The 461,373-nt window shown below is 51.1% G+C and carries 413 protein-coding genes, 3 tRNA genes, 1 other RNA gene, 8 pseudogenes and 1 riboswitch (2 of these 426 only partly in view); of the genes and pseudogenes, 188 read left to right on the forward strand and 237 right to left on the reverse strand.

Features of this window, described 5'->3' with window-relative positions:
• From A7983_RS19905 to A7983_RS24040, 7 genes and pseudogenes are all read right to left on the reverse strand, one after another.
• On the reverse strand, positions 1-332 hold the 5' portion of the coding sequence (locus tag A7983_RS19905) for a DUF6911 family protein (protein WP_005974204.1). 64 nt of this gene lie to the left of the window's left edge; 332 of the gene's 396 nt are visible here — the first part of the coding sequence; its start codon is at positions 330-332; its stop codon lies off the left edge, out of view.
• A gap of 235 nt (positions 333-567) precedes the next feature.
• On the reverse strand, positions 568-858 hold the full coding sequence (locus A7983_RS19910) for a barstar family protein (protein WP_005974201.1): 291 nt from the start codon (positions 856-858) through the stop codon (positions 568-570).
• 260 nt (positions 859-1,118) lie between these two features.
• On the reverse strand, positions 1,119-1,376 hold the full coding sequence (locus A7983_RS19915; RefSeq protein ID WP_152413559.1) for a hypothetical protein: 258 nt from the start codon (positions 1,374-1,376) through the stop codon (positions 1,119-1,121).
• Between the two features lie 201 nt (positions 1,377-1,577).
• On the reverse strand, positions 1,578-1,940 hold the full coding sequence (locus A7983_RS19920) for a hypothetical protein (protein WP_005974196.1): 363 nt from the start codon (positions 1,938-1,940) through the stop codon (positions 1,578-1,580).
• Between the two features lie 263 nt (positions 1,941-2,203).
• A complete protein-coding gene (locus A7983_RS19925; protein WP_005974194.1) occupies positions 2,204-2,593 on the reverse strand; it encodes a contact-dependent growth inhibition system immunity protein in 390 nt (129 codons plus the stop codon).
• 101 nt (positions 2,594-2,694) lie between these two features.
• Entirely contained in the window at positions 2,695-2,868 is a 174-nt protein-coding gene (locus tag A7983_RS24035; protein WP_005974191.1) for a hypothetical protein, read from the reverse strand.
• Between the two features lie 242 nt (positions 2,869-3,110).
• Positions 3,111-4,103, reverse strand: a pseudogene (locus tag A7983_RS24040) (IS3 family transposase); the annotation flags it as partial.
• A 66-nt stretch (positions 4,104-4,169) separates the two neighbouring features.
• On the opposite strand from A7983_RS24040, the pseudogene A7983_RS19945 reads away from it, so the two are divergent.
• Positions 4,170-5,192 (forward strand): annotated as a pseudogene (locus A7983_RS19945) (IS110 family RNA-guided transposase).
• Positions 5,193-5,414: 222 nt separating this feature from the next.
• Here A7983_RS19945 and A7983_RS19950 read toward each other — a convergent pair.
• From A7983_RS19950 to A7983_RS19980, 8 genes and pseudogenes are all read right to left on the reverse strand, one after another.
• Positions 5,415-5,531: pseudogene (locus A7983_RS19950) on the reverse strand (transposase); the annotation flags it as partial.
• A gap of 84 nt (positions 5,532-5,615) precedes the next feature.
• On the reverse strand, positions 5,616-6,017 hold the full coding sequence (locus A7983_RS19955) for a DUF6911 family protein (RefSeq protein ID WP_005974366.1): 402 nt from the start codon (positions 6,015-6,017) through the stop codon (positions 5,616-5,618).
• Positions 6,018-6,021: 4 nt separating this feature from the next.
• A complete protein-coding gene (locus tag A7983_RS24580; RefSeq protein ID WP_039478549.1) occupies positions 6,022-7,875 on the reverse strand; it encodes a VENN motif pre-toxin domain-containing protein in 1,854 nt (617 codons plus the stop codon).
• A 125-nt stretch (positions 7,876-8,000) separates the two neighbouring features.
• Positions 8,001-8,279, reverse strand: a complete 279-nt coding sequence (locus tag A7983_RS19965) for a YrhB domain-containing protein (protein ID WP_005972591.1) — start codon at positions 8,277-8,279, stop codon at positions 8,001-8,003.
• Positions 8,276-8,458 (reverse strand): toxin glutamine deamidase domain-containing protein, encoded by a 183-nt coding sequence (locus A7983_RS24585; protein ID WP_071531138.1) that lies wholly within the window; start codon positions 8,456-8,458, stop codon positions 8,276-8,278. The genes A7983_RS19965 and A7983_RS24585 overlap by 4 nt, the downstream gene beginning before the upstream one ends.
• A gap of 38 nt (positions 8,459-8,496) precedes the next feature.
• Entirely contained in the window at positions 8,497-9,165 is a 669-nt protein-coding gene (locus A7983_RS24715) for a DUF6862 domain-containing protein (protein ID WP_005972589.1), read from the reverse strand.
• A 183-nt stretch (positions 9,166-9,348) separates the two neighbouring features.
• A complete protein-coding gene (locus A7983_RS19975) occupies positions 9,349-9,771 on the reverse strand; it encodes a hypothetical protein (protein ID WP_083253189.1) in 423 nt (140 codons plus the stop codon).
• Positions 9,772-9,775: 4 nt separating this feature from the next.
• The gene (locus A7983_RS19980) at positions 9,776-12,181 is read right to left on the reverse strand and encodes a hemagglutinin repeat-containing protein (RefSeq protein ID WP_235778007.1); all 2,406 of its coding nucleotides are present in this window, start codon (positions 12,179-12,181) and stop codon (positions 9,776-9,778) included.
• A gap of 363 nt (positions 12,182-12,544) precedes the next feature.
• Between A7983_RS19980 and A7983_RS19985 the strand changes: the two genes are divergently transcribed.
• Entirely contained in the window at positions 12,545-13,225 is a 681-nt protein-coding gene (locus A7983_RS19985) for a GntR family transcriptional regulator (protein ID WP_039478546.1), read from the forward strand.
• A 135-nt stretch (positions 13,226-13,360) separates the two neighbouring features.
• On the opposite strand, the gene A7983_RS24600 is transcribed toward A7983_RS19985, so the two are convergent.
• Positions 13,361-13,753, reverse strand: a complete 393-nt coding sequence (locus tag A7983_RS24600) for a hypothetical protein (protein ID WP_235778006.1) — start codon at positions 13,751-13,753, stop codon at positions 13,361-13,363.
• A 496-nt stretch (positions 13,754-14,249) separates the two neighbouring features.
• Between A7983_RS24600 and A7983_RS19995 the strand changes: the two genes are divergently transcribed.
• Positions 14,250-15,830, forward strand: a complete 1,581-nt coding sequence (locus A7983_RS19995) for an EAL domain-containing protein (protein ID WP_005972189.1) — start codon at positions 14,250-14,252, stop codon at positions 15,828-15,830.
• 101 nt (positions 15,831-15,931) lie between these two features.
• Here the strand turns inward: A7983_RS19995 and A7983_RS20000 are convergent, their stop codons facing one another.
• Positions 15,932-16,864: a LysR family transcriptional regulator gene (locus tag A7983_RS20000; protein ID WP_005972193.1), complete on the reverse strand. Its 933-nt coding sequence runs from the start codon at positions 16,862-16,864 to the stop codon at positions 15,932-15,934.
• Between the two features lie 141 nt (positions 16,865-17,005).
• Here A7983_RS20000 and A7983_RS20005 point away from each other — a divergent pair, with 141 nt between their 5' ends.
• Positions 17,006-18,412, forward strand: a complete 1,407-nt coding sequence (locus A7983_RS20005) for a M20 family metallopeptidase (protein ID WP_005972196.1) — start codon at positions 17,006-17,008, stop codon at positions 18,410-18,412.
• Positions 18,413-18,578: 166 nt separating this feature from the next.
• On the opposite strand, the gene A7983_RS20010 is transcribed toward A7983_RS20005, so the two are convergent.
• From A7983_RS20010 to A7983_RS20035, 6 genes are all read right to left on the reverse strand, one after another.
• Complete coding sequence (locus tag A7983_RS20010) at positions 18,579-18,869, reverse strand: Bor family protein (RefSeq protein WP_005972198.1); 291 nt, start codon at positions 18,867-18,869, stop codon at positions 18,579-18,581.
• Between the two features lie 193 nt (positions 18,870-19,062).
• Positions 19,063-19,872, reverse strand: a complete 810-nt coding sequence (locus tag A7983_RS20015; protein WP_005972201.1) for a MetQ/NlpA family ABC transporter substrate-binding protein — start codon at positions 19,870-19,872, stop codon at positions 19,063-19,065.
• Positions 19,873-20,159: 287 nt separating this feature from the next.
• On the reverse strand, positions 20,160-21,272 hold the full coding sequence (gene menC, locus A7983_RS20020; RefSeq protein WP_005972204.1) for an o-succinylbenzoate synthase: 1,113 nt from the start codon (positions 21,270-21,272) through the stop codon (positions 20,160-20,162).
• A 32-nt stretch (positions 21,273-21,304) separates the two neighbouring features.
• Positions 21,305-21,964, reverse strand: a complete 660-nt coding sequence (locus A7983_RS20025) for a methionine ABC transporter permease (protein ID WP_005972206.1) — start codon at positions 21,962-21,964, stop codon at positions 21,305-21,307.
• On the reverse strand, positions 21,957-22,979 hold the full coding sequence (locus A7983_RS20030; RefSeq protein ID WP_005972208.1) for a methionine ABC transporter ATP-binding protein: 1,023 nt from the start codon (positions 22,977-22,979) through the stop codon (positions 21,957-21,959). Before A7983_RS20030 ends, A7983_RS20025 begins: the two co-directional genes overlap by 8 nt.
• 408 nt (positions 22,980-23,387) lie before the next feature.
• Positions 23,388-24,041, reverse strand: coding sequence for an HAD hydrolase-like protein (locus A7983_RS20035; protein WP_005972210.1), 654 nt, complete (start codon positions 24,039-24,041; stop codon positions 23,388-23,390).
• 210 nt (positions 24,042-24,251) lie between these two features.
• Here A7983_RS20035 and A7983_RS20040 point away from each other — a divergent pair, with 210 nt between their 5' ends.
• Positions 24,252-25,559, forward strand: a complete 1,308-nt coding sequence (locus A7983_RS20040; protein ID WP_005972213.1) for an acid phosphatase — start codon at positions 24,252-24,254, stop codon at positions 25,557-25,559.
• A 331-nt stretch (positions 25,560-25,890) separates the two neighbouring features.
• Positions 25,891-27,378, forward strand: coding sequence for a methyl-accepting chemotaxis protein (locus A7983_RS20045; protein ID WP_235778005.1), 1,488 nt, complete (start codon positions 25,891-25,893; stop codon positions 27,376-27,378).
• Positions 27,379-27,411: 33 nt separating this feature from the next.
• On the opposite strand, the gene A7983_RS20050 is transcribed toward A7983_RS20045, so the two are convergent.
• From A7983_RS20050 to A7983_RS20085, 8 genes are all read right to left on the reverse strand, one after another.
• Positions 27,412-28,713, reverse strand: a complete 1,302-nt coding sequence (locus A7983_RS20050; RefSeq protein ID WP_039478593.1) for an aspartate aminotransferase family protein — start codon at positions 28,711-28,713, stop codon at positions 27,412-27,414.
• The gene (locus tag A7983_RS20055) at positions 28,713-29,834 is read right to left on the reverse strand and encodes a phosphotransferase (protein ID WP_005972221.1); all 1,122 of its coding nucleotides are present in this window, start codon (positions 29,832-29,834) and stop codon (positions 28,713-28,715) included. Before A7983_RS20055 ends, A7983_RS20050 begins: the two co-directional genes overlap by 1 nt.
• Positions 29,827-30,561, reverse strand: a complete 735-nt coding sequence (locus A7983_RS20060; RefSeq protein WP_005972223.1) for an SDR family NAD(P)-dependent oxidoreductase — start codon at positions 30,559-30,561, stop codon at positions 29,827-29,829. Before A7983_RS20060 ends, A7983_RS20055 begins: the two co-directional genes overlap by 8 nt.
• 495 nt (positions 30,562-31,056) lie before the next feature.
• Positions 31,057-31,875: an ABC transporter permease gene (locus A7983_RS20065; protein ID WP_005972225.1), complete on the reverse strand. Its 819-nt coding sequence runs from the start codon at positions 31,873-31,875 to the stop codon at positions 31,057-31,059.
• Positions 31,876-31,911: 36 nt separating this feature from the next.
• Complete coding sequence (locus A7983_RS20070) at positions 31,912-33,180, reverse strand: ABC transporter permease (RefSeq protein ID WP_005972227.1); 1,269 nt, start codon at positions 33,178-33,180, stop codon at positions 31,912-31,914.
• Between the two features lie 42 nt (positions 33,181-33,222).
• The gene (locus A7983_RS20075; RefSeq protein WP_039478538.1) at positions 33,223-34,302 is read right to left on the reverse strand and encodes an ABC transporter substrate-binding protein; all 1,080 of its coding nucleotides are present in this window, start codon (positions 34,300-34,302) and stop codon (positions 33,223-33,225) included.
• 493 nt (positions 34,303-34,795) lie between these two features.
• Positions 34,796-36,286: an NAD-dependent succinate-semialdehyde dehydrogenase gene (locus A7983_RS20080; RefSeq protein WP_005972231.1), complete on the reverse strand. Its 1,491-nt coding sequence runs from the start codon at positions 36,284-36,286 to the stop codon at positions 34,796-34,798.
• Between the two features lie 10 nt (positions 36,287-36,296).
• Positions 36,297-37,562 (reverse strand): 4-aminobutyrate--2-oxoglutarate transaminase, encoded by a 1,266-nt coding sequence (locus A7983_RS20085; protein ID WP_005972233.1) that lies wholly within the window; start codon positions 37,560-37,562, stop codon positions 36,297-36,299.
• A 138-nt stretch (positions 37,563-37,700) separates the two neighbouring features.
• Between A7983_RS20085 and pdxR the strand changes: the two genes are divergently transcribed.
• On the forward strand, positions 37,701-39,194 hold the full coding sequence (gene pdxR, locus A7983_RS20090; RefSeq protein WP_005972236.1) for a MocR-like pyridoxine biosynthesis transcription factor PdxR: 1,494 nt from the start codon (positions 37,701-37,703) through the stop codon (positions 39,192-39,194).
• Positions 39,195-39,385: 191 nt separating this feature from the next.
• On the forward strand, positions 39,386-40,480 hold the full coding sequence (locus A7983_RS20095) for an ABC transporter ATP-binding protein (RefSeq protein WP_005972241.1): 1,095 nt from the start codon (positions 39,386-39,388) through the stop codon (positions 40,478-40,480).
• A 102-nt stretch (positions 40,481-40,582) separates the two neighbouring features.
• On the opposite strand, the gene A7983_RS20100 is transcribed toward A7983_RS20095, so the two are convergent.
• Entirely contained in the window at positions 40,583-40,831 is a 249-nt protein-coding gene (locus A7983_RS20100) for a GlsB/YeaQ/YmgE family stress response membrane protein (protein WP_005972245.1), read from the reverse strand.
• Between the two features lie 574 nt (positions 40,832-41,405).
• Here A7983_RS20100 and A7983_RS20105 point away from each other — a divergent pair.
• Positions 41,406-42,290 carry a hypothetical protein gene (locus A7983_RS20105; RefSeq protein ID WP_005972248.1) on the forward strand — a complete coding sequence of 295 codons (885 nt, stop codon included), beginning with the start codon at positions 41,406-41,408 and terminating at the stop codon, positions 42,288-42,290.
• Positions 42,291-42,942: 652 nt separating this feature from the next.
• Here A7983_RS20105 and A7983_RS20110 read toward each other — a convergent pair.
• Positions 42,943-43,494, reverse strand: a pseudogene (locus A7983_RS20110) (transposase); the annotation flags it as partial.
• Positions 43,495-43,543: 49 nt separating this feature from the next.
• Between A7983_RS20110 and A7983_RS20120 the strand changes: the two are divergent.
• Positions 43,544-44,676 (forward strand): annotated as a pseudogene (locus tag A7983_RS20120) (IS3 family transposase).
• 169 nt (positions 44,677-44,845) lie between these two features.
• A protein-coding gene (locus tag A7983_RS20130) for an IS3 family transposase (protein WP_086002473.1) occupies positions 44,846-45,957 on the forward strand; the annotation gives its coding sequence in 2 pieces (ribosomal slippage) (positions 44,846-45,107 and positions 45,107-45,957; 1,113 coding nt in all).
• A 600-nt stretch (positions 45,958-46,557) separates the two neighbouring features.
• Here A7983_RS20130 and A7983_RS20140 read toward each other — a convergent pair.
• On the reverse strand, positions 46,558-47,178 hold the full coding sequence (locus tag A7983_RS20140) for a helix-turn-helix transcriptional regulator (RefSeq protein WP_005972267.1): 621 nt from the start codon (positions 47,176-47,178) through the stop codon (positions 46,558-46,560).
• A 283-nt stretch (positions 47,179-47,461) separates the two neighbouring features.
• Between A7983_RS20140 and A7983_RS20145 the strand changes: the two genes are divergently transcribed.
• Genes A7983_RS20145 through A7983_RS20155 form a run of 3 tightly spaced genes read left to right on the forward strand, consistent with a single transcriptional unit; the run spans position 47,462 to position 50,527 of the window.
• Positions 47,462-48,436: a threo-3-hydroxy-L-aspartate ammonia-lyase gene (locus tag A7983_RS20145; protein WP_039478530.1), complete on the forward strand. Its 975-nt coding sequence runs from the start codon at positions 47,462-47,464 to the stop codon at positions 48,434-48,436.
• Positions 48,437-48,446: 10 nt separating this feature from the next.
• Positions 48,447-49,388, forward strand: a complete 942-nt coding sequence (locus A7983_RS20150) for an ornithine cyclodeaminase family protein (protein ID WP_039478526.1) — start codon at positions 48,447-48,449, stop codon at positions 49,386-49,388.
• Complete coding sequence (locus tag A7983_RS20155; RefSeq protein ID WP_005972272.1) at positions 49,385-50,527, forward strand: DSD1 family PLP-dependent enzyme; 1,143 nt, start codon at positions 49,385-49,387, stop codon at positions 50,525-50,527. The genes A7983_RS20150 and A7983_RS20155 overlap by 4 nt, the downstream gene beginning before the upstream one ends.
• Before the next feature lie 56 nt (positions 50,528-50,583).
• Here A7983_RS20155 and A7983_RS20160 read toward each other — a convergent pair whose 3' ends face one another.
• Positions 50,584-51,129: a MarR family winged helix-turn-helix transcriptional regulator gene (locus A7983_RS20160; protein WP_005972275.1), complete on the reverse strand. Its 546-nt coding sequence runs from the start codon at positions 51,127-51,129 to the stop codon at positions 50,584-50,586.
• A 62-nt stretch (positions 51,130-51,191) separates the two neighbouring features.
• Here A7983_RS20160 and A7983_RS20165 point away from each other — a divergent pair, with 62 nt between their 5' ends.
• Entirely contained in the window at positions 51,192-52,064 is an 873-nt protein-coding gene (locus A7983_RS20165; protein ID WP_005972278.1) for an EamA family transporter, read from the forward strand.
• Between the two features lie 100 nt (positions 52,065-52,164).
• On the opposite strand, the gene narI is transcribed toward A7983_RS20165, so the two are convergent.
• The 5 genes from narI to A7983_RS20190 all read right to left on the reverse strand — a co-directional run bounded on the left by narI (position 52,165) and on the right by A7983_RS20190 (position 60,926).
• Positions 52,165-52,854 (reverse strand): respiratory nitrate reductase subunit gamma, encoded by a 690-nt coding sequence (gene narI, locus A7983_RS20170; RefSeq protein ID WP_005972281.1) that lies wholly within the window; start codon positions 52,852-52,854, stop codon positions 52,165-52,167.
• Positions 52,854-53,573 carry a nitrate reductase molybdenum cofactor assembly chaperone gene (narJ, locus tag A7983_RS20175; protein WP_005972283.1) on the reverse strand — a complete coding sequence of 240 codons (720 nt, stop codon included), beginning with the start codon at positions 53,571-53,573 and terminating at the stop codon, positions 52,854-52,856. Before narJ ends, narI begins: the two co-directional genes overlap by 1 nt.
• Positions 53,566-55,131, reverse strand: a complete 1,566-nt coding sequence (gene narH / locus A7983_RS20180; RefSeq protein WP_005972286.1) for a nitrate reductase subunit beta — start codon at positions 55,129-55,131, stop codon at positions 53,566-53,568. Before narH ends, narJ begins: the two co-directional genes overlap by 8 nt.
• Positions 55,131-58,892: a nitrate reductase subunit alpha gene (locus tag A7983_RS20185; protein WP_005972290.1), complete on the reverse strand. Its 3,762-nt coding sequence runs from the start codon at positions 58,890-58,892 to the stop codon at positions 55,131-55,133. Before A7983_RS20185 ends, narH begins: the two co-directional genes overlap by 1 nt.
• 645 nt (positions 58,893-59,537) lie before the next feature.
• On the reverse strand, positions 59,538-60,926 hold the full coding sequence (locus A7983_RS20190) for a NarK family nitrate/nitrite MFS transporter (protein WP_005972295.1): 1,389 nt from the start codon (positions 60,924-60,926) through the stop codon (positions 59,538-59,540).
• A 336-nt stretch (positions 60,927-61,262) separates the two neighbouring features.
• Between A7983_RS20190 and narX the strand changes: the two genes are divergently transcribed.
• The 4 genes from narX (at position 61,263) to A7983_RS20210 (ending at position 66,710) form a co-directional block, all read left to right on the forward strand.
• Positions 61,263-63,071, forward strand: coding sequence for a nitrate/nitrite two-component system sensor histidine kinase NarX (gene narX / locus A7983_RS20195; protein WP_043885445.1), 1,809 nt, complete (start codon positions 61,263-61,265; stop codon positions 63,069-63,071).
• Positions 63,064-63,714 carry a two-component system response regulator NarL gene (gene narL, locus A7983_RS20200; protein WP_005972300.1) on the forward strand — a complete coding sequence of 217 codons (651 nt, stop codon included), beginning with the start codon at positions 63,064-63,066 and terminating at the stop codon, positions 63,712-63,714. The genes narX and narL overlap by 8 nt, the downstream gene beginning before the upstream one ends.
• Before the next feature lie 261 nt (positions 63,715-63,975).
• Complete coding sequence (locus tag A7983_RS20205; RefSeq protein WP_005972302.1) at positions 63,976-65,250, forward strand: acyltransferase family protein; 1,275 nt, start codon at positions 63,976-63,978, stop codon at positions 65,248-65,250.
• Between the two features lie 419 nt (positions 65,251-65,669).
• On the forward strand, positions 65,670-66,710 hold the full coding sequence (locus A7983_RS20210) for a DUF481 domain-containing protein (protein ID WP_005972304.1): 1,041 nt from the start codon (positions 65,670-65,672) through the stop codon (positions 66,708-66,710).
• Between the two features lie 61 nt (positions 66,711-66,771).
• Here the strand turns inward: A7983_RS20210 and A7983_RS20215 are convergent, their stop codons facing one another.
• Positions 66,772-67,458: a gamma-glutamylcyclotransferase gene (locus A7983_RS20215; RefSeq protein ID WP_005972306.1), complete on the reverse strand. Its 687-nt coding sequence runs from the start codon at positions 67,456-67,458 to the stop codon at positions 66,772-66,774.
• A 552-nt stretch (positions 67,459-68,010) separates the two neighbouring features.
• Between A7983_RS20215 and A7983_RS20220 the strand changes: the two genes are divergently transcribed.
• The 6 genes from A7983_RS20220 (at position 68,011) to A7983_RS20245 (ending at position 74,356) form a co-directional block, all read left to right on the forward strand.
• Positions 68,011-68,814 carry a siderophore-interacting protein gene (locus A7983_RS20220; protein ID WP_005972309.1) on the forward strand — a complete coding sequence of 268 codons (804 nt, stop codon included), beginning with the start codon at positions 68,011-68,013 and terminating at the stop codon, positions 68,812-68,814.
• 327 nt (positions 68,815-69,141) lie between these two features.
• A complete protein-coding gene (gene chaA / locus A7983_RS20225) occupies positions 69,142-70,242 on the forward strand; it encodes a sodium-potassium/proton antiporter ChaA (RefSeq protein WP_005972311.1) in 1,101 nt (366 codons plus the stop codon).
• Between the two features lie 163 nt (positions 70,243-70,405).
• A complete protein-coding gene (dauA, locus tag A7983_RS20230) occupies positions 70,406-72,109 on the forward strand; it encodes a C4-dicarboxylic acid transporter DauA (protein ID WP_005972313.1) in 1,704 nt (567 codons plus the stop codon).
• 178 nt (positions 72,110-72,287) lie between these two features.
• Positions 72,288-73,010 carry a dihydromonapterin reductase gene (gene folM / locus A7983_RS20235; protein ID WP_005972315.1) on the forward strand — a complete coding sequence of 241 codons (723 nt, stop codon included), beginning with the start codon at positions 72,288-72,290 and terminating at the stop codon, positions 73,008-73,010.
• 30 nt (positions 73,011-73,040) lie between these two features.
• Positions 73,041-73,556 (forward strand): RNA polymerase sigma factor, encoded by a 516-nt coding sequence (locus A7983_RS20240; protein ID WP_043885443.1) that lies wholly within the window; start codon positions 73,041-73,043, stop codon positions 73,554-73,556.
• A complete protein-coding gene (locus A7983_RS20245; protein ID WP_005972319.1) occupies positions 73,553-74,356 on the forward strand; it encodes an anti-sigma factor family protein in 804 nt (267 codons plus the stop codon). Before A7983_RS20240 ends, A7983_RS20245 begins: the two co-directional genes overlap by 4 nt.
• Positions 74,357-74,412: 56 nt before the next feature.
• Here the strand turns inward: A7983_RS20245 and A7983_RS20250 are convergent, their stop codons facing one another.
• From A7983_RS20250 to A7983_RS24610, 3 genes are all read right to left on the reverse strand, one after another.
• Complete coding sequence (locus A7983_RS20250) at positions 74,413-74,988, reverse strand: YceI family protein (RefSeq protein ID WP_005972321.1); 576 nt, start codon at positions 74,986-74,988, stop codon at positions 74,413-74,415.
• A gap of 145 nt (positions 74,989-75,133) precedes the next feature.
• On the reverse strand, positions 75,134-75,697 hold the full coding sequence (locus tag A7983_RS24605) for an immunity 26/phosphotriesterase HocA family protein (RefSeq protein ID WP_235778004.1): 564 nt from the start codon (positions 75,695-75,697) through the stop codon (positions 75,134-75,136).
• Entirely contained in the window at positions 75,642-76,328 is a 687-nt protein-coding gene (locus tag A7983_RS24610; RefSeq protein ID WP_005972327.1) for an Imm26 family immunity protein, read from the reverse strand. The genes A7983_RS24605 and A7983_RS24610 overlap by 56 nt, the downstream gene beginning before the upstream one ends.
• Positions 76,329-76,536: 208 nt before the next feature.
• On the opposite strand from A7983_RS24610, the gene rstA reads away from it, so the two are divergent.
• From rstA to A7983_RS20275, 4 genes are all read left to right on the forward strand, one after another.
• On the forward strand, positions 76,537-77,274 hold the full coding sequence (gene rstA, locus A7983_RS20260; protein ID WP_005972330.1) for a two-component system response regulator RstA: 738 nt from the start codon (positions 76,537-76,539) through the stop codon (positions 77,272-77,274).
• Entirely contained in the window at positions 77,271-78,584 is a 1,314-nt protein-coding gene (gene rstB, locus A7983_RS20265; RefSeq protein WP_005972333.1) for a two-component system sensor histidine kinase RstB, read from the forward strand. The genes rstA and rstB overlap by 4 nt, the downstream gene beginning before the upstream one ends.
• 178 nt (positions 78,585-78,762) lie before the next feature.
• Positions 78,763-79,179: an acid resistance repetitive basic protein Asr gene (gene asr / locus A7983_RS20270; RefSeq protein ID WP_005972335.1), complete on the forward strand. Its 417-nt coding sequence runs from the start codon at positions 78,763-78,765 to the stop codon at positions 79,177-79,179.
• Between the two features lie 823 nt (positions 79,180-80,002).
• Positions 80,003-80,614, forward strand: coding sequence for a helix-turn-helix domain-containing protein (locus tag A7983_RS20275; RefSeq protein WP_005972338.1), 612 nt, complete (start codon positions 80,003-80,005; stop codon positions 80,612-80,614).
• 54 nt (positions 80,615-80,668) lie between these two features.
• Here A7983_RS20275 and A7983_RS20280 read toward each other — a convergent pair whose 3' ends face one another.
• The 5 genes from A7983_RS20280 to fimA all read right to left on the reverse strand — a co-directional run bounded on the left by A7983_RS20280 (position 80,669) and on the right by fimA (position 86,350).
• Complete coding sequence (locus tag A7983_RS20280; protein ID WP_005972341.1) at positions 80,669-81,247, reverse strand: fimbrial protein; 579 nt, start codon at positions 81,245-81,247, stop codon at positions 80,669-80,671.
• 12 nt (positions 81,248-81,259) lie between these two features.
• Positions 81,260-82,297, reverse strand: coding sequence for a fimbrial protein (locus A7983_RS20285; RefSeq protein WP_235778003.1), 1,038 nt, complete (start codon positions 82,295-82,297; stop codon positions 81,260-81,262).
• Between the two features lie 8 nt (positions 82,298-82,305).
• A complete protein-coding gene (locus A7983_RS20290; protein ID WP_005972345.1) occupies positions 82,306-84,933 on the reverse strand; it encodes a fimbrial biogenesis usher protein in 2,628 nt (875 codons plus the stop codon).
• Positions 84,934-85,014: 81 nt separating this feature from the next.
• Complete coding sequence (locus A7983_RS20295; protein ID WP_039478514.1) at positions 85,015-85,674, reverse strand: fimbria/pilus periplasmic chaperone; 660 nt, start codon at positions 85,672-85,674, stop codon at positions 85,015-85,017.
• A gap of 124 nt (positions 85,675-85,798) precedes the next feature.
• Positions 85,799-86,350, reverse strand: coding sequence for a type 1 fimbrial major subunit FimA (gene fimA / locus A7983_RS20300; RefSeq protein WP_005972351.1), 552 nt, complete (start codon positions 86,348-86,350; stop codon positions 85,799-85,801).
• A gap of 1,269 nt (positions 86,351-87,619) precedes the next feature.
• Here fimA and A7983_RS20305 point away from each other — a divergent pair.
• Both A7983_RS20305 and A7983_RS20310 read left to right on the forward strand, forming a co-directional pair.
• Positions 87,620-88,480, forward strand: coding sequence for a trypsin-like serine peptidase (locus A7983_RS20305; protein ID WP_005972357.1), 861 nt, complete (start codon positions 87,620-87,622; stop codon positions 88,478-88,480).
• A gap of 494 nt (positions 88,481-88,974) precedes the next feature.
• Positions 88,975-90,753 (forward strand): sensor domain-containing phosphodiesterase, encoded by a 1,779-nt coding sequence (locus A7983_RS20310; protein WP_005972360.1) that lies wholly within the window; start codon positions 88,975-88,977, stop codon positions 90,751-90,753.
• Positions 90,754-90,843: 90 nt separating this feature from the next.
• On the opposite strand, the gene hrpA is transcribed toward A7983_RS20310, so the two are convergent.
• On the reverse strand, positions 90,844-94,731 hold the full coding sequence (hrpA, locus tag A7983_RS20315; RefSeq protein WP_005972363.1) for an ATP-dependent RNA helicase HrpA: 3,888 nt from the start codon (positions 94,729-94,731) through the stop codon (positions 90,844-90,846).
• Between the two features lie 318 nt (positions 94,732-95,049).
• Between hrpA and A7983_RS20320 the strand changes: the two genes are divergently transcribed.
• Positions 95,050-95,655: an FMN-dependent NADH-azoreductase gene (locus A7983_RS20320; protein ID WP_005972365.1), complete on the forward strand. Its 606-nt coding sequence runs from the start codon at positions 95,050-95,052 to the stop codon at positions 95,653-95,655.
• Positions 95,656-95,703: 48 nt separating this feature from the next.
• Here A7983_RS20320 and A7983_RS20325 read toward each other — a convergent pair whose 3' ends face one another.
• Together A7983_RS20325 and A7983_RS20330 are read right to left on the reverse strand one after the other, a co-directional pair.
• Positions 95,704-95,934 (reverse strand): YnbE family lipoprotein, encoded by a 231-nt coding sequence (locus A7983_RS20325; RefSeq protein WP_005972367.1) that lies wholly within the window; start codon positions 95,932-95,934, stop codon positions 95,704-95,706.
• A 15-nt stretch (positions 95,935-95,949) separates the two neighbouring features.
• Entirely contained in the window at positions 95,950-98,541 is a 2,592-nt protein-coding gene (locus A7983_RS20330; protein ID WP_005972370.1) for a YdbH family protein, read from the reverse strand.
• Between the two features lie 101 nt (positions 98,542-98,642).
• On the opposite strand from A7983_RS20330, the gene A7983_RS24045 reads away from it, so the two are divergent.
• From A7983_RS24045 to A7983_RS20340, 3 genes are all read left to right on the forward strand, one after another.
• The gene (locus tag A7983_RS24045) at positions 98,643-98,786 is read left to right on the forward strand and encodes a hypothetical protein (protein WP_156105182.1); all 144 of its coding nucleotides are present in this window, start codon (positions 98,643-98,645) and stop codon (positions 98,784-98,786) included.
• A gap of 580 nt (positions 98,787-99,366) precedes the next feature.
• Entirely contained in the window at positions 99,367-100,920 is a 1,554-nt protein-coding gene (locus tag A7983_RS20335) for a methyl-accepting chemotaxis protein (protein ID WP_005972373.1), read from the forward strand.
• A gap of 118 nt (positions 100,921-101,038) precedes the next feature.
• A complete protein-coding gene (locus A7983_RS20340; RefSeq protein ID WP_005972376.1) occupies positions 101,039-102,031 on the forward strand; it encodes a 2-hydroxyacid dehydrogenase in 993 nt (330 codons plus the stop codon).
• Between the two features lie 305 nt (positions 102,032-102,336).
• Here A7983_RS20340 and A7983_RS20345 read toward each other — a convergent pair whose 3' ends face one another.
• Entirely contained in the window at positions 102,337-102,627 is a 291-nt protein-coding gene (locus tag A7983_RS20345) for a putative hemolysin (protein WP_005972379.1), read from the reverse strand.
• 563 nt (positions 102,628-103,190) lie between these two features.
• On the opposite strand from A7983_RS20345, the gene A7983_RS20350 reads away from it, so the two are divergent.
• The 4 genes from A7983_RS20350 to A7983_RS24685 all read left to right on the forward strand — a co-directional run bounded on the left by A7983_RS20350 (position 103,191) and on the right by A7983_RS24685 (position 105,447).
• On the forward strand, positions 103,191-103,463 hold the full coding sequence (locus A7983_RS20350; RefSeq protein ID WP_005972382.1) for a hypothetical protein: 273 nt from the start codon (positions 103,191-103,193) through the stop codon (positions 103,461-103,463).
• Positions 103,464-103,969: 506 nt separating this feature from the next.
• Positions 103,970-104,905 (forward strand): tRNA 2-thiocytidine(32) synthetase TtcA, encoded by a 936-nt coding sequence (gene ttcA / locus A7983_RS20355; RefSeq protein ID WP_005972384.1) that lies wholly within the window; start codon positions 103,970-103,972, stop codon positions 104,903-104,905.
• Positions 104,906-104,950: 45 nt separating this feature from the next.
• Positions 104,951-105,238 (forward strand): hypothetical protein, encoded by a 288-nt coding sequence (locus A7983_RS20360; RefSeq protein ID WP_235778002.1) that lies wholly within the window; start codon positions 104,951-104,953, stop codon positions 105,236-105,238.
• 80 nt (positions 105,239-105,318) lie between these two features.
• Positions 105,319-105,447, forward strand: a complete 129-nt coding sequence (locus tag A7983_RS24685; protein ID WP_005972388.1) for a hypothetical protein — start codon at positions 105,319-105,321, stop codon at positions 105,445-105,447.
• A gap of 30 nt (positions 105,448-105,477) precedes the next feature.
• On the opposite strand, the gene zntB is transcribed toward A7983_RS24685, so the two are convergent.
• The gene (gene zntB, locus A7983_RS20365; protein ID WP_005972391.1) at positions 105,478-106,461 is read right to left on the reverse strand and encodes a zinc transporter ZntB; all 984 of its coding nucleotides are present in this window, start codon (positions 106,459-106,461) and stop codon (positions 105,478-105,480) included.
• Between the two features lie 133 nt (positions 106,462-106,594).
• Positions 106,595-108,211 (reverse strand): peptide ABC transporter substrate-binding protein, encoded by a 1,617-nt coding sequence (locus tag A7983_RS20370; RefSeq protein WP_005972394.1) that lies wholly within the window; start codon positions 108,209-108,211, stop codon positions 106,595-106,597.
• Positions 108,212-108,376: 165 nt separating this feature from the next.
• Here A7983_RS20370 and mpaA point away from each other — a divergent pair, with 165 nt between their 5' ends.
• Together mpaA and tpx are read left to right on the forward strand one after the other, a co-directional pair.
• Positions 108,377-109,096 (forward strand): murein tripeptide amidase MpaA, encoded by a 720-nt coding sequence (gene mpaA / locus A7983_RS20375; RefSeq protein WP_005972396.1) that lies wholly within the window; start codon positions 108,377-108,379, stop codon positions 109,094-109,096.
• 79 nt (positions 109,097-109,175) lie between these two features.
• Positions 109,176-109,679, forward strand: coding sequence for a thiol peroxidase (gene tpx, locus A7983_RS20380; RefSeq protein WP_005972398.1), 504 nt, complete (start codon positions 109,176-109,178; stop codon positions 109,677-109,679).
• Between the two features lie 67 nt (positions 109,680-109,746).
• Here tpx and tyrR read toward each other — a convergent pair whose 3' ends face one another.
• The 7 genes from tyrR to pspA form a co-directional block, all read right to left on the reverse strand.
• Positions 109,747-111,315: a transcriptional regulator TyrR gene (gene tyrR, locus A7983_RS20385; RefSeq protein ID WP_005972401.1), complete on the reverse strand. Its 1,569-nt coding sequence runs from the start codon at positions 111,313-111,315 to the stop codon at positions 109,747-109,749.
• 136 nt (positions 111,316-111,451) lie between these two features.
• On the reverse strand, positions 111,452-112,996 hold the full coding sequence (locus tag A7983_RS20390; protein WP_005972403.1) for a M20/M25/M40 family metallo-hydrolase: 1,545 nt from the start codon (positions 112,994-112,996) through the stop codon (positions 111,452-111,454).
• Positions 112,997-113,153: 157 nt separating this feature from the next.
• Positions 113,154-114,197 carry a YcjF family protein gene (locus A7983_RS20395; RefSeq protein ID WP_005972406.1) on the reverse strand — a complete coding sequence of 348 codons (1,044 nt, stop codon included), beginning with the start codon at positions 114,195-114,197 and terminating at the stop codon, positions 113,154-113,156.
• Entirely contained in the window at positions 114,194-115,591 is a 1,398-nt protein-coding gene (locus A7983_RS20400; protein WP_005972409.1) for a YcjX family GTP-binding protein, read from the reverse strand. Before A7983_RS20400 ends, A7983_RS20395 begins: the two co-directional genes overlap by 4 nt.
• Before the next feature lie 175 nt (positions 115,592-115,766).
• Positions 115,767-116,132 (reverse strand): envelope stress response membrane protein PspC, encoded by a 366-nt coding sequence (gene pspC, locus A7983_RS20405; RefSeq protein WP_005972411.1) that lies wholly within the window; start codon positions 116,130-116,132, stop codon positions 115,767-115,769.
• Positions 116,132-116,356: an envelope stress response membrane protein PspB gene (pspB, locus tag A7983_RS20410; RefSeq protein WP_005972414.1), complete on the reverse strand. Its 225-nt coding sequence runs from the start codon at positions 116,354-116,356 to the stop codon at positions 116,132-116,134. The genes pspC and pspB overlap by 1 nt, the downstream gene beginning before the upstream one ends.
• Before the next feature lie 79 nt (positions 116,357-116,435).
• Positions 116,436-117,101 carry a phage shock protein PspA gene (gene pspA, locus A7983_RS20415; RefSeq protein ID WP_005972417.1) on the reverse strand — a complete coding sequence of 222 codons (666 nt, stop codon included), beginning with the start codon at positions 117,099-117,101 and terminating at the stop codon, positions 116,436-116,438.
• Positions 117,102-117,326: 225 nt separating this feature from the next.
• Here pspA and pspF point away from each other — a divergent pair, with 225 nt between their 5' ends.
• Positions 117,327-118,313 carry a phage shock protein operon transcriptional activator gene (pspF, locus tag A7983_RS20420; RefSeq protein ID WP_005972420.1) on the forward strand — a complete coding sequence of 329 codons (987 nt, stop codon included), beginning with the start codon at positions 117,327-117,329 and terminating at the stop codon, positions 118,311-118,313.
• 69 nt (positions 118,314-118,382) lie between these two features.
• On the opposite strand, the gene A7983_RS20425 is transcribed toward pspF, so the two are convergent.
• Entirely contained in the window at positions 118,383-119,909 is a 1,527-nt protein-coding gene (locus A7983_RS20425; RefSeq protein ID WP_005972423.1) for a cellulase family glycosylhydrolase, read from the reverse strand.
• A gap of 473 nt (positions 119,910-120,382) precedes the next feature.
• Positions 120,383-121,216: an SDR family oxidoreductase gene (locus A7983_RS20430; protein ID WP_005972425.1), complete on the reverse strand. Its 834-nt coding sequence runs from the start codon at positions 121,214-121,216 to the stop codon at positions 120,383-120,385.
• Positions 121,217-121,322: 106 nt separating this feature from the next.
• Between A7983_RS20430 and A7983_RS20435 the strand changes: the two genes are divergently transcribed.
• The 7 genes from A7983_RS20435 to fabI all read left to right on the forward strand — a co-directional run bounded on the left by A7983_RS20435 (position 121,323) and on the right by fabI (position 128,695).
• Positions 121,323-122,252 (forward strand): LysR family transcriptional regulator, encoded by a 930-nt coding sequence (locus A7983_RS20435; protein ID WP_005972427.1) that lies wholly within the window; start codon positions 121,323-121,325, stop codon positions 122,250-122,252.
• Positions 122,253-122,361: 109 nt separating this feature from the next.
• Positions 122,362-124,050: an ABC transporter substrate-binding protein SapA gene (sapA, locus tag A7983_RS20440; RefSeq protein ID WP_005972430.1), complete on the forward strand. Its 1,689-nt coding sequence runs from the start codon at positions 122,362-122,364 to the stop codon at positions 124,048-124,050.
• Positions 124,047-125,012, forward strand: a complete 966-nt coding sequence (sapB, locus tag A7983_RS20445; protein WP_005972433.1) for a putrescine export ABC transporter permease SapB — start codon at positions 124,047-124,049, stop codon at positions 125,010-125,012. The genes sapA and sapB overlap by 4 nt, the downstream gene beginning before the upstream one ends.
• Positions 124,999-125,889: a putrescine export ABC transporter permease SapC gene (sapC, locus tag A7983_RS20450; protein WP_005972435.1), complete on the forward strand. Its 891-nt coding sequence runs from the start codon at positions 124,999-125,001 to the stop codon at positions 125,887-125,889. Before sapB ends, sapC begins: the two co-directional genes overlap by 14 nt.
• Positions 125,890-125,905: 16 nt before the next feature.
• On the forward strand, positions 125,906-126,898 hold the full coding sequence (sapD, locus tag A7983_RS20455) for a putrescine export ABC transporter ATP-binding protein SapD (RefSeq protein WP_005972437.1): 993 nt from the start codon (positions 125,906-125,908) through the stop codon (positions 126,896-126,898).
• Positions 126,898-127,713: a putrescine export ABC transporter ATP-binding protein SapF gene (gene sapF, locus A7983_RS20460; protein ID WP_005972439.1), complete on the forward strand. Its 816-nt coding sequence runs from the start codon at positions 126,898-126,900 to the stop codon at positions 127,711-127,713. The genes sapD and sapF overlap by 1 nt, the downstream gene beginning before the upstream one ends.
• A gap of 193 nt (positions 127,714-127,906) precedes the next feature.
• On the forward strand, positions 127,907-128,695 hold the full coding sequence (gene fabI / locus A7983_RS20465) for an enoyl-ACP reductase FabI (RefSeq protein WP_005972442.1): 789 nt from the start codon (positions 127,907-127,909) through the stop codon (positions 128,693-128,695).
• Positions 128,696-128,724: 29 nt separating this feature from the next.
• On the opposite strand, the gene A7983_RS20470 is transcribed toward fabI, so the two are convergent.
• A complete protein-coding gene (locus tag A7983_RS20470; RefSeq protein WP_005972445.1) occupies positions 128,725-129,288 on the reverse strand; it encodes an NAD(P)H-dependent oxidoreductase in 564 nt (187 codons plus the stop codon).
• 110 nt (positions 129,289-129,398) lie between these two features.
• On the opposite strand from A7983_RS20470, the gene A7983_RS20475 reads away from it, so the two are divergent.
• The gene (locus A7983_RS20475) at positions 129,399-129,761 is read left to right on the forward strand and encodes a winged helix-turn-helix transcriptional regulator (RefSeq protein ID WP_005972448.1); all 363 of its coding nucleotides are present in this window, start codon (positions 129,399-129,401) and stop codon (positions 129,759-129,761) included.
• Between the two features lie 20 nt (positions 129,762-129,781).
• Entirely contained in the window at positions 129,782-130,429 is a 648-nt protein-coding gene (locus tag A7983_RS20480; RefSeq protein ID WP_005972450.1) for a hypothetical protein, read from the forward strand.
• 11 nt (positions 130,430-130,440) lie between these two features.
• On the opposite strand, the gene A7983_RS20485 is transcribed toward A7983_RS20480, so the two are convergent.
• From A7983_RS20485 to A7983_RS20520, 8 genes are all read right to left on the reverse strand, one after another.
• Positions 130,441-130,806 (reverse strand): hypothetical protein, encoded by a 366-nt coding sequence (locus A7983_RS20485; protein WP_005972452.1) that lies wholly within the window; start codon positions 130,804-130,806, stop codon positions 130,441-130,443.
• 5 nt (positions 130,807-130,811) lie between these two features.
• Positions 130,812-131,186, reverse strand: a complete 375-nt coding sequence (locus A7983_RS20490) for a hypothetical protein (protein WP_005972454.1) — start codon at positions 131,184-131,186, stop codon at positions 130,812-130,814.
• Between the two features lie 4 nt (positions 131,187-131,190).
• On the reverse strand, positions 131,191-131,577 hold the full coding sequence (locus A7983_RS20495) for a DUF6331 family protein (protein ID WP_005972456.1): 387 nt from the start codon (positions 131,575-131,577) through the stop codon (positions 131,191-131,193).
• A 1-nt stretch (position 131,578) separates the two neighbouring features.
• Entirely contained in the window at positions 131,579-131,902 is a 324-nt protein-coding gene (locus A7983_RS20500; protein ID WP_005972458.1) for a hypothetical protein, read from the reverse strand.
• Positions 131,903-132,003: 101 nt separating this feature from the next.
• Entirely contained in the window at positions 132,004-132,975 is a 972-nt protein-coding gene (locus A7983_RS20505) for an FAD:protein FMN transferase (protein WP_005972459.1), read from the reverse strand.
• An 88-nt stretch (positions 132,976-133,063) separates the two neighbouring features.
• Positions 133,064-135,937 carry a flavocytochrome c gene (locus tag A7983_RS20510; protein WP_005972461.1) on the reverse strand — a complete coding sequence of 958 codons (2,874 nt, stop codon included), beginning with the start codon at positions 135,935-135,937 and terminating at the stop codon, positions 133,064-133,066.
• A gap of 344 nt (positions 135,938-136,281) precedes the next feature.
• A complete protein-coding gene (locus tag A7983_RS20515; protein WP_005972463.1) occupies positions 136,282-138,648 on the reverse strand; it encodes a glycoside hydrolase family 31 protein in 2,367 nt (788 codons plus the stop codon).
• A 157-nt stretch (positions 138,649-138,805) separates the two neighbouring features.
• The gene (locus A7983_RS20520; RefSeq protein ID WP_005972465.1) at positions 138,806-140,116 is read right to left on the reverse strand and encodes an MFS transporter; all 1,311 of its coding nucleotides are present in this window, start codon (positions 140,114-140,116) and stop codon (positions 138,806-138,808) included.
• Between the two features lie 319 nt (positions 140,117-140,435).
• Here A7983_RS20520 and A7983_RS20525 point away from each other — a divergent pair, with 319 nt between their 5' ends.
• Positions 140,436-141,506 (forward strand): LacI family DNA-binding transcriptional regulator, encoded by a 1,071-nt coding sequence (locus tag A7983_RS20525; protein WP_005972468.1) that lies wholly within the window; start codon positions 140,436-140,438, stop codon positions 141,504-141,506.
• Here A7983_RS20525 and A7983_RS20530 read toward each other — a convergent pair.
• Entirely contained in the window at positions 141,497-142,399 is a 903-nt protein-coding gene (locus A7983_RS20530) for a LysR family transcriptional regulator (protein WP_005972470.1), read from the reverse strand. The two genes, A7983_RS20525 and A7983_RS20530, sit on opposite strands and share 10 nt — an antisense overlap.
• A gap of 170 nt (positions 142,400-142,569) precedes the next feature.
• Here A7983_RS20530 and A7983_RS20535 point away from each other — a divergent pair, with 170 nt between their 5' ends.
• The 4 genes from A7983_RS20535 (at position 142,570) to A7983_RS20550 (ending at position 150,429) form a co-directional block, all read left to right on the forward strand.
• Positions 142,570-144,882: an FdhF/YdeP family oxidoreductase gene (locus A7983_RS20535; protein ID WP_005972472.1), complete on the forward strand. Its 2,313-nt coding sequence runs from the start codon at positions 142,570-142,572 to the stop codon at positions 144,880-144,882.
• 239 nt (positions 144,883-145,121) lie between these two features.
• Positions 145,122-147,056, forward strand: coding sequence for an exoribonuclease II (locus A7983_RS20540; RefSeq protein ID WP_005972475.1), 1,935 nt, complete (start codon positions 145,122-145,124; stop codon positions 147,054-147,056).
• 158 nt (positions 147,057-147,214) lie between these two features.
• Entirely contained in the window at positions 147,215-148,132 is a 918-nt protein-coding gene (locus tag A7983_RS20545) for an aldo/keto reductase (protein ID WP_005972477.1), read from the forward strand.
• A gap of 233 nt (positions 148,133-148,365) precedes the next feature.
• A complete protein-coding gene (locus tag A7983_RS20550) occupies positions 148,366-150,429 on the forward strand; it encodes a carbon starvation CstA family protein (RefSeq protein ID WP_005972480.1) in 2,064 nt (687 codons plus the stop codon).
• A gap of 199 nt (positions 150,430-150,628) precedes the next feature.
• On the opposite strand, the gene araD is transcribed toward A7983_RS20550, so the two are convergent.
• Entirely contained in the window at positions 150,629-151,324 is a 696-nt protein-coding gene (araD, locus tag A7983_RS20555) for an L-ribulose-5-phosphate 4-epimerase (protein ID WP_005972483.1), read from the reverse strand.
• A 336-nt stretch (positions 151,325-151,660) separates the two neighbouring features.
• Here araD and osmB point away from each other — a divergent pair, with 336 nt between their 5' ends.
• Positions 151,661-151,876 carry an osmotically-inducible lipoprotein OsmB gene (gene osmB / locus A7983_RS20560; protein ID WP_005972486.1) on the forward strand — a complete coding sequence of 72 codons (216 nt, stop codon included), beginning with the start codon at positions 151,661-151,663 and terminating at the stop codon, positions 151,874-151,876.
• Positions 151,877-152,057: 181 nt separating this feature from the next.
• Here the strand turns inward: osmB and yciH are convergent, their stop codons facing one another.
• From yciH to A7983_RS20580, 4 genes are all read right to left on the reverse strand, one after another.
• Positions 152,058-152,387: a stress response translation initiation inhibitor YciH gene (gene yciH, locus A7983_RS20565; RefSeq protein WP_005972488.1), complete on the reverse strand. Its 330-nt coding sequence runs from the start codon at positions 152,385-152,387 to the stop codon at positions 152,058-152,060.
• Positions 152,384-153,127 (reverse strand): orotidine-5'-phosphate decarboxylase, encoded by a 744-nt coding sequence (gene pyrF, locus A7983_RS20570; protein ID WP_005972490.1) that lies wholly within the window; start codon positions 153,125-153,127, stop codon positions 152,384-152,386. The genes yciH and pyrF overlap by 4 nt, the downstream gene beginning before the upstream one ends.
• A gap of 183 nt (positions 153,128-153,310) precedes the next feature.
• Positions 153,311-154,480, reverse strand: coding sequence for a lipopolysaccharide assembly protein LapB (gene lapB / locus A7983_RS20575; RefSeq protein WP_005972492.1), 1,170 nt, complete (start codon positions 154,478-154,480; stop codon positions 153,311-153,313).
• A gap of 12 nt (positions 154,481-154,492) precedes the next feature.
• The gene (locus A7983_RS20580) at positions 154,493-154,798 is read right to left on the reverse strand and encodes a LapA family protein (protein WP_005972494.1); all 306 of its coding nucleotides are present in this window, start codon (positions 154,796-154,798) and stop codon (positions 154,493-154,495) included.
• A gap of 252 nt (positions 154,799-155,050) precedes the next feature.
• Between A7983_RS20580 and A7983_RS20585 the strand changes: the two genes are divergently transcribed.
• Entirely contained in the window at positions 155,051-155,995 is a 945-nt protein-coding gene (locus tag A7983_RS20585; RefSeq protein WP_005972495.1) for a sugar-binding transcriptional regulator, read from the forward strand.
• A 117-nt stretch (positions 155,996-156,112) separates the two neighbouring features.
• Here the strand turns inward: A7983_RS20585 and A7983_RS20590 are convergent, their stop codons facing one another.
• From A7983_RS20590 to A7983_RS20625, 8 genes are all read right to left on the reverse strand, one after another.
• Positions 156,113-157,111 carry a sugar phosphate isomerase/epimerase family protein gene (locus tag A7983_RS20590; protein ID WP_005972497.1) on the reverse strand — a complete coding sequence of 333 codons (999 nt, stop codon included), beginning with the start codon at positions 157,109-157,111 and terminating at the stop codon, positions 156,113-156,115.
• An 83-nt stretch (positions 157,112-157,194) separates the two neighbouring features.
• Positions 157,195-158,685: an FGGY-family carbohydrate kinase gene (locus A7983_RS20595; protein WP_005972499.1), complete on the reverse strand. Its 1,491-nt coding sequence runs from the start codon at positions 158,683-158,685 to the stop codon at positions 157,195-157,197.
• Between the two features lie 2 nt (positions 158,686-158,687).
• Positions 158,688-159,632: a transketolase family protein gene (locus A7983_RS20600; protein ID WP_005972501.1), complete on the reverse strand. Its 945-nt coding sequence runs from the start codon at positions 159,630-159,632 to the stop codon at positions 158,688-158,690.
• A complete protein-coding gene (locus A7983_RS20605; RefSeq protein WP_005972503.1) occupies positions 159,625-160,455 on the reverse strand; it encodes a transketolase in 831 nt (276 codons plus the stop codon). The genes A7983_RS20600 and A7983_RS20605 overlap by 8 nt, the downstream gene beginning before the upstream one ends.
• Before the next feature lie 190 nt (positions 160,456-160,645).
• Positions 160,646-161,743, reverse strand: coding sequence for an ABC transporter permease (locus tag A7983_RS20610; protein WP_005972505.1), 1,098 nt, complete (start codon positions 161,741-161,743; stop codon positions 160,646-160,648).
• A gap of 1 nt (position 161,744) precedes the next feature.
• Positions 161,745-163,298, reverse strand: a complete 1,554-nt coding sequence (locus A7983_RS20615) for a sugar ABC transporter ATP-binding protein (protein ID WP_005972506.1) — start codon at positions 163,296-163,298, stop codon at positions 161,745-161,747.
• Complete coding sequence (locus tag A7983_RS20620; protein ID WP_005972508.1) at positions 163,298-163,930, reverse strand: DUF2291 family protein; 633 nt, start codon at positions 163,928-163,930, stop codon at positions 163,298-163,300. The genes A7983_RS20615 and A7983_RS20620 overlap by 1 nt, the downstream gene beginning before the upstream one ends.
• Before the next feature lie 44 nt (positions 163,931-163,974).
• The gene (locus A7983_RS20625; protein WP_005972510.1) at positions 163,975-164,916 is read right to left on the reverse strand and encodes a D-ribose ABC transporter substrate-binding protein; all 942 of its coding nucleotides are present in this window, start codon (positions 164,914-164,916) and stop codon (positions 163,975-163,977) included.
• 228 nt (positions 164,917-165,144) lie between these two features.
• Here A7983_RS20625 and A7983_RS24050 point away from each other — a divergent pair, with 228 nt between their 5' ends.
• Entirely contained in the window at positions 165,145-165,498 is a 354-nt protein-coding gene (locus A7983_RS24050; protein WP_005972512.1) for a beta C-S lyase family protein, read from the forward strand.
• A gap of 2 nt (positions 165,499-165,500) precedes the next feature.
• Positions 165,501-166,295 (forward strand): MalY/PatB family protein, encoded by a 795-nt coding sequence (locus A7983_RS20635; RefSeq protein WP_039478497.1) that lies wholly within the window; start codon positions 165,501-165,503, stop codon positions 166,293-166,295.
• A gap of 49 nt (positions 166,296-166,344) precedes the next feature.
• On the opposite strand, the gene pgpB is transcribed toward A7983_RS20635, so the two are convergent.
• Entirely contained in the window at positions 166,345-167,121 is a 777-nt protein-coding gene (pgpB, locus tag A7983_RS20640) for a phosphatidylglycerophosphatase B (protein WP_005972516.1), read from the reverse strand.
• 275 nt (positions 167,122-167,396) lie between these two features.
• Between pgpB and ribA the strand changes: the two genes are divergently transcribed.
• Positions 167,397-167,990, forward strand: coding sequence for a GTP cyclohydrolase II (ribA, locus tag A7983_RS20645; protein ID WP_005972518.1), 594 nt, complete (start codon positions 167,397-167,399; stop codon positions 167,988-167,990).
• A gap of 68 nt (positions 167,991-168,058) precedes the next feature.
• On the opposite strand, the gene A7983_RS20650 is transcribed toward ribA, so the two are convergent.
• Positions 168,059-169,693, reverse strand: coding sequence for an ABC transporter substrate-binding protein (locus A7983_RS20650; protein WP_005972520.1), 1,635 nt, complete (start codon positions 169,691-169,693; stop codon positions 168,059-168,061).
• 175 nt (positions 169,694-169,868) lie between these two features.
• Here A7983_RS20650 and A7983_RS20655 point away from each other — a divergent pair, with 175 nt between their 5' ends.
• Positions 169,869-170,405 carry a putative T6SS immunity periplasmic lipoprotein gene (locus A7983_RS20655; RefSeq protein ID WP_235778000.1) on the forward strand — a complete coding sequence of 179 codons (537 nt, stop codon included), beginning with the start codon at positions 169,869-169,871 and terminating at the stop codon, positions 170,403-170,405.
• 92 nt (positions 170,406-170,497) lie between these two features.
• Here the strand turns inward: A7983_RS20655 and acnA are convergent, their stop codons facing one another.
• Complete coding sequence (gene acnA, locus A7983_RS20660) at positions 170,498-173,170, reverse strand: aconitate hydratase AcnA (RefSeq protein ID WP_005972524.1); 2,673 nt, start codon at positions 173,168-173,170, stop codon at positions 170,498-170,500.
• 275 nt (positions 173,171-173,445) lie between these two features.
• Positions 173,446-174,729, reverse strand: coding sequence for a dicarboxylate/amino acid:cation symporter (locus A7983_RS20670; RefSeq protein ID WP_005972526.1), 1,284 nt, complete (start codon positions 174,727-174,729; stop codon positions 173,446-173,448).
• Between the two features lie 893 nt (positions 174,730-175,622).
• Between A7983_RS20670 and gstA the strand changes: the two genes are divergently transcribed.
• The gene (gene gstA, locus A7983_RS20675; RefSeq protein ID WP_005972528.1) at positions 175,623-176,231 is read left to right on the forward strand and encodes a glutathione transferase GstA; all 609 of its coding nucleotides are present in this window, start codon (positions 175,623-175,625) and stop codon (positions 176,229-176,231) included.
• A gap of 38 nt (positions 176,232-176,269) precedes the next feature.
• On the opposite strand, the gene pdxY is transcribed toward gstA, so the two are convergent.
• The 5 genes from pdxY to anmK all read right to left on the reverse strand — a co-directional run bounded on the left by pdxY (position 176,270) and on the right by anmK (position 181,043).
• On the reverse strand, positions 176,270-177,130 hold the full coding sequence (gene pdxY, locus A7983_RS20680; protein ID WP_005972529.1) for a pyridoxal kinase PdxY: 861 nt from the start codon (positions 177,128-177,130) through the stop codon (positions 176,270-176,272).
• 84 nt (positions 177,131-177,214) lie between these two features.
• On the reverse strand, positions 177,215-178,492 hold the full coding sequence (gene tyrS, locus A7983_RS20685; RefSeq protein ID WP_005972530.1) for a tyrosine--tRNA ligase: 1,278 nt from the start codon (positions 178,490-178,492) through the stop codon (positions 177,215-177,217).
• Between the two features lie 234 nt (positions 178,493-178,726).
• Positions 178,727-179,410, reverse strand: a complete 684-nt coding sequence (pdxH, locus tag A7983_RS20690) for a pyridoxamine 5'-phosphate oxidase (RefSeq protein ID WP_005972531.1) — start codon at positions 179,408-179,410, stop codon at positions 178,727-178,729.
• 106 nt (positions 179,411-179,516) lie between these two features.
• Positions 179,517-179,834, reverse strand: coding sequence for an MliC family protein (locus tag A7983_RS20695; RefSeq protein ID WP_005972532.1), 318 nt, complete (start codon positions 179,832-179,834; stop codon positions 179,517-179,519).
• A 96-nt stretch (positions 179,835-179,930) separates the two neighbouring features.
• Positions 179,931-181,043 (reverse strand): anhydro-N-acetylmuramic acid kinase, encoded by a 1,113-nt coding sequence (gene anmK, locus A7983_RS20700; protein WP_005972533.1) that lies wholly within the window; start codon positions 181,041-181,043, stop codon positions 179,931-179,933.
• Between the two features lie 350 nt (positions 181,044-181,393).
• Between anmK and A7983_RS20705 the strand changes: the two genes are divergently transcribed.
• A complete protein-coding gene (locus A7983_RS20705) occupies positions 181,394-181,861 on the forward strand; it encodes an outer membrane lipoprotein (protein ID WP_005972534.1) in 468 nt (155 codons plus the stop codon).
• Between the two features lie 131 nt (positions 181,862-181,992).
• Here the strand turns inward: A7983_RS20705 and slyA are convergent, their stop codons facing one another.
• Positions 181,993-182,430 carry a transcriptional regulator SlyA gene (gene slyA / locus A7983_RS20710; protein WP_005972535.1) on the reverse strand — a complete coding sequence of 146 codons (438 nt, stop codon included), beginning with the start codon at positions 182,428-182,430 and terminating at the stop codon, positions 181,993-181,995.
• 230 nt (positions 182,431-182,660) lie between these two features.
• Entirely contained in the window at positions 182,661-182,900 is a 240-nt protein-coding gene (locus tag A7983_RS24770) for a DUF1289 domain-containing protein (RefSeq protein ID WP_071531137.1), read from the reverse strand.
• 289 nt (positions 182,901-183,189) lie between these two features.
• Here A7983_RS24770 and gloA point away from each other — a divergent pair, with 289 nt between their 5' ends.
• Positions 183,190-183,597 carry a lactoylglutathione lyase gene (gloA, locus tag A7983_RS20715; RefSeq protein WP_005972537.1) on the forward strand — a complete coding sequence of 136 codons (408 nt, stop codon included), beginning with the start codon at positions 183,190-183,192 and terminating at the stop codon, positions 183,595-183,597.
• Between the two features lie 159 nt (positions 183,598-183,756).
• Positions 183,757-184,428 (forward strand): ribonuclease T, encoded by a 672-nt coding sequence (gene rnt / locus A7983_RS20720; protein WP_005972538.1) that lies wholly within the window; start codon positions 183,757-183,759, stop codon positions 184,426-184,428.
• A 111-nt stretch (positions 184,429-184,539) separates the two neighbouring features.
• Here the strand turns inward: rnt and A7983_RS20725 are convergent, their stop codons facing one another.
• Positions 184,540-184,890 carry a Grx4 family monothiol glutaredoxin gene (locus A7983_RS20725; RefSeq protein ID WP_005972539.1) on the reverse strand — a complete coding sequence of 117 codons (351 nt, stop codon included), beginning with the start codon at positions 184,888-184,890 and terminating at the stop codon, positions 184,540-184,542.
• A 341-nt stretch (positions 184,891-185,231) separates the two neighbouring features.
• Here A7983_RS20725 and A7983_RS20730 point away from each other — a divergent pair, with 341 nt between their 5' ends.
• Entirely contained in the window at positions 185,232-186,083 is an 852-nt protein-coding gene (locus A7983_RS20730) for a C40 family peptidase (RefSeq protein WP_005972540.1), read from the forward strand.
• A gap of 98 nt (positions 186,084-186,181) precedes the next feature.
• On the opposite strand, the gene cydH is transcribed toward A7983_RS20730, so the two are convergent.
• Complete coding sequence (gene cydH, locus A7983_RS24055) at positions 186,182-186,271, reverse strand: cytochrome bd-I oxidase subunit CydH (RefSeq protein WP_005972541.1); 90 nt, start codon at positions 186,269-186,271, stop codon at positions 186,182-186,184.
• Positions 186,272-186,661: 390 nt separating this feature from the next.
• Between cydH and purR the strand changes: the two genes are divergently transcribed.
• Positions 186,662-187,687: an HTH-type transcriptional repressor PurR gene (purR, locus tag A7983_RS20735; protein WP_005972542.1), complete on the forward strand. Its 1,026-nt coding sequence runs from the start codon at positions 186,662-186,664 to the stop codon at positions 187,685-187,687.
• 308 nt (positions 187,688-187,995) lie between these two features.
• On the forward strand, positions 187,996-189,147 hold the full coding sequence (cfa, locus tag A7983_RS20740) for a cyclopropane fatty acyl phospholipid synthase (protein ID WP_005972543.1): 1,152 nt from the start codon (positions 187,996-187,998) through the stop codon (positions 189,145-189,147).
• A gap of 62 nt (positions 189,148-189,209) precedes the next feature.
• On the opposite strand, the gene A7983_RS20745 is transcribed toward cfa, so the two are convergent.
• The gene (locus tag A7983_RS20745; RefSeq protein ID WP_005972544.1) at positions 189,210-189,845 is read right to left on the reverse strand and encodes a riboflavin synthase; all 636 of its coding nucleotides are present in this window, start codon (positions 189,843-189,845) and stop codon (positions 189,210-189,212) included.
• Between the two features lie 248 nt (positions 189,846-190,093).
• On the opposite strand from A7983_RS20745, the gene A7983_RS20750 reads away from it, so the two are divergent.
• The 6 genes from A7983_RS20750 to A7983_RS20775 all read left to right on the forward strand — a co-directional run bounded on the left by A7983_RS20750 (position 190,094) and on the right by A7983_RS20775 (position 196,577).
• Positions 190,094-191,467, forward strand: coding sequence for an MATE family efflux transporter (locus tag A7983_RS20750; RefSeq protein ID WP_005972545.1), 1,374 nt, complete (start codon positions 190,094-190,096; stop codon positions 191,465-191,467).
• Between the two features lie 302 nt (positions 191,468-191,769).
• Positions 191,770-191,846, forward strand: a tRNA-Val gene (locus A7983_RS20755).
• A 285-nt stretch (positions 191,847-192,131) separates the two neighbouring features.
• On the forward strand, positions 192,132-193,685 hold the full coding sequence (locus tag A7983_RS20760) for an L-lactate permease (RefSeq protein WP_005972546.1): 1,554 nt from the start codon (positions 192,132-192,134) through the stop codon (positions 193,683-193,685).
• Between the two features lie 46 nt (positions 193,686-193,731).
• On the forward strand, positions 193,732-194,451 hold the full coding sequence (locus A7983_RS20765) for a (Fe-S)-binding protein (RefSeq protein ID WP_005972547.1): 720 nt from the start codon (positions 193,732-193,734) through the stop codon (positions 194,449-194,451).
• A gap of 9 nt (positions 194,452-194,460) precedes the next feature.
• Positions 194,461-195,882 carry a LutB/LldF family L-lactate oxidation iron-sulfur protein gene (locus tag A7983_RS20770; RefSeq protein ID WP_005972548.1) on the forward strand — a complete coding sequence of 474 codons (1,422 nt, stop codon included), beginning with the start codon at positions 194,461-194,463 and terminating at the stop codon, positions 195,880-195,882.
• Positions 195,882-196,577, forward strand: a complete 696-nt coding sequence (locus A7983_RS20775) for a LutC/YkgG family protein (RefSeq protein WP_039478486.1) — start codon at positions 195,882-195,884, stop codon at positions 196,575-196,577. Before A7983_RS20770 ends, A7983_RS20775 begins: the two co-directional genes overlap by 1 nt.
• A 51-nt stretch (positions 196,578-196,628) precedes the next feature.
• On the opposite strand, the gene uca is transcribed toward A7983_RS20775, so the two are convergent.
• The 7 genes from uca to A7983_RS20810 all read right to left on the reverse strand — a co-directional run bounded on the left by uca (position 196,629) and on the right by A7983_RS20810 (position 205,312).
• The gene (uca, locus tag A7983_RS20780) at positions 196,629-200,231 is read right to left on the reverse strand and encodes an urea carboxylase (protein WP_005972550.1); all 3,603 of its coding nucleotides are present in this window, start codon (positions 200,229-200,231) and stop codon (positions 196,629-196,631) included.
• Positions 200,232-200,473: 242 nt separating this feature from the next.
• Positions 200,474-201,109, reverse strand: a complete 636-nt coding sequence (locus A7983_RS20785; RefSeq protein WP_005972551.1) for an urea amidolyase associated protein UAAP2 — start codon at positions 201,107-201,109, stop codon at positions 200,474-200,476.
• An 11-nt stretch (positions 201,110-201,120) separates the two neighbouring features.
• Entirely contained in the window at positions 201,121-201,867 is a 747-nt protein-coding gene (locus A7983_RS20790) for an urea amidolyase associated protein UAAP1 (protein ID WP_005972553.1), read from the reverse strand.
• A gap of 13 nt (positions 201,868-201,880) precedes the next feature.
• Entirely contained in the window at positions 201,881-202,663 is a 783-nt protein-coding gene (locus A7983_RS20795; RefSeq protein ID WP_005972555.1) for an ABC transporter ATP-binding protein, read from the reverse strand.
• Positions 202,660-203,475, reverse strand: coding sequence for an ABC transporter permease (locus A7983_RS20800; protein WP_005972557.1), 816 nt, complete (start codon positions 203,473-203,475; stop codon positions 202,660-202,662). Before A7983_RS20800 ends, A7983_RS20795 begins: the two co-directional genes overlap by 4 nt.
• A 23-nt stretch (positions 203,476-203,498) precedes the next feature.
• On the reverse strand, positions 203,499-204,557 hold the full coding sequence (locus A7983_RS20805; RefSeq protein WP_005972559.1) for a putative urea ABC transporter substrate-binding protein: 1,059 nt from the start codon (positions 204,555-204,557) through the stop codon (positions 203,499-203,501).
• A 59-nt stretch (positions 204,558-204,616) separates the two neighbouring features.
• Positions 204,617-204,718: riboswitch (guanidine-I (ykkC/yxkD leader) on the reverse strand.
• A gap of 165 nt (positions 204,719-204,883) precedes the next feature.
• Positions 204,884-205,312: a MarR family winged helix-turn-helix transcriptional regulator gene (locus A7983_RS20810; protein ID WP_005972566.1), complete on the reverse strand. Its 429-nt coding sequence runs from the start codon at positions 205,310-205,312 to the stop codon at positions 204,884-204,886.
• A gap of 81 nt (positions 205,313-205,393) precedes the next feature.
• On the opposite strand from A7983_RS20810, the gene A7983_RS20815 reads away from it, so the two are divergent.
• On the forward strand, positions 205,394-205,657 hold the full coding sequence (locus A7983_RS20815; RefSeq protein ID WP_005972568.1) for a DUF3861 domain-containing protein: 264 nt from the start codon (positions 205,394-205,396) through the stop codon (positions 205,655-205,657).
• A gap of 86 nt (positions 205,658-205,743) precedes the next feature.
• Here A7983_RS20815 and katG read toward each other — a convergent pair whose 3' ends face one another.
• Positions 205,744-207,918: a catalase/peroxidase HPI gene (katG, locus tag A7983_RS20820; RefSeq protein WP_005972571.1), complete on the reverse strand. Its 2,175-nt coding sequence runs from the start codon at positions 207,916-207,918 to the stop codon at positions 205,744-205,746.
• A gap of 312 nt (positions 207,919-208,230) precedes the next feature.
• Complete coding sequence (locus tag A7983_RS20825; protein ID WP_005972573.1) at positions 208,231-209,364, reverse strand: metallophosphoesterase; 1,134 nt, start codon at positions 209,362-209,364, stop codon at positions 208,231-208,233.
• Positions 209,365-209,626: 262 nt separating this feature from the next.
• Between A7983_RS20825 and A7983_RS20830 the strand changes: the two genes are divergently transcribed.
• Complete coding sequence (locus A7983_RS20830; RefSeq protein ID WP_005972575.1) at positions 209,627-210,400, forward strand: DeoR/GlpR family DNA-binding transcription regulator; 774 nt, start codon at positions 209,627-209,629, stop codon at positions 210,398-210,400.
• Positions 210,401-210,433: 33 nt separating this feature from the next.
• Here the strand turns inward: A7983_RS20830 and A7983_RS20835 are convergent, their stop codons facing one another.
• Positions 210,434-211,225 (reverse strand): Cof-type HAD-IIB family hydrolase, encoded by a 792-nt coding sequence (locus tag A7983_RS20835; RefSeq protein ID WP_005972577.1) that lies wholly within the window; start codon positions 211,223-211,225, stop codon positions 210,434-210,436.
• 609 nt (positions 211,226-211,834) lie between these two features.
• Between A7983_RS20835 and A7983_RS20840 the strand changes: the two genes are divergently transcribed.
• From A7983_RS20840 to A7983_RS20900, 14 genes are all read left to right on the forward strand, one after another.
• Positions 211,835-213,130, forward strand: a complete 1,296-nt coding sequence (locus A7983_RS20840; RefSeq protein WP_005972578.1) for a cation:dicarboxylate symporter family transporter — start codon at positions 211,835-211,837, stop codon at positions 213,128-213,130.
• A gap of 247 nt (positions 213,131-213,377) precedes the next feature.
• A tRNA-Val gene (locus A7983_RS20845) sits at positions 213,378-213,454 on the forward strand.
• Positions 213,455-213,681: 227 nt separating this feature from the next.
• Positions 213,682-215,526, forward strand: coding sequence for a tyrosine-type recombinase/integrase (locus A7983_RS20850; RefSeq protein ID WP_005966917.1), 1,845 nt, complete (start codon positions 213,682-213,684; stop codon positions 215,524-215,526).
• Between the two features lie 375 nt (positions 215,527-215,901).
• The gene (locus A7983_RS20855) at positions 215,902-216,603 is read left to right on the forward strand and encodes a LysR family transcriptional regulator (protein ID WP_237028195.1); all 702 of its coding nucleotides are present in this window, start codon (positions 215,902-215,904) and stop codon (positions 216,601-216,603) included.
• Between the two features lie 678 nt (positions 216,604-217,281).
• Positions 217,282-217,494 carry an AlpA family transcriptional regulator gene (locus tag A7983_RS20860; protein ID WP_005966919.1) on the forward strand — a complete coding sequence of 71 codons (213 nt, stop codon included), beginning with the start codon at positions 217,282-217,284 and terminating at the stop codon, positions 217,492-217,494.
• Between the two features lie 30 nt (positions 217,495-217,524).
• On the forward strand, positions 217,525-217,701 hold the full coding sequence (locus tag A7983_RS24060; RefSeq protein WP_005966920.1) for a hypothetical protein: 177 nt from the start codon (positions 217,525-217,527) through the stop codon (positions 217,699-217,701).
• Positions 217,685-217,945 carry a type II toxin-antitoxin system HicA family toxin gene (locus A7983_RS20865; RefSeq protein ID WP_005966921.1) on the forward strand — a complete coding sequence of 87 codons (261 nt, stop codon included), beginning with the start codon at positions 217,685-217,687 and terminating at the stop codon, positions 217,943-217,945. The genes A7983_RS24060 and A7983_RS20865 overlap by 17 nt, the downstream gene beginning before the upstream one ends.
• On the forward strand, positions 217,938-219,662 hold the full coding sequence (locus tag A7983_RS20870; protein ID WP_005966923.1) for a ParB family protein: 1,725 nt from the start codon (positions 217,938-217,940) through the stop codon (positions 219,660-219,662). The genes A7983_RS20865 and A7983_RS20870 overlap by 8 nt, the downstream gene beginning before the upstream one ends.
• A gap of 11 nt (positions 219,663-219,673) precedes the next feature.
• Complete coding sequence (locus tag A7983_RS20875; protein ID WP_005966925.1) at positions 219,674-220,237, forward strand: DUF2857 domain-containing protein; 564 nt, start codon at positions 219,674-219,676, stop codon at positions 220,235-220,237.
• Positions 220,234-221,448 (forward strand): STY4528 family pathogenicity island replication protein, encoded by a 1,215-nt coding sequence (locus A7983_RS20880; protein ID WP_005966926.1) that lies wholly within the window; start codon positions 220,234-220,236, stop codon positions 221,446-221,448. Before A7983_RS20875 ends, A7983_RS20880 begins: the two co-directional genes overlap by 4 nt.
• A 278-nt stretch (positions 221,449-221,726) precedes the next feature.
• A complete protein-coding gene (locus A7983_RS20885; RefSeq protein ID WP_005966927.1) occupies positions 221,727-222,545 on the forward strand; it encodes a PFL_4669 family integrating conjugative element protein in 819 nt (272 codons plus the stop codon).
• Complete coding sequence (locus A7983_RS20890; protein WP_005966928.1) at positions 222,542-223,102, forward strand: DUF3158 family protein; 561 nt, start codon at positions 222,542-222,544, stop codon at positions 223,100-223,102. Before A7983_RS20885 ends, A7983_RS20890 begins: the two co-directional genes overlap by 4 nt.
• A 61-nt stretch (positions 223,103-223,163) precedes the next feature.
• Entirely contained in the window at positions 223,164-223,565 is a 402-nt protein-coding gene (locus tag A7983_RS20895; protein WP_005966929.1) for a single-stranded DNA-binding protein, read from the forward strand.
• Between the two features lie 316 nt (positions 223,566-223,881).
• Positions 223,882-225,894: a DNA topoisomerase III gene (locus A7983_RS20900; RefSeq protein WP_005966930.1), complete on the forward strand. Its 2,013-nt coding sequence runs from the start codon at positions 223,882-223,884 to the stop codon at positions 225,892-225,894.
• Positions 225,895-225,989: 95 nt separating this feature from the next.
• On the opposite strand, the gene A7983_RS24065 is transcribed toward A7983_RS20900, so the two are convergent.
• Positions 225,990-226,292 (reverse strand): hypothetical protein, encoded by a 303-nt coding sequence (locus A7983_RS24065; protein ID WP_152413511.1) that lies wholly within the window; start codon positions 226,290-226,292, stop codon positions 225,990-225,992.
• A gap of 128 nt (positions 226,293-226,420) precedes the next feature.
• On the opposite strand from A7983_RS24065, the gene A7983_RS20905 reads away from it, so the two are divergent.
• The 4 genes from A7983_RS20905 to A7983_RS20920 all read left to right on the forward strand — a co-directional run bounded on the left by A7983_RS20905 (position 226,421) and on the right by A7983_RS20920 (position 230,364).
• Positions 226,421-227,851 (forward strand): DNA cytosine methyltransferase, encoded by a 1,431-nt coding sequence (locus A7983_RS20905; protein ID WP_005966932.1) that lies wholly within the window; start codon positions 226,421-226,423, stop codon positions 227,849-227,851.
• 233 nt (positions 227,852-228,084) lie between these two features.
• Positions 228,085-228,882 carry a hypothetical protein gene (locus A7983_RS20910; protein ID WP_005966933.1) on the forward strand — a complete coding sequence of 266 codons (798 nt, stop codon included), beginning with the start codon at positions 228,085-228,087 and terminating at the stop codon, positions 228,880-228,882.
• A gap of 148 nt (positions 228,883-229,030) precedes the next feature.
• Entirely contained in the window at positions 229,031-229,396 is a 366-nt protein-coding gene (locus A7983_RS20915) for a DUF3085 domain-containing protein (RefSeq protein WP_005966940.1), read from the forward strand.
• Positions 229,397-229,521: 125 nt separating this feature from the next.
• A complete protein-coding gene (locus tag A7983_RS20920) occupies positions 229,522-230,364 on the forward strand; it encodes a phosphoadenosine phosphosulfate reductase domain-containing protein (RefSeq protein ID WP_005966942.1) in 843 nt (280 codons plus the stop codon).
• A 71-nt stretch (positions 230,365-230,435) separates the two neighbouring features.
• On the opposite strand, the gene A7983_RS20925 is transcribed toward A7983_RS20920, so the two are convergent.
• Positions 230,436-230,759, reverse strand: a complete 324-nt coding sequence (locus A7983_RS20925; protein ID WP_005966944.1) for an H-NS histone family protein — start codon at positions 230,757-230,759, stop codon at positions 230,436-230,438.
• A 377-nt stretch (positions 230,760-231,136) separates the two neighbouring features.
• Between A7983_RS20925 and A7983_RS20930 the strand changes: the two genes are divergently transcribed.
• The 6 genes from A7983_RS20930 (at position 231,137) to A7983_RS20955 (ending at position 237,564) form a co-directional block, all read left to right on the forward strand.
• Positions 231,137-232,057 (forward strand): DUF3577 domain-containing protein, encoded by a 921-nt coding sequence (locus tag A7983_RS20930; RefSeq protein WP_005966946.1) that lies wholly within the window; start codon positions 231,137-231,139, stop codon positions 232,055-232,057.
• A gap of 82 nt (positions 232,058-232,139) precedes the next feature.
• Entirely contained in the window at positions 232,140-232,814 is a 675-nt protein-coding gene (locus tag A7983_RS20935; RefSeq protein WP_005966948.1) for a DUF3275 family protein, read from the forward strand.
• Between the two features lie 93 nt (positions 232,815-232,907).
• Positions 232,908-233,555 (forward strand): hypothetical protein, encoded by a 648-nt coding sequence (locus tag A7983_RS20940; RefSeq protein WP_005966950.1) that lies wholly within the window; start codon positions 232,908-232,910, stop codon positions 233,553-233,555.
• A gap of 70 nt (positions 233,556-233,625) precedes the next feature.
• Positions 233,626-234,735, forward strand: coding sequence for a DUF6094 domain-containing protein (locus A7983_RS20945; RefSeq protein ID WP_005966952.1), 1,110 nt, complete (start codon positions 233,626-233,628; stop codon positions 234,733-234,735).
• A 207-nt stretch (positions 234,736-234,942) separates the two neighbouring features.
• Positions 234,943-235,188, forward strand: a complete 246-nt coding sequence (locus A7983_RS20950) for a hypothetical protein (RefSeq protein WP_005966954.1) — start codon at positions 234,943-234,945, stop codon at positions 235,186-235,188.
• 96 nt (positions 235,189-235,284) lie between these two features.
• Positions 235,285-237,564, forward strand: a complete 2,280-nt coding sequence (locus tag A7983_RS20955; protein ID WP_005966956.1) for a helicase-related protein — start codon at positions 235,285-235,287, stop codon at positions 237,562-237,564.
• Positions 237,565-237,647: 83 nt separating this feature from the next.
• Here A7983_RS20955 and A7983_RS20960 read toward each other — a convergent pair whose 3' ends face one another.
• Together A7983_RS20960 and A7983_RS20965 are read right to left on the reverse strand one after the other, a co-directional pair.
• Positions 237,648-239,468, reverse strand: coding sequence for an ATP-dependent helicase (locus A7983_RS20960; protein ID WP_005966958.1), 1,821 nt, complete (start codon positions 239,466-239,468; stop codon positions 237,648-237,650).
• Positions 239,455-241,245, reverse strand: a complete 1,791-nt coding sequence (locus A7983_RS20965) for an ATP-dependent nuclease (RefSeq protein ID WP_005966959.1) — start codon at positions 241,243-241,245, stop codon at positions 239,455-239,457. The genes A7983_RS20960 and A7983_RS20965 overlap by 14 nt, the downstream gene beginning before the upstream one ends.
• A gap of 197 nt (positions 241,246-241,442) precedes the next feature.
• On the opposite strand from A7983_RS20965, the gene pilL2 reads away from it, so the two are divergent.
• The 7 genes from pilL2 to A7983_RS21000 are packed head-to-tail and all read left to right on the forward strand — an operon-like array spanning position 241,443 to position 247,405.
• Complete coding sequence (gene pilL2 / locus A7983_RS20970) at positions 241,443-242,012, forward strand: PFGI-1 class ICE element type IV pilus protein PilL2 (protein WP_005966960.1); 570 nt, start codon at positions 241,443-241,445, stop codon at positions 242,010-242,012.
• The gene (locus tag A7983_RS20975) at positions 242,009-242,659 is read left to right on the forward strand and encodes a hypothetical protein (RefSeq protein ID WP_005966961.1); all 651 of its coding nucleotides are present in this window, start codon (positions 242,009-242,011) and stop codon (positions 242,657-242,659) included. The genes pilL2 and A7983_RS20975 overlap by 4 nt, the downstream gene beginning before the upstream one ends.
• Before the next feature lie 11 nt (positions 242,660-242,670).
• Entirely contained in the window at positions 242,671-243,387 is a 717-nt protein-coding gene (locus tag A7983_RS20980; RefSeq protein WP_005966962.1) for a TIGR03759 family integrating conjugative element protein, read from the forward strand.
• Positions 243,369-243,959 (forward strand): transglycosylase SLT domain-containing protein, encoded by a 591-nt coding sequence (locus A7983_RS20985; RefSeq protein ID WP_005966963.1) that lies wholly within the window; start codon positions 243,369-243,371, stop codon positions 243,957-243,959. Before A7983_RS20980 ends, A7983_RS20985 begins: the two co-directional genes overlap by 19 nt.
• Entirely contained in the window at positions 243,956-244,495 is a 540-nt protein-coding gene (locus tag A7983_RS20990; RefSeq protein ID WP_005966964.1) for an integrating conjugative element protein, read from the forward strand. Before A7983_RS20985 ends, A7983_RS20990 begins: the two co-directional genes overlap by 4 nt.
• 4 nt (positions 244,496-244,499) lie before the next feature.
• Positions 244,500-246,659: a type IV conjugative transfer system coupling protein TraD gene (gene traD / locus A7983_RS20995; protein ID WP_005966966.1), complete on the forward strand. Its 2,160-nt coding sequence runs from the start codon at positions 244,500-244,502 to the stop codon at positions 246,657-246,659.
• On the forward strand, positions 246,656-247,405 hold the full coding sequence (locus A7983_RS21000; protein WP_005966968.1) for a TIGR03747 family integrating conjugative element membrane protein: 750 nt from the start codon (positions 246,656-246,658) through the stop codon (positions 247,403-247,405). Before traD ends, A7983_RS21000 begins: the two co-directional genes overlap by 4 nt.
• 126 nt (positions 247,406-247,531) lie before the next feature.
• On the opposite strand, the gene A7983_RS21005 is transcribed toward A7983_RS21000, so the two are convergent.
• Positions 247,532-248,458, reverse strand: a complete 927-nt coding sequence (locus A7983_RS21005) for an AEC family transporter (protein WP_005966970.1) — start codon at positions 248,456-248,458, stop codon at positions 247,532-247,534.
• A 1-nt stretch (position 248,459) separates the two neighbouring features.
• Positions 248,460-249,392 carry a DMT family transporter gene (locus tag A7983_RS21010; protein WP_005966972.1) on the reverse strand — a complete coding sequence of 311 codons (933 nt, stop codon included), beginning with the start codon at positions 249,390-249,392 and terminating at the stop codon, positions 248,460-248,462.
• Positions 249,393-249,495: 103 nt separating this feature from the next.
• On the opposite strand from A7983_RS21010, the gene A7983_RS21015 reads away from it, so the two are divergent.
• From A7983_RS21015 to A7983_RS21090, 16 genes are all read left to right on the forward strand, one after another.
• Positions 249,496-250,374 (forward strand): LysR family transcriptional regulator, encoded by an 879-nt coding sequence (locus tag A7983_RS21015; protein WP_005966974.1) that lies wholly within the window; start codon positions 249,496-249,498, stop codon positions 250,372-250,374.
• Positions 250,375-250,964: 590 nt separating this feature from the next.
• Positions 250,965-251,342, forward strand: coding sequence for an integrative conjugative element protein, RAQPRD family (locus A7983_RS21020; protein WP_005966976.1), 378 nt, complete (start codon positions 250,965-250,967; stop codon positions 251,340-251,342).
• Positions 251,339-251,572 carry a TIGR03758 family integrating conjugative element protein gene (locus A7983_RS21025; protein ID WP_005966978.1) on the forward strand — a complete coding sequence of 78 codons (234 nt, stop codon included), beginning with the start codon at positions 251,339-251,341 and terminating at the stop codon, positions 251,570-251,572. Before A7983_RS21020 ends, A7983_RS21025 begins: the two co-directional genes overlap by 4 nt.
• A 20-nt stretch (positions 251,573-251,592) precedes the next feature.
• Complete coding sequence (locus A7983_RS21030; protein ID WP_005966979.1) at positions 251,593-251,952, forward strand: TIGR03745 family integrating conjugative element membrane protein; 360 nt, start codon at positions 251,593-251,595, stop codon at positions 251,950-251,952.
• A 12-nt stretch (positions 251,953-251,964) separates the two neighbouring features.
• Positions 251,965-252,363 carry a TIGR03750 family conjugal transfer protein gene (locus A7983_RS21035; RefSeq protein WP_005966980.1) on the forward strand — a complete coding sequence of 133 codons (399 nt, stop codon included), beginning with the start codon at positions 251,965-251,967 and terminating at the stop codon, positions 252,361-252,363.
• Positions 252,360-253,040 (forward strand): PFL_4703 family integrating conjugative element protein, encoded by a 681-nt coding sequence (locus A7983_RS21040; RefSeq protein WP_005966982.1) that lies wholly within the window; start codon positions 252,360-252,362, stop codon positions 253,038-253,040. The genes A7983_RS21035 and A7983_RS21040 overlap by 4 nt, the downstream gene beginning before the upstream one ends.
• Positions 253,037-253,939 (forward strand): TIGR03749 family integrating conjugative element protein, encoded by a 903-nt coding sequence (locus A7983_RS21045; protein ID WP_005966984.1) that lies wholly within the window; start codon positions 253,037-253,039, stop codon positions 253,937-253,939. Before A7983_RS21040 ends, A7983_RS21045 begins: the two co-directional genes overlap by 4 nt.
• A complete protein-coding gene (locus A7983_RS21050; RefSeq protein ID WP_005966986.1) occupies positions 253,929-255,335 on the forward strand; it encodes a TIGR03752 family integrating conjugative element protein in 1,407 nt (468 codons plus the stop codon). Before A7983_RS21045 ends, A7983_RS21050 begins: the two co-directional genes overlap by 11 nt.
• Positions 255,316-255,753: a TIGR03751 family conjugal transfer lipoprotein gene (locus A7983_RS21055; protein WP_005966989.1), complete on the forward strand. Its 438-nt coding sequence runs from the start codon at positions 255,316-255,318 to the stop codon at positions 255,751-255,753. Before A7983_RS21050 ends, A7983_RS21055 begins: the two co-directional genes overlap by 20 nt.
• Entirely contained in the window at positions 255,753-258,602 is a 2,850-nt protein-coding gene (locus tag A7983_RS21060) for a conjugative transfer ATPase (RefSeq protein WP_005966992.1), read from the forward strand. Before A7983_RS21055 ends, A7983_RS21060 begins: the two co-directional genes overlap by 1 nt.
• Before the next feature lie 380 nt (positions 258,603-258,982).
• Positions 258,983-259,480 carry a RadC family protein gene (radC, locus tag A7983_RS21065; protein ID WP_005966994.1) on the forward strand — a complete coding sequence of 166 codons (498 nt, stop codon included), beginning with the start codon at positions 258,983-258,985 and terminating at the stop codon, positions 259,478-259,480.
• Between the two features lie 162 nt (positions 259,481-259,642).
• Positions 259,643-260,077: a TIGR03757 family integrating conjugative element protein gene (locus A7983_RS21070; protein ID WP_005966996.1), complete on the forward strand. Its 435-nt coding sequence runs from the start codon at positions 259,643-259,645 to the stop codon at positions 260,075-260,077.
• Positions 260,074-261,009: a TIGR03756 family integrating conjugative element protein gene (locus tag A7983_RS21075; protein ID WP_005966998.1), complete on the forward strand. Its 936-nt coding sequence runs from the start codon at positions 260,074-260,076 to the stop codon at positions 261,007-261,009. Before A7983_RS21070 ends, A7983_RS21075 begins: the two co-directional genes overlap by 4 nt.
• A gap of 4 nt (positions 261,010-261,013) precedes the next feature.
• Positions 261,014-262,417, forward strand: a complete 1,404-nt coding sequence (locus A7983_RS21080) for an integrating conjugative element protein (RefSeq protein ID WP_456107099.1) — start codon at positions 261,014-261,016, stop codon at positions 262,415-262,417.
• The gene (locus tag A7983_RS21085; RefSeq protein ID WP_005967002.1) at positions 262,414-262,764 is read left to right on the forward strand and encodes a hypothetical protein; all 351 of its coding nucleotides are present in this window, start codon (positions 262,414-262,416) and stop codon (positions 262,762-262,764) included. The genes A7983_RS21080 and A7983_RS21085 overlap by 4 nt, the downstream gene beginning before the upstream one ends.
• Before the next feature lie 11 nt (positions 262,765-262,775).
• Positions 262,776-264,299 carry a conjugal transfer protein TraG N-terminal domain-containing protein gene (locus tag A7983_RS21090; protein ID WP_005967004.1) on the forward strand — a complete coding sequence of 508 codons (1,524 nt, stop codon included), beginning with the start codon at positions 262,776-262,778 and terminating at the stop codon, positions 264,297-264,299.
• Between the two features lie 6 nt (positions 264,300-264,305).
• Here the strand turns inward: A7983_RS21090 and A7983_RS21095 are convergent, their stop codons facing one another.
• The 3 genes from A7983_RS21095 to A7983_RS21105 form a co-directional block, all read right to left on the reverse strand.
• Positions 264,306-264,674 carry a DUF3742 family protein gene (locus tag A7983_RS21095; RefSeq protein ID WP_456107100.1) on the reverse strand — a complete coding sequence of 123 codons (369 nt, stop codon included), beginning with the start codon at positions 264,672-264,674 and terminating at the stop codon, positions 264,306-264,308.
• A gap of 182 nt (positions 264,675-264,856) precedes the next feature.
• Positions 264,857-265,432 (reverse strand): hypothetical protein, encoded by a 576-nt coding sequence (locus A7983_RS21100; RefSeq protein WP_152413512.1) that lies wholly within the window; start codon positions 265,430-265,432, stop codon positions 264,857-264,859.
• A gap of 1 nt (position 265,433) precedes the next feature.
• Positions 265,434-266,150, reverse strand: coding sequence for a hypothetical protein (locus tag A7983_RS21105; RefSeq protein WP_005967010.1), 717 nt, complete (start codon positions 266,148-266,150; stop codon positions 265,434-265,436).
• 364 nt (positions 266,151-266,514) lie between these two features.
• Here A7983_RS21105 and mobH point away from each other — a divergent pair, with 364 nt between their 5' ends.
• A complete protein-coding gene (mobH, locus tag A7983_RS21110; RefSeq protein WP_005967014.1) occupies positions 266,515-268,305 on the forward strand; it encodes a MobH family relaxase in 1,791 nt (596 codons plus the stop codon).
• Positions 268,306-268,567: 262 nt separating this feature from the next.
• Here mobH and A7983_RS21115 read toward each other — a convergent pair whose 3' ends face one another.
• The 11 genes from A7983_RS21115 to A7983_RS21165 all read right to left on the reverse strand — a co-directional run bounded on the left by A7983_RS21115 (position 268,568) and on the right by A7983_RS21165 (position 279,023).
• Positions 268,568-268,915 carry a carboxymuconolactone decarboxylase family protein gene (locus tag A7983_RS21115; protein ID WP_005967016.1) on the reverse strand — a complete coding sequence of 116 codons (348 nt, stop codon included), beginning with the start codon at positions 268,913-268,915 and terminating at the stop codon, positions 268,568-268,570.
• A gap of 337 nt (positions 268,916-269,252) precedes the next feature.
• A complete protein-coding gene (locus tag A7983_RS21120) occupies positions 269,253-270,095 on the reverse strand; it encodes an NmrA family NAD(P)-binding protein (protein WP_005967018.1) in 843 nt (280 codons plus the stop codon).
• A gap of 243 nt (positions 270,096-270,338) precedes the next feature.
• Positions 270,339-271,031, reverse strand: coding sequence for a gamma-glutamylcyclotransferase (locus A7983_RS21125; RefSeq protein ID WP_005967020.1), 693 nt, complete (start codon positions 271,029-271,031; stop codon positions 270,339-270,341).
• 337 nt (positions 271,032-271,368) lie between these two features.
• Positions 271,369-271,977, reverse strand: coding sequence for a hypothetical protein (locus tag A7983_RS21130; protein ID WP_005967022.1), 609 nt, complete (start codon positions 271,975-271,977; stop codon positions 271,369-271,371).
• 20 nt (positions 271,978-271,997) lie between these two features.
• A complete protein-coding gene (locus A7983_RS21135; protein ID WP_005967024.1) occupies positions 271,998-272,858 on the reverse strand; it encodes an SIR2 family NAD-dependent protein deacylase in 861 nt (286 codons plus the stop codon).
• Complete coding sequence (locus tag A7983_RS21140; protein WP_043885388.1) at positions 272,855-273,757, reverse strand: SIR2 family NAD-dependent protein deacylase; 903 nt, start codon at positions 273,755-273,757, stop codon at positions 272,855-272,857. Before A7983_RS21140 ends, A7983_RS21135 begins: the two co-directional genes overlap by 4 nt.
• 129 nt (positions 273,758-273,886) lie before the next feature.
• The gene (locus tag A7983_RS21145) at positions 273,887-274,978 is read right to left on the reverse strand and encodes an LLM class flavin-dependent oxidoreductase (protein WP_005967026.1); all 1,092 of its coding nucleotides are present in this window, start codon (positions 274,976-274,978) and stop codon (positions 273,887-273,889) included.
• A 279-nt stretch (positions 274,979-275,257) separates the two neighbouring features.
• Complete coding sequence (locus A7983_RS21150; RefSeq protein WP_005967028.1) at positions 275,258-276,280, reverse strand: GlxA family transcriptional regulator; 1,023 nt, start codon at positions 276,278-276,280, stop codon at positions 275,258-275,260.
• Between the two features lie 21 nt (positions 276,281-276,301).
• Positions 276,302-277,288 (reverse strand): GlxA family transcriptional regulator, encoded by a 987-nt coding sequence (locus A7983_RS21155; protein WP_005967030.1) that lies wholly within the window; start codon positions 277,286-277,288, stop codon positions 276,302-276,304.
• A gap of 24 nt (positions 277,289-277,312) precedes the next feature.
• Entirely contained in the window at positions 277,313-278,089 is a 777-nt protein-coding gene (locus A7983_RS21160; protein WP_005967032.1) for an MBL fold metallo-hydrolase, read from the reverse strand.
• Between the two features lie 385 nt (positions 278,090-278,474).
• On the reverse strand, positions 278,475-279,023 hold the full coding sequence (locus A7983_RS21165; RefSeq protein ID WP_005967034.1) for a cysteine hydrolase family protein: 549 nt from the start codon (positions 279,021-279,023) through the stop codon (positions 278,475-278,477).
• A 637-nt stretch (positions 279,024-279,660) separates the two neighbouring features.
• On the opposite strand from A7983_RS21165, the gene A7983_RS21170 reads away from it, so the two are divergent.
• Positions 279,661-280,344 carry a DJ-1/PfpI family protein gene (locus tag A7983_RS21170; protein ID WP_005967036.1) on the forward strand — a complete coding sequence of 228 codons (684 nt, stop codon included), beginning with the start codon at positions 279,661-279,663 and terminating at the stop codon, positions 280,342-280,344.
• A gap of 388 nt (positions 280,345-280,732) precedes the next feature.
• Here A7983_RS21170 and A7983_RS21175 read toward each other — a convergent pair whose 3' ends face one another.
• On the reverse strand, positions 280,733-281,761 hold the full coding sequence (locus A7983_RS21175; RefSeq protein ID WP_005967038.1) for a GlxA family transcriptional regulator: 1,029 nt from the start codon (positions 281,759-281,761) through the stop codon (positions 280,733-280,735).
• 102 nt (positions 281,762-281,863) lie between these two features.
• Between A7983_RS21175 and A7983_RS21180 the strand changes: the two genes are divergently transcribed.
• Positions 281,864-282,301 carry an OsmC family protein gene (locus A7983_RS21180; RefSeq protein WP_005967040.1) on the forward strand — a complete coding sequence of 146 codons (438 nt, stop codon included), beginning with the start codon at positions 281,864-281,866 and terminating at the stop codon, positions 282,299-282,301.
• A gap of 103 nt (positions 282,302-282,404) precedes the next feature.
• On the opposite strand, the gene A7983_RS21185 is transcribed toward A7983_RS21180, so the two are convergent.
• Positions 282,405-284,003 (reverse strand): carbohydrate porin, encoded by a 1,599-nt coding sequence (locus tag A7983_RS21185; RefSeq protein WP_005967042.1) that lies wholly within the window; start codon positions 284,001-284,003, stop codon positions 282,405-282,407.
• A 788-nt stretch (positions 284,004-284,791) separates the two neighbouring features.
• Here A7983_RS21185 and A7983_RS21190 point away from each other — a divergent pair.
• The 6 genes from A7983_RS21190 (at position 284,792) to sgrR (ending at position 294,036) form a co-directional block, all read left to right on the forward strand.
• Positions 284,792-287,158, forward strand: coding sequence for a sulfatase-like hydrolase/transferase (locus A7983_RS21190; protein WP_005967044.1), 2,367 nt, complete (start codon positions 284,792-284,794; stop codon positions 287,156-287,158).
• Positions 287,159-287,225: 67 nt separating this feature from the next.
• Positions 287,226-288,386, forward strand: a complete 1,161-nt coding sequence (locus A7983_RS21195) for an anaerobic sulfatase maturase (RefSeq protein ID WP_005967046.1) — start codon at positions 287,226-287,228, stop codon at positions 288,384-288,386.
• Between the two features lie 53 nt (positions 288,387-288,439).
• Positions 288,440-289,804, forward strand: coding sequence for a PTS transporter subunit EIIC (locus tag A7983_RS21200; protein WP_005967048.1), 1,365 nt, complete (start codon positions 288,440-288,442; stop codon positions 289,802-289,804).
• A 24-nt stretch (positions 289,805-289,828) separates the two neighbouring features.
• Positions 289,829-291,232 carry a glycoside hydrolase family 1 protein gene (locus tag A7983_RS21205; RefSeq protein ID WP_005967050.1) on the forward strand — a complete coding sequence of 468 codons (1,404 nt, stop codon included), beginning with the start codon at positions 289,829-289,831 and terminating at the stop codon, positions 291,230-291,232.
• 57 nt (positions 291,233-291,289) lie between these two features.
• Positions 291,290-292,225: a helix-turn-helix domain-containing protein gene (locus tag A7983_RS23720; protein ID WP_005967051.1), complete on the forward strand. Its 936-nt coding sequence runs from the start codon at positions 291,290-291,292 to the stop codon at positions 292,223-292,225.
• A 152-nt stretch (positions 292,226-292,377) separates the two neighbouring features.
• Positions 292,378-294,036: an HTH-type transcriptional regulator SgrR gene (gene sgrR, locus A7983_RS21210; RefSeq protein ID WP_005967052.1), complete on the forward strand. Its 1,659-nt coding sequence runs from the start codon at positions 292,378-292,380 to the stop codon at positions 294,034-294,036.
• Between the two features lie 151 nt (positions 294,037-294,187).
• On the opposite strand, the gene A7983_RS21215 is transcribed toward sgrR, so the two are convergent.
• From A7983_RS21215 to A7983_RS21235, 5 genes are all read right to left on the reverse strand, one after another.
• Positions 294,188-295,081: an MBL fold metallo-hydrolase gene (locus A7983_RS21215; RefSeq protein ID WP_005967053.1), complete on the reverse strand. Its 894-nt coding sequence runs from the start codon at positions 295,079-295,081 to the stop codon at positions 294,188-294,190.
• 647 nt (positions 295,082-295,728) lie between these two features.
• Positions 295,729-296,430 carry a DsbA family oxidoreductase gene (locus A7983_RS21220; protein ID WP_005967056.1) on the reverse strand — a complete coding sequence of 234 codons (702 nt, stop codon included), beginning with the start codon at positions 296,428-296,430 and terminating at the stop codon, positions 295,729-295,731.
• 111 nt (positions 296,431-296,541) lie between these two features.
• On the reverse strand, positions 296,542-297,393 hold the full coding sequence (locus tag A7983_RS21225) for a DMT family transporter (RefSeq protein ID WP_005967058.1): 852 nt from the start codon (positions 297,391-297,393) through the stop codon (positions 296,542-296,544).
• Positions 297,394-297,770: 377 nt separating this feature from the next.
• Positions 297,771-298,355, reverse strand: a complete 585-nt coding sequence (locus A7983_RS21230) for a TetR/AcrR family transcriptional regulator (RefSeq protein ID WP_005967060.1) — start codon at positions 298,353-298,355, stop codon at positions 297,771-297,773.
• Positions 298,356-299,015: 660 nt separating this feature from the next.
• On the reverse strand, positions 299,016-299,423 hold the full coding sequence (locus tag A7983_RS21235) for a winged helix-turn-helix transcriptional regulator (protein WP_005967061.1): 408 nt from the start codon (positions 299,421-299,423) through the stop codon (positions 299,016-299,018).
• 87 nt (positions 299,424-299,510) lie between these two features.
• Here A7983_RS21235 and A7983_RS21240 point away from each other — a divergent pair, with 87 nt between their 5' ends.
• Positions 299,511-300,353 carry an SDR family oxidoreductase gene (locus tag A7983_RS21240; protein WP_005967062.1) on the forward strand — a complete coding sequence of 281 codons (843 nt, stop codon included), beginning with the start codon at positions 299,511-299,513 and terminating at the stop codon, positions 300,351-300,353.
• 365 nt (positions 300,354-300,718) lie between these two features.
• Here A7983_RS21240 and A7983_RS21245 read toward each other — a convergent pair whose 3' ends face one another.
• On the reverse strand, positions 300,719-301,363 hold the full coding sequence (locus A7983_RS21245; protein WP_005967063.1) for a 3'-5' exonuclease: 645 nt from the start codon (positions 301,361-301,363) through the stop codon (positions 300,719-300,721).
• Between the two features lie 299 nt (positions 301,364-301,662).
• Between A7983_RS21245 and A7983_RS21250 the strand changes: the two genes are divergently transcribed.
• Both A7983_RS21250 and A7983_RS21255 read left to right on the forward strand, forming a co-directional pair.
• On the forward strand, positions 301,663-302,946 hold the full coding sequence (locus A7983_RS21250) for a nucleotide-binding domain-containing protein (protein ID WP_005967064.1): 1,284 nt from the start codon (positions 301,663-301,665) through the stop codon (positions 302,944-302,946).
• 6 nt (positions 302,947-302,952) lie between these two features.
• On the forward strand, positions 302,953-303,717 hold the full coding sequence (locus tag A7983_RS21255; protein ID WP_005967065.1) for an SLATT domain-containing protein: 765 nt from the start codon (positions 302,953-302,955) through the stop codon (positions 303,715-303,717).
• 374 nt (positions 303,718-304,091) lie between these two features.
• On the opposite strand, the gene A7983_RS21260 is transcribed toward A7983_RS21255, so the two are convergent.
• From A7983_RS21260 to A7983_RS24075, 6 genes are all read right to left on the reverse strand, one after another.
• The gene (locus A7983_RS21260; protein WP_005967067.1) at positions 304,092-304,529 is read right to left on the reverse strand and encodes a hypothetical protein; all 438 of its coding nucleotides are present in this window, start codon (positions 304,527-304,529) and stop codon (positions 304,092-304,094) included.
• A 15-nt stretch (positions 304,530-304,544) separates the two neighbouring features.
• Positions 304,545-308,819 (reverse strand): RHS repeat-associated core domain-containing protein, encoded by a 4,275-nt coding sequence (locus A7983_RS21265; protein WP_005967069.1) that lies wholly within the window; start codon positions 308,817-308,819, stop codon positions 304,545-304,547.
• On the reverse strand, positions 308,812-309,255 hold the full coding sequence (locus tag A7983_RS21270) for a DUF1795 domain-containing protein (RefSeq protein WP_005967071.1): 444 nt from the start codon (positions 309,253-309,255) through the stop codon (positions 308,812-308,814). The genes A7983_RS21265 and A7983_RS21270 overlap by 8 nt, the downstream gene beginning before the upstream one ends.
• A 28-nt stretch (positions 309,256-309,283) precedes the next feature.
• Positions 309,284-311,113 carry a type VI secretion system Vgr family protein gene (locus A7983_RS21275; protein WP_005967073.1) on the reverse strand — a complete coding sequence of 610 codons (1,830 nt, stop codon included), beginning with the start codon at positions 311,111-311,113 and terminating at the stop codon, positions 309,284-309,286.
• 121 nt (positions 311,114-311,234) lie between these two features.
• Positions 311,235-311,753 carry an Hcp family type VI secretion system effector gene (locus A7983_RS21280; protein ID WP_005967076.1) on the reverse strand — a complete coding sequence of 173 codons (519 nt, stop codon included), beginning with the start codon at positions 311,751-311,753 and terminating at the stop codon, positions 311,235-311,237.
• 184 nt (positions 311,754-311,937) lie between these two features.
• Positions 311,938-312,156: a hypothetical protein gene (locus A7983_RS24075; RefSeq protein ID WP_043885390.1), complete on the reverse strand. Its 219-nt coding sequence runs from the start codon at positions 312,154-312,156 to the stop codon at positions 311,938-311,940.
• A gap of 219 nt (positions 312,157-312,375) precedes the next feature.
• Here A7983_RS24075 and A7983_RS21285 point away from each other — a divergent pair, with 219 nt between their 5' ends.
• On the forward strand, positions 312,376-312,624 hold the full coding sequence (locus A7983_RS21285) for a helix-turn-helix domain-containing protein (RefSeq protein WP_039478551.1): 249 nt from the start codon (positions 312,376-312,378) through the stop codon (positions 312,622-312,624).
• A gap of 547 nt (positions 312,625-313,171) precedes the next feature.
• Here A7983_RS21285 and A7983_RS21295 read toward each other — a convergent pair.
• The 5 genes from A7983_RS21295 to narQ all read right to left on the reverse strand — a co-directional run bounded on the left by A7983_RS21295 (position 313,172) and on the right by narQ (position 317,297).
• Positions 313,172-313,696, reverse strand: coding sequence for a DUF4303 domain-containing protein (locus A7983_RS21295; RefSeq protein WP_005970974.1), 525 nt, complete (start codon positions 313,694-313,696; stop codon positions 313,172-313,174).
• Positions 313,697-313,816: 120 nt separating this feature from the next.
• On the reverse strand, positions 313,817-314,206 hold the full coding sequence (locus tag A7983_RS21300) for an NTF2 fold immunity protein (RefSeq protein WP_005970971.1): 390 nt from the start codon (positions 314,204-314,206) through the stop codon (positions 313,817-313,819).
• A 208-nt stretch (positions 314,207-314,414) separates the two neighbouring features.
• Positions 314,415-314,702 (reverse strand): hypothetical protein, encoded by a 288-nt coding sequence (locus A7983_RS21305; RefSeq protein ID WP_005970970.1) that lies wholly within the window; start codon positions 314,700-314,702, stop codon positions 314,415-314,417.
• 157 nt (positions 314,703-314,859) lie between these two features.
• The gene (narP, locus tag A7983_RS21310; RefSeq protein WP_005970969.1) at positions 314,860-315,492 is read right to left on the reverse strand and encodes a nitrate/nitrite response regulator protein NarP; all 633 of its coding nucleotides are present in this window, start codon (positions 315,490-315,492) and stop codon (positions 314,860-314,862) included.
• Between the two features lie 86 nt (positions 315,493-315,578).
• A complete protein-coding gene (gene narQ / locus A7983_RS21315) occupies positions 315,579-317,297 on the reverse strand; it encodes a nitrate/nitrite two-component system sensor histidine kinase NarQ (protein WP_005970968.1) in 1,719 nt (572 codons plus the stop codon).
• 239 nt (positions 317,298-317,536) lie between these two features.
• Here narQ and napF point away from each other — a divergent pair.
• The 7 genes and pseudogenes from napF (at position 317,537) to napC (ending at position 323,414) form a co-directional block, all read left to right on the forward strand.
• Positions 317,537-318,072: pseudogene (gene napF, locus A7983_RS23725) on the forward strand (ferredoxin-type protein NapF).
• Positions 318,069-318,338 (forward strand): chaperone NapD, encoded by a 270-nt coding sequence (napD, locus tag A7983_RS21320; protein ID WP_005970962.1) that lies wholly within the window; start codon positions 318,069-318,071, stop codon positions 318,336-318,338. Before napF ends, napD begins: the two are co-directional and overlap by 4 nt.
• Complete coding sequence (napA, locus tag A7983_RS21325) at positions 318,335-320,821, forward strand: nitrate reductase catalytic subunit NapA (protein WP_005970960.1); 2,487 nt, start codon at positions 318,335-318,337, stop codon at positions 320,819-320,821. Before napD ends, napA begins: the two co-directional genes overlap by 4 nt.
• Positions 320,822-320,826: 5 nt before the next feature.
• Complete coding sequence (napG, locus tag A7983_RS21330; RefSeq protein ID WP_005970959.1) at positions 320,827-321,519, forward strand: ferredoxin-type protein NapG; 693 nt, start codon at positions 320,827-320,829, stop codon at positions 321,517-321,519.
• Positions 321,506-322,369: a quinol dehydrogenase ferredoxin subunit NapH gene (napH, locus tag A7983_RS21335; RefSeq protein WP_005970958.1), complete on the forward strand. Its 864-nt coding sequence runs from the start codon at positions 321,506-321,508 to the stop codon at positions 322,367-322,369. The genes napG and napH overlap by 14 nt, the downstream gene beginning before the upstream one ends.
• Positions 322,366-322,803: a nitrate reductase cytochrome c-type subunit gene (napB, locus tag A7983_RS21340; protein WP_005970953.1), complete on the forward strand. Its 438-nt coding sequence runs from the start codon at positions 322,366-322,368 to the stop codon at positions 322,801-322,803. Before napH ends, napB begins: the two co-directional genes overlap by 4 nt.
• Before the next feature lie 8 nt (positions 322,804-322,811).
• Positions 322,812-323,414 carry a cytochrome c-type protein NapC gene (gene napC / locus A7983_RS21345; RefSeq protein ID WP_005970951.1) on the forward strand — a complete coding sequence of 201 codons (603 nt, stop codon included), beginning with the start codon at positions 322,812-322,814 and terminating at the stop codon, positions 323,412-323,414.
• A gap of 659 nt (positions 323,415-324,073) precedes the next feature.
• On the opposite strand, the gene ccmI is transcribed toward napC, so the two are convergent.
• The 16 genes and pseudogenes from ccmI to nrfA form a co-directional block, all read right to left on the reverse strand.
• Positions 324,074-324,943, reverse strand: a complete 870-nt coding sequence (gene ccmI, locus A7983_RS21355; protein ID WP_005970949.1) for a c-type cytochrome biogenesis protein CcmI — start codon at positions 324,941-324,943, stop codon at positions 324,074-324,076.
• Positions 324,940-325,398 (reverse strand): cytochrome c-type biogenesis protein, encoded by a 459-nt coding sequence (locus A7983_RS21360; protein ID WP_005970947.1) that lies wholly within the window; start codon positions 325,396-325,398, stop codon positions 324,940-324,942. Before A7983_RS21360 ends, ccmI begins: the two co-directional genes overlap by 4 nt.
• Positions 325,395-325,952 (reverse strand): DsbE family thiol:disulfide interchange protein, encoded by a 558-nt coding sequence (locus A7983_RS21365; protein WP_005970944.1) that lies wholly within the window; start codon positions 325,950-325,952, stop codon positions 325,395-325,397. Before A7983_RS21365 ends, A7983_RS21360 begins: the two co-directional genes overlap by 4 nt.
• Positions 325,949-327,904, reverse strand: a complete 1,956-nt coding sequence (locus tag A7983_RS21370) for a heme lyase CcmF/NrfE family subunit (protein WP_005970941.1) — start codon at positions 327,902-327,904, stop codon at positions 325,949-325,951. The genes A7983_RS21365 and A7983_RS21370 overlap by 4 nt, the downstream gene beginning before the upstream one ends.
• Entirely contained in the window at positions 327,901-328,383 is a 483-nt protein-coding gene (ccmE, locus tag A7983_RS21375; RefSeq protein ID WP_005970939.1) for a cytochrome c maturation protein CcmE, read from the reverse strand. The genes A7983_RS21370 and ccmE overlap by 4 nt, the downstream gene beginning before the upstream one ends.
• Positions 328,380-328,601, reverse strand: a complete 222-nt coding sequence (ccmD, locus tag A7983_RS21380; RefSeq protein ID WP_005970937.1) for a heme exporter protein CcmD — start codon at positions 328,599-328,601, stop codon at positions 328,380-328,382. Before ccmD ends, ccmE begins: the two co-directional genes overlap by 4 nt.
• On the reverse strand, positions 328,598-329,338 hold the full coding sequence (locus A7983_RS21385) for a heme ABC transporter permease (RefSeq protein ID WP_005970935.1): 741 nt from the start codon (positions 329,336-329,338) through the stop codon (positions 328,598-328,600). The genes ccmD and A7983_RS21385 overlap by 4 nt, the downstream gene beginning before the upstream one ends.
• Before the next feature lie 68 nt (positions 329,339-329,406).
• Positions 329,407-330,063: a heme exporter protein CcmB gene (gene ccmB, locus A7983_RS21390; protein WP_005970933.1), complete on the reverse strand. Its 657-nt coding sequence runs from the start codon at positions 330,061-330,063 to the stop codon at positions 329,407-329,409.
• On the reverse strand, positions 330,063-330,683 hold the full coding sequence (ccmA, locus tag A7983_RS21395) for a cytochrome c biogenesis heme-transporting ATPase CcmA (RefSeq protein WP_005970929.1): 621 nt from the start codon (positions 330,681-330,683) through the stop codon (positions 330,063-330,065). The genes ccmB and ccmA overlap by 1 nt, the downstream gene beginning before the upstream one ends.
• A gap of 201 nt (positions 330,684-330,884) precedes the next feature.
• Positions 330,885-331,712, reverse strand: coding sequence for a heme lyase NrfEFG subunit NrfG (gene nrfG / locus A7983_RS21400; protein ID WP_005970927.1), 828 nt, complete (start codon positions 331,710-331,712; stop codon positions 330,885-330,887).
• Complete coding sequence (nrfF, locus tag A7983_RS21405) at positions 331,709-332,110, reverse strand: heme lyase NrfEFG subunit NrfF (protein WP_005970925.1); 402 nt, start codon at positions 332,108-332,110, stop codon at positions 331,709-331,711. The genes nrfG and nrfF overlap by 4 nt, the downstream gene beginning before the upstream one ends.
• Entirely contained in the window at positions 332,103-333,977 is a 1,875-nt protein-coding gene (locus A7983_RS21410) for a heme lyase CcmF/NrfE family subunit (protein WP_005970923.1), read from the reverse strand. The genes nrfF and A7983_RS21410 overlap by 8 nt, the downstream gene beginning before the upstream one ends.
• 21 nt (positions 333,978-333,998) lie before the next feature.
• Positions 333,999-334,960 (reverse strand): annotated as a pseudogene (nrfD, locus tag A7983_RS21415) (cytochrome c nitrite reductase subunit NrfD).
• Positions 334,957-335,628: a cytochrome c nitrite reductase Fe-S protein gene (gene nrfC / locus A7983_RS21420; protein ID WP_005970919.1), complete on the reverse strand. Its 672-nt coding sequence runs from the start codon at positions 335,626-335,628 to the stop codon at positions 334,957-334,959. The pseudogene nrfD and the gene nrfC overlap by 4 nt, the downstream one beginning before the upstream one ends.
• Entirely contained in the window at positions 335,625-336,194 is a 570-nt protein-coding gene (gene nrfB / locus A7983_RS21425) for a cytochrome c nitrite reductase pentaheme subunit (RefSeq protein WP_005970916.1), read from the reverse strand. The genes nrfC and nrfB overlap by 4 nt, the downstream gene beginning before the upstream one ends.
• A gap of 46 nt (positions 336,195-336,240) precedes the next feature.
• The gene (gene nrfA / locus A7983_RS21430; protein ID WP_025918561.1) at positions 336,241-337,674 is read right to left on the reverse strand and encodes an ammonia-forming nitrite reductase cytochrome c552 subunit; all 1,434 of its coding nucleotides are present in this window, start codon (positions 337,672-337,674) and stop codon (positions 336,241-336,243) included.
• Between the two features lie 488 nt (positions 337,675-338,162).
• Between nrfA and A7983_RS21435 the strand changes: the two genes are divergently transcribed.
• Complete coding sequence (locus A7983_RS21435) at positions 338,163-338,459, forward strand: hypothetical protein (RefSeq protein WP_005970911.1); 297 nt, start codon at positions 338,163-338,165, stop codon at positions 338,457-338,459.
• A 162-nt stretch (positions 338,460-338,621) separates the two neighbouring features.
• On the opposite strand, the gene A7983_RS21440 is transcribed toward A7983_RS21435, so the two are convergent.
• From A7983_RS21440 to licT, 7 genes are all read right to left on the reverse strand, one after another.
• Positions 338,622-339,806, reverse strand: a complete 1,185-nt coding sequence (locus tag A7983_RS21440; RefSeq protein ID WP_005970910.1) for an alpha/beta hydrolase — start codon at positions 339,804-339,806, stop codon at positions 338,622-338,624.
• An 83-nt stretch (positions 339,807-339,889) separates the two neighbouring features.
• Positions 339,890-341,521 (reverse strand): DUF5060 domain-containing protein, encoded by a 1,632-nt coding sequence (locus A7983_RS21445; protein WP_005970908.1) that lies wholly within the window; start codon positions 341,519-341,521, stop codon positions 339,890-339,892.
• Positions 341,522-341,697: 176 nt separating this feature from the next.
• Complete coding sequence (locus A7983_RS21450) at positions 341,698-342,735, reverse strand: IS630 family transposase (RefSeq protein WP_005968447.1); 1,038 nt, start codon at positions 342,733-342,735, stop codon at positions 341,698-341,700.
• A gap of 96 nt (positions 342,736-342,831) precedes the next feature.
• Positions 342,832-344,304: a carbohydrate porin gene (locus tag A7983_RS21455; RefSeq protein WP_005970376.1), complete on the reverse strand. Its 1,473-nt coding sequence runs from the start codon at positions 344,302-344,304 to the stop codon at positions 342,832-342,834.
• Between the two features lie 103 nt (positions 344,305-344,407).
• Positions 344,408-345,805 carry a glycoside hydrolase family 1 protein gene (locus tag A7983_RS21460; RefSeq protein ID WP_005970377.1) on the reverse strand — a complete coding sequence of 466 codons (1,398 nt, stop codon included), beginning with the start codon at positions 345,803-345,805 and terminating at the stop codon, positions 344,408-344,410.
• A gap of 35 nt (positions 345,806-345,840) precedes the next feature.
• On the reverse strand, positions 345,841-347,742 hold the full coding sequence (gene bglF, locus A7983_RS21465; RefSeq protein WP_005970378.1) for a PTS beta-glucoside transporter subunit IIABC: 1,902 nt from the start codon (positions 347,740-347,742) through the stop codon (positions 345,841-345,843).
• Positions 347,743-348,258: 516 nt separating this feature from the next.
• Entirely contained in the window at positions 348,259-349,122 is an 864-nt protein-coding gene (gene licT / locus A7983_RS21470; RefSeq protein WP_005970380.1) for a BglG family transcription antiterminator LicT, read from the reverse strand.
• 645 nt (positions 349,123-349,767) lie between these two features.
• Here licT and pykF point away from each other — a divergent pair.
• Both pykF and A7983_RS21480 read left to right on the forward strand, forming a co-directional pair.
• Positions 349,768-351,180: a pyruvate kinase PykF gene (pykF, locus tag A7983_RS21475; protein WP_039478700.1), complete on the forward strand. Its 1,413-nt coding sequence runs from the start codon at positions 349,768-349,770 to the stop codon at positions 351,178-351,180.
• Positions 351,181-351,494: 314 nt separating this feature from the next.
• Positions 351,495-351,731: a major outer membrane lipoprotein gene (locus A7983_RS21480; protein WP_005970385.1), complete on the forward strand. Its 237-nt coding sequence runs from the start codon at positions 351,495-351,497 to the stop codon at positions 351,729-351,731.
• 179 nt (positions 351,732-351,910) lie between these two features.
• Here A7983_RS21480 and A7983_RS21485 read toward each other — a convergent pair whose 3' ends face one another.
• The 7 genes from A7983_RS21485 to sufA all read right to left on the reverse strand — a co-directional run bounded on the left by A7983_RS21485 (position 351,911) and on the right by sufA (position 359,034).
• Positions 351,911-352,933 carry a L,D-transpeptidase family protein gene (locus tag A7983_RS21485; RefSeq protein WP_005970388.1) on the reverse strand — a complete coding sequence of 341 codons (1,023 nt, stop codon included), beginning with the start codon at positions 352,931-352,933 and terminating at the stop codon, positions 351,911-351,913.
• A gap of 378 nt (positions 352,934-353,311) precedes the next feature.
• Positions 353,312-353,728: a cysteine desulfuration protein SufE gene (gene sufE, locus A7983_RS21490; protein ID WP_005970390.1), complete on the reverse strand. Its 417-nt coding sequence runs from the start codon at positions 353,726-353,728 to the stop codon at positions 353,312-353,314.
• A 33-nt stretch (positions 353,729-353,761) separates the two neighbouring features.
• On the reverse strand, positions 353,762-354,985 hold the full coding sequence (gene sufS / locus A7983_RS21495) for a cysteine desulfurase SufS (RefSeq protein WP_005970392.1): 1,224 nt from the start codon (positions 354,983-354,985) through the stop codon (positions 353,762-353,764).
• On the reverse strand, positions 354,985-356,331 hold the full coding sequence (gene sufD / locus A7983_RS21500; RefSeq protein ID WP_005970393.1) for a Fe-S cluster assembly protein SufD: 1,347 nt from the start codon (positions 356,329-356,331) through the stop codon (positions 354,985-354,987). Before sufD ends, sufS begins: the two co-directional genes overlap by 1 nt.
• Positions 356,306-357,052: a Fe-S cluster assembly ATPase SufC gene (gene sufC, locus A7983_RS21505; protein WP_005970394.1), complete on the reverse strand. Its 747-nt coding sequence runs from the start codon at positions 357,050-357,052 to the stop codon at positions 356,306-356,308. The genes sufD and sufC overlap by 26 nt, the downstream gene beginning before the upstream one ends.
• A gap of 97 nt (positions 357,053-357,149) precedes the next feature.
• Entirely contained in the window at positions 357,150-358,649 is a 1,500-nt protein-coding gene (gene sufB, locus A7983_RS21510) for a Fe-S cluster assembly protein SufB (RefSeq protein WP_005970396.1), read from the reverse strand.
• A gap of 13 nt (positions 358,650-358,662) precedes the next feature.
• A complete protein-coding gene (gene sufA, locus A7983_RS21515; protein ID WP_005970398.1) occupies positions 358,663-359,034 on the reverse strand; it encodes a Fe-S cluster assembly scaffold SufA in 372 nt (123 codons plus the stop codon).
• Between the two features lie 426 nt (positions 359,035-359,460).
• Here sufA and A7983_RS21520 point away from each other — a divergent pair, with 426 nt between their 5' ends.
• Positions 359,461-359,862, forward strand: a complete 402-nt coding sequence (locus A7983_RS21520; protein WP_005970399.1) for a hypothetical protein — start codon at positions 359,461-359,463, stop codon at positions 359,860-359,862.
• A gap of 88 nt (positions 359,863-359,950) precedes the next feature.
• Here the strand turns inward: A7983_RS21520 and menI are convergent, their stop codons facing one another.
• Positions 359,951-360,367, reverse strand: coding sequence for a 1,4-dihydroxy-2-naphthoyl-CoA hydrolase (gene menI, locus A7983_RS21525; RefSeq protein WP_005970400.1), 417 nt, complete (start codon positions 360,365-360,367; stop codon positions 359,951-359,953).
• A complete protein-coding gene (ydiJ, locus tag A7983_RS21530; RefSeq protein WP_005970401.1) occupies positions 360,367-363,420 on the reverse strand; it encodes a D-2-hydroxyglutarate dehydrogenase YdiJ in 3,054 nt (1,017 codons plus the stop codon). Before ydiJ ends, menI begins: the two co-directional genes overlap by 1 nt.
• 418 nt (positions 363,421-363,838) lie before the next feature.
• Here ydiJ and ydiK point away from each other — a divergent pair, with 418 nt between their 5' ends.
• The 3 genes from ydiK (at position 363,839) to apbE (ending at position 366,481) form a co-directional block, all read left to right on the forward strand.
• Positions 363,839-364,948 carry an AI-2E family transporter YdiK gene (ydiK, locus tag A7983_RS21535; RefSeq protein WP_005970402.1) on the forward strand — a complete coding sequence of 370 codons (1,110 nt, stop codon included), beginning with the start codon at positions 363,839-363,841 and terminating at the stop codon, positions 364,946-364,948.
• A 283-nt stretch (positions 364,949-365,231) separates the two neighbouring features.
• Positions 365,232-365,343: antisense sRNA RprA (gene rprA, locus A7983_RS21540), an RNA gene on the forward strand.
• 91 nt (positions 365,344-365,434) lie between these two features.
• Positions 365,435-366,481 carry an FAD:protein FMN transferase ApbE gene (gene apbE / locus A7983_RS21545; RefSeq protein ID WP_005970405.1) on the forward strand — a complete coding sequence of 349 codons (1,047 nt, stop codon included), beginning with the start codon at positions 365,435-365,437 and terminating at the stop codon, positions 366,479-366,481.
• Between the two features lie 210 nt (positions 366,482-366,691).
• On the opposite strand, the gene ppsA is transcribed toward apbE, so the two are convergent.
• Positions 366,692-369,070 (reverse strand): phosphoenolpyruvate synthase, encoded by a 2,379-nt coding sequence (ppsA, locus tag A7983_RS21550; RefSeq protein ID WP_005970407.1) that lies wholly within the window; start codon positions 369,068-369,070, stop codon positions 366,692-366,694.
• A gap of 300 nt (positions 369,071-369,370) precedes the next feature.
• Here ppsA and ppsR point away from each other — a divergent pair, with 300 nt between their 5' ends.
• From ppsR to A7983_RS21580, 6 genes are all read left to right on the forward strand, one after another.
• Positions 369,371-370,192 (forward strand): posphoenolpyruvate synthetase regulatory kinase/phosphorylase PpsR, encoded by an 822-nt coding sequence (gene ppsR / locus A7983_RS21555; RefSeq protein WP_005970409.1) that lies wholly within the window; start codon positions 369,371-369,373, stop codon positions 370,190-370,192.
• Between the two features lie 199 nt (positions 370,193-370,391).
• A complete protein-coding gene (locus A7983_RS21560) occupies positions 370,392-371,438 on the forward strand; it encodes a 3-deoxy-7-phosphoheptulonate synthase (protein ID WP_005970411.1) in 1,047 nt (348 codons plus the stop codon).
• Between the two features lie 209 nt (positions 371,439-371,647).
• Entirely contained in the window at positions 371,648-372,697 is a 1,050-nt protein-coding gene (locus A7983_RS21565) for a hemin-degrading factor (RefSeq protein ID WP_005970413.1), read from the forward strand.
• The gene (locus A7983_RS21570; RefSeq protein WP_005970416.1) at positions 372,694-373,512 is read left to right on the forward strand and encodes a heme/hemin ABC transporter substrate-binding protein; all 819 of its coding nucleotides are present in this window, start codon (positions 372,694-372,696) and stop codon (positions 373,510-373,512) included. The genes A7983_RS21565 and A7983_RS21570 overlap by 4 nt, the downstream gene beginning before the upstream one ends.
• Complete coding sequence (locus A7983_RS21575) at positions 373,509-374,513, forward strand: FecCD family ABC transporter permease (RefSeq protein WP_005970419.1); 1,005 nt, start codon at positions 373,509-373,511, stop codon at positions 374,511-374,513. Before A7983_RS21570 ends, A7983_RS21575 begins: the two co-directional genes overlap by 4 nt.
• Entirely contained in the window at positions 374,506-375,303 is a 798-nt protein-coding gene (locus tag A7983_RS21580) for a heme ABC transporter ATP-binding protein (RefSeq protein ID WP_005970421.1), read from the forward strand. The genes A7983_RS21575 and A7983_RS21580 overlap by 8 nt, the downstream gene beginning before the upstream one ends.
• A 20-nt stretch (positions 375,304-375,323) precedes the next feature.
• On the opposite strand, the gene A7983_RS21585 is transcribed toward A7983_RS21580, so the two are convergent.
• The 3 genes and pseudogenes from A7983_RS21585 to gntT all read right to left on the reverse strand — a co-directional run bounded on the left by A7983_RS21585 (position 375,324) and on the right by gntT (position 379,388).
• Positions 375,324-376,775, reverse strand: a complete 1,452-nt coding sequence (locus A7983_RS21585; RefSeq protein WP_005970423.1) for a protein adenylyltransferase SelO — start codon at positions 376,773-376,775, stop codon at positions 375,324-375,326.
• 185 nt (positions 376,776-376,960) lie between these two features.
• The gene (locus tag A7983_RS21590; RefSeq protein ID WP_005970425.1) at positions 376,961-377,686 is read right to left on the reverse strand and encodes an EAL domain-containing protein; all 726 of its coding nucleotides are present in this window, start codon (positions 377,684-377,686) and stop codon (positions 376,961-376,963) included.
• A 368-nt stretch (positions 377,687-378,054) separates the two neighbouring features.
• Positions 378,055-379,388: pseudogene (gene gntT / locus A7983_RS21595) on the reverse strand (gluconate transporter).
• A 296-nt stretch (positions 379,389-379,684) separates the two neighbouring features.
• Here gntT and A7983_RS21600 point away from each other — a divergent pair.
• On the forward strand, positions 379,685-380,212 hold the full coding sequence (locus A7983_RS21600; protein ID WP_005970430.1) for a gluconokinase: 528 nt from the start codon (positions 379,685-379,687) through the stop codon (positions 380,210-380,212).
• Between the two features lie 4 nt (positions 380,213-380,216).
• Here the strand turns inward: A7983_RS21600 and gntR are convergent, their stop codons facing one another.
• A complete protein-coding gene (gene gntR, locus A7983_RS21605) occupies positions 380,217-381,212 on the reverse strand; it encodes a gluconate operon transcriptional repressor GntR (RefSeq protein ID WP_039478696.1) in 996 nt (331 codons plus the stop codon).
• Between the two features lie 839 nt (positions 381,213-382,051).
• On the opposite strand from gntR, the gene edd reads away from it, so the two are divergent.
• Positions 382,052-383,899 (forward strand): phosphogluconate dehydratase, encoded by a 1,848-nt coding sequence (edd, locus tag A7983_RS21610; protein ID WP_039478695.1) that lies wholly within the window; start codon positions 382,052-382,054, stop codon positions 383,897-383,899.
• A gap of 356 nt (positions 383,900-384,255) precedes the next feature.
• Here edd and A7983_RS21615 read toward each other — a convergent pair whose 3' ends face one another.
• The 6 genes from A7983_RS21615 to A7983_RS21640 form a co-directional block, all read right to left on the reverse strand.
• Entirely contained in the window at positions 384,256-384,750 is a 495-nt protein-coding gene (locus tag A7983_RS21615) for an NlpC/P60 family protein (protein ID WP_081503809.1), read from the reverse strand.
• 149 nt (positions 384,751-384,899) lie between these two features.
• A complete protein-coding gene (gene btuD / locus A7983_RS21620; protein WP_039478694.1) occupies positions 384,900-385,676 on the reverse strand; it encodes a vitamin B12 ABC transporter ATP-binding protein BtuD in 777 nt (258 codons plus the stop codon).
• On the reverse strand, positions 385,677-386,228 hold the full coding sequence (locus tag A7983_RS21625; protein ID WP_005970441.1) for a glutathione peroxidase: 552 nt from the start codon (positions 386,226-386,228) through the stop codon (positions 385,677-385,679).
• Between the two features lie 52 nt (positions 386,229-386,280).
• Complete coding sequence (btuC, locus tag A7983_RS21630) at positions 386,281-387,318, reverse strand: vitamin B12 ABC transporter permease BtuC (RefSeq protein ID WP_005970443.1); 1,038 nt, start codon at positions 387,316-387,318, stop codon at positions 386,281-386,283.
• Positions 387,319-387,490: 172 nt separating this feature from the next.
• Positions 387,491-388,255 (reverse strand): class I SAM-dependent methyltransferase, encoded by a 765-nt coding sequence (locus A7983_RS21635; RefSeq protein WP_005970446.1) that lies wholly within the window; start codon positions 388,253-388,255, stop codon positions 387,491-387,493.
• Between the two features lie 38 nt (positions 388,256-388,293).
• Positions 388,294-388,635, reverse strand: a complete 342-nt coding sequence (locus A7983_RS21640) for a cupin domain-containing protein (protein ID WP_005970448.1) — start codon at positions 388,633-388,635, stop codon at positions 388,294-388,296.
• A gap of 116 nt (positions 388,636-388,751) precedes the next feature.
• Between A7983_RS21640 and A7983_RS21645 the strand changes: the two genes are divergently transcribed.
• A complete protein-coding gene (locus tag A7983_RS21645; protein WP_005970450.1) occupies positions 388,752-389,468 on the forward strand; it encodes a Crp/Fnr family transcriptional regulator in 717 nt (238 codons plus the stop codon).
• A gap of 564 nt (positions 389,469-390,032) precedes the next feature.
• On the opposite strand, the gene cobB is transcribed toward A7983_RS21645, so the two are convergent.
• The 5 genes from cobB to lolC form a co-directional block, all read right to left on the reverse strand.
• Complete coding sequence (cobB, locus tag A7983_RS21650) at positions 390,033-390,863, reverse strand: Sir2 family NAD+-dependent deacetylase (protein WP_005970455.1); 831 nt, start codon at positions 390,861-390,863, stop codon at positions 390,033-390,035.
• Between the two features lie 11 nt (positions 390,864-390,874).
• Positions 390,875-391,786, reverse strand: coding sequence for an N-acetylglucosamine kinase (gene nagK / locus A7983_RS21655; protein ID WP_005970456.1), 912 nt, complete (start codon positions 391,784-391,786; stop codon positions 390,875-390,877).
• Between the two features lie 84 nt (positions 391,787-391,870).
• Complete coding sequence (lolE, locus tag A7983_RS21660) at positions 391,871-393,118, reverse strand: lipoprotein-releasing ABC transporter permease subunit LolE (protein WP_005970458.1); 1,248 nt, start codon at positions 393,116-393,118, stop codon at positions 391,871-391,873.
• Positions 393,115-393,822, reverse strand: coding sequence for a lipoprotein-releasing ABC transporter ATP-binding protein LolD (gene lolD, locus A7983_RS21665; protein ID WP_005970460.1), 708 nt, complete (start codon positions 393,820-393,822; stop codon positions 393,115-393,117). The genes lolE and lolD overlap by 4 nt, the downstream gene beginning before the upstream one ends.
• A complete protein-coding gene (lolC, locus tag A7983_RS21670; protein ID WP_005970462.1) occupies positions 393,815-395,017 on the reverse strand; it encodes a lipoprotein-releasing ABC transporter permease subunit LolC in 1,203 nt (400 codons plus the stop codon). Before lolC ends, lolD begins: the two co-directional genes overlap by 8 nt.
• A gap of 136 nt (positions 395,018-395,153) precedes the next feature.
• Between lolC and mfd the strand changes: the two genes are divergently transcribed.
• Both mfd and yegD read left to right on the forward strand, forming a co-directional pair.
• Positions 395,154-398,606, forward strand: a complete 3,453-nt coding sequence (gene mfd / locus A7983_RS21675) for a transcription-repair coupling factor (RefSeq protein WP_005970464.1) — start codon at positions 395,154-395,156, stop codon at positions 398,604-398,606.
• Between the two features lie 210 nt (positions 398,607-398,816).
• Positions 398,817-400,169 carry a molecular chaperone gene (gene yegD, locus A7983_RS21680; protein WP_005970466.1) on the forward strand — a complete coding sequence of 451 codons (1,353 nt, stop codon included), beginning with the start codon at positions 398,817-398,819 and terminating at the stop codon, positions 400,167-400,169.
• Positions 400,170-400,205: 36 nt separating this feature from the next.
• Here the strand turns inward: yegD and A7983_RS21685 are convergent, their stop codons facing one another.
• Complete coding sequence (locus tag A7983_RS21685) at positions 400,206-400,811, reverse strand: TetR/AcrR family transcriptional regulator (protein WP_005970468.1); 606 nt, start codon at positions 400,809-400,811, stop codon at positions 400,206-400,208.
• 135 nt (positions 400,812-400,946) lie between these two features.
• On the opposite strand from A7983_RS21685, the gene A7983_RS21690 reads away from it, so the two are divergent.
• Both A7983_RS21690 and A7983_RS21695 read left to right on the forward strand, forming a co-directional pair.
• Positions 400,947-402,155 (forward strand): MFS transporter, encoded by a 1,209-nt coding sequence (locus tag A7983_RS21690; RefSeq protein ID WP_005970470.1) that lies wholly within the window; start codon positions 400,947-400,949, stop codon positions 402,153-402,155.
• A gap of 37 nt (positions 402,156-402,192) precedes the next feature.
• Positions 402,193-403,389 (forward strand): MFS transporter, encoded by a 1,197-nt coding sequence (locus A7983_RS21695; protein ID WP_005970472.1) that lies wholly within the window; start codon positions 402,193-402,195, stop codon positions 403,387-403,389.
• 81 nt (positions 403,390-403,470) lie between these two features.
• On the opposite strand, the gene A7983_RS21700 is transcribed toward A7983_RS21695, so the two are convergent.
• The 22 genes from A7983_RS21700 to yceD form a co-directional block, all read right to left on the reverse strand.
• Positions 403,471-404,010: a glycine zipper 2TM domain-containing protein gene (locus tag A7983_RS21700; protein ID WP_005970476.1), complete on the reverse strand. Its 540-nt coding sequence runs from the start codon at positions 404,008-404,010 to the stop codon at positions 403,471-403,473.
• 467 nt (positions 404,011-404,477) lie between these two features.
• The gene (locus tag A7983_RS21705; protein WP_005970478.1) at positions 404,478-405,782 is read right to left on the reverse strand and encodes an NAD(P)/FAD-dependent oxidoreductase; all 1,305 of its coding nucleotides are present in this window, start codon (positions 405,780-405,782) and stop codon (positions 404,478-404,480) included.
• A 364-nt stretch (positions 405,783-406,146) separates the two neighbouring features.
• Positions 406,147-406,689 carry an alpha/beta hydrolase YcfP gene (ycfP, locus tag A7983_RS21710; protein ID WP_005970479.1) on the reverse strand — a complete coding sequence of 181 codons (543 nt, stop codon included), beginning with the start codon at positions 406,687-406,689 and terminating at the stop codon, positions 406,147-406,149.
• A gap of 280 nt (positions 406,690-406,969) precedes the next feature.
• Positions 406,970-407,989, reverse strand: coding sequence for a beta-N-acetylhexosaminidase (gene nagZ, locus A7983_RS21715; protein ID WP_005970481.1), 1,020 nt, complete (start codon positions 407,987-407,989; stop codon positions 406,970-406,972).
• 62 nt (positions 407,990-408,051) lie between these two features.
• Entirely contained in the window at positions 408,052-408,945 is an 894-nt protein-coding gene (gene thiK / locus A7983_RS21720; protein ID WP_005970483.1) for a thiamine kinase, read from the reverse strand.
• Complete coding sequence (lpoB, locus tag A7983_RS21725; RefSeq protein WP_005970485.1) at positions 408,926-409,507, reverse strand: penicillin-binding protein activator LpoB; 582 nt, start codon at positions 409,505-409,507, stop codon at positions 408,926-408,928. The genes thiK and lpoB overlap by 20 nt, the downstream gene beginning before the upstream one ends.
• Before the next feature lie 21 nt (positions 409,508-409,528).
• On the reverse strand, positions 409,529-409,909 hold the full coding sequence (locus A7983_RS21730; RefSeq protein ID WP_005970487.1) for a YcfL family protein: 381 nt from the start codon (positions 409,907-409,909) through the stop codon (positions 409,529-409,531).
• A 40-nt stretch (positions 409,910-409,949) separates the two neighbouring features.
• On the reverse strand, positions 409,950-410,300 hold the full coding sequence (gene hinT / locus A7983_RS21735; RefSeq protein WP_005970489.1) for a purine nucleoside phosphoramidase: 351 nt from the start codon (positions 410,298-410,300) through the stop codon (positions 409,950-409,952).
• 223 nt (positions 410,301-410,523) lie between these two features.
• The gene (ptsG, locus tag A7983_RS21740) at positions 410,524-411,957 is read right to left on the reverse strand and encodes a PTS glucose transporter subunit IIBC (RefSeq protein WP_005970491.1); all 1,434 of its coding nucleotides are present in this window, start codon (positions 411,955-411,957) and stop codon (positions 410,524-410,526) included.
• Between the two features lie 315 nt (positions 411,958-412,272).
• A complete protein-coding gene (locus tag A7983_RS21745) occupies positions 412,273-413,070 on the reverse strand; it encodes a metal-dependent hydrolase (RefSeq protein ID WP_005970493.1) in 798 nt (265 codons plus the stop codon).
• A 19-nt stretch (positions 413,071-413,089) separates the two neighbouring features.
• Positions 413,090-414,100 (reverse strand): DNA polymerase III subunit delta', encoded by a 1,011-nt coding sequence (gene holB, locus A7983_RS21750; RefSeq protein ID WP_005970495.1) that lies wholly within the window; start codon positions 414,098-414,100, stop codon positions 413,090-413,092.
• A complete protein-coding gene (gene tmk, locus A7983_RS21755; RefSeq protein WP_005970497.1) occupies positions 414,100-414,759 on the reverse strand; it encodes a dTMP kinase in 660 nt (219 codons plus the stop codon). Before tmk ends, holB begins: the two co-directional genes overlap by 1 nt.
• The gene (gene mltG / locus A7983_RS21760) at positions 414,749-415,768 is read right to left on the reverse strand and encodes an endolytic transglycosylase MltG (protein ID WP_005970499.1); all 1,020 of its coding nucleotides are present in this window, start codon (positions 415,766-415,768) and stop codon (positions 414,749-414,751) included. The genes tmk and mltG overlap by 11 nt, the downstream gene beginning before the upstream one ends.
• Before the next feature lie 14 nt (positions 415,769-415,782).
• A complete protein-coding gene (gene pabC / locus A7983_RS21765; RefSeq protein ID WP_005970502.1) occupies positions 415,783-416,580 on the reverse strand; it encodes an aminodeoxychorismate lyase in 798 nt (265 codons plus the stop codon).
• Between the two features lie 127 nt (positions 416,581-416,707).
• On the reverse strand, positions 416,708-417,949 hold the full coding sequence (gene fabF, locus A7983_RS21770) for a beta-ketoacyl-ACP synthase II (RefSeq protein ID WP_005970504.1): 1,242 nt from the start codon (positions 417,947-417,949) through the stop codon (positions 416,708-416,710).
• Positions 417,950-418,030: 81 nt separating this feature from the next.
• On the reverse strand, positions 418,031-418,267 hold the full coding sequence (gene acpP, locus A7983_RS21775; protein ID WP_005970506.1) for an acyl carrier protein: 237 nt from the start codon (positions 418,265-418,267) through the stop codon (positions 418,031-418,033).
• A 154-nt stretch (positions 418,268-418,421) separates the two neighbouring features.
• Complete coding sequence (fabG, locus tag A7983_RS21780) at positions 418,422-419,156, reverse strand: 3-oxoacyl-ACP reductase FabG (RefSeq protein ID WP_005970508.1); 735 nt, start codon at positions 419,154-419,156, stop codon at positions 418,422-418,424.
• 14 nt (positions 419,157-419,170) lie between these two features.
• A complete protein-coding gene (fabD, locus tag A7983_RS21785) occupies positions 419,171-420,100 on the reverse strand; it encodes an ACP S-malonyltransferase (protein ID WP_005970511.1) in 930 nt (309 codons plus the stop codon).
• 17 nt (positions 420,101-420,117) lie between these two features.
• A complete protein-coding gene (locus tag A7983_RS21790) occupies positions 420,118-421,071 on the reverse strand; it encodes a beta-ketoacyl-ACP synthase III (protein ID WP_005970513.1) in 954 nt (317 codons plus the stop codon).
• Positions 421,072-421,077: 6 nt separating this feature from the next.
• Complete coding sequence (gene plsX / locus A7983_RS21795; RefSeq protein ID WP_005970515.1) at positions 421,078-422,124, reverse strand: phosphate acyltransferase PlsX; 1,047 nt, start codon at positions 422,122-422,124, stop codon at positions 421,078-421,080.
• Between the two features lie 29 nt (positions 422,125-422,153).
• Complete coding sequence (gene rpmF, locus A7983_RS21800; RefSeq protein ID WP_005970518.1) at positions 422,154-422,324, reverse strand: 50S ribosomal protein L32; 171 nt, start codon at positions 422,322-422,324, stop codon at positions 422,154-422,156.
• A 16-nt stretch (positions 422,325-422,340) separates the two neighbouring features.
• Positions 422,341-422,862 carry a 23S rRNA accumulation protein YceD gene (gene yceD, locus A7983_RS21805; protein ID WP_005970520.1) on the reverse strand — a complete coding sequence of 174 codons (522 nt, stop codon included), beginning with the start codon at positions 422,860-422,862 and terminating at the stop codon, positions 422,341-422,343.
• Between the two features lie 140 nt (positions 422,863-423,002).
• Between yceD and A7983_RS21810 the strand changes: the two genes are divergently transcribed.
• A complete protein-coding gene (locus A7983_RS21810; RefSeq protein ID WP_005970522.1) occupies positions 423,003-423,587 on the forward strand; it encodes a Maf family protein in 585 nt (194 codons plus the stop codon).
• Positions 423,588-423,646: 59 nt separating this feature from the next.
• Here the strand turns inward: A7983_RS21810 and rluC are convergent, their stop codons facing one another.
• Positions 423,647-424,603: a 23S rRNA pseudouridine(955/2504/2580) synthase RluC gene (gene rluC, locus A7983_RS21815; RefSeq protein ID WP_039478687.1), complete on the reverse strand. Its 957-nt coding sequence runs from the start codon at positions 424,601-424,603 to the stop codon at positions 423,647-423,649.
• Positions 424,604-425,185: 582 nt separating this feature from the next.
• Here rluC and rne point away from each other — a divergent pair.
• Positions 425,186-428,530, forward strand: a complete 3,345-nt coding sequence (gene rne / locus A7983_RS21820) for a ribonuclease E (RefSeq protein WP_005970529.1) — start codon at positions 425,186-425,188, stop codon at positions 428,528-428,530.
• Between the two features lie 57 nt (positions 428,531-428,587).
• Here rne and A7983_RS21825 read toward each other — a convergent pair whose 3' ends face one another.
• On the reverse strand, positions 428,588-428,875 hold the full coding sequence (locus tag A7983_RS21825) for a putative quinol monooxygenase (RefSeq protein WP_005970531.1): 288 nt from the start codon (positions 428,873-428,875) through the stop codon (positions 428,588-428,590).
• A 184-nt stretch (positions 428,876-429,059) separates the two neighbouring features.
• Between A7983_RS21825 and pyrC the strand changes: the two genes are divergently transcribed.
• The 6 genes from pyrC (at position 429,060) to A7983_RS21855 (ending at position 432,922) form a co-directional block, all read left to right on the forward strand.
• A complete protein-coding gene (gene pyrC, locus A7983_RS21830; protein ID WP_005970533.1) occupies positions 429,060-430,103 on the forward strand; it encodes a dihydroorotase in 1,044 nt (347 codons plus the stop codon).
• A 105-nt stretch (positions 430,104-430,208) separates the two neighbouring features.
• Positions 430,209-430,448, forward strand: coding sequence for a DNA damage-inducible protein I (gene dinI, locus A7983_RS21835; protein WP_005970537.1), 240 nt, complete (start codon positions 430,209-430,211; stop codon positions 430,446-430,448).
• An 88-nt stretch (positions 430,449-430,536) separates the two neighbouring features.
• The gene (locus A7983_RS21840) at positions 430,537-430,794 is read left to right on the forward strand and encodes a hypothetical protein (protein ID WP_005970540.1); all 258 of its coding nucleotides are present in this window, start codon (positions 430,537-430,539) and stop codon (positions 430,792-430,794) included.
• Positions 430,795-431,033: 239 nt separating this feature from the next.
• Complete coding sequence (gene bssS, locus A7983_RS21845) at positions 431,034-431,288, forward strand: biofilm formation regulator BssS (RefSeq protein WP_005970542.1); 255 nt, start codon at positions 431,034-431,036, stop codon at positions 431,286-431,288.
• 474 nt (positions 431,289-431,762) lie between these two features.
• Positions 431,763-432,317, forward strand: a complete 555-nt coding sequence (locus tag A7983_RS21850) for a cytochrome b (protein WP_005970544.1) — start codon at positions 431,763-431,765, stop codon at positions 432,315-432,317.
• A gap of 29 nt (positions 432,318-432,346) precedes the next feature.
• A complete protein-coding gene (locus A7983_RS21855; RefSeq protein WP_137741669.1) occupies positions 432,347-432,922 on the forward strand; it encodes a YceI family protein in 576 nt (191 codons plus the stop codon).
• A 63-nt stretch (positions 432,923-432,985) separates the two neighbouring features.
• On the opposite strand, the gene trhO is transcribed toward A7983_RS21855, so the two are convergent.
• Positions 432,986-434,053 (reverse strand): oxygen-dependent tRNA uridine(34) hydroxylase TrhO, encoded by a 1,068-nt coding sequence (gene trhO / locus A7983_RS21860; protein ID WP_005970548.1) that lies wholly within the window; start codon positions 434,051-434,053, stop codon positions 432,986-432,988.
• 216 nt (positions 434,054-434,269) lie between these two features.
• Here trhO and A7983_RS21865 point away from each other — a divergent pair, with 216 nt between their 5' ends.
• Complete coding sequence (locus tag A7983_RS21865; RefSeq protein ID WP_005970550.1) at positions 434,270-435,364, forward strand: NADH:flavin oxidoreductase/NADH oxidase; 1,095 nt, start codon at positions 434,270-434,272, stop codon at positions 435,362-435,364.
• A gap of 259 nt (positions 435,365-435,623) precedes the next feature.
• Entirely contained in the window at positions 435,624-436,544 is a 921-nt protein-coding gene (locus A7983_RS21870) for a Kdo(2)-lipid IV(A) acyltransferase (RefSeq protein ID WP_005970552.1), read from the forward strand.
• Between the two features lie 107 nt (positions 436,545-436,651).
• Here A7983_RS21870 and mdoH read toward each other — a convergent pair whose 3' ends face one another.
• Both mdoH and A7983_RS21880 read right to left on the reverse strand, forming a co-directional pair.
• Positions 436,652-439,216: a glucans biosynthesis glucosyltransferase MdoH gene (mdoH, locus tag A7983_RS21875; protein WP_005970554.1), complete on the reverse strand. Its 2,565-nt coding sequence runs from the start codon at positions 439,214-439,216 to the stop codon at positions 436,652-436,654.
• Entirely contained in the window at positions 439,209-440,711 is a 1,503-nt protein-coding gene (locus A7983_RS21880) for a glucan biosynthesis protein G (RefSeq protein ID WP_086002465.1), read from the reverse strand. Before A7983_RS21880 ends, mdoH begins: the two co-directional genes overlap by 8 nt.
• A 442-nt stretch (positions 440,712-441,153) precedes the next feature.
• On the opposite strand from A7983_RS21880, the gene A7983_RS23740 reads away from it, so the two are divergent.
• Positions 441,154-441,636 (forward strand): DUF2946 domain-containing protein, encoded by a 483-nt coding sequence (locus A7983_RS23740; RefSeq protein WP_005970559.1) that lies wholly within the window; start codon positions 441,154-441,156, stop codon positions 441,634-441,636.
• A gap of 102 nt (positions 441,637-441,738) precedes the next feature.
• Positions 441,739-443,262, forward strand: a complete 1,524-nt coding sequence (locus tag A7983_RS21885; protein WP_005970562.1) for a PepSY-associated TM helix domain-containing protein — start codon at positions 441,739-441,741, stop codon at positions 443,260-443,262.
• An 84-nt stretch (positions 443,263-443,346) separates the two neighbouring features.
• Here A7983_RS21885 and A7983_RS21890 read toward each other — a convergent pair whose 3' ends face one another.
• From A7983_RS21890 to A7983_RS21900, 3 genes are all read right to left on the reverse strand, one after another.
• The gene (locus A7983_RS21890; RefSeq protein ID WP_005970565.1) at positions 443,347-445,011 is read right to left on the reverse strand and encodes a methyl-accepting chemotaxis protein; all 1,665 of its coding nucleotides are present in this window, start codon (positions 445,009-445,011) and stop codon (positions 443,347-443,349) included.
• Between the two features lie 841 nt (positions 445,012-445,852).
• Positions 445,853-446,134 (reverse strand): hypothetical protein, encoded by a 282-nt coding sequence (locus tag A7983_RS21895; RefSeq protein WP_005970568.1) that lies wholly within the window; start codon positions 446,132-446,134, stop codon positions 445,853-445,855.
• Between the two features lie 158 nt (positions 446,135-446,292).
• Positions 446,293-446,592 (reverse strand): hypothetical protein, encoded by a 300-nt coding sequence (locus tag A7983_RS21900; protein ID WP_005970571.1) that lies wholly within the window; start codon positions 446,590-446,592, stop codon positions 446,293-446,295.
• 157 nt (positions 446,593-446,749) lie between these two features.
• Between A7983_RS21900 and A7983_RS23745 the strand changes: the two genes are divergently transcribed.
• Together A7983_RS23745 and A7983_RS21905 are read left to right on the forward strand one after the other, a co-directional pair.
• Positions 446,750-446,935 (forward strand): GhoT/OrtT family toxin, encoded by a 186-nt coding sequence (locus A7983_RS23745; RefSeq protein ID WP_005970574.1) that lies wholly within the window; start codon positions 446,750-446,752, stop codon positions 446,933-446,935.
• Positions 446,936-447,006: 71 nt separating this feature from the next.
• Positions 447,007-447,513 (forward strand): DUF523 domain-containing protein, encoded by a 507-nt coding sequence (locus tag A7983_RS21905; RefSeq protein WP_005970576.1) that lies wholly within the window; start codon positions 447,007-447,009, stop codon positions 447,511-447,513.
• Positions 447,514-447,566: 53 nt separating this feature from the next.
• Here A7983_RS21905 and A7983_RS21910 read toward each other — a convergent pair whose 3' ends face one another.
• The 3 genes from A7983_RS21910 to A7983_RS21920 all read right to left on the reverse strand — a co-directional run bounded on the left by A7983_RS21910 (position 447,567) and on the right by A7983_RS21920 (position 449,212).
• Positions 447,567-447,995: a universal stress protein gene (locus tag A7983_RS21910; RefSeq protein WP_005970578.1), complete on the reverse strand. Its 429-nt coding sequence runs from the start codon at positions 447,993-447,995 to the stop codon at positions 447,567-447,569.
• Between the two features lie 184 nt (positions 447,996-448,179).
• Positions 448,180-448,704, reverse strand: a complete 525-nt coding sequence (locus tag A7983_RS21915; protein ID WP_005970580.1) for an isochorismatase family protein — start codon at positions 448,702-448,704, stop codon at positions 448,180-448,182.
• 85 nt (positions 448,705-448,789) lie between these two features.
• Positions 448,790-449,212 (reverse strand): NUDIX hydrolase, encoded by a 423-nt coding sequence (locus A7983_RS21920; RefSeq protein ID WP_005970582.1) that lies wholly within the window; start codon positions 449,210-449,212, stop codon positions 448,790-448,792.
• Between the two features lie 468 nt (positions 449,213-449,680).
• On the opposite strand from A7983_RS21920, the gene A7983_RS21925 reads away from it, so the two are divergent.
• Positions 449,681-449,935 carry a biofilm/acid-resistance regulator YmgB/AriR gene (locus tag A7983_RS21925; RefSeq protein ID WP_005970585.1) on the forward strand — a complete coding sequence of 85 codons (255 nt, stop codon included), beginning with the start codon at positions 449,681-449,683 and terminating at the stop codon, positions 449,933-449,935.
• 355 nt (positions 449,936-450,290) lie between these two features.
• On the opposite strand, the gene A7983_RS21930 is transcribed toward A7983_RS21925, so the two are convergent.
• Positions 450,291-450,378: transfer RNA gene (locus tag A7983_RS21930), tRNA-Ser, on the reverse strand.
• A 287-nt stretch (positions 450,379-450,665) separates the two neighbouring features.
• Between A7983_RS21930 and yccA the strand changes: the two genes are divergently transcribed.
• Both yccA and tusE read left to right on the forward strand, forming a co-directional pair.
• The gene (gene yccA / locus A7983_RS21935; protein ID WP_005970587.1) at positions 450,666-451,325 is read left to right on the forward strand and encodes an FtsH protease modulator YccA; all 660 of its coding nucleotides are present in this window, start codon (positions 450,666-450,668) and stop codon (positions 451,323-451,325) included.
• A 110-nt stretch (positions 451,326-451,435) separates the two neighbouring features.
• Positions 451,436-451,765, forward strand: coding sequence for a sulfurtransferase TusE (tusE, locus tag A7983_RS21940; protein ID WP_005970590.1), 330 nt, complete (start codon positions 451,436-451,438; stop codon positions 451,763-451,765).
• A 10-nt stretch (positions 451,766-451,775) separates the two neighbouring features.
• Here tusE and yccX read toward each other — a convergent pair whose 3' ends face one another.
• Positions 451,776-452,054 (reverse strand): acylphosphatase, encoded by a 279-nt coding sequence (gene yccX, locus A7983_RS21945; RefSeq protein ID WP_005970592.1) that lies wholly within the window; start codon positions 452,052-452,054, stop codon positions 451,776-451,778.
• Positions 452,055-452,279: 225 nt separating this feature from the next.
• On the opposite strand from yccX, the gene hspQ reads away from it, so the two are divergent.
• The gene (hspQ, locus tag A7983_RS21950; protein ID WP_005970594.1) at positions 452,280-452,588 is read left to right on the forward strand and encodes a heat shock protein HspQ; all 309 of its coding nucleotides are present in this window, start codon (positions 452,280-452,282) and stop codon (positions 452,586-452,588) included.
• A gap of 80 nt (positions 452,589-452,668) precedes the next feature.
• On the opposite strand, the gene A7983_RS21955 is transcribed toward hspQ, so the two are convergent.
• Positions 452,669-453,082, reverse strand: coding sequence for a CoA-binding protein (locus A7983_RS21955; RefSeq protein WP_005970596.1), 414 nt, complete (start codon positions 453,080-453,082; stop codon positions 452,669-452,671).
• A 195-nt stretch (positions 453,083-453,277) separates the two neighbouring features.
• Between A7983_RS21955 and A7983_RS21960 the strand changes: the two genes are divergently transcribed.
• The gene (locus tag A7983_RS21960; protein ID WP_005970599.1) at positions 453,278-453,802 is read left to right on the forward strand and encodes a DUF2057 family protein; all 525 of its coding nucleotides are present in this window, start codon (positions 453,278-453,280) and stop codon (positions 453,800-453,802) included.
• 137 nt (positions 453,803-453,939) lie between these two features.
• Positions 453,940-454,398: a methylglyoxal synthase gene (locus A7983_RS21965; RefSeq protein ID WP_005970602.1), complete on the forward strand. Its 459-nt coding sequence runs from the start codon at positions 453,940-453,942 to the stop codon at positions 454,396-454,398.
• A gap of 78 nt (positions 454,399-454,476) precedes the next feature.
• Here the strand turns inward: A7983_RS21965 and helD are convergent, their stop codons facing one another.
• Entirely contained in the window at positions 454,477-456,534 is a 2,058-nt protein-coding gene (helD, locus tag A7983_RS21970) for a DNA helicase IV (RefSeq protein ID WP_039478679.1), read from the reverse strand.
• 186 nt (positions 456,535-456,720) lie between these two features.
• On the opposite strand from helD, the gene A7983_RS21975 reads away from it, so the two are divergent.
• Together A7983_RS21975 and yccS are read left to right on the forward strand one after the other, a co-directional pair.
• The gene (locus tag A7983_RS21975) at positions 456,721-457,167 is read left to right on the forward strand and encodes a YccF domain-containing protein (protein WP_005970606.1); all 447 of its coding nucleotides are present in this window, start codon (positions 456,721-456,723) and stop codon (positions 457,165-457,167) included.
• A 20-nt stretch (positions 457,168-457,187) separates the two neighbouring features.
• Positions 457,188-459,323: a YccS family putative transporter gene (yccS, locus tag A7983_RS21980; protein WP_005970607.1), complete on the forward strand. Its 2,136-nt coding sequence runs from the start codon at positions 457,188-457,190 to the stop codon at positions 459,321-459,323.
• Between the two features lie 16 nt (positions 459,324-459,339).
• Here yccS and A7983_RS21985 read toward each other — a convergent pair whose 3' ends face one another.
• The gene (locus A7983_RS21985) at positions 459,340-459,960 is read right to left on the reverse strand and encodes a TfoX/Sxy family DNA transformation protein (RefSeq protein WP_005970609.1); all 621 of its coding nucleotides are present in this window, start codon (positions 459,958-459,960) and stop codon (positions 459,340-459,342) included.
• A gap of 222 nt (positions 459,961-460,182) precedes the next feature.
• On the opposite strand from A7983_RS21985, the gene sulA reads away from it, so the two are divergent.
• Together sulA and ompA are read left to right on the forward strand one after the other, a co-directional pair.
• Positions 460,183-460,689: an SOS-induced cell division inhibitor SulA gene (gene sulA, locus A7983_RS21990; RefSeq protein ID WP_005970612.1), complete on the forward strand. Its 507-nt coding sequence runs from the start codon at positions 460,183-460,185 to the stop codon at positions 460,687-460,689.
• Positions 460,690-461,051: 362 nt separating this feature from the next.
• A protein-coding gene (ompA, locus tag A7983_RS21995; RefSeq protein ID WP_005970614.1) for a porin OmpA crosses the window boundary here: on the forward strand, positions 461,052-461,373 show its 5' portion. 764 nt of this gene lie beyond the right edge of the window; only the first 322 of its 1,086 coding nucleotides appear in the window; the start codon lies at positions 461,052-461,054; its stop codon lies beyond the right edge, outside the window.

Genomic DNA, 461,373 nt, shown 5'->3' on the forward strand with positions numbered 1-461,373 from the left:
AGATCGAAGTCTTTTATAAGTTGACGTTCAGGCCAAATCTCACCGAGAACAGTAATTTTGTTATCTACCTTTGACATATCCCAGTATGAGCGAACATCGGAGTCATTCTCCGAATATTCCAGTAAAGTGATTAAATAAAAACCATTTCCTGTTGAGACATCTATATTTACAGGGCCAACACTAGGTTCAGGTAAGACAACAAGCCTCATTGATCCCTGCTTCCCCCTTAATTTCAACAACAATTCCTTAACATCAGACCATTCAGGCCTACGTATTCTAGTAAAAGAATTTTTACCTGATAAATAAAACTCGGCTTCAAGTTCGGCTTTCATCAATTCGGCTCCCTGATAAAATTTTTATACCGGTTTCCCGGTACAGAACATCACCACTTCTTTCTTCATATGTCGTTAGTGATTTAAGCCCTTATTTAGCAACCATTTTACTACATTAGTGCTGTAATAAGAACAAATTCGCTCGCCACTCACCGCGGTATCCCGGTCATTAAGATTGAACTGCGGTTCTGACAGGCAGATAAAAAACCCTTGCCTTTTTAGGGACTGGGATTTTTTACTTTAAAATATAGTCAAACTTCTCATCCCAATGAAATTGAATGTCTTGTTGTTTCGTTTGTTCGAAGATTTGAACAATTTTATTAAAACATTCACCAAGACAACGCTTTGAATAATTAGAATTTACCCAGACTATTTTTACTGGTCTTTCTACATCATTACTTAATCGATCCCTAAGAGCATCTAAATTTCGCCCATAATAAGGAAAAAAATCTAATAAATCAGACATAGCCTTATGGAATTCAGGCTCACTATTTAAAATTTCCCCATCTAAAATAATCTCTTTCACATTTATTTCCATTTACCTATTGAGGTGTCACTCAGCGCAATAATCACCTAAGAGAAAAATTTTATCATCCCGCAGAAACTGGCACCATAAAAATACGTTTTGTAGTCAAGGTTTGTTGTTTCACTAAAAGTTACAATCCCTGATTTATTTTTTAATTTTTTAAATCTTCGTCAACCTATTACCATGTGGGAAATTTACCTTTCCCACTATGATTAAATAGTATACATAATCACTACACAGCGTTTATTACGGCATCCCCATTAACCAATTTTATATTTCATACAAATATAATTTGCTGTTAAATTAAAATTAACTAACTGATTATACTCATTCTCTGTAATTTCCACTTTTTGTTCTTCAGTACCATTGCCGCCTGAAAAACAGGAAAAAATATACCGATAATCATTTGTTTTCCTTACGATCCACCAATCATCGGTTGAGAATTCGTCATCTGTCAATGGGACTTTCTTAGGGTATAAAAATGGTTTCATTGTGTAGTATTTATCCACGTCATTCATTTTACTTACCACCATTATGTTTACTCAACTCACTCAACTCACTCAACGGGGAATCTTATTTGTGTGAAATTCTATCACGCAGTAAAACTAAATTCAAAGAACATCACCTGAACCTTCAGGGCCAAATGTTGATCTGAGTTGTGAAAAAATAACTTATAAAAAGATCCAGACCTGTTAACAATCGGAATTTATCATCTAATTTTAGATTAGATCTTCGCCATTTAGAAGTATGGCAACATTCTCTTCCCCTAATTCTCGCCTGAATACATCTGCTATTTCAGAAGTATTCAACTCGGGGAAGGATTTGTCATTGACCGCAACTAAAAAATAGGACTTTGGTTCTTTTAGGCCAAACGCCTCAGCAGTTAATAACTTAGATTCTTGGTTATACTTTTCGACACGGTCATCAATCAGTTCAAGCTGTTGCCGGCTTAAAATTACATGCGGTTCAAACATAAGGTATGAACCATCAAAGAGATGACCAGTAGATTCCCTCACCACATCTAATTTTTCTTTCAACGCATCAATATTTATTGATGCGTAACATATTATATCAATTGACATTTACACACCTTACTCGATTTTTATCGGTTTTCCAGACTGATCAATAACAATAATTTTATCTAACCCTTTTATCGACTAATAGTTAAGTTTTTTGTCAATCGAAGTCTCAGTCTGCACCTTAAGGGATACTGACTGGAAGTTGCGGGGTTAGGACGGATACTTCGACCATAGTCACCATTGAGCACAGTCAACTCCTGATCCATATTGTGACTGCATGACCGACAAAAAACCCCGATATTTTTCAGGGGCCGAAATTACGTTATTTAAGGTCTGGATAGTTTCTCTATTTTTTCTATATCCATAACCAATTTAGCATCAAGGTTATTTTTATCCAACTGACTTAATAAAGAACTCACCCTCCGAAAACAGGGCAATGCAACTTTTATCTTGTCACTATTTAAAGAAACTATAGACGATATTAATTGCCCATCATAATCATATCCAGCAAGAGGGTTCTTCTTTAAAATAATTTCGGCTTTTGGTAGTACATCGGCTAAAAATAGATCTTGCCTTATTGCTCGAGCAACATCACTAACATCTAACTCATCAAGAGGAGCATCCAAAATACCACTAAACCATTCATCTAAAGATGAACGTTTATTTGGATCATAATTGCTATTACTAATCAGTAATAGCTCTCTAAATGTTGTCATGTTTCGTATTCCTTATTGTTAATTTAAACTTCCTGAAGCGAGTTCAGATACCTCTCAGTGATATCATCATTACCTGTCATTTTCAGAGTTAGATAAAACCACTATTCAAGGTTATTTATAGCCACAGCATTTAATATTGTTTCTACAGGTAAAATATATAATATATCTTTTACCTCCTCGGGAAGTTTATCATATTTCAAGTGAAATGCTGCTTTACAATCTTCCAGCGCTACCCTCGCTGCCGCCACGATTTCCGGCGTGGCTCCCACTATCATTGCACCACCGGCAAACCTGCCACACCGGCTGAGACTACGAGATTACCTTCAGCGATCCCTTTCGCAATCTCTGCTTTACAAGCAGTTCCACATTCGTCGCTTTTACCTAACCAGAACCCTAATGTCGTCCCGGCATCTGCACCAAAAGCGTTATTCTCCACAACAACGTTATCCGTTGGAAAGTCGGCCGATGAACCTATTTTTTCCCTTTCTTGTCAGTTGGTTATGTAAGTAGACCGCTTTTAGTTCCACACACTTTTTGAGATTTCCAGGTTTTCAGCCATTAGCCGGTACTCTTCCGGCATCAGGTTATTCAGGGATTCATGAGGTCGCTCGCTGTTGTATTCCGTCAACCAGCGCTCTGTGATTTCCCTCGCTTCATTCAGGGTTCTGAACAGATAAAAATCCAGTATCTCTGTCCGGTACGTTCGGTTAAAACGTTCGATGAAGGCATTCTGCGTTGGTTTTCCCGGTTTGATAAATTCCAGCATCACGCCATGCTCTTCAGCCCACTGCGCCAAAGTCAGCGAGATTAGTTCCGGGCCATTGTCCATCCGCAGTTTCAGCGGATAACCACGGTTTGCCACGATCCTGTCCAGTACCCGAACAACCCTCTGCGCCGGGATATTCAGATCGATTTCTATTGCGAGAGCCTCGCGGTTAGTCATCCACCACATTGAAGGTCCGAAAGCGTCTGCCGCAGACCAGCGCATCATGCATAAAATCTATCGACCAGCTCTGGTTAAGTGCTTCCGGCGTCGCCAGCGGAGCCGGATTGCGCACTGGCAGACGTTGTTTTCCCTTACGGCGAAAATTCAGTTTCAGCAGGCAGTAAGTCCGGTGAACTCTTTTATGATTCCAGACATTGCCTTGCCTGCGCAGCACCTGAAACAGCTTCTTAAAGCCGTAACGGGGATAGCATTCAGCCACCTCCGCCAGAGCCTGGATCACCGGTTCATCGCGACGGGTATCCGGCTGATAAAAATACACAGTCCTGCTCAGCGATAATGTCCTGCATGCCTGGCGTATGCTCATCGCAAACTGCGCGGTCAGGTAACTGACGAGCTCACGCTTTATCGCTGGTTTTAAAGCTTTTTTTCGATGACATCTTTCAGCGCACGACACTCGAGACTCAGATCGGCAAACATCTGTTTGAGACGACGATTTTCGTCCTCCAGCTCTTTCATCTTTTTGATATCAGAGGCTTCCATACCACCAAACTTCGCTTTCCAGTTAATGGGATGGACTACCTCCCCCCTCTGCGGTTAACTGTACGAAATACGTTCAGCAGGAGAATCACCATGAATATCGTATTTCTGGGTATTGATCTGGCTAAAAATATCTTTCAGCTCTGCGGATTAAACTAGGCCGGTAAGCTGGTTTATACAAAACGCACTGGACGAAAAGAATTACTCCAGACTGTGGCGAATATTCCGGCATGTCTGATTGGTGTCGAGGCATCCACTGGGGCATTTTACTGGCAACGTGAATTTGAAAAACTGGGACATAAAGTAAAAGTTATTAGCCCTCAGTATGTAAAACCTTTTGTCCGTGGCCAAAAAAATGACGGCAATGATGCGCAGGCGATAGCTGTGGCTCTGATGCAACCTACGATGCAGTTTGTTCCACCGAAAAGCCCTGAACAGCCGGATATTCAGGCTCTGCACCGAGCAGGACAGCGTATTGTCAATCATCGTACTGCGACAGTCTGCCAAATCCGAGGACTGCTGCTTGACCGGGGAATAACAATCGGCGCGGCAGTTTCAAGAGTTCGTCGTGCCGTTCCGCTTATCCTTGAAGATGCTGAAAATGGTCTCAGCGCCAGAATGCGGAGGACAATTGCAGAACTCTATGATCTCTTTAACGATCTTGGTCGTCGTATAAACTTTTTTGATAAAGAAATTGATGTTGTGTTCAGGCAATCAGAAGCCTGTCAGCGCATTGCCAAAGTTAAAGGCATTGGTCCTAAAACAGCCACGGCTGTTATTGCCGCGATTGGCAGAGGAACCGAATTTAAAAATGGTCGTCACCTTGCCGCATGGCTTGGTCTGGTTCCACGACAACACTCGAGTGGCGACAAGCAGGTGTTGATGAATATGACGAAAAAAGGCGACAAGCATTTGCGGACGCTTTTTATTCATGGTGCCCGCGCTGTCATCAGAGTTGCCACGAATAACAATGATGGCTGTCTGCATCAGTGGGTTAACCAGTTGAAGGAACGGCGCGGGTTTAATAAAACGACCGTGGCGGTCGCTAACAAGAACGCGAGAATAATTTGGTCGATGCTGAGAAATGATACCGAGTATCAGTCAGTTGGAAGTTAGTGCCCAGCCAGAAGAGTTGCAGTGTACTGAAAAATGGTGACAGGTTGCACCTGCACAATCGGAACCTGACTATTATATTGGCCTCAGAGGCCGTCCAGTTGTTGAGGCGATTGTGTGCGGATTACCCATTTGGGCACAGGTTAGTATTCCTGATGCCGGATAGATGTAAGCAACAACCCAAAACCAGATTCAGTACTTGCAAAACGGAGGTAGTCCATAGATGTAATAGCTGGCTTCGGAAATTCCGGCTTCGCGGCAGACATCCTTGACGGTACGTCCGGCTTCGACGGACTTGAGAACGGCGATGATCTGGTGCTCAGTGAATCGGGCTTTACACATGGTGATCTCCTCGAGGGACATAAACAGTATGTCGGAAGATCTCTAAAAATGAATGGTTCGATTTGCTGGGATACTTACAATGTGTTAATTCAGAAGATCTGTTGAGACATTGCCAGTATCAAAGAACTCCTTGAATGACCCAACGACAAGATCGAAATCATTTGTTAGCTGGTTCTCCGGCCAATAATCCCCATAAATCTGTATTTTTTTATCCTTACCAGATTTCGATTTATCCCAATAGGAACGGACCGTTAAATCAGATTCCGAACACTCTAGTAACGTCAAGAGATAGAAACCATCATCTGTAGACACATCTAAATTCATTGGTCCAATATCAGATTCAGGTAAAATGCGGAGCCTTACACCACCTGAACCTCCCTTCAATTCCATCAGAAATTCTTCTACATCACTCCACTTGGGACTGCGAACACGCGTAAAAGAGTTTCTAGCGTGGAGATAGAAATCGACTTCGAACTCATCTTTCATAAGTTTATTTCCTAGTGAATTTTTTCATCCCTTTCTCCCAATACAAAGTGTCGCCACTTTTCTTTTCAAAGATAGTAAGTGATTTCAGACCAGATCTTTCGTCCATGCTTTTTATATCGCTGAGACAGTAACCGCAAACTGGCTTGCCAGATACACTCACTTCCATGCTACGACCCTTAGTTATACCTTGCTCATAGGCTTGTTGGGTTGCTCCAACTTCTGCATGTGCTGTAGCCATATTTCCATTTGGGAAATTTTTATCTGGTTGATTAACTACTTTTGCCTGTACAACATCATTAATCAGTGTTGGTCGGCTGGCATCACCCAAGAAGAAATCAGGTCTGTTGCCCTGATTTGTATCCGTAAAGACTTTCCCAGTCTGAGGGTCTGTCAATTCAGTCGTAACTTTCGGGATAGAAGAATGTGCATTTTTATCAAGTGGCTGAGAATTCTCTGTCCACCCAGTACCTTTATTTGGAGAAACAATGCCTGTTTCAGTTTTCGTGATAACACTATTTCCAGCCACACCACCAAAGATCGCCGCCGTTCCCAACCCGACATTAAGCGCGCCTTCGCCATACTTACCATCGATGACCTGACCAATTCCCGTTCCCGTCTGATAAGCACCGCCAGCAGCCAATGCCCCACGGGCGATGATTCCTGGCGCACCCGGCAAAGCCAGTAAAGCATCCGTTCCCACCGCTGCTTGACCATATTGGGCAGCAGCTCCCTTTAGATAACTCAATACTTCGTTATAAGCCTGAACGTTATTGGTGGACGCCACAAACATCTTACCGGCAATCAGTCCCTGTATCGCCTCCGCTGCCTTCTGAGGGCTGTAACCATACATCGTCTGTAACTCATACCCGTACTGATTGAGTAAGCCTGCCAGTTCCCGTTTTTCATCATTACTCAGTGGTTGCCCTTTCTGGTATTTTTCCAGCAAGAAATTGCTGGCATGGTCTTCATTGGTCAGCCTCAGGATAGTCTGCGAGGCTTCTACCAAGTTCTTACCGGCTTTCTGGTCTTCTATTGCTTTATTCAGTGCTTCCGCTTTTTGTGAGCTAAGGAAGTTATTCTCAACCTCATTCTTCGCCGTGTTCGCGCCGCTTCCTGCTCCCGCAAGGTTACCACCGGCAATGCCTCCTGCGCCAGCGCCGGCTATCGTGACCAGATTGGCTATCAACTGTTTTTGTTCAGCAGATAGTTCTCCTTTTTTCACGTCCGGGTAGAGCAGGTTTGTTAGCATATCCGCACCCACAGAAGAGACCAGTCCTCCGGCTGCGCCGCCAACTGCGCTGCCGCCCTGAGTATGAGCCAGAACCGCTCCGAGTGCCGTATGCAACGCGATCCGGGCCGGTTCACTACCCGCAGAGACATCTTTTACCAGTGCCGCTAAATAAGGGGCCGCCGCACCGCTTAGTGCCCCGTTAAGGTTTCCGCCCAGCCCTCCAGATGCCAGTGACGTTAATGCCGAGCCCGCCATCCAGAAGGCACTACCAACGCCATACTCTTTTTCGACTTGCTTGACTTCATGGCTGGTTTTCACCTGCTCGACCAGGTCAGCCGCGGGCACACCTTCCGCTATCAACCGTGCTCTGGCCAGCTCTTCCGCCTCGCCTTTTTTGCTGGTCTTATAGGCATCCAAAGCCTGTACGCCCAGCGCCGTTGCCTCCCGCTGGATGGCCAGCTTGTCCTCAATCTTGCCCCGATCAAAGCCGTCTTTTACACTGCCATTGGCACCGGACGTATCACGACTGAGTGTCGCAATATCCTGCTGTTGTGCGTCGCTATTGCTAATCTCAATGGTGGCAGGAGACACCGCAGAATACGTCACGCCCGCTTGGTCACCCTTCACCAAACCCAGCCCCGCGTGCCTGTCGTGAGCCGGTTTTTCTCTGCGAACAGGGACAACTGGTGATACGCATTGTGGCGGAGTGACGGATAAAAAAATCCCAGCCTGTTTTAAGGGCCGGGAGCTTGTTAACTCGGGTTATTTTTCTTTTCTTCATAATCCTGCAAATATTTTTCAATAGGATACGCAGTTCCTAATGAGTGTATTTCACCACTATCTTTATCAATTATGAATGGAGCATTACCCGCCAACAGTGCAGACGAATCTCCAGTTTCAAGATACTCTCTTGATTGAAAGCAAAAAAACCATCCTTCAGTAAAACGGCCTATCAACGTTATTACTACGGGAAGCTCATCACCCTCCAAGTATTTATTAGCTTTTTCTAAAGCGTTATCAAAACTGATCATTTATTCGTCCTCAATAATTGGAATGACTTAAACTGACTCAGATCCGCAGCCTTGCCGGATTGCCCATCGAGGAATCGAACTACGCCATTCTGATTAACAACATTAAATACATGTCCCGGTTGACCGACACCATAAGAGCCATAAACGATACCCCTTGATCCTGAACCTGCATTTGTCATTTGTCATTTGTCATTTGTCATTTGTCATTTGTCATTTGTCATTTGTCATTTGTCATTTGCTGAATGATATTCTCCGTAGAAGATACGTATTTAAACTTCGTACCGTAATGCTGTTCCAATACTGGCAAAGGAACACCTTTAGTTGAATATATAGGTAATGCAGATGCTGGATTACCAGCCAAAGTAGCATCCGTAGCGATAGAACAGTTGACGCAATTGTGTGTACGACCAGACACGGGATAGCCAAGATTAACATTTCGGATCGTCCCAGCCGATTCTCCCGCAACTCCTGCCCCTTTCATCCCATACATGGCACCACCAATTGCTGCCAGACCATGTACCATTCTCATCCCAAAAGACAGCCCTTCTGCGACTTTTCGACTTACTCCTTTGTCCATCAGGAGCACTATGTCAGCTTCTCTTTGTGCCTTCATATCCGCCGTAGCATATTGCCACATCAACCCGTCAACTTGCTTTGCGCCATCTCCGTAAACACTGCGCATGGTACCGATATACTGACCGTCCATCTGCTCGTCGTAGCTTTTCGCCATCGCAGACAGTTCCTGCCGCATACCTTGACAGGCTGCTGATGAAAGATTCTTACATGCCGCATCAATCGCAGCATTAAACAATTCGTCCTTTTCGTTCAGCTCACTAATGAATTTGTCAGCCTGTTGTTTCTGTTTTTCATCCTTAATATACGGCAATGACCATTTCGCATCCTGACGTTTTTTCTCATCCTGAGAGTTCAGCGAGTTATTCTCAACTATAATTTTCCATTAGCTGAGTTAAATAGGCTCGTCCTATATAACTAACCAACTCTTTATCTCGTTGCGTTTTTTCACCTAACCATCCATTGATAACATTGCAATCGATGAAATTATCATATATTAGCTCATTAATCGCTGCCAGCCCCCCCCTTCATCAACGCCCAAAACACCTCTCTCCACTGGATTCTTCTGAAACAAAGCCCACTGCTTATCATAATCAACAATAATCAAACCGCCATAATCTCCAGACTCATTCATTTTCGCACTGTATTTATTAATTTTCAAAACCCAATCATCTGACATTTTAAGATTACCAATATAATCAGATTCAAAATAAGAGAACACTGCTGCTTTCGAATGAGTATCAAAGCACTCTCTAATTATTGAATATACTGCATATATCAGATCATCAGATGTACATATATCATTATCGAAAAACCAATACTTATGAAACGTCTTAGTAAAAACCTGCTGTGGGAGATTAACTCCTTGACGAGCAATATCTAGCAGTTCAACTTTTGGAGTGTCATGTTCCGCATTCATAATATTAACCTCCAGGAAAACGTAGCTTAGTGACAATTTTACCGTTTATTGTAACAGATGCAGACGGGATGCCCGAATCAGCTCCGGGTATACCTCCACCAGTTGATTTTGGATAAAACCTATATACTTTATCTGCTTTTGTCATAACAGTTACAGAACCATCTTTTGAAATAGTTTTCACATATCCATTTGAAACCAAATTATCTATAGCTTCTGCTTGGCTCATGTTTTTAATAACCACCTGCCCTGCACTCCTTCTGGTTTCTCTATTTGCAAATTCCAGTTCTGTACGTTTACCAATAGATTCAATATCTTTGCTTATCTCCTTAAGAACAGGAATATTTTCGGGATGCACTGCTTGCCCCGGTTTTGGCAAACTCCCCACACCCAGCGCCCCATACGCTATATCCGTCAGCCCACCCGCAAAAGTCTTAGCCAGCGCAGCTTCCAGCCAGCCACAGTCAGCACAGTTCGCAATGATATCTGCGTAATGTTGCGCTGAAGACTCGTAAGCACGGCCCGCCATATTATCCTGCTGACGTAATTCAGTATAAGCCTTCTCGCTGAGCTCTATTTCCTTGCCGATAGCTTCAACACAGGCGCTATCTCCTGCATCCCAGCAGGACTTCAGTTTCTGGACATTTTCCGCTGACTCTTTCGCCATCTCCTTGCGGATGTCCTGCTCACATTTAGCCTCTCCACCACATCCCTTATAGCGTTCGGCGTATTCCTGCGGACTTCCTTTACTCAGGAAATTATTCTCAACCTCATTCTTCGCCGTGTTCGCGCCGCTTCCTGCTCCCGCGAGGTTACCACCGGCAATGCCTCCTGCGCCAGCGCCAGCTATCGTGACCAGATTGGCTATCAACTGTTTTTGTTCAGCAGATAGTTCTCCTTTTTTCACGTCCGGGTAGAGCAGGTTTGTCAGCATGTCTGCACCCGCCGAAGAGACCAGTCCTCCGGCTGCGCCGCCAACTGCGCTGCCGCCCTGAGTATGAGCCAGAACCGCTCCGAGTGCCGTATGCAACGCGATACGTGCCGGTTCACTACCCGCAGAGACATCTTTTACCAGTGCCGCTAAATAAGGGGCCGCCGCACCGCTTAGTGCCCCGTTAAGGTTTCCGCCCAGCCCTCCAGATGCCAGTGACGTTAAGGCCGAGCCCGCCATCCAGAAGGCACTGCCAACGCCATACTCTTTTTCGACTTGCTTGACTTCATGGCTGGTTTTCACCCGCTCGTCCAGGTCAGCCGCGGGCACACCTTCCGCTATCAACCGTGCTCTGGCCAGCTCTTCCGCTTCACCTTTTTTGCTGGTCTTATAGGCATCCAAAGCCTGTACGCCCAGCGCCGTAGCCTCCCGCTGAATGGTCAGCTTGTCCTCAATTTTGCTCCGATCAAAGCCGTCTTTTACGCTACCATTGGCACCAGACGTATCATGACTGAGTGTCGCAATATCCTGCTGTTGTGCGTCGCTATTGCGGATCTCAATCGTGGCAGGTGACACCGCAGAATACGTTACACCCGTCTGGTCACCCTTCACCAAACCCAGTCCCGCCGTCGGCATACTGTCCGTTGACACGCCGAGGTTAAATCCCGTCCCGTTGTAACGGGAAACATTGATAATATCCTGCCAGCCCAGCGTGCCTGTGGTGAGTCGGTTTTTCTCTGCGGCTGCCTCGGAGGAGATAATCGCGCCGTCCAGTTGAGTGTGACCACCGGTCCGAATCGCAAAGCCATCCTCCCCGGCCCGAATGCCACTTTGTTCCTGTACCGATGCATAGTGATTATTCAATATCTGCTGACTCAGGTTGGCATTTCCCGACACCGTTTGACCCGCGCAAATCGGCGGAACGCAGATGCTGATATTCAAGCCTCCGCTGGTCGTCTTGCTATCATAGCGGGACGTATCCTGCGGGCTGCTGATGAGTAAATCGCCCCCGACCTCTGCCGCCACCTGCTTGCCAGAAACCACGGCACCGTCCAGAACGGTATCAGAACCACTGCGGAGGTTCACCGACTCGGTGGCAGCCACCTGCGTGAGTTGATGAGTCTCGCTGTTCCCGTTTTCTTTCCCTTTCTGTCCACTGGCTGATAGCTCTACCGTAAAGCCATTTTGCTGCCCGCCAAGCCCAAAACCGACACCCACACCAGCATGCTGACTGCTGCTAGTTCCGGTAAGCTGGGATTCACTTTGCGCCGAAGCCAGCGTCAGCGATTTGCCGGCTGACAGTTCGATATTCCGGCCACGTACATCCGCCCCCACTAACGTGAGATCCTGCTCTGCTTTCATCCGAATATCGTCATGAGCAGATAAGGTACTCCCTTCACGCGTCACCGCATCTTGCTGCTGTTTACTCTGGCTGGAACCACCGCCTACACTCACGGTAACCTTGATTGCCGACGCATTCATATTGTTCGCGACAGTTTGTGTCGCCAGGTTGAGCGCCTGAGTGCTGCATAGATCGCACTCAGGCGCGGATCTCTTTTGTCCTCTACCGATTGCGACAAGCGTTCTACCGCCTGCAAGGCACTTACCGTTGCGTTAAGACGCGATAAAATATCTACCTAAGCCATAAATTCAGAGTGGTTACACCTGTCATACAGTTCTGTGTATTTCATGACCTTTTTTGACAATTTTCAGCCAGAGACACACCGCCCCCATAGCCTCGTTGATGCATCATATTGTATATTGTCACGTCGCCGCTCAACGTCTGTTACGGTTTCAGACGTTCGTGTTTCATCAAATTTGCACGGTATTTTCTCTGGGGGAACAGTGAATTATCCAATCGGACAGATCAATCACAGCTATCTGGGTTCCAGCGTTTATACCATGCTGCGCGAGGCGTTGATTACCGGTCAGTTCAAGCCGGACGATCGCCTGAGAATACGGGAACTCGCCGCACAGGTTGGCACCAGCGTAACGCCGGTAAGAGATGCGATCCTGCAATTAGCGAAAGAGCAGGCACTGGTGCTCAAGACGCCGCGTGATATCCGCGTTCCCCAACTGACTGAAGATCAGTTTAAAGAGATCCGCACACTGCGGCTAGCGCTGGAAGGCACAGGTGCCGAACTAGCGGCTGCACACATTACGCCGAAAATGCTCAAGCAGATTGACGAAAATATCCACCAGAATCGTCTGGCGATTGATGAGAAAAACCTACGTGAAGCATTACGGTTGAATAGCGAATTTCATCTGTTTCTGGCACAGGCAGCACGAATGCCGTTGTTGACGCAGTTTATTGGCAGTTTATGGATGCGTACCGGGCCGTTGATCGCCCAGGCCTATGCGCATTTTTCCGTACAGATGGCTATTGAACATCACGAGGACGTTCTTACTGCGCTACAGCAGCGCGATGCCAGCGCCGCCCGACAGGCCATCCAATCCGATATTCTGGACGGCAGCGAAACGATGCTGGCCTTTATTGCGGTGGACCAACATATTATCGGCCAATAGCGTTAAACGGCCACAAGCCGTGACAATAGTCCGCGAATTCGCAGTCGAGTTTCTTATGCCTGACGGATAAACGCGGGCAGTTGCGCGGTAAAGCTCGATTCGTCCAGCGACGGGGGAAGTTCGAGTTTGTGCCTTTTATAAAAAAGACGATAACCATTCTTGGAAATGTGTCTCTTGCTCTTCCGGTGTCACCAGATCATTTTCTTCATGATCAAAGATAGAGACCAAATCGCCGCGAGTCGCAGGTCTACCCATCTCAAATTCGTAGCCCTTTATCCCATAAGCCATTTGTCTCGCCATTCTGGAAGGATATACATTCCTTTTCGCCCCTTTGCATAAGAAAGTCATATTTCTGAAATTCCGCCTAAGAATACAAAGGCAAGAGAAAAAATCATCACTTTCAGCCGTATATATAAAATCACCACCGATAAAAAATTTTATTGAACAAGGTGGGTCTTGGCTAAGAGAAAATTCGGCATTCTCTCGTATTCCATTTCTGACTATCGTTATTTTTATTGTCTTATCCATAGTTATTAACGCCTATATTTCCCTTCTTTGAGATCTATCTCACCGTATGCCCCATCCCTGTCAGGTCACGGTTCGGGCAGCAGGACTTGCGCCCAGATTGCCAGAGGGCGACGCTACAGTCCATTCCCAATGAGATGGAAGCTGCTTAAACAGCACGCCAGCGTCGCTTCCACTTCCTGCGATAAGGTATAGAAGTAGAGATCGGGCTGGGTGAGTTCCCGCAAAAAGGCAATTTTTTTAGGAAATCCCGTTCAAGGGGAAGAACTAGCCTGGTTTTATCAATCTTTCCTGCCGTTAGCAGTAGAGGGTTTTCCTTTAGAATAATAAAGAGAGTGATTACGTCTGCCTAAAGATCACTTGTTATTTCTGATTTGCAGGAGCACCACGCCATACTACTTATACCCAAAATAATGGCTGATAAACGCTATATCGTTGGCAAGGATGCGGTATCTGAACCTATGCCGTACTCTTTCCGTCACGCTGCCGGATGCTCGCTATGCTCACCTTAACTACCAACGCCGGATTATGGTTCAGACTTGCTTTAATTTCGTTTGGCAGCGCATTGCTGGCCCTATTTATTGGGCAAGGGGTTTTAGCCAGACTGGAGCAAACGCAGTTACTGCGCTATGGCCAGGACGTGCTTAATCAGGGAACCGCCGTCGCCCAAGAAGCTCGGGGAACCATTGAACGGGTACTGGCGCTGAATAACCCCCCCTGCTCCAGCGCCGATCTGAAAGAACTGCGCCTGCTCTCCTTTTACTCCGTTTATCTGCGCGATATCGGGCGTATCAAAAATAACCACCTTATTTGCTCTGCGGGCTGGGGGATCCTCAATCCGCCGATTTATCTGCTGCCGCCAAACCTAACAACTGCCGACGGCGTACAGTTGTGGACCGCGATGAAAGACGTGATTGATCCACGTATCACCGCAGATATGGCAAGCCTCAACGATGTGGTCGCTGTCACTGCCGCAGCCGCATTTCGCCGTTTTGCCCAACCACCAACCGGATACAACTCAGCGCTGACAACCCGTAATTTAGGCCATATTTATCAAATGTTTGGCAACGTAGATCTCTCTGCGTTCAGAGAAAAACAATATGAAGATAACTCGTGGTTGACCATGGGAAAACGCCAGTCGTTTTCCTGCGATCCAACGCTGAACATCTGTGTACTGACCCAACTCGATTCCGCCGGTATCCTGCATCGCCCCTGGTATGTTATCGCCTCCCTGCTGTTTTTGGGGTTGCTGATCGGCGCTGGCTCTACGTTCTCCTACCAGCTCTACTACGATCGGCACCAGGCTTTGCCATCACAGTTAAAACGCGCGATCAAAAATCAACGGTTTCAGGTTCATTATCAACCGCTCATCAGCCTGCCGCAGCGGGCAATTATTGGCGTAGAAGCACTGGCTCGCTGGAAAAACGAACGCGGTGACAACGTATCACCAGAGTATTTTATTAATATTGCGGAAAAGATGGGTCATTTAGCGGAGCTCACTCGAATCATTACGCGTCAGGCGTTACATGATATGCAGCCTTATCTCACGCGAGAAACGCCTTTTCTTCTCAGTATTAATCTGTCGGTAATCGATATTGTCTCACCTGACTATCACCACTTCTTACAGCAGATGTGTGACGAAATGGGAATAGACAGGACGCGTATCATGTTAGAACTGACTGAGCGTTCAAGCACATCCTATCAAACGCTGGCTAACGGTCTTCATGCATTACAGCACGCAGGCTATAAGATCGCGCTTGATGATTTTGGTACGGGTTATTCCAACCTCGATTATCTCAGCCACCTGCCGTTCGATATGATTAAGATCGATAAGATTTTTGTCGGTGCCATCGGTACGGACTCGGTTAATGCAGCAATGGCAGACCTGTTATTCACCCTAATCAAAAAACTGGATGTCTGCGTGATCATCGAAGGTGTCGAAACACGCGAACAGGCCGCCTATATTCTGGAACAGTGCCCTTCCGCCATTATGCAGGGATGGTATTTCGGTAAAGCGGTAGCATTACACGATCTGCCGGATAGCCGCCACTATCAGTGCCCACCGATCGAAACGACGTAATCTGGCAACTGGCCCCCATCGTCTGCGGTGGGTCAGTTTTTAAACGGTCTGCCAGAAGACGAGCAAAAGCGCCAGATTATCGAGATGGAGTGAAAGAAACATCAAACCTTATCCGTAGCCACCTGGCTCAGATAATACGCTTCCCCCTGCCGCAATTCCGCCATCATGAAATCCAGAAAAGCCTGCTGCTGCGGCACATGGACTTTGCCTGCCAGCGTTTGGACCTGAAGCGAACGCTGGTCGAGCTGCTTGATATTCAACGGTTTCAGACGCATCGGTTCCTGTAAGCACTTATACATCACGGAGTAGAAGCTACAGGCGGTGACCGCTCCCGGTGTGCTCATCGCATAGTAATAGAGCGTGGTGAAGTTGTTGCAGCACAGCGTTGGCTCAAGAAAGGTGCCGTTCATGCGACATGAGAGGTCAAACAACTGTCGCAGCGTGGTAGACGATTCCGGCAGCGCCAGCGGAAAAGGATGCAGATCTGCCAGTTGAATAGTCTGCTGCGCCAGCGGATGTTGGTCCGACATCAGCAGCATCAGCGGCGCAGGTAGCGCCAGTTCCACATTCACGCCCTGCTCGGGTGCCAGCGCAAATTGGAGCGCGATATCCACTTCACCGTTGCGGATCATCTGCGACACCTGCATCGCTGAGTCCACCTTCAGCGCAAAAGTGGTATCCGGGTCATGCTGGCAGAAACGCGCAAACAAGGTCGGCAGCAGATCAAACGCCATTCCCTCTGTGCAACCAATCCGCAACAGCGCCCGGCGGCTAGCCTTTAGCCCCTGGATCTCCGCCACGGCGGCATCCATGTCCATCATGCTCTTGCGCACATGGTTTTCCAGAATGCGCCCAGCATCGTTTAACACCATTCCGCGCGCGTGACGCTCGAACAGCGGCACACCGATGCGTTCTTCCAACCGCTGAATCTGGCGGCTGATAGCAGAAACGGCAACAAACAGATGCTGGCTGGCGGCGCTGAGCGAACCGGTAGTGGCAACCACCAGAAAATAGCGGATCTCAGAGCTGTGCATGGCGGCATTCCTTTCAGACAGTGCGGGGATTGGTAGGTTTATATTAAAAGCAAAGCTTAATTGCAATTTTTATTATTGTTGCAAAGCTCGTTTTTTCTTTAAATATCGGTAACGTTGTCACATTACCCAGCAAGGAAAGGCATGACCAGCGCAGACCTGATTCGTATCGCCTGTGAACGTTTCGATCGCGGAGAATTTAAACAGACGTTGGCCCGGCGTATTGCCCACGCCAGTGAGAGCCAGAAAGCGGACAACCAGCCCGCGCTGAACCGCTATCTGACGGATGAGATCCAGCCCGCGTTGCAAGCGATGGGGTTCAGCATAAAACCGATCGCCTCGTCGGATGCGCGTCATCCCCCTTTCCTGCTGGCCGAACGCATCGAAGATCCCAGCCTGCCAACGGTACTGTCTTACGGCCACGGCGACGTGGTTTTTGGCGATGAGGAAAACTGGCGCGATGGGCTCACGCCCTGGAAATTGGTCGAAGAAGGCGATCGCTGGTACGGACGCGGCTGTGCCGATAATAAAGGCCAGCACAGCATTAACCTGATGGCGCTGGAACAGGTGTTTCAGGCACGCGGGCAGCGTCTGGGCTTCAACTGCAAACTGCTGTTCGAGATGGGCGAAGAAGTGGGTTCACCGGGGCTTGCCAACCTGTGCCAACAGCACAAACAGGAACTGGCCGCCGACATATTTATCGCTTCCGATGGGCCGCGTCTTAACGCAGAACGTCCGACGCTGTTCCTTGGCTCTCGCGGCTGCGCCAATTTCCGTTTACGCATCAACGCGCGCGATCAGGCTTACCATTCCGGTAACTGGGGTGGGCTGCTGAGCAATCCGGGTACGCAATTAGCGAATGCTGTGGCCAGTCTGGTCGATGGGCAAGGTCGAATGAAGATCGACGCCCTACTTCCTCCGCCGCTGACGCCAGCGCTGCGCGACATTCTCAGCACGATTGATCCCGCAGGTGGCGAAGGCGATCCGGCAATTGATGAATACTGGGGGGCGGAGGGACTCACGCCAGCCGAACGGTTATTTGCCTGGAACACGCTGGAAGTGCTGTCGTTCATTACCGGTAACCCAAATAAACCGGTAAACGCGATTCCCGCTGATGCCACCGCTATTTGCCAACTGCGCTTTGTGGTCGGCACCGACTGGCAGCATCTGGCGCAGCATGTGCGTCAACACCTCGACCAGCATGGTTTTACCCACGTAGACGTTGAAGTCCTTAACACCTCTCCGGCGACGCGGTTTAACCCTGAAGATCCGCTGGTAAACTGGACGCTGGCACTGATGCAGCAAATCAGTGGTAAACAGCCTGCGCTGTTGCCGAATCTGGGTGGTTCGCTGCCTAACGACGTCTTCGCCGACATCCTCGGCCTGCCGACGCTGTGGATCCCCCACTCCTACCCGGCATGCGGCCAGCACGCGGTTAACGAACACCTGTTGAAGTCCGTCGCTCGCGAAGGGCTTGCGATCATGACCGGTCTGTTCTGGGAACTGGGTGAGCAAGGAAGTCAATTGCTGGCACGGCACAGGCAACAATAGCCGCCCTATCTTGCCCAAACGGCATAGTGGTGTGACATTGCCGGACAAGCTAAATCATGGACGTTAATTCCAAATAACCAACGGGGAAAGAAAAAATAAAGCCATCTCGACAGGAGATGGCTTTATCGTGAGACAGCCTTATATACTATTAAAAGCCGTCTTTAGTTTAGATTGAGCAATAAACGCGCGCTTCTCTCGGAGTATAAATCCCGAACGTCACCAACCCAAGTAACCCATTAACAAAGGTTAATTGGGTTTCAGTGCGAACAACCTTATCAGCACCGCCACATACCGCCGCAGCATCAATGGTTTTCTTCTGACCAATCCCAGAGACGAAGAAGTGATGCGTTGTCACCTGTTTAGGTGTTGCAACAGCGTCATTCTTTAGTGTAAACGTTTGTTGGGCACATCCCGTCAGCACCAGTGCCAACACGGCCACAGAAAGTATTTTTTTCATTAAACCCTCGTTGTGTTGTGTTAATACCTCTTACAAAGAATGGCATTTATACAAAAAATCACAACACTTGAAATATTTTTATCTTTGCGTTAGCAAATATGTTAGCTAAGAGAGAATTTACTGGTTGATACAAGTTTTAGTGAGGAAGCCCGTGACCTACAAGTAATAGGTCACTGGCAGCTTGAAAGGAGAACTACTTCTTCATCCACTCAGGTTTTTGGAACGCGTGGAACATGGAGTTTTTATCTTCAAAGAACGCGGCGAATTCTGGGGATTGAACGGCAGCTTTCAGATCCTGAGCAAACGGTTTGTCTGTGTCTTCCGCACGCACGACAATCATATTTTTCAAATCTTCCGGCAGCACATCCAGTTGGATAGCATCAGACAGGTTCAGACCTGCGGCCATCGCGAAGTTCGCATTAATCAATGAACCGGTTACGCCGCCCAGTGCACGCGGCAGTTGTGCCGCTTCCAGCGGTTTAAAGACCAGCCCTTTCGGGTTTTCCGTAATATCACGCACAGAAGCTTTAGTCGGCGTAATCTCTGGGTTGATCTTGATTAGGCCGTATTTTTGCAGGAAATCCAGTGAACGAGCCAGATTTGATGGATCATTCGGCAACGTAATGATATCGCCGGCTTTCAGCTCATTCAGCGAGTGCACTTTGTTGGAGTAAAATCCCATGCTGGCGGTCGGCACGGTGATCACTTCCGCCAGTTTCAACCCTTTATCCGCGCTGAAACGGTCCAGATAGCGGCGATTTTGGAACAGATTGGCGTCGATACTGTTATTCGACAGCGCCAAATTCGGCTGAATATAGTCGCTGAATTCGCGCACTTTCACATCGTAGCCTTTTTTCACCATTTCCGGCTTGATCGCTTTCGTGACCATATCGCCATACGGCCCCGGCGATACGCCGATGGTGATTTCTTTGCCTGAATCTGCTGCATAAGCCTGAGAGATGCCTAACACCAGCATGAGTGGAATAAGTTTTTTCAATCGCATTGTCGCGTTCCTGTCTGTCCGATTTAGTCAGTGTAGCCGTTTTGCTAACGGCATTCTCGTTATGTTGGGCGTCTGTAGCCACGGTTAAGATCGAGATACCGGAAGCGACCACGGTGCGAGGCATCCCTGCGGGAACCTCATCACCGTGTTTCTCCCTAAATCCATACCTTTACGCGCGATGCAACATCGCTCATTATTTTTCTCTATTTTTATAACGTTATTCCCTGGTGTTGGATAACGTTTTACTGCTCACATGCCTTACGAAAAAAGGCTTACTCAATAATCAGTTAAAACAAAAAGGTTTCCTGTCCGTAGCAGTATTTGTCGTACAGTTCAGGGTTAATATCGAAGCCGATCCCCGGTTTATTTGGTACTGCGACGCAACTGTCGTTGTCTAATTCGACAAACGGCAGCATGAAGTCTTCATGCCAGTAGCGGGAAGAAGGTGGAATATCGTGCGCATAGATAAAGTTCGGCAGCGTAGACACCGCAATGTTGTGCGCTTTGCCGACCGCCGTATCCAGCATGCCACCGCACCACACCGGAATATTGTGCGCCTGACAGTAGTCATGAATTAACTTGGTTTCAGTAATACCGCCCACGCGCGCCACTTTAATATTGATGATTTTGGCACTGCCTAGTTCTATCGCTTTACGGGCATCTTCTACCGAGGCAATGCTTTCATCCAGACAGATAGGCGTATTTATTGCCGCCTGAAGTTTACGGTGGTCGATAATATCGTCGTGTGCCAGCGGTTGTTCGATCATCAACAGGTTGAATTTATCAATGCGCTTAAAGAAGTCGATGTCGTCCAGCGTGTAGGCAGAATTGGCATCCACCATCAACGTTATATTCCCAAACGCCTGACGCAGCGCCGCAATATAGTCGTAATCTTTTCCCGGCTTGATTTTTATTTTGATGCGTTTGTAGCCTTCGTTCAGGAAATTATCGACCACGCTGACTAATTTATCGGGCGTTTCCTGAATACCAATACTGACACCCGCTTCAACTTTATCCCGCACGCCGCCCAGTAATTGATGCAGCGGCACGCCTTTTATCTTCGCGTAAGCATCCCAGATACCGCCTTCGATTGCCGCTTTGGCACAGTTATTACGCTTTACTGGCGCGAAAATATCGCGAACCAGAGAAGGATGCTCAATATATCCAGCCTGCTTAACCATCGGGATCAGGAAGTCACGCATAATATGCCAGGCGGTGACGTTGGTTTCTTCGTTATAAAATGGCAGGGAAATGGCTGAACAATCGCCGTAACCAATCTGCCCACCGGCATGAACTTCCGCGATGGAAAAGTGTTTTTCCGTCTGCGTCGCAAAGCTAGTGGTAAATGGCGTTTTCAACGCCATTTTCATTTTTCGTAATACAATCTTGTCTATTTTCATGACATCTCTCTGCTGTCCTGACCTGTCGCAGTTTAGCGGCGTTCGCGCTTATTCGCCCGTCGTGAGAGCATATCGCCCAGCGTTTGTACGACCTGCACCAACACGACTAACGCAATCACTGTCACAACCATGACTTCGGTTTCATAACGGTAGTAGCCGAAGCGGATCGCCAGATCGCCGACACCGCCGCCGCCAACAATCCCGGCCATCGCCGAGTAACCAATCAGGCTGACCAACGTGATCGTCAGGCCGCGTAATAAGCCCGCCAAGGCTTCCGGTAACAGCACGGTAGCGATGATACGCGTCGGGCTGGCACCAAAGGCTTCTGCCGCTTCCACAATACCCGGATCAACTTCACGCAGCGCGGAATCCACCAGACGGGCATAAAACGCAATCGCCGCTACCGACATCGGGACCGACGCCGCTACAGGCCCTATCGTGTTCCCCAACAGCAGTTGTGTTAATGGCAGCAACAGCACCAGCAGGATCACAAAGGGGATCGAGCGGATAATATTCACCAGAATGGTCGATATCAGATAGATAAAACGGTTCTGCCAAAATAAATGACGATCGGTCACATAAATCGCGATACCTAGCGGCAGACCGAATACCACCGCACAAAGCGTTGAAATACACACCATCGTGAAGGTTTCACCGAAGGCGAAAATTAATTCACCGATTAACTCAGTCATTGATGACCTCCACCCCAAAGGTATTCTGTCGAATATACGCAATAGCCGCGGCAAGATTTTCCGCTGCTGGATCGTCACGGTATGAAATCTGGGCGATAATATGCCCCAGTGCGCGATCGTTAATGTATTCAATATTGCCGTGGAGAATATTTACTGAGACCTGAAACTGCTGTGCAACATCGGATAATATCGGTTGTTCTACCGAATCATCAGCGAAGAGTATTTTCAGCAGGACACCTTTATTATTCTGCTTAAAGCGTTCAGGTAACTCGACCGGCGTGGTATGGCTAACCAACTGTTTGGTGTAGGCGTGTTGAGGTGCAGAGAAGATGGTAAACACCTCACCCTCTTCCACAATATTTCCGCCCGTCATTACCGCCATGCGCTGACAAATGCTTTTAATCACGCTCATTTCGTGGGAAATCAGCACGATCGTAATACCTAACCGAACGTTAATACTTTTCAATAACGCCAGAATAGACGCCGACGTTTCCAAATCCAGCGCCGAGGTGGGTTCATCACACAGCAACACTTCAGGGTGGTTGGCAATGGCGCGGGCAATGCCAACACGCTGCTTCTGCCCACCGCTCAGTTGTGCCGGATAAGAAGCCCCTTTATCCTGCAATCCAACCAGCGTCAGAATTTCCGGCACGCGCTCGGCAATTTCCGCTTTGCTTTTACCGGCGGCACGCAGGCTGAACGCTACGTTGTCATAGACATTGCGGGTATGCATCAGATTAAAATGCTGAAAGATCATCCCAATACGTTGTCGATGTTGGCGCAGTTCGCGACCAGAAGCATTACTGATCAGCGTATCGCCCAGAAACACCCGCCCTTCGGTTGGGCGCTGCAACAAATTGATCGTCCGCAGCAGCGTACTTTTTCCTGCGCCACTGGTGCCGACAATCCCAAAAACTTCACCCTGTTGAATGGTCAGGTTGACGTTGTTTACCGCCCTGGACTGTGCAGTTTTACCGGCGGGGAAATCAACGCTCACGTTTTCTAACCGGATCATTACCTGACTCACTCCTGCTGTTACTGACTATTTTAAGAGATGTAACGTCAGCATACGCAACCGTATGCCTGTTTGATGTAGGGAAACCTTTGTTCGTGGGTAAAATCATTTCGCATTAGTCTGCGTTAAGTCTATCCCACGGAGTTGTTTCACTTGTTATTTTGAACAGAGATAGGCTCTTCATCGCCTTTTTACATTGAGGAATAACCGGGCTATTTATGGCTGCCATTTTTGTTATAATTATATTAATTTCTTATAAATCAATGAAATATTGAAAAAACCATTGTCTATTTAAGTTAGAGAGAAATGAGCTTTGCGTCAATGATAAAAAAAGCAAATCACCTTTCTGTTTTTTAGAAACTTTTTATGCCTTTTTGCTTCTATATAGTACTTGCGTGATAGCCACTCTCATGATGACGTTACCTTGTCGATCACATGACACAACTCAGTTGGCTGAGTACACAGGGTATCAGCCTGATGGGTTACTAGCTCATTGGCCGTTCCATAGCCCCACAGCACACCGACAGATAATAAATGGTTGTTCCGTGCTGCGATAATGTCGTCCTTTCTGTCTCCCACCATGATTGAACAACGCGGTTCCAACTCATTCTTAGTCATTAAATAAGATAATAGTTCGGTCTTATCATCCATTCTTCCATCAGAAGGCGTCCCAATGATGTCTGAGAAGAAAGGGCTTATCTTCATATCATCGAGTATTTTCCCAGCGAATAGTTGTCTTTTAGATGTCGCAATAAAGAGTTTATCGCCACGCTGTTTTAAGATTTTCAGCACTGACAGCATCCCTTCATAGATAACGCTATTGTAAAGTCCGAATTGACCATAATGCGCACGATAGATGTTTATTGTTTCTTCTACCCTGTTGTCACCATAAGGCTCCAGCAATGTTCTGACAATACTGTGCATAGGTGGCCCAATGAGCGATGAAATGTCAATGTCGTCATCAATCATATGCCCTTGTTTTCGAATGGCATAAATCAGGCTCTCTTTAATTCCCGGAACAGAATCAATAATGGTTCCATCTAAATCAAAAATTATATTCATTACAGCACTGCCCCTTTGTCTGATTTTCTGACTTCACATTCCCTTTTAGGCTTATCCAAGAATACGTCATGATGGGTTCTAAAACATAACAAAGCATGATAATTCGTTGATAAGTATCTCAAAATATATCCTGAAACATTACTATCACAATCTGCATCTAGCCTGATCCTGCACCAACCAACGTTTATCCTCCCCATTAAGGATGCCATCATGCGTTATCGCCCAATTCTGTTCGCTACTATCGGAACATTACCGATTGCCAGTCTTTTCCTACTACCGCTTTCAGGGTTTGCAGCCCCACCTCAGTCGGAGAATTCGACTATCAGCGCTATTGTCGATACCACCACACAGGCCAGTAGCCGTCCTCGCGTCATAGAACTGGATCAATCCATTCAGGCCGCACTACGCAAGGCGATACAGGGAGATGCCCCACAACTCACCCGTGCGCAACTGGAACAGGCACAAGAAACATCACAACAGGCAGACATCGAGTGGCTCCACAACAGCGGCTATGACTTCGCAGTAAAAGCCAACCAGCAGGCAGGCATTGCGTTACTGGAATCCTTCTCACACCTTTCTACTGATGTGTTGCAGCAAAACACCGCTATCGTGACACGCATTAATCGTGAAGCCACGACGGGTCAGCGCGAACAGGCGCTGGTGGATGCTGAGGGGCAGGGATATCTCTACTATCTGGCGGATGCATTGGGCCCACGACTGGGGAAGGTGTTTATCACCGCCTACGATCGCGGTGAAATTCGTAAGGCCGCCGTGTTGCTCAAGCTATCCGCCGTCAGCACGTCTGCGGCCAAGCTACACTTCAACTATCCTCGCCCTTTTCTACAGCCAAATAACACCATTCATCTGGTGCCGGATACCGCGGTGATCGGCGATAACAAGCCGTATACCGCAACCGGTGGCGCATTTCCGAGCGGGCATACCAACACGGGTTACACTGATGCCCTACTGCTAGCGGAAATGATCCCTGAACGTTTTGTCCCGCTGATCGATCGCGGTGCGCGCTATGGCTACTCGCGCGTCGTGTTGGGCGTCCATTATCCATTGGACGTGATGGGTTCACGAATGATTGCCGAACGCAATGTGGCACATTATCTCAACGATCCGCAGTATCGTCGGCTGTTTGAACAGGCCAAAGCCGAGTTACGCAGTGCGTTAGAGAAAGCCTGTGGCACCACGTTGAGCGACTGCGCTAAAAATTCGCCACAGGACGACCCTTACGCTGCACCGGAAATGAAAACGTTTTATCGCTATACCATGACGTATGGGCTGCCTGCTCAGCCTGACGCGACGTCTGTGGTTAGCGTTCCCGAGGGTGCCGAAGTCCTGCTCGACGCTGTATTGCCACAACTCTCCGTCGCACAACGTAGAAACCTGATGGTGAAAACCGCACTGGCCGATGGCTACCCACTCTCCGGTGAACCAGGTGATAAAGGCGCACAGAATTTCTGGCAGCGCCTTAATCTTCATGATGCCGTGAAGTTGGCTCAACATCGTTGATGGTTACCCTCTTCTTCCGCGTTTTCGCACGCGGGGAAGAGGATTATCATTAAGGATAACGATTATTTCCATCATTTGGCTGTAACGGTAACTTTCCGGCCAGGATAATGTTTTAATTATTACCAATCAGTCAGCATAGAATAGCGATCAGTTTGTAAACCAATGTAAATTACTGCTATCACAAGCCCTCTCATGCCATTTTTAAATTTTAGTTAATCTCAATATAAACCTTCTCTTTTTCCCGTCGATATAAGAATACCGCTCCTTATCTGGGAGTAATTTAGAGGTACTTATGAGCATCAAACTTAAATTAATTTCGGTTATGTTGTTAATGGCATTATTGCTTTTGGCTGTTTCTGCTACCGGCTTGTTTGGCATGAATAATACCAATCAATCGATGAAAACGCTGTATCAGGATCGACTGATCGCGCTGGGCTATTTGGATAATATAACTCGGCAGGTGAATAGCGTGATGTTTGAAATTGCCAGCGTTGATCTCTCACAACCAGACAACGTCAGGGCAGGACTGGCGCACATCGCAGAAGCACAAAAAATTTATGATGCGCAATGGGACTTATACAGTAAAACCTATTTAACCGGCGAAGAAAAAACCTTAGAAGAACAGTTCGCCGTTTTATATAAAAAATACAATGAAAAAGCCGTTATTCCCGCCATTAATGCAATACAGAAAAATGACACTGATGCATTAGAATATATTATCAATCACACATTAAAAAGCGAATATGAACCCCTGCAAAAAATTGCCGACCAACTGATTAAATTACAATCTGATGTTGGTCAAGAACTCTATTCCGAATCACAAAGCAGTTTCAATAATATATTATCTTCCGTAGTAATTATCCTTCTGGCGGGAATCGTTATCGTTGCGTTATCAGGCTGGCGCTTGATTATGTCGATTGCCGTGCCGATAAAAAATGCCGTGGAGTTAGCAAGAAAAGTAGCCAGCGGCGATCTGACACACCGCATCGCCATTACCTCGCGCGATGAAATGGGACAGTTACAAACCGCACTGCGAGAAATGGTGCTAAATCTGACGGATATCGTAGAGCGCGTACACAGTAACGCCGATATTATCGCGACCGCATCCAGCCAGATCAGCAGCGGTAATATCGATCTTTCCTCTCGAACCGAGCAACAGGCCAGTTCACTGGAAGAGACGGCGGCGTCAATGGAACAGATGACCTCCTCCGTCAAACAGAATGCTACGCATGCCGCTCACGCCAGCCAGTTGGCAACAACCGCCTCACAGCGCGCTGTCGATGGGGGCAAGATGATGGGCGATGTAACATCAGCGATGCAGTTGATGGTGTCATCCGCAGATAAAATCACCAACATCATCAGTGTGATCGACGGAATCGCGTTTCAAACCAATATCCTCGCGTTAAACGCTGCCGTGGAAGCCGCTCGCGCGGGAGAACAGGGACGAGGCTTTGCGGTCGTCGCAGGTGAAGTCCGCACGCTGGCGCAACGCAGTGCAAACGCGGCCAAAGAGATTAAAAACCTGATCGGGACGTCCGTCGAACAGGCGAACCTTGGCCACACTATTGTCATTGACGCGGGCAGTACGATTCAGAGCGTGGTGGAAGACATAAAACGCGTGGCATCGCTCGTGACCGAAATTTCCACTGCCAGCAATGAACAAAGTCTGGGCATTGGGCAGATCAATACCGCCATTTCACAGATGGAAACGGTCACGCAGCAGAACGCCGCATTGGTTAACGAAGCCGCCGCTGCCGCAGGTTCGCTGTCCGAGCGGGCGGGTGAGCTCAGCCATGCGGTTGCCGCATTCCGTATCTAAGCCCCCTCCTGTTCGCTGCCCCCGCGCAATCGTTCACCCTCGCGCGGGGGCGTCGATGGCCGCTAATACATCGCTCAACGTGGTTAAGAACATATCGGCGTGCTCTTCCAGAAACACCAACGGCGGGCGAATTTTTAGCACGTTCGCCGCAGGTCCTGTCGCACTGATAAGCACACCGCGTTGACGCATCGCGTTCACCACCCACAACGCAGATTCCGTTGCCGGAGATTTGCTTTCACGATCGTTGACCAACTCCACGCCGATAAACAGACCGTAAGCCCGAATATCGCCAATCAGTGGGAAATGCTGCGCCAACTGCTGCAACCCTTGGCGCAAATAAGCGCCGACCCGCAGGGCATTCTGCTGTAGCTGCTCTTCCCGAATCACTCGCAGCACCGCATGCGCCGCCAGACAGGACACCGGATTGCCACCGAAGGTATTGAAATAACGCATATCTCGCCCGAAGGCATCGAACAGCGAGGAGCGCCCTACTAATCCAGCGATGGGATGTCCGTTACCCATCGGTTTCCCCAGACTCACCAAATCTGGGATGACGCCGTGACGCGCAAAGCCCCACAGTGATTCCCCGGTGCGACCAAAACCCGGCTGGACTTCATCCGCAATAAACAGCCCGCCCGCTTGACGAATTAGTGCCGCCGCCTGCGCCATTTCACCTTCCGGCGCACAGAACACGCCATCGCTGGAAAAAATGGTATCCACCAGTAGCGCGGCAGGACGAATGCCTTCCTGCTGCATCTGCGCCAGCGCCTCACGAATGCTGGTAAGAAATGCGCCGGGCTGACGATAGGTATCCGGCGCATCGATCAATTTCACATGACTACCACGCGCCACGCCATTCCCCAGCGACGGTGACAGCTCCGCCAGCGCACTGGTTACGCCGTGATACGCCCAGCGTGTCACCAAGACGCCCGTGCCACCCGTAACATGTCGGGCGATGCGCAGCGCCAGATCGTTAGCTTCACTGCCAGTACAGGTCAGCATCACGTTATTCAGTTCGGCGGGAAACTCGCTCAGCAAATCTTCGGCAAAATCGACAATCGCAGGGTGCAAATAACGCGTGTGAGTATTGAGCTGTGCGCTCTGGCGCGCCATCGCCTCAACTACCGCCGGATGGCAATGCCCGACCGAGGCCACATTGTTATAAACATCCAGATAACGTTTTCCCTGATGATCGAACAGCCATACGCCCTCGCCGCGCGTAACGTGCAGCGGTTCTTCATAAAACAGGCGATAACCGCTGCCCAGCACCCGCTGACGACGCGCCAGTAACGCTTCGGCTGTTGTCATTTCAGTCGTGGATTTTCTCTGATTCATCATGCTTTCTCCGTACAAACCTGCTGTAGGCGAGTCACAAACTGCGTATGGGAATAGGTCACCATGCGCTGTAAGCTGTGCCAACTGCGCGGTACATTACGCAGCAGATACTCTCGATTGTCGGGGTAGCGTGATGCACGCCACTGCGCAATGGTTAGCGTCAGCGCCATACGGGTTGCAATCAGATCGGGCAGCAGCGCGATCTCCTCCCGTGTTAAGGGCATACGGTGGTGGTAGGCCGCAACAAACGGCACCACATGTTCCAACAGATCCTGTCCCTCACCGATCTGGTACGCCAGCGCGGTTGCCACGTCGCAGATTAACGGGGCGAGCACCGCATCGCCAAAATCGATAATGCCGGTAACCCGCGTCGGCGACGAATCGCTCACCAGCACATTATGCGGGTTCAGATCGTTATGAATGACCTGATGACGCAGCGTCGCCAACTTAGGGGCAACGTGGTGGTCATAATGGTCAAAAATACGCAGGAGATGCTGATACTGCTGCCGCTCAGCAACAAAATCGAGATAAGGGCGCACCTGATCCGCGCGGCTGATATCCCACAGCAGCGAACGATTTGCCGCCTGATGCGTAAAGCCATGAAGTGCATGATCCAACTGCGCCAGTGTATCGCCCAGTTGCTGCATCAAGGTGAGCGAGGGTAAAACCAAATGCTGCGGCCTCCCAGGCAGATAACTCACCAGCCGCACCCGCAGCGGTACGCCATCAATGTCAACACATGCCTCCGACAGACCTTCTTGTGTCGGCCTGATACGCGGTACGGGCAGTTCAGGCGCATGACTAGCCAGATGCAACAATAAGGACGTTTGGAAATCACTGACGTCGGCAGGTTCTGCCGCGTTAATGACTTTCAACATGTAGCGTTCGTCCGGCGTGACCGTCAAACAGAAATTCACATCACGCTCACCCTGAAGCAACGACATCTGCCCGGACAAGCCATATTCTTGCTGCGCAATCACCAACGCCTGCTGGCAGGAAACCTGCGGTACGGCCTGCGTCATTAATTCATCGTCGTGCGGTGGAGCCTCGGCAAATACCGGCTGGTTGGACGCCGAATGCGGGAATGTCGGAAAAAGCGCGGTGAGTTGTCCGTCAGACATGCTGCCCTCCATTAACGTGAATTTCCGCGCCGTTGACATAAGAGGCACCGGAGGTGCAGAGAAAATAGATCAAACTAGCCACTTCTTCGGGTTTACCTAAGCGCTGCATCGGCACCTGTCGCGCAATAATGTCATCCGTACCGGGCGACAGAATCGAGGTTTCAATTTCTCCCGGCGCAATGGCATTGACGCGAACGCCGTGCGGACCAAAATCAAACGCCATTTCTCGCGTCAACGCAGATAGCGCCGCTTTTGAGGTAGCATAGGCAACGCCGGCAAAGGGATGCACACGCGAGCCGGCAATCGAGGTCACATTGATGATGCATCCCTGTGATGCCTTAAGTTCATCGAATAAACCGTTTGCCAGCAGTGCGCTGGAGAATAGGTTGACGTTGAAAACGCGCAGCCAGGTGGCATAGTCCGTGTCGCGTATGCCAAGACGTTGCCCGCCTTCCCCTTTTGGCGAAATCCCCGCGTTATCGACCAGCGCATCCAACCGCCCGCCCAGTTTTTCCTTAATCAGCGGCAGCGTCTGTTGCAGGCCATCGATATCTTCCAAATCGAGATGAATATGATTGAGCAGCTTTTCCGCCCACGGGCACTCTTCTGCCCAGTTCTGACGTGAAGCGGTAAAGATCCGCCACCCTGCCGCGTGGAAATGCTTAACGGTCGCATGCCCGATTCCCCGGCTAGCACCGGTCAGCAATAACGTTTTTTGCGCTGTCATACCGAACCTCCTGAGCCTTTTACACAATAATTTTTTACACAACACACATCAAATTGGTGTTTGATGCATCATAAATTTGGTTTAAAAAAAAGCTGAAGAAAATTTCAGCGAAAAAACCGTTCTTTCCCTTTCACCACTATATGCACACTAGTGTGGAGGTTTCGTGCGCCACAGTACTGTCATTTCATGCTACCTCGTAGCACGCGCCCGACACAGGGCGGCTCAATTGCCGTCGCCCTGTGACCCCTGGCTTCCGGCTAAATTATGCCGCTTCGCGGTACCATCGGTGTTCATGAGCACCATTCGAGCCGCCAGTGACGCGTTCCCTACGCGGCACAGGCTTTCGCGGCATCCATGCCGCTCACTCGGTGCTCACGCCCACCGCTGCATAATTTCCTACGCCAGATAACAGTAAAACCATCATAAACTGCGGCATTTGTGTGTAAGAGACTGAAATAAGATATCAATACACGCGAAATATAACTCAAACGCTGACTAGCCCCCACTCCGTAGACGCTCCGAACGGCGGCGTAGGATCTCCATTACGATCAGCAATACAAGCGCAGCACCGACCATCATCGTCGCGGCGGCGGCTATCGTTGGGTCGAGGTTTTCACGGATGCCGGCAAACATCTGTAGCGGCAGCGTGCGCTGACGCGGGCTGGCAAGAAATAGCGTGACGATCACTTCATCAAACGACGTCGCGAAGGCAAAGAGCGCTCCAGAGAATACCCCCGGCGCAATCAGCGGAAACGTCACCTTGCGAAAAGCCAGCAGCGGCGACGCGCCCAAGCTGGCAGCCGCGCGCGTCAGGTTGTGATCGTAGTTCTTCAGTACCGCCGTGACCGTAATCACGACGAACGGCACGCCTAGCATCGCATGGGCCAATACCAGCCCTACATAGCTATTCAGCAGCGACAGTTTGGCGAAGAAGAAAAACATCCCGACCGCGACAATCACCACCGGCGCAATCATTGGTGAAATCAGTACCGCCATCACCAGCGATTTGCCACGAAACTCACCGCGCACCAGTCCGACTGACGCTAATACGCCGAGCACCGTTGCCAACAGCGTCGCCAGCGGTGCAATCAGCAAACTGTTACCCAGCGCCCCCAGCCACTCGCTAGAGTTGAAAAACTCACGATACCAGCGCAGAGAAAATCCCGTCAACGGATAGCTCAGAAATGACCCCGCATTAAACGAGAGCGGAACAATCACCAACACCGGGACGATTAAAAACAACAGCATCGCCGCCCCGTAGAAATTAAAGAACGTATTCCACAGACGGATACCCACTTCACCCTGCTGTCTCATTTGTTATCTCCCAGAATAAGGTTATGGATATCGTACTTAATGCGCTGCCGCTTCCGCATTGGTGCGCGTCACACGGATGTACACCACGTACAACAGCGTCACGATGATCAGCAACTGCGTACCTAATGCCGCCGCCATTCCCCAGTTCATGGTGGTATTAGTGAAAAACGCAACAAAGTAGCTCAGCATCTGGTCACTTGGTCCGCCCAACAGTGCAGGCGTAATGTAGTAGCCAATCGCCATCATGAAGACCAACAACGCCCCCGCCGTCACGCCCGCATACGTTTGTGGCACGTAAACCCGCCAAAACGCGATAAACGGATGCGCACCCAGCGAGATCGCCGCACGCACATAGTTCGGGGATATGCCTTTCATCACCGCGTATAAAGGCAAAATGAAGAACGGCAGTAAGATATGGGTCATCGAGATATAGACACCGATGCGGTTGAACACCAGTACCAGCGGTTCGTCGATAATGCCAATGCTAATCAGCGAACGGTTGATCAATCCACCGGACTGTAACAACACAATCCAGCTTGCCGTCCGCACAATCAGCGATGTCCAGAACGGCAGCAAGACCAAAATCAACAACAGGTTGGCGCGATTAGACGGCTGTTTTGCCAGCCAGTACGCCAGCGGATACCCTAGCCCCACGCACAGCAGCGTCACCACACCCGCCATCAGCAATGTACGCAGCAGCACGTCCACATACAGTGACTGATCGGCAGGCTGCGGGACGATTTGTTGGGTAGTAGCATCGACTTTATGGTCAAACACCGCCAATAGGTAATAGCTGGTGAAAGGTCGTGCGGCGCGATCGAACGTTTGCCAGGTAGACAACGATCCCCACATCGGCTGTTCACGTATCAGTTGATCACGCATGTCGCTGCTGCCCTCCGCGGGCAGCTTACGCAATGTGCGGGTAATCAACGTGCGATATTCCGCCCCTTCATACCCCAACCGTTTGGCGATCGTGCTCAGTTTGCCGCTGCTGCGGGCATCGCGCAGATCGCCGACCAGCGCCCGAAATACCGCCTCATCCGGTACATCGTTGCCCGGCCAAAGCCGCATCGCGGCAATGGTCTGCGGCATGTTGTCGCGCAATTCCGGATTGGAGACGCTTTTCCCCAAAATCGAGGTGATCGGGAACAAAAAACTCACCACGATAAACAGAAACAGCGGTGCAATCAGCAGCAGAGAACGTTTCTTATAGGCTTTCTGCGCGATCCACAGTTGCTGTTTCAGTGTCGCATTTCCCTCGCTCCCGCCAGGCGGTGCAGAGGCGACGATTTCGCTCTGGGACATAGGCACTTTCTCCATCATCACGTGCGGTAAATCACTGCGGCCTTATTGGGCGGCCCAGGCGTTAAAGCGTTGTTCCAGCTCTTCACCGTGGTCGATCCAAAACTCTGTGTCTACTTGCAAGGCCTGTGCCAGATTATCTGGGGCAGTTGGTAGATTGGCAGCAACAGCCGGAGTCAGCAGGCTGGTGGTCTTAATGTGTGTCGGGCCATAAGGAATGTTCTCGGCGAACACCTTCTGGTTTTCCGGTTGGTTAGCAAAGGCAATAAACTGCTCCGCCAGCGCTTTGTGTTTGGAGCCTTTGACGATCGCCCAGCTATCCAGATCGTAAATACTGTCGGCCCAGACAATCTTGAAGTCATGCCCTTCTTTCTGCGCCGCTGCGACGCGACCATTATAGGCAGAGGTCATTACCACATCGCCGGATACCAGCCATTGCAGCGGTTGTGCGCCAGACTCCCACCACTGAATATTCGATTTGAGCTGACTCAGTTTCTTAAACGCGCGATCGACACCCTCTGGCGTCGCCAGCACCGTGTAGAGATCGTCACGCTTCACGCCATCGGCCAGCAGCGCAATTTCCAAGGTGAATTTGGCGCTTTTACGCAGTGCGCGCTTGCCGGGGTAATCTTTCACATTCCAGAAATCGGCCCAGCTCTTTGGTGCTTGCTTGAGTTTTTGCGCGTTATACGTCAATACCGTTGACCACAGGAAGATCCCCGCGCCGCATTCAGTGACCGCACCTTTGACAAACTGAGATTGATCGCCCAATTTTGACCAGTCCAGCGGTTCGAACAGGCCTTCGCTACAGCCACGCATCAATTCAGGGCCCTCGACTTCCACGACGTCCCAACCTACCTGCCCGGTTTCTACCATTGCCCGAATACGTGCCATTTCACCGTTGTACTCACCGGCTTCTACCGTACCTTTGCCCGCCGCAGCGAATGGTTTGTAAAACGCCTTATCCTGCGCATCTTTGTTCAAACCGCCAAATGAGATCACCGTGACAGATTCCGCCTGCGCCTGACAGGCCATCGTCACCAGGAAAACCGTGGCCGCTATTCTCTTCAGTACCGGACGATTGAAGAGACCTTTCGTTTTGGCGTTGCTGCTAAGTTTGGACATAGGCGTGAATATAGATATGGGCTTGAATATAGACATGGGTTTGAATATAGACATGGGTTTGAATATAGACATGGGTTTGAATATAGACATGGGTTTGAATATAGACATGGGTTTGAATATAGACATAGTTTCGCTCCTGGAGTGGTAGTCAACGTAACGGTCAAATGCGTATCACTATTTTGCATACTCTATTTTCGTGCGCTGCACTTTTGATGCATCATGTATCAGCATAATTATGCAAAAAGATAGGAGCATAAACTGTGCCAATGCAGAAATTTTATTGATGTTTTACTAAAGCGGCGGCGGGAACGGTGATGAGAAACAACAAGGCTGTACGGTCAGCGTTTTGCCCCTGTTGTATTTCGCCATTTTTGCCATGTCGTGGTGCAAGCCCATCTTGCCTTGCACCACCCAGACGCATTGCGCGTCTGTCGCACGCGAGCCGACATTGACTGCCGACACACGCTTCTTACCGACTATCGGGATGAAAACCTTATCGGGAAAGATCGACGCAAAGGTATTTCATTTCCAGATAGTCTTCGATACCGAAACGTGACCCTTCACGTCCCAGCCCGGACTGCTTCACTCCGCCAAACGGCGCAACTTCATTCGAAATCAGCCCGGTATTGATGCCAACCATGCCGTAATCCAGCGCTTCCGGCACCGTCCACTGACGCACCGCATCGCGCGTGTAGATATAGGCAGCCAGCCCAAACTCGGTATCGTTCGCCATCGCAATCACCTCGGCTTCATCGCTGAAGCGGAACAGCGGTGCCACTGGCCCGAACGTCTCTTCACGGGCGAAACGCATCTCGCGGGTCACATCACCGATAATGCTTGGCGTGAAGAATGTGCCACCTCGCTCGTGGCGCTTGCCGCCCAGCAGTAGCGTCGCCCCGTGTGATAACGCATCGGCAATGTGCTGCTCGACTTTGCTAACCGCATCGGCATCAATCAGCGGCCCCTGTGTGACACCCGGCTGCGTACCGTCGCCCACGTTTAACTTACTCACTTCCTCGATCAACCGTTCTACCAGCGTTGGGTAAATCCCGTTCTGCACATAGATTCGGTTAGCACAGACGCAGGTCTGCCCGCTGTTACGGAACTTGGAGGCCAGAATGCCTTTCACCGCCTGATCCACATCGGCATCATCGAACACGATAAACGGCGCATTACCGCCCAACTCCAACGACAGTTTTTTCACCGTCGGCGCACTCTGCGCCATCAGGATACGACCGACTTCCGTGGAGCCGGTGAAGCTCAGCTTGCGCACCACTGAGCTATCGCACAACACCTTACCGACGGACTGTGCATCGCCGACAATCACCTGCAACACGCCGCGCGGAATACCCGCCTGCTGCGCCAGTTCAGCCAGCGCCAACGCGGTAAACGGCGTCTGCTCCGCAGGTTTAACGATCATCGTGCAGCCCGCCGCCAACGCGGGACCGACTTTACGGGTGATCATCGCTGCCGGGAAATTCCACGGCGTAATGGCGGCACACACGCCGATGGGTTGCTTAATCACCATCAAGCGCTGCTGCCCCTGCGGCGATTGCAGCACACTGCCTTCAATACGTTTGGCTTCTTCCGCAAACCAGTCGATAAAACTGGTGGCATAGGCAATTTCGCCGCGCGCTTCCGCCAGCGGTTTTCCCTGTTCCGCCGTCAGTAACGCAGCCAGATCGTCCTGATTGTCCATAATCAGACGCGCCCACGCCTGCAACAGCGCGGCTCGTTCTTTTCCCGTCTTCTTACGCCACTCAGCCAACGCCCGTTCCGCAGCAACAATCGCCTGCTCGGTTTGTGACACCGTCACGAGTGGCACCGTACCCAGCACCTCACCTGTCGCCGGATTGGTGACATTCAGGCGTTCACCGTTTTGGCTATCCTGCCACTCGCCGTCAATCAGGCAATGTTGACGGAATAATGTTTTTTGTTTCAGTGAAATAGCGGTTTTCACTGAAGTAGAGGGTTTCAGTTGCATAGCTTCTCTTCTATCGTGTTAATACGCGCGTCAGGATGTTCATCGCCTTGCTGAACTGCTCATCAGGAACCGTCAGCGGATACAGGAAACGAATCACGTTGCCATGCACACCGCAGGTCAGCAGCAGTAAGCCCGCCTCTAACGCGCTTTTCTGAAATTGGCGGGTAATCTCTGCTGAGGGTTTACCCGTATTCGGATCGCTAAATTCAGCCGCGACCATCGATCCTTGTGCACGAATCGCCACCAGTGCCGGACACTGCGCTTTGACGTTCTCCAGCGTTTCGACCAGCGCGGCACCCAATCGCAGCGCCCGTTGGCATAATTTTTCTTCTTCAATCACATCCAATACCGCCAGCGCCGACGCGACCGACAGCGGGTTACCCGCATAGGTGCCGCCCAACCCGCCCGGCGATGGCGCATCCATCACCTCAGCACGACCGACCACGCCAGAGATCGGAAAACCACCACCCAGGCTTTTCGCCATAGTGATCAGATCTGCTTTCTCTGCGTAATACTCCATCGCAAACAGCTTACCGGTACGGGCAAAGCCAGTCTGCACCTCATCGGCAATCAACAGAATGCCATGCTCATCACACAGCTTGCGCAGCCCGCTGATAAAGGCAGGTGGCGCGACGTGGAATCCACCTTCGCCCTGTACCGGTTCCAGCAGAATCGCGGCGACCTGATCGGCGGCGATATCGGTATGCATCAGACGTTCGACGCTTTCCAGTGCCTGTTCAACGGTGATACCACTCTTTTCATTCGGGTAAAGCGCGTGAAAAATGGAACCGGGGAACGGGCCAAACCCCGTGGAATACGGTGCCACTTTGCCCGTCAGCGTCATAGTCAGCAGCGTGCGGCCGTGAAACGCAGCATTGAAGGCGATCACACCGGGGCGTTTGGTGTAAGCGCGAGCAATTTTCACCGCGTTTTCCACCGCTTCGGCTCCGGTGGTAAAGAACGTGGTTTTTGCCGCGCCTTGAATCGGTGCCAGCGCGTTAATACGCTCAGCCAACGTGACATAGCTGCCGTAAGGCACTATCTGATAAGCCGTATGGGTAAAACGCTCCAACTGTTCGCGCACCGCAGCGACAATTTTCGGGTGACGATGCCCGGTGTTCAGTACCGCAATCCCAGCGGCGAAATCGATAAACTCTCGTCCTTCAACATCCCACAGGGTGCTGTTTTCCGCACGCTCAGCATAGAAATCACACATGACGCCCACTCCACGCGGCGTGGCAGCCAGACGGCGTTGATTCAGTTCGCTATTCTTCATGATCGGCTCCGGTATCCTAAACACATCGGTTAGTCGTTGGATGATGACTACTAGTCTAGTTGCAAGATGATGATGTTATTTAGACGCGAGATGGTTCTATAATCCAGTGCCAGTTTTGAATATTTGAAGGATCCACTTTTGCGCTCACTTCTGACCGACTTATTGCTTCAGCGTTTAGCCAACCAACAGGACGGTGCGCTGAACAAGCGTTTGTACGACAGTATCCGACTGGCAATTCTCGATGGTGCCATTACCGCTGGCGATCGCCTGCCGTCGTCACGCGATCTGGCGCAGCAGTTGTCGCTGTCACGCAATACGGTGCTGACGGCTTATGAACAACTCCTGGCGGAAGGCTATATTGAAACACGCAAAGGGAGTGGAACCTTCGTCACGGAACAGTTACCCGATGGCAATATGCTGCCAGTGAACAGCAGTAATGCGGGGGAAATACGCGAGCCTACACATGAGCTTTCGCGTCGCGGTATGCATCTGCTGGGTTATGCCGGGGCTTCCATTCGCCAATGGGGAGCATTTATGCCCGGTATCCCCGATATCGCCAGCTTCCCGCATGATTTATGGCGGCGTATTCAGACGCGCCTGACACGGCGCGTTCGTCCTGAGCAACTGTCTTACTCGCCGATTGGCGGCTGTCCTGAACTCCAGTTGGCGCTGGTGGATTACCTGCGCGTCGCCCGTTCCGTCGAGTGTACGCCGGAACAGGTTCTGATTACCGAAGGCACCCATCAGGCGATGGATTTGCTGGCTAAAATGCTGTGCAACCCCGGCGATTTAGCATGGATTGAAGATCCTTGCTATTGGGGGATCCGCAATGTCCTGACGATTAACGGCCTGCGCGTTTCCCCTATCGATGTCGATGAACAGGGTCTGGCACCGCCGGAAACACTTTCGCCCGATACCGTGCCGCGTTTGATTTGCGTGACACCGTCACATCAATATCCGCTGGGTGCGGTGATGAGTTTGGCGCGTCGTCAACGGCTACTGGCACTGGCACAAGAGCACGACTGCTGGGTGGTGGAAGACGATTATGACAGCGAGTTCCGCTTTTCCGGCAGCCCGATCCCCGCACTGCAAGGGCTACAGACACAATCTCCGGTGATTTACATCGGCACATTCAGCAAAACGCTCTACCCCGGCCTGCGCGTCAGTTACATGGTACTGCCGCCGCTGCTGGCGCAGTCGCTCAAGACAGCGCATTCCGAACTCTATCGCGGCGGGCACTGGCTAACACAGGCTACGCTCGCACAGTTTATCCGCGAAGGACACTACGCCGCGCATATCCGCCGCATGCGTTTGCTGTATGCCAAACGGCGCGCGTTATTGACGTCGCTGATCGAACAGCATCTGGGCGCGGATTACGTCGGGGATAGCAGTAATGCGGGGCTACATATGCTGCTCAGCCTACCGCCCCACGTTGATGATGTCGTACTGAGCGCCGCGATCCTGCGCCGTGGTGTGATGGTCAAACCGCTTTCCAGCTACTACCTGCAACCAACGCCGCAGCGCGGTTTATTGCTGGGCTACGCCAGCGTCGAAGAACCTCAAATGGAGCAGGCTTTCGCTGTGATTGTGGCGTGTATTCAGGCACTGGATACCCACCATTCAGACGTCTGACAGCCCTCGTTTTCATTCGAGCCAATTCGCACCATTACGGTGCCATTTTCCCCTGCACGCCCCATAACTGCGCATCCGTTGTGATGATAAACCGCGTTTTAGCGCATTACCGCGCGGTGTTTTCTGTTCGTTCAGTATCCGGCATGGTTTATGCATTCTTATGAATAACAGTGACTGCCGGAGAGTGAAAAATGAGAAATTATGTCAGTTTCAGGAACGTTCAAAAGACCTACGACGGCGACCGCCTGATCGTCAAAAACCTGAATCTGGATATCCGCGAAGGTGAATTTCTGACCCTGCTAGGGCCATCCGGATCGGGAAAATCCACCAGTTTGATGATGCTCGCCGGATTTGAAACCCCCACACAGGGGGAAATCCTGCTGCGCGATGCGCCGTTGCACCATCTCCCGCCGCACCAGCGCAACATCGGTATGGTGTTTCAGAACTACGCTCTATTTCCGCACATGACCGTGGCGGAGAATCTGGCGTTCCCGCTGTCCATCCGCCGCCTGAACCGTGCCGATATCAAAGAGAAAGTCGATCGGGTATTAGACCGTGTGAAGCTCACCAGCCTGGCCGATCGCTACCCCGCCCAGATGTCCGGCGGTCAGCAACAGCGTGTGGCGCTGGCTCGCGCACTGGTCTTCGAACCGAAACTGGTGCTGATGGACGAACCACTGGGTGCGCTGGATAAGCAACTACGCGAACATATGCAACTGGAAATCAAAGAGCTGCATCAGTCGCTGGAATTAACCGTGGTATACGTCACCCATGATCAGAGCGAAGCGATGACGATGTCCAACCGCGTCGCCGTGTTTAACGACGGCGTGATTCAGCAAATGGACAGCCCGAGCGATATCTACGAAAAACCGGAAAATGCGTTTGTGGCGCAGTTTATTGGCGAAAACAATACGCTTATTGCCACGCGCGCCGAGGCCGAAGGCACGTTTTATCGGGCAACGCTGGACGATGGCACCTCGCTGCGGGCGCTGAAAGTTCGACCTAGTTCGCCGGGCCGTAAAATCACGCTCTGCATTCGCCCGGAACGTATTCACGTCAACGTAGCTCATACCGACGACACCATGCAGCATGTCAAAGCCCGCATTCAGCAGTTCATCTATCTGGGCGATCACGTCAGGATGATGACGGAAGTCGCAGGCCAGCCGCAGTTTATGGTGAAACTCCCCGCCAGCGAGATTCAACCGCACTGGAAAGCTGGCACTGAGGTCAACCTGTCATGGCAGCCGGAACACCTGCGCGCGCTGGATAGCATCATCACGCATTAATAGCCACGCACTAATGGCATCGAGGATAGGTAGGAAAGACCACCAGACAGGAAAATAAGAAAGAAAGCACGTTGCCCCTGAACAGGGGCAACGGATACCGAATTAATCTCGAATCTTGCGGTACACCCACAGCACGACAATCGCGCCGACAATCGCTACCACAAAACTGCCGAAGTTAAAGCCATCCACTCGGCCGAACCCAAAGAAAACGCTGATGTAGCCCCCCACAACCGCACCGACAATCCCAAGCAACACCGTCAGGATAAATCCGCCGCCGTCTTTACCGGGCATAATCCACTTAGCCAGAATCCCCGCAATCAAGCCAAAAATAATCCAGGACAGAATACCCATACTTACTCCTCGCGTTTTCATTTTCACCACACCCAGCTTGCAACTCGTTGGCAAGTCGGGCAGTTAAGCAAGTATAGGTGAGGATTGAGGAAGTGGTTGGTGGGGTGCTTCATGATGCAACACCGCGCATAACGTACTGCGGAATACAAAATTCGCTCACAGACATTCAGGGTCACAGTGCCTATGGGAAAATAACTCCGATGGCGATCTCAACTTCATTAATAAAAATCCAATTAACCATAAAATGCTTTATGCTCAATCCATTAAATGTATTTATCCGATTCAGATAAATTATTGAATCGATCGCAACACTGGGAAGATAAATGCCAGATGCACTACATGTCTTAGATGCTGGCGTAAGCGCGCTAAATAGCTGATCCTAATACCGCTACACTTTTGCGAGACCATGTTGACCGCCCGGGAACGGACTCCAACAGCCTTATTGGCTGACAGTAGCGAATAATGCTACACGATTCACACTTCCATGAAATCAATTGTAATAGTTTGCTAAAAATAAATTTAGTACTATTGTTTATTCGAGTGAAATACTCTAACTGTAAAATGGGAGATTAAAATGGGAAGGTCTAATACTATAGCTAATGAAGCGAGAAAGAATAAAGAATTCAATGAGTTTTTGGAGCAAAAAGATAAAGAGTTAGATGAAAGACTTAGACAGTTGAAAGAAGGAGTTAATTCATCTGTAGAAAAATATTACTCACAAAACGAATGGAATAATAAGCCAGTCCTTACATATGCGAAAAAAGATTGGCAAACCACATCTACTTGGAGCATGGATAATGTAGTTAATATAGTTAGAGAGATTGGCAAGGCGATCTCTGGAGGAGGAGCATCAGATTTACCAAGCGGGAATGAAACCCCTCCAGATCCAGCAACCGCTGAAAAAATAAAAGAAAATCAACCAGCCATAAAATCTAGTATTTCAAATATAGAAGAGACAGCAATTTCTCTTGTTTGTGGCATTATGCAGTCTTTTAAAGAAGTAAACTCTATCACTTCAACTCAAGTAGTTAGAGACTTGCCTCTAGGATATGGTTTACATTTATTCTTTGGCATGGAAGTGTCTGTTTATTCAAGAAAACAGTTCTTCCATAACGATTTTATCCAACAGTATTCCATGTTCTTTACTGTGAGATATTCTTTGGATGAACAAATATCTCAAACTAAGATGGATATTGCTAAAACACTTCAGTTTCAGATTGAGATCAACAATTCATTGAAAATTAAAAATTCTGAAGTTTTCGAAAAAAATGCTACTAAAGCGATTGAAGAGTCTAGCATTGACATGTATGAATCTGCCGAGCGTTTCCAAAAACTTGTCAATAAAAAGCTAGATGAAAGTAACGCTGAACTTCTCATTAAAATGAATGAATTGATTAAACTTCATGTTGCTCAAATGAAACTCGAGATGAACAGGAAATTAAAAATAGCATCTTCTTGATATTATTTCCATAGATATATAAATAAAGTCCATTGGGAGCCAAGTTGTGATTTGATGACATTTTACTATGTATGTAACCGAGCAGTTATGTATATGGAGCTTTGGAGTATACAAAACTGTTCTGAATTAATTTTGAGTGCTGGGATTGTATCGAACATGATTCTCGCATACGCTTCAGAAGCGTTACCAACCAGATAATAAATAGGTAATTAATGTAAATGTCGTCACATCATAACTTGGCTTCCAATAGTCCCATTCATAAGAAATTAGGCAATACGCAAGTAGCTAATAATTACAATATAGTTTAATAGCTTATTAATTATTTTTAAAAAATTAGTGAAATGTTAATCAAAAGGTATTAATTCATATTTAATGATTTAAAGTAAAATATCTTCAGTGGTAAAGGAAGTTTTAATTTTCTGCGTTAATGAAATGGATTCCTCCGTATATCGACTTCAGTGAACCATGCTGCAAGTGCAAACCAACAGCAAAATGAAGAGGTGCCCCATGGAGCAAATTATCGGAATTAATCTGGTAAAACAGATTTTCCAAGTACATATTGTTTCTGTACAGGGTGAGAAGAAAGCTAACAAAATGATGCCAGCGCTCTTGTTGAAGCTGATAGTCGCCTAAATAGCTGATCCTAATACCGCTACACTTTTGCGAGACCATGTTGACCGCCCGGGAACGGACTGGCTGTTTTCATAAAATGGCGAACCTTTTTCAGTAGTTGCCACATAGAACGGCACTGATGGTTTCGGGTTATCGTCTCATGCAGTGCCAGCCAGCGCTGCGTTTCATGGCTTTTATGAATGATGTAGTTATCCACGATCGGTGTGATGGTCTTAGCCCGCCGGTAACTCGCTCTCAGGTGCACCAACAGGCTGATAAACAACTTCGAGCTTTTACTGCTGCTGCCAACATAGCTGACCCGCCTGGTGCCGCTGTTTAGCGCACCGGCAAGGTAATATTTTTCATTCTGGCCGGGTGTGACCACCCGCTTTTGCTGACCGCGCAACTGCCAGTCAGCACCGATTTTGGGGTTAAGATAGATATCCACCTCATCTTCGTAAAAAACAGGATGTTCTGCACAACACCGAGCCAGTGCCGCGTTTATCGCTGCCATTTTTTCCGCCCGGTTGGGGTCACGGATACGCAGCGTTGGTGCGGCTCTGCGCCAGACCAGTCTGATCTTACCCAGTAATAGTGGACACGAGACTAAGTGAGTAAACTCTTAACCAGAGGTGACTCATATGACAAAACCAACGGCGACCAAAAAGCCCCGTAAACAACACACGCCGGAGTTCCGCCAGGAAGCCATCAAGCTTGCTGAACATATCGGCGTGGCCGCTGCAGCTCGCGAGCTCAGCCTGTACGAATCACAGCTCTACAACTGGCGCAGCAAACAGAAAAATCAGGCAACGTCCTCTGAGCGCGAGAGCGAACAGGCCGCTGAGATTGCTCGCCTCAAACGCCAGCTGGCTGAAAAGGCCGCGACATACTTCGCGAATCGCCTGAAATGAAGTATGTCTTCATCGAAAACCATCAGGCTGAGTTCAGTATTAAAGCCATGTGTCGGGTGCTGCGTGTGGCCCGCAGCGGCTGGTATGCATGGCGGAGCCGTTGCACAGTTATCAGTGCACGCCAGCGATTCCGGCAGGACTGCGACAGCCTGGTCAGTAACGCCTTCAGCCGGGCTAAACAGCGCTACGGAGCACCCCGCCTGGCAGAAGAGCTGCGTGCGCAGGGCCTGACATACAACGTGAAAACAATAGCCTCCAGCCTGCGGCGTCAGGGTCTGCGGGCAAAAGCTTCACGCCGGTTCAGTCCGGTCAGCTACCGTGAACACGGTCTGCCGGTCTCAGAAAACCTGCTGAAGCAGGATTTTAACGCCAGCGGCCCGAACCAGAAGTGGTCGGGAGACATCACGTACTTACGTACGGATGAAGGCTGGCTGTACCTGGCCGTGGTCATCGACCTCTGGTCGCGGGCTGTCATCGGCTGGTCGATGTCATCGCGGATGACGGCAAACCTGGCCTGCGATGCGCTTCAGATGGCGTTATGGCGGCGCAGGCGGCCAAAATACGTTATCGTTCATACGGATCGGGGCGGGCAATACTGCTCAGCGGACTATCAGGCCCTACTGAAGCGGCATAATCTACACGGGAGCATGAGTGCCAGAGGGAACTGCTTTGATAACGCCTGCGCGGAGAGCTTCTTCCACTCGCTGAAGGTGGAATGCATCCATGGAGAACGTTTTACCAGCCGTGAAATGATGCGGGCAACGGTGTTTAATTATATAGAGTGTGATTACAATCGCTGGCGTCGTCACAGTGCCTGCGGCGGCCTCAGCCCGGAACAGTTCGAAAACCAGACCCTCGCTTAGGGACGTGTCCACATTACGTGGGTAAGATCAATCCTGCCGCAGGCAACCAGCGGCGCACGGTAGAGGAATGTAGCTCGCAACCAGTTATCTTGTAAGCATCCCTGCAAAACGGACCATTCACTTTTAGAGATCTTCCGACATACTGACTATGTCCTTTGAGGAGATCACCATGCGCAAAACCCGATTCACCGAACACCAGATCATTGCCGTTCTGAAGTCCGTCGAAGCTGGACGTACAGTCAAAGATGTCTGTCGCGAAGCGGGAATATCCGAAGCCTCGTACTACAACTGGAAAGCGAAGTTTGGTGGGATGGAAGCCTCTGATATCAAAAAGATGAAAGACCTAGAGGACGAAAATCGTCGCCTGAAGCAGATGTTTGCCGACCTGAGTCTGGAATGCCGGGCGCTGAAAGACGTCATCGAAAAAAAGCTTTAAAACCAGCGATAAAACGTGAGCTCGTCAGCTATCTGACCGCGCAGTTTACGATGAGCATACGCCAGGCATGCAGGACGTTATCGCTGAGCAGGACGGTTTTTCGCTATCAACCGGACACGCGACGTGATGAACCGGTGATCCAGGCTTTGACTGAACTGGCTGAACGCTATCCCCGCTACGGCTTTAAGAAGCTTTTTCAGGTGCTTCGCAGGCAGGGGCATGTCTGGAATCACAAGCGGGTACACCGGATTTACCGCCTGCTGAAACTGAATTTTCGGCGTAAGGGTAAACAACGTCTGCCGGTGCGAAATCCGGCTCCGTTGGCCACGCCGGAAGCACTCAACCAGAGCTGGTCGATTGATTTTATGCACGATGCACTGACATGTGGGCGACATTTTCGGACTTTCAACGTCGTGGATGATTTTAACCGCGAGGCTCTGGCGATAGAAATTGACCTGAATATCCCGGCTCAGCGGGTCGTTCGGGTGCTGGACAGGATAGTAGCAAACCGCGGATATCCGCTGAAAATGCGGATGGATAACGGGCCAGAACTGATATCACTGGCTCTGGCACAATGGGCTGAAGACCACGGTGTGACGCTGGAATTTATAAAGCCAGGTAAGCCAACGCAGAACGCCTTTATTGAACGGTTTAACCGGACGTACCGGACAGAAATCCTGGATTTTTACCTGTTCAGAACGTTGAACGAAGCACGGGAAATCACGGAACGCTGGGTGACGGAATACAACAGCGAGCGGCCTCATGAATCCCTGAATAACCTGACGCCGGAAGAATATCGGCTGATGGCTGAGAGACCGGAAATCTCAAAAAGTGTGTGGAACTAAAACGGGTCTGCTTACAATCTAGTCCGCTTAATCGAACCGATTAATGACAGCGTTGCTAACTATTATCTTGTACAAGGATTTGAGGATATAACGGGAGGTAGTAAAGCAATACTGTGGCGATCTTCAGAAAATCTTCTTCAGTGGCTTCGTGAAGACATTCAGGTAGTAAACGACGACGTTGAAGGTGAGTGTTTTTTAGGCGATAATGAATTCAATCAGAACGAATTTAATGGGGGTGAAAATGGCAACTAACAGAAAAAAAACCTATGCTCAGCCTCTAACCAAAAAATAGTCATGACATTGATTTTGATGAGGTTAAAGTTGGATCGATTCATATGGGCAGTATAAAATACACACAGGAAGAGCTTGCTCGCATAACACCACGCGGGAAATGCATCACTGCGACTAAAGAAGAGATCTTTTCTATCGTATTAGCCTCTGCCAGAAGCACCAAGCGCCAGGAAGACCCTATAATTGAAGCAATTGGCTCAATTTATAAACCTGCTAAATAACGTTTAATGGTCGCATATCTTTCTTTATTTGCGACCATTTTGCCAAACTATGTCCAAAGATAAAAATTGAACCTGAGCTCCCGCCCCCCTACTTCGCATACAAATACACCGACGCCCGTGATACGCCGAGGTGTTGTGCGATGGTCTCCATGGATTTTTTGACTTCCAGCAGGCCGCTGTCTTTCAGTTCCTGAAGCAGGATTTTTCTGTCCTGCGCTTTTAGCGCTCGTGGCGTAGTGGCAAGCCGGGCGGCGAAGTGATCGATGTGTTGTCTGATCGCCGCGGCACCATTTGGCTCTAAATGCTCCGTTACGGAGTCCGAAGCAAGCTGGGTGAACTGCGCCAGCGCATTCTGCATGCCGCGAAAGAGCGTCATGTCGACATTCAGGCACAGCGCGGCGACATAGTCGCCTTCCGCATTTTTGATGCCGACCGAAGTGCTTTTTACCGGACGCCCATCCGCAAACTGGTTGGCGTAGTTCGCCAAAATATTAGGAAATTCAGGGGAGGCGATGCGGGCAAGGCCCAGCTCCGTCGCGGGCGCCCCCACCTCCCTGCCGGAAAGGTTATTGTGAATGGAAAGTATCGCGTGTTCCGGGTTCTTCAGATCGTGCACGACCACTTCACAGAATGGCGCGAACGTCTCACTCAACCCTTTCGCTATAGCATCTAACTGCGTCAGCAGCAGACCTTCCCCAGATGCAGACATATTCCTCTCCAATACCAATATCGACGCAAGCGCGTTTTCTGGCGCTGAGTGTACTGTAAGTACACCTGCTTTAGTACCACACGCGACTCTCGTCTTGCCCTGTGAAGCGTATGCGTTTCGCCCCTTTTTAGCAGCACACGATGCGTTTCACTTAGGCTGAGAATCTAAAGATAAATCACATTAGACAATTTATCTAATTTTATATATTTTGTTTATCATGAATTCGACAACATCGGGGACAACAGCCTCGGTATTCACAATCACTAACAGCGGGTTTTTAGATATGAGCGATTTACGTCTCCCAACCTTCGACGATGTGGTAGCAGCAGCGGAACGTCTTGATGGCTATGCCAATAAAACGCCAGTCATGACATCACGCACGGTTAATGACGCGTTCGCCGCAGAGGTTTTCTTTAAGTGTGAAAACTTTCAGCGTATGGGCGCATTTAAGTTTCGCGGTGCCATGAACGCGCTGTTGCAGTTCTCCGACGAGCAGAAAACCGCAGGCGTTGTTACCTTTTCTTCCGGTAACCATGCGCAGGCCATCGCGCTTTCCGCCAAATTACTCGGCATTCCGTCAACGATTGTTATGCCGCACGATGCACCAGCGGCAAAGGTCGCCGCAACACGCGGCTATGGCGGGAACGTGGTGGAATACAATCGATATACCGAAGATCGTGAGCAGATCGGCAGAGATCTGGCCGAAAAACAGGGTCTGACGCTTATTCCCCCTTACGACCACCCTCATGTCATTGCTGGACAAGGCACGGCCGTGAAAGAGCTGCTGGAAGAAACCGGTGAGTTGGACGCCCTGTTCGTCTGTCTGGGCGGCGGCGGGTTGTTGGCGGGCTCCGCACTTTCTGCTCGTCACTTGTCTCCACGCTGTAAAATTTATGGCGTCGAGCCTCTCGCGGGCAACGATGGGCAGCAATCTTTCCGCAGCGGCAACATTGTGCATATCGATACGCCCAAAACCATCGCCGATGGCGCACAGACCCAGCACCTAGGTAACTACACCTTTCCTCTGATTCACCAGAACGTCGACGATATTCTAACCGTAACGGATGACGACCTGATTGATGCCATGCAGTTTTACGCCGAACGCATGAAGATTGTCGTGGAGCCGACCGGGTGCCTTAGCTTCGCGGCAGCACGCAATCTTAGGGAATCGCTACGCGGTAAACGCATCGGTATTATTATCAGCGGTGGGAATGTCGATATCAGCCGCTACGGCGCATTTCTTTCCGGCAACGCCTAAGGGAAAAATGATGATCTTTATTTCTGAAGCGGAATCGGCGGCACTCATCAGTTATGAGCTGGCTTATGATGCCATTCGTGAAGCCCTGCTCGCCGCCAGCAAACCCGAAGCACGCAGTTTTCCGGTGGTACACGGACAAGGTTCCGATGCGGGCAACACATTCAGCATCAAAGCCTCTGCAACCCGCGAGCTTGCGGGGCTAAAAGTGGGCTCATTCTGGCCGGGGAATCCCGCTAACGGTCTGCCCCGCCATAATTCCCTTATTCTGCTGTTCGATCAGCAAATCGGGAAAATAGCGGCGGCCATAGAAGCCGGAAAAGTTAACGCCTTTCGTACCGCTGCCGCCGATGCCGTCGCCGCCGATTTGCTGGCAAGGCCGGATTCCTCTGTTCTGGCGGTGTTCGGCACCGGTCATCAGGCTCGTTACGAATGCGCTGCACTGGCAAGAATACGCCCCATCCGTACCGTGCTGATTGTCGGGCGTGATAGCCGCAAATCCGCAGAGATGGCGCAAGAATTCGACGCTGCCGGGTTGGATGCACAAGTCAGCGATGCCGAAACTGCGTGCCGCGCAGCGGATATCATCGTGACCGCAACACCATCACGCGCGCCGCTGTTTAACGCCGAGTGGGTCAAGGCAGGAACGCACGTCGTCAGCATGGGATCGGACGCCACGGGCAAACAGGAACTGCCGCCAGAGCTGTTTACTGCGGGCCGCCTGTTTTGCGATCTGCCCTCTCAGTCCAGAGCCATCGGTGAATTTCAACACGCACCAGCCCAGGTGGCGCTGACCGCCATTGGCGACGTAATTAACGCGAGCGCAGCGGGACGGCAGACGCCGGACGACATCACCATTTTTGATAGTTCTGGCTTATCCATTCAGGACTTGTATATCGGCCAACGTATTCTTGCCGCCTGGCAAACAGCGAAACAAAATGGAGGCATACAATGAGTAACGCCGAGTGGCTTAACACGCTGGAAACGCCCTTTTTGCTGATTGATGAATTCCGTTTCCAACGCAATATCGACAGGCTTTATCAACGTACCGAAAATCTGGGTAGCCAGATTCGGCCGCATCTCAAAACGCTACGTTCGATTGAAGCGGGTCGCTATCTACTCAAAGACTCCACCTCACCAGCGACGGTTTCGACGCTGGCAGAAGCGGAAGCCTTTGCCGCAGCGGGTTATACCAACCTACTCTACGCCGTGGGGATCGCCCCACACAAGCTGCCGCGTATTGCTAACCTGATCCGCAAAGGTGTGGACCTCCATATTCTGTTGGATGGCGCAGAACAGGCGCGGGCGGTAACCGATTTTGCACGCGCCAATAACGTGACGTTTTCGGTATTTATCGAGATCGATTGTGACGGACATCGCGGCGGTATTCCGCCGGAAAGCAATGCGCTGCTTGAACTAGCGAGACAGATCGACGGCAACGGGGCGACACTCACCGGCCTGCTGGCTCATGCGGGAGAATCGTATGCCTGCCGCACGGACGAAGCGATCAGAGCCGCCGCGCGTGCCGAGTGCGCAGCCATCAATACCGCCGGACAGCGTGTGCGAGCGCTGGGAATTGCTTGCCCTGTACTCAGCGTGGGTGCAACACCGACTGCGCACTTTGCCGAAGACTTAACCGGCGTTACCGAAGTCAGAGCGGGCGTGTTCACCACGTTCGATCTGGTGATGAAAAATGTCGGGGTTTGTTCGCTGGATGATATTGCCCTCTCGGTTGTTAGCACAGTGATTGGGCACAACCGTGAAAAAGGCTGGGTATTTATTGATGCAGGTTGGATGGCGCTCTCCCGCGATCGCGGTACGGCCTCTCAGGCGAAAGATTACGGTTACGGGCTGGTTTGCGACCTGCACGGCACCCCTTACAGCGATCTCTGTGTGACCATCACCAATCAGGAACACGGCATTATTGCGCTACCCACCGACCGTGGGTTTTCGGTCGATAATTTCCCCGTCGGCACGCGATTGCGGATATTACCTAACCACGCCTGTGCGACAGCCGCAATGCATCAACACTATCAAGTGCTGAAATCGCACAGGCATGAGCAGGAAACCTGGCAGCGCATTATCGGATGGTAAATGTCATAGTCATACCGCCCGATCTGAACGCATCGGGCGGTAATTTTCGCAGCGAATTAGTTTGTCTCTTTAGGTACAGCACGCCCAGCGTGACTTTCCAACGCTCGCAACAGCGTGGCGAGATTGGCATCCAGTGCAGCCAGCACATCCGCAGGTAGCGCAGATAGCACCTGCCGCTCGTTCTCAATATGCGCTTCGACGGCGCGATTAATCAGCTCAAGCCCCGTGCGGGTCAGTTGCACAAGCGTACTACGTGCATCCTGTTCATTCTGCACACGTTCGATAAATTCCCGGGTTTCAAGGCGCTTGAGCCGGTGGGTCATCGTTCCTGACGTTACCATCAGCGTGGAGAAGAGTTCGGTCGGACTAAGGCAATGCGGTGCACCTGCACGTCGCAGCGTAGCCAACATATCAAACTCCCAACTGCTCAGATCGAACCTAGAAAAGCAGGATTCCAGACGCTGATCCATGAGCACAGCACATCGTCTGAGGCGTCCAATCGGCCCCATCGGGCTGGCATCCAGATCGGGTCGCTCGCGCCGCCACTGTTCAAGGATGGCATCTACCGCATCGTAGTCACGCTCGCTGGTTTGACTTTTCATTTATCTTGACTTCAAGCTAATTGATCAACACTATCATAGTATCTTGAATTAAAGGTAAAGTCATGAATACTCCATCCTCACCACACTATTGGCGTGACGTCATACTCACGGCATTGGCCCCCGCGATTTGGGGCTCCACTTATATTATTACAACGGAATTTCTGCCACCAGACCGGCCCTTCACCGCAGCACTTATCCGCGTACTGCCTGCGGGCCTGCTGCTACTTTTATTCACCCGTCGCTTTCCCGCCCGGCAAGACTGGTGGCGTGTAGTCGTACTCAGCGCCCTGAATATCGGGGTTTTTCAAGCGCTGCTGTTTGTTGCTGCTTATCGTTTACCGGGTGGATTGGCTGCGGTACTGAGCGCGATCCAGCCACTGTTGATCATGGTATTAGTCTGGGCCGTGGATCATCGAACGCCCAGACAGGCCACGCTGTGGTCGGCGGTCATCGGCGTGATTGGCATGGCCACGTTGCTGCTGTCGCCACAGACGACATTTGAACCGGTGGGGATCGCCGCCGCGCTGTTGGGTGCGATGTGCATGGCGATGGGCGTCTGGCTGACGCGTCGCTGGCAGCTTGATCTGCCCGTGCTACCGCTTACTGGCTGGCAACTCTTCATCGGCGGATTAATGCTGGCGCCCGTTGCGTGGCTAGCAGATGCCCCGCTGCCTGCGTTGACTCTATCGCAGTGGGCTGCCTACGCCTATCTCTGTCTTGCGGGTGCCGTGCTCGCTTATGGGCTCTGGTTTCGTGGCGTGACGCGCCTGCCGACCGTTGCCGTTGCATCATTGGGGTTATTGAGCCCGCTGACTGCCGTGGTGCTAGGTTGGGCGTTGCTTTCCCAGTCGATAACTGGCACGGCGTTCTTAGGTTTGGCTATCGTGCTCGCCAGCGTCTTCGCCGTGCAATGGACGACTTCACGAAGTAAATAATCAACTGAACTGCCGATAGTGAGTACTGTTGGCGGGGAAAGAGGAAAAGGAAGGAGTTAAAACGGCGGTGTTATCATAACACCGCCGTTTTCTATAATGCCTAGCGACGGTTACGCACGAGCTGGTAGCGACGGGTCAGGTACTCGACCGGCGCGCTCCAGATGTGAACCAAACGGCAGAATGGGAACAGAACGAACAGCGTCAGACCCAACACGATGTGCAGTTTGAAGATCAGCGCGACCCCCACCAGATGTGCAGACGCACCACCCTGGAAGTACGCTATGCTCTGTGCCCAACCGACCAACTTCAGCATTTCACTGCCATCCATATGCTGTGCAGAGAACGGGATGGTCAGTACACCCAAACCAGCCTGAATCACCAGCAAGGACAGAATGAGAATGTCGCCAACGCTGGAGGTCGCACGAATACGCGGGTTAGTCAGACGGCGCTTTAACAGCAGCGCACCACCGACAAACGTCAACAAGCCAGCCGCACCACCGCCGAACATCGCCATTTTCTGTTTTATTTCCATTGGCAAGAAGGCTTCGTACATCCAGTGCGGCGTCAGCATCCCAAGGAAATGCCCGGCAAATACGCCCAGAATTCCCAGGTGGAACAGGTTAGACGCCAGACGCATCCCTTTCTTGTCCAGCATTTGGCTCGAACCCGCACGCCAACTGTATTGGCCGTAGTCATAACGCAGCCAACTGCCGATCAGGAAAATAGCCATCGCCAGATAAGGATAGATGTCAAAAAAGAACACATTGAAATAGTTCGTGAAAGCACTCATTAACGTTGCCCCCCCGCCGATGTAGCGTCAAGATTCAGATATTGCGGCACCACCGCGCCAGCAAAGCGGCGTTGGTGTTGCGTTTGTTGGGCCGATGCGCAGCCTTCTTCGCCGAGGAACTTAATCTGTTCCTCTTCCCACACGGCATCCAACGCCTGCGGCGTGTCGTCACGCGCTTCGTCAGCCACCGAATGCGTGACGTCGTCACTTTGCAGGTCGCTGCCTGAAAGTTGAAGCAAGAGATCGAACAGTACGGCATAGCTGCTGTCACGCTGCTGCAAACGCGCACCAATCAACGCCAGAATCGGCGCGATGTCGAGTAAACCCGCACGACTCTGCGCGGGTTCCAAACGAGAAAGGTACTCAAGATACAGCGGCAGGTAGTCCGGCAGCTCGCGGCAATCCAGCGCTAGTCCGGCATCTTGATATTGCTGCATGAGATCGACCATCGCCTGACCACGGTCACGAGACTCACCGTGAACGTGCTCGAACAATAGCAACGACGTCGCCCGACCACGGTCAAACAGGCCGCTATACTCCGCCTGTTTGTCCAATAAGTCTTCCGCACACAACGTGTTAATAAACTGCATCAGTTGATGACTCTCACGTAGCGGTAAGGCATCAGCCTGCTCTACCGCTTCGATCAACTCAGCCCTATTTTCCCACAGCTCGCTATCGGGATAGTCCAGCAGGCGGGCAATAATCCGCAGGCTAATCATGGTTAGTCTCCTGCATGATTTTGCTGTTCATATCACGCGTTTTGTTGCTGACATCGATGGCATCAATACGCTTGCTGTTGAACAGGTTGAATTTGGTATCGCTGCCGTGGCAGCCATCGCCAAAGCTGAAGCCACAGCCTTTGCTTTCAGGGAAAGCTTCACGCGCCAGCTCACGATGGCTTGACGGGATCACGAAACGATCTTCGTAGTTAGCAATCGCCAGATAGCGGTACATTTCCTGCGCCTGTGCTTCTGTCAGCCCAACCTGTTCCAGCGCGCTGGTATCGATCTTGCCTTCTACCGTTTCCGCGCGTTTGTAGTGACGCATCGCCAGCATACGTTTCAGTGCCAGCAAGACGGGCTCGGTATCCCCTGCTGTCAGCAGGTTCGCCAGGTACTGCACCGGAATACGTAGGCTTTCGACGTCCGGCAGTACGCCGGTGTGGGCCAGTTGACCCGCATCCGCCGCAGACTGAATCGGTGACAACGGCGGTACATACCACACCATCGGCAGCGTGCGATATTCTGGGTGCAGCGGCAGCGCCAGCTTCCAGTCCATCGCCATTTTGTAAACCGGTGACTTCTGTGCTGCTTCAATCACGCTGTTTGGGATACCGTCTTTCAGTGCTTGCTCAATGACTTTAGGGTCATGCGGGTCAAGGAACACATCCAACTGGCTCTGGTACAGATCTTTCTCGTTTTCCACAGAAGCGGCTTGTTCGATGCGATCGGCATCATAGAGCAGCACGCCCAGATAGCGGATACGTCCGACGCAGGTTTCTGAACACAGCGTTGGCTGACCGCTTTCAATACGCGGGTAGCAGAAAATACATTTTTCTGATTTGCCGCTCTTCCAGTTGAAGTAGATTTTTTTGTACGGGCAGCCGGTCAAGCACATACGCCAGCCGCGGCACTTGTCCTGATCGATCAGGACGATACCGTCTTCGCCACGTTTATAGATCGCGCCGCTCGGACAGGTCGCCACGCACGCCGGGTTCAGGCAGTGCTCACACAAACGCGGCAAATACATCATGAACGTGTTTTCGAACTGGCCGTACATCTCTTTCTGCATATGCTCAAAGTTTTTATCTTTGGCGCGCACGCTAAATTCACCACCCAGATCGTCTTCCCAGTTCGGCCCCATCTCGATTTTCTTCATCCGCTGACCGGTAATCAGCGAGCGCGGACGGGCGACAGGCTGATGCTTACCTTCCGGTGCTTTACGCAGGTTCTGATAGTCGTAGTCGAACGGTTCATAGTAATCGTCGATTTCTGGCACATCAGGGTTAGCAAAAATTTTGGACAGCACGCTGATACGGTTACCCATCCGCGGTTCAAGCTTGCCGCTGATTTTACGGATCCAGCCGCCCTTCCACTTTTCCTGATCTTCCCAGGCATGGGGATAGCCCACGCCCGGTTTGGTTTCGACGTTGTTGAACCAGGCGTATTCCATCCCTTCACGGCTGGTCCAGACATTTTTACAGCTAACGGAGCAGGTGTGACAGCCGATGCATTTGTCCAGATTCAGCACCATGCCCACTTGTGAACGAATTTTCATCAGGCTTTCTCCTGCTGTACCGCTTTCTGAACATAATCCTGGCCTTCATCATCCAGCCAGTCGATGCGTTTCATTTTACGAACCACGACGAACTCATCACGGTTTGACCCAACGGTGCCGTAGTAGTTAAAGCCATAAGCCAGTTGGGCATAGCCACCAATCATATGGGTCGGTTTCGGCGTGATGCGGGTCACCGAGTTGTGAATACCGCCGCGCTGTTGGGTGATTTCCGATCCCGGCAGGTTAATAATGCGTTCCTGCGCGTGATACATCATCGTCATTCCCGCTGGCACACGCTGGCTCACCACTGCACGCGCCGTCAGCGCCCCGTTGGCGTTGAACGCTTCTATCCAGTCGTTATCCGCAATACCCAAATCTCTGGCATCGTCTTCGCTCAGCCAGATAATCGGGCCACCACGACCCAGCGTCAGCATCAACAAGTTGTCGCTGTACGTGGAGTGAATACCCCATTTCTGGTGCGGCGTCAGGAAGTTCAACGCTTTTTCCGGGTTGCCGTTAGGTTTCTGGTTCATCACGGGTGCGGCAGCACGGGTATCAACCGGCGGACGGTACACCAGCAGGCTTTCACCGAAAGCACGCATCCACTCATGGTCTTGATACAACTGTTGGCGACCGGACAGTGTACGCCACGGAATCAGCTCGTGAACGTTGGTATAACAGGCATTATAAGAGACGTGTTCATCTTCCAGACCAGACCAGGTCGGGCTGGAGATAATCTTGCGCGGCTGAGCCTGAATATCGCGGAAGCGAATTTTTTCGTCTTCTTTATTCAGCGCCAGATGCGAGTGATCGCGACCGGTAAATTTACTCAGCGCTTCCCACGCTTTCACCGCCACCTGACCGTTGGTTTCCGGGGCCAGAGACAGGATCACTTCTGCCGCATCGATCGCCGTTTCAATCTTCGGACGACCCGCCGCCGCACCGTCAGCTTTGGTGTAGTTCAGTTTTTTCAGGAAATCGACTTCGGTCTGCGTGTTCCAGCCGATACCTTTGCCTCCGTTACCCAGCTTGTCCAGCAACGGACCGAGCGAGGTGAAACGTTCGTACAGGTTCGGATAATCGCGCTCCACCATCATCAGGTGTGGTGCCGTTTTGCCCGGAATCAGGTCGCATTCGCCTTTTTTCCAGTCATCCACGCCGAACGGCTGCGCCATTTCTGCCGGGGAGTCGTGTTGAATCGGCAAGGTAACTAGGTCGGTTTCCTGACCAAGATGCCCCTGACACACGCGGGAGAAGGTTTTCGCGATGCCTTTGTAAATTTCCCAGTCGCTTTTGGAATCCCACGCAGGATCGACGGCCGCAGACAGCGGATGAATAAACGGATGCATATCCGAGGTATTCATATCGTCTTTTTCGTACCAGGTTGCCGTTGGCAGTACGATGTCGGAGTACAGGCAGGTGCTGGACATACGGAAATCAAGCGTCACCACCAGATCTAACTTGCCTTCAACACCTTGATCGCGCCACTCCACTTCTTCCGGCTTCACGCTGCCCGCCGTGCCCAGATCTTGTCCTTGAATACCGTGCTCCGTACCCAGCAGGTACTTCAGCATGTATTCGTGACCTTTACCGGAGGAACCCAGCAGGTTAGAACGCCAGATGAACAGGTTGCGTGGGTAGTTTTGTGGACTATCCGGCTGTTCAGCGGCAAATTTGATCTCGCCTGATTTCAGTGCAGCAACGGTATATTCCTGCGGCGTCACACCTGCAGCACGCGCTTTTTCTGCGATATCCAGCGGGTTAACGTTCAACTGCGGTGCAGATGGCAGCCAGCCCATGCGTTCAGCACGCACGTTGAAGTCAATCATACTGCCGCTAAAGCGAGATTTATCCGCCAGCGGTGACAGCAATTCCTGCGGTGTGACGGTTTCATAACGCCACTGGCTGGAATGGTTATAGAAGAACGACGTACTGTTCATGTGACGAGGCGGACGCTGCCAGTCCAGACCAAACGCCAGTGGCGTCCAACCGGTTTGCGGACGCAGTTTTTCTTGTCCGACATAGTGTGCCCAACCGCCACCGCTCTGACCAACACAACCGCAGAAAATCAGCATGTTGATGATGCCGCGGTAGTTCATGTCCATGTGATACCAGTGGTTGATACCTGCACCCACGATGATCATGGAACGACCGTGCGTTTTATCGGCATTATCTGCGAATTCACGCGCAATACGGATGATGTTCTGGCGGGAAACGCCCGTAATTTCTTCAGCCCAAGCAGGGCTGTATGCTTTCACATCGTCGTAATCACGTGCGCAGTTGTCGTCACCCAGACCGCGATCTAAACCGTAGTTTGCCATCGTCAGGTCATAAACACAGGCAACTAACGCTTCGCTACCGTCGGCCAGCGTCAAACGCTTCACTGGCAGTTTGTGTAGCAGAATTTCTTCTAGCGCAACGTTGTTGAAATGTTCGCTGACCGCGCCGCCAAAATACGGGAAGCCGACATCAACCACATCGTCGTGCGATCCCAGCAGGCTCAAGCGCAGTTTAACGTCTTCACCGCTCACGCCATCGCGCTGTTCCAGGTTCCATTTGCCCTGATCGCCCCAACGGTAGCCGATCGACCCTTGTGGTGCCGTCAGATTGCCGCTTTCATCGTCAATCGCGATGGTTTTCCACTGCGGATTGTTGTCATGACCGAGGTTGTCTACCAGATCGGAGGCGCGCAGCATACGACCCGCCGCGTAGTAACCGTCTTCACGAGGCTCCAGCAGCACCAGCATCGGTAAGTCCGTGTATTGACGAACGTACTCGCTGAAATACTGGCTTGGCTTGTCGAGGTGGAACTCTTTCAGAATAACGTGGCCCATTGCCAGCGCCATTGCGCTGTCGGTGCCTTGTTTCGGGTTCAGCCAGTGATCGCACAGCTTGGCGATTTCAGCGTAGTCCGGCGTTACTGCAACGGTTTTGGTGCCTTTGTAGCGCACTTCGGTAAAGAAGTGGGCATCCGGTGTACGGGTTTGCGGAACGTTAGAACCCCAGGCGATGATGTAAGAGGAGTTATACCAATCCGCAGATTCCGGTACGTCAGTCTGCTCACCCCAGGTCATCGGTGACGCTGGCGGTAAGTCACAGTACCAGTCGTAGAAGCTCAGGCACACGCCGCCGAGCAGAGAGAGGTAACGCGCACCAGCCGCATAGGACACCATTGACATCGCAGGAATCGGTGAGAAACCAATAATGCGGTCAGGGCCATAGGTTTTGGCGGTGTAAACGTTAGAGGCAGCAATGAGTTCGTTGACTTCATTCCAGTCAGAACGCACGAAACCACCACGACCACGAATTTGTTTGTAGTATTTGGTTTTTTCGGGATCGTTGACAATGGATGCCCAGGCATCAACCGGATCGCTGTGCGTCAGTTTCGCTTCACGCCACAGTTTCATCAGGCGTTTACGCATCATCGGGTATTTCAGGCGGTTGGCGCTGTACAGATACCAGGAGTAGCTGGCACCGCGCGGGCAACCACGAGGCTCATGGTTAGGCAGGTCCGGACGGGTACGCGGATAGTCAGTCTGCTGTGTTTCCCACGTCACCAGACCGTTTTTCACATAAATCTTCCAGCTACATGAACCGGTGCAGTTTACCCCGTGGGTAGAACGCACGATTTTGTCATGCTGCCAGCGACTGCGATAGCCATCTTCCCAGTCACGATTGCTATTAAGGGTCTGCCCGTGACCATCGGAAAACGGTTCGGCCAGTTGTTTGAAGTAACGTAACCGGTCAAGGAATTTGCTCATCCGGACTCTCCTGCTGCGAAGCCTGTTGGCTCCTGTCGTTATGAAATGCTCGTAGCAGACATCTGTTTTTGCTGACGACACATCGCTCAAATTGGCGCTAGGGTATCCAGCAACCGCGCTGCCAAACTTGATAACGATCAAGAGTGTCATTCCGAGAAAAACGGAGTATATCGCCAACTACCACCAAAGAATTATTATGAGAAAAACACACAATTAATTGATTTTAAAGGATAAAATTAAAACCATTAGGTTTGTGCTTATACTGAATTCATACACACGACTATTTAGAGGTAGTAGTCAAAAGATGACGAAAAATCGTGCAGATTCAGTGGAGGGGTAGCTGGATGCAGCGCGAAAAAAAACGCCTCCCCGAAAAAGGCGGCGTCTTAGTCACTTGTTATGCAGACTCTGATAATACTCTCTGTCCTCATTTTTCTGGCGTAAAAAATTATGCTGAGGAGAGAGCGGGCTTAGGATGAGCCGCAGGGATGCGGCGAAAGCTTGCGCCACGGGGCGAGCGGCGTTTGAGCCGTGCCGGGCGCGAGCTACGGAGTAGCATGAAAATGACAGCATTAACCGCGCACGGAACCCCCTCTTAGTCGACATAAAATGTGGCTAAGAGGGGGTTGGGAGCCGGGTCAAGGCTCAGCTTTTCTTTCTGGCATAAAACAGCCAAGTCACCAGGATGCACACCACGTAGCACACCACAAATACCTTCATGGCACCGGTGGGTGAACCGGTTAACTCAAGCGACATCCCAAAGGCTTGCGGGATGAAGAAGCCACCGATAGCGCCAATGGCCGAAATAAAGCCCAGCGCCGCAGCGGTATCCGTGGCAGCAGAACTCTGTGCATCTGCATCACTTCCACCCTGTGCTTTAACCCGATCCCCGGTTAATTTACGGAAAATCACGGCGATCATCTGGAACGTTGACCCACTACCCAGACCGGCCGTCAGGAATAACATCATAAAGATGCCAAAGAACATCCCGAATGAACCCGCAGAGTTCGCACTCGGCAAAGACAGAAACAACAGTACCGAGAAAATCGCCATCAGGATGAAGTTAATCAGCGTGACTTTCACACCGCCAAAGCGGTCAGACAGCATTCCACCAACCGGACGCGCCAACGCCCCCAGCAGTGGCCCGAAGAAGGCGTAGTACAGAATAACGATGTCCGGAAACTGCGTTCTGGACAACATGCCGAAGCCTGCCGAAAAACCGATAAATGAACCAAAGGTGGACAAATACAGAAAGCTGAGCACCCATAGGTGCATTTGCTTCAAAACCGGCAATTGCTTGCGTATCGACGCATTAGCCGTCGAAAGATCGTTCATGCCAAACCAGGCAGCCGTTGCAGCAATAACCAGAAACGGTACCCACATCCACGCAGCATGGTGCAGCCAAATCTGGTTACCGTCTGACTGAACAACGCCATTACCAGAAAAACCCAGAATCGGCAGAAAAATCACCACCGGCACCAGCAACTGCATCACACTCACGCCGAGGTTACCCAATCCGCCGTTAATACCTAATGCACTGCCCTGACGTGATTTGGGGAAGAAGAAACTGATGTTAGCCATGCTAGAGGCGAAATTAGCGCCAGCGAACCCACACATCAGAGAAATCGTAACGAAAACGCTGTAAGGCGTTTGCGGGTTCTGTACGACAAATCCAAGCCAGATACATGGAATAACCAGAATAATGGTACTTAGTGTCGTCCAGCGGCGGCCGCCAACGATTGGGATAACGAAGGAGTAAGGAACACGTAACAGCGCGCCGGAAACGGAAGGCAGCGCGGTAAGCAAAAAGAGCTGGTCTGTGGTAAAACTAAATCCAACCTTATTTAAGTTGACGGCCACGGTGCTGAAAATCATCCAGACACAAAACGACAACAGCAGGCATGGCACAGAGATCCAAAGATTACGCTGTGCTATCCGTTGTCCACCAGATTGCCATAATTTTGTATTTTCAGGATTCCATTCCCTTATCAGCGTGCTTTGCGATACTTTTTCGGGTGATGAAGGCTGCGTCATAAAAACCTCGATAAATAAAAACGCGGTAGAATTAAGGCGCAACATTAGGGATTACACCGCAGGTAAAGTTGATGCAAATCAACGCGCTGTCAGGTAAAAAAACCGAGTTAAAATAACCACACTCCTTAATGAGTAATAAAAATAGAAAAATAAGCAACGATAATTCAAGCTGTTATCTCTCTATTTTTTCTCACTGCCATATCCCCTTTCAAGACATGGATATTCGGTGGTACTTACTAATGGGTATGGGGTTATCATGTAGGATCGGGAAAAATGCCAAAAGGGTTATCCTTCTCGGTACTGGTTTTCTACTCCTCCAGCAGAGGTCGCTTTATTATGTTGAAACGTTTCCTGCTGCCGCTGTCGCTCGTCAATCAGGTTGCACTGTTGATGTTGCTACTCGGTTTGCTGGGTATTGCCGGTATGTCGGTTTCCAGTTGGATGTCGCAAAGCATTCAAGGGAACGCGCACGCCATTAATAAAGCAGGCTCACTGCGTATGCAGAGCTACCGTCTGCTCTCGATGGTGCCGCTCTCTGCTGAGAATGAAATTTACCTACAAGAACTGGAAGAAGACGAAATCAGTAGCGACCTTCAGCAGGCTGTACGCCGGGAAGGGCTCAGTGAGCAATTCACTGCGCTGCGTGTTTTCTGGCTAGAGAGCCTGCAACCGCATCTGCGGCAGGCGACGCACTCCGCCGATGCCTCGCCGGATGTCGCGCGTTTCGTGAAGCAACTGGACGATCTGGTTTCCGCCATCGATCATAAAACCGAGCAGCGGTTAATGATGGTCACACTGGTGCAGCGTATCTTCATCGGCATTATGTTTATTCTGCTGATTACCACGTTCTTTTATCTGCGTCGCCGCTTGTTAACACCGTGGCAACGTCTGGTGTCGATGGCGCAGGCTATCGGACAAGGTGATTTCACCCAGCGCGTCGCCATTAATGGTCATGATGAAATGAGCACGCTGGGACAAGTGCTGAATAGCATGTCGGATGAGCTTTCCGCCATGTATCACAGCCTGGAACAGCGCGTGGCCGAGAAAACCGCCGATCTGCAACAGAAAAACGACCTGCTTTCTTTCCTTTATCGTGCCAGTCGACGCCTGCATACCGGTGCGCCGCTGTGCAGTCGATTGATGCCGATCTTGAACGAATTACCCTCGTTAACGCCACTGCGCAATATTCAACTGCGGCTGTATGAAGATAACAATCAAGAACAGTTTCATCAGTTTAGCGATTGCAGCCAATTACAACCGGATCACTGCCCAGATAATAGCTGTCAGAGTTGCGGTATGCAGGCAAAACGTGAAGAATTACCGGGTGAACCTCACTGTTGGGATCTCCACGATAAACACGGACAATACGGCGTCGTGCTGGCCACATTGCCGGGTAATACCACGCTCAGTCGCGATCAGAATCAGTTACTGAATACCTTATTGGAACAGTTGACCAGTACGCTGGCGTTAGAGCGACAATCCAACCATCAACAGCAGTTGATGCTGATGGAAGAACGCGCCACCATTGCCCGCGAGCTACACGACTCTATTGCGCAATCCCTTTCTTGCCTGAAAATTCAGGTGAGCTGCCTGCAAATGCAGGGGGGCGATTTGCCCCCCGCGTCACAGCAACTGCTGACGGAAATGCGAGAAGAGTTGAACACCGCCTATGGACAACTGCGCGAGCTGCTGACCACCTTCCGACTGAAGCTTTCGCAGTCTGGCTTACTGGCCGCTCTACGCGCATCGGTCGATGAATTCGGCAAGCGGTTAGGATATCCCATCGAACTACATTACCAGTTACCGCCACAGTCGGTATCTGCTCATCAAGGCATTCACGTTCTGCAAATTGTGCGTGAAGCACTGAGTAATATTTATAAGCACGCGCAGGCCACGCAGGTCGATATCACGCTACAACTACGTCAGGGTTACATCGAACTCAGCGTGACGGATAATGGTATCGGCATTCCCGATGATGCCAGCCGTGCCAACCACTATGGACTGATTATCATGCGCGACCGTGCACGAGGTTTGCACGGCGAATGCATTGTTCGACGCCGGCCGAAGGGGGGCACTGAAGTGAATGTCAACTTCCTCTCCGAATACCGTCACCGGCTACCATTAACAGGAGAAACACATGATTAACGAAGACGCCGCCACCCTACTGCTGATTGATGACCATCCCATGTTGCGCAATGGCGTTAAACAACTCATCAGTATGGACCCAGAATTACAGGTGGCAGGTGAGGCCAGTCACGGCGAACAGGGTGTCGAACTAGCGGAACAACTGGACCCGGATTTGATTCTGCTCGATTTAAATATGCCCGGTATGAATGGCCTGGAAACGTTGAATCGGCTGCGGGAAAAATCGCTGTCCGGCCGCATTGTCGTCTTTAGCGTATCTAACCATGAAGACGATGTGGTCAACGCCTTAAAAAACGGTGCCGATGGTTACCTGCTGAAAGATATGGAGCCGGAAGATTTACTCGCCGCGCTGCATCAAGCGGCATCAGGGAAAATGGTGCTGAGTGAAACATTGACACCGATTCTGGCCGCCAGCCTGCGTGAAAGCCGCCACAGCAGTGACCGGGATATTCAACTGCTCACGCCGCGCGAACGCGATATTCTGAAATTGCTGGCTCAGGGACTCTCCAATAAAGTGATTGCCCGTAAGCTCACGATTACGGAAAGCACCGTCAAAGTTCACGTCAAACATCTGTTGAAGAAAATGAAGCTGAAATCACGAGTTGAAGCGGCAGTCTGGGTATTGCAAGAAAAAGTCATGTAATCAAACCGTAACAACAAGCAGTTATGATCAGCGGTAAGGATAAGGCGCTCAGGCGCCCCTCCCATCGAGATTATCCTCGCGCGAGCGAGGATGCAGCAGAAATTGGTGGAAATACCACCACTACCCCGCCAAATTAAACGGTTGCTAAACGACGCCGGTATTTATAGCCATTATCCTAATTAATGTGACGTTGCTCTCGTCTAAACTAGTTCGTAATCGCATTTTTAAGCTTTTACACCGAGTTTAACGTTGAGGAACAACATGAAGAAGGTCAGTAAAGAGCGATTTATCGGCCTGGAGTGGCTCCGATTTTTGCTCGGTTGCTATGTGATGATTTATCACACCGTGCACATTTATCCCCAGCGTGAGCGCATTCCTTTTTTGAGCGAACTCACCAGTATGGGGTTCTTCGCGACCAGCACGTTCTTTGTCCTGTCTGGCTTTTTGCTCGCGCATGTCTATATTAAGGACGGACGTCTGCGTGAACCTGTGCGCCAATTCTGGGCTAAACGCTTCTTCAATCTTTACCCTATCCATATCATTGCCCTACTGTCTTCTATTGCCGTTGTCACGCTCATGCAGTGGCTGGCGGTGCCGCCGGAAGGACAAGTCGCCAGCGCGCGTTTCGTCATTTATGACACCAACGATCCCGCAGCCGATCCCGAAACGCTGCGCCATTACATGACGAATGCACAACTGGCGTTCAACGGGTTATTGCAGGTACTGATGTTGCAGGCATGGAATCCCTACTTCCTGACCTTCAATGCCCCGTTATGGTCACTTTCTACGCTGTTCTTTTTCTATCTGGCGTTTCCGCTGTTGGCTCCGCGTCTCTTGAACAGTCGTCACCCCTGGCTGTGGATGGGCATCGTCTGCTTGCTGTATCTACTACCGCCGATTTGGGTGATCTGGCAGCAGCAATACGGCATGCCGTACACCGGACTGTTACAGCGTGGGCCGATCTTCCGTTTGCCGGAATTTCTGGCCGGGATTTTAGGCTATGCACTGTTCCGTCATTATCGCCAGAAAGATCGTTCACCATTGAGCAAAAGCCAGCGCTACGGTGTCGCCATTTTTATCACGATAAACTTCCTCGCCGCCACCTGGCTATTCACGAAAGGTGACGCCTATTGGTACTTCCTGCTGCACAACGGTTTGCTGCTACCCGCTCAGGTCGGTTTAGTGTGCCTCAGCGCGCTGGCGCGTGAACCTAACAGCGAGTGGCTGAAACATTGGTCGCCGCGACTGGGTGCCGCATCACTTTCCATTTTTGCGCTACATGTTCCGCTCTTCAATCTGTTCCGCACCCTGGAACAATTGGTGCGCGGTAATCCGATGGCCTGCTTCAGCGATTGGGATCAGTGTATTGCCGCTGCAGGTCAGGTGCAGTTGTCCATGACGGGCTATATCATTTTCCTGCTCAGCACGGTGACGCTGTGCGTTCTCTTCCAGGAACGGATCGTGTTCCGCGTAAGAACGTTACTGATCTCGCGTTTCCTTAGCAGCAACGCATCCCACACGCAGCGCACCGCGTAGCATTATCACTCGCCCACATTTCTCTGGCCCGAAACAGACTGGGCCAGAGATTCACCGCCCTACATCGACGTTCCCTGCCACTGCTAAAAATGTGACAGACATCGCGTTATAGCGGTTAATCATCAATAGCAACTTTTATAACTATTTACATTCTAATCAATTATCGTTTTCGGGTAGAGCATCACTCAGATTCCTGTTAATGTTTGCCGTTCCGGGCTAAATCGGTTCGTTTTAGCCTAAATAATTCGAGTTGCGTGAAGGCGACAACCGCACGAATCACCAGGCGCTTACTGAAGTAAGTGACTGGGGTGAGTAAGGGCAGTCAACGTACAGGCAGCTTGAAGTATGACGGATATTTCAACGGCTGTACGTCTTTGACGGACATCTCACTACATGTCACCACGGTTTATTTGGCAATAATGACACTATCCAAACACGCAATCTCTTCCCTTAGCTTGGTCATCGCCCTCTCCGCAGGCATTACGCAAAGCCGCGCTGACACCATTTGGCTGAACAATGGCGACAAGGTCACAGGGAAAATCACGCTGCTTGACGGCGGCAAACTCTTTATCAACACCGACTATGCAGGCTCCATCTCTGTAGCTTGGGATCAGGTGAAAACCTTTGAAAGCGATCATGGTCTGGTGATTCAGGGCGAACGCTACGAGAAAGGTGTACTGTACCCGGCGGTGAAAGCCGGTGAAAACCGCGCTATCGTCGCGAGCCCGTCGCTTGCTAACGAAGCAAACGGCCCGCAAACATTGGCGCTTTCCGAAATCACCTCCATCGTGGCGCAGAAGCCGCTGGTGACCGATTTCGTCTGGAAAGGCAACATTGATGCCGGTATGTCGCACAAGAAAAGCTCGACAGAAACCGATAACTACGATGTGGCACTGAACACGAAAGCACGTCACGATACGTGGCGACACAACCTTGATGCCAGCTACCATTTGGCAAAAGAGGATAAAGTCGAGAGCACCAAGAATGCGGCTGGCGAATATGCGCTGGACAAATTCGTGGATGAAAATTGGTTTTGGCAGGCTCGTTATCAGTACAAACGCGACTGGATCGAAAGCATTAAAATCAACCGCTCTTTCGGTCTCGGTCCAGGTTATCAGTTCTGGGATAACGATTTAGGCGCGTTCTCACTGACGTCACTGGTCAACTCCCAAACCTTCGTGTACCGCGATCAGGGCGATGATGATTTCTACTCTGGCGCGATGAAGTGGGCGTACAACCGCTATCTGTTCAGCAAAACCGTGGAAGCCTTCACCAACGGTGAATTGGGTCGTTCATTTGATGGCACAGCACCAATCTATCTGAAAGCGGATGCCGGCCTGCGCTTCAAGCTGACCGACTGGTCTTCAATGACCATGAAAGTGTCACGTACCCGTATCGAAAGTAATCAGGGGAATGTTGACGACACGCTGTACACCATGGGTGTTGGCGTCGGCTGGTAATATATCTCACGGTGAAGGGCGATATCGTCGTTCACCGTGAATCTCACCACTCACCGTATTGTTACTGCCCATTCCCCGTTGCCGCAGAACACGACTGTTGCAGAATACGCACCCGCTGCGCCAATTCGCTCACGCGTTCATCTTCCGTTCCATGATTTTTCAACTCTTGCTCGAGTGCAAAGAGATATTGCGCATTGGTGCCAAGCGGACCGCTGGCGCGTGCAATCAGCGGTGCGACGCTCTGAATGCAGGTATCATTTTCGTTCAGGGGATGTTCCGGCTCGGAAACAAACACCAGCGCCGTCAGCGGTACGCCGTTCTTACGATGTAGTTCGCACCAGAGCGGACGATAGCAGCCCGTCAGCATTTCACGCTTCCACAGCAGTTCCAAATCTTCACGCAATGACGCTTCAGGCAGGCGGAAAGCCAGACCCGTCGTTTGCCCACCGGGTTGCAACGCCAGCATCCGCCCCGGCTGTGTTGTCGTGCCGCGACCGATAGTGAGGCGCAAACAAAAAGCACGCTGCCACCCCGCCAACGTTGCCAGACAGATTTCTTCGGCGTCAAAAACCGGGTTCCACATAAGCGAACCGTAGCCAAATACCCAGACGGGACAGCTATTGGGCCGTAGCGCCAACGTCCTGTCCAGCGAATCAGCGCGCTGCTGCGGCGTGAGCAGTAAGGTTTCTTCAATACACCCAAAAGACGTTCTACAATCTGCTTTCTGCAAAAAATCGCGTGTTAACACTACTTACCACCCCCAACCCTACTCTTTTTCTGCTCGTCAGATCGGCTCTCGCCCTGCGTTTTAAAACCTAACTACTTTATCTGCTTAATTTTACAGCACCACAGAACCTGAGGTTATTCATTTATGGCTCCGCGATCAAGTTTGATGCGGGTCACAAAACCTGAAAAAGTTCGTGATAATGTTTCATTCACACATGATGCAGCGTTAATACCCTAAATAATTCGAGTTTCAGGCAGGCGGCAAGGGAAGGAATCCCGATGAGCTTACTCAGGTAAGTGATTCGGGTGAGTGAACGCAGCCAACGCACATGCAACTTGAAGTATGACGGGTATATCAACTTAATCGGCAACGCATCGCTAGACTTGACGTTTTCCTGATATAAACGCCATTTTTGTGACGTCAAATACCTGCCGCAAGCGGTCCACTTAATGTGAAAACACTAGCAGCGTATTTATTTCGATAAAAATAACGACAAAGGCACGAAATGATAATAGTTATCATCTCGTGTTATTATCATCCCTACACTGGAATTGATTACCACGGAGACACTGAATGGCAACGCCGCGTCAGCCTGTTTTAGTTCAGGTTAAACAGATTCACGATATTTCCCCACATTTACGCTGTATTACGTTTCATCATGACGCGTTGCGCGATTACCCAACCGAGCGATATGGCGCACATCTCAAACTATTTCTGCCTCAGGCTGGGCAACAAAAGCCTGCTCTACCGACCATCGGCGAACGCGGCCCGATCTGGCCGGAAGGCGAAGCCCGCCCTATCGTTCGTACCTATAGCGTCCGAGCGTTGCGTCCAGAAGATGCAGAGCTGGATATGGTTTTCGCGCTGCATGACCACGTTGGCCCTGCCGTCAATTTTGCTCGTCAGGCCAAGCCCGGCGACTGGGTGGGTATTTCACAACCCGGTGGCCCACTCCCGATGCTGCCTCCAGCTTCCGCGTATTATCTGGCAGCCGACCCATCCTCGCTCCCTGCGCTCATAGCGTTGCTGGAACACCTGCCCGATGACGCTCAAGGACATGCGGTGATCCGTGTCGACAGCGAGGCTGACAAACTCGATATCGCGAAACCAGCACAGTTTCAACTGCACTGGATCGTCGGCGGAACAGAAACGACCGACGCGCTGATCCACCATTTTCAGGCACTCCCGGTGACTGAAAATGCATTTTACTGGCTAGCCGGTGAGGATCGTATCGTGGTTCACCTTCGTCGCCATGTGCGTCGAGAACGCGGGTGTGAGCGAAATCAGATGTATGCAGTACCTTATTGGCGAGAAGGGTTAAATGAAGAGGATTATCATCATAAACGCCACGATATCATGGACAATCCTGATGAATAACCATAAAAAACACATTTGATATTATCATCATAGGGAGAAGATGCATAAATTCTCCCTTTTCATTTAAATTTATGCTCAAAGCGTAAAAATCCGTAAAATTCTCCGCACCAATACGACAATCTGTTATCATATTGTTCGTTTTATTACGTTATAACTACTTTCTAGTAACTTTTTGCGGTTTATTATTGTGTTACGGCCATGAAAAAATGGTCTTACGCCTGTAATGAATTGCTTTATGCCCGAGTCATTCGAGTGTCAGTGCGCTAACTTGAAGTATGACGGGGTTATTTTGCCGTATCATTCCTCTGGATAAGGAGAACACCCACAATGAAGTCTCATGCTGAGGTGGTCAAAACTCGCCATCATGAATACTCACTCATTTTTCCTGTTATTGCGCTGGCCGTGCTCTATATGTGGGGCAGTTCGCAAGATTTTGTCGCCATTCTCGGTATTAATGCCCTCGCGCTAGCCGGTATTCTTTTCAGTGCATTTAGTGTAGTACGTCATGCTGACGTGCTCGCACATCGCTTGGGTGAACCTTATGGCTCACTCATCCTCAGCCTGTCCGTCGTGATCCTTGAAGTCAGCCTGATTTCGGCGCTGATGGCCACCGGTGACGCAGGCCCGGACCTGATGCGTGACACGCTCTATTCCATCATTGTGATCGTCACCGGTGGTCTAGTGGGCTTTGCCCTCTTGCTCGGTGGCCGTAAGTTCGCTACGCAGTATGTTAACCTCAGCGGCATCAAGCAGTATCTGATGGCGATCTTCCCATTGGCCGTGATTGTGCTGGTTTTCCCCAGCGCCTTGCCTGACGGTAACTTCAGCGTAACGCAGTCGCTGATTATTGCTGCCATTTCTGCCGCGATGTACGGCGTGTTTCTGTTGATTCAGACGCGTACACACCAAAGCCTATTTGTCTATGAACATGAAGACGAAGGTGACGGCGACGATCCGCATCACGGTAAACCGTCCGCGCACAGTTCACTGTGGCACACCGGTTGGCTTCTGGTGCATCTGATAGCCGTTATCGCCGTGACCAAAACGAATTCAATGCCGCTGGAAACGCTGCTGACCGAAATGAACGCCCCGACACAGTTCACCGGCTTCCTGGTCGCGCTGTTAATTCTATCGCCTGAAGGATTGGGAGCAATACGCGCCGTCCTGAAAAATCAGGTACAGCGCGCCATGAACCTGTTTTTCGGTTCCGTACTGGCGACGATTTCACTCACCGTCCCTACTGTCACAATCATCGCGATGATGACGGGCCGCACGCTGAACTTCGGTTTGGATATGCCGCATATCGTCGTGATGCTGTCCGTGCTGGTGCTGTGCCACATTACATTCTCCACAGGCAGAACCAATGTGTTGAGCGGCAGTGCGCATTTAGCGCTCTTTGCCGCCTATCTGATCACCATCACGCTATAACCTCCCCGTTGACGCGGTTTTTGCCGCGTCAGCCTCGCCAAACCGCACTTCTCTTGATGTATCTCTGGATCTTCTGAGCGCCTCCGGCGTATCGTAAGGCTGTCGTCGACGGACCGGCAGGCCCGCCATGTTGATTTACTTCCTTACTTTGGTTTCTGCTTAGATGAAAACGCACGGAATTAACGGCATCAGGCCGTTCAGCGCGCTGATTGACGCGTGCTGGCGCGAAAAATATACGCTACAACGTTTTATCCACGACATTATCGCTGGCATTACCGTCGGCATCATTGCCATCCCGCTGGCGATGGCACTGGCGATTGCCAGCGGCGTCCCCCCACAGTACGGGCTATATACCTCGGCTATTGCCGGGATTGTCATTGCCGTCAGCGGCGGTTCACGCTACAGCGTCTCGGGTCCGACAGCGGCTTTCGTCGTCATTCTCTATCCCGTGTCGCAGCAGTTTGGGTTATCCGGCCTGCTGGTCGCCACCTTGCTTTCCGGCGTATTTCTGCTGCTGATGGGGCTCTGCCGCTTCGGCCGTCTGATCGAATACATTCCACTTTCAGTGACGCTAGGTTTTACCTCTGGGATCGCTATCACCATCGGTACGATGCAAATCAAGGATTTCTTCGGCTTGCAGATGGCCGTAGTGCCCGAGCATTACGTCGAAAAAGTGGCGGCACTGGCGCAATCGCTGCCTACCCTGCATCTTGCTGATACGTTAATTGGTGCAACGACGCTACTGGTTCTCATCGTTTGGCCCAGACTCGGCATCCGCCTACCCGGTCACTTGCCCGCGTTGCTGGCAGGGGTCGCGGTGATGGGGATCATGTCGCTGCTGGGCGAAAACGTGGCCACCATCGGTTCCCGCTTTAGCTATCTGCTCGCGGATGGTTCGCAAGGGCAAGGCATTCCCCCCATTCTGCCGCAGCTCATTCTGCCGTGGGACATTCCGTCGCCGGATGGGAAAACGATGACGCTGGATTGGCAAAGCATTTCCGCCCTGCTGCCTGCGGCATTTTCGATGGCGATGCTGGGGGCGATTGAGTCGCTGCTGTGCGCTGTCGTGTTAGATGGCATGACAGGCAAAAAACACAATTCTAATGCGGAACTGATGGGTCAGGGTTTCGGTAATATTATTGCCCCATTCTTTGGAGGAATTACCGCGACCGCCGCGATTGCCCGTTCTGCTGCCAACGTGCGGGCGGGAGCAAACTCGCCGATTTCTGCCGTGATCCACGCGCTGCTGGTATTGTTGGCGCTTCTGATACTCGCACCGTGGCTATCTTATCTACCGCTGGCGGCGATGGCGTCACTGCTGCTGATTGTCGCCTGGAACATGAGCGAAGCACATAAGGTGGTGGATTTACTGCGCCACGGGCCAAAAGACGACATTATCGTGATGCTACTCTGTATGTCGTTAACCGTATTATTCGATATGGTGATCGCGATTACCGTCGGCATTGTTCTGGCGTCCCTGCTCTTCATGCGTCGCATCGCGCAAATGACCCGTCTGAGCGAACTGCCGGACACTAAAATACCGGACCATCTGGTATTACGCGTTAACGGCCCGCTGTTTTTCGCCGCAGCAGAGCGCATCTTCAACGACCTGACGGTACGCAGCGAAGGCTACCAAAATATTATTTTACAGTGGGATGCCGTACCAGTACTGGATGCGGGTGGACTTAATGCGTTCCTGCGCTTTAGCGAAACACTGCCCGAGGGTAAACAGCTCATCATTACGGACATTCCCTTCCAGCCGCTAAAAACGCTGGCACGGGCGAAGGTTCACCCGATTGAAGGGCGACTGAGCTTCTACGGTTCATTGGCGCAGGCCATTGAGGCGACAACGGTACGTTCAGCGTAGTAGAAACCATTAGCGCTGTGGGTTAAGGGGGAGTTCCATCTTCCCCTTCTCCTTTTTTCGCCAGTGATTTACTACACCAGCCCCTACAAGGGTAAAACCATAACCTACATAGTCGTTAATTCAGGTATATTGTCACGGTTCGCTCCCCTTTTAACTAGCGTGTTGAGGAGACCTGATTGTGGCAATGTTTTCTTCTGCTCCCGTGTTAATTACCGGCGGCGCACGGCGTATCGGGCTGGCGCTAGCGCGTTCGTTTCTGGCGCAATCGATCCCGGTCATCATCAGCTATCGCACCCTTTATCCCGAACTTGAGGCGCTACGGCAAGACGGCGCGATTTGTCTGGCCGCTGATTTTTCCACTACGGAAAACATCTATATATTTGCAGAGCAAATTCAATTACTTACCCAGAAGTTGCGCGCCATTATTCACAACGCCAGCAATTGGACACCAGAAAAACCTGACACGCCATTAGAGCAGACGCTGAGCGATATGCTGCAAATTCATGTCTATGCCCCCTATTTACTCAACCAACTGCTGGAAGCTTGCCTGCGCGGGCAAGGCATTGCTGGCGCGGATATTATTCATCTGACAGATTACGTGGTAGAAAAAGGCAGCGAGAAACACATCGCCTATGCCGCCAGCAAAGCCGCGCTGGATAACATGACGCGGTCATTTGCCCGTAAGCTGGCACCGGAAGTGAAAGTAAACGCCATCGCCCCCAGTTTGATCTTGTTTCAGGAACAGGATGACGACGAATATCGCCAGCAGGCGCTGGAAAAATCGTTGATGAAAATCGCACCTGGGGAAGAAGAAATAGTCCAACTGGTGGACTATTTGTTCAAGAGCAGTTACGTCACCGGGAAGACGCTGGGTGTCGATGGCGGACGGGCGTTACGCTAGAACGTTGAGTAGTAACGTGAGGATAAAAAAATCACTAACAGTGAAGTTCGCCAGCAGCTTACTGCTCACCTAAAACGCATGTGGCGCTATGGGCTGGTACTGTCACGCAGCCACGAAGTTGCCGAAGAATTAGTCCAGTCTACCTGCGTTCGTGCACTCGAAAAAAGTACACAATTTACCCCAGGTACCCGTATCGACAGATGGCTGTTCTCCATTCTCTACTCAATATGGATTTCTGAACTGCGCGCCCGCCGTGTACGCCAGGGGCAAGGGTTTATCGAAAGCGAAGAATTGCTTGCTCCAGATACCCATGAGCGGAATAACGATCGTCTGCACTACCAGAAAATAATGCAGCGCGTCAGCGCACTGCCAGAAGCACAGCGCAACACCGTATTTTTAGTTTATGTCGAAGGGTTTACCTATCAGGAGGCGGCGGACACGCTGTCAGTACCGATCGGCACCATAATGAGCCGACTGGCCGCCGCGCGGGGGACGCTGGCTAAACCAGTTGATACCCCGCCCTCTGCAAAGGAGAAACAGTCTTGAAACCCATGAGTTTTACTCCTCCTTATAGCGACGAAGCTATTGTTGCCTGGTTAGATGGCGAGATGAATGAGGCTGATGCGCAAAGATTCAAGGCATTACTTGAGGGGGACGAACAGCTTGCTGAGCGCACCGCCGAACTGATGAAAAGCCGGCTTGATTTTGAAGAAGCCTTCGCCCCGTTACTCGACAAAGCACCTGAGGCGGAGATGCAGGCCAGACTTGAGGCATTAGTAACGACAGCACCAATCCTTGGTAAACCCTCATCTCATGCAGGAATCAGCCGCCGCTCGCTGATAGCCGCTTCTCTCAGTTTTCTGGTGATTGGCTCAGGGTTAGGCTACTTCGCACGTTATCCCCAGACCGCTCTCAGCGACAGCGAGAAAATTCGCGATCTTGAAGCCCAGTACATGTCTCTGTACAGCGCTAAAACCCTACTCGATGCGGACAGCTCCGCACAGACCTTGCAGCGTGGGCTGTCTCGTACGGCTCAGGACATCGGATTGTCTCTCAATGAACAACAGCTGACGATTCACGATGCAGCGTTGAAAATGGTACGCCTGTTGAGCTATGACAATACGTCGATTGCGCAGATTACCTGGATGCATACCACATATGGGCCGATGGCACTGTGTATTTCCCCCGATCGCCAGGCAACTGCCACTGCGCTTCACAATGAGCAACGCCATGATATGCAGGTTGTCTGGTGGCGCGATCGCGGCTATCAGTTTGTATTAATTGGCCGTAGCCCTGTTACGCCGCTGACAGAAAGTGCGCTCAGATTACAAGCGTCGCTGGCATAGACAGTGAACGGCCCTCCACGCACGGACAACTCCGTCTGTGTATGGAGGGTAAATACTTATACGATGTGTCCGACTTTCGCCTGAATTTCAATATTAATCGCTACACGATCGTCCACTACTCCGGTAAACCGATCCATATTAAAAGATGAGCGCGAAATAGTGGTGGTGGCATGAAGAAATAGCGAACCATCATGGGATGAGGTTCCCCCATGTTCTTCAAGCGTGGCATCCAGAATGACCGGGCGTTGAACGTTTTTTACCGACAGTGAACCAAAAACCCGAAAGTGACCATGACCCAGCGCCACAACCCTGCTACTGGCGAAAGTAATCGCTGGATAGTGTTCAGCATCAAAAAACAGGCCGCTTTTTAACTGATAGGTCAACAGGCTGTTGGAAGCCTGTAGCGTCGTGATTGGAATTTTCACATCAATACGGTCATTTATTTCCTTTTCAGCATCCAGGGTAATGTTGCCCGTCACGCCATCGAGAGAGGCTTGTGACTGGTGTCCAAATGCTTGCCATGAAAGCCCAATAACGGTGTTATCAGTAGCAACGGTGTAGTTAAGCGGCATAGCGTGCAACAGTGGGCTGATGAGCAGCCCGAAGGCCAGTACAGGAACGATGCGAGTCATAACAGGATTCTCCTCAGAATAGACAACGCGTAAACGCTCCAGAGCACGACTTTATTCGGACACGTTTCACTATTTCTGTTCATTCTGAGGAAAAAGCCTAGCGAGCACTGCATTAGCACCCCGCTCAACGAGGTTGCTGATGCGATTACGAATCTTTTTTCTTCCCACGTACCTTGCGCTGATACGCTTTATGCTCGGCCACATACCTCAGGTAAGCCGCACGCGTCATCCCGCTGGTACGTTGGGCAAAGGCATCGTAGGTCGTATCGGGCGGAAAACCAAACTCGGCCAATACCTGCTCCCACACTTCGCGGTGTTCCGGGTTGCCCAGCGTTTTATCCCAATCAGGGAACCCGCTATCGGCAAAACAGTCGGCAGATACACTGCTATAGGCACCATTATTCATATAGCGACGTTGGATCTTAAAAACCGTATCTTGAGCGGCTTTACTTATCGAACTAGGTCCCCACGACAGACGATAGTCGCTTTTCTGTGTGGTAATTCTTGGGCCATAACCAACAGGAAACAGAATGTCCTCTTCCGCCAGCATTTTCGATCCCACAAACTCATAGTTACCGCGCAAAAAAGCGTTATCCATAACAATCCAGCATTTTTCGGACAAAGGAGAGGCCACAATCTCCGACAGCGATGGATTACGCTCGGTCGTGCGGAAAAGATAAGGCCGAACAAACAGCGGCATCGTCATCATGCCAGATGCTGTGTTCAGCAAACAATTCGTCCTTTTGCATCTGGCGCAGGTTGCCAATAACCAGAACATAGCCATCGGTATGTAAATCTATTTCGACCCGAAAAATATCGCCCGGAATGGTTTTATGCTGCTGGTTTTTCATATGCATCAGCCGTTCCAGCTTATGCGCATAATCAGCAGGTAAGCGCTCAGGATAAGCGCGCAGCCGGTCGACGATCTCTTCTTTGCTGACCAAATCCCGACATTCTGGCAACGGGAGTCGGATAGAGTTTCGGTAATTGCTGGCGGTAATATAGCCGCAGCTTCCCGAGTTCAGCGTTCTGATGCCCGCTGAAAATACAATACCGTCCGCCATTACACTGGAAACGCTGGTGTAAGTGAGCTTTTTTTCTTTCCCGCGTGAGGTTCTCGGCAGAATAACCTCACGTCCACGGGTGTGAATAATGACGTCTTCTTCCTGATAATTTAACTCAGTGGCGGTAATACGCTTGCGGATCGTATCGCCATCGAAACAGATAAAATAGCCATCTCGGATGGTTAAAATATCCCATTCAGCCGATAACGACTCCAGACCGAAATAAGGGCGTAAGGCTTCCAGCATCCAACTATTTATCTGATCAATCGGTTTCATCTTTAACGCGGTTCCCAGTGGAATAATCAGTCATTATGGCGTGGCCGTTCTCGATAAATAACGAGAATCGCCTAAAAAAACACGCACCGCAGCTTATCTAATTTAGACAAATAAACAAACACTTAACACCCATTTACGCTTCACGTCTCGTTTATCCTCTATCATCAGGCTATGCTATCAGCAATGAGATGGGGATAACGTAGATACCATGCATAAGATTGTTTTTATAGAAGATGATACCGAGGTTGGAAAATTGATCGCTGCCTACCTCGGCAAGCATGACATTGATGTTCAGGTTGAAGCGCGAGGCGATCAGGCACAGGCTTTCATTGAGCAACAGCAGCCCGACCTTGTGCTGCTGGACATTATGCTACCCGGCAAAGACGGGATGACCATCTGCCGGGAGTTGCGGCCACAGTACAGCGGCCCAATTGTGCTACTGACATCGCTGGACAGCGATATGAATCATATTCTGGCACTGGAAATGGGTGCCGATGATTACATACTGAAAACCACGCCACCCGCAGTCTTGCTCGCCCGCCTACGCCTGCATTTGCGGCAATACGCCACCGCGCCACAAACGGTGGCAGAAAGTACCGCGCCCGCTGCGTTACAGGTACATAAATCCCTGCACTTCGGCCTGCTCTGTATCGACCCGGTCAACCGAGAAGTCACATTAGGGCAAGAGCACATCGTGTTATCCACCGCGGATTTCGATCTACTTTGGCAATTAGCGACCCATGCCGGCCACATCATGGACAGGGATGCGCTGCTGAAAAACCTGCGCGGCGTGACCTACGACGGTATGGATCGCAGTATTGATGTGGCGATTTCCCGCCTGCGTAAAAAACTGTACGATAACCCGCTGGAGCCGTTCCGTATCAAAACCGTGCGCAATAAAGGTTATCTGTTCGCCCCTAATACCTGGGAGAGCGTGACGCTATGAGAAAGCTGTTCGTTCAGTTTTTTCTACTGCTGTTCGCCTGCTTTGTCGTCATGACACTACTGGTCGGGCTGGTCTATAAAGTCACCGCCGAACGCGCCGGACGCCAGTCCATGGATGACCTGATGAAAAGCTCGCTGTATCTCATTCGTAATGAGTTGCGTGCAATCCCTCCCCGCGAGTGGCATAAGACCATCAGCGAGCTCGATTTAAACCTGTCGTTCAAATTGCACATCGAGCCCGTGAGTAAATATACGCTCAGTGCCAAGAATCGGCAGCGTCTGAATCAGGGAGAAATTATCGCGCTGGATGATGAATACACGTTTATCCAACGCATCCCCCGCAGCCACTATGTTCTCGCCGTCGGCCCTATTCCTTATTTGTTCTTCCTGCACGAAATGCGGCTACTGGATTTACTGCTGGTGATGCTCATTGGACTGTCGCTAGCGCTACCGGTTTTCTTGTGGATGCGACCGCATTGGCAAGCCATGCTAAAACTGGAAAATGCCGCACAGCGTCTGGGAGATGGCCATCTGGAAGAGCGCATTCACTTTGATAGCACCTCAAGCCTGTTTCGGCTAGGCGTCGCCTTCAACCGGATGGCGGATAACCTAAACCAACTCATCAACAGTAAAAAGCAGCTTATTGACAATATCGCACATGAACTGCGTACACCGTTGGTCAGGCTGCGCTATCGGCTGGCCATGAGTGACAACCTGACAGAAGACGAGCAGCAGGCATTAAATCGAGATATTGGTCAACTTGAAGCGCTGATTGACGAACTGCTGACGTATGCCAGGCTCGATCGCCCACAGGTGACGCTGCACCTTGCCGATATTGATATTCCTTCGTGGCTACAGGCAAAAGTTGACGATTTTCGTCTTATCCATCCTGAAAAGCGCATTTCGCTGGAAATGCCGCATTCAGCGCACATTGGTGCGCTCGATTTGCGCCTGATGGAGCGTGTCCTGAACAACCTGATCGGCAACGGGGTGCGCTTCTGCCATAGCCAATTGCGTATCAGCCTGACATCCGACGCCGAGCATATCGCCTGTCTGCAAGTCGAGGATGATGGCCCCGGCATTGCGCCCGAAAGCCGGGAAAGCGTTTTTGAACCGTTTATCCGTCTGGAAGCGGGTATCGAAAACAGCAGCGGTGGATGTGGGCTGGGGCTGGCGATTGTTCATGCTATCGCACGCGCTTACGAAGGCAGTATTACCGTGGATGAAAGCCCGCTCGGCGGAGCCCGTTTTCGTTTCTGTTGGCCAGTGAAAACCGTGGCAGAACCGGCCACCATCGCCATTCAGCATTAACACCGAGACAGCGGCAATCCCGCTGTCTTTCAATATTTCCCTCGCTTTCCTCGGCTTGTACATTAGGTTACACGCCGAAACCAATCACTCACTGAAGCCACCCTCTGTTTCTCCTATTCTCTCTTCAACGGCCCACCTGAGGGTCACGAAACGTGAATGAGATAACGAGGAAATGATGATGAATAAAGTATTAGTTATGATCGCAGGTGCGGCTCTGGGTCTGTCCTCTGTCGCATTTGCCGCAGATACCGTAACCAGCGTACCCGCTCAAATGTCTGCAACTACGACCACCTCTGCTCCAGCTAAAGCTGTTCACCATAAAAAGCAGGTGAAGAAAGCGAAGCCAACTGTTGAACAGAAAGCGCAGGCTGCCAAGAAACACGTGAAGAAAGCAAAGCCAGCCCCTGCACAGAAAGCACAGGCTGCTAAGAAACACGTGAAGAAAGCGAAGCCAGCCCCTGCACAGAAAGCACAGGCTGCTAAGAAACACGTGAAGAAAGCGAAGCCAGCTCCTGCACAAAAAGCACAGGCAGCTAAGAAACACGTGAAGAAAGCTAAAACTGCAAAACCTGCTGATACCACGCCAGCGGCGTAATCGGTAAGCGCCCTCTCCTTCCCCTACCTATGGGGGAGGAGTCGCTCTTACGGTCAGCCCAGTTTGAATCTCGCCACTAAGAGCGAACGCAGAGTCATCATCAGACACCCAGCTCACCGGGTGTCTATTTTATGGGGGGCGAGAGAATGATGCGGCGTTATTCATTTGAAATTATGCTATCCCTCGTTGTGCTCTGTGGCATTATCACTCTGAGTTTTTTTCTCTAGCTCTCAGCATTTCTCTACCATGCGGCTATCCACGCATTGTCACGATTATTAAACGTCGACGTCTATCCGTATAAAAAACACACATCAATATTGATAACAAATCCTATTAACAATATTATTTCTTCCTATATTTTAATCTATTCACCTCCCCATCAGCAGGTCAAACCAGATAAGACTGCCGTTCAAATCAATCACTTGAAGACTATCGTCTCATTTTTGAGGATAAATCCATCAATAAGAATGGAATTATCTAAATCTTAAACTACAATTTCGAAACCAATAACAAATCAGCTTGGATCTCAACGTATTTTTATTATTAAAAAAAGCACACTAATTACAAGGTTTAATTCTCTAAGATATACACGATGCAAAAAACACCGTGCTGCGGCAGCGTATGCCATTTTCATTAGTACTATAAATGCTAACCACACAATCATTTAAAACAAGGCGGTATTTATTGATAAAAAACGACAATACACTTAGTCAAATACGAATTGGCTTTTAAAACCACAAGAATTAATTACTATTTCTAAGGAATTTACATCCATCATAAAACGAAATGGACGCGTTATAACTCGATCATGCACAGGCTTTCAATGAAAGAATTAAATACCTCTATTTTTAGAATCACAAAAATACTTTCACCACACAGTAATATCGCCCCGCCGACTAAAGTCATCAAAGGGAAACGACTTTATTTCTTTTATCCATCAGGAGAGCAAGTTATTTATTTTTTGGATGAAGGAACATTCTTAATGAAACAGTCAATCGATGATAAAGTTATTTCCGTTATATTATCACCCGCTATCATCGGTTGGTCCATGGTGACACTCGATGGTGGAGAACTCTATCTGGAAAGGGTCGATTATGGGAAAATCCGCAGTATTCCTTTCAATACCGCGATGCGCATTATTACAGCTTATGAACGCTTCGACGATGTTTTAGCGATTGTTAATACCGGATTTCATGCATTGATTGACCATTGTATCGGTAATCATGGTGATTCACTTTCCATCGTGCATAAGATGCTACGTTCACTGAATCAACTCCCCCCTGATGTCAAACGATGCTTTTCTGCTCTGTCGTATATTTCCCAACGTACCTCACTCTCAAAAAGTACGATAAAACGGGGGCTGAAGCAGCTACAACAGCAAGGCTTAATTACGCTGGAGCGCGGTAAATTACGTCACCTCACGGAATGTAATTAATACCAGGACGGGTCACCAGACCCGTCATCCCTTCTGAATAGAATTCTCCAAAGCTTACAGGTAGGTTAGCGTAAATGTTGCATCCGCATTGGCAGAGCCGACCGTCACTGGCGTGCCGATCGCAACATACTGCCCATAAAAAACCAGTGCCACGCGGGCAGCGTTAGCCGACAGCGCATAAAGGGGCATCGGTTGCCCAAGCGCCAAACGACGACGTTCGCTATCCAGAATCGCCACAGCAATATTGGTCGCGCTGCTACCAGCGTTAAGCGCCAGCAGCGTATTATCCACCGCTGGCGCACTGCCATAAAATGTCACCTCAACGCCAGACGCCGCCACCCCGCAGTTCTCCAGAACAATCTCGAAGCGCGTCGGATTCGAATTTTGCGATCCTACCGCAAACTGTTTGCTTGGCCACGTGCCGAGGTCGACCGTTTGTTCCTGCGTTCCCGCACTAACGCTGCAACTGTTCGCCAGCAGCGTCGCAGTGAGCCGCACGTTGGTCAGTCCCAGATCGGCCCGCGCGGGTATCAACGCACAGACAGTCGCGATCGAAAAAACCAAGCAGAAACGAACTGTCCATGTCATTCGTGTACGCACGATACACGCCATCACACCCTGAAGTCGGTTCATCGATTTCCCCTCTTAGTAAAAATCGACGCGCAGATAGGCATTTGCTGTCGCAACGCCTTCCTGAGGCTTATTCCCTGTCACGCTGACCGGATACGCGGTGATCGCCACATTCGCACTTGCCGTTTCATCCAACGTAAAGGGGATCACGCTTGCAATATCGTTCGGCGTCAATGGGTTGTTTCCACTGTCGGTGACCATAAATCCCACATCAGGATTGTCAGAAACGACCATATCACCAGACACACGATCGGCCTGAAGCCGCATCGATAGGCTCGCCTGTGCATCGATACCGTTACAAGCAATCCCAATCGTCCGCGTCACAGGAGAAACACCAACCGGTTTTTCCCCTGCAGTGTTAAACAATCCTGATGAAATCCCGCCAAAATCAATGCTGATGATCTGTCCTGCATTCAAGGCACAACTCTGGGGAACCGTGACCGAACCGCTCATATAGCCGATCACGAGCGGCGATCCCACGCTTTGACCATCGCCTCCCTGATTGCCATAGAGATAAAAAATGGGTGCCATCGGGATATTAGAAATTCCCACAAACTTACGCTTGATACGGAAGTTCACCTGAACTCGGCTGCCTGTCGTCGCATTCCCGCCACACAGTCCCGCGCAGTTGTTATTCACATCGGTAAACGGCACATTATGAAATGTCCCTCCCGAAGTCCGGTTATAGACAAAAATACGCGATGACACCTGGAGGTAATCATTGCCGGTAATATCAAACCAGTTCACGCCGCTTTCCGTTGACGCCAGAACCAATGACGGTCCAGGCTGTGCCGAATAATAAACGGTATCTCGGTTATTACATGGGCCGCTTATCGTATAGGAGCCCGCATCGTTTTTTTCATTCCACCCTGTCACATATCCGACATAGTTCTGGCTGGAGGCTAATGCGTAAGTGTAGTCATACGTTAACGGTGAACCGCTTGATGTCGTGCATTGCACCGCGCTAGCCTGACCCGCCATTCCCAGTAGACCCGCAGCGGTAACACCGCGCCACCACGCACGACTGCGCGTGGCGCTTTTGTTTTTTTTCATCAGTAATGTCATTGACATATCGCCTTAGTGTAGGAAATCGGTTGGTTTTCACTACCGTCTGGTAGTGCGTAGCGAAGCGTACATTGCTGCTGTGAATCACTTCCCCACGCGACCTTCAGTTCACCTTCAGGGGCTAGCCCGGACAGAAATACCTGCCCATCATCCCCCACAATACCGGTGCTATCACTGTCCACGCGGGAGACGAACGCGCCAAAGGGAACCGGCCGACCATTGCGCTGTTGCAGTGAAATCAGCGCTCGCCCCCCTTGATAGGCGGTAAAGTTGGCACGCACCAGCGCTCCCCGTGTTGGCACGAGGTTGGCGACAGAATTGTTGACTTCGGTGTTTTGATTTAACGAATTGACGTCCAGCGCAATACGGTTATTACGATAAACGCTGGCATAGGGAATGACGGCATAGCCGCGCCAGTCAGTCTGGATACCGGTGGTGTTCTCCACTTTGACACGGCTGGCTCCGGGCACTTTGATCAGTACGTTGGTATCGCCCAATGGTTGGCTAAACGTGACGCCATCAGCATGTGCCACCACACCACCACTGACCCCATAGTTAAGCTGGCGGCTATTGTGCGTGTAGTTGTAGTTGGCATTGCTGTTACCATAGGTGCCCTGATAACCAAGCCCTACGTTCCCACTGTTCCCGATGCCGCGGTTGCCATACCCTTGGGAGACGTTGTAGTTGAGGTTGCCTTCAGACAGCATTGTGCCACTGAGCCCAACCTGCTGTAACGTGCGCCCCTGATTGTCCGATGTCATGTTGTACGTGGTGTACGCGGTATTCTGTAAATGCCGAAGGCTAACACTCTCTCGGTGTCCGCTGAGCCACTGGCCCAGTGGAATCGAAAGGTTAAAAGCAAACAGCCGATTTCGCTCTTCCAGCCCTTGATTCTTGTTATAGCTGTAGCTCAGGTTATAACTCACGCCACGGTACACGTTGCTGTAGCCAATTTGCAGCAGATCGTTCGTGCCCTCGGTATGCCAATAATCCTGTCGGCTTCCCGTCAAAAATAGCGATCCGCGTCCATCACCCAGTTGTTGGGTGATATTCATCTGCATCCTGCTTTTCTTCGCGTTATTCAGATTGTAGTAGTCACGCACAACAGGCTGAGCATCGGTAAAATCGACCGTGTAACCACTCATGTTTTTATAGCTCGCCTCATCCAGCGTAAAAAACCCCTTGGTTGAGTAGCGATAGCCCAGAATCTGAAAGTTAGTCCCCAAGTCATTCAGTGATTTGGCATACAGGAAACGTAGCGACTGCCCACGATGATCGCTGCCATCCGACAACGTGCTGTAAGCCTGAGTGAGGTCGGCAGAAAAAGCCCCCCAATCACCAAGATTCTTACCCGTCCCCAGCGTTAACGCCTGATAGTCTTCAGCGAGTTGAGTACCGCCATATAGCGTCACCCCCGCCGAGCGCCCCCAAATCAGTGTGCCCTGGCCAAAAAAGGGCTGATCTTGTTGCGCATTGTTACTGCGATATTTACCGAGCATCGCGGTATATTTCATCCGATTTTCACGCTGAAGTAGCGGCACGGCGGAATAAGGCACAACAAAACTGTTCGCCGAGCTGTCGCTCTCAGTAATGGTCACCTGTAAGTCACCGCTGGATGACGTAGGGTAAAGATCGGTAATTTCGAATGCGCCGGGCGCAACATAGGATTGATAAATAACATAGCCATTTTGTCGGATGGTGACACGGGCGTTGCTTTTAGCAATCCCTCTGATCGTTGGTGCGAACCCTCTCAGGCTGTCCGGCAGCATGGCATCATCAGACGCAATCTGGACGCCGCGAAATCCCAAACTATCGAAAACCTCTCCTACCGTATTGCTGTCACCGATGGTCAATTCGCTACGCCAGGGAATGATGGCACGTTGTAAATAAGTGCTGACGTGCTGAAATTCGTTATAGCGCAAATTTGCATAACGGGAATAACGCCAGGTGGAGTAATCACGCAATCGCCATCCGTTCCAGTTCACCCCACTATCCAGATTGAGGAAATAGCTGTCACTGCGGGCGTTGCCGTGCGTATTACTGCCGGTGAACTGATAATTAAACAATGCCGACGTGATGCCCTCATCCCACTCTTCCGGCGAAATGTATCCCCGTCCAGCGTTTTTCAGCGCAATCTGCGGCAAGCTGATATTCAATCTCTGTAGTTCAAAGTCAAAATCCACGCGGGCATCGGGGATCGCCTGCGGCACATTGACACACGCAGAAGCGGACTCGTCACGTAGAGAGGAAAAAGATCGCAGATTGACATTAAGTTGTTCCAGCAGCGTGGTCGTCAGACAAGGCTCAAGGCCAGTATCGTCGCCGAAAGATTTATCGGAAGGCGTGCGCACTTGAAACGCAATATCACGAGAAACCGCATATTCGGCATTAACATAAATCTCTACCCGATAGACGCCCGGCGGTTGTCCTTCGCCTTTATCAAAGCGAGAAAGATCGGCGATGGCGGAAGGGTCGTCCGATAAAAATGTCGGATTAAAGAAGGTTTCAGCCTCACCGTGTAGTGGAAATGCCAGACATAGCATCATAGCCGGATACCAGCGCAGGCACGTCGGCACGGCGCGATAACATGCGGCTGAAGATGGTTGTGTAGGTTGTGAACGCATACAAAAATTCCTCATCTATGACGATGAAAAGCACAGGCAGTCGTCGCAATGCAACCCGATGACGGCTGGTATCTCACCGTTTCATAGCCCTGAGCCCATGACGCGCGGCGTCATCGCACCGTAGTCGTTAATCGTCTGGTAACTCACCGCACCGGATGCGTTGTCCGGCAACGTCACGGATGCTGAACTTTTAGGTGAGACCATGGTATTAGGGAGTTTCTGACTACCCGATTGGAGGTTGACCAGCGTAATAAAGTAGGGAGAAGGATTGGTGATCGTGAGTGTATTGCTCGACTGCTGAAAGCGCAGCGTAGTCGATGCGCTATCTGCCCCCTGCGTCAGGTTGGCGGGTCTAACAAAAAGTTTTATCCGGGATAACACCGCCAATTGCAGCGCGTTTTTGTCCTGAAGGTCACGCTTATCAACGGCGGGAATCGCTTTCACGTTGAGCCAGTAAACGGACTCGCGATCGGTCGGTAAAGACGCCCCGACATGCATCAGTCGCAGCGTATTTTCGCCCTTAGGCTTCACCACAAAAAGCGGCGGCGTCGCCAGAAAATCCGTGGTTTTATTACCATCCTTATCTTCCACCCAGGATTGAATTAAAAAGCGGTTTTTTTCATCACTATTAATAATTGAAAGCGAAGCCTGATTGGCCTCTGCGGGATAAATCACTCGTGTGGCTCCCAGCGCGATACCGCCAGCCTGTGCCTGTTGAGCAATGAATAAAGAAAAAGACATCAGTCCAAACAAGAAAGATCGGAATAAAAGAGATGAATTCTGCACACACCACCTCACGATAAAGTGTTGTTGAATGGGGTATAAAACGCCATCCCTGGCTTTATAACTTCCCTGCTAGCCGTTCTTATTGATAATCGATGGTGAACGTGGCATCGGCATCTGCCGCGCCCGGTGTAGCGGTCGCTTGCGTGGCTTTATAACGCGCACTGAATGCCAGCACGTTGCTGCCATCATTCAGCGTTTGTGGGGCTGAGTAGACGGCACCATTTGGCGTCAGAACCGTGCCGGCACGATCGGAGATTTCAATACCCACACCGCCTGCGGCGCCAGAGGCTCCACCGCCGATATTGCTGACGGCCAGGACGGTGTTGTCATTCGCATCAGCAGTACCAGTAAAGGCGACAGCAGCGGTGGTGGATACGGTGGAATCACAATCTTCGAGATTGATAGTGAAAGGGACTTTGCCGGAGTAAGTTCCAACCCCAGTAAAACGGGCGGTACGGTATTGTCCCAGGTTCACAACCTGGTCTGCCGTATTGGTACTGACCGCACAAGCGGCATTAACGATTTCACCTTTGAAATGTACGGTTCCACCAGCAACGGTGGCCGCAAAAATAGTAAAGCTGGATGACAACAATGAGGCACCAATCAAGGTATTGAGTAAAGATTTATGCATAACTTATATTTCCTGATAACAGATAAAAGTTAACGATCGCATTTAAAAAACAATCGTGGCTCTGTCGCTAAAGCGACGTCTCGATCCTTTTTTTAGTGCATCAGTCAGGAATACTCTGACGTCCTTCAACACGAAAAAACGTGCGGGCAAGATGGCCTACGCGCTTTCCCGTCGCGATGCGTTAATAAATATTTTTCATGATGGTTATTTTGTAAAAGTTGGCATGGTCTTGATAAAACCCCAAGAATGCAGGATTAAAATTCAAAAAATAAAAATCATTAAAATTTAAGACCGAAAAAAGGAATAAATTAAACATATAAATTTTTTTCGTTATTTAGCCGTGAATAATCGTAAAAAGACACGAACGAATAAAATGAGTCAAATGGGCTCGTATGTTTGTTTTTTTATGTGTTTCACGGTGACTCTGCGGCTTAAATAAGCCTGACGGTAAAATGGCGGCGGTAACCAGCAAGGAAATAAAAAAGAGGTTCACACAAGGGAAAAGAAGAAATAACGGTATTGCGGAAACGTACCTAATGACAAAACAGTAGGCACGGCGATACACCAACTGACCACGACAGAAATACGCTGTCGTTATATGGTGTAATGCACTGATTTTAAAAAATATTATTCACGTTGCGCGAACGTTACTAAACAAAAGTTTAGGCGTGATAAAGTTTTTTCATTCTATGCCGTTTATACCATTACACACCAGGCAATACCGAGATCGTCATAATGAAAAAAATCCTGCAAACTTCAATCATATTGCTCTCCATGATGGCTGCCACACCGTATACCTTCGCCTCATCACCTTCGTCGACAGGTATCATTCGCTTCGTTGGTGCCATCGTCGAACCCGTCTGCGATGTTACGACCCAGTCAAGTAATGTGAGGGTCAGTTGTGCACGACAAGGGGAAGTACAAACGCTACACGTTAAAAACGGTTCGCACACATTGCCACAAGGCATCGGTTCTGTGAGTTCAAAAAACCTGAGTTCACAGGTCCGTATCGTGACGGTAAGTTACGAATAAAGCCGATGAAACGAAAGCGCTTACCGCAACGCTCCGTTTCTGCTGATTCAAGGGCGCGACGCCACGGCGTCGCGTTCATCACATAATGAACAGGATTAATCATCCACAAAACAAACACCTTTTACACTCGATAACATTTTAATTTCCCGCTCTGCACGAACAATTACATCTATAGTTAAGGCAACACGCTATATTTAGCGCCTCAAAATGACGTTCATCATAAGGTTCATTGACGACATGCGCATATCAGCCTGGTTGCTATGTTCATTATCCTTCATCACCCCGTTAAGTTGGGCTGAATCAGTATCAACAGACGCCGCAACGCAGCAAAAAATTTTATTTTTTAATCACGACGATCGGGACATCGTTCCCGACACAACAGTTTGGCCATGGCAGGCTATTGGGCAATTGGAAACCACTAGCGGCAATCTCTGTACCGCGACGCTTATTTCCCCCCATTTGGCGCTGACGGCTGGGCATTGCGTGGTTACCCCTCCGGCAGGCGAAATAGATAAACCCGTCGCGCTGCGCTTTCTGGCGACAGAAAATGGCTGGCGTTATGAAACCACGGAAATTGAAGCGCTGGCGAATAAAACGCTCGCCAAAAAATTGAAAGCCGACGGCGAGGGATGGATCGTTCCGCCTTCGGCGGCACCGCTGGATTATGCCCTGATTCGGCTAAAGCAAACGCCACCAGGAATTCGCCCACTCACACTATGGCAAGGTAGTCGCCAGGAATTAATGCAGGCTTTACGCGACAGCGGGCAACGTGTCACTCAGGCGGGTTACCCAGAGGATCATCAGGATACGCTATATCGCCATCAGGATTGCATAATCACAGGCTGGGTTCAGGCCGCCGTTGTGGCACATCAGTGTGATACGCTGCCTGGCGATAGCGGTTCCCCTCTCATGTTAAACTCGGCGACAGGCTGGGTGCTCATGGGGATCCAAAGCTCAGCCCCCGATGCCAGTGAGCGCGAGCAGGCCGATAATCGCGCGGTTTCTGTTACTGCCATTCGTCAGCAGTTAGAAACGCTGGCAAAACTAAGTTCGCCAGAGACAAGTTCGCCAAAACCAAGCTCACCAAAACAACGCTAACGTCCACGGCGTAGTGCCCTCCGTCCGGCGGAAACCGACCGCCTGACGGAGGCATTGCCCACTGGCCTCATGGTATAAAAAAATATCTGTTCTATTCTTATCAGAGTGAATAAGAAAAGCTAAGGCACATACGGTTTGAAGTATGACGGGTATATCATCCATATTGTCGTGATCCATAACAGGCGTGACAATTATCAAAGATCTATTTCTATCCCATGAAAAATGTCTTTTTTATAATTAGATTATTATTTATTCGCCGAGCACCTCCTCAGTCAACTCGCTCAACCCCCAACCAACCAATTGAAAAACAGCAAGAATGTATACTGAACGCTAAACGTCAAAAACACCGGTTAAGTCAACGGATCCTTAGGGGCTTAACTGAAAGATAAAAGTGGTATAATAAGTTACCTCAACTTTTAACCTCTATGTTATTGTGTCGCCGTTAAATTAAATTGATGTCGTCGCGATTATTATTGCGGAAAGGAAGAGTCTACATGTTAAAACATTTGAGCCATGATGAAAAAAAACGCATGCAGACTCTCGACGAATTACAGAAATCCGATATATCTCAAGACGATATTCTTCATAAGCTCACGAAACTGGCCTGCGAACTGCTCGAAACCCCGACGGCGCTCGTGACACTCACTGGCACTAAATCTCTGCATGTTAAAGCGAAAACCCATTTTCCTCTGGATGATATGGATAAAATCGGTTCTTTTGATCATTTTATCGTACAAACAGGTCAACACTTTGTCTGCCCCGATGCCATTCAGGACAACCGCTTTAATGATAGCCCCTATGTAACGGGCAAGCCTTTTATCCGCTTTTATGCTGGCGTACCGCTTAAGACCAAAGAAGGCTATTCCATCGGTACATTCTGCGTCATTGATTACGTTCCGCGAACCTTCAGTAAGATACAACTGCGTTTACTGCATGATTTAGCCGCGGTGGCGATGGTTTTAATCGAATACCGTAACGCCATTGGCCTGATTGATGGGGTGACCCTGTTACCCAACCGCCAGCATCTGATCGACGACATCAGCCACATTACCGACATTCACGAACGCTACCTACTCATCCTGATTGATACCATCGATATTTCTTACGCCTATGAAATGGGGTGTGCATTAGGTATGCCGACCGTAGAAGGCCTGCTGAAAGATATCGGCATCTTCCTGCGTCTCAGTTTGAGTTCACCAGATAACCTTTATTGTGCGGCGGTTGGTCGTTTCGCTCTGCTGGTGAAGGCGGATAAAAAGGCGCAAACTCTGGCAGAGCTTGATGCTTGTGCAGAGCGGATCCATGAAAGTATCACCAGCCATATCCCGCTTAAACTGGAACTTTTCGTTGGGTACACTGAATTCCAGATCCCGGCCAGCGATCCGCAGGGGATTTTACGTGAATCTATGAGCGCCCTGCGCGCCGCAATCGCCAAAAATACCCGACAGTGCGCTTATGAACCCGAGGCAGATCAAGCCCAGCAAACCGCGTTTACCTTACTCAATGAGTTAGCTGATGTTGTACAGAATAATAAGCCGGGTCTCTATTTGGTGTACCAGCCGAAGTTGAGTATTAAAACCAACACCGTTATTGGTGCAGAAGCGCTGATTCGCTGGCGTCACCCCACACTAGGTGAGATTTATCCTGATCAGTTCATTCCACTAGCGGAAGGGACGACATTGATGCGCCCATTAACTGACTGGGTTACCCGGAAAGCGGCAAGCCAGGTGAAACAGTGGCGTCAGGAGGGGTTAAACTTCCCGGTATCCATTAATGTCTCTGCCAGAAATTTTTCCGAGAATGACTTCATCCCACGTCTTGTCGCCATACTGGACAACCACGGCCTCACGCCTCAGGACATTGATATCGAGTGTGTCGAAACGCAGAAAATCATTGAAAGCGCGGAAACACTCGCCACCATCCAAACGCTGAAACAGATGGGGTTTACTATTGCTCTCGATGATTTCGGCACGGGGTATAGCAACTTAAGCTACCTGCGTAATATCCCCTCAACGGTGATAAAGCTGGATAAGTCGCTGATTAAAGATATAAAAACTGACCGTAAGAGCCGCGTCATTGTGCAGTCAATTATCAACATGCTGCACAAATTAGATTATATCGTGCTGGCTGAAGGCGTAGAGAATAAGGAAACGCTCGAGCATCTGGCTCGTTTTGGCTGTGATGAAGTTCAGGGTTATTATTTTTCCCGACCTATCCCACCGGAAGCGTTCATTACCTGGATGGATGAGTACGCCTCACGCACGTCGGAATAGTATCATCCGTAATAGTAACACCACCGTCAAAGCAAGATGTTACCGCACGCAGTCGGCAGCCAGTGCCGCCGACCTATGCGCCTGAGAAAATTACCCTTCAATCTGCTCCATCGCCTGCAATACGCGCTTATCCGAGATCGGGAACGGTGTCCCTAGCTGTTGAGCAAAGTAACTGACGCGCAGCTCTTCCAGCATCCAGCGTACTGCCTTCACGTCGTCATCGTCACGTCGTTCCATAGGCAACTTATTCGACCACTGCTGCCATGCCTGTTGAACCTGTTCAACTTTCAGCATCTGCGCCCTGTCACGGTGGACATCCTGCGCCAGCTTCTCCAGACGGCGTTCTATCGCATGCAGATAGCGCAGTACATCCGGCAGGCGTTGCCAACCGTTCTGGGTCACAAAACCACGGAATACCAGACCGCTCAACTGGCTCTTGATATCACTCAATGCCAGCGCCATTGCCATGTCTACACGCCCTTTCAGCCGCTTGTTGATGGCGAACACCGCTGTCAAGATTTGCTCAACCTGTTTGGCGATATCCACCACCGTTTCGTTCAGCTCTGCACGTACTTTTTCATGCAACTGCTGAAATGCATCTTCCTGCCAGACCGGACCACCGGATGATTCAATCAGTTTGTCTACCGCGCAGGCGATACAGTCATCGATGAGATCCAGCACCTTACCATAGGGGTTGAAATAGAGGCCGAGTTTCGCCTTGTTCGGCAGTTTTTCGTGCAGGTATTTGATCGGCGACGGAATATTCAATAACAACAGACGACGCAGCCCCTGCCGCATGACCTGCTGTTGCTGGTGTGGTGTGTCAAACAAGCGGATCGCCACGCTGTCTTTTTCATCCACCAACGCAGGATAGGCTTTGACCGAGTAGCCACCTCGTTTCTGCTCATAACAATCCGGAAGTGAACCAAAGCTCCAGACGTGCAGACCACGCTGCTCCAGCCCGTCATCCACCACGGATGACAGCGTTTGTTGCACTTTATCCTTGAGCTGATCTTTCAGCGCACTCAGGTCTTTACCTTCTCGCTGCGTCCGATTTTTCTCATCGATAACGCGGAACGTGATTTTTAGATGATCGGGCACCTGATCCCACTGCCATGCCTCACGCGGCACCGTGACGCCCGTCATCAGACGCAGTTCACGTTCCAGCGCATCCAATACCCCTTTCTCCAAGGGCGTGGTACGCGCCAGAAACGCCTCTGCATAGTTCGGTGCAGGGACAAAGTTACGGCGTAACGGCTTAGGCAACGATTTAATCAGCGCGATAGCCAGTTCGCGACGCACGCCGGGAATCTGCCACTCGAAGCCATCTTCCCGCACCTGATTGAGAATAGGCAGCGGAATGTGTACCGTTACCCCATCCGCATCCGTGCCCGGCTCAAACTGATAGGACAAGCGTAATTTCAAGTTGTCCTGATGCCAGAAATTCGGGTAATCCAGCGCACTCACCTTTTCCGCGCCGTCTTTAATCAACATGCTTTTTTCAAAATTAAGCAGATCGGCGTTGTCGCGGCTGGCACCTTTCCACCATTTGTCAAAATGGCGTGACGACACAACGTCATGCGGCAAACGCCGATCGTAAAACGCAAACAGCGTTTCATCGTCCACCAAAATGTCGCGGCGGCGCGATTTATGCTCTAAATCCTCCACCTCCGCCAGCAACTTGAGGTTGGCGCGGAAAAAAGCGTGATGCGTTTGCCAATCGCCTTCCACCAGCGCGTGGCGGATGAACATCTCACGTGCCAGCGTCGGATCGATTGGGCTGTAGTTCACCTTACGCGCCGCAACAATCGGCAGCCCGAAGAGCGTCACCTTCTCCTGCGCCATCACCGTGCCCTGCGCTTTCTCCCAGTGAGGATCGCTGTAGCTCCGTTTAATCAGATGCGGAGCCAGCGGTTCGATCCACTCAGGTTCAATACGTGCGGCGATGCGTCCCCATAGGCGGCTGGTTTCCACCAGTTCAGCCACCATCGTCCACTTAGGCGGCTTTTTGAATAACCCGGAGCCAGGGAAGATGGCAAACCGGGCGTTACGCGCGCCGCTGAATTCTTGTTTCTCAATATCTTTCTGTCCGATATGCGACAACAAGCCAGTGAGCAGCGAGCAGTGAATACTCAGATAATCAGCCGGTTCACTGTTGACCGGCAACCCCAACTCTTTCACCACCTGACGCAACTGCGTGTAGATATCCTGCCATTCACGAACGCGCAGGTAGTTAAGGAAATCGGTACGGCACTGACGCCGGAACTGGCTGGAAGACAGCGCCTTCTGCTGCTCACGCAGATAGTCCCACAGATTGACGAAGGCCAGAAAATCAGAGTCTTTATCGGCAAAGCGACGGTGTTTTTCATCTGACGCCTGCTTCTTATCCATCGGCCTTTCGCGCGGGTCCTGAATCGACAGCGCGGCAGTAATTACCATCACCTCACGCACACAGCCCATTTTACGTGCTTCCAGCACCATACGCGCCAGGCGTGGATCAATCGGCAATTGCGCTAACTGCTGCCCTTGCGGCGTTAGATGGTAATGCCCGTTCTCTGCCAGATGAATCGCGCCCAGTTCCTCCAGCAAGCGCACGCCGTCTTGAATGTTGCGCTTATCCGGCGCTTCAACAAACGGGAACGCGGCGATGTCCCCTAACCCCAGCGACGTCATTTGCAAAATGACGGAAGCCAGATTGGTGCGAAGAATTTCGGGATCGGTAAACTCAGGTCGAGAGAGGAAATCCTGCTCGGAATAGAGGCGAATACACACCCCAGCGGCAACACGACCACAGCGCCCTTTACGCTGATTCGCCGATGCCTGCGAGACCGGTTCAATCGGTAGACGTTGAACCTTAGTGCGGAAGCTATAGCGACTGATACGCGCAGTACCGGGATCGATCACATAGCGGATCCCCGGCACGGTGAGTGAAGTTTCCGCCACGTTGGTCGCCAGCACGATGCGGCGACCATGATGTGACTGAAAGACACGGTTTTGCTCCTGATTCGACAAACGTGCATACAGTGGCAAAATTTCGGTATGCGGCAAATCCAGACGGGTCAACGCCTCTGCCGTATCGCGGATTTCACGCTCGCCGCTCATGAAGACCAGTATGTCACCTGGCCCTTCGCGCGTCAGCTCATCAACGGCATCAAAAATCGCCTGTAGCTGATCGCGCTCGCTGTCATCAGCGTCTTCCACCACGGGACGGTAACGCACATCCACCGGATACGTTCTACCCGATACTTCAATGATCGGTGCATTATTAAAATGGCGTGAGAAGCGCTGCGGATCGATGGTAGCCGAGGTGATAATCACTTTTAAATCAGGGCGCTTTGGCAACAGTTGGCGCAAATAGCCCATGATGAAATCGATATTCAGGCTGCGCTCGTGCGCTTCATCGATGATCAGCGTGTCATACTGCATCAACAGGCGATCCTGCTGAATTTCCGCCAGCAGAATACCGTCGGTCATCAGTTTGACTAGCGTATTGTCACCGACCTGATCGTTAAAACGGACTTTATACCCGACGCTGCCACCCAGCGGCGTTTCCAACTCTGCGGCAATACGGTCGGCGACGGTTCTGGCAGCCAGACGGCGTGGCTGCGTGTGGCCAATCAGACCATGCACACCACGCCCCAGTTCGAGACAGATTTTCGGCAACTGCGTGGTCTTACCCGATCCCGTTTCACCGGCGACGATAATCACCTGATGATGACGCAGCGCCTCCAATATCTCGTCTTTTTTCTGACTAACGGGCAACTGCTCAGGGTAGTGAATTGTCGGACAGTTTGCCCGCCGATTCTCAACTTTCTGGCGCGCCGCAACAATTTCCCCCTCAATTTCCTGAGCGATCGCGGCCTGAGCCTGCGGGCTGCTGATCTTCGCTGCGCCCTGCAAGCGACGGCGCAAACGTTGCCGATCGCGAAGCATTAGCTCACTTAACTGCGTAGATAATGCACTGAGAGGTGATTTCACGTTGCTCTTCCTTAATCGTTTCTCTAATTCTTTTCTCTGCCGGGACGATGCTCGCCGCCGAATCTGGCTCGATTGAGCCTAACTTGATTTTAAGGTACGGATTTTTAAGCCGTGGATAGTAGCACATTGTCATAGCTGGCTCTAATGGCACCATCTGGTCTTGGGTAAGAACGGTCGTATGCAAGAACTGTCTTATTCAAGAAAATCGAATAAAGACCTCGAATATTTGCACTTTTCACTTTCCAAAGCACCGCATAAGATGTGACACATCAAAGGGCGTTATGTTGTCGCCCACTTCAATCACTAAAGGAATTGGCAATGAGCAAAGTATTGGTTCTGAAATCAAGCATTCTGGCAGGTTATTCTCAGTCAAACCAACTGGCCGACCACTTCACCACCCAGTGGCAGTCTGCCCATCCAGACGATAGCATCACCGTTCGCGACCTTGCCGCCCAACCGATTCCGGTTCTCGATGGTGAATTAGTCGGTGCGCTGCGCCCATCCGATGCAACGCTGACTCCGCGTCAGCAGGAAGCACTGAAACTGTCCGATGACTTAATCGCTGAATTGCAGGCACATGACGTGATCGTGATCGCTGCACCAATGTATAACTTCAACATTCCTACTCAGTTGAAGAACTACTTCGACTTGGTGGCACGCGCGGGTGTGACATTCCGCTACACCGAGCAAGGCCCTGAAGGTCTGGTGAAAGGCAAACGCGCTATCGTATTAACCAGCCGCGGTGGTATCCATAAGGGTACACCAACCGACCTGCTGGAACCGTACCTGCGTGTGTTCCTGGGCTTCCTCGGTCTGACCGACCTGGAGTTCGTATTCGCAGAAGGCTACGGTTACGGCCCTGATGTTGCACAGAAAGCGACCGAAGACGCAAAAACACAACTGTCTCAGTTGGTCACTGCATAACGAATCATCGTTACTACCCTTGCCATTATATTGCTTTAATTGGCTTAATTATTGCGCGCCTTCCGGCGCGCTTTTCTTTACTTCATCACCTGCGGCATTGTCCGATCGCTCCAGCAGTTGCGTCGCATCTTTATCCGCTTTGATGTGAATCTCATGCTCGATCTTCACATTCATATTGATAGTGATCGGCTCTTTGGGAGCGGCGACTTCAATACGCGGCACACATCCCGTCAGGAAAGCCACCATGCAGCACATCAACACTGTCTCGCTTTTATTCATTGTTCTGCCTTGAGTTTATTCATTCGCCTGCTGTTCCAGCGTATCCAGCAAGTTATCGCCAAAGCGCAGACTACGCCAGAGCTGGAAGATATTCTCCTGATGACGATAGTTAAGAATGACCTGTCGTTTCGCGCTGAGCTGCGGATTTTTCCCCTGCACCTGCGACGTTAATGTCAGATCGCCCTGATTGTTCAGGTCAAGTGTGGCATAGGAACGCCCGATCTCCAGATAACGCAGCCAGCCAATCGCTGCGCCGCCCGCCAGGTTTTTACTCGCTAGCTCATCTGCCAACTGATTGTCCAGCCGCAGCGTCAGGAAGCCATCATTGGTAATACGCCCGCGTTCAATCAACATAGTCGGGTGATTAAAATTCAGCGGTAGCGTGCCGCTCACACGTCCGGACAGTGCAAACTGCTTTTGCTTCAGCACCGTCGTCAGTTCGCTGAGATCGACATGCTTAACGGTGAACAACGCGGGTTCCCGCTGCGGCCAGCGTAGCGTGGACAGGCCGACATGCCCATTCAATACATCCATGTCAGCCTGAGACATAACCAGCGGCCGTCGCTCACTGTACGGATAAAAACCCTGTAGATCGACACGGATATTGCTCATCCTAAACAGGTTATCCAGCACGTCAATGCGCAGCGTGACGGGTTGCCTGACACCCAATTGCCAGCGCTGCTCTTTCAGGCGGTAAGGCAGGACGAAATTTACCCCGCTGACTTCACCATCCTGTAACCACAGTCCGCCATTTTTCACTACCCAGTGTCCGCCTGCGCTGAACCCTTCTTTACGCGCGGCGGAAAATGCCGCTTGAGCGTAAAACTGTCCGGCGCGGATGTTCATTTTCAACAGCGGGGAAAGCAGAGGTTGAAACACCTTAAGCGGCTGCGTTGGCCACCACGCACCACCGCGTAGCCGTTCCCCATCCCAACGCCCACGCAGCTTGACCGGCCCGATATCTTCAGCCTGTAGCTGCCCCTGTAGCTGGAAATCATCCGGGCTGCGCCCTTGCATCGCCAGCGTTAGCAATGAAGGCGGCAGATAGCCACCGTTACTGAAATTTGTCCGCTCTGAGACTACTTGCAGTGCCCCTTGAAAATGTTCGCCTGAACGGGCGCGTTGCCAACGAAGCGGCTCAGTCATCGTCAGACGAGGTTGATGCACCGTTACCATGCCATAGCTCAGTTGGTCCAACCCACTCGACAGTTGGCTCACTTCTATCAGGGTATCCTGCCAGCGCCCTCGCCCGGCCACATCCCATTGCCCTTTCAGCGGCGGCAGACGACCATTGCCCCAATAGCGCCACTGCCACTGCCCTTGATCCGGCCAGAAATCCTGCGCCTGACCGTCAAGGTGTAGATTAAAGCGCCCCCAGAATGCTTCCCGCGCCTTAACAATCGCCTGTAACCGCCCATTCACCCCCGTCGCACTCACCCGAACCCCCGCCAGCGGCCAACGCGCCTCTTCCAGATAAATCTGCGGCGCGGGCGTCCCCCAGGCACGCAGCAGCGCGCCCGGTAAAAGAGAGAGTTCGGGATTGAGAATAGAACCCTGCAAAACCCCCGGTAGCGTCGCCGTCAAGGAGAGCGCCGGTAAGTTAGCCTGTCCGGTAAGCTGAAAGCGCAATTCGCTGTTGAGCAGGCCGATATTACCTGGCCCGAGTACCAACACGGCGTTAGCCTTGCCGTTATGCCCTTGCGTCAACATATTCAAACGCGCGTTAATCGTGGTGGCATCCAACCCTTGCCGCCAGTGCTGTAATGTCATCGCCACTTGCCCAGAGAGTGGCTGATCCGCATAAGGCCAGCGCCAGATGCCATTAGTAACCTGAATCACCTCATCCGTCAGTTGCCACGGCAGCGATATCAGCGGCACCTCATCATGCGCGGCATTCAGCACCAGCTCGCCTTGCTGATTATGCCAATTCAGCAGGAGAGAAAGTGGATCCGGCGTCTGCCCTGAATCCAGTTTCCCAGAGAGACGCCCCTGCACTGGTGCGGCACCCAGCGTATCGGCTAATTCCATCTCACCGCTGACTTGCAGACGCACGAACCCCGCTGGTGTGGCGAGCATGCTCTCATGCAGAGTCAGGCGCTTATCATTCAGTTCCGCCCTAAACGCCAACTGCTCACCCTGATAATCGAGCGTTTGTTGCTGTTTGCCATCACTACTGAACCGCACCTGTCCGGCATAATCCTGCCAGGGTTGTAGCGTAAATTTCTTCACCTGAATAACGGCAGCAGGCAGCCGCGCTTGCCACTGCGACAACGGCGCAGATGGCTCAGTGTCGCCGCTCGCTGGCACATATTGCAGACAGTCGCTGTTTAACGTCACGGCATCAATATCGGCATGCCACTGCCAGCGATGCCAACGCAGCGTGACATTCTGCACATCAAGCAGCGCGCACTCTCCAGCCTTAATGCTGAAACCTTCGCTATGTAACCCGCTATTCTGCCAACCCAACGTATCTTTTACAGCCAAAGACATGTTCGTCGGTAGCCAAATTTTGGCTAAGCCCGGCAACCACTGCGGCATCGCCCGCCAGGAAACCAATAGCAAAGTGACAAGCAGGAACGCCATTGGAAGTGCATATTTTTTAATCATTAGCGAATATTAAGCATCCCGTTCAATATTTGTAAAAATCTACTCGGTATGTATCTGCCGATCATATCAGCATTCGAACACAGCATATCAAGGGCTGCTTTGTGCGTAATAACACCCTTGTAACCGACCATCAACTCCCCTTGTCTGAAAAAACCAGACTGATGTCAGTCACCACGTCAGAAAACCATATGACCTACGCAAACAAAGACTTTATTGATGTCAGCGGCTATAGCATGGATGCATGAATGGTACAGGCAGCCTCTGTCTTCAACCTTTCCCGATAATCTCATTTTCACGGACGCTCACCTCTGAGCGTCCATCGTCCTATCCCCATCATTTTTCCATGATTTAACCTGCGTTGCCCACAGTGCAAATTCGCAGAGTCATAATATACTTAACAAATGAATGCTTTTGGTCATCGGCACGAACGTTGCTGTGGGTCTAGCCCGATAACTAGTTTACCGAAGAAAAAATAACAGTAGAAATTAGTAATAATATATAAGTGTTCTCGCTAATTATTTCGTGAATATTGCCGTTAATTGAAGTAATGCCGACCGCTTAAGCATTGAGATACTCGGGTTTAAGTGAACAGCATGAGTTAATTCAAGTTCATTAAACGCTTTACTGTTAACCAATGGATCTAAAAACATCACGTTTATACCCTAAATAATTCTAGTTTCAGGACAACACGTTAACGTTTTGAACCACGCAAAGCGTTGGCCCTTTAGGGCGAGGCACACACCAGTAGACCGAGTCGCGCGGCCAACGTTCATGCAGCTTGAAATATAACGGGGTTATGCTTGCTTATACTAAAAGGATCAATAAATGCGTAAGAATTTTCCTGTCAGCGATATTCAGTATTTATTAGATGAAAAAGCCAAGCTAATGTCGGTGACGACCACCGATAGCCACATCACTTATGCAAATGACGATTTTATTGATGCCAGTGGTTACGACTTTGAGGAAATTCTCCATCAGCCTCACAATATCGTGCGCCACCCGGATATGCCCCCACAGGCGTTTACCGACATGTGGGCAACGCTGAAGGCAGGAAAAATCTGGACGGCAGTCGTCAAAAACCGCCGTAAAAGTGGTGATTACTATTGGGTGAAAGCCAGTACGACACCGCTGATGAAGGAAGGGAAAATAACCGGATATATGTCGGTACGAACGCGCGTTTTACCAGAGGAGGTTCGGCAGGCCGAGGCGCTTTACCGCCAAATGAACGAGGATAAATTAAAAAATCGTCGGCTCTATCAGGGATTATTGATTTATAAAGGGCCGTTAAAACTTCTTAGTTTATTTAACGTCATCCCCGTGCGTTGGCGGATACGAAGCTACGTTTTCCTTTTCATGCTATTCACACTTCTTTTCTTATTTGCTACCTCTCCTCTCACCACACCGCTACTCGTTTTTGTTTTGGTGCTACTCGCTGGCGCGACAATAACCAGCGAATTATTAGTTCAACACGTGGCAAAACCCTTGGAAAAAATTCTACGGCAAGCCATTAATTCCGCATCCGGGCAGGCAGATAATTCATTTCAACTTAATCGGGTGGACGAAGTCGGCATGCTATTACGCGCCGTCAATCAATCCGGTATGAATTTCCGCACGTTTGTCGATGACGTCAACGGTAAACTGGCCGAACTACGTCACGCCTGTGGCGAGATTGCCTCGGGGAATTACACGCTAAGCCAGCGTTGCGAAGATACCTCACAAAGTTTGCAATCCACCGCCTCCTCAGTGGAACAGTTGACGGCGACGATTAAAAGCAATGCTTCGGCTACACAGCTAGCGACACGCTGTGCCAACGATGCCAATCAGGCCGTCGATGCGGGTGAGAAAGCGGTCAGTCAGGTAACGGATACCATGGCAACCATGACCCGTTCCAGCAAAGAGATCACCGACATCATCAGCGTGCTGGATAATCTGGCGTTCCAGACGAATATTCTGGCGCTCAATGCAGCAGTAGAAGCTGCGCATGCGGGAGAACAAGGCAAGAGTTTCGCCGTGGTTGCGGGGGAAGTTCGTATTCTGGCGCAGCGGAGTGCCGCCGCCGCCAAGGACATCGCAGAGATTATCGATACCACCATTACCAACATTCACACCAGCGATAAATTGGTCAATAACACCAGTCAATCAATGCAGAACATACTGACGCAGGTGCAGCAGGTCTCGCAACTCGTGAATCAAATCAGCCTGGCAACACAAGAGCAATCACAAGGGCTGGGGCAAATTAACTCAGCGGTGAATAACATTGATGAATTGACCCGCCAGAACACCATTTTGGCTACCCATTCCAGTTCAGCCATCAGCAGCCTGGAACAACAGATCGCTACCATGTCTGAAGCCGTATCGGTCTTCAGCATTCCTCGCTAACCCCGTTCTTACGCCGTTACCCCTCTTATTTTCAAACCGTTACTGTCAGTAAGGTAACGGTTTGTCGCCGCCCGATTTTCTGATAGCTTAATCTGAGGATTTTTCGGAGAAACGATCAATGAAATTGGCAATTTACAGTACTAAGCAGTATGACCGTAAATATCTGGAACAGGTCAATCAACAGTTTGGCTATGAGCTGGAGTTTTTTGATTTCATGCTGACATCGCGCACCGCGAAAACAGCCGCGGGCTGTCAGGCCGTCTGCATCTTTGTAAACGATGACGGTAGCCGCGACGTGTTGACCGAACTGGCGGAGTTGGGCATTAAAACACTGGCGCTACGCTGCGCAGGTTTTAACAATGTCGATCTGGAAGCTGCTAAGGAGTTGGGTATTAGCGTGGTACGCGTTCCTGCGTATTCTCCTGAAGCGGTAGCCGAACACGCTGTGGGCCTGATGCTGACGCTTAACCGCCGAATTCACCGTGCCTATCAACGCACCCGTGACGCGAACTTCTCTCTGGAAGGGCTGATTGGGTTCAACATGCATAATCGGACGGCGGGCATTATCGGCACCGGAAAAATTGGCGTAGCCACCATGCGTATCCTGAAAGGCTTTGGCATGCGCCTGCTGGCCTTCGATCCCTACCCAAACCCGCAGGCACTGGCGTTAGGAGCAGAGTATGTCGATCTGAAGACGCTGTATGCCAGCGCGGACGTCATCTCCCTGCACTGCCCGCTGACGCCGGAAAACCATCATCTGCTGAATCAGGCGGCCTTTGCACAAATGAAAAACGGCGTCATGATTGTCAACACCAGCCGTGGTGGACTGATCGATTCACAGGCCGCTATCGATGCGTTGAAGCAGCAAAAAATTGGCGCGTTGGGAATGGACGTTTATGAAAACGAGCGCGACCTCTTCTTCGCCGATAAATCCAACGACGTAATCCAGGACGATATTTTCCGCCGCCTATCGGCGTGCCACAACGTGCTATTTACCGGACATCAGGCTTTCCTGACCGAAGAGGCGCTGATCAGTATTTCCCAAACCACGTTGCAGAATCTGAAAGACATCAGCCAGAATACGCCCTGCGCCAATCTGGTTACATCTTGACCTTGTATACACTAAATAATTCGAGTTTCAGGACGGCAGCAAGAGAAGGACAAACTCGTCGGGAACGAGTTTGACCAGCCAACAGTTGGCCTTTGGTGAGAGACAGGATGTCTCTCATTGCATCCCGATGAGCTTACTCAGGTAAGTGATTCGGGTGACTGACAAATCTGCCTGAGGCAGATTTGAACGCTGCTTGCAGCGGCCCCAACGGGCGAGGTCCACGCGAGTGGGCCGAGTCGCGCAGCCAACGCACATGCAACTTGAAGTATGACGGTATATTGCGGCAGTGCAGACTGCTGCAACACTCACCCGGCTGGACAACTGCCATTCATCAGCGATTGTTCACTACAGCGCTTGCCATTAGCTAACTGACAGGCTCCTACGCTCGCACCATCAAGCTGCCTGGAGACACCCATCGTCCCACCAATCAGCGTACAGTTAACATCAACAGGGGAACTGCTTTTCAGTAGCACGGCTACATTTTCATCATTATTTTGCGTGGCTTTTTGTTGGGTAGCCGCCGTATTTTCACTATGATTGCTACATCCCGCTAGCAACAACACTGCTGCAGTACATAGCCATGGTAATGATTTCATGTTTTAGCCTCGGATCGGGTGGGCATCGCTTCCGGCACTATATTCTGTGCCAGAACCTAGAGAATGGTTTTTCAGACAAAGACTATATCTACCCCACCACGCTTCAGCAACCGACATCGTAAGGTAAAAGAGAGGCCTCCCCTAAACGCTGTATCGGATGGGACGACAAGACCAGCACACGTAAACCGAAACGATGTGCCAAATTCCACATTTTTTCAATCGGTACGCGGCCATATACCGTTCTTTCAATGTAAAAAACATCTCGTCTATTTTCTATTGAAAAAAAACAATAGGGAGTTATTAATTTCAACATTAATCATTAATCATTAATTATAAAAAAATATCAATTGATAGGATTGCACCTTTCACTATTATGGTGAATCACACCACTATCGCTTATTTGTTTTTTTGTGTTCCTTTGTTTTTATTTGTATAAACAAAATCGCGAGTCATCTTGCTAAGATAAAACAAGTAACCTAGTATTATTTTGCTGCTCTCTCCGAAAGCATAGAGCACCACAGAAATTATATTATCAATTTAATTAAATTAAATGAGGTGAAATAATGTCAGATCAACTTCTTGGTGGATGGACTGCTTTCCGTGATTTGAATGATGCAGATAAGGCACTTTTTAAAGCTACCGTACATCTGCTGGGCGTGGCTTACTCCCCTTTGTTTGTTGCAACGCAGATAGTGTCCGGAACGAACTACTCCTTTCTAACCAAAGGCACGGTAACCTCTCCTGATGCACCGTTAAAAATTGTCAAAATCCATATTTATAAACCATTAAGCGGTGATGCACACATCACTAAAATTGAAGAAGTTTTGCCGCAATAAATGGCTCAATAAATAATAACACTACGGCTAGCTTATTTAACTCGCCAGTCGTAGTGTTGTTTTATAACGAAGTTTTGCTTTATAGAATTACTTCTATTTTCCTGATTTTCCAGACCCTCCTCCTGTTTTCCCTGAGTTTCCTCCTGGCGATGAAGGTGCATTACCCCTATTACCGCCCGACGGATTTCCGGTTGTGCTAGGCCAGTTTCCTCCCTGTTGAGGATGGCTTGACGACGTTCCTTTTGATGTATTTTGACTCACGATATATTCCTCTATTGATGGAACATTCCTATTAAGATAGTGATAAATTACGTTTTTGCAAAAAATGGCGTCATTCTTCGGGAACAAAGCAGAACAGACGAACTGTTTTCCTGTTACCACGGTAAAACGATCTGGCATTCGTCGCCGTAATCCGTACCATACACGCCATGATCATGCAGACCATGTTAAGTCTGCTTTGAGCCGTTTCCCATCCGTAACGCTTTTTGCAACGAGCACAGATAAAAATGCAAGAAAATCAACAAATTAACCAGAAGCAACAATACAACCTCAACAAATTGCAAAAGCGTCTCCGCCGTAACGTCGGCGAAGCGATCGCTGATTTCAATATGATTGAAGAAGGCGACCGCATCATGGTGTGCCTGTCCGGCGGGAAAGATAGCTTCACCATGCTGGAGATCCTGCGTAATCTGCAGCAGAGCGCCCCCATTAGCTTTTCCCTCGTCGCGGTAAATCTGGATCAGAAACAGCCAGGGTTCCCGGAGCATGTGCTGCCGCAATACCTTGATAGCATCGGCGTGGAGTACAAGATCGTCGAAGAAAATACTTACGGGATTGTGAAAGATAAGATCCCGGAAGGCAAAACCACATGCTCGCTGTGTTCGCGCCTGCGCCGTGGGATTTTGTATCGTACCGCGACGGAGCTTGGTGCGACAAAAATCGCTCTTGGCCACCACCGCGACGATATTTTACAAACGCTGTTTCTGAATATGTTCTACGGTGGAAAGTTGAAAGGCATGCCACCGAAGCTAATGAGTGACGATGGTAAACATATCGTCATCCGCCCGCTTGCCTACTGCCGTGAAAAAGATATCGAACGCTTTGCCGAAGCGCGCCAATATCCGATTATTCCCTGCAATCTATGCGGATCGCAGCCAAACCTGCAACGTCAGGTGATTAAAGATATGCTGCGCGATTGGGACAAACGCCATCCAGGCCGTATTGAGACCATGTTCAGCGCCATGCAGAACGTTGTTCCTTCACATCTTGCCGATCATACGCTGTTTGATTTCAAAAATATTCGTCACGGTAGCGAAGTGGTGGATGGTGGCGACTTGGCTTTTGACCGTGAAGAACTGCCGTTACAGCCTGCTGGCTGGCAACCGGAAGAAGATGACGACGCGCCATCGCTTACCCGCCTTGACGTGTTGGAAATAAAGTAGGCACAGGGCATTCGATGCCCTGTTTTATGCTTAATCTAAGGTGTAATGATGGAACAAAAAAATACAACCATTGAACGGTTAGAAAAGGAATTACAGGGGAAAATAAGAGCTAAAAAATGGGTATTTCTCGGTGGCCTTACCACTGCTATATCCGCTTTTTTGGAGTTTTATTCTAATCCTTATGGCGATAGTACCTATCCATATGCCCAACTGCTTTTGGCTGTGGTTTGCTTCGGATATGGCGTGTCTTTGCTTTATAACAAAAAAAAGCTGGAAACAACATTAGTCGCCTTGCGTTCTGAAGCCAGAGAGACAAACGAGACACCAAAATAGCAAAAAAAAGCCGACAAAATTGTCGGCATGGTGTGAATCAATTGTGCTATGCAGTAATTCAAAAAAGGAAGTAAGACAATATGGAGCGCAACGCCCATCGCTTGACGTTGCATTCACCTGCGGGAATGATAGTGCCGCACAACAAGATAAAAAATGTTGATATTGCTCAATTTACGCGTGGTTTTTTAGCTCTTCGCGCCAGTTTGTGACGATCTACGCCCCTCACTCACCCTGAGTCGTTATAGCCATTTACTGCGCTTTAACCACCATGCAACGCCGCCAACTAATATCACCAACATCAGGCAGAAAGTGAAAAAACCAAACGGTGCATCGCCGCCGGGAATACCCCCTAGATTGACGCCAAATAATCCGGTTAAAAACGTCGTCGGCAGAAAAACCATCGCCAAAAGCGACATCGTATAGGTACGGCGGTTCATCGCCTCGGTCATCAAGGCGGTGATTTCATCCGATAGCACCGTGGTACGGGCAATACTGGCATCCAAATCTTCTAGTCCGCGCCCTAATCGATCGGCAATTTCTTGCATTCTGCGGCGGTCATCATCCTGCATCCAAGGCAGTTTCTCGCCAGAAATACGGGAGAATACATCACGCTGCGGCGTCATATAGCGGCGCAGCACGATAAGCTGTTTGCGAATTAGCGCCAGTTCACCGCGCGGTGGAATCTTTTGTTCCAGCAAATCGTCTTCCAGATCGATGATTTTCTCATGCAAATCATCAATGAACTCGCTGGTATGATCGGTCAATGCTTCCGCAATAGAGACCAGCCAGCTTCCGCTATCTGTCGGGCCATTGCCTTCCTTCAGGTCGGTAAGAATCTCTTCAATCGCCAGTATCTTACGGCGTCGGGTAGAGATAATCAGCTTGTCGGTAATAAACACGCGGACGGCCACTAGTTGATCCGGCCGCGCATTGGCATTCAAATTAATGCTGCGCAATGTGATCAGCGTGCCTTCACCCAAACGCATGACTCTGGGTCGGACACTTTCCCCCGCCAATGCATTGCGCACGCTATCCGGCACCAGTGTCGTTTTATTCAGCCAGCGGGCGCTGGCGGGCAATGTAGAGTCTAGGTGCAGCCAACAGGGCTTCTCACTGTTGACGACATCCTGTTCACCTATCGGGGTAATCCCACCCTTTCCATCCAACTGATACGCATGAACCGCACCGCTGTGTTGCAACTCTTTTCCTGCAAAGGATTCCACGTCTTGCCTCCAACAGTGTTGGTTCTCAGCTCTTTTGCTATCAGCTCTGCGATTTGCTAACCGGCATGACCATCATGACCATCATGACCACGCCAGCCTTATTGACACATCACTCGATGTGTCAGTACAGGACCTAATGCTTTTCGATGTAAAGCATATGGCTATATGCCACGTCTTCAGGGTTAGTAATGGGGTAGCCCTTCACCCACGGCTTGATCAGGCGTCCGTTGGTATATTGATAGATCGGCGCAATCGGTGCTTCATCCATCAATATCTGCTCTGCCCGGTTGTAATCCGCATTCAGTGCCTGCGGGTTAGTCTGGTTGCCTGCCTCATCCAGCACGCGATCGTAATTCGTATTTTTAAAGCGTGCGATATTACCGCTATGGTGTGATGCCATCAGCGAGAGGAATGTCGAAGGCTCGTTATAGTCACCAATCCAGGACGCACGCACGACGTCAAAATTACCGCTATTACGGCTGTCGATGTAGGTTTGCCACTCCTGGTTGGATAAACGGACATCAACTCCCAGCGTTTTCTTCCACATGGAGGCCACGGCAATCGCGATCTTCTGGTGGCTTTCCGAGGTGTTGTACAGCAGCGACAATTTCAGCGGGTTGTTTGGGCCATAGCCCGCAGCCGTCATCAGCGCTTTGGCCTGTGCATTCAACTCATCCTGAGAATATTGCTGCAACAGGCTTTCCGTAGGTTTGAAACCGGCGGTCACATCCGGCGTGAAATGCCAGGCTGGCTTTTCTCCCGTGCCCAACACTTTTTCCGCAATCACTTTACGATCGATGGCATAAGACAGCGCTTTTCGCACCCGAGCATCATTAGTGGGCGGACGTTGCGTGTTAAACGCGTAGTAATAGGTGCCAAGCTGATCCGGCGTATAAACCTGACCGGGTAAATCTTTCAGCAGCTTCTGATACAGATTTTTAGGAAATGACTCAGTGATATCGATATCACCAGACAGATAGCGTTTTGTCGCGCTCGATTCCTGATTGATCGGCACAAACGTCACTTTTGTCAGGCGCGTGTTGGCGTTATCCCAATAATATGGATTCTGCGTGAGCACCAGCTTCTCGTTAACAACACGGTGATCCAGCTTAAACGCGCCATTTCCGACCAGATTCCCCGGTTTCGTCCAGTCGTTTCCGAATTTTTCTACCGTGGCTTGATGTACCGGGAACAAGCTAAAATTCGCCGTCAGGCTAACAAAATAAGGCACTGGCTTGCTAAGTTGCACTTTCAGCGTGTGGTCATTAACCGCGGTCACCCCAAGCTGCTCAGCAGGCATGTTGCCGGCGAGAACCTGCTCAGCGTTCTGAATCCCTGCGAGTCGGGCAAACCAGGCGAACGATGAGCTGTTTTCAGGCGTGACCAAACGACGCCAGCTATAGACAAAATCCTTTGCCGTGACGGGATCGCCGTTAGACCAGCGAGCATTATCACGCAGGGTAAAGATAAACGTGCGGTTATCGGTCGTCTGCCAGCGCTGTGCCACGCCTGGGACAATGTTCCCTTTGGCGTCCTGATTGACTAGCCCTTCAAACAGATCGCGCGCCACCTGAGCCTCCATCAACCCCACCGCTTTTATCGGATCGAGAGAAGCTGGTTCATCTTTAATGTGGCGAACAATCTCTTGTTTCTCGGCCAGAACCGTTCCCGCCGGAACCTGCGCCGCGACAGCATTGCCCGCCATGGCCGCCATCAACGCGGCATAGAATGCAGAATACCCATAGTGCATAATGATTTGACCTGAAAGCATAATGAATTGATTGAAGAATATAATAGTCAGAAATTGTCGCTATCATCCAGCAATACGCCTGCAATTTGTCATTCCACATCGTCATTTGCGTCTCCAAGCCGATTTTTTTATGATGAGACGCATAGGTAACCACAGGGCGATATCATGGAAAACACGATCCTTTCTCTTCACGCTCGCCAGCGCAGAGGTAACTTGCCTTCGCTGGGCGAACCTTACGGAAAATCGCTGCTGGGTGCGCCATTACTCTACTTCCCAGCCGAACTAGCGCCTTCAGAGAGCGGGCTGATTATTGCTGGCACGCATGGTGATGAAACTGCCGCAGTCGTCGCACTTTCCTGCGCGCTTCGCACCCTCTTTTCAGGCCAGAGACGCCATCACGTTGTTCTTGCGGTGAACCCTGATGGCTGTCAGTTGGGTCTGCGAGCCAATGCTAACGGCGTCGATCTCAATCGCAATTTCCCAGCCCATAACTGGCAACCGGGAAAGACGGTATATCGCTGGAATAGCGCTGCAGAGGAACGCGATGTTGAACTCTCTACGGGCGAAACCGCAGGCTCAGAACCGGAAACGAAAGCCCTTTGCGCACTGATTGAGAAACTGAACCCTCGTTGGGTTGTTTCTTTGCATGAACCACTCGCCTGTATTGAAGATCCACACCGTTCCGAACTGGGCCAATGGTTAGCGCAGCAATGTGAGCTGCCGTTAGTATCGAGTATCGGTTACGACACACCGGGTTCTTTCGGAAGCTGGTGTGCCGATCGTTCGCTCCACTGTATTACCGCTGAACTTCCGCCCATATCGGCAGATGCGGCCAGCGAACGCTACCTTAACGCGATGGTCGCGTTGCTAAGCCAGCAATTTTAATCGTAATTTTTATACCAATGTTGCTAATGTTGCCCTAAACTGAGCAGCGTGTTAATCACCTGTAACTAAGGACGCAAACATGTCACAGAACGTACATTTTCAAGGCAATCCGGTGCCAGTAGCAGGGTCATTCCCAGCGAAAGGAAGCAAAGCGCCAGCATTTACTCTGGTCGCTAAAGACCTGTCAGATGCTTCACTCAGCAACTATGCTGGCAAACGCAAAATCCTGAACATTTTCCCAAGCATCGATACCGGTGTTTGTGCCGCGTCCGTGCGTAAATTCAACCAGTTGGGTTCTGAGCTGGATAACACCGTTGTGCTGTGTATCTCTTCCGATCTGCCATTCGCGCAGTCTCGCTTTTGCGGCGCGGAAGGTCTGAACAACGTAGTTGTACTGTCTACCCTGCGTGGCGGTGAATTCAAAGAAAGCTATGGCGTCGCTATTGCTGATGGCGCGTTGAAAGGCCTGACTGCTCGCGCTGTCGTAGTGCTGGATGAAAACGACAACGTGCTGCATAGTGAATTGGTGAACGAAATCACCACTGAACCAGACTATGACGCTGCGCTGGCTGTTCTGAAATAAGTCACACTGTCAGTTATTCATACTGATAATCGTGAAGAAACGGCTGCGCAAGCAGCCGTTTTGTTACTTACTCCTCGTCATCCCCCGCTGGTTTGCGTTGGCTGAGCCCATATTCCCGTAGTTTATTCGCTATCGCCGTGTGCGATACCCCTAGCCGTTTTGCCAATTTACGTGTGCTTGGGTAGGATTGATAAAGGCGGGTCAGCACGGAACGTTCGAAGCGCTTGTTGATGTCGTCCAGCGAGCCATCAAGCAGGGTTTCATCTTGCGGCACATCAATCGAAAACGCAGGAAGATCGATATCCTGCATATGCAGTTCGTTACCTTCCAACCGTGTCAGCGCCCGATAAATAGTATTTCTCAACTGTCGAACGTTGCCCGGCCAGCCGTACTGTGGCAGGAAATGTTCGACATCTGCCGCTAATTTGGGGCGAAGAATGCCCTGTTCGTCGGCAAAACGCGCTACGAAGAGTTCAGCCAGCGGCATGATGTCCGCCGGACGCTCGCGCAGCGGCGGTAACATCAACGTGAGCACATTCAGGCGGTAATAAAGGTCTTCACGGAATTCGCCGCGCTGCACTAGCTCCAGCAAATTTTTCTTTGTCGCGCAAATCACCCGCACGTCTACATGGACTTCGTGATCTTCACCCACGCGGCGGAATGTTCCGTCATTCAGGAAACGCAGCAGCTTAGTCTGCATCTGTGCCGACATCTCACCGACTTCATCCAGTAGAACCGAACCGCCGTTAGCCTGTTCGAAGAACCCTTTCTTGCCCTCCTGCGCATTGAGATACGCGCCGGGAGCATGGCCGAACAGCTCGCTTTCCATCACGTCATCGGGCAATGCTGCACAGTTCAACGCCAGAAAAGGGTTTTTGCCGCGCGGCCCGCGCAGGTGGCAGGCACGCGCCAACATATCTTTGCCCGTCCCGGTGTCACCGACGATCAACAGTGGTGCGTCCAGCATCGCTAATTTGCGCGCCTGTTCCACCACCTGACGCATTTTGGGGCTAATGGCTACGATGTGATCAAATTCATTTTCATCGTTCACCGCGAGGTTCTGCAACTGTCGCCCCATGCGCACGGCCGATTTCAACATCACCAGAGCCCCCGCCGTCGCGGTTTTACCGGCATCATCTTCCAGACGGACTGGCGTCATTTCCAGTAGGAAATCCTGACCACGAATCACCACGCGTTCCGCCACGACGGAACTGCTCTTCTCTAGCCAACTGGCAAAATTGAAACCGGGGATCATCGTGGCAATCGTCAGCTCATTGATGGTCTCTGCTGATTGCTCAAACAGCGCCAGAGCGGCTGGGTTAAACAGCTCGGGTTTCCCTTTCATATCCAGCGAAAACACCGGCTCAGGCATGGATTCTAGCAGCGCATTCAACGCGCGATGCTCGCGTTCAGACGGCATAAACGCCACGGTGCGCACATCGCTAACGCTGTCCAGGCGACGGATCTCCGTCATCAGAAGGCGGAAATCATCAAAGTCGAGGGTCGCAAAATTGAGGTAAATACGACCAATAGAGGCAATTTCGATGCCGCGCAAATCAATATTGCGCGACGCAAGCAGATCTAACAATTCACGGACCATACCAATGCGGTCTTCACAAATCACTTCCAGATGCATCAACGGCTACCTTCTTCAAGAGACACGACATGGCTATTGCGACTGATAATACCCTTTCGTTTGCACCGGATGAAGTAAGGTGGCAGCAAAAGTTGACACATCTGTACGTTTTTTCCACGCTAATAACGAAACGAGGCTAAGACAGCGGCGTGGTTGCCATCGCGACAATGGTTCGGATACCTTCCAGATAGTTACCGAGACGTAAGTTCTCATCAAAACTATGCTGATTATTATCGGCATTGACCAGAGGAACAATGACGTAAGGCACTTTCAATACGCTGACTGCGCCACTCATCGGCAGCGTACCGCCCATCATACGGTTCTTTTCCGGTGCAATGCCGCGCGGCGCGGTGGTCGTCGTGACAGCCCAGTGGCCCAACGGGGAATCGATTGCTGTTCTGGCCGCATAAGCGCTGCTAGGGTAGGCCGTCAGGTGAAGTGAAATCAGATGCGGGTACTGCTCGCGTTCAGCCGATGTAGGAGACTCACCGGCAATGATATGAAAGCCTTTGCTGGCAATATACTGACGTAATAACTCATACATATCATCCGGCGGCGTCTCCGGTACGGTGCGGATATTCACACTGGCGGTCGCGGTTGATGGAATAGCGTTAGAGGCTTTCTTTCCTGTGTCACCGGCTTTAATGCCGAGAATATCCAGCGAGGGATACTGCACCGCCTCTGCCGCATTGCCTGCAACCTTATCCAACTGCGCGAGGCCAAAGCGTTTTTCCAGTGAGCCAGCAGGAGGTGCCGTCTCGGCTACCTGTTTTTTGTCGCTATCGCTAAGCGTAACACGGTCATAATAACCGGGGATCGTGACCTTGCCGTCCGCATCTTTCATACTGGCCAACAGCGTAGCCAGATTTTGCACCGGGTTTGGAATAACATTGCCATAACCACCGCTGTGTGCCGCCGCGTTCGCACCGAATACCGTCATGTCAATTTGGATTGACCCACGATTACCAAAGTTGATGCCAGGGCGATTGCTGGATGGCATCGCGCCATCATAAATCACCATCCCATCGCTTTTCAGCAGCGACAGATGTTCGGCCATGACCGTCGTCAGACCGGGTGAACCTTTTTCTTCTTCGGAATCCAGCAACACTTTGATGTTGACGGCGGATTCCATACCCTTATCTTTCATCGCGTCCATGGCCGCGAGAAACATCACGATCGGCCCTTTATCATCAGCCGATGCCCGAGCGAAAAGACGCCATTCTGGGTTGATATCCCCTTTCAGCAGACGCGACTCAGGCAGCGTCTGCCATTGTCCTGCGGCATCTTTTTCTTTTAGCACAGGCTGCCACGGTGGCGTTTGCCACTCAGTTGGATTCACGGGTTGCCCGTCAAAGTGCATGTAGAACAGGATGGTTTTACGATCGGATTTTGGCGTGCCCAGTTCGGCATAAACCAGCGGTTTATCGCCATTCATCAGTTGCTGAGTGGTAAAGCCGCGCTTCTGAAACGCCTTTTCCAGCCAATCGGCATTACGCTGGATATCCGCAGGCACGGCGGCATCATTGGGCAACGTCAGTAATTCGAGATACTCAGGGAAGCTGTTTTGCGCGTAACGTTCCGCATCGGCAGGCGTCAGTATCAACTGTGCGCTGGCAGGTAAACAGAGAATGGCTGCCGACAGCGACAGTGCCGCCAGCGTCAATTTTTTACCGGGAATCATAAAAGCGTCCTGTTATACAGAAATAAGGAATTTTTTATCCTACACACGATTCTGTAACAACGGTACTGCCTATCATCCCTATCCGTTTTTTCCTTACATTCCCAGTGGAACTATGACAAATGATGATGGCACACACCGAGTACCAGGGTCTTCACCCCTAACGCCCTTTTTGCAGCGTTTCTTTTACCTGACCAATCAGCTCGCGGCGGAAATCTCCCAGGCGCGGCTTGTCATCCAGCCACGGCAGCGGGCGACATAACTCCATCGCTTTGATGCCCAGACGCGCAGTCAGCAACCCTGCACCAATGCCCTGCGCGGCGCGGGTCGATAGCCGTGCCGCGAGATCCTGCGACATCCAGTCCATACCAATTTCCCGCACCAACTCCGATGCACCAGCAAACGCAATATTAATCAACACCAGACGGAACAGGCGAATACGGCTGAAATAGCCAAGTTCGATGCCGTACAGCGCAGCAATGCGATTAATAAGCCGCAGGTTGCGCCAGGCGATAAAAGCCATATCCACCAGTGCCAGCGGGCTGACAGCGATCATCAAGGTGGATTCCGCAGCCGAACGGCTGATTTCACGCCGTGCCTGTGTGTCCAATACCGGTTGAACCAGACGCGCATACAGTTCCAGCACTTCACGGTCGTTGTGGGTTTCGTGGAGTGAAGCCTGCCAACGCTGTATCGCCGGATGGCCGCTATCCAACCCAGCCTGCCGTGCCAGTTTTTCACAGAATTCGCGTCCACGTCCCACACCGTGGCTGTGCAACAGATCGCGCGCCACATCGCGCTCTTCCGCGCGTTCCCGTAAGCGATAGAGCCGTCGCCACTCGACGGCCAACGAACCGACGCCCGCCGCCACAATCAGGCTACCTGCCGTAATACCGCCTAGCGCGATCCAATCCTGTTGCACCCAAGCGTTATGCAGCGACTGCACACCCTGCGCCAGCGCGCTAATGCCGAACAAGGCGACGCCTGCCATCACCATACGCCGCCACAGGCTGCGTTTAGGGCGCAACGCCGCACTAATAACGTCTTCCGCCGCACCTTCTTCCGGCACTTCTTCTTCACGGCTGATAGGGGAAAATGGCGTGCCGCTCTGTTCATCAAATGCTAACCCGGCTCGCAGTTGTGGCTGCGGCTCTTGTGGTGAAACATCGTCGAACGTGACGCGTGGTTTTAATGGCTCGTTCATCGCAATTTATCCTTTAGCAGAAAGTCCATGACCGTATCCAACCGGATATGCGGCAACGGCGTGTCTACCGTCATCTCGCGCGGGCGAAATTGATCGAAGTGGAAGCCCTGTGTTTGCCAAAATGCGGCGCTCGGTAGACGTGCGGGCACTTCACCGGGGTAAACCGTTAACGGCTGGCCGTCGCTGAGCCGATGCCCTTTCAGTGCCGGAATTTTCTGTCCCTGATGTTCTACGACCCCGCTCTGCGTTGATTGGATCGACGCAATACCCTCGCAACGCATATCTATGCCTTCAAACGCGGCATTCTGCCAGGCTTCTTGCACCAATTGCTGAAGCAAAGACACCAGGTTGGCATGCTGATCGGCAGTAATGTGATCCGCTTTACTCGCCGCAAACATCAGCTTATCGATGCAGGGCGCAAACAAACGCCGGAACAGCGTGCGCTTACCGTAGTGAAAACTTTGCATCAGTTGGGTCAGTGCCAGTCGCATGTCGTTAAACGCATGAATGCCGCTATTGAGCGGTTGCAGGCAGTCGACCAGAACAATTTGTCGGTCGAAGCGCACGAAGTGATCTTTATAGAATCCTTTGACGACCGACTGACAGTAATAGTCAAAGCGCTTACGCAGCATGCCAATGTTAGTTTTCTCATCCGCCTGCGCCAGTTTAGCTTCACCGATGTTATTCACCTGCGGCCAGGGGAAGAATTGCAGCACCGGTGCTCCCGCCAGATCGCCCGGCAGCACAAACCGACCCGGTTGAATGAAGTGCAGTCCTTCCTGTTTGCAGCGGTGCAAATAGTCGGTGTAGGCCTGCGCCACCTCGGCTAACTGATTTTCATCCGCTGGCGCTAGCGGGTCGATTTTCTCGCACAGGGTCAGCCAGGGCTTCGCCCATTCAATGCGTCCCCCATGCAACAAACCGCTCATCTGCTGCGACCAGCTCAGATAGGTTTGTTCCAGCAGCGGTAAATCCAGCAGCCATTCGCCGGGGTAATCGACAATTTCGAGATACAGCGTTGAGGTGTCTTTAAAGTGGCGCAGCAGCGAATCTTTGGAACGATAGCGCAGCGCCAGTCGGATCTCACTCACGCCGCGCGTCGGCGTCGGCCAGTCCGGTGGCGAGCCATACAGCGACGCCATGCCTTCATCATAGGCAAAGCGCGGCACGCCCAAATCGCGCTGTGGCACGCGCTTCACACCGAGCAAACGCTCTTCGCGCACGGGGGAAAACATCGGCAGATGCGCCCCACTGTGGGTGTTCAATAATTGATTAACGAACGCGGTGATAAACGCGGTTTTGCCGCTGCGGCTCAGCCCGGTGACAGCAATCCGCAGATGGCGATCCACACTACGATTGACCAGTGAGTTAATCTCGTTTTGTAGTCGACTCATTGAATGAACCATCACTCCTGTTGTTGAAAAAGTGTGTCGTTGCAAAAGTGCATTCAGGCTACCGCATTGATCGCGGAGAAAAAAGCAGCGCGACGTTATCCACTTGCGATCGGCATCGCATGGTAGATAACGTCAGCGGCGGTTTTAACAAATGAATGTCATAACCGATGACGAATTACAGATGACGAAAGCGGTTCTGAACGCCAAATGTGTCCGAGGTGACATAGCGTTCAATGCTACGCAGGCGCTGTTCGCTGGCCTGCAATGTCGCGTCAGCCTCATTCAGCAGTTGATTGGGTGTCCGGGCTGGCTTTTCATCCTCAAACCCCGTCCCTGCCGGGGCCGGATCGAGCATAAACGTCAGGATGATGTAGGCCACAATGGTGAAAAAGAACAGGCCGAAAAACATCGACAGCACTACGATTACCCGTAAAAGTTTCACCGGCACGTCAAAATAACGTGCTAAACCAGCACAAACTCCTTTCAGCATCCCTTCTTCCGGTATGCGGTATAACGTTTTACCTGACCATGTATTTTTCATTACGATTTTCTCCAGTCCGGGTGTTCTGCATCCAGAATGTCTTCCAGCGCCCTGATACGCTCACGCATACGGCTAGACTCCTCCGTTAAACGCACCAGACGTTGCATATCGTGTTGTCCCAGTTGAGCACTGTCTTTACGCTGGCTGTAATGTAGCCAAAGCCATATCGGCGCCACAAACAACATGAAAATGGTCAGCGGAATGGCAAGAAACAACGCACTCATTGTGTCTCCTTAGTTATTATTCACACGCTGGTGGCTGCCGTTTTCTAACGACAGCCATCCGATGGCGTTTACGCTTTGATTACTCTGCTGGCTTAACTTTAGCTTTAAGCGCCGCCAGTTGCGCGCTGATTTCATCGTCAGCTTTCAGTTCGGCAAACTGCTGATCCAGCGATTTTTGTTTCCCCAGCCCGTGGCTTTCCGCTTCCGCTTCCATCGTGTCAATACGGCGTTCAAACTGATCAAAACGCGCCATGGCTTCATCCAGCTTACCGCTATCCAGTTGGCGGCGTACATCACGCGACGATGCCGCAGCCTGATGGCGCAACGTCAGCGCCTGCTGGCGAGCGCGAGTTTCGCTTAGTTTATTTTCTAACTCACCGATTTCACGCTTCATGCGATCCAGCGTTTCATCCACGCTTTCAGCTTCATGTTGCAGCACGGCGATCAGGTCAGTCAGTTTCTGCTTCTCAATCAGCGCTGCACGCGCCAGATCGTCTTTATCTTTACGCAGCGCCAACTCTGCTTTTTCCTGCCACTGATCTTGCTGACCATGTGCTTGTTCAATACGGCGGGCAATCTGTTTCTTTTCTGCCAGCGCCCGCGCCGAGGTTGAACGCACTTCAACCAGCGTATCTTCCATTTCCTGAATCATCAGCCGCACCAATTTCTGCGGATCTTCCGCTTTATCCAGCAATGAATTGATGTTGGCGTTCACGATGTCGGCAAAACGAGAAAAAATACCCATAATTACATCCTCTTCATGATTTCCAGCGTCTGATTACGCCTGATTTATCATCGTGACCGGCCGAGCCAGTCGCGATCTCTCTCTAGATATATCAATAAGCATGCCAACTTTTAATTCTATTTAACTAACTGAAAATAAAAGAATAGATAATTTTGACTATTTTTTCCTTTTCGTTAAATTAGTCAAATACACTAACAGTTAGTAAAAATAACACGGTGGAACATCATGCTTCAGGAAAAAGAGAATCTGCTGGGCGAAGCCAACAGCTTTTTAGAGGTACTGGAACAGGTGTCGCAGTTAGCACAGTTAAATAAACCGGTGCTGGTAATCGGCGAGCGCGGTACAGGTAAGGAGCTGATCGCCAGCCGCCTGCATTATCTTTCACCGCGTTGGCAAGGGCCGTTCGTTTCCCTGAACTGCGCGGCGCTCAACGAAAATCTGCTCGATTCCGAGTTATTTGGTCATGAAGCGGGTGCCTTTACCGGGGCACAGAAGCGCCATTTGGGACGCTTCGAGCGTGCCGACGGTGGAACGCTGTTTTTAGATGAACTCGCCACCGCACCGATGCTGGTGCAGGAAAAACTACTGCGTGTGATCGAATACGGCATGCTGGAACGCGTCGGCGGCAGAGATCAGCTACAGGTTGATGTGCGTCTGGTGTGCGCCACCAATGACGATCTGCCTGCGCTGGCTGCCAGCGGTAAGTTCCGCGCCGACCTGCTCGATCGTCTGGCCTTCGACGTTGTGCAACTTCCGCCGCTGCGCGAACGTCAGCAAGACATTATGTTATTAGCAGATAATTTTGCGATTCAGATGTGCCGCGAATTGCACCTGCCGTTGTTTCCTGGTTTTACAACTACCGCACGCGAAACGCTGCTGAATTACGACTGGCCGGGCAATATTCGTGAACTGAAAAATGTAGTTGAACGCTCAGTGTATCGTCACGGCGATAGCGAACAGCCTCTCGATACCATCATTCTGAACCCCTTCCACCGAACTACCGCCGTTCAGGAAAAACCACTGACAGCAACGGGTCAGCCGGATTTACCGTTGGACATGAAGCCATGGCTGCTGGAACAAGAGAAAGGCTTGATTGTTCGGGCGTTAAATCAAGCAAAGTTTAACCAGCGCAAGGCCGCTGAGCTGCTGGGATTAACCTATCACCAGTTGCGCGGATTGCTGAAGAAACACGATATTGCGGTGAATGAATGAGACGTGGGGAAGAAAGCGGGCGCATCAACGCCCGCACGATCAGTCGGTTAATGAGTCAATAACGCGATATTACGGCTCTACGCCCCAGACCAGCGTACCTTTATCATGCACAGTGATCTTATCCCAGTTGGTGTAACTCGTGACGTTAGAGCCGTATGAATAGTCATTCGTCTCATTCACGTTGCTCCAGTCACCGGCATGGATACGCACCTGCACTTCACCCGTTTCCGCGCCCGGTTGAAGCGATCCCGCGCCGCTGGCAAAGGTCACCAGAACGTAACGGTTGGCCTTATCGGTGCTGGCGGCTGGCGTCCCTGTGCTGGTCACAATGTTGTTAGGGCCGACGTTCGCCCAGTCAACAAAGAGGTTAGCGCCAGGCTTACCATCATCATGGAAGTAGTAGCGGATTTGCAGATCGCTCAGTTTGATCGCCGTACTTCCGGTGTTTTTGATGTTGACGGCCATACGAATCGCATCATCGGAAGGATTGTTATCCACATTGCGATATTGCAGCACGATGTCACCCGTGGTTCCGTTACCTGGGTTAGTCGGCTCTGTTGGCGTCGTTGGTGTCGTCGGCGTATCGCCACCGCTCAGATCTGCCCCCGCACGAACCTGCTCTCTGACAAATTTTCCTGACGTTGACAGATTTTGCTCCGTCCAGCCACCTGATTTACTCGCCCCCGGTGACAGCGCCGCAGACGCTTCTGACTTATCGTTAAGCGACCAGTTCACCCAGCTTACGCCTCGGTTATTCAGGAAATCGATCCAGGTCTGCGATTCTGGCAGGAACGGCCCACCATTGCCGGACGCATCGCTGGTTCCCCACTCGCTGACGAAAATGGCAGCGCCACGGCTTTGTGCATAGTCAATGCGATCGCGCAGGAATTGCCCGTGCGTACCGGCATAGAAATGCAGCGCGTACAGGGTATTCGGATCGGGCAGTTGATTGTCCGCCGCATCATGAATATCCTGACTCCAGGTGCCGGTGCCAACGATAATGAGGTTATCGGGATCTTTGCTACGGATGGTGTCAGTGACTTCCAGCGCATAAGGCCGAATTTGTCCGTTCCACGTCACGCCGCCGTTGGGTTCATTGGCGATTTCATAAATCACGTTCGGCGAGCTGCCATATAACCCAGCCATTTCGGCAAAGAAGGTTTTTGCCTGTGCTTTATAAGTATTGGGGTCGTTATCCGACAAAATGTGCCAGTCGATAATGATGTAGACGCCAAGGTTTTGCGCCGCGGCGACAGCCTCTTTTACCTTATTGGCGATGGACGGGTTAGCGATATAACCATCCTCCGCCGTGTACATGGCGACGCGGAACACGTTAATCCCCCAGTCATCACGCAGCCATTTCATCGAATCTTTGTTTACGTAGTCACCAAACCACTGCAAACCGTGCGAACTGATCCCCCTCAGTTGTACTCTTTTTCCCTGTTCATCGACCAATCGTCCATTTTCGATGGACAACTGGCCATGCGTTTCCACCGGGGTGGCGGATAGTGCGGAGAAACTGAGCGACATGCCCAACACCGTTGTTACCACACCTAACGTCAATTTCCTGACGATTTGCTTCCTTCTGAGCCACATATTCCTTATCTCCATTGTGAACACCCATAAGCTGGGTATAGGCATGATAAGGGAGATTTTCGCTCCCGCAAATAATTTAAGAAATATCCCAATCAGTTTGATTTTATTAATTATTTACAGAGAAATAGTAAGCAAGACAAGCATCTGAAGAAGCCATTTTTCAGGCAAAAAAAAGCCAGCACGTAGGCTGGCTAAAATAATACTGGAAGCAATGTGAGCAATGTCGTGCTCTCCTTCAGTGCCTGCGAGAAGCCACCGTCGAAGTGCAAAGTAATGATAATAGTTATCAGTATCATCTGTAAAGCACTTTGTTGAGAATTTTTCTCATTACCATACTGATTATGGGGTTCCTAACCGTTTATTTAACGCTAATCAGGATTCTTTCTTGGGAAACGGAAGATATCGCTCGTTAAGGCTAAACCTCGGGCATATCCACCGTCAAAAAGCCATAACTAGCATTGTTTCTTCTTATTTCACAACTCCTTATCTACACTCAGCGCTATCGACCTGGTTTCCTCCAAAATCTGGAGTCGAGTATTCAGCGCACTGCGAATCGAGTGATATGCCTTGCTGCCAAGCGCCAGACGGAAAGGTGGAGTATCTGCATCCGCAGCAGCAATAATGGCTTCTGCCGTTTTGGCCGCATCACCCAAGATGGCAATACTGCCATCTGCCAGCCCCCTGCGTACGTCACCTGCTGGTGTATTATCGTAACAGTCTATCTGCTGGGCAATATCCACCCCGCTGGCGAAATTTGTATCAGTCGGCCCAGGCTCCGCTATCAGAAAATCAATCCCGAAAGGAGCCACTTCCTGCGCAACAGATTCAATGAAACCTTCAATACCCCATTTGGTGGCGTGGTACAGACTGAAATTTGGCCAGGCAATTTGACCGCCTTCTGACGATACCTGAACAATACGCCCGCCTCCCTGTCGACGCAGATACGGTACCGCAGCACGAATAAACTGGATGGAGCCAGTGAGATTGGTGGAAATCTGCCTGTCTATCTGCGTATCACTAACCTCTTCCGCTGCGCCGAACAGGCCATACCCAGCATTACTCACCAGCACATCAATATGGCCAGCACGATCAAATGCTGTTTGCACGGCTCTACGTATTGCCGCAGTGTCTGTTACGTCCAACAACAAGATGTGCAGTTGTTCGCCATATTCCGTCAACAATTCATTCAGGGCTCCAGGGGTGCGCAAAGTGGCAAATACCCGGTCACCTCGTGCAAGCAGGCGCTCAGTCATCGTCCTCCCTAATCCGGTGGACGTACCGGTAATAAACCACGTTTTTACATTCATTGCTGTTCTCCACAAAAAATCATTAATCCGCAATCACAGATTATGGCAACATGGTTAGTATGATAAGACTCACCAAATAACATGAAGAGGTGAAATAAAATCACCAATGAAAACCCCAACTCTCTCTGATCTGAAAGCGTTTATGGCTGTGGCGGAGCAACGTAGCTTTCGACGTGCGGCAGACCTATCCGGTGTTACCCGATCCACGCTAAGCCATGCCATTCGTGGGCTGGAAGAGCGCCTTGGCGTTCGGCTGCTGCACCGCACCACGCGCAGCGTAGCACTGACGGAAGCAGGGGAGCAGTTATTACAACGGATGCGACCTCATCTCAGTGGTCTGGAACAGGCGCTGGAAGAAGTCGCTGATACACAAGGGCAACCGATCGGTAGCTTGCGTATTAACGGGGGGGAAGAGGCTATTCGTCTTTTGTTACATACGGTGGTGCCCAGCTATCAGGCGCTTTATCCCAGCGTGGTTCTTGATCTGACCGTCGATGGAAGGCTGGTAGATATTATCGCCGAGGGGTTTGATGCGGGTATTCGGCTAGCAGAAGATGTTCCTAGAGATATGGTTGCGATACGTTTTGGTAATGATATACGTTTTCTTGCGGTGGCATCCCCGGCATATCTAATGAAACATCCTGCACCGTCAGTGCCGGATGATTTGATGCAACACCCATGTATTCGCCAAAGATTACCCAGTGGAAAACGTTATCGCTGGGAGTTTTCCCGGCATGGGCAAGACGTTGCTCTTGATGTTCCCGGCACACTGACACTAAACAGCTCACCCTTGATGGTATATGCCGCTATACAAGGGCTAGGGATTGCCTATGTCCCAGAAGTTCACGCACGAGCGGCGCTGGATGATGGCAGACTGGTGACGGTGCTGGAGCAATGGAGTCCTCCGACCCCTGGTCTGTGCCTTTATTTTCCCGCTAATCGCCATATGCCCGTCAGCCTGCGGGCCTTGGTGGACACGATTAAGAAAACGTCATCTGTAGTCAGAAACGTAGTGGCTGAAACCAATAAGGCATAGCAGACCCAATACTAGCGGTTGGAAAGTCGCCAGACGCACACAACAAGAGTGGGGAGGATGCCAAGAGTGCGATACACTCTCTATAACCGTATTGACTGAAAAATCCCGTATGTTCGGAAAAACCTGTTTCGCACTGGCACTCACCTGGCTGGCTTTACCTGCACTGGCCGCACCGCAACCCGTGCTAACGCCGCCTGCTCCGTTGGAAAATATTCACCAGAGCGGTTTTGTCTATTGCGTCAATGATGTCCTGAACACGTTTAACCCGCAGATGGCGCGCAGCGGCGTCACGATCGATACACTGGCGGCGCAACTTTACGATCGCCTGCTGGACGTTGATCCTTATACTTATCGGTTGATGCCAGAACTGGCGCAGCGCTGGGAAGTATTGGATAACGGTTCAACGTATCGCTTCTATCTGCGCCACGATGTGCCATTCCAGAGCACCGACTGGTTCAGCCCAACCCGCAATATGAATGCCGACGACGTGATATTCAGTTTCCAGCGGATGCTGGATAAAAAACACCCATACCATGATGTCAACGGCGGTGAATATCCCTATTTCGACAGCCTGCAATTCGCCGATTCGGTGCAAAGCATTCGTAAGTTGGGCGAGTACAGTATTGAAATCCGTCTAAACAGCCCAGATGCCTCTTTCCTGTGGCATCTGGCGACGCACTACGCGCCGATTCTGTCCGCTGAATACGCCCAACGTCTGGCGAAAGAGGATAAGAAAGAGCGACTGGATCGCGAACCGGTCGGCACCGGGCCTTATCTACTTAATGAATACCGCACCGGACAATATATCCGGCTGACGCGCAACGCCGACTATTGGCGCGGCTTGCCACGGATGCCGCAGGTGGTTATCGATCTTGGCTCTGGCGGTACGGGCCGTTTATCCAAGCTGTTGACGGGCGAATGTGATGTTCTCGCTTACCCTGCCGCTAGCCAGTTAACCATCTTGCGTAATGACCCGCGTCTGCGTCTCTCGCTACGTCCCGGCATGAACGTCGCCTATCTGGCCTTCAACGTGCGTAAACCCCCGTTGGACGATCGCCGCGTGCGGGAAGCCATCGCGCTGGCGATCAATAACGACAGGCTGATGCAGTCAATCTATTACGGCACAGCGGAAACCGCAGCCTCTATTCTGCCCCGCGCCTCGTGGGCCTATGACAATGAATCGCAGATTACGGAATATAACCCACAAAAAGCGCGACAAATCTTGCAGGACCTGAAGCTGACCAGCCTGAACCTGCGTCTGTGGGTGCCCAGCACCTCGCAGTCCTACAACCCCAGCCCGCTGAAAACGGCGGAGTTGATACAGGCCGATCTGGCACAGGTTGGCATCACTGTCACTATCGTTCCGGTGGAAGGTCGCTTTCAGGAAGCGCGGTTGATGGAACTCAGCCACGATTTAACGCTGGCGGGCTGGGCAACAGACAGTAATGACCCGGACAGTTTTTTCCGACCGTTGCTAAGCTGTGCGGCGATTCGTTCCCAGAGCAACTACGCGCACTGGTGCGATCCTACCTTTGATGAAGTGCTACAAAACGCGCTTTCATCACAGCAACTCTCGAAGCGGATTGACTATTATCAGCAGGCACAGCGTATTCTGGCAGAACAATTACCCGTTCTACCGCTAGCGTCGTCATTGCGACTGCTCGCCTACCGCTATGACATGAAAGGGCTGGTATTGAGCCCGTTCGGCAATGCGTCATTCGCGGGTGTGTATCGTGAAGGTCAACAGGCGCAGCAGAAGCCCCCTGCACCGGAAACCGTGGAGGAAGCACAGCCGTGATTATTTTTACCTTGCGACGTTTGGTGTTACTGATCGTCACCTTGTCACTGCTGACGCTGGTTGGCTTTAGCCTCAGTTACTACACGCCCAACGCCCCGCTCAATGGCGCAGCGCTGTTTGATGCCTATCATTTTTATATCAGCAGCCTGCTTCAAGGCGATTTCGGTCGTTCCAGCATTAACGGACAGGCCATCAGCGAACTGCTGAAAGAAGTGTTCCCAGCCACGATCGAACTTTGCCTGCTGGCGTTTGCGCTTTCGCTGCTGGTCGGCATTCCGCTGGGGATTACCGCAGGCGTGATGCAGAATCGCGGGGCAGATATCGTAATCAGCACGCTGGCGCTCATTGGTTTTTCCCTGCCAGTGTTCTGGCTGGCGCTGCTGTTGACGCTCTTCTTCTCGCTGCATCTCGGCTGGCTGCCGGTTTCGGGCCGTTTCGATCTGCTCTATCAGGTGAAAACCGTCACCGGATTTGCACTAATTGACGCCTGGCTGTCAGATTCGCCACATCGCGGTGAAATGATCGTCAGCGCCGTCCGCCACCTGATCCTACCGATTACCGTGCTGGCCGTCGGGCCGACCACCGAGGTTATCCGCCTGATGCGTGTTAGCACTACGGAAATTATCAGTAAAAACTACATTAAAGCGGCGGCAACCCGTGGGCTATCACGCTTTACCATCATTCGTCGCCACCTGATTCACAACGCGCTGCCGCCGATTATCCCCAAGTTAGGATTACAATTTTCCACCATGCTGACGCTGACGATGATTACCGAAGTGGTCTTTAACTGGCCGGGCGTCGGCCGCTGGCTGGTCAATGCGATTCGCCAGCAGGATTTCGCCGCAATTTCTGCGGGCGTGATGGTGGTCGGCGCAATGGTCATCACGGTCAACATCCTGTCCGATATCTGGGGCGCGATGGCAAACCCGCTGAAGCACAAGGAATGGTATGCCCTACGATAACGTCTATAGCGAAAAGCGGCTGCCTAGCCGACTGGGCGATACCTGGCGGGCATTCCATCAGGATATGCTGGCGATGGTCGGGCTGTACGGCTTTTTAATCCTGATCGGCCTGTGCCTGTTCGGCAAATTTCTTGCGCCTTATGAGGTTGATCAGCAATTTTTGGGCTATCAACTGCTGCCCCCTTCCTGGTCGCACTACGGCGAAGTCTCGTTCTTTCTCGGCACCGACGATTTAGGGCGCGACCAGCTCAGTCGCTTGTTGAGCGGCGCCGCCCCCACCGTCGGTGCGTCGCTCATCGTCACCTACGCGGCGGCGCTGTGCGGCATCGTGCTGGGCGTCTTTGCTGGCGTCACGCGCGGGCTACGTTCGGCAATGCTCAACCATATTCTGGACACGTTGCTGTCGATTCCGTCGCTGTTGCTGGCGATTGTGGTGATTGCCTTTATCGGCCCGAAGCTCGAACACGCGATGCTCGCCGTCTGGCTGGCACTGTTGCCACGTATGGTGCGCACCATCTACAACGCCGTGCACGATGAAATGGATAAGGAGTACGTGATCGCCGCCCGTCTTGACGGAGCCTCAACCTTTTATCTGGTTTGGTACGTTGTCTTACCGAACATTGCTGCACTGCTGGTTTCAGAATTTACCCGCGCGCTGTCCATCGCCATTTTGGATATCGCCGCGCTGGGCTTTCTCGATTTGGGCGCACAGTTACCGACCACCGAATGGGGTGCCCTGCTCGGCAACTCGCTGGAGCTGGTTTATGCCGCGCCGTGGACCGTGATGCTGCCAGGTGCGGCTATCGCACTGAGCGTATTAATCGTCAACCTGCTGGGCGACGGCCTCCGCCGCGCGCTCGTCGCGGAAACGGAATAAGAGGCGACGAATTCCTATGCCATTGCTTGATATCCGTAACCTGACGATTGAATTTCTGACCGCTGACGGTGCCGTAAAAGCTGTTGACCGCGTCAGTATGACGCTAAGCGAAGGGGAAATTCGCGGGCTAGTAGGCGAATCCGGTTCAGGCAAAAGCCTAATCGCCAAAGCCATCTGCGGGATCACCAAAGAGAACTGGCGCGTGACCGCCGACCGCTTCCGCTTCGATGATATCGACCTACTGCAACTGTCCGCGCGCGAGCGGCGTAAACTGGTCGGCCATAACGTCTCCATGATTTTCCAGGAACCGCAATCCTGTCTCGATCCGTCCGAGAGCATCGGTCGACAGTTGGTGCAGGCGATCCCCGGCTGGACCTATAAAGGCCGCTGGTGGCAGCGGCTTAACTGGCGCAAACGTCGCGCTATCGAACTGCTGCACCGCGTCGGGATTAAAGATCACAAAGATATTATGGGCAGCTATCCCTATGAACTGAGTGACGGTGAATGTCAGAAAGTGATGATTGCCATCGCACTGGCGAACCAGCCGCGTCTGCTGATTGCCGATGAACCGACCAACGCGATGGAATCCACCACGCAAGCGCAGATTTTCCGCCTGCTGTCGCGCCTGAACCAAAACAATAACACCACGATCCTGCTCATCAGCCATGACCTGCAAACCATGAGCAAATGGGCGGACCGGATCAACGTGCTTTATTGCGGGCAAACAGTGGAGAGCGCCACCTGTGAAGATTTGATCACCGCGCCGCATCATCCTTATACTCAAGCGCTGATCCGCGCGATGCCCGATTTTGGCCGTTCACTGCCGCACAAAAGCCGGTTAAACACCCTGAACGGTGCGATTCCCTCATTGGAACACTTACCGATTGGCTGTCGGCTCGGCCCGCGCTGCCCTTATTCACAAAAACAGTGCATGCAAACGCCGCCGCTGCTCTCTGTTAAGAACCACTTATATGCCTGCCACTTCCCGCTCAACATGGAGGAACCGTGATGGTTGAGATGCTGCTTGAAGCCCGCAACCTGACCAAGACGTTCCGCTACCGGACCGGGCTGTTTCGTCGTCAGCATGTTGAAGCGGTGAAATCCGTCAGCTTTACGCTACGTGAACGCCAGACGCTTGCCATCATCGGTGAGAACGGTTCGGGGAAATCGACGCTGGCCAAAATGCTGTCAGGCATGATCGCCCCGACGTCCGGTGAACTGGTTATCGACGATCATCCGCTACATTACGGCGATTATGGCTACCGCAGCCAGCGTATCCGTATGATCTTTCAGGATGCGAGCAACGCGCTCAACCCGCGTCAGCGTATCGGGCAACTGTTGGATGTCCCATTGCGGCTGAATACCGATCTCAGCGCCGAAGCGCGCGAACGAGCGATTAATCAGGCGCTACAGCAGGTTGGGTTACGGCCCGATCACGCTTATTACTATCCGCATGCGCTCGCGCCGGGGCAAAAACAGCGCGTCGGTCTGGCACGTGCGCTCATTCTGCAACCGAAAGTGATTGTCGCCGATGAAGCGCTGGCGTCGCTGGATATGTCTATGCGGTCACAGATTATCAATCTGATGCTGGAATTACAGGAAAAGCACGGTATCTCTTATATTTACGTGACGCAGCATCTGGGCATGATGAAGCACATCAGCGACCAGATTCTGGTGATGCAGGCAGGCGAAGTGGTCGAACGCGGCAGTACCGCCGACGTGTTGTCCGCCCCGCTCCATGACCTGACGAAACGTTTGATTGCCAGCCACTTCGGCGAAGCGCTCAGCGCTGATGCCTGGCGACGCGACGGCGCACAACGTTAACCTCTGCGCATTCCGGCGGGCAGTACCGCTAAGCCATAGGACGATGGAAAAGGAGGGATACTGCTCGGAGTACCCCTACCGTCCCCAACATGGTAGAATCGCGCGGTTTATTCATCTCGGTCGTCACTTGCCACGTAGGTTTACAGGCACAAACGTGGCGATCGCAGCAACAATGATCACAAGGATTACTGCTATGGGTTTTCTTACCGGTAAGCGCATTCTGGTAACAGGTGTTGCCAGCAACCGTTCTATTGCCTACGGTATTGCACAAGCAATGCAGCGTGAAGGTGCCGAACTGGCCTTCACGTATCAGAACGAAAAATTGAAAGCACGCGTTGAAGGCTTTGCCAGCGAACTGGGTTCCAGCATCGTTCTGCCGTGTGATGTCGCTGAAGATGCGAGCATCGAAGCACTGTTTACCGAACTGGCTAACGTATGGCCGAACTTTGATGGCTTCGTGCATTCTATTGCTTACGCACCGGGCGACCAACTGGACGGTGACTATGTTGATGCCGTTACCCGTGAAGGCTTCAGCATTGCTCACGACATCAGCTCTTACAGCTTCGTCGCGATGGCGAAAGCCTGCCGTAAAATGCTGAACCCGAACTCTGCGTTGGTTACCCTGTCCTACCTGGGTGCTGAGCGTGCCATCCCTAACTATAACGTGATGGGTCTGGCAAAAGCCTCTCTGGAAGCGAACGTGCGTTACATGGCAAATGCTATGGGTGCTCAGGGCGTGCGCGTCAACGCCATCTCTGCGGGCCCGATTCGTACACTGGCTGCATCCGGTATCAAAGACTTCAAGAAAATGCTGTCGCATTGCGAAGCCGTTACGCCAATCCGCCGTGTCGTGACCATTGAAGACGTGGGCAACTCTGCCGCGTTCCTGTGTTCAAACCTGGCTGCTGGTATCTCCGGTGAAGTTCTGCACGTTGACGGCGGCTTCAGCATCGCTGCGATGAACGAACTGGAACTGAAATAAGTTCCCAAAAGTAGCCTATCTCGGATAGGCTACTTTCTTTTATCCCAATATTCCCTACTGCTATTTATTATTCCTCTCAGTCTTTGGCTGTGAATTTCTGCTTTATATCTAATATCTGATTCAGTATGCCCAGATACTGTCGAAGTATCGTACAAAACAACAGGGTCGATATAGTGCATTTGAGCATATTCCGCCGACATCTTTATAGGCATCAATAAATTTTCCATTAACGGATCGCTATTTCTTCGTGCGAAATTATATTCAGGCTGACCAACGGTAAGACTGGGTAATAGCGTTTTATCTTTAAGTTTATCGCCTTTTGAACCATAGGCGAATTGATAGGTAAAAACCAGATCAAACCAAGTTTTCAAAATAGCAGGCATATTGTACCAATACATGGGGTATTGCAGAATAATCAGTTCATGGCGCAATAAGGCAGCCTGTTCTTCTTTTACGTTAATTTTGTAGTCAGGATTTAACTGAAAAATATTACGTATTTCCAAGTCAATAAGACCCTGCTGTAATTCAGTTACAATGGTTCTATTTGCTATAGAGTTATCGATATCTGGGTGTGCCAATATGATTAATGCCATACAATCTCCATTAATAACAGCGCATAGCTATCAAAATGATAGCTTTCGTGGTAAGTTTATCGCGTCGGTTGTCATTGACAATAACTATCAGGAACGATAGTGGAGATAGCATGAAGAAGAAAATCACTAAAAATGCAGCTTGTAAGGTATTTTTGGATGACAAAATCTATCCTTGCCCAGTTAGCATGGTGATGGATTTAATCGGTGGAAAATGGAAAGGCGTTATTCTCTACTATTTGAAAAACAGTAATAAAAGATTCAGTGAATTGCGCAAGGATATTCCTCACATCACTGAAATGACGTTAAGTTTACAGCTTAAGAAACTCGAAAAAGATGGACTGATCACACGAGAAGTTTTTGGTGATAAACCGCCGCTCAAAGTTGTTTATTCCCTTTCCGAGTTCGGGCAATCATTTAAACCCGTACTTGAGGCGATTTCTCTATGGGCAGATACTGAAATAGTCGAAATTTAATATTTTACATGGAGTGTTATATGTTTATTCAAAAAGTCTGTGCAAACGACAGTTTTATTGAGCAATTGTTAAATGGGTGGATTAGCGCAAATCAACGCTACGTTGAACTATTAAACAGAACGGATTGCTGTTGGTGGTATAACGAACGTACTAATGTGAGTGTTCTGGCGGGGGCAGCGTGGTCATTAGGTTGGACAGCGATTGAAGAATACCCGTCAAGCAAAAAAAGAAAGGGTGATACAGGAGAAAACCCTGATAGCAATACAAGCAAAGGTCGGGTTGATCTTTATATAAAAAACGAATTGGAAAGTATTGCCCTCGAGGCTAAGCATGTATGGCACAACCTAGATAAAGATATAAATGAAGATATCTGTTATATCGATTATGCACGCAGCGATACTGAGTGTCTGATAAACCAAGCAGACCGCCATTTTGCAGCAACATTTATTGTTTTCTACACTAAAGAAAGCCTAAATGAATTTATTCTCGAAGAGCGTATCACCGCCACGATCAAGCATACGATTAAAAACATAGGCAATGACACCATCTCCTACGCCTATCTTATTGATAATAAATCAGCATTTATGAACCATAAAAATGCATATTATCAAAGTGTTGCAGTAATATTGGAACAGGTTGAAGTTGAGCTAAACCCAAATCTTGAGTGAGTGATTATCCATCACATATCCTCCGGAATCAAACCACAGTCCAGCAGCAACACGCCGGGCGACGGCCTGACGGGATGATTGTTTAAATCCAGTTCAGTCCAATATTCACACTGGTCACTTTCATGATCCTCAATAATACGATATTCAGATGACGGCGTTGTGGTGCGAGTGGCAGGCAACTGAATCACGCGGGCAGAAGCGGTTATTTGGTGCCGCTGGCAAAATTCTAGGCACTGAATAGCATCGTCGAGTTGCAGTTTGCTTTGTAAAGCAGACGTATCCCCCTGCGATAGGCGGCTAACTGCTTGCGCTCGCAAAGCCATTAACGCATTGAGAGCATCAGTGAAACGGCATTGTGTTTTATCTTCAGGCATCATTATTCTTATAGGGTAGGAAAAGAAATGTCCTGTTTTTTCAGCAGCGACACATCAATCAGATAACGCAGCATATTCCGGTCATACGCCAGGTCGGTACTGGCGTATTGTTCCGGTTCGCGATTTACCCATGAATCAGTTACCCGGACTCCAGCGGGTGAGCCGTCGAGTTTCACCGCATAGATAAAAAATCCAGTCCAACTCCGGTGAAAACGGAGCCAGCCATCCTCAAAGTAGATAAACCATTTATCTTCCATTTGCTTTGGAATGACCCCTTGCCTCATTTTTTCCGCTTCCGCATCCGTAAACAGTGCCTGAAAGTTAAGCGGGGTCGTTTGCTGCGGTGCGGAAGCGTGTTTCCAGTGTTGCGCCTGAGCGTGCATAAAGTTACTCATTTCCTTGCGGTAAACTGGTACGAATATGCTGCAACAGAGCAATAAAGGCCTGTTTATCGGCCAGATTATTCAGTTCGCAACTGGATACCACCGTGGTGTCCAGTAATGTGATCTGCTCAATAGCATAGTGCAGCAAGTGGCCGAATTCCGCTGGTTTCAATTTTTTGCCTGCGGCATAAATTGTGTCAGCATAAAAATCAAAGGCATCAAAACCGCAACAGCCGGCCACACACTCGGTTTCAATCACCGCCCATAAGGGCAACAATCCTTCGAGCAGGTAATCAACATCAACAGCCTGCTGATAGCGCCCCGTTAAATCAGGCAGGACAATACGGTCGTTATCCCCTATCGAGATAAAATTTTCCTTAATTAACGCCATATTAGTCTCCTTCCACTTCAGTTCCATACATCAGGTATTCCCATTCGATGAATTTCTGAAAAGAACCGGTAAATTCTACCCGAGGGAAGTTGTCAAACTCCCTGTGCATCGCCCAGGTCAAGTGTACAACCGATACGAGATCGGGTTCCTGAATATGTTTCAGCAAGATGTCATCGTTACCATCACGATAAGCGATGACAGCTATCTCAATGCCATAAAGTGGATGAACTGTAGGTTGTTCCTGCTGATATTCTGCCAGCAAAATCTGTTGTTTTTTGCCGTTGGCATATTCCCAGCCGGCGGGGAGTTTTGGTGTAGAAGACATGGTACATCCTTGTTTAATAGACGAAAAACCACTTTTCCGACATAGCAAGGAAATAGTATATCAGCAATCCCATACGGAGAGCGCCGATAATACATTCATTTTCACAACACCGTCACCGAATAATCCTTATCCAGCAATTCAAACTTATAATTCCGCTGCGAAGAAAAGATTATCTCTTTATTCTTCGTCACAAAGATCGCTTCAATATCCGGCTGATATTGTAAAAATTCGATACCTGCGCTCACACCCATGCCGTAGAGTAAAGTGGTGTAGATATCACCGTCGAGGGAATCGTTCGAGATAATCGTCACACTGTGCAGCTCATTATCTAGCGGGTAACCCGTCAGGGGATCGAGAATATGATGATAGATACGATCACCCACGGTAAAAAAACGCTCATAAACGCCGGACGTCACCACGGATTGATTCTTCACCTTAATCACACCGAGCAAGCTATCGCGGTCCGCAAACGGTTTCTGCAATCCCACACTCCATAGCCCATGTTCATCCGTCAACGCGCTGCCGATAGCCAGCACGTTACCGCCCAGATTGATCAGTGCATCCTGAATAGCGTGTTGATTCAGCACGTCCCTGACGATATCGGCAATGTAGCCCTTCGCAATGGCACCCAGATCGATTTCCATTCCTGCATTTTTTAATAACACGCCGCAGTCTTGCTCTCTGAGAATAATGCGTTCAGGGCGTGTTAATGCCAGCGCCTGCTGTATCGATTCCTGGTCCGGCACCGCGTTGCCGCTAAAGCCGATTTTCCATAGTTTGACGACGGGGCCGATCGCCACGTTAAAACAACTATTTTCAATCAGGCTTACCGCTTTAGCGCGCTTAATCAGCGCAAAGACCAGCGGACTGACCGAAACGAATGCTTTTCCCGCTGCGTGGTTGATGCTCATCACTTCCGACTGAGCCCGATTAACGGTGAGCAAATCTTCGAGCTGTTTGATGCGCTGGAAAACCTGTCTGACGGCGGTTTCATCATGGGTAAACAGTTTAAGCAGAATGGGACTGCCCATCAGATGTACAGAATAGACGTAAGCGTTATCGACAGGGGGCATCAGGAAGTTCCCATGAATGGATTTTGGCGCAGAGCGGAAACAGTCGGGACATGGCGAGCGCCCTTTCAGACGCCCGCCGATAGCCACACTACTCCATCATCGCCGACTGTTTTTCAGCGATGCTATCCGTAGATTTCACAAACTTTGCTTTACGCGCCTTGGCAGGCAAAAAACCGGAATGGCGCGGTGCACGCGCATACGCCGCAGCCTGAATCCCCGCCTGAATGCCGAAGATAATGATATCCGCCACGGCGTTACCCCCAATGCGGTTCGCGCCGTGGATCCCACCTACCACTTCCCCGGCCGCATAAGCGCCAGAGATCGTCTCTTTGTGACGGTTCAACACTTCCGCTTTCGCGTTAATCGTCACACCGCCCATCGTATGGTGCACGCCTGGCGCGACTTTAATCGCGTAGTAAGGTGCTTGATTCAGCGGATCGCGCATGCCCGTTGAACGACCGAAGTCCTCATCATGTTTGTCGGCAATGAAGGTATTGTAACGTTCAAACGTAGCTTGCAGAGCCGCCTGCGGCATATCAAGTTTCTCGGCCAGTTCAGTTAAGCTGACTGCGCTGACGGTCAGTCCTTGAGCGACATATTCTTCAACTGCCCGGTTGTGATTTCTTACCTGTTCGTCGAACAGGATATACGCGTATTCCTCTGGCAAATTGACGATAGCTGACGAGACATTATCGCGTGTTTCCATCTCGTTGAAGAAGCGTTCCCCGCGCTGTGACACCAAAATAGCGCCACCGCCACGAATAGATTCGGAGATCAAGTAAGAGGTTGTCTGCTCAACCGTTGGATGGGTTTGAATTTCCCCCATGTCCACCGTACCCGCACCAATCTGTTCCAACAGACGAATCCCGCCGCCCGTCGCGCCTTTGTGGTTGGTCGTGACAAAACCTTTCAGGTCTGGACGGTACGACTCCACCATCACCTGATTCGCGCTGAAGCCACCCGTGGCAACAATCACCGCTTTTGTCGCAATCAGGCTTTCTTCCTGTTCGTCATTAACGACTTTCACGGCAGTCACTTTGCCCTTCTCTTGCACAATCTCCGTCACCGACGTTTCCAGCAGCACCTCAATATTGTGCTTATTGAGATTTTTAATCAGTCCGCTGACCAGATAGCCACCCACCGCTGCGCCGTTGGCAGGCCGATGCGTTCTGTCCACGCTCATGCCGCCCGTCGTCGTGATGTTGCTCAGTTCGATATCGTGCTGTGCCAGCCAGTTAATCGCATCAGAGGCGTGTTCGACGAAATATTGCACCAGCATCTGGTTGTTCTTCTGCTTTCCACTTTTCAAGGTTTCGTTATAGAACAGCGCCTGGCTATCTTCGATGCCTCTGTTTTGCTGGAAGACGGTTCCCGCCGCATTCATACCGGCAGAGGCCTTGATGGTATTGCCGCCGATGACCGGCATCTTTTCAATCACAATAACGCGAGCACCCTCTTCGCTGGCCTGAATCGCTGCCGCCAGCCCCGCGCCACCGCTACCAATCACCACCACATCCGCTTCTCGACGTGCATCTGGGTTACCGCCATCGGCAATGATGGCGTCTTTGCTCGATTTCACCATCGCCTTGGTGACGGCCTTTTTAATCGCTTCACTCTGCGCCGTTGCGCCGGTTACGGCGTCAACGTGTGGGCTATTGGTATCCAGAATACGTTCACGGATAATTTCAAAACTGATTTTCAGCGAATCATCAATCTCGCTATTATCCAGCGCAATATCGGCAACCCGATTTTGCTCGAAATGGACGGTAATGTGCAGTTCGCCACATTCGTCCTGAACGTTTTCCTGATACACCCCGGATTTAAATTTCTTACCGGTTAAATTCACGTCCCGAATCATGGCTTCAACTAATGAAAAACGCCACAGCGGTTCGGGGATCGTTAATGCTTCACGTTTGTCACTGGCAATATAAAGATCGAGTTTTTTCTGTTGGGCAATGCAATCCGTCCAATCCGGGTAAGCAATACAGGCTCTGCCAACGGCAATCAGGTCATAACCATTTTCTAACGCCGCGTCAGCATCGGCCTGATTGACGATATCCCCTACGCCAATAACCGGAATAGCCGCTAATGTCGCAGAACGGCGGGCAACATATTTTTTAATCAGCGGCGTCGGATCGTTTGTCTCGATAATCGATGAACGCAGGATATTTCCCATCGAGAAGTGAACATAATCCAGTCCGCGCGCTGCCAGCTTTTCCAGCAAATAGAGCGAATCATCAAAATGAATGCCCGGCTCTTCGATTTCTTCTGGTGAGAAGCGATAGCCGATGATAAATGACGGATCGGCGTATTTACCGGCAACCTCATGGGCGATATCCAGAACGGCAAGCGGAAACGCCGCACGTTTGTCACGACTACCGCCCCATTGATCCGAGCGCTGATTAGAGTGGGGAGAATAAAATTGTTGGATCAGGTAGGTATTCGCGCCGTGAATTTCCACGCCATCAAAACCCGCCTGAATAGCGCGATGAACGGCAGCGCCAAACTTTTCGATCATGGCTTCGACTTCATCGCCTGACAGAGCCACAGGAACGATGGCACCCGCTCGCGGTGCCGCGATAGCGCTAGGAGCAACGGGCGTCGCACCGCCGATAAAACGCGGTTCGACCATACGGCCACCGTGATAAATTTGCAGGATCGCCGTCGAACCTTTTTCTTTAATCGCCGTCGCAATCTTGGCCAACCCGGCAATTTTGTCATCGTTGTCGATCCCTATCGCACCGGGAAAGGCCAACCCTTTATCATCAATAAAACAGCACTCCACAATCACGGTGCCGATACTGCCTGCTCTGGCCTGATAATATTCCACCAGTTCTTTGGTTACGCTCCCATCGTAAAACCCACTACAGGTAGTCATCGGGGCCATCAGCACCCGATTTTTCAGCGTAGCGCCGTTGGGGAGAGTAAAAGCGGCAAATAAATCATGGTGACTATTCTTCATAGTGAATACTCCACTTAAAATAAAAACTCTGTTCGCGGATGAATCAGAAGCCGCCATGTTTGCTTTTATTAATTTTTTTGGCTGATAATTCGCGAACTTATTACTTACCAAGTATCTATTTTTTTAACTGTTATAAAACGTTTTTTTACTATTTAAACTATTGTGTAGTTCCGCTGTTATTAAGGGTATTCGCACAACTCTTTTTTATATTTAATATCCCGTTCACTTCATTAACATCTTTTTATCCCGACAATAACCAATCGGATATTATTCATATTCTGCATAACAAAAAAACGCCCCGGTAAACAATCAGACCGGGGCGCAACAGGAAATGAAAAAAGTGACTATTGGTGGTGATAGGTATCTGTGCGAACGCCGTTAATGTACAACTGGCGCTGCTCGCCCGCAGGCAAGCGCAGCGTCGCGTGCTTCCAGGCTGGCTGATACCGTCCTTCTGATGTGAACGTGATGTCAATCCGCTGGCTATTCGCGCGGATTTCCCAGCGTAACCACAGCGCGTTTCCTTCACGCCATTGCCACGTTTCCCCGTCATCTTCAAACAGCAGTCCAGAGTCCGTGCCGCCAGCGGTAGGCGGAAAGAGCAGGAATTCACGCTGTTCGTCTTCATGTTGGCTGACATACGCTGTTCGCCCCGACAGCGGGATCATCGCGCCCGCACGGACCATCAGCGGCAGGCGTTCTAGCGGCGCATCTAACACTATCGTCTGTCCGCCGCTGAACCATTGTCCGGAATAAAAATCGTACCAGCCCGAGGTATTCGCAGGCAGGTATACCGTCCGCTGACGCTGCTCCGGCTCAACCACACTGGCGACCAGAATGTTCCGTCCCAGCATGAAATCGTCAGTTTCCTCGAGCGTTGCGCGATCCTGTTCGTGATCGAGGAACGTCGGTCGCAGCATCGGTTCGTCGTCCGCACTGGCTTGCCAGAGCAACGTATAAAAATACGGCAGAAGGCGATAGCGAAGTTCAATCGCGCTGCGTATTGCCACCGTTACCGAGGGATACATCCACGGCTCGTTCACCGTCTGGTCGTCATTCCAGGAATGGATGGTGAAACGCGGGTGCATCACCCCGTTTTGTGCCCAGCGCACAAAAAGCTCGGCATCCGGTTTGTCCCCAGAAAAACCGCCGACGTCATGCCCGACATTAAACAGACCAGACAGGCTCATCCCAACACCCATCCGCGTGTTGTAGCGTAGCGTCTGCCAGTTGGTGCGGTTATCACCGCTCCAGGTCTGCACGTAGCGCTGCATTCCCGCACAGCCGGAACGGGAGATCAGATAAGGACGCAGCGTCGGAGAGAAGCGCTGCTGTGCCTCCAGCGAGGCACGCATCATCAACAGCGGCATCAACGGACGAATATTTTTAATCGCCATCGTTTCGCCAAATCCGTGACAGCGGGCTTCGCCATCCCAGACTTCATATTCGTTGTTGTCATTCCACGTCGAGCCGATGCCTTTCTCCAGCAACTGCCGGGTGACGTTCTCCTGCCACCACGCCACCGTTGCCGGGTTGGTGAAATCAAGGTGAGAACCTTCATCGTCCCAAAAGCTAGAGCGCTCCGGCACATCGGATTCGGAATCCCGAATAAACAGCCCCTGCGCCGATACCTCATCGTATTTCGGGTGATCTTGCAGTAAACAAGGTTTGATATTGGCTGCCAGCTTGAGGCCTGCATCATGGAAGGCCTGCGACATCACTTCCGGCTGGGGAACTTTGTCGTAATTCCAGTTAAATACATAGCGCTTATTGTTAATCGACGTGTAGCCCGACGAGAGCTGAAACGAATCACACGGAATATGGTGTTCACGGCACAGCGCAATAAATTTCATCAACTGCTGCTGTGCATCAGGTGCATCGGTGTAATGCATCGTGGAACCGCTGTAGCCCAAGCTCCATTTTGGCCCAAAGAGCGTTTTACCCGTCAGCCGCACGAAGGCTTTCGTCACGTCCAGCACGCGCGGCCCGATAAACAGGTAATAATCAAGATCGCCCGCTTCCGCCTGATAGCGTCGATACGCCAGATGATAGTTATCGATCTCATTACCGAGATCGAGCCAGGTGGTGCTCAGGTTATCGTAGAACAGACCAAAGCTGACCTCGTCACGTCGGGTAATGGTAAACGGAACATGCTTGTACAGCGGATCGGTACTCGCCGCGTTATAGCCCATCGCGTCCAGATTACGGAACTCAAACCGGCGTCCCGTGCGTTCGAGATCGCCTGCTTTCTCACCCAGACCATAATAGCGCTCCGTCGGGAAACGACGCTGATAGTGCGCCACGCCGTCACCGTGTGGGTTCAGCAGGTAAGCGCTAGTCGGTCTATCGGCGGCAAACGGCTGCCACTCGCCCTGCTCATCGCGATATTCCCACGCCAGCCACAACGGCTGGTTGATCGTAATGCGCATCCGCGCGGTACTGATACGCAGTCCGTCATCCAACGGTTCCAGTGAAAACCCCGGCAGGCTGAAGCCTTCGCTACTTTCACGGTTGCGCCCCTCCCAGGGAACATCCTGCTGCGGCGCGATGCTCCAGGTGCGATTCAGCTTCAGTGCACCATTCTGCTTAATCAGCACGCGCGCCAGCATCGGTTCCAGTACATAGAGGCGAAAAACATGTCGGTCGTCCACCAGCAGTTCAACGTGATCGGCACTCTGATGACGAAACACCCAATTTTTCAACGTTTTCATACAGCGTCCTTTTCAGGAAAAAATAAACCAGCCGTTACGCTTAATCCAGGTCACTTAAGCCCATTTTTAGGAGAAACACGGGGATGAAGTTCTCGTAAGGAATCCTCACCCGTGGTCGCTCCGTGTATCTCGCGTCTTAAACGATCGGCATAAACCGTTATGCCTGTGAACGCGTTTTTCCACGGCGTTCAGCAATAAACGCGATAAGGAAGATGGCACCGATCAGATCGAAGAAGCCCATCGCCACAAACAGTGGGTTAAAGCCAATCTTGTCGGCGGTGACGCCAATCAACAACGAGAACAGAAAGCTGGCAATCCACGCAAACGAACCGCGCATCCCGTTCACGGTTGCCATCTGCCCTTTATCGAACGATTCCACGACCAGTGCGCTCAACATGCAGGAAATCACCTGATGGCCGAATCCACCGATGGAAATCAGCAGAATCGCCACCCACGGATCTTTACTGATGGCGACCAGCGCCAGCGACAGCATGAGAAACGCGCCCGTTACCGAACTGGCAACAATCGAGTTGACGCGCGAGCAGCCAAACCAGCGGGTGTAGAGCCGAGTGAGGTAGCCACTGGCTATGCTGCCCAGATCGGCGGCAAGAAACGGTAACCATGCGAACATCGCGATCTGTTTCAGGTCCATACCGCGTTCATTCGCCAGATAGAGCGGCACCCAAAAGCTGAGCACAGCCCACGCGGGTTCTGCCATAAAGGCCGGAATGGCGATACCGTAAAAGCGTTTGTTTTTTGAAACGGTTTTCAGTGCAGTGAAGAAAGGCAGTTTGACCGGGGGAGCCTCATTGTCCTGACGGATGAAATCCAACTCCTCACGGCTTAAATTAGGGTGATCTTCCGGGTTATGGTAGAACAGCCACCACAACACCACCCACATCAGCGCCAGTGCACCCGTGAACATAAACGCGCCCTGCCAGCCCAGATAGGCATGTGCGACGACGATAATCGGCGGTGCCAGCATCGCACCGATGGAAAAACCGACACCGGCCCAGCCTGCCGCAATCGGTCGCTCCTTCTTAGGGAACCATTCGCCCAGCGTTTTGGCGTTCGCCGGTGTTGCGGCGGCTTCTGACGCTCCCATAAAGAAACGCAGAATAGCAAGGTGCAACCAGCTTCCCGCTCCCGCGTGGAAGATGCACATCAGTGCCCATATCACCGCACAAATCATAAAGCCCATTTTCAGACCGATGACATCGATCAGCCAGCCACAAATTGGCTGAAAAATGGTGTATGCCAGTTGGAATGCACCCACAATCCAGGAATATTGTTCGGTGGTGATGCCCATACTGGTTTTCAGTTCAGGTGCCAGAATGCCGAGCGAATTACGCGTGATGTAGTTAACGGTAACGCCGAGCAAAAACAGGCTCAGCACCCACCAGCGAAGATTTCTGAATGTTCGTTTACCTTTGCTAGCGATGGGGGACGAATTGATGTCGAGACTCATGGTGACTCCTTTACAGGACAGTAGGGTTACATTGGTCTGATATCTCAACGGCATTTTTTTATTTATAGCCTATCGGACAATCGAACCATTTTTATCTCATTGTATTTATTAATTTAAAATCCATTTTATTACATATAGTCATTGAAATTGGTTTACCAAATCGAGAGTAGAGCAATTGAAAATCGTGAAACACTCACTTTTTTGAAAACATTTTCATGCTATGGTCAAAATGCAAACAAAACCTGTTTATATCGCCTGAAAACAGGAAATATCTGGCTATGAAAACTTTGTCATTTCCAAAGGTGAACGGGATCACAAAATGAAAGGAAACCTAAAAATACGTGAAATCGCGCAGCAGACGGGCTACTCGATCAGTACCGTTTCGCGCGTGCTGTCTGGTCAGTCCAATACCAGCGAGAACGCTAAAGCGGACATTCTCAACTGTGCCAGACAGTGCGGGGTTCTGACCGATCTCGCCAATGGTCGCCTGCTCTTGAACGGGCTAACTATCTTCGCCCCACCACGTGCTTTTGATATTCGGTCCGACATCTTCTATCACAAGGTGGTGCAGAGCATCATTGATGCCCTGAAACCACACGATGTGCGCGTGCGATACTGTGGGCTGGAGGAAAATGACAGTGATGCGGCGCTGTTTTTAGACAAAATGCGCGATCGGGCCACGGAGGCCGCCCTGCTTATTGGTATCGACGATCCCTATATTCACGCGCTGGCGGCGGACAGCGGGAAGCCCTGCATATTGATTAACTGCATCGATCGTAAGATGAGGTTACCGGGCGTCGCCCCCGCGCATCGGCTCATTGGCGAGTTCTCAGCCCACTATCTCTTTGAACAGGGTCACCATGCCGTATTGACGCTATTGTGCCTGCGCCGTTACACAATGGAACTACGCCTCGACGGCATCCGCGATGCTTACCAGCACCATAATCTGCCTTTCTCCTCAGAGGAACATTTGCTGGCGTTAGATAATTTCAGCACGGCGGATGCAGAACACGCGATGACCAATTTTTTAGCCCGCTGTCCGCAGGATAAATGGCCGACGGCGATTCTGGCAGGCGGTGATTTTATCGCGGTTGGGGCGGTGAACGCGCTGAACAAGGCCGGATTACGCGTACCGCAGGATGTCTCGGTGATGAGTATGGATGGGTTCAATCTGTCGGCCATTCACGATGTGCCGCTAACATCGGTACATGTGCCGCGAGAGGCGCTGGGCGAAGAGGCCGTCAAACTGTTGCAATATCGTCTGATTCGCCCCGACGCCCCCGTTGGCAACCTGCTGCTAAACGGTACGTTGGTAATTCGCCAGTCCGTCAGGCGGCTTCGCGCCAGCAAATCGGTTGCCCCAGTACAGGATAAAAGCCTCTATGACTGAGCCTGCAACCACTGCTGTGCGACGTCAAAGAAATTCTGCGCCAGCGGCGTCGCTCTGCCAGCCTGCGCGATAACGACGGCAGGCTGGCGGCGCATCGGGGGAAATTGCAGCGGCCGTAGCGTTAGCGCGGGCGTCATCTCTGGGATCAGGCTGCCGTGGGGCACAATACCGCAGCCAAGCCCAACATAGGCGCTTTGGATCAGTTGCAGGACGGAAGCGCTTTCTACTTTGACCCACGGTGAGACACCGGCTTCACGAAAATGGCTATCCAGATAGCGGCGAAAATAGCGGCTGGCTTCCGCCAGACAGAGTGGCACCTCGGAAAGCGCATCGAGTGCCAGCGGCGCATCCCCCACCAACTGTGAAAAATGGTGTGGATGGAACAACAGGTCAACGCCCTGCTCCGTCAGCGGCGACGCCTGAAAGTGCAGTTCCTGTAACGTCGAAAATTCAAAAAAGCCGATGCCGACATCTACCGAATGCGCATTCAGCGCCTCCAACAGTTGGTCCGCGCTGAACAGCGAGATCTGGAAATCCAACTGTGGGTATTCCTTATTCACTGCCGCCAGCAGACTCGATAGCGCGATACTGCTTTGCGGCACCGCACCGATGCGTAATACCCCGCTTACGCCACGTTTCAGCGACGCGACTTCTAGTTTTAATCCCTGATAAACCGAGACGATCTCCCGCGCCCAAGCCAGCACGCGCTCACCTTCGGCCGTAAAGCCTTCAAAATTGTTACCCCGATTGATTAACGCCAGATCCAGCTCCCGCTCCAGATTTTTCAACCGCATAGAGAGCGTTGGCTGGCTGACAAAACTGGCTTCCGCTGCCCGACCAAAATGGCGCTCCTTTTCCAAATTGCACAGGTATTGCAGTTGCTTGATATCCATCGTCAGACTCTGTAGTGGGTAAGCGACAAGTATACCGATAAATAGCCTCTATCCCACCATAGCCGCATTTGATTAGACGCGATCGCCGACGGCACCTAAACTTCAAACCAAGAGCAAATATTTAAAGTTTTGTTCACATAAAAAAAACATTATCACCTGCGGAATATGTCATGAAATTCAAACCATCCATCAAGCCATACCGCAACGCGGCTGGCGGCTGGGGCTCGTTGGAAGCCACCACGCGTTTTGTCCTCGACAGCAAGCAAGCGCTGAAAAATATCCGAAATTTGTTGCGGGTCAATAAATCGAAAGGATTTGACTGCCCGGGCTGTGCCTGGGGTGATGACAACAGCAGCACGTTCAGCTTCTGTGAAAACGGCGCCAAAGCGGTGAGTTGGGAAGCGACGCGCAAAGCGGTCGATCTGGATTTTTTCGCCGCCCACAGCGTTACAACGCTACGCCAGCAAAGTGACTATTTCCTTGAGTATCAGGGGCGCTTAACCCACCCAATGCGCTACGACCGCGCTAGCGATCGCTATGTTCCCATCGATTGGGACGCGGCTTTTGCGCTGATCGCTCATCACATCAGTAATATGGCACACCCTAATCAGGTGGAGCTTTATACGTCCGGCCGTGCCAGTAATGAAGCGTCTTATCTGTATCAACTTTTTGGCCGCATGCTCGGTACTAACAATTTCCCCGACTGCTCGAATATGTGCCATGAAGCCAGCGGAATTGGCCTGAAACAGAGTATCGGCGTCGGCAAGGGGACTATCCGACTAGATGATTTCGAACACGCCGATGCGATTTTTGTTTTCGGCCAGAACCCCGGCACTAATCATCCGCGTATGCTGCACAGCCTGCGTCACGCCGCCGATCGCGGTGCCCACATCGTCTCCTTCAATACGCTGCGTGAGCGCGGTCTGGAACGTTTTGCCAATCCACAGAACCCGCTGGAGCTGCTCACACCGCTGTCCGGCACCATCAGCGAAACCTACCTGCAACCTAATCTGGGCGGTGATATGGCTGCCGTGCGCGGCATGGTAAAAGCGCTGCTGGAAACGCATCGTCAGCGTCTGTCTGACGGAGAATCGGGGTTATTCGATCAGGATTTCCTGTCCACGCATACCCAACAGGTCGACGAGTATCTGGCGTCTGTCGATGCGACAAGCTGGCAGAAGATCGAACAGCAGTCAGGGCTGAGTGAAGCACAGTTGCGTTATGTGGCGGCGATTTATCAGCAGTCACCGCGCGTGATCTGCACCTGGGCGATGGGCATTACCCAACACAAGCATTCCGTTGCCACCGTGCGCGAAATCGTAAACCTGCAACTGCTGTTTGGGCAGTTGGGGAAACCGGGCGCGGGGCTGTGTCCGGTACGCGGTCATAGTAATGTGCAGGGTAACCGCACCATGGGGATCGATGAGAAGCCGACCGCTGCGTTTCTCGATCGTCTTGCAGCGCATTATGACTTCACCCCGCCTTACGCCGCAGGCCACAACACGGTAGAGGCGCTGGAAGCCATGTTGCGCGATGAGATAAAAGTGCTGATCGCACTGGGCGGTAACCTCGCCGCCGCCGCACCGGATTCGGCACGCACCGAAGAAGCGCTGAGCCGCTGCGATCTGACCGTGCATATCAGCACCAAGCTCAACCGCAGTCATCTGGTAACCGGCAAGGTTGATGCACTGATTTTGCCAACGCTCGGCCGCACCGATCTTGATATGCAAGCCAGCGGTGCACAGTTTATTACCGTCGAGGACTCCTTCAGTATGGTGCACGCCTCACAGGGTGTCGGACAACCGCTTTCGCCGTTACAGCGCTCGGAAACGGCGATTGTTTGCGGTATTGCCGATGCGGTTCTCGGCAGTGAAAAGCTCGACTGGCTGGCGCTGGCAGACGATTATTCACGCATCCGCGACCATATTGCCGCCACCATTCCTGGCTTTACCGATTTCAACGCCAACTGCGACCTGCCGGGTGGGTTTTATCTCGGTAATGCAGCCGCCGAACTGCGGTTTAACACCCTCAACGGAAAAGCGCAATTCGGCCATGCCGCGCTGCCCGATACGCTGTTCCCGCAGCTACAAGGCAGCGACGTGCCCTTTACGCTGCAAACCCTGCGTTCACACGATCAGTACAACACCACGATTTATGGTCTGGATGACCGCTATCGCGGCGTTTATGGTCAGCGGGAAGTGCTGTTCATGCACCCGGATGACATTGCCGCGTTAGGGCTGGAAGATGGCGATCGGGTCGATATCGAAACGCTGTGGAACGATGGTATTACCCGCATCGTCAACGGCTTCAAGCTGGTGAGCTACAATATTCCGCGCGGTAATCTGGCAGCCTATTACCCAGAAACCAACCCGCTGGTGCCGCTGTCCAGTTTTGGCGATGAAACGCATACGCCGACCTCTAAATCGGTGCCGGTTAGCGTTCGACTCGGTACGCAAGCGGAGTCTCTGCTGCGTATCGCTTAAGCCTCTCTTCATTAGGGGTCTATGTCATAGCGTAAACCTCCCCCCTGTCGTGTTGCAAAACCAATAGCGCACGCGACAGGGGATTCGCGCCAATCAGCATTGACTTTATTCGAGTTTATTCGCCCTCTTGCTACCGTTATCCGGCCGCGCTATCCCCGATTATTCTTGCCGCCAGCACCTGATTCGAGTAAAACTGTGAACTGCTCATTAAGCCACTCACAATCGTATTTCTGGACGCTATGTTTCAAGATAATCCGCTGCTTGCACAGCTAAAACAGCAACTTCACTCTCAGACACCGCGTGTTGAAGGTGTCGTCAAAGGGACCGATAAGGGATATGGCTTTCTTGAAGCTGACGGGCAAAAAAGCTATTTCATTCCCCCTCCACACATGAAAAAAGTGATGCACGGCGACCGGATTACCGCCACCCTGCATACGGAAAAAGATCGGGAAATTGTCGAGCCAGAAACGCTGATCGAACCTTTCCTTACCCGGTTTGTTGGGCGCATCCACAAAAAAGACGATCGCTTATCAATCACACCTGACCACCCGTTACTGAAAGAGGCAATTCCTTGCCGCGCCGCACACACTGTGACGCACGATTTTCAGGAAGGTGATTGGGCGGTAGCCGAAATGCGTCGTCATCCATTGAAAGGCGACCGTGGCTTCCATGCCGAGCTGACGCAGTACATCACCACAGGCGACGATCCGCTGGTGCCGTGGTGGGTGACGTTGTCACGCCACAATCTGGAGCGTTCTGCTCCGGAAGTTGAAACCACTGAACGCCATGACGACGAGCTCGTCCGTGAAGATCTGACGGCACTGAACTTTGTCACCATCGACAGCGCCAGCACTGAAGATATGGACGATGCTCTGTATGTGCAGGACAACGGTGATGGTTCACTGCAATTAACGATCGCCATCGCCGATCCAACCGCGTATGTAGATGCAGGCAGCGAGTTGGACAACATTGCGCGCCAGCGCGCCTTTACCAACTATTTGCCCGGCTTCAACATCCCGATGCTGCCGCGCGCGCTGTCAGACGATATCTGTTCCCTACACCCGAACGAACGTCGCCCTGTCCTCGCCTGCCGCGTGACGATTGCTGCCGACGGTGCGCTGGGTGACGATATCCACTTCTTTGCCGCCTCGATCGAATCCAAAGCCAAATTAGCGTATGACAACGTCTCTGACTGGTTGGAAAATCAAGGCGAATGGCAGCCACAGAACGACGCGATTGCCGAACAAATCCGTTTGCTGCACCGCCTCTGCCTGGCACGCAGCGAATGGCGCACCACGCATGCTCTGGTGTTTAAAGATCGCCCGGATTATCGTTTCCTGCTGGGTGAAAAAGGCGACGTGTTGGATATCGTGGTTGAACACCGCCGCATCGCCAACCGTATCGTTGAAGAATCCATGATTGCCGCCAATGTCTGTGCGGCGATTGTGCTGCGCGATAAGCTGGGTTTCGGCATCTATAACGTGCATAACGGGTTCGATCCTGCTTCGGTTGAACAAGCGGTTGCGGTACTGGATACGCATGGTGTTCAGGCCGATGCACAGACGTTGCTGACACTGGAAGGTTTCTGTACGCTGCGCCGCGAACTGGATGCCCAACCGACACAGTTCCTGGATAGCCGTATCCGTCGCTTCCAGTCTTTCGCGGAAGTGAGCACCACGCCAGGGCCACACTTTGGTCTGGGGCTGGAAGCCTATGCAACCTGGACATCCCCGATCCGTAAATACGGCGATATGGTGAACCACCGTTTGCTGAAAGCGGTTATCACCGGACAGGCTGCGGAAAAACCGCAGGATGACGTCACGGTACAACTGGCCGAACGCCGTCGCCTTAACCGCATGGCTGAGCGCGATGTCGGCGACTGGCTGTACGCCCGCTACCTCAAAGATAAAGCCGGCACGGATAGTCGCTTCAACGCGGAAATCATTGATGTCACGCGCGGCGGCCTGCGCGTTCGGCTGCTGGATAACGGCGCAGTGGCGTTTATCCCGTCCTCCTTTATCCATGCCGTGCGTGATGAGTTGGTGTGTAGCCAGGAAATGGGCACCCTCTCGGTGAAAGGCGACGTGGTTTATCGTCAGGGGGATACGCTGGACGTCCTCATCGCTGAAGTCCGTCTGGAAACCCGCAGCATCGTGGCAAAACCTGCCGCATAATCGCCATACCGCCGAGTCATCTCGGCGGACAGTATCTCCGCGCGGGCGTTCACAGCGAACTGACCCGCGCGTCATCATCGTTTATTCCGCCATATAGTTGATTAGCGACATCGTTGATCAACGACAGACGTACAACCCTACTAACAGGAGTGTTCCCGATGAAGAAAATGACAATCGGCACATCCGCGATACAGGCTTCCAACATTGCGTTGGGCTGTATGCGAATGGCGAAGAAAAGCACGGATGAAGCGGCTGACATCCTCAATGCTTCCGTTGAAGCAGGCATCGATTTCTTCGATCACGCCGATATCTATGGCTCAGGTTTGTCGGAAGAGATTTTCGCCGCCGGTTTACAGAAGACGTCCATCCGCCGTGAATCACTGTTTCTGCAATCCAAGTGTGGCATCCGCACGGGCTTTTTTGATTTTTCCAAAGCGCACATCATTGCGTCCGTTGAAGGTAGCCTGCAACGCTTAAAAACCGACTATCTTGATGCGCTGCTGCTGCACCGCCCGGACACGCTGTTTGAACCCGACGAAGTCGCGGCAGCATTCGATGAACTGGAACGCAGCGGAAAGGTGCGCCATTTCGGCGTCAGTAATCAGAATCCGTTGCAAATTGAGCTGTTGAAGAAATCCGTGCATCAACCGCTTATCGCCAACCAATTACAGTTCAGCATTATGCACACGGGCATGATTGATGCGGGTTTTAACGTCAATATGACGAACCCCGCATCGGTGAATCACGACGGGGCGATTCTGGAGTACAGCCGCCTAAATTCGATGACGATTCAAGCCTGGTCGCCTTTCCAATACGGCTTCTTTGAGGGCGTTTTTCTCGATAATGAGAAATTCCCCAAGCTAAACGCGACGATTGATCACATCGCCGAGCACCATAACGTCACCAACACGGCGATCGCCACCGCATGGATTCTGCGTCACCCCGCCGCCATGCAGGTGATTATCGGCACCATGAGTCCGGAACGTATCCGTGATATCGCAGCGGCATCAAACTTGTCACTCAGCCGCGAAGAGTGGTACGAGATTTACCGCGCTGCCGGAAACGTCCTGCCTTAAGCGCCTCGGCCCTGCCTCCTCTGAATTTTCCCGGCAGGGCCGTCTTGTTTTTACCGCAATTATTTACTGTATCCGCACGTTAACTATTGTTTAGCCTTTAAGTTTCTTTACAGAAATTCACGTTCGCTCACATTTTCTCATCCATTCGCTTCTCTTCGTCAACAAACCCACTATTGTTAAATTGCATTAACACTCGCGCTATACCCTTTCTGAATAACGAAGGAGCCGTTGTTATGAGTAACGTAAAGAGCATTGTGATCTGGCTGCTAGTCGGTCTGGCGGGCGCTTTTTCGTTCGCCACGCTGGCGCTGAGCCGCGGTGAGCATGTCAATGCGGTATGGTTGGTTATCGCCGCCGTATCGTGTTACAGCATCGCCTATCGGTTTTACAGCTTATTTATCGCCAAGAAAGTGTTTGAACTCGACGATCGCCGGTTAACGCCAGCAGAACGTCATAACGACGGTCTGGATTACGTCCCCACTAATAAATGGGTTCTGTTCGGTCACCACTTCGCCGCCATCGCCGGAGCCGGCCCGCTGGTTGGGCCAATTCTCGCTGCACAGATGGGGTTTCTCCCCGGTACGATTTGGATTCTGGTTGGCGTAATGCTGGCTGGTGCCGTGCAGGATTTCCTGGTGTTATTTATCTCAACCCGCCGAGACGGCCGTTCGCTGGGTGAAATGGCAAAACAGGAACTGGGCACGTTTGCGGGCATCATCACCATGCTCGGCGCGTTGGGCGTCATGATCATCATTCTTTCCGCACTCGCGCTGGTCGTTGTGAAAGCACTGGCGGAAAGCCCATGGGGATTGTTTACCATTGCCGCCACCATCCCTATCGCGCTCTTTATGGGCGTTTACATGCGCTTTTTACGTCCGGGCAAAATCGCTGAGGTGTCCATCATCGGCTTTGTACTGATGATGCTAGCGATTGTCTACGGTGGTAACATCGCCGCACACCCCTACTGGGGGCCATTCTTCACGCTGAAGGGTACATCACTCACTTGGGTTTTGGTGATCTACGGCTTCGTCGCCTCTGTTTTGCCGGTCTGGCTGCTGCTAGCACCGCGTGATTATCTCTCTACCTTCCTGAAAATTGGGGTGATTATCGGGCTAGCCGTTGGTATCGTGTTCGCGATGCCAGAAATGAAAATGCCCGCCGTCACTCGTTTTATTGACGGCAGCGGCCCTGTCTTCTCAGGCTCGCTGTTCCCCTTCTTGTTTATTACCATCGCCTGCGGCGCGATTTCCGGCTTCCATGCCCTGGTTTCCAGCGGTACCACGCCTAAGTTAATTGAACGCGAAAGCCATATCCGCTTCATCGGCTATGGGGCGATGCTGATGGAATCCTTCGTGGCTATCATGGCGCTGATTTGTGCCTCGGTTATCGAGCCGGGAATCTATTTCGCCATGAACTCACCTGCTGCCTTGATCGGCACCACGGTTGAGAGCGCTTCGCTGGCCATTAACAGTTGGGGATTTGTGATTACCCCACAGGAATTGAGTGCGATTGCCAATGACGTCGGCGAAGCCTCTATTCTTTCCCGTGCCGGTGGCGCACCGACCTTTGCGGTGGGTATGGCCTATATCATCACCGAAATCTTTAACAGCCGGGCGATGATGGCATTCTGGTATCACTTCGCGATTCTGTTTGAAGCGCTGTTCATCTTGACCGCGGTTGACGCCGGGACACGCGCCTGTCGCTTCATGGTGCAGGATCTGGTCGGTATTGCGATTCCGAGATTAGCGAACAGCCATTCCTGGCTGGGGAATCTGGCCGGTACGACCGTTGCCGTTTCCGGTTGGGGGTTCTTTGTGTATCAGGGCGTAATTGACCCGCTGGGCGGTATCAACACACTCTGGCCGCTGTTCGGTATCGGTAACCAAATGCTGGCATCAATGGCGCTGATTCTCGGCACCGTGGTGTTGTTTAAGATGAAGAAACAACGCTATGCATGGGTGACGATCGTCCCTACCGTCTGGCTGTTTATTACATCGATGACGGCAGGCTGGCAAAAAATCTTCCACGAAAAACCGAGTATCGGTTTTCTGGCTCAGGCGAAACGCTTCGCAGCAGGCATCGAACAGAACACGCTGATCGCGCCAGCCAAATCGATTAAAGATATGGAAACTATCGTTTTCAGTAATCAGATCAACGCTGCGCTGTGCGGGTTCTTTATGCTGGTGGCAGTGACGATGCTGGTTTCTGCGTTCTTCGTCATTCGTCGTGCACTCAACAGCAATGAGCCAACGGCAAAAGAAACGCCGATTGTCTTGCGAGACGGCGCTCAACCTTAAATATCAATGGCATATCCGTTACCATCCCTCCCGCGTGGAGGGATTTTTTATGGCGCGCCATCTCTGGGCACCAGCCTTACGAATTTAGCACGGAGCTTGTGTCGTACAGGAGCGAGGTCATCAAGCACCACAAATGACACTAGCGCCGCATTGGCGGCGCTATATGACTTAAAGATAATGAGGAAGGAACCGCTGCGGTTTATTGTCCGTAATAGGCGTTCTTACCGTGCTTACGCAAGTAGTGCTTATCCAACAGCGTTTGCTGCATCTCACCCAACTGAGGCGTTAACTGGCGCGAGAAAATCCCCATGTAGGCAAGTTCTTCCAGAACCACGGCATTATGCACCGCGTTATCGGCATCTTTCCCCCACGCAAAGGGGCCATGCGAATTAACCAATACAGCGGGGACATCCACCGGAGAAATTCCGCGCTGGCGGAAAGTTTCGACGATCACTGTTCCCGTATCCCACTCATAGCGGCCGTTGATTTCTTCGTCCGTCATCAGGCGCGTACAGGGAATGGGGCCATAAAAGTAGTCCGCGTGTGTGGTTCCCCAGGCGGGGATGTCTTTACCGGCCTGCGCCCATATCGTGGCATGGCGGGAATGGGTATGCACAATACCGCCGATATCAGCAAATTCCAGATACAGCACACGGTGAGTATCGGTATCTGACGATGGCTTCTTCGTCCCCTCCACTACTTTGCCACTTTCCAGCTCAACAACGACCATATCCTCCAGCGTCATGGCCGAATACTCCACGCCGGAAGGTTTGATCACCATCAGGCCGCGCTGCCGATCTACCGCGCTGACGTTTCCCCAAGTAAACGTCACCAAATTATGCTGCGGCAGGGCCAAATTGGCCTCCAACACCTGTCTTTTTAGCGTTTCTAACATAATCAGCCTCCCATCGACGCGATAACACCATTCTCGCGGCCTGACGAATTCGTCGCTATGGGCTAAATCGCTAAAGACCTAGCGGTGTTCTGCTATGGAAAAAAGAAAGAGACACGCCACAGAATTGCGCAAAAAACAGTCAACCTTATCAAATATTGCTATCGTTAAAGTAGTGTCTGGGAATTAGGATTTTTTACCTGTCGTCGTTTTTTCCGATGATTATACTTGTCATCAGGCGGTAACAGGCTGCATTTCTTTATTTAATACCGCAAAAATCACTTTGTTCGATATTTTCCTCACAAGAAACGTGAGACTAAGAGCAGAAAGGGGAAGAAAATGAAATTAAACAAACGTTTTGCGACAGCCGCTCTGGCAATTACGCTCGCTGTTACGCTCGCAGGTTGTTCAAACATGTCGAAACGTGACCGTAATACCGCAATTGGTGCCGGTGCTGGCGCGGTTGGTGGGGCTATCTTAACGGATGGCGGAACATTAGGAACGCTGGGCGGTGCTGCCATCGGCGGGCTGATTGGCCGTCAGGTCGGTAAATAACGAATTTATAGCAGCAGGTTCACGGGAGTAAACCTGCTGCTTTTTATACTCGTCATACTTCAAGCTGCATGCATGTTGGCTACGCTCACTCACCCGAATCACTTACCTGAGTAAGCTCATCGGGATTCCCTCTCTTGCCGCCTTCATGCAACTCGAATTATTTAGAGTATATCTACAATGATTAGCCACCAGCCAGCTTGACCTTCATCCCCTTCGCTTCCAGAAGTTGTTTTAGCAGGTCGCGTTTATCTCCCTGAATTTCTATCACGCCCTCTTTCACTGAACCGCCGCAGCCGCATTTTTTCTTCAACTCAGCAGCCAGCTTATCCAACGCCGCATCATCAAGATCGAGGCCATTAATCAGGCATACCCCCTTGCCTTTGCGCCCACTGGTCTGACGCTGGATACGCACGATGCCATCGCCTTTTGGTCGAACTACTTTTTCTTCTTCCGGCGTAATGCGCCCAGTTTCTGTGGAGTAAACCAGTTGACTGTTTTTATCATGATTCATGATGAAGCACCGTTTAACAGCGACGCACGAATATCACGTAGCGTCCGCGCTGGATCGGCCGATTGGGTGATCGGACGCCCAATTACCATATAATCCACGCCCGCCTGCTGCGCCTGAACGGGCGTCATAATACGGCGTTGATCGCCAACATCGCTGCCAGCGGGGCGAATCCCCGGCGTGACCAGCTTAAATGACTGACCACATACCTGCTTCAACCGCTGTGCTTCATGCGCAGAACACACCACGCCATCCAGCCCGCTGTTATGCGTTAGCACAGCCAGTCTTTCCGCCTGCTCAGCAGGACTGACGGTAATGCCAAGTCCGCGTAAATCCTCTTCGTCCATGCTGGTCAACACCGTTACGGCAATCAACAGTGGTGCATCTTTACCAAACGGCACCAGCGCTTCTTTCGCTGCCGTCATCATACGTGAACCGCCGCTGGCGTGAACATTCACCATCCACACGCCAAGATCGGCAGATGCCGCCACGGCGTGAGCGACGGTGTTCGGAATATCGTGGAATTTCAGATCGAGAAACACATCAAAGCCGCGCTGCTGTAACGTCTGTACGAATTGTGGGCCAAATAAGGTAAACATCTCTTTGCCTACCTTCAAACGGCAATCCTGCGGATCGATACGGTCAACAAACGACAGCGCCGCATCCTGACTAGCGTAGTCCAACGCGACAACAATCGGGGATGATACCGCTTGATTCTTTTGCTGTAGATTCTCGTTTTTCATTCGTCACCCAGTCTTTTGCGAAGCTAAAATTCCCGCCGCATTCTACATGTCCCGTCCCTGAAATCCCAGCGGCCTGAAGACGAATGCCGTTAAAGACGTTGGCTGAAACGGAAATCACACACAACGCTTTGCATGTTGTAACTAAAGTGCATTAAAATAATATCAACTTGATATCGTGAGATATTATTGCCCGTCTAGTCCACGGATCGGCTTCACGCTGGCCCAGGTACGACAGGAAGGACATTGCCAATAGAGCGATTGTGACGTGAAACCGCATTTGCGGCAGCTGTAGCGAGGTTTGGTGCGAATTTGTTCGCCTACCATGTCACGCAATCCCTGAAGATTTTCTTTTGTTCGTCCGTCTTCCGCTTCATGCAGGTGAAAATCCATCAGGCGATGGAACACGCGCATCGTGGGGTGACGTTGAAGCTGTCGGTTAATATAAGCCTGTGCGACCTCCGCACCCTCTTCTTTTTCGAGGATGTCGGCCAGCATCAATTCCGCCGTTGCGCCGGTATTTTCTTCTACGCAGCGTTTGAGGAAGTTCGCCCAATCCAAAGGCTTATCTAAATGCTGATAGCACTCCTGTAGCATCGGCAGCGTTTCACTAACCAGCTCTTTATCCTGATCGAGAACCTGTCGCAACGCTTCCACAGCGCGCGAATGATCCTGCTGCGCCATGTAGATGCGTCCCATCATGATAGACGCACGAGCGCACTGATTGTCCGCCGTCGCCCCTTTCTTCAGGAGCGTTAGCGCTTTATCCAAATCGTCGCTGCCCATCGCCAGTAGTGCCAACTCACAGTAAAAATGAGCGATGTCCACGCGGAGCTGATCTTTACCCATCTTGACCAGTTTTTCCGCAACATCGATTGCCGTCTGCCAGTCACTGGTTGCCTGATGGATTTGCAATAGTTGCTGCAAGGCGCTGCGTCGAAAATCTTCTTCATCCACCAACTGATTGAAAATCTCTTCGGCGCGGTCATACAACCCCGCGGCCATATAGTCGCGCCCCAACTGTTGCACCGCCAACAGGCGTTGTTCAAACGTTAATGATGCGCTTTCGGTTAGCGCCTGATGGATGCGGATCGCACGATCAACTTCGCCACGCGAACGAAACAAATTGCCGAGTGTAAGATGGGCTTCAAAGGTGTTGCTGTCATCCTTGAGCATGTCGAGGAACAGTTCCACCGCCTTATCCTGCTGATTAGACAACAAAAAGTTGACCCCGGTGACATACTCACGGGACAGGCGGTTGGATTCCTGCTCTTTGTCCTGCTGCGCACTTCTGCGACCCATGTACCAGCCATAAGCGGCGGCCACGGGCAGCAACAGAAACAGCAGTTCTAACATAGAGAGAATTCCTTAGTGGGTGACCGTCTGCTCTGGCACCACATTCTCCTCGGTGGAGGTAGAAAGCTGTTGTTCCAGACGCTTGATTTTACGTTGTGCACGGCCAAGCGCAATGCGTTGACGCAGATAAAACAGACCACAAATAACCCAGCCAAGGCCAAAGCCCAGAGCAAATAGCGTGGCGAGCAGTGTGGAGATAGAATACTCCCCCCGCGCCAGCAGATAGTTAAATGTCACAACCTGATCGTTGTGCGCACCCAGTGTGACAGAAATGATGAATATCGCTAGCACGAGTAAAAAAATCAGCAAATATTTCACATTTTCCTTCCTGTGATATCCATTAACCGGATGAATTATGCCAAATTTTGGCGACCAACCCCATTAAATTACCATGTCCAGCACAGACAGGGAAATCATGGTATCAGTCCAATTTTTTGCCATCGTCTTTGCCATCACACTTATCACGGTACGAAAGCCGAAAATAAGAACCGCACGCCACCGCCGTCTGCGCTTGTTATTTATTCTGTGCTGAATAAAAATGACAGCAGCATGCCAGCAAGGGGGAAAGTCATGTCAAAGCAGGACGAACAGCGATTATTGGTCAAGATCGCTACGCTCTATTATAGCGAAGGGATGAAACAAGCAGAAATTGCCGCGTCACTCCATTTGTCACAGTCTTTTGTATCCCGCGCTATCACGCGCTGTGTTAAAGAAGGTGTGGTCAAAATCAGCGTAATTCAACCCCCGAACATGTTCATGGGGCTGGAATCCGCGATTCAAAAGCGTTACGGCATCGATCAGGCCATCGTGGTAGATGTCGCCGACAACGCCACGCTGGCACAAATCAAGCAGGCAATTGGTTCCGCGGCCGCGCACTATGTCCAAACCAGCATCCGTCCTGACGATTTGGTCGGCATCTCATCCTGGAGTAGCACACTGCGGGCGATGGTGGATAGCCTGCACCCGCAAAGCGTCAAAGCGCAGGGCGTCATCCAACTGTTGGGCGGCGTGGGGCCAAATGGCAATGTGCAGGCGACCATTCTGACGCAAACGTTAGCCAACCAGCTAAGTTGTCCGGCCTATCTCTTACCCGCGCAGAGCATTGAACGTTCGGTGGAAGATCGCGCCCGTTTGGTGACCAGCGATGAGGTTTCCAGCGTGGTCGACAAATTTAGCGAAGTGAGCCTGGCGCTCGTGGGCATCGGCGTGCTGGAGCCGTCGCAATTACTGAAAAATTCCGGTAACTATTATCACGAAGCGATGCTGCACCAGTTGGCCGAACGCGGTGCCGTGGGGGATTTATGCCTGCATTACTACAACGCGGAAGGCGAACCGGTGTTACAAGACGATGAAGATCCGGTGATTGGTATGGCGTTACCACAGCTACGTCTGTGTCCGCGCGTGGTCGCACTGGCAGGCGGTGTCGAGAAGAGTGCGGCGATTCGCGGCGCATTAACTGGCCACTATGTTGATGTGTTGATTACCGATCGATTAACCGCCGAGACGCTGATCTAATAGACTTATCACCCGGCGGTTTATGCCGCCGGGTGTGATGTACCGCGAAGATGGCGTCACGATAACGTCAGGCGCAGAATAATTCCCCTATTCCAAGCCTGACGAACCTTACCGCAGCTACTCGTTAACGTTAATGGATGACAGCAACGCGTCCTGTACAATCCGCTGAGCCTGTAACGGGTTTTGCGCTTCCTGTGCCGCCTGAAGCGCCGGAATATCCAGTTTGTCCAGCGCGCGATAGATATGCTTCAAGAAACGAATGGACAGTTGCGCCGCCTCAACGTGATTCTCACGGAACGGGAACTGATCGAGCTGCCACACGCCCTGCCAATTGTTGATTTTCAGCACGTAGAAAAACTCGAAAATCTCGGTCATGTGCACGGTGCCGACTACCAAATCATCATCCCAACCGCGCAGATTGTCATTCACATCCATGCCGAATAGCCGACCGCGATCGATAATCAACTGGGCAGAATCCGCTGGTGATTCGCCGCCATACAGTGCATGGCCGAAGTCCAGTAGCACGCCAACGTTATCTAACCCGATATCTTCAATCCCCAACAGCGTTCTCGCGGCGGAATCCCAGGTCATTTTCACGCGCGGCTCGCGCGGTTTGTACTCGATGGCGAATTTCACATCCGGGTTAGCGCCTGCAAGATCGCGCATGCCATCAACCGCCAGCTTCCACAGGTTTTTATGACTAACCTGGAACGGATAATCCCAACCATCCTGTCCCGGCCAGACTTTAACGTAATTCGCCCCCAGTTCACGCACAATGCCAGCAGATTCGTGCATCAGATCAAATGCCGCAGCCCGAGCGGCCGGATCGGGATTGGTGAAAGCGCCACGCGACCACTTTTGCAGGTAAATTTCCGGCGTGATGCCAATCGCTTTCAGCCCTGCATCCTTCAGCGCGTCTTTCACTTCGCTCAGTGTGACGCCCGGCGTGAAGGGATAAGGCAGATCGACATAGGAAAGTTCGCCGACTTCTTTCGCTGCTTTGATCTGATCGATCGTACTCAAAGCCGGGCCGTAGCCGTCCACCGCGTAGCGGTCGATATAATTCGCAAAATGCCACAAACCGGCACCAAATTCAGGGTAGTTATACGTTGCCATAATAAAGTCACCTCTTTAATTTATAAGATATTGAGCTGCTTATCTTTCTTGCGTATCGGATAGGTTCTTACTGTTAAAAATAATCATGATGCAGGCCGCAGACGTGCACGCGCCACTGCCGTGCGCCACTGTTGATAGCTCTCCAGAATGACGTGATTCACCGCCGACGGTTCGATAACTTCGACCTCTCGCGGTAGCGCGGCGATCTGTTCGTTGTGTTCCCACCATCCCAGCATCTTGCCGCCCAAGTACGCCGCCCCCAGCGCAGATACTTCCGCGTTGTGATTGCGAATCAGAGGGCGCTGTAATAAGTCGGCCTGAAACTGCATCAGCCAGCGGTTTTGCGTCGCGCCACCGTCAACGCGCAGAGCGGGTAACGCGGCCTGCGATACCTGCTCCATAGCGAAAAAAACGTCAGCAATTTGATAGGCAATCGCTTCAAGCCCGGCACGGGCGATGATGGCAGGTGTGGTGGCGTCGCATAAACCACACAGCAAGCCGCGTGCTTGCACATCCCAATAGGGCGCACCCAGCCCGGATAAGGCAGGAACAAAGAAAACGCCCTGATTCGATTCGGCGCTGAGCGCCAGTTCGGTCAGTTGCGTAACAGAAGGGACGCCCAGCATCTGCCCAATCCAGGCAAAACCCGATCCGGTATGCGTAATGTTGCCTTCCAGCGCGTAGCGCAATTCGCCATCGTGCCAGGCAATCGTGGTGCTGAGCCCGGCGGCGTGAAGATGTGGCGTGTTGATGGTGGTCATCAGCGACGAGCCGGTTCCGTATGTCGCCTTGATTGCACTGCTTTGGTTGATGCCCTGCCCGTACAGCGCAGCATGGGAATCGCCAATCAGCGCCACGATCGGTACGCCAGCAGCCAGCCCGCTGATACCCGTCACGCCGGTGTGACCATGCAGCGCCGAGGAAGGCGTAACAGCAGGCAGGCAAACGCTGGGGATACCGAACAGCGCCAGCAGATCCTCATCCCAACAGCCACGATGGATATTGAACAGTTGGGTTCTCGCCGCGTTGGAATAGTCGGTGGAGTACGCCCGCCCGCCGCTAAACTGCCAGTTAAGCCAGCAGTCCACCGTCCCGATGCACAACTCCCCCTGCATCGCTCGGGCAACGCCGTTTGGCAGTTCAGCCAGCATGGCATGAAGTTTGGCTGCGGGAAAAAGCGGATCGACTTGCAGTCCGGTACGGGATTCGATCAGACGAGCTTCGGCACTATCCTGCAATGCCTGACAGAATTTCTCGGCACGGCGATCTTGCCAGCTAACCAGCGGTGTCAGCGGTTTTCCGGTTTGCCTGTCCCAAATCAGCACCGATTCACGCTGATTGCTAATCGCAACACCCACCACCTGAGCGCGGTGTAATGACGACAGGCAGGTTTCCGCGGCCTGACAAACCGCACGCCAAATCGCCATCGCATCCTGTTCGGCCCTACCCGGCTGCGGATGTGCCACCTGCAAGGCAACAGCCGCTTTAGCCAGAATTCGCCCTCGCTCATCGACGGCAATCGCCTTAGCGTTCGTCGTCCCTTCATCGATTGCCAAAATAACCGGCGTAAACATCATCAGCCTCCCGGACAAAGACGCAGTGCTGCGTTGACAATACCCGTCACGTCTAGCCCGTGATGCGCCCGCATCGCGCTCCGATCGGCTGCAATCGCGTATTGACCATCAGGGATCCCCAACCGAACCAGCGGGATCCCACTGCCCGCTTCCGCCAGTACTTCCGCAACCAGACTGCCTGCACCGCCGTTGACGTTATGTTCCTCGACGGTGATGACGCGAGGCGTTTCACTCAAAATTTCAAGCAATTGCTGAGTATTGCACGGGCGGATAGAGGAAAGATTAACCACCGTAGCGGAGAGTCCTTTTTCTGCTAATAATTCAGCCGCCGTCACAATTTCATGCACGGTCGACCCCAACCCGACCAGCGTGATATCACGACCTTTGCGTAGCACATCGATCTGTCCTGGCACAAAACGGTAGTGCTCATCATGCAAGGCTGGCAGCGCTTTCCCATCGAGGCGAATATAGACGGGCCCCTGATGTGCAAACGCATAATCAATAATCTGGCGACACTCTTCCGGGCTGGATGGCGCGTAGATCTCAATGTTGCCAAACCCTCTCAACACCGCGATGTCATCAATACTGTGGTGCGTGCTGGCAAGCGGGCCGTAGCTACAGCCCGCATTAAGCCCAAACAGCTTGACGTTGCTGTTGTTGTAACAGACGTCGACTTTGAGCTGTTCGTTGGCGCGGGAGATCAGAAACGGTGCCGCGTTGCAGGTCACCGCGATCTTGCCGCCGATGGACAGTCCTACCGCCGTCCCCACCATCGTTTGTTCTGCAATCCCCACGTTGACGATGCGGTCGGGAAAACGCTGTATGAACGGTGAAATCTTCGCCGTGGAGGTCGAATCCGCCAACACCGGAACGACATCAATCCCCTGTTCGACGGCCTTGATGAACTGCTCGACCATCACGCTTGCCAGATGTTCTGCGCTACTCATCTTTTAGTTCCTCCAACGCCAGTGCAATTTCTTCGCCTTTCGGCACTCGGTGATGCCATTCAGCTCGGCCCTGAATAAACGACACACCCGCGCCTTTTTCCGTATTCGCAATCACCACATTCGGCTTGCCGTTGCGAGGCAGGTTATTCAGCGTGTCCACCACCGATTGCATGTCATTACCTGCGCATTCCGTGACTTGTAAGCCAAAGGCCTGCCACTTTTCTGCCAGCGGATCGGTATTCATAATGGAGCAGGTCGTTCCCGCCAGTTGCAGCTTGTTCTTGTCGTTGATGATGACCAGGTTATCCAGTTGGTAATGCGCCGCCACCAGCGCCGCTTCCCAGTTACTGCCTTCTGCCAGCTCGCCATCGCCCGTCAGGACAAACACCCGGCGCGGGCTGTTATCGCGCTTCGCCGCCAGCGCAATGCCGACAGCAACCGGCAGCCCGTGCCCCAGCGCCCCGGTGTTCAGCTCAATCCCCGGCGTTTTGTGCTTGACCGGATGCCCTGGCAAATGCGAATCAGGATGCTGATAGGTTGCCAGCCATGCTTCTGGGAAATAGCCCGCCTCGGCCAGACAGCAGTAATAGCCGCCAACGGCATGACCTTTTGACTGGATATAAATATCCCGCTGCGGGTCTTGAAGACGATCCGGCGCACAGTTCAGGATGTGGAAATACAGCGCCGTCAGAATCTCAACCTGTGACAGATCTGCGCCCGTGTGCCCACCAGCCGGACTATTGGCATTCAGATGAATAATGCGGCGACGAATGGCGCGGGCTTTGTTCGTCAGCGCCTCCACCGACAATGAGTACGGATTCATACCTCACCTCACTTGAATTTTTACTCAAAAACGAATATTTATTCATATAAAATCAAAAAAAATTGCGCTCAAATCGGGCCTCGGTATGCCTACCGACATCGCTCCCGCCACAACCCAACGCCCCGTGCTATCTATGCTTAAATGCTATCTACACTAAAATATTCTCTACCCTTAATGCACCTGCGCCTAACTAAGCGCCTTCCGCCGCCGCCTTCTGTGACACAATTGCAGCCTTGTGCTGCATACGGTTTTGCATCTGGTCGATAATCACCGCCACAATGATGACAATGCCTTTAATTACCATCTGCCAGAACTCACTCACGCCCATCATTACCAGCCCGTCGGCAAGAATACCGATGACAAACGCACCAATCAGCGTGCCCAGAATCGTGCCTCGTCCGCCCGCCAATGAGGTTCCACCGAGTACTACGGCAGCGATCGCGTTCATTTCAAAAGCGGTGCCTGTTGCCGGATGGCTGGCGACTAACTGGGAGGACACCACGATGCCCGCGATAGCCGCGCAGAAGCCGGAAATGGTGTAAACCCAGACTTTGACCTGACGCACTTTGACGCCGGAGAGCTCAGCAGCACGCTCATTGTCACCAATCGCATAGACATGACGGCCGAACGGCAGGCGACGCGCCACGTAGGCAATCACTAGTGCCAACACCAGCATCAGCCAGATAGCCAGCGGTAGCCCCAAGATCGTGCCGGAGCCAATCAGCTCAAAGCCGGTATTGCCCAACTGCGGGTTACCGCCTAAACCGGGGAACGTCTCCCCACCGGAAATCAGCATCGACGCCCCACGCACGATATACATGGTGCCCAACGTGCAGATAAAAGGCGCAACGTTATACCGTGTGATAATCCAGCCGTTGATAGCGCCGATGAGCGCACCAATCAGCAGCACGACAGGTACAATGACCCACACGCTGGGGAAAATCGCAATGCCGAACATGGGCAGTACAATACCCTGGGTAATCATGTAACCCGCCACCATGCCGCACAGCCCCAGCGTGGCGCCGATTGACAAGTCAATCCCGGCGGTAATGATGACAAACGTGATGCCCAGTGCCAGAAACGCATTGATGGCGATGTGCTTCACCATGATGATTAGACTGCCCGTTGCCAAAAATCCGGGCACCGTGAAGGCAAAGAACCCCAGAATCAGAAACAGCGCGATGAACGTGCGCAGCCTGAGGATCAACAGCAGGATGCTCTCTCGTGAGCGTACAAACTTACCCGGAGATAGCGCACCTGACGCCGCCGGAAGGTGAGTCGTTTTCATGTCAGAACCCTTGTGCACTTGCCGAAACCAATGCCGACTCGCTGGCCGACTGACGCACGATATTCGCCGTCAGTTTGCCATTCGACATCACCAAAATACGGTCCGATACCGCCATAATTTCTTTCAGATCCGAGGTGGAAAACAGTACGCCGATGCCCTGTTCGGACAACCCGACCATCATTTCAAACACATCGGCCTTAGCTCCCACATCGATGCCACGCGTCGGTTCATCCAGCAACAGTACTTTGGGGCTGGTCAGCAGCGAGCGACCAATGACCACTTTTTGCTGATTACCGCCGCTGAGCGCCTGAATTTCCACCTCGGGCGAAGACACTTTGATGGCTAACTGCCCAATTGTGCTGGCGACCACTTCTTGCTCCTGCCGCTGGAAGATCGCCATGCCGTATTTCAGCCGTCGCCACAGGCTGGCGATGGTGAGATTGGACGCCACCGACGAGAGGGGAAAGATGCCAGTTTTTTTGCGATCTTCCGGTACCAGGCTCATTCCCATGCGAATGCGCTGCGCAGTAGAAAGACGCGGATTAACCGGTTTGCTATCCAGATAAATCTTGCCCAGATAATCATTCTGAATACCCAGCAAACACTCAAAAAGTTCGGTGCGCCCCGCTCCCATCAGCCCGTAAATACCGACGATTTCCCCTTCACGTACCATCAGCGAGACATCATTCACCACCTGATGCCCAGCATCATTGAGGCAGGTAAGATGTTCCGCTTCCAATACCGGTGCACCAAACGTTCTGCCCGGATGCAGGAAACTAGTGACAGGGTCACCGCCGAGCATTTCCCGCACGATCCACGGTACATCGATGTCGCTCACCGCTGCTTCCGCCTGAAAACAGCCGTCGCGCAGGATAGTGATGTAGTCGCCAATCGCCATCAGCTCTTCGAGCCGATGCGAAATGTAGATGATGGAAACATTCTGATGAGTCAGCTCACGGATCACGCGAAACAGAATATCCACTTCGGTTTTGCTTAGCGCAGAGGTCGGTTCGTCCAGAATCAGAATGTCGGCCTGATCCGCCAGTGCCTTGGCAATTTCTACTAGCTGCTGTTGGCCGACTTTCAGGCTAGCGACCTCGGTACGCGGCGAAATAGCCTGATCGAGACGCGCCATCAGCTCCGCCGCAATCCGCTCCTGCTCCAGGTAATCGATAGGCGCAACGCCCTTTTGCAGTTCCCGACCCAGGAAGATGTTCTCTGCCACGCTCAGGTTTTCGGACAGGTTAAGTTCCTGGTGCACCATGCCGATGCCTTTCGCCGCCGCATCGCGGGTATCCGCAATGTGCACCACATTGCCGTTTAGCAGGATCTGGCCGGACGTAGGCTGCTGCACACCTGCCAGAATCTTCATTAGCGTCGATTTTCCTGCTCCGTTTTCGCCAATGATCACGTTGACCTTGCCGCGATAAACGTTGTAATCGACGTTATCCAGCGCTTTGGTGCCGGGAAACAGCATAGTGATGCCTCGGGTTGCCATCACAATTTCGGGGCGACGAGCCGTGCTGGGTTGTAGAGAGACATCCGATTTTTCCATCATTGCGTCCCCCCACTGCTCGTTTCGGTCAGGTTTAACGTCATCGGCACCGCATCGCTGATGCCCTGCTTCGTCACCACCAGCGCCGCCAACACGTTAGCGGTTTTACCTTGCACACTGGCATCCAGTTCCGGCAATGACGCGATTGCTTTGCTATTCAGCGCACGCGCCAATTGGGCAAACTGCACCTGATTTTTGAAATCATCAAAGCGGATAAATCCTGCCGCATCGCGAATCGCATTGCCTTTGACTATCGGCCCCAATTGAAACGTGACAGCGTCACCTCGCACATCAAGCGTCAATTTTCCTTCACGGCTTTCCCGATCAACCCCACTGACCGTGCCCTGAAGCCGCGCGTAGACGGCTTTACGTGCCGTTCCCTCCAGCGCTGCCTGCATTTTCTTCACGTCATCCCAGGACAGCGCCTGCTGCTGCGCCGCAGGGAGCAACGTTGGCTGCCACAGCGCCGTCGCGATGTTCTCTGGCGTCATGGTGCTATAGCCCGGCGTAGACGTTGGATCGACCGGAATGATCGGCTTACCGTTTTCATCCAGATCAACCACCGTACAGGCAGACAGCAGCAAGGCGCAGAGTCCAACCCAACCAGCGCGATATCGTTCATCAAACAACATAACGACTCCTCTATCAGCAGGCGCTAGCGCACCTGCTGCCTCGATTACGGTTTCAACGCAAAGGTGTTGAGTTTGTTCGCATTAGATTCATCGATCAGAATGCAGTCCATCAGTTGTTTTTCATCGTGCTGTGCTTTGCCGTTCTTCAGGTAGTAATCCGCCTGTTCAACCGCCATCTGTGCCTGTTGCCAGCCGGGTTGCAGCACCGTGGCCTTGATGTTGCCTTTATTGATGATGGAATCACGGACGTAGTCACTGCCGTCAAAACCCACCACAATCACATCGTGACGCCCCGCCGCTTTCAGCGCCGCTTCCGCCCCCAACGCCATCGTGTCGTTGCCGGAAATCACACCGGTGATATCCGGGTTTGCCTGCAAGATGGCCTCCATGCGGGTAAACGCTTCCGTCTGGCTCCAGTTCGCGGTTTGTCTGGCCACGCGCTTCATGTCGCTATATTGATCGATCACATCGTGGTAGCCCTGCGAACGGACGTGCGCATTGGTGTCCGACTCACGCCCAATCAGCTCAACGTACTTACCTTTCTGTCCCATCAGTTCGACAAATTTTTCCGCGCCGAGCTGCGCGCCCTGATAGTTATTGGAGACGATCTGCGCCACAGCCACGCCGGTTTCATTAATTTCACGGTCGATCAGGAACGCAGGAATACCCGCTGCTTTCGCTTTCTTCAACGGGCCAATAGTGGCATCGGCCCCGGCATTATCCAGAATGATGGCTTTCGCCTTGCGGGCAATGGCCGTTTCAATCAGTTGGTTTTGCTTACTAACATCATCGTCATGCGATGCCACCAGCGTGGTGTAACCCAGCTCGGCAGCTTTGGTTCTGGCACCTTCGGCTTCCGCTTTAAAGAAGGGATTGTCGTGTGAAGGAGTAATAATGGCGATCAAGCCGTTATCTGCGGCGAACGTGCCAGCAGACAGGGAAAACATGATAGCCAGCAGGGAGGATTTCAGACGGTAAGGTTTCATTGTTATTCTCCTGTTTGAATATATATTCAATATTGAATTAACATTCACATGAAGTTTTACAACCAACCGAAAAATTGTCCAACAGCAAAATCAGGAATAGCGAAGTCGCTCACAAATTGTTTACATTTTGTGCGGGAAGTAAGAAAAGTTGAATCTACCGCTTGGTTAGAGAGATAGTGTTTATCATTGAGCTAGTTTGCGACGCTACTCTCATAAGGACATCGGCACATGGTTGAGCAAGATTGCATCTTCGATCTCGTCATTGATAGAAGTAACTTATCCTCCATAAAATGGGGACGTTATAAACGAGCAGATATTATTTCTTTCGGTACGGCAGATATGGACTTCCCTTCACCCTCCTGCATACGCGAAGCGCTGGTTCGCAAGGCTGAAAGCGGTATGTATGCTTATGAATATAAGCCAGATACCTATTATCAAGCCGTCACTGAGTGGTTCAAGTACAACCATAACTGGAATATGAAACCCGAATGGCTGACTAATTGCCCAGGGATGTGGGCGCTGTTTTCCCTGTGCTTGCAAGCCTATACCTGCTTCATGCTCCGTATTTTCACCCAGCAGTGAGCGTGATTGAAGGCGCGGGTCGGAAAGTCGTGGCACAACCACTGCACTATAACGGCCATCATTACGCGTTTGATGCCGAGGAATTTGAGCAGATTATCGTCAAAAATAAAGTGAAGTTATTTTTTCTAATTAACCCGCACAACCCAACGGGGCTCATGCTCAGCCGTAAGGAACTGTCTATTGTCGCTGGCATCTGCGAACAACACGCAGTCACTGTGGTTTCGGATGAGATTAATAGCTATCTTACCTACGACGATAGCGAGTTTGTTCCTTATGGCAGTGTTTCTTCTGCAAGCCAACGCCACTCAGTGACCCTAACTTCTCCTTCCAAAGCCTTCAACTTACAGGGGCTAACCTACGCAATCGGTATCATCCCGAACAAAGTAATGTGGGAGCAGTTGGAGAAAATCAGAGTGGGTATGGATTTTGACTTCGCGACGAATATTTTCAGCATTGCAGCCGCAGAGGCGGCTTACCGTGACGGCAAAGCATGGCTTAACGAGCTTAACGCTTATCTTCAGGAAAACCTTGATGTTATGGATGCATTTTTCAGTCAAAACATGCCGGATATCAGACTCATTAGGCCGGGCGGCGGCTATATTGCCTGGCTGGATTTCAGAGCATATCAACTGTCAGCAGAAGAACTTAAAAATATCATTCTGGACAAGGCTGGAGTAGGCCTGACTTGGGGTGAGACATTCGGCCCGCAAGGCGATGGGTTCGAACGTATCAACTTTGCTTGCCCAAGATCCGTGCTTCTCGAAGGGCTAGAACGTCTACAACAGGCATTTTCATAACGTTATAGTCTCTTCGATATCGCCCCTTCGATTTTAGTTCTACTACCATCTATGAGGATTTATTCTCGGCGGCATCCTCTTCCGCCTGTTCTTTGATTTCTTCATACCGGAGCGATAGCGGGCCGCACCAACGCTGCGCCAGCCAACTGGCGACCACCACTAGCAACCAACTGATTAACGTCGCCACCACCAGATCCTGCGGCCAATGCATGCCGAGTACCAGACGGCTGCCCATGACGCCACTGGCCCAAAGCATCAGGATCGCCACGGTTTTATAATGGCGACGTGCCCACAGTAACCCAACGCCTAGCAGTGCCCAGGTCGCGGCAAACAGGGTATGTCCAGAGGGAAAAGCAAAGCCGGTTTCAAACTGCCAGTGGCTGCGCAGCCATTGTGGGATCTGGGTTTGATCCTGCAACTGCGTTTTCACCAGTTCCGAGCGATCCTTGCGCGGTAGCGAATAGAAATAGCTATCATCCACCTGATGATTTTTCTCCAGCCAGACAACATAAGGCCGGGATTCCTGCGCCCACTCTTTAATCACCGATTTGATTCCCTGCCCAACCAACACCGTAATCGCCATAATAACCAACAGGCCAAGAGCAGGTTTCAGACGAAAACGCAGGCACCAGAGAAACCAGATACTTAGCACTATACTAGTCAGAATGCCCCACGGCGATGTCACCGTCTCGGTGATCCAAAAGAGTACACGCAACCAAGGCCCGCCATACTCGGGTTGCCACTGCCAGCCGCTCATCCAGATAATCATTGGCATAATCAGCAATAGCGCGGCACCAATGGTGGTTCGTTTGGCAATGTCGTACATAATTTCTTCCCATAATTCAGCATGATGCCTTGCAACAAAACTTTCACAATTCTATCAGAAAATCCGACATGAACTGTCAGTATGGCGTAAAATAGCGCTCAGTTCTGTCAACGAAGATGAAACCAAACTGAGGTCAGGTCAGGCTGTAATTCAATTTTTGTGATGTTCTTAGACAGGCTTTTTTGCTGGTCAAGCACGATAGGTCGCAGTAGGATTCGCCTCAGCACTTTTTTTGGACACAGCTTTTTTTGGATACCGCGTTTTTGGAGAAAAGTATGCAACTAAAACGGGTGGCGGAAGCCAAATTACCCACTCCGTGGGGCGATTTTCTGATGGTGGGTTTTGAAGAAATCGCTACAGGCCATGACCACCTTGCGCTGGTTTATGGTGATATTTCCGGTTCAGTTCCCGTACTTGCCCGCGTGCATTCCGAGTGCCTGACGGGAGATGCCTTGTTTAGTCTGCGCTGTGACTGTGGTTTCCAGCTTGAGGCCGCCTTGGGTCACATCGCCGAAGAAGGCCGCGGCGTGCTGTTATACCATCGTCAGGAAGGCCGTAACATTGGGTTGCTCAATAAGATCCGCGCTTATGCATTGCAGGATCTGGGAGCAGATACAGTGGAAGCTAACCATCAACTCGGGTTCGCCGCCGACGAGCGCGACTTCACGCTATGCGCTGACATGTTCAAGCTGCTGGACGTTGATGCAGTTCGCCTGCTGACGAATAATCCGCAGAAAGTCAAAATCCTCAACGAAGCAGGCATCAACATTGTCGAGCGTGTGCCATTAATCGTCGGGCGCAACCCGAAGAATGAACACTATCTAGCCACCAAGGCGGCTAAAATGGGGCACATGCTGGACATCAAATAACGATTCCGAATAGCGTTATTTGCTCACAGGCACAGACCGCCAGTATGTTACCGGCGGTCTTTTTTTGCCTACTGTTTAATCACATATATATCCTGTGTGTAGTAATTACCACGGATATCGGGCAAGAACCCACCGATGTAAGGTTTCACCATCTGTGGCTGGACATAATAATAAATCGGCAGAAGTGGCATCTGCTGGTTCAGAATCGTCATTGCCTGCTGATAAATCCCCTGCCTTTCCTGCCGACTGTCTACCGTTAGCGCTTTTTGCAGCAGCGCATCATATTCCGCGTTACTGAATTTAGAATTGTTGTTGCTGTTACCCGATTGCAGAATTTCCAGGAAGGTACTCGGCTCATTGTAATCACCATTCCATGAATAGCGAACTACCTCATAGCTGCCGGAGCGGATCGTATCCAGCATGGTTTTCCATTCCTGATTCTGTAATGTTGCCTCTACGCCGAGGTTCTTTTTCCACATTGAATTCGCCGCGATAGCAACACGCAAATGCGATTCTGACGTGTTATAAAGCAGGTTAAAGCGCAGCGGGTTTTTCGCGTTAAAACCGGCCTCTTCCAGCAATTTTTTCGCTTCCGCATTACGCTGCTCTTGCGTCCAGCCTGCCCATTCTGGCTCCTGCCGCGTATAGCCCCCGGTGTTTTGAGGAACCAGGCTATATGCGGGCTTCTGCCCCATGCCCATCACTTTTTCAGCGATAACCGCTTTATCCAAACTCAGGTCTAAGGCGCGGCGCACTCTGACATCATCAAACGGCGGTTTTTGCGTATTGAACTGATAGAAGTAGGTAGACAACAGCGGCGAAACTTTCACCTCCTGCGGATATTCTTTTTGCAGTGACGCAAACTGCACGGGCGACAGAAGCCCCGTGATATCAATTTCACCGGATTTATAGCGATTCAGTTCCGCCGCCTGCGAGCTAATCGGCAGGTACGTGACTTTGTTAATCACGGTATGCGCATCATCCCAATACTGACTATTGCGCTTACCGACGATACGTTCGTTAACCACCCATTCGCTCATCGTATAAGGGCCGCTGCTAACAAAATGCCCGACCTGCGTCCAGTTTTCTGGGTATTTTTCCAGCACCGCTTTCGGCAATGGCACCAGCACATGATAAGCCGACATTTCCAGGAAATAAGAAAGCGGACGTTCCAGCGTAACTTCAACGGTATGGCTATCCAGCGCCTTTATGCCCAGCGTGTCTGGTGCCTTTTTGCCCACCATAATATCTGCCGCATTCTTCACGTACATACTGGCGACGTAGCTGCCATAAGGCGACAGCGTTTTAGGATCGCCAAGGCGTCGCCAACTGTAAACCACATCGTCGGCGGTCAGCGGCGAACCATCAGACCATTTGGCATCAGGCCGCAGGTGGAACGTCCACACGGTGTTGTCTTTATTATCCCAACGTTCGGCCAGTCGCGGCTGTATCGTGCCGTCATCACCTACGCGCACCAGATTATCGAAGAAGTCGTTGATAATATGGCCTTCTACATCGCTTTCTACCTTATGCGGATCCAACGAAGCAGGCTCTGAACTATTACCTCGTACCAGCTCTTGCTTGTCCGCCAATACCACACCAGCGGGAACCTGGGCAGCAAAAGCCGAGCTTATCCCCCCCGCTGCACACAAAGTAAGAAGCAGCAACGAGTGTTTAAAACGTTTTTTGATTACATCATTCATATAACCTCCTGTTATATCCCCGTCATACTTCAAGCGGTATTCGCGTTGTTATCGGGGCGTGGTTGAGAAATAATTTTTACTTATTCCCCATAGAGTTAGCGTTACAACAACATAACCATAATTCGCCAGAGGATACGAGGATTTAATGCGGGAAAACGTGCGCAGGTACACCAAGATGAATATCTCGTTCTTCATCACCGGAAATCGAAGTAAGCTGGGCTGCCAGCAATCGTTCACGTTCGGTAAACGCAGCGATGCCATTCTTTCTCTGGAATTAACCATGACATGTAGTACTAAAATACCGGCGCTTCTGCTTACAGTGACAACGTTTCTACTTGTCGGCTGTCCCGGCCCAGGTGACAGATTGCAGCCAGATGAATTAACGTCGGTCAGGCAAGTTAAAGACAATGTTTGTTTTTTAGTTAATGAGCCTGTGGATTACCAACCAACGCTTATTGTGATTAGTACAAGATTCGCCCCGCCGCAGGAATGGATGCAGTATGACAATCCCAGTGTGATCGTGTCACAGGGCGAACTGTGCATTCCTCCTTCTTTTTACCGCTTTTTAGACGACAGGACATACGTCGTCAGGTATATCCTGCAATCGAAAAAGCACAGTGATTCGCGAAGAAGCATCGTGTCTGCGATAGCGATGACGAACGGCAGCATTCGGAGCGTGCCGCTTAGGGAAGATGAAGCCACTTATTATTGATGTTCGCTTTTTCAGGCATATAGAAAAGAGATATCGAATTATGGACGAAGCACCACGAGCAGATTTTCTGCTCGTGGTGGCTGTATATAAAATTACAGCATATTGCGGATAACGTAATGCAGAATACCGTCGTTTTGGTAATAGGTCAGTTCATTACGCGTGTCGATGCGGCAACGGGTCTTGATCGTCTGCGTATGACCATCAGCACCCGTGATATTTACTTCAACGGTGGCACCCGGTGTTAGTTGATTTAATCCCGTAATCGAAATTTGCTCGTCACCGGTTAATTGCAACGTTTTACGCGTCATACCGTCAGGAAATTCCAGCGGCAGGATCCCCATCCCAATCAGGTTAGAGCGATGGATACGCTCGAACGACTCGGCGATCACCACGCGGACACCCAGCAAGCGTGGGCCTTTCGCCGCCCAGTCACGACTCGATCCAGAGCCATACTCTTTCCCAGCAAACAGCGCCAACGAGACCCCCTCCTCCTTGTAGCGCATCGCCGCATCATAGATCGTCATCTCATTCTGCGACGGAATATGACGGGTATAGCCGCCCTCTTTACCCGCCACCATCTCATTACGGATACGGATGTTGGCAAACGTGCCACGCATCATCACTTCATGGTTACCGCGCCGTGAACCGTAAGAATTGAACTCCGTGGTTTCGACGCCTCGCTCCAGTAAATATTTTCCTGCTGGGCTATCGCGCTTGATGTTACCTGCCGGTGAGATATGGTCGGTCGTGACCGAATCCCCCAGCATCGCCAGAATGCGCGCCTTGTGGATATCCTGAACCGGCTCAGGTTCTTTCCCCATCTCCAGAAAGAAAGGCGTCTGACGAATATAGGTTGACTCTTCCGGCCATTGATAGGTAGGGTTGTCGTCGACCTCAATGTCTTGCCACTCCTCTGTTCCTTCAAACACCGCCGCATATTGTTGGTGGAACATGCCTGCGCTGACATTCAATACCGCGTCCGCCACCGCCTTCGTCGAAGGCCAGATGTCTTTCAGATAGACTGCTTTGCCGTCACCATCTTCCCCCAGCGGTTCTTGTGTCAGATCGATGTTCATATTCCCCGCCAGCGCATACGCGACCACCAGCGGTGGTGATGCCAGCCAGTTCGTTTTCACCAGTGGATGAATACGGCCTTCAAAGTTACGGTTACCGGACAACACCGCACCGACTGTCAGATCGCCTGCTTTTATCGCGGCTTCAATCGCATCCGGCAGCGGACCAGAGTTACCAATACAGGTGGTACAGCCATAGCCCACCAGATTAAATCCCAGTTCGTCGAGATACGGCGTTAATCCCGCTTTAGCATAGTAATCCGTGACGACCCGTGAGCCCGGTGCCAGCGACGTTTTAACCCACGGCTTGGTTTTCAAGCCACGCTCTACGGCATTTTTTGCCAGCAGTCCGGCCGTCATCAGCACGCTAGGGTTGGAGGTATTCGTGCATGAGGTGATCGCGGCAATCACGACCGCGCCCTGATGCAAGCGGTGTGTCTCACCTCCCAATGTGAACGCTTCATAGTCAGAGCGATTTTTCACCGAACTGATATCCAGCTCTCGACTGGCTTTAAAGGCGTCCGGCACGCCAGCCAGCGGCACACGATCCTGTGGACGCTTCGGTCCTGCCAGACTGGTTTCCACTGTTGCCAAATCCAGCGCAAGCTGGCTGGTAAATACCGGCTCATCCCCAGCATTGCGCCACAGCCCCTGCTGCTTACTGTAGGCTTCCACCAGGGCAATCTGTTCTTCTGTGCGGTTGGTCAACCGCATGTAATCCAGCGTAATGTTATCGATAGGGAAGAAGCCACAGGTTGCACCATATTCTGGTGCCATGTTAGCGATAGTCGCACGATCCGCCAGCGGCAGCGAATCCAGCCCATCGCCGTAAAATTCCACAAATTTGCCGACCACGCCGTGCTTACGCAGCATCTGCGTTACCGTTAGAACCAGATCGGTTGCCGTGATCCCTTCGCGCATTTTGCCACTTAGCTTGACGCCGACCACATCAGGGATCAGCATCGAAACAGGTTGCCCCAACATCGCGGCTTCGGCTTCGATCCCACCGACACCCCAGCCGAGTACGCCTAAGCCGTTAATCATGGTGGTGTGTGAGTCTGTCCCCACCAGCGTATCAGGATAGGCAAACTGTTTGTCGCCCTGCTTTTCGTACCAAATAGCCTTGGCGAGATACTCCAGATTCACCTGGTGGCAGATCCCGGTTCCCGGCGGCACAACGCTAAAGTGGCTAAAGGCATGTTGCCCCCAGCGTAGAAACTCATAACGTTCACGGTTACGCGCCATTTCCAACTGCGTGTTATCCGCTAGCGCCTGACGATCGCCGAAGTGATCAACCGTAACCGAGTGGTCGATAACCAGATCGACTGGCGATAGCGGATTAACCTTATTAACATCGCCGCCCAGTCGTTTCACCGCCGCTCGCATCGCCGCCAGATCGACCACGGCAGGCACGCCGGTAAAGTCCTGCATCAATACACGCGCGGGACGATAGGCAATTTCCCGATCGACGTGGCCGGTCTTCAGCCAGTCCACCACCGCCTGAAGATCGTCTTGCTCTACCGTGTCACCGTCCTGATGACGTAACAAATTTTCCAGCAATACCTTGAGTGACTTGGGTAATTTATCGATATTGCCGAGCGTTTTCGCCGCCTGCGGCAGGCTGTAATAATGGTAAGTCTGCTGTCGTACCGTCAGTGTATCCAGACACGTTTCGCGAAGATGTGATGACATGCTTCCTCCCAAATTAACTTGCTATTCGTTATTCTGCATCGGGCGATTAATGAATAACCAGCCTGATCTTGCGGTCTTATTTAAAGATAACACAAACAAAAAATAACGTTTTTGCAACAAGTTGATATGAACGCAGCGATAGCCGTTAGCTATTGAAAAGAGGAACGCAGATGGGATAGAAAATAATAGCGGCAGCGGACAGAGGATACTGAACACAAGAATAGAGAAAAACGGCCCGAAGGCCGTCTGTCTCAGCATAGTAATCTTAAGCGGATTTAGACATTCCCAGTCGCCATCGCAGGGGCTTCTTCATCGGAATGGTCATGGTTTTGTTCCAGTTTGGCAACCACCGCTGTCGCCATGCCGTTACCAATGACATTGGTCGCCGTGCGGCCCATATCCAGAAACTGATCGATACCAATAATCAGTAAAATACCCGCTTCGGGTAAGCCGAACATCGGCAATGTGGCTGCTACCACCACCACCGCCGCGCGAGCGACACCCGCCATGCCTTTACTCGTGATCATCAACGTCAGCAGAATCAGCGTTTGTTGCGTCAAACTCAGGTGAATATTGTAGGCCTGCGCGATAAACAGAATCGCAAAAGCCTGATAAATCATCGAGCCGACAAGGTTAAAGGAATAGCCCAGCGGGAGTACGAAGCTGGTGATTTTTTTAGGAACGCCGAATTCGCTCAGTGCCTCCATCGTTTTCGGATAGGCCGCTTCGCTACTTGCCGTAGCAAACGCCAGCATGCTGGGTTCACGTAGCAGTTTGAGCAGTCCCCAGGTTGCTTTCTTCCCGAGGAACAGCGCAGCGGCGCCGAACATTAGCCCCCATAGCAACGCCAACCCAATATAGAATTCACCAATGACTTTGCCAAAGTCAAAGAGTAATCCCAGACCTTCGGTCGTAATAGAAGACGCTAATGAGGAAAATACCGCCAAGGGCGCTAATCGCATGACATAATCCGTCACCCGAAACATCACTTTCGCCAGTTCCTCTATCATCGACTCCATCGTGACGGCATGCTTATTTTGGCCTTTCACAAAGGCCAGCGCCGAACCGAAAAACATGGAGAACACCAGGATCTGCAATATTTCGTTATTCGCCATTGCTTCGACGATGCTGCGTGGAAAGATATGAGCAATAAAGCTTTTCAGTGTAAATCCGCCGGTACTCACACCAGTATCTACCTGAATTGGTGTACTTGGGATGGCGAGATTCATCCCAACACCTGGCTCAAAGATATTTGCCAACACCATGCCAATAAAAAGAGAAACCAGTGAAGAGCAAATAAACCACACCATCGCTTTCAGCCCTATTCGGCCGACAGAGGAAGAATTCCCCATACTGGCAAGACCAGAGACTAGCGTTGCAAATACCAAGGGTGCAATAATCATTTTTATCAGACGAAGAAAAACATCGGTCACTAAATTAAAGTAGGACACCACCTCTTTGGCTTCCTGCACAGTCAATAAAGAATGACAAGCTCCACCAACAATAATTCCGAAAATAATAGCTAAGGCTATAAAAAATAATAACCGGTTCTTTTTCATAGTAACCTCATGGTAATGAATAGATTCAGACAATACACATTATTAGTAACGGTTAGTCGCCTAATGCACGGTCGTAAGCGACCCACGGCTCATCCGATTTTTTCATAGTATTATCTGTGTCTTGATGTGGTGTTCATTGTGGTTCGGGAAGCGTATTTATTTTCCATCATTGATAGCGGATTTCTCGACGCCACGTAACGTATAATGGGAAACGTCATAGTTAATTAATATTACGTGCTTTCTGCGAAAATCATTGAGCATGACTACCTCTCCTTTATTACATACGATAAATAAAGGGGTAGTTCATTCGGAATAACACGAAAACAACGTCCCTTCATACCCTTTCCTATTTTTAAAATATTAATGATACGTTAACCATGGGGGAATAACTTAAATTGACGTTATCATGAAAAATACGAAACCTGTCACTAATGAAATTTTTCTTATCAATAAAGTTAGTAATAATTAATTAACATCTAGCGATCTCTCGCTGAAAAACATCACTCACACAGCCGATTTACAGTATTTGCTTCAAAAAGTAGCCAGATCGCTTTATTTAGCGGCTTTACCCGTACTATCGCTGCGTCTACCTGCACACCGTCTCTGGTGACCAATGAGCGATCCGTACCACAGTCAGTGGTATGTATTACATGTGACATCATTCTCCGCATGGCGAAACGCTCAAACCCGCAAAGTAGTCCCTGAATAGCATGATAATTTGACTTTACTCCGTCAAAATCGCCCAAATTTCATACGACAATCATACATAAGGAGTATTTTGCAAGAAGCCTCACACTCTATCGTTACGTTTTGTTGTAAAAAAACGACATGGCGTCATTCAACAATCATCAGCGCATGTGTTGGTGGAAAAATAATAATAGAAAGGGGTTTTCATGAAACTGTTTTACAAGGCTGAAAGCAGTTCTCTTTTTACACACATCGTTTTGATCGAATCCAAATTGGAGTTCAAACTGGAGAAGGTCAACCTGCGCACGAAAAAGACAGAGCGTGGAATCGACTATATGTCCATCAATCCAAAGGGAATGGTGCCAGCATTAGAGCTCGATGATGGATCTATCTTGACTGAAGGCGTCGCTATTGCCGAATACATCGCCGATCTGGTTCCGCACTGTAACCTTATCGCCCCCACCGGGAGTACAGCACGCTACCATACGATTGAATGGCTGAATTACATTTCCGCTGAACTGCACAAAACGTTTACACCGATCTTCCGTCCCGGTACGCCGGAAACGTATAAAGAGCTATTGACTGAGTATTTGCAGGTCAAATTCCGTTATATCAACCTGGTGTTGAGCGAACAAAACTATTTGGTCGCCAACCGCTTCAGTATCGCCGATGCGTATCTGTTTACCGTGATGCGCTGGGCACAGTCGTTAAAGCTGGATATGTTCCGCTACCCTGCGCTGGCCGCCTATCTCGACCATATTGCCGAGCGCCCTTCCGTCGCTACCGCACTTAAGGTTGAAAGGTTGAAAGGTTAACACGTAATAACGCCCCAGAATTCGGGGCGTTATTCGTTTCACGACAGGCGAACAGCCTGGAAATGATGGCGTGGATTGGCGATACCATCCTGAGCCGCAACCAGTTGCAGTTCATACTCATTCATTTCTTTCGTCACTAACATGACTTCATACACAGCCGCCGTTGTGTGCTCCAGCGCTTTATCCAACGCGACACCTTTCAGCAAATTCACCAGCAGCAACCCACTGGTCAAATCGCCTACGCCTACAGGCTGGCGTTCAAATTCCACCAGCGGGCGGCTGATGTGCCAGGCACCCGTCGGCGTGACCAGCAGCATTTCGAAGCTATCTTCACGACTTGCCGCTCGACTAAGGTGCTTCACCAGAACGATTCTTGGCCCTTTTTCACACAGTGCCCGTGCTGTCTCCACGGCTTCCGTCACGTTATGCACGGTACGGCCACCAAGCAGTTCCAGTTCAGGCAGATTTGGCGCGATAATGTCAGCCGCGAGCAGCGACTGCTGGCAGTGAAAACCAGAGACACCGGGAGCCACAATACAGCCTTTCTCCGGCGTCCCCATCACAGGATCGCAGAAGTATAGCGCGTCAGGGTTGGCGGCTTTTACCTGCCGAACAATATCCAGAATATGTTCACCTTGCTCAGCAGAGCCGATATAACCACTCAGCACCGCATGACACGTCTTCAACTTGTCGATATTCGCAATCCCCTGCACCACTTCAGTCAAGTGGCTGGCAGGCATCACACACCCCGTCCAGTTCCCGTATTGGGTATGGTTCGAGAACTGTACCGTATTCAATGGCCAAACGTTTGCGCCCATCCGACGCATTGGAAACTCTGCTGCGCTATTACCCGCATGACCAAAAACGACATGTGATTGGATGGAAAGTATATTTTTCATTAGATATAACTCAAACCCTTGCCAGCGCCTATGCGCCTCAACTTACAAGAAGAAAGGGAGCTTACGCTCCCTTATCGGTGATGCTTATGCTTTCCAGCAGATCAGGCAGTAGTGCTTTTTACCACGACGCAGCAAGGTGTAGCGATCAAACAAGCGGTCAGCAGCACTGAAAGTGTATTCAGGATTAGCCTGCTTTTCGCCGTTAATCGTTACCGCATTCGAAGCAATCATCGTGCGCGCTTGACCGCGCGACGGCACCAGTTCGGCGCTGACCAACGCCTGTTGTAAATCAGCGCTGTTTTCCAGTTCGATAATCGGCATGCCATCCTGCGCGAGCTGAGCAAAGTCGTCCTGCGTCATATCCTGCAACGCGCCAGAGAACAGGCTTTGCGTGATGCGACGAGCCGCTTCCAGACCCGATTCACCATGAACCATACGCGTGACGTCTTCCGCCAGCACGTATTGAGCACGTGGAGCTTTGCCGCTGTTTTTGTCTTCTTCTTCCAGCGCATCAATGTCTTCGAGGCTCATGAACGTAAAGAACTTCAGGAAGCGGTACACATCGGCATCCGCCGTGTTGATCCAGAACTGGTAGAATTTGTAAGGACTGGTCTTGCTGGCATCCAGCCAGATTGCGCCGCCTTCCGTTTTACCGAATTTCGTGCCATCAGATTTGGTGATCAGTGGAACAGTCAGACCGTAAACCTGCTTCTGATTCATACGGCGCGTCAAATCGATACCCGACGTGATGTTGCCCCACTGGTCAGACCCACCGATTTGCAGTTCGACGTCATGCTGCTTGTTCAGCGAGGCAAAGTCATACCCCTGTAACAGGTTGTAGGAGAACTCAGTGAATGAAATACCGACATCATCACGGTTTAAACGTTGCTTAACGGCTTCTTTGCTAATCATCTGATTAACGGAGAAATGCTTGCCGATATCACGCAGAAAATCCAGCACGTTCATGTTGCCAAACCAGTCGTAGTTATTGGCAGCAATCGCACTGTTTTTACCGCAGTCAAAATCCAGAAAAGGAGAAACTTGGCGGCGAATTTTTTCTACCCACTCACCCACGGTGTCAGCCGTGTTCAGCTTACGCTCTGTGGCTTTAAAGCTTGGGTCACCGATCAGCCCCGTCGCACCACCGACCAGTGCTACCGGTTGGTGACCAGCAAGTTGGAAGCGCTTCAGGCAGAGCAGCGGCACCAGATGCCCCAAATGCAAGCTGTCAGCGGTAGGATCAAAACCGCAATACAGTGCAATTGGCCCTTGCGCCAGCCGCTCTGCTAACGCTTCCTCATCCGTCACCTGGGCAATCAAGCCCCGCTCTTGCAATTGTTTAATCAGGTTACTACTCGCCATCGATAACTCCATTTTTATAAAAACAGGCCGTTACGTCCCCTTTGGGTTTACGCGCAGAGCCGTGAGAAATGCGCAGCATACCTGTCTGCTGTCGCATGATGATTTCGCTGCCGCATTACCTTACGCAACAGACTACGAACGCCATATCGCCGGGCAATATCCAGCCAACGCGAAACTTCATAGAATAAAGTGCCGATGGTAGGAGCGCCAGCGTTTAACACGGATATTTCGTGATTAAGGCGCTAAACGATCAATCTGCCAGCTCTCTTCTTGTCGCTGGTAGAAAAATCGGTCATGCAAGCGGTGCTCACCGCCCTGCCAGAACTCGACAGAATCGATGACGACGCGGAAGCCCCCCCAAAAACTCGGTAAAGGGACGTCGCCACTTTGGAATTTTTGCTTCAATTCTAAAAACTTGCTTTCCAGCACGCCGCGCGCGGAAATCCGGCTAGACTGTTTTGATACCCACGCACCAATCTGGCTGTCTTTCGGACGGCTATGGAAGTATTTCAGCACCTCAAGCGGCGACAGTTTCTCTACGCGCCCTAACACCATCACCTGCCGTTCCAGCATATGCCAGGGGAAAAGCAGGCTGATACGTGGATTGCTTTCCAGATGATGAGCTTTTCGGCTGCCCATATTGGTATAAAACACCATGCCTTTCTCATCATAGTGTTTAAGCAGAACGATACGTTGATAGGGCTGCCCGTGTTCATCAACAGTCGCGACAGACATCGCGGTAGGATCGGCCAGCTTCGCGTCACACGCCTGTTTCAGCCAGCGTTCAAACAAATCCAGCGGGTTAGCAGGGAGATCGCCACGACGAAGCCCGCCACGCGTGTATTCACGGCGGATGTCAGCGATATCGGCTGGTTGAATAAGAGGAGTACCGTCAGAGGGGGAGCGTTCCTGAGTCATAATATCCTGCTGTCGCAATGTCGGGCCAGAAGCGGGGAAAATCCCATTCTGCTCCCGTACCCGAAAAATCGCAATCAGCACTGACACCACTAACGTTCGGTGTCAGTTACATCGGTGACAACATGCAATCGTCCACGATAACGCGTTCACCTCGTTGGATAAATGCACGCTCGCCCTTGCTCCAGAACGTATAGGTGGCATTGCTGTACCTGACTCCAGAAGCGGACACCACCTGAGGAAGCACCAAGCGTTCGCCATCCAGCAGGAAACTCACCTGTGCAGGCTTTTCGCCGCCCTGCTGTAACGTGACGGTTAGCGGCATGGTGCCACATTGATAATGCAGCGTTTCCACTGTCTGTTTATGACCAAAATAGCTGCATCCGCTTAGCAGGATCAGCACGGCCCCCGTCAGCAATTGTTTCATTTTTTCTCCTGTCATTCTTGTCGATGGTGACAACTAACGCTGCCGCTCATTGAAGTTTAACAAGAGGATAAACACGAACCTCTCGGTAAAATCTGATTAATCCACGTTGCTCGGATAAATCGCGCCTAATACAGTTTCCTGACTCGCCCCCGTGACTGACGGCAGATTACCCGGCAATCCCGATAGCGTTCGTGACGCCAGCCAGGCAAATGCCAGCGCCTCCATATCATCGCCGCTCACGCCATATTCATCCGTGGTGCTGACTTCGATACCCGGCAATAGGGCCGAGAGGCGCATCATAATGAGTGGATTACGCGCACCGCCACCACAAACCAATAAACGCTCACATCCACCGACCAGTAGCACCTGTTCAGCAATGCTCATGGCCGTCAGTTCAACCAGCGTCGCCTGAACATCCTGCGACGCAATCGGCGGCAGGCCAGCTAGCATTCTTTCCAACCAGCCCAGATTGAAATACTCACGTCCGGTGCTTTTCGGTGCCCGTAACGCAAAATAAGGATCGGTCAACATTCGACGTAGCAATAACGGGTTCACCTGACCGCTCATCGCCCATACCGCGTCTTTATCATACGGCTGGGCACAGTGCCGCCAGATCCAGGCGTCCAGTAGCATATTCCCCGGCCCGGTATCGTAACCCCGCACGGGCGCACCCGGCACCAACAGTGACAGATTGGCGATCCCTCCGATATTGAGCACGATACGACGCTCGACAGGATGCAGTAACAGCGCATGATGGAATGATGGCACCAGCGGCGCGCCTTGCCCACCATAAGCCAAATCGCGACGACGAAAATCGCCCACGGTCGTGATACCCGTTAAGGCAGCAACACGGTTATTATCTCCTATCTGCAACGTACACGGTGCATCGCTCGTAGGTTCATGCCAGACCGTCTGCCCATGGCAGCCAATCGCGGTAATATCCTGCGCCCCCAGCCCCGTCTCTTTAAGCAGCGTCAGAACCGCTTCGGCAAACAAAATACCCAAACGCGTATCCAACTGGCCCAAGGCAGACAGCGTCACTGCCTGCCCCTGACACATCCCCAAGATGGCCATTTTGATATCCTGCGGTATCGGGTGACAGTAGCTGGCCTGCTGAGCAACCGTATGTTCATCAATCGCGGCTAGCACAACATCAACACCATCAAGACTGGTGCCGGACATCACGCCAATATATCTGCCTGATCTCATTATATAGCCTTTTCCACTGTGGGATTAAAAAGAGAACACCGATAACAACCGTTACGTTGAGAATAAAAATAGCACGTTAACACGCTGAATTATTAAATTTTTTGCGTTTTTGCCATACGGGTTAGGTTTTAACCAAAAGTGGGATTTTGATAATATTTGCTACAAAAAAAGCCGAGTGTTGTGCTATTTACTCTTCTGTTTAGACGTAATTTAAGCGCACTATTATATTCTGAAAAAAAGAGTAAAAAGAGTGGCATGCTACTCTGAGCCAGACCATAATTTATGGGTATAACACTGCGTCGGCCGAGGCTGAGCCAGCCCGACATATTCGCTATTGAGGAGTTTTTATTATGATGAAGCGTTTGCTTGTGGTTACCCTTGCGGGTATCACGCTCGCTGGTTGTGCTAATACCAGTACGCTTTCTGGTGATGTGTACAGCGCATCCGAAGCTAAACAGGTGCAGACCGTTACCTACGGCACCATCGTTTCTATGCGCCCGGTGCAAATTCAGGCAGGGGAAGATTCTAACGTTATCGGCGCGCTGGGCGGTGCTGTACTGGGTGGTTTCCTGGGTAATACTATCGGCGGCGGTTCCGGTCGTAGTCTGGCGACGGCGGCTGGCGCGGTGGCGGGTGGTGTCGCGGGTCAAAGCGCGACGGGTGCACTGAACCGTACACAGGGCGTAGAGCTGGAAATTCGTCGTGATGACGGCAGTACCATTATGGTAGTGCAGAAACAGGGCGATACGAAATTCAGCGCAGGTCAACGTGTTGCCATGGCCAGCAATGGCCGCAGTATCACTGTCTCGCCACGCTAATGTTGCATGACGATCGCCGCTTTTCGCGGCGATCGTCACAACGAATAAAAAATTCCCGGAATAAATAACCAATAATTGGTATCAGTAATATTACCGGGATTTCATTCTCCCTCTGCGTAACCCAAATTTAGTTACACTTGATTTTCATGTAATGCCAATATATTTTTCTCAAGACGCGCAACCAACAGCGCTAATTCATCAACCTGTTCCGGCGTAATTCCAAATAACACCTCACTTCGTGTATGACTAATTACACCATTGACTGCCTGTATTATTGGTTCTGCTGATTCAGTCAGCATAATACGTTTTGCCCGACGATCGTGAGCACAAACGTGGCGAGTGATTAACCCCTTCTCCTCAAGTTGATCCAATGTCCGGACTAATGAGGGTTGCTCAATACCGATTGCTTTAGCCAATTGAATCTGCGACTGGCCGGGGGGTAAGTGGTATATGTTATGCAACGTGACCCAATGCGTTTGAGTCAGTTCAAGTGGTTTTAATCGGTGATCGACCAGTGCACGCCACACGCGCACCAGACGAGCTAAATCAGATCCTAATGGCAATTCCATCACCTCTCCTTATTGTTAGCACGCTAAGTTATATCCCTGGATTGCAATCAACTCTGATTTATAAGAATAAAAAAACGATATTATTATCGTAAAAATAGAACCTTCACGGAAGGCGATTCTATCAAATAAACGCCTTTTAAAAATGATCTTAGGCTTATTTTATTCAATCGAACGCGACTACGTTGCTTAAACAAAATTTCACGTAAATAGATCATCTAAGACAAAATGGCTTAAAACAACGATGGCTGATGGGACTCTACTGGTGTATCGGTTTTTTCTGAACGCTGTGACCGTTTCATTCTTTGCCGACACAAACGCAGTACATCCTGTTTCTGCGCATCACTCATTTGGCTCCAACTAAAGCGTTCGTTACGATTGCGAAAGCAACCGCGACAATATCCGCTGTCATCCGTCTGACAAATACCACGGCACGGATTAGGGACAACAAAGAGTTCAAGTTGCTCTGGCACACCACCTCCCGCGACAACTCTATTTATTGAAGCCCTGTTCTTTACTGCTGGCAAGCCAAAACGGACCGTCACAATGAAAATAATTAGATAAGCATTGTAATCACTGACGATTTTTTTATACGCAAGGTAGCCTAAAATTCCCCTACTGCGCAATAAACCCCTCCGGTTAGTACGTTTTAACACAAACCTCACCATCGTGTCGCATTTTTAGCATCACCCCAACAGCTTGGACTCACCAGAGCCACAACGCTATACTTCCCTTTTGTTGCACTTTTTTAACGAGGGCATTATGCGTTTACTTCATACCATGCTGCGTGTTGGCAATTTACAACGTTCTATTGATTTCTATACTCAGATTCTGGGAATGCGTGTACTACGCACCAGCGAAAATACCGAATACAAATACACACTGGCTTTCGTCGGTTATACCGAGGAGAGCGAAGGTGCAGTTATCGAACTGACTTACAACTGGGGTGTCGACAGCTATGATTTAGGCAACGCCTATGGTCATATCGCGTTGGGCGTTGACGATGTTGCCGCAACCTGTGAGCGTATCCGCAAAGCGGGTGGCAATGTGACGCGTGAAGCTGGCCCGGTCAAAGGCGGTACTACCGTTATCGCATTCATCGAAGATCCAGACGGCTATAAAATCGAATTGATCGAGAACGCCCACGCTGGTAGCGGCATCGGTCACTAATATCCAGTATTCTACAGGTGCTACATCGGCACCTGTTCTCCCTCTTCGCCTCCTCTCATCTTCTGCTATTTCCTTCGTTTGAAAGCCAACGGGCATGCTGCATCTCCGGCCAAAATTTGCCATAATGCGCGCTGCGTTTTGCTGACAATTAAGAGACAAATGGCTGATAAAAGTGATCTGAACGCCCTGAGCGGCCGTTTTCGTGGGTTTTACCCGGTAGTGATTGATGTTGAAACCGCTGGATTTAATGCGAAAACCGATGCCTTGCTGGAAGTCGCGGCGGTAACATTAAAAATGGATCAAGACGGTTGGTTACAGCCAGATGAAACCCTACATTTTCATGTTGAGCCATTCGAAGGTGCGATTCTAGAGCCTGCAGCGTTGGCGTTTAACGGTATTGACCCCACCAACCCACTGCGCGGCGCAGTGAGCGAATACGATGCGCTGCACGAAATTTTCAAAGTCGTGCGTAAAGGGATTAAAGATCAGGGCTGCAACCGCGCGATTATCGTGGCGCATAATGCCACGTTCGATCACAGTTTTATGGCAGCGGCAGCGGATCGTTGTAGCCTGAAACGTAACCCATTCCACCCTTTCGCCACGTTCGATACCGCCGCACTCAGCGGGCTGGTTCTGGGCCAGACGGTTCTGGCTAAAGCCTGTATTACCGCCGGTATTGCGTTCGACTCCAGCCAGGCGCACTCCGCGCTGTATGACACCAACCAGACCGCATTATTATTCTGTGAGTTGGTTAATCGCTGGAAACGTCTGGGTGGGTGGCCACTTGCGCTGGAAGAAAATGCTGCCGAAGACGCGTCAACCGAAGACTGATAAAACGCGAAAATTAGTGGTAAAAACAACGGGTGCCATAAGGCACCCGTTGGAATATTCACGCTCACAATATAACAATACTTAGCATTGTTATTACACGTGCTTAAAGCATTACTCTTGATCGGCCTGCTGCGCTTTGTATTTATCAGCCGTTTCTTTGATCAGTTGTTGCAGTTCACCGCGCTGAAACATTTCAACTACGATATCACAGCCGCCAACCAGTTCGCCGTCCACCCACAACTGTGGGAATGTCGGCCAGTTCGCGTATTTCGGCAGCTCAGCACGAATATCCGGGTTCTGTAAAATATCAACATAAGCAAAGCGTTCGCCACAGGAAGACAATGCCTGAACGGTCTGTGCAGAAAAACCGCAGCTTGGCAATTTTGGGGAACCTTTCATGTACAGCAGAATCGGGTTTTCAGCAATTTGGCGCTGAATTTTTTCAATTGTCGGTGTCGTCATCTTCTTGCTTCCTTAAATCTATAGGATGGCTAACGTCCAAAACGCTAGCCATGAGTCGCTGTCAGAGTGTTACGACAGCGACATTGACTCAATGATATTGTACCGATGCCACTAGCTACAAAAAAACGCCATTTTTTGTAGGGTTATTTTTCTATCTCGATTATTCGGCATTGGTGAAATCAACGCCAGAAAACGCTGATAAATCAAACGAAAAAATAACTATTAACGTTTTTTCACTATTCTGTATGAATAAAGCGACCGTGCCCACTTTTTTATGACGCCGTTTTCAGGAATACTGTGCGGATTGAGCGAGTTAAGGATTATGTTCGGTCACTTTTATTATGCGCTTATTTATTACTCTTTTTATATTATTTTTCAGCAACCTATCCCTGAACATCGTTCAGGCTGCGCCGCATACCCCGCATTCTGCACCGAAGAAAAGCGCCGTTGAAGAAACGAATAAGAAAGGTCGTCAAACAAAGGGTAATGCTAAATCACCGACGCCAATCAAAAGCAAAAAACCAGAACCCATCGCAGTCAGCAATAAGGCCAAACCTCGCACGGCTAACAAATCGGCAGAAAAGACGCCATCACGGACGCAAGGTAGCACACCAGCGCTAGTGAAAAAAAACCTTAAAAAGCTGAAGCCTGAAAACGATAGGCAGACAATCGCACAGGCCAGAGTCAAAACCGGGCTGAAGAAGACCGTACTCAAAGGGAAAGTGGATAAAGACCCACCAACCACAGAAAAAGGGATGACGCTGAGCGCGGCACACAAAAAACGCTATCAGCACGCCAAAACGACAGCAATGAATAAGTTGATGAGCCAGATCGGTAAACCTTACCACTGGGGCGGTTCATCTCCTTTTACCGGATTCGACTGTAGCGGACTGGTCTATTATGCGTATAAAGATGTCGTTAAGATCCAAATCCCACGTACCGCGAACGAAATGTACCATCTGCGCGATGCCGCTCCGATTAAAAAGAGTGAACTGGAAAGTGGCGACCTGGTCTTCTTCCGCATCAACAATCGTGGGGCAGCCGATCATGTCGGGGTTTATTTGGGAGAAGGCAAATTTATCCAGTCGCCGCGTACAGGCTCAGATATTCGTATCAGCAAACTGAGTGAGGACTATTGGCAGGAGCACTATGTTGGAGCGCGGCGCGTGGTGACACCACAGACTATTCGTTAAGAGATAGGGGCAACCTACGTCGAACAGCAGTGATGCAGACACGTTTTATGCACCACAAACGTGTCTGCGTGCTTAACTAATGCGGAAGCACCGAGCGGTTAGTTCAGCACCGCAACAAAGCTAAATGCGATGATCACGGCCAACGAGCCAACGGTTGTCAGCAGAGACATCTTCAGATTTGTATCCATAAACCACTCCTTATTAGCGAACAAGTTTCATCTGAAACTTCCTCTGAAAAAAAGACACCACCATTTGCAGCAGAACCCACAGGGCAGTTAAAGCCACAAATAATAGGGTTATTACGATTCTTTCATAATTCTAGCGAAAAATCTCCGACGAATGCATCACTAATAGTATAAATTAGCCCTTTCACTTTCATGATAAATCGGACACAATCCGCTGTTTATGAAAGCGCTGCGTATCAGTCGAAAAACGTCAAGCCAGATCCCTTCGGTATAACATTCGGCACTCTCCTTCTGAAATCCTGTTTTTTAGCTTAGAAGAAGAACTTTAAACGTAGGCAAACGATTAACAATATACTTACGTCTGTAACAGGTAAGTTCAGGAGTCATTTTTAGATGGCAACGATTAAAGATGTGGCAAAACGTGCTGGCGTTTCCACCACAACCGTATCGCACGTGATTAATAAAACACGTTTCGTCGCCGAAGAGACTAAGGCAGCCGTCAGGGCAGCAATCAAGGAATTGCACTACTCGCCCAGCGCCGTCGCCCGCAGCCTCAAAGTTAATCACACTAAATCTATCGGCTTGCTGGCCACATCCAGCGAAGCACCCTATTTCGCTGAGATCATTGAAGCAGTCGAAAACAGTTGTTATGCCAAAGGCTACACGCTGGTGCTGTGTAATTCTCATAACGACATCGGCAAACAGCGCGCTTATCTCTCGATGCTGGCGCAAAAACGCGTCGACGGCCTGCTGGTCATGTGTGCCGAATACCCGCCAGAACTCTTGGGCATGTTGGAAGATTATCGCAGCATTCCCATGGTCGTCATGGACTGGGGACAAATGCACAGCGATTTCACCGATACCATCATCGATAACGCCTTTGAAGGCGGCTATATGGCGGGTCGCTATCTGATTGAACGCGGCCATCGGGATATCGGTGCCATCCCAGGAATACAAGAGCGCAACACGGGCAACGGACGCTACCTTGGCTTTTTAAAAGCGTTGAAGGAAGCCGACATCGCCGTGCGCGATGAATGGGTCGTGCGAGGCGATTTTGAACCGGAATCCGGTTATAAAGCCATGCATCAGATTCTCGCGCAAAAACAGCGGCCCACCGCCGTATTCTGTGGTGGCGACATCATGGCGATGGGTGCCATTTGTGCGGCAGACGAATTGGGGTTACGTGTACCACAGGATATTTCGGTGATCGGTTATGACAATGTGCGTCACGCACGGTTCTTTACACCGGCACTAACCACCATCCATCAGCCGAAAGAGCGTCTGGGCCAATCCGCCTTCTCTATGTTGCTGGATCGTATTACCAGCAAGCGCGAAGATGCACACGTCATTGAAGTGCATCCGACGCTGATTGAGCGCCGCTCGGTTGCCGACGGCCCGTTCCGCGATTATCGCCGCTAACCTCGACAATTCAACACACACGATTTTCTTATACCTATCCGCTTTCCCTCTCTGCTTCAGCCAATTCTCTTGTATATTGGCTGAAGCGACTCTAAACTGAACTTTGCGTTTCAGTTTCACTGATAAAACCCAAAATAGTGATGGCCGCACTTCGGTAAACAGGTACGCATTTTTTGCCAATGGGCACCCCGTTTACGCGCAAATTTCTTCTTCATTTTTCTCTGGTGACAGCCGATACATCGGCTGCGGTAAGTGCTGTCCAGGTATGTTTTTCCATACTTTCACACGTGAAAAATTTAGGAGACATCATGGGTACACCTTATGCAAAAGAACAGCGTAGCCATACCTCGCCCTGGTTCAAAATCATGCAGGAAAGGCTAACCGCTGCGGATATCACCATTAACGGCTCTCGTCCTTTTGACATCCACGTGATCAATACCAGTTTTTTTAAACGCGTCTTGCAGGAAGGTTCATTGGGGTTAGGTGAAAGCTATATGGACGGATGGTGGGAGTGTGAACGGTTGGATATGTTTTTCCATCGTGTCCTGCGCGCAGGACTAGAAAATACATTACCTCGCCGCTTGCACGATCTTACGCGAGTCGCCATTTCCCGCATCACCAATTTGCAGTCCCGCAGACGTGCCCGAGTGGTCGGCGAGCTGCATTACGATTTGGGTAATGACCTTTTTGCCCTGATGTTGGATCCTTACATGCAATATTCCTGCGCTTACTGGAAACAAGCGCAAACGCTGGAACAGGCGCAGGAAGACAAACTCACCCTGCTTTGTGAAAAACTCCAGCTAAAATCAGGGATGACGCTGCTGGATATCGGTTGCGGTTGGGGTGGACTTGCCGAATTTGCGGCGCGCCGCTACGGTGTTTCCGTTTACGGCATCACCATTTCCAAAGAACAACAGATGCTGGCGCAGCAGCGCTGTCAAAATTTGGACGTCCTCATCAGGCGACAAGATTACCGCGATCTCGATCGGCAATTTGACCGAATAGTATCGGTAGGCATGTTTGAGCACGTCGGGCCACGCAACTATGATAACTACTTTCGTATTGTACGCCGCAGCCTAAAGCCAAATGGGCTGTTCCTGCTGCATACCATCGGCGCTAACTCAACCGGTTCACGCCTCGACCCTTGGATTCATAAATATATCTTCCCCAACGGCTGCATTCCATCCATTCAGCATATTGCGCAGGCGAGTGAACCTTACATGGTGATGGAGGACTGGCACAACTTCGGTGCCGATTACGATCGTACCTTAATGGCGTGGCATACGCGCTTTCAGCAAGGATGGCCCCAGCTTTCCACACGCTATACTGCCCGCTTCCGTCGGATGTTCAGCTACTATCTGAACGCATGTGCCGGAGCATTCAGAGCAAGAGATCTTCAGCTCTGGCAGATTGTCTTCAGCATTAATGGCATTGACGGCGGATTATGCGTTTTGCGTTGAGAGGAAGAAGAGGAACCGGATGAGCGTATCCATCCGGTTTAACAAAATAGGCGACACAAAACTTAGTCTTCGCTACCGAGTTCGCTCGCCTGCTTGCTGGCGAGTACGCGCTCGACGGTATCCACCACGGCCTGCGTTTGCGGGTCGATTTCAATATTAATGCGATGCCCCAAACGCTTCTGCCCTAGCGTTGTGCGATTCAACGTTTCTGGAATTAAATGCACGCAGAAACGTCCGCGAGTCACCTCGCCCACCGTCAGGCTGATGCCATCAATCCCGACGAAACCTTTGTGCAGCACGTATTTCATCAGCGCTTCATCTGCCAGGCGGAACCAAATCTGGTGGTTGTTCTCTGAAACCTGAATCTTAACCACTTCCGCCGTACACATAATGTGGCCCGACATCACATGTCCACCGATCTCATCACCGAATTTCGCCGCTCGCTCAATATTCACGACATCGCCTTCATGAATATCACCCAGATTCGTTAGCCGCAGCGTTTCTTTCATCAGATCAAAACTGACACGATCGCCGTCAATAGCCGTCACCGTCAGGCAGCAGCCGTTGTGCGCCACCGATGCACCGAGCGAGAGCCCTGGCAGCAGGTCGGGGGAGAGTTGAACAACGTGAGTACGAAAATTGGATTTTTCTTCAATTGACACCACAGGTGCGGTGCCCTGAACAATACCGGTAAACATGCGGTTTGCCTCTTAAAAACAAAGAAATGACGCTGTGCAGTGTGCCCGATATTTTACGGAAAACCAAACCGGAATGCCGAGCGTCAAACGCTCTCGAAACGGCAGCGTAACAAAAAGAATATATTCTCTTTCATGCTGGTTTACTTTTATTAAGTCGTTACAATAACGCTCTCATTTTATTCTTGACGTTTTTCATATCCAGATTATTCATCCCGCTAGCAAAATTAAGTCATTCAAGGAAGGTATCCGTGCAACAGTATCTGACAGAAGCGCGTAAATTATCGGCGCTTGCTGTTCCTGTCATTATTGCGCAAGTGTCCCAAACATCAATGGGTGTGGTTGACACCATCATGGCAGGCGCTTATAGCGCCACCGATATGGCCGCCGTCGCAGTGGGGACGTCTATCTGGCTACCCGCCATTCTTTTCGGCCACGGTTTGCTATTGGCGCTAACGCCCGTTGTCGCCCAGCTCAACGGTTCCGGCCGTCGCGATCGCATCTCTCATCAGGTGCGGCAATCGTTTTTCCTGGCCGCCATCATTTCTCTGCTGACCATGCTGGTGCTGTATCAGGGTGAATATGCCATCAATCTGATGAGCGCCGACTCACCGGAACTGGCAGCAAAAGCCATCGGTTATCTGCATGCGTTGCTGTGGGGCGTACCCGGTTATCTGTTCTACCAAGTGCTGCGCTGCCAGTGTGAAGGGCTGTCCAAAACCTATCCCGGCATGATGATTGGGTTCATTGGGCTGTTAATCAACATCCCGATTAACTATATCTTTATCCACGGTAAATTTGGCATGCCCGAACTGGGCGGCGTCGGCTGTGGCGTGGCTACCGCGTCGGTTTACTGGATCATGATGCTGTTGATGATGCTCTATACCCGACGTGCTCCCTGGCTACGCGATATCCGCCTTCATCGCCCGGCATTCCGGCCGGATGTTGCCGTACTCAAACGACTGTTTGGCCTCGGCTTACCTATCGCGCTGGCACTACTTTTTGAAGTTACGCTGTTTGCGGTGGTAGCGCTGTTGGTTTTACCGCTGGGTGTCGTCGATGTGGCAGGCCACCAGATTGCCCTAAACTTCAGCTCTCTGATGTTCGTCCTCCCGCTCTCGGTTGGCGTTGCCACGACCATTCGCGTCGGGCATCGTTTAGGGGAGGGATCGGTTGAAAACGCCCGCATTGCCGCACACACTGGCATCATGGCGGGAGTCGCGTTAGCCAGTTGCACGGCAATTTTCACTACGCTACTGCGTGAACCTATCGCCCTGCTCTACAATCAAGATCCTCTGGTGGTCGCGATGGCTTCGCAGCTCATGCTTTTAGCCGCTGTTTATCAAATATCCGATGCGGTTCAGGCAATCGGCAGTGGCGTACTGCGCGGTTATAAAGACACCCGCGCGATTTTCTATATTACGTTCACTGCGTATTGGGTATTAGGGTTACCAAGCGGCTATCTGCTGGCGTTGACAGACGTCATCGTGCCGCGCATGGGACCTGCGGGTTTCTGGTGTGGTTTCATCATTGGCCTAACGGCAGCAGCAGTGATGATGGTGACGCGGATTCGTTTTCTTCAGCGCCAGCCCGCCGCGCGAATTTTAGCGCGGGCCGCCCGCTAGATAACGTTTCATCCTGTCTTCTACCCTAAATAATTCAAGTTGCGTGACAAAACGCTGGCGTTTTGAACAACGCCAAAGCGTTGGCTCTTTAGGGCGAGGCCCACGACGGGCCGAGTATTTAAGGGCAGCCAACGCACAAGCAGCTTGAAGCATGACGGGTATCGTCGAAAAAAACGGCGGAACGAATACAAGCTCAGCAATCGCACCGGCAAGTGCACAAAATTGCATTTTTCTTCTTGCCAGTTTTCCCCTTGCTCGCTACTATTCGCCCCGCTGTCAGACAGGCAGTTCGGTATCTAAATGCGTTCATAGCTCAGTTGGTTAGAGCACCACCTTGACATGGTGGGGGTCGTTGGTTCGAGTCCAATTGAACGCACCATTTTTTGCTTTTCCCTCTTTTACTCCTTACTTATTCCCCATTCTTTGATGCAACAAACACCGTCATTCACAACAATCTGTTAGTTCATATCTTTTACTGCGCCCAGTTAAGTAACTAAATTAACCATTAAGTAACTATTTTCACACCCATTATGCACTTTTTTGTTTCATCTGACCCGATTCAGCTAAAACTATTTAATAACCGCTCATTATATAAGTGTATATAGCACCACGTTGGTATTCCTTGTTTTTTTACTTCTTAAAATCAGGATGTCAGGACACCGCTATGTACGATTATTTATATTTTTTCCTGGGTAGCTTCCCACTGTTAGTTATGATTGTTCTTATTCTCAAAATAAAAATGCCTATCCACCATGCGGTACTGATTACGCTGACGCTAACCGTCGCGATCGCCGCTCTATTCTGGCACACGCCACTAAAAACGCTGGGGTTAGCGGCAAGCTATGGCGCTCTGAAAGGCCTATGGCCCATTGTCATCGTTATTCTGGGTGCCATATACAGTTATAACCTGATGCAAAAAACACGCAGCATGGACGTACTACGTGATGTCCTTGCCAGTGTCAGCGATGATAAACGTATTCAGGTATTGCTGATTTCATGGTGTTTTGGTGGTTTTCTCGAAGCCGCAGCGGGTTATGGCACCGCTGTTGCGATCCCCATCGGCATCCTTATCGCACTCGGCTTTAACCCGATGAAGGCAGCCGTCGCATCGCTGGTCGCGAATACCGTTCCTACCGCTTTCGGCGCTGTCGGCATTCCGGTTTCCATTTTAGCGGAACAGGTTAACCTCCCGGTCACCACATTAAGCGCCACGGTTGTACTGCAACTGGCGTTATTCAATATTCTCCTCCCCTTTGTCATCATCGCAATCATCGGTGGCGGTATTAAAGCCATTCGCGGCGTGTTCGCTATTACGCTGGTGTGCGGCATCACCACGCTGGTGCCGCAGTATATTGTGGCCGTCCACCTCGGGGCCGAATTGCCCGCTTTCGCAGGCAGTTTAGCCAGCCTGATAGCGGTCACGTTAATGGCAAAATGCCGTAAAAAAGAGACCGAAACGGCCTACCTTATCGACAGCGCGCAGCGCACTTCCCTATCAGGCTACTCCTCCAGTCAACTGGGGCGTGCCTGTGCGATTTATATCCTGATTTTTACCTTTATTCTGCTTTGCTCTCCGCTGTTCCCCACTATCAGAGGCATCGTCTCTCAGGTGGCTTCCGTCATTCCCTTTTACCTGACGGAGACACAAGTACTGAAGTTGAAGATCGATTGGATTGCCACTCCCGGCGTCCTGATCATCATCGCCAGTCTGCTGGGCGGTTTTATACAGGGCGCGAATCTGGGAACCATGCTGAGTGTCTTCGTCAGTACGGTAAAACAGCTTAGAAACTCGATTATCGCAATTACCGCTATCGTCGCCATGGCGACGGTAATGGATGTCAGCGGACTGATCGCCACGCTGGCACAAACCATGGTGGACGTAACCGGAGGGGGATATCTGTTTATTGCTCCCGTAATTGGAGCGTTAGGCACTTTCGTCACCGGCAGCGACACCAACTCCAACGTGCTGTTTGGCAAGTTACAAACCATGGCGGCGGAAAAATTGCATGTTGATCCCGTCTGGCTGGCGGCGGCGAATACCGCAGGGGCCACCGGCGGCAAGATGATATCGCCGCAAAGTATCGCGATCGCGGTGTCGGCAACGCGCATGGAAGGGCAAGGCAGCGCAATCATGTCCGGTACGCTGAAGTATTGTGGCGTTTACATCATCATTCTCGGGCTCAAGGTCGGCCTGGTCTACTACCTGTTTATGGCCTGATGTAACAATAAAAAAATCCATCTACATTGAGTAATGGGAGTCTGTCGTGAATGTTAATTTTTTTGTTACCTGTATTGGTGACGCTCTGAAATCCCGTATGGCACGTGATTCCGTACTGCTACTGGAGCAGTTGGGTTGCCACGTGCACTTTCCCGAAAAACAGTCGTGTTGCGGGCAACCGGCCATCAACGGCGGTTATATCAACAGTGCTATTCCCGGCATGAAGAGCATCATTGCCGCGCTGGAAGACAATGACGACCCGATCATTTCTCCAGCCGGTTCATGCATGAACGCGATCCGCCACTATCCTGAGTATCTGGCCGATGAGCCAGAATGGGTACTGCGTGCCGAACGCGTCGCCGAACGCATGAAAGACCTAACCTCGTTCATCGTCAATACGCTTGGCGTGACGGATGTCGGTGCTCGTCTATCAGGAACCGCGGTTTACCACCCTTCCTGTAGCCTGTTTCGCAAGTTAGGCGTGCGCGAAGAGCCCATCGCGCTACTCAACCACGTTCAGGGCCTGCACTTGCTGCCGTTTAAGGCAGAAGAAACCTGTTGCGGCTTCGGTGGTACGTTTTCGGTGAAGATGGCAGAAATTTCTGGCGAAATGGTCAAAGAAAAAGTCAGCCACATGATGGATGTCAAACCCGACTACCTGATTGGCGCTGATGTCAGTTGCCTGCTCAATATCGGTGGCCGCATGCAGCGTGAAGGCCATCCGGTCAAGGTGATGCACATCGCCGAAGTCTTGATGAGCCGCTAAGGAGAGGATATGAGCCTAAAAACCAGTGATGTTAAATTCAAGGATCGTATTCAAACCCAGATTCACGATCCCATCATGCGTAAGGCGGTTGCCAATGCGCAAGAACGTATCGGCGCAAATCGTCAGAAAATGGTCGACGAGTTAGGCCATTGGGAAGCATGGCGTGACCATGCCGCCCAGATCCGCGAGCATGTACTTAACAACCTCGATGCCTACCTTTACCAGCTCTCAGAAAAAGTGACAGCCAACGGTGGACACGTCTATTTCGCTAAAACCAAAGAGGATGCCACCCGCTATATCCTTCAGGTTGCTCAGGCTAACCATGCCAAAAAAGTCGTCAAAGCGAAATCGATGGTCACCGAAGAAATCGGCATGAACCACGTCTTGCAGCAGGCGGGAATTGAGGTTATCGAAACCGATCTGGGCGAATATATTCTGCAACTGGATCAAGATCCGCCGTCACATGTCGTCGTTCCCGCTATCCACAAAGATCGCTACCAGATCCGCAAGGTATTACACGAAAAACTAGGCTATGACGGGCCAGAAACGCCAGAAGCCATGACGCTGTTTATTCGTAAGAAGATACGTGAGGATTTTCTCAGTGCGGAAGTTGGCGTAACCGGCTGTAACTTCGCGGTGGCGGAAACCGGCTCGGTGTGTCTGGTCACCAACGAAGGTAATGCGCGCATGTGTACCACGCTGCCAAAAACGCACATTGCGGTGATGGGCATGGAGCGTATTGCCCCGACGTTTGAGGAAGTGGACGTTTTAATCACCATGCTGGCACGTAGCGCGGTCGGCGCGCGTCTGACGGGCTACAACACCTGGCTGACGGGGCCACGGGAGGCGGGACATATTGATGGGCCGCAGGAATTCCATCTGGTGATCGTCGATAACGGTCGTTCACAGATTCTCGGCTCCGCGTTCCGCGATATTCTGCGCTGTATCCGCTGTGGCGCCTGCATCAACACCTGCCCTGCCTATCGTCACATCGGTGGACACGGCTACGGCTCCATTTATCCTGGCCCGATTGGTGCGGTTATTTCTCCCTTGTTAGGTGGCTATCAGGATTTCAAGGAGTTGCCCTATGCCTGCTCGCTCTGCACCGCCTGCGACACCGTGTGCCCAGTCCGCATTCCCTTATCGTCACTGATTCTCAAACACCGACGCGTTATGGCGGAAAGCGGAATAACGCCGAAAGCCGAACAGCGCGTGACGAAGCTATTCAGCTACGTGAATAGTCATCCAAAGCTATGGAAGGTCGGAATGATCACCGGAGCCCATGCCGCAGGCTGGTTTATCAAAAACGGTAAACCACGCATTGAGATGGGTGCCATCGGTGAATGGACGGAAGCGCGCGATCTGCCGGATGCAGACGGTGAAAGCTTCCGCAGTTGGTTTAAGAAACATCAGGCGAGAGGAAGAAAATGATGGAAAACCGCGATAGTTTTCTGGCCGATATTGCCCGTCAGCTTGGCCGCAAGGTGCGCCACGCTCCCGCTCCGCTACCCAGGCCAGCGAGCCATCATGCTCGTACCCGATTAACCGATCTCACCGTGCAACAGCGTTGTGATGCCTTTATCGATGTCGCCACTAACGTCATGCTGGCACACTGCGAAATCACCAGTGAAGCCGACGCAGCGCAGGCTGCGCTGCGATTGTGCGATAAATACGGTCACGCGCCCGTGATTATCAGCGGCGATCGGCGTTTAGAGGCATTAGGGATCACCGCGTGTTTGCAGCGTGAGTGTCAGGCCACCGTATGGGATCCCAGCGTGGGAGAAGAAAACCTGCGGCTGGCAGAGCAAGCTAAAGTCGGCGTAGTTTACGCGGAATATGGCCTAACCGAATCAGGCGGCGTGGTGCTATTTTCCGCTCCTCAGCGAGGACGTGCCGTCAGCCTGCTGCCGGAGTCCTCTCTCTTTGTGCTACGTAAAAGCACATTGTTACCCCGCATCGCACAGTTGGCACAGCACCTACATCACATGGCGCAACAAGGCGAGCGTATGCCGTCGTGTATTAATATTATTGGTGGCCCGAGTTCCACCGCCGATATTGAACTGATCAAAGTGGTCGGCGTACACGGGCCGATTAACGCCGCCTATCTGATCGTTGAGGACTGTTAACACCCGGGCAGGCGGCATCATTTCGCCGCCTGCCACGATACATCACAGAATTTATCCCTGATACTCAATCACCACCACGCACTGCCCGGCACGAACCGATGCGCCGGGCTGGCAGCGAATCTCTCGAACCCTGCCGCGCTGTGGCGATACAATCGGGATCTCCATTTTCATGGATTCAAGGATCATCAGCGTTTCTCCTTCAACCACCGTCTTACCCACCGCCGTAACGACCTGCCAGAGGTTGCCGGAAATGGGGCTTTCCACACCGACCTGCCCCGGTTGGATCGGCGCTTCGCTCGCGTCCTCAATTACCACATCCACGCTATCCGCCACCGATTGACCGGCAATACGCCAGCGCTCGCGTTCCGCTTCAAACGCCGCCCGTTGGCGCACGCGGAATGTCTCGATCTCTTCCGCTTCCCGCGACAGGAAATCCTGATAGGCGTTTAGCACCAGTTCACTGTGTTCGATCCGTAGCGGGTAACGCCCTAAGGGGAAATCCCGTCGGATGGATAACAGTTCATCGGCCGATACCGGATAAAAGCGAATTTGGTCGAAGAAACGCAGCAGCCACGGCTTGCCGTTAAAGGCGTCAACGCCGCGATAGCGATCCCACATTTGCAGCGTGCGCCCGACAAACTGGTAGCCACCCGGTCCTTCCATGCCATAAACACACAGGTAAGCGCCACCAATACCTACCGAGTTTTCCGCCGTCCAGGTACGCGCTGGGTTATATTTGGTGGTGACTAAACGGTGGCGCGGATCCAGCGGTGTCGCAACGGGCGCACCAAGATAAACGTCGCCCAGCCCCATCACCAGATAGCTGGCATCAAATACCGTGCGATACACCTCATCGAGATTATCCAGTTCGTTAATACGGCGGATAAACTCAAGGTTACTCGGGCACCAGGGCGCATCGCTGCGTACCGTGGTCATGTATTTCTGAATCGCCAACTGGCAGGCGGGATCGTCCCAGGACAGCGGCAGATAAACCACTCGTGACGGTACAGTCAGATTTTTTTGCGTACAAACGGCAAGCCATAGCGAGGAAAGCACGTCTAACAGGTGCGATAGCACCAGCGTCTCTGGGCGATAGTGCACCTGCAACGAACGAATGCCCGGCGTGATATCAATGATGCCATCCAGCGTCTGCTGTTCCAGCGCCAGCATTAGCGCATGAACGCGAAAACGCAGCGCCACGTCCAGTTCCGCCGCCCCCACTTCCAGCAATAGATGGGTATCGCCAGACAGCCGTGCAACCAGCCGTTTATCCGCGTCACCGATATCCAATACCACTGGAGAAATGCGCACAGCAGGCGACCAATCGATGGCGATAGGAACAAGCTGCTCCACCTCAGCATGACGCGCCAATGCCAGCGAACGCGCCGTGGCGAGATCGACGGGAATAAAGCGCACGCGATCGCCAGCATTAAGCTGCCCTAACGCCCACAGGTCGGCCTCGATCACCGTCACCGGACAAACAAAACCGCCCAGACTTGGGCCATCGGGCCCCAGAATGACCGGCATATCCCCCGTGAAATCCACCGCACCGATGGCATACGGGTTGTCGTGAATGTTCGAAGGATGCAACCCAGCCTCTCCACCGCTATCGCGAACCCATTCTGGTTTCGGCCCAATCAAGCGCACGCCAGTACGACTGGAGTTAAAATGCACTTCCCACTCGGTAGAAAGAAAGGTGTCCATATAGGCAGGTGTAAAATAGTCCGGTGCAGCATGTGGACCATAAATTACGCGCAGTTCACGCACCGCAGGCAAGGTGGTGCGCAATGCGTCCGGCAGGCTGTCGCCGACGCGTCTGTCCGTCAGCGGAGCAAGGTGCAAGACATCCCCCGCCCGCAGCGCACGCCCGGCATGTCCGCCAAACTGCCCCAGCGTGAACGTGCTTTTACTACCAAGGTAATCTGGCACCTCAATACCACCACGCAGGCAGAGATAGCTGCGTACACCCTGTTTCTGCATTGCCCCTAAACGCAACGTGGCACCGGCTGGTATCGCAAATAGGCGATCCATCGAGACGGGCTGACCATCTATCTCAATAGCGATAGTCGCCCCCGTAACAGCCGCCACCGCATCCGTGTTAAAACGCAATGTCGGCCCGTTCATTGTGATCTCCAGCGCAGCCGTTCCCGCTGGATTTCCCACTAATCGATTCCCTAAACGCAGCGCGCGATCGTCCATCGGACCCGACGGTGGCACGCCGACCGACCAGTATCCAAGACGTCCTGGGTAATCCTGTACAGTGGTTTGCGTACCCGCACTCACCACTTCGCAGGTTGTCGCCTTATAGGCCAGCGCATCAAGACAGCGCGTCCACGGCTGGCCGCGGGTAAACGGTTCTGCCGCCAGAATCTGACGCAGGTAGTCACGGTTGTGTTCCACACCGTAGAGTCGCGTGTCCGCCAATGCTCGATCCAGCACAGCCATTGCCTGCTCACGGGTCGGTGCGCAGGCGATGATCTTCGCCAGCATCGGGTCAAAAAACGGGGGGATGTCACACCCGGCCGTCACCCAAGTATCGATGCGCAGGCGGTGTCCTTCTGACGTGGGGAATTCGACTTCCGTCAATAATCCCGGTGACGGTTGGAATTGTTTGCCCGGATCTTCAGCGTACAGACGCGCCTGAATCGCATGCCCCTGAGGATTCAGTTGAGCAGCCAGTTCGCGCAGCGGCGGCAGATCCCCTGCGGCCAGTTCAATCATCCAACGCACCAGATCCACGCCCCAGACCTGCTCCGTTACGCCGTGCTCAACCTGTAGGCGCGTGTTGACTTCAAGAAAATAAAAACGGTCGGTCGCACTGTCGTAGACGAACTCCACCGTCCCCGCACTGCGGTAATTCACCGCCTGCGCCAGACTGATTGCCGCAGAACACAGTGCGTCAGCGACGCCGTCCGGCAGATTGGGCGCAGGCGTTTCTTCAATGACTTTCTGGTTACGACGCTGTACCGAGCAGTCCCGAACCCCCAGCGCCAGCACGTCGCCCTGACCATCACCAAAAATCTGTACCTCAAGATGCCGGGCGCGTTCGATATATTTTTCAATGAAAACACCCGCATCGCTGAAATTGTTCTGTCCCAGCCGCTTTACCGTGTCAAACGCCTCGGACAGTTCCGTGGCGCTGTAGCAGACGCGCATTCCAATCCCACCGCCGCCCGCCGTGCTTTTGAGCATGACCGGGTAGCCAATCTCTGCCGCCGCGCACAGAGCAGCATCAATATTTTCCAGCAGCTCGGTGCCTTCCAGCAGCGGAACGTGGTACTTTTTCGCCAGCGCCCGTGCGGTATGTTTTAAGCCGAACACACGCAACTGCTGCGGTGTCGGCCCAACAAAGGCAATCTGCGCCGCTTCACAGGCTTCGGCAAACGCCGCATTCTCAGACAGAAAACCATATCCCGGATGGATGGCCTGCGCCCCACTACGCTGCGCCGCCGATAAAATTTTCGCGACATCCAGATAGGTATGTGCCGCCGCGCCCTCTCCCAGACTAATCGCTTCATCGGCATCCTGAATATGCAGGCTGCTGATATCAGCATCAGAGTAGACCGCGACGCCACGGACGTTCATCTCACGCAATGAACGCAGAATACGGCACGCAATCGCACCACGGTTAGCAATCAGAAGTGTATCGAACATACGCTAGACTCATGCAAGGGCAGGTCGTCCCGCCAAAATGCGATCCGCATGATGGTCGTCCATCGCGGTAACGGTCAAATGATGTAGAGGCGTGCTACCACACCGGAATTATCAGGCTTTGTCAGGCGGAGAACGGTTCGTCGACGGCAGAAAATACCGGTTAGCTCTCGCCTCCAATGCGCTCACCAGCCACGCTTTCATGCACTGCCATCGCGTGTGTTTTTCACGGCAACGATCCGGCGTCAGTTCCATATCAGCACCTCCGCAGGCGTCGGGTTCCAGCCGTTACACGGGTTGTTAAGCTGCGGACAGTTGGAAATCAGTACGATGACATCCGTTTCGGCGCGTAGCTCTACGTATTTTCCCGGCGCGGAAATGCCATCCTCAAAGGTCAGCCCGCCTTCTGCCGTTACCGGCACGTTCATAAAGAAGTTAATGTTCGCACCAATATCTTTCTTGTTCAGACGACCATCGTGCAGACAGGCACAAAGAAAATTGTCACGGCAACTGTGCATGTAGCGTCGGTCGAGCGCATAGCGCACGGTATTGCTCTCCTGCGCACAGGCACCACCCAGGGTGTCATGCCGACCACAGGTATCAGCGACGATTGTCAACAACGGATTACCGAGATTGGAGAACAGCACGCTGCCCGTCGTCAGGTAGACGCTATTCTGGCGGCGCAGCGTGCGCTGTGGATCGTAACGTTCGCGTGGGTCATCAACGCGATAGAACAGCGTATCCACCGCCTGGTTACCTTCCAAATCCAGCAGTCGCAGCGTCTGACCTTGCTTGACCTCAAACAGATAGGGTTCTCCGGCAGGGATCACATGACGGAAGACCGCGTCTTCGGCTATTTTATTGCTGGCAATTAACGTCATATCCGGCCTCCTTATAGATAACCGCGTTCGGTATTGTGAAACGCGCGTGCATTTTCCTCACGGAACTCACGGCAGTATTTGGCGACATCCTCACCTTCTGTTCGGCTCCAGGTGAGCGAGATCGGACGCGGCGCATATATCGGGTTAGGATCCATCGGGTGTTGCAAGGCAGTCAGCACCACCAGCGTGTCCATCGGTGCATACAGCTCGATGTAGTCGCCCGCCTGAGAATGATTGCTGTGAAAGTGAAACTGTCCTTGCGCATCCACCGTGACTTTGCTGAACAGGTTGATCGTCATCAGCAGATCTTGCAGATTGAGATTCCATTTCCCCATTTCGACCAGCAGGTTATCCATCCCGTTACGGAAAAAACCGTTACGCAGTTCCTGATAACGCCCCTGCCCGTATTTCTCATGCACCTCCTGCGCATTGAGTACGCCACCCATGCTGTCGTGCCAACCGCAGGTGTCGGTAACGATCGCCGCCAGTACCCGTCCCATGTCGGAATAGAGACAGTGTCCAACCGTTAATTTGGCGGTGTGTTGTCCTTTCAGAGTGTCCGGCAGGTTTAACCGTTCGCTAGTCTGGTGCGCGTTAAACATCAGCAGACCCACATTGCCGCTGCCTTCCACATCGGTGATCCGCAGAATCTGTCCGCGCTTGAGAATGAAGGAAGTATGGCCTCCGCCCGGTACCGTTTCTTCATCAAATGTTGACCGGCCTGCCGATGTATTTTTCGATATCTGTATCTCTGTCATCACAGAAAGCTCCTTAAATGGGGGATGTCATCGCGCTAACAGCAGGAGGCAGCGCACGCTGGCGCGTGGCGAGACGCGCCTGATTCAGCGGGATGTCATAAGTAATACGTGCGCCATAGGCTTCCGGCGCATGGGGATCGACGCGCACTTTGTCGAACACCAGCAAACGCGTGCCGAGGTGGAACCCTTCAGGCAAATCGTGGGTAACCATAAAGACCGTTAAGCGGGTTTCCCGCCACAGCTCCAGCAGCAGGGAATGCATATCGCCGCGAATGCCGGGATCCAGCGCCCCAAAGGGTTCATCGAGCAGCAGGATGCGCGGCTGGACAATAAACGCCTGCGCAATCGCGAGCCGCTGCTGCATCCCGCCGGAAAGCTGATTCGGATATTTGTGCATCGCCTGTCCAAGCCCAACACGTTCCAGCATGCGAGCCGCACTGCTCCGCACTTCTTGCTTGCCTCGTCCAAACAGCCTGCCGAGCCAAGGAGAACGTGGTATCTCCAGCCCAATCACCACGTTTTCCAGCACGGTTAAATGTGGAAAAACCGAATAGCGCTGAAACACCACGCCGCGGCTGACATCCGGTTCGGCGGGTAGCGGTTTCCCTTCGAGCCGCACTTCACCACGACTGGGGGGTTCCTGCCCCAGCAGCAGGCGCAAAAAGGTGGATTTACCACAGCCGGATGCCCCGACCATCGTGCAGAATTCCCCCTCCTCAACGTTCAGGTTGAGCCGTTCCAGCACCACATGGTCGCCGTATTCTTGCCAGATGTTATCGATCTCGATAAAACTCATGTTTTACTTTCCTCTGACCACGGGAACCAGCGGCGATGCAGCCAACGCAGTGCCATATCCATCAGCCATGCCAGCAGCGTGATCCACACCACGTAAGGCAGAATCACGTCCATCGCCAGATAGCGACGTACCAGAAAGATGCGGTAGCCAAGCCCCGCCGTTGCTGAAATCGCTTCGGCGGAAATCAGGAACAGCCACGCCGCCCCCAGCAGAAGCCGCAGGGAAATCAGCAGCCGCGACAGTAACTGCGGCAGGATGACGCGCAACACCACGATCCAACTGTTCGCGCCCAGCGTTTGTGCTTTGATCAGCATTTCCTGTGGGATATTACGGGCGCGCTGTTCGAGATCGCGCGCCAGCATCGGCGTGACGCCAATGACGATCAGCATCACTTTCGAGAGTTCATCCAGCCCGAAGACGATGAAAAGAATGGGTAAAATCGCCAGCGGTGGGATCATCGACAGCACGGTCATCAACGGCGAGAGCGAGGCACGGAACAGCGGAAAAGCCCCCGCCGCAATCCCAAACAGCAGACTCAACAGGCTGGCGATCCCCAGTCCCAGCGCAAGACGAACCAGACTGGCCTGCGTATCCAGCCAGAACAGGTAGTCACCGCTACGTTTGTCTTCGGTAAATGCCATGCGCTGAATTGCCTCGGCCATTTGCCCAAGACTTGGCAGCAGTTTGTCATTGGGATTGGCTTCCAGCCGCAGTGCCGACCCCACGAGGTACAGCACCAGCAGCACGGTAAACGGCAGCAGGACAAGCAGCAGCCGTCCGCCTCGGCTGGGGGAGCGATTGATCAAGCGCACGATAGTCTCTCCAGTCTGCGAGGTCAGAGTTTGTTCTCTGCGGCCAGACGCACAAAGGTGTCGTCAAAGCGCAGTTTTACATTGGCGCTGTCGCCTTGTGTAACCTGACCAGGGAACGTTATGCCGATAAAATCCGCACTCTGTGCACCAGTGCCGAGCAACCCTTTATCAAAGGAGAAATCTGCGACGCGTTTCATGGTGTTCGGGAGATCGGCGCTGGTCAGAAACGCCAGGTTGTCCTGCGCGGAATAAAACAGATGGGTGGTTTTTAGCTGTGCCTGATAGCCTGCTAAATCGGTGCCGGAGGCCGCAGCCATCGATTCCAGCGCCGGCTTGTCGCCCGCCTTCATTAGCGCCATCATTTCAAACCAGGCTCCGGCCAGCGCTTTACCCAGCGCCGGATTCTCTTGCAGCGTCTGCGTGTTCACGACCATCATGTCGATCAGTTCACCGGGGATCTGTCCGGACTGAAAGACTTCCGAGATATCCGGCTGGCTTTTAATCGCGGAAAGCTGCGGGTTCCAGGCGACAGCCGCCTGTACGCTGCGGGTAGCGAAAGCAGCAACAATATCGGCATCTGACGTATTGACGACCGTGACATCCCGCTCCCGTAGCCCGGCCGTTTCCAGACCGCGCACTAGCAGGTAATGGGAAACAGAGAGTTCAGGCAGGTTGACCTTCATTCCGCGCAAGTCGCCCAGCGTTTTCCCTTTGCCTTTGAGCACGATACCGTCATTGCCTGCGGAGAAACTGCCAAGCAGCAGCGCCGTGGTATCCACACCGCCCGCCGCCGGAATGGTCAACGCATCCATGTTGGTCATCGTGCAGCCGTCAAACTGTCCGGCGGTGTATTGATTGATCGACTCGACGTAGTCGTTAAGCTGGGTAACCTTAATTTTGATGCCGTACTTGTCGGCCCATTTATCGATAATGCCCTGCGTGCCGATGACGCCCCACGGCATCCACCCGGCATAGATAGTCCAGCACACGTTGAATTGCGTTTTAGGCGCTGCCTGTGAAGGGAAACTCAGCAGCGCTGAGAGACTGAGGACGCAAACGCCCAGTAAACGAGATAGGTTCATGCCAGACCTCCGGTTGAGTAGGAAAAAAGCGGGAACAGCGCGACACCATGGGTGTTGCTGTCTCCCGGGCTTTTGTCCCGCCGTGTAACCTCAACTGGAGGTCGCCAGCTCTCGGACCAGACATCCATATTGCATGGATCGGAACCCTAGCCAGCTATTCAGGTTGTTCAGCGCCCTATGTGGTGCCGTCCCGAATAGATAAAAGCAAAATGCGTGCCAGCACTAGAAATACCGCTACGGCTGGCTGTGTGCAGGGAAGAATGCCGTTCTCGCGTCATCACGGTGCAGTAGCACAATGAACGCGCCTCACGGCAGTGCAGAGAGGGTTAGCCGATACGGGGTTTATGTGCAGAATCGCTCGCCGCTATTTTTTCCAGCAGCGCACTAAACATGGCTTGTTCATCAGAGGACAGCGCTTGCAGCATCTGCGCTTCAATGTGCTTTTCCTGATGCAGAAAAACTTGCGTAAACGCGATGCCTTTATCAGACAAACTGAGCCACACGCTGCGGCCATCATCTGGGTTATCGATCTTGCGGACATAATCGCGTTTAACCAGTTCCGCCACCATACGGGTGATTTGCGCCTTATCCCGACCCACCGTTTTCGCCAGCAATTGGGGCGTAATCCGCCCTGCCGCCGCGATGATCTTACATAAACGAATGTGCACGACATCCAGATTGATGTCGTGCGCTTTCATCTGTTCCTGCATCTGTGCCTTATAGCTTTCTAATAGGGTAAAAAGGGCTTTCATCATAGTTTATTGACTCAGTCAATCAATGATCATATAGTTGATTTTATCAACTATCTATCACGAGTTCAATTTAGCGAGGCTACGATGGGAAACATCTATCAGATTACGGTGGAAGAAAAAGGCGAGCAGCAACGCACGCTGTCGTTTGAATTCTCGCTTCACGACGACCTGTTCAAGTTACTGGAAAAAGTCGATGGCAAGATGGACATGACGCCGGAACAAACTCAGGCCTTTATGGTGGGGTTGAAACTATTTGGCGAAGTGATGATGCAACAAAGAAAACACCCGCTGTTTAAGGAATTTTCCACTCCGTTCAGGGAGTTCATGATGAACCTGAAGAAACAGTGATCGGCACAGATACACAGAAAATGCACCACAGTAGAAAATGATACTCCCTGCGCGGCCTGAACGCCCGCGCAGGGAGTGGTTACGTATTAGTCTGCCAGATCGAAGCGATCCGCATTCATCACTTTCACCCAGGCAGCAACAAAGTCATTCACAAATTTCTCTTTGCTGTCGTCCTGTGCGTAAACTTCGGCGTAGGCGCGCAGAATGGAGTTGGAACCAAAGACCAGATCCAGACGCGTCGCCGTCCATTTGACTTCACCCGTTTTACGATCGCGAATTTCATACAGGTCTTTCCGGTATGGCTTCCACGTGTATTGCATGTCGGTCAGGTTGACGAAGAAATCATTCGTCAGCGCCCCTTCACGATGGGTAAATACGCCGTGTTTTGTACCGCCGTAGTTGGTTCCCAACACGCGCAGGCCGCCAACCAGCACTGTCATTTCCTTCGCTGTCAGCCCCATCAACTGCGTGCGATCGAGCATCAACTCTTCCACGCTAACGGCATAATCTTTCTTCAGCCAGTTACGATAGCCGTCATGGATCGGTTCGAGGACATCGAAAGACTCCACATCGGTCAGCGCATCGGTAGTATCGCCCCGTCCCGGTGCAAAAGGCACGGTCACCTGCACGCCAGCCGCTTTCGCCGCTTTCTCAATCCCCACATTACCCGCCAGCACAATGGTATCCGCCACGCTGGCTCCCGTTGCAGCCGCAATACTTTCCAGTACGACTAACACGCGCGCCAGACGATCAGGCTCGTTGCCTACCCAGTCTTTCTGCGGGGCAAGACGAATACGCGCACCGTTGGCACCGCCGCGCATATCGGAACCACGGAACGTACGGGCACTGTCCCAGGCGGTTGCTACCAACTCGCTAATGGAAAGGCTACTTTCCGCAATGCGCGCTTTGACAACATCAACATCATAATCGGTACGACCCGCCGGAATTGGATCCTGCCACAGTAAATCTTCCTGCGGCACATCTGGGCCGACGTAGCGCGCTTTCGGTCCCATATCACGGTGCGTCAGTTTGAACCACGCCCGGGCAAACATTTCGGAGAAGTAAGCCTGATCCTGAGAGAAGCGCTCGGAAATCTTACGGTATTCCGGGTCAACTTTCAGCGCCATATCGGCATCAGTCATCATCGGGTTGTAGCGGATCGACGGATCTTCAACGTCAACTGGCTTATCTTCTTCTTTAATGCTGACAGGCTCCCACTGTGACGCGCCCGCTGGGCTCTTTCTTAGTTCCCATTCGTGATTCAACAGCATGTGGAAGAAGCCGTTGTCCCATTTTGTCGGATGCGTCGTCCAAGCACCTTCCAGCCCGCTGGTGACGGTATGGCGACCTTTACCCGACCCCGTCGGGTTATGCCAGCCAAGACCTTGCTCTTCAACATCCGCACTTTCGGGCGCCGCGCCCAGCAGGCTGGCATCACCGTTACCGTGGGTTTTACCTACCGTGTGTCCGCCCGCCGTCAGAGCGACGGTTTCTTCATCATTCATTGCCATACGAGAGAACGTAACGCGCATGTCTTGTGCGGTACGCAGTGGATCGGACTTGCCGTCGACGCCTTCCGGGTTAACGTAAATCAGCCCCATCTGTACGGCAGCCAGTGGATTCTCCAGCGAGGTACGATCGTCGCTGCCATAGCGACCCGTGCTCTTTGCCAGCCACTCTTTTTCCGAACCCCAGTAGGTATCTTTTTCCGGATGCCAGATGTCTTCACGACCAAAAGCGAAACCGAAAGTTTTCAGCCCCATGGATTCGTAAGCGATATTGCCCGCCAGAATAATCAGGTCCGCCCAACTGAGTTTATTGCCGTACTTTCTTTTGATGGGCCACAGTAAACGGCGCGCTTTATCGAGACTGACGTTATCCGGCCAGGAGTTGAGCGGTGCGAAACGCTGGTTACCCGTTCCGCCGCCGCCGCGACCGTCAGTTGTGCGGTAGGAGCCTGCCGAGTGCCAGGCCATACGAATCATCAGGCCGCCGTAATGACCCCAGTCTGCCGGCCACCACTCCTGACTGTCCGTCATCAGCGCATGCAGGTCTTTTTTGAGGGCATCGACATCGAGGGTTTTCAGGGCTTCACGGTAGCTAAAATCGCCGCCTAACGGGTTAGTTTTGGTGTCGTGCTGATGAAGAATGTCGAGATTGAGGGCATTTGGCCACCAGTCAGTGTTTGATGTGCCAGTAGACGTATTTCCGCCGTGCATAACCGGACATTTACCGGTTGGTTTCGTTTTATTCTCGTCCATCATTATCTCCCAGTATGTTGCATTGCCTTAATCGCTGCGCCAGAAGGTAGGTCGTTCCCCGATAGCCTTGTCATGTGACAACGGAGCCTTCCCCTATTCCCTCTTCTTGATGCAAGACAGTGCCAGAGTCTCCCTATAATTTATAATTGTATATGCTAACTTCTGCGATAGCTTAACCTGATGAAAAGCGGCTCAATCGCACATTTTTCCTATCTGCATCAATAATCTCGCGGATAGAACCGTTTGCGATAATGAGCCTGCTTGTGATCGCGGCCTCTTTCCAGAAGCCGCTGACTCAGCTAGCGCAAAAAACTACAGCGCAGGCGAACGGAGTATGAACTGGGTAATTTCAGCTCGTTTCCCTAAGCGGATCGGAAAGCCGTTCCAGAGACCCGCGCCATTGCTCACGTACAGATGCATGCCATCTACGTCATAGCTGCCAGAGACATAGCCTTCATTCGCCAACTGCGTCACCCAGTGCATGCCCAGCACCTGTCCGCCGTGTGTATGGCCAGAAAGCTGTAAATCGGCTCCGGCACGCGCATTCTCTTTCGCCCCAGTGGGTCGATGGCTCAGCAGAACGACAGCGCTATTCGGCGATATTCCCTCAAGCGCAGCACGCGTATCCGGCAGTTGTTGTTTAAAATCAGCAGCGGTGCGATCGGTAATGCCCGCCAGTACAAACGCGGCATTATCACGGCTAATCAACACATGCTCATTGAGCAACATGCGCAAACCCAACGCATTCAGCCGCTGCACCCATTGCGAATATTCCACGTAATATTCATGGTTGCCGACGATGGCAAACACGCCTTGTGGGGCTGTCAGGTTACGCAGCGGCTCCATATCGTCGTGACGGGCACTGACGGTGCCATCGGCCAAATCACCCGTAATCACCGTCAGATCGGGCTTAAGCGCGTTAGTTTTTGCCACTACCGCTTCGATCCAAGGGCGCTGCAACAGACGGCTGGCGTGTAAATCCGTTAGCTGTACCAGTCGGAAACCGTCCAGCGCTGGCGGTAGCTGCTTCAGTTCAACCTCTACCGTACGGACGTCAGGAACACGTACTGCGGCTTCCCACACGCCAATAGCAGCCAGTCCCATCGCCACAGCGGCAATGCCGCCACGCAGCACCATATTGTTCAGCAGAACATTTCCGACTGACTGGGATAAAAAACGGCCTAGGACGCCGAGAAGATCGACAGCCAACAGCAAGAATGCAGATATCAACAGCGCACCGAAAGCCCATCCCAGCAGCATCAGGACGAATGCAGGCACTTCAGGCGATGCCATCGTGCCAAAAAAGGTGCGCGTAATCAGATGATGCTGCGAAACCAGCAGCAGTGACACCGCCAGCATGCGCTTTACAGGCGCCCCGACACGTAAGCGCCAGACCAGACGCCAGATAACATAGAGGGCGATGAGCCCGGTAATGGCATGAAACACGGATGTTTTCTCTCTTTATCGGTGATATCGGTATATTGATGCGGACATTATTTCCCAGGGAAATGTTTATAGTGTCCGCTAAGATCGTGTCAAGACGTTTACATCGCCGCTCACACATTGCGAATCAACGTGGTAGAGAGGTTGTGTTGCCAGAAGGGGCAGATTAACATGGCGCGATTCCCTGCTGTACACGTCACTGACCAGAGTGAAGTCTGCTCGCTGACGGCAGATTGTGCATGATTTTGATTAACCAAGGACATTTATGTTCGATTACACCGACTTTCCCGAACAACGGCAATCCAAAATCAGGCAGATCCTCAGCGAGGAAGGCAAAGTCGTCTGTACGCAGCTCTCGCGTGAATTGAACGTATCAGAGCACACCATACGGCGCGATCTAAAGGAACTGGCACAATCCGGTGCCTGTAAGCGCGTCTACGGCGGCGCAGTCAGCATGCCGCCAGAAGCCATCGATTTTTCCAGTCGGGCAACCATCGACGCAGCACAAAAAGATCGCATTGCTCAGGCCGTCATCCCGCTGATAAAACCTAACGGCTGCGTCTTCTTTGACACTGGCACCACCAATCTAGCGGTGGCGAAACAGATCCCAGCGGGTCTGAAGTTTACCGCCGTGTGTAATTCGCCCATTATCGCGGCGGAATTGATGCAACATCACGATGTAGAAGTGATTTTTCTTGGTGGAAGGATCCAGAAGGAAGTCGGCGGCGCGATTGGTATCGACACACTCAGGCAGCTAGAGAAGATGTATTTCGATCAATGCCTGCTGGGAGGCTGTGCCTTTGATGCTAATGAGGGGTTGACCGTTTTTGAATATGACGATGCGGAATTCAAGAAGTGTCTCGTAACCCGCAGCAGCGAAGTGATCGTGGCCCTGACTGCCAATAAAATCTCCGCTCTGGCGCGCTATCGCGTTGCCGCCTGTGATGAGATCACCTCGCTGGTAACCGATGACGAAATCCCCCCTGCCTGCCAGAGCGTGTTAAGCGAAAAAAATCTGGATCTGATTATTGCCCGATAATATAACGGTAGCCCCAGCGGCTGCCGGTTCCACTCATGAAAGCAGCAGCTTTATCGTTTTTAGCACCCCATCATCGTCATTACTGCGGGTAATAAAATTCGCCGCTGCTTTGGTTTCCTCAAACGCATTGCGCATCGCAAAGCTGTAAGCGGCACGGCTCATCAGTTCAATATCATTGTAACCATCACCGAACACCATCGTTTCATCAAAAGTAACCGCTAATTTATTCTGAAGGATTTCTACGGTATGTCCTTTATGTACGCCAACATTAGCAATGTCGATCCAAGCCGCTTCGGAAACCACGATATAAACATGGTCGTGGAACGCATCGAGATACTTCGCCGTTTCGTGACAGTGTCCTGCTGGGTCATAAACTGTGATTTTCACAAAGTCATCGGTAACGGCAGCAAAACTGGGTATCAACGTGACATTAGCGTACGATTTCTTCACCTTTTCCAGTAAGGCTGGGCTGATCGTTTCCTTTACCATCGCCCCATTTGGGGTACAGCCGATGATCACATGCTGGTCGTCTACGCTTTCCAGCACGCCAATCAGGCTCAACGCAAGACGGTTTTTGATGAGCGATTGGTAAACATAATCGCCCTGATGTTTGATGCGCGTCGCGCTATCCCCCAAAATCCAGATATCTTTCGCCTCATCGCCAAAAAGCGCTTCCACCCGTTCGCACTGCTTACCCGTGCAGGTGGCAAACTGCACGCCCTTTTCTTTCATTAACGCATAAACCTCGGCAAATAAGGCTCTGTTGTAATCGCCATCGCTGTGAAGAAACGTGCCGTCCAGATCGGTAATTACCAACTTGATCATTCCACTCCCCTTTCAGATTGTACGTACACAGACAGCCGCATTTCAGGCTGGGAACAGCCCGCCTGAACAAGGAAAAATAGCACTTTTGCGCGGTGAGTTAGACGACTGGCGTGATGATTACACACAAATGCTCGCTTTAGCTCGATGATGTATTTTTCCGCAAAAAAGAGTAAACCGCATACGATAAAAATCATTTTCACTAGATACATTGAGATATTACGCGAAAGCCAGCATAGCACCCATTGACAATACGCAACAAGAAGCAAGATCAATCAATAGTGAGCGTGCAAGGTAATAACGTAGTGGCAGAACTGCCATGCGGTTAGCAACACTTAAATATCCAACCGAGATCATGTTATTCACATTTCATTAAACCCCACCGTTGACAACGTCACTGCGACGCCACATTAATATGTACGGACAAGTTAAAATGTCCGTACATATTAAAATATAACATTGGCTACAAAACATGACTTCTGACGCAGGTTGTATCGCTAAAAATCAAAAAAATCTTGTTAGTTCATGTCGTTAGAGACATTCACTGCATGATGCCGAGTTTTGCGGGTTCAGCCTTTATCCGTACTGTTTCACCTACAAGAGATCAACACTATGTCGACAAAAACACCTGTCTGGAAAGGTCTGACATTTCAGGTTCTGGCGGCGATGGCACTGGGTATCGCCCTCGGTTTTGCCGCGCCGGAATTGGCAGCAAAGTTTAAAATACTCGGTGATATCTTTCTGAAGCTCATCAAGACCGCCGTCGCGCCGCTCATCTTTTTCACGGTAGTGCATGGCATCGCCTCCGCTGGGGATATCAAGAAAGTGGGCAAAATCGGCGTGCGCGCGCTGATCTATTTTGAACTGGTTTCTACCTTCGCCCTCGCTCTCGGCCTCGGCTGGGCAAATCTTATTGATATTGGTTCAGGCATTCATGCTGGGAGTATCAGCCAGACGGCGACCGCCGCCGTTGACTCTGTAATAGCAAAAGGCCACATGCCTACCACCACGATGGATTTTATCTACGGTATTTTCCCCGATAACTTCATTGGTGCCTTCGCTGGTGGGCAGCTCTTACAAGTACTGGTGGTCTCACTGATTTTTGGGTTTGCTTTACTTGCACTCCCCCACGAAAAACGCATCGTGATTGAAAATGGCATGAACCGCATCTCGGAATGCTTCTTCGAGTTCATCAACTTAATCATGAAATTAGCCCCGATTGGCGCATTCGGCTCCGTAGCTTATGCGGTGGGAAGTAACGGCAGCAGCGTGCTGCTATCTCTGCTGAATCTGGTATTAATGTTTTATGCCGCTGTCGCCTTTTTCATCGTCGTCATTCTGGGCAGCATCTGCCGATTTGCAGGATTCAGCCTCACCCGCTTTCTTAAATACATCCGTGATGAGATCGTGATTGTGCTGGGAACAGCCTCGTCCGAAAGTGCGCTACCTCGGCTGTTGCAGAAATTAGAGCGTTTCGGTTGTTCGCGGCAGAGCGTAGGGCTGATTCTCCCAACCGGCTACGCATTCAATCTCGACGGAACCAGCATTTACATGTCGATGTGTACGTTGTTTATCGCCAATGCCTACGGCGTCGATCTGAGCTGGCAACAACAAATGGGCATTCTTCTTATCATGCTGGTGACGTCAAAAGGTGCCGCGGCCGTCTCTGGCGGCAGCTTCGTGGTGTTCGCGGCAACGGTGGCAACAGTGGGTAATCTGCCGATAGAAGGGCTGGCGTTAATTTTCGGTGTCTATCGCTTTATGTCTATGGCGATTGCGTTGTGCAACACCATCGGAAACAGCGTGGCCACTATCGTCGTTGCAAAATGGTGCGGGGAATATTCACCTCAGCCTGACGATGCACTGGACAGCACACTCCTCGCTCAGGAAAGCCGCCCTGCTAGCTAATCTTCAGCCAGAAGCAAGCAAAAAACAGAGAATTACAGCTATCAGCCATGGCGATCCAGTAGCGCCCTGGCTGAATAACTTAACTTCAACACACGAATACGGCTAAACATTCGGCACTTGAAAGAAGATGATAAACAAAGCGCTTGCCACGAACGCCGGAGCCGTCCATAATAGCGCCCATTCCAAACGCTGGAATGAAGAAAAGCATTCTAATCAAAACGTTACTGATTAAAATGTTATCTCCTGTACGACCGTAGCTCAGTTGGTTAGAGCACCACCTTGACATGGTGGGGGTCGGTGGTTCGAGTCCACTCGGTCGTACCAATTCATGTTCTATAGATGTATGCTAATGTCTATAACATATTGAAAAGAAGAAAATTTCCATCTTCTCTTGTTCCAGTAAAATCTATCAAAATCTACTCATATCTAATGGTTTTAAGTACATTTTTAAGTCCATGTGAATACGGGTAACCTCACTTCCAGATTGTTACTGTTAAACAACACTACCGAGAACCAAAATCCAGCTCTGATCTTAATCAGGAGCGACGATCATGGTACTTTCTGCTATAGCGGTTCGCCATGCAAAAGCAATTGGCAAAGCCTATACACTCCCAGATGATAATGGCCTTTCTCTTTCCGTCTCACCAAACGGTGGGAAATCTTGGCATTTCCGCTATTACTGGCTAGGTAAACAAAAACGCCTATCTCTTGGCACCTACCCCAAAGTGTCACTGCAAGAAGCCAGAAACCTGCGAGATGAAACGAAAGCTTTGTTAGATGCGGGAATAAACCCTCAGTCTGCTCGTAAGCAAAAACGCTATGCTATACAGCTAGCTGTCGAAAATGATTTTGAATCCGTGTTCAAAAAATGGGCTGAATATAGATCTTTAGAACTCAAAGAGGATAAAAAAGGAACCCTTTCCCAAATTCAGCGCACATTTAATAACGACATCTTACCCCAAATTGGCAAGATGCCTATTTATGACATCCGTCGTATAGATCTATTAAAAATCTTATCCAAGATTGAACAGCGAAGAGCATTTACAACAGCAGAAAAAGCACGCAGTTGGCTTGGGCAATTATTTCGCTATGCTGTGGTAAAAATAGATGGTCTTGATGTTAACCCTGCTATGGATCTGAAAGAAGTTGCGCTACCAAAACCGCCAGAAATTCACAATCCATTCTTACACATGTCAGAGTTACCGTCATTTTTAAGTAAATTGCGTAAATACTCAGGTAATGAAACTACACAACTTGGTATTCGCTTACTTTTTCTTACCGGGGTTCGCACTGGCGAATTACGTCTCGCTACACCAGAACAGTTCGATTTAGAGCGTGGTCTTTGGCTTATTCCTCCCGAAGAGGTGAAGCAACTACAAAAAAGCATGCGAAAAAATAGAAAACGACCACAGGATATCCCTCCTTATATTGTTCCTTTATCTGCACAGGCAATTGAAATAATCAGGTATTTGATAGATAAAGTTAAACCAGCCCAGCACTATTTATTGCCACATTACTATAACTTACAAGAGCGTATGAGTGAAAACACTCTCAATAATGCTCTGAAACGTATGGGTTATAAAGATAAACTCACAGGCCATGGTATACGTGGCACAATTTCAACAGCACTGAACGAAATTGGTTACCCTAAAGTTTGGGTAGATGCCCAGCTTTCTCATGCTGATCCAAATAAAGTTAGCTCTGCATATAACCATGCTAGCTATGTAGAGCCACGTAGACGTATGATGCAAGATTGGGCTGACAGGCTCGATTTATTAGAGCAAGGATTTGTTGAATCAGCAATGAAGCATTTGACTATCTATATCGCTGGAATTCCCACTATGCTGGATACAGATAGTAATTTACCTATACCACCAGTAACAACAACTCCTCCAGCAGCCACTTCGACTTCTATAGTTGCAACAAATGATGAAAATAACAACAACCAAACATTCCAACGACTTTCACCTCTACCACCAAAATATAGTGGGAAAGATGCATCCGAAAAAATCATCACAGAAATACAAAAAAAACGCATAGACATGCTTAACATATATGAAAAACCGCACAATCTATCAGTATCCCAATTCGCTAAACTGGCTGGTAAATCTCGAGACCAAATTAACCGGGAGATAAAAGCGAATAAATTACTAACAATAAACATCGGCAATCGTGGGCAACGTATTCCAGATTGGCAACTCGATCCTATAAAGAAAAAATTGATTCAGGCGGTACTTAAATCATCAGATAAAGCAGACTCATGGACAGTTTATCAAGTTTTATCTAATAGAAATAAAATATTAGATAACCAATCTCCTATTGATGTAGTTAATTCCAAAAACCTAGACATGATAGTTACAATAATCAATAAAGTTACAAGCACTCACCTCTTTTAGCGGTGATATATCATAGAGTTAACTGAGTTAAAAATTTCATTAAAACCCGCAATGCCATGCGGGTTTTAATAGTTCTGAAGAGATTCATCAGCGTAATTCCTCATAAATCTATATTGCACGGCACTCGCACTATTGAAATTAACATCAGCAGTTCCGCAGGTGATTTATTAGAAAAAAGATCAACATCACACCCCCTATAATTGACGGTATCTTTACTTTTTCCTTCGCGTAATATTCACCTGAAATCTCATTGAGTTGCATCAGTGAAACCATCACAGAACAGGGAATGGATCATTAACATCAGATAACCAAAACAAGTTAGTCCTTCTGTTGTTTCAGAACCCCAAAGTTACTTGTAAAAAGGAGCAATAAAACATGAGGATCCGTCACTTACATTATTTTTTGGTTGTTGCAGAAGAACAGAGCTTCGCAAGAGCCGCCGCCAGAGTCCATATAGAACCATCACCACTATCCCGTGCGATTAAGGAACTGGAACAACAGCTTGGGGTTCAATTGCTGCACCGTAACAAAGGCCGTATTCGACTGACATGGCCTGGGGAGGTATTCCGCGAGGAAGCTCAACGTATTGTTAACTTTATCGAAAACGCCAAAACACGTGTACATGCTGCAGCGAAAGGTTACAGAGGCAGGCTCCGTATAGGCCTATGCGACAGCCTGGCTCAACCTCGGCTGACACAATTACTTGCCCGATGCCGAGAAGAAGAACCACGTACAGAAATACGTATCACCGAGATGTCCGTCAACGAAATGCTTCAGGCTCTGGCTCACGACCAAATAGATGCAGGGTTCACTATTGACGATATCAGCCTCTCTGGCTACACCAAACAACCAGTCTGGAGTGAACGTCCTGCTGTCGCCATTCCACGTAATCATCCCCTCCTTTCTCTAGAGTTTATTTCTGTCGCCGAAGCATTTCGCTATCCTCTAGTCCTCTGCCATCCAGAACGATGCGCAGGGGATATAACGTCATCCGACGCTGGTTTAATGACGCATCATTATCACAACCTAATATTGCCGAGTACATTTCCGGCCACGAATCGATGCTCATGCTGGTAGCTGCAGGATACGGTATCGGCATAGGTCTTGAGTCACAACTCTCATTATATAACCATCCGAATGTAATTATACGGGCAACGTCTTACGATATCCCAGACTCATCGACCAACATCATCACGACGGAAAAATATTATTCACCAGAGCTAGAACGCTTTATCAACCGTGCGCTTGAAATTGGCGAATTGCAGTCTGCTCACATGTCGACAGTCCCTACAGAACTACATTCAGATGGGTAAGTTGCACCAGTTAATGTCTTACTTTATTTGTCTGCCGCATGACAGGCACAGTTAGTGTCTGTTACCTCCATTACCCCCTCAATTTTCTGATGCTCTCCATTCAATATCAACCAATCAAGCGAATAATAAGCAATCATATAATTTACATTGAGCCTGACATTTTCAGTCTGGTGAACGACATAATAGAGCCCATTGAACTGGGTTCTATTTCATGCGTAAAAACACCGACAACAGAAACACTGTACCGCCATTTATTCTTCATAAACATTGCCGGACGAAGAGCCGGATAAGCGCTGACGAATATACCCAGTAGTCTCTGTCTTTCAGTCAGCTAAAAAACCGTAACCAGCACATCCCTATTGTTTGATGAAACGGAATGATGAGGTCTTTTTAATAGTCATCACACCTCATGAACGCTACCAAACACCAAGGAGTGACAGTAATGAACGCTGAGAACACGACACCACTACCAGAGCACCGTATTTTGCGTCGCCCCGAAGTTGAGGCTAAAACCGGGTTCAAACGCGCCCATATCTATAACCTAATGAAAGAAGGTCGCTTTCCTAAGCCAATACGCCTCGGTGTACGAGCAGTAGGCTGGGATTCGGTCGAAATTGATCGGTGGATCACTGACCGTCTCAAAGAACGCATCTGACTGCTCTAGTCATACGATAAGGAGCAACTCATGCAAACATCAACAAAAGGTGGTATCAGCAAAGCCACCGTCCACTGTACCGGTTTAGCGGTCGCACTACCTGCATTTAGACTCATCTGGATGATGACCAGTAATTTATGGCATCCCGAATTCTACTACATTACCGGAAAAAACCATGGAGGGGCCTATCATGTCTCACCTCCATGAATTAGCTCGGGGCCACAAGCAACTACTACCGCTGATCGAATACGCACTGCAAGAAGGCTGGGAGGTTGTGCGTACCTCTGGTGGGCATTTGAAGTTCACCAAGCCCGGTATGCCACCGATCTTCACCAGTTCGACAGCTAGCGACTATCGTGCCGGGCGTAATGCGCGCGCCTTACTACGGCGAACACAACACCAGTTTGCTACTGACGAATCCTCTCCTGACAAGGGGGGCCACCATGCCTGATATTTCCGTACAAGACCTTGCCGGCAAACTTCTGAGCGAAGGCTTCACGAGCAAAGCACCCATTGCAGAGGTGTTGAGCGCACCTATTGCAGAAACGGCAATGGTTATCACGCTTGATGAGCTATCACCGTATGAGCTTGATCCACGACTAACGCGCAACCCGCTCTACGACGAGATCAAAGCCTCAATACGCGAGCGCGGACTCGACTCACCGCCCTCCATCACTCAGCGCCCAGGGGCAAAGGGCTATATCATTCGCAACGGAGGCAATACCAGACTCTCGATCCTGCGCGAACTCTGGACTGAGACCAGAGACGAACGCTTTTTCCGCATTCCATGCCTGTTCCGCCCATGGCCGGAACGCGGTGAAATCATCGCATTAACGGGGCATCTGGCTGAGAACGAGCTGCACGGTGGCCTGTCATTTATTGAACGTGCCCTGGGCGTCAATAAAGCACGGGAGCTTTATGAAGAAGAGACCGGGAAATCACTGTCACAGTCAGAGCTGGCCCGCCGACTCAAGGCCGATGGCTACCCTGTCCCCCAGCCCCATATCAGTCGCATGCAAGAGGCCATTCAATACTTGCTTCCGGCCATCCCTACTGTGCTTTATGCCGGGCTGGGAAGGCATCAGGTAGAGCAGTTGACCAGCCTGCGGCGTGCTGCTGAACGGGCCTGGTCCGCTCGCAGCACCAACACACACCACCACATCGACTTCACCACCTTGTTTCAGGATGTGTTGGTGATGTTCGACAGCACACCGGGCAATTTCAGTGTCCAGCGCGTACAGGATGAGTTGATTGGACAAATGGCCGATCTGCTGGAGATGGAATACGACACGCTGGCATTCGAGATCACCGACACCGATCGGCGTTGGCAGTTACTCAGCAATGAAGCACCATCGGCTGAGCCTGGGGCATCGACGCTGCAAGAGAAGACGCCATTACCCGTCACGCCGCCCGGCGTTACATCGGAATCCACGTCGCCCAGGAACATCGAGCCATCAACGACCAGCAAGGCGTCTACACAACCGGCACAGCCCCCTTCTGAACCTGTTGGCCGCGCCTCACAAGACAAATCTGCGACAGGAAACGACGAGCATGCCACGCTACTGCAACAGCATGTTGTTTCTCCTGCTGGCACAACCGAACGGCTGCAGTCGATTCAGCGGCTGGTCGCTGACCATACTGGCGAGACCCTGCCGGACTTCGAACGCAATATCTTGCAATCCATCCCTATCCAGGCCGATAGCCTGTATCCGATCACTGATATCTGGCACATTGAAGCATCACTGGATGAACCTTCTCGACTACGCACCCATATTGCGCAGTTTGCCGCAGAAATCGCCCATGAAGTCGGTGCACAAGATGCTATTGAGCCCTACGAAAATGGCATCGGATTCAGTTGCAAATGCGCCGATGACCGTGTCAACACAGATACGTCAGCATCCATGGTGCTGGCGCTGCTGCACGCTCTGAGCGCCCCCTATCTGCCCGCCACACATCCGTTTTCAGATACCACGTCTTCGATCCGGTTTGGGCTACTCGGGCATTTGTTGCAGGGGATACTGGACGCGAGCAATGACGCCAACGATGCACCACAGCGGCTCAATGACAGCGCACTGGTGAAGCTGTTCCGATTGCTACGGCTGACCCGCAGGCTGATCGACATTGAGAACGGCACACAGGATGACGGCGACGTCATTCCCGGATCATGAGGAGCACAGCCATGACCGGTCCACACCCTCTCAATCAGGCTGTCATCGCACAGGCACTGCATGATCTGCGCAATGGCCAATTGCGCAGAGCCAAGTCCATGGGATTCGATGACACCGACCTTGACGCACTGAAACATCCTGCCATGGCAAGTGTGCTGGCCAACGCTAACGTGTCCTGGTGCTCCGTCGTGGTCAATCGAGATGTACTGCGTCGCCTCCTGCATCAGGTCGACGATGTAACCGAGGAAGTCGCCAGAATCGACCGGCTTCTGCGCCTGGGTGCCAGTACCGAACTTATCAGCAAGTTCTTCGGGCTCACCCATCAGGAAATCGCGTTGCGCCGCAGCGTGATCGGATTGCCAAAAAGGAAAGGTCGCCATCCGGTTCTGACCGAAGAGCAGGATACCAATCTTTGGCACCGCTGGTCTGCCGCAGCCAAGTCACAAAAAGTGGCACTCAATGACGATATGGCTATGCTGGATATCGCAGCGGAGCTTGCCGAAGCCACGGATCTGCCGCTGTCCGTTATCTGGAGTGCCATACGCGGATGGATTGATGAAGGGCAGACCAGATGACGGGTGGCCAGCCACGCACAAACGGCCCCATCCGGCTGAATGAGTTGTTCGACCAGGCGTTCTCCCGTCTGCAACCGCAATCTGCGAAGCCGGTTCAATCCGCCTCATCGCCTGCGGCAACGGATGGTTTCCTCTTCAGCGGCAATCACCACGACAGTGTGCCACGGGCACTACTGATGGACGGGCGGCTCACACCGCTTGAACGCAACGGCTGGCAAGTTTTCCGGTTGATGCTCGCAGAAGATGGTATCACCGCGATGCCAACGTACGATCAGCTCGCCCCCTGGCTCGCTTCCATGCCGTGCGCGGCCAAAGCGTCTCACGAAACAGTCGCACGCACCCTGACGATGCTGCGCCTGACCCGATGGATCAGCCTGGTCAGGCGCAGACGTGATCCACGCACAGGCCGCATTCTGGGCAACCTCTATGTCCTGCATGATGAGCCACTCACGCCCTATGAGGCAATCCAGCTTGACGCCGACTACCTGGCGCTGGTCAGCCAGTCTCTGGTTCATGCCAGCAAATCTGTCCAGCGTGTCGGCATGTATACGCTACAGGAGATGTCCCAGGACTCGATGCTCAGCGGCCAGGTACTGCCAACCCGATTGCAGGTGCTGACGCAGCGTCTGGCCGCACAGGGCTGGCGCATGGATTCACGTTACCCACAGGATATGAACGATCACAATTCCGAAGAAGGGATAACGCCCCCTCTTCGGAATAATGGCGACCTGACTTCGGATTCCAAATCAGGCCTGAGCGCCAGCAAAATCAACCCACTTCGGAATCCGAAGAGCATAAGTACAGTACATATAAAAGAAAATAATAAAAAAATACTTACAGTACCGCGTGCGCAAGAGCTTGGAATGCTGAGTTTCCCGGAGCGTTTTATGGCACTCAAGGCTGAGCAGCAATCCGGTGCGCTGGCCGCATTACAGTCGGTTGAACCCGGTTTGCACCAATCCGTCCTTGACGAATGGGATGCCCGTTGCACGACAACCACCATTCGCAATCCTGCGGGCTATCTGTTTGGCATCATCCAGAAAGCCCTGCGTGGTGATTTCCGAGCCTGGGCTGGGCAGAAGGACAACACACAAATAACGCCTGCCACCAAACCACGTGAAGCGCCTCCTCCACCGCAGCCGCCTGCGGCAAACAGAGATGTCGCACTGGCCCATCTGGCACGGTTGCGCAAATTGCTGGATGCCCCCTGAATTCGACATGTCCACAATCATCCATAGTCGTCTATACCCTGGGTATAGCTGCATACATAGCCTTCCAGACGAGATGCACAGACTCACGCAGAAATAGCCATGCATCGTCCACTGACGTCCACAGTCGCCTATACCCTGGGTATAGCTGCACACAGCCTTCCCTCGTAGGCCGTCCGGCGCTTCGCAAAACAGGCTGACCAGCAGTGCGGTTTCATGACTGACGGCCTTCCCGTTGCAGCCGAAGCTGACGACTCGTTTCACTACAGAGAGTCATCACTATGGCCCACGAAAACAATGCCACTGAATCCTTGCAATTGAACCTGGGGTCATTGCGCAGTGCGATGTCACTGACCCTGCATACTCACCACGCATCGCGTATTTGGCACGGACGCGCAGCCGCAGAAGGCAAACCCAGCATCGTCGGCTTGAACGGATTTGTCTCCATCATGAACAAGCTCAAGCGCGGGGCCGAGCAGGACGATCCCTACTCCGACTGGTGGATGTTGCGCATCGAAGACAAGCTGGCGCTCACCAAAGAACAGCTCCAGAGCTTGCGCCAACAAGTGGATCAGGCACTGGCAGACGTACCGTCCGCGCTAAGCCTTGGAGAAAACATGAATGTGCAACCCGTCAAGCTGCCACTGTTCGTCTCCTCGCAACTGGGCTTTATGGCGGTCTATTTACTGGCAGACTACGACGATCTTGCCCGCCGCCTGATCCTGGCCCACCACACCGCATTGATCGACCGATCAACTCTCGAACGTTGGCTTAACGACGGTGCCCATGCCCTGCGCAGTCTCTTCAGTCTGGCACAGCAATACCGCTACTCCGGTACCCAGCGTGACGACTTTGCCGCCAACAATGCCGCAGCCCGTGCCGCAGTGGAAAAGTTCGGAGAACTGCCGCAGGACGTACTCGAAGGCGCGCGCCGTTCACGCTTCGCACCACCTTTGATCCGTCGTGGACAAACGCATATGGCGCACTCAGGCACCACGAATCAAACACCCTCACACGAGGACGAGCCTGCGGATGCCCCTGCCAGCGCCAGCGAAAAGCCAACCGAAGGTGCACAAAATAGCGAGGATGACCACGCATGAGCACATCGACACGTTTCACCATGCTGGAACAGACCGCCTTCCAGCAGTTGGAACATGCAGGCTACCTAAAAGGCCTTTTAAAACCTTTTAAAGGTAAAGGGGCACTCGAAGTCTGGGCCAGCCAATGCGAGGCACTGCGCGACGGCCTGATCGTGCTGGCGCAGCGGCAGGTTCTGGCGCAGGCACGCAGCCATCCCTTCAACCTGCTACCGACGCAACTGGCCCAGCAAACCACTGGCGCAGGCACCACTTTTCTGCGCTGGCGCAACCTCGACCGCAGCAGCATGGGCGTGGCCCTGTGGCAAGAAGTGATGGTCAACCCAGCCACGCCACCCGGACTCATCAGCGATTTACATGCAATGGAAGTCCAGCGAGCCGTGCTGAACATGCAGGTTAGCCTGTTGCACACACTCACACGCCAGGCCAGGGACTGCGCCAGCAAACTGGTTCATGCCGACGAAGTTTATCTGCGCCGGACAGGCCATCAGGCAGATCTGAGCCAGCCACATCCAGGTGAAGACCGCATGATATATCCGGCATCGGTACAACGCCGTTGACGGTTTCCGCCTGCATTGTCTTTCCAGTGCGGGCCTTTCACATCAAGCAGGAGTCATCAATATGAGTACACATTTCAGCGGCGAGGGAAATATCGGCTCTGCGCCAGAATTCCACGAATATCCCAACGGTAACGAAGAACCACGTCGGGTGCTGCGCCTGAACGTCTACTTCGACAACCCCGTCCCCGGCAAGAGCAGTGCCTTTGAAGATCGCGGCGGCTTCTGGCGGCCGGTTGACTGGTGGCATCGTGACGCGGAACAATTCGCCGAGCTGTTCCAGAAAGGCATGCGAGTCGTGGTCAGCGGACGTGTAGAGCGAGATGACTGGACCGATGAGAACAACAATCCGCGTACGACTTATCGAGTCAATGCACGCAGTGTTGGTATCCTCCCTTACCGGATCGAGGCTATCATCCTGAGCCCCAAGCCGGGGGCCGCAGATCCGGTGTCTCAGGCCGAGTAACACATTGCACTTCAGGACGATCACCGACAGCGGTCGTCCCCTATTCCACTGATGTCTATTGCGTTTCGCGCGCTCCAGCACAAGAAGTTGGCTGCGTAAACGAGCCGTGCCCAGTGTAGGCCTTTCTCGACACCTAAGCCGCCGCAGGCGCACTCTTGATACACCTTCAGCCTGGATGCGAATGGTGTGCCATTCACCGATGATTGGCATCAAACTCGAAAATCAAATACGTTGGCTCGCAATCCGCATTCTTTATCATTTTAAACGCTCCAACCGGGAATACTCGACGGCATGATTCACGTGCCGAGAGAATTCTATGAGGCTATTTCTGTGCGAGAAGCCCTCTCAGGGCAAAGATATCGGACGTGTACTGGGGGCCACCCAAAGAGGTAATGGCTGCCTCGCAGGTTCAGGTATCACCGTAACCTGGTGCATTGGTCATCTCGTTGAGGCCGCCCCCCCAGAAACCTATGGCGAACAGTACAAACGCTGGTCTATCGAGCAGTTGCCCATTATCCCTGAGCGCTGGCGTGTCGAAGTCAAATCAAAGACCGCTTCGCAATTCAACGTCGTCAAAGATCTGCTGAGCAAGGCAACCGAGCTGGTCATCGCGACGGATGCTGACCGGGAAGGCGAGTTGATCGCACGCGAGATCATCGAACTGTGCGGTTATCGCGGCCCTATCCAGAGGCTCTGGTTATCGGCACTCAATGACGCGTCGATCCGCAAAGCACTGGCAACGCTCAGGCCATCAAGCGAAACCCTGCCGATGTACTTCTCGGCCCTGGCCCGTTCCCGCGCAGACTGGCTGATCGGCATGAACCTCAGTCGCCTGTTCACCGTCATGGGGCGGCAGGCCGGTTACGACGGCGTACTCTCCGTTGGCCGGGTACAAACCCCAACGCTGAAACTGGTTGTCGATCGCGACCGCGAGATCGCTCGCTTTGTCTCAGTGCCGTTCTGGACAGTCGAGACCGTGCTATCAAGCGCAGGTCAATCTTTCACTGCAGGCTGGCTGGCACCAGATACAGCAACAGACGATGCGGGCCGTTGTCTGCAGGAGCCCATAGCCCGACAAGCGGCCGAACGCATGCGTATTGCTGGCAGCGCACAGGTCACGTCTGTCGAGACGGAACGCCTGCGTGAAGGCCCACCGTTACCCTTCGATCTGGGCACTCTGCAGGAAATCTGTTCCAAACAACTAGGCCTGGATGTGCAGGAAACCCTGGAAATCGCCCAGGCACTGTACGAGACTCACAAAGCCACGACGTACCCGCGCTCAGACTCCGGCTACCTGCCTGAAAGCATGTTCGCCGAAGTGCCTACAGTACTCGACAGTCTTCTCAAGACCGATCCAGGCCTGAGGCCGATCGTTGACCAGCTAGACCGCAATCAGCGATCACGTGCCTGGAACGACAGCAAAGTCACAGCGCACCACGGCATCATCCCCACACTCGAACCCGCTAATCTCACGGCGATGAGCGACAAAGAGCAGGCAGTCTATAAACTGATCCGTGCCCACTATCTGGCGCAGTTTCTGCCGCAACATGAATTCGACCGTACCACCGCGCGCCTGTCATGCACGGGCGAAACACTGCAAGCGGTCGGCAAGCAGATCGTCGTCATCGGGTGGCGACAGGTGCTCACTGAACCCAGGCCAGATGAGGATGGCGAGACCACACTACGCAGCCAGGTTCTGCCAGCGCTGCATGAAGGATTGTCCTGCCAGATAACTGGCATCGACTGTAAAGCACTCAAGACATCGCCGCCACGTCCTTATACCCAGGGCGAACTGGTCAAGGCGATGAAGGGGGTAGCCAAACTGGTCTCAGATCCGCGCCTCAAACAAAAGCTGAAGGACACCACGGGTATCGGTACTGAGGCGACTCGCGCCAATATCATCAAAGGGTTACTTGACCGTGGCTACCTGCTGAAGAAAAGCCGTTCAGTACGCGCCTCCGATGCGGCCTTTACACTCATCGACGCCGTTCCCGGTGCCATTGCCGACCCAGGCATGACTGCTATCTGGGAACAGGCGCTGGACATGATCGAAGCCGGTCAGCTCACACTCGATGTCTTTATCGACAAGCAGTCAGCCTGGATCACGCAATTGGTGCAGCAGTATCGAGGGGCATCTCTGTCTATCAAGGTGCCACAGGGACCCGCATGCCCCGAATGCGGCACCGCTATGCGTCAACGCACCGGCAAGAGCGGGCCATTCTGGTCTTGTCCTCGTTACCCCGACTGTAAAGGCTCTCAGCCTATCGACAGTGGTAAACACACACGCGCCATGCCGCGCAAGCGTAGCCGCAGCTCCCGGGAGCCCTGAGTCGCTCTGAACCCAAAGAGCCATGTCACGTCTTCTGTGATGACATGGCCTCTCCCCCCGCGCCCGTGCGGGAATCCCGGCGCGCCAGTCTTCTGCTAAACCGTGCGCACCTCGCCATGCTCCGGCAGCGAGGCAAGAAGGCAACTCATCCATGGACGCACCAGACGCGTTCCCCCTTCTCCGGTTCTTCCGCCCTCCATGAAGGGTTTCCTGATGCTTTGCTTGAGAGGCCAGGCATCAGGAAACCCTTCGGGGATGACGGTATTCATTGCCGCGCCCAACGGCGAAAAACTGGGTTCCCTTTGTGTGTGGATACATGCCAGAGGATTCCGGCCACAACCACGATAACGGCCGGGTGCGATTGCTGCGACAGCGAACGGTTTTGACGACGACTGCATCCTGAAACAGCCCACAGGTGGTTTCTTCCTACCGAGTCGGAGGCCAGCAGGTCCCCGACACTTTTTCTCCTGATTTACGGCATATCCGGTTGGGCCTGTGGCCTTGAACCAAACAAACAGGAGACACAATGAGCACACAACCCCTACCCCATGCACTGCAGTTCGGCAGTGTTTGCAGCGGTATTGAAGCCGTCAGCCTGGCCTGGGAACCACTCGGTATGAAAGCCGCCTGGTTCTCGGAAATCGATCCCTTTCCGTGTGCCCTACTCGCACACCGCTACCCCCATGTCCCCAATCTCGGCGACATGACGCGCATCGCCAACCAGGTACGCGTTGGTGAGGTCACCGCCCCGGACATTCTTGTTGGCGGAACGCCTTGCCAGGCATTCAGCATCGCCGGTGCGCGGCGGGGGCTGAAAGATCCTCGTGGTGCCTTAACCCTCAGCTACGTGGAGCTTGCCAATGTCATCGACCAAATCCGTCTCAAAAATCATCAGTCCCCCACCACGATCGTCTGGGAAAACGTCCCTGGCGTGCTCAGTGACCGCTCCAACGCCTTTGGCTGCCTGCTGGGCGCACTGGCCGGAGAAAGCCATGCGCTCAACCCGCCAGGGGAAAAATGGGCGCACGCAGGTCACGTGTCTGGACCCCGCCGTCGCCTCGCGTGGCGAGTACTCGACGCCCAACACTTCGGTGTCGCCCAGCGCCGCAAGCGTGTGTTTCTTGTGGCAAGTGGTCGAGACGACCTCGATCCCTGCGAAGTACTTTTTGAGCGCGACAGCGTGCGCGGGCATTCTTATGCGAGCAGCTCGCCGTGGCAAAAAGCTGCCCGCGCTGCTGGAGCAGGCCCTGCGACAGCAAGCGACTATGCCGGACTGAGCCCCTATGACAAGGTGGTCACGACATTCAGTTTCGCTGGCGGTACAGGGCCAGTCAACGTGGCGGCCTGCCTGATGGCAGCCGGTTCCAAACATGACATCTGCACCGAGAACTTCCTGGTGCAGTCGATGGCAGGCCCCCTCAGCCATACACTGAACCCGGCAACGCATGGCAAAGACTACAGGGAAGATGGTGCCAACAAAGGTATCCCGATGATGGCCTTTACCGCTCAGGACTATGGCGCGGATGCCGTAAAAGACGTCACCCCGACATTGCGGACCAGGGCCTGGCCTGCCATCGCCTTTGCACAGAACGGGCGTGGCGAACTGCGCTTGGAATCGGGTCACGGCCAGATCGCTGGCACGCTGCTCGCCAGCGGCGGAAAGCCCGGTCAGGGCATGCCAACCGTGTTCAGCGTCACCCCGCCTGACGCGCACTTCCATTACACGTCGCTTGAGCATGATGGAGAAAACTGGCAGCAATGGAGGGTCAGGCGGCTAATGCCCGTCGAATGCGAACGCTTGCAGGGCATGCCGGATGGCTGGACGCTGGTGCCATATCGCGGCGGCAAACCTGCTGCTGATACCCCCCGCTACAAAGCGATCGGCAATTCTATGGCCGTACCATGCGTAGCCTGGCTGGGTCAGCGTCTGCTCCAGGCATTGCAGACACCCGGGTGACATCGCGCTAACCAATACGGGCACTTCCTGATGCGTGTTGTTCCACACACACGCACCGTTGCCACGTCATGCTGAATACATGTTCGCCGGTGTAGCTGGCAACATCCCAGGCAGTCAAGGCCATCAAGACTGCGACACGCTGACGGTGTGTTGGCTTTCGTTATTTTCTCATTCCACCCATAGGGGCTTTCCTCCCTTGTGGCTGGGGAGCTCCTTTTTTTGGAGACTTTCCCATGGATCATCAAACCATTCGCAATCAGATGCAGTCATTGGTGCGTGACCACGTTCCTTCCAATGCCCGCAGTTTCAGGTTCAACATTTTTGACGGCCAGCCCAAGGTTTCGACACTGGGCTTTCACATTGATCCCAAGCCTTTTGAAGGAAAGATCATCGCCAGGACGGAGGATGCCATTGTCGTCAAGACGGGTCGAATCGAGTTCGCCGTGCTTGACCGGACGCTCGTGACCGACGATCCAGACGAAGGAGCCAAGGTGCAGGTCGAACCCTACGCACGGCATCGCTTCGACGGTCTTCGCGCAGACACCCCCGAAGAGCGCACCGAATACACCGCTGATGGCAAGCCCTACAAGCTCCAGACGTATGTCCTCGGCTCCGCCCCCGCCAAGCTTCCGATCCCGCAACCCCGCTGTCCGGAGTTACAGGAACTGATAAGGCAACTGGAGGAGCTGCCGGCACCGGATGGTTTTCGTCGGATTACGCACCTGCTGGTTGATGCGGGTGCGCGGGATTTCACCTGGATTGATCCACTGCCCAAGGACATCATCGCTACACCACCGGCTATCAGCTTCAACACAAGCACGGCGAAATTCAATGGCCGCGTCACTGTGCAATACGAACGCGCCGACGACCTCTATGCCGTAGTGCTGAGCCACGATGGAGAGTTGGTTGAACGGGTTGACGGTGTGTTCTTCGATACCCTCGGAGACGTACTGTTCAGGCTGATCGACGATGGCAGTTGGCGTCGCATACGTGTGCGCACCATTCAAAAGCCGCTGCGACGCAAGTCATGACGCTACAGACAACCCGTCTATACGGTGGGTTATCTGACCAGCATCGTTTACTTATCGCACCTCGACTGGGATACGCACCAATCCCCCGCCCCGGACAACACTTCTTCACTGTGTTGCCCGGCATACCATCCTCTCAGGAGTAACGTGTATGACTTTACGCTTCAAAGGAGCCGAATTGCGGCCCGTCATCGCAGAAGCTGTTGCCAATCAGTGCCGCATCATCCTGGTCAAGGATCAGGGTGTTTACTGGCTCGCCGAGCATGGTGAGCGCCATCCCGATGGGCGTCAAAAGCTGATCGCCTACGCAATTGGCTGCAACCCTGACGTTGCGCCCTTCGACGACTGGTGGGAGCGTTCACGCGCCGAGTTCGGTGGCGATGATTTTGGTGAGTTTTTCGAGCCTGGCGACAGGGTGTTTACCGGCATCCTGGATGGTGCTGGTGATCTCGAAGTGTCCGCTACCGCAACACAGATTTTCCTGCAAGTTGTCGCGACAAGCCCCGATAGCAACTGAGCCTCGTCCTCCATAGCCCCCTCATGGGGGCTTCTTTCCTCTCGCGCCAGCACCTCCACCGCTGACACGCATTCGTCTCAGCCCACTACAGGCCATTCCACCAGCGATACTCTGGAGACGCCCACATGCGCGACCCGTTCAAGATTGACTCCCCGACCTGCATCAGTTTTTCCGGTGGCCGCACCAGTGCCTATATGCTGTGGCGCGTTTTACAGGCCAACGGCGGCCTGCCTGCCGATACCGTAGTCTGCTTCGCCAACACGGGCAAAGAAGTAGAAGCTACCCTGCGCTTCGTGCGTGACTGCGCCACACATTGGAAAACCCCTATCCACTGGCTCGAATATCAGGACGCTGCACCAGGGTTCAAGCGGGCCGATTTCACGACTGGCAGCCGTCAGGGTGAGCCTTTCGAGGCGTTGATCCGTAAACGCCAATACCTGCCCAACCCTGTTGCTCGCGGCTGCACCACCAGCCTGAAAATTCGGCCGATGCATAAATACCTGCGCAGTCTCGGTTGGACAGAATGGGATCAATTCATTGGCATCAGCGCCGACGAGCAACGGCGTGTCGCCAAAATTCGGGCGCGCGGTCACTCTACGGAATCAAGCCATGAAATGATGTGCATGCCATTGGCCGATGCAAACATCAGCGTATACGAGGTCAGTGCGTTCTGGCAGGTGCAGCCTTTCGATCTGGAACTGTTGACCGTGAAAGGCCGCACACTCGAAGGCAACTGTGATTTGTGCTTCCTCAAGCCACAAGGACAGCGCCTGGCCCTCATCAAGGCCAGACCGGAAGCCGCCATATGGTGGATTCGTATGGAATCACTGAACCTGGCCAACAAGCCCAGTGGCACACGGTTTCGTGTTGATGGCCCCAGCTATGCCGATCTGGCACGATTTGCCGCAAACCAGGGTGATCTGTTCGACCCAACCGAAGAAGCGGTCGCCTGCTTTTGTGGCGATTAAACCGCGTCGCAGGAGAGATTTCACCTGATTGATTGCAGTCTGTTCTGATCAGGTGCCGCTTTGGATAACGGTCAAGACAGCAGTAACTGCTCCTGAGTTTTGCCCGCTGCAAGCGCCTCCTTGAACCAATTCGGCTGCTTGCCTCGACCACTCCAAGTCAGACTTGGGTTGTCGGGATGTGCATATTTGGGAGCCACAGGATTTTTTACCCGAGGACTCGGCTTTGAGTTCGGGAAGACCTGCTCCAGCTCCAGATTTTCACCTTCCAGCAACTGCAGAATTTTCTCGCGAACGGCCTTGACTCGTTCACGTTCTCCCTTGACCAGTTGATCCTGTGCGGATGCGATCAGGTCCTTCAATTCGGCTGCGGACAGCGCCTGCAAATCAATCGACATTATTTCTCCCTCCGTGGGTGATGCAGAAAGTCGTTAAGTACGCGTTTGTACCACGACAGCCATTTCCAGAGGAATGGCATCTCGAAAATAGGGAACGACTCCGGTTCATATTTCTCGTCGCGCCAGCATTGAGGCACGGGCAGTCTGTCGGCATGTTTTGCTGACGTTGTCAGCGACATGCCACGCAACCACGGTCTCCAAGGTTGCGGTGCGGCAAAAACCGCATGACCGAGCCAGTTCGCCCAGCATCCTCACGCGAACGACCACCGGTTTATACCGGTAGTGGATGCATCCGCCTTATCAACCCATCGCGGGGTGACACACCCTCGCCATCGGGCCTGGTGTGTCTCCGCTTCATTTTCAATGGAGATTTCACCATGAGCCATTCTACCTCAGGCGAAAAAGCCTATTTCGATCTGCACACCGAAGGTTACGGTCGTCTGCAGCGTGTGCGGGAAGTTCCCGTACGCGGTGGCCGACGTGCTCAGCCCTTTCTGGCTTGCACCATCGCCGCGTTGGTCGGCTCTGTCAAAGAACCGGTCACCCGCTATTTTGACGTCAAGGTCTCAGGTGCCGAGGCTAAAAAACTGGTCGAACACTACGTCGGCATGGATGATCCAAAGCAGCGCCCGATGGTCAAGTTCCGGCTGGGGGATCTGTGGAGTGATGCATTCATCCGCCCCAGCGGTGAACGCAAGGGTGAGCCAGCAGCCAGCCTCAAGGGGCGACTCCTGAAGGCTGAACTGATCGACCCTGCCACACTGGCGGCTATCGAACAGTACGAACTGATCACTCGGGGCATTGGCTACCTCAATCGGCCCAAAGACGTTACACCGAAGGAGGGTGACCCATTCCTCGCGTGCACCATTGGTGCTCTGGCCGGGCCTGTTGAAGAGCCGGAATACCGGTACATCAACACCATCGTGACCGCGCCGGAGGCTCAACATCTGGTACGCCGTTGCGTGCAGGCCATCGAGGCTGAGCGCAAGGTATTGGTGGCCTTTCGTCTCAACGACATGAAAGCCGATCCGTACCTTCGCACGAAGGGCGAGCATGCCGGCGAGCCGGCTGCGAGTCTGGAGTCCAGATTGATCCATATTGGTCTGATCAAGATCGATGGCCAATTGGTCTATCCCACTGCCAACCAGCCCCCCTCTTCTGGGCACGCTACGGTGGCATCCACTGCGTCAGAAAGTCCTGATAACAGCGCGGATATGCCTTCTACGACGTCTGGTACAGCCGGGCCTGAAGCGCAATCCTCGGTAGAAGAAGAGCCCGCTCTCGTCACTTCACTCTAAGCCGATCGGCAAGACCTCACATTGGGGTCTTGTCTCTTTTTCCAAGGTTATCGGTAGTACAACGCATCCCAGGAGATTATCCATGGCTACAGCAGCCGTTCAATCCGCTCCCCCTATCATCGTTCGCGGTCAACTCGCAATCCGCACAATATCCGGTCGTAACGGCCGGTTCACAGTCGGTCGTCTCACCACACACCTTGGGTTGTTCCATGTCAAAGATCCCGAACTGGAGCAGTATCCCGAGGGGAAGTATGAGGGTGAATTTGCGATTCGATATATTTATCCGAAAGCCTATCCTGTCGGCGACGGCATGCGATTCGAGATCCGGGCCAACCTGGATGGCATGACCTTGTCTGGTATCGACAAACTCAGCAAAGCAGAGGCTCGCGCCTTCGCCACGCAGGATGTCGATCCGCTTGATGAGGAATCGGGTACACAACCGGTGCCTACGCCAACCGCAATGCCCAAATCCAAGGCCAGGTCGGCCCCTGTGCAAGCTTCCAAGGACCCACTGGTCGACACCACGCCATTCGGCGTCGATGCGCCTTCCGCTACTGTGGCGGCCTCGGGCAATCTCGATAGTGACGACACCTTATTGTTCGGCATCCTCTGGCCGCTGGGTGAGTCGGTAAAGCTGGACTCGACCATTGACCGCCGTACCTTGCGCCTGCAAATCGGGCGGTTGAACCAGTTGGGCTATGCGTTCGACGCTACGGCCCAGCAGTGGAACCGCCAGTCTGAATCTCTGGCGACCTGATTCATACAGCTACCACTGCACGCTTTTCCAATCCTTCGGGGCAACTCTGCCCTTCGGGTGATGTTGCCCCTCAATCTCATAGAGGACACCACCATGCCCGAATCTTCATTACCGCAACCGTTGTTCCGTATCGACGAATGCACTGACCTGATGGTCGATGCCTGCGTCTGCCGCGAGAATGGCGATCTGGTCTTTGTCTCAATCTGGGCGCGGGATACTGCCGTCCAGCAATTTATCGCCCGTCTCACACTGGGTCGCGATGAGGATGGATTGAACCAGTTTCACCTCATCACAGAACACGGCGGCTCCGTGCCTGTGTTCATCCCCTCGGTCGAGCGCCTTGAAAAACGCCTGACCCGCAACTATCGCCGCACGCTGTTTGGATCGCTCACCAATCTGTGGCTGTTCGACCAACGCTGCATCTGCCCTGACAAGAGCACAGCCAGCGCACTGGCGCTACTACCGCGATCTGCCGCTGAACCCACTGTTCGCTTGTGGCAACTCGTCAAAGACACATGTCCGCTGCCACTGCTCGACCACTGGCAAATGCCGGTGCTGGAGTTGCTGCGCAGCCGCGACATGCTCCATGAGCTACCGGTCGCCCTCGGGCCGCTGCGGGGCTTTCGCCTTGGACTGGACGTGCCAGCACTCACCGACGCGCTGGGCGGGCTTATTCGTAACGGCGCTCTCACAGCCTATCCCTATCCGTCACAGATCTGCACCTCGCAAGCGGCGGTCTGACCATTCCACAGCAGGCGCACCTTACCAGGCACCTGCACTTTCTTTCATCACCGCCAGACAGGAGATTCCTATGGCACTCATGTTTCCCCGGCTCGCCAGAAATTTTGCCAAAAATGGCTATTACCCTACCGATGAGTCCACGCTTGAACGGACACTCGCCGCACTGGCACCCAGCGATGAGCCCATGTGCATTATTGATCCTTGTGCCGGCGAAGGCGTTGCGATTGCCGAAGCCGCCCATGCCCTCGGGCTTGCTCACACCCGGTCGTACGCTATCGAATACGATCAGGTGCGCGCCAGTCATGCACGGTTGTTGGTCGAACACTGTATCCATGCCGATTTGATGGACACCATCATTTCGCGTCAGGCATTCGGCTTGCTTTGGCTCAACCCACCGTACGGCGACTTATCCAGAGATGCCAACGGCAATATCGGCTACGACGGTAAAGGCCTGCCCCGACTGGAAAAGTTGTTCTACCAGCGGACGCTGCCCCTGCTGCAGTACCACGGCATTCTCGTTTTCATCATTCCGTCCTATGTACTCGACCAGGAAATGGTGGGCTGGCTCACGCGCCACTTCGCCGACCTGCGTGTCTTCCGTGCGGTAGATACACAGTTCAAACAAGTGGTGCTATTTGGTCGTCGCGCTCGCCAGCGCGATCTGGCGAGTGAAGACGTGAAGTCCACCCGCGCCCGATTGTTGCAAATCGGGCAGGGAGAACAGGAAGCAGCGGAATTGCCGTCCAAGTGGACATCGTTGCCGTATGTCGTTCCAAGCGCCCAGGCTGAACCCGAACATTTTTATCGCATCAGCATGGAGCCGATGCAGTTCGCCGAAGAGGTACAACGCCTGCGAGGTTTGTGGCCAGCGCTCGAGACTCACCTCGGTGCCGCGCAGCAGTCGCTGCGTGCGCCTGCGCGTGCGTTATCTGAATGGCACCTGGCATTAGCCCTGGCGGCGGGTGCTATCTCCGGTGTCGTGCAGTCCCCAAGCGGTCGCACGCTTGCAGTCAAGGGGGATACCTACAAGCAAAAAGCGACGAGCACCGAGTATTGCGAACGCGATGACGGCTCCATCGCCGAAACGCGCATCCTCACCGATAAGTTCGTGCCCGTCATCAGAGCATGGGACCTGTCTCCTGACTCAGCCACGCTGGGACAGATCCTTACCATCCATTAATCCCCGCAGGGGGAAGCAGCATCACCCACACACCGCTGGCCACTGAACCCGAGTTCAACGCCAGTCCATTTCACTCACCCACCGGGGTCATGACACCCCACTGGGCATGCCATGACCCCTTGTTTATTCAAGGAGCTATCTCATGGCAATCGAGGCACTTTTCTCAGCACTGTGACCAAACTGCGCTTTTCACCAGGGGCAATCATCATGACCTCCGGCATCACCAATCTGGTCGAACAAGGGCATCTCAATCCAGCCGCTTATCTGAACCGCCATCTCTGCGGCGACTGGGGAGAACTGGAGGAGAATGACCGACGGCAGAATGACCACGCGCTCGCGTCAGGCGAAGACCGTTTATTTTCCTCGTATCAGGTCAACCCTAATCTGAAAATCTGGATCATTACTGAGTGGGATCGCAGCGTTACTACGCTGTTGTTACCCAGCGAATACTGACCTTCCAAAAGGCGGCGCTACGGCGTCCACTTTTCTTCCCCCAGGGGCATACATCGCCCCTGGGGTGGTGCATGCCCCATTTTTTGGAGCATCTCCATGACCATGCAAATCGAAGCGGCATCTGCCGTCACTCACTCATCTGCAACAGACGATCTGTTCGACCCTGCGAACGACGAACTCTCCATCAGCATGCAGGATTTTGTCAGCGAGTTCGGGGATGAATTGCTCGATTCTCTCAATCGGGCTAATCCACCGGTCTACAACGGCGTGCCACGTGTAAACCGACAACGTATTCTGGCCAATCTCAAGCGACAGTTGTTCCCCGCCCAGGCTGAGGTCGTGCATGCAGCGGCCGAGTTGCTCGTCAATCAGGGCGAGCGTGCGGCTATCGTCAATGGTGATATGGGGACGGGAAAAACCACCGTCGGCATCGCGCTGGCGGCGGTGCTCAATGCGGAGGGCTATCGCCGCACTCTCGTCCTCAGCCCGCCACACCTGGTCTACAAATGGCGCAGGGAAATTCTCGAAACCGTCACAGGGGCCAAAGTCTGGGTGCTCAACGGCCCGGACACGCTGCTCAAACTGATCAAGCTGCGCGAGCAACTGAATGTGCCAGCCGATGGACAGGAATTTTTCATCATTGGCCGTGTGCGCATGCGCATGGGATTCCACTGGAAGCCCGCGTTCGTTCGCAAGCGCACCCGTCACGGCACAGTTGGGCTTTGTCCACACTGCGGCACCATGGTTCGCAATCTTGATGGCGAACCGGTCAACGCACTGGAACTCGACGCGGAGGAAGTACGTCGCAAGTGTAGTTTTTGCGAGAGTGCCCTCTGGACACTGATGCGACCACGTAGTTTGTCAGGCAGCGATCAATCCGCAGCGGTACTGCGGGCGCTGAAACGTATTCCAACCATAGGTGAAGCCACTGCGGCCAAACTGATGAAGACCTTCGGCGATTCATTCCTGGCATCGATGCTGGGGGATAACTTCCACCAGTTCATCAACCTGATGGACAACCGAGGGGAATTGGTCTTTTCAGACAGGCAGGCTCAGCGCATGGAACGCGCCATGTCGAGTATGGAGTTCGGCTTCGGTGAAGGCGGTTATCAACCCAGCGAATTTGTGAAGCGGTATCTGCCGCAAAGCACGTTCGATTTGCTCATCGCCGACGAAGCCCACGAGTACAAGACAGGCGGTTCCGCGCAAGGTCAGGCCATGGGTGTTATTGCGGCCAAAACCCGCAAAACGCTGCTGCTCACCGGCACGCTGATGGGAGGCTACGCTTCCGATTTGTTCTATCTGCTGTTCCGGGCGCTGCCCGGACGTATGATCGAAGACGGCTACCGACCAAGTGCCAGCGGCAGTATGAACGCTGCAGCCATGGCATTCATGCGGGAGCACGGCGTCCTCAAGGATATCTATTCCGAGAGCGATGGTCCGTCCCACAAGACCGCCAAAGGCTCGAAGGTTACCGTCAGGACAGTCAAAGCGCCGGGGTTCGGCCCCAAAGGTGTGCTTCGCTGCGTTCTGCCCTTCACGATTTTCCTCAAGCTCCGGGATATTGGTGGCGTACTGCCCCCGTATGACGAAGAGTTCAGGGAAGTCGAGATGGACGCTGAGCAAAGTGATACCTACAGCAAGCTCGCTGCCAGCCTGACGACTCAGCTCAAGGAAGCCCTGCGAAAGCGGGACACTACCTTGCTGGGCGTGGTGCTCAATGTGCTGCTGGCCTGGTCTGACTGCTGCTTTCGTACTGAAACCGTGCGCCATCCACGTACGCGAGAAGTACTGGCTTTCACCCCGGCCCAGTTCAATGAGCTGCAGGTGATGCCCAAGGAGCGGGAACTGATCAATATCTGCAAACAGGAGAAAGCAAAAGGTCGCAAGACTCTGATCTATTCCGTTTACACCGGTACGCGAGACACCACCAGCAGGCTGAAGATGTTGCTGGAGCAAGAGGGCTTCAAGGTGGCGGTACTGCGTGCGAGCGTAGATGCCAGCCGACGCGAAGACTGGATTGCCGAACAACTCGACAGAGGAATTGATGTCCTCATCACCAATCCCGAGCTGGTCAAGACGGGGCTGGATCTTCTGGAATTCCCAACGATTGTGTTCATGCAATCTGGGTACAACGTGTACACGCTGCAGCAGGCCGCACGTCGTTCCTGGCGTATCGGACAAAAGCAGCCTGTGAAGGTGATCTACCTGGGGTATACGGCCACGTCGCAGATGACCTGCCTGGCTCTGATGGCGAAGAAAATTCTGGTCTCTCAGAGCACGTCGGGAGACGTGCCTGAATCAGGACTGGATGTGCTTAATCAAGATGGTGACTCTATTGAAGTCGCTCTGGCCCGACAGCTTGTCGCGGCGTAGTTCACACGATAACGCCAGCATCCTCTTTGGATGTTGGCGTTTTTTTAACTGGTAGTAAACCATATTCGACATCTGTTCAATACCTACTGCCGTAAACCAGCCTCACGCATCCGCCCCTCCAGCTCATCCAGAAATGGGGAACGCCCCTGACGCATCGAGCCGTAGCGACCATCAACAAAACCAGAATACAGCATATGAACCTCATCCCGTGCTCGAGTTAGCCCCACATAGAAAAGGCGACGGCTCTCACGCAGCTTTTCTGGCGTCTCACCACGCCACGGCAGATTGCCCAGATCCAAGCCGACCATAATGACCACGTCGTATTCGCAGCCTTTGGCAGAGTGGAGCGTCAGCAGATTAAGGTGATCAGGTGAGCCATCACGCCCACCCAAACTCACAATATCCAACGCCGCCAACGCACCACCTTCGGCAAGCGCTGCAGACATGCGATTCAATTGCTCAGCCTGATCTGCAAGCACCAGCTCAGTGCCCAGCAACGAATCAACGATACCATTGCGCAGCGACGTGACAAAATCACGCGCAGGCTGTTGGTCGGCGCGTAGAGCCCAAAGCAGCGCGGTTAGCCTCTGCCCCTCACGTCGAGCTTGCGCATCATCCAATCTCGTCCGATGAAACGCGAGGTAGCGGTCTATTAGCCCACGCAATTGCGGACGACCAACACGCCAGCCACCGGCGCACCATGCGGCGCAATCTTCCACCCAGCTGGTCAAGGCAACCTTGCGATAAGGTGCTGCGTTATCCACACGGATATAATCAAAACCACCAGCGGTCACCGCATCAGCCACAATATCTCCGGCACGATAGTCTCTGTACAGAATGGCAATATCACCAAGCGTCCGTCCTGGTTTAGCAGCCAAAGCAGCAGGGATGATCTGTGCAATGGCATGAGTCGCTTGATCCGCCATCCCCTCAGGACACAACACAAACTCAATAGTCGTCTGACGGTTTGGATCATTCGCGCGATAACCACGAGCCTCACCCAGCGCCATCTCAGAAGCACTGACGATACCCGCACCTGAACGATAGTTTAATTGGAGCCTAACTGTTTCAACGCCTTCACTGCCTGCCAGCTCCATGAGCAACGCACCATTGGCCCCAGTAAAACCGTATATCGACTGGTCTGAATCACCCACAGCGAACAAGCGCACGCCCCCCTCAAAAACCAGACGCTTGACCATACGATGGAGCGCCACCCCCAAATCCTGATATTCATCCACCGCGAGGACCGGAAATTTCGCCTGAACTAAGGGCAAAACCCAATCATGCTCGACGATCAGACGCTGGCCGAATACCACCATGTCGTCGTAGTCGATTAGCCCATCCTGCCGTAATGCCGATTCGTAAGCCTCGGTCCAGGCAGCGAGTTCCTCCTCTGAACGCCAAGCAGTGCTGTTGCGGTCCAGCACTGAACGGCGATGCCGCCCGAGATCAATGGCCTTATGGGGATGACCTGAGCCAAAGAGCTGATCACCAGATTGTCGCAGTAACCGATCACTCACACGCTGAGAAGCCACCGACAGCGGAAATGAGATCGGCAGATCGGCCAATCGCCCATAAGGCATCAACAGATGACGCAAACAGAACCCATGAACGGTTCCGACAAAGAGATTCGGTGCCTCTCTGAGCCCCAGCGCTTCAAGACGACGTGTCAACTCACGCGCGCATTCCTGGCTATATGTGATGCATGCAGCACCACGCGGTGCCTGAACATCCTCGGCCAAGATACGGGCCAGTTTCAGTACAAGTGTCTTGGTCTTGCCACTTCCAGGCCCGGCAAGCACAACGCAATGCCCCAGGGAGTTATACGCGGCTAACTGACCAGGATTTCCAGCCAACTCGGAAGCCTGGGCTAGGTAGGCTGCACTTACACTACGCGACGGCATCGCGGATATGCTCCAGTGCTTCACGAATGTAATCCGGGCAAACATCCTCCGACACCGAGGAGGCCAGCGCATGAGCGAACCGCCCTTTGCCAATTCGCTCAATTAGCTTCAACAACCGACCTTGATCGACTTCACCATCGTCCAGCCATTGCTGCAATGTATTTAGAGTCTCTTGCTTCAGTTGTGGAAGTTCCTGTCGGATTACATCTATCATCTCCTCAGCCAGTCCGCTTTCGAACAGTTCAGTTTCAAGGGTATTCTCATTAACGAAATACCCGTAATCGTTGGCAAGTCCGATCACATCTTCAGCATCCATATTTTCGTAGTCGCGGTAGTGCTCATATTCAACCAATTCAAGGAGACTGATGAACCGTCTGCGAACACGTGGATGCCTGCCGTTCACTGGATCACGGTCTGTCAGAATCACATGAGGAATATCAAGCCCTTGTGGCCCTAGGAGTTTCACATACGGGGTGAAATTAGTTCCACCGACCGAACACACAGTGATCCCAAGCATGTCGAGCGGGATACCCAGTGCATCAGCGAAAGCTGGGACAAGGAAACGCTCAGCATCGCCCTCAACAAGGACAACACCTCGCGAAAAAAATATTTCGCCACGAGTGACATCAATATAGCGCTGTAGATCATCCTCATCCCGCTGCGTGAATGGTGCATTTACCGTTGAAAGAGCAATTGTCTCCTCTTCCTCCGGGTCATGACGCAGCAGAACGATGGATCTGATTGGCGTAACGCTGGCGATATGTGGGGAATGGGTGGTCAGAATCGTTGTCAGCGGAGTACTTTCATCACGATTATCTCCATCAGTGCCCAAGAAGTAACGATAGACAAGGCGCTGCACATGCGGATGTAGGTGTGCTTCTGGCTCCTCGACGACGAAAAACGTATGGTCTCGTTCTCCGTCATCAACAAGACGATCAAGCTCGAGGCTTTTCAGGGCAAGGAAAATCAGATTGGCCGTCCCAAGGCTGGCATCACCAATGCCACGGATACCATTGTCGAGCAACAAGCGTAAGCTGCGTAGCAGAGCATCAACGCGAGCCGGAGCAAGCCCCAGCGATACTGGAACGGCATGTTGATCACCCGCGATAGCTACCAACCGTTCGCTAATTCGTTCAGCTGTCGCCACTACGTCATCATGACCAGCCAGCTCCCGTTGAGCCTCGTCGATCTGAGTCTGAATTTCCTCACGAGCATCATCATCTAGCGACGCGGTGAGCTCCTCAATAAGTGGTCTCAATGGTGAATTGCGCCAGCTTGAAAGATCCTTCTCAGCATCACGCAACGCGCCCTGAACATCTATGGGTAACATACGGCGAAGCGCTCCGCCAATATGCATATCGGGATCAGTACCACCGAAGATCACATACTCATAGTCTTTTAGCGATTCAGGGGCACGATTTAACTCGGTTTTTGGCTGAAAGCGATAGGTAAGACGAGCCACCATGGGTGGTCCTGGATTAACAACACAATCATTCAGATGAGCCATCAATCGGGGATCGTCAGTAAAATCAGTAAGATCCACTGAAATTTCAATCGTCTCCCCCAATTTTTCTTCGCCTAATCCATCCCAAAAATGTTCAAAGCCCAGTTGCCGATCGCGCTCGGACAACCCAGGGTCAAGAATCAACTGCAAGCCGCGAATAAAATTGCTCTTACCTACTTTGTTCTCACCGACAATAACAATGCTTTCACCCGTTTCAACATCAACGTTGGAGAAGTTGGCGAAATTAATTAACCGGACTCGAGAAATCCGCATTGCTACCTCCCTATCTTTTTATTTATCTTCCAAAAAATAATAGTAGCACTCAAACTGTAAGATACTGCCTGGCGCTACCAAATCTGCGAAGTAGATACGGTTGAGATCAAAACGGCTCATGCTCATTGCGCATTCTTTGCTGATCAACCCCACGCCTCAGACGAAGGTAACAGCTCATCGCTATAGAGAGCTGAACCATGTCACCAACACATTCAATCCGGCGGCTGTTTGTCAGTCACCTGCTGATCATTGCAGCCTTGAGCAGCGGATGCACAACAACCACTGCCCAGCTCCCCTCTCCGCCCATCAAAGCGGTCACCTCGGTTCCCGACGCTACGCCGGACTTCATTCCCGTTGTACGTTACGGACGCTATACCCTGGTTGAACTGGCTCCCGATGCGGCGCAGCGTAATCTGTTGTTGCAGGTGATTGACGTATCAATACCCGAGCATTCCCGCGCTACCGTGGGTGACGGCCTGCGGCATGCGCTCAAGCGAAGTGGCTACCAGCTCTGCGAAACAGCCCAGTCTGTTATTGAACTCTATTCACTGCCACTGCCCGTTGCGCATCTGCACCTCGGCCCGATGACCTTGCAGGAGGCATTGCTTACCTTGGCCGGGCCGTTCTGGGCGCTGTATGTCGATAACCGTACGCGACAAGTGTGCTTCAAACGCTCCGATATCGACGCTGGCACTGACACAGCAAATGACGACACCCGAGTCGCCGGGGCGGTTAAGCCCCTCCCTCCTGCTGGAGGGCAACCATGAACAACACCGCCATCACGTTGAGGCACACCTCAACCATGATCATCCGACTCCTGGTCTGGGTGTGGCTGGGTGTACTGACTGCTCTTGCCGTCCTGAACTATCGCGCAACAGCCGATCTGGTCAAACGCGAACAGGCGGATGCCAGCCTGCAACAGATTCAGGTACTGGAAGGTCTGCTGACAGAGCTGGCCGACAGCATACAGGCCCTTGAAGCACGCCCGGACCCAGCCAGTGCAACAGCCTTACGAAGCATGCAACACAGTCTGGAAACGCGTATCGCTCAGATGGAGCAAACGCAGGAAAACTACGCCTCCACACAAGTCGTGCAAACGCTTCGTGATGAGCTGGCGCAACTCAAGTCTCAACAGAAAGCAGCCATTCAAAGCGCCCCAACCACCAGCCGCACCACCAATCCTGCTGTTACCACGCCCAAGAAAATGCCATTCCCGTTTCGCATCCTGGGTCTGGAGCTGCGCGCTGGACAACGCATGGTATCGATTGCGCCGGCCAGTGGAGAACCCGCACCTGAGCAAATCCAGCTTGTATTACCTGGTGAAGCCGTGAGCCAGTGGCGACTGGAAACCATCGATGGCGACACCGCAATTTTCAGCCGTGCCGGGCAGACACGACGCCTGACGATCCCCTGATGGAGAAGACAATGAAACGTCTGATGACGATCCTCCTCACTACCACACTGACCACTCTGACAATGTCCGCGATGGCACAGCCCTCCACCACGATGCAATCCCGTATCGTACCGACCCAGGTCGAACAGCTCCGGGACGAACGCCTGGCGCAGGACTGGGGCTTGAACGCTGACGAATGGTTACGCTATCGCGAACTCATGGAAGGGCCCCTTGGCACTTACTCACCCAACCTCGACCCACTATCCGCACTGGGTATTGAGGCCCGCAGTGACGACGAGCGACAACGCTATGCCGAACTACAAGTACAGGCAGAAGCACGTCGTGTTGAAAAACTTCTGGCCTATCAGCGAGCGTACGACGAAGCCTGGCAAAGACAGAATCCCGACCTGTTGCGGGTAAATTTGCCTGATGCCGGACTCAACAGAAACACAGTAACTGGAAACGGACGCACGGCGGTGTTCGTCAAGGAGAATTGCCAGCCATGCACCCAACTTGTGCAGCGCTTACAGGCCTCCAGCACGCCCTTCGACCTGTATATGGTCGGTTCACATCAGGACGACGTGCGCATCCGGAATTGGGCCAGACACGCACAGATTGACCCAGAGCTGGTACGCAATAGCACCATCACACTGAACCACGACGCAGGTCGCTGGTTGTCTCTTGGGCTGTCCGGAGACCTGCCCGCCAGTATCAGACAGGTAAATGGTCAATGGCAGCGTCAGCCCTGACATCCATGCAACGAAGTTGGACACTGCTGGTAAGCATACTGATGGCCAGTCTGGCTCAAGCCCAGGAGATCCCCCCACCGGCCTACCAGTTGGCGGCTCAACGCGCGGGTATTCCCTCTGTCGTCCTTTATGCGGTGGCGCTGCAGGAAAGTGGTGTGCGCCGTGCAGAACGTATCGTGCCGTGGCCGTGGTCGCTGAATGTGGCAGGCCAGTCTCGCCGATACACCAGCCAGGCGCAGGCCTGTGCAGGAATACACCAGGCTCTGCAAGACATACCACTTACCCGCATTGACGTAGGCCTGGGGCAGATCAATCTCGGTTGGCAAAAGCACCGCTACCGCCAGCCCTGCGACTTACTCGATCCGTACAACAACCTGACGATCGCGGCACAGATCCTCAAGGAGCAGCATATTCCCGGCGAGGACTGGCTGCTGGCAATGGGTCGCTACCACCGGCCTGCTGGCGGTGCGCCTGCGGCACGCTACCGGCGCAGTGTGTCGCAACACCTTCAACGCGTATTGGGGCCGCAGCAAACTGTCCCCACCATTCTCAGCAAGGAAACCACCCCATGATGATCCATATTAAGACGTCATACAGCCTGTTCCTGACACTGGCCACCGTATCGCCGTTGATTCACGCAGCACAGCCGCCGATCGTGGTGGAAGACCACGGCGGGGCATCTGCGCTGCCGTACTACGAGGCGCTCAACCTTCAGGTACGCTCACCCGATACCCCACGCCCTCCCATTGCCATGCCACCGATGCAGGTAAATCCAGCAACCGAAGCAGACATGCTGCCAGTACGCAGCCCGAAGCTCTCCCCTGGCACCGTAACACGCAGGGTCATCGATGCACCGGGCCTGCAACCGTTCTTTCTGGTCGGCGACGATGAGGCATCCTATGCATGGCTGCAGCGCCAAAGCGTATTACTTCACGAACGAGGTGCCATCGGCCTGGTGGTCAACGTCGAGACCAAAGACGGCCTGGCACGCCTGCGTGCTATCGCACCAAATTTGCAGTTCGCGCCAGTGGCGGCCGATGACCTGACTGAGCGACTTGGCCTGCGGCATTACCCCGTGCTCATCACCAGCACGGGAATTGAGCAATAACACAATGGCACAGTCTCAGCCAGTCGAGGTACTGCTGCGTCCACCCGTAGAACTCTATACCGTTGCGGTTTGTGCCGGAGCCGCATTGCTGTGCCTGACGGCACCATGGTCTCTCGCGTTGAGTCCGGACATAGGCATCGGCAGCGCACTGGCCTTCGGGATTTTTGGCACACTGCGCTGGCGCGATGCGCAGGTGATCCTGCGCTACCGACGCAATATCCGTCGCCTGCCACGTTACGTGATGACCAGCCGCGACATGCCAGTCAGCCAACAACGCTTGTTCATTGGCAAAGGATTCCGTTGGGAGCAGAAACACACTCACCGGTTGATGCAAACCTACCGACCTGAGTTCAGGCGTTATGTCGAGCCGACATCCGCCTACCAGTTGGCCCGACGTCTGGAGGAGCGGCTGGAGTTCGCACCATTCCTATTATCGCAACTACCCCGTCTTACGACCTGGAATATGCCGCTCAATCCGGTACGGCCATTACCGCCCGTTGGCGGCTTACCGCGTCTGCATGGCATTGAGCCTGACGAGGTGGACGTCAGCCTGCCCCTAGGTGAGCGTGTCGGCCACTCCCTGGTACTGGGCACCACGCGCGTAGGCAAAACGCGGCTGGCTGAATTATTCATCACCCAGGATATTCGTCGAAAGAATCACCTGGGCGAGCACGAAGTGGTCATTGTTTTCGACCCTAAAGGCGACGCGGATCTACTCAAGAGAATGTTCGTCGAGGCCAGACGTGCAGGCAGAGAGAATGCGTTCTACGTGTTTCATCTGGGGTGGCCGGAGATCAGCGCTCGTTACAACGCGGTGGGACGTTTTGGTCGCATCAGCGAAGTCGCGACCCGCATCGCAGGGCAGCTTTCCGGAGAGGGTAACTCTGCTGCATTCAGAGAATTTGCCTGGAGATTCGTCAATGTGATTGCACGCGCATTGATCGAGCTGGGGCAACGACCGGACTACCTGCTGATCCAGCGCCATGTCATCAATATCGACGCGTTGTTCATCGAGTACGCCCAACACTACTTCGCCCGCACAGAACCGAAAGCCTGGGAGGTCATCGTCCAGATTGAAGCCAAGCTCAACGAGAAGAACATTCCCAGGAACATGATCGGTCGCGAAAAGCGCGTGGTCGCCCTTGAACAATACCTCAGTCAGGCCCGCAACTACGATCCCGTACTGGACGGACTGAGATCAGCGGTTCGCTACGACAAAACGTACTTTGACAAGATCGTCGCCAGCCTGCTGCCTCTGCTTGAAAAACTCACCAGCGGCAAAATCGCCCAGTTGCTGGCACCGAACTACTCGGATCTGAGCGATCCCAGGCCGATTTTCGACTGGATGCAGATCATCAGGAAACGCGCGGTCGTCTACGTCGGACTCGATGCGCTCTCCGATGCCGAAGTCGCCGCTGCGGTGGGCAACTCGATGTTCAGCGATATGGTCTCGATGGCCGGACACATCTATAAATTCGGCATCGACGATGGCCTGCCCGGTGCATCGGCTGACACCAAAGTACCAATCAATGTTCATGCCGATGAATTCAATGAACTGATGGGCGACGAATTCATCCCGATGATCAACAAAGGCGGCGGTGCCGGCATCCAGGTCACCGCTTACACTCAGACACTGAGCGATATTGAAGCCCGCATCGGCAATCGCGCCAAAGCCGGTCAAGTCGTCGGCAATTTCAACAACCTGTTCATGCTGCGCGTGCGCGAGACAGCCACCGCCGAACTGCTCACAAAACAGTTGCCCAAGGTGGAGGTCTACACGACGACAGTGGTCAGCGGCGCGACAGACAGCTCCGACATCCACGCCAAAACCGACTTCACCAGCAACACACAGGATCGCATCAGCATGTCGAGCGTGCCGATGATTGAGCCGTCCCATGTGGTTCAACTTCCGAAAGGGCAATGCTTTGCTCTGCTTCAAGGCGGCAACCTGTGGAAAGTCCGCATGCCCCTGCCCGCCCCCGATCCAGATGAAATCATGCCGACGGATCTTCAGCAATTGGCAGGTTACATGCGTCAAAGCTACACCGATACCGGTCAATGGTGGCAGAACCAAGGCTCGCCTACGCTACAGGAGCAAGCGCTACCGCCTGAACTGCTTGATGAGGATGCCGACCATATTATCGACGAGAGTAAAGCGCCATGAGCGATCCAGCGGCCACGGCACAACATCAGCAGACACGCCGGAAAAGCCTGCTGGCCAGTTTCATCACCTTGCCATTCAGGTTAGTGGGTGTGCTGATTGGCTCATTGCTGATTTCAATCATCGTGGAATGCGCTGGAATGCATCTTTTCTGGAAAGACCAGGGCTGGCAACACTCGCAGGCGATGCTGCAGTACGAATTGGGACACCTGTCGAATAACTTTATCCGCAGCGTCATCGTGCAGGAGCCGGGCCGCACGGCACACCAGATTGTCGATACCGGATATGAATGGATGTTCGTCAAAACCGGACTGCTTGAGCGCATGAAGCAGACCGCCGAGCGTGCGCGTGTTCCCAGCCAGATACCCAGACGCGACTTCCGCTACTTTGTGAGCCAAGTCTATGTATGGTCGGAAAACTATTTGATCGCCGCAGCCTTCACCACGCTGACGTTCATGGTGCGCTTGCTGGTGCTGGTACTGACATTGCCGCTCATTGTCATGGCTGTGTTTGTGGGCCTGGTTGATGGCCTGGTACGGCGTGATGTGCGCAGGTTTGGCGCGGGCCGGGAATCAGGCTTTGTTTACCACAGGGCAAAGGCCGCGTTACTGCCGCTGGCTGTGCTGCCCTGGGTAACCTATCTGGCACTGCCGGTATCGGTTCATCCGCTGATGATTCTGCTGCCCGGCGCTGCATTGCTGGGCGTTGCTGTGGCGCTGACAGCGAGTAGTTTCAAGAAATATTTGTGAGGACGGCAAAAGAACCAGTGCAGGTGCTATCGCAACGAAAAATACCTTATTCGTCTTAAATTAAGACTGCTCGATCAACCCTCGTTGCGAACGTGTAATAGGTCCTGCCCCTCAATAGACAAGCCCCTACGTCCAACCGGACAAACACGACACAGCAAACGGCAGAGCCAAGCCAGCCAAAAGGGTTTGGCTGGCAATTATTCCGGCCATAAGTGGGGCATCCCCTCCAAGTTGGCGCGCCATGATGTATGACGAAGAGGCAGTGGGTAGCGTCTGAAAGAGCAAGGCAGCCACAGCGGCCGGTCCTTGCAGGTCCAAGGCATAGCAAGCACCCAGAGTTGCCAATGGCATGAGAACAAACTTTGCCAGGGATGAAAGCAACACTGGACACACCCATTTTCGAACCGAGGAGAAGTCCAAGGCTGCCCCGACGCATAGCAAGCCCAGAGGCAGGGAAGCCTGCCCCAATGCTTTAAGAGCAGGTTCAATGCCACCCGGCAGCCCCCAGCCTGTTACCTGCAGGATGATACCAATGAGGCACGCTGCCACTAGGGGATTGCTCATGAGTTGCTGTATTATGCTTTTCACAGAAAAGAAACCACGATTGCAGTAGCGCGCAAAAACGAGCACACACAGAATATTGACCGTTGGCACAATCGCCGCATTGGCGACCGCTGCCAGCGCGATCCCCTGGGCTCCGAACAGCCCTGCTGCGACCGATACGCCCACATAGTTATTGAATCGCACTCCTCCTTGGAACACGGAAGTGAAAGCGGGGTCAGTCACTGGCAGCCACCGGCGAAAAATCACTATAAGACTTGCCACAGCCACGGTCGACAGCACCAGGGAGCTCACCATTGTCAGCACAGGCAATCCAGACAGGTCCGCCGTCGCCAATCCATGAAGAAAGAGTGAGGGTAATAAGATGTAGTAACCCAGTCGCTCTGCCTGCGGCCAAAACGTTTCCGCGATGAATTCATACCGCCGAACTCCTGCCCCAAGCGTAATCAGTAGGGCAATCGGTACCAAAGCCAGCAACATGGAGGCAATCATTTCATTTCCGATTCGTCAAGGAAACGCCCACTGCGGACAATGCGCCGCCGATCAGCATGGAAATGAGAATTGGCTCCTGAAGCAATCCAGCCGATAACAACACGCCGAAGGCAGGAACGAGATTGGTGAATACCGCAGCCCTTGATGGGCCTACCGCCTTGATTCCCTGGTAATACCAAATAAACGCGACCACCGTTCCCACTGCACCGAGGTAAAAAATAGAGGCCCAAACAGACCAACCTAGGGAAAGCCATTGAATCGAGCTCATTTCTTTTACTGAGGCCATAAGAAGGAAAAATAACCCCCACAAGGTGGCATAGGTTGTTGCGGCAACGGGCGAAAGAGACTCCATCGCCTTTCGTGAAATTAATGTATAGGCAGCCCAGCTTAGTACGGCACACGACATGAGCATTTCCCCGATCCCAAATGACCGACTGATGTCGTGTAAAGCGCCTAGAAAGTCGCCCCGCGTAATCACTATCATTGCCCCAGCCAAAGCTATACCGATACCAAGCCATCTCTTCGCACCAAGACGCTCTCTGAATATAAAACTGGCAGCAATAGCAGTCACAATTGGATTTAGGCTAACAAACAATGCGGTTCGCCCAGCGGGAATCTGTGCCAAGGCACCAAAGAAAAAAACGCTGTATAGAAATATTCCTGTCAACCCCAGCATCGCTGTCGTAAGCATTTGGGAACGATTCAGGCGGGGTAATCCACCTTCTAACTTTAATGACAGCAGAAGCAGCAGCACAGCGGCAACAAGGAAACGACAGAAAGCCGCAGTCATAAGAGGCATAGACAGGGCCAGCACCCGACCCGCTATGAAGGTCCCCCCCCAGAAAAATGCAACCAAGGTCAACTTGGCCCCCAACATGGGACTTAAGGAGGGCCGCTCTGCAGTCGGCGAAGTAGTGGCTGTTGAAGTAGTCATGGGAGAATCCGTAGTTTATTGTTTTGTCACTGGTCTCAAATGCTATTACTCATTTAATATAATAGTAAAATGAGCAATAACTCATGACAAAATAGGATTATTAATGACCTTCACTCAACTGGAAATATTTGCCCTTGTGGCGAAACTTGGCAGTTTCACGGCAGCCGCAGGGGAACTGGGTATAAGTCAGTCGGCGGTTTCCCATGCTGTCAAAAATTTGGAGAAAGAATGGGGTCTGACATTGCTTACACGAGGACAGGCAACTATCGAAGTCACCACCGTAGGCCAAGGTATTCTAGTCAGAGCACGGGAGATTCTTAGTATTTCAGAAGCCATGCACCAAGAGATATCCGCTATTCGAGGAGTCAATCAGGGCATACTAAGAATCGGCTCACTTGGCATATCATCATCATTGCAGTTACTTCCTAAAATTCTCCAAAAATTCAATGAAATTTACCCAGGAATTGACGTTCTGGTAGAAGAAGGAACAGATAGCGAAGTTAATCAATGGATAACCGAACGGCATGTGGACATAGGTTTTGTTGTTCTGCCCAGTGACCACTTTGATACTATTTCACTGGTGGAGGATCAGTTTGTGGCGTTGGTGCCTACTGATCATACGCTGGCTAAGCGCCAGGCCATTCACTTATCAGACCTGTGCAAAATACCATTTATCATGACCCTTGCCGGTAGTGGGAGATATGTCGAGGAAATTTTCTCCGCAGGAAACTTTCACCCAATGATCAAGCACAAATACTCCCAAATAATCACTATTGTAAAAATGGTGGAAAGTGGCGCGGGTGTTTCAATCGTTGCAGACCTTGCCGTTCCAGCTCAGATTATGGCCTTATGCCCTGGAGTAGTAAAACGGCCGCTAACCCCCAAAGCAAGAAGGTTTATTGGCTTGGCTGTTCCCAACAAAAATCAGGCCAGCCCAGCAGCAAATGCCTTTTTGAAAGTAGCAAAATCTATTTTGAGATAATAAAAAAGAAAACCAGCACTTCTACCTCCTATTTACTAAGGCAATTAATGCTGGTGCAGGAGCTACTCGATTGAGACGCTACACTACATTTATGTTTATAAAGATAACACTACCACCGCATTACTTAGCGCCCACTAGTGAGCATGGCAGAAATCTGTAGGGCCAGCCATGCGATCCACAATTGCAGTCCCACACAGAAGGTCGGATCATCATACGTGAGCCTCCTGCTGGTTGCTTCCTGACTTGCCCATCCCCTATTAAATCGCTAGTGATGACCGACACGGTACAGACGACGGGTTACCCGCACAGCGATGTTCTTGTCGATCATGTGCTTTAGAATAGCTCAGCCATCGTCTCTGACATGGCATTCCCTCCAGTTATGATCATGCCAAAAGATACGTGCATGTTACAGACAGAAATGTCTACATGAGATGGAAGAAATATCTACCTGCAGGTGAAAACTTGTGTGATCTGGAGTGTTACTGCTTTTTCCACCAATATGGACACTATTCAGTTCTCATTGTTTGCAGACCTGCCCCCCCTACATCGTCACGATCACTCCATTGTTGATCTAACGAGGATATAGCGCGATGGCACTGTCAATCCATCCCTGCTCTTTGCGCTGCGGCGCACCGTTGCTACTCGCTGCCCTACTAGTGAGTATCCCGCTGACAACTCAGGCCGACACACCAGCACAACGTCAGGAACTGGCTACTGCGCTAAGGCAACTCGACGCACTGGAACGCCTCGTCGTGCAGAGCGCATCCAGAACACCCGCAGAGCCAAGCGAACGCTATCACTTCGACTACCCAAGGCTACGCGATGACCTTGCTCGCATACGCATCGGTATCCAGGCTCATCTCACACCATCCCGCGCCCAGCCGCGCGACCCTACCGAGCTGAATGGTAACTACCGCCAGGAATCGACAGCAAAACACGGTGGCACCTTCCTGAAGGACCAGCCATGACTGCCGCACAAATCAACGCCTTCCAAGCCAATAGCGGTATTACACCTGCGGCAATGTCCGCCGTTTTCATCGGCGTCGTATTCGCAGTACTGCTGCTTTGGGGCGCGTGGGCCATCCGAACCGCCTACGTCGGCTGGGCAGAAAACCAGCTCAACCAGCGTCAGTTCCTTGGTGTCATCGTACGCTTTCTCGCGATGTACCTAGTGCTGACGTTTTTCCTGCTCTCGTAACCAGAAAGGGGCAACCCCATATGAAACACCTCCTCTCTCCCGCTCGTCTCGCACAACATGCAGTACTGGCCATGGATCTTGCTACCTTACCTGCGCTGTCTTTCGCCCAGGGGTTGCCGCAACTGGAAAACCCGTCTCGGGGCACAGGTGGCGGCATTATGGAAACCATTCGCAATTACGGCTACGACATCGTTCTGCTGGTGGCGTTGCTGGTGGTCGCAAGCATGTTCATCGGCGTGTGCTATCACGCCTACGGCACCTACGCCGAAATCCACAACGGCAAGAAAACCTGGGGCCAATTCGGCCTGACAGTCGCCGTTGGGGCAGTGCTGCTAGTGATCGGCATCTGGCTGCTCACCGAAGCCACCGGCATTTTGTAAGAGGTACTGGGCATGTCAGAGCCTCAACATGTCCGTACGGACGGCACCATCACGTTCCTGCCACATCGGCTTAATCGACATCCGGTGGTGGTACGCGGCCTGACGGCTGATGAGTTGTGGATCTGCTGCGGCCTGTCCGGTTGCACCGGGCTGATTATCGGCGTGCCGCTGTCCTGGTTACTTTCAACCATCGCTCTGGCACCGACCTGCATTGTGCTGGGCATCGCCTGCGGCGTGTTCATCGGTGGCGGCTTCCTGCGACGACAGAAACGCGGCCGGCCTGATACCTGGCTGTACCGTCAGTTGCAATGGCACATAACGACTCGCTACCCGCTGCTCACAGGCTGGGTTGGCGGACACCTGCTGATCACGCGTTCAGGCTCCTGGTCGAATAGAAGGACAACGCGATGAGCCGATTCAAGAACGAAGTCACGCATCTACAAGCGCACATCAAGACCCTTCGCATAGGTGCCAGCGCATTACTGCTGGTGGCACTGGTCATGGGTGCCGGTTGGTGGAACGCACCGCGCGATCTGACGATCCATGTCCCCCCTGATCTGCGTTCGGGGAGTTCCCGGGCCTGGTGGGAAGTGCCCCCCGAATCGGTCTATGCCTTCACCTTCTATGTGTTCCAGCAACTCAACCGCTGGCCGACTAACGGAGAAGAGGACTACACGCGCAACCTCCATGCACTATCACCGTATTTCACCCCGGCATGTCGCGCCTTTCTGCAGGCAGATTACGACTATCGCCGCAGCACGGGCGAACTGCGGCAACGTGTACGCGGCGTCTACGAAATTCCCGGTCGCGGCTATGGCGATAACCCTACAGCACGGGTACGCGTGGTCTCTGACCGCGATTGGGTCGTCACACTCGACCTCAGCGCCGACGAGTACCACGGCCCGGAGCAGGTCAAACGCGCTCTGGTGCGCTATCCAGTGAAAGTCACACGTGCAGATATCGATCCAGCCCGTAACCCGTTCGGTCTCATGCTCGACTGCTATGACGGTGCACCGCAGCGCATCGCAGCCCCGGCACAGGAAGCCCCCAGTCGTGGCGGCCTGGGCACACAAGGAGAAACCCCATGAAACATCGTCGTCTCTGTCTCATCTGGCTGGGGCTGATGGCCTTGGTACAGACTCCTGCGCTCCATGCCGTGGAAATCCTGCGCTGGGAGCGGCTGCCACTTGCCGTGCCACTTTATGTTGGGCAGGAACGCATTGTGTTCGTAGATCGCAATGTCCGTGTCGGCGTCCCGGCCAGCATCGGCGACCGTCTGCGTGTACAGAGCGCGGGTGGAGCCATCTACCTGCGTGCCAGCGAGCCTATCGAACCCACCCGATTGCAGTTGCAGGACGCCGACAGCGGTGCGCTGCTCCTGCTCGACATTGCGGCCACACCAGCCAAAGACGGCGAGCCAGCACTTGAGCCGATACGCATCGTTGAGGGTAATGCCACCCCACCCCACTATGGTCAGCCGCCAGACAACGCAACCCGCGCCCCCACGACAGACCATGCCAGGCCGGCGCAACGTGAAACACCTGTGGCCGTGGTACTCACACGTTACGCCGCACAAAGCCTGTACGCGCCATTACGCACCCTAGAGCCTGTGCCCGGCATAATGCGCATCAGCCTGCACCGCGACCTGCCACTGGATACGCTGCTGCCGACACTGCCTGTAGAGGCAAAAGCGCTGGCCTCATGGCGATTGGAAGATCAGTGGGTCACTGCCGTGCGACTGACACATACAGGCAATGGCTGGATTGAACTCGATCCACGCGCACTACAAGGTGATTTCCTCACCGCCACTTTCCAGCATACGGCGCTCGGCCCACGCGGCTCTCCCGAAGACACCACGGTACTGTATCTGGTTACCCGCAAGCATGGACTGCCGCAGTCGCTACTGCCTACCATCCAGCGCTTTGATCCTGCCATGCACTTGCCTACCACCACGCCCCCGACAACGGAGGTACACCATGCGCAGTAACGGTCTGTTGAAATGGCTGATGATCCCCGTCGCACTGCTGGTACTGTTCGTTGGCATCCGCCTGTTCTCTGGTGGCGGCACACAGTCCCCTGCCACGGCAGAAACGGGCAGCCAGCTCACCCCGGAGGAAATGAAGGCATTGGGCATCGAAGGTGACACCCCACGCGATACTGTCGCGACGCTGGTGGCCCAGGTTCGGCAACTGCGCACTGAGCTACAAACCGCCACCACCGACAACCGGGCACAACGAGAAGAAAACCAGCGTCTGCGTCAACGTGAAAGTGCCATTGACCAGCGTATCAGTACCACACTGGAATCCGAGCGGGCCAGCCTTCGCCGCGACCAGGAGCAACTCAACAACGAGCGCCAACAAACTGAGGGCCTGCTGGCAGATTTGCAACGGCGGCTGGACAGTATCGGCAACGCCGGTCACGGCGACCTGCCAGTCGGCCTTGGCCTGCGAGACGGGGATGTTGAAGGATTCAGCGACGAGACCACGATCCGCTGGGTAGAGCCTGACGATGCCAGACAAACTGATGGCCGTCATGGCAACACTGCGCTGAACTTTCCGACACGTTTCGGGCCCGCCCAGAAGACGCTGGACACCACGGTCGAAAGCGTCACCAGTACCCGTACAAACGCGACCGGAGCCAACCCCGCCAGGGCCGTCTACACCGTACCCACCAATTCAACACTGATGGGTTCAGTCGCGATGACAGCCTTGATTGGCCGCGTACCGATCGATGGCACCGTCAATGACCCCTACCCCTTCAAAGTCTTGGTCGGCCCCGACAATCTGACGGCCAACGGCATCGATATCCCCGATGTGGCTGGCGCTGTGTTCAGTGGCACCGCGTCCGGCGACTGGACGCTCTCATGCGTCAGGGGACAGGTACGCTCAATCACCTTCGTTTTCCACGACGGCACCATCCGCACAATTCCGGAAGACAGCGAACGCAGTAATCAGCAAAGCAATGACCAGAACGGTCTCGGGTGGATCAGTGACCCCTACGGTATCCCGTGCGTGTCCGGCGAGCGCCGCAGCAATGCCCAGCAGTATCTCGGTACACAGGCTTTGATCACCGCAGCAGGCGCAGGCGCGGCATCCCTCATCGATTCGGACAGCGGTCAGATGTCCTACGCCAGTGCCGACGGCTCCATCGGCACCGTGGGCATCAGCAGCAACGAGGCTGTGGGCCGCATTCTCGCCGGCGGCGTACGCGACATGTCGGACTGGGTCAACAAGCTCTATGGACAGGCCTTCGCAGCAGTCTATGTGAAGCCAGGCGCACACGTCGCCGTTCACCTCGAAAAACCGCTCGCCATTGACTACGACACCGAAGGCCGCAAGGTCGACCATCGTACAGGAGAAAGCCATGCGCTCGAACTGGACTAAACCGCTGACAATCATGCTATCCGTGACCGTATTGACCGGCTGCGCCACGAGCAAGGAAGACTTGTTACCCCATGGGGGGCGAACCATGCAGGACATCTGGCAGCAAGAGAGCGGCAATACGGGGCGAGTGGGACAGATGGTCTATCGCCAACTGCTCGATGCCCGTCAGAGCTTGCGCCGTCCACTCAGCCATGCGGATGGGCAAGCTGCTCCTGCAGAACAGGCACACTACACGCGTACCGCCGCCAATGAAGTACGCAGCCAGTTTCAGCGACTGCCCAACCCCGACCTGCTGATGTATGTGTTCCCGCATCTGGCGGGGACGGACCCGGTTCCTGTACCGGGTTACACCACCATCTTCCCCCTCTACCAGCGTGTGCAATACGCGATGCCGGGCGAACGTACGGAGGATTACTGATGGTCTGGTCGCTTCCCTGGCGCAAACCCACTGTGCCGACCAAAGGCGAACAGCCGGACGGCTGGCAGCGCCACATCGATACACTACAGCAGGCAGGCATTCCCGAACCCGGTACCAGCGTAAGGGGGAGCCGCCCCGCCACCCAGGCCGATGAGCAGGCCTTGTACGAGGTTGCCCCGTCGTTTGTCGCGTTGCTGCCCTGGGTCGAATATTTGCCCGAATCACAAAGTATGCTGCTGGAGGATGGTGTCTCAGTCGCCGCCTTCTTTGAACTGACTCCACTGGGTACAGAAGGCCGTGAGCCGGTCTGGCTGGCTCAGGCACGGGATGCGCTGGAAAACGCGCTGCAGGACAGCTTCGACGAGCTCGACGACAATCCCTGGGTACTGCAACTCTACGCTCAGGACGAGACCAACTTTGATCAGTACCTGCAGACCCTCAAGGGCTACATCCAGCCACGTGCGCAGCGCTCACACTTTACCGAATTCTATCTGCATTCGATGGCCCATCACCTGCGCGCAGTAGCAAAGCCGGGAGGCCTGTTCGAGGATACGACGGTCACGCGTCTGCCCTGGCGAGGGCAAACTCGACGGGTACGCATGGTCGTCTATCGCCGCACCGCAGGCAGCACGACGCGACGTGGTCTGATGCCCGAACAGGCTTTGAATGTGGTTTGTGAACGCCTGAGCGGTGGTCTGGCCAACGCAGGTATCCGCGCACAGCGTCTGGACGCACCGCACATCCACAACTGGCTGCTGCGCTGGTTCAACCCACACCCCACGCTGCTGGGCCCCAGCGCCGAAGACCGCGAACGCTTCTACCAGTTGACCGCCTACCCGGACACCCACGACGTCAACGAAATCGAGCTGGCCTCTGGGTGCGATTTCAGCCAGAGACTGTTCTTCGGCCAGCCACGTTCAGATACGGCCCGGGGCGAGTGGTACTTTGACGGCATGCCGCATCGGGTGATGACGACCGACCGCCTGCGCACACCGCCCAGTGTGGGTCATATGACAGGCGAGAATCGTAAAGGCGACGCCATCAACACCTTGTTCGACCAGATGCCGGAAGACACGATGATGTGCCTGACTCTGGTTGCCACACCACAAGACGTACTCGAAGCACACCTGAATCATCTGGCAAAGAAAGCCGTTGGCGAAACGCTGGCCTCCGAACAAACCCTGGCGGATGTGCAAGAGGCGCGCTCACTGATCGGCAGTTCCCACAAACTATACCGTGCCAGCCTGGCCTTTTACCTGCGTGGCCGGCATGAAGAAGAACTCGACAGCCGGGGGCTGCAACTGGCCAACGTGATGCTGGGCGCAGGCCTGCAGCCGGTACGCGAAGAGGACGAGGTCGCGCCGCTCAACACCTATCTGCGCTGGCTGCCGTGTATGTACAACCCGGCGCAGGACCGCAAACAGTGGTACACACAACTGATGTTCGCCCAGCATGTGGCCAACCTCTCACCGACCTGGGGACGTAGCAGGGGTACAGGTCACCCGGGGATCACTGTCTTCAATCGTGGAGGCGGCTTGATCACGTTTGATCCCTTCAACCGCCTGGATCGGCAGATGAACGCGCACCTTTTCCTGTTCGGCCCTACCGGATCGGGCAAGAGCGCCACCCTCAACAACCTGCTCAATCAGGTCACCGCCATCTATCGTCCACGGATCTTCATTGTGGAGGCTGGCAATTCCTTCGGGCTGTTCTGCGAGTTCGCCCGGCGTTTGGGGCTGACTGTCAACCGTGTCAAGCTCGCTCCAGGTGCTGGCGTCAGTCTCGCACCGTTCGCCGATGCCCGCAGACTAATCGAAACACCCAGCGATGTACAAACACTCGATGCTGATGAACTCGATGACGAGCCACAGCGCAAGGAAGCCGAGGCCGACGAACAACGCGATGTGCTGGGCGAACTGGAGATCACGGCACGCCTGATGATCACGGGGGGTGAAGACAAGGAAGAAGCCCGCATGACCCGCGCCGATCGCTCGTTGATCCGCCAATGCATTCTGGACGCCGCTCAGCGCTGCGTCGCTGCCAACCGTACCGTGCTGACCCGCGATGTGCGCGATGCGCTACGTGAACGGGGTCATGACACCACGTTGCCAGAAATCCGGCGTGCCCGTTTGCTGGAGATGGCCGACGCAATGGATATGTTCTGCCAGGGCAGCGATGGTGAAATGTTCGACCGCGACGGCACCCCCTGGCCCGAGGCCGACATCACCCTGGTCGACCTGGCAACCTATGCACGCGAAGGCTACAACGCACAACTGTCGATCGCCTATATCTCGCTGATCAATACCGTCAACAACATCGCCGAGCGCGACCAGTTCCTGGGCCGCCCTATCCTCAACGTGACGGACGAAGGTCATATCATCACCAAAAACCCCTTGCTCTCGCCCTACGTCGTGAAGGTCACGAAAATGTGGCGCAAACTTGGGGCATGGTTCTGGCTCGCAACGCAGAACATCGACGATCTGCCAAAGGCCGCAGAACCGATGCTCAACATGATCGAGTGGTGGATTTGCCTGTCGATGCCGCCCGACGAAGTCGAGAAAATCGCACGATTCAGGGAGCTGACACCCGCGCAGAAAGCGTTGATGCTGTCCGCACGCAAAGAATCCGGAAAATTCACCGAAGGCGTCATCCTCTCCAAGAGCCTGGAAGTGCTCTTCCGTGCCGTACCGCCCAGCCTCTATCTCGCCTTGGCGCAGACCGAGCCCGAGGAAAAAGCCGAACGCTACCAACTAATGCAGCAGTTCGGGATTGGCGAGCTGGATGCCGCGTTCAAAGTGGCCGAAATGATTGATCATGCGCGTGGTATCACGCCCCTTGTGCAGAGGTGATCAGCGGAGCACTCAGCATCGCCTGATAAAGGATTTCAACGGTTTCGGATTGTTGCTCTACTCAGCTACCTGTTCATGTTCAACTCAAGCATCAATATGCACAACATTCAGCCGGGAACTTCAATGAAAACAACATCTGCTATCCACACCACGAATACTTAACGCCCCCTGAATTGTCTGCTGGTGTCGCCAGCAACAAGCCCAGGTAGCCAACAGTCTTCGAGGCTACGGCACGACACCCGCCGTGCTGACTGTATCCCGTTCCGCTTCGCATCAATTACGCGGATATCCGCCAGCTTCAGGCGGAGGATGCACTTTCCATCACATTGGGGGAACCGTCCTCCAGGAACGGCACCTCCATTTGTTCAAGGAGGCAAATAATGTCTACATCTGTTGTTCTCAAAAACAGCGCCAGATTATTCAACATACTGGACGCTCAGCACGAAGACTGGATTATCGCCCGCGCTATGGAAATCGTGGAACGTAGGATGTTCCGTGGCGGCCAGACACTACAAAACTCGGCTGCCACTATGGATTTTCTTCGTACCAGACTGGCACAGGAGCCTAACGAGGTCTTCTCCGCACTGTTTATGGATAACCAAAACAGAGTCATCGCCTATGAAGAGTTGTTCAAGGGTACGGTAAACAGCACGTCAGTGTATCCCCGTGTCGTGTTATCCAGAGCACTGGCGCACAATGCCGCAGCTATCATCTTCGCACATAATCATCCATCAGGACTCACTGAACCCAGTAATGCAGACAAGTTCATTACTTCCCGCCTGAAAGGAGTACTGGACGCTGTTGACGTGCGCATGTTGGATCATGTCATTGTCGGTCAGGGGCGGCCCTTTTCCTTTGCTGAAATGGGGCTACTTTGACCATCCTGTTCTTCATGGCATCGAATGGTCCCTTTAGGACAACTCGATGCCTTTTTGCTTATTCTTCCCTAAAACCGGAGATCAGCTCTTCCCGATTGTTTGTCGTTTCCTGACGCAGATTGGAGTGGACTACCGCCATGATCAATTTCGTGGTGCTCCGATATGCTGTCTCCCGCTCTCACCTCTTCCCTCTGGCGGCATACGATTGCCGCTGGCTTTCTCATTGTGTTGCTGGCTTCACCAGCACAGGCCACAGAGGTTCTGGCCGTCACTGACACTCGACACCCGATGCAAAACCTGGGCAATACCCAGCTCATCGAGCTGGACCGCCCCTCCCGCATCGAAGCTGAGCTAGCAGCCAACCTCCCCCAAGACCCCGTCCGCGCTGCCATCATCGTGCAACAACGCCTGAAAGAAGGCGGCACAGCTCTGCAGCAACGCATCAACGAAGCCTATCAGGATGTTGTCAATGCCTGGAGCTTGGGCATTACCACCCTTCCGGCCGTCATTGTCGCTCAACGCTATGTGGTTTATGGCGAACCTGACGTCGCCAAAGCAGTGGCGCGTATCAACACATACAGGAAGGCTCAGCCATGAGACTCCCCCACCGTCTGCGCGTCAGCCTTGCCACCGTTTTGCTCACGGCAGCCAGTTCCTCGTTTTCCCTCAACACCGCTGCCATCATCTCCTCATCATTATCCCCTGATTGCCTGGAATACCGGGTCACCGGGATCTGCTACTGGCTGCTTTGTACCAAATTCGGATGTACGGTTCGTACCTCCGTCAAAGTCAGGCACTACGTCCCCGACGCCGTGGTGTCGAGCTACGGCAACACTGGCGAGAATCCATGGCTTGAAGTACGCGCCATGAGCCAAACCAACACCACGGCCCGGAGCGGTGGTGACGGCACCAGCAACCATGGCAGCGAGAACAACCTATCCAGGTTCCGTAACGCAGACGTGATCGGCCATCCCGGCGGCCAGGTGTTCAGTCAGTTTGCATCATCATCAGGCACCATCTGCGACGGTGCTGGCACCGCCTTCATGCCGTACCTGTTGAGCACACTCGATACCATCGCATGGCGCTACAACATCCCTGAATCGGTGTACCCCGAGGCACTGATCCCCGGTATGCGCGAGATCGGCGCACGCACCGCACTGAACCTGTGGGGCAACGTCTATCCGCGCGGCGGTTTCCTGCACCAGGTGGACAGCTACAAGGCCAGCGCCGTGGTCGCCCAGCGGGTAGGCGATATCGTGACCCGCCGAGGGCAACTGCACGTATACCAACCCCTGCTCGCCAATGCACGCGACGGTTACTGGCCGGCAGGCGCACTGATGGAAAGCGATGCTGCAACCGGCAAATGGCAAGAATTGGCTCCTCGCCCCTCCTATTCCTGCACGGTCTTCCCACACAACGGAACACGCACTCAGGCACAGCAAGACAACTATGCCTGGGCACTCTGGCGACCCTATAGCTGCTGCCAGCGACGCGGCCAGACCTTTCTCGGCAGCGTGGATTTCAACTGAGGACATGATGATGAAACGTCTCGACCCGAAAGCATTTTCAATTCTTGCACCGCGCCAGTGGCAACACACGCTATGGGTTGCTGCACTGACGCTGAGCAGTGGCCTGGCTCTGGCACAGGACGGAGGCTTCCAGAACAGCGGAGCCGTCATTGGTGATGAAGTGATGTACTCCATCGGCGGCGGTAACGCCGTATCAATGAGCGGTGCGGCCGGCATGCGCTCGATTGGTGTCGGTGTAGGCTGGAACAGCAACCTGATCTGCGGTGACATGAACATCAGTACCACCATCCAGAATCAGCTCAATGGGCTGACCAACGGCTTTCAGAACATCATGGGTAACGTGATCCAGAGCGCCACCAGCGCCGTCGCCTCGTTGCCCGCACTGATCATCCAGCGGGCCGATCCGGGCCTCTATAACCTGCTGACCAATGGCGTTCTGCAAGCCCGACTCGACTTTGATCGCTCCAAACTCACCTGCCGAGCGATGGCTGAAAAAATGGCAGACACCGCAGGCGGCCAGCTCGGCTGGAGCCAGATCGCCGAAGGCATGGCGCTGCGCCAGGCCGTCGCCAGCAGCGACGCTGTTTCAGCCATTGAACTGGCCGAAAAAAACCGGGGTAACGACGGCGTACCGTGGGTGGGTGGCAGCAATGCCGGCGGTACAGGTCAGCGCTCAATCAAGGTCGTCGGGGACGTAACCCGTGCAGGCTACAACCTGGTCAATGGCCGTGGGGTAACCGACACCGCCCCCATCGACCCGGCAAATTGCCAAAGCCTGTCCTGCCAGACGTGGGCATCCCCCCAGCAAGCCATCGACTTTGCCACGCGTGTGCTGGGCGAACAGGAACAACGCACCTGCGAAGGCTGCACCAAGACCGAGACCTTGCCTGGCGTCGGATTGACCCCGGTCATCCAGGACGAATACGACACCAAACTGGAAGCGCTGCAAGAGCTGGTCAGCGGAGCACGCAACACCACGTTCGAGAACCTTCGCAAGGCTGGCAGCACTTCACTGCCCATCACCCGTGGCGTGATCGAGGCACTGCGTGACGAACCTGATCAAGACATCCTGGCCCGACGTCTGGCCTCCGAAGTCGCGCTGGCATCGGTACTGGAAAAAGCCCTGCTGCTGCAACGTACGCTACTGACCGGCAGGAAAGAGCCAAACGTCGCCGCCAACCAATTGGCAGTCGCCGCCGTCGATCAGGAAAGCAACACGCTTGACCGCGAGATCCTCAATCTCAAAACCGAGCTTGAACTACGCCGCGAACTCGCCAACAACTCGCCGATGGCCATCATCCAGCGCCACAGCGCACGCGCGGCAGGCTCACGCGGCATTTATGAAGGTGATCCCGTACCTAACCGTCTTGACCAGTTGCAACGCCCCAACCCCGGAGGCACGCCATGAGTCTTGCCTGGTTGCGATCACACCGTCTGTTCCGTTGGCGTACCGTCAGAGTCCTCCTGTGGACGGTGGCGTTGCTGATCATCACCGTCACAGCCAACGTCCTGGGCATCTACTTCGCTGGCAGCATCGCTGGCTGGGAACACTGGCTGGCCGATGCAGCCAGCTATTTTCTGTTGTGGCGTCTGTGCCTGTACGGGGCCACCGTTTATGGCTGGCTGTGGATGCGCCGCCGCCTGCTCCTGCGCGATACCCGCTCCGACGCCCGGCGCAGGCTCATTCGTGCCGAGATTTCCGGTATCGCCGCACTGCTGGTACTGGAATTCAGCCTGTTGGTACAGGACGTATAGGGGATATAACCATGACGCTTTTCACCACCGATTATCTGGAGTATTACCTGACCCTAGTGAGCTGGGTCGTCCACAACGGTATTTGGGCAGTATTGGTTTCCAGCGGTGTGTTCGTCCTCCCCTTCGTGGCCATCATCATCGACGAGTGGCTGAGATCCCGTACCGAGGGTGCCGACGAAGGCAACAAGGGCATTCTGTCTTCAATGCGCATTGAAAACCGGGTATGGGTGGCGATCGTGGTGGTGATGTTCGCCGGTATTCCGTTCATTGATGTTGACCTCAACACGATCAGGTACGATCAGGCGCGTTCGGCACAGTGCCAGATCAGCGTGCCACAGCCCGAAGACACGGGCTGGTCGCAATCCTTCAGCACCCTCAACAACCAGAGTGCAAAAGTGCCAGTATGGTGGGCCTTCATGCATGCGCTCTCACGCGCGATCACGGGTGCCTCGGTGTCGGCTATCCCATGCGGCACCGACCTGCGACAAATGCGGATGGAGATCAATGCCACCCGTATTGATGATCCCCTACTGGCTCAGGAAGTCGCAGACTTTACCCACGACTGCTACGGCCCTGCACGCGCCAAACTGTTCATGAGCCGTCCTGATCTTGATGAAGCACAAATGCACGACGTGACCTGGATCGGCTCGACCTATTTTGTCAGCACCGGCGGCTTCTATGACACCTACCGCGCCAAGACACCACGTGAGGGCTGGGCTTACGACAGCAATCGTGACGCTGGACTGGCTCAGGTGCCAAGCGGTGCGGGCTACCCAAGTTGCCGACAGTGGTGGAGTGATGGTGGCAACGGTTTACGCGCGCGCCTGCTGGCACAGGTCGATCCCAGTCTACTCAGTCGCATCGCCAACTGGGTGGGATTCATCAGCCGAGCAGAGGTAGATGACTCCGTCATCAGGGCGCTTGCTTCTCCCCGCCAGCAAAAACTCAACCAAGGCAATGTCTACACAGACTATGGCGGTCAAATCGACAAAACCTTACCGAATATCGTCACACGTGCTGCAGGAGACATCGGCATGACCATTGGAGGGATCGCCGCATTCCCGGCATTGGACGTCGTACGCCAGGCACTGCCGATGGTGCTTGCACTACTGAAGATGGCGCTGGTGATCTGTATCCCTCTGGTGCTCCTGGTCGGCACCTACGACCTGAAGACCGTTGTCACGCTCAGCATCGTGCAATTTGCGCTGTTCTTTGTGGATTTCTGGTTCCAGCTTGCACGCTGGCTCGACAGTACGATCCTCGATGCGCTTTACGGATGGGGATGGGGCTGGAATCGGCCGCATAACAATGTTGATCCGCTTGTAGGCATGCACAATACCTTCGGCGACATGTTGCTGAACTTCGTTATGGGCTCGATGTTCATTGTACTACCCACATTCTGGATCATGGCGTTGGCTTGGGCAGGCATCCGCGCCGGCAATGTTCTTCAAGGGCTTGCGGGAGCGACCAGTGATGTCAAAACAGCAGGAGGCAAAGGGGGTGGCATGGCACTTAAATCCGTATCGAAAAAATAAGCTCTTTTAATCGTCGTCAATATGCGGATCAATACGAAAGCCATCGTAGGTATACAGCCCGAATCCTGCAGGGCCGTTACGCCACTCTGGCTTTGGAGGCTCATCGCCGAACCCAGCAGCATTAGCCATCAGGGCAGCAGCGACAACAAAAATAAGCAAGAGAGCCAACCAGAATGCCACATAAAGCAATAGTCCCAGAAGAGCCAGTTTGATAATCCACAGCAGAGTAAACACACCCTTCGCAGACATTCCCTGATCGACAAGCCAGCATGATATCTGTTGCTCACAACGCACATAGCCACGCCAGCCTTTGCCAAGCCAACGGCCAAAGCGTTCTGCAATACTGTTATGGCTCGTGCTATTCATGGTCATCATTTGCCTGCATCACCTGTTTGTACCGAAAGCCCACCTTACAGCGATTGATACGCGATGTGGTTATAGAAATCGCCTTGTCTACTTAGCTTAGAGCAGAAATACCATACATCAAATATCTAGTTTTTCGGGGGGGAGAAAAACACTCGGCAGCGGGCAGTTTCAAGAATGGCTTTTGAATGGAATTACTCTGTCCAAGGAATACGCCAGGTACTGCCATCTCGTTCGTTTGTGTAGAGCTTCCCACCATGCCCACGCTCATCAGTCCGGAAACATTTTTTGTCGCCGTCGCACGTGGTCCATGTTAGACGGGAATTTTTGATCTGCTCATTAAGAGATGACAGTTCTGTTCGGCGTTGCTGAATCTCGTCTAACGAAGGCACCAAAAATAAAATAGATGCGATAAAAATCAGCATCATTACAATCTGTGGACCCAGAATATAAAGCCAGTTCTTAAATTTGAGATTTTCTGCCGCTTCCTGGTACTGCTCTGTTGCTATTTTAGCTGCATCATTTGCCTGCCGAAACTTGGCACTCAGTAGCTCCGCAGCCCGGTTGGCAGTTGTTTCCGCTGAATCAGCTATCTTGTGGGAAACACCTTTTTCCAAAGTTTGAAGGTGGATGCTCATACTTTTAACAAAAGATTCCAAAGTCGCCGTTGCTTCCCTGGCTTTCTCACCATCGCACTCCGCTGCCTCCCTCAACTTTTTAGCCGCGTCAAAGAACAACTGGACATCATGATCTGTCAGGCGTCTATCCATGTTATCTCCCATAGCTCCGTCCTAGCTCCTTTTGCAGCTCTTTTTTCTTAAGCCCCGTTTCCAATGCTTTTTCCATCTTCAATTCCTGATATTGCCTATACGCCATCCATTTTTGATAGGACATGTTCAGCGCCATCAAATCCTCCAGCGCAACAAATTCTATGCCACCACCAGAACCCACAATCACAATCAGCGCACCCGCACCGGTTTCCCCCGCGCCCTGAAACCAGCGCACAAGCTTCAGATAGTCTTTCTCCAATGCATCCCGCTCATCGTTCTTCGACGAAACCGCGTCATCCGCCACGGATTCAATGAACCTCTCCAGAGCAAATGGCTGTTTCGCAGGTTTTTCTGTCTCGAATACATCAAGATAAGGAGAAAAGAATGCTTCAACACCTTTCAGAGCAGAGGGTGCCGTTTCCACATACCAGTGAACTCTGCGAGAGATACTCAGCATTTCCGGCGAACCTTCTATAGCCGGTAACAGATTCTTGTACCGAGAGAGTTCTTTTTTAGAGTAGTTCCCCTGTGCTTTGAACTCGATAAGACGTAACGTGCCTGGAAAATCGAGCAGAACATCACCTAGCGCCTTATCTTCCGGAGTCTGCTGCAACAAACTGACAGCACTCGGAAGGTATCCGGATTTAAGACGTCCTCCTATGGAAACACCCAATCCATAAAGAAAATTACCAATCACCACGTTTTCATAAAGTTTCACGTTCGTCCTTCCACTGCTCAATAACCATGTAACATCCATTTCCCATACATCTTATCTGAAAATATCTTTTACCATGAAGCACTCTGCCTCATTACCCCATACATTATTTATTTTTATCAGAAGCATGATCGTTAGAGCCACGCGAAGCCCCATTGACACCTCTGAGACACAAGACCTTCATATAACCATCCATTTCCCAACACAAAAAGAATTCCCCCCTACCGCATTGATACTCGATGGCACAGACAAACAGCGCTATATCAAAAGGCTCCAACAAGGGCAAAACAGGTAATGGAATGGGTTAAGGGGAAAGGCTCTACCCAGAAAAGGAAAAGGCCCGTGACCCCGCACCTGAGGCACCACAATGTTTACTCTGTTCCAGCGAAAAAAGCCCACGCCAGCCCAGCCAGATCTTGTCATGCCAGAAAAAGGGCTACTCCAGCCAGAACCCGCTGCGTCCTTGCTGGACACGCCTCGTCGGCAAAAGCTGCTGGAACATATCTGGCAACGCACCTCACTCTCTCGCAAGCAATTCATCACACTTTACCGCAGACCTCTGGAGCGCTACGCAGAGTTGGTACAGTTGTTTCCCGCCTCGGAAACGCATCATCATGCTTACCATGGCGGCATGCTCGATCACGGACTTGAGATCGTCGCCTTTGCATTGAAACTGCGACAATCCCACCTGCTGCCGGCAGGCACACCTCCGGAAGATCAAGCCACGCAATCAGAAGCCTGGACAGCAGCCATCGCTTATGCAGCCCTGCTCCACGACATCGGCAAGATCGCCGTTGATCTGCACATTGAGCACGAGGATGGCAGCCTCTGGCACCCCTGGCATGGACCGCTGAAACAGCCCTACCGCTTTCGCTACCGGGATGACCGTGAATACCGCCTGCACGGAGCCGCCACTGGCTTGCTCTACCGGCAAATACTCGATGGCCACATCCTCGACTGGCTTAGCAGCTACCCTGTCCTCTGGACTTCGCTGCTGTATGTGCTCGCTGGCCAATACGAACACGCCGGCATGCTGGGCGAACTCGTCATCCAGGCCGATCGCGCTTCAGTGGCTCAGGAACTGGGCGGAAATCCCAACCGCGTCATCCTGGCGGCTCCCAAGCAGGCGCTACAGCGCAAGTTACTCGACGGGTTGCGTTACCTGCTCAAGGAAGAATTGAAAATCAACCAGCCCCAGGCTTCGGATGGCTGGCTGACAGAGGACACGCTTTGGCTGGTCAGCAAGACCGTCTCTGACAAATTGCGAGCTCATCTGCTGGCACAGGGGATCGAAGGCATTCCATCCAATAACACGGCTGTGTTCAACGTGTTGCAGGAGCATGGCGTACTGCAGCCAACCCTAGATGGCAAGGCAATCTGGAAAGCCACCATCAGCAGCGCATCCGGTTGGTCACACAGTTTCACTCTGTTGAAACTCTCTCCGGCATTGATCTGGGAAACATCCGAGCGCCCGGCCCCCTTCACAGGAACGGTGACGGTAGACATCAGCCCCGCCGATAGCAACGACTTAATACCTGACGTCACTGAACCAGCAGTATCTGCCTCGTCCACCACACTTGGCATTGCAGCAGCGCAGGCAGCAACAGCGCAACACGCTGTCATGGAAGACATGCTTGCCATGCTGATCCCAACCGAAGCACCTCACACCGCACCTCCAGACAGCAACGCATCAGATGCTGATGAGCTAGCCTCGACACAGCCCTTGAATACACAATTCAATCCTGAGCCTACCAAACAACCTTCCGCCGATCATTTCATGATCTGGCTGCGAGAAGGGGTTCAATCCCGTAAGATCATCATCAATGATGCAAAGGCCCTGATACATAGCGTGGACGATACGGCTTTTCTAGTCAGCCCTGGCGTTTTCCAGCGCTATGCGCAAGAACACCTGCAAGTCGGGGCGTTTGCAAAACAGGAGAAAATTCAGGACTGGCAGTGGATACAGAAACGCTTTGAACATCTGCAAATCCATCGTAAACAAACCAACGGCCTGAACATCTGGGCCTGCACAATCAGTGGACTACGCAAATCACACCGACTGAACGGCTACCTGTTATCCGATCCCGAGTTGATTTTTGACGAAGCGCTGCCAAACAACCCGTATCTCTCACTTATATCATCTGCATCAGGATCGTGATTTGATCGCGATATATTCCCTTTTTTCAGTCCTGGCGTAAAATAGAGCTTCGCCTTTCTTCTCTGTCAAAAAGGTTCGTGCACTTGAAAGTGGTGATATGAAAATGAGGAAATTAGCACCCAAAGATGAATGCAATGACTTTGCAACTGATTTATATTAACTGCAATTTAACATCTACTAAAAAGCAGAGACAGACAAGATATTTCCGTCCCTGCTTTGGAATAAAAACCAAAAAATATTACTAAAATAATCCTAGAGCATATCAACTATTTTTTATTTGCTTGACTGCATCCAGAACTTTAGTCGAATAAGTTAAAGCGGCACCAGCATTCATATTGATCGCCACGCCTAAAGCCTCAGCTATTTCTCCTTCAGACGCGCCTGCTTTAACCGCACTTTCTGAATGAACAGCGATACATCCTTCGCAGCGGGTGGTCACCGCACAAGCGATCGCAATAAGTTCTCGCGTCTTCTCATCAAGGTGCCCTGTTTTTGCACCAGCGCCAGCCAAAGTCATTACTCCTTTTAGCGTATCTGGTGAGAGTTTCCCAAGGTCTCCAACTCGCTCAAGTAACCCAGCGCGCATATCTTTCCAATCAGTTACAGCCATATTTAACTCCTAATTGTCGTCAGTGGATTTATTAGTTTCAAGAGAATATGATCATATCTTCTTGAGATTATCCTGATATATAGAGGTGCTTCTTAGTACTCGCGACACAATACTTGCGCCTTCAAATGTACCAATTATTAGCCAAGCAGCTTTAAGTGGTAAAATATTTGGTGCAAGCTCGCCAGTTCGCTTTGCTGCAAGTAAAATTTTATTCAACCAATTGAGTTGAATATTAAAATAATCTGCGGTTAACCCCACAAATCTATCTACTAGTAGGTAGATATTACAGCCTTAAAAAATTAATCGCAATGCCTTTTTAAAGCATTACCGCAGGCTATCAAATCTTGATTTCATGAAGCCATTGTTCAACAGTTCTTGGTGAAAGACCAAGAAGGGACTGAGCGCTTGTGTGCGTGTCGATGGCTGAACCACGAGTTTTGGCTTTGGCTTCATAAGCATCAGCAACTTCATTTGCAGCGGCTTCACCGAAGAGCACTGCCAATTTTTTACCAAATTCTTGTGGGGTAATACTTTCGTATCTTATTGTATGCCCAAAATAACTAGAAAAGGCCTCAGCCAGTTCGCTGCCAGTAACAGCAGGCAGTAATCCTACACTCACAACACCAGTGACTGAACTGTCGGACAGCAGTAAGGAGGCCACATCAGCGATGTCCAGATGAGATGACCAAGACACTGGGAAATCAGCCCTAAGAGGATAAGGTAGTTTGAACTCCTGTTTAACCGCTTCAATGATGATGGGAAGCAACAGATTTTCCAGATACTGAACAGGGGCAACAGTAGCAACGGAAACGCCCGTGTTTTCGACCTCTCTCACTAAAGTCGGCAAAGCGTGCTTTTCATTACTACCAACAAGCTTCCAGCCACTAGTGGAAATAACCACTCGTTTTGGTCGCGCTTTATTAATCGCCTCAGCAATGTTGTGTGCATAGCTTAAACGTGTTTCCTCTGAGCCAAGAGGTAAGTGCACAAAAACGCCTTCGGCATCAGTATAGGCTTTCACAAGAGATTCTACTGATGAGAGATCAACACCAATCCCTCTCCCATTACCAACATTTGCGGGATCGCGAATGGCGGCAAAAACATTTTTTCCTTCAGCAAGTAACTTTTTGAACAAAGGTGCCCCTTGGGCTCCTGTTGCGCCATGAATAATATATTTCATAAAATTTCCTTGTCAGGATATTAAAAGGAATGATAATGCAAGTTGTGCATCAGTTACGTCAAATGCACTAATAGAAATTTATGCTTCTGAATCACAATAACTCTTGTTATGGGAATACTGGACTGACCCCACAACTGTAGACATTTCCTGTTCATACATAGAGTTCCCACGGTGCCAGTGTTAGCTATACCCGCTCTCGAACGTTACACGCAGGGCATCGGAACAAGGAATGCGTTGTAATGATTAATCAGAGTACGGTATTTCCCCTGGGATAAGGGTTATCGGGGTACTTACGAGTCGCGCGGCTAGATCGTGAATATATTCATCGGCAATCCCATAGTGGCGAAGTGAGTTATCCAGGCGCAAGACATAATCACGGTTACGCCCAAGGTTTCCAGATGCGACAGAGATATAAGAAATGACAGTATCGGGAGACGAATCCCTTTCGTAAAGCGGGTGTCCCGTGCTGGCAGCAAAGATAATCGCCTTGACAGTCTGTCCATTGGCAAGTGTGACGTCAGCCCATTCAGGTTCATACAACCCCCCTACCATTTCACGCATCCATACCAGCCTGAGCTCATTTTCCAGGTTATCCTGATGGAAACGGTAAGCCAGTCCTGAAGTACTTCCTCCTCGCTCCAGTGCAAGCATCCTGCCAGGCTGCTCAATATTCCCTCTCCCGAGAATCAGGCGAATACAGAAGCTGCGATGCCAGCCATCAAGAACAGCCCGTTGCTGTTCTACGAAATGAAAGAGCGGGTTGTAGATAAGAGATCCATAAGCAAAAATCCACAACGGATTACCCCACGAATGAATTTCCAGCATGTCTTTCATTGATTTCTCTATACGAGTTTCTGACCACCATTCCAGGCCGGGTACATCCCGAAATGCATTCAGGAATGTTCCGTTATTCAGCGTCTCTCTGTTCAGAACCACAGTTATTCTCTTTTGATTGGTTGACTGTTATTTTCCTTTGGGAAAACTGGAGCAATATAAAAACCTCTGATAATTTGTTTTTCAGAATGTAATTCCAGCCCTTATGCTCGGCTATCCGGTGCAAGTATGTAGTCCCCCTTCAGAGTGACGTTCCTGAGTAGCGAATAACAGTTGCATCTTCATTGACGACGTCGTCCACCCTGTGCCTTCACGGTCACAAGCTTATAAACCGCCCAAAAAACAGGGTCACTTTAGGAAGTCATCAGCCGTTCACCAACAGCAAACCTATCGATCCGGTCGGATCGAGCAGGACATATACTTGCTTAGACCGATATCTTCATGCAATCAGTGCCTGTTGCGACTGAAGTTCCTTACTCTTCAGAAGCAGATAACGAGAAAATTGAACCAGCCCTCTTGATTCATTGGTTCGCAACATTGAGACATCCAACGCATCGGGCCCAAGACGAAATCGGTCGAGGGCGTCCGCATCCTTAAAAATCTGATAGAGTCTGAGATACCGTTCACACCCTGAATGCCTTTTGGCAATTTCCGACAGACCGATGGCATCTTCCAGATCGTGAAAATACATGACGAAGCGAGCATGCTGATTCACGGGATTTTGCCTTTCCCGACAAAAATCACGATAGTACTCGGCCGCACGTTTTCCATGCCCTCTGTCGGTATAATCATCCTGACGGCGGGAGTCATGGAAAACTGCCGCCAAGCAAAGGACCTCCATATCCTCATCGCCGAGTTTTTTCAGGTGAGCCAGGATGAGCACCAGCAACAACACACGGGCGCAATGGTCCGGACCATGCCACATGCTGTCAGCCATCCAGAACTCAACGTGTTTTTCCATAAAGGCAAACCAGTGGAGGTAAAGCCGGGATACGGAAGGACACAGTTCCTCATCCAGAACGATACGCAGGATGGTTTCTGGGATCACAGGATCTTCCTTTTCTGGTATTAGCATGATGAGGGGTGAACAAGCGAAACAAGCTGCCTAAGGTGATAGCCAATATCTCCGTCAAGACCAATCGATTTACTGGCAATCGCATCAGGAATGTATAACTCAGCCCCTACATTGAAGGTGATATAGCGCGCATGAGGTTCCTGATGCACTCGGGACATGAAAGGCGCTTTGATTAACTGGTTACGCGCGCCCACGCCGAGTTCAAGAAAAACGATTTTTTTCTCCTCTGCCTCTGTCAGAAAATCACTGAACGCTTTCTGGTGTTCCTGCCACTGTGCACCTTTCAGAAAAAGGCGGCTGGTTTCAATATGTACCTGCATATGCCCACCACACTTCGGACACTCGGGGATAAGTTCCACGGGTACCTGCCCGTCGTATTGTTCCCGAGCCATTGCGATGAGGAGCTCATCCCCTGGATACAACTGGTCATGACAGGCTGCTGCACATTGCAGGTTTCGGCAGTTTCCCTCAAATTCGAACACACGTTCAGGAGCAAATCCCCCGACGGGGAAATGCGCATCAATATTCGATGTAACAACGAAATAGTTTTTATCCTTTACCAGATTATACAAATCCGCGATGACCGGATCCGGCATTCTGTCATGAAGGAAATAATCAAACACTCTGCTGAAAAAAGCCCACTTTTCACTTTCCCTCGGGAATGAATGAAAACATCCGCGAATGATATTGCGAAAACCGTGTTGCAAGCGAAAGTCACCAAATTTATCCATAAAAGCGGCATCCTCTGCAAAAAGATGAATACCTGCAGCAATAGACAGTCCATTACTGGCACCGATAATAATGGCATCCGCTTCCTGAATAGAGTGCGCGGCACTTGTTAATTCTCTGGTCATGCGATTTCCCCTGATTCTGTGGTCTCAGAAGACACTGGACTCTCTGCATATGTAACCAGATCATGCAGGACATGAGCTATATCAGCATCAAACGTTATCGTCTTGTTTCGCAGTAAATCATGCGTGGGCGGTTCACCTTTATTGATTCGCACCAGAAAGGCATTCGGCCAGTGATAAGCCGCCACCGAGAACGGGTTCTTGATGATATTAGGAGTCATCCGCCCAACGCCGAGCTCCAGTAGCACAATTTTCTTTTCCGAGTACTGTTCAATAAAATCCTGGTATTTGCGCATGTAGTTTTCCCAATGCGCGCCCTCCAGGAAAACAGGAGAACGGAACCAAGGTTCCATCTCAGCGCCGCAGCGGGGACAACACGGGATCAGTTCCGAAGGAATGCGGGTATCAATAATCTGTGCTGCGATTTCTCTGACAATATCCTCAGACGGATACACGGCGTCATGACAGGGCCTGCCGCACTGAAGCCAATGGGAAGTTCCCTGTGGATAGCAGAGCTTTTCATCAGGAAAGAGTTTGGAAAACTGCAGGTCTTGGTTTGTGGTAATGATAAAGTAATTTTTATCACTAATAAGTTTATGCAGATCCACATACGTTTTCCCAGCGGGCTGATCGAACATCAGCTTGCCGTGTTTGGCAAGATATGACCAGCGCTCCTCGCTGCTTGGATACCGATGATAAAGTGCATCACAGAGATTGCGAATACCATAATTCCTCTGGAATTCACTGAAGTTGTCCCGAAAATATTTACTGTAACCGTAAAAATCGTGCTGGTTTGCCGCTGACATACCGGCGGCTCCGCCGATCAGAATTGCATCAGCATCCTGGATTTTCTGGTAAATGGTTGCAATGTGATCTCGGTACTGCTGTTGCTGATTAGACATAGCCTGTCTCTTTTCTAATTCTGTTGTCGAATCGGCTGCACCACGACAGCCGGAAGTAGGCACGGTAAATCCATTTCCCGATAACTCAGGGAAGCAGACTAATAAGCCGGTATGTTGTGAGAAAGAAGGTTAGCGTTCGGTGAGACGGGGCATACCCCAAGCATCAGCAATGAGTTCTGTCGAACGGTAAATGGCTTTTTGCGAATAGCCCAGATTCAGAATCATTATTTCATCCGCATTGACACGCTTATGCCATTCCCCTATCTGTCCGACAACCTGTTGACCTGTTCCACTCATGATCTTGGCATTCCACATGTTCATCAGGCGCAGCTCAACCGTAGAGTAATCATAATCACGGGCTTCTTCTGGTGTCGGAACCACAAAAGAACGTCCAGTGCTCATCCGCATCATGGCATGAGAATAGGCCCACGCCTGCTGCCGAGCTTCGTGTTCATCATCTGCGGCCATCACACCAAAACTTGCGATCACATAAGGACGGTCGAGCACAGTTGACGGGCGAAAATCTTTACGGTAAAGCTCCACGGCCATTTCAACATTCTGATCGGCGAGGTGTGCGGCGAAGGCAAACGGAAACCCTCTCTGTGCAGCAGCGCGTGCCGAATAATCAGACGAACCCAGCAACCAGACCGGAGGACGCTCAAACGAGCGGGGGATACCATTCTCTCGGTCCTGTATCGGACCGGGTACGGCGTAAACGCCAGCTTTTGAGTAATGATGTCCATCCGGGAATGAGCCATCAAGGAAGTGGAGCAGTTCATCCAGTTGCTTTGGAAAACTGTCTCCTCTTGTATCCCCACGGCGCAAAGCCGAGGCTGTGGCCATGTCCGTTCCCGGTGCACGGCCAACACCCAAATCGATACGTCCAGGAGCCAGCGATGCCAGCAGGCCGAACTGTTCAGCCACAACCAGCGGTGGGAAATTGGGTAACATCATACCGCCCGCACCAAGGCGAATATGCTGGGTCTCTCCCGTCAGTCTAGCCAGGAGCAGCGGAGGGGAGGATGTTGTTACACCAGGCATAGCATGATGCTCAGCGATCCAGTAACGGGTAAAACCGCGCTGATCGGCAAGACGTGCCAACCTGACGCTATCTGCCAACGCTTCCTGAGCACTGACCCCTTTCCCTGCCATTGCGAAATCCAGGAGCGAAAGAGGAACCGGTGCAGAGCCCTGTTTTGTTCCAAAAATAGAATGATTCAAGAGTAACAACTCCTCAAAATTAAGTCGGGGCCACATCAATGTCGCAGTAATGGTGACCGTTTCATTGATTAATTTTGAAGCTATTACTCACATTCCACAATTGGCTTAAATGACAATATGCGTTAAAAATGGGTCATTTAATTCAGCGCTGCAGTTTACTAGCCTTTATGCAGCCACATATTGCTGTATCTACAGAGAATGGGGGTAAATGCGGCATAAGATATTCAATGCTGAATTTTCATACTACGCATTGTGAGCGGTTAAACAGTTGAGACTCCATTAATTTTTCTTCGAATCACGCATCCTGCAAAAAGTCCGCCGATATTCCGAGGGTGAAGTCTGCAGATAAGCTGAAAACTGTAAACGCAGCGATAGCGGAGTCCCAAACCCTACCTCTGTGGCTATACATTCCACTGGCAGTTCTGTCGTCTCAAGCAACTGCTGTGCGAGGAAAACGCGCTCCGCATTAAGCCATTTCGTAACGGTTGTCCCTGTCGTTTCGCGAAAACGGCGCGTAAATGTTCGCCTGCTCATTTTTGCAATCGTAGCAAGAGTATCCACATTGATTGGTTCAGATAGATGTTCACGAGTCCATTCGATCACTTCAGCCATGCGTCCGATGCAAGCCATCTGCGGGACAGGCCGCTCAATGTACTGAGTCTGTCCCCCTGGCCGATGAGGCGGGGTAACCAGTTGCCTTGCCATACGGTTGGCCATATCAGAACCATGCTGAATGCGGATTATTTCAAGACAACAGTCAAATGCCGCAACGGTACCTGCGGAAGTAACTATATTCCCATCAGTGACATACAACACATCAGGACGAAACTCTACTTTCGGAAAACGTCGGGCAAATAGCTCCCGCGCAATCCAGTGGGTCGTTGCCGCTCTGCCGTCCAGCAGACCAGCTGCAGCGAGAACAAAAGCCCCCAGACAGAAGCCGATAATAAGCGCTCCACGCCGATTTGCTTCCTGAAGCTCACTGATAATATCAGCAGGTACTTCCGCTTCCGGAGTCTCCCATGCCGGAACAACAATAATATCTGCCTGTCGCATCACCTCCAACCCATCAGGAACGTCGATAACAATCCCCTGATCGCTCGTGATACGACCCGGTATATGGGCACAAATCCGTACCGCATAGTCTGGAAAACCTAGCGGTTTGTTCACCACTCCGAATGCGACGGCAGGCACAGAAAGCTGAAACAGACTCACACCTTGAAAAGCAAGTACGGCGACATGAATAGTGGACACCTTATCCCCCAGCTTATTCAACTGAATACCCTTAGTGGGAATAGCCATAGCAGGCCCTTATTGCGAACGTCATAATCCATCTTCCTGCCTTTGATTGCTTTCATCACTTGTTCCACGGAATGTTTTTCTCCAGTCACTCGGACTAACTCCTGTCCTCTCTCGGAATATTTGCCGGAAGGTAATAACCGACTGAAAACCAACTTTATCTGATACCTGCTCGACAGATAATCGTGTTATTTCAAGCAATTCCTGACTACGATGTAGACGCTCTGTTGTCAACCAGTCACCAACAGACATCCCCGTCGCCTTCAGGAAATGCCGAGTCAACGTTCTACGACTCATGGAAGCAAACCGCGCCAAAGAATCAATGTTATGCACCTGATGTAGATTTCGCTGTAGATAATCAAGCAGCATATTTATTCGGTTGTCTGTCGTACTTCGGGGAACAACTTGTTCAATAAACTGAGCCTGACCACCATTACGGTGCGGTGGTACGACCATCCGGCGAGCTATCCGGTTCGCCAACTGGTTACCAAAACGTTGGCGGATAAGATAAAGGCAACAATCCAGAGCCGCAGCCGTTCCAGCCGAAGTAACCAGACCATCATCCTCTGTGTAAAGCACATTGACATCGAGCCGCACCTTCGGAAATAGCTGATGGAATATTTTTTCATATTCCCAGTGTGTAGCAGCGCGATGTCCATCCAGGAGACCAGCATAAGCCAGTACAAAACCACCGAGACAAAGCCCGACGATACTCGCGCCCGCGCCTCTAGCGGCTACCAGTGCATCCATTAAGTACTGTGAAGGTTTTTCCTTAACATTATTCCAGAAGGGAATAATGACAATATCGGATTCTGGCAGTACATCCAGATTATACTCTGCCCTGACGGCAGTACCTTCATCTGACCAAATAATTCCGGGCTGTTCCGCACAAATCCGGCAGACAAAAAGTTTCTGTTCCGTTACAGCATCACTGAAAAGAATCAACGGAACTGACAGATGAAAGGTACTGAACCCTTCAGTGATAACAATAGCGACCGTAACCGTGGACATACCAGTTCCTGAACATAGGTAAAGTCAAAGGATGGCAGATTCACCATCCATTGGAGCAATGACAAAATCCTGAATTTTATTTACGGTTGCGTACTCTAGCAGTTCCCTACGGGTCAGCAGACAGTGGTTTACGGCCTCCATATGTGTGGCGATTATCTGAGCTTCAGGCAACAGGAAATGAGCCTTCAGGACATCCTCTTTACCGAAAATAATGGCACCGAATCCCAGAACATGAGCCCACCCGACGTTCATGATAACCACTCCCGGATTGTACTGGCACATATTACTGGCAATATCCCGAGTCCAGATTGAGTCACCGACAAGGTAAAGTGTTTTCTCATCGGGATGCTGAAACACCACACCGGAGGCGTCGCCGCAAAGTGCAGCCATCTGGGGGTCAGCATAAGCTGCGTCAGACCCATGCTGACAAGCAGTCCTGACTAATGAAATTTCGCCAAACTGGCTGTATTCGGAAAGAGTGACCAGGTTGGTGAACCCCTGCGTACACAGGAGCTGTTTGTCACCATCATTCTGGACATAAATAAGTTTATCTTTAGGAATAACGTTAACTGCGGTCTCATCCCAATGATCCGGGTGAGTGTGGGTGACAATAATGGCATCGACATCCAATAGCGTGTCTGTATCAAAAGGTAATGGCACCATTGGGTTACGGATATCTGAATTTACAGTACCTTCAAACCCCGGCCATGCGTCTTTATCAGCCAACATTGGATCGATAAGAAATTTCTTACCCGCATAAGTAATAATCTGGGTGGCATTACGTACTTGTATGATTTTCATAATAATGGCTCTTTTAAGAGGCAAATAAGGAGCGGTAGCCAGAGAGTGTCATGGCCCGTTGCTGTTATTATGGTGGAATCAGGAAATCTCGCCGTAAGGCAAAAGGTCAGTTTTCGATGAAATCGGGTCATTTATCGATAAAATGTAGATAAATTTCATCACTGATAGGACTACGACCTCATTATGAAAATTCACCGGAAGGGGCAGCACTCACCTAAAAGCGGTAAATACAGTTAGCGATCTGACACATGTCGTGAAGAAAACCAGAAATAAGCATAACTAAAACGGCATTGCCTATTCTGACAATGCCGGGAAACAACTGGCGACGCTCCTGTGATAGAGCGAACACCAGCAGGCTGGATGGTATGTAAGGATATAACGCTTGTCAGACGAAAAGGTATGCTTCTGTTGACTTCACGGTACCATATCCAAACTCAAATGCAGCCATCATCGCCGCATGCACATGAGCAGCGGGAACCGTTACGCCGCCGAAGGTGAGGTCAAGCGTGGCACAAGCGTCATGCAATACCGTAACTGGGTAGCCCATATCAGCGGATGCCCGCACACACGCATCTACACACATATGGCTCATCGCACCAACAATGACCACTTCCTCAACCCCATGCGTATCGAGTTGCTGTTTGAGATCTGTTTCACGAAATGCATTAATGTAATTTTTGACAATGACTGGTTCTCCAGCCACCGGAGCCACAGCAGGCTGAATCTCTACCCCTTCAGTGCCCGGCACAAACACAGGGACCTCTCCATTAGCAAATTCATGACGAATATGGAAAACAGGTATCCCCTTCTGTCGTGCATCGGCAATCACTTTTGCTGCATTTTCTGCTGCTGCCTCAATCCCTGAAAGAGGCAGCTTGCCGTCCGGTAGATACTCATTCTGAAGATCAATAACGATTAAACCACGTTGTTTCATGATGTTTTCCTGTTTGCGCTTTTAATGAACACTATTATGGCAGTAGGGTAACAACCAAAACAGTGGCACTATCGACATTAAAAGTGCCAAAAACGACAAAACGAATTTTCTCAAGGCTTTTGTCGAAACAGTAATACAGTAGGTTGCTTATTAATGAGAGTTAGTTACACACCAGTTTCTGTGTAATCCAAATCTGTTGTTCAACAGCACTTAAATAACGACTAGCCCCTTAGAAGGGTGTATATAGAATGGCCCTAGAGGTGACTCGAATGTAAAATTGGAATACCTATCACCATGCCATGTTTAATCTCGTCGGCGAACTCGCAAATCTGAACCCAGATACCATACGCGGAATACTGAAATTTGAGAAAAGCGCCGAAAAACTGCGAAGATTGGCGCAAAGATTTATAAGTTTATTGCATTTGCGGTAGCAGCCATAATACGATGTAGCGAATACATCGCCTGGCACGCAATTACTTTTAACGCATTGAATTACCTTGTTTTTCTCGGAGAGCGTTTTCGATGTATAGGAAGATTTATTTAACAACTGATCTGGAGAAAAGCCGACTTATTGGCTATCGCTCCCCTATATTTAGTCCTCAGTAAACGGTTTTTTGAGGCTTACTCGGAGAGTTCCATGCTGATTCAAAGTATAATGTACCCAGACTTTACGACGTTAGATTTGATCGGTGCGCAGCAAACCCTGTCTATGCTGCCCAATGCACGGATTGAATGTGTCGCAGCCGAAGCAGGACCAGTCATGACTGACGCTGGTGTGGCGTTGATAGCGGATAAGTCGTTCAAAACAGCATCCCGCTCACCTGACATCATTCTCGTGCCTGGCGGTCGAGCCTCCTCCATTGATGTGCTGGAGGACAGCACAATGGTGGATTTTGTCGCCAGACAGGGAGCTGATGCGACCTGGGTGTGCTCCGTCTGCTCGGGAGCGTTGCTGCTCGGTATGGCTGGGTTGCTCGAGGGCTACCGCGCAGCTTCGCACTGGTCAGTAATCGATACATTGGCCGCATTTGGTGCAATCCCGACCCACCAACGTGTTGTGATTGACCGCAACCGGGCGACCGGTGGCGGCGTAACCGCGGGCGTCGATTTTGGCCTGACGCTCGCTGGCGTGATTGCTGGTGAAGACTATGCCAGGATTCTCGAATTAGTCATCGAATATAATCCACAGCCGCCCTTCGGCACGGGGCATCCTACGCTCGCTGACACAAAAACGATGGAAATCGCTCGTCCGATTATCGAAGACGGCGTATCGACGGCACGGATCTGGGAACTGGCGAAGACGCGCAGGGGTGCTGCTTGAAGACGACTCTGGCAAGCGCATTTTGGGATTTGCCTTTATAGAACCCTACTATGCAATGCCCCGAATAGAGAGACCCTGACGTAAAAGAACTGCAATCTCCACACGTAATGCCAATGTCAATATGGGCTGCCTCTTTTACCGTGGGTCTGTTTTACATTGGCATGTGGCCCATTTTTACATCGGTACTACTAAATATAAATTGTGCAAGTGGATGACCACTCATCGCTTAATGAGCAATCCGCTGAGAGATCTTAAGTACCACAACAACGGGCATAAATTCGCTTATTCTTCATCAGAAGGACACATCATCGATGTGGCTTTCCATATTAACAAGAATGCCCCTGACATGGTCGTCATCAATTTCGTAAAAATCAGTTTTGCCTTTCGTTCACTTCTGAGCCGTCTCGACCCTCTTAGCAATCGCAGATGATTGCTGACTAGTGCCAGCGCTGAAACGACGCCGATACTCGCCGGGTGAAAGCCCCACAATCCGAGTAAATACCTTACGGAAAGCCCCAGGGTCGAGATAACCGACGTCCCATGAAACGCGCTCAATGGATGCAGTCTCAAACTGCAACAATTCCCTAGCCCTACCGACCCGAAGGCGCTGACAATATTCAGTACTCGTCATCCCAGTCGCTTTCTGGAAGCGACGCAGAAATGTTCTCTCTTCAAGACCAGCATGCGCAGCGAGTACCGAGAGTCTGATGTCCTTAGCCTGAGTCGCCTGTAACCAATGCTGCACTTTGAGAACAGCAGAATCACCGTGAGTCAGTATTGGAGAAAAAACACTGTAATACCGTTGCTCGCGGCCCGGAGGATCAACTAACAACATCCGTGCGGTTTCGACCATAATGGTTGGCCCAAGAAGACGGTCAACAAGCCTAAGTCCCATGTCTGTCCAGGACATCAGTCCACCCGCAGTGATGATATCCCCATCGTCAATGATCAGTTGATCCGCATCGACAAGCACTGATGGGAAACATTGTTTTAAGAGATCCGCATATACCCAGTGCGTGGTCATTCGGCGGCCGGTCATAAGGCCCGTTGCCGCCAGTAAAAATGCGCCTGCGCACACAGAACCCAGAACCACTCCCTGGGCATGTTGGCTACGAAGCCAATTTGTCATTTCGTCAGCTACATCAACATTTACAGGATTAGTCAATGTTGGGGGAATGACCATTGCAGAAATCACCGAGGCAGCGTCCTCGGTGCCAGTATCAAAAACACGCACCGGCTCAGAGGACATTTCCTTCTGTTGCCAGTGCGATACCCGCAAAATTTTCCCACTATTCTTTTTACCGGTAGACGAAAACTGGTTTGCAACACAAAACAGATCCGTCAGACCAAGTACTGCCGCCTGCTGAACTCCAGGATAAAGCAACAACCCAATCTCTTCAGTGAGCACGTCATCCATTGTCGTTATTACCCCTAATTATGTCGATAATGACACTTGTCACTTTAACATTTCAAGCAGAAGCTAGGTAGTGAAAATTATCACTGTATGAAAGAGGGAATTATGACAACGTTGACACTCGACTGGACTGGTTTAACCCAAGGCTCAGGTATTATCGAATCTGAGGAAATGAAACTTCCTGTCGCTATTCCACAGCACTTTGGCGGCACCGGAAAAGGAGCCAATCCTAAGGATCTGCTCTTGGCCTCCGCTGCATCATGTTATTTAATGACTCTTGCAGCCATGTTACAGGGCCACAACATTCCAGCATCTGGTATCACACTGCGTTCAGAATTAACTGGCACACAAAAAGCGAACATGAAAATCGTACATAATGTGGAAATTGCACTCAATGAAGAAACCACGCAGGCGCAATTAAAAAATGCGCAGGCTCTGGTAGAGGATGCAGACAAATCATGCATGATTGGAAATCTGTTGAAAGATGCTGGGGTACACATTGCAGTATCCGGTGATGCAGTAATCTCTTCGAGTAACATGTAAGTAATACCGCACCATCTGAAATTTTATGATACGGTATTTTTTCTGAAATAAGAGGCGATTTTACAGCAATCGCCCCTTAAAGACTGATTCACAACAATGATAGTTAGAATAGCACCTCGGTCTGAACACCTACAGTGAACTGATCTTTTTTTCTGTCGGGGAAAGTAAAGCGATCAATATCGTTATCAAGAACATGTAACCAGGTACCGTAAAAGCGTATCTCTGGCCTAGAGGTCAGCATACTCGTCCCCACTTTGAAGGCATGAAAGAGCGTGGTTTTTGTGCCCGATTCGGTATAACTATTCTCGTTGAAGTCCGTATTTTTTTGCTTGAACCAACCCAGTTCAACTCCAGTCTGGTTGAAGGTATCCCAGATGTAAGACGGGCGGACCACTGCTCTTATACTTTCGAAATCAGAATGTGCTCCCGTATCTGGGCTGAAAATATCTTTGCCAGCCGAGAGCACCACTGCATTTGCCATAATGACGTTATCGGTAAGATATATTTCACCCTGTGATATCAGTCTGTACGCAATACCATTTGTATGGTCACCGTAATAGAAATTCCCATAACCATAAGATGCCGTTGCATCTGAGTAGTTAGAAAAGTTACTGGCTATGGAGTTATTCGCCGCCTGTAAAGCAAAATCATTAAAGCCGCCACGAGGTAATTTTGCTTTTAACAGAGCGTGTGCAAACCATGTTTCTTTTAAATCATAATATTGCTGTTCATTACTGCCTTTCTTCTGAGTATCGGTTTTATTCGGCGCAAGATACTTACCAGAAAAACTTAATGTTATGTTATCTCCAAGAGGGAGGTTATTGTATCTTAACTCCACCTGATTTGTATTCGTATCGCTTGTATCATTGCATTTCGTACCGATGTCACAGGCAGTACTGTAGACTTTCAAGTCTTCTCTGGTGATAGCGAAATCCATAGTTCCGGGACCCACTGGCAATTTCTCGATACCAAAACCAGTACCTGCGCTCCCGCGAAGAATTTTCCAGTCAAGCATCTGTAGTTCATAGGCTTTTAAAGCACGACGTCCGACCCAGAAATCAGCACCTTCAGCAAAAGGGACATATCCTTTAGTGGTGATATACAGATCCTGGAACTGTAATTTATTTTCATTCGATGAATCATCGCCAAACCAGGCATTAGCTTGCCCCTGCCCGACATTCCCGTCTATTTTTAAAACCGCGCTAATCTCATGCACATCATCACGATAAACGCGTTGTCTCGCGATAAAATCAAACCAGTTCGTGTATTCGTTACCAAAACGTCCCAGAGAACCAATAGCCCAGGATTTCGGCCCTCCATTTGATGACGTCCCCCACCCTGCACGGAAATAACCTATTGCACTGAATCCAATATCGTCCTTAACATACTTACTAATGTCGGCAAGAGATACTGCATCAGTAACATTAGCCTCTTTTATTTCCTTAGGCACAACTGTTGTCGCATCTTTTACCATCATCTTTTTAGTAGAGGTGGGCTTAATTTCTGAAGGGAAATTTTTATTCGCCTTCTTATATTCAGCGAGTTCTTGTTGTGTACTGGCCAGTACTTGTTTGTTCGCCCGAAATTCTTTCTCCAGCATCTCAAGCCGCTGTTCAATGATAAGAGGGGTAGCATAAACAAGGTTGGTAGACACCATTAGTGGAAAAAATAACATAATTAGCTTCAGGTTATATTTATTCATTATCGACCTTCAGAAAAAATAATTAAAAGAAAATAGCAGAAGAAAACACTGACAATAAAGAAATCTCAGTACCCCCATCCTTATCGAAGAGATCTTAAGGAATTTAAAAACACACTCATAACCCTTTTCATATCTGGGGTTAATATTCATTTCAGGTATTTTACAGATAACCTGATTATAATTTTGGATAACAAAGTCGTTCAACCACATGATGTCTGCAGCACGTTTTTTAATCACTAAATTGGTGCCAACATCAAATCTGGCCAGCACAAAATTAAGATTTTTGGTCTAATCGAAGCCCGAAGTGATTCGCAAGCCTCTGGCCTCCATAATGATCATTCCCTTAATTTCTCATTTGTATGAAAAACAAGATAATAGGAAAAAATCAAGCATAAAATCATATATATCAATAAATTAAAACAGAAACTCCACTTTAACTTCTGGAGCTTCATCATATTTAATTACCTTTGCACCTGTGAACACCCTTCGACTGAAAAACATGACCCACCTCTCCTTATGCACTGATTAGTCAAGTGATGAGTTTTTTTTAGGCAAGACATATCTGTCCGACTTATTAGAATATGAACGTATCTTAATACGTGGTTTTTATAGTAACCATGTAGCTTTCAGTACGGTATTGAGAAGTACTCATGTGCAGGTGTGCTTCATGTCTATTTTTGGTTAAAACGGCGATCCAGTGGTTGGTTTAAATTACATAAGATTTTTTTAACAAAAGCGTCATATCACACATATCTGACCCAATAACAATGGAAAATAAGGATTTAGCTATGGCCTTACTCATAACAGCAAAACCTCCCCAAAATGATGAAAAATGGCGAAAAACATCTTTAGCATTAATGCTCAGCGCCCTATTTTCTTATCAGCCGTTTATATCCGCCAGTGCTACCGACACGTCGGAAAGCAGCCAACAGATTGTCGGGCGCACGCTTGATGAATCAAGCGGCCCCATCTGGCCAGCCAGAGAAGATGGGCCTAAAAATGTCCCCAATATTATTGTCATCATGACCGATGATGTCGGATTCGGTTCGGCGAGCACATTCGGTGGCCCGATCCCCACGTCGACTATGGACAAACTAGCGGAAACCGGAGCGAAATATACCAGCTTCAACACAACCTCAATGTGTTCTCCTACTCGTGCGTCATTACTCACGGGTCGTCTCCCCAATGAAGTGGGCATGGGGGTTGTTTCATCATTTTCCAACGGGTACGACGGATACAACTCAGTAATCCCTACATCGGCAGGCACTGTGGCTCAGGTTCTGAAAAATGAAGGGTACAATACCGCCATGTTTGGCAAATGGGATATTACCCCCGTGTGGGAACAGAGTCCGGCTGGGCCATTCACTCGCTGGCCAATAGGGCTTGGTTTCCAATATTTTTATGGTTTCCTTGGGTCAGCATCCAGTGAGTTTGAAGCCAATTTGTTTGAGAACACCACGCCAGTTCCTACATCATCTAACCCGACCACATACAATCTGGACAAAGATTTATCGGATAAAGCAATCAAATGGCTGACAGCACAACATGCGGCAGCCCCGGATAAACCTTTTTTCATGTATTACTCGACTGCCGCTGCGCATACCCCTAACCATGCGCCGGATGCATGGCTGGAAAAATACAAAGGGAAATTTGACCAAGGCTGGGATGCGGTAAGGGAAGAAACTGTCGCACGCCAGAAGAAAATGGGGATTATTCCGCAAAACGCAAAAGATGCACCAAGACCTGATGGGCTGCCAGTCTGGGGTGAATTATCAAAGGATGAGCAACGCCTTTATGCCAGACATATGGAAGCTTATGCCGCACAGTTAGCGAATGCAGATTATCAGGTAGGCCGGGTTATTGATCAGGTGAAAAAAATCGGCGAACAGGATAATACCATGATCATCTATATCCAGGGTGACAATGGTGCACCGGAAGAAGGCGGACCGGAAGGCCACCTGTATGACACATCAAGCCTGAGTGGCGTATCAGAATCGTTAGTAGAACGCGTAAAACGTATTAATGATATTGGCACCATCAAGAGTTATCCCTTGATCCCCGCAGCATGGGGCTGGGCAATGAACGCCCCTTTCCCTTGGGCCAAGCGTTACGCGTCACACTTTGGAGGAACCCGCAACGGTATGGTAATCAACTGGCCGAAACACATCCAGTCACCCAATACCTTCCGCACACAGTTCCACTATGTCACTGATGTTATGCCGACAATATTAGATGCCGCAAAAGTGGAAGCACCAAATGTACTCAATGGAATAGCCCAGAAGCCAATATCGGGTATCAGCATGGCATATACCTTTTCTGAACCTGGAGCCACTTCACATCGTAAACAGCAGGTTTTCGCATTAGGTCAGGATATTGCCTACTACGAAAACGGATGGATTGCCTCAACAACACCTGCGACGACATTCTGGGATAAAGAGGCTAAACCACCGGTCAAAATTGACGATCGTAAGTGGGAACTCTATGACCTGAACAAAGATTTTACTCAATCAACCGATATGGCAAAGCAATACCCTGAAAAACTTGAACAGATGAAGGCGCTCTTCTGGCTTAATGCTGGCAAACATAACGTCTATCCATTACAGGGGCTGAACTTCTTCAATAATGAGGCTCGTCCTGATTATCGCCGTGGTAGAAAAGTGTTTGAATATATCGATCCGGTGGAAAATTTACCCCCAAGTGCGGCCCCTAATCCTTTAGGTTCTTCTTTCAAAATTGAAGCAAAAATCAAGCTCAATGAAGAAAAACAGACGGGAGTATTGGTCGCTCAAGGAGGACGTTATTCCGGTTATTCTTTATTCCTGCATGATGGCTATGTCTGGTTTACTTACAAACTTTCACCATTACATGTTGTGCAAGTTAAAAGTAAAAAGCGTCTGGAGAAAGGTGAACATAATATCGTCCTGCAATTCGCATCCGATGAGGAGAAACGTCGCTCTGGAGGAGAATTTACGCTGAATATCGATGGGGTCCAGAATGACCGTAAGCGGACAGAGACCACCTTCTGGTTACTTGTTGATATGACTGAGGGGTTTGATATTGGTATGGACAGCGTATCGCCAGTGGATGATCTTTACACCCATGAGAGCAGCAAGTTCAGTGGGGAAATAGAGAAAATAATATTCACACTGAAGTAGACACAATCTCGGGGGGAGAAATGCAAAACTCCCCCCTTTCCAGCAGAAGATGTCCCCGGAGTTGAGAATGGATAAAATAACGCATTTTCAGTTAATGTCGAAACCAACAGGTTCGACGTGTAATATTAAATGTGAATACTGTTATTATCTTGAAAAAGAAAAACTACATCCCTCCTCTCAACTTATTATGGATGATAAAACACTTGAGAATTATATCAAGCAGACAATACTTGCTCAGTCTGTTGATATTGTGGATTTTATTTGGCAGGGTGGAGAACCGACACTCGCTGGAATCGATTTTTATAAAAAAGCATTAAAATTACAAAAAAAATATTGTCATGAAAAGAAAATCAATAACTATTTTCAGACTAATGGTGTACTGATCAATGCAGAGTGGGCCGAATTTTTCAAGGAAAATGGTTTTCTGATCGGTATTTCTATTGATGGCGATCGTGAATTTAATGATCGGTATCGTCGTACACGTTCGAATAAAGGAAGTTTTGAAAAAATCATCCAGGCCATTGACCTACTTAAAAAATTTAATGTAGATTTTAATACGCTCACCGTGGTTAACAAGAAAAATATGGATGATCCACTCAGAGTGTATAATTTTCTGAAATCCATTGGGAGCCATTACATCCAATTTATTCCGCTCGTAGAACGCATAAATGAGAGTAATAAGAAAGACGGACTTTGGCTTGTCGATCCCGATTTTACTGGAAATTGTAATGTTAGTGAGTGGTCATTGAAACCTGGCGATTTTGGTCGTTTTCTTAACACTATATTTGATGAGTGGTTTCACAAAGATATCGGTAAAACTTTCATTATGAACTTTGAGGAAACAATGACCAAAAAACACAGTGGAAAAAGTAGCTGTGTAATCAATGAATATTGCGGTGCTAATCTAATTATTGAAAAAAATGGTGATATTTATTCCTGCGATCATTTTGTCTTCCCTGAGCACAAACTCGGTAATATCAACGAAAAAGAGCTTTCTTCTATCGTTAACTCAGAACAACAGATAGAATTCTCAAAACGTAAACTTACTAATATGGATACAGAATGCTATAAATGCGAGTATTTATCAGTATGTAACGGTGGATGCCAGAAGCATCGATTTTTGCCGTCTAAAAATGGATTATTGAACAAAAACTATTTTTGTGAAAGTTACAAATTGTATCATGCACATTGTCTTCCCAGGATGAATTATCTTTTAAGCAAATTATAATGCTTAAACCTTCATATACCCACAATTGACAGAATCATAAAAAGGGTCTAGCTATGAATTACGATAACATTTCAGATAGAATATTTAATAATATTGGTGGAAAAGAAAACATCAAAAGCCTCAATCATTGTGCGACACGCCTTCGTATTATTTTAAATGATATGAGTAAATATGATAAAGATAAGCTAAAAGAAATTGAGGGTGTCATCGCCGTTGTTGAAAGCGGTGGGCAATTGCAAATTGTCATTGGTAATGACGTCAATTACGTGTATGCAGTAATGGTCAGAACCGTTGAAAATTCAGAGTCGCCGCTTGAAAATTCTGATGGAGAAAAAAGTAACAAATTTAATCTGATTGACCTAGTCGCCTCCATTTTCACACCGCTACTGGGTGCGTTAATGGCTTCAGGTATCCTTAAAGGCATACTTGTTCTTTGCACAACATTAGGTTGGATGGACCCTAAATCTGGGACTTATGTACTGCTGAATGCTGCGGGTGATGCCTTCTTTTTCTTCCTGCCGCTGATGCTTGGTTATACGGCAGGGAAGAAATTTGGTGGGAACCCATTCATTTGTATGGCAATCGGTGGTGCACTGGTTCACCCTTCAATACTGGCTCTGTATTCCATTACCGGAGAAAATTCGCTATCGCTTGAATTTACAGGTATTCCTATTGTACTGATCAATTACTCATTTTCAGTCATTCCGATTATTTTTGCGGCATTCCTCTCGTCTCGTCTTGAGCGCCTGATTGACCCAATCATTCCCAGCGCAATACGCCGTTTTATGGTTCCGTTAATTTGCCTAGCTGTCGTTGTTCCCGTGACCTTCCTGTTTATTGGCCCCGCCGCAACATGGTTGAGTCATATACTTTCAGCAGGTTACCAGGCGATCTACGGCTTCAGCTCATTGTTAGCGGGTATGGTCATGGGGGCATTCTGGCAGGTTTTCGTTATTTTCGGCCTGCATTGGGGCATGATCCCGCTGATGTTAAACAATTTCGCAGTGCTGGGACACGACACCATGACCCCGATGATCCTACCCGCTTTTCTGGGACAAGCTGGCGCAGCGCTAGGCGTATTCTTAAAGGTCAAGGATAAAAAACTGAAAAGTATTGCAGGTTCGGCTATCCCAGCAGGGATTATTGGTATCACCGAACCCGTTATTTATGGGGTCAATTTACCCTTACGTACTCCGTTTATTTTTGGATGTGTGGGCGGCGCTATTGGTAGTGGCATCATTGGTTATTTCCATACAACAATGTGGTCATTCGGTATGCCTAGCATTTTTGCTTTTACTCAGTTCATTCCCACAGGTGGCTTTGATGCTTCTTTTTATGCAGGCATTGCAGGGTCCGTCTGTTCTTTTGTCATAGCTGTTGTACTGACTTTGTTTTTTTCAAAGGTCAACGGTAAATAATTTTATACTTGTTAAGGAGTTCTCATGAGCGTTTCTTTCCCTGAACATTTTTTATGGGGTGGTGCCATTGCCGCAAACCAGACTGAGGGGGCATATACTACTGGTGGAAAAGGATTATCAACAGCGGATTATCTTCCTCGGGGATTATTCGGGAAAATTGTCGCCCCAGAGGACGGAAGTCTATTGAACCTAAAAAAAGAGGCCATAGATTTCTATCATCGCTATAAAGAAGACATCAAACTATTTCATGACATGGGCTTTACCTGCCTGCGTTTGTCTATTAGTTGGCCTCGTATCTTCCCGAATGGCGACGACAGTCAGCCAAATGAAGAAGGACTAAAATTCTATGATGATGTCTTCGCTGAGCTCCATAAGTACGGTATTGAACCAATTGTGACATTATCTCATTTTGAGATGCCAATGAATATTGTAGAAAAATATCAAGGGTGGTTAAGCCGAGATACCATTGATATGTTTGAAAAATATTCGAAAGTGGTTTTTGAACGTTACAAAGATAAAGTACGATACTGGCTCACCTTTAACGAAATTAATATTGCGTTGCTGGAACCCTTTACTGGTGTTGGTTTACCGCGTGGTAGCAGTATGCAAGATATTTATCAGGCACTGCATCATCAGCTGGTTGCCAGCGCGAAAGCCGTAAAACTTTGCCACGATATTATTCCAGACTCACAAATCGGTAATATGATAGCTGTTGGTTTGGTTCACCCATACACCTGTAAACCAGATGACATTGAGTGTGCCTACAAGCAAAACCGTGAATGGCAATTTTTCAACGAAGTTCAGGCTAAGGGCTATTATCCTTTTTATACCAGACGGTTGTTTGAAGAAAATAATGTAAAGTTGATAACAATTGACAGCGATTTTGATGTGCTAAAACACACGGTCGACTTTATTTCATTCAGCTACTACATGAGTGGTTGTGCCACTGAAGATGAAGCACACGCTGAGGTTCGTCGGGCTAATGTTCATAATATGATCCCCAACCCTTATCTCGAAGAATCAGAATGGGGCTGGCAGATAGATCCCCAAGGGCTGCGTCACAGTCTGAACCTGATGTATGAGCTTTTTGAAAAACCGCTGTTCATTGTTGAAAATGGACTTGGGGCAAAAGATATCGTTGAAGAAAATGGTTCAATCAATGATGATTATCGAATTGCCTATTTTGAAAAGCACCTTAAGGCAGTAAAAGATGCCATTGATGACGGTGTTGAGGTCATGGGTTACACGTCATGGGGACCGATAGATATCGTCAGTGCTGGGACTGCTCAGATGTCAAAACGATACGGTTTTATTTATGTGGATCGTGATGATGAAGGCCAAGGTAGCTTTGTCCGGAGCAAGAAGAAGAGCTTTAACTGGTATAAGAATGTGATTGAATCCAACGGCGCATCTCTGTATAAGTCATAATAATGATCGCGGCTCCCTTTCGGGAGCAGCAGTCTGTGATTATTAACATGGTGAATTATGATTCCAGGAATTGAAGGCCCTTATCTTAATGTTACCGATCCCTGGAGGAAAACTCGTCTAAATCCTGACAAAAACGATTTATCACATATCACAAGCAGGACCATCTTTCTGGTTGAGTTTATTCTTTCCTTCGTAGAAGGTGCTCCCAGCCATTTTGATTATGAAAAAACAGAACCGAAAAACAATGACTATGAATATACATTAATTCTTCAAAGAAAAGGAGTTTGTATAATTTCTTCAGGAGATTATTGCTCTGAATTAAAAGAAAATGAAATGCTGCTACTCTCGGATCAATCCCCCTGTAATATCACTTTCAATGCACCATGGTCTCAGATTGTTCTTCGTTTCAACAGTGCTTATATCACGCCTTTATTAGCCGCAAAAGATATCCCACTGCTCACCGTATCCAGTAATTCACAAGGAGCCGGGAAGATATTGTTATTGTATATTGAACAATTGAGTAAGGACATAGAAAATGGGCTTATTTTACAGTCAATTGCATTCAGTTTATCCCGAAGCGTTATTAATTTGGTTGTAGCCTGCTTAATCGATTCAAACTACTACAATTCAAAAAAACACTCAAAAATATATACTTTTCATGTTTCACGTATAAAGAATTATATTGCACAGAACCTACGAGATCCCTCGCTGAATGTTGAAAAAGTATCAGAAGCACTGAGGCTATCACTCCCTCATCTCCACAGAATTTTTAAAAATGAACCGTTATCTATTTCACATTATTTATGGTCAAAACGCCTTGACGGTTGTGCAAAAGATCTTTCAGATGAATCAAAGTCACAGGAATCAATATCTTCAGTAGCATTCTCTTGGGGTTTTAATGATGCAGCACATTTCAGCCGAGTTTTTAAGTCACGATACTATATTTCCCCTACAAAATGGCGAATCAAACATTTGGGTAAAATAAGGAAATAAAAATTATCACGATAAAATCTGGTAGTGATCTGTCGTATTAACAGTATAAAAGTACGCGTTGCACAACAAATAAATTGAATTCTAATTTATATAACGTAGCCATCATCCACTTACAGCACAATATAAGCAGATAAAACATAATAGAATTAATAATGACAACAATCAAACTCAAACAGCAATTTATGAAGCTCTGGGATTTTTTCGATGGTAACCCTATTCCCGTAACGCTTGATGAACTATCAGCACAGATAGGGTGTTCCCGAAGGCATATGCGTACGCTTCTGAATAAAATGGAACAATCAGGATGGCTCAAATGGCATGCATCCTCTGGGAGGTCACGACGATCAAATATTGAGTTTCTTATCGAAGCACCGATTCTTTATCAAGATACAATCAAGGAGTTGCTTAATCATAATTGTTTTGAGCAAGCTATCAGATTGACAGGAGAAAATAAAAAACTCAATGAGTTATTCACTGAAATAATAAGAAAAATAAATAACAACACACAGAGTTCTCTGAACATTTTATACTACCGCAGCCTTATACAATTCTTACCGGGATCTTACTTGCGAAGATCGGAAAAAAACTTAATCAGACAAATATTTAATGGCCTTACACGTATTAATGAATTTAGTGGTCATCCAGAGCCCGATATATCGCATCACTGGGAACAACTCACAACTACACATTGGCGCTTTTACATCAGGCCTGGTGTCCGTTTTCACCATGGCCGTGAACTTAATGTTCAGGATATTATTTCCTCTCTAAAACGAGCGTTAGTATCGCCATTGTATTCAAATATTTGTTTCCTCGGAAAATCGGAGCATTTGACTTTGGATATTAAACTAAAAAACGAAGACAAATGGCTGCTATGGCTGTTAGCTGGCGAACAAGCAATGATTATTCCTGAAGAATTCTCGATAATGAAAAACTTTAAAAATTTGCCAGTCGGTACCGGTGCTTATCAAGTGGTAAGAAATTCCGATCACTTATTAAAACTACGTGCTTTTGATTATTACTTTGGTTTCAGAGCGCTGATCGATGAGATTAACATTCTGGTTATGCCTGAAGTTGTCGGGCCTCTGGAACATCATGTACATTTCGGTACAAAAAATGATGAAAAAAAAATAGCGGAGAGCAGACTTGAAGAGGGTTGTTATTTTTTACTTTTCGATCAAAGATCTCCTTTGTGTTCACGTCAAAGAGTAAGAAGTTGGCTATGCGAGGTATTATCTCCTATACCTTTACTTTCATATGCTGATCCTCTGTACTACCAACATTGGAGTCCAGCTACCGGATTATTGCCTTCTTGTCATATTATTAAGAATAATAGACTCTGTGACAAACCATCAGAAATATCATCTGTTCACATAGCTATTTTAAGAAACCATTCTGAACATCATGAGTTGACTGATATTATTAGAAAAACACTATCCCTTCATAATGTAGAGCTCATCATACATGAAATAAGCTATGATGATTGGGCAACAGGTAATTTCGATGCCGATATCTGGTTGGGAAGTGCAAATTTCCCTCACCCCGTTGATTTCTCTGTATTCTCATTTTTTATTGGATATCCCTTATTCAGTAAAGCTTCTGGAGAAGACTGGACAATTGAAAAAGATAATTGGCGAAGAGGTAAATTGTGTGTCAGAAACTGGATTGAATTATTGATTACCCGTAATACACTGTTACCGTTATTTCATAACAGGCTAATCCTACAGGAAAACACGACCCTGCGGGGAGTTCACATGAACTCATTGGGTTGGTTTGATTTCAAATCAGTCTGGAATGAGCCTCCATATTCTTGAAACGAAAAATAGGCATTTACATCTCTGAAAATGCCTATTTAACAAACGAGTATGCTCAACAGCCGCAGAATATCCACATCTTTATATCAACTACTCATAGGACATGGTTTCGCAGATAAATTTCATTAACCTCCACATATACCCTGCTTCATCAGAACGCCAGTACAGCGCCATCCTCAGGAACGTCAACATGAGACTCAATGCCCTTTTCCTTTATAAATTCCCTGAGTTCTTTTCTGTTTTGTCCCATATGATTAATCGCATCCATATGTACTGCAACGATTTTGGCTTTTGGAGCAACATTCACTGCCCGAAGAACATCATCCTTACCCATGATGATCGCACCATCATAGTCATTTACGCGTGCATAACCAGCATTCAGGACAATGACATCAGGCGAAAATTCTTTAATGGCATTATCAACTTCAGGTCTCCAGATAGTATCACCGACAAGATAAACGGTTTTATACCCCGGAGCCTCGAGAACAATTCCCATCGCCTCTCCAAGGAACTCAGCGAGGGGCGGTGAAGAAAACATTTTATCGGTGCCATGCTGCCCACCTGTTTTGCTGAGTTTTACATCACCGAATATAGCCTGCCCATCAAGCACGCGAACATCAGTGAATCCCTGTGAACGGATTGTTTTTTGATCGGCCTTATTTTGTACAAACAGAGGCATATCCTTTGGTAATAATTCCTGAGCAGCAGGATCCCAGTGATCAAGATGAGTATGCGTTACTATTACGGCATCAACTCCCTTCATCACATCCTGCACAGGCAATGGTAACTCTACCAGTGGGTTTCGCAAATGGCTACGATATGTATTTTCGAACCCAGGATACGCTCCTTTTTTTGCGAACATCGGATCAACAAGGAACGTAATATTTGCATAGGTGAATTTAACGGTTGCATTACGAATCTCTTGCATCTGTAACTGTTTCATTGATTTGTTTGTTGATAGATCTTTGTCCGATTCAGCGTTAGCTCCGGATACAATGATACTCAGAGCAAAGGCTATTCCACTAGCCAAGGTCGTTATTTTCATAGATGAGATTCTCAGATGTATTGTTTCTGTTATGTAGAAAATCCATCATAACAATCTCCCAGAGAGCTGAAAGTAACATGAATGACAAACTCCGATAATATCAGGCCAATGGTAAACTTTAATTATCGAAAAAGAATGATAACCCCCCTGGAATTTAGAAAAAAAATATTACCTTTAACATGATAAATTATATAAATTCATTCATTTTAATAAAAATTAAAATGCAAACTGCTTTGTTGAAAAATAGAAATCCTGCTGAATTATAAGTTCGGATCACACATCATTATGCCGATGCAGGCTAAAAAATTAAAAATCACCTAGTGGACAACCAATAACATACCCCTTATCAGCAGAGTTTCTATCGTCTTCTTTCTGGACAGTGATGCCATTCAGGCGTGGTATGGATCTTCAACCCCTAGGTCTATACGGGAAAAGTCAGTTTATTTGTCATACTCAGGCAATAATTTGCTTGCTGCTACAAGTATAACCGCACGATTGATGGAAGCTATTCCGCCGTAGCCAATCTCAACATGATCATAATACCAGTTCATTCAGATTCCTTTACTCTCGGTGCTGGCTGTCCACGATGCTAAAAGCATGTCTAGGCAGAGTAAAACGTGAAAAACGGCGGAAATTCGCCGTTACGTTTACTGTAAGATTTTGCAGTCGCCCATATTACATGATGAGCTTTCATTCAGTTCGGCCACATTTTCCTCCCACACCTGTCGTAGGGCCCTCAGGAAGTGCTCAGTTGGCTGTGCGCCACTGATAGCGTATTTATTGTTGAAAACGTACAATGGTACGCCGCTTGCCCCCATGGCACTTGCAGCTTTCTCATCAGTAGCAATGCTCGCTCGCAGGGTAATATCGCCCAGTGCTGCACTGGCCATCTCTGCAGACATGCCAACTTCAGTCGCGAGCTCAATAAGCGTTTTATGGTCAAAAATAGAACGACCTTCTTCAATACTTGCCTGAAAAAATCGTTCGATCATTTCATCCCCCAGACCGTCGCGGCGTGCGGCGGCAACTAGCGTCAGTGCATCTTCTGTATCACCAAAAAGCATAGAGTCAAAAAGATAGTTCAAGCCTTCCAATTTACCCGCAGCCGCAACCTGAGACATCATAATTTCCGCCTGCTGCAGACCACCCAACTTATGCTTTAGTGCTTCTTTATAAGATAGAGGTGCCTTGTTGTCTGCAATCCGAAAGCTGTGATGCCGGACAATAATCTTGTCCTTGTACTCAAATGCTGCCAGTCCCTTTTCAAAACGTTTTTTAGCGATCCAGCACCATGGACAGACAAGATCGGACCAGACATCAATTTCAATAATAGGGTGCAGCTCTTTCATAAATACCTCTGATTAATTGGTAGTACACTGACTGAAAACTTCCTCTGTATTAACAGGCATAGAAAGTTTTAGAGATCACAAACCAGCTAATGGAATAGCCAACAGCCAGTATTATTTGTTATCTGCGCATGCAGGCCGTATGACCAGCCCTATTCCAGAAAGTACAGCGATCATGGCTATGCTCATTCTCCAAGTAAGTGCCTCTCCCAGAAATAGAACACCTCCGAGCATGGCGATACAGGGCACACTCAGTTGAACTGCACTGGCAGTAACTGACTCTATTCGTGGCAACAGTGCGTACCAGAGGACATAGGCCCCGGCAGATGCGACAGCTCCAGACAAAATAGCCAGACCAGCACCAGTAAAGTCAGCACGGATAGAAACGCCAAAAAAATAGGCAATAAGAAGAGAAAACGGCACTGCAAGCATGAAGTTTTTGGCAGTGGCCTGTGCCGGGAAAACTGTTGAACGGCCCCTGATTGAATAGGCTGCCCAGGCAAGGCCCGATACCCCCATTAAAACGGCGCTGCCAAGTGGCGGAGCGCTGCTTGCTCCAGGGAGTAAAAGCAGAGCCATACCGACAAGCGCCAGTGTCAATCCTGCTGCCCTCGCAATAGTAAATTTCTCTCCCCGCAGGAGACCGTAAATCACCATGGTTAACTGCACCACACCAAAAAGCAGGAGAGCACCGGTTCCTGTATCCAACTGAATATAAGCAACGGAAAAAAAGACGGCATATATCATCAACAGAAAACTGTTAATCACATTCAAACGAGAATGAACATGACCTACTTTGCGCCGCAAGAAAGGAAGCAGCACAAGAGCGCCGCTAATGAGACGAAGATTACTGAAGCTGACAGGATCAATATGGCCTCCTTTCAGGGCAATACGGCATAACACTGAGTTGGCAGCAAACGCTGTCATGACAACTATCACCTGAAAAATCAGCAAACGACTGGGCATTGAGCTCACTCCACATTGAAACACAAACCAAATCTACCTACTAGATGGTAGCATATCAATGCGACAACGAAGATAATTTCCGTGAGATTGACTGGAAAGAAAGTGTAGTCGTCGCTCGTTTTCATGCGCTAAGTACCCACTATTCGGGCCAGCGCGTGCATCTTTAAGGAGTTTAGGCCGGTCTGGATGAGCCTCTTAGCACCACACACATCAATGCTGGTATATATCACCAGCGCTTTCAGTTCGTTATGAAATCGGGGTGCTGCCAACCGTCATCATGAATCCTGGCGGGAAAGTACTTAAACAAATTAATGGTGTGACAAGTCCTTCAGACTATCGTAATGCATTTGAACAGGTCACTACGATACTCATTCCGGTCAAGCAGTGTAGGCTACATTAGCTGTTAGTATAAAAAGGATTTGCTCTAGGCTGTCTTCGAAGATATTCGCCTTGTGCGTAGCTCGAGCCACAACACTGGCCCCTTCACAGATATTCAGTATGATGAGTGCCGTTCTATCGGGATCAAGTGATTGTGATACTTCGCCGGAGGCGATCCCCACGGAAATAATCCGGGTCAGCCAGTTAATCTGGAAATCGAAGTAGGAAGTCGCCTGTAACTTGATATTGTCAGGCAGATTAGCCAGATCGGCCGAAAGTGCACAGCACAGTGGTAGCAGGTACGTGCGATAGCCTTCAGCAAAAATTTCTATATAGTCTGTCAGACGATCACGAACCGACGTAGACTTGCTCTCAATACTCGAAAACACCACGCTACTTTCTTCAATAGCCCTAACTACCACGGCTTCACCAAGGATATCCTTGGTCGCGAAATGATGATGGATACTCGCTTTGGTAATACCGATTTTTTTGGACAAGTCGGCATAGCTAAAAGCCGAATAGCCACGCATACGCATCAGCAGGTTGGCCTCGTTCAGAAGCCTGTCACGAGTCAACAGGGACATTTCAAAACCTCAATATCTATAAGTATGGTAAATTTTACATTCCTACATCTCTCCCTACAAGCATTCTTAAAACATCGTCCAGAACGCATACAACCAGGTAGCAATGTCCTTCAAACTTCAGTACTCATCTTAATAAGACTCGTAACTACCTTTTTACTAATTTTCAGAAATGAAAAATCGGATTCCGATCTTAAATAGAAATGTAATAATCATTATTTAATCAATAACCTTAAATGCTAGGGGTTGTTATTTATTAAGTAAAAACCTTAAATAAAAGTTAAATTTTCTTAATCGAAAAAATGAAGCAATATAGAAAAAAATATCATCATGATTATGGTAGACATAAGATGAATGATATTGATAATATGTAGGCGAACGCCATCCCAGGCTGGCTTATACATAATACTCACAGACTAGAGATAGAACTAAATCAATGAGAAAAAAGCTGGCACAGAATGAACAGCGAAGGTAATTAATGGGCGTTGAGTATATCAGAAAATAAAGCGTTTGCGTTCGCAAGAATAGACAAGTCCATGGGCAGTCTCCTAACAATGATGTTACTGGTCGGCTCAAAAAACCAAATGCATTTGTTCGTTTTTTATACGGGTGAAAATATAAATTCCGCATAACTTTTAAATGTAAATGGTGTGATTAAATCATCTAATCAAGAACTTTCTGTTTTTTAAATGGGCAGACGTCTGTCAATTTTTTCTCCGCTATAGAGCCAGAAATATCGGGAAATTGCGATAAGTTTTCATCAGGAACCGCATCTCCCCACTCTTTCATGGCTTCCAGAACAGTGTTCAGTTTTTTTCCCATGTCAGTAAGCTCGTATATCACTCTTGGTGGCGTTTCAGCAAAAGCAGTGCGCGTAACTAGGCAATGCTTTTCAAATTTTTTTAAGCGATTGGTTAGTGTATGGGCACTGATACCGGGGAGTGCGTCACGTAACTGGGTAAATCTCTTGGGCCCAGTAAGGAGCTCACGAACGATGAGTGTCGCCCAAGGGCCATCCAGCAATTCTAAAAAACGAGCAACACCACAGCATAGTTTTTTTTGATTTCCCACTTAAAAATCTCCATTAGTGCATTTGACGTAACTGATGCAATCATAGCACTATCATAAATCTCAAACACTACTGATAAGGTATAATTTATGAAATTTATCATTCATGGCGCAACAGGTTCTCAAGGTGCTCCATTATATAATATGTTGATTGCAGAAGGGAAAAATGCGGTTGCTGCTGTACGTAACCCTGCAGATATCGCAAACGGACAAGCGGTAGCAGTAGATATGTCCTCTGTAGATTCTCTTGTTAAAGCGTACACAGGTGCTGATGGTGTGTTCGTTCATTTACCATTAGGGTCAGAAGACCAGCGTCTTCATTATGCACACACTATCGCCGAAGCTGTTGGTAAAGCGCGACCAAAACGAGTGGTTATTTCCACAAGTGGCTGGAAACTGGAAAGCAGCAGCGATAATAGGGCTTTGCCTGCATTAGTAAGTGGGATTGAAAATACTGGCATTTCTTTAGCTATCGTTGCCCCCGTTCAATACCTTGAAAACCTATTGCTGCCGATTGTCACTGAAGCAGTAAAACAGGAACATAAACTACCTTATCCACTCAGGGATGACTTTCCTGTTTCATGGTGTTCCCATCTGGATATAGCAGATGTTGCAGCAGCCTTGCTGACTAATTTTTCATTAACAGGTGTTATTAGTGTAGGTATATTGCCAGCCGTCACTGGCACAGAATTAGCTTTGGCTTTTTCCAATCACTATGGTTATGAAGTTAAATATGAAAGCCAGACACCGGAAGAATTCGGTAAAAAGCTATCAGTATTATTTGGAGAAGCAGCTGCTGCTGAAGTCGCCGCTGCTTATGAGGCAAAAGCTAAAACAAAAAATGCTGCAATTGATCAAAAAACAAGTTCACAGGAACGACTAGGCTTACCAATTCGAACTGTTGAAAAATGGTTGAATGATATTGGAGCATAGACTATTAATGATAGTATCCTTATAAAAACCGAATGTATATTTATACTTATATGGCATATTCTTCAGAAAAAATATGTTATATAAAGAGGTATTGATTTAGTAGTGATATTTCTTATGATAGTATCACTACTTATTCATACAATTTCTATTAATAAAATACATCTTATGCATTAACACACCAGAAAATGTGCCTTTCAGGTAGCCAAACAACTCACTCTTGATCAAATTTCGGGGATAGCATCATGTCTGCTGCTGCCTGACGATCGCCACCGAACTGCCGCTGCCATTCATAGACAGTCGCGTTCTGCCTAGGCTTCGAACCTTGCAGGAATCTATTCTACATCAACTGGTGTTGAGCCTAACTGCTATAGCGTTTCGAGCAGCTTGGTCACCAACAGTGCTACATGACGGGAATCATCCAACGCTCTGTGGTACTGACCTTCCCAAGTGATTTCTAATGACTCCACGGCTTTCTTCAAATCCGGCGCCGGTGTATCGAAAACATTACTGTAGAACAAATCAACAGGCAGATGCTTGAGGTCATTGAGAGATGATTTAACACCGAGCCTTACGCAGTCACGTTTAATTTGGTCAGCATCGTAAGTGCCCCAAGAGCACCAAACCACACCCTCTATTAAAAACGGCTGCAGCAAAGTATCCACTATCTGGCTAACCTTCGAAAATGGTTGGGCACTATCTACATCATTCTGTTTGATCCCAGTGAGTGCCTTACAAAACGGTGTCAAATCAGGGTGAATAATTGGCTGGACAAACTGAGAGAAATTGGTCACTACCTGGTAATGCTGTCGTAAGTCCAGTGCAACAATCCCAATCTCAATAATTTCCATTTCCTCGGGAGTGACCAGTAATGAATGGCCTGCTCTATCAGCAACACTCATGCTTTTTGGGTAGTCGTCACAAGTTGCCTCAACGTCGAGACAGATCAGATAGCGCGATCCAGATAACTGATCTCGAAATATCTCAACTGCTTGTCGTTTCTTAAAGTTCATATCTAATCTCCGTTGGCTTGCCGCTGTCCTATCCAGAGTCCCCACACTACTTTGTCGTAGCCAAACAAAGCGTTGTTGAGCCGACTCCTTCCGTGATTTCCAGCGCAGGTTGAAATTTCATCGCTTGAATAGCGGAGATGAGCTGTTTACACTTAACAGTCAAACAGCATGCTCTTACAAGTAAAGTGCTCGATTTTTTATATTTTGGTGCCTATATACCGCCACCTTATTATGGATGCAGAACTTGGGTTGTGGGCATGCCGATCTGCTAACACCCATAATACATAAGGATTTGAAAATTGAGCATCGCTGAAAAATTCCAGACGTTTCTGGAAAATATAAAAATTGATAACGGCGAACAGATAAGCGGAAAATACGGTGACATTACGTCTTGCCTAAATAAACGATTCAGGAACACAGATTCCTCCATTGCCAATAATCTGCAGGTAGGATCCTATGGCCGTTGGTCAGCCATACGCGGTATTTCAGACTTGGACATGATCTATATCATGCCTGCAAGCAAATGGGATGATTACAACATAGACGGTGGTCAATCAAAGCTGCTCACCGCTGTCAAAGACACCTTGAAGGCTAGGTATCCCAGAACAGATATCTATGTGGATAGCCCTGTGGTAAGGGTGCTGTATACCAACTTCCATGTAGAGGTACAACCTGCATTTGAACAAGAGGATGGAAGCTTCAAATTTCCTGATACGCGTAAAGGTGGAACTTGGAAGATAACCAAGCCTCGAGCCGAAATTAAGGCCATGGCGGACGCGAATGCCGAAAAGAACAGGAATCTGCGTAGATTATGCAAAATGGCAAGAGCCTGGAAAAATAAACACGGCGTGGCGATGGGTGGTCTGCTGATCGACACCCTGGCACACAACTTTTTGAATTCCACTACCGAATACGATTCCAGAAGTTATTTTTATTACGATTGGCTGAGCCGAGACTTCTTCAAATACTTGGCAGATGAACCAAAAAAAGAACGTTATGCAGCCTTAGGTAGCGGGCAGCATGTCAAGGTTAAGGAATCTTTCCAGACCGCTGCCAGCAAGGCTCACCAACTTTGCCTCGAGGCTATTGATGCCTCGGGAACCGACGGCGAAAACGCAAAATGGCAGAAAGTCTATGGCAACCGATTCCCAGCATCAGAGAAACAGATTGCTAAAGCATCGGCACGTTCCTTCCGCGAGACTGAAGAGTTTGTGGAAGATCGCTTCCCGGTCGATATTCGCTATAAGCTTAAAATCGATTGTGAAGTCACTCAAGCAGGATTTCAGCCGGGCAAGTTGCGCTCTATGCTGCGGAGAAACTTCAAACTGAGTCCTAAAAAGTCCCTAAAATTTGAAGCAATCGATAACACAGTGCCGGGTAACAGCCAGATGTACTGGAAAGTTCTAAATCGTGGCGAGGAAGCCGAGCGCCGGGACTGTTTGCGCGGCCAAATCGTAAAGGATAGCGGCCACTCTACAATATCGGAGCACACTAATTTTGCTGGCGACCATATCGTGGAATGTTACGTCGTCCAAAATGGGGTCGTTGTGGCCAAAGACCGCATTCACGTTCCAATTGAGTAGGGCTGTATGAATAGAGAAGCATTTCTGAAATCTACTGCTGAAATCGGCTACAACGTTGGTATCGGTTGTAAAAAGCACTGGGCCACTCTGGATATCGTAGATAAAGTTCCGGGCTTTATCGGATTCATTTCAATGGCTGTTGGTATATTTGCATTAGTTATTGACGAGCTGAGTGCAAAAATTCCGTCTGCCATAATGCTGATATTCGGTATCTGTGCGATCTATATATCTTACTATGACCATAAGAAACCTGATTATGAAAAGGCTGCCCAGTATTTAACAAAAACTCTCGAAAAACTGCGTGACTTGTATAGAGAGGTACAGAGCTCTAATAGCCCACCGACCACTGCTCAACTAAAACGACTAGATGATCTTCGTAACGAATACTATCAGCACTGCTTGAGCAAGCAGATCCTGTTCAGTGACTGGTACGCGCATTATAAATTCTTCTGGCAGCATCAGATCAGTTGGATGGATGAACAGCTGAAGTTTAGATTTTTCCGCGACAAGCTACCACTCTCGCTTATGGTTTGGTGCGTTATCGGGTGTATTGGCACCGTTTACTACCTGCAGGGAAAAACTATTCTTCTTGTCGATAAAGAAAACAGCTTATGTGCTATGCAACAGCACCAACCACCTGCTCTACCGAAAGATGTAGCTGAAAAAAGAAAGTTACCAGTCCTGATGATACCGACAGGCCACAAGAGCGTTCACGACCTACAATTTAGTGCACATGATGACAACCTTTGCCATCTTTTTCCACCATATTAACGGAGTTTCAGTAGTGGTGAACTAGACGGTATTCGGCGTAATTTAGAATGCACTTAATATGCTAACACTATAGATCCAGTTGCTCCCAGCCCTTATGTTCCCCCAGTCAACGTCGCGGTGGTGCCATACCCCAGCTATATGGCCGCCGTCCAACAGGTATTCCCCATAGGTCCTGGCCACAGCGTTTAGCGATGATCCACCCTAACAAATCATAGTCGCTCAATCGGTATGTCTACCCCCTAAGCTGGTTACGTATTAAAAAGACAGATTTATTAAATAATTTTGACTATTCAAAAAAATCTGCCATTTTTCATTTAATAATCACGATATTTACGAAATAATAAATTCTATGCCATTTGAATTTTACAGAAAACTCAATTCTTCGACATTTTATTCAAGTAAAAATCAAGGTATTTTTTAGGTCGTTCCTGAAAAGCTCTTTTCTTTCCGTAGCTATACGCATCATGAAAATGTTTATAAGCCATATCATATTCTTCTAACTCATAGCAAACCATCCCAAGATCAATTAACGGAGCCGTATCTATATCTGACCCTCTGGTTTGCAATGCAATTCCTGCCCATTTTTTAGCCTCATGAAAATCCTCCATGTCGAAATATGCACTATATATACACGCAGAAATCCAACTGGCAATTTCCCAATCTAGCTTTGGTTCAGGGAGTAATCGCCAAGCTTCATTATATTCTTCTAATGCCTGCCCATAAGATTTTTTATCATGAAGGTGATTACCCTTTTCGACTACAGATACTATTAATTCCTCTAGCTCTTGACTTACATCAGAAAGAATCTTCATTACGCACCTATTTAATCATAGAAAGTATTGCGAGATTTCCGCAGGCCCAATAAAATCACTTGGATTTCTATATCTATCAGGCAGGCTTGCACCCTGAGAACGGTTATGTCCAAAATACTCTAACTCATAGTTTTTGGGGTCCCGCATAAAGGCTCTGACTTCTTTAGACTTCGCCCCATAGTACCCACCCTTTTGATTCCAATATTTAACAGCATCAGTTAAATGAGCCATATCAGCATCCTGAATACGATACCACTTACTATCAGTTGAACTTTTAAATTGCATCCTATCACCAGAACCACGAATGCGACCTTCTCCACGCATTCGCTCAATAACAGCTCGCCCTGTTTTAGTCTTTTTACCTGGAGTTCTTCCCATATAAGTAAGACGGCAAGATGCCAACCCAAACGGATCAACCCAACAGGTCGGATTCTGGACGTAACCGTAGTTATTCTCTCCCCCCGCTATCCCTATCGGGTCTGGCGAGATATAACCACCACCACTTGGATCATAATAGCGGAACCTGTTATAGCATAAGCTACTTTCAGCGTCACGGTACTGCCCCGCAAAGGCCAGTCCCGGATCAAGACTTTCAGTATTATCTGTATAACGCTGGCCCCATAAGTTGGTGTACGGAGTCTGCCAGCGAAGCTCGCCCTGCGGGTTAAAGACTGCCTGCGGTTCACCATTATGGCCGCTGGTGACAAAATCCGTTTCCCAGTTCCCCTCCACAGTTTGGCGCTGCTGCACCAACAACTCCCAGCCGTTATGCACCCAGTGACGGCGGCTGATAAGCTGGTTGTCGCGATAGTGCCGTACTTCGGCAATCTGGTCGCCGTCCCACAGGTAGTGAATATCTTCAGCTTTCTGGTCACAGCGTTTGCCAATACGCCGCCCGAACGCGTCGTAGTTGTAGAGCCAGCGTTCGCCGTTCGGTGTATCGACTCCCCGTAACTGATTACGGCTGTCCCAGCGGTAGTGCCATACCTGCGGCCGATAACCCGGCTGTACCACCTGTTTGCGTATCAGCCTTCCGGCCTTGTCGTACTGGTAGTGAGTGTTGTCCTGCTGAGTCAGTCGTCCGGCCTGCCATTCGGTCAGCCTTGTCGTGTCCTGTGGCAGCCCGTTACGGGTGTAGCGGTATTGTTCTTCGGTGTTAACAGTGCGACCCGCGCCACCGCTCAGTACAGACAGTACCCGCCCGCTGGCATCGAGTTGATAGCCTGCCGCCTCGCGGTTGCGCCGGGTGCCGGTCAGGTTGCCCGCGCCGTCGTACAGGTATTCCCGGGTCTGTACCGGTTGTAACCGACCGTCAGCCATCTGGCCGCTCATTTCCCGCGTCAGCCAGCCCATGGCGTCGTATTCACGCTGCTGCGTAAAGCCGCCCTTGCTGTGGCGGATAGATTCACGTCCAGCGGCATCATGCGCCAGCGTCAGCTCCGCCCCGTCCGGTAGCATGACCTGATGCAGTTCGCCTGTGGCGCGGTAATGGAAGGTGCTGGTGAGTGCCGCGCTGTCTTCTTCGCCTTTCCATGTCAGTGTCCGAGTCACGGTGTGTACAGTATCGTCAAACAGTCGGGTGATAAGTGTGCCGTTCAGCCACTCCCGCACTACTCGGTCACGGAGGTCATATTCCAACTGGATATGGTTGGTCGCAGACGTCACGTCGATAAGCCTGCCTGCCGCATCGTAGCGGTAGTGCAGCATATCGTCTGGTGCCGTTTCTTTTATCAGTAATCCGCGCCCGTCGCACAGGAAGTGGCGGATTTCTCCTTCGCCATTGCGAACGGCGATGCAGTGGCCGTCTTCGTCATAGCCGTAGTGGGTCTCCGTACCCGCCATGTCCCGTTCGCGGATAACCCGCGCATCGGCATCCAGCCACCACTGCCACTGGTTACCGTCCGGTGCCGTGACACACACCAGTTGCTGACTTTCCTTGTCATACTCGTACTGCCAAGTGCGACCTGCTGCATCGGTACGTGACGTCAGCAAATCAAACGCGCCGTAGGTTTGTCGCCACACCGCACCGTTGCCGTCGGTATAGTTCAGCAGGTTGTTGTGTTTGTCATACTGGCGCTGCTCTTGTTTGTCATCCGGACGCAGCAATTGCTCCGGCAGCTTCCAGCTTGCACGACGATAACCCAGCCGATAGGTTGATCCATCCGGTCGTGTCCAGGTGGTCAGCCTGTCCTGCTGGTCATAACGCAGTTGCTGGGTACGGGACTCCGCATCCGTGGCACTCAGCAGGCGCTGACGGTGGTCGTAAAACAGGCTGGCCTGTACCTGACCGTTATGGTCGCTGACTTCAGTCAGCAGGCCGTAGCGATTCCAGGCAAAACGCACTTCGCTGTTGTCCGGTCCGGTCAGACTCTGCGGGTTGCCCTTGCTGTCGTACTGCCATGCCCAGTGGCGCCCGAGTGGGTCAGTAATACCGATAAGCCGCTCATGGTCGTCGTAGGCGTACTGCCATTGGTGGCCGCTGCCGTCGGTGAAGGTGCTGACCAGTCCGGTATCATCCAGATAGGCAAATTCCACCACCCGACCCGCCGGGGAGATTTCCCGCAGCAGGTTGCCCACATCGTCATACTCATAGCGGATGATATGGCCGAGCGGGGATGTCTCCCACGCCATCAGGTGCAGGTCATTGAAGCCATATTCACTGCGTTGGCCTAGCCCGTCAGTCATCACCACACGATCGGCCAGGTACTCAAACTTCGCCGTCAGGTAGCCGTCGGCACAGGTGGTGTAGATGCACCTGCCTTGATGGTCATACTCATAACGCGCCCAGGTTTTGTCGTTGTCGTGCCAGCGAGTCAGACGATGATGGTTGTCATACTCGTAGAACAGGTGATAAGCATGGGAGGCATCTGCCTCGACCAGTCGGCCTTGCTCATCCTGACGGTATTCGGCCAGCACCGTTTTCTGACCACCGTCAATGCGCTGCACCTGGCGCAGAAATTCCCCCTGCCATACCAGCAGCAGCTCGATGCCGTCGCTGTGCTGTATCTTGCGCAGGTAGCCTTTGGGGTCGCGGAGAAAGTCGATTCGGTTCTGGTGGTTGTCGGTAATGACCGACAACAGCAACTGGTCACCCTGTTTGACGGTAAAGGCACGCCAGGTCTGGCTGTCGCGGTGCCACAGGTGAAAACCGTTATGCCGTCGCAGCAGCTTGAATTCGGGGTATTCGGCGCAGTACACCACGGTGGTACCGAGCCCGAAGGTGAAATCAATGTCATAGCCCTGTGCCAGCGTGATAGTGACATGGATGCAGCCCTCATCCTGACTGACGGTAGCGACCTCGCTCCAGCTATCCTGCCAGCCACGGCCTACTAATCCGGCATGTAAAGAAGCGGTACGATAAGTACGTTCGAACACCAGCGGGATAGTCTGCCCCAACTCGATATCGGTGCGGCTTTCAATCACCTCACCGCTGGCGACATACACCGGGTCTTTCTTGAAGGCTTTGGCCGCTTGTGTCACCCGCGCCCGGCCCTTATTCGCCTTAAATGCACGGGTGGCGCAACGTGTCTTTTGCCTGAGACGCTTACCTGCCCAAAGTGCACCAGCGCCCAGTCCTTTCATCACCGCTTTGGGGCCGCGAAAGAATAACTTCCCCAACCCGCGAAACAGGCCACGGGTCGGCGGCACCAGAAATTCCACCGCAATCAGCAGCGCTTTCTGCCAGCCGCTGAACTCGTCCTGTATCTCCAGTACGGTAGCCTGACCGGAACCAAAGAACACCGTCGATGCCCCCTCCTTGATGGTGGCACCACACACGGTTTTATCACCAATCCGTGCAGCCGGATGACCGTTCACAAAGACGGTTTCGCTGCCCTGCGCAATCAGTTGCGGACCGTTGTGTTTGGTGCAGAGAACGACATCGACTTCAGCACGGGAAACCGGACTCCCTTCCACCGACACATTCGGTGAACCACTGTCCACTTTCCCTGCAGGCGGTGAGGCGCTGTCCACCATGGCGGATACCCGACCACTGACCGCCGATATCAGGCTTCCCGCCCCCAGCACCGCCAGCCCACCAACCACGGCAATCGCCAGTCCACCGGTGACGCCCACCAGAGCAACGGCCACCGCCGCAACCGCAGCAGCAACCAGCGCCCCGGCAACGGCACCGAGCAGCGCCCCCAGAAAGCTGCTGTGCTTGATAGGCTTGCCCGGCGAGGTCGGCGGCGAGCCGCTACCGGGTGCCGGTAAATCGGGTGGCAGCGTGGGCCGATTGCCCGCGTGCATAGCGCCGACACGCGCAATACGGGCCAGAATTTCATCACGCATCGCCGCTCTCCATCCCCTCCGATGCGGTAGACTCAGCAGCGTTGAAGGTCTCGATCACCGCCAGTAATGCTTTTTTACGTTCATCACTCAGCACGTCAGCGGCAGTAAGGGTGAACGTCAGCAGCAGGTTGCCACGTACCTGCATCACCACCGCCTGATGCATCTGGCCTTCCGGTGACTGCCAGGTGTATTCCAGCGCCAGGGCTGGCGCGCCCGACAGTGTCAGTTCCCACGATTGCACTTCTTTATAACCATTGAGATGGGTAGAGAACTGCTCCAGCGTTTTCTGATACACCACATCGGGTGTCTGACCGGGTTCGGTCGGGGTGCGGTTAACCACCAGGTTAGTGGTTTCATCCGGCAAGACAAAAACGTGCAGGGATTCATCGCGCCACTGCGCAGGAATGGCCAGGGTGCCTTCGTTCATCTGGTACATGTTCACGTGTCCTTGTTGTTCTTGTTATTCAGTTCAGGTCGATTTGCTGGCCGTTGATGACAATGTGGGTACCCTTGATATTGATGACCCCGTCAGCGCCGATACCAATAAACCCCTTGTCAGTGGCTATCAGGATGTCCCCCTTCTGCGACTGGATAGCGATGTTGTTTTTCACCTGAAGGCTGTCGTTGTCATCCACAACCGTGTTGCGGTTTTTGGTCACGGCGATACTCTGCTGCCCCTGGATTTCAGTAGACTGGTCTTTCACTACCGATACCGCCTGATTGCCACCGACGCTTTCGGTGTGGTCAGCGGTCACAGTCGTACTACGGTTATTCAACACCACGGTGTTCATGTCTTTCTGGGCATGGATAAACACCTCTTCCTGCCCAGCCTGGTCTTCAAAACGCAGCTCATTGAAACCCGCGCCCTTGTGCGTTGACGTACGCAGCGAGGTACGTGTCTTGTTCGCTGGCAGTGGATACGGTGATGGATTGGTGGCATGGAAAGTTCTGCCTGTCACGATAGGCTGGTCCGGGTCACCTTCGAGGAAGCTGACAATGACCTCATGGCCGATGCGTGGGATGGCAATCAGACCATATTGGCCGCCCGCCCATCCCTGGCTAACGCGTACCCAGCAGGAGCTCTGGTCGTCACTGGAGCCGTAGCGGTCCCACGGGAATTGCAATTTGATGCGGCCATATTCGTCACAGTAGATTTCCTCACCAGCGGGCCCCACCACGGTGGCAATCTGCGGACCATCCACCATCGGTTTGTACGGCAGGTCGGCACGCCAGGTGCTTTTGGCACTCATCACCTCGAAGCTGTTACTGTAGGTGGTCGGTTCACCGCCGCTTTCTTCTTCCAGCGCCTGCGGCTGTTGCCCGCTGTGGGTGATGGCAACCAGTTGCCAGCCACTATTCAGCGTCGGGTTAGGATGTTCGGTTAAGGTGAAACTGCTGCCCGGCATCAGCATGGCGGCATTGGATTCACCCGAGCCGGTCATCGCATTCGCGCGTAACGCATCCAGCCGATAGCCGGTAAAGGACTTGCCGCTCGGATCTTGCTTGAAGCGACCGGGGTAGTCGAAGTGCTGATAGCTTTCGCGCTGGTGTGACAGTTCGCCACTCATCTTGCTGTGCAGCAGGCCGTAGGCCGGGGTTTTGAAGCTGTAATCCTTGAGGGCGACCTCGGCGGTACTCACGGCTTCGGCGTAGCGGAAGCGGCGGACATATTCGCCTTCGCTCAGTCCCTGATTGGCGAGGTTGAAGAACAGTTCGGGGCCTTTGCTGAGCGCCCCGGCATCATCCGCAAAGACGACGCGATGCTTGCCTTCTTCAAACTCATGGAAGAAGTACAGCCCTTCTTCCGCTGCCAGATGGGTGACAAACGCCAAATCACTCTCACGATACTGTACACAGTATTCGCGCGGGGCGTGGTCGTGACGCAGTGCAAAGGCATAATCGGTAATGCCAGACTCTTCCAGCAACGTACCGATAATGGCCTCCGGCTTTTGCGCCTGAAAGATGCGGGCATTGGTACGCAGCCCCAGCCGCCACAGTGCCGGGCGAACCTCTGCCTGATAGCGTGTGCGGCGAAAGCCGGTATCGCCCTGTGCGAATGCGCTGATAATCCCGCTGACGCGCCGTTTCAGTTCGCCTTCGTACCACACCAGCAGCTCACACGGCTGGTCGAGCACGGCGCCAAAATCGACATCCGACAAGGCACTCGCCAGATTCAGCGACAGGGCAAACGGCTGGTTAAGGGCCTCGCTGAGCTGAAAATCCACCACGGCAAAGGTCGAGGCGGGCAATGCTCCGACCTTTACCGTGAACTGTAATCCTGTACTGTTTGCCACGTTTATTCCCTCGCTTCCCGTGATGAACACTCTGTTGTCTGCACTCAGGTCTGTGAGAATCAGACCTCAGGACAGTGCACGCAGAAAACCCGGGACAAGCCCGGGTAAAGAAACAGAAAAATTACGCTTCGACCGGTGTACGCCAGTCGTCAGAGCCGGAGGTACCGGCAACCGTGTGTTCCCAGTCAACCTTGCGGTAGGCCAGCGACACTTCGATTAACTGGGTGTAGTCCAGTTTTGACGGGTCCTGGCAGTGCGGCATTTTGCAGTCGATGTCGACGATGGTGGCATCGGTCAGCACGGTAGAGAAGAAGTGCTCTTGTTTCCCTTCCACCGAGGTGCGATACCATTTCAGGGTCACGGTCGGCAGCATTTCGCCAGACGCCAGGGCGTTGTACATCAGCGGAACGGCTTTGTTCAGCGCAACGGTGAATTTGAACGGCTTGTGTACGCGCTGGCCAGATGGCTGACCAGACTGCGGGTCGGTCGGTACGGTGACGATGTGTTTGAATTCCTGTACCAGCATTTCATCTTCGTGGCCTTCCACATAGATGTTGCCGACAGAATCAGAAGTGAAAGCACCCGCAGTAATGTTGCCCTGCGTTTTACCTTCGATGCTGATATAGCATGGAGTTGGCATAGTCTTGCTCCTTGTTGTTGAACGTGATGAGTAACTTCACGCTCTGCATAGCAATTCGCATGCCAATTTTTATCTCATTGTTTTTACTAAATAATCACTTAATCCAAATTTTACCTAAGTCAAATTTGAGCAAGAAATTGCGCAGACCTCGCGAAAAAACGGCATCCATTGCGCAAAAAGTGATTTACACCAGAAAGTGAGCAAGAAGTTGCGCAGAATGCGCAGTTATGCTGAAAGTTTGAATTAGGAATATGAGATGACCATCTCTTTGAAGAAAATGATCGATTAATTTCTGTCTATCGCCTTTATCAGGGCATTTATTGTCTGCATCCTCATTGAAACTTGCAGATACAGAACCAGCCAATTCATCCACTATTTGATTTGAGAATGCTGCAAATTTCACTTATCTTAGTTATGCCTTTGGCAAAATCCATTGGCGGGGATTTGCAGCCCCAAACCATGTTTCCCATCAGCGTTCACGCGCTGGTGTGCTTGAGTACGTCTGTTATGGCGGTTCAGGCAGGGGAGGATTCGTCCTCGCCGGAACTTGGAAACATGGCCGGTACTGCAAACCCTGTCTGAATCGCCACCAGCAGTAAGACTCAGGGTTAATTCTATGACGATGAATAAGCAGGACTGGCACAACGCCGATATCATTGCAGGCCTTCGTAAAAAACACACCACACTGGCTGCTCTATCCCGACAAGCAGGACTCAGTTCTTCTACCCTCGCTAACGCACTAACGCGATCCTGGCCAAAAGGTGAACAACTGATAGCAAATGCACTCGGTGTGGAACCTGCTGAGATCTGGCCCAGCCGGTATTTCGATGACGATGGCAATAAACTGGAAAGAAAAACCAGAAATCGTTAATTCATGATGCTATTGATAAAAATTTGCTGACGAACCAAAAATTATCCGCTTCGCTAGGGAAGCGGATAAAAAGCATAAATCTGCACACCATCAAGTAATATGCACTGGAAGTATCTGGCCCTATATCATAGCCCCAGCCAAAACAATTGTTTCTACTACTATGATACTTGAGAACATCGTTCTGCATAGAGCAACCTCTGAGTTGCTCTACCATCAACTTCCTGATGTACATATTCTCAACTAACTGAGTGATTCCCTTTCGCTTCAGCAATCACGGCCTTCTGTATTAGCGGAAAGCTATGAATATGAACATGCTATCTGACCGGAACCGTTCTGATAGAAGCGCTTACTGCAACCTTGCTATAGCTTTAAAATAAGTCCATAATGAAGTCCACTAGTTATACTAGTGATAAAATAAATTTTGTTAAATCAAAGAGTCAGATACTGGATGTTAGTCCACTCGGTCGTACCAATTCATGTTCTAGAAATATTACTCTACGCCCGTAGGATAATGAATGTGAATTGAAATTTCCCCTACTCGATTCAATTAATTATCGCTATATCTTGCTAAGAACAAGTCATGTGCAACCCTGTTATTTATGACTTTAGATGACATATTTTCTATATATTCCGCATTATCATCATCGGTAACAGATACAAACATGACGGCTATAGCATGTCCCTGTTGGACTATCTCTTCATTAGCTCTTTTTAGTGCATTCGTTAGAGAATAAATCAGGCTGTTCTTAAAATCAGAAAAATGCTCTCTTTCTGGTGATAATCTTAATTTTTTACTTATCTCATCAAATAAATCAGTACCATATCCTTCATAAGCCCATTCGGAAATGGCCCATTTGTAATAAGTCTGATTTTCTTTGCTTTTATCACTATCCGCGTCAAGTATAGCTTTTAATTTTTCTTTGGAGTTTGCACTCAAAGACACCGTCATAGCGCTACTATCTGTATATAAAGAAAAAGCATAAAATTTTTCATCAGGATTTTCAGATAAAACTCTGGTTATCAATTTAACTGCGAGTTGATAACAATCCCCTTCAAATCGATACCAATCCATATAGACCTCACAAGGTTAACTTCCAAAACTCCCAAGTTTAATTTTTAGAGCGTCGATTTCATTTTTTCTATTATCCGCAATTACTTTTCCGCCTAAAGTTAATATCACTTCTGGATTTTATTATAGATAGGCCCGTTTCCATCCCTCGTCATCAAGCCATTCTTTTTTATCAATACGCCACTCATTATTTTTAAAATGAAGCGTGTAGCGGTATCTATTTTCAAACCCAGTATGCTTTTGTACAATAATAGATGTTTTGTTTTTTATAGTATTTTCCTCTATGATTTCATCACTTTCAGGCTCGTAATCGGGTGGGAAACTAACCCTCATCGATACTTGACGACCATATTTTCTTTCTTTAACTGTACACCTATTGGTGAAGATTTTATTTAATTCGGTCAGGTATGGCTCTTTGTCCACATGGTGATCGGCCATAAAAGCATCACGATAACGATTTTCCCAGCTATTCATGTCCTTCATAAAGGCAATCAATGTTTCTTTTGCATTCATAATTAAGTTCCAAATACAGAGTAAAGACCTGACTTCCCATTTTGGAATACGTTGTAAATAATATCAGTCAATCTTGCACCACCATTTCCATATAAAAATTGCCAGTCAATATCAACAACACTATCCTTGTTAATATATTTAATTATCTCACTTCAAAATACGAAATATTCCCCGTAATTAACTGTTGATAATTTTGAAAAAAACCAGCTTAGCTACCACTAACGGAATGATAATCAGGTTTTTCTTTTTCTATATTTATGTATAACTCTTTATCCTCTACCATCCACCAATATTCGCTATATAATAAAGGGTTTTTATATTCATAAATGGCAACAACACCAAGCAATCCGCATGGGGTTTCAGCCATAAAATCCCAGCCATTCCTCTCAGCACAAAACATATCCAAACTTTCGTCATACCATACAGAAAATCCTTTTTTATCAAGAACATTTAACGCCGTATTATATACATTACTATATTCTGACAAAGCAGGCATATATACTCCATTATTGTATGGCTAGTAAGGTTAACCAATTATTTTAATTGCATCAAACGATATAATACTCTTGTTGTTCCATCTGGTGTGTTCATCAGATTGAGGGCTAATCACCCCATCCTTCAGGCAGTAAAATCAGTAGCGATACACCGCGGCCCTACTGGCCGCGAGTTTCCAGATACAGCACCGTCGCAGCAACGCGAGAACGCACGTTGAGTTTGCGCAGCATATTGCGAATATGCACTTTTACCGTCTCTTCTGAGATATACAGCACGCTCGCGATTTGCTTGTTAGATAGCCCTGACGCCACTTCCTGAAGCACATCCAGTTCACGCTCCGTCAATACGGTAAAGGGCGACGGCGTTTCCTTTATGGCGATACGGTGGCGCAATACGTCGCGCACCTGTTCGCTGAAGGCATCACTGCTACGGATGGCATCCAATAAGTGTTCCGGCGCGCTATCTTTAAGCAAATAGCCATCGGCCCCTGCATCCATCAGCGCATAAATATCGCTCGGCGCATCGGAAACGGTCAGCACAATCACACGGGCGCAGATCCCATCACGTCGCAGCGCGTGCAGCGTATCCAGCCCGCTTAATCCTTTCATGTTGAGATCGAGCAAGATGATATCGGGAGAATCTCGATTCGCGAGGCTTAGTGCCTCCATGCCATTGCTGGCTTCCCCAATCACGTCAAAAATGGCGTCAGTTGCCAGTAGCTGACGGATTCCCCGGCGCATAAGCGGATGATCGTCGACGATCAGCACGCGATAAGATGGTTTTTCTGACATGCCCAGCCCCAATGTAATATGGATCTATTATTTTTTATTTATGATTTATCCCTGTCATTTTTCAAGCAACATGTGTGCCACTCGAATTATTCAGGGTAGAGATTGTTCGTGTTGTCGCGTTCACGCGCTGTCGTCGGCGTCGAAAAATGAACGCTAACTTGCGTCCCCCCTTCAGGATGAAGGCCAATAGATAGCCGCCCTCCTAACCGTTCGGCGCGTTCCTGCATAATATTTAAACCGTAATGTCCTGCGGGTTCCTCTTGATTGGCAATGCCACAGCCGTCATCACGAATATCAACACAATGGCTCCCGTCAGGCTGCATACGACAGTTGACGGTAATCGTTGTCGCCTGCGCGTGTTTAATCGCGTTCAGCACCGCTTCACGAATGATTTGTAGCAGGTGAACCTGCTGTGATGCATCCAACGCCTGCGTAGGGATCCGGCAATCAATCGCGATTGTCGCCTGGGTCTGCGCCCGTAGCGGCGCGATCATTTCCTGCATCGCCGCAGGCAAATCGGCCTGTTGTAGCGTCAACCGGAACGTTCCCAGCAACTCTCTCAGTTGGCGGTAAGCATCGCTCAACGCCTGTTCAAAATCGGTGATAATCTGCCGGGCCTGCGCATTTTCTTCCGCTACTGCGCGCTTTAGCAATGTCATCTGGATATTCAGATAAGAAAGCACCTGAGCCAGTGAGTCATGCAGTTCACGCGCGATAGTAGCGCGTTCTTCCATCAGTAACAGTTGCTGGTAGTGCTTCTGTGCCTGATTAAAATAGAGACCGCGGCCCAGCATATTGGCAACGCTCTCCATTACCTGCGCCGACGGCGGTTGCGTTGATGCCTGCCACCGCAGTTGCCCAAACTCCACCTCTTGCAAGCGGATGGGCAGCGCCTGCCACGCAACCTGTGCGTCCGGCAGGCCTTCGCATAACAGCCAATTCTCCCCTACCCGCATTTCCAGGCAGTCGACCGTTTCATAGCGGCAAACAATTTGCAGAATCTGCTGAAAGCAATGCCTGTCGATCGTACTGACATTCATCGCCTGAGAGCAGTTGTACAGCACCTTCAGCATGCGGTTCACTTCCTGCAAACGCAGCGTTTTCTGCCGTACCTTGTCTTCCAGAGAACGATAGAGCTTTTGCAATTCGTCAGTCATGCTGCTGAAGGTTCGCGCCAGCAATCCCAATTCGTTAGGCAGATTGACATCCAAGCGCGAATGGGTAAAACGCCCCTTTTCAATAGATGCACAGGCTGCCATCAGCTTATTCAACGGCACGACCACCTGACGACGAATACGGCGCAGCGTAAAGAAGATCAGTATATAGATAGTGATCGAACCAATTATTGATGTCACAACCACTATCATCATCTTGCGTTCGGAATAATGTTGCAATGCCAGCACAAAGAGATCGATCTGTGTGACATAGTGAACAATATTGTCCTGATACCACACCCGATCCCCCGCGTTCAGGCGCTCGTCCATCGTTTTCCAGTTCTGCAACAGCGCGGTATAGCGATCGCGTACATCACGCGGTACATACCAGCGATCTAACAGGTGAAACACCGGAGAATCCAGCGTTTGCGCATAGAGGTGGCGATGCGCGTCTAACGCTGCGCGATCGCCCTGCAGATCATACCCCATGCGATAGCTTTGCATGCGCATGGAACCCGCAACGTTGACCGCTTCCGCATCGCGTAAGCCACTGGCTAACGTCAGCAGCGCAATACCTGTCGTCAGGAATGAAAGCAACGCGATATAAAAAAAAGCGCGGGCCAGGCTGGTAGAAACAGGGCGTTTGACCATCTCGACGACTACTCCCCTTTGACGTCATACAGGTAAGGTGGTTTTCGGTGTCACTATCACGATCCCCACACGCTCAGGCAAGCCGATAAGGCGCGAATCCTACATAAGCTTGATCCGGCACCCCCATTTACCTCTAAAGGGTGATTATCGCATACAGCCTAGGGAGCATAGTGTAACCCCTATAAAAACAACGTGTTTTTTATTGGATATTTTACCGAGTGCCAGAGCGACAAACTGCCATGACTAACCTCTCCCGACGTTCTTTACTGACTGGCGGCCTACAGCGGGCAGACAACGCGCTGCGTCCGCCGTGGAGTGGCGTTGAAAGCCATTTCCTGAGCCAATGCACGCGCTGTAACGCCTGTGTTGAGGCCTGCGGAACGCGGATCATTCAGCGAGGTTCGGGGGCTTTCCCACCATCGATTTTCAGCACGGCGAATGCACATTCTGCTACGACTGTGCTCGCGCGTGTCCACAAGCGCTGTTCGCGGAGAGCCACACCACACCGTGGGAATACCACCTGACGATTCAAGATACCTGTTTATCGCTGCATCAGGTGGAATGCCGCAGTTGTCAGGATGCCTGTGAAACCGGCGCGATAGGGTTTCGTCCCACCATCGGACGTGTTGCTGCGCCGTCGATCGATGATGATGCCTGTACCACCTGTGGTGCATGTATCTCCGGGTGCCCCGTTGGTGCAATGTCGATGAAAAAAATAACAGCGGGATATCACACCGCGCCAGCGCGTCTCACGACGCAACAGGAAAACCGATGAGCACAGTCTGGCATGTTTGCAGTGTCGTAGTTCACGTCAACACGGAGCGTATGGCGGCAGTGAGCGACGCATTGGAAAAATTACCCAATGTGGACGTTGCCGCCAGCAATAGCGATACCGGAAAAATAGTCGTGGTACTGGAGTCAGATTCAGAAGACACGCTATTAAAACACATAGCGTCAATACGCGAACTTGCAGGCGTATTGGCCGTTTCGCTGGTTTATCACCAGCTTGATGAACAATCTCAGGGTGAGGAAATACCATGAAACTCAGTCGACGACACTTTATGAAAGCTAATGCTGTTGCAGCCGCCGCTGCGGTCGCAGGCATCACTATACCTATTGCGGTACGCGCTGCGACCGAGCAATCGGATGCTATCCACTGGGATAAAGCACCCTGCCGCTTCTGTGGTGTAGGGTGCGGTGTGCTGGTCGGAACGCAAAATGGCCGCATCGTCGCCAGCCAGGGCGATCCCGACGCACCGGTTAACCGTGGATTAAACTGCATCAAAGGTTATTTCCTGCCAAAAATCATGTACGGGCAGGATCGTCTGACTCAGCCTTTGCTGCGTATGCGTGATGGTAAATTTGATAAAGAAGGCGAATTTACCCCCATTTCCTGGGACAAAGCCTTTGACATCATGGCGGAGAAATTCAAAACCGCACTGAAAGAGAAAGGTCCAAACGCGATAGGCATGTTTGGCTCTGGGCAATCGACGATTTGGGAAGGGTATGCCTCCGCCAAACTGTTCAAAGCCGGTTTCCGCTCCAACAATATTGACCCCAACGCACGCCACTGCATGGCATCGGCGGTGGTGGGCTTCATGCGTACCTTCGGTATGGATGAACCCATGGGCTGCTACGATGATATCGAGCAGACCGATGCATTTGTGCTATGGGGTTCCAACATGGCGGAAATGCACCCGATTCTCTGGTCGCGTATTACCGACCGCCGCCTGTCGAACAGCAATGTCACCGTCGCCGTGCTGTCTACCTATCAGCACCGCAGCTTTGAGCTGGCGGATAACGGTATGGTGTTTACGCCGCAAACTGATCTGGCCATTCTCAACTACATCGCCAACTACATTATTCAAAATAACGCGGTGAACGAGGCCTTCTTCACCCGCCACGTGAACCTGCGTAGAGGCGTAACCGATATCGGTTACGGATTGCGCCCAACGCACCCGTTGGAAAAAGCGGCGAAAAACCCCGGTTCCGATGCATCCGAACCGATGAGTTTTGAAGAGTACAAAGCCTTTGTCGCCGACTATACGCTGGAAAAAACGGTGGCGATCAGCGGCGTTCCTGCTGACCAGTTGGAAGCGCTGGCAAAACTCTACGCCGATCCGAAGAAGAAAGTGATCTCCTACTGGACGATGGGCTTTAACCAGCACACGCGCGGCGTCTGGGCGAACAATCTGGTTTATAACATCCACCTGTTGACCGGCAAGATCTCTCAGCCCGGCTGTGGACCGTTCTCCTTAACGGGTCAACCTTCCGCCTGCGGCACCGCGCGTGAAGTTGGCACCTTTGCCCACCGCCTGCCAGCCGACATGGTGGTGACCAACGAGAAACACCGCGCAATTGCAGAAAAATTGTGGCAATTACCGACAGGAACCATCCCTGAGAAAATTGGTCTGCACGCCGTCGCACAAGACCGGGCGCTGAAAGACGGCACGCTAAATGCCTATTGGGTGATGTGTAACAACAACATGCAGGCCGGCCCGAACATTAATCAGGAACGTATGCCAGGCTGGCGCGATCCGCGTAACTTCATCGTCGTTTCCGATCCTTATCCAACCATCAGCGCACTGTCCGCTGACCTGATTTTGCCTACCGCGATGTGGGTGGAAAAAGAAGGTGCCTATGGCAACGCCGAACGCCGGACGCAGTTCTGGCGTCAGCAGGTTAAAGCACCGGGCGAGTCAAAATCGGATCTGTGGCAGGTCGTGAGCTTTGCCAAACGTTTCGCCATGGAAGACGTGTGGCCGGAAGAACTTCTGGCACAGAAACCCGCCTATCGCGGCAAGACGCTCTACGACGTGCTGTTTGCTAACGATGTCACTACGCGTTATCCGCTCACTGAATTAGCGGAAAATCAGTTGAATGACGAATCTCGCGAATTTGGTTTTTACTTGCAGAAAGGTCTGTTTGAAGAATATGCCGCGTTTGGCCGTGGACACGGTCACGATTTAGCACCGTTCGATGCTTATCACAAGGCTCGCGGGCTACGCTGGCCGGTGGTTGACGGTAAGGAAACCCAGTGGCGCTACAGCGAAGGGCACGATCCTTACGTCAAAGCGGGAGAGGCCTATCGTTTCTATGGCAAACCGGATGGCAAAGCGGTGATTTTCGCGCTGCCATACGAGCCTGCCGCAGAGGCGCCGGACGACGAGTACGATCTCTGGTTCTCTACTGGTCGCGTGCTGGAGCACTGGCACACCGGCAGCATGACGCGTCGTGTCCCAGAGTTGCATCGCGCCTTCCCTGAGGCCGTGCTGTTTATCCACCCGCAGGATGCCAAAGCCCGCGATCTACGCCGCGGTGAAAAGGTACGCATTATCTCGCGCCGTGGCGAAGTCGTCTCCGTTGTTGAAACGCGTGGTCGCAACAAGCCGCCTCGCGGGCTGGTGTATATGCCGTTCTTCGACGCCGCGCAGATGACCAATGTCCTGACGCTGGATGCGACCGATCCCCTGTCGAAAGAAACGGACTTTAAAAAATGTGCCGTCAAGCTGGCTAAGGTGTAGCGAACATGGCACGTCCGGAAAATTCACCACCCGCTCGCCGCCGCTTTCTGCGTGACGCCGTTCGTGCCGTTGCGGGTTTATCCGCAGCGGTGACGATTCTCGGTATTCAGCAGCGGCGCGCGCAGGCTGACGTACTCCGGCTGCGGCCGCCGGGTGCGCTGCCTGAAGCGGCGTTTTCCGGTGCCTGCATTCGCTGTGGCCAATGTGTCCAGGTCTGCCCCTACGACACGCTGAAGTTGGCGACACTGGTATCCGGCCCCGCAGCCGGTAGCCCTTACTTTGTCGCACGCGATGTCCCGTGCGAGATGTGCGAGGACATCCCCTGCGTGGTCGCCTGCCCCAGCGGTGCGTTACAGCCGCTGGATACTATCGATGATGCCCGTATGGGATTAGCGGTGCTGTTAGATCAGGAAAATTGCCTGAACTATCAGGGGTTACGCTGCGATGTGTGCTATCGCGTCTGCCCCCTCATCGATAGCGCCATCACACTGGAGCCAGAGCGCAATGCCCGGACCGGAAAGCACGCCCGTTTTCTGCCCACGGTGCATAGCGATATCTGCACCGGCTGCGGAAAGTGTGAAAAGGCCTGCGTACTGGAACAGCCAGCGATAAAGGTCTTGCCGCGTGCGTTGGCAAAAGGCGAACTCGGACACCACTACCGTTTCAGTTGGCTGGAGGCACGCAATGGCAAATCGTAAGCAAGACGCTGGACGAGAAGCCCACGCGAAAAAAGGCTGGTGGCGCAGCCATCGCTGGCTGGTACTGCGCCGCCTGACCCAATCCCTGGTGCTGCTCATGTTCCTCAGCGGCCCGCTGTTAGGGTTCTGGATCCTGCGCGGTAACTACAGCGCCAGCCGATTGCTCGACACCGTGCCACTCAGCGATCCGCTAATGGTGCTGCAAAGTCTGGCTAGCGGTCAACTTCCTGCCGCGCTTGCACTGATCGGGGCGCTGATTATTGCGCTGAGCTATGCGCTGGCGGGCAAGCGCCTGTTCTGTAGCTGGATCTGCCCTGTAAATCCGTTAACCGATTTAGCCGCTTGGCTACGTCGTCGTTTCGGCATCACCGCCTCAGCGACGCTCCCCCGCAACCTTCGCTATCTGCTGCTGATACTTATTCTAGCAGGCAGCGGGCTGACGGGCGGGCTGCTGTGGGAATGGGTCAACCCGGTATCACTGGCAGGCCGTGGGCTGATTTTCGGGTTTGGTGCGGGTATCTGGTTACTGTTGGCACTGTTTCTGTTTGATTTATTGGTCGTGGAACACGGCTGGTGCGGGCACCTTTGCCCGACTGGCGCGCTGTATGGCGCGCTTGGCAGCAAAGGCGCGCTGGTTGTGGCTGCCACCGAACGTGAACGCTGTACGCGCTGCATGGACTGCTTTCATGTCTGCCCAGAGCCGCAGGTGCTGCGCGCGCCCTTACTAGATAAACACAGTCCGGTACAGGTCACTGACCGTGACTGCATAACATGCGGACGCTGTATTGATGTCTGCGCTGAAGACGTTTTTAAAATAACCCTTAGATGGAAATCGGGAGCAAAGTCATGAAAAGCCTGAGAATGGGATGGTTTCGTTGGATCACCGCCCTAGCGATAATGTGCAGTGCAATAGCCACTGCACAGGTCGATTTAAGCCAATCGCCGGAAGTCGCCGCGACACAGCCGGGAAATAGTCGGATGCCGAAGCAGCAGGAGCGTATGGCGCTCAACTATGTCAACCAACCACCGATGATCCCGCATAGCGTGGATGGCTATCAGGTCACCCCGACCTTTAACCGCTGCTTACAGTGCCACGGCGTGGAGAATTATCGTTCCACCAGCGCTCCTCGCGTCAGCCCAACCCATTTTGTCGACAGAGACGGCAAAGTGCTGAGCAATGTGGCACCCGCACGCCATTTCTGCCTGCAATGCCACGTGCCGCAAGCGGATAGTTCGCCGATTACCGGCAACACGTTCGCTCCTTCTAAAGGCTTTGGACAGTGAGGTTTGCTATGAAACAACCAGGAAAAGTAGGACGGTTGTTGCGCCAACTGTGGCAATGGTGGCGCCGCCCAAGTCGGCTGGCGCTGGGAACGTTGCTGATTATCGGCTTCGCTGGCGGCATTTTCTTTCTGGCAACATCCCAGAAAGGCATGGAAATGAGCAATAGCGAAGCGTTCTGCATCAGTTGTCATGAAATGCGCAATACGGTTTATCAGGAATATATGGAAACCGCACACTACAGCAACCGCAGCGGCGTGCGCGCCACCTGCCCGGATTGCCACGTTCCGCATGAGTTTGTGCCGAAGATGGTGCGTAAAATTCAGGCCAGCAAAGAGCTGTACGGCAAAATAATGGGCACCATTGATACGCCACAAAAATTTGAAGCACATCGGCTGACGATGGCGCAAAGCGAATGGCGGCGCATGAAAAATAACGGTTCTCAGGAATGCCGCAATTGCCACAACTTTGACTATATGGACTTCTCAGGGCAAAAAACGGTCGCGGCGGAAAAACACAGCGAAGCGATAAAACTCGGTCAAACCTGTATCGATTGCCACAAAGGCATCGCCCACAAACTGCCGGACATGCACGGCGTCAAAAGCGGGTTATAACCCGCCCCCTTAGTAACACTCGGGACGGCGTATGCCGTCCTATCGTTGTTAACAAAGCCTTTTGAGCGGTAGTAACGGATTTTTGTAAATACCGTAAGGGTTTCGTGCGCAACAAGTGGGGTGATTTTCTGCAACTCGCGTCGCACGCGCCCGACGCGGGTGTGCCTAAGGCCGCTCTCAGCACAGCCGGAAAAAGCCGTTCCAAAATAACAATTTACTCAGTTCAGTCTTTTAGTTTTATGGGGTTGGCTCGCGTAAAAAATCGCGCAGAGGTGTACATGACCGCCGGATGAGCGGCATGGACGCCGCGAAAGCCTGCGCCGCGTCGGGAGCGCGTCGCAGGCGGTCCGAACAGCGGGCATGAACACCGAAGGCACCGCGAAGCGGCGCGATTTACCGCGAAAAGCCAGGGGTCGCGGGGCGACGGCAATTGAGCCGCCCCGCGTCGGGCGCGTGCAACGCGAGTTGCAGAGAATTACCCTGTTTATTGCGCACGAAACCTTCACACAACTGACAGAAACGACTGAGATTCCAAATCCATATCCGTGATAAACCATCCGAGTCTGAACGGAAACAACGAAGTTGGAAGAGATAAATTGTCGGATAACAAAAGGGCGATATATCGCCCCTCTGCTATTGAAGATGAAGATAAAAAGGATTTACTTCCCAGTAACCGCCTGAACCGACAGCGAGGCTTTGGCCTGCGCCACGCTGCGCTCGATGACCGCACGGCGCGTGTCATTTTGCGGTAACAGCTTCAGCATCGCTTGCCAGGCATCAATCGCATCCTGATAACGCTGGGCTTCATAGGCATTGAAAGCCAGCAGGCTCAGCACGCGCACATTGGCCGAGCCGGAATTCATCAGCTCACGCAGCATGTCACCACCGCGCTGGCTATCACGCGGATCGGTGGATCGCGACAGCAGATCGGCATAGTCTAGCGCCAAATCCGTATTTTTCGGATCGAGCTGAAACGCCTTGGCAAAGGCCTGCACAGACATGTCGTAATTATTCAGCAAGCCTGCAATACGCCCCAGCATCCACCAGTCCTGAGCATTGTCTGGCTGTGTCTCCAGTTGGCTGCGCAACCCTAAACCGAGACGTGCCACCTCTTCGATAGTCAGTGGTTCTGCATCCGCATCTAGCGCTCGCTTCATCAAGTCCGGCGTTAATGCAACGACCTGCTGCAACTCCTGCACCCGATTAACCGCAGAAGTCTGCCAAAACACGCCGAGGCTGACGATGACCAGCAACAGCACGCCTGGCAGCAACACCCAACGACCCAGCGGACGCTGTTGTGCCTTCGCCCCGCCGGGAATATCCTGCAATAACGTATGTTGGAGCTCTTCAACCAACTGAGCACGCTCCAGTTCATTGGCAACATCCCCATTAAGTTCACGCAGACGATCGCGATACAGCGCCTGATTGATCGCATCGCGATCGTACTCGCCCCGTGACGACCACGGTGCAAGCAGCAGCGCAGACAGTGCAATCAGCGATAAAACAATGATGGTTGTCAGTAACATCATTCCGATTTCCCCTCATGTCCCAACAACGTCTGCAAACGCTTTTTATCCTGTTCGCTCATCGGTTCTTTGGCACTTTTGATACGACGCGCGCGCCGAATAATCATCGCTGCCCCCGCCGCCAGAAACAGCGCAGGCAGTAGCCATAGCAAGATCGTAAAAGGCGTGATCGGCGGTTCATACGTCACAAAGTAGCCATAACGATCCACCATGTAATCGACAACCTGCTCTTTCGTTTGCCCCTGCTGCATCAGTTCATACACTTTCTGCCGCATATCTGAAGCAATCATCGAATTGGAATCGGCAATGCTGTTGTTCTGACATTTCGGGCAGCGCAGTTGCATGGTCAACTCGCGGAACTGTTGCTCCTGTGTGTCGTTGTCAAAACGCAATACCTCGGATGATGCCAGTACGCTGAACGACAGCAGCAATGCACCAAGGAAGCTAAGCACTCTCATGCACCGCCCTCCTTGCTATATTTTTCCCACAACGGTTGCAGCGTTTCTTGCCACACCTGCATGTTGAGGTCGCCCGCATGGCGATAGCGAATGATGCCTTTTCCGTCGATCAGGAAGGTTTCCGGTGCACCGTACACGCCCAGATCCAACCCCAACATGCCATCGCCATCAAACAAGCTCATCGCATAGGGGTTGCCCAGGGTCTTCAACCATTCAACCGCTTTGGGGCGTTCATCTTTATAGTTCATGCCCACGACTCGGATCCCCTGCGCCGCCAGCGTGTTGAGAAATTGATGTTCCGCCCTACACGTTGGGCACCAGGTCGCCCAAACGTTCAACAGCAGCGGTTTGCCATCGCTCAGTTCAGATTGGCTATACACCTTTCCCGGCTGATCCAGAGATTCAAGCCGAAACGCAGGGATTGGCTTGCCAATCAGGGCTGACTCCAGCCGCATGGGATCGTCGCCGCCGCTATTACGTACCAGTTGCCACAGCAAGGCGACAGCCAGCAATAAAAACAGTACTAACGGGATTAACAAAATCTTACGACTCATGATGATGCCTCCCTCACGGCACGACGCAGGCGATAGCGCGGGTCGAACATACACAGAATTCCACCCAACGCCATCAGCCCACCGCCATACCAAATCCAGCGGATGAAGGGTTTGTAATACAGCCGTACCGCCCAGCTATCGTCATCCAACTCTTCGCCCAAGGCCGCATAGAGATCGCGCGTCACACCCGCATCAATCGCCGCTTCCGTCATGATCGCGCCGCTGGTGTTGTAGAAACGTTTTTCCGCCGTCAGGATCGCTTCTGGCTTGCCGTTGCGCGTGACCTCGATCGTCCCTTTACCGCTGTGCCAGTTCGGCCCTACGACATCCTGCACACCTTGAAACGTAAAACGGTAATCATGGATCTGTATGCTATCGCCTGCCCGCATCCGCACATCTCGCTCAACGCTATAATTCTGACTGAATGCGATACCCACCACCGTCACTGCCAGCCCAATATGGCCGCACACCATACCCCACTGGCTCAGTGAGAGTGTGGTCAAACCGCGCAGCAGACCGTGACGTCGGGTGGAATTGGTATGCAGTTCGTACACTGTTAAGAAGAATACCCACAGCGCCATCGACAAGCCGACCACCGTCATGGCAACAAGGGAATCCTGTAACAGCCACGGAAGCAGAAGCGACAGCGCCGCCGTCACGGCCATCGCAACCAGTAACAGTTTACGCAGCTTTTGCGGCTCGTCGCGCCGCCAGCGAACCAGTGGCCCCACGCCCAGCAGCAGGGCAAAAGGTGCCATTAACAGGGTAAACATGGTGTTGAAGAACGGTGCGCCAATCGAAATACTGCCCAACCCCAACTGCTTATGTACTAACGGTAACAGCGTTCCCAGCAGCACAACGAGCGTGGCCGCCATCAGGATCAGGTTATTACCGAGCAAAAAAGTCTCACGCGACCAGAGCGAATTCGTTACCCGCGCCCGCACTCTGTTACCTTTGATAGCGAATAGCAGCAAAGAGCCGCCGATGACAATGACCAGAAACGCGAGAATAAACATGCCGCGCGCCGGATCGGAGGCAAACGCGTGAACCGATACCAGTACGCCGGAACGCACCAGAAACGTCCCCAGCAGGCAGAGTGAGAACGCGCCAATAGCCAGCAGTACCGTCCAGGCCTTAAAGCTGCCGCGTTTTTCGGTGACCGACAGCGAATGCAGCAGCGCCGTACCCACCAGCCACGGCATCAATGAGGCATTTTCCACCGGATCCCAGAACCACCAACCGCCCCACCCCAGCTCGTAATACGCCCAGCCAGATCCCAGTACGATACCCAGCGTCAGGAATGACCAGGCCGCCTGTGTCCACGGTCGGGACCAGCGAGCCCACGCGCTATCCAGCCGCTCGGCCAGCAGCGAGGCGACCGCAAACGCAAACGCTACGGAAAATCCGACATAACCCATGTAAAGCAGTGGAGGATGGAAGATGAGCCCGACATCCTGCAACAGCGGATTGAGATCGCGTCCGTCAATCGGATAGTCCGGCAGCGTGCGCGTAAAGGGATTCGACGTCAGGATGATAAACAATAAGAAACCGACATTAATCATCCCCATGACGGCTAACACTCGGGCGACCGCATCCAGCGACATCCCCCGGCTGAAGAGCGCTACAGCGAAGGTCCAGCCGCTCATCAGCAGCACCCAAAGCAGCAGCGATCCTTCATGTGCACCCCATGCTGCGGCAACGCGATACCACACCGGCAGCGCGCGGTTTGAGTTGTTTGCTACATAGAGGACGGTGAAATCATTGATCACCAGCGCATGTACCAACACAAGGAAGGAAGCCAAAATGCATGCAAACAGTACCCAGGAAAGAGGACGCGCCAACGCCATCAGGCGTTCATCCTGACGCGACGCGCCCCACAGCGGATACACGCTAAGCAACAGCGCAACACCCAGCGCCAGACAGAGCAGATAGTTGCCCACTTCAGGCATCATAACCGTTTACCTTCTGTGGCTGCCGCAGGGGCATGACCGTTCTGCCCTTCCATCGCCGCTTTAATTTCCGGTGGCGTGTAATTTTCGTCATGTCGGGCAAGCACTTCTTTTGCTGCAATATGATCGTCGCTATCCAGAATGCCTTGTGCCACAACACCTTGCCCTTCGCGGAACAAGTCCGGCAACATTCCGTTATAAGTCACATCGACTGAACCCTGCGCATCATAAACGGTGAAGCGGACTTCCAGACTTTGGCTGTCTCGACGCACGCTACCCGGCATGACCATGCCACCCACGCGCAAGCGCTGCCCAATCGCTGGTTTTTCCTGTGTTTCATTCTTGCCATAAAGAATTTCACTGGGAGTATAAAAAAGATCGATATTTGAGCTCAACGCATAGAGCGTTAGCCCTACCGTCAGCACCGCGCCGCAGGCAACGGCCAGAATGGCATAGAGGCGGGTTTTACGAGGCACACTCATTGCGTCACCTCCATCGCAGTTGGCTGACGAGCCGTGCTCTTACGCTGCTCACGTGCCTGCTGGCGGCGGATGTCGTTCAGTAATGCACGCCGACGCCAGAGGGTATGACCGATCAACGCGCTAAGTGGTAATAGCGTTAACACCACAGCTAGCCATACGTATAAGGCATAGCCACCCATCGCAAAAAAATCCTGCCAGTTCGTGAAGGCGATGTTCATCGTGCTATTCCTCCTTTGTTAATCAACGCGGCAACCCAAGGGGCGCGACGTTGTTGCATCAGTATTAAATTACGCAATCGCATAAGTGACAATGTCACAAATAGGCTCATAAACCCTAGCATCATAATGCGCAGCGGCAGGCGCATAGCGGGATCGATGGTTTTCTGCATTTTTGTCGATGCCTGATGTAAGGTATTCCACCACTCGACCGAGAAATGGATGATGGGTAAATTCACCACGCCAACCAGCACCAGAATGGCTGCCGCACGGCCAGCAAGACGGCGATCGTCAAACGCGTTGTAGAGCGCGATGATACCAACGTACAAAAACAGCAGAACGAGTTCGGACGTCAGGCGCGCATCCCAAACCCACCAGGTTCCCCACATCGGTTTGCCCCAGGTAGCCCCCGTCGTCAGTGCAATAAAGGTAAACACCGCGCCAACCGGAGCCATCGCTGCCACCGCAAGTTCCGCCGTTTTTGACTGCCGAATCATCCCGATAAGTGCAAATATCGCCATTGCGGCATAGACGCCCATCGACCACACGGCCGCTGGTACATGCAGGTACATAATGCGATACCCTTGCCCTTGCTGGTAATCCGCAGGTGCAAACCCGAATCCCAGCAGGCAACCGCCAATCAGCAGCGCCACGCTAATCAGCGCAACCCAGGGGATAAGCTTGCCGCAAAGGCCATAAAGGCGATCCGGTTGCGTAAGCTGATAGTTTTTTCTCAACATAATCGTGTGCTCACTCTGCGTAAAACTCATCCCAACGGGACGGTAAAGGCGATCCTGAGATCGGAAAATTATTGTATGCTCACCCGCAACGCCGCCGCCGTAGCAAACGGGCTAAGGGTAGCGCTGCCTGCCAGAAAGGCACCGAGGATTGCCAGATACCCGCCCACCGGCAGTTGCATCATGGCTGCCTCTACCGCCGCCGTAGCAAAAATCAGCAGCGGTATGGTGAGCGGCAATACCAACAGGCTTAACAGTACGCCGCTGCGGCGCAGCCCAACCGTTAATCCCGCACCAATCGCCCCCAAAAAACTGAGTGTGGGCGTACAAAGTAACAGCGTTAGCGCCATCACCCACCAACCGTGGCTATCCAGCCCAAACAGCAACGCCGCCAGCGGGGAAAGCAGTAGCAACGGTAGCCCGCTGACCATCCAGTGCACGACCACTTTCGCCAGCACCACCAGCGGCAACGGCAAAGGCAACAGCGTCAACTGTTCCAGCGAACCATCCTGATAGTCATCGCGAAACAGGCGGTCCATCGCCAGCAGAGAAGCAAGCAATGCCGCCACCCACACCACACCCGGCGCAACACGCATCAACAGTTGCGGTTCCGGCCCAATGGCGAGAGGAAACAAAATGATGACAATCAGGAAGAACCACAGCGGGTTGAGAATTTCTGCGTTATTACGCAACGCGACGCGCAGCTCTCGAGCAATCAGTCGCCGCATTATGGTGCTCCTTCACTCGGTGTGAGCTGGATACAGCGGATGCGTTGAGCAAACGGACGTAGCGGCTGATGCGTGGTTAAAATGATGATGCCACCGTGTGCAATATGCTGTTCCATACGCTGTGTCAGCATTTCAACGCCTGCCACGTCAAGCGCGGTAAGCGGTTCATCCAGGATCCACAGCGGCACGTCGGTGAGCCACAAACGCGCCAATGCAACACGGCGCTGTTGCCCTGCAGAAAGGCGCGCCACAGGCACGTCTTCATAGCCTGCCAACCCGACGGCGGCGAGTGCCTGCCAATGGGCATCCTGATGCTGCTGCGGAGAGAAAAAGCGCAGGTTTTCTTCACCGGTCAACACGCTCTTGATGCCCGGCTGATGGCCTAACCACAGAAGCTGCTGATTAAAATGTTCACGTATGCGGTTGATCCGCTGTCCTTGCCAGCATACCTCTCCCGATTCGGGGGTCGCCAGGCCGCTTAAGATGCGCAACAGCGATGTTTTCCCCACCCCGTTGGCACCGGCAATCTGCACCATTTCTCCTGGGCTAGCGGTAAACGACAACGCGCTGAACAACACATGCTCATCGCGTATGCAAACCACATCGCGCGCTTCTAACATCGGGGCGTACTCCTACTTTCTAATGCCATATACCCTGGGTATAGAATAACATGGTGCCTTTACTCCCCCTCTTGGGGACCGTAACCATAAAGAGTTAATCTTTTTTATTGAGATCAATAAAGCCAGCGATTCCGGTTATTCCCGCCACCATCACGGTGCAACAGCCGTGCTGGAGTCCTCTGATTCGAGGAGTATCACGCGTTACCTCTGGCTATTCTTCAGCAGCGTTGCCGTATTGATTGCCTCAATTAGCTGAGCGCGATTAACCCGAGGGCTGTACGTATCCAGCAGGCGCTGCCAAATCGTAATAGCGCGTGCATAATCCGCCTTCAAGAACGCATCGGATGCCAGCAGCATCAGCGCTGTAACTTCATTGGCATCCAGTGCCAGCGCTTTATCGACCATCTCCTGCATCGGCGGCGTGACGGCCTGACCCGACTGGTAATACAGCACCGTCGCCAGCGCTGAATACAGCTCTGCACTGTCGCCCTTCAGCGCAATCGCCTGTCGATAAGCGCGCAGCGCATTGTCATAGGCGTTACGGTAAAGATAATATTCCCCCAGCTCGGCCCAGAGGACGCTATTGCCCGGTGTTTTACGAATGTTGTCCTGCAAGGCAGCAAGCTGTTTTTCCTGCTGTTGTGCGTCGCTAAAATCGTGTAGCGGATCGGCAAGCCGCTGGCGCTCCGCTTGAACGAGCGCACCGCGCGGGCTCAGCACGTAGAGCACCGCGCTACTCAAGAAAATAACGATAACCGCAGCCACGACGGCGATGATTGGCATCGGGCGCTGCACGAAGGGGGAGGATGACGTTAGCGGCAGGTCATGCACCAGTTCACGCCCCAGCATCTTTGCCTCATGTTCGGAGAGGTGCTTCCCGGCTTGTTCACACTGAAAATGCCAGATACGTTCCGCTAATCGCGGTAGCTTGCCATCGCCCTCCGGCTTGCGCTGGGGCAGTAGCGGCCATAACAACCCAGCCATAAGGATAATGGCGACAGCGGCGATCAATATGTCTAATAGGCTCATGAGCGCGCCCCTCGGTTCTGTCGCCGCATCACCCGCCACGCAATAACCACAATCGCTAGCAGCAAAAGCACTGGCGTTAGCCAAAGTATGCCAGTTTGCATTTTCATCGGGGGGTTGTACTGAACAAAATCACCATAGCGCTGGTTCATAAACGCCATAATTTCTGACTTGTCTTTGCCCTGCTCTACCATGGAAAAAACCTCATGGCGCATGCTGACCGCGACGGGCGAGTTCGACTCCAGCAGGCTCTGATTCTGGCATTGTGGACAGCGTAATTCTCCGGCAATCGCCATCGCGTCCTGACGCTGTGCCTGACTGGAAAATACCCAGGTATCGACCACCTGAGCCTGCACAGCAAAGGCCAACAGCATGAGAAGAAGCGCAAGGTGTTTAGTCATAGACCCTTCTCCCTCGGAACCACCCCAGCAATGCGCCCGCAACCATTAACATACCGCCGCCCCACACCCAGCGAACCCCGGTCTGCACATAGAAACGCATTGCATAACGGTTTTCGCCGGTTTTCTCGCCCATTACGGCATACCATTCTCTGATCGGCCCCCAGGCAATACCCGGCTCAATCATCTGCTGTTTACGTGCATTGTAGTAACGACGTTCCGGCATGATTTGGGCGATCGGCGAATCGCCACGATAAATCGCAATCACGGCCTGCTCGGCGGTGTAATTCTGCGCCGCCACTAAGTCCAACTGTAAAAATCGAAAATGATAGTCACCCAGCGTGACCTGCTCTCCCTGAGCTACATTGACGCTGATTTCCTGCTTACTGCCCGCAGAAAACGCGATGCCCAAGGCAAACAATGCCACGCCTGTATGCGCTAACAACGCAGGAAGCTGCTGGCGTATCGCCGACAGCGGCTGTAGCCACTGTGCGGCCATAACCCAACCGATCAGACCTGCAGCCAGCGCCACGCCATATCCATACGGCCATAAGCACAGAGCGATGATGACACCACTCGCCAGCGTCATGGTTAAACGTCGGGCAGACCAGCGTGCACTGCGCTTCCAGTAACTTCCCGCCGCGCCCCCAATAAGCAACAGCATCAGACCACCGAAGGGCAAGAGCACACGGTTAAAATAGGGGGCACCTACCGAGATTTTCCCCCAGCCCGCCAAGCCATAAATCATCGGATAAAGCGTGCCGATCAGTACCACCAGCGCCACGGCGCTAAACAACAGCAACACCAGCAATATCGCCATTTCCCGCGACCAACCGGAGAAACGTGCAGCGGAATGAACAAGCTGGGCACGCCAGCCATAAACAGCCAGCGCCGCCATGCTTAAACAGGCAAATAGGATAAATAAAGGCACCGCACGACCATGTTCGAGGGCGAAGGCGTGGACCGAAACCAGTATCCCGGAACGAACAATCAACGTGCCCAGTAGGCATAAAATGAAGGTCAACAGCGCTAATATCAGCGACCAATGGCGGAAAATACCGCGCATCCGGGTGACAGAGAGGCTGTGGAGCAGTGCGCTAGCCGTTAACCACGGGAGCAATGAGGCGTTTTCTACCGGGTCCCAGAACCACCATCCTCCCCAGCCCAGTTCGTTATAAGCCCACCACGATCCCAGGATGATACCCAGCGTTAACAGGCTCCAGGCTGGCAGCGTCCAGCGCCAGCAAATCCAGGCAGCCGGAGCCGTAAACTCACCGTGAATCAGGGCAGCTAACGCCAATGCCGCACTCACGGTTAACCCGCCATAGCCCAGGTAGAGCAATGGCGGATGAAGGATGAGACCAATGTGCTGCAACATCGGGTTGAGATCTCTCCCCGCCACAGCGGGCGGGAAGAGGCGCACAAAAGGATCGGAAAAAAACACAATGAACACCAGCAGTGCGGTCGCTATCACGGCCAGCATCGCCAACGTTAGCGGAAACAGCGCGCTCGTCGCCTTGCGATAGCGGCAGGCAAATGCCGCACTCCAGCCGGACAAACATAACAGCCACAGCAGCAGCGACCCTTCATGCCCACCCCAGACCGCGGCTATCTTTAGCCCCAGCGGTAAATCACGATGGCTATGCTGAGCGACATAGTTGACGGAAAAATCATCCTGCACCACGCTCAGCGTCAGCGCGATAAACGCGAACAGCACAAGGCCAAACAGCACCAGCGTCCAGTACCGCGCCAGTCGGTACGTACCCGACCAGCGCAAGGTGTAGCCTGAAAATGTCAGCAACGCCGTCGCCACACCCACGCAACTCGCCAGCGACAACGCCACATACCCAAATTCTGGCAATAACAACATCAACAGGCCTCTTGCGGAGAATTAGACAACGGTTAACTGCCCCGCATAGAGGATAAAGAAGCGCAGCAGCAAGACCCCCACCAGGCTCATGCCACAAACCGCCAGCACCCCATAGGGTGAATGCAATCGGTTAGCCCATGACTTGAGCAGCAAGGGAATGACTAACCCAATCCCTACAACACCCAGCCAGAACCACGCGGCCCAAAATCCCCCCCCAACGCAGCCACCAGCGCCCGCTGTTTCCCATCGTCCCCTAACGCGAGGCCAATAAAGAACGCGAACAGTAAGAAGATCTCTAGCCACACGACGGGCGTTTCGACGCGATGAACAAAGTGCGCCTCTTCGCTATGCGGATTGCGACGATAGCGGCAGGTCATGGCGATCAGCGCCACTGCCGCACCCGAGGACACCCCCGAAAACAGGAACAATGCGGGTAGGATTGGGTTATTCAGCAGCGGGTAGGTCTTCAACGCGGAGAGTAAAAACCCGGTGTAAGCCCCTAACATCACTGCCAACAGCAACATCACAATATCCAGCGATTTTTGCAACGGTGCCAGCCAACCCAGTACTTTGGGAAGAATACTCAGCTTCGGCAGCCAGCGCTGTTGCAGCACGATAGTCTGCTCGCTAAAAATGTTTACCAGCCAGACCGCCAACGCCGCCATGTATACCTGAAACAGCATGACCCCAACGGACATCACCGAGGTAAAGCTGTAATGGAACATGAGCTTCCAAAACGTCCAGGGACGCGTCAGGTGGAAGACCAGGATCAGCAATCCCAGAATGATGGTGCACGGCGCAAGGATCAGCGTGGTACGCATTAGCGTACTGTCTGCGGTGGCCTGCTCGGGATGGTAGCGCCGCAGTAAGACTGACAGCGTGACCAGCCCCGCAGAGATGCCCACCAAAAACAGGTAAATCGCAATCGGCCAGTCCCAGACTAACGAATCAAAATGGAATGCGCTTGAAGACACGGGCGTCATTGATGAACCTCCCCGTATTTAAACGGTACGCGATAGACCTTAGGGCGGGTGCCGAGCGCAATTTTGTAGCGATACGTCGGCTGTTGACGAAGCAGGCGAGAGATCTCGCTGTCAGGATCGTCAAGGTTACCGAACGTCAGCGCCTTCGTCGGACAAGACAACACACAGGCAGGCAGCTTCCCTTGTTTCAGGTTGGTTTTGCGGCAAAAATCGCACTTATCCGCCGTTTTCGTCTGCGGATGAATAAAGCGCACCTGATAAGGGCAGGCAGCAATACAGTATTGGCAACCTACGCACAGATCGGGATTGACATCGACAATGCCGCTTGCCGCATCGCGGAACGACGCTCCGGTTGGACACACGTCAACACAGGGGGCATGATCGCAGTGCTGGCATGAGTGACGGAAAAAGCGATATTTCACGTCAGGAAAGGTCCCGATGGGTTCGCTGCGAATGATCTTCAGGCGTGATACCCCTTCCGGCACCTGATTGACGTCACGGCAGGCATCCATGCACGCCGTACAGCCGATACAGAGCGATTCATCGTGGATCATGCCGTAGCGGACGCCGTTAACGTTCAGCGTCTGTGCGACAACCAGCCCCGCCGTACTGGTGATGGCAATCAGCCCGCCCATACGGGCAAGAAATTGACGACGAGAGCAACTCATGGCTGCCTCTTATTACCCAGATGCACTGAGGCTGGGTTGAAATCTGGGTTATTACGCTGATCGCTATGGCAATCGACACACAGTTTAATGCGGCTCTTGTCGTTCAGCGTTTGCATACTATCCTGCGTAGGATGCAACTGATGGCAACTGGCACACGCCACTTTGGCTACATGCACATCGTGTGGCCAAAACGATTTCTGCAACTGCTCCGGCGTATGGCATGACATACAGACGCTGTTTTGCTCTTCCACCTTATACATCGGGAAGTTAAAGCGCATGACATCTTTAACGCCCTCACGGTGCAGCAGCGACGGCTTGCCATGACAATTGGTACAGGTCAGTTGTTGTTGATTATGCGGGTTGACGGCGGAGGCATGTTTGCCCTGCATGCCATCCTCTTCCGGTTTATGGCACTGTAGACAAGCCTCATCGGGATTGCGTTGTGGCATTACCGTCCACCGCTCTCCTTTTTCCGCCTGAGGTGCGGGCTGCGTCAGCCCTGGCAAGGCCCAAAGCATGCCTGATACCAGCACCCCGGCAGTCAATAACGAACGTAATACGCTCATATCCACTCCACTTTATGATCGCCCGCGTCCACGGGCGATGGGGTTATTAGTTCAGTCGTCCAGCTTTACGCGCTTGCTCATTCCACTGCGGCACCACCGTATTCAGGAAATCCTGTTTCTCGGCTTTTATTTGCTGCATGTTGAGCCCAATCGCCTGCTGCGCTTTCTCTTTCGTCGAGATATCCGGCAGTTTGACTTCGCCAGTCACTCCTTTCTGTGCCAGCAGACGTACCAGCTTGGTTCTCGCTTCAGCGGATTTACTCAGCGAGGTGCCGAGCATCCGTAAACCTTCGTCCGGCGCATGCATGTGAATGCCGTGAGAAGCGACAGCCAGATCCCAGCGCCACTGCGCATGGCGGATATCCATGAGAATTGGCTGCATGTCAGCTTCGGTTGCACCAGCATCCCAGGCCGCTTTGGCCTCAAAATGCGCATGAACCAGTTGCTCTTCCGCTTTCAGTTTTAATTCCTGAATAGCCGTTTTACGCTCGGCGACAACCGCCTGCATTGCCGCTTTATCCTGCGTGTGGCAATTGGTACAGGTTTCGCCGTACTTATCGAAGGGGTTACCTATCTTGTGATCGGTGTACAGCTTGCCGTCTGCGTTTTTCACTTTCGGCATATGGCAGTCGATACAGGTCACGTTGTTTTTACCGTGGATACCGATGCTCCAGGTTTCATATTCTGGATGTTGAGCTTTCAGCATCGGTGTACGGGAAAGAGGGTTGGTCCAGTCGGAGAAGGAAATGGCATCATAGTATTTCTCCATGTCTTCGACTTTCGTACCGTTATCCCATGGGAACTTCACGGCCTTGTCTTTACCGGAAAAATAATACTCAACGTGGCACTGTCCACAGACCATAGACTGCTGCCCGAACCGACTGGTTTGATCAAACGGCTTACCAATCGCTTCCATCGCACGTTCTGCATAAGGGCGGGACAACGTCAGCGCCGGTTTACCCTGCGCAAAATCTGGTGACGCGGTGTCATGGCAGTCCGCACAGCCGAGATCGTTAGCAATCTCAGGCCCGCCTCGTGCCCACTTACCTTTAAAGTACCCTTCTTCACCCTCTTGCTGGATCAATCGCGCCACATCCGGGCTTTTACAGCTCCAGCACGCCATTGGTAACGGACCATCTTCCGCCGTCTTCGGTGCACCGGTGCGTAGCGTTTCGCGCACGTCTGTTAACGCATAAGCGTGGCCACGCGGCTTGTTATAGTCTCTGGAAAAGGGGTAACCCGCCCAGAGGATCACCATCATAGGGTCTTCTGCCAACGCATCGTGGCGCTCAGCTTGTTCGCTGGTCGCTTTCCATGAGTTGAACTGATCGGGGTGTTGATTGATGAACGTTGAATTTCTTGCTTCTATCGGGGCGGGGGAAGACGGCGCCGGAACATCAGCGGAATAGGCTGGCATCAGTAGAAAGAGACTGGCTACCATGCCCCACAGATAGGAGACTGACATGCTTATCCTGACCATGCGTTTGTGTCCAAATTAAGCCGCCTGCCGGCGGTCATTTTAGTTATCCATTCGACAGAAACCACACCAACTGTCGTGACATTACTCGGTGCTATAAATAGCAAAAAGATGTATCCAAAATATTGTTTTTGATCAAAGGTAAAGAAAAGTAATGAATCGTATCGAGGAATGTATGAAGGTTGTCCCATTTTCCCACTAATGGTTAGACCATGACTCTTTAGTGCCTTAACAAACTCCCAACATCGGAGCGCGTCAGCTTATACCAAAGAGTTAATTGACTATTTTTTCATGGGGATACCATCAAAAGACCAAACTTTCAGCACATGGTTTGAAATGCAGAGCTAAGGGCTTGTCAATCGCCTCGGAGGAAGGCATTGTTTCCCCTCCCACTGTAAAGGAAGGGAGGAAGACCAATTTAATCGATTGATAGATTACGCTGTTTTTACTGTACGACTGTAGCCCAATTGGGGCGCATTAAGGAGTTTGTTGTGAGCAAAAAGGGAATGCCGCGTTTTTCACAAATTTTGCTGGCCATCGCAGCCATATTTTCCACTATAATGGCCGGCCTGTTCGGTTCCCTCTACTTTGTACTTTACTGGCCATATCGCAATAAATTCAATGAATTGGGTCGGTATTTTGATGAAGAGAATTCTGTCGTCTACGAGGAATCAGCAAGTACGTTCCTTCTCCCCATGGTGTTTTTTATCGTCCTAACCTTGCTGGCTGTGGCGGTTGGCATTAAGCGCTATAGAGACGTCACCAAGCCGATCAATACACAGCCATAACGCCGGGTGGGGTCGCGATAAACACCACATGAACGCTTGCCGCGTTCATCATCCTGGTGCCTTCACCAAGGCCATCATTGAGAACGCAGTGACAAGCCACTCCGTAGAGTGGCAGATCGGAGAAAGCGGGCATACGAACATTCAGCGCACAGAATGCAGACGCTATTTAAAAAGCTTCTGAACAAATTCGCTGTAGGCTGGCCGCCAGACATCCATCTCATGACCAAGGTTAGGGTAGTGGCGGTAATCAAACTGGATGTTTTTCTGCTCCAGTACCGTTTTCAGACCCGCAATATCCTTACCCGTGATGTTGTCAGTTTCGCCAATCACCACAGTGAAGTTCTTCAACTGCCGATTAATCTGCTCAGGTCGCTCAAGCTGTGCAGCAACCGCCGTGTTTGGCACCGTTTCGGTGGTAACGCCGCTGAACGTTGCCAGCCAGCCGAAATGATCCAAGTGGCTCATACCGGATACCAGTGCCTGATAGCCCCCCTGAGACAACCCCGCCAATGCCCTACCGTTCGCATCCTGACGGACGTTAAAGCGTTTGCCGATCTCAGGGATAATGTCATGAATCAACTCCCTGTCCGCTGCTAATGCGTTACGTGGATAGAACACCTTGCGCCGCTCCTGCGGTGGATAGTCTTCAGGAATGATGCCTGAAACATCAGTTTCCGTATCAGGGATGACGACCAGCATTGGCTCAATTTTTTTCTCTGCCAACAGATTATCCATCATCTGTGGTATCCGCCCTTGCACCACAGCAGACGCGCCCGTGTCACCAAAGCCATGATAGAAATAGAGCACCGGCAACGGTTTTGACGATTCGCTATAGCCTGGTGGCGTCCAGACATACACCTGACGCTCTGATTTCAATTCTTTGGCGTGATAGGTTAGCGTCCTCAGTTCACCGTGCGGTACCTGACGCACATCCAGAATGCTCCCCGGCACCAGAATCAGGCTGGTATTCACCTGCCGCTGCGGTTTGGTAAATGCTGTACCGGTATCGATAGTACGAAAACCATCAACGCTAAAGAAATATTCATACAGGTTCGGTGCCAGCACTGGCGTTTTGAACGACCACACGCCTGATTCATCTTTCGTCATTGCGTGGGACACGATGCTATCGGGCGTCGAACCGGTAAAAACGTTGACCTGCTTCGCCGTAGGCGCAAACAGGCGGAAAGTGATACTGCTATCAGCATTAACCGCCGTGACATACTGGCTTACAGGAACGGTTGCCGCTTGCATAACAGGAAAATCGGCTGGCAATGCAGACGCGTTGATAGAAACGCCAGCCAACACACTCAGGGCCAATAATGATAAAGATATTTTCTTCATGTTCATTCGCATCATCCCATCTACGTAATCGAGTCTGTTTTTGCTAAATGTGTCGGCACCGCCAAAGCGGTGCCGACATTATTCACTTTTTATATTTTTTTCATGACCAGGATTGCAGGTTCACCGACAAGTTCAGCAGGTTTGTTCGCATCAATCCAGATGTATCTCACATCTCTTATACCTGCACTATATTCTTTACCTGTGAGCGTAGAGAACCACGTCATTTCAAATTTATCATCTTTATAATCGGGAGTTAAATGCCCTTTTATTCCATCACCATCTGCAGGCAAATAGAACACAATCCCTTCTTTGTCATTAACCAATGACCAGGTGGCGAAATTGAAACGATGAGGTTTCCAGTGAGTTAAGGGATACTTATCAATAAAGGCTCTAAATATTTTTTGATAAGACATATTCGGTTGCTTATCTTTAGGTAACTTTTGTGGTTCATAATTCAATTCAAACCACGATGTATTTTGCCAGTAATGACTCGTAAACGCACCATTGAAATAAATTTCATAATTCCGGTTAAGACAAGACTCGGCTGTATTGTAGGCACCATTAAAAATACGATGAGTTGTTGTCTCATAGCAGCCATTCTCAATATTATGAACGGGCTTATTCGGATGAAGCGCGACAAGATCAGACGTCTTCTTCGCAACATCTGGGGACCATTCTTGAATGGAGATATAATCAAGCTTTGCTGCAAGGAATGGTGATTGTGCATAAATAAAATCATGCAAAGTAATCAAATGTTTATTTGAATCTAACACTTTTATCCGATCAATTTTATCATTAATAAATTGTGCATTAGCATGGTTATAATCCATTGCTTCCTTAGCGACATCCCAAATGATGTTATTATAACCGCTATAACGTTTAATAACATAATCAAAGAATCGTTTATCCTCTTTGCTCCCCAATGGAGCCCAGTTAACGGATTTATTCCATACATAAATCATTAAATGCGCCTGAACGTTTTGTTCATTTAGATAAGCTATTTTTTTATCAAGCGCCTTGAAGAACTCCACATTTAACGCAGAGTAGTCTGGTTCAGCATTGTTTCCCATAAAAGGAAACTCTTTCACCTCATTAAAATTATAACGTTTATCAATATCTTTAGTAGCCCATCCACCAGTTTTTATCGCACCATAGCCATAAACATTCATTAATACCTGGTTAAAGCCCCCATCTTTAATATAGCTAATAATGGATTTAGTTTGAGACAAACTATCATCATTTTTATCAAGACTGAATAACCAGTCAAGCTCATAGGCATGGGGAGTGTAAATATCTCCATTTTCATATTTGAAAGTTTTCTTCGTATCAGGATCGACGATGACCTTGCCTTTTGAAGAGGCGGAACTCACTGTTATAACCCCTGTCCTACCGTTAAGATCTTTGATATCTCCCGTAACTTTATATTCCCACTTTCCTTCTTCTGGTAAGGAAACACGGCTAACATATTGACTTTCACCATCATAAAACATGTGCGAAACATAAGTTTTCCCAGTTCTATCGCTAGTGAATGTTGCTATTAATTCCTGGTCAAATGGACTATTAACTTTCTCTTTTGTTTCAAAAACAAAATCCTGAGTTTGCCATTTTTTGAAAGTACTAGGAATTGACTCCGCTGCCATAACATAGGTTGAAGCCAGCACAGATAGTGCGACCATAGAAAATTTCAGCGCTGGTATTTTATATTTATTTATTGCTTTCATAGTATCCCCTCGAAATTCTAATTCAGAAAAAATTAATAATTTTAAATATAAATTCAGTATTACCACCAAACTTCAGACTGGATACCGATGGTGAACTGATCTTTTTTTCCATCCCTGAAACTATAGCTAGTCAACTCATTTTCCTGCGATCTAAGGTAAGTAAATAACTTTGCATATTATCGCTCCACTTTAGCCAGACCATGATGATTGCCGGGGAACGGTGAGGCCGCATTCATAAATTGATTTACCCGACCCAGCAATTGCCACATATATCGGCACTGATGGTTACGCGTTATGGTTTCGTGCAACGACAGCCACAGCAATTCTATTGGATTCAGCCACGGCGAATACGTTGGCAGGAACAACAACCGGAACTTCTTATTTTTCTCCAGCCAGCGCTCCACCTTGTGGCTTTTATGGATAATGTAGTTATCTACCACTATCGTGAGCGTTTTTGCTCGCCGGTATGTGCGCCGTAATGCCTCTAACAGGTTGATAAATAAATCAGTGCACTTGCTGTTACCGCCGACATAATGGACTCGCCCCGTGTCCGAATGCAGTGCACCTGCCAGATAATGTTTTTGGTTATGTCCCGGCGTAGTAATACGCTTCTGTTGTCCTTTGAGCATCCAGTCCGCGCCGATTTTCGGGTTCAGGTCGATATCGACTTCATCCTGATAGAATACCGGATGGTCTGTCTGCTTCCGGGCGACAGCGTGTTCGATAGCGAGTCGCTTTTCCTCATAGTGCGGGTCTTTGATTTTCAGTGTCGGTGCGGCTCTGCGCCAGACAATACCCGCTCGTCTCAGGTAGCGGTGCAACGTGGCGGGATGAAGCGCTACATTAAAAAGCCGATTAACGATAAGTGCCAATAACTCAGTGCTCCAGCGGGAACGCAGCCAGCCAAAGTCCTGAGGGGAACGCTGAACCAGAAGCGGCAAAATATGCAGGATATCCGCGACTGGCCAACGTGGTTCTCGTCCAGACCTGAGGCTCTTTAATCCTTCAACGCCATGTAAAGTAAACCAATTTATCCATCTTCCGACGGATGAGCGAGCGGCACAGAGCAGTCTTGCGACGTCGGTGACGGTCATTCCCCGATGCAGCATCAGTATGGCGATGAGTCGTCTGGAATGGTTTTTATCGCGAGTCTGCTGGGCTTCTTTACGCATTAGTCGTCGTTCTTCATCAGGGATTGCTGCTATGATCGGCATCGCTCAGTCCGGTTGGTGATTTGTTTTGATTTGGCGATTGATCAGATCGCATAACTCGGACTGAGTTCCCTTCAAGTGATCTACTATTTGGCGAAGCTATTTACCATATAAACGAATCTCTGGTCGAGATGTAAGCATACTTGTATCTACTTTTAGCGCATGATACAAAGTAGTTTTATACCCCTGCTCTTTCAGCTTGCGTCCATCGCTAGCGATATTTTCCTGATGGAACCAACCCAGCTCAACACCAGTCTGATTTGTTCTATCCCACACCCACGCAGGTCTGATAACCATTTTATAACTTTCAAAATCAGAATGGGCACCAGATTCATAGCTGTAAACATCACTACCTTTAGAAAATACGAGCGCATTTGCCATCAGGATGTTATCGGTTACAAATGCTTCCCCCTGTGAGATAGCACGCCATGCTAGACCGTTTGTATGATCGCCATAATAAACACCATTCAACCCAAGGAATGGACTTGAACCAGTGGATCGAGAAAAACTACTTGCTAATGAGTTATTAGCAGCCTGCAAGGTAAATTCATTAAAACTTTTTTCCTGGAATTCTTGTCTCAAAATAGCTGTCGTCATCCAGGCATCCTTGAGTTTGTAGGATGTTCCATTACCTTCACTATCTTTTTGTTCGTTGGTTTTATTTGCCATTGTGTAACGGCCAGACAACGTTAATGAACCACGTTCCCACAAAGGAATGTTACGGTATCGCAAATCAATTGTGTTTGTATTTTCTTGTTTTTTGCTCGTTCTTGTTCTGTTATTAACATCGATATCTTCTCTCGTCAAAGATACATCCAGTTTTGCCTTGCCAAGAACCATATTTTCAATACCGACACCTGATCCAGCGCTCGTTCTCACGCTTTTCCAGTCAAGCATCTGAATTTCATAAATAGGTAACGAATGTTTACCTACCCAGAAGTCAGCTTCCGGTGCGAAAGGTAAAAAGCCTTTAGTGGTAACATATACATCTGAAAATTGTAACTTATTTTCATTGGCACTATCATCACCAAACCAACTGGCTTCATATTGTTGGCCAACCTGCCCATCCAATTTGATTACAGCGGTAGCACTTTTATCTCCATCCCTATACACCCTTTGTTTTAGAAACAAATCAAACCATGTACTGTTTTCATTACCAAATCTACCGACGGAACCAATAGCATAACTTTTAGGAGAACCATTATTCCCCGCAGCCCATCCAGTTCTAAAATAACCCGAGTACGTAAATCCGATGTCATCTTTTACATATTTACTAATTTCCTTCATAGTCACGGGTTGAACAACAGATTTATCAGCATCCACAATCGTGACTCTCGCTGTTTCATTATTATTCAACGATTTTCCCGAAGGTGCTAGTGCTACGGTTTTATTTTCATTTCTTTGTTTATACTCCATAAACTCTTTTTTAGTATTACTCAGCTCATTCCTATTTTCCTGCAATTCTTTTTCAAGGATCTCCAAACGTTGTTCTAATGTTAATTTCTCTGCGTGAGCAACACCAAGAGGTAATAACAAGCATGATATAGCCAATGCAATTTTTGTAGGATTCATATTTATTCACCCTCAATAAATAACTCTTTATTTTTAATGTTTATAAGTGGATATTATTATCTGAACAAAAATTCAGAATAGGTAATATATTGTTAATTATATATTATTTAGATAATGAGTCTCCCTGGATTTCAATAACCTCTTTATACCAGTAGAAACTTTTCTTACGCCGACGTTCTAATGTGCCATTACCTTCATCATCGCGATCGACATAAATAAAGCCGTAGCGTTTCGACATTTCAGCTTTTGATGCACTGACCAGATCGATAGGGCCCCAGCAGGTATAACCCATCACTTCAACACCATCTTCCAGCGCTTCACCTACCTGATACAGGTGATCGTTCAGGTATTTGATGCGATAGTCATCATTAATGCTGCCATCACTTTCAAGTTTATCTTTCGCTCCCAACCCGTTTTCCACAATGAACAGTGGTTTTTGATAGCGGTCATACAGATAGTTCAGGATATAGCGCAGCCCTTCCGGGTCGATCTGCCAGCCCCACTCCGAGCTTTCCAGATGCGGGTTCGGCACCATATTCAGAATATTGCCACGAGCTTTCTGGTTCACTTCTTCGTCTGTGGTTACGCAGCCCGTCATGTAATAGCTGAACGAGATGAAATCAATCGTTTCCTTCAGAGACTGCCGATCGTCTTCGGTTACCGACAACGTAATGCCGTGCTGTGCAAAGAAACGCTTCATGTATGCCGGGTAGTATCCTCTGGTTTGTACATCACCGAAGAACAACCAGTCGCGGTTCTGCTGCATCGTTTCCATGACATCCGCAGGTTTGCAGGTTAATGGATAGAACATGGAACCCAGCATCATATTGCCGATTTTGGCATCAGGGATGATTTCATGGCACGTCTTCACCGCTTTAGCACTGGCAACAAGCTGGTGATGGATCGCCTGATAAATATCCTGCTTGCTACTCTCAGTCGGTAAACCAATGCCTGTAAATGGTGCATGCAATGCACAGTTAATTTCGTTAAACGTCAGCCAATATTTCACTTTATCTTTATAGCGCTGGAATACCGTGCGAGCGTAACGCTCGAAGAATGTAATCGTTTCACGACTTCCCCAACCACCGTAATTCTTCACCAGACCGAACGGCATTTCATAGTGGGACAGCGTCACCAGCGGCTGAATGCCATATTTTGCCATTTCATCAAACAGGCGATCGTAAAAGGCCAGCCCAGCTTCATTCGGCTGAGTTTCATCGCCCTGCGGGAAAATGCGTGTCCAGGCAATGGAGGTTCTCAGGCATTTGAAGCCCATTTCAGCAAAGAGCGCGATATCTTCGGGGTAGCGGTGATAAAAATCGATCGCGGTGTCTTTAATTCCGCTGTCACCCGGGGTACGCATGACGATCTCGCCAAAAATACCCTGCGGCTGTAAATCAGACGTTGATAACCCTTTGCCGTCCGTTAAATATGCGCCCTCAACCTGATTGGCTGCGATCGCACCTCCCCACAAGAATGTTTTCGGAAACTGATGGCTCATCTTTTCTCCTCCCAATTGAGTTCTAAATGTTAATTTCAGCGGATTAATGTCAACAGTTCACTCTGTTCCCGCACGGTATCTCCAGCAGTGAGCAGAACATCAACGTAGTTTTCGCTATTCGTGATAATGACGGGGGTTGTCGTGTCATAACCGGCTTTCTCGATCGCCTGATAATCAAACTCCACCAGAAGGTCACCCTGCTTCACGACATCGCCGGTCTTAATGTGCGCAGTAAAATACTGACCATCCAGTTTCACCGTATCGATGCCGACGTGGATGAGCACCTCCGCTCCCTCTTCCGATTCGAGACCAATGGCATGATGGGTCTTAAACAGCGAGGCCACCGTCCCATTCACCGGGGAAACCACACGCCCGACCCGCGGCTTGATCGCAATTCCTTTTCCCATTAATCCACTCGCAAACGTTTCATCGCCAACCTGTTCCAGCGGCAATACGATGCCCTCAATCGGGCTATTGATCGCTTGTTTACGCGTTGCATCGTTTTGGTTCTGCCTGGCTTGCGGTGCCGATGCTGGCGCGTTTACTGCTGTAGTATTTGCTTGCGACGGGATCCCAAAAGCCCAGGTGGTCACAGCAGCGAAGGTAAAGGCAATTGCCGTACCGATAATGGCGGCCCAGACAGTGTTATCAACACCTGCCGGTGGGATAACCTGGGTAAAGGTAAAGATGCTCGGGAAGCCGAAAGAATAAATAGTGGTATGAAAATACCCCAAAACCGCAGCGCCCAGCGCGCCCCCCAAACAACCAAAAATGAAAGGACGTTTTAGCGGCAGCGTAACGCCATATACCGCAGGTTCCGTAATACCAAAAATGGCTGCCGAGAATGCCGAACCCGCAATCCCTTTCAGCTTCATATCACGCGTGCGCAACAGCACGCCCAGCACAGCCCCCGCCTGCCCTAATACCGCAGGGATCAACAGCGGTAGCATAGTGTCATGCCCCAACACGCCGAGATTATTCATCATCAGCGGCACCAGCCCCCAATGTAGGCCGAAAATCACGAATACCTGCCACAGCGCCCCGATCATTGCACCCGCAATCGCAGCATTAAGTTCGTAAATCAGTTGGTAGCCGCTGGCTAGCATATGTCCAAGCCAGGTTGCTGCTGGGCCGATTAACAAGAACGTGACGGGGACCGTAATGCAGAGACACAACAGCGGCGTGAAGAAATTGCGGATATTGATATGCAATATAGCGTTCAATGGTTTTTCCAGACGAGAAGAGAACCACGCAGAGAAAATAATCGGAATAACGGACGAGGCGTAATTAATAAAGGTAATCGGAATGCCGAGAAAATAAAGCTGTTGATAACCGGCGCTCTGCATTGCACCAAATTCAGCAATCATTGATGGGTGAACCAATGTGGCACCAATCACCATGGTGACGAAGGGGTTTCCACCAAATTTTTTCCCTGCGGTATAACCTAAAACAATAGGGAAGAAAAAGAATAATGCATCACTTGCAGCAAATAACATCTTATAGGTGCCGCTGGTTTCAATTATCCAACCACAGGCCAAACTCAGAGCAAGGAAACCTTTTAAAATACCCGATGCGGCCATAATGCCAATTAGCGGCGTAAATATCCCAGAAATGACATCGATGAAGCGGGAAAGAAGATTTCCTTTCTTCCCATCACCTTCCTCATTATTGGTAGCATCAGCCTGATCGCCCAACCCCGATACATTTAACAAACTGTGATAGACATCACTAACATGATTACCCACGACAACCTGAAATTGTCCACCACTTTCTACTACCATGATCACGCCTGAATTATTCTTCAGCGTAGCGGCATCCGCTTTTTTGTTATCTTTTAGTTTAAAACGCAATCGGGTTGCACAGTGTATCACGCTGATAATGTTGCCTCGCCCACCGACACCATCGAGTATCTCACTTGCTAATGCTTTGTATTCCATCGTCTATCCTTAATGCTATATCCGTCATACTCCAAGCTATATGTGCGTTGGCTGCGCTACTCGGCCCACTTATTGTGGACCTCGCCCCGTTGGGGCCGCTGCAAGCAGCGTTCAAGTCTGCCTCTGGCTGACTTGTCGCTCACCTGAATCACTTACCCGAGTAAGCTCATCGGGATTCACTTTCTTGCCGCCGTCCTGTAACTTGAATTATTTAGGATATAAACAGACTTAAATATCAATAATTTATGTTTACCAGCTCTGTTTGAGACAAAAAAAAACCTAAATCGCTTTTCCCAATAACCATTGAGAAAACGATTTAGGTTTTGCCTGCCCGCCAAAACTAGCCGCCTGACAGTAACAATCCTCGTTGTTTGTCAGCGCTATCTACTTGCCGACAATAAAAATGTTATCTGATAATTTACTTTCTACACTTACTTTATTCTTTCATTTCCATCGCACGCAAGAAATTTATCTTACCACACAGCTATTTTGTGACGAAAAGCAAATTAATAAAAATCATTCTCCATCGCCAGGTTCTATTTTATCCTGCCCTTCCGTTCGCACACGTTCAATATGAATAGTTAAGAACATTAACTCTTCTTTCGTTAACGTATAATGATATTTTTGCGCAATGTGTAATTGTATTTTTTCTGCGCAATGATAAGCCAATTGATATCTTTCTTTCACCACATCATGCAGTGATTCATCATCACTAAACACGGTGCTTTTTCCTATTAATCGCTGCGCAAAAAATTTCAAATGCGTAACAAAACGATGGTAGCTTAACGCTTGTTCGTTATAATCCAAACTCAGTTGATATTTTACAATATTCAGTATTTCCTGCATGATTTTGGTAATTTGCAAAACCTCCGGCATTTCACTATCAAGTTGTGCATTCACCAAATGCAGAGCAATAAATCCCGCCTCATCTTCCGGTAACCGCACTGCAAGACGCTGTTCAATAATATCCAGCGCTTCCAGGCCGACAGCAAATTCCTTTGGATACAGGCGTTTTATTTCCCATAACAGCACATTGCGGATATCCACGCCTTGTTTGTGGCGCTCTATCGCAAAGTGGCAGTGATCGGTTAACGAGATATAGACACTATTTTGCAGTTTTCCAGGCAACCGCGTTTTTGCCAGCAGAATGATCTTGTCTGCCGTTGTGATGACATCAAGCGGAATTTCTGACAGCAGCTCCTGTAGGCGCGATGTCAGCTCCCCAGATTTCATCACAAAGACACGTTCAATCAGCGTTTCGTCCAGCAGCTCGCCAGTGTGCTTTTTGAAGCCCAGCCCGCGCCCCATCACAACCGACTCATTATTGTTTTCGTCGATTACGGTGACGACATTATTGTTGAGTATTTTGGCAATCTTCATTTTTCAAACCCTGGAAACAAAAAAACCAGACACCCGTAGCAATAACGAGCATCTGGTTTTGCCTGCTTACGCAGTAACAATCCGCAATGGCTGGTAAACTACCATCTGCATTCATCTTCTCAAGGAGAATGACACAAAAACGTGATGCGGATCGCCAGAAAAGCATGTCGCTTACACGCACTTTCTTTATTTATTGTTGGCTATTACAGGAATCAGTCACTTGCTATCATCTACCACAATAGCGTACTTATACGGTGTATTTCTTAGGCAGTTGCGCAACAAAGTTAGGTAAAAACACCAAATCGCACAGTTTTTTGCGTAAACGCACTGAAATATTCAATTTCTGACCTTTTACCACCTTGTTTCTCGCCGCTTAATAACTATAATACGAAACGTCGTTTCAATTGAATGGTTTCAGCTAAACAACGTGCCACTATCAATAACATTATTATCAACGGCATCGCCAACGCTAGCCCCCGCGAATCCCATGCGACGAGCGGTTGCGCGCTTCATCACCCATTCGCTACGACCTTCTATACTTACCTCTTTTATACCGTTCCTCCATGCATTCTTTCCAGCGGCTTGCCTCACACGGCCACTGGTTCACTCGTTTTTTTATCCATCACAACTTGTAGAAACTATCGTATGAAAAAGACAAAAATTGTTTGTACCATCGGGCCGAAAACAGAGTCAGAAGAAGTGCTTGGCAACCTGCTATCTGCCGGCATGAATGTTATGCGCCTGAACTTCTCTCACGGGGATTACGCAGAACATGGCCAACGCATCAAGAACCTGCGTGCCGTCATGGAAAAAACCGGTCAGAAAGCGGCCATCTTGCTTGACACCAAGGGCCCAGAAATTCGTACTATGAAGCTGGAAAACGGCGCTGACGTCACGCTGACCGCAGGTCAAACGTTCACGTTCACCACCGATCAAAGCATCGTGGGTAACAAAGATCGCGTCGCAGTCACTTACGCTGGCTTCACCGAAGACCTCAGCGTCGGTAACACCGTTCTGGTTGATGACGGCCTGATCGGTATGCAGGTTACGGCGATCAGCGGTAACGATGTCGTCTGTAAAGTTCTGAACAATGGCGATCTGGGCGAAAATAAAGGCGTTAACCTGCCAGGCGTTTCCATCCAGTTGCCTGCTCTGGCTGAAAAAGACAAACGCGACCTGATTTTCGGTTGCGAACAAGGCGTCGATTTCGTTGCGGCCTCTTTTATTCGTAAACGTTCCGACGTTGAAGAAATTCGCGCTCACCTGAAAGCACACGGTGGCGAGCACATTCAGATCATCTCCAAAATCGAAAATCAGGAAGGTCTGAACAACTTCGACGACATTCTGGAAGCCTCTGACGGCATCATGGTTGCCCGTGGCGACTTGGGCGTTGAGATCCCCGTTGAAGAAGTCATCTTCGCGCAGAAGATGATGATCGAAAAATGTAACCTGGCACGCAAAGTGGTTATCACCGCGACGCAAATGCTGGATTCAATGATCAAGAACCCACGCCCTACCCGTGCCGAAGCTGGCGACGTCGCTAACGCCATCATCGACGGCACCGATGCCGTTATGCTGTCTGGCGAAAGTGCGAAAGGTAAATACCCGCTGGAATCCGTTACCATCATGGCAACGATCTGTCAGCGTACCGATTCCGTGATGAAAAGCCGTCTGGATACCATCAAAACACCTGGGATCCTGCGTATCACTGAAGCTGTTTGCCGCGGTGCGGTAGAAACCGCAGAAAAACTGGATGCACCGCTGATTGTGGTTGCAACCAGCGGCGGTAAATCAGCCAAATCTATCCGCAAATACTTCCCGAACGCTCGTATTCTGGCGTTGACGACTAACGACGTCACCGCGCGCCAACTGCTGTTGAGCAAAGGCATTGATACGCTGCTGGTGAAAGAAATCGCCTCTACGGATGATTTCTACCGCATTGGTAAAGAAGCCGCGCTGAATAGCGGTTACGCGCAAGCGGGTGATGTGGTAGTGATGGTATCTGGTGCGCTGGTTTCTAGCGGCACAACCAATACCGTTTCCGTACACCGTATCTGATCCTAACAATCCGATCGGTAAAAAGCGCCTTAATGGCGCTTTTTTTATATTCTGAAATGACTTTCTACAGCACGATAACCTAATTAATGCCTTTGTGTAACACGCCTTTTTAATAGCCTTAAGCTTCAGAGTTATCCGACAAAAATAGCGCTGTTTTCCTTACTTTTTTAATGAATAGGTAAAACTCGCTGTTTCTTTGAGCGAACGATCAAAATTAAGCATGTTCTCATCAAAAATTTATTCTCATTAGAAAATAGTTTGTGTAATACTTGTAACGCTACATGGAGATTAACTCAATCTAGAGGGTATTAATAATGAATCGTACTAAACTGGTACTGGGCGCGGTAATCCTGGGTTCTACTCTGCTTGCTGGTTGTTCAAGCAATGCTAAAATTGATCAGCTGTCTTCTGACGTTCAGACTCTGAACGCTAAAGTTGACCAACTGAGCAACGACGTGAACGCAATCCGCTCTGACGTACAAGCTGCTAAAGATGACGCAGCTCGTGCTAACCAGCGTCTGGACAACCAAGTTCGTACTTACAAAAAGTAATCGAGCTGGTTAAGTAGTGAAAATGGCGCACATTGTGCGCCATTTTTTTTGCCTTCGTTTTATTCCTCAATCTTTCTCTTCAATCCTTTTTTCACGCTATCTGGTATATCCCTCACCTTCCCCGATCCTTGGAACTGCACAGATGCGCCTAAGACGCACCTGAACGGTTTATTTCATGATTAACGCGAAGTAGTGCTGATAGCAGTGATTGGCGCAGCCTGATGCGTTTCAGGCGCTTCTGGAGCCGACTCGACCGGTGATTGGTAGGTATTGATATCTTCCCCCACGCTCACCACAATCGGCATACCGGAACGGCGCACAATCGCATCAGCAACGGCTTTGCTGTCTGTCTCCGCATCCTTAACAAATTTCTGCGTCTTTGCCGTCAGCGGAATTTTCATCGTTTGTGGATCGTCTTTATCGGTCTTCGACAAAGGTTGATGTACCTCAACGTAGCGTTTACCGTCCGGTTCAACGGAGGTTTTAATCGCATCATTAAGGATCTGTACACGCGTACCTACTGGCACAGTATCGAACAACGCCTTGATGTCATCCGGACGCAGGCGGATACAGCCAGAGCTTACCCGCATGCCAATACCGAAGTCCGCGTTCGTGCCGTGCAACAGATAGACGCCACCGTGTGCTGACAGACGCAGCGCATGTAACCCCATTGGGTTGTCTGGGCCAGCCGGAACGACAGCAGGCAGCTTAATGCCCTGCTCTTCGAGATAATGCTTACGGATGTTCGCCGTTGGCGTCCAAGTCGGATTCTCACGTTTCTCGCTCACGCTGGTCGTCATCAATGGCGTATTGCGCCCCAGTTGGCCGATGCCAATCGGGTAAACAATGACGGTATTCTTCCCTTTCGGGTAGTAATAGAGGCGCAGTTCCGCCAGATTGACCACAATGCCTTCGCGTGGCGTATCCGGCAGCAGCATTTGCGTCGGGATCGTGAGGGTGGAACCCGCTGTCGGCAGGTAAGGGTCTGCTCCTGGGTTCGCTTCCAGCATGCCCAATAGGCCAATCTTGAAGTCCGCCGCGATAGCTTCCAGCGGACGGCCGTCATTAGGGACCGTATAAGCGATATTCTCGCCGATAAGACGGCTGTTTGGTGGCGGTAGCGGATATTCCGTCGCTCTGGCGGCGGTGCTGGCCAGGTATGTCGCGAAGACCATACCAAGTAAAGTTAACACGCGTTTCATAGTAAATTCCCTACAATCAATAACATCTGGTTGTGTACCCAGAATGCAGTATCCGGCTATACCTCTTGATCTGGTGTCAATGCAGCGGTTGCTGCGCCTCTCCACCGAACGTGGGTATATATTAGCATTGTTGTAACAAAAGAATATTTGATTTAAAAATCAACGCATTGATATTCAATTCTTTACAAAACAGAGTCAGCATAAAATTTAACGGGAAATAAATATACGGGACGAATTCTGAAATATCAGCGAGTTAATAAATGAACTGGAAAACAATAACGTATCGTTGGTAAAAATCAGTAAATGAAAAAACAAAAAAACGCTGGACGTTTTTTCCGTCACAGCGCTTTTTATACTCAACGAAAGCAGAGAAAAGAATTAAAGCAGTGCAGCGGCATGCGCACGAATCGCACGCAGCATCGCCTCAAGCCCCTGCGAGCGGGATGGCGTCAGGTGTTGATTCAACGCCAGCGATTCAAAGAACGGCCGCACATCCAGCTCAACAATCTCCTGCGCTGTCAGCCCCTGATATAGGCTGAAAACGACCGCGATCAGGCCTTTAACAATAGCAGCATCACTGTCGCCATGCAGAACGACCACGCCTTGATCATCAGGCTGTGTCACAATCCACACCTGACTCTGGCACCCAGAGATCAGGTTATCGGGATTACGCCACTCATCGGGCAGTGGGTCAAGACGCTCCCCTAACTCGATGACATAAAGATATTTTTCTTCCCAGTCATTACAGCGCGCAAAATTGCGCGCCAGCTTCTGCGGTTCTGGCAGACTCGCCATGGTTTCCTCCCCGGACAGGTTCGCGCGCGGCGCTTAGCTGCCCAGCAATCGATGGATACGTTGCAATCCGGCAACCAGCCGGTCAATTTCTTCGCGTGTAGTATAAACGGCCAGCGAAGCGCGGCACATACTGGGAACACCATAGTGTTCCATCAGCGGCATCGCGCAGTGGTGGCCGGTGCGAATCGCAATACCGTACCGATCGAGGAAACTTCCCACATCATAGGCGTGGTGCTGCCCAAGATTAAAGGCAATCACACCGTGACGTTCAGCAGGACCATACAGCGTTAAATCGGGCACCTGCGTTAACGCTTCCAGCGCGTACTGCATCAGCGAGGATTCATAACGCTGAATCTCTTCACGCCCCAGTGCCGTCACATAATCCAGTGCGGCACCTAAGCCCATAATACCGCCCGTGTTAGGCGATCCGGCTTCAAAGCGCCACGGTGAATCAGCATAGGTGGTGCCCGTGCGCAGGCTGACCTGACGAATCATCGCCCCGCCGCCTTCCCACGGTGGCATAGCCTGAAGCAGGTCACGTTTGCCATACAGCACACCAATACCCGAAGGGCCGTAGATCTTATGGCCTGAAAAGGCAAAGAAATCACAGCCAAGATCCTGCACATCGACAGGCTGATGCATAATCGACTGCGCACCATCGACCAACGTAACCGCACCCGCCGCTTTTGCCTGCGCAATCATCGCTTTCACTGGGTTCAGCGTGCCCAGCACGTTAGATATCTGCGTCACCGCCAGCAGACGGGTACGTTCATCCAACAGCGCGGGAAGCTGCGTAACATCCAGCGAACCATCTTCAGCCAGCGGCAATACGCGAACGTCAACGCCACGCGCTTCTGCCAGCATCTGCCAGGGAACGATATTCGCGTGATGCTCCATCTCGGTGATGATCAGGTTGTCGCCCGGTTGGATGAAGGTACGACCATAGCTGTTAGCCACCAGATTGATGGCCTCCGTCGTCCCGCGTACAAAGACAATTTCTTCCACTGACGCAGCATTGATAAAGGATGCCACCTGTTCGCGTACCGCTTCCATCGCGCTGGTCGCCTGCGCGCTCAGCGTATGAATACCGCGATGCACAGCGGCGTATTCATGGCGATAGAATTCGGCTTCGCGCTCGATAACTGAGTGCGGCTTTTGCGCACTCGCCGCGCTATCAAGATAGGCTAACGGCTGGCCGTTAACCTCGTTTGCCAGCACCGGGAAATCAGCACGAACCCGTTCAATAGGATAACTCATCATACCGCCTTGCCGGCATTCGCCAGCGCGTTGGGCAAACGCTGCGCGATACGTTCCAGAACCACATCTCGCAAAGACTCGTTTTCAATCGCTTCTGTGACTTCTGCCGCGAAGGCGAAGATGATCATCTGTTGCGCATCCTGCTGCGTAATGCCGCGGGAACGGAGATAGAACAACTGTTCTTCGTCCATACGGCCGATGGTGGCACCGTGGCTGCATTTCACGTCATCTGCATAGATTTCCAACTGCGGCTTGGTGTCTACCTCAGCCAGTCGGCCCAGCAACAGGTTGTTATTGGTCATCTGTCCGTCAGTTTTCAGCGCATGGGGCGCAACCTTGATCATGCCGTTAAACACCGCTCTGGCGCGATCGTTGACGATGACTTTATGCAGTTGGCGACTTTCGCCGTAGCCCTGATTATGTTCCAGATACGTTCGCGTATCACACACTTCGCTGCCGACAGGCAGAATCAGGCTGTTCATGGACAGATTCGTCCCTTCGCCATTCAACTGGGCACTGGTGTGGTGGCGCGTCAGCCCAGCTCCCAGCAGGAAGCTGTGGCTGCGAACCCGGGCATCGCGTGCCAGAATCAGATCGTTATGCGCAAAGTGGTAGCTCGCTGCCGCTTCAAACGCCAGCTTATAGTGGCTAACCTGACTATTTTCCGCCGCATTCACCGTCAGGCGAGCACCGGTAAAGTGCGCATGTTCGTCCAGACTGACGTAGTGCTCGATAATTTCCGCACTCGCGCCGCGCTCAACGTTCAAATGATGACGATGGTGAACCGTGTTCAACGCAGCCGCCTGACTGCTGCTGATGTGCAACAGGTAAAGCGGTTTTTCCGCCTGCTGTCCGGCAGCCAGACGAATCAATGTACTCGTACTCGCCAGACTTTCGGTCAGATGCAGGAACACTTCGGACTGGATCGCCGCAGGCAACGCGCCACGCGCATGCGATGCCTGCACGTCAACCTGATAAGGCCCCCACGCGCTGTCGCTCAGTTCAGCATTGAACACGCCATCAACAAACACCAGACGCCAGCTATCCACCGCGAGTGCCAGTGCATCTACCGCTGCACGGTCGATAGTCGATACCTGCGGTGCGACAAATTCATTACTCAGCAAGCCATCCAGCGGCGTGTATTTCCAATGCTCATGCTTACGATGCGGTAAGCCAAGACGCACCACATCCTGCCAGTGTTGGTTCGCATCTTCAGAACGACGTGACGCATCACGTTCAAACAAGCCATGCCACTGTTGCAGCGCCAGCTCTTGTTTCTGTGCGATGTTGGTTTTACCCGCCACGTTATCGCTCGTCACATTATTGCTCGTCGGTAAGCCAGCCATAGCCTTGCTCCTCCAACTGTTTCACCAGCGAGAAATCACCGGATTTCACAATACGGCCTTGATACAAAACGTGAACGTGGTCCGGCTTGATGTAATCAAGAATACGCTGGTAGTGCGTGACGATGATGAACGAACGTTTGCCGTCGCGCAGCGAGTTCACGCCGTTAGAGACGATTTTCAGTGCATCGATGTCCAGCCCGGAGTCCGTTTCATCCAGAATGCACAGATCCGGCTCCAGCGCCGCCATTTGCAGAATATCGTTACGCTTCTTCTCGCCGCCGGAAAACCCCACGTTGACCGAACGGGTCAACAAATCTTCCGGCATATTCAGCAGTTTGATTTTCTCTTCGATAAAGTCGGCGAAGTCAAAGCGATCCAGCGGTTCCTGCTCGCGGTATTTACGCACCGCGTTCACGGAAGTTTGCAGGAAGAACTGGTTGCTGACGCCGGGGATCTCTACCGGATATTGAAACGCCATGAAGACGCCTTCGCCCGCACGGTCTTCTGGCGATAATTCCAGCAGATCTTTTCCTTTGAAGCTCACCGAACCGTCGGTCACTTCGTATTCTTCACGTCCAGCCAGTGTCGCGGAGAGCGTACTTTTTCCTGAGCCATTCGGGCCCATAATCGCGTGTACTTCACCCGGCTTAATCGTGAGATTAAGCCCTTTGATGATCTCTTTGCCTTCAACGCTGACTTTTAAATTTTCGATGCTTAACATGCTTATTCCTTCCCACGCTCAATGTGGCGAGCGCTTAATGAATTCCGGGACCGATGATTCTCATTATTCGTCTGTGAAAATCCCGGTAACCGCCGAATTAACCCACGCTGTGTTCCAGGCTAATCGCCAGTAACTTTTGTGCTTCTACCGCGAATTCCAGCGGCAACTCAGAGAAAACGTCCTTACAGAAACCGTTCACGATCATCGAGATAGCGTCATCTTCGCTGATACCGCGTTGCAGGCAATAGAACAGTTGGTCATCGCCGATTTTCGACGTGGTCGCTTCATGCTCCAAGTGTGCAGTATTGTTGCGCACCTCCACATATGGGAAGGTGTGCGCGCCGCACTCGCTGCCGATCAACATGGAGTCACACTGGGTGAAGTTACGGGCGTTGGTCGCACTCGGCATGATCTTCACCAGACCGCGGTAGGTGTTCTCACTGCGTCCGGCAGAAATCCCTTTAGAGATGATGGTCGAACGGGTGTTTTTACCAATGTGAATCATCTTGGTGCCGGTATCGGCCTGCTGACGACCGTTGGTCAAGGCAACAGAGAAGAATTCACCCACAGAGTAGTCACCGCGCAGAATGACGCTCGGGTATTTCCAGGTGATCGCCGAACCGGTTTCCGACTGCGTCCATGACATTTTTGAATGCTCACCCGCACACAGCGCACGCTTGGTCACGAAGTTCAGAATGCCGCCTTCGGCGTCATCTTTACCGGAGAACCAGTTCTGTACCGTGGAGTATTTCACTTCGGCATTCTTGTTGATGATCACTTCCACCACCGCGGCGTGCAGTTGGTAGGTGTCACGAACAGGCGCGGAGCAACCTTCAATGTAGCTGACGTAGCTGTCATCATCGGCGATCAGGATTGTTCGCTCGAACTGACCGGTTTTTGCCGCGTTAATACGGAAATACGTCGACAGTTCCATCGGGCAGCGCACGCCTTTCGGGATGTACACAAACGTGCCGTCAGAAGCGACCGCCGAGTTCAGCGCCGCAAAGAAGTTGTCGTTTGCGGGTACGACGGTACCGAGATACTGACGCACCAGATCGGGATGTTCCTGAATCGCCTCGCTGAATGAACAGAAAATAATGCCCTTTTCAGCCAGCTCATGCCGATACGTGGTCGCAACGGACACCGAGTCGAAAATAGCATCGACTGCGACTTTCTGGCCTTCACGAACGGGAACGCCCAGTTGGTTAAAGGCATTCTCCACTTCGCTGGTCAGGTAATTATTCACGTCCGTAATCCCGGATTGCTGCTTGGCACCGGGCTCAGAGCCACAACTGTCGTCGCAGTTACCGCAGGAAGGCGCAGAATAATAGCTATAGTCCTGATAGTCGAGTTTCTCGTACTGGGCTTTCAGCCAATGCGGTTCCTCCATCTCCAGCCACGCTTTGTAAGCGTTAAGACGGAATTCCAACATCCACTCAGGTTCATTACGCTTCGCCGAGATCGCCCGGACGACATCTTCGTTGATGCCGTGCGCTAGCTCATCGGTCTCCAGTTGCGTGAAGAAACCTTCTTTATAGCGTCCATCACCCATCCAGATCTGGACATCATCAGGTACATCTACCGTGCTACGTGCCATAATTTTTCATCACTTAAATGCCAAAGCTTTCGCCACATCCACAAGCATGCTGCGCTCTGGGATTATTAAACTTGAATATCTGATTCAGCCCTTCACGGACGAAATCAAGTTCTGTGCCGTCAATGAAAGGCATTGCTTTCAGTGGGACATACAGTTTTGCGCCATCACGTTCGAATACCAGATCGTCGGTTTCGAACTCCTGTACCAGATCCAGTACATAGCCAAATCCCGCACAGCCTGATTGTTTAACGCCAAGCCGCAGTCCTTGCACGGCCTCATCCTGCTTCATCAGATTCTTAATCTGCTTCACGGCACTATCGGTTAGCGTCAGTCCTTGCCAGACATTTTCATCCAGTGAAAACGTCCCTACATTTTCCGCTTGCATATGGAATACCTCATTGCGTGTGGTACCAGTTTTAAGCTGGTTTCCCCTAATGTTAGTGATAATGAAACTAGCTTCAACCTCTTGTTTTGCAGGGCTATTCGTAACATTCGGTTTTTTAGCGCACCGACAGTGCTATTTTACACGTCTCGAACGCCCCGGATAACGCGGTAAGAAACCAGATAACCATTTGATAATAAATGAGTTGTCATCATCACCCTTATCCCTTTCGGTCAGATAAAAATCATCATCTCGTTATCATTATTATAACATTTATCGGTGATACCTATTTATAAAACAGGGAAGGTATATGAAGATTTATGTGATTTCCGATCGTACTTTTGACGTTAAAGCACGTTTTGCCCATTGATCATGGCCTTTTTTATCAATATGATAATGATTATCATTTAATATTCAGGATCGATAACCATGCTTTCCGTGAATGCCTGGCTGCACCACCAGATTGACGAATATAAATTTCAGATTCGCGATGCCACTGTTGATTTCTATATGGCGGAAGCCCGCCTGAACCGTCCGGGAAGCAATATTGATCATTTACGTCGCTTTCATAACGCCTGCATGGATATGGTTGAACTCTGTCTAAGAAATGGCGATGACGACAGCTACCTGCACGCGCTGGTCAAGTTGCACAATCGGTTGATTAAAGAGATTAATAATGAAGGGCGTTGCCACCTCTTTCGAGTGCAAAGCTACTACTTTGCCCGTAACACGCTGAAATCGATTTGCCATCAGTTAAGCATGCAAGGCTCATGGGATAAAGCGACCGCGTTTCAGACGGACTTCGTTAAGCGCGTGCCTTTCCTGCCCTAAAGAACTATCGATTTACCCTAAAGACTATCGATTACCCTAGAGAACAACCGAACCAGACCGGCTAGCGGTCTGGTTCGGCGTTTTATGCTTATGGCGTAATCACCGACGTCGTCAGACGCGAAATGCAGCACAGACGATGCTGATTATCAAAGATCTCAATCTGCCACACCTGACTGCGGCGACCAACGTGAAGCGCACGGCATACGCCTCGCACGTCACCTTCACGCACGGCACGCAGGTGATTGGCATTGATTTCAAGCCCCACCACCTGTTGCTCGCCCTCAGAACACAGATAGCCCGCGACGGAGCCCAGCGATTCAGCCAGCACGACAGAAGCGCCGCCGTGCAGTAGGCCAAACGGCTGACGCGTGCGTGAATCCACTGGCATCACCGCTTCCAGAGAGTCCTCTGTAAGGCTGGTATAATGAATACCGATATGGCCGACCATGCACGCTTCGCTCTGTTGGTTAAGCTGCTCCAGCGTAACCTGTCGTTTCCACAGCATCAGAGGATCTCCAGTAGGGCCTGTAACGGATGGCGTAATGCGCGACCTTCCATACGTTTTACCTGACTACGGCACGAATAGCCGGTGGTCAGACAGCGTTTCTGCGGTAACTTCTGCAGCACCTGTTGCCAGGACAGCGCATAGATTCCCTGTGAGTTGGCGAGATTTTTGGTTTCATGACCGTAGGTTCCCGCCATGCCGCAGCACCCGACGCTAATATTCTCCAGTTTAGCGCCAAAGCGCGAGAAGATATCAGCCCACTGTTTCGTACTAATCGGCAACGCGGTCGTTTCCGTACAGTGACCGAGTAGATACCAGGATTCGCCGGTAGCAGACTGAGGCGTACTTTCTGCTAAGGCCGTCACTAGCCATTCATGCACTAGCTGCACCTGAAAATCACCACGTTTCTCACCCAGAATTTCACGGTATTCATCGCGATAGCACAGTACCAGCGCAGGATCGACACCCACCATTGGCATCCCAAGCTTGGCAACGCGATTCAGGAAATCTGCCGTCTTCGACGCCGTTTTGGCAAAACGCTGTAAGAAACCTTTAATGTGCTGCGCCTTCCCATTTGGCGAGAACGGCAGCAGCACCGGTTTCAGTTTCAGTTTTTCGATCAGATGAACAAAATCCGCCACCACCTGCGCATCGTAATAGCTGGTGAACGGATCCTGCACGATGAGCACGTACTGCTGACGCGCCTGCTCAGGTAGCTGTTCTAACTGTTCCAGCGTGGTGTTAACCCCGTTATGCCCGGCAAACTGCTGGCGTAGCGACGGTGATGACAGCAAGGGCAAATCAACCATACCAATCTGGCTACGGCTCAGGTTATTCAGCAACGGCATTTTCAGGAAGAAGTTAAACATCTTCGGGCTGCGCGCCATTAGCGGTGCATAGCCTTCGACGCCAGCCACCAGATAGTCACGAACCGGACGCAGATAGCGCGTGTGATAAAGTTGCAGGAAGCGAGAACGGAAGCCCGGCACGTCAATCTTGATGGGGCACTGCGTTGAGCAAGCTTTACATGCCAGACAGCCTGACATCGCCTCTTTGACCTCATGCGAGAAATCGTAATCCCCTTGCTTCGCCTGCCAGGTGTTACGGGTTTTCTGGATAAAGGCGCGCAGGCTCAGCTTCTGCTGCGGCAAGGCGTTCTCCAATGCCACTGGATCGACACCCTGTTCCGCTAGCAGGCGCAACCATTCACGTACCAGCGTTGCACGGCCTTTCGGGGAATGAATTCGGTTTCCGCTGATTTTCATCGACGGACACATTGGGCTACGCGCATCGAAGTTAAAACACAGCCCATTGCCGTTACATTCCATCGCGCCACGGAATGCAGTGCGAACCGTCAGCGGGATCGTGCGGTCAAATGTGCCACGCTTGACCGCATCGACTTTCATCATCGGTGCATCGACATCCAGCGGCGCACAAATCTTCCCAGGATTAAGCCGGTTATCAGGGTCGAACGCCGCCTTGATGCGACGCAGCTCGGTATACAGTTCCGGTCCAAAGAATTCAGGGCTGTATTCGGCGCGGAAGCCTTTACCGTGTTCTCCCCACAGCAGACCGCCATATTTGGCCGTCAGCGCGACAATCTGGTCGGAAAGCTGTTTCATCAGCATTTCCTGCTGCGGGTCGCACATATCCAACGCAGGGCGAACGTGCAACACCCCCGCGTCCACATGACCAAACATGCCATACGTCAGATTGTGGCTGTCCAGCAGCGCACGAAATTCTTCGATGTAATCGGCCAGATGCTGAGGCGGCACACAGGTATCTTCCGCAAACGGGATAGGCTTGGCCAGCCCTTTACTGTTGCCCAGCAGCCCGACGGCTTTCTTACGCATCGCGTAAATACGTTCGATTCCGGCCAGGTCGTTACAGGTTTGATAGCCAATTACCCCGCCTTCTCCGGTAGCCAGCAGCGTGTCCAGCCGCTGACATAGCGACTCCACCTGCCCGTTGATCAGCGCTTCATCATCACCCGCGAATTCAACGATATTCAGGCCAAGCATTTCCTGATTAGGTACATCGGTAATCAGTTCACTGACGGAATGCCAGACGATATCTTCACGGGCAAGGTTTAATACCTTGGAATCCACCGTTTCGACAGATAGCGCCTGCGCTTCCACCATGAACGGCGCATTGCGCAACGCTGAATTGAAGGAGTCGTACTTGATATTCACCAGACGGCGGCTCTTCGGCAACGGCGTGATATCGAGCTTCGCCTCGGTGATAAAAGCCAGCGTACCTTCAGCACCGGTCAGAATGCGCGTCAGGTCAAAAGTGCGCAGATCGTCGCTAAACACATGACGCAGGTCATAACCCGTCAGAAAACGATTCAGCTTAGGGAACTTGTCGATAATCAACGCACGCTGTTCGCGACAGCGGTGCAGCACCGTATGGTAAATGCGGCCAATGGCAGAGTCTTCTTCAGCCAGTTGCTCCGCCAGGTCGACCGGCATGGCTTGCGTATCCAGCATCTCGCCGCCCAGCAGTACCGCACGCAGCCCCAGTACATGGTCTGAGGTTTTACCGTACACCAGCGAGCCTTGACCTGACGCATCGGTATTAATCATGCCACCCAGCGTCGCCCGATTACTGGTCGACAGTTCAGGGGCGAAGAAATAACCATAAGGCTTCAGGTACTGGTTGAGTTGATCTTTAATGACACCCGCCTCAACACGCACCCAACCCTGTTCAGGGTTAATTTCGAGAATGCGGTTCATATAGCGTGACATATCGACCACGATGCCGCGATTCAGCGCCTGCCCGTTCGTCCCTGTCCCGCCACCGCGTGGGGTAAAGGTCAACCCTGAAAAACGTTCCTCACCTGCCAGTCGCGATAGGATCGCCACGTCGGCGGTTGAACGGGGGAACACCACCGCATCCGGTAAGAGTTGATAGATGCTGTTATCCGTCGCCATTGTCAGACGATCGGCATAATTGGTCGCCGTATCACCCGTGAATCCGTTTTTCTTTAATGCTTCCAGAAAATTAAGTACCGGCTGGACTAGCCCGGGAGATTGCGTGATCTGTGGGATCATTATTTTTTGACCCTGTCCGTACATGATGTGTTTGCCAATATGTCGTGATATGCCTGTGAAGAGTGGTCTATAGCCTAATGTCGATCGGTTAAGAACCGAGATACACGGAGCGACCACGGGGCGAGATCTCCCTGCGGGAACCTCATCCCCGTGTTTCTCCTAAAATAGGACTTAAGTGACCCGCTATGCTATAGCCGCTCTTTCATCGGGGACATCACGTTTTATCACATTTCGCAATCGTGTGCGCTCCCAGAACGGCAAAAACATACAGCATGTTGGCGAACCGCTGTTTCACCAACAAAATGTTCAACAGGCTGTCAAAATACCCGGAAATATCTCATGATGACGTGGTGACTATACCGTGCCGCCTAAACCACCTCACCTTCAGCCTTTTCTTTTGCTATTGAGGAACGATTCGTTGAGCAAATACTCTCAGCCACCACGATTTGATCTGGCCAGAAACCTGTTCAGTCTGGTGTTTATTACCATCATGATTATTGCCTGCTTTTGGGTGGTACAGCCTTTTATTTTGGGATTCGCCTGGGCGTGTATGGTGGTGATTGCCACCTGGCCACTGCTGATAAAATTTCAGGCGCTACTTTGGGGGCGGCGTTCTCTGGCGGTGCTCGTCATGACGTTTCTGCTCATCCTGCTATTTATTGTACCGATTGCCGTTCTCATCAGCAGCGTGGTGGATAACAGCTCGGCACTAATGAGTTGGGGAGCCAAACAGGAAAACTTTTCGCCACCGACGCTGGAGTGGCTAACGTCGATCCCTTTAGTGGGAGAAAAATTGTCCAACAGTTGGCAGGCGCTGTTGCAAAGCGGCGGCAGCGGTCTGTTCGCCAAGGTGCAACCCTATTTTGGTAAAACGGCGACTTGGCTGGTTGCACAGGCTGCCCATGTCGGGCGCTTTCTAATGCACTGCTCCCTAATGCTGATCTTCAGCGCCCTGCTGTATTACAAAGGTGAAGCCGTTGCGAAAGCCGTGCGACATTTCGCTATCCGGCTGGGGCAGGAGCGCGGCGATGCGGCGGTGATTCTGGCGGCACAGTCAATTCGTGCCGTTGCGCTGGGCGTGGTGGTAACGGCCATCGTGCAATCAGTGCTAGGTGGAATCGGTCTGGGGCTATCTGGTATCCCTTACACCACACTACTCACCGTTCTGATGTTTCTGTGTTGTCTGGCGCAGTTGGGGCCACTTCTGGTACTTATTCCGGCCATTATCTGGCTGTATTGGACGGGCGATAATACCTGGGGCACCATCCTGCTGATCTGGAGCTGTGTCGTTGGAACGATCGATAACGTGATTCGTCCAATGCTGATCAGAATGGGTGCCGATCTTCCGATGCTGCTGATCCTTTCCGGTGTAATTGGTGGATTACTGGCATTTGGCATGATAGGGATATTTATTGGCCCAGTCGTCCTCGCCGTTTCCTATCGTCTGCTGTTTGCCTGGATGCGCGAAATTCCCGAACCACAGAGCATCCTTTCCGTTAATACATCGAATAAAGAGTCATCGCAGTAAACCCCTCCCCTTTCTTCTCGTGGGCGGTGCTAACCGCCCATACCTTCCTCGCACTCAACCCTGCTTCGTCGTTAGTACTCCTGTATCTATTTTCCAATAGGTAAAAATAGCTAATGATTAGCCCTCTATTCTTAGGGATTAGTCCTAAAAATTTTGATATCATTTCTCTAATGCATCAATATTATTGACAATATAAAAACTCCGAGGGGCCGATTCTTAAAAGATAATTAACTATTAGGATGATTCTTAATGACTGAATAGGGCATAATCCATAGGATTAATACCGGAGCTAGTATTAACCTACTGTTTGTCAATGAGGTTTCCTCCTCGTCAGAGTTAGTAACGAATTGCTGTGTGTAGTCTTTGCCCATCCCCTGAGATGGGCCTTTTTTTTCCTTCCATTTCTCTTCCATTGCATTACGCCCCATTCCTTTTTTGTTACTCTCCTGTCAGCCTACTTTCAGTTCAGTTTTTCAGGAGTTTTTCATGACGCCTCTCGCCGCGAAGAGATTACTACTCTGTGGTTTATTTAGCCTTCTGACAGCCTGCGATAACTCGACGCCTACAACAGATCGCCCTTTGTTGACCATTGAAGGTAAAACCATGGGGACGTTCTACAGCGTAAAAATTAGCGGTGATGTCAGCGAAGATAAGACACAGTTGCAACAGGAAATCGATGCGCTGCTGGAGCAGGCCAATAACGATATTTCCACCTATCGTGACGATTCCGTGCTATCGCGTTTTAATCAATATCGGGGAACCGATCCACAGCCAATCAGTAATGGCATGGCGGATATCATTCTGGCTGCGCTGCGCATCGGTAAAGCCACCCACGGCGCGATGGATATCACCGTTGGTCCGTTAGTTAACCTCTGGGGATTCGGCCCACAGAAGCAGCAGACGCGTATTCCCAGCCAACAGCAGATCGATTTAGCACGACAAAACGTCGGATTGCGCCATCTGACACTGATCGGCAATGAAAAAGGAGAATGGATTCAGAAAGATCTCCCAGATTTATATGTCGACCTTTCCACGTTGGGTGAAGGTTACGGCGCAGACCTTCTCGCACAATTAATGACGCGTAAAGGGATCACCAATTATCTGGTTTCCGTCGGCGGCGCGATTTCCAGCCGTGGCGTTAATGCCGAAGGAACGCCGTGGCGCGTGGCGATCCAGAAACCAACCGATCAGGAAAATGCGGCGCAGGCGGCGGTGAATTTACAGGGTTATGCAATCAGTACCTCCGGTAGCTATCGGAATTACTTTGAGGAGGACAGCAAGCGCTATTCTCACGTTATCGATCCCGAAACAGGAAGGCCGATTACCCACCAGTTGGTTTCTGCCACTGTGATTGCGCCGACCGCGCTGGAAGCAGATGGCTGGGATACCGGTTTAATGGTGCTGGGAACGGAGAAAGCATTAAAGCTGGCGGAACAGCAAGGGCTGGCGGTTTATCTGATTACCAAAACGGATAAGGGCTTTAGTGCAGTGATGACACCGCAGTTTAAGTCATTCCTGATTGCGGCACCGTGATTTTCAGCACGGCTTGCGATCAGCGGTGGTCGAGCGGTGGTAATGGATAGATCGTAAAGACGCTGTGAATACGTCCCTGTACGCTCGGATTGCGCCATACATGGCGCAAACGCTTTACTCCTCTATTCCATTACCACCGTTTTCATCTTGTGAATATTGTTTCAGTTACCTGATGTCTGATGATTATATATCAGACATGCACCGCACTGATTATTTGTGCTCGGCCAGATTCAGCCAGGTTTGCACCACGGTGTCTGGGTTGAGCGACAGGCTATCGATGCCCTGTTCCATCAGCCAGATCGCAAAATCTTCGTGGTCTGATGGGCCTTGTCCGCAAATACCGACGTATTTCCCCTGCTTCTTCGCCGCTTTAATCGCCATCGACAGTAGTGCTTTCACCGCATCGTTGCGTTCGTCAAACAGTGCCGATACCACACCGGAGTCGCGATCCAGCCCCAGTGCGAGCTGCGTCATGTCGTTTGAACCGATGGAAAAACCATCAAAGTGTTGCAGGAATTCATCGGCCAATAACGCATTGGACGGAATTTCGCACATCATGATGATTTTCAGGCCGTCTTCACCACGGCGCAGTCCCTGATTCGCCAACTCGGCAATCACCGCTTCCGCTTGCGCCACGGTACGAACGAACGGGATCATGATCTCTACGTTCTTCAGGCCCATCACGTTGCGCACGCGTTTGACCGCTTCGCATTCCAGCGCAAAACAGGCTTTGAAGTCCGGTGATACGTAACGACCCGCACCACGAAAGCCCAGCATCGGGTTCTCTTCTTCCGGCTCATAGCGCTCACCACCGACCAGATTAGCGTACTCGTTCGATTTAAAATCGGACAGACGGACGATGACGCGCTTCGGTGCGAATGCCGCTGCCAGCGTCGCAATGCCTTCCGTCAGACGGCCTACATAGAACTCGACCGGATCGTCGAAGCCCTGCATCAGCGTTTTAATCTCGCGTTGCAGTTCAGGCGTTTGCCGATCGAATTCCAGCAGCGCACGCGGATGCACGCCAATCATGCGGTTGATGATGAATTCCAAACGCGCCAGACCGACGCCATCATTTGGCAAGCAGGCAAAATCAAACGCGCGATCGGGGTTACCCACGTTCATCATGATTTTCAGCGGCAATGCAGGCATTTCATCAATCTGTGAACTCTTCACGGAGAAGTCCAACAGGTCTTGGTACACATAGCCCGTGTCGCCTTCCGCACAGGAGACGGTCACTTTCTGCCCCTTGCGCAAACGCTCGGTCGCATCGCCGCAGCCCACCACGGCCGGAATACCCAACTCACGGGCGATAATCGCTGCGTGACAGGTACGTCCGCCACGATTGGTCACAATCGCCGCCGCTTTCTTCATGATCGGTTCCCAGTCTGGGTCGGTCATGTCGGTCACCAGCACATCACCCGCGTTGATCAGGTGCATCTCGCTGATGTCCTGAATCACTTTGACTTCACCTGCACCGATACGGTGGCCGATCGCACGACCTTCCACCAGCACCGTACCGCTGGCTGGCAGGTGATAACGCTCCATTACCTGACCGTTGGAACGTACCGTTTCTGGACGCGCCTGCACGATATAGAGCTTGCCAGTGTGGCCATCTTTCGCCCACTCGATGTCCATCGGGCGACCATAGTGTTTCTCAATCAGCAGTGCCTGACGCGCCAGCGCCTGCACTTCGTCATCCGTCAAACTAAAACGCGCCGTTTGTTCTGTCGGCACATCTTCAATCCGCACCTGCTTGCCATGTTCCTGGCTCGCGGCATACACCATACGGATTTTCTTCGATCCCATGTTACGGCGCACGATCGCAGGCTTGTTGTTCTGTAAGGTCGGCTTGTGAACATAGAACTCGTCCGGGTTCACCGCCCCTTGCACCACCATTTCACCCAAGCCGTAAGCCGAGGTGATGAACACCACCTGATCAAAACCGGATTCGGTATCAATGGTAAACATCACACCCGCGGAAGCCAGATCGGATCGCACCATGCGCTGTACGCCCGCCGACAGCGCCACGCCTCGGTGGTCATACCCCTGATGTACGCGATAGGAGATCGCGCGATCGTTAAACAGCGACGCAAATACGTGCTTCACCGCAACCATCACCGCATCAATGCCCTGTACGTTCAGGAAGGTTTCCTGTTGGCCGGCAAAGGACGCATCCGGCATATCTTCCGCTGTGGCAGAAGAACGCACCGCAAATGAAGCCTCTTTTTCGCCATCGGCCAGTTGCTGATAGGCATCACCGATCGCCTTCTCCAGTTCTGGCTGGAACGGCGTATCAATAATCCACTGGCGAATTTGCGCGCCAGCGCTGGCCAATTGGCTCAGATCGTCAATATCGGTGCGATCGAGCAGCGCATAAATACGCTGATTGATCCCGCTTTGATTAAGAAAATCATTAAACGCCTGCGCCGTTGTCGCAAAACCGTTGGGAACGGCTACGCCCAAATCTGAAAGGTTGGTGATCATTTCACCCAAAGAGGCATTTTTGCCCCCTACCCTTTCAACATCGTGCATACCGAGTTGGTTATACCAAAGGACATTACGCAAATCAGGGCCGTTATTGGACATCGAAAATAATCCTTTCTGCATACAATTAGGGTATGAAAGAGTTCGGTTGAGAATCGCCTCAACGCAATCAGGTTAGCATAGCGTTTTGATGAACATGGACAGGTGAATCGATCAACCTATGAAAAAAAACTGATTTCACGGCGAATGATTGCTTAACGCGGTAAAAATCCAATATCGTAGAAGATTAGTATTCTTTATCATGAAGATAATGAAATGGTGTTTTAATAAAAGTATTATGGAAACACATTTTTTGACGAAGTTAAGGTGTTTGAGCTGTTGAAAATATCATCAGGAGGTTATGTGGAAAGAAGCGTATTTTATGTCTCGGACGGTACGGCAATTACCGCTGAAGTATTGGGTCATGCGGTGCTATCTCAATTCCCCGTGAACACGGTTAGCTTTACCTTACCCTTCGTTGAAAGTGAAGCCCGCGCTAAGGCCGTGTGTGAACAAATCAATACGTTGTATCAGCAAACTGGCGTGCGCCCGCTGGTATTTTACTCTATCGTCACCCCCACTGTTCGTAACATTATTACCAGCAGTGACGGGTTTTGCCAGGATATTGTACAGGCGCTGGTTGCCCCCTTGCAGGAAGAATTGAATATCCCGCCGACACCGGTTGCCAACCGCACCCACGGTTTGACAGCCAATAATCTGGGCAAATACGACGCGCGTATCGCCGCTATTGACTATACGCTGGCACACGATGACGGTATCTCGCTGCGCAATCTCGACCAAGCGCAGGTCATTCTGCTGGGAGTGTCACGCTGTGGCAAAACACCGACCAGCCTGTATCTGGCGATGCAGTTCGGTATCCGCGCCGCCAACTACCCTTTTATTGCCGATGATATGGACAACCTGCGCCTGCCGGATGCGCTGAAACCCTTCCAGCACAAGCTATTTGGGCTCACTATTGATGCCGAACGCCTAGCGGCAATTCGGGAAGAACGCCGCGGCAATAGTCGCTATGCTTCCCTGCGCCAGTGCCGTATGGAACTCAGCGAAGTCGAAGCATTATTTCGCAAACATCAGATTAAATATCTCAATACCACCAATTATTCTGTCGAGGAAATTTCCGCCAAAATCATTGACATCCTCGGCATGAGTCGAAGAATGTACTAGTACATTATAGATCACATAGTCCTAGCGCGGTTGTAATATGTGTCATTTCGTTTATTGTGTGCTCCATCACTTCCCGGCATTTCGCCGCTGCGAAGCAACCCATTTGGCTGAAAACATTGTCTGAAAATGCTGCCATACCCACGTTTTTTTCGATGACAACACGTTTTCAGCCTGACCGTATTTAGAGATAAGATAAAACATGCTACAAACCGATGAACTGCGGAGCGCGCGCATCGAGAGTCTGGTTACACCCCAAACGCTACTCGCCAGGCTCCCGATTACCCCAGCCGTTGCCGAAAATGTCACCTCGTCACGCAAGAGAATTGAAGCCATTCTCACCGGCCACGATCCCCGTTTACTCGTCGTGATTGGCCCGTGCTCCATCCATGATACCGACAGCGCCTTGGATTATGCGCGCCGTCTGGCTGCGCTACGCACACAGTATCAGGACCGGCTGGAAATCGTCATGCGCACCTACTTTGAAAAACCGCGCACGGTGGTGGGCTGGAAGGGGTTAATTTCCGATCCCGCGCTCAATGGCACATTCCGGGTGAATGAAGGGTTAGAGATTGCCCGCCGTCTGCTGCTGGATGTCAATCAGCTTGGATTACCGACCGCGACAGAATTCCTCGATATGGTCACCGGCCAATATATCGCCGATCTAATTAGCTGGGGCGCGATTGGCGCGAGAACCACCGAAAGCCAAATCCACCGTGAAATGGCCTCCGCGCTGTCTTGCCCCGTTGGCTTCAAAAACGGGACGGATGGCAATACGCGTATCGCCGTCGATGCGATCCGCGCCGCACGCGCCCAGCATATGTTCCTTTCACCGGACAAACAGGGCTTCATGTCGGTCTACAAAACGCAGGGCAACCCGTTTGGCCACATTATTATGCGCGGCGGGAAAAAACCGAATTACCACACGGAAGATATTGCCGCCGCCTGTGCACATCTCAGCGAATTTTCTCTGCCCGAGCAGTTGGTGATCGATTTCAGCCATGCCAACTGCCAGAAACAGCATCGCCGTCAGCTTGATGTTGCCGATGATATCTGCCAGCAAATTCGTGCCGGTTCACGCGCTATCGCAGGCATCATGGCGGAAAGTTTCTTAGTTGAAGGCAACCAACCCGCCATCAACCCTCTGGCGTTGACGTATGGGCAATCCATTACCGATCCTTGCCTAAGCTGGCAGGATACCGAAACGCTGCTGGCACGTCTGGCAAGCGCCATCGACAGCCGTTTTTAACCCGATACACGCTGGCGCATTCCCCTTTCCCGGTTCTGTGCCAGCCGTCTATTTAATTTCCTGTCACTTCTCTCGCAACACGTAAATTCCGCTCTCGATTCCGCTTATTCCACTTATTAAGAAAACTTCACTTGAGGTTGCGTTTTTGTTACATGAAAATGATTCTCATTCATTGCTATAATCTTTACGACAACGATTAAGGGAACCCGATGCAGACGTCCATTTACCAACAATACCTTCAGGCTAAAGTTGAACATCCGCGCAAATACGCACGCGATTTGGCCGCGCAGCTCGGCATCAGCGAAGCGGAGTTGACTCACGCCCGTGTTGGACACGATGCTCAGCGCCTGCAAGGTGACGCCAAAGTGTGGCTCAGTGCGCTGGAGCAGGTTGGTAATACCAAGTCGATCACTCGCAACGAGTACGCCGTGCATGAACATACTGGCTACTATCAAAATCAGACGCTTGATGGGCATGCCGGTCTTATCCTCAACCCGCGCGAGTTGGATCTGCGTTTGTTCCTTTCTCAATGGGCTTCCGCCTTTGAACTGCGTGAAAACACCGCGCGCGGTGAGCGCCAGAGCATCCAATTCTTCGATCATCAGGGTGATGCCATTCTGAAGGTCTACACAACCGACACCACGGACATGGCCGCCTGGCAGCTATTCGTTGAGAAATTTACCAGCAGCGAAAACCCGGCGTTGGCACTTCGTCCAGCAGGTAACACCGCCGCAGAGCAGGCCGTCGCCCACAATCCTCAGTTTGAAGCAGACTGGCGTGCGATGACGGACGTGCATGATTTCTTCATCCTGCTCAAGCGTTATAATCTGACGCGTCAGCAGGCGTTTAATTCGGTCGCTGACGATTTGGCCTACCGTGTAGAAAATGATGCACTGTCACAGATTCTGTTTGCCGCGCGTGAAGATCAGAACGAAATCATGGTATTTGTCGGTAACCGTGGCTGTGTGCAAATCTTCACGGGTACGCTTGAGCGTGTAGAGCGCATGGAGCAACACGCGGAATGGATCAACATCTTTAATAAAGATTTCACGCTGCATCTGATCGAAGGCGCAATTGCTGAAAGTTGGATCACGCGTAAACCAACGGTCGACGGTATCGTAACCAGCCTCGAACTCTATGCCGCTGACGGCTCTCAAATTGCACAACTCTTTGGACAACGTACCGAAGGAACGCCGGAACAACAGCAGTGGCGCGACCAGGTCGATGCCCTGAAACCGCATAAGGATCTTGCCGCATGAAAAACTGGCTATTCCCCCTGTTATTGACACTCCCTCTCGGGGTGTCTGCTGCCGAGCGTATTGTGTCTATCGGTGGCGACGTCACGGAAATCATCTATGCGCTGGGCGCAGAGAAAGATCTGGTTGCGCGCGACAGTACCAGTCTGCACCCGGAAGCCGTGAAGACGTTGCCTGATGTAGGCTATATGCGCCAACTCAACACCGAAGGCATTCTGGCAATGAAACCCTCTCTGGTCGTTGCCAGCGATCTGTCTCAGCCATCGCTCATCTTGCAGCAGGTTGCGGACAGCGGCACCAAAGTGGTTCATGTGACCGCTGAGCCATCGCTCGATGCCGTGCCGAAGAAAATCGGGACCATTGCGCAGACGCTCGGAAAAGACGCAGAAGGTAAAAAACTGACAGAAACCTATCAGCAGCAGTTGGCGGCAGTAAAAACGTCACCGCTACCGGTTAACGTGCTGTTCGTTCTCAGCCACGGCGGCATGACCGCGATGGCTGCAGGCAAAAATACCCCAGCGGACACGATTATCCGCCATGCTGGGTTGAAGAATGCCATGCAAAATGTTGAACGTTATCAGCCGCTGTCGCAGGAAGGCGTGATTGCCAGCGCACCGGATCTGATTCTGATTTCCAGTCAGGGACTGAAAATGCTGGGCGGCGACGCACAAGTCTGGAAGTTACCCGGCTTGGAACTGACGCCTGCGGGTAAGCACAAGCGTCTGTTGGTGGTCGATGACATGGCGATGCTCGGCTTTACGCTCGAAACCCCGGCGCTGATGGCAACGCTGCGTCAGACAGCCGAAGCGATAAAATGACGTCACGGTTTCATCCGCGCTCTTGGTTGATCGCGCTGCTGTTGCTGATGGTGGCACTGATGGTTGGTGCCGCCAACATGGGCGCACTGAGCCTATCGCTAAAAATGTTATGGCAAACGCCGTTTGACGATCCGATCTGGCATATTTGGCTCAATATCCGCGTTCCCCGCGTGCTGCTGGCGATACTTGTCGGCGGGGCACTGGCCTGTTCCGGCGCAATTATGCAAGGGCTGTTTCGTAATCCACTCGCCGACCCCGGACTGCTGGGTATCAGCAGCGGTGCCGCTCTCTGCGTAGCGCTGACTATCGTGCTGCCACTCGGCCTGCCCCCGCTGCTAGCGCTTTACGGCCCAATGTTCGCCGCCTTTGCAGGTAGTCTGGCGATTACCGCCATCATCTTCATCCTCAGCCGTTCCGAACAAGGTGGGTTAACCCGGCTATTGCTGGCAGGTATCGCGCTCAATGCGCTGTGTATTGCCTTCATCGGCGTCTTGACCTACCTCAGTACCGACCAGCAGTTGCGCCAGTTTTCGCTGTGGGGCATGGGGAGTCTTGGACAAGCGCAGTGGCCCATGCTGCTTGTTGCCAGCACGCTGACAATTCCTGCGATGATCGCCACGTTGTACTATGCACGCCGCCTGAATCTGTTGCAGCTAGGGGATGAGGAAGCGCACTACCTCGGCGTTAACGTGAAACACACCAAATACACGCTACTGTTGCTGAGTTCGCTGCTGGTTGGCGTGGCAGTGGCCGTTAGCGGGGTCATCGGGTTTATTGGGCTAATCATCCCACACCTGATGCGTATGCATCTGGGTGCCGATCATCGCTGGCTCCTTCCTGGCTCTATCCTCGGCGGTGCCTGTCTGCTGCTGTTTGCCGATACGCTGGCGCGCACATTACTTTCTCCGGCAGAAATGCCCGTTGGGTTATTAAGCAGCCTGATTGGCGGCCCCTATTTCTTATGGCTGATCGTTCAGCATAAAGGACGCGGCAATGACTGATTCTTCGCTCGACAGGACGTTAGTCGCCCGCCATCTGCGCTTTCAGACCAACAGACGCTATCTGACCGATGATGTTTCTCTGGAACTGAATTGCGGGGAAATCGTGGCGATTATTGGTCCTAACGGCGCAGGGAAATCCACCCTGCTCCGTTTACTGACCGGTTATTTGACACCCGATGAGGGAGAATGCCTGTTAGCTGGACAACCCTTTGCGCACTGGCAGCCCGGCGCACTGGCAAAAACGCGTGCGGTGATGCGTCAGCATAGTGGCATGGCGTTTGCGTTTAGCGTGCAGGATGTCGTCGCGATGGGACGATCTCCCCACGGACGTTACTCAAAAAATGATGACGTTGTTCAACAGGTCATGGCACAAACGGGCTGTCTGGAACTGGCGGCACGCGACTATCGCCATCTTTCCGGCGGAGAGCAACAGCGGGTGCAATTGGCTCGAGTGTTGGCACAACTGTGGCATCCAGAACCGACGCCAGGCTGGTTATTTCTCGATGAACCCACGTCAGCGTTGGATCTTTACCATCAGCAGCACCTCTTGCGACTGCTCAAGCAACTCACGCGTGAACAACCGCTAGCCGTGTGCTGCGTCCTGCACGACCTGAATCTGGCGGCGCTGTATGCCGACCGCATTCTGCTACTGCACGAAGGCAAGCTGGTTGCACAAGGCTCGCCTGCACACGTACTACAGGCAGAGACGTTGGCCCACTGGTATCGAGCCGATCTTAGCGTGGGCTCGCATCCTGACTACGCCATCCCGCAGGTTTATCTGCGGCAATAGTCTGTCATCCCTGCTCCGGCTTAGCTGGAGCAGGATATTTCCAGATGCTTACCCCAGTCTGGCGGTAACGCTGCCAAATCGTTGTTATCCGGCTGTTCGTCAAACGGCCGACACAGCGCCTGATGCAGACGTGCCAGCACGCTGATGTCATCATTTTCCGCCCGTTCAATCGCCATTTGCGCCAGATAATTACGCAGAATATATTTTGGATTCGTCGCATTCATCAGCCGACGGCGCTCCTCATCGCTCTGATCTTCCTGCATCAATCTCTGGCGATAGACAGCAAACCAACTGTCGAATGCCGCCCTGTCGATGAACTCATCACGGAGCAGCGAGCGCGATGCCTGCTTCTCGCTGTCTGCCAACAGACGGAATGTACGGGTGTAATCGCTGCCCTCTTTCTGCATCAGACGTAATAACTCAACCAGCACATCATTATCATCGGGACTTGCGGTAAAGAAACCCAGCTTAGCGCGCATCAGCGTGCCATAGTGCTGCATCAACGCGGGTTCATAGCGAGCAAGCGCACGCTCCAGCGCGTCGGTATCCATCAGTCCCGACAGCGCCTGTGCCAGACGATGCAGGTTCCACAGCCCAACCGCTGGCTGATTGTCAAACGCGTAGCGCCCGCGATGGTCGGAGTGATTACAAATGAAGTCCGGCTGATAGGCATCTAAAAAACCATAAGGGCCGTAATCGATGGTCAGCCCCAGAATCGACATGTTGTCCGTGTTCATGACACCGTGTGAGAACCCAACCGCCTGCCAGTGTGTAATCAGCCGAGCAGTACGTTCTACCACATCGCCAAACCACAGTTCATAACGACGTTCGTCGTTTTCCCACTGCGGCCAATGGCGGGCAATCACATACTCCGCCAACTGACGCACTTTTTCCGGTTCTCGACGATAGTAAAAGTGTTCAAAATGACCGAAACGCACATGGCTCTCCGCCACGCGCAGCAACATAGCGCCCTTTTCTTCCTGTTCACGCTGCACCGGATGTGTGCTGGTGACAATCGTCAGCGCCCGTGTGGTGGGGATCCCCAAGTAGTGCATTGCTTCCGAGGCGAGAAATTCACGGATCACCGAACGCAGCACGGCACGACCGTCGCCCATGCGCGAATACGGCGTGAACCCCGCGCCTTTCAGGTGCCAGTCCATGCTGCGGCCATCCGCCAACTGCTGCTCCCCTAGCAGGATGCCACGCCCGTCGCCCAGTTGGCCCGCCCACATACCAAACTGATGGCCGCTATACACCTGTGCCAGCGGTTCCATTCCCGACAGCAAACGTTCGCCGCTCCAGACATTATCCTGTGCTGGCGTAAACCAGTCGGAAGAAAGGCCGAGTTCTGCGGCCAAGCCTTCACTGTGATAAAGCAGGCGCGCGCCATGCAACGGCGTCGGCGGTAGCGCGGTATAGAACCCCGGCAATTGATGAAAGTAGTGATTTTTGAATAACGGTGTTTGCTGCATCCTATCTCCCTAATGCCACCCTGTTCAGGTGAAGAGAGCCACACGCTCGCGACACAACGACTAACGGGTATGGAGAAAGTGTAGAGGGATGGCAATGAAATTAACACGGAGGAAATACAGGGATATTATTTCACGCCCCCATTCAGACCGCCCCCTCACTCCTGAAGTCAGTTGGGTCGGTTAAATTAGCCGATCGGTGCCATGCGTTGTTTAAGCCCATCAAAATGTACGGCTGGCCACATCTGCCCTTGAACAGCATCAATATTCAGTTGCCCAACTTTATTCAGGATTGCCATATTATTAATTTCTTTGGCAACGATACAGATGCCCGAATAACTGTTTTTAATCGTCCGTAGTAACGGTTCCATCATCAGCGTATTGGCCGGTCGCGATAAGAGCTGTCCGATAAACTGGCGATCCAGCTTCACACCGCGCACTAACCCATCGTGCAAAGGTTTAAGCGTGGATTTTCCAGAACCAAAATTATCCAGCCACAAAGGAAAAGATTGGCTCAAATTCAGCAGGGCTGCGTTTTCTTTTCCCTGCGATAGCTGTGGGAAAAATTCATTAATTTCCAACAAGACAAAATCGAGACGCTTGATTTCACCGCGCAGTACGTCAGATTTAATTAAAATTTCTGTTATTTCACGGCCGACTTTCAGCACCAATTGAACGTGGTTATCAATAAACCATGCAGATTTTTCTTTAATAAAAAGCAACTGTTCATGAATAAAATCATGTTTCTGGCTCGGATTTAACTGCATGAGGAGAATATCGGCGGGCATACTCAACTTGCCCGAGAGTCCATTAAAATGGCTTATCATTTCAACAGCTAGCAATGTTCCATCCAACCTGAATATCGGCCAAAAAACATAGTCACTAATGTAGTCAACAGCTAGATGGATGCGCATGATCTTATACTACATGATGGACGCGGGAAATAGTCACATTAAGTTATTATTATAAGTGAATCTACAGCATTTACTCGTATAACGCACGAAAAGCACTTTTCTGCCATGCCGCCAGTTTATTCAGAGTCCGGCCTCACGAATGACTTTAATGGTGTGCGTTTTGCCATTGTTCCCTGAAAGATCGGCGAGAAGCGATGAGAACGACGATGTTTGATTATATCGAGTGTGGTTATAACCACGCATAGTGCTTGTGGCGGCCTGAGTCCGGACAGTTTGAAAACCAGAACATTGCTTAGGGCAGCGTCCACTTTACGTAGGAAGATCGGGATTCGGTTGCCCTCAGAACGAGGGCAACCGGAAAGCAGGGATTAAACCACCATACTCAGCAACAGACAGCCAATCAGGCCACACACCGCAATAATGGTTTCCAACGCAGACCAGGACTTCATAGTTTCGACAATAGTCAGGTTGAAATACTCTTTAAACAGCCAGAAACCCGGATCGTTCACGTGAGAGAAAATCACGCTGCCGGAACCGACTGCCAGCACCATCAACTCAGGACTCACCCCTGTGATGGTCAGCAATGGCGCAACAATCCCGCCTGCGGTCATGGCCGCAACGGTCGCTGAACCCAGAGCCAGACGCAATGCCGCAGCAATCGCCCATCCCATCAGCAGCGGCGACAGCGTACTGCCCGCCATCAGCGTTTCGATATACTTCGCAACGCCACCGTCCACCAGAATCTGCTTGAACGCACCGCCGCCACCGATAACCATCAACATCATGGCGATGATCTTGATGGAATCGCTAACGGTATCCATTACCTGATCCATGCTACGACCGCGATTAAGCCCGAAGGTAAAGATCGCCACGATAACGGAAATCAGGGTCGCCATAACCGGATCGCCCAAAAACTCCGCGTAACCCAGCACCGGGTGGCCTTTTTGCAGCGTCATTTCTGCTACTGCACGGCCCGTCATCAGAATAACCGGGATCAGGGTAGTGAATACGCTGATGCCAAAGCTCGGCATCTCGTGGTCGGCAAACACTTTCGGATTGTGCAATCCGGCAGGAATGGGTTTATCGATACTTTTCAGGAAACGCGCATAGACTGGCCCTGCCAAAATCACAGTAGGGATAGCAATCAGAGTGCCGTAAAGCAGGGTCTTACCCATATCAGCTTTGAACAAAATAGCGATAGCGGTCGGGCCCGGATGCGGAGGCAACAGCGCGTGGGTTACTGATAACGCTGCAGCCATCGGCACACCGATAAACAGCAATGGAATTTGCGCCGCGGCCGCAATGGTAAACACCAGCGGCAACAACAACACAAAGCCAACTTCATAAAACAGCGCAAAACCGACAGTAAAACCGGTTAAGACCACTGCCCACTGGATACGGTCCTTACCGAATTTATCGATAAGCGTTGTCGCAATACGTTGGGCACCGCCGCAATCTGCCAGCAGTTTGCCCAACATGGCGCCAAACCCCATGATCAGGGCCAAGCTGCCCAGCGTGCCGCCAACCCCATTCTTGATAGAGGTGATCACACCATTGACGTTAAATCCCCCTGAGTGGTGTAGCCCAACGCCAAGCCGACGGCCAGCGACACCAGAATCAATGAAATGAACCCGTTCAATTTACAACGGATCATCAGCAGCAGCAGTAGGGCAACCCCAATTGCTACAATGATTAATGGCATAATAATTCTCCGATATAGGAATCGTACAGATGCTGTCGCTATTACAGTCAGATCTATAAAAGCTACGTTGACTTCAAGATAGCGTTCTTTTTGTTACCTGGTAGCGCTTGCTACCGAGCTTTAGGAGCCAAAGCCTGACATGCTGGAGTTGTACTTCACACCCTCTATTATGCCATCGGTAATTTGTGATTTTTGTCACACCCCTACTTGTTACCGGTATCATGATACCGGTAACGTGATAAAATGCGAAACTACCAAGCAAGCTTAAATATTCATTTTGAGATAGAGATCAAACTATGGCAGGACAAAGCATCATCATCATGGGCGTATCTGGGTGTGGTAAATCCAGTGTGGGAGCCGCCATCGCGAACGCGCTGGGCGCTAAATTCATCGACGGCGACGATCTGCATCCACGCGCCAACATTCAAAAAATGGCCAGCGGCCAGCCATTAGATGATAACGATCGTGCGCCGTGGCTTGAGCGTCTCAATGATGCTGCCTACAGCCTGCGCCATAAGAACGAAGTGGGCCTGATCGTCTGCTCTTCCTTAAAACGCCGTTATCGCGATCGTCTGCGTCAAGACAATCCAGAAATGCTGTTCCTTTATATGCAAGGCAGCTTTGACGTCATTCTGGAACGTCTCAAGGCGCGCGCTGGGCATTTCATGCCAACCGATCTGCTCAAAAGCCAATTCGACGCGCTGGAAGAACCGGCCGCTGATGAAACTGACGTGGTCAGTATCGACATCGATGGCGACTTTAATGAAGTCGTTGCGCGTGGCCTGGCAGCATTACGCAACGCGGGCGTGGTCTCTCGCCGCTAAGGGTTCAAATACTGCCGCCGTGCAGGATGGTGAAGCCCAAGTCCAATCGTTGCGGGGTAACGACCTCCCCGCGCAACCGAGACAGCAGCCGCTCTGCCGCCACCTGCCCCATTCTTTCACGCGGCGTCAACACGCTGGCCAGCTTGGGCTCCATCGACTGGCCAATATCGTGTCCGTGAAAGCCAGCGATCGCCATTTGATCGGGGATGTGCAACCCTTGCCGTTGGCACTCGAAGGCAGCACCAATGGCGATATCATCGTTGGTGCAAAACAGGCTGTCGGTTTCCGGATAACGTTCGAGCGCTTCTTTCATCAGTTCGCCGCCCAGGCTATAAGACGAGGGGCGATCGGTACTGACATCACGTGGCACCAGCCCGGCCTCACGCATCGCCTGTTCATACCCTTGCATTTTAATCAGAGTACGTTCATCCAGACGCGAGCCGAGATAAACAGGAAAACGGTGCCCACGCGCCAGCAGTACCTGAGTCATCTGGTAGGCGGCTTCAAAATTGTTAAAGCCCACGGCCAGATCGATACAGGGAGATTCGCTGTCCATGATTTCAATCACCGGAATGCCGGCCACTTCAATCATCTTGCGCGTGCGTTCCGTGTGAGAACGCTCAGAAAGGATCAGTCCATCAATGTTGTAGGAAAGCAGTGACGTCAAGCGCATCTCTTCACGCTCAGCGTGATAGCCATAGTGCGCCAGCATCGTCTGGTAGCCATGCGCATCCGTCACGCGCTCAATGCCGCGCAATACTTCAGCAAACACCTGATTGGTCAATGAAGGAAGCAGAACGCCAATCGCTCGGCTAGTGGCATTCGATAAAATCTCCGGTGCCCGGTTGGGAATGTACCCCAATTCATCCAGCGCAGCGGCAATTCTGTCGCGTAGCGTCGCCGATACCTTCTGCGGATCGCGTAAATAGCGGCTAATGGTCATTTTAGTGACGCCGACACAGTTGGCCACATCTTGTAAACCTGGTCTTTTCTTCTTCATTTTCAATCAATTGAAATATTGTTGGCCGATACCCTAGTGTAACAAAGAAAACCAATGCTGTCTGTGTATGGAGGTGACACGATGGCAACCCGACCCTACATAACAATTAAATGATTAATAATGACAAAACACCCATCCCCTTCTCCTTATTGTTCATTTAAAAAACGTCATTATTCCGATCACATTAACATCCATCAAAAATATTCAACGCAACGCTTTGTAAAAAACATTCCGCTACACATTAGTTAACTTCTATTTTTCATTCTTTAACCTTAAATAATACCGCCCCATAAAACGGCATCAAAAAATCCAAACTAATTTTTATTTTTTCCATTATTATTTTAGATATTACCCCCCACCACGATGGTGGTCTGATATAGCACATTTTGCGCCTTTCCCACCGACACGTATCACAATGTGATCTTTATCACAAAATAATTTTCACCTCGGCTGAATCGAGTAAAGCGCCATCATAAAACCCATTGTTACCGGTATCATTTGAGTATATAGTGGTCTCATCACTGTCAGGACGTCCTGATACATGGCCTATTGGAGAGAACGATTAGCGGCAAAGATGAAAGTCTGAATCAAGTAAGGTTGCGATAAATCCTATTCGCCACCCTGAATACGCCCACACTGTTTTACGGTATACACCGTATTAAAGGGCACTTTATTTATTGACGTTCTCGCATCGCGCACTTATTTGCACGAGAGTATTTATCATCTTAAAAAATAATAAAAACGCCCGATAGTCGCAGTATCCCAATTATTTCTTTCGACGTCATTGGCATCTAATTTTAATTAAGCAAAGCATCAATGTTAAACACATGGGGCATAGCATGAATCCTATTGTTGCACGCGTTACCCAGAATATCCTGTCTCGTTCTCAGGCTGAACGTAGCCGTTATCTGGCTCGGATTGCATTAGCCAAAAACAAAACCGTACACCGCTCCGAGCTTGCCTGCGGCAATCTGGCACACGGCTTCGCCGCTTGCTCGCCAGAGGATAAAGCCGATTTAAAGAACATGATCAAAAGCAACATCGGCATTATTACGTCCTATAACGACATGCTCTCTGCCCATCAACCTTACGAACGTTACCCAGAACTGATCAAAAAGGCGTTGCACGCCATCGGTGCTGTCGGCCAGGTAGCAGGCGGCGTCCCGGCCATGTGCGACGGCGTGACACAGGGGCAAGACGGCATGGAGCTTTCACTGTTCAGCCGCGATCTGATCGCGATGTCAGCAGCGATCGGGTTGTCACACAATATGTTTGATGGTGCGCTCTTTTTAGGCGTGTGCGACAAGATTGTCCCCGGATTGTTTATTGCCGCCCTCTCTTTTGGCCACTTGCCTGCGGTTTTTGTGCCCGCAGGTCCAATGCGCACAGGCATTTCCAATAAAGAGAAAGTGCGTATCCGCCAACTGTATGCTGAAGGGAAAGTGGGTCGTGATGCGCTGCTGGAGTCGGAGGCCAGCGCTTACCACGGTGCAGGCACTTGTACCTTTTACGGTACGGCCAACTCGAACCAGATGGTCATGGAAATCATGGGGCTACATCTGCCCGGATCCTCTTTTATCTACCCGGATATTCCGTTGCGCGATGTGTTAACTGAAGCCGCTGCACGTCAGGTCACCCGAATGACAGAAAGTGCGGGAGATTACCTGCCTGTTGGCAAGTTGGTGGACGAAAAAGTGATCGTCAACGGTATCGTCGCACTGCTGGCAACCGGTGGATCCACTAACCACACCATGCATCTGGTGGCAATGGCGAAAGCGGCCGGTTTTACTGTCACCTGGGATGATTTTTCTGAACTATCCGAGGTCGTGCCACTGCTGTGTCGCATTTACCCTAACGGCCCTGGTGACATCAACTATTTTCAGGCCGCAGGAGGCGTATCATTGTTGGTGCGGGAATTACTGCGCGGTGGCCTGCTGCACGAAGACGTTCACACCGTAGCAGGTTTTGGCCTGCACCGTTATACCCAGGAACCGTTCCTGGAAGAGGGTAAGTTGGTCTATCGCGAGGGTCCACAGATATCGCTGGATGCCGATGTGATTGCCCCGCTGGAAACCCCGTTCGCCAAACACGGCGGCACCAAAGTGCTTTCCGGCAATCTGGGCCGCGCAGTGATGAAAACCTCTGCTGTGCCGAATGAAAGACAAACTATCATCGCGCCTGCGGTGGTCTTCAACGATCAAAACGATGTCGATGCCGCCTTTAAAGCCGGTCGACTGGACAACGATTGCGTCGTTGTCGTACGTTATCAGGGACCGAGAGCGATAGGCATGCCGGAACTGCACAAACTGATGCCACCGCTCGGTGTCTTGATGGACAAAGGCATCAACATCGCGCTGGTGACGGATGGCCGCTTATCGGGTGCATCTGGCAAGGTGCCTGCTGCTATCCATGTCACACCCGAGGCCTACGTCGGAGGGTTGCTGGCAAAAGTCCAGGATGGCGATATGATCCGCGTTGACGGCATCAGCGGCGAAATCAGCCTGTTAGTCGATGAAATCGAACTGGCGCAGCGCCATCCCGAACAACCAGATTTATCCGCATCCCACGTGGGAATGGGGCGAGAGTTGTTTACCGCCTTGCGTGAGAACATTACCGGTGCAGAACAGGGAGCCAGCGCGATCCCCAACCATTACGCGCACTCGCCTCAACAGGGATCTGCACAGTAGCGTTTTACGTACAAATAGACCTGCGGCCGATGTCATCGCGCATGACGGCACGACGTGTGCGTGATGCGCTACATCTCACGTGAAGTGTACGGGTTGATTCGTAACCAAAATCGATCAACTTGACACCTAGAAGGGCCTCCGTGGTGGCCTTAGTCCGGAACAATTTGAAAGCCAGAATCTCACTTAGGGCCGCATCCACTTTACGTGGATAAGATCAGCCAATTGGGATGAAATGAGAGGCAGAATATCTCTCACCGTTTGCCAGCCGTCGGCTGGCAAACGTTTTGCGTTGTTCAAAATGCTAACGTGTTGTCCTGTAAATCGAATTATTTAAGGTATGTAAACAAAGTAAGGAATTAAATGCGGCGGGCCTGCCAGTATGCCCGTTTCCAATATACGTTATCCAGCGACGAGCGGATGACACCTTGGCTGGTGGAAGCGTGAATAAACTGGTCGTCTTTATCGTAAATACCGACATGCAGCCCACTGCCGCCGCTGCCCGTTTTGAAAAAGACCAAATCGCCCGGCAGCAAATTATCACGATCAATACGCTCCCCCAGCTCAGTTTGTTCTTCCGTGGTGCGCGGTAGCTGCATACCAAACTTATCGCGAAACGTCAGGTAGACAAAACCGGAGCAATCAACGCCATTACGATCCAGACCGCCATAACGATAAGGCGTTCGGTACCATTGTCCCAGTTGATCGTTTAGCTGCACCATCACCATAATCGAATCGCTCAGACGCGCATTCGGCGGCGGATTATTATGCCGACTGCTGCTACAGCCGACCAAAATCAGGCTGGCGAGGAGCAAACTGTATCGTAGGATCAAACCAGGTCGTAAACGTATCATGCGCGATTACCATAAAACCGCCGAGGCCATAAACCTCTGGCGTTTGAAAATGCTAGGTATTGGATTAATTTAGCGTTTAATCAGGGTAGCTGGCAAGTAAAGGCGATTTTTCCTATTTTCTGGCGGCACCTATTTTCTAACGATAAAGGTTAGGCGCTGCGGGTGATAATCCAATTTCGGCCATCGACCACGTGCCGCTGAAACGCAACGCCGAACACTGGAGATAGCACTTCTGGCAGCATGACATCCTCCGTCTCGCCCTGTGCCACCAGAACGCCCGCCGACAGTAGCCACACACGATCCGCATGATGGGCGCTATGATTGAGATCGTGTGCGCAAACCACGACGGCAATCCCCAAGCGACAGAGTTCGCTCAGTAACGAATCCAGCGCCACCTGCTGAGCCACATCCAGACTGTTGGTCGGTTCATCCAGCAGCAGCAAACGCGCGTGCGGGTTGATCGTCGGCCAAATCTGCAATAGTGCGGCCACCAGCCGAACGCGCTGCCACTCACCGCCTGATAGCTGCATGAGCGGGCGCGCTAGCTTGTCGGTTAACATCAGGCGTTCAGCCAGAAAGTGCACCACCTTTTCAACTGCGTATTCCTGAGCCAGCGGTGGTTGATGCAATTGCCAATACTGAAACACCGGCATCAGCGCCAGCGGCGGTTGCTGCTGTGCCAGATAGGCGCGTCGTGCGGCTAAATCCGCCGCCGTATACTGCGACAGTACAGTGCCAGCCAGATGGATCTCACCTTCACCCACCAATAAGCCAGCCACTCTTGCCAGCAACGTGCTCTTTCCGGCACCGTTTGGGCCAATGATATGCAGCAGTTCACCGCGATGGCATTCCGCAGTCGTTGGTGATAACCGCGGCAAGACGCTGGCCTGCCGCAGTTGCAATACTGGGGAAGTCTGCTGAGTCAATTATTTTGCCAACGCCGCTTCTATCGCTTTCACGATGGTGTCATGGTCAGGCGACATATCCGGCGAAAAACGCTCAATCACGCGTCCGTCGCGATCCACCAGAAATTTCTCGAAATTCCACAGGATATCTTCTGGATTCTTGGGCTTACGGCCTTTATTCACCAGGCGAGCAAAAAAATCACTCTTCCAAGTGCCATTGGCTTCCGGCTGCTGACGAATTAACAGTTGATATAGCGGGTGGCGGTTCTCACCGTTCACTTCAATCTTGCTGAACATCGGGAACTGAACGCCAAACGTCCCACGACAGAACTCCTGAATCTCTGCTTCCGAACCCGGTTCTTGACCTGCAAATTCATTTGATGGGAATCCCAGTACAACCAAACCTTGGTCACGATAGGTTTCGTAGAGTTTTTCCAACGCGTCATATTGTTTAGTCAGGCCGCATTGAGAGGCGACGTTGACGACTAAAGCAACCTGCCCTTTAAACGCTTCGAACGTTGTCGCTTTCCCGTCGATAGTGGTCAGCGGAATAGCGTAGATTTCAGTGCTCATCGTTTCGATCCTTTTGTTGGTAGAAATCAGCAGCGTCAGCAATAGAGACGAGCTAGAGTCGATTACGTAATAACAGCCAGATAAACCATGGCGATCCCAGCGTAGCGGTAACCACGCCTATCGGCAACTCGGCTGAACTCAGCGCAACACGAGCGACCGTATCTGCCAGCAGCAGAACACCGCCACCGGCTAACGCACATCCGGTCAATAAATAACGCTGATCGGTCAGTCCGCACAGCCGCAGCATGTGGGGGATTACCAAACCAATAAACGCGATGATACCGGCCAGCGCCACGCTCAACCCAACCTGTATCCCCATGACCAGCACGAGGATCGTGCGCCAGCGATAGACCGGTATACCCAATTGACGCGCCTGAATCTCGCCCAGCATCAGCCCATTCAGTACCGTGCCTTGACAGCTCAGCCATAGCAACAACGGTAATAGCGCCAACATCAGCCACCCATGTCGCCAGTCGATGCCGCTGAAACCGCCCATCATCCAGTACATCAATTGGCGTAAATCGAGGCTGGTACTGAAATAGACAGCCCAAGTCATCACCGCGCTACAGATAATCCCGAGCGCAATGCCGATGAGTAACAAACGGGTATTGGAAATATGACGGCGGGCAAAATGAAGTAACAGAAAGGTAATCAGTAGCGCACCAGCAATGGCGCTCAGGCTTAACACCCAGACGGGTAAAAGCCCCTGCCCTAACAGCACCGTCAACACTAAGGCGACGCCTGCACCGTTCGCGACACCCAACAGCCCCGGTTCAGCCAGCGGATTATCAAAGACGGCCTGCATGACCGTGCCAGACATAGCCAAACTGGCACCCACCAGCATCACGGCCAGCGTTCTGGGCAAACGCAACTGCCAGACAAAGAGTTGCTGGGCATCATCCAGCCAAGCCGTCGGCCAAATCCAGCGTTCCCCGGCGCACAGACTGACAACCAGCGTGAGCACAAGAAACGCCAACAGCAGTGCCAGACTTCGACGATCGCGTCTGCACTGCTGTTGTTTTAGCTGGCTGTAATGGGGTAACGGCATCGCGTGTTTTCGCGTGATATCACCCGGCGGTAATGGCTGCATTGTTCACCGTAACAAGGAATTCAGCGCTATAAAAAGCGCAATCAAGAGAACACCCCGTGAGGGTTGCAACCACACAAGGCATCTCTAAATGTTGTCACGTATGTTAAACGATTTCGCCTACCTTACACGCTTTTTCCTTGCTACCGCGACGCATTCAAAATGAATACGACCGTTACTTGGTGCTGCATACCGCAATATAGTTAAGCTGGTTTCGATTACGGCGGAAGGTATGAAACATGTTGAAGAACATGCTGCGATTTTCTTTTTTCAGCGCATTTTTTACGATGCGTGCCGCACCCGCTACGCCTTCATCATAAATCAGCCCTTGCGGCGTCAGTAGCGTCATCGCGCCGTTATCATAGTTGACCTTGCTAAAGCCAGACTCCTGAAACAGCGTAACCCAGCGCTCACGCAGCATCGGCTGAGCGTGTACGTTGATCGCTTTATGCATCTGTTCCACCGCCTGCAATGCTCCGGTGTCCTTCTCGGAAAGCAGCATGATATCGTGCGTAATTAGGCGACCGCCCGGCTTTAGTACGCGATAATATTCAGCAATAATGCGGCTCTTGGCCTTGTCGGCATACATCGTCAGCATGGCTTCATTAATCACCACGTCAAAGTGGTTATCGGGAAACGGCAGTTCCAGCGCATTTGCCTGCATAATCGTGACCTGCGAGGCCAAACCGTTCGCTGCCACATTTTCCTGCGCCTTCTGTAGCGCCACTTTATCCATATCCGCACCGATGACCTGACAGCCAAAACGGCGCGCGATCTCCATCGCCGTGGTGCCCATATTGCAGGCAACTTCCAGTACTACGCTGTCCTGCTGGAACCCAGCTTGACTGAGCAGCCATTCGGTTGCCTTTCTGCCGCCGGGGCGCAAACGCTTTTTCCCCAAGCGGGCTAAAAATTTATGTCCTGCTTCATGATCGCTCATACTGTCACTCCTTAATTCTGTGTTATCGCACTCGCTATTTACTGCGTTTTCAGCGTCTTCAGCATGGTCAGCAACATACGTGACGACTGCTGTGCATCAACGGCATGAGGGATATTGGCGGGCATACGTACCAACGAGCCAGGCTGCGCGACGACAGGTTCACCCCCGATCGTCAGCAATAATTCACCTTCGAGGACCATAACCAGTGCATCATAAGGCGCACTGTGTTCGCTCAACCCCTGCCCTTGGTCAAAGGCAAATAGCGTAACATTGCCACCGTCGGTACGGGCCAACACGCGACTGGCGATACCGTGTTCGGTTGGAGTAATCAATTCATGGAGAACCAGCGCCTGTGCCGCCGGAAGGGTATTGTCTTTCATAGAAACGCTCCGCTATTTTCGATTCAGCGCGCCATGATTTTGCTTGCTGAATTCATGCAAGTGATTATTATTTTCATTTACTAGCTTGATGGTAATACCAGCCTCTGGGAGGGCAAATGACATTTGTCAAAAAGGCGCTATCGCCCGATGAATACGGCGACGTGCTGTTTCAGCATGACTGGATGCGCGGTGAACCCAGCGACGTGGTATGTGAGCTATTGGCCAAAAGCGAGCGCCTGTTTTTCCGACAGGATGACGTTCTGTTTCGCGAAGGCGACAAAATGCAGCACTGTTTGCTGGTTGAAACGGGAAAATTACAGGCTTTTCGCCATACCTATGGCGGAGATGAGAAAATTTTCGGGCAGTTTGAACGCGGTGAGTTTGTCGCTATTGCCGCGGTATTTATGGATCACGGCCGCTTCCCGATGAATATTCGTGCACAAAGCGATGGCCACACGCTCATGATCCCACGGCAGGATATTCACCAGTTTTGTTTGCAACGCCCCGAGCTGGCGCTGCGTTTACTGAATTATCTGGGCAAAAAACTCTACTCGACGATCAACCAAATCGACTGGCTGACTTCCAGTTCCGCGCCACAGCGTCTGGCAGATTACCTGCTGCGCCAGCACCACATACAACAAACTCAGCATCTGATATTACCTGTGAGCCGCGGTCAACTCGCCACATCATTGGGGATGCGTGGTGAAACATTGAGTCGATTGATGTCCGACTGGAAGCGACAGGGCCACATTACCTATCGAGGCCATCAGGTGGAATTGTGCGATCTGAATTATCTGAAAGCGCTGGCAGCAGAGGCAAGACGGACATTCTGACGGGGATAATTGGCGGTGCTAAGGCGTTGTAAGATGAAGCATGACGGGCGAATAGAACAACGGTGGTTATACTCTAAATAATTCAAGTTTCAGGAAGGCGGCAAGGGAAGGAATCCCGATGAGCTTACTCAAGTAAGTGATTCGGGTGAGTGAACGCAGCCAACGCACATGCAACTTGAAGTATGACGAGTATATACATTTTGACAATTGTCATTCCCCCATCACCGAATTATCAACTACGCTTAGCTTACATTGATGAGAATAACTCTCATTAACATATATGTCTTTATAAGACGCCGTGAGGTAACGCTATGCTGGGCTTTTTCCGACGAACCTTATCTCTCCATGGAGCACGGTCACGCCATGCCAGCCAACAGCCGCCGCAGGCGGCCTCGCCGACAGAAACCGCTGCGCATGCTCACTGTAGCGAAAGTGAATATTGTTTCTTTAACCACGCCGCCATGTTGCCCTTCGATCAGCTTGACGAATGTTGTTGCGGCAACGATCGGCAAAAGAAAACGTCATCTTCATACGATTCATGACGTTTTCACGTTTTGCTGACGGTTAAAACTTGATGCTTTGACCACGCGTCAGCCAGGCACCGACAAACTCGGGCACCACGGTACTCGCGGGGCCGTAGATTTTTTCATCAAACTGGCTTTCTACCTGGCTAGGCTCCAGATTCAGCTCCAGCGTATAGGCGCCGTGTGAGTGGGCTTCATGGACAAAACCGGCAGCGGGATAGACATGCCCCGACGTGCCAATCGCAATAAAGTAATCAGCCTGCGACAGTGCATGGTAAATTTTGTCCATGTGCAGCGGCATTTCACCAAACCACACCACATGCGGGCGTAACGGCGCGGGAAATTGACAGCAGTGGCAACGTTCACCGACAGCGAGGTCGTCCGTCCACTCAAAAATCTGCCCACTTTGGCTACAGCGTATTTTCAGTAGCTCACCGTGCATATGGATGACGCGCCGGCTGCCGGCACGTTCATGCAGGTTATCGATGTTCTGTGTGATCAGTTGGAAGTTGTCTTCCAACATCGCTTCCAGATTAGCCAACGCCAGATGCGCGGCATTAGGTACAATTTCCGGCTGCTGTAGCTGACGACGACGGGCGTTATAAAATTCCTGCACCAGTTCGGGATTACGCTGAAAGCCTTCAGGCGTCGCGACATCCTCGACTCGATGTTCTTCCCACAGGCCATCGGCGGCACGAAAGGTACGAATGCCAGACTCTGCCGAAATACCTGCGCCCGTCAGTACCACAACACGCGGTTTTTTCACTTCGCTTGCTGCCAGATAATCACGATGGAAAATACGCGCCCGAAGACGCTGTTGCCGCATACGCTTTCCCTTGTGAAAACGCCCTAATCGTTGACGCGTATACATACTTTCTCCAGCTAGTTATCCATTATGTGTAGCAATGCCGCGCCACGTACACCACCCGCATCGCCATGACGCGCTTTTTCTATACGTGGCAGCTTCGCAATCGGTAAAAGTCGCGCAGGAAGACGCGTCGGCAAAATCTGATAAATTTCGTCAAAATTCGACAAACCACCGCCCAATACCAACAAATGCGGATCGAACAGGGTCAGCAGATTGCCCAGACAGGCCGCCAGCAAATCCATAAAGCGGTCGACAAATTCCCGCGCTTTTTCCTCTCCGCCACGATAGTGCCGGATGATAGTGACAGCGGGTAGGGTTTCACCATACAGATGTTCGTATAGCCATTCAAAACCGCGACCGGAAATATAATTCTCGATACAGCCTGATTGCCCACAGCCGCACTTCACGCGCGGAATATCCGCGCCGATGATATCCAATGCGTCGGACGGCAAGCGGAGATGGCCGAACTCACCCGCGATGCCGTTGCGCCCGTCCACCGGACGCCCGTTAATCACCAGCCCGCCGCCCAACCCGGTGCCCAAAATCACCCCTAACACGACAGGATAGGAACGGAACTCCGCGTCCCAGGCTTCAGACAGCACAAAACAGTTGGCATCGTTGCTGATACGAACGTCGCGCTGCAAGCGCTCTGACAAGTCAATGCGCAGCGGTTTTCCCATCGTCGCAGGCAGGTTGGCGGTGAATAGCGCCCCGCTTTCATTCTGGATGCCCGGCACGCCGATACCCACGCTTCCCTGCATACCAACCTGTGCGTCAGCCTCATGCACCAGATCGACCAGCGTAGTGAGCAAATCATCATAATTATTGCGCGGGGTCGGTACCCGCTTTTGCCACACCTTATTCAGCTCAGCGTCGAACACGCCCAGCTCAACTTTCGTGCCGCCCATGTCAAAACCGTAGTACATGACTGCTCCTTAGGGTGTGATCGCAGTGCCACACGATAGGGAATATCCCCGTCATATCTCAAGCCGCATGTGCGTTGGCTTGGCTTACTGTCCGCTCAACACGCGGGCTGGGTCAATCCGACTAGCGCGCCGTGCCGGATACCAACTGGCAATCAGGCTCAGCACTAGCGATGTACCCAATACGATAAACACATCCATCAGATGTAATTCCGACGGCAGGAAATCAATAAAGTAGATGTCACCAGACAGCAGCTTATGACCGATGAGGGCTTCAATACCACGAATAATCGGCGTCAGTTGCAAGGTGGCGATCACGCCGACCACCGCCCCTATCACACTGCCCAACAACCCGGCCAATAGCCCGTACCAAATAAAGATAGCCCGAATCAGCCCATCTGACGCACCCAGCGTGCGCAAGACAGCAATATCGCTACTTTTATCTTTCACCGCCATCACCAGCGTTGAAACAATATTAAAACAGGCCACGCCGATCACTAGGATCATCGCCAGATACATGATGGTTCTCACCATCTGAATGTCCCGATACATATAACCATAGGTGCCAATCCAACTGCGAATATAGACATAGGCATTCGTGACTTTGCCCGCATCGCGCACCAGTTTATTGGCGGAGAACACATCGTTGGCTTTGATGGCGATCCCCGTCACGCTCTGCCCCATGTCCAGATACTGCTGGGCATCCGCAAGCGGAATCAGCGCTAAACCGTGATCGAGCTGGCCGCTCAGTTGTAAAATACCGCTTATGTGCAGCCGGATGCGTTTAGGCTGCATCAACTTCATTTCTGGGTCACTGTTCGGGATCATCACCGTGACCCAATCGCCCTGCGCCACATTCAGCGTTTTCGCCACACCTTGACCGATAATGACCTGCTGTTCACCGGGGCGAAACCGCTGCCAGGCATCATTAAGCACATAGTTGGGTAACGCGCTGAGGCGTGTTTCCTGCTGCGGATCGACACCTTTTACCTGAATCGCCTGAAGCTTAGCGCCATTCTCCAACAACCCGGTGAAATTGATATAAGGCGCAGCGGCGGCAACGCCAGGCACCTGCTCGATTTTAGGCAGGATGTCCTGCCAGCCATCAAAAGGCTGATTAACCGGCTCGATCTCACCATGCGGCACCACCGCAAGAATGCGGTTATTCAGTTCGCGCTCAAACCCATTCATCGCGCTCAGGCCAAGAATCAGCACCGCCACACCGAGGGCGATACCCAACGTTGAAATAACCGAAATCAGCGAAACCATGCCACCGCGCCGACGGCCACGGCTAAATCGCAGGCCAATCAGCAACGAGAGCGGAGGAAAGGTCATTGCCGTGCTCCCATCAAGGTCAGTTCCTGCTGCAGTTGACCGTCACGCATTTCCAGTTGACGGTTCAGTCGGCCAGCCAGTTGCAGGTCATGCGTCACCACCAGAAAAGCGGTGCCTTGACGAACGTTCAGTTCTCCCAGCAGTTCAAAAATAGTATCTGCCGTGCGCTGATCGAGGTTACCGGTCGGTTCATCCGCCAGCACCAGCGACGGGCTGTTGACCAATGCTCTGGCAATCGCGACACGCTGCCGCTCACCGCCAGACAGTTCGGACGAACGGTGGTGGCTACGCGCTTCCAGCCCGACGGCCGCCAACATTTCGCGTGCTTTATCCTGTGCCTGTGAAGTCGGCACTTTGCCAATCAGCAGCGGCATTGCCACGTTTTCCAGCGCGGTGAAATCCGGCAGCAGGTGATGGAATTGATAAATAAAGCCCAGTTCGCGATTACGCAAATCTGCTTTTGCCGCCGCCGAAAGCGTGCTCAACGGTTGGCCTTTGAAGATAACCTCGCCTGACGTTGGCGTATCTAATCCGCCCAGCACATGCAGCAACGTACTTTTCCCCGAGCCAGAGCTTCCGACTATCGCCATCATCTCGCCGCTGCTCATCTCAAAAGAGACATCGCGCAGCACGTCGGTAGACAGCTTGCCGTCCTGATAACGCTTGGACAGATTAGTACACTGCAATAATGATAAATCACTCATAACGTAAAGCCTCAGCGGGTTGAACGGTGGCAGCGCGCCATGATGGGTAAAGTGTCGATAAGAGGGCAATCACCATCGCGGAAATAGCGATCGTCACCACCTGCATGGGATCAATATCCACTGGCAACGCGGCACCATCCAGTAATACGCCCAGTACGGGCATCAGCGTATTCAGTTGGCTGGCCAGTAGCGCTCCCAGCAATGCTCCTAACAACGCGCCAACCACGCCAGCGCTTCCCCCCTGCACCATAAATACCGCCATCACCTGACGTTGAGTCAGCCCCTGCGTTTGCAGAATGGCGACCTCTCCCTGTTTTTCCATCACCAGCAAACCCAGTGAGGTAATAATATTGAACGCGGCCACGGCTACGATCAGGCTGAGCAGCAGCCCCATCATGTTTTTCTCCATGCGCACGGCCTGAAACAACTCACCTTTGCGCTCGCGCCAATCTTTCCAGACCGTGCCTTCCGGCAGCGTTTGCGTACTCAGCGTATCGACTGATAGCGGCTTTTCCAGCCACAAACGCCAACCGGTAATCTGGTTCGCCGGATAACGCATCAGCCGTGAGGCATCCTGCTGGTTCACCAATAGCTGATAGCTATCCACCTCGCTGTTGGCGGCAAAGGTTCCTGCAACGGTGAAGATACGCTGGCTGGGAATACGCCCCATCGGCGTCAGTTGGCTGGCGCTCGTCACCATCATGCGCACCTGATCGCCGGCTTTAACGCCCAGTTGATCGGCCAGTTTCTCACCCAAAATGGCTTGATACTGACCGGGTTGAAGCTGCTGCTGTTTGACGTTGACCAGATAGCGCGATAGCGGCTCTTTTTCGTCAGGGTCAATCCCTAGCATCACGCCGACCGCGACGCTGCGGGCGCTTTGCAGCACCACATCGCCCGTGGTCAACGGCGCGATACGCGTCACGCCATCCAGCGAGTCTAAAGAGGAAGCAGGAATCAACGCGGGGTTCAGCGAACCTTGTGGCGTAGAGATCACAGCTTGGGGCATCACGCCAAGAATATTGCCTTCCAGTTCGCGCTCGAAGCCATTCATGACGGAAAGCACGGTGACCAGCGCCATCACGCCCAGCGTGATGCCAATAGCGGATAACCAAGAGACAAACCGCCCGAAGCGGTCTGATGCACGCCCGCGCATGTAGCGCAGACCGATAAATAAAGCGACAGGTTGATACATGAAATCCGTCTGGATAAGGTTGCCAAAGCAAAGTGATCAAGGATAATAAAGGGTAGTACTGCTTTATGGAACCCTAACACCCTCACTCTACGGCTTTTTCTTGGCCGGATGCAGAGAGGCGAGACCCGATAATCAGATGATGCCTGAAAATTACCGTTATTCGTTGCCACCCAAAGCGGGCGAGCAACGCCTGTTGGGCGAGTTAACCGGCGCTGCCTGCGCCGTTGAATGTGCAGAAATCGTTGAACGCCACGCCGGTCTGGTGGTGCTTATCGCTCCCGATATGCAAAACGCCCTGCGATTGCGTGATGAAATTCAGCAATTTACCGACCAGCACGTCACCACGCTGCCTGACTGGGAAACGCTGCCCTACGATAGCTTTTCTCCGCATCAGGAAATTATTTCAACTCGCCTTTCCACGCTCTATCAATTGCCCAACATGACGCGCGGCGTTCTGATTCTGCCGGTCAACACGCTGATGCAACGCGTTTGTCCACACAGTTTCCTGCACGGTCATGCGCTGGTGTTGAAAAAAGGCCAGCGCCTCGCGCGCGATAAGCTGCGTTCGCAGTTGGAGCAGGCGGGCTACCGTAGTGTCGATCAGGTGATGGAGCACGGCGAATATGCCACGCGCGGTGCGCTGCTGGACCTGTTCCCAATGGGGAGTGAAGAGCCCTATCGTATCGATTTCTTCGACGATGAGATCGACAGTCTGCGCCTGTTCGATGTGGATACACAGCGAACGCTAAATGAAGTGCCGCACATTAATCTGCTGCCTGCGCATGAGTTCCCAACCGACAAAACGGCAATCGAGCTTTTCCGCAGCCAGTGGCGCGAACAGTTCGAGGTACGACGCGATGCCGAGCACATTTATCAACAGGTCAGCAAAGGCGTCTGGCCCGCTGGGATCGAATACTGGCAGCCGCTATTCTTCAGTGAGCCGCTGCCGTCGCTATTCAGCTACTTCCCGAACAACACGCTGATCGTCAACACGGGCAATATTGAACAGAGCGCTGAGCGCTTCTGGCAGGATATTCAGCAGCGCTTTGAAAGCCGCCGTGTCGATCCCATGCGCCCGCTGCTGCCGTCGGATTCCCTCTGGCTGCGCGTCGACGGGTTGTTCACCGAGCTGAAAGCGTGGCCACGCGTACAGTTAAGAACCGATTCGCTGCCGGAAAAAGCCGCCAACGTGAATCTGGCCTATCTGCCGCTGCCGGATCTGGCGGTTCAACACCAGCAGAAATCGCCGCTGGATGCACTGCGCCGTTTTATCGAACAGTTCGACGGCCAGATCGTTTTTTCTGTTGAGAGCGAAGGTCGACGTGAAACGCTACAAGAGCTGCTGGCACGCATCAAGCTGAACCCTAAGCTCATCAATACGCTAGAGCAGGCACAGGGACGTGGTACTTATCTGATCATTGGTGCCAGCGAACACGGCTTCATCGACACGCTACGCCAGCGTGCCCTGATCTGCGAAAGCGATCTGTTGGGTGAACGCGTCAGCCGCCGCCGTCAGGATAGTCGCCGCACGATTAATACCGATACGCTGATCCGCAACCTGGCAGAACTCCGGCCTGGGCAGCCGGTCGTTCACCTCGAACACGGCGTTGGCCGCTATGTCGGGCTGACCACGCTGGAAGCGGGCGGCATCAAGGCCGAATACCTGATTTTGACCTATGCGGGTGAAGACAAGCTGTACGTCCCCGTTTCCTCACTGCATTTGATCAGCCGCTATGCTGGCGGTGCCGATGAAAATGCGCCGCTGCACAAACTGGGGGGTGAAGCGTGGTCGCGTGCGCGGCAAAAAGCGGCGGAAAGAGTGCGCGATGTCGCCGCCGAGCTGCTGGATATTTATGCGCAGCGCGCAGCAAAGAGCGGCTTTGCCTTTAAGCACGACAAAACGCAGTACCAGCTTTTCTGCGAAAGTTTCCCTTTCGAAACCACGCCCGATCAGGCGCAGGCCATCAACGCCGTACTGAGCGATATGTGCCAGCCGTTGGCGATGGATCGTCTGGTGTGTGGCGATGTCGGCTTTGGTAAAACCGAAGTAGCGATGCGTGCTGCATTTTTGGCGGTTGAAAACCATAAGCAGGTTGCGGTTCTGGTGCCGACGACGCTGTTGGCGCAGCAGCATTTTGACAATTTCCGCGATCGTTTTGCCAACTGGCCGGTGAAGATTGAAATGATCTCCCGCTTCCGCAGTGCGCGCGAGCAAACACAGGTGCTGGAAGAAACGCAGGAAGGTAAAGTCGATATTCTGATCGGCACCCATAAACTGTTGCAGAGTGATGTACGCTGGCGCGATTTAGGGCTGCTGATTGTCGACGAAGAACACCGCTTCGGCGTGCGTCACAAAGAGCGCATCAAAGCGATGCGCGCGGATGTTGATATCCTGACGCTGACCGCTACGCCGATTCCACGAACGCTCAACATGGCAATGAGCGGCATGCGCGATCTGTCGATTATTGCCACGCCTCCCGCCCGTCGTCTGGCGGTGAAAACGTTCGTGCGCGAATATGACAATCTGATGGTACGTGAAGCCATTCTTCGTGAGACGCTGCGCGGTGGGCAGGTGTACTACCTCTATAACGACGTCGAAAATATCGAGAAAGCCACTCAACGGTTGGCGGAACTGGTGCCGGAAGCACGCATTGCTATCGGCCACGGCCAGATGCGTGAACGTGAATTGGAACGGGTGATGAACGACTTCCATCACCAGCGTTTTAACGTGCTGGTATGTACCACCATCATCGAAACCGGGATCGACATACCAAGCGCCAACACCATCATCATTGAGCGCGCCGATCACTTCGGTCTGGCACAGTTGCACCAACTACGCGGTCGCGTGGGGCGTTCTCACCATCAGGCTTATGCCTATCTGTTGACACCGAACCCTAAAGCGATGAGCACCGATGCACAGAAACGTCTGGAAGCGATCGCCTCATTAGAAGACCTCGGTGCCGGTTTTGCGCTGGCAACGCACGATCTGGAAATTCGCGGCGCGGGCGAACTGCTCGGGGACGATCAGAGTGGGCAGATGACCAGCGTCGGTTTCTCACTGTATATGGAACTGTTGGAAAGCGCCGTAGACGCTCTGAAAGCCGGTCGGGAGCCGTCGCTGGAAGATCTGATCAATAGCCAGACCGACGTCGAGCTACGGTTGCCTGCCCTTCTGCCCGACGATTTCATCCCCGACGTCAATACGCGCCTGTCGCTATACAAACGTATTGCCAGTGCGAAAAACACGGTCGAACTGGATGAGCTGAAAGTAGAGCTGATCGATCGCTTCGGTCTCCTTCCCGATGCAAGCCGACATCTGTTGCAGATTGCCGCCCTGCGCCAGCAGGCGCAGGCGCTGGGTATTCGCCGTATTGAAGGAAACGAGAAAGGTGGATTTATCGAATTTGGCGAGCAAAATCGCGTCGATCCGTCTCATCTCATCGGCCTGTTGCAGCGCGACCCAGGCACCTACCGTCTTGATGGCCCAACCCGGCTGAAATTCATGAAGGATTTGAGCGATCGTCCGCAGCGCATCGAGTTTATCGGTTCGCTGCTACAGAACATGGCACAGCATACGCTGGCGGCGTAACTTGCTTTCGACATAAACGGGAACCTTCAGGTTCCCGTCTCATCAGCAAACATGTCTCTTCCACTTCATCCACCTTTACAAGCACCGTCGTAACGCAGTAAAGTCGCCACCCTTTTTATGGTCCGCCATCCTTGGCGGCCTCCTTTCCGGGCCGTCGCGGGTGCGACGTTAAAAATGTCTCCCGGAAATTTTTATGGCATGGACCTCACTATGTTTATCGGTTTTGACTACGGTACAGCCAACTGTTCAGTGGCGGTTATGGATGCAGGGGCACCACGACTCCTGGCGCTGGAAAATGGCTCGCCTTATCTTTCTTCTCTGCTGTGCGCGCCCGTGCGTGAAGCGGTGAGCGAGTGGTTATGGCGACATCATCAGGTCAATGCCGAGGGCGAGAACGCACTGCTGCTGAAGCGCGCCATCAGCTACAACCGCGAAGAAGATATTCGCGTGCAACCCGATAGCGTGAAATTCGGGCGCGAGGCGTTACGTCACTATATGGATGACCCGGAAGAGACGTGGTTCGTCAAATCGCCGAAGTCCTTCCTCGGTGCCGTCGGGTTGAAAGCGCAGCAGATCGCGCTGTTTGAAGATCTGGTCTGCTCCATGATGCTGCATATCCGCACACAGGCAGAAAGCCAGCTTGACCAGCCTATTCATCAGGCCGTCATCGGTCGTCCGATTAACTTTCAAAGTATCGGCGGCGAAGAAGCCAACCAGCAGGCACAAGGAATTTTAGATCGTGCCGCACACCGTGCAGGGTTTAAAGACGTCGTCTTTCAGTTTGAACCCGTGGCTGCCGGGCTGGACTTCGAATCCACACTGACGAAAGAAACGCGCGTGCTCGTCGTGGATATCGGCGGCGGAACCACCGACTGTTCCATGTTGCTGATGGGGCCGAAGTGGCATAAGCAGCACGAACGTTCGCAAAGTCTCTTAGGGCATAGCGGCTGCCGCGTTGGCGGTAACGATCTGGACATCATGCTTGCGTTCAAACAGCTCATGCCGCTGCTTGGCATGAATAGCGAGTCGGAGAAAGGCATCGCTCTGCCGATCATGACCTGGTGGAATGCGGTCGCGATTAACGATATTCCGGCGCAAAAAGAGTTCCATAGCACCGCCAGCCGCGCATTAATTAACGAAATGATCCGCGATGCGCGCCAACCCGAATTAGTAAAAAGGTTGCTGACCGTGTGGCAACAGCGCCTGAGCTACCGTCTGATCCAACTGGCGGAAGAGAGCAAAATTGCGCTTTCCAACCAAGTTGAAACGGCCGCCGATTTGCACTTTATCGAATCCGGTCTGGCAACGCGCATTCATGCCGATGAACTTAACGCCGCGATTGATAATCCGCTCACACGTATTCAGCAACAGGTAACACTGGCGTTAGAAACCAGCCAGACCCGACCAGAAGTGATCTACCTGACCGGCGGTAGCGCAAAATCGCCTTTGCTGCGTCAGGCGATTCAGCAGTTGCTGCCTGATATTCCTATCGCCAGCGGCAATGATTTTGGCTCCGTTACCGCCGGACTGGCGCGCTGGGCAGAGATAATTTTTCGCCGTTAAGTCAAATACGGGACGTAAGCCATGCGTCTCGTATAACTATGATTTTATTAACTGCGGCGGCTTGACCAACAACCCACGCAGCAGCAACTCCAGCGCGGCAACGCCTTGTGCCAGCCGCGCAGAACCATCCTCTCCCTCCGCGATCCAAAACGCCGCTTCGGCCAGACTACCGTAGATTAACGATGCCAGCGCCTGTGGATCGGCTTCAGCCACCGCGCCTTGGCGTATGAGGTTATCGATCAGCCGCTGCATCGACTCCACGCAATGCCGTTGTGAATCCGGCGATGCACCACCCAGTGCAGCCCGCGCATCACGCAGCACGATACGCTGAATTTCCGGTTCCAGCGCCATTTCCAGATAGGCACGGCAGCGACAACAGAAACCTTCCCAGTCATCTTCGGCAGTATCGGAGATCGCTTGCAGTCGCTCATCCATCTCGGCATCGATCTGTTCCACCACGGCCGCCAACAATCCTTTCTTGTCACCGAAGTGATGATAAAGCGCCCCACGGGTCAGGCTCGCCTGCGCAGTGAGATCGTCCATTGAGGTATCGGCATAGCCGCGTTCGCTGAAGACCTTACGAGCAGTCGCCAACAGTGTAGCGCGTGTTTCTTCCATTTCAGCACGGGTACGACGAACCATCGGCACATCCTTACATACACATCGTATGATTATTTACATTCACTCCGTATGAATATATGCTTTTATTCATACGCTCTGTATGTATTGTCGCTGTACCGTGAGGTGGTGGCAAGTGGATTCACTTTGGAGAACAAGATGCTCAATCCTTATCGAGAACTTTTCGCCGCCCCTGGCACCAGAGGTTTTGCGCTGGCTGGCTTGTTGGCGCGAATTCCGCTGCCCATGACAGGTATCGGGATTATCACCATGCTGTCGCAACTGCGCGGCAGCTATGCGCTGGCGGGAGCAGTATCTGCCACTTTTGTACTCACCTACGCCCTGCTGTCACCACAGACCTCCCGTCTGGTAGATCGACATGGGCAAGGTCGCATACTGCCATTGGCAACGATAATCAGCGCGATCGGCATACTGCTTCTGCTTGCCAGTTCCTGGAGGCAGGCACCTGACTGGACCTTATTCATCGGTGCTTTACTGGCAGGTTTCATGCCCAGCATGTCAGCGATGGTGAGGGCTCGCTGGACGGCCATCTATCGCGGGCTGCCTCGCTTGCAAACCGCTTACTCGCTGGAGACGGTACTCGATGAAGCCACCTTTATCACCGGACCTCCGCTAGCTGTCGGGCTGTCCGTCGCGGTGTTTCCTCAGGCAGGCCCGCTGGCAGCAGCGCTATTGCTGATTGTTGGCGTGTTTACACTGGTTACCCAACGCAGCACCGAACCACCGGTAGAAAAACGGGATGTCAGCACGGCTCACTCAGGAGCAGTGATCAAGCAGGCAAACGTGCGCCTGCTGACGCTGCTGATGCTAGCGATGGGCATCATCGTTGGCACCGTGGATATCGTCAGCGTGGCCTTCGCAGAACAGCGTGGCCAACCGGCTGCGGCCAGTCTGATTTTGTCAGCTTATGCGCTCGGTTCTTGTCTGGCTGGCCTGCTGTTCGGTGCCCTCAAGCTACGAACGCCACTGCATCGCCTGCTATTACTCGGCGGTTTGGCAACGGCAGCAACCACGCTACCTCTGCTGCTGGTTGGCAGCATTCCCACACTGGCTGCGGCCGTACTGATCGCCGGACTGTTCTTCGCTCCCACCATGATCGTGGCAATGTCGCTAGTCGAACGTTTGGTGCCTGAACACTGCTTGACTGAAGGTATGACCTGGTTGTTGGCAGGGCTAAATATCGGTGTGGCGCTGGGCGCTGCGGTATCGGGTCACGTCGTGGATGGGGGTGGATCGCGTGCTGGGTTCGCCGTTGCGCTATGCGCTGGCGTTTTGGTGCTACTGGTCGCGATTTGGGGACATCAGCGTTTGCGAGCACATGCTTCCTCCCTTCCCCATGCCGCTTGACGGTCATCCAACCTTTTCCCATGTTAAGGATTGAACCATGAATATATCTTCATCTATCCCGATAGGCGCTATTGCGCAGCGTCACTGGCTGGCCGTCGCCGCGGTCGGTCTTGCGACTTTCTCTGTTGTCACAACGGAAATGCTTCCGGTCGGTCTACTGACCCCTATTGCCGACACGCTACATGCCTCTACCGGAACCGCAGGACTGATGATTTCACTCCCTGCACTGTTAGCCGCATTATTCGCCCCGCTGGTGGTGATCGCATCCGGCGGTATAGATAGACGTAGGATTTTATGCGGCTTGCTGGCACTGCTGGTTGTCGCCAATATCGCCTCGGCACTGGCACCAGATATCGGCTGGATGTTGGGCGCACGCGTGCTTGTCGGCTTCTGTATGGGTGGCATCTGGGCGATTGCCGGAGGTCTGGCTGCACGACTCGTTCCCGAGCCATCTATCGGCCTGGCGACATCGATTATCTTCGGCGGCGTCGCAGCAGCGTCCGTGCTGGGTGTACCGTTCGGTGCCCTGATCGGTGACATCGTAGGATGGCGCTGGGCGTTTGGCTACATGGCAGCGTTTAGCGGGTTGGTACTGATACTTCACCTTGCAGTGATTCCGGCGCTGCCCGTTGCCCGCTCAACCAGCGTGTACCAGTTCGGTGAGCAACTGACCAACCGTAAGCTACAAGTCGGACTAATTCTGACACTGTTGTTGGTAGCCGGACACTTCACGGCCTTTACCTTCGTGCGCCCGCTGCTGCTCTCGTTATCGGGATTTGACACACAGTGGATTAGCGCATTGCTGTTTTCCTATGGTATTGCAGGCATCGTTGGCAATTTTCTGGCAGGTATCATTGCGGCGCAGCGCACGGGGTTAACCTTGACGATGATTGCTTTCGGGCTGCTGTTGACCCCGATATTATTCCTGACCCTCGGGGACTCGCCTGTCGGTGGCGGCGTGGCGCTGCTAGTCTGGGGACTGGCCTATGGCGGTGTATCCGTTGGTTTGATGACATGGATGATGAAGGCTGCACCACACACTGTAGAGGTCGCTTCCGCACTGTATGTTGGCGTTTTCAATATTGGCATCGCGTTTGGATCATGGGTAGGCGGTCAGATCGTAGATAGCTCAGGTCTTATCACGACGCTTTGGCTGGCAGGTGGATTTACTGCTACCGCCTTGCTGTTATCGGTAAATATCAGGTTGGCTGAACAGCGGAAGGTCGTCGAATGAAAAAAACCGCGAGCACCTTCTTCAGGCGGCTCGCGGTTTTTAGAGATGGTGTCAGCGCAAAAACGTAGATGTTGGGGTAAATCAGCTCTGTTGATTCAGAACTAATTGGCCGTTTCTATCCACTGGAATTTGTGTGCCTGGATCGCGATCCATACGGATTTTACCCTGCTGGTCGCCGATTTTATAGGTGACATCATAACCTAAAACTTTTTGTGATTTGTCGTACACCGTCTGACAACGCTGCTGCTGTGTCGTGTACGTATCATTTTCCTGCATGCCGCTTTGTACACGGTTACCCGCGTAGCCACCTGCCAGCGCCCCCGCTACCGTCGCGACATCTTTACCGCGCCCGCCACCGAACTGATGCCCCAGAACACCACCCGCCACGGCACCCAGTACCGATCCGGCAATCTGGTTTTCATCCTGCACCGGACGACGATGAGTCACGTTTACGTTACGACACTCTTGGCGAGGCGTTTTGACCGTTTCTTTAATAGGCGTTGCCGTTAGCACCTGTGCATACTGAGGTTTAGACGAAAAAACGTCCATACTCGCCACCGCAGCCACACCCAATGCCGCAGCCACACCAATACCTACACCCGCTAACATTGATTTGTTCACAGGATACCTCCCAAATCTATTCTCACGCATTCCCCATCTGCAATCCTGCCGTAATCTTGTCTTACGCCAGCTCGCGTTTAACGCGATGAATCCGACGGTTCCTCCTGAATAACAACATTCAGAATTTTCGGCGTGCGTGCTACGCCATCTGTAAACAGTGGAAAGTCTGCACAATGTTTCACATTCTCGCAATAAGACTAACTTACCAAAAGTGTCAGATTCGTAACATACAACCGTCATTTGGGAATTATCTTAACTGGAATTGCTAATAGGACGATATTTTATACTGTTACTTCAAGAAGGTGCTTAATGGCATGGCGAAGAGAGGAACGGCTCAGGGGCGGCACTGGTAATACGTTGACGAAAAGGCGGCTATTTTCCAAGAACCAAAGCAGGCCGATGATAAAAAGAATACGGGCGTGAAATCGCGTTCACGCCCGTAGCAGAAGGATGTCAGTCGTTGCGGGTTAATGCAATTTGAGGCGCGGGCGTATCACCCGGTTGATACCACCTACCAGCATCATCAAACCCGTCTTCACATAGCCATGCAGGGCGACCTGGTGCATGCGATAGAGTGAGATGTAAACGAAGCGAGCAATCCGCCCTTCGACCATCACGGAACCCCGCATCAGGTTCCCCATCAGGCTACCTACCGTACTGAATTTAGACAGCGAGACCAGCGAACCGTGATCTTTGTAGACGTAAGGTTTCAGCGTTTGTCCGTTCAGCAGCGCGATGATGTTGCTGTGACAGCGTGATGCCATCTGATGAGCCGCTTGCGCGCGCGGTGGCACAAAGCCGCCGCTTTCCTGCGGGCAGGATGCACAGTCGCCGATAGCGAAAATATTAGGATCGCGCGTCGTCTGCAACGTGGGTTCAACGACAAGCTGATTGATCCGGTTCGTTTCCAGACCCGCAATGTCTTTCATTGCATCCGGTGCTTTGATCCCTGCCGCCCAAACCATCAGGTCGGCGTCGATAAATTCACCGTCCTTCGTATTCAGACCGCCACTGTCCGCGCTGGTTACCATGGTTTTCGTCAGCACGCGAACGCCAATGTTGTTCAGCTCCTGATGCGCTGCTGCTGAAATACGCGGCGGCAGCGCAGGCAAAATACGTTCACCCGCTTCCACCAGCGTCACATTCAGCGTTTGGTTATCCAGTCCGTCAAAGCCATAGCTGTGCAGTTGTTTCACCGCATTATGCAATTCCGCAGACAGCTCGACTCCCGTCGCCCCACCGCCCACAATCGCAATATTTACGCGCTCTTTTTCGTCCTGATTTGCGGTGAACTTGAGGAACAAATTCAGCATTTCATTATGGAAGCGACGGGCTTGCTTTGGGTTATCCAGGAAAATACAGTGATCTTTCACGCCCGGCGTGCCGAAGTCATTTGAGGCACTGCCTAACGCCACCACCAGAATGTCATACTGAATGCGACGCGCCGCGACCAGTACATCGCCTTGCTCATCACACACTTCAGCCAGTTGAATCTTCTGCTGCTCGCGATCGATATCCGTCAGCATGCCCAGTTGGAACTGGAAACCGTGATTTCGTGCGTGCGCCAGATAGCTCAGCGCATCCATATCATCGTCCAGCGAGCCGGTCGCCACTTCGTGCAGCAGCGGTTTCCACAGGTGGCTGTGGTTACGATCCACCAGCGTAATCTCCGCTTTTTTCTTGCGTCCTAACTTGTGGCCTAAACTTGTGGCAAGTTCAAGTCCGCCAGCTCCCCCGCCGACAATGACAATTTTTTTGGTTGGTGATGTCAAAATGACCCCCTAAAATGTGAACCAATCGTTAATAAAGAGTAAAAAATAATATCCTTATATAACATAGGGTTCGCGTAAGTTAAGCCTGATATCTGCTGCAAGAATAGCACGCTGGGTTATTTGGTCATACCAAAATTGATATATATCAATTTATTTTGCTTTGCAGGTTTTTACCGAGAAAATTTCATCTTTATTTCAGTGAATTAGCGGAAGTCTGTGTGGCGAAAGAATGCAGAATAGTATGCACATGCGTTGGCATACGAACTAAGGAAAGTAAATAAATTGCACCATTCCCCTGATCCCCTCAAACAAGGGCATCAGAAGGAAAGCCGGTAGCGATTAACAAGCCACCACGAGCACAGGCTCAACCCAGCGTTTTGAAGGCTTTTATCCGCTGTAAATGGGGAGAGATGCTTTTGAATTTATGCGTCTGGATATCGTCCCAAACAATCTCATAATATTCTCCCAACGCCTGTGCACTGCGCTGGCTGTCGAGCATCTCATCCTGACGGGAAAGCATGACCATGCAACGATCGCGGTTCTTTTCACGAAAATTCGCGACACACTTCGTGGCGATATCCAGATACTCTTCGGGTCGATCAATTTTCCCGTTCATGTTTTCCTGCGGGAAAAGGTTTGGATTGACGATGACTTGTCGTATATCACACAGGAAACCGACCCGTTCGGCCCAAAAACCACCCAACCCCACGCCACAGATTAGTGAACGATCGTCATCAGAATGCTGGATCATCTTATCGACCTGCTTTAGCAGATGTTGCATGTCATGACGCGGGTGCAGCGTGCTGTAGCTAATCAACCGTACATCTTCATCGATAAACTGAAGCTGCAAGACTTTTTCATGGTTACCGGGGCTAGTCGAGTCAAAACCGTGTAAATAGATAATCATTTTTTATCCTCACCACTAACTGGGTTGCCTATTTCTCGCCATTTTTATACCCGTCATACTTCAAGCTGCTTGTGCGTTAGCAATACTCGGCTCATCTCTGAGCCTCGCCCTGAAGGGCCGCCGCAAGCGGCGTTCAAATTGGCGTCCTTACTCACTCCAGTCACTTACCTAAGTAAGCTCCTAGGGATTAATGAGCCTCATAAATGAGCCTCACCCTTCGGGCCAGCGCTAGCGCGGTTCAAATCGGTCTCGAACCGATTTGTCGCGCAACTCGAATTATTTAGTGTATATGCGCCTGCCAGCGCTCACTGAGTAAGGTCAGCGCCTGATTTGCCTGCTTCCAGCGCGACGAATCCAGAAGTTCTCGACGAGAAAACGAGCCCTGATGATATAAGCGCGTCAGTTGATCTGCTTTGACCGGGGACAGGTTATCCAACACGCTGATGGCTCCTTCGCGATGATTACAGACCAGAATCATGTCACAGCCCGCCTGCAACGCGGCTTGCGCCCGTTCAGGGTAGCTTCCCATCACGGCTGCGCCTTCCATCGAAAGATCGTCAGAGAAAATGATGCCATCAAAACCCAGCTCTTCGCGCAGTACTGTTTTAAGCCAGTAAGGAGAACCGCTAGCCGGACGCGGATCGGCTTGCGTATAAATCACATGAGCAGGCATGATCGCATCCAACTGCTGACGCTGGATCAGTTCTTTAAAAATCAGCATATCGTGTGCACGAATCTCCGCAAGCGGACGCGGATCGTGCGGCGTTTCTTTATGTGAATCGGCACTGACCGCACCGTGACCAGGAAAGTGCTTACCCGTAACCTTCATACCTGCGCTGTGCATACCGCGAATAAAACTCTGCGCTACCGCTAACGCCGTTTCTGGCTGTTCGTGAAACGAACGCTCACCAATCGCCGCGCTCTGGTGACCAATATCCAGAACAGGTGCAAAGCTGATGTCGATATCCATCGCGATCATTTCTGCCGCCATCAGCCAGCCGCCCTCTTCCGCCAACCGATGTGCCTCCGACAGGCTATTTAATGCAGCAAATGCCTGCGCGGCAGGCAAACGGGTAAATCCATCACGAAAACGCTGAACGCGTCCACCTTCCTGATCCACAGAAACCACGAGACGTTCGCGCGATGCCGCGCGGATTTGGCGCACTAATTCACGTAACTGCGCCGCATCATGAAAATTACGGGTGAACAGAATAACGCCGCCAACCAGCGGATGTTCCAATACATCACGATCTTCTGCATCCAGCTCATAGCTGGCGACATCTAACATTACCGGACCCACAAAAACCTCATTCTTTAGAGTGTACTGCTGAGTAAAATAGTCACTACCACAAAATCAGGCCTTCAGCCCGGTCGTAGCCGATGGCCCAGTTGTAGCCGCTGATAGAGTGCGGGGATTTCCGCTAAAAATTCGGGGTTCTTCGTTTGCTGCCAGCGAATTTCAAACCACATCAATACCAGATAATCGACCCAGGGGAACCACCGCATCATCTGTTGCTGAAGGCAGCTCACGGAAAACCCTCGCCGATGCTGCTGATAGCTCCGTAGAAAATGCGTTTGCGCTACGCTTTCCATCTGACTGGCTCGCACAATGAACGCCAGCTCAAAGGCGATATCGCCGTCTGAGGCGTATTCCCAGTCAATGAGCATCGTGCCTTGCTGCGTAATCAACAGATTCTCCGCATGCACATCCAGATGAAGGGGAGCCAGCGCCAAAGGCGTGGGTAACGCGGTACGTTGAAAATAATGGTGAGCACGCAACAGCGCAGGCGAACGACGGCGTGGATCCATCAACTGCCAGTGTTGAGCAAATAACGTTTTGAGATCGATAAGATAGCCACAGCATGGCAGGCGATGAAGCTGAGACAATATACCCGCCACTTCGCCATTAACCAGCATCATCAGGAACTCATCAGGTGTAGCAACGCGTCCCGGCGCCCATTCGACAATCAACCAGTCATCGCGCCACAGCAGTGGCCGTGGCGCAAGCCCTATCGCTGACATCTGTCGCAGCAGAGCAAACTCTCGCTGGCGATCGACGCCCATTTTTCGCTCCGTTGGCGACTGTTGTCGCGCAAGCCACTCGATGCCAGGCCCACGGATACGCCAACTTTTACTACTCAGCCCACCAACCAGTTCAAAGCGAATATCGTCCATCGCCACTGCCGGGAAATGTTTCTGGATCGTCGCCGTCAGTTGTTGCTGGATGCCCGCCTGCTTAATTCTGGACAGCGCCATTGCCAGACCACACAATTTCACCGGTCTGCACCAACATCAACTGCATGTCGAGCTGCGGCGCTTTTACATCACCACTGACATCGCTGTACAGCACATACTGCGCACTAACATAGCGCGCCAGACCAATCGCCTTGCTGCGCGAACCTAAGCTGTCATCAACCGACAGACCCAACGTTTGCTTCGCGGCGGCTAGCTGCTCACGCGGCACCAGCGTAAACGCCTTGCCGGAGGATAATGCGCTATACAACGCTCCTGTTGCTTTCGCTATCGGCAGCGAGCCATTGGTACTGTTTTTCACGCTATCCACCAACAGTATGCTGCCCGGCGTGACACCATCGGCTTTCAACATCTGCGCCACCAGCGGGTTAATGCTGGCTTCCCAGTTCAACGTCTGGATTTTAGGCGGTTGCGGTACCGATTCCCCCGGTGGCGGCGTTGTCGTACTCGGCACTTGCGGCTCAACCGGTTCAATAGTTGCAAGCGGTTCGGTTGGCTCTGGCGGACGACTAGGGCACCCTGTCAGTACCAATGCCGCCAGTATCACCCCTAGATACTTTTTCATATTTTATCTCTCAGCACACCATTACAAAAACAGATGAAGACGGACCTGACGCGCATTGGGACTACTGCGCGTTGAAAAAACCGTCATTTCCGTCTGTGGCGGGATTTCAAGGGACTGCACCTCTTCAAAAGGCAGTACGTCCAGCCCGTTTTCATCATACCAATAGAAACGATAATGCACGGTTACCGCGTTTGAGGCATCGTTGCTAACGACAGAAGACGCACGTAACCGGCCATTTTCTGAATCCAGCGACGGATTCCCCGCCGTAATACCGGCTGACAGCACGGGGGCATCCAATACCAGCGTTTGCCGCTCATTGATGGTCAGCACCTTTGGCGCATTACAGCCCGCCAACAGCCCTGCCAGCAGGCATGCGGACAGAAAAAGCATCGGATTACGCATGGTTTTCTCGCATGAGGATTTTCTCACCTGATTGTCTAACTTAATCCGCCAGCAAAGGCCCCAATGCACGACCGCCAACCAAATGCATGTGGATGTGATAAACCTCCTGCCCGCCGTGTCGGTTGCAGTTAATAATCAGGCGATAGCCGTCCTCTGCAATTCCTTCCTGCTGCGCAATCTTACCCGCTACCGTTATCATGCGTCCCAGTGCTGCTTCATGCTCTGGCGCAGTGTCGTTAACGGTTGGGATTAATACATTCGGGATAATCAGAATATGCGTTGGCGTGCGGGGCGCAATATCACGGAAAGCGGTGACCAGTTCATCCTGATACACGATATCGGCAGGAATTTCCCGGCGAATGATTTTACTAAAAATGGTTTCTTCAGCCATGATTGATTTCCTTGTTGAAGCTGGCGTTGAACGACGTCATGTAGGCAGTATGAGTGACATATTCTATTTCTTTCAACCTTCTTTATCTATTTCCGGCGCAGATGGTCAAAATACGACACGCAGGAAAATAAGAAACACGTCAGCCTTATAGCGAAAAACGCACGTTCGCGACGACCATAAAAAAAGGGGCTTTCGCCCCTTTCTGCAACTCCCCAACAACGCATCAGTGGTTACGGATGTAGTCGTCCATATCGGTTTTCAGGTTATCGGATTTCGTACCGAAAATTGCCTGAACGCCAGAACCGGCCACAACCACACCGGCTGCACCCAGTTTTTTCAGGCCAGCCTGATCAACTTTAGCCACATCGCCTACGCTAACGCGCAGACGGGTGATGCACGCGTCAAGGTTAGTAATGTTTTCTTTACCACCAAATGCGCTAACCAGAGCAGCCGCCATTTCAGTGCTGTCTTGCGACGTTTGCTCAGATGAGCTGTCTTCACGGCCTGGTGTTTTCAGATTCAGCTTGGCAATCAGAACGCGGAAGATGGTGTAGTAAATCAGCGCATAGCACAGACCTACAATCGGGAACAGCCACAGATTGCTACCGTTGCCGCTCAGTACCACGAAGTCGATTAAACCATGAGAGAAGCTGGTACCATCACGCATACCCAACAGGATACAGATTGGGAACGCCAGACCCGCCAGAATCGCATGGATTACGTACAGGATCGGCGCAACAAACATGAATGAGAACTCAATCGGCTCAGTGATACCCGTCAGGAACGAGGTCAGCGCCGCAGAGACCATGATACCGCCCACTTTCGCGCGATTTTCTGGTTTAGCAGAATGCCAGATAGCAATGGCCGCCGCTGGCAGACCGTACATTTTAAACAGGAAGCCGCCAGACAATTTACCCGCAGTCGGGTCACCGGCAATGTAACGCGGGATATCGCCGTGGAAAACCTGGCCAGCAGCATTGGTAAACTCACCTACTTGCATCTGGAAAGGCACATTCCAGATATGGTGCAGACCAAACGGCACCAGAGAACGTTCAACAACGCCGTAGATACCAAATGCCAACATCGGGTTCTCATTCGCTGCCCAATGTGAAAACGTTTGGATAGCACTACCGACCGGTGGCCATATGAAAGACAGTACCGCGCCGGTAACGATCGCCGTCAGACCGGAAATAATCGGCACAAAACGTTTACCGGCAAAGAAGCCCAGATACTCAGGCAGTTGAATGCGGTAGAAGCGATTAAACATATACGCGGCAATCGCACCGGCAATGATCCCGCCTAGAACACCGGTATCCGCCAGATGCTTCGCGGTAATCTCGGCAGCCGGTAGATTAAGAACCAGCGGTGCAATCGCAGCCATGGTTTTCACCATGATGCCATAAGCTACCACCGCCGCCAGTGCGGAAACACCGTCGTTATTGGTGAAGCCCAAGGCAACACCAATAGCAAAAATCAGCGGCATGTTAGCAAATACCGAATCACCGGCCTGTGCCATGACGCTGGAGACAATTGTAGGCAACCAGCTAAAATTGGCCGAACCGACACCCAGCAGAATACCTGCGATAGGGAGTACGGATACGGGCAGCATTAGCGACTTACCTACTTTTTGCAGGTTTGCGAATGCATTCTTGAACATAATTGAGTGTGCTCCTGAGTAATAGTGCTTTTACTTCTGATACTTCATCTATAAGCAAAGGCGGGGAGGATGGCCCTTGCGAGTTGGGGTGTCTTAGCCCCCTTTAATTTTTACGCAGAGTAAAATAAATAGCGTTCACAATGTTTGATTGCTATCACGTTTCCACAAGCCAACAGGCTGAGATCGAACAGATATTGCACTTTCCTGTGATATATCGCTAAAAAGCACGTCCCCATGAAGAGGAAAAACCTGATCAAGGGGATTATGAAGCGCTATTAATTACGCGGGTAAAAAAAACTCGGCTATTCTCAGCCACTATTGCGCAGCGGTCAACCGAACCGGATCGATGTGAAACAAGCGGGAGAAGTTTTCTGTCGTGGCGGCGGCGAGGGTTTCCAGCGATGTGCCTTTTACTACAGCAAGGTATTCCGCGACATCACGCACATACGCTGGCTGGTTTTCCTGACCTCGGAACGGAACTGGCGCGAGCCAAGGGGAATCCGTCTCAATCAGCATCCGATCCAGCGGTACATAACGTGCTACGTCACGTAACTCCTCGGCATTACGAAACGTCACGATGCCAGAAAACGAGATGTAGAATCCCATATCCAACAAGGCTTTTGCCGTAATCAAATCTTCCGTAAAACAATGTAGAACGCCGCTGCATTTCTCCGCGTGTTCGTCACGCAAAATTGCCAGCGTATCTTCACGGGCAGAGCGCGTATGCACGATGACCGGCTTGTTCAGGTCATTGCCAATACGAATATGTTCGCGAAACGACTCCTGCTGCTGGGCTTTCGTCTCCTGCTGATAGAAGTAGTCGAGCCCCGTTTCGCCCATCGCCACTACGCGACTGGCGCTGGCTAATTCACGCAGCTCAGCATAATCATAAGGGGCTTCCTGATTGAGCGGATGAACGCCGCAGGAAAAAGCGACGTTATCGCGCTTGCCGATTAACTCCACCATGGAACGATAGCCAGGCAGCGTTGTCGCCACCGCCAGAAAGAAACCGACATCGCGACGTTTCGCTTTATCCAGCACATCGGAGACATCTTTATGCAATGACTGATAATCCAGACCGTCAAGATGACAGTGGGAATCCACTAACAACATGATATTTACTCGATAGTAATTAAACAGAAAAAGGATGGCTATCACGCTTAACCGACGAGGCAAACGTGCGTTCACCATCAAGCAGGCGTTCCGTCAGCAACAGCTCACGATTCACGCCTGTGACGGTCAGCAATTTTTGTCGACAAGCCAGCCACTGTTGAAGCTCATACTGTAAATGCGCAGACGGTTCGCGTGCCAGACGCTCAACCAATTCGATCTGATCTTGATTCACCAGGTGCTCGCTAGCACCCTGTTGCCATTTCATGGCATCCAGCAGTAGCGCGGCCAGCCAGTGAATACGAGCATCCGCATCGTCATGATTCAACTGTGGTATCAGCAAGAGCAGATTTCGTGAAGTCAGCGCAGCAGAAAATGCCTGACACAGCCCGCTACGCTGCTTCCAGCGTTCCGGCTGCAATAACGCCTCGGCAGCGAGCGGTGCGCCCGATTGCAATCTCAGTGCGGCGCGTAGTGCCTTACTATCATGACGATGGCGCGCATTTAGCCACAGCACGCTCTGCGTCTCGGTCGGGACATCCAGATAGTGATACAAGCAACGGCTGCGTAAGGTTGCTAACAACCGCGCGGGTTCCCGGCAGCCCAATAAGAAGAAGGTATTCTGTGGCGGTTCTTCCAACGTTTTCAGCAGTGCATTCGCTGCGGCTTCGGTCAGTTGCTCAGCGGAAGCCAGCCAGATCACTTTTGCTCCGCCTTGTCGGGAGTGTTGATACACTTTTTCTACGACGTCACGCACTGGATCGACGCCCAGACTATGTTTGCCTTTCTCCGGGCTCAGCATATGCCAGTCTGGGTGCGTTCCCGCCGTCATCAGGTTACAAGAATGGCACTGACCGCAGCTTTTCATTCCGTCAGGCCGCTGGCAGATCAGCCAGCGGCTCAGCGCATAGATAAGCGATTCATCACCCATGCCCGGCAACGCGTGCAGCAACACCGCATGGTGGCCTCTGCCTGCCTGATATTGAGCGATAAGCTGCCGATAGGATGCGTTCAGCCACGGATACCAATCCATCAGTGTTGCCCCTGCGCAACAGGCTGTAATCCTTGTTGCTGTAACCACTGCTGTAACACGGCCTGAATATCCGCACTGACAGCATCAATAGATTGTGAAGCATCGATCGTCAGGATACTGTCATCCTCCTCCGCCAGTTCCTGATAGCGGGAACGAGTACGATCAAAGAAAGCCAGCGATTCCTGCTCGATTCTATCCAGTTCGCCGCGTTGACGCGCACGCTGCAAACCGATAGCTGGCGGTAAATCCAGATAGAGTGTCAGGTCGGGACGAAAATCCCCCAGCACGGTATCACGCAGTGAACGCAACAGTTGCTGATCGATCCCACGTCCACCGCCCTGATAAGCCTGTGAAGAGAGATCGTGACGATCGCCGATGACCCAGTTTCCATTCGCCAGCGCCGGTTTGATGACGTTGTCCACCAGCTGTACTCTGGCCGCATATAACATCAGGACTTCGGCTTTGTCAGTGACCTTCTCATCGGCTATGCCTTGCTTGATAAGCTCACGCAGTTTCTCTGCCAGCGGCGTACCTCCTGGCTCTCGCGTGAACACCACGTCTTTCACACCATGTGACCGCAGCGTTTCCACGACGATATTGCGCGCAGTGGTCTTCCCCGCGCCTTCCAATCCTTCAATGACGATAAATTTACTGTTCATCCCGTTCCTTTAACGCTGAGCGGTATACCCTCACCGCACGATTATGGTCTGCAAGGTTAGTGGTAAAACTGTGTCCGCCTTTTCCATCCGCCACAAAATACAGGTATGACGTTTTGGCTGGGTGCGCAGCCGCATCCAATGAGGCTTTCCCCGGCATCGCGATTGGCGTCGGCGGCAAGCCGGAGATGACATACGTATTGTAGGGCGTCGGCGTATCTAATGCTTTACGCGTTATCACGCCTTTATAGTCATCCCCCATGCCATAAATCACCGTGGGATCGGTTTGCAACCGCATACCAAGCCGTAATCGATTGATAAAAACAGAAGCAACCTGAGTACGTTCTTCATTGATCGCCGTTTCTTTTTCAATGATTGACGCCATCGTCAGCAACTCGTCTGGCGTTTTGTACGGTAACCCTTCTTCGCGTCCTTTCCATACCTCATCCACCGTTTTTTTCATGCGCTGATGCGCACGCTGTAACAAAGCGCTATCGCTTGTACCCGCCGTATATGAATACGTGTCAGGATAAAACCAGCCCTCCGGGTTAGCCTTATCTTTGATGTCTAGCTGGGTGGCGATGTCCTGCTCAGTTTTATCGGCCAGTGCATGCTTGATATAAGGTGCCTGCTGCAACGTGACAAGCCACTCTTTCAGACGTGAACCTTCAATAAAACGGATGGTGAATTGTGCTTCCTTTCCGCTGGACAGTAACGCCAACATTTCTCTTACGCTCATTCCCGTCGTAAAGCGATACGTACCCGCTTTGAATTTTGCCAATTCAGGTTCGATACGCAGCAACCATGGAAAAAACGCACCATCGGTAATAATTTTTTGATCGAGAAGCAGTATTTCCAGCCCCTCTCTCCCCGTACCGGCCGGAAGCGTGAAAACAGTTTCTTTTTCGATAGCCAATGGAGAACCAGCAAAACGCTGCATTTTCTGCCACGCGACCAGCAACATCAGCGCAACAGCAGCGATAATCAGCAAACCAATTTTCTTTTTCTTCATAAATCAACCATCTACTAGCAGTTAGAACTCAGGAATTGATAAAGATCTCGGGAGTGGTAACGCCAGACGTGCGCCTGATTCACGGGGACTAGTGGCATTAATGCATTACAAATCAGCACTTCATCCGCATCAGCCAGTGTGTCTACCGGTTCACTGACGATCTGTAGCTCGAAGTCAGAACCGGCCAGCAAGGCAATCATATGCTGTCGTGCAACGCCATCCACACCTGACTGGGATAAATCCGGCGTATAGACCCTGTGCCCTTTACGCCAGAATAAATTAGCGGCACAGCATTCCACTAGCGCACCTGAGGTGTCAAGCACGAGGGTCTCATCGGCTAAAGTCTCGTCAAGATGCGCACGAATCAACACTTGTTCAAGTCGATTCAAATGTTTTATTCCCGCCAACAGCGGGTTTCTCGCTAACGCCACAGGACTCAGGTTTAGGCTAATTCCCTGCTCACGCCAGTCGGCATACTGCGAAGGATAATCTGCCTGCATGACGATTCGAGTTGGCTGTAAACAGCCTTGCGCACTGTACCCACGCCCACCGGTGCCGCGCGTTAGCATCACTTTCACTACACCGCTTGCACGACCCAGGGCGGCCTGTTTTATTTCAGCGTGCAGGCTTTCCCAGTCTAGCGTCGGAAATAATAAGCGCGTAGCAGCCTGTTGCAATCGCGCGATATGTCGATCGAGCCAAACAATCTCACCATCGCATACCCTGGCTGTCGTAAAGCAGCCGTCACCATACTGCGTACCTCGATCGAATGCCGAGATCTGTTCCTGTCGCAGGCCATTAACCCATAGCATAATAGGCTCCGTCTCATTCATCGCCGTCAGCTTGCCAGTAAAGCGACGCCGCACACAAGCAGGCGTATCTGATTTTATGCAGACAAAAAAAAACCCGGAAACCGGGTTTTTTAAGACGCTATCGCAATCACACTTTACGGAAGATCAGAGAACCGTTGGTTCCACCGAAACCGAAAGAGTTGCAGAGTACATATTCCAGATTGCTGACCTGACGCGCTTCATGCGGCACAAAATCCAGATCGCAGCCTTCATCTGGATTATCCAGATTGAGCGTTGGCGGAACAGCCTGATCGCGCAGAGCAAGAATACTGAAGATAGACTCAACCGCCCCTGCCGCACCGAGCAAGTGACCCGTCATGGATTTTGTCGAACTAACCAGTACACGACTGGCGTCCGCACCAAATACGGATTTCACAGCCTGCGTTTCAGCTTTATCACCCGCTGGCGTAGAGGTGCCATGCGCGTTGATATAGCCGATCTGGCTCGTTGACACACTCGCATCACGCAGCGCGTTTTCCATCGCCAGTGCTGCGCCTGAACCATCTTCCGGCGGAGACGTCATATGATACGCATCGCTACTCATGCCAAATCCAACAATTTCTGCATAGATTTTCGCACCGCGCTTTTTCGCGTGTTCATACTCTTCCAGCACCATGAGGCCAGCGCCGTCACCTAACACAAAACCATCACGATCTTTATCCCACGGACGGCTTGCCGCCTGGGGATCGTCGTTGCGCGTAGACAACGCACGCGCGGCACCGAATCCACCGACGCCTAATGGCGTACTGGCTTTTTCTGCACCACCGGCCAACATCACATCCGCATCATTGTAAGCAATGATACGTGCTGCCTGACCAATATTATGCACGCCAGACGTGCAGGCCGTAGCAATAGAGATGCTTGGGCCACGCAGTCCGAACATGATAGTAAGATGCCCGGCCACCATATTGACGATGGTTGATGGCACGAAGAACGGACTGATTTTACGTGGGCCACCGTTCACCAGCGCAGTGTGGTTCTCTTCAATAAGACCCAGACCGCCGATGCCGGAACCAATCGCCGCACCGATACGCGGAGCGTTCTCTTCCGTTACTTCCAGACCGGAGTCCTGCATAGCCTGAACGCCAGCAGCGACACCGTATTGAATAAAGGCATCCATTTTGCGCGCTTCTTTACGCGAAATGAATTCCTCAGAATTAAAATTCTTTACTAAGCCAGCAAAACGCGTTGCATAGGCACTAGTATCGAAATGGTCGATCAGGCTGATACCACTCTGACCGGCAAGAAGAGCACTCCAGGTAGACTCAACTGTATTGCCGACAGGAGATAACATGCCCAGTCCGGTCACAACTACTCGACGCTTAGACACGCTTATCCTCCAGGGAGGGAAAAAAAGACACTGCGGGACAAAAAAACTTAGGCGGTCGAATGACCGCCTAGATATGTTCGCTTACTGCTGGTTAGCCTGAATGAAATCAATGGCTGCCTGAACAGTCGTGATTTTTTCAGCTTCTTCGTCTGGAATCTCAGTATCAAATTCTTCTTCCAGAGCCATTACCAGCTCAACAGTGTCAAGAGAATCAGCGCCGAGGTCATCAACGAAAGAAGCATTGTTTACGACTTCTTCCTGCTTAACACCAAGCTGTTCAACGATGATTTTCTTAACGCGTTCTTCGATAGTGCTCATACTCTTAAATTTCCTATCAAAACTCGCTTTCGCGATGGTTTTCGTAGTGTATAAAATGTTTGAAAAGATGCAACAAAATCTCGGCTGGTCGAACCACGATTTTGTGCTATTTTGCGGTTATCACCGCAAATAAAGCAAATAGTTTTCGAGCTTTTTAGATCATATACATGCCGCCGTTGACATGCAATGTTTCGCCAGTAATGTAAGCAGCTTCATCAGAGGCTAAAAATACAACAGCACTGGCGATTTCTTTAGCATCACCGAGTCGGTTAGCTGGAACCGACGTCAAAATGCCTGCTCGCTGTTCTTCTGTCAATGCCTGAGTCATATCGGTTTCGATAAAACCAGGTGCAACCACGTTGACCGTAATACCACGAGAAGCCACTTCACGCGCGAGGGATTTGCTGAACCCAATCAGCCCCGCCTTCGCTGCAGCGTAGTTTGCCTGTCCTGCATTGCCCATCGTTCCCACAACGGAACCGATGGTAATGATACGGCCAAAACGTTTCTTCATCATGGCACGCATAACCGCTTTAGACATACGGAATACCGAGGTCAAGTTGGTATCCAGAATATCGTGCCATTCATCATCTTTCATACGCATCAGCAGGTTATCACGGGTGATACCAGCGTTATTGATAAGAATATCAATCTCTCCGAATTCCGCGCGAATTTCGGCTAACACGCTTTCTACTGATGCTGCATCAGCAACATTCAGCATATAACCTTTACCGTTCTCACCCAGCCAAGCGCTAATCGCCTCAGCCCCTTTTTCGCTGGTTGCAGTACCAATGACTTTTGCCCCGCGAGCAACCAACGTCTCGGCGATGGCACGCCCTATACCACGGCTTGCACCGGTAACCAGCGCAATTTTCCCCTCAAAACTCATTGTCTTCTCCGCTCTTATTTCTCAATCGCCGCTGATAGAGAAGCAGGATCGTTCACCGCAACTGCTGTCAGGGTATCGACGATTCGTTTGGTTAAACCAGTCAATACTTTACCTGGCCCGACTTCTAACAGTGATTCAACGCCCTGAGAAGCCATGAATTCAACACAGGCAGTCCAGCGTACTGGGCAATGAAGTTGGCGTACCAACGCATCACGAATAGCTTCAGGTGTGGTTTCGATGCTGGCATCTACATTGTTTACCACTGGGATGACCGGAGAATTAAAGGTCACGGATTCCAGCGCTACCGCAAGTTTCTTCGCCGCGGGTTCCATCAACGCGCAGTGTGACGGAACGCTGACAGGTAACGGCAGCGCGCGCTTCGCACCGGCTGCTTTACACGCAGCACCCGCACGCTCAACGGCGTCTTTATCACCCGCAATCACAACCTGACCCGGTGAATTGAAGTTTACCGGCGATACCACCTGCCCCTGCGCGGATTCTTCACACGCCTTGGCAATTGCAGCGTTATCAAGGCCGATGATGGCATACATCGCCCCAGTGCCTTCCGGCACCGCTTCTTGCATCAGTTTGCCACGCAATTCAACCAAGCGAACAGCCTGTTGGAAATCTAGAACACCAGCGCAAACCAGTGCAGAATACTCACCGAGGCTATGGCCAGACATCAACGCAGGCGTTTTTCCTCCCTGCTGCTGCCAGGCACGCCAGATAGCAACAGAAGCGGTCAGCAATGCAGGCTGTGTCTGCCAGGTTTTATTCAACTCTTCAACTGGCCCTTGCTGGGTAAGCTGCCACAAGTCATAACCTAAAACCTCAGAAGCCTGAGCAAACGTTTCGGTGACGATTGGGTATTCTGCCGCAAGTTCAGCCAACATCCCTACCGTCTGCGATCCCTGACCGGGAAACACCATTGCAAATTGCGTCATATCACAATCCTGTTTAATTAAAAACGAACCAGCGCGGAACCCCAGGTGAAGCCGCCGCCAAAGGCTTCAAGCAGCACCAGTTGTCCTGGTTTAATACGCCCATCGCGCACAGCTTCATCAAGCGCTGAAGGCACAGAAGCGGCGGAGGTATTACCATGACGATCCAGCGTCACAACCACCTTGTCCATCCCCATACCCAGCTTTTTCGCCGTAGCGCTGATGATTCGCAGGTTAGCCTGATGAGGCACCAGCCAATCTAATTCACTTTTGTCCAGTTGAGCCGCTTGCAGCGTTTCTCCAACAATGTGTGCCAGTTCAGTCACTGCCACTTTAAAGACTTCATTACCCGCCATCGTCAGGTAAGCAGGTGTATCCGTGTGGTTACGATCCTGATGCGGTAACGTCAGTAGCTCGCCATAGCGACCATCGGCATGAAGATGGGTAGAAAGAATGCCCGGTTGCTCTGACGGCGTTAATAGCACGGCACCCGCACCATCACCGAACAGAATCAACGTACCGCGATCTTCAGGGTCCAATGTACGAGACAAGGTATCGGAACCGATCACCAGTGCGTATTTCACCGCTCCACTTTTAACATATTGATCGGCAACGCTCAGTGCGTAGGTAAAACCTGCGCAAGCAGCGGCCAGATCGAAGGCTATCGTATCTTTGATCCCTAATAATTGCTGAACCTGACAGGCTGAGCTAGGGAATGCATGGCTTGATGATGTTGTCGCAACAATCAGAAGGCCGACTTCAGAAGCATCAACATTCGCCATTTCCAGCGCTTTCTGCGCGGCGCGGTATCCCATGGTCGCAACGTTTTCATCCGGCGCAGCAATACGGCGCTCACGGATTCCAGTACGTGTGACGATCCATTCGTCCGTCGTTTCCACCATCTTTTCTAAATCAGCGTTTGTCCTGATTTCTTCAGGCAGGTAGCTGCCCGTTCCGATTATTTTTGTATACATGTACGCTTAGTCACTCTTGGGTAAAACCGCTTCTAGACGAGCGGCAATCCGCTCGGGAAGCTGCCGCCGTACCGTCTGCATTGCCTGTTCAATAGCAACCGCAAACGCTCTCTGGTTTGCTGCACCATGGCTTTTAATTACAGTTCCCCGCAATCCTAGCAGGCATGCGCCATTATATTGATCGGGGTTCAAATGACCGAAACGCTTTGATAAGCGTTTTTGTAACAAACGTCCTAGCCATTTCAACCACCAAGATCGTTTTTGTTTTTGCTCTGGGCCTGAAGCGGGTGATTTCAGCAGTGATAGAAACATCCTTACCACGCCCTCTACCGTTTTCAGTGTGACATTACCCACAAAGCCGTCACAGACCATCACATCCGTTTTTCCCGTCAGCAGATCGTTGCCTTCCAGATAGCCGATATAGTTTATTGATGGTGCCTCTTTTAGCTGTGCCGCTGCTTCACGGATAGTGCTTAACCCTTTGTTTTCTTCTTCACCGATATTCAATAACGCAACCCGGGGATTCGTCAGTTCCAGCACTTCTTCTGCCATCACTGAGCCCATCACGGCAAACTGAACCAGCATCGTGCTGTCACAGTCAACGTTCGCCCCCAAATCCAACACGACGGTTTTCCCATGTTGCTGGTGAGGTAACACCGTTACTAACGCAGGTCGCTCAATCCCTTCAAGTGGCTTAATCAGGAGCTTAGCGAGCCCCATAAGTGCACCCGTGTTGCCAGCACTCACGCAGGCCTGTGCCCTGCCGTCTTTAATCAACTCAAGCGCGATGCGCATTGAAGTACCGCGACTCGCACGAATAGCCTGCGACGGCCTCGCATCACTAGCAATAACCGACTCTGCCGGAACAACTTCCAAGCGGGAGAGTAAATTAGAATCGACTTTGGCAAGTAATGGAATAATCGCAGCAGGATCGCCGACTAATAACAAATTGAGAGCTGGATTAGAAGTCAGTGCCTGCAATGCAGCAGGCACTGTTACGCAGGGACCAAAATCCCCGCCCATCGCATCTAACGCCAGAGTTAGGCGTGTCAAGGTATTGCCTTGCAAATAATTCGCAAGAATTACTTGGCAATGACCTTGCGACCGCGGTAGTAACCGTCCGCAGTGATGTGGTGACGCAGGTGAGTTTCGCCAGAAACTTTATCTACGGATACAGAAGCGGTAGTCAGCGCATCGTGTGAACGACGCATACCACGTTTGGAACGGCTAGGTTTGTTTTGTTGTACGGCCATGGACCTTACTCCTTAATTACTTACGCTTTAAACTGGCTAATACGGCAAACGGATTTGGTTTTTCCGCCTCTGCAGGCAGTTGACCAAAAACCATGTCCGCTTCGGACACTTCACAGTGTTCAGAATCATGCACCGGGGCGATAGGCAACATCAGAATAATTTCATCTTCAATCATTGCCAGCAGATCGACTTCGCCAAATTCATCAACGCCGATCGGCTCATACGCTTCCGGTAACGCTTCGGCCTGTTCATCATTGACGACCGGGCTGAAACAGAATGTCGCATGGACTTGATGCTCAAACGGCTTTCCGCAACGTTGACACATCAGTGTGACCGTAACGTCAGCGTTACCGTCGATCACTGCCAGACGCTGATTATCAATATTGAAAGATAAAGAGGCCTGAACATCACTATCCACACTCACCACTGATTCGGCAACACGCTCTACTTGTTCAGCCGAATAGATACCAACGTAATCTAAACGCTTCTGAGCAGTGCGGACCGCATCAAGGGTTAAGGGTAATTTTACCTTTTGCATAGGGCGCGCATATTAACGTCGTAACGACATAGAGTCAAAGAAAAAGGCAGTGGTGCACCACCTTTCACCAATATTCGCTTCCAGAGCGGCGCACAGTTTAAAATGCCTTTCATCATTACGCTACGGTTTATCAAAAAATTATGCAGCAGATTGTTCTCGCCTCAACTTCACCTTACCGTCGAGCCTTATTGGAAAAGCTAACGCTTCCCTTTATTTGCGCATCGCCAGACATCGATGAAACCCCTCGCCCCGGCGAAGACGCCATCGATCTTGTAATCCGCCTGGCTGAAAGCAAAGCGCGAACGCTGGCCGCGCACTACCCCAATCACCTGATTATCGGTTCCGATCAGGTTTGCGTATTAGGTAACGCCATTACGGGAAAACCACACAATAAGGTTAACGCAACACGGCAATTACAGCAGGCCAGCGGAAAATGTGTGTCTTTCTTTACCGGCCTGGCACTTTTCAATAGCGCGACGCAGGAAATACAGAGCCTCGCAGAACCCTTTGATGTCCATTTTCGAACGTTAACGAACGCAGAAATTGATGGTTATTTGGAGAAAGAACAGCCGTGGAACTGCGCGGGCAGCTTTAAAAGCGAAGGATTGGGCATTGCCCTTTTTGAACGGTTATCCGGGAGAGATCCTAATACACTCATTGGGTTACCGCTGATCGCGCTAATAAAGATGTTACAAAAAGAGGGCATGAATCCATTGACGGTGTGAAAGAAATCGGGATAGCCCAATAGAACGCTATCCCGACAGACAAAGACATCGTGATGTGATTAGATTTTTGTCTTGCGCAGCACTTGCAGACAGCGGCGTAACCCGCTATCCAATGGTGCTTCAACTCTCAGCGTCTCACCCGTGTTCGGGTGCTCAAAACGCAGCGCCTGTGCATGCAGAAAGAGACGTTTTAAACCCGTACCTGTCAGTTGCTGATCGAACTCGCGATCGCCGTAACGGTCATCAAACGCGATTGGATGTCCAGCATACTGGGCGTGAACACGAATTTGATGCGTGCGTCCAGTGACAGGACTCGCCCGCACCAACGTCGCATGTTCAAAGCGCTCTTCTATTTTAAAACGTGTTTCTGACGGTTTACCTTCGCTGTTGACCCGTACTATGCGTTCACCGCTTTGCAGGATATTTTTCAACAGCGGCGCCTGAACGACCTTACAGTGCGACTGCCATTGACCGCGAACCAGCGCCAGATAGTCTTTTTGCATACCTTTCAGCCGCAGTTGTTCATGTAGAGAACGTAAGGCCGAACGTTTTTTGGCTACCAGCAAAACGCCCGAAGTATCGCGATCGAGGCGGTGTACTAACTCCAGAAAACGCGCTTCAGGGCGTAAAGCACGTAGCCCTTCAATCACACCAAAGCTCAAGCCACTACCGCCATGTACTGCCGTACCCGAGGGCTTATTCAGCACCAACAGGTAGTCATCTTCATAAATAATGCACTCGGCTAATGCCGCCACTTTGCCAAGACTGGCGGAAACAGGCGTTTCATCGCGTTCTGCCTGTCGCACAGGCGGAATACGAATGACATCACCGTCGAGCAATTTATACTCCGGCTTGACCCGTTTCTTATTTATCCTTACCTCACCTTTTCGCAAGATGCGGTAAACCAAGCTTTTAGGCACACCCTTTAAGTGGGTATGCAAAAAATTATCGATACGCTGCCCCGCTTCATCTGCGGAGATCGTCACAAATTGTACTGAAGGATTATCTGTTTTCATGATGCGCGATTCTAAATAGAGCAACCCGATAGCGCCACTTCTTTTTCTGTGCTTAACTGTGTGTCTGACTTATGAAGATATTGTTGCACTTCCGGATACGTTAGGTTGTAGCATCAAACCCTGTCCGTTTTGGTGATCACAACAGGACTATCTTTATACAGACAGGCAAAGTCACCTTGCTATAACGGTATCAGCAATGGAATAATGCTTTTGCGTTTCCCATGCAGATTTCCGGTAGAACAAGGGGAAATTGCGAAATTATTAAATTTGCCTGATGACGCACACACGCAGCAATGGCGTAAGACGTAATGCGAAATCAAGCAGTTAGCGGGCTGCGGATTGCAGCTTGACCGGCAAATGGAATCAGATCTGGCGACATTATTCAGAAGCTGTTCCCTCAGTAAATGCGCTGTTTTCCATAAGGAAACACAGGCTACCGAAACATGCGTCTCTATGCAGGCGACAACCGGGAGGTTGACGTCCCTGCGATAAGCCACGAGGCCATCGGTTCACTCCGGTCATGCGGTTCTTTTGTCCGCAGCTCTATCAATAATGCAAGTAAAAATAACGAGTAAGTTGAAGATGAAAAGAATGTTAATTAACGCAACTCAGCAGGAAGAGTTGCGTGTTGCCTTGGTTGATGGTCAACGGCTGTATGATTTGGATATCGAAAGTCCAGGTCATGAGCAGAAGAAAGCAAATATCTACAAAGGTAAGATCACCCGTATCGAACCCAGTCTTGAAGCCGCCTTTGTTGATTACGGCGCTGAGAGGCACGGTTTCCTCCCTCTTAAAGAAATTGCCCGCGAATATTTCCCCAGCAACTATGCTTCCCACGGTCGGCCTAACATTAAAGACGTGTTACGTGAAGGTCAGGAAGTCATTGTTCAGGTGGACAAAGAAGAGCGTGGCAATAAAGGTGCGGCACTGACCACCTTTATCAGCCTAGCGGGTAGCTATCTAGTATTAATGCCGAATAACCCTCGAGCAGGCGGTATCTCACGCCGCATCGAAGGCGATGACCGTACCGAACTCAAAGAAGCGCTGGGATCGTTGCAACTGCCCGATGGCATGGGGCTCATTGTTCGTACAGCCGGCGTGGGTAAATCCGCTGAAGCACTGCAATGGGATCTGGCTTTCCGCCTGAAACACTGGGACGCGATCAAAAAAGCCGCGGAAGGTCGCTCGGCACCGTTCCTGATTCATCAGGAAAGTAACGTGATCGTCCGTGCTTTCCGTGATTATCTGCGCCAGGATATTGGCGAGATTCTGATCGACAACCCAAAAATTCTCGAGCTGGCGAAAGAACATATTTCTGCGCTGGGTCGCCCCGATTTCAGCAGCAAAATCAAATTGTACAGTGGTGAAATCCCGCTTTTCAGCCACTATCAGATCGAATCGCAGATTGAATCTGCTTTCCAGCGTGAAGTGCGCCTGCCATCCGGCGGCTCTATCGTTATTGATACCACCGAAGCGCTGACTGCTATTGATATCAACTCCGCCCGTGCAACACGCGGTGGTGATATTGAAGAAACGGCATTTAATACTAACCTTGAAGCCGCAGATGAAATTGCCCGTCAACTTCGCCTGCGCGACCTCGGTGGTCTAATCGTCATCGACTTCATCGATATGACCCCTGTTCGCCACCAGCGTGAAGTTGAAAATCGCCTACGCGATTCAGTACGTCAAGATCGTGCGCGTATTCAGATCGGCCGGATTTCCCGCTTCGGTCTGCTGGAAATGTCACGTCAACGCCTGAGCCCTTCACTGGGTGAATCCAGCCATCATGTTTGCCCACGCTGTAGCGGCACAGGCACGATTCGTGACAATGAATCGCTTTCACTATCGATTCTTCGTCTGATTGAAGAAGAAGCGCTGAAAGAAAACACCAAAGAAGTTCATGCGATTGTTCCAGTCCAGATTGCGTCTTATCTGCTGAACGAGAAGCGTGATGCCGTTAACGCCATTGAGACACGTCAGGGCGGCGTGCGCGCGATCATCGTGCCACACGACGGCATGCAAACACCGCACTACTCCGTGGTTCGTGTCCGTAAAGGCGAAGAAAAGCCGACACTCAGCTATTTGCTGCCTCAGCGTTTGGAAACGGAAACGCAGCAGTTGCAAGACGAACAAACGATCGAACGTAAACAGCCTGAGCAACCTGCTTTAGCAACGTTCAGCATGGCTGAAATGCCAGAAGAAACCACGCCACCTGTTGCCAAAGCGGCTCCTGCAGTAGTGAAAGCCGCGGAAGAAACGCAGCCTGGTCTCATTAGCCGTTTCTTCGGTGCCTTGAAAAGCGTCTTTGCTTCTGAACCGGCCGTAAAAGCTGCGGATAGCGTTGACGAGAAGAAAGCTGAAGAAGAAAAATCGACTGAAGGCCAACGCTCTGAACGTCGGAATTCACGCCGTCAGGGTAATAATCGCCGTGACCGTGGCTCTCGTGACAATCGTGACAATCGTGACAATCGTGACAATCGTGACAATCGTGACAATCGTGAACAGCGTGATGATCAGCGCCGTAACAAGCGACAAAATGACGAAACAGTTACTGAAACTCGCGTTGCGGAAAATGTGGAGAAAGCGGGGTCGGAAGAACAGCCGCGACGTGAACCGCGTGCGGAACGTCAGCGTCGTCGTCAGGACGAGCGCCGCCCAGCGCCGACAGAAGAAAAAGTTCAGCCAGCGACCGTTGATTCCGATGACAATGCAGCCGATCAGGATAAACCTACTCAGGTTATGCAGCGCCGCCAACGCCGTCAGTTGACGCAGAAAGTACGCGTTCAGTCTGAAACGCAGCAGGATGCTCTCTCTGATAACACGGCACCGGTTTCTGAAGCATCGGAGCAAATTCAATCTTACGCTAAGTCAAGTGATGCTGTTGTAGACGGTAACGAGAGCGATAACGAACAAAACGATGCAAATCGTGGCAATGGCGAAAATGGCGGTATGCCACGTCGCTCACGCCGTTCGCCTCGCCACCTGCGTGTCAGCGGCCAGCGTCGTCGTCGCTATCGCGATGAACGTTACCCATCTCAGTCGCCGATGCAGTTGGAATTTGCTGCTGCATCACCAGAGATGGCATCAGGGAAAGTGTGGGTCAGCTACCCTGTCGCCCAGCCACAGCAGACTGAAAGCCAACCGTTGGAAGAAAACGTGGCAGCTATCGAAACACCGCTGTTACCAGTCGTTGTCGATGTCGCCGTGACTGCACAAGCCGAGACTGCGGAATCCAACGCGATTGAAAACGTTGCGATTACTGAAGCAGTCGTTCAGGAAGATGCCGTGGTAACCGCAACAGCACAATCTTCGGACGTTGTTCAGGACAGTAATGTCGTGGATGTCGAAGTAAGTGCTGCTGACGAAGACACTGTCGTTGAGCCAATCACCGAGAGCACAGCGATCGACGATGCCATCGCGGCAATTGCCGTAAATGCGGTTGAAGAAGCAGCAGCCGTTGAGGTTGATGATACTGTTGCGGCTCAGGTAACTGAAAACGCACAGACCGTTGAAGCCGCTGTTGCTGAAGAAAAATCGACAGATGACATCGCTGACGCGACCAAAACAGTTGATGTGACAGAACCGGTTTCTACCCCGGTGGTTTCCGCAGTACAGGAAGTCAGCCAGCCACAAAGCGTTCCGGATGAGCCAGTAATCGCTACCAGCCAGCCGATTGCGGAAGAGCCTGTATCGAGCGTGGCAAAACCAGCGGCTGTTGGTGGTGTCATTGAACAGCCTCGCTATAAACTCCATGCAACGGCACCAATGACTAAAGCTCCGGCCCCGGCATACCACGCCGAGCCGGCTCGACACAGCGATTGGGTACGCCCAGCCTATCCATTCTCAGGAAAAGGCTCGGCAGGCGGTCATACCGCAGTTAACCAATCAACTGCGCCAGCAACCAAGCCTACGCCAGTCAACGAGTAACTCTGACGTTTATAGACAAAACCCGCCAATTGGCGGGTTTTTTATGGGCAGCTTTTCTTAGCCTAAAAAATTCAATAGCTTGATATCTACACTGTCCGTTTTGCCATCCAGTTCGACCAAGAAACTTTTAAAGTGCGCACTTTGTTCATGTGATGCCAAAGCGTCCCGATCTTTCCAGCGCTCGAAAAACACAAATGAACCGGGTTTATCTACAACTTCATGCAGATCATACTGCACGTTGCCCGCCTCCTGTCGGCTGGGTGATACCACACGTTTTAGCGTTGCAGTAACATCAGCAATGAACTCTGCCTTTGCCTGAATCGTGGCAACAATACGAATTTCCATATACATCCCTTATTTATCAATGAAAAGATTATGCTATCAGATGCCAATCTACGCTTAATTTCAAGCATTCATCAACAAACGGATGCATTCAAATGGCTTTACGCTTATCCTTATCCCCCGCCGTATCAGTCCCAAAACCAACCGAAAGACGATGTTTTTCTACTGACCGCCGGAGCGCAATTCCATGACCGCACAGCCCACTATTCTTAAAATCCGTCGCCCTGACGATTGGCACATTCATCTGCGTGACGATCGGATGCTGGAAACCGTTCTCCCCTATACCAGCCGTTTCTTCGGCCGTGCGATCGTTATGCCCAACCTGACGCCACCAATTACCAGCGTTGCTGGTGCGATTGCGTATCGTCAGCGTATTTTTGCTGCGATCCCGCAGGGCGATAACTTTCATCCGCTGATGACGTGCTACTTGACCGATGCGCTGGATGCCAATGAAATTGTGAGTGGCTTTAAGCAAGGCGTCTTTACCGCAGCCAAACTCTATCCAGCCAACGCGACAACGAACTCCAGTCATGGCGTGACCAGCGTCGCCAATATCTCCGGTATTCTGGAGAGAATGCAGAAAATTGGCATGCCGTTACTCATTCACGGCGAAGTGACCGATCCCGCGATTGATATTTTCGATCGGGAAGCTCGCTTCATCGAAACCGTTCTGGAACCATTGCGCCAACAGTTCCCTGAGTTGAAAGTCGTCCTTGAGCACATTACGACGAAAGAAGCAGTGCAGTACGTTGTTGCAGGCAATGATTATCTCGCGGCAACCATTACACCGCAGCACTTGATGTTTAACCGCAATCATATGCTGGTTGGTGGTGTTCGCCCTCACCTGTATTGTCTGCCGATCTTAAAACGTAACACACATCAGCAGGCGCTACGTGAAGCCGTCGCCAGCGGTTGTGAGCGTCTTTTTCTCGGTACGGACTCCGCCCCGCATGCCAAGCATAGAAAAGAATCCAGTTGCGGCTGTGCAGGTGTCTTCAATGCTCAGGCGGCATTGAGTACCTACGCCACGGTGTTTGAAGAAATGAACGCGCTTGATAAACTCGAGGCATTCTGTTCCCTGAACGGCCCACGTTTTTATGGCCTACCGGTGAATGATGGTTGGATTGAGCTTCATCGTGAAGCGGTCACGTTCCCAGAAGAAATTACCCTCGGCGATGAGTCGCTAATTCCTTTCCTAGCCGGACAAAGCCTCAATTGGTCAGTCCGTTAATCGACAAGCCCATCGACATTATGGCGATGGGCTAAATTTTATTGCACGTCTTGTTCTTCATCTTTAATAACTGTATAAATAAACAGTTAAAATTTGGAGGTCAGCATGCGCGTAGAAATCACTCTTACAAAGACAACGCCTTTACCCGCTGGTGCAATCGAAGCACTCAGGTGTGAGCTGGAAAAGCGGATTCACAAAATTTACCCCGAGACCCCCATTCAGGTTCGCTATGCATCCGCCAATAGCCTGACGGTGATGGGGGCTGGCAAAGATGACAAAGATCGTATCTCCGAAATCTTGCAGGAAACGTGGGAAAGTGCCGATGACTGGTTTACGGCAGAGTAATCTAAAGCTTGAAAGATAACGGAGACATAGGCTGTAATGGCAGCTTAAAGCGGCATTCCGCCATGTGCTATGACCGAGGGGATCTGTTATGACGGTAGAAAAACCAGAAGAGGCAATGACATTCGGGGAACTGCTGGAACTGATTGGCGAGCAACAACGCAAGATCGATGCTCTGGAGCTCGCCTTCTCGTCCCTGGCATTCTGCTTCGATGAAAAAGCAAACAAGCTGATGATTCACAATCTGACATTAGAATCTCAGAATGAGAATCGAGATCCTACTGTGAAGAAATACCTTGCTCGACTGGCTACCGCATTGGAGAAAAATGCAGGATCCAGTACTGAATAGTGTTCTACCGTCCTAGTAGCTGCACCGTCGGGATGAAAATCTATTCGTCCCGATGTCTCATTGGATACATTACTTATCCCTTCACCATTTCTGCAGATGTAATATTTTTACGAAAAATTGAAAATATTTCCCATAAATTAAATAAGCAGCAGTATACTGATAATGCTCGTTTAAGAATAATGAGCCACCTGAAGCCTCGTTAGTCACTCATGTTAGTAACTAGTCAATAAGGGGTATTTATGGATAGAAAAAATGAAGTTATTCAGACACATCCTCTTGTAGGTTGGGACATCAGCACCGTTGACAGTTATGACGCCATGATGATCCGTTTGCATTACTTATCCACCTCGGATCAAGCACCAGATGAAGCCCATGTAGACCGGACGCTTTGGCTAACAACCGATGTTGCCAGGCAACTGATACATATACTTGAAGCCGGTATTGCGAAAATCGAATCGACAGACTGTGACGTCAGTGATTATCGAAAACATTAGTAATTGATAGCGTTATTAATATTACATTCAATACCTATTAATTTTTATTGATAACATTTTCTTTAATAATATTTACTTTAGTAACAGTTGTTAAAATAAAAACACCGCCTAAAAGGCGGTGTTTTTATTTTCGGTATATTCTCATTCCTTTATCTCTCACCGCATTTAATGCTAAATTCCCCAATCATAATTAATCACCCCCGTCATTATTATTCCGTAAACAGCATCAGATAAATGCCATATCACCTTATTTTCTCTTACTAACCTTTCTCTTTTTCAGAGAAATAGTTTGTGCGCAATGCCTATTTCAGAAAAACATTCATAACTAAATTGAATAAAATATAAATTTAAATTCAAAAAAATTGTTCATGATTATGATAATGTTAAAATTGAAAAATTTATATTGCTTTTATGTTTTATAATGATTAATTATTAGCCACCACAATGTTATCGATCAGATAAGGAGTTCTTATCATGCTTTGGCGTAATACCCCTTCGCGTTACGGCCATATCAGCATTCTTCTGCACTGGATTGCAGCGTTAACTATCTATGGGATGTTCGCTTTAGGACTATGGATGGTTACATTAGGATATTACGATACTTGGTATCACCGAGCGCCAGAAATTCATAAAGCTGTTGGTATGCTGCTCTTTGCCATCATAATTTTTCGCGTGGTGTGGCGTTTTATCTCCCCCCCACCAGCGCCGTTAAAAAGTTACTCTACATTAACTCGCGTCAGTGCGACGCTGGCACATATCGCACTTTATGTTGTGTTGTTCGGCATCCTCAGCAGTGGATATCTTATTTCCACTGCTGAAGGACACCCTATCTCAGTTTTTGGCTGGTTTTCTATTCCGGCCACTATTAGCGGCTTGACGGATCAAGCCGATATCGCAGGTGACGTGCATCTTTATCTTGCATGGGCGGTTGTCGCTTTATCAGCGCTACACGCTTTAGCCGCATTAAAACACCACTTTATCGATGGTGATAGCACGTTGAAACGGATGTTGGGTCGCAACGTCCCTTAACTTTCTGTACTTATGGAGAAAAATCAATGCTGAAGAAAACACTACTGAGCCTGACCGCTGTATCCATGCTTGCTTCTGCTGGCTCAGCCCTGGCAGCAGAATATAAGTTTGACAAGGAAGGCCAGCACGCGTTTATTGAATTCCGCATTAAGCACCTTGGTTATAGTTGGCTTTACGGTAGCTTTAACGACTTCGACGGCGCTTTTACCTTTGATGAGAAGAATCCATCTGCGGATAAAGTGAATGTCACCATCAACACCAACAGCGTTGATACTAACCACGCTGAGCGTGACAAGCATCTGCGCAGCGCAGAGTTTTTAAATGCGTCCAAACATCCGCAGGCAACGTTTACTTCAACAGAAGTGAAGAAAGACGGCGAAGATTACGATATTACCGGTAATCTGACCTTAAATGGCGTCACCAAGCCCGTTAAGCTGGATGCTAAACTCATCGGTCAGGGGGATGACCCGTGGGGGAACTATCGGGCAGGATTTCAGGCAGAAGGTACGATCAAGCTGAAAGACTTCAACATTACGACAGATTTGGGTCCTGCTTCACAGGATGTAGAACTGATTATTGCCGTTGAGGGTGTTCGCCAGAAATAAGGCTCCACCACACATCTAATAACCGCAAAAAGCCCTTTCCTTTTGAAAGGGCTTTTATATTAGCTATTCCGATTTGTCTTTCGTTACAGGTACTGGAATATGCAACGTTGACTGTAATAATCCTTTAGATTTATTGAAAATCTTCATGCCATTTTCACGCCCGCTGCGTATTGCTCTTTGTTCTTCCAACGGAAGTTTCATTTCATCCTGGCACGGTGTACTACAACAGCCGTCATATTTCTCGGCACAGCTCGGACATTGAATAAATAGAAGATGGCACCCTTCATTACGGCAATTTGTATGGCTATCACACGAAGTACCACACTGATGGCAGTGTGCAATAACGTCATCAGATATACGCTCTCCCATACGTTCATCAAAGACGAAATTTTTTCCGATAAACTTCAACGGTAATCCTTTCGCCTTGGCCTGACGCGCATATTCAATAATACCGCCTTCTACATGGTACACATTCTTAAAGCCATGGTGCAGCATATAAGCGCTGGCTTTTTCACAACGGATCCCCCCCGTGCAATACATGACAATGTTTTTATCACGTGCGCTATCAAGCATATCCACAGCCATCGGTAACTGCTCACGAAATGTATCCGACGGCACTTCCAGTGCATTCTCGAAATGCCCGACTTCATATTCGTAGTGATTACGCATATCAACAAATACGGTATCAGGATCGTCGGCCATCGCATTGACCTGATCGGCTTTCAAATATTGCCCAACATTCGCCGGGTTAAATGTGGGATCATCGATCCCATCAGCAACAATTCGTTCGCGTACTTTCATACGCAATACCCAGAAGGATTTCCCGTCATCCTCCAAAGCGATATTTAAACGAATCTGATCGAGTGCCGGATGTGCACTGAACAAAGTCGCTTTAAAGGCCTCGAACCGGCTATTGGGTACGCTAATTTGTGCATTAACTCCTTCAGTTGCAATATATATGCGCCCAAAGACGTTATGCTGTTCAAGCTCGATATACAGACGATCGCGAAACACTTTTGGATCATCTATCGTAAAATATTTATAGAAGGAAACTGTGGTACGTGGCTCGATTTCCGCAAGCATACGTGCCTTCAGTTCCTCATTGGAAACCCGGTTATGTAACACTGGCATGGTGTACGTTCCTGTCTTCATTGAGGTTAGTGAGTAACATTCATCGCCGGGCCATAGCCCGGCATAGTGAATCGCCCGGCATCATACCTGATAGCACCGAGGCTGTCAGGGCATGAAATGCATAGCGAAACGATAAAAGGTGATCTACCGTAGATAGGTTAGCTTTAGGATTCACTTGCGCTTTCATGAAGTATCATCATCAAAGGATCTGTCATTATGAGTCAGCTTTTCTCCCCTGTATCTCTCGGTCAACTCGAACTGCCTAACCGAATCATCATCGCACCAATGTGTCAATATTCGGCCGAGAATGGCAAAGCGACAGCCTGGCATACGATGCACTTAGGTAACCTGTCACATTCTGGCGCAGGACTGCTCATTATTGAGGCCACTGCGGTTTCACCAGAAGGCCGAATTTCTCCGCATGATCTTGGGTTATGGAATGACACGACCGAACACGCGCTTGCTAACGTGATCCACTCTGTTAAAACCTATTCTGCCATGCCTCTTGGTATACAGTTGGGACATGCCGGGCGCAAAGCGTCAACGGGTGTTCCGTGGAGTGGGCGAGCATTTCTGCGTCCAGAGCAGGGAGGATGGCAGACTTTCGCGCCATCTGCCGTTCCTTATAATGCCAGCGATGATGAGCCATTGGCGATGTCAGAGCAGCATATCCGCACGCTCGTTGAATCCTTCGTTGACTCAGCGAAACGCGCAGACCGTTTGGGCTTTGATCTGATAGAGATTCACGCCGCTCACGGTTATTTACTGCATCAGTTCCTTTCCCCGCTGACAAATCAGCGCGCAGATAACTATGGCGGTTCACTTCAAAATCGGATGCGGCTGATCATTGAAATTTACCGCGCAGTACGAAACATTTTTCCTGCACATAAAGCCGTTGGTGTTCGCATTTCTGCAACAGATGGTGTTGAGGGAGGCTGGGATCTGGAGCAGTCTGTACAGCTCAGTAAAGCGCTGCACGAAGTCGGCTGTGATTTCATTCATGTATCCAGCGGCGGACTATCACCATTACAGCAGATTCATCCGGCACCTAATTATCAAGTGCCCTATGCGCAGCGGATAAAACAAGAAGTTGGCATCACCACTATCGCCGTGGGGTTGATAACCGAACCGGAGCAGGCAGAAGCCATCGTTGCAACGGGTGAGGCAGATGCGATTGGGCTGGCTCGCGCCGTACTCTTCGACCCACGCTGGCCCTGGCATGCTGCCGCCAGACTCGGGGCGCAAGTATCCGCCCCTCCTCAGTACTGGCGCAGCGAACCACGTTATGCCAGAGGAATTTTCAAACAATAACGGGAATACGCTGTATCAGGCGGACGATTCTACCGGGATCGTCCCTTTTCCATTTCACCACCCACTGCGCTAGCGGCGGCCCAAAGACGTCCTGATAACAATGAGATTAATACTATTTTTCGAATAAAAAACAGTTAATAATATGGCATTAATTTGTTTTATTGGTGAATAAGCGTAATAATCCGTCTTGTAGTTAACCATTAACTCGTTTCTTAACGGTTCGTGTACTGACCCGTACTACAATGTTGATACTGAGACTATGACACAAATCCCTTCTTTTAATCATTCATTGCTACATCCACGTTATTGGCTCATCTGGTTGGGAATCGGCATCCTTTACCTTATCGTCTTGCTACCCTACCCCATTATTTATCGTATCGGTTGCACTCTCGGCTATCTGGCGATGCGCCTGCTGCCGCAACGAGTCAAGATCGCCGCCCGCAATCTTGAACTGTGTTTTCCTGAGATGCCGCAAATTGAACGTGATGCGCTAGTCAGGAAAAACTTCGAATCTGTCGGCATGGGAGTGGTTGAAACCGGTATGGCCTGGTTTTGGCCAAATTGGCGTCTCGAACGCTGGTTTACGGTCACAGGCCTTGAGCACATACGCCCAGAGAATGAGCGAGAACAAGGGGTATTACTCATCGGACTGCATTTTTTAACGCTAGAACTTGGTGCACGAGTTTTTGGCATGCACAACCCGGGTGTCGGCGTGTATCGTCCAAATGATAACAAGTTGATTGACTGGTTACAGACGTGGGGCAGACTGCGCTCCAACAAATCCATGATCGATCGAAAAGATCTTAAAGGCATGATACGCGCCCTCAAACAGGGTGACATCATCTGGTATGCCCCAGACCATGACTATGGCCCACGTAGCAGCGTATTTGCCCCTCTGTTTGCAGTAGACACTGCGGCCACAACCCGCGGTAGCTATATGCTGATAAAAACAGCACGCCCGGCAATTATCCCTTTTGTACCGTGCCGATTGCCTGAAGGAAAAGGTTATGAACTGCGGATCCAGCCTGCTGAGCAAAGTGCGCCGGTAGACAGCGAAATCGTGACGGCAGCCTGGATGAATAAGGTTGTTGAAAAGAATATTCTGCTCGCACCGGATCAATACATGTGGCTGCATCGCCGTTTCAAAACCCGCCCAGAAGGCGAACCATCCCTTTATTAACTCATTCCATTTCAGAAACAACAGTATCTTGTAAGAGGCGAAAAAAAAGCAACGGCGACTGCCGTTGCTTTATCTCTTACACTAACATTCTTTCACACTACACGCCGTTAGCCTTTGATATGAGGGATGGGAAGTTTTTGATAAGACTCAACCCATGCCGTATACGCTTCCGGTTTTTGCCACACGTGGTAGTGCAAGCGCGATATCGTAACGGGATCGCTAAGCAACGCCAGACGCTGATTATTGCTTACCTCTTCCGGTTTACGATTCAAGACATCACGTACATTTTGCTCGCGCACGTCCTCAATCGCCCGACTGAACCGATGACGCGCCGTCGCCATTGCACTGGCAAGGGCGTTAACAGACGGATCGAAGACGGCCTGCATAAACCCGTTATCAAGCCTACGCTGGTGGTTCAATCGGCAATATTCATCCGTAGCAACCAGTTCACGCGGTGGATTGAACTCTTCCGGTATCATCAGCAGTTTTGCTCGTTTACAACCCAGCCCTAATACCGCACGGCTTGAATAAACCGACACAAACGGCGATAAAATCAGTGAGAAAACAATCGGCGACAGCCACCACAAGAAGCGCAGATCTAACCATGCCATGCCAATCGCCCAAACCAGCCCCAGAATCAACTGGGAACCATGGCGTACAAATGCCTCACTCCATGGTGTCGCATCATCATCACGCTGTGGAGAATTCCACTGCACTGACCAGCCAAGGAACGCGCTGACAACAAACACCGTGTGGAACAACATACGAACCGGTGCCAGTAGAACCGAGAACAGCATTTCCAGCAGCAGGGAAAGGAATACCCGGAAAGCGCCGCCGTACTCTTTTGCGCCTTTTGCCCACACCAGAATCACACTCAACAGCTTTGGCAAGAACAGCAGGACCAATGTTGTAGAGAAGAGTGCGATAGCCAGTTCTGGCCGCCACTGTGGCCAAACGGGGAACAGTTGTCGCGGCTGCAAGAAGTACTGAGGTTCCATCAGCGTATGCACAACCTGCAACGCAGTAGAGAGCACCAGGAACATAAACCACAGCGGTGCCGACAGGTAAGACATTACGCCAGTCAGGAAAACTGCACGGTGAACAGGATGCATCCCCTTAACCAGGAACAACCGGAAATTCATCAGGTTGCCATGACACCAGCGGCGGTCACGTTTCAGTTCATCTAACAGGTTAGGCGGCAGTTCTTCATAACTTCCCGGCAGGTCGTATGCGATCCACACCCCCCATCCGGCACGACGCATCAGCGCCGCCTCAACGAAGTCGTGAGAAAGGATCGCTCCGGCGAACGAACCTTCACCCGGCAACGGTGCTAGTGCACAGTGCTCGATGAACGGTTTAACACGGATAATCGCGTTATGTCCCCAGTAATGCGATTCACCCAATTGCCAAAAATGCAGACCGGCGGTGAACAACGGGCCGTAAACACGCGTCGCAAACTGCTGGCAGCGCGCATACAGCGTATCCATACCTGAAGCTTTCGGCGAGGACTGGATGATACCGGCGTTCGGGTTCGCTTCCATCAGTCTGACCAGAGAACTCAGACATTCGCCGCTCATGACGCTATCGGCATCCAGAATCACCATATAGCTGTACTGGTTACCCCAGCGACGGCAGAAATCATCAATATTACCGCTCTTACGTTTGACGCGGCGACGGCGGCGGCGATAGAAAATGCGCCCTGCTCCGCCAACATCACGACACAGCTCCATCCAAGCTTTTTGCTCAGCCACACAGATATCAGGATCGTTACTGTCGCTCAGGACGTAAATATCAAAATGCTCAAGATTGCCCGTCGCTTCAACAGATTCATACGTCGCACGTAACCCCGCAAACACACGTTCTACGTCTTCGTTACAGATCGGCATGATCAATGCCGTTCGATGCTCCGGATTCAGGGCTTCGTCACCTGCTGTTGTGGAAGAGATACTGTATTTGTCTCGACCGATAAGCAGTTGCAGGAACCCCATCAGCGCCGTCCAGAACCCAGCCGATACCCAGCAGAACAGCACCGCAAACAAAACGAGTATCCCGCTTTGTAGCACATAAGGCAGCAGTTGCATCAGCGAGCGCGTCCAAGGCTGACCCGCCATTTCAAACGGATCGATAAGCGCCCAGCCCTGATACGGCAGGATGGTTTTCATGTACCAGGTTGCAATTGCAGTCTGGAACAGCGTCAGCGCCAGCAGGATATAGCGCCGAATGGTTCCCACCAGACGCCAGCGGTTTTCGGAAATTTTCTCTTCCGGGCTGTAATGAGGGCGAGGTGGCACAGTCCGACCTAGCAAGCTTTCCCACCAGCGAATCAGCGGGTTAGTCCGCCAGACGTCGGGGAACATCGAAGCACGGGTAATGACGGGCATCGCTTTTAATGCCGTCCGTCCTTCTCTGTCTGTGCCAAGTTGCTTACCATTGTCCAAACCATCAGACCAAGCCATGCCAAGACGTGCCTGCACGGAACGCAGCGCAACATCATCCTCGGCCTGAACATTAACCTGATTACCTTCAGGCTGGCTACCTTCAGACAAAGCCTGATGCAAAACGGCCTGATCGTTCCAGGCCGCTTGCGGTAACTTTTCACGAAGAACCTCTGCCTGCTCAGCAGGCAGAGGAAGTTTCTCAATATAATCGAGAGAAGAAGTTGACTTATTCATTAGCAGGTAGCTGATTGCTCCAGGTTTCAGTCAATGTCGTCTCGCCATTAACCAACGCAGCCCTCATTTCAATCGGCTGTTTCGCATCTTTCACACGCAAACGCAGCGTCAGACGCCAGCCATGAGTTACCGGGTTATAGCGAACATTATTTTCTACAATCTCGCCGTTGTCGCCAATACTGACCTGAGAGGCTACCGGAGCGTTCTCATCCAACTCTTTTAAATTCGGTCCAACAAAATCCACAATATAAGCGATCGTGCCGTCAGGCTGGCGGATCAGGTTAGATTGTTTGACGTCACCGGCAGAACGGCGAGTTTGTTGAACATAGGCAACATCCGGGGAATGCAGTTGATCTTCATCGCGCGTAAAGTGCAGACGATATTTGATATCCAGTGGTTTGCCCGCTTCCGGCAACACATCAGGGGTCCAGAAAGCAACGATGTTGTCGTTGGTTTCATCCGCAGTAGGGATTTCAACCAGCTCAACTTTTCCTTTACCCCATTCGCCTTTCGGTTCAACCCAACCGCTTGGACGTAAATCGTAGCGGTCATCAAGATCTTCATAGGCAGCGAAGTCACGGCCGCGTTGCAGCAGACCAAACCCTTTCGGATTTTCTACCGCATAGGTGCTCACGGACAGATGCTTCGGATTATTCAGCGGACGCCAAATCCATTCACCATTACCGGCATGAATTGACAAACCGTTAGAGTCGTTCAGCGCCGGACGGTAGTTCAGCGTCGGCGACGGTTGGTTCGGCCCAAACAGATACATACTAGTCAGTGGAGCAATACCCAGTTTGCCTACCTTGTCACGCAGGAAGACTCTAGCCTGCACGTCTACTACGCTGTCACGCCCCGGATAAACGGTAAAGCGGTAAGCCCCAGCGGCACGTGGAGAATCCAGCAGTGCATAAATAACCAGATGCTTATCATTCGGCTTTGGACGTTCAATCCAGAATTCTCGGAAACGAGGGAACTCTTCGCCGGAAGGCAACGCAGTATCGATAGCCAGGCCACGGGCAGACAAACCATAGATCTGGCCTTTGCCTACCACACGGAAGTAGCTGGCACCCAGCATGCTGACGATTTCATCGTTCTTATCTGCTTTATTGATTGGATAGAGAACTTTAAAACCCGCAAAGCCGAGATTTTTAACCGCTTCAGCATCGTGATTAACGGAACCAAAATCAAAATACTCAGGCGAGTATTTAATCTCATCAACCGTTGTCGCCGTGACTTCATTAACTTTCACCGGGGTATCGAAATACATCCCCTGATGGTAAAACTGTAGTTTGAAGGGCGTCTGTATATTATTCCAGTATGACTTATCGTTATTGAAACGAATTTGCTGGTAGTCCGCAAACTTCATATCACGAAATTGCGCAGGAAGATTACTTTTCGGCGCTTCAAAACCCTTTTGTGACAGTTTTTCAGCCTGCTGTGCCACATCATCAATAGAGAATGCCCAAGCAGGCACTGCGCTTACAGACAGCATAATAGCGGCGGACAGCCAGCGAAGGCTAGCAACCCGCTGTTTAAACCCAAATTTATTATCCAGCACAGCTCCCCCTGTTGGTGTGCTTCAATCAACTAAAATCCATATTAATGGATAAGTTAGCTTTCCTACAACTTGATAAAGATATTGTTCATCATAATAGGCTAGCGTTTAAACAAAGAGAACGCTAAAGCATGATAAATCGGGTTGTAAAAATGGAAAACAGCCACGGACTATAGCGAATATCGATCTATACGGGCGTAGGATTATTCCGTTTACGTCTGCACCACCGTCTATGACCCACCGATAAAAATCGGAATGTGCGGCTACGCTAACACACATATAGCTTAAAGCATGACGGGCATAAACATTTGTGTAACAAAGCAAGGCCAAGTAAAGTATCCCTCTTGGCTGAACCCGGTATTGTTAAATTAAGACTGCTATGCTTTTGTCCGCACTACGACGGCGAAGTTTCCCAGCCTGGGTTGGCATCTTCGCTATTTTGACCATCTTCATTGCACCAGTGATTTCACAGACACTGGTGCCTCGCGGGCATGGACTTTATGAAGATGGCACAACCGCACATAGCACGACCCCACACGGTAGAGCCGGACATGATATAACCGCGCCTGTCAGTAACAGCGGTGCTATCGCTGAGCAGCATCACTCTCATACTGGGCACTCGGTGTCCGGGCATCACATAACGCCATCACACCATTCCTCATCATCGCCGTCCATGATGATGGATCATGCCGCTTGTGGTTATTGTGTCCTCTTCGCGTATACGCCAGCGCTGTTCGCAACTGGCTCACCTAATCCCATATTGACAGCGTCCTTATCTGAAGCGCTAGCCATACGTTTTGTTTCCCGAATTGCGCTTCCCGAACGTTACACCTCTCCTGTGGTGCGCGCCCCGCCTTTCTGAATCCTGCAGTATCATGCCTGCGGGCATTTATAACACATCGCGCCATCCTCCCTCAGGTATGGTGTTTGAGCTTTCTTTTGCTAAATGATTTCAGAGGGTTCTATGTCACACCCTAATCAGGCATCAGCCCCTGTCGGCGCCTCCGGTGCGCGTTCAACTGGCGAAACTGCGTCGGATAAGCACGCAATGGATAACCTATCGCCACGTGCTGCAATTGTTGCCCTGTTGATCCGGCTTCACTTTTATATTGGTATTTTTGTCGGTCCTTTTATTTTCGTCGCCGCTCTGACAGGAACGCTGTATGTCCTAACGCCGCAGATTGAAAATCGGCTGTATTCACACCAGCTTTTCACCGAAAGCCAAGGCACACCGCATTCACTGGCAGAGCAAATTCATGCTGCGCAGGCTGGGCTTACCCATCATCAGGATGCAAAACTGCTTGCGATACGCCCCGCTCCTGTCGCCGGAGAAACGACCCGTGTCATGTTTGCCTTACCGGAATTGGGACCATCAGAAAGCCGTGCTATTTTCATTGACCCCGTCTCACTGGAAAATCGCGGCAGTGAGATTGTCTATGGCACCAGCGGCATTCTGCCATTTCGTACCTGGCTTGATTATCTGCATCGCGGGCTGCTATTAGGCGATGTCGGGCGTAATTACAGCGAGCTGGCAGCATCCTGGCTGTGGGTTGCGGCCTTGGGTGGCATTGTCATCTGGTGGTCAACCCGCCAGATGTCATCAGCAAGCAGACGGCGGAAATTGAAAAATAGCCAGACGACGGCAGCGAAAACGCAGCGCCTACGCCATTGGCACGCCACGATGGGACTCAGCCTCGTGCTTGGTTTGCTCTTTTTCTCCGTAACAGGGCTAACCTGGTCGCAGTGGGCAGGAAGTAATATCTCTGTCGCGCGCACCGCTTTAGGGTGGCAAACCCCATCAGTAAAAACCCAGTTGCCCGCACCGATGTCTCACCACGACATGATGCACGGCCACGATATGACGATGACTACGGATGAACATGCCGAGCACCATGCGTCAATGCCAATGGAGGATGTTGATGCCTATGCACCTGCGCTATTTGATGAGGTGCTTATTGCCGCACGTCACGCTGGGATTGATGCCAATAAAATCGAAATTCGCCCCGCAACCAAGCCACACCGCGCCTGGACCGTCAGTGAGATCGATCGTTCCTGGCCAACACAGGTTGATGCCGTGTCGATTAATCCTGATACGTTGGAGATGGTAGACAAAACCGATTTCAACACCTTCCCGCTTGCCGCCAAACTCACCCGCTGGGGGGTGGATGCGCATATGGGCGTGCTATTCGGTTTGCCAAACCAGCTCATCCTCGCGGCGTTTGGTCTTGGGCTCTGTACGATGATTGTGTGGGGTTATCGGATGTGGTGGATACGTCGTCCAAAATCCCGTCATGGCGCGAATCCAGTCAACACGCTGACGGCAGCATTGTTAGTGGTTCCTATCTTTCAGCGTGTGCTCATTGTGCTCATCACGCTGCTGCTGGCAGTGAGTTTACCGGTCATGGGAATCAGCCTGCTCATCTTCCTGCTAATTGACACGGTTCGGTGGTCTATGAGCCATCCCAAGCAGGCTATCGTCAAAAATTGATTGTTGCTAGGCCCAGCAATAGAAAAACCGCCATTGTGCAATACAATGGCGGTCAATCCGCAATACACGATTAGCGACAAGGGATCAGAACGTAGTCCAGTCAGCCAATTCGCCTTTAGCAGACGTTTTTTCTGCGCGATTATTTTTAGGTGCAGCCAGTGCGGGCGTTTCTACTTTTCTTGTTAACACAGCACTTTTATAAGATGCGCCAAGGTTGAATACGCTGACCGTCCGAGCGAGGCTATTTGCCTGATCCTGCAAAGAGAGTGCCGCGGCAGCGGATTCTTCAACCAACGCTGCATTTTGCTGGGTTGTGGTATCAATCTGCCCAACGGCTAGATTAATTTGATTGATGCCATCACTTTGCTCACGACTGGCCTGCGCAATTTCACTGATGATTCCCGTTACGCCCTGCACGTTCGTCACCAGTGAATTCATCGTGATACCCGTTTCTTCCACCAGCCCCATGCCATCCTGCACTTTCTTAAACGAATCATCGATAAGCTCTTTGATTTCTTTTGCCGCCATAGCGCTTCGCTGAGCCAGTGCGCGCACCTCACTAGCGACAACGGCAAACCCTCGACCCTGCTCTCCAGCACGCGCCGCCTCAACGGCCGCATTCAATGCCAGAATGTTGGTTTGGAAGGCAATGCCATCAATCACACCGATAATTTCTGCCATACGCTGTGACGAATCACGAATGCCGCGCATCTCCTGCGTTACTGTTTCCATCATCGCACCACTTTTCTTCACCGTTGCAGAAGCGCCGGCCGCAAGATCTGTCGCCTGTGTCGTATTATCTGCGGTATTTCTTATCGTTGACGTCAATTGCTCCATCGATGAGGCTGTTTCTTCCAGCGAACTTGCCTGTTCTTCCGTTCTGGCAGATAGATCCTGATTTCCCGCTGCAATTTGCGATGCCGCACTGGAGATCGTTTCTGCACCATCACGCACCTGACTGACAATCTGTCTCAGGCTACCGTTCATATTATTCAAAGCGGATAGCAACTGACCCGTTTCATCTTTGCGATCGGTGTAAATTTCAGAGGTCAGATCGCCTTTCGCGACATTTTCGGCAACAACGAGAGCTTCTTGTAGCGGTTGGGTTACACTGCGGGTAATCAATGAAGCAATAATCAGCCCAGCCAGCGCACTGATTAAAATGATCGTGGCAAGCACCATCAGCGCATTTTTATAACTATCACTCACTTCTTGCGCTGAAGATGACATCTTATCATCCTGTATGTCGATGAATTCCTTTACTTTGCTGGTATATTTCTCTTGAGTCACACGTGTTACATTGAAATATTCTTCAGCAGCCGCATCCGTATTCCCTGCCGAGACCAGTGAAGAGAGTTTATTTGCTGAACCAAGAAAATCGCGTCGGATGTCGCCGATGTCGCGCAGTACCGCAACAGATTTATCGTCATTAACGGATTGATTTAAATATTCCATGAGTTCAGATATCGTTCCCGAACGCTCTTTGTTCAACGCAAACTGTTTATTGATTTCACTTTCTGACTTAAGCAATAACAACAGTTGCTGATTGTTGAGGTAACCATTTAGCTCATCAATGAGTTTATTGCTCTTGACGGTTAATGGGTAATTTTGAGAAACGATATCATCCATTTTCTGATGAAAATCACTTAGCTTTGAAATTGCAACGCTGCCAATTATCAGAAGCATTAATACCAGAAAAGAAAACCCTGCCCCTAATCGATATCCTATACGCCAGTTGGACAAACCCATTAACATCTCCTTAACTAATGTTTTCTATCTGCATAAAATACATAATTTAAAAATTAATATTTATTAATAAATGCAGATAATCCCAATACTCGTTTTCATAACAAAAAATACACATCTCCAAACAGACCGTTTATATGCCTTGGTAAGAAACACAAACAACATGCCAGTTGATATGCTTAGCAAATCACACGCATCGTGGCGTAGCCAAATTGATCTAACCCGCTGCAGTACGCGGTACTAAAGCCCTACACACGCAGACGGTAGAAAATTCATCATCCTTTCCGTCTCATCTTTCAGCACGTTTTTCCGCACCATAGCCGACGCTTACACACCACCCATCCCCTATAGAATCCAAGTGAATCACCGTCACTAAAATTAGGGTTGAATACAACGGCAAATACCAATACAAGTCAGAACAAATCTTCCATACGCCGAAGGCGGTATCGGCGTGTTGTAGATAATCTTTATATTTTCTAACTTATGGTATTCATATCTATTTAATCGATCATTTTACATAAATCTATCTACTTACAAGATATAAGTATTTTAAATAGACAGAAATATTGCATTTAGAATGTAACAATAAGGTCAAAAACAAATAATAACAATTTGTCATAAATTTAAATAAATAATATCTGAATTTATATTATGTCACGGATGGGGAACAGGAGATGAACGCACGATACGAAATAAATTTCTTTCCAATCACATTCAATTTCTATAAAAACATCATACGTCGGGTAAAAAAACTCAACCAGCCATTTTTTCATCAAGATGGCCGGGTGAGTTAATGTCGTTACTTGTGTTTATGCTGCCTAGAGAACCGGATCATATTCCAGCATTATTTTTTCTTGGAAGTTACTTTGGATTTACCTTTCAGCAATTCCCGAAGTTTCTTGAGTTCTTTTTGCGTCAGCGGCGCTTCTGTACCCACTTCTTCAGTACCCTGGCTATCCACCGATTCAGGAGACAGGTCAGAGGTTAGATGGCTTTCATCAAAGCTCCGTAGTAACCGAGCACTGACTTCCGCACTGATTGATACTTCGTTTTCCAAAGCTGCAGCTTTGATTTTTTCTTTCAGCTCTGGGGAAATTTTCAGGGACAGGCTAGATATCTCACTCATTTTATTACCTTTCTCATGGGGTAAAAGAGTAACCTATGATACCCAGTCAGCAATGTCCATACTGAAATAAAAATTTAATATTTCTGTCACAAAAATAACCACGTCAATTACTTAGCAAGAGGATTATTATTTCGCTATTTTTATTTCTCCAACAGGTGCTATTTATTTCCGTTTTTCATTCTCCAGTCGTCAATCATTTTTCTACTCACATCGCCTTTGTAACAAATTGGCGAATACCCCCCTGCCCGACTCCAGGCACTACGCTTACCACACTGACTACCATTACGAGTTGAATTATAAGGGCAAGGACAATTTCCTGAATAAGCAGCAATTGACGCCTGGATGATCTTTTCTTTGATCTGCTCATCAGAAATCCGAGAGCTTTTCGCCATACTAAGTGTAGAAAAAGAAAACAAGGTCATAGCAAAAACCATCGCGACAGCCAGCGTTATTTTCATACCGAAGGTCTCATTTTAAGCAGCGGTTATTAACAGTAGTACAAAATAAGTACCACCGAACACGGTCTTCCCTGACTACTCATTATGGGTTAAAAAATTGATCGTAGAATATTAACAACATAAAATGCAGGCGCTTCGAGGATAAAAGGAAACAAACGTGCCACATCACTCCCTATGGGAACTCATTAAACTGACCTACATGATCGGTTTTGTTGTTTCCTTGATCGTTACTTTCTTGTTAAGTAAGGACAAATCCCTATTCATCCGCTTTTTTGCTTCGTTAATAGTAGGGTTAACCTGGCCGCTGAGCTTTCCTGTTGTTTTGCTGTTCTCAATTTTTTAAAGCGGTGCTTATCTTCCCGATGACTCAATGCAGCAACGCCTATGCTCGCCTTTTAGAGGGAATGCCCCACGATGAGTAATATTCTGATCAGCGCCTGCCTATCCGGTTTCCCCATTCGCTATAACGGAACTGAAAAGAAATCCGTCGGCAACTATCTTGATCGGTGGCGACAACAGGCAAAATTGGTTACATTTTGCCCGGAACTGGCTGCAGGTTTCTCAATCCCCAGGCCTTCAGCAGAGATTATTCCAGCCTCTGGTGACCATTCGGTCATCACGGCGGGGGCCAGAGTCGTCGAAGCAACCGGCAGCGATGTGACCGCACGTTATATTCTGGGAGCATGGTTAACACTGCAAATGGCACAACAGCATAACTGCCGCTTTGCTCTCCTTACGGAAGGGAGCCCATCCTGTGGCAGCAATATTATCTACAGCGGACGATTTGATGGTTCACAAACGCCAGGCAGTGGCGTTACCGCCGAGTTATTACGTCACCATGGTATTGAGGTATTTTCCGATTGCGAGATCGAACGTTTAATCGAACGCGTTGCATATTGCGATCGTCATACTGACGCATAGCAACGCTGCTGCCGGTAACCAACCCCAAATGAGCAGCAGCGTTATACGAAAAATTAACGGACCACTAATACTGACATTTTCGCATGCCGAACGATGGCTGCGGCATTTGAACCGAGTAGATAGGTTTTCACATCCGGCCGTCGCGAACCAATGACAATCAAATCCGCATTAATCTCCTCTGCCAGCGATAGCACTTCGTCTCTAGCCGACCCAAAGCTAACGCTGCATGACACACGCGATGCTGGGAGATCGATCGTTTTCATTAGTGAATTAAGCTTGTCGTTCGCTTTCACCACTGCTTCATTCTCAAACTCTTTTATGCCAAAAGAATAAGCAGATAAAAATGCCGATGCATCCGGGAGGGAATGAAAGAGGTGTATTGCAGCACCTGACATTTTAGCCAGCCGGACTGCATGCATAAGCGCGTGTGCGGTAAGTTCATCTTCTTCTATATCTACTGGCACCAAGATGCTCGTGTACATAATCACCTCTCCCCTACGTGGATAACTGATTACCTGTCAGTATGTAAGAAGCGTAGTCTGCTCGTCGTCAGCAAAATATGATCCCGTTCACTTTTACGCATGTTGCTCGCTATTTTTACCTTAACGAATAGCCCATTCTTTGTATTCAGAGTGATTTCTGACAGAGGCAATATTCAACATAGTACTAGCGATTCATCTTCCATGAAGCAACGATATGTTCCGTTGTTTCTAGCGTCATTGTGTTGCCAGGAATAATAAAATTCCGCCACACGTCGTTGTAATGCGCGATTAATTGTTCTGCTTTCAACTCACCGCGATTGGCCGTCGTATGCGCATCGGAAGCAATCGTCAACGTATAGCCTCGGCTGGCCGCATTTTTAATGGTTGCATCAACGCAATAATCCGTCGCACACCCGCAAATCGTAAGGTGATTAACATCTCGTTCAGCCAGCACATCGGCTAACGACGTGCGATAAAACGCATCGCACGCCGTTTTAGTGACAAACAAACTGCCTTCGGGTTGATGGAGTTCAGGTAATAATTGCCATCCATCACTGCCTGACAGCATACCGTCCCCTTCATGCTGAATAAAAATCGTCTGGTCTGCTGCGCCTGAAAGTTGGTTTATCAATGCGACCGTCTGCGCCTTTCGCGCTCTCGGTGTTGCAAACACGGCATTCTGCATATCAATGACTATCAAAACCTGCATTTTCTTTCCTTTTTCGGCGCTTAATATCAGCATCTCATCATCACGGAGGCAGTAACGTGCCATCATCCCAGCCGTTCGATACCAGCTAGATCATGTCCACTATACCATGAGGATAAAAGTTGATTTTCCCGGAGCGCAGCAAATCAATATCAAACCAGCGGGTAACAATCGGAATACCATTTGTCTCGATACCATGAATGATATCTTGCTGATAAAGCGACTCATCCTGAAAACGAGCTTCATAGACAAAGACAATTTCATGCCCCGGTTTACCATTGTAGGAAAAGATATTTTCTGAAACCCCCAATAGCGAAAAACCCTGAGCTACGGCACTAATTTCTTCCAGGACTTCCCTCTCCGCAGCCGCCTGCGACGACTCACCAAATTCAATACCACCGCCGAGTGGCAACACATAATGCTCACCTTTTATGGGATCATACCCTTCAGCTAATAGAATTTTGTTATTATTCCGGAAAAGACAAACTGCTTTTGATCTGATCTTTTGCATGCCAACACTCCTGGTAAACGACCGCACTATGTGGGATAAAAAGACATTTTTGATAACATGGGATATATCACAGAAAAATGTCACCTCCTTGTACAGATAAAAATCTATAGGGCGTGATCAAAATACATTAACAGTCTTTATATTCAGTTGGTTTTTTTCCTCTGTCCTCCTCCCTTTCGTCATGCTTAACTCATTGAAGTCATGCCATCTCGTATAATTATTTCAGACATACTATTGGTGGGAAATAGCAATTTCATATTTATTCACCTGACATTGATCGCCGTCATTCTTTCACGATCTTACGAGTTACTGAGTAATCCAGTATTTATTTATCTTATCGACTGGTTTTATGCACGTGATGCGCTAAAGTTAACTAACTGTTTCTTCATACTTGGTGGATAGCGTATTAGCCCTGTCTGGCAAGCATGTGCATAAACTCAGTCCAAAATGCGAAAGTGAGGAAAAGCAATGCATCCAGAGGTGTCCCCAGACGAACTCTCAACATCAGGTGATCTTAGTCTTGATTCTCAAGCTAGTGATATGGAGATACTCGGTAACATTGTGGAAGAAATCATCCGTTCCGGTCATTCCGTTAGTAACAAGGCCATCATTGCTAAATTAGTGAACAAAATTGAAAAAGAGGCCAATATCGATTTTCAGGAAAAATACCGCACGTTGCTGGAGTTAGTAGTTTATAAAACTCAGGACGATTTTCTGATTTAATGCCTCATCAATACGTTCATTATGACTTCGATAAGGTTATCGTATTACCGAGATACTATCCTACTTAACGAGCAGCATTGTCGATAATAAATAGACCAAGTCGGAACAATAAAAATAAATTAATTTCTATAGTGTTGTTATCCATTACGAGTGGGTATATTTAAAACTTGATATGAAATATATTTATTTTCTGCTAATCGTTAGTTTTCATTTACGAATAAATAAGCGATGAATAACTCCCACATACACATACCGTCTCTGGCAGAAATAACAACGCCATAATAAAAAAGACGATATCGGATTTCGACCGCAGAAACGAAAACGGGCTAGCCTAAGCTAACCCGTTGAATTTTTTTGGCGGAGGAGTAGAGATTCGAACTCTAGAACACTTTCGCGTCGCCGGTTTTCAAGACCGGTGCCTTCAACCACTCGGCCACTCCTCCGCAATGACGCGCACTATAAACAGTGTGTGGGATCTTGTAAAGCATCATAGCGCTCAATTGCCTGAAAAACGACCTAACACAACCTAGTTGAGCGCAAAATCGTCACACCATGCATGAAATAGAGCGATTTATCTCCACAACATAAAAATGACAGGACAAAATACGAGCACCGGTAAAGAGTATGACAAGTTTGCAGCGTAAAGAAGGGTAAACCATCTTTAATAACGTATTGAAACTATTTATTCTTTGACATTGGATAATAGCACCCTTAAGAGAGAGTCGCTGATATGGATCGTATTGTTGTTTCTTCTACCCGTGAAAGTTCGTTACTCAGCACTCACAAAGTGCTGCGCAACACCTATTTCCTGCTGTCGCTGACACTGGGCTTTTCAGCCGTTACTGCAACGGTAAGTACTGTACTTAACCTGCCCGCCCCAGGTTTCATTCTGATGCTAGTTGGGTTTTATGGTCTGATGTTCCTGACTCATAAACTAGCGAACAGTCCTGCTGGTATTCTGGCAGCATTCGCACTGACTGGATTTATGGGTTATACGCTGGGCCCAATCTTAAGTTCACTGATTTCTTCCGGTGCAGGTGACATTGTCATGCTGGCGCTTGGCGGTACGGCTCTGGTGTTCTTCTGCTGTTCAGCCTATGTTTTAACAACGCGTAAGGATATGTCCTTCCTGTCTGGCATGATGATGGCAGGGTTTGTTGTTCTGGTTGTTGCCGTCATTGCTAATTTGTTCTTACAGATTCCGGCATTGCATTTAGCAATCAGCGCCCTATTTATCCTATTCTCTGCAGGTGCCATTCTGTGGGAGACCAGTAACATCATCCACGGCGGCGAAACCAACTACATTCGAGCAACAGTTAGTCTGTATGTCGCGATATACAATATCTTCGTTAGCCTGTTGAGCATCTTGGGTATCATGCGTAACGATTAAGCCTCATTGCTCACCGTACCGAGAAAGCCCCAACTTGGGGCTTTTTTTATTCCAGTGCAGACAGGAAAATTTGTTAAACTGCGGGCTGAGATATCGTAGGTGGAGAGAAGATGTTGGAGTTTGAAGGGCAAACGATAGCAACAGACGCACAGGGTTACCTGATGGACAGCACAACGTGGAGTGAAGCATTGGCTCTCGCGCTAGCCGAACAGGAAGGCATCACGTTGACAGAACCACATTGGGAAGTCGTCCGGTTCGTGCGCAATTTTTATCAGGAGTTCAACACCTCACCCGCTATACGCATGTTAGTTAAAGCGATGGCGCAAAAGTACGGTGAAGAGAAAGGAAATAGCCGCTACCTGTATAAACTGTTTCCAAAAGGGCCTGCCAAGCAGGCAACCAAAATTGCAGGCTTACCCAAACCAGTAAAATGCATCTAGCTTCCCCGTTTCAATAGCGGATCGTAAAGCCTTCATAGCCAGTCTTGCCATGCGGCTCAATAAGCACCTTATCAACTCTGGCGCTTCGTGGGCCCCCTTGCTTCAGCCACTCAATCAACGCGTCTACTGCATGAGATTCACCGCTTGCCACCACTTCCACACTGCCATCATTACAATTGCGTGCATACCCATTGAGACCAAGCTGTATTGCCTGACGTTGCGTACTGTAACGAAAACCGACACCCTGAACCACACCATAGACATAGGCCGCCGTCGCTATCGTTGTCATCTTCCCCACCTTATTTCGCCCCAAGCCGCCAAACAACATTTCATTAGCCGGACTGTATCTTCTAAAAATTTACACCATACTGTTAATAATGTGTTTCGCCTGTGATGCACTAACGAGCACATGGCATCATCGCTTGAAAAACCTCTGTATGCTAAAACGTAATCGGATGCGGTTATCCTCTCTCCGCAACGATGTAGAAAGTATAATCAATTTCCAGGGGGTTATATGATCATCAGCAAATTTGGCATCGGACAACAGATCCGTCATAAGCTCCTAGGGTTTCCAGGGATCATTATTGATATTGATCCCGAATATTCACTAGAAACACCTACTTGGGAAGAAATTAGCGGCAACGACACGCCGCGCACTGAACCGTGGTATCACGTGGTGATGGAAGATGACGAAGGCCAACCGATACATACTTATTTAGCGGAGGCACAGTTGATGAAGGAGGAGCTTTCTGAACACGATCACCCTTCGTTAAATGAATTAGCTGAGGTCATTCAACGTCGTGCCCCCCAGTTGCGCCACTAACTTCATCAAAAGCGGGGGATTGGCACCACTGTCAGGCATGGGCGATGTTGTGATAGTCAACATCGCCCAGTGCCTACCACTTATTTATCCAAACCCAGCCGTGGGATTTCAATTTTAGGGCAACGATCCATCACAACTTTCAGCCCTGCATCGTAGGCCAAAATTGCCGCTTGCTCATTAATGACGCCAATCTGCAACCACAGAACGGTAGCACCGATGGCGATAGCCTCTTTAGCCACCTCATAAGCCGCCTCTGGCTGACGAAAAACATCGACCATATCAACAGGGTTAGGAATGTCCGCCAAGCTGACGTACGCTTTTTGTCCTAAGAGTGTCTGACCGGCCAGCTTGGGGCTGACGGGTATGACGTCATAGCCCTGTTCCAGTAAATACGCCATTACACCATAACTTGGGCGGGATGGTTTATCGCTGGCACCCACTAACGCAATGGTTTTTACCGTTTTCAGTATCGATTCGATATCACTGTCATTCATGCTATTCAGCCTCTCTTGCGTGATTTATTACAGTGTATCGCACATTTTACTCATGGCGGAAAATGACTTAAAGAATCCGCAACCTGGTGCAGGTTGGCACGAAAAATGCCATAACTGCCTGTTTCAAATTGAAACCTTTGACACATTCAGACAATTCCTCAACAATACTCGAATAGCGTACCATCTGAGAAAATTATGAAATTCGGCTTCATCACTGTCTGCCTTTTTATTGCGAGTTTAAGTACCTCGGCAATTGCGGCAACAACGTTGAAATTAGATCAGAAAATCGATCTCCTGATGGTTGATGGGCAGAAGATGTCAGGCTCATTGCTGAAGGGTGCCGATAGCCTCGAACTTGGCAGTGGACAACACCAGATCCTGTTCAAAGTTGTCGATACTGTCAATGCTCAGACCGGCGCGCCAGCAAGCTATTTTCCTTCAACATTTATTGCCACCTTTAACACCGAAAAAATGGCATCGGTGTCGTTTAAGCTGCCACCGCTGCAAACCCTTCAGGATCGCAAAAACTTCGCAGCCCTTCCCCAATATCAATTGCTTGATGAAAAAAATCAGGTCATCCCCGTGCGTACCGATGAGTTTGTAATCGCAGACAATGAATTACTCGATATAGAGCGAAAAATGTCGGAATACAACGCGGCGGCAAAAGGGGCTTCAGTTGTAGGTTTTGCTAGCGCACTGAATGAATCCGTAACCTGGTGATTTAACGCGCAATCACATCAGATTTTTGCTACTCGTTCGCCTTTTCCTGCTTTTATCGCTTTGCACTGAAACAGCGTTTCCGTAATCTGTCTGTACCCTAGCGTCAGCTTTACTACACCAGATTGAAGGACGTAACCATGGAGTTCACCACCCGTACCATCCCCGCACAAAAACATATTGCGCTGGTAGCACATGACCACTGTAAACAATCCTTGCTGGATTGGGTTGGTACGAATAAAGAACAGCTCAAAGAGCACACGCTTTACGCCACTGGCACCACCGGGAACCTGATTCAGTTAAATACGGGTCTGCCCGTAAAAAGCATGCTGAGTGGGCCGATGGGGGGCGACCAGCAAGTTGGCGCACTCATCTCCGAAGGGAAAATTGATTTAATGATCTTCTTTTGGGACCCACTTAACGCCGTACCACACGATCCCGATGTAAAAGCACTGCTGAGACTCGCTACCGTTTGGAACATTCCTGTTGCCACCAACCGGGCAACGGCGGATTTCCTGATTAATTCTGCGCTATTTAACGAACCGGTTCAGATAGCCATCCCTGATTATCAGCGCTACCTGCAAGACCGCCTCAAATAGCACTAACACATAAAAATAGATCAGCGACGAGTTGCACACCCGACGCTGGTCTCTACTGCCCCATTTCTCTATTTTTCCTTATCCTGGCTTACGCTGCGCTGGCACGCCTAAACGCCGAAGAGATTCAACAAACACTGAAGGGTTAGCCACGTCCTGTAACAGCCAGACGCGATGCTTTGCCCTCGTCAACGCGACATACAGCAAGCGACGCTCTTCCGCGTCGGGAAAATTTTCAGGTTCAGGTAGCAGTACCGCCTCAATCACCGATTCTCTTGCAGGAGCCGGGAAACCATCTTTGCCTTCATGCAGTCCTACGATAATGACATACTCAGCCTGTTGCCCTTTACTGGCATGCACCGTCATGAAATCAATGTGTAAATTCGGCCATTTGGTCGCCGCCTTCTCTAAAATAGCAGGGCGTAAATGGTGATAGCGGGCAAGCACGAGAATGCGCTCATCAGCTTTAGCAAAACCGCTCAGCTTATCCAAGAGTGATTCAAACTGATCCTGAGGCAGGATAGTCACCGCTTTTTTATCCCCCTTGCTCAAGCTATTAAGCGGCTTCTTTAGCTGATACGGGTTTTGCTGTATGAACGTGTTGGCAATCTCACCAATGCGTTCATTAAAGCGATAGGTCGTATCTAGCGCACACTGTTCGCCTACGCCAAAATGCTGTTCAAATGCCGTCGTTAACGCCAACTCCGCGCCGCTGAAACGATAAATTGCCTGCCAGTCATCTCCCACGGCAAAAAGGCAGGTACGGCTATTTTGTCGCCGCAGCGCAGCAAGCAAACTCGCACGCTGTGGCGAAATATCCTGAAATTCATCGACCAGAATATGTTTCCAAGGGCTGACAAAACGTCCTTTATCCAGCAAGTTCACGGCCTGATGGATGAGGCCAGAGAAGTCGACCGCGTTTTCATCCTTAAGCGCTTTTTTCCAGGCTTTCAATAACGGTGCCATCAGGCGAATACGTTGCTGAAATTCAGCCCTAATCGATTCTGGCGCTTGTTCAACCATTTCGCTTTGGCTACCACCGTGCATACGCATCAATCCCAACCAGCGCTCAAGCCGCCCAGCCAACCGCCCAGCCAACGTCAAATCGTTCCAGAAATCGCCTTCTGGTACATCCCACTCCAGCTCTTCCGTTAACCAACGTCGCCATCCGTTAGCCTGCGTTTTTTTCTCAGCGCATTGCTGTTGCCAATGAGAAATCAACAGTTCACGGCGCTGTTTCGCATCACTTTCAAGCTGGCTTATCATCGGGGCCTTGCGGCTAACCTGCTGAATGATGTGCAATGCCAGCGCATGGAATGTCTTAGCCTGAATTTCATCAGTATTGAGCCGCTCATGAATGCGTTCATTCATCTCTTCTGCCGCTTTACGACCAAATGCCAACAGCAAAATTTGATCGGGCGTCGCTTCTTGACGATGCATTAACCAGGCTGCACGAGCCACCAGCACGGAAGTCTTACCGCTGCCAGCCCCCGCCAGCACCAGTACGCCCTCTTCGCCATTAATCACGGCTTTACTCTGAGACACATTTAATGACGAACTCTCTACCGTTTCAAAGAAAGGTTGCTCTGCCGCCAGCGTGCGATCCATCCATGCCTGATTCGCCGCAGTACGCAACTCGTCACCTTGCTCAAGCCAACGCAGGCAATGTTGGTAGCTATCACGGCAGTTATCGAAAGTTTCAAGACGCGCAACAGGGAGAGGTAGAGACGCTAGAGAATCACGAATAGTGCCCTGCAACGCTGACAGTGCCTGACGACTAAACCATTTATCCTGCTGCGCCAGCATATGAATGCTGTCCATTTGACGCAGCAAAACCTCGGCACTGATCAGACTCATCTCCTCGCTCCAACCAAGCCAGGATTTGAGAAGATGGCGGTAAAAAGCCTGCGTTTCCTGCCACTCCGTGCCGTGCAAACGCACCACTTTTCCGGCGGGCAATTCAAATTCTAGCTCACCCCACACCAGCCCTCTTTTACAGTGAATACTCAGCAACTGATTAAAAGGAATCAGGTATTCATGCTTATCGCCGCTCACTTCGACACCGGCATTCAGTAACCGCACCCGGTTGTAAGGATGCTGAGCCAGATGTTTACCTAACGAGGTAGATTTCAGTTCCATGATGTTCGCGCCATGACTATGTGAGAGGGACATTGGTACATTTGTTAGCGTTTCTCTGTTTCCTAGTTTACCCGTTATCGGACGTCACGCTCTAGCCTTAAAAACAGGTTAGGATATCCTGATGCTTAATGTGATAATTCTTTTACCATCAGCAAGTTTGGTTACCTTGCAAGCACAGGAGAAACTATGCGTACTGCGTTGAACATCCTTAATTTCGTACTGGGTGGTTTTTTCACCACATTAGCCTGGCTTCTGGCAACCGTCGTCAGCGTGCTGCTGATCTTCACTTTACCGCTAACGCGCTCATGCTGGGAAATCACCAAATTGTCGCTTTTTCCTTATGGCAATGAAGCCATCCATGTTGATGAGCTACGCCCCGATGAAAAAAACGCCATTCTCAGCGCTGGCGGTTCCTTGCTTAATATCTTCTGGTTAATTTTCTTTGGCTGGTGGCTTTGCCTGTCGCATATCATTACCGGTATCGCGCAGTGCATTACGATCATTGGCATTCCTGTCGGCATCGCCAACTTTAAAATTGCTGCCATCGCGCTATGGCCTGTCGGACGCCGCGTGGTTTCCGTCGAATTAGCGCAGGCTGCGCGGGAAAATAATGCCCGCCGCCACTATCGTTAACGGCATCTAAGGATATTACGTTGCTCACCTTCGCCCCAGGAATTCGTCGCTATGTCTATAACAGCAGTTGGCTGTATAGCATCCGCATCCTTATTGCACTCAGTGGCGCAGCGGCCGTTCCCTGGTGGCTAGGTCAGCCAACCTCGACGATTCCGGTCACACTGGGGGTTGTCGCCGCGGCCCTTACCGACCTCGACGATCGCCTCTCCGGGCGTTTACGTAATTTGTTTATTACGTTGTCCTGTTTTTTTGTTGCTTCCGTTTCGATCGAATTGCTTTTTCCCTATCCCTGGTTGTTTGGCATTGGTCTGGCGGTATCAACCTGTGGCTTTATCCTGCTTGGTGCATTGGGGCAGCGCTATGCAACGATCGCATTCGGCGCACTGCTGATCGCGATTTACACCATGCTGGGGATATCCCTTTACGACAACTGGTATCAGCAGCCCATCATGCTGTTAATCGGAGCCTCTTGGTACAATCTGCTGACACTGCTCGGCCATCTGATATTCCCGATTCGCCCGTTACAGGACAATCTCGCGCAGTGTTATCAGCAGTTGTCTCGCTATCTGGATGCAAAAGCCAATCTATTCGATCCCGATATTGAAGAAGACACCAACAAACCCTTGATTGATGTCGCGATGGCAAACAGCCAATTGGTTGCAACACTCAACCAAACCAAATCATCATTGTTAACGCGCCTGCGTGGCGATCGCGGACAGCGCGGAACACGCCAAACGCTGCACTACTATTTTGTCGCTCAGGATATTCACGAACGAGCCAGCTCGTCGCATGTTTACTATCCGCAATTGCGTGAAAAACTACGCTACAGCGATGTCTTATTTCGCTTTCAACGTCTGCTGAGTATGCAGGCCAAAGCCTGTCAGCAGCTATCGCAATCCATTCTGCTGCACCAAAAATATCAGCACGATAGCCGTATTGAGCGGGCTTTTGTGCATCTTGAATCCGCTATTGCGCGTATCGCAGCCAATAAAATGGCGGATTCCGCACAAATTAAGGCGCTCACCTATCTATTGAACAATTTGCGTGCCATTGATGCTCAGTTGGCGACCATCGAATCCGAGCAGGCCATTGAGCAAGAAAACAATCCGGAAAACACGCTGGCAGATGACAACATAACGGGTTGGAGCGATATCCGCTTACGCATTAGCCGGCACCTAACACCTCAATCAGCGCTGTTTCGTCATGCCATCCGTATGTCCGTGCTGCTTTGTAGCGGCTACGCGTTGATTCAAATAACGGGCTTGCAGCATGGATACTGGATTCTGCTGACCAGCTTGTTCGTTTGTCAGCCCAACTATAACGCCACTCGACGACGACTGACGTTGAGGGTTATCGGGACATTGACCGGTATTTTAATCGGCCTCCCCATCCTATACTTCGTCCCTTCGCAGGAAGGACAACTCACGCTGATCGTCATTAGCGGCGTACTGTTTTTCGCCTTTCGTAACGTGCAGTACGCGCACGCAACCATGTTTATTACACTGCTTGTCCTGCTCTGTTTCAATCTGCTGGGCGAAGGCTTTGAAGTCGCGGTACCGCGTATTATTGATACACTACTCGGATGTGCCATCGCGTGGGCGGCAGTAAGCTTTATCTGGCCAGACTGGCGTTTCCGGGGCCTGCCGACCGTTATCAATAAAACATTAAATGCCAACTGTCGCTACCTTGATGCGATCATGGTTCAATATCATCAGGGGAAAGATAATAGCTTGCCTTATCGCATTGCCCGCCGTGATGCACATAATTGCGATGCAGAATTGGCATCGGTTGTGTCAAATATGTCCTCAGAACCTCACACCACCAGAAACAAACTGGACAACGCATTCCGCTTCATGTGCCTGAATCATACGTTATTAAGTTATATCTCAACGCTCGGCGCACACCGTGGAAAAATTACATCATCGGAAACGCTACAATGTCTGGATGATGCCGTGTGTCATGTTGATGACGCGCTACACTGCCGCGAAGAGGAAAGTTTACGTATCAATCAGGGATTGGAAACTATAGCCACCAGCATTCAATCCCTTTCACTCGAATCAGACAGTAAAGAGTCATTAGTGATTCAGCAAATCGGCTTGCTGATCGGCCTCTTACCCGAACTCGTACAGCTAAAAAATGACATGATTGCACAGTAAAACAGAGGGGAAACTCTTAGTGTTTTGGCCCTTTGGAAACCGCATTATTCTTATACCACTCCAAAAGTTCATTACGAACGCTGTGGGGGAGTGCTGCCTGATGCGTGCCACAAATTGCGCCAGCCAGCGCCAATAGCACGTTAACGCTTAGATTAGCGCGAACCTTTCGCAACTCAAGATAGCTATCTTTTGCGCCATAATGCTGTAATTCATCGATATTTTTTATGCCCGCTTTCCACAGCAAACGCTCAATATCGTGATTAAGATTCGGAAGATCCTTTAACCGCCCGCTCGAATTTTTGACTATTTGATCATACTGCGCCCCCATCAACGCCAGTCGGGCAAAAGCCAATAACTGCACCGGTTCTTGCCATAGTACTTCATCGACAAGGAAGTAGTTCAGCGGTAGCGGCATACCGCGTTTGGTATAAATCAGGTGCGGCATATCACGCTGCTGAAAATATTTTTCATCTTTTTTACTGGCGCGAAGATAAAGTTCCCCCTCAGACACCAGCCCAAAAATCGTTTTATTTGCCGCGATACTGTAGCCGCCAAATTGGGAACGCGAAGTGATGTCCCCTAAAGATGAAAAAGAATGCTGAGATTGCAAAATCCTTTTTTTGCATGATTGCTTCATTGCCATAATCCTTAGTATTGAAATGATCTCTTCCTGAACAGTTAAAATATTTGTAGCAGGAACAAATAATTAACCACACCTCCGAGGGGGCTTCAAACAGTAAATGTGTTTACTATCTCTTGCATAAAGAATATGCGAAGCGCTTTCAAAAAATCAGGTTGATTTTCACGCACACAGCAGTTACTGTACATCCATACAGTAACACTATGGGTGGAACTCATTATGCGTACGCAATCAATCAGCTCTCACAACGTCCAGTCATCATCGTTTTCTACCAATCAACACACAGTAAAACCTTCGGTTGCCACGGGCGGTATTATCAGCGAAGTCGTGTACAACGCCGATCAGCCCATAGTCACACACCTGTTACTACCACTCTTACAACAGCTAGGCGCACAGTCTCGCTGGCTACTATGGCTTTCTCCTCAGCAAAAATTGAGTCGCCCTTGGGTACAGCAATCTGGATTGCCGCTGGATAAAATAGTGCAACTCAACCATATCAACCCCTTGTTTACCGTTGATGCCATGGAGAGAGCGCTACTGACAGGAAATTACAGTGCCGTTTTGTGTTGGTTGCCGCACGAATTGACGGAAGAAGAGAAAGTTCGGTTACAGGGCGCCGCACAGGCAGGAAATACATACGGCTTTATTATGCGCCCAGAAAATGCCAGCGGGGACGCCTATAGACTGTTTCCCAGCCTTAAAATTCATTCGACATTGTATCATTAAGTAAATTAAGATTTTTCTCAGCTCAATTACGTTATATGTCCAGTAGATCGCCGCGAAGCGGTATTCTGCGGGCTTTTTGACTATATTTAATACATCCCCAAGGGATAAGATCTGTCAAAACCATCTACTATTTGTTAGCAAGTGTGTATGATTCGTGCGTTTTTCCTATGACGCAAGTCACATCATACTTGTAACTTTCTCATCACGTTGTAGACTTTAACTCGCTGGAGTTGCTCTTTTATAACGTCAGTTGACTGACAGTAAGTCATAAATAAGGGCAAAGTCTCCAACCAAAGGATTTTAACCAAAGGTTTATTAGCCCTCCAGGTTAATTGCCGATTTGGATGATAATGAGGCGTAAAATGAAAAAAACAGCTATCGCAGTTGCAGTGGCACTGGCTAGCTTCGCGACTATCGCGCAGGCAGCTCCTAAAGACAATACCTGGTACACCGGTGGTAAACTGGGCGTGTCTCAATTCCACGATACTGGTTTCTACGGCAATGGTTACACTGGTGTCAACAACAACCCAATCAAAAGCAAGTTAGGCGCTGGTGCGTTTGTTGGTTACCAAGCCAACCCGTACTTGGGCTTTGAACTGGGCTATGATTGGTTGGGCCGCATGAAATATGCAGGTTCTCCTTCTAACGCCGCAGACAGTGCTAGCTTCAAGGCACAAGGCATCC

This window comes from Pectobacterium wasabiae CFBP 3304 (assembly GCF_001742185.1).
GTDB classification, from domain to species: Bacteria; Pseudomonadota; Gammaproteobacteria; order Enterobacterales; family Enterobacteriaceae; genus Pectobacterium; species Pectobacterium wasabiae.

Excerpts from the sequence above, each read along its gene's own strand:
- A7983_RS19915 (WP_152413559.1), bottom strand. The coding sequence starts at position 1,376 with ATGAATGACGTGGATAAATACTACACAATGAAACCATTTTTATACCCT.
- A7983_RS19920 (WP_005974196.1), bottom strand. The coding sequence starts at position 1,940 with ATGTCAATTGATATAATATGTTACGCATCAATAAATATTGATGCGTTG.
- A7983_RS19925 (WP_005974194.1), bottom strand. The coding sequence starts at position 2,593 with ATGACAACATTTAGAGAGCTATTACTGATTAGTAATAGCAATTATGAT.
- A7983_RS24035 (WP_005974191.1), bottom strand. The coding sequence starts at position 2,868 with ATGATAGTGGGAGCCACGCCGGAAATCGTGGCGGCAGCGAGGGTAGCG.
- A7983_RS19955 (WP_005974366.1), bottom strand. The coding sequence starts at position 6,017 with ATGAAAGATGAGTTCGAAGTCGATTTCTATCTCCACGCTAGAAACTCT.
- A7983_RS19965 (WP_005972591.1), bottom strand. The coding sequence starts at position 8,279 with ATGATCAGTTTTGATAACGCTTTAGAAAAAGCTAATAAATACTTGGAG.
- A7983_RS24585 (WP_071531138.1), bottom strand. The coding sequence starts at position 8,458 with ATGACAAATGCAGGTTCAGGATCAAGGGGTATCGTTTATGGCTCTTAT.
- A7983_RS19975 (WP_083253189.1), bottom strand. The coding sequence starts at position 9,771 with ATGAATGCGGAACATGACACTCCAAAAGTTGAACTGCTAGATATTGCT.
- A7983_RS19980 (WP_235778007.1), bottom strand. The coding sequence starts at position 12,181 with ATGAATGCGTCGGCAATCAAGGTTACCGTGAGTGTAGGCGGTGGTTCC.
- A7983_RS24600 (WP_235778006.1), bottom strand. The coding sequence starts at position 13,753 with ATGGATAAGACAATAAAAATAACGATAGTCAGAAATGGAATACGAGAG.
- A7983_RS19995 (WP_005972189.1), top strand. The coding sequence starts at position 14,250 with ATGCTCACCTTAACTACCAACGCCGGATTATGGTTCAGACTTGCTTTA.
- A7983_RS20000 (WP_005972193.1), bottom strand. The coding sequence starts at position 16,864 with ATGCACAGCTCTGAGATCCGCTATTTTCTGGTGGTTGCCACTACCGGT.
- A7983_RS20005 (WP_005972196.1), top strand. The coding sequence starts at position 17,006 with ATGACCAGCGCAGACCTGATTCGTATCGCCTGTGAACGTTTCGATCGC.
- A7983_RS20010 (WP_005972198.1), bottom strand. The coding sequence starts at position 18,869 with ATGAAAAAAATACTTTCTGTGGCCGTGTTGGCACTGGTGCTGACGGGA.
- A7983_RS20015 (WP_005972201.1), bottom strand. The coding sequence starts at position 19,872 with ATGCGATTGAAAAAACTTATTCCACTCATGCTGGTGTTAGGCATCTCT.
- menC (WP_005972204.1), bottom strand. The coding sequence starts at position 21,272 with ATGAAAATAGACAAGATTGTATTACGAAAAATGAAAATGGCGTTGAAA.
- A7983_RS20025 (WP_005972206.1), bottom strand. The coding sequence starts at position 21,964 with ATGACTGAGTTAATCGGTGAATTAATTTTCGCCTTCGGTGAAACCTTC.
- A7983_RS20030 (WP_005972208.1), bottom strand. The coding sequence starts at position 22,979 with ATGATCCGGTTAGAAAACGTGAGCGTTGATTTCCCCGCCGGTAAAACT.
- A7983_RS20035 (WP_005972210.1), bottom strand. The coding sequence starts at position 24,041 with ATGAATATAATTTTTGATTTAGATGGAACCATTATTGATTCTGTTCCG.
- A7983_RS20040 (WP_005972213.1), top strand. The coding sequence starts at position 24,252 with ATGCGTTATCGCCCAATTCTGTTCGCTACTATCGGAACATTACCGATT.
- A7983_RS20045 (WP_235778005.1), top strand. The coding sequence starts at position 25,891 with ATGGCATTATTGCTTTTGGCTGTTTCTGCTACCGGCTTGTTTGGCATG.
- A7983_RS20050 (WP_039478593.1), bottom strand. The coding sequence starts at position 28,713 with ATGAATCAGAGAAAATCCACGACTGAAATGACAACAGCCGAAGCGTTA.
- A7983_RS20055 (WP_005972221.1), bottom strand. The coding sequence starts at position 29,834 with ATGTCTGACGGACAACTCACCGCGCTTTTTCCGACATTCCCGCATTCG.
- A7983_RS20060 (WP_005972223.1), bottom strand. The coding sequence starts at position 30,561 with ATGACAGCGCAAAAAACGTTATTGCTGACCGGTGCTAGCCGGGGAATC.
- A7983_RS20065 (WP_005972225.1), bottom strand. The coding sequence starts at position 31,875 with ATGAGACAGCAGGGTGAAGTGGGTATCCGTCTGTGGAATACGTTCTTT.
- A7983_RS20070 (WP_005972227.1), bottom strand. The coding sequence starts at position 33,180 with ATGTCCCAGAGCGAAATCGTCGCCTCTGCACCGCCTGGCGGGAGCGAG.
- A7983_RS20075 (WP_039478538.1), bottom strand. The coding sequence starts at position 34,302 with ATGTCCAAACTTAGCAGCAACGCCAAAACGAAAGGTCTCTTCAATCGT.
- A7983_RS20080 (WP_005972231.1), bottom strand. The coding sequence starts at position 36,286 with ATGCAACTGAAACCCTCTACTTCAGTGAAAACCGCTATTTCACTGAAA.
- A7983_RS20085 (WP_005972233.1), bottom strand. The coding sequence starts at position 37,562 with ATGAAGAATAGCGAACTGAATCAACGCCGTCTGGCTGCCACGCCGCGT.
- A7983_RS20095 (WP_005972241.1), top strand. The coding sequence starts at position 39,386 with ATGAGAAATTATGTCAGTTTCAGGAACGTTCAAAAGACCTACGACGGC.
- A7983_RS20100 (WP_005972245.1), bottom strand. The coding sequence starts at position 40,831 with ATGGGTATTCTGTCCTGGATTATTTTTGGCTTGATTGCGGGGATTCTG.
- A7983_RS20105 (WP_005972248.1), top strand. The coding sequence starts at position 41,406 with ATGGGAAGGTCTAATACTATAGCTAATGAAGCGAGAAAGAATAAAGAA.
- A7983_RS20140 (WP_005972267.1), bottom strand. The coding sequence starts at position 47,178 with ATGTCTGCATCTGGGGAAGGTCTGCTGCTGACGCAGTTAGATGCTATA.
- A7983_RS20145 (WP_039478530.1), top strand. The coding sequence starts at position 47,462 with ATGAGCGATTTACGTCTCCCAACCTTCGACGATGTGGTAGCAGCAGCG.
- A7983_RS20150 (WP_039478526.1), top strand. The coding sequence starts at position 48,447 with ATGATCTTTATTTCTGAAGCGGAATCGGCGGCACTCATCAGTTATGAG.
- A7983_RS20155 (WP_005972272.1), top strand. The coding sequence starts at position 49,385 with ATGAGTAACGCCGAGTGGCTTAACACGCTGGAAACGCCCTTTTTGCTG.
- A7983_RS20160 (WP_005972275.1), bottom strand. The coding sequence starts at position 51,129 with ATGAAAAGTCAAACCAGCGAGCGTGACTACGATGCGGTAGATGCCATC.
- A7983_RS20165 (WP_005972278.1), top strand. The coding sequence starts at position 51,192 with ATGAATACTCCATCCTCACCACACTATTGGCGTGACGTCATACTCACG.
- narI (WP_005972281.1), bottom strand. The coding sequence starts at position 52,854 with ATGAGTGCTTTCACGAACTATTTCAATGTGTTCTTTTTTGACATCTAT.
- narJ (WP_005972283.1), bottom strand. The coding sequence starts at position 53,573 with ATGATTAGCCTGCGGATTATTGCCCGCCTGCTGGACTATCCCGATAGC.
- narH (WP_005972286.1), bottom strand. The coding sequence starts at position 55,131 with ATGAAAATTCGTTCACAAGTGGGCATGGTGCTGAATCTGGACAAATGC.
- A7983_RS20185 (WP_005972290.1), bottom strand. The coding sequence starts at position 58,892 with ATGAGCAAATTCCTTGACCGGTTACGTTACTTCAAACAACTGGCCGAA.
- A7983_RS20190 (WP_005972295.1), bottom strand. The coding sequence starts at position 60,926 with ATGACGCAGCCTTCATCACCCGAAAAAGTATCGCAAAGCACGCTGATA.
- narX (WP_043885445.1), top strand. The coding sequence starts at position 61,263 with ATGTTGAAACGTTTCCTGCTGCCGCTGTCGCTCGTCAATCAGGTTGCA.
- narL (WP_005972300.1), top strand. The coding sequence starts at position 63,064 with ATGATTAACGAAGACGCCGCCACCCTACTGCTGATTGATGACCATCCC.
- A7983_RS20205 (WP_005972302.1), top strand. The coding sequence starts at position 63,976 with ATGAAGAAGGTCAGTAAAGAGCGATTTATCGGCCTGGAGTGGCTCCGA.
- A7983_RS20210 (WP_005972304.1), top strand. The coding sequence starts at position 65,670 with ATGACACTATCCAAACACGCAATCTCTTCCCTTAGCTTGGTCATCGCC.
- A7983_RS20220 (WP_005972309.1), top strand. The coding sequence starts at position 68,011 with ATGGCAACGCCGCGTCAGCCTGTTTTAGTTCAGGTTAAACAGATTCAC.
- chaA (WP_005972311.1), top strand. The coding sequence starts at position 69,142 with ATGAAGTCTCATGCTGAGGTGGTCAAAACTCGCCATCATGAATACTCA.
- dauA (WP_005972313.1), top strand. The coding sequence starts at position 70,406 with ATGAAAACGCACGGAATTAACGGCATCAGGCCGTTCAGCGCGCTGATT.
- A7983_RS20250 (WP_005972321.1), bottom strand. The coding sequence starts at position 74,988 with ATGACTCGCATCGTTCCTGTACTGGCCTTCGGGCTGCTCATCAGCCCA.
- A7983_RS24605 (WP_235778004.1), bottom strand. The coding sequence starts at position 75,697 with ATGATGACGATGCCGCTGTTTGTTCGGCCTTATCTTTTCCGCACGACC.
- A7983_RS24610 (WP_005972327.1), bottom strand. The coding sequence starts at position 76,328 with ATGAAACCGATTGATCAGATAAATAGTTGGATGCTGGAAGCCTTACGC.
- rstA (WP_005972330.1), top strand. The coding sequence starts at position 76,537 with ATGCATAAGATTGTTTTTATAGAAGATGATACCGAGGTTGGAAAATTG.
- rstB (WP_005972333.1), top strand. The coding sequence starts at position 77,271 with ATGAGAAAGCTGTTCGTTCAGTTTTTTCTACTGCTGTTCGCCTGCTTT.
- asr (WP_005972335.1), top strand. The coding sequence starts at position 78,763 with ATGAATAAAGTATTAGTTATGATCGCAGGTGCGGCTCTGGGTCTGTCC.
- A7983_RS20275 (WP_005972338.1), top strand. The coding sequence starts at position 80,003 with ATGAAAGAATTAAATACCTCTATTTTTAGAATCACAAAAATACTTTCA.
- A7983_RS20280 (WP_005972341.1), bottom strand. The coding sequence starts at position 81,247 with ATGAACCGACTTCAGGGTGTGATGGCGTGTATCGTGCGTACACGAATG.
- A7983_RS20285 (WP_235778003.1), bottom strand. The coding sequence starts at position 82,297 with ATGAAAAAAAACAAAAGCGCCACGCGCAGTCGTGCGTGGTGGCGCGGT.
- A7983_RS20290 (WP_005972345.1), bottom strand. The coding sequence starts at position 84,933 with ATGCGTTCACAACCTACACAACCATCTTCAGCCGCATGTTATCGCGCC.
- A7983_RS20295 (WP_039478514.1), bottom strand. The coding sequence starts at position 85,674 with ATGTCTTTTTCTTTATTCATTGCTCAACAGGCACAGGCTGGCGGTATC.
- fimA (WP_005972351.1), bottom strand. The coding sequence starts at position 86,350 with ATGCATAAATCTTTACTCAATACCTTGATTGGTGCCTCATTGTTGTCA.
- A7983_RS20305 (WP_005972357.1), top strand. The coding sequence starts at position 87,620 with ATGCGCATATCAGCCTGGTTGCTATGTTCATTATCCTTCATCACCCCG.
- A7983_RS20310 (WP_005972360.1), top strand. The coding sequence starts at position 88,975 with ATGTTAAAACATTTGAGCCATGATGAAAAAAAACGCATGCAGACTCTC.
- A7983_RS20320 (WP_005972365.1), top strand. The coding sequence starts at position 95,050 with ATGAGCAAAGTATTGGTTCTGAAATCAAGCATTCTGGCAGGTTATTCT.
- A7983_RS20325 (WP_005972367.1), bottom strand. The coding sequence starts at position 95,934 with ATGAATAAAAGCGAGACAGTGTTGATGTGCTGCATGGTGGCTTTCCTG.
- A7983_RS20330 (WP_005972370.1), bottom strand. The coding sequence starts at position 98,541 with ATGATTAAAAAATATGCACTTCCAATGGCGTTCCTGCTTGTCACTTTG.
- A7983_RS20335 (WP_005972373.1), top strand. The coding sequence starts at position 99,367 with ATGCGTAAGAATTTTCCTGTCAGCGATATTCAGTATTTATTAGATGAA.
- A7983_RS20340 (WP_005972376.1), top strand. The coding sequence starts at position 101,039 with ATGAAATTGGCAATTTACAGTACTAAGCAGTATGACCGTAAATATCTG.
- A7983_RS20345 (WP_005972379.1), bottom strand. The coding sequence starts at position 102,627 with ATGAAATCATTACCATGGCTATGTACTGCAGCAGTGTTGTTGCTAGCG.
- A7983_RS20350 (WP_005972382.1), top strand. The coding sequence starts at position 103,191 with ATGTCAGATCAACTTCTTGGTGGATGGACTGCTTTCCGTGATTTGAAT.
- ttcA (WP_005972384.1), top strand. The coding sequence starts at position 103,970 with ATGCAAGAAAATCAACAAATTAACCAGAAGCAACAATACAACCTCAAC.
- A7983_RS20360 (WP_235778002.1), top strand. The coding sequence starts at position 104,951 with ATGATGGAACAAAAAAATACAACCATTGAACGGTTAGAAAAGGAATTA.
- A7983_RS24685 (WP_005972388.1), top strand. The coding sequence starts at position 105,319 with ATGGAGCGCAACGCCCATCGCTTGACGTTGCATTCACCTGCGGGAATG.
- A7983_RS20370 (WP_005972394.1), bottom strand. The coding sequence starts at position 108,211 with ATGCACTATGGGTATTCTGCATTCTATGCCGCGTTGATGGCGGCCATG.
- mpaA (WP_005972396.1), top strand. The coding sequence starts at position 108,377 with ATGGAAAACACGATCCTTTCTCTTCACGCTCGCCAGCGCAGAGGTAAC.
- tpx (WP_005972398.1), top strand. The coding sequence starts at position 109,176 with ATGTCACAGAACGTACATTTTCAAGGCAATCCGGTGCCAGTAGCAGGG.
- tyrR (WP_005972401.1), bottom strand. The coding sequence starts at position 111,315 with ATGCATCTGGAAGTGATTTGTGAAGACCGCATTGGTATGGTCCGTGAA.
- A7983_RS20390 (WP_005972403.1), bottom strand. The coding sequence starts at position 112,996 with ATGATTCCCGGTAAAAAATTGACGCTGGCGGCACTGTCGCTGTCGGCA.
- A7983_RS20395 (WP_005972406.1), bottom strand. The coding sequence starts at position 114,197 with ATGAACGAGCCATTAAAACCACGCGTCACGTTCGACGATGTTTCACCA.
- A7983_RS20400 (WP_005972409.1), bottom strand. The coding sequence starts at position 115,591 with ATGAGTCGACTACAAAACGAGATTAACTCACTGGTCAATCGTAGTGTG.
- pspC (WP_005972411.1), bottom strand. The coding sequence starts at position 116,132 with ATGAAAAATACATGGTCAGGTAAAACGTTATACCGCATACCGGAAGAA.
- pspB (WP_005972414.1), bottom strand. The coding sequence starts at position 116,356 with ATGAGTGCGTTGTTTCTTGCCATTCCGCTGACCATTTTCATGTTGTTT.
- pspA (WP_005972417.1), bottom strand. The coding sequence starts at position 117,101 with ATGGGTATTTTTTCTCGTTTTGCCGACATCGTGAACGCCAACATCAAT.
- pspF (WP_005972420.1), top strand. The coding sequence starts at position 117,327 with ATGCTTCAGGAAAAAGAGAATCTGCTGGGCGAAGCCAACAGCTTTTTA.
- A7983_RS20425 (WP_005972423.1), bottom strand. The coding sequence starts at position 119,909 with ATGTGGCTCAGAAGGAAGCAAATCGTCAGGAAATTGACGTTAGGTGTG.
- A7983_RS20430 (WP_005972425.1), bottom strand. The coding sequence starts at position 121,216 with ATGAATGTAAAAACGTGGTTTATTACCGGTACGTCCACCGGATTAGGG.
- A7983_RS20435 (WP_005972427.1), top strand. The coding sequence starts at position 121,323 with ATGAAAACCCCAACTCTCTCTGATCTGAAAGCGTTTATGGCTGTGGCG.
- sapA (WP_005972430.1), top strand. The coding sequence starts at position 122,362 with ATGTTCGGAAAAACCTGTTTCGCACTGGCACTCACCTGGCTGGCTTTA.
- sapC (WP_005972435.1), top strand. The coding sequence starts at position 124,999 with ATGCCCTACGATAACGTCTATAGCGAAAAGCGGCTGCCTAGCCGACTG.
- sapD (WP_005972437.1), top strand. The coding sequence starts at position 125,906 with ATGCCATTGCTTGATATCCGTAACCTGACGATTGAATTTCTGACCGCT.
- sapF (WP_005972439.1), top strand. The coding sequence starts at position 126,898 with ATGGTTGAGATGCTGCTTGAAGCCCGCAACCTGACCAAGACGTTCCGC.
- fabI (WP_005972442.1), top strand. The coding sequence starts at position 127,907 with ATGGGTTTTCTTACCGGTAAGCGCATTCTGGTAACAGGTGTTGCCAGC.
- A7983_RS20470 (WP_005972445.1), bottom strand. The coding sequence starts at position 129,288 with ATGGCATTAATCATATTGGCACACCCAGATATCGATAACTCTATAGCA.
- A7983_RS20475 (WP_005972448.1), top strand. The coding sequence starts at position 129,399 with ATGAAGAAGAAAATCACTAAAAATGCAGCTTGTAAGGTATTTTTGGAT.
- A7983_RS20480 (WP_005972450.1), top strand. The coding sequence starts at position 129,782 with ATGTTTATTCAAAAAGTCTGTGCAAACGACAGTTTTATTGAGCAATTG.
- A7983_RS20485 (WP_005972452.1), bottom strand. The coding sequence starts at position 130,806 with ATGATGCCTGAAGATAAAACACAATGCCGTTTCACTGATGCTCTCAAT.
- A7983_RS20490 (WP_005972454.1), bottom strand. The coding sequence starts at position 131,186 with ATGCACGCTCAGGCGCAACACTGGAAACACGCTTCCGCACCGCAGCAA.
- A7983_RS20495 (WP_005972456.1), bottom strand. The coding sequence starts at position 131,577 with ATGGCGTTAATTAAGGAAAATTTTATCTCGATAGGGGATAACGACCGT.
- A7983_RS20500 (WP_005972458.1), bottom strand. The coding sequence starts at position 131,902 with ATGTCTTCTACACCAAAACTCCCCGCCGGCTGGGAATATGCCAACGGC.
- A7983_RS20505 (WP_005972459.1), bottom strand. The coding sequence starts at position 132,975 with ATGCCCCCTGTCGATAACGCTTACGTCTATTCTGTACATCTGATGGGC.
- A7983_RS20510 (WP_005972461.1), bottom strand. The coding sequence starts at position 135,937 with ATGAAGAATAGTCACCATGATTTATTTGCCGCTTTTACTCTCCCCAAC.
- A7983_RS20515 (WP_005972463.1), bottom strand. The coding sequence starts at position 138,648 with ATGAAAACGTTGAAAAATTGGGTGTTTCGTCATCAGAGTGCCGATCAC.
- A7983_RS20520 (WP_005972465.1), bottom strand. The coding sequence starts at position 140,116 with ATGAGTCTCGACATCAATTCGTCCCCCATCGCTAGCAAAGGTAAACGA.
- A7983_RS20525 (WP_005972468.1), top strand. The coding sequence starts at position 140,436 with ATGAAAGGAAACCTAAAAATACGTGAAATCGCGCAGCAGACGGGCTAC.
- A7983_RS20530 (WP_005972470.1), bottom strand. The coding sequence starts at position 142,399 with ATGGATATCAAGCAACTGCAATACCTGTGCAATTTGGAAAAGGAGCGC.
- A7983_RS20535 (WP_005972472.1), top strand. The coding sequence starts at position 142,570 with ATGAAATTCAAACCATCCATCAAGCCATACCGCAACGCGGCTGGCGGC.
- A7983_RS20540 (WP_005972475.1), top strand. The coding sequence starts at position 145,122 with ATGTTTCAAGATAATCCGCTGCTTGCACAGCTAAAACAGCAACTTCAC.
- A7983_RS20545 (WP_005972477.1), top strand. The coding sequence starts at position 147,215 with ATGAAGAAAATGACAATCGGCACATCCGCGATACAGGCTTCCAACATT.
- A7983_RS20550 (WP_005972480.1), top strand. The coding sequence starts at position 148,366 with ATGAGTAACGTAAAGAGCATTGTGATCTGGCTGCTAGTCGGTCTGGCG.
- araD (WP_005972483.1), bottom strand. The coding sequence starts at position 151,324 with ATGTTAGAAACGCTAAAAAGACAGGTGTTGGAGGCCAATTTGGCCCTG.
- osmB (WP_005972486.1), top strand. The coding sequence starts at position 151,661 with ATGAAATTAAACAAACGTTTTGCGACAGCCGCTCTGGCAATTACGCTC.
- yciH (WP_005972488.1), bottom strand. The coding sequence starts at position 152,387 with ATGAATCATGATAAAAACAGTCAACTGGTTTACTCCACAGAAACTGGG.
- pyrF (WP_005972490.1), bottom strand. The coding sequence starts at position 153,127 with ATGAAAAACGAGAATCTACAGCAAAAGAATCAAGCGGTATCATCCCCG.
- lapB (WP_005972492.1), bottom strand. The coding sequence starts at position 154,480 with ATGTTAGAACTGCTGTTTCTGTTGCTGCCCGTGGCCGCCGCTTATGGC.
- A7983_RS20585 (WP_005972495.1), top strand. The coding sequence starts at position 155,051 with ATGTCAAAGCAGGACGAACAGCGATTATTGGTCAAGATCGCTACGCTC.
- A7983_RS20590 (WP_005972497.1), bottom strand. The coding sequence starts at position 157,111 with ATGGCAACGTATAACTACCCTGAATTTGGTGCCGGTTTGTGGCATTTT.
- A7983_RS20595 (WP_005972499.1), bottom strand. The coding sequence starts at position 158,685 with ATGTTTACGCCGGTTATTTTGGCAATCGATGAAGGGACGACGAACGCT.
- A7983_RS20600 (WP_005972501.1), bottom strand. The coding sequence starts at position 159,632 with ATGAGTAGCGCAGAACATCTGGCAAGCGTGATGGTCGAGCAGTTCATC.
- A7983_RS20605 (WP_005972503.1), bottom strand. The coding sequence starts at position 160,455 with ATGAATCCGTACTCATTGTCGGTGGAGGCGCTGACGAACAAAGCCCGC.
- A7983_RS20610 (WP_005972505.1), bottom strand. The coding sequence starts at position 161,743 with ATGAAAACGACTCACCTTCCGGCGGCGTCAGGTGCGCTATCTCCGGGT.
- A7983_RS20615 (WP_005972506.1), bottom strand. The coding sequence starts at position 163,298 with ATGGAAAAATCGGATGTCTCTCTACAACCCAGCACGGCTCGTCGCCCC.
- A7983_RS20620 (WP_005972508.1), bottom strand. The coding sequence starts at position 163,930 with ATGTTGTTTGATGAACGATATCGCGCTGGTTGGGTTGGACTCTGCGCC.
- A7983_RS20625 (WP_005972510.1), bottom strand. The coding sequence starts at position 164,916 with ATGAAACCTTACCGTCTGAAATCCTCCCTGCTGGCTATCATGTTTTCC.
- A7983_RS24050 (WP_005972512.1), top strand. The coding sequence starts at position 165,145 with ATGGTTGAGCAAGATTGCATCTTCGATCTCGTCATTGATAGAAGTAAC.
- pgpB (WP_005972516.1), bottom strand. The coding sequence starts at position 167,121 with ATGTACGACATTGCCAAACGAACCACCATTGGTGCCGCGCTATTGCTG.
- ribA (WP_005972518.1), top strand. The coding sequence starts at position 167,397 with ATGCAACTAAAACGGGTGGCGGAAGCCAAATTACCCACTCCGTGGGGC.
- A7983_RS20650 (WP_005972520.1), bottom strand. The coding sequence starts at position 169,693 with ATGAATGATGTAATCAAAAAACGTTTTAAACACTCGTTGCTGCTTCTT.
- A7983_RS20655 (WP_235778000.1), top strand. The coding sequence starts at position 169,869 with ATGAATATCTCGTTCTTCATCACCGGAAATCGAAGTAAGCTGGGCTGC.
- acnA (WP_005972524.1), bottom strand. The coding sequence starts at position 173,170 with ATGTCATCACATCTTCGCGAAACGTGTCTGGATACACTGACGGTACGA.
- A7983_RS20670 (WP_005972526.1), bottom strand. The coding sequence starts at position 174,729 with ATGAAAAAGAACCGGTTATTATTTTTTATAGCCTTAGCTATTATTTTC.
- gstA (WP_005972528.1), top strand. The coding sequence starts at position 175,623 with ATGAAACTGTTTTACAAGGCTGAAAGCAGTTCTCTTTTTACACACATC.
- pdxY (WP_005972529.1), bottom strand. The coding sequence starts at position 177,130 with ATGAAAAATATACTTTCCATCCAATCACATGTCGTTTTTGGTCATGCG.
- tyrS (WP_005972530.1), bottom strand. The coding sequence starts at position 178,492 with ATGGCGAGTAGTAACCTGATTAAACAATTGCAAGAGCGGGGCTTGATT.
- pdxH (WP_005972531.1), bottom strand. The coding sequence starts at position 179,410 with ATGACTCAGGAACGCTCCCCCTCTGACGGTACTCCTCTTATTCAACCA.
- A7983_RS20695 (WP_005972532.1), bottom strand. The coding sequence starts at position 179,834 with ATGAAACAATTGCTGACGGGGGCCGTGCTGATCCTGCTAAGCGGATGC.
- anmK (WP_005972533.1), bottom strand. The coding sequence starts at position 181,043 with ATGAGATCAGGCAGATATATTGGCGTGATGTCCGGCACCAGTCTTGAT.
- A7983_RS20705 (WP_005972534.1), top strand. The coding sequence starts at position 181,394 with ATGATGAAGCGTTTGCTTGTGGTTACCCTTGCGGGTATCACGCTCGCT.
- slyA (WP_005972535.1), bottom strand. The coding sequence starts at position 182,430 with ATGGAATTGCCATTAGGATCTGATTTAGCTCGTCTGGTGCGCGTGTGG.
- gloA (WP_005972537.1), top strand. The coding sequence starts at position 183,190 with ATGCGTTTACTTCATACCATGCTGCGTGTTGGCAATTTACAACGTTCT.
- rnt (WP_005972538.1), top strand. The coding sequence starts at position 183,757 with ATGGCTGATAAAAGTGATCTGAACGCCCTGAGCGGCCGTTTTCGTGGG.
- A7983_RS20725 (WP_005972539.1), bottom strand. The coding sequence starts at position 184,890 with ATGACGACACCGACAATTGAAAAAATTCAGCGCCAAATTGCTGAAAAC.
- A7983_RS20730 (WP_005972540.1), top strand. The coding sequence starts at position 185,232 with ATGCGCTTATTTATTACTCTTTTTATATTATTTTTCAGCAACCTATCC.
- cydH (WP_005972541.1), bottom strand. The coding sequence starts at position 186,271 with ATGGATACAAATCTGAAGATGTCTCTGCTGACAACCGTTGGCTCGTTG.
- purR (WP_005972542.1), top strand. The coding sequence starts at position 186,662 with ATGGCAACGATTAAAGATGTGGCAAAACGTGCTGGCGTTTCCACCACA.
- cfa (WP_005972543.1), top strand. The coding sequence starts at position 187,996 with ATGGGTACACCTTATGCAAAAGAACAGCGTAGCCATACCTCGCCCTGG.
- A7983_RS20745 (WP_005972544.1), bottom strand. The coding sequence starts at position 189,845 with ATGTTTACCGGTATTGTTCAGGGCACCGCACCTGTGGTGTCAATTGAA.
- A7983_RS20760 (WP_005972546.1), top strand. The coding sequence starts at position 192,132 with ATGTACGATTATTTATATTTTTTCCTGGGTAGCTTCCCACTGTTAGTT.
- A7983_RS20770 (WP_005972548.1), top strand. The coding sequence starts at position 194,461 with ATGAGCCTAAAAACCAGTGATGTTAAATTCAAGGATCGTATTCAAACC.
- A7983_RS20775 (WP_039478486.1), top strand. The coding sequence starts at position 195,882 with ATGGAAAACCGCGATAGTTTTCTGGCCGATATTGCCCGTCAGCTTGGC.
- uca (WP_005972550.1), bottom strand. The coding sequence starts at position 200,231 with ATGTTCGATACACTTCTGATTGCTAACCGTGGTGCGATTGCGTGCCGT.
- A7983_RS20785 (WP_005972551.1), bottom strand. The coding sequence starts at position 201,109 with ATGACGTTAATTGCCAGCAATAAAATAGCCGAAGACGCGGTCTTCCGT.
- A7983_RS20790 (WP_005972553.1), bottom strand. The coding sequence starts at position 201,867 with ATGACAGAGATACAGATATCGAAAAATACATCGGCAGGCCGGTCAACA.
- A7983_RS20795 (WP_005972555.1), bottom strand. The coding sequence starts at position 202,663 with ATGAGTTTTATCGAGATCGATAACATCTGGCAAGAATACGGCGACCAT.
- A7983_RS20805 (WP_005972559.1), bottom strand. The coding sequence starts at position 204,557 with ATGAACCTATCTCGTTTACTGGGCGTTTGCGTCCTCAGTCTCTCAGCG.
- A7983_RS20810 (WP_005972566.1), bottom strand. The coding sequence starts at position 205,312 with ATGATGAAAGCCCTTTTTACCCTATTAGAAAGCTATAAGGCACAGATG.
- A7983_RS20815 (WP_005972568.1), top strand. The coding sequence starts at position 205,394 with ATGGGAAACATCTATCAGATTACGGTGGAAGAAAAAGGCGAGCAGCAA.
- katG (WP_005972571.1), bottom strand. The coding sequence starts at position 207,918 with ATGGACGAGAATAAAACGAAACCAACCGGTAAATGTCCGGTTATGCAC.
- A7983_RS20830 (WP_005972575.1), top strand. The coding sequence starts at position 209,627 with ATGTTCGATTACACCGACTTTCCCGAACAACGGCAATCCAAAATCAGG.
- A7983_RS20835 (WP_005972577.1), bottom strand. The coding sequence starts at position 211,225 with ATGATCAAGTTGGTAATTACCGATCTGGACGGCACGTTTCTTCACAGC.
- A7983_RS20840 (WP_005972578.1), top strand. The coding sequence starts at position 211,835 with ATGTCGACAAAAACACCTGTCTGGAAAGGTCTGACATTTCAGGTTCTG.
- A7983_RS20850 (WP_005966917.1), top strand. The coding sequence starts at position 213,682 with ATGGTACTTTCTGCTATAGCGGTTCGCCATGCAAAAGCAATTGGCAAA.
- A7983_RS20855 (WP_237028195.1), top strand. The coding sequence starts at position 215,902 with ATGAGGATCCGTCACTTACATTATTTTTTGGTTGTTGCAGAAGAACAG.
- A7983_RS20860 (WP_005966919.1), top strand. The coding sequence starts at position 217,282 with ATGAACGCTGAGAACACGACACCACTACCAGAGCACCGTATTTTGCGT.
- A7983_RS24060 (WP_005966920.1), top strand. The coding sequence starts at position 217,525 with ATGCAAACATCAACAAAAGGTGGTATCAGCAAAGCCACCGTCCACTGT.
- A7983_RS20865 (WP_005966921.1), top strand. The coding sequence starts at position 217,685 with ATGTCTCACCTCCATGAATTAGCTCGGGGCCACAAGCAACTACTACCG.
- A7983_RS20870 (WP_005966923.1), top strand. The coding sequence starts at position 217,938 with ATGCCTGATATTTCCGTACAAGACCTTGCCGGCAAACTTCTGAGCGAA.
- A7983_RS20875 (WP_005966925.1), top strand. The coding sequence starts at position 219,674 with ATGACCGGTCCACACCCTCTCAATCAGGCTGTCATCGCACAGGCACTG.
- A7983_RS20880 (WP_005966926.1), top strand. The coding sequence starts at position 220,234 with ATGACGGGTGGCCAGCCACGCACAAACGGCCCCATCCGGCTGAATGAG.
- A7983_RS20885 (WP_005966927.1), top strand. The coding sequence starts at position 221,727 with ATGGCCCACGAAAACAATGCCACTGAATCCTTGCAATTGAACCTGGGG.
- A7983_RS20890 (WP_005966928.1), top strand. The coding sequence starts at position 222,542 with ATGAGCACATCGACACGTTTCACCATGCTGGAACAGACCGCCTTCCAG.
- A7983_RS20895 (WP_005966929.1), top strand. The coding sequence starts at position 223,164 with ATGAGTACACATTTCAGCGGCGAGGGAAATATCGGCTCTGCGCCAGAA.
- A7983_RS20900 (WP_005966930.1), top strand. The coding sequence starts at position 223,882 with ATGAGGCTATTTCTGTGCGAGAAGCCCTCTCAGGGCAAAGATATCGGA.
- A7983_RS24065 (WP_152413511.1), bottom strand. The coding sequence starts at position 226,292 with ATGCAGTCGTCGTCAAAACCGTTCGCTGTCGCAGCAATCGCACCCGGC.
- A7983_RS20905 (WP_005966932.1), top strand. The coding sequence starts at position 226,421 with ATGAGCACACAACCCCTACCCCATGCACTGCAGTTCGGCAGTGTTTGC.
- A7983_RS20910 (WP_005966933.1), top strand. The coding sequence starts at position 228,085 with ATGGATCATCAAACCATTCGCAATCAGATGCAGTCATTGGTGCGTGAC.
- A7983_RS20915 (WP_005966940.1), top strand. The coding sequence starts at position 229,031 with ATGACTTTACGCTTCAAAGGAGCCGAATTGCGGCCCGTCATCGCAGAA.
- A7983_RS20920 (WP_005966942.1), top strand. The coding sequence starts at position 229,522 with ATGCGCGACCCGTTCAAGATTGACTCCCCGACCTGCATCAGTTTTTCC.
- A7983_RS20925 (WP_005966944.1), bottom strand. The coding sequence starts at position 230,759 with ATGTCGATTGATTTGCAGGCGCTGTCCGCAGCCGAATTGAAGGACCTG.
- A7983_RS20930 (WP_005966946.1), top strand. The coding sequence starts at position 231,137 with ATGAGCCATTCTACCTCAGGCGAAAAAGCCTATTTCGATCTGCACACC.
- A7983_RS20935 (WP_005966948.1), top strand. The coding sequence starts at position 232,140 with ATGGCTACAGCAGCCGTTCAATCCGCTCCCCCTATCATCGTTCGCGGT.
- A7983_RS20940 (WP_005966950.1), top strand. The coding sequence starts at position 232,908 with ATGCCCGAATCTTCATTACCGCAACCGTTGTTCCGTATCGACGAATGC.
- A7983_RS20945 (WP_005966952.1), top strand. The coding sequence starts at position 233,626 with ATGGCACTCATGTTTCCCCGGCTCGCCAGAAATTTTGCCAAAAATGGC.
- A7983_RS20950 (WP_005966954.1), top strand. The coding sequence starts at position 234,943 with ATGACCTCCGGCATCACCAATCTGGTCGAACAAGGGCATCTCAATCCA.
- A7983_RS20955 (WP_005966956.1), top strand. The coding sequence starts at position 235,285 with ATGACCATGCAAATCGAAGCGGCATCTGCCGTCACTCACTCATCTGCA.
- A7983_RS20960 (WP_005966958.1), bottom strand. The coding sequence starts at position 239,468 with ATGCCGTCGCGTAGTGTAAGTGCAGCCTACCTAGCCCAGGCTTCCGAG.
- A7983_RS20965 (WP_005966959.1), bottom strand. The coding sequence starts at position 241,245 with ATGCGGATTTCTCGAGTCCGGTTAATTAATTTCGCCAACTTCTCCAAC.
- pilL2 (WP_005966960.1), top strand. The coding sequence starts at position 241,443 with ATGTCACCAACACATTCAATCCGGCGGCTGTTTGTCAGTCACCTGCTG.
- A7983_RS20975 (WP_005966961.1), top strand. The coding sequence starts at position 242,009 with ATGAACAACACCGCCATCACGTTGAGGCACACCTCAACCATGATCATC.
- A7983_RS20980 (WP_005966962.1), top strand. The coding sequence starts at position 242,671 with ATGAAACGTCTGATGACGATCCTCCTCACTACCACACTGACCACTCTG.
- A7983_RS20985 (WP_005966963.1), top strand. The coding sequence starts at position 243,369 with ATGGCAGCGTCAGCCCTGACATCCATGCAACGAAGTTGGACACTGCTG.
- A7983_RS20990 (WP_005966964.1), top strand. The coding sequence starts at position 243,956 with ATGATGATCCATATTAAGACGTCATACAGCCTGTTCCTGACACTGGCC.
- traD (WP_005966966.1), top strand. The coding sequence starts at position 244,500 with ATGGCACAGTCTCAGCCAGTCGAGGTACTGCTGCGTCCACCCGTAGAA.
- A7983_RS21000 (WP_005966968.1), top strand. The coding sequence starts at position 246,656 with ATGAGCGATCCAGCGGCCACGGCACAACATCAGCAGACACGCCGGAAA.
- A7983_RS21005 (WP_005966970.1), bottom strand. The coding sequence starts at position 248,458 with ATGATTGCCTCCATGTTGCTGGCTTTGGTACCGATTGCCCTACTGATT.
- A7983_RS21010 (WP_005966972.1), bottom strand. The coding sequence starts at position 249,392 with ATGACTACTTCAACAGCCACTACTTCGCCGACTGCAGAGCGGCCCTCC.
- A7983_RS21015 (WP_005966974.1), top strand. The coding sequence starts at position 249,496 with ATGACCTTCACTCAACTGGAAATATTTGCCCTTGTGGCGAAACTTGGC.
- A7983_RS21020 (WP_005966976.1), top strand. The coding sequence starts at position 250,965 with ATGGCACTGTCAATCCATCCCTGCTCTTTGCGCTGCGGCGCACCGTTG.
- A7983_RS21025 (WP_005966978.1), top strand. The coding sequence starts at position 251,339 with ATGACTGCCGCACAAATCAACGCCTTCCAAGCCAATAGCGGTATTACA.
- A7983_RS21030 (WP_005966979.1), top strand. The coding sequence starts at position 251,593 with ATGAAACACCTCCTCTCTCCCGCTCGTCTCGCACAACATGCAGTACTG.
- A7983_RS21035 (WP_005966980.1), top strand. The coding sequence starts at position 251,965 with ATGTCAGAGCCTCAACATGTCCGTACGGACGGCACCATCACGTTCCTG.
- A7983_RS21040 (WP_005966982.1), top strand. The coding sequence starts at position 252,360 with ATGAGCCGATTCAAGAACGAAGTCACGCATCTACAAGCGCACATCAAG.
- A7983_RS21045 (WP_005966984.1), top strand. The coding sequence starts at position 253,037 with ATGAAACATCGTCGTCTCTGTCTCATCTGGCTGGGGCTGATGGCCTTG.
- A7983_RS21050 (WP_005966986.1), top strand. The coding sequence starts at position 253,929 with ATGCGCAGTAACGGTCTGTTGAAATGGCTGATGATCCCCGTCGCACTG.
- A7983_RS21055 (WP_005966989.1), top strand. The coding sequence starts at position 255,316 with ATGCGCTCGAACTGGACTAAACCGCTGACAATCATGCTATCCGTGACC.
- A7983_RS21060 (WP_005966992.1), top strand. The coding sequence starts at position 255,753 with ATGGTCTGGTCGCTTCCCTGGCGCAAACCCACTGTGCCGACCAAAGGC.
- radC (WP_005966994.1), top strand. The coding sequence starts at position 258,983 with ATGTCTACATCTGTTGTTCTCAAAAACAGCGCCAGATTATTCAACATA.
- A7983_RS21070 (WP_005966996.1), top strand. The coding sequence starts at position 259,643 with ATGCTGTCTCCCGCTCTCACCTCTTCCCTCTGGCGGCATACGATTGCC.
- A7983_RS21075 (WP_005966998.1), top strand. The coding sequence starts at position 260,074 with ATGAGACTCCCCCACCGTCTGCGCGTCAGCCTTGCCACCGTTTTGCTC.
- A7983_RS21080 (WP_456107099.1), top strand. The coding sequence starts at position 261,014 with ATGATGATGAAACGTCTCGACCCGAAAGCATTTTCAATTCTTGCACCG.
- A7983_RS21085 (WP_005967002.1), top strand. The coding sequence starts at position 262,414 with ATGAGTCTTGCCTGGTTGCGATCACACCGTCTGTTCCGTTGGCGTACC.
- A7983_RS21090 (WP_005967004.1), top strand. The coding sequence starts at position 262,776 with ATGACGCTTTTCACCACCGATTATCTGGAGTATTACCTGACCCTAGTG.
- A7983_RS21095 (WP_456107100.1), bottom strand. The coding sequence starts at position 264,674 with ATGATGACCATGAATAGCACGAGCCATAACAGTATTGCAGAACGCTTT.
- A7983_RS21100 (WP_152413512.1), bottom strand. The coding sequence starts at position 265,432 with ATGGATAGACGCCTGACAGATCATGATGTCCAGTTGTTCTTTGACGCG.
- mobH (WP_005967014.1), top strand. The coding sequence starts at position 266,515 with ATGTTTACTCTGTTCCAGCGAAAAAAGCCCACGCCAGCCCAGCCAGAT.
- A7983_RS21115 (WP_005967016.1), bottom strand. The coding sequence starts at position 268,915 with ATGGCTGTAACTGATTGGAAAGATATGCGCGCTGGGTTACTTGAGCGA.
- A7983_RS21120 (WP_005967018.1), bottom strand. The coding sequence starts at position 270,095 with ATGAAATATATTATTCATGGCGCAACAGGAGCCCAAGGGGCACCTTTG.
- A7983_RS21135 (WP_005967024.1), bottom strand. The coding sequence starts at position 272,858 with ATGACCAGAGAATTAACAAGTGCCGCGCACTCTATTCAGGAAGCGGAT.
- A7983_RS21140 (WP_043885388.1), bottom strand. The coding sequence starts at position 273,757 with ATGTCTAATCAGCAACAGCAGTACCGAGATCACATTGCAACCATTTAC.
- A7983_RS21150 (WP_005967028.1), bottom strand. The coding sequence starts at position 276,280 with ATGGCTATTCCCACTAAGGGTATTCAGTTGAATAAGCTGGGGGATAAG.
- A7983_RS21155 (WP_005967030.1), bottom strand. The coding sequence starts at position 277,288 with ATGTCCACGGTTACGGTCGCTATTGTTATCACTGAAGGGTTCAGTACC.
- A7983_RS21160 (WP_005967032.1), bottom strand. The coding sequence starts at position 278,089 with ATGAAAATCATACAAGTACGTAATGCCACCCAGATTATTACTTATGCG.
- A7983_RS21165 (WP_005967034.1), bottom strand. The coding sequence starts at position 279,023 with ATGAAACAACGTGGTTTAATCGTTATTGATCTTCAGAATGAGTATCTA.
- A7983_RS21170 (WP_005967036.1), top strand. The coding sequence starts at position 279,661 with ATGCTGATTCAAAGTATAATGTACCCAGACTTTACGACGTTAGATTTG.
- A7983_RS21175 (WP_005967038.1), bottom strand. The coding sequence starts at position 281,761 with ATGGATGACGTGCTCACTGAAGAGATTGGGTTGTTGCTTTATCCTGGA.
- A7983_RS21180 (WP_005967040.1), top strand. The coding sequence starts at position 281,864 with ATGACAACGTTGACACTCGACTGGACTGGTTTAACCCAAGGCTCAGGT.
- A7983_RS21185 (WP_005967042.1), bottom strand. The coding sequence starts at position 284,003 with ATGAATAAATATAACCTGAAGCTAATTATGTTATTTTTTCCACTAATG.
- A7983_RS21190 (WP_005967044.1), top strand. The coding sequence starts at position 284,792 with ATGGCCTTACTCATAACAGCAAAACCTCCCCAAAATGATGAAAAATGG.
- A7983_RS21195 (WP_005967046.1), top strand. The coding sequence starts at position 287,226 with ATGGATAAAATAACGCATTTTCAGTTAATGTCGAAACCAACAGGTTCG.
- A7983_RS21200 (WP_005967048.1), top strand. The coding sequence starts at position 288,440 with ATGAATTACGATAACATTTCAGATAGAATATTTAATAATATTGGTGGA.
- A7983_RS21205 (WP_005967050.1), top strand. The coding sequence starts at position 289,829 with ATGAGCGTTTCTTTCCCTGAACATTTTTTATGGGGTGGTGCCATTGCC.
- A7983_RS23720 (WP_005967051.1), top strand. The coding sequence starts at position 291,290 with ATGATTCCAGGAATTGAAGGCCCTTATCTTAATGTTACCGATCCCTGG.
- sgrR (WP_005967052.1), top strand. The coding sequence starts at position 292,378 with ATGACAACAATCAAACTCAAACAGCAATTTATGAAGCTCTGGGATTTT.
- A7983_RS21215 (WP_005967053.1), bottom strand. The coding sequence starts at position 295,081 with ATGAAAATAACGACCTTGGCTAGTGGAATAGCCTTTGCTCTGAGTATC.
- A7983_RS21220 (WP_005967056.1), bottom strand. The coding sequence starts at position 296,430 with ATGAAAGAGCTGCACCCTATTATTGAAATTGATGTCTGGTCCGATCTT.
- A7983_RS21225 (WP_005967058.1), bottom strand. The coding sequence starts at position 297,393 with ATGCCCAGTCGTTTGCTGATTTTTCAGGTGATAGTTGTCATGACAGCG.
- A7983_RS21230 (WP_005967060.1), bottom strand. The coding sequence starts at position 298,355 with ATGTCCCTGTTGACTCGTGACAGGCTTCTGAACGAGGCCAACCTGCTG.
- A7983_RS21240 (WP_005967062.1), top strand. The coding sequence starts at position 299,511 with ATGAAATTTATCATTCATGGCGCAACAGGTTCTCAAGGTGCTCCATTA.
- A7983_RS21245 (WP_005967063.1), bottom strand. The coding sequence starts at position 301,363 with ATGAACTTTAAGAAACGACAAGCAGTTGAGATATTTCGAGATCAGTTA.
- A7983_RS21255 (WP_005967065.1), top strand. The coding sequence starts at position 302,953 with ATGAATAGAGAAGCATTTCTGAAATCTACTGCTGAAATCGGCTACAAC.
- A7983_RS21260 (WP_005967067.1), bottom strand. The coding sequence starts at position 304,529 with ATGAAGATTCTTTCTGATGTAAGTCAAGAGCTAGAGGAATTAATAGTA.
- A7983_RS21265 (WP_005967069.1), bottom strand. The coding sequence starts at position 308,819 with ATGCGTGATGAAATTCTGGCCCGTATTGCGCGTGTCGGCGCTATGCAC.
- A7983_RS21270 (WP_005967071.1), bottom strand. The coding sequence starts at position 309,255 with ATGTACCAGATGAACGAAGGCACCCTGGCCATTCCTGCGCAGTGGCGC.
- A7983_RS21280 (WP_005967076.1), bottom strand. The coding sequence starts at position 311,753 with ATGCCAACTCCATGCTATATCAGCATCGAAGGTAAAACGCAGGGCAAC.
- A7983_RS21285 (WP_039478551.1), top strand. The coding sequence starts at position 312,376 with ATGAATAAGCAGGACTGGCACAACGCCGATATCATTGCAGGCCTTCGT.
- A7983_RS21295 (WP_005970974.1), bottom strand. The coding sequence starts at position 313,696 with ATGGATTGGTATCGATTTGAAGGGGATTGTTATCAACTCGCAGTTAAA.
- A7983_RS21300 (WP_005970971.1), bottom strand. The coding sequence starts at position 314,206 with ATGAATGCAAAAGAAACATTGATTGCCTTTATGAAGGACATGAATAGC.
- A7983_RS21305 (WP_005970970.1), bottom strand. The coding sequence starts at position 314,702 with ATGCCTGCTTTGTCAGAATATAGTAATGTATATAATACGGCGTTAAAT.
- narP (WP_005970969.1), bottom strand. The coding sequence starts at position 315,492 with ATGTCAGAAAAACCATCTTATCGCGTGCTGATCGTCGACGATCATCCG.
- narQ (WP_005970968.1), bottom strand. The coding sequence starts at position 317,297 with ATGGTCAAACGCCCTGTTTCTACCAGCCTGGCCCGCGCTTTTTTTTAT.
- napD (WP_005970962.1), top strand. The coding sequence starts at position 318,069 with ATGAGCACAGTCTGGCATGTTTGCAGTGTCGTAGTTCACGTCAACACG.
- napA (WP_005970960.1), top strand. The coding sequence starts at position 318,335 with ATGAAACTCAGTCGACGACACTTTATGAAAGCTAATGCTGTTGCAGCC.
- napG (WP_005970959.1), top strand. The coding sequence starts at position 320,827 with ATGGCACGTCCGGAAAATTCACCACCCGCTCGCCGCCGCTTTCTGCGT.
- napH (WP_005970958.1), top strand. The coding sequence starts at position 321,506 with ATGGCAAATCGTAAGCAAGACGCTGGACGAGAAGCCCACGCGAAAAAA.
- napB (WP_005970953.1), top strand. The coding sequence starts at position 322,366 with ATGAAAAGCCTGAGAATGGGATGGTTTCGTTGGATCACCGCCCTAGCG.
- napC (WP_005970951.1), top strand. The coding sequence starts at position 322,812 with ATGAAACAACCAGGAAAAGTAGGACGGTTGTTGCGCCAACTGTGGCAA.
- ccmI (WP_005970949.1), bottom strand. The coding sequence starts at position 324,943 with ATGATGTTACTGACAACCATCATTGTTTTATCGCTGATTGCACTGTCT.
- A7983_RS21360 (WP_005970947.1), bottom strand. The coding sequence starts at position 325,398 with ATGAGAGTGCTTAGCTTCCTTGGTGCATTGCTGCTGTCGTTCAGCGTA.
- A7983_RS21365 (WP_005970944.1), bottom strand. The coding sequence starts at position 325,952 with ATGAGTCGTAAGATTTTGTTAATCCCGTTAGTACTGTTTTTATTGCTG.
- A7983_RS21370 (WP_005970941.1), bottom strand. The coding sequence starts at position 327,904 with ATGATGCCTGAAGTGGGCAACTATCTGCTCTGTCTGGCGCTGGGTGTT.
- ccmE (WP_005970939.1), bottom strand. The coding sequence starts at position 328,383 with ATGAGTGTGCCTCGTAAAACCCGCCTCTATGCCATTCTGGCCGTTGCC.
- ccmD (WP_005970937.1), bottom strand. The coding sequence starts at position 328,601 with ATGAACATCGCCTTCACGAACTGGCAGGATTTTTTTGCGATGGGTGGC.
- A7983_RS21385 (WP_005970935.1), bottom strand. The coding sequence starts at position 329,338 with ATGTTGAGAAAAAACTATCAGCTTACGCAACCGGATCGCCTTTATGGC.
- ccmB (WP_005970933.1), bottom strand. The coding sequence starts at position 330,063 with ATGCGGCGACTGATTGCTCGAGAGCTGCGCGTCGCGTTGCGTAATAAC.
- ccmA (WP_005970929.1), bottom strand. The coding sequence starts at position 330,683 with ATGTTAGAAGCGCGCGATGTGGTTTGCATACGCGATGAGCATGTGTTG.
- nrfG (WP_005970927.1), bottom strand. The coding sequence starts at position 331,712 with ATGAGCCTATTAGACATATTGATCGCCGCTGTCGCCATTATCCTTATG.
- nrfF (WP_005970925.1), bottom strand. The coding sequence starts at position 332,110 with ATGACTAAACACCTTGCGCTTCTTCTCATGCTGTTGGCCTTTGCTGTG.
- A7983_RS21410 (WP_005970923.1), bottom strand. The coding sequence starts at position 333,977 with ATGTTGTTATTGCCAGAATTTGGGTATGTGGCGTTGTCGCTGGCGAGT.
- nrfC (WP_005970919.1), bottom strand. The coding sequence starts at position 335,628 with ATGAGTTGCTCTCGTCGTCAATTTCTTGCCCGTATGGGCGGGCTGATT.
- nrfB (WP_005970916.1), bottom strand. The coding sequence starts at position 336,194 with ATGAGCGTATTACGTTCGTTATTGACTGCCGGGGTGCTGGTATCAGGC.
- nrfA (WP_025918561.1), bottom strand. The coding sequence starts at position 337,674 with ATGGTCAGGATAAGCATGTCAGTCTCCTATCTGTGGGGCATGGTAGCC.
- A7983_RS21440 (WP_005970910.1), bottom strand. The coding sequence starts at position 339,806 with ATGAACATGAAGAAAATATCTTTATCATTATTGGCCCTGAGTGTGTTG.
- A7983_RS21445 (WP_005970908.1), bottom strand. The coding sequence starts at position 341,521 with ATGAAAGCAATAAATAAATATAAAATACCAGCGCTGAAATTTTCTATG.
- A7983_RS21450 (WP_005968447.1), bottom strand. The coding sequence starts at position 342,735 with ATGCCGATCATAGCAGCAATCCCTGATGAAGAACGACGACTAATGCGT.
- A7983_RS21455 (WP_005970376.1), bottom strand. The coding sequence starts at position 344,304 with ATGAATCCTACAAAAATTGCATTGGCTATATCATGCTTGTTATTACCT.
- A7983_RS21460 (WP_005970377.1), bottom strand. The coding sequence starts at position 345,805 with ATGAGCCATCAGTTTCCGAAAACATTCTTGTGGGGAGGTGCGATCGCA.
- bglF (WP_005970378.1), bottom strand. The coding sequence starts at position 347,742 with ATGGAATACAAAGCATTAGCAAGTGAGATACTCGATGGTGTCGGTGGG.
- licT (WP_005970380.1), bottom strand. The coding sequence starts at position 349,122 with ATGAAGATTGCCAAAATACTCAACAATAATGTCGTCACCGTAATCGAC.
- pykF (WP_039478700.1), top strand. The coding sequence starts at position 349,768 with ATGAAAAAGACAAAAATTGTTTGTACCATCGGGCCGAAAACAGAGTCA.
- A7983_RS21480 (WP_005970385.1), top strand. The coding sequence starts at position 351,495 with ATGAATCGTACTAAACTGGTACTGGGCGCGGTAATCCTGGGTTCTACT.
- A7983_RS21485 (WP_005970388.1), bottom strand. The coding sequence starts at position 352,933 with ATGAAACGCGTGTTAACTTTACTTGGTATGGTCTTCGCGACATACCTG.
- sufE (WP_005970390.1), bottom strand. The coding sequence starts at position 353,728 with ATGGCGAGTCTGCCAGAACCGCAGAAGCTGGCGCGCAATTTTGCGCGC.
- sufS (WP_005970392.1), bottom strand. The coding sequence starts at position 354,985 with ATGAGTTATCCTATTGAACGGGTTCGTGCTGATTTCCCGGTGCTGGCA.
- sufD (WP_005970393.1), bottom strand. The coding sequence starts at position 356,331 with ATGGCTGGCTTACCGACGAGCAATAATGTGACGAGCGATAACGTGGCG.
- sufC (WP_005970394.1), bottom strand. The coding sequence starts at position 357,052 with ATGTTAAGCATCGAAAATTTAAAAGTCAGCGTTGAAGGCAAAGAGATC.
- sufB (WP_005970396.1), bottom strand. The coding sequence starts at position 358,649 with ATGGCACGTAGCACGGTAGATGTACCTGATGATGTCCAGATCTGGATG.
- sufA (WP_005970398.1), bottom strand. The coding sequence starts at position 359,034 with ATGCAAGCGGAAAATGTAGGGACGTTTTCACTGGATGAAAATGTCTGG.
- A7983_RS21520 (WP_005970399.1), top strand. The coding sequence starts at position 359,461 with ATGCTTTCCGTGAATGCCTGGCTGCACCACCAGATTGACGAATATAAA.
- menI (WP_005970400.1), bottom strand. The coding sequence starts at position 360,367 with ATGCTGTGGAAACGACAGGTTACGCTGGAGCAGCTTAACCAACAGAGC.
- ydiJ (WP_005970401.1), bottom strand. The coding sequence starts at position 363,420 with ATGATCCCACAGATCACGCAATCTCCCGGGCTAGTCCAGCCGGTACTT.
- apbE (WP_005970405.1), top strand. The coding sequence starts at position 365,435 with ATGACGCCTCTCGCCGCGAAGAGATTACTACTCTGTGGTTTATTTAGC.
- ppsA (WP_005970407.1), bottom strand. The coding sequence starts at position 369,070 with ATGTCCAATAACGGCCCTGATTTGCGTAATGTCCTTTGGTATAACCAA.
- A7983_RS21560 (WP_005970411.1), top strand. The coding sequence starts at position 370,392 with ATGCTACAAACCGATGAACTGCGGAGCGCGCGCATCGAGAGTCTGGTT.
- A7983_RS21565 (WP_005970413.1), top strand. The coding sequence starts at position 371,648 with ATGCAGACGTCCATTTACCAACAATACCTTCAGGCTAAAGTTGAACAT.
- A7983_RS21570 (WP_005970416.1), top strand. The coding sequence starts at position 372,694 with ATGAAAAACTGGCTATTCCCCCTGTTATTGACACTCCCTCTCGGGGTG.
- A7983_RS21575 (WP_005970419.1), top strand. The coding sequence starts at position 373,509 with ATGACGTCACGGTTTCATCCGCGCTCTTGGTTGATCGCGCTGCTGTTG.
- A7983_RS21580 (WP_005970421.1), top strand. The coding sequence starts at position 374,506 with ATGACTGATTCTTCGCTCGACAGGACGTTAGTCGCCCGCCATCTGCGC.
- A7983_RS21585 (WP_005970423.1), bottom strand. The coding sequence starts at position 376,775 with ATGCAGCAAACACCGTTATTCAAAAATCACTACTTTCATCAATTGCCG.
- A7983_RS21590 (WP_005970425.1), bottom strand. The coding sequence starts at position 377,686 with ATGCGCATCCATCTAGCTGTTGACTACATTAGTGACTATGTTTTTTGG.
- A7983_RS21600 (WP_005970430.1), top strand. The coding sequence starts at position 379,685 with ATGGCAGGACAAAGCATCATCATCATGGGCGTATCTGGGTGTGGTAAA.
- gntR (WP_039478696.1), bottom strand. The coding sequence starts at position 381,212 with ATGAAGAAGAAAAGACCAGGTTTACAAGATGTGGCCAACTGTGTCGGC.
- edd (WP_039478695.1), top strand. The coding sequence starts at position 382,052 with ATGAATCCTATTGTTGCACGCGTTACCCAGAATATCCTGTCTCGTTCT.
- A7983_RS21615 (WP_081503809.1), bottom strand. The coding sequence starts at position 384,750 with ATGATACGTTTACGACCTGGTTTGATCCTACGATACAGTTTGCTCCTC.
- A7983_RS21625 (WP_005970441.1), bottom strand. The coding sequence starts at position 386,228 with ATGAGCACTGAAATCTACGCTATTCCGCTGACCACTATCGACGGGAAA.
- btuC (WP_005970443.1), bottom strand. The coding sequence starts at position 387,318 with ATGCAGCCATTACCGCCGGGTGATATCACGCGAAAACACGCGATGCCG.
- A7983_RS21635 (WP_005970446.1), bottom strand. The coding sequence starts at position 388,255 with ATGAGCGATCATGAAGCAGGACATAAATTTTTAGCCCGCTTGGGGAAA.
- A7983_RS21640 (WP_005970448.1), bottom strand. The coding sequence starts at position 388,635 with ATGAAAGACAATACCCTTCCGGCGGCACAGGCGCTGGTTCTCCATGAA.
- A7983_RS21645 (WP_005970450.1), top strand. The coding sequence starts at position 388,752 with ATGACATTTGTCAAAAAGGCGCTATCGCCCGATGAATACGGCGACGTG.
- cobB (WP_005970455.1), bottom strand. The coding sequence starts at position 390,863 with ATGTATACGCGTCAACGATTAGGGCGTTTTCACAAGGGAAAGCGTATG.
- nagK (WP_005970456.1), bottom strand. The coding sequence starts at position 391,786 with ATGTACTACGGTTTTGACATGGGCGGCACGAAAGTTGAGCTGGGCGTG.
- lolE (WP_005970458.1), bottom strand. The coding sequence starts at position 393,118 with ATGACCTTTCCTCCGCTCTCGTTGCTGATTGGCCTGCGATTTAGCCGT.
- lolD (WP_005970460.1), bottom strand. The coding sequence starts at position 393,822 with ATGAGTGATTTATCATTATTGCAGTGTACTAATCTGTCCAAGCGTTAT.
- lolC (WP_005970462.1), bottom strand. The coding sequence starts at position 395,017 with ATGTATCAACCTGTCGCTTTATTTATCGGTCTGCGCTACATGCGCGGG.
- mfd (WP_005970464.1), top strand. The coding sequence starts at position 395,154 with ATGATGCCTGAAAATTACCGTTATTCGTTGCCACCCAAAGCGGGCGAG.
- yegD (WP_005970466.1), top strand. The coding sequence starts at position 398,817 with ATGTTTATCGGTTTTGACTACGGTACAGCCAACTGTTCAGTGGCGGTT.
- A7983_RS21685 (WP_005970468.1), bottom strand. The coding sequence starts at position 400,811 with ATGGTTCGTCGTACCCGTGCTGAAATGGAAGAAACACGCGCTACACTG.
- A7983_RS21690 (WP_005970470.1), top strand. The coding sequence starts at position 400,947 with ATGCTCAATCCTTATCGAGAACTTTTCGCCGCCCCTGGCACCAGAGGT.
- A7983_RS21695 (WP_005970472.1), top strand. The coding sequence starts at position 402,193 with ATGAATATATCTTCATCTATCCCGATAGGCGCTATTGCGCAGCGTCAC.
- ycfP (WP_005970479.1), bottom strand. The coding sequence starts at position 406,689 with ATGATTATCTATTTACACGGTTTTGACTCGACTAGCCCCGGTAACCAT.
- thiK (WP_005970483.1), bottom strand. The coding sequence starts at position 408,945 with ATGGCGCTGTCCAGAATTAAGCAGGCGGGCATCCAGCAACAACTGACG.
- lpoB (WP_005970485.1), bottom strand. The coding sequence starts at position 409,507 with ATGAAAAAGTATCTAGGGGTGATACTGGCGGCATTGGTACTGACAGGG.
- A7983_RS21730 (WP_005970487.1), bottom strand. The coding sequence starts at position 409,909 with ATGCGTAATCCGATGCTTTTTCTGTCCGCATGCCTGCTGGCAGGGCTG.
- hinT (WP_005970489.1), bottom strand. The coding sequence starts at position 410,300 with ATGGCTGAAGAAACCATTTTTAGTAAAATCATTCGCCGGGAAATTCCT.
- ptsG (WP_005970491.1), bottom strand. The coding sequence starts at position 411,957 with ATGTTCAAGAATGCATTCGCAAACCTGCAAAAAGTAGGTAAGTCGCTA.
- A7983_RS21745 (WP_005970493.1), bottom strand. The coding sequence starts at position 413,070 with ATGTTGTTAGTGGATTCCCACTGTCATCTTGACGGTCTGGATTATCAG.
- holB (WP_005970495.1), bottom strand. The coding sequence starts at position 414,100 with ATGGATTGGTATCCGTGGCTGAACGCATCCTATCGGCAGCTTATCGCT.
- tmk (WP_005970497.1), bottom strand. The coding sequence starts at position 414,759 with ATGAACAGTAAATTTATCGTCATTGAAGGATTGGAAGGCGCGGGGAAG.
- mltG (WP_005970499.1), bottom strand. The coding sequence starts at position 415,768 with ATGAAGAAAAAGAAAATTGGTTTGCTGATTATCGCTGCTGTTGCGCTG.
- pabC (WP_005970502.1), bottom strand. The coding sequence starts at position 416,580 with ATGCTATGGGTTAATGGCCTGCGACAGGAACAGATCTCGGCATTCGAT.
- acpP (WP_005970506.1), bottom strand. The coding sequence starts at position 418,267 with ATGAGCACTATCGAAGAACGCGTTAAGAAAATCATCGTTGAACAGCTT.
- fabG (WP_005970508.1), bottom strand. The coding sequence starts at position 419,156 with ATGAGTTTTGAGGGGAAAATTGCGCTGGTTACCGGTGCAAGCCGTGGT.
- fabD (WP_005970511.1), bottom strand. The coding sequence starts at position 420,100 with ATGACGCAATTTGCAATGGTGTTTCCCGGTCAGGGATCGCAGACGGTA.
- A7983_RS21790 (WP_005970513.1), bottom strand. The coding sequence starts at position 421,071 with ATGTATACAAAAATAATCGGAACGGGCAGCTACCTGCCTGAAGAAATC.
- rpmF (WP_005970518.1), bottom strand. The coding sequence starts at position 422,324 with ATGGCCGTACAACAAAACAAACCTAGCCGTTCCAAACGTGGTATGCGT.
- yceD (WP_005970520.1), bottom strand. The coding sequence starts at position 422,862 with ATGCAAAAGGTAAAATTACCCTTAACCCTTGATGCGGTCCGCACTGCT.
- A7983_RS21810 (WP_005970522.1), top strand. The coding sequence starts at position 423,003 with ATGCAGCAGATTGTTCTCGCCTCAACTTCACCTTACCGTCGAGCCTTA.
- rluC (WP_039478687.1), bottom strand. The coding sequence starts at position 424,603 with ATGAAAACAGATAATCCTTCAGTACAATTTGTGACGATCTCCGCAGAT.
- rne (WP_005970529.1), top strand. The coding sequence starts at position 425,186 with ATGAAAAGAATGTTAATTAACGCAACTCAGCAGGAAGAGTTGCGTGTT.
- A7983_RS21825 (WP_005970531.1), bottom strand. The coding sequence starts at position 428,875 with ATGGAAATTCGTATTGTTGCCACGATTCAGGCAAAGGCAGAGTTCATT.
- pyrC (WP_005970533.1), top strand. The coding sequence starts at position 429,060 with ATGACCGCACAGCCCACTATTCTTAAAATCCGTCGCCCTGACGATTGG.
- dinI (WP_005970537.1), top strand. The coding sequence starts at position 430,209 with ATGCGCGTAGAAATCACTCTTACAAAGACAACGCCTTTACCCGCTGGT.
- A7983_RS21840 (WP_005970540.1), top strand. The coding sequence starts at position 430,537 with ATGACGGTAGAAAAACCAGAAGAGGCAATGACATTCGGGGAACTGCTG.
- bssS (WP_005970542.1), top strand. The coding sequence starts at position 431,034 with ATGGATAGAAAAAATGAAGTTATTCAGACACATCCTCTTGTAGGTTGG.
- A7983_RS21850 (WP_005970544.1), top strand. The coding sequence starts at position 431,763 with ATGCTTTGGCGTAATACCCCTTCGCGTTACGGCCATATCAGCATTCTT.
- trhO (WP_005970548.1), bottom strand. The coding sequence starts at position 434,053 with ATGCCAGTGTTACATAACCGGGTTTCCAATGAGGAACTGAAGGCACGT.
- A7983_RS21865 (WP_005970550.1), top strand. The coding sequence starts at position 434,270 with ATGAGTCAGCTTTTCTCCCCTGTATCTCTCGGTCAACTCGAACTGCCT.
- A7983_RS21870 (WP_005970552.1), top strand. The coding sequence starts at position 435,624 with ATGACACAAATCCCTTCTTTTAATCATTCATTGCTACATCCACGTTAT.
- mdoH (WP_005970554.1), bottom strand. The coding sequence starts at position 439,216 with ATGAATAAGTCAACTTCTTCTCTCGATTATATTGAGAAACTTCCTCTG.
- A7983_RS21880 (WP_086002465.1), bottom strand. The coding sequence starts at position 440,711 with ATGCTGTCTGTAAGCGCAGTGCCTGCTTGGGCATTCTCTATTGATGAT.
- A7983_RS23740 (WP_005970559.1), top strand. The coding sequence starts at position 441,154 with ATGCTTTTGTCCGCACTACGACGGCGAAGTTTCCCAGCCTGGGTTGGC.
- A7983_RS21885 (WP_005970562.1), top strand. The coding sequence starts at position 441,739 with ATGTCACACCCTAATCAGGCATCAGCCCCTGTCGGCGCCTCCGGTGCG.
- A7983_RS21890 (WP_005970565.1), bottom strand. The coding sequence starts at position 445,011 with ATGGGTTTGTCCAACTGGCGTATAGGATATCGATTAGGGGCAGGGTTT.
- A7983_RS21895 (WP_005970568.1), bottom strand. The coding sequence starts at position 446,134 with ATGAGTGAGATATCTAGCCTGTCCCTGAAAATTTCCCCAGAGCTGAAA.
- A7983_RS21900 (WP_005970571.1), bottom strand. The coding sequence starts at position 446,592 with ATGAAAATAACGCTGGCTGTCGCGATGGTTTTTGCTATGACCTTGTTT.
- A7983_RS21905 (WP_005970576.1), top strand. The coding sequence starts at position 447,007 with ATGAGTAATATTCTGATCAGCGCCTGCCTATCCGGTTTCCCCATTCGC.
- A7983_RS21910 (WP_005970578.1), bottom strand. The coding sequence starts at position 447,995 with ATGTACACGAGCATCTTGGTGCCAGTAGATATAGAAGAAGATGAACTT.
- A7983_RS21915 (WP_005970580.1), bottom strand. The coding sequence starts at position 448,704 with ATGCAGGTTTTGATAGTCATTGATATGCAGAATGCCGTGTTTGCAACA.
- A7983_RS21920 (WP_005970582.1), bottom strand. The coding sequence starts at position 449,212 with ATGCAAAAGATCAGATCAAAAGCAGTTTGTCTTTTCCGGAATAATAAC.
- A7983_RS21925 (WP_005970585.1), top strand. The coding sequence starts at position 449,681 with ATGCATCCAGAGGTGTCCCCAGACGAACTCTCAACATCAGGTGATCTT.
- yccA (WP_005970587.1), top strand. The coding sequence starts at position 450,666 with ATGGATCGTATTGTTGTTTCTTCTACCCGTGAAAGTTCGTTACTCAGC.
- tusE (WP_005970590.1), top strand. The coding sequence starts at position 451,436 with ATGTTGGAGTTTGAAGGGCAAACGATAGCAACAGACGCACAGGGTTAC.
- yccX (WP_005970592.1), bottom strand. The coding sequence starts at position 452,054 with ATGACAACGATAGCGACGGCGGCCTATGTCTATGGTGTGGTTCAGGGT.
- hspQ (WP_005970594.1), top strand. The coding sequence starts at position 452,280 with ATGATCATCAGCAAATTTGGCATCGGACAACAGATCCGTCATAAGCTC.
- A7983_RS21955 (WP_005970596.1), bottom strand. The coding sequence starts at position 453,082 with ATGAATGACAGTGATATCGAATCGATACTGAAAACGGTAAAAACCATT.
- A7983_RS21960 (WP_005970599.1), top strand. The coding sequence starts at position 453,278 with ATGAAATTCGGCTTCATCACTGTCTGCCTTTTTATTGCGAGTTTAAGT.
- A7983_RS21965 (WP_005970602.1), top strand. The coding sequence starts at position 453,940 with ATGGAGTTCACCACCCGTACCATCCCCGCACAAAAACATATTGCGCTG.
- helD (WP_039478679.1), bottom strand. The coding sequence starts at position 456,534 with ATGGAACTGAAATCTACCTCGTTAGGTAAACATCTGGCTCAGCATCCT.
- A7983_RS21975 (WP_005970606.1), top strand. The coding sequence starts at position 456,721 with ATGCGTACTGCGTTGAACATCCTTAATTTCGTACTGGGTGGTTTTTTC.
- A7983_RS21985 (WP_005970609.1), bottom strand. The coding sequence starts at position 459,960 with ATGAAGCAATCATGCAAAAAAAGGATTTTGCAATCTCAGCATTCTTTT.
- sulA (WP_005970612.1), top strand. The coding sequence starts at position 460,183 with ATGCGTACGCAATCAATCAGCTCTCACAACGTCCAGTCATCATCGTTT.